The 335,931-nt window shown below is 63.3% G+C and carries 311 protein-coding genes, 1 tRNA gene and 14 pseudogenes (1 of these 326 only partly in view); 156 read left to right on the top strand and 170 right to left on the bottom strand.

Going from position 1 to position 335,931, the window contains the following annotated elements; all coding sequences use genetic code 11:
• Window positions 1-25: 25 nt before the first annotated feature.
• Window positions 26-1,125 (top strand): annotated as a pseudogene (locus X756_RS01000000165750) (transposase).
• Between the two features lie 316 nt (window positions 1,126-1,441).
• On the opposite strand, the gene X756_RS146980 reads toward X756_RS01000000165750, so the two are convergent.
• Both X756_RS146980 and X756_RS146985 read right to left on the bottom strand, forming a co-directional pair.
• Window positions 1,442-2,152: an RlmE family RNA methyltransferase gene (locus tag X756_RS146980; protein ID WP_023694903.1), complete on the bottom strand. Its 711-nt coding sequence runs from the start codon at window positions 2,150-2,152 to the stop codon at window positions 1,442-1,444.
• A gap of 247 nt (window positions 2,153-2,399) precedes the next feature.
• A complete protein-coding gene (locus tag X756_RS146985; RefSeq protein WP_023730532.1) occupies window positions 2,400-3,743 on the bottom strand; it encodes a Ppx/GppA phosphatase family protein in 1,344 nt (447 codons plus the stop codon).
• 351 nt (window positions 3,744-4,094) lie between these two features.
• Here X756_RS146985 and X756_RS146990 point away from each other — a divergent pair, with 351 nt between their 5' ends.
• From X756_RS146990 to X756_RS147020, 8 genes are all read left to right on the top strand, one after another.
• A complete protein-coding gene (locus X756_RS146990; RefSeq protein ID WP_023730531.1) occupies window positions 4,095-5,030 on the top strand; it encodes a lysylphosphatidylglycerol synthase domain-containing protein in 936 nt (311 codons plus the stop codon).
• A 146-nt stretch (window positions 5,031-5,176) separates the two neighbouring features.
• A tRNA-Gln gene (locus X756_RS146995) sits at window positions 5,177-5,250 on the top strand.
• 9 nt (window positions 5,251-5,259) lie between these two features.
• Window positions 5,260-5,886 carry a hypothetical protein gene (locus X756_RS0134820; protein WP_027049613.1) on the top strand — a complete coding sequence of 209 codons (627 nt, stop codon included), beginning with the start codon at window positions 5,260-5,262 and terminating at the stop codon, window positions 5,884-5,886.
• A 398-nt stretch (window positions 5,887-6,284) separates the two neighbouring features.
• A complete protein-coding gene (locus X756_RS147000) occupies window positions 6,285-6,788 on the top strand; it encodes a hypothetical protein (RefSeq protein WP_023730530.1) in 504 nt (167 codons plus the stop codon).
• Between the two features lie 289 nt (window positions 6,789-7,077).
• The gene (locus X756_RS147005) at window positions 7,078-10,419 is read left to right on the top strand and encodes a M10 family metallopeptidase C-terminal domain-containing protein (RefSeq protein ID WP_023730529.1); all 3,342 of its coding nucleotides are present in this window, start codon (window positions 7,078-7,080) and stop codon (window positions 10,417-10,419) included.
• Window positions 10,420-10,491: 72 nt separating this feature from the next.
• Window positions 10,492-10,914, top strand: a complete 423-nt coding sequence (locus tag X756_RS147010; RefSeq protein WP_023730528.1) for a hypothetical protein — start codon at window positions 10,492-10,494, stop codon at window positions 10,912-10,914.
• Between the two features lie 34 nt (window positions 10,915-10,948).
• Window positions 10,949-12,685: a type I secretion system permease/ATPase gene (locus X756_RS147015; protein WP_023705801.1), complete on the top strand. Its 1,737-nt coding sequence runs from the start codon at window positions 10,949-10,951 to the stop codon at window positions 12,683-12,685.
• Window positions 12,682-13,992, top strand: a complete 1,311-nt coding sequence (locus X756_RS147020; protein WP_023705800.1) for an HlyD family type I secretion periplasmic adaptor subunit — start codon at window positions 12,682-12,684, stop codon at window positions 13,990-13,992. Before X756_RS147015 ends, X756_RS147020 begins: the two co-directional genes overlap by 4 nt.
• Before the next feature lie 63 nt (window positions 13,993-14,055).
• On the opposite strand, the gene X756_RS147025 is transcribed toward X756_RS147020, so the two are convergent.
• From X756_RS147025 to X756_RS0134815, 3 genes are all read right to left on the bottom strand, one after another.
• Window positions 14,056-15,489: an aldehyde dehydrogenase family protein gene (locus tag X756_RS147025; RefSeq protein ID WP_023730527.1), complete on the bottom strand. Its 1,434-nt coding sequence runs from the start codon at window positions 15,487-15,489 to the stop codon at window positions 14,056-14,058.
• Between the two features lie 116 nt (window positions 15,490-15,605).
• Window positions 15,606-15,989: an ACT domain-containing protein gene (locus X756_RS147030; protein WP_023700600.1), complete on the bottom strand. Its 384-nt coding sequence runs from the start codon at window positions 15,987-15,989 to the stop codon at window positions 15,606-15,608.
• A gap of 40 nt (window positions 15,990-16,029) precedes the next feature.
• The gene (locus X756_RS0134815) at window positions 16,030-16,473 is read right to left on the bottom strand and encodes a GNAT family N-acetyltransferase (protein WP_031238874.1); all 444 of its coding nucleotides are present in this window, start codon (window positions 16,471-16,473) and stop codon (window positions 16,030-16,032) included.
• A gap of 537 nt (window positions 16,474-17,010) precedes the next feature.
• Here X756_RS0134815 and X756_RS0134795 point away from each other — a divergent pair.
• Both X756_RS0134795 and X756_RS147035 read left to right on the top strand, forming a co-directional pair.
• Window positions 17,011-19,941 carry an autotransporter domain-containing protein gene (locus X756_RS0134795; protein WP_156941397.1) on the top strand — a complete coding sequence of 977 codons (2,931 nt, stop codon included), beginning with the start codon at window positions 17,011-17,013 and terminating at the stop codon, window positions 19,939-19,941.
• Window positions 19,942-20,147: 206 nt separating this feature from the next.
• The gene (locus tag X756_RS147035) at window positions 20,148-21,224 is read left to right on the top strand and encodes a YeiH family protein (protein WP_023730525.1); all 1,077 of its coding nucleotides are present in this window, start codon (window positions 20,148-20,150) and stop codon (window positions 21,222-21,224) included.
• Between the two features lie 28 nt (window positions 21,225-21,252).
• Here X756_RS147035 and X756_RS147040 read toward each other — a convergent pair whose 3' ends face one another.
• On the bottom strand, window positions 21,253-21,750 hold the full coding sequence (locus X756_RS147040) for a GAF domain-containing protein (RefSeq protein ID WP_023730524.1): 498 nt from the start codon (window positions 21,748-21,750) through the stop codon (window positions 21,253-21,255).
• Between the two features lie 183 nt (window positions 21,751-21,933).
• Here X756_RS147040 and X756_RS01000000165740 point away from each other — a divergent pair.
• The 6 genes and pseudogenes from X756_RS01000000165740 to X756_RS1000000169970 form a co-directional block, all read left to right on the top strand.
• A pseudogene (locus X756_RS01000000165740) lies at window positions 21,934-22,837 on the top strand (GlxA family transcriptional regulator).
• A 322-nt stretch (window positions 22,838-23,159) separates the two neighbouring features.
• Window positions 23,160-24,464: a Xaa-Pro peptidase family protein gene (locus X756_RS147045; protein ID WP_023694382.1), complete on the top strand. Its 1,305-nt coding sequence runs from the start codon at window positions 23,160-23,162 to the stop codon at window positions 24,462-24,464.
• Between the two features lie 406 nt (window positions 24,465-24,870).
• A complete protein-coding gene (locus tag X756_RS147050) occupies window positions 24,871-25,548 on the top strand; it encodes an isochorismatase family protein (RefSeq protein WP_023730522.1) in 678 nt (225 codons plus the stop codon).
• A gap of 3 nt (window positions 25,549-25,551) precedes the next feature.
• A complete protein-coding gene (locus X756_RS147055) occupies window positions 25,552-26,610 on the top strand; it encodes an alpha/beta hydrolase (RefSeq protein ID WP_084569932.1) in 1,059 nt (352 codons plus the stop codon).
• Between the two features lie 270 nt (window positions 26,611-26,880).
• Window positions 26,881-28,521: an ABC transporter substrate-binding protein gene (locus X756_RS147060; RefSeq protein ID WP_023730520.1), complete on the top strand. Its 1,641-nt coding sequence runs from the start codon at window positions 26,881-26,883 to the stop codon at window positions 28,519-28,521.
• A 124-nt stretch (window positions 28,522-28,645) separates the two neighbouring features.
• Window positions 28,646-28,872 (top strand): annotated as a pseudogene (locus X756_RS1000000169970) (tetratricopeptide repeat protein); the annotation flags it as partial.
• 73 nt (window positions 28,873-28,945) lie between these two features.
• On the opposite strand, the gene X756_RS147065 reads toward X756_RS1000000169970, so the two are convergent.
• Window positions 28,946-29,824, bottom strand: a complete 879-nt coding sequence (locus tag X756_RS147065) for a hypothetical protein (protein WP_023730519.1) — start codon at window positions 29,822-29,824, stop codon at window positions 28,946-28,948.
• Between the two features lie 63 nt (window positions 29,825-29,887).
• A complete protein-coding gene (locus tag X756_RS147070; RefSeq protein ID WP_245264537.1) occupies window positions 29,888-30,775 on the bottom strand; it encodes a hypothetical protein in 888 nt (295 codons plus the stop codon).
• 45 nt (window positions 30,776-30,820) lie between these two features.
• Between X756_RS147070 and X756_RS147075 the strand changes: the two genes are divergently transcribed.
• Genes X756_RS147075 through X756_RS147105 form a run of 7 tightly spaced genes read left to right on the top strand, consistent with a single transcriptional unit; the run spans window position 30,821 to window position 37,229 of the window.
• Entirely contained in the window at window positions 30,821-31,453 is a 633-nt protein-coding gene (locus X756_RS147075; protein WP_023730518.1) for a DUF4129 domain-containing protein, read from the top strand.
• Window positions 31,450-32,655 (top strand): hypothetical protein, encoded by a 1,206-nt coding sequence (locus tag X756_RS147080; protein WP_023689654.1) that lies wholly within the window; start codon window positions 31,450-31,452, stop codon window positions 32,653-32,655. The genes X756_RS147075 and X756_RS147080 overlap by 4 nt, the downstream gene beginning before the upstream one ends.
• Window positions 32,642-33,598, top strand: coding sequence for a MoxR family ATPase (locus tag X756_RS147085; protein WP_023689653.1), 957 nt, complete (start codon window positions 32,642-32,644; stop codon window positions 33,596-33,598). The genes X756_RS147080 and X756_RS147085 overlap by 14 nt, the downstream gene beginning before the upstream one ends.
• Window positions 33,595-34,905, top strand: coding sequence for a DUF58 domain-containing protein (locus X756_RS147090; protein WP_023730517.1), 1,311 nt, complete (start codon window positions 33,595-33,597; stop codon window positions 34,903-34,905). Before X756_RS147085 ends, X756_RS147090 begins: the two co-directional genes overlap by 4 nt.
• The gene (locus X756_RS147095; RefSeq protein WP_023730516.1) at window positions 34,902-35,921 is read left to right on the top strand and encodes a stage II sporulation protein M; all 1,020 of its coding nucleotides are present in this window, start codon (window positions 34,902-34,904) and stop codon (window positions 35,919-35,921) included. The genes X756_RS147090 and X756_RS147095 overlap by 4 nt, the downstream gene beginning before the upstream one ends.
• Window positions 35,908-36,768, top strand: a complete 861-nt coding sequence (locus X756_RS147100; protein WP_023730515.1) for an RDD family protein — start codon at window positions 35,908-35,910, stop codon at window positions 36,766-36,768. The genes X756_RS147095 and X756_RS147100 overlap by 14 nt, the downstream gene beginning before the upstream one ends.
• A 26-nt stretch (window positions 36,769-36,794) precedes the next feature.
• Window positions 36,795-37,229, top strand: a complete 435-nt coding sequence (locus X756_RS147105) for a hypothetical protein (RefSeq protein WP_156941396.1) — start codon at window positions 36,795-36,797, stop codon at window positions 37,227-37,229.
• 315 nt (window positions 37,230-37,544) lie between these two features.
• Here X756_RS147105 and X756_RS147110 read toward each other — a convergent pair whose 3' ends face one another.
• Window positions 37,545-38,231 carry a D-lyxose/D-mannose family sugar isomerase gene (locus X756_RS147110; RefSeq protein ID WP_023730513.1) on the bottom strand — a complete coding sequence of 229 codons (687 nt, stop codon included), beginning with the start codon at window positions 38,229-38,231 and terminating at the stop codon, window positions 37,545-37,547.
• A 152-nt stretch (window positions 38,232-38,383) separates the two neighbouring features.
• Here X756_RS147110 and X756_RS147115 point away from each other — a divergent pair, with 152 nt between their 5' ends.
• The 3 genes and pseudogenes from X756_RS147115 (at window position 38,384) to X756_RS1000000169425 (ending at window position 40,105) form a co-directional block, all read left to right on the top strand.
• Window positions 38,384-39,442, top strand: a complete 1,059-nt coding sequence (locus X756_RS147115; protein WP_023730512.1) for a D-TA family PLP-dependent enzyme — start codon at window positions 38,384-38,386, stop codon at window positions 39,440-39,442.
• A gap of 69 nt (window positions 39,443-39,511) precedes the next feature.
• A pseudogene (locus tag X756_RS1000000169430) lies at window positions 39,512-39,816 on the top strand (type II toxin-antitoxin system RelE/ParE family toxin).
• A complete protein-coding gene (locus X756_RS1000000169425) occupies window positions 39,809-40,105 on the top strand; it encodes an addiction module antidote protein (protein ID WP_023672893.1) in 297 nt (98 codons plus the stop codon). Before X756_RS1000000169430 ends, X756_RS1000000169425 begins: the two are co-directional and overlap by 8 nt.
• Window positions 40,106-40,152: 47 nt before the next feature.
• Here the strand turns inward: X756_RS1000000169425 and X756_RS147125 are convergent, their stop codons facing one another.
• From X756_RS147125 to hutI, 10 genes are all read right to left on the bottom strand, one after another.
• Complete coding sequence (locus X756_RS147125; RefSeq protein ID WP_031238866.1) at window positions 40,153-41,784, bottom strand: sulfotransferase; 1,632 nt, start codon at window positions 41,782-41,784, stop codon at window positions 40,153-40,155.
• 35 nt (window positions 41,785-41,819) lie between these two features.
• Window positions 41,820-42,491: an outer membrane beta-barrel protein gene (locus tag X756_RS147130; RefSeq protein WP_031238865.1), complete on the bottom strand. Its 672-nt coding sequence runs from the start codon at window positions 42,489-42,491 to the stop codon at window positions 41,820-41,822.
• 192 nt (window positions 42,492-42,683) lie between these two features.
• Window positions 42,684-43,445, bottom strand: a complete 762-nt coding sequence (locus X756_RS147135; RefSeq protein WP_023715243.1) for a heme ABC transporter permease — start codon at window positions 43,443-43,445, stop codon at window positions 42,684-42,686.
• Between the two features lie 172 nt (window positions 43,446-43,617).
• Complete coding sequence (locus tag X756_RS147140) at window positions 43,618-45,390, bottom strand: glucan ABC transporter ATP-binding protein/ permease (RefSeq protein ID WP_023672897.1); 1,773 nt, start codon at window positions 45,388-45,390, stop codon at window positions 43,618-43,620.
• Window positions 45,391-45,733: 343 nt separating this feature from the next.
• Window positions 45,734-54,313 carry a glucoamylase family protein gene (locus tag X756_RS147145; RefSeq protein WP_023730509.1) on the bottom strand — a complete coding sequence of 2,860 codons (8,580 nt, stop codon included), beginning with the start codon at window positions 54,311-54,313 and terminating at the stop codon, window positions 45,734-45,736.
• Between the two features lie 313 nt (window positions 54,314-54,626).
• The gene (locus X756_RS147150; protein WP_023711610.1) at window positions 54,627-55,205 is read right to left on the bottom strand and encodes a HutD family protein; all 579 of its coding nucleotides are present in this window, start codon (window positions 55,203-55,205) and stop codon (window positions 54,627-54,629) included.
• Window positions 55,206-55,217: 12 nt separating this feature from the next.
• The gene (hutU, locus tag X756_RS147155; protein ID WP_023672900.1) at window positions 55,218-56,891 is read right to left on the bottom strand and encodes a urocanate hydratase; all 1,674 of its coding nucleotides are present in this window, start codon (window positions 56,889-56,891) and stop codon (window positions 55,218-55,220) included.
• A 25-nt stretch (window positions 56,892-56,916) separates the two neighbouring features.
• Window positions 56,917-57,729 (bottom strand): N-formylglutamate deformylase, encoded by an 813-nt coding sequence (gene hutG / locus X756_RS147160; RefSeq protein WP_023682914.1) that lies wholly within the window; start codon window positions 57,727-57,729, stop codon window positions 56,917-56,919.
• A gap of 1 nt (window position 57,730) precedes the next feature.
• Window positions 57,731-59,269, bottom strand: a complete 1,539-nt coding sequence (gene hutH, locus X756_RS147165) for a histidine ammonia-lyase (protein WP_023730508.1) — start codon at window positions 59,267-59,269, stop codon at window positions 57,731-57,733.
• Window positions 59,266-60,501 (bottom strand): imidazolonepropionase, encoded by a 1,236-nt coding sequence (gene hutI, locus X756_RS147170; protein WP_023730507.1) that lies wholly within the window; start codon window positions 60,499-60,501, stop codon window positions 59,266-59,268. The genes hutH and hutI overlap by 4 nt, the downstream gene beginning before the upstream one ends.
• Window positions 60,502-60,589: 88 nt before the next feature.
• Here hutI and X756_RS147175 point away from each other — a divergent pair, with 88 nt between their 5' ends.
• A complete protein-coding gene (locus X756_RS147175) occupies window positions 60,590-61,942 on the top strand; it encodes a formimidoylglutamate deiminase (RefSeq protein WP_023730506.1) in 1,353 nt (450 codons plus the stop codon).
• Window positions 61,939-62,679, top strand: coding sequence for a histidine utilization repressor (hutC, locus tag X756_RS147180; protein WP_023724862.1), 741 nt, complete (start codon window positions 61,939-61,941; stop codon window positions 62,677-62,679). Before X756_RS147175 ends, hutC begins: the two co-directional genes overlap by 4 nt.
• A 122-nt stretch (window positions 62,680-62,801) precedes the next feature.
• Here the strand turns inward: hutC and X756_RS147185 are convergent, their stop codons facing one another.
• Window positions 62,802-63,146 carry a RidA family protein gene (locus X756_RS147185; RefSeq protein WP_023672906.1) on the bottom strand — a complete coding sequence of 115 codons (345 nt, stop codon included), beginning with the start codon at window positions 63,144-63,146 and terminating at the stop codon, window positions 62,802-62,804.
• A 207-nt stretch (window positions 63,147-63,353) separates the two neighbouring features.
• Here X756_RS147185 and X756_RS147190 point away from each other — a divergent pair, with 207 nt between their 5' ends.
• Window positions 63,354-63,692, top strand: coding sequence for a TIGR01244 family sulfur transferase (locus X756_RS147190; protein ID WP_023672907.1), 339 nt, complete (start codon window positions 63,354-63,356; stop codon window positions 63,690-63,692).
• A gap of 218 nt (window positions 63,693-63,910) precedes the next feature.
• Here the strand turns inward: X756_RS147190 and X756_RS147195 are convergent, their stop codons facing one another.
• Window positions 63,911-64,378 (bottom strand): Lrp/AsnC family transcriptional regulator, encoded by a 468-nt coding sequence (locus X756_RS147195; protein WP_023698021.1) that lies wholly within the window; start codon window positions 64,376-64,378, stop codon window positions 63,911-63,913.
• Window positions 64,379-64,517: 139 nt separating this feature from the next.
• Between X756_RS147195 and hppD the strand changes: the two genes are divergently transcribed.
• Both hppD and X756_RS1000000167760 read left to right on the top strand, forming a co-directional pair.
• A complete protein-coding gene (gene hppD / locus X756_RS147200; RefSeq protein ID WP_023711616.1) occupies window positions 64,518-65,633 on the top strand; it encodes a 4-hydroxyphenylpyruvate dioxygenase in 1,116 nt (371 codons plus the stop codon).
• Between the two features lie 124 nt (window positions 65,634-65,757).
• Window positions 65,758-65,914, top strand: a pseudogene (locus X756_RS1000000167760) (type II toxin-antitoxin system prevent-host-death family antitoxin); the annotation flags it as partial.
• A 3-nt stretch (window positions 65,915-65,917) separates the two neighbouring features.
• On the opposite strand, the gene X756_RS147205 reads toward X756_RS1000000167760, so the two are convergent.
• Genes X756_RS147205 through hmgA form a run of 5 tightly spaced genes read right to left on the bottom strand, consistent with a single transcriptional unit; the run spans window position 65,918 to window position 69,983 of the window.
• Window positions 65,918-66,454, bottom strand: coding sequence for a DinB family protein (locus X756_RS147205; RefSeq protein ID WP_023730505.1), 537 nt, complete (start codon window positions 66,452-66,454; stop codon window positions 65,918-65,920).
• Window positions 66,451-66,747, bottom strand: coding sequence for a hypothetical protein (locus X756_RS147210; RefSeq protein WP_023689625.1), 297 nt, complete (start codon window positions 66,745-66,747; stop codon window positions 66,451-66,453). Before X756_RS147210 ends, X756_RS147205 begins: the two co-directional genes overlap by 4 nt.
• 14 nt (window positions 66,748-66,761) lie before the next feature.
• Window positions 66,762-67,775, bottom strand: coding sequence for a fumarylacetoacetate hydrolase family protein (locus X756_RS147215; protein ID WP_023730504.1), 1,014 nt, complete (start codon window positions 67,773-67,775; stop codon window positions 66,762-66,764).
• Window positions 67,772-68,659, bottom strand: a complete 888-nt coding sequence (locus tag X756_RS147220) for an MBL fold metallo-hydrolase (RefSeq protein ID WP_023730503.1) — start codon at window positions 68,657-68,659, stop codon at window positions 67,772-67,774. Before X756_RS147220 ends, X756_RS147215 begins: the two co-directional genes overlap by 4 nt.
• Before the next feature lie 10 nt (window positions 68,660-68,669).
• Window positions 68,670-69,983: a homogentisate 1,2-dioxygenase gene (gene hmgA / locus X756_RS147225; RefSeq protein WP_023730502.1), complete on the bottom strand. Its 1,314-nt coding sequence runs from the start codon at window positions 69,981-69,983 to the stop codon at window positions 68,670-68,672.
• A 124-nt stretch (window positions 69,984-70,107) separates the two neighbouring features.
• Between hmgA and X756_RS147230 the strand changes: the two genes are divergently transcribed.
• On the top strand, window positions 70,108-70,545 hold the full coding sequence (locus X756_RS147230; RefSeq protein WP_023724852.1) for a MarR family transcriptional regulator: 438 nt from the start codon (window positions 70,108-70,110) through the stop codon (window positions 70,543-70,545).
• A 31-nt stretch (window positions 70,546-70,576) separates the two neighbouring features.
• Here the strand turns inward: X756_RS147230 and X756_RS147235 are convergent, their stop codons facing one another.
• The 3 genes from X756_RS147235 to X756_RS147245 form a co-directional block, all read right to left on the bottom strand.
• The gene (locus X756_RS147235; RefSeq protein WP_023730501.1) at window positions 70,577-71,200 is read right to left on the bottom strand and encodes a DUF4304 domain-containing protein; all 624 of its coding nucleotides are present in this window, start codon (window positions 71,198-71,200) and stop codon (window positions 70,577-70,579) included.
• Between the two features lie 18 nt (window positions 71,201-71,218).
• On the bottom strand, window positions 71,219-72,253 hold the full coding sequence (gene tdh, locus X756_RS147240) for an L-threonine 3-dehydrogenase (protein WP_023730500.1): 1,035 nt from the start codon (window positions 72,251-72,253) through the stop codon (window positions 71,219-71,221).
• Window positions 72,254-72,422: 169 nt separating this feature from the next.
• Window positions 72,423-73,610 carry a glycine C-acetyltransferase gene (locus X756_RS147245; RefSeq protein ID WP_023730499.1) on the bottom strand — a complete coding sequence of 396 codons (1,188 nt, stop codon included), beginning with the start codon at window positions 73,608-73,610 and terminating at the stop codon, window positions 72,423-72,425.
• A 309-nt stretch (window positions 73,611-73,919) separates the two neighbouring features.
• Here X756_RS147245 and X756_RS01000000165735 point away from each other — a divergent pair, with 309 nt between their 5' ends.
• Window positions 73,920-75,713 (top strand): diguanylate cyclase, encoded by a 1,794-nt coding sequence (locus tag X756_RS01000000165735; protein ID WP_245264536.1) that lies wholly within the window; start codon window positions 73,920-73,922, stop codon window positions 75,711-75,713.
• A complete protein-coding gene (locus X756_RS1000000169965; RefSeq protein WP_245264535.1) occupies window positions 75,637-76,059 on the top strand; it encodes an EAL domain-containing protein in 423 nt (140 codons plus the stop codon). The genes X756_RS01000000165735 and X756_RS1000000169965 overlap by 77 nt, the downstream gene beginning before the upstream one ends.
• A gap of 21 nt (window positions 76,060-76,080) precedes the next feature.
• Here X756_RS1000000169965 and X756_RS147250 read toward each other — a convergent pair whose 3' ends face one another.
• The gene (locus tag X756_RS147250; protein ID WP_023682928.1) at window positions 76,081-76,515 is read right to left on the bottom strand and encodes a MarR family winged helix-turn-helix transcriptional regulator; all 435 of its coding nucleotides are present in this window, start codon (window positions 76,513-76,515) and stop codon (window positions 76,081-76,083) included.
• Window positions 76,516-76,677: 162 nt separating this feature from the next.
• On the opposite strand from X756_RS147250, the gene X756_RS147255 reads away from it, so the two are divergent.
• A complete protein-coding gene (locus tag X756_RS147255) occupies window positions 76,678-77,085 on the top strand; it encodes a hypothetical protein (protein ID WP_023713072.1) in 408 nt (135 codons plus the stop codon).
• A gap of 218 nt (window positions 77,086-77,303) precedes the next feature.
• Here X756_RS147255 and X756_RS147260 read toward each other — a convergent pair whose 3' ends face one another.
• Window positions 77,304-79,349, bottom strand: a complete 2,046-nt coding sequence (locus X756_RS147260) for an NADH:flavin oxidoreductase (RefSeq protein ID WP_023730498.1) — start codon at window positions 79,347-79,349, stop codon at window positions 77,304-77,306.
• A gap of 140 nt (window positions 79,350-79,489) precedes the next feature.
• On the opposite strand from X756_RS147260, the gene queF reads away from it, so the two are divergent.
• A complete protein-coding gene (gene queF / locus X756_RS147265) occupies window positions 79,490-79,951 on the top strand; it encodes a preQ(1) synthase (protein ID WP_023730497.1) in 462 nt (153 codons plus the stop codon).
• A 219-nt stretch (window positions 79,952-80,170) separates the two neighbouring features.
• Here the strand turns inward: queF and X756_RS147270 are convergent, their stop codons facing one another.
• The 4 genes from X756_RS147270 to X756_RS147285 form a co-directional block, all read right to left on the bottom strand.
• A complete protein-coding gene (locus X756_RS147270; protein WP_023682932.1) occupies window positions 80,171-80,782 on the bottom strand; it encodes a hypothetical protein in 612 nt (203 codons plus the stop codon).
• Between the two features lie 4 nt (window positions 80,783-80,786).
• Window positions 80,787-81,266 (bottom strand): DUF3828 domain-containing protein, encoded by a 480-nt coding sequence (locus X756_RS147275; protein WP_023730496.1) that lies wholly within the window; start codon window positions 81,264-81,266, stop codon window positions 80,787-80,789.
• A gap of 92 nt (window positions 81,267-81,358) precedes the next feature.
• On the bottom strand, window positions 81,359-83,008 hold the full coding sequence (locus tag X756_RS147280; RefSeq protein WP_023682934.1) for an ABC transporter substrate-binding protein: 1,650 nt from the start codon (window positions 83,006-83,008) through the stop codon (window positions 81,359-81,361).
• A 61-nt stretch (window positions 83,009-83,069) separates the two neighbouring features.
• Complete coding sequence (locus X756_RS147285) at window positions 83,070-84,620, bottom strand: trimethylamine methyltransferase family protein (RefSeq protein ID WP_023730495.1); 1,551 nt, start codon at window positions 84,618-84,620, stop codon at window positions 83,070-83,072.
• Window positions 84,621-84,709: 89 nt separating this feature from the next.
• Here X756_RS147285 and X756_RS147290 point away from each other — a divergent pair, with 89 nt between their 5' ends.
• Together X756_RS147290 and mutL are read left to right on the top strand one after the other, a co-directional pair.
• Complete coding sequence (locus tag X756_RS147290; protein WP_023730494.1) at window positions 84,710-85,612, top strand: LysR substrate-binding domain-containing protein; 903 nt, start codon at window positions 84,710-84,712, stop codon at window positions 85,610-85,612.
• 274 nt (window positions 85,613-85,886) lie between these two features.
• A complete protein-coding gene (gene mutL / locus X756_RS147295) occupies window positions 85,887-87,740 on the top strand; it encodes a DNA mismatch repair endonuclease MutL (RefSeq protein ID WP_023730493.1) in 1,854 nt (617 codons plus the stop codon).
• Between the two features lie 25 nt (window positions 87,741-87,765).
• Here the strand turns inward: mutL and X756_RS147300 are convergent, their stop codons facing one another.
• Together X756_RS147300 and X756_RS147305 are read right to left on the bottom strand one after the other, a co-directional pair.
• Window positions 87,766-88,527, bottom strand: coding sequence for a hypothetical protein (locus tag X756_RS147300; RefSeq protein ID WP_023730492.1), 762 nt, complete (start codon window positions 88,525-88,527; stop codon window positions 87,766-87,768).
• A gap of 109 nt (window positions 88,528-88,636) precedes the next feature.
• Window positions 88,637-89,530, bottom strand: coding sequence for a DMT family transporter (locus X756_RS147305; protein WP_023730491.1), 894 nt, complete (start codon window positions 89,528-89,530; stop codon window positions 88,637-88,639).
• Between the two features lie 92 nt (window positions 89,531-89,622).
• Here X756_RS147305 and X756_RS147310 point away from each other — a divergent pair, with 92 nt between their 5' ends.
• Window positions 89,623-90,549: a LysR family transcriptional regulator gene (locus X756_RS147310; RefSeq protein ID WP_023730490.1), complete on the top strand. Its 927-nt coding sequence runs from the start codon at window positions 89,623-89,625 to the stop codon at window positions 90,547-90,549.
• Window positions 90,550-90,566: 17 nt separating this feature from the next.
• On the opposite strand, the gene X756_RS1000000168875 is transcribed toward X756_RS147310, so the two are convergent.
• Window positions 90,567-91,166 carry a hypothetical protein gene (locus tag X756_RS1000000168875; protein WP_023730489.1) on the bottom strand — a complete coding sequence of 200 codons (600 nt, stop codon included), beginning with the start codon at window positions 91,164-91,166 and terminating at the stop codon, window positions 90,567-90,569.
• A gap of 112 nt (window positions 91,167-91,278) precedes the next feature.
• Here X756_RS1000000168875 and X756_RS147320 point away from each other — a divergent pair, with 112 nt between their 5' ends.
• On the top strand, window positions 91,279-91,512 hold the full coding sequence (locus X756_RS147320; RefSeq protein WP_023694434.1) for a DUF2093 domain-containing protein: 234 nt from the start codon (window positions 91,279-91,281) through the stop codon (window positions 91,510-91,512).
• 60 nt (window positions 91,513-91,572) lie between these two features.
• Here the strand turns inward: X756_RS147320 and X756_RS147325 are convergent, their stop codons facing one another.
• From X756_RS147325 to epmA, 8 genes are all read right to left on the bottom strand, one after another.
• A complete protein-coding gene (locus X756_RS147325) occupies window positions 91,573-92,055 on the bottom strand; it encodes a hypothetical protein (protein ID WP_156941395.1) in 483 nt (160 codons plus the stop codon).
• A gap of 89 nt (window positions 92,056-92,144) precedes the next feature.
• Window positions 92,145-93,173 (bottom strand): tetraacyldisaccharide 4'-kinase, encoded by a 1,029-nt coding sequence (gene lpxK / locus X756_RS147330; RefSeq protein WP_023730487.1) that lies wholly within the window; start codon window positions 93,171-93,173, stop codon window positions 92,145-92,147.
• Window positions 93,174-94,490 (bottom strand): lipid IV(A) 3-deoxy-D-manno-octulosonic acid transferase, encoded by a 1,317-nt coding sequence (gene waaA / locus X756_RS147335; protein ID WP_023730486.1) that lies wholly within the window; start codon window positions 94,488-94,490, stop codon window positions 93,174-93,176.
• The gene (locus X756_RS147340) at window positions 94,487-95,275 is read right to left on the bottom strand and encodes a lysophospholipid acyltransferase family protein (RefSeq protein WP_023724836.1); all 789 of its coding nucleotides are present in this window, start codon (window positions 95,273-95,275) and stop codon (window positions 94,487-94,489) included. The genes waaA and X756_RS147340 overlap by 4 nt, the downstream gene beginning before the upstream one ends.
• A gap of 5 nt (window positions 95,276-95,280) precedes the next feature.
• Window positions 95,281-95,526 carry a DUF4170 domain-containing protein gene (locus X756_RS147345; protein ID WP_023682943.1) on the bottom strand — a complete coding sequence of 82 codons (246 nt, stop codon included), beginning with the start codon at window positions 95,524-95,526 and terminating at the stop codon, window positions 95,281-95,283.
• A gap of 68 nt (window positions 95,527-95,594) precedes the next feature.
• Window positions 95,595-96,401 (bottom strand): 3'(2'),5'-bisphosphate nucleotidase CysQ, encoded by an 807-nt coding sequence (locus tag X756_RS147350; protein ID WP_023712781.1) that lies wholly within the window; start codon window positions 96,399-96,401, stop codon window positions 95,595-95,597.
• The gene (locus tag X756_RS147355; RefSeq protein WP_023730485.1) at window positions 96,388-97,731 is read right to left on the bottom strand and encodes a TldD/PmbA family protein; all 1,344 of its coding nucleotides are present in this window, start codon (window positions 97,729-97,731) and stop codon (window positions 96,388-96,390) included. The genes X756_RS147350 and X756_RS147355 overlap by 14 nt, the downstream gene beginning before the upstream one ends.
• 202 nt (window positions 97,732-97,933) lie before the next feature.
• A complete protein-coding gene (epmA, locus tag X756_RS147360; protein ID WP_023730484.1) occupies window positions 97,934-98,980 on the bottom strand; it encodes an EF-P lysine aminoacylase EpmA in 1,047 nt (348 codons plus the stop codon).
• 129 nt (window positions 98,981-99,109) lie between these two features.
• Between epmA and efp the strand changes: the two genes are divergently transcribed.
• The 3 genes from efp (at window position 99,110) to X756_RS147375 (ending at window position 102,038) form a co-directional block, all read left to right on the top strand.
• Window positions 99,110-99,679 carry an elongation factor P gene (efp, locus tag X756_RS147365; RefSeq protein ID WP_023730483.1) on the top strand — a complete coding sequence of 190 codons (570 nt, stop codon included), beginning with the start codon at window positions 99,110-99,112 and terminating at the stop codon, window positions 99,677-99,679.
• Between the two features lie 71 nt (window positions 99,680-99,750).
• Window positions 99,751-101,211: a phospholipase D-like domain-containing protein gene (locus tag X756_RS147370; protein WP_023689589.1), complete on the top strand. Its 1,461-nt coding sequence runs from the start codon at window positions 99,751-99,753 to the stop codon at window positions 101,209-101,211.
• Between the two features lie 26 nt (window positions 101,212-101,237).
• A complete protein-coding gene (locus X756_RS147375; RefSeq protein ID WP_023671569.1) occupies window positions 101,238-102,038 on the top strand; it encodes an endonuclease/exonuclease/phosphatase family protein in 801 nt (266 codons plus the stop codon).
• Window position 102,039: 1 nt separating this feature from the next.
• Here X756_RS147375 and X756_RS147380 read toward each other — a convergent pair whose 3' ends face one another.
• From X756_RS147380 to X756_RS147400, 5 genes are all read right to left on the bottom strand, one after another.
• Entirely contained in the window at window positions 102,040-104,007 is a 1,968-nt protein-coding gene (locus X756_RS147380) for a glycoside hydrolase family 127 protein (RefSeq protein WP_023730482.1), read from the bottom strand.
• Between the two features lie 38 nt (window positions 104,008-104,045).
• Window positions 104,046-104,903, bottom strand: a complete 858-nt coding sequence (locus tag X756_RS147385) for a carbohydrate ABC transporter permease (RefSeq protein WP_023712775.1) — start codon at window positions 104,901-104,903, stop codon at window positions 104,046-104,048.
• On the bottom strand, window positions 104,903-105,823 hold the full coding sequence (locus X756_RS147390; protein ID WP_023730481.1) for a sugar ABC transporter permease: 921 nt from the start codon (window positions 105,821-105,823) through the stop codon (window positions 104,903-104,905). The genes X756_RS147385 and X756_RS147390 overlap by 1 nt, the downstream gene beginning before the upstream one ends.
• A 123-nt stretch (window positions 105,824-105,946) precedes the next feature.
• A complete protein-coding gene (locus X756_RS147395; RefSeq protein WP_023715223.1) occupies window positions 105,947-107,185 on the bottom strand; it encodes a sugar ABC transporter substrate-binding protein in 1,239 nt (412 codons plus the stop codon).
• A 68-nt stretch (window positions 107,186-107,253) separates the two neighbouring features.
• Window positions 107,254-108,294 carry a LacI family DNA-binding transcriptional regulator gene (locus X756_RS147400; RefSeq protein WP_023730480.1) on the bottom strand — a complete coding sequence of 347 codons (1,041 nt, stop codon included), beginning with the start codon at window positions 108,292-108,294 and terminating at the stop codon, window positions 107,254-107,256.
• Window positions 108,295-108,660: 366 nt separating this feature from the next.
• Between X756_RS147400 and X756_RS147405 the strand changes: the two genes are divergently transcribed.
• Together X756_RS147405 and X756_RS147410 are read left to right on the top strand one after the other, a co-directional pair.
• Window positions 108,661-109,815: a DUF294 nucleotidyltransferase-like domain-containing protein gene (locus X756_RS147405; protein ID WP_084568511.1), complete on the top strand. Its 1,155-nt coding sequence runs from the start codon at window positions 108,661-108,663 to the stop codon at window positions 109,813-109,815.
• Window positions 109,815-110,570 carry a hypothetical protein gene (locus X756_RS147410; RefSeq protein WP_023730479.1) on the top strand — a complete coding sequence of 252 codons (756 nt, stop codon included), beginning with the start codon at window positions 109,815-109,817 and terminating at the stop codon, window positions 110,568-110,570. Before X756_RS147405 ends, X756_RS147410 begins: the two co-directional genes overlap by 1 nt.
• A 479-nt stretch (window positions 110,571-111,049) precedes the next feature.
• On the opposite strand, the gene X756_RS147415 is transcribed toward X756_RS147410, so the two are convergent.
• The 5 genes from X756_RS147415 to X756_RS147425 all read right to left on the bottom strand — a co-directional run bounded on the left by X756_RS147415 (window position 111,050) and on the right by X756_RS147425 (window position 116,052).
• A complete protein-coding gene (locus X756_RS147415) occupies window positions 111,050-111,718 on the bottom strand; it encodes a hypothetical protein (protein ID WP_023730478.1) in 669 nt (222 codons plus the stop codon).
• A complete protein-coding gene (locus tag X756_RS1000000169420) occupies window positions 111,715-112,746 on the bottom strand; it encodes an adenylosuccinate synthetase (protein ID WP_198020039.1) in 1,032 nt (343 codons plus the stop codon). Before X756_RS1000000169420 ends, X756_RS147415 begins: the two co-directional genes overlap by 4 nt.
• Window positions 112,682-113,350, bottom strand: coding sequence for an AAA family ATPase (locus X756_RS1000000169415; RefSeq protein ID WP_198020037.1), 669 nt, complete (start codon window positions 113,348-113,350; stop codon window positions 112,682-112,684). The genes X756_RS1000000169420 and X756_RS1000000169415 overlap by 65 nt, the downstream gene beginning before the upstream one ends.
• A 2-nt stretch (window positions 113,351-113,352) precedes the next feature.
• Window positions 113,353-114,585 (bottom strand): ImmA/IrrE family metallo-endopeptidase, encoded by a 1,233-nt coding sequence (locus X756_RS147420; RefSeq protein WP_198020036.1) that lies wholly within the window; start codon window positions 114,583-114,585, stop codon window positions 113,353-113,355.
• A 573-nt stretch (window positions 114,586-115,158) separates the two neighbouring features.
• On the bottom strand, window positions 115,159-116,052 hold the full coding sequence (locus X756_RS147425) for a LysR family transcriptional regulator (RefSeq protein WP_023700616.1): 894 nt from the start codon (window positions 116,050-116,052) through the stop codon (window positions 115,159-115,161).
• 141 nt (window positions 116,053-116,193) lie between these two features.
• Between X756_RS147425 and X756_RS147430 the strand changes: the two genes are divergently transcribed.
• The 9 genes from X756_RS147430 (at window position 116,194) to X756_RS147465 (ending at window position 126,902) form a co-directional block, all read left to right on the top strand.
• Window positions 116,194-117,384, top strand: coding sequence for an MFS transporter (locus X756_RS147430; protein ID WP_031238850.1), 1,191 nt, complete (start codon window positions 116,194-116,196; stop codon window positions 117,382-117,384).
• Window positions 117,381-117,848 (top strand): cyclophilin-like fold protein, encoded by a 468-nt coding sequence (locus X756_RS147435; RefSeq protein ID WP_023730476.1) that lies wholly within the window; start codon window positions 117,381-117,383, stop codon window positions 117,846-117,848. The genes X756_RS147430 and X756_RS147435 overlap by 4 nt, the downstream gene beginning before the upstream one ends.
• A gap of 19 nt (window positions 117,849-117,867) precedes the next feature.
• On the top strand, window positions 117,868-118,263 hold the full coding sequence (locus tag X756_RS147440) for a cupin domain-containing protein (RefSeq protein ID WP_023730475.1): 396 nt from the start codon (window positions 117,868-117,870) through the stop codon (window positions 118,261-118,263).
• A 24-nt stretch (window positions 118,264-118,287) separates the two neighbouring features.
• Window positions 118,288-119,304: a zinc-dependent alcohol dehydrogenase family protein gene (locus tag X756_RS147445; RefSeq protein WP_023730474.1), complete on the top strand. Its 1,017-nt coding sequence runs from the start codon at window positions 118,288-118,290 to the stop codon at window positions 119,302-119,304.
• A gap of 57 nt (window positions 119,305-119,361) precedes the next feature.
• On the top strand, window positions 119,362-119,796 hold the full coding sequence (locus tag X756_RS147450) for a lipocalin-like domain-containing protein (protein WP_023730473.1): 435 nt from the start codon (window positions 119,362-119,364) through the stop codon (window positions 119,794-119,796).
• Window positions 119,797-119,816: 20 nt separating this feature from the next.
• The gene (locus tag X756_RS0134760) at window positions 119,817-121,007 is read left to right on the top strand and encodes an arabinose transporter (RefSeq protein ID WP_156941394.1); all 1,191 of its coding nucleotides are present in this window, start codon (window positions 119,817-119,819) and stop codon (window positions 121,005-121,007) included.
• A gap of 305 nt (window positions 121,008-121,312) precedes the next feature.
• A complete protein-coding gene (locus X756_RS147455) occupies window positions 121,313-125,401 on the top strand; it encodes a Pls/PosA family non-ribosomal peptide synthetase (protein WP_023730472.1) in 4,089 nt (1,362 codons plus the stop codon).
• 183 nt (window positions 125,402-125,584) lie between these two features.
• Window positions 125,585-126,253: a 4'-phosphopantetheinyl transferase superfamily protein gene (locus X756_RS147460; RefSeq protein WP_023730470.1), complete on the top strand. Its 669-nt coding sequence runs from the start codon at window positions 125,585-125,587 to the stop codon at window positions 126,251-126,253.
• Between the two features lie 112 nt (window positions 126,254-126,365).
• Complete coding sequence (locus X756_RS147465) at window positions 126,366-126,902, top strand: dihydrofolate reductase family protein (protein WP_023730469.1); 537 nt, start codon at window positions 126,366-126,368, stop codon at window positions 126,900-126,902.
• Window positions 126,903-127,070: 168 nt separating this feature from the next.
• Here X756_RS147465 and X756_RS147470 read toward each other — a convergent pair whose 3' ends face one another.
• The 5 genes from X756_RS147470 to X756_RS147490 form a co-directional block, all read right to left on the bottom strand.
• Window positions 127,071-127,931 (bottom strand): patatin-like phospholipase family protein, encoded by an 861-nt coding sequence (locus X756_RS147470; protein WP_023730468.1) that lies wholly within the window; start codon window positions 127,929-127,931, stop codon window positions 127,071-127,073.
• A complete protein-coding gene (locus X756_RS147475) occupies window positions 127,928-129,304 on the bottom strand; it encodes a pitrilysin family protein (RefSeq protein WP_023730467.1) in 1,377 nt (458 codons plus the stop codon). Before X756_RS147475 ends, X756_RS147470 begins: the two co-directional genes overlap by 4 nt.
• Window positions 129,305-129,492: 188 nt before the next feature.
• Window positions 129,493-130,848: a pitrilysin family protein gene (locus X756_RS147480; protein WP_023730466.1), complete on the bottom strand. Its 1,356-nt coding sequence runs from the start codon at window positions 130,846-130,848 to the stop codon at window positions 129,493-129,495.
• 96 nt (window positions 130,849-130,944) lie between these two features.
• A complete protein-coding gene (gene rsmD / locus X756_RS147485) occupies window positions 130,945-131,499 on the bottom strand; it encodes a 16S rRNA (guanine(966)-N(2))-methyltransferase RsmD (RefSeq protein WP_023730465.1) in 555 nt (184 codons plus the stop codon).
• A 47-nt stretch (window positions 131,500-131,546) separates the two neighbouring features.
• Window positions 131,547-133,715 carry a pseudouridine synthase gene (locus tag X756_RS147490; RefSeq protein ID WP_023730464.1) on the bottom strand — a complete coding sequence of 723 codons (2,169 nt, stop codon included), beginning with the start codon at window positions 133,713-133,715 and terminating at the stop codon, window positions 131,547-131,549.
• 180 nt (window positions 133,716-133,895) lie between these two features.
• On the opposite strand from X756_RS147490, the gene X756_RS147495 reads away from it, so the two are divergent.
• Window positions 133,896-134,348 carry a nucleoside deaminase gene (locus tag X756_RS147495; protein WP_023730463.1) on the top strand — a complete coding sequence of 151 codons (453 nt, stop codon included), beginning with the start codon at window positions 133,896-133,898 and terminating at the stop codon, window positions 134,346-134,348.
• Between the two features lie 27 nt (window positions 134,349-134,375).
• Here X756_RS147495 and X756_RS147500 read toward each other — a convergent pair whose 3' ends face one another.
• The 3 genes from X756_RS147500 to X756_RS147510 form a co-directional block, all read right to left on the bottom strand.
• Window positions 134,376-135,059: a hypothetical protein gene (locus X756_RS147500; protein WP_023671541.1), complete on the bottom strand. Its 684-nt coding sequence runs from the start codon at window positions 135,057-135,059 to the stop codon at window positions 134,376-134,378.
• A gap of 201 nt (window positions 135,060-135,260) precedes the next feature.
• Window positions 135,261-138,242, bottom strand: coding sequence for an isoleucine--tRNA ligase (gene ileS, locus X756_RS147505; RefSeq protein WP_023730462.1), 2,982 nt, complete (start codon window positions 138,240-138,242; stop codon window positions 135,261-135,263).
• Between the two features lie 232 nt (window positions 138,243-138,474).
• Window positions 138,475-139,278, bottom strand: a complete 804-nt coding sequence (locus tag X756_RS147510; protein WP_023730461.1) for a MipA/OmpV family protein — start codon at window positions 139,276-139,278, stop codon at window positions 138,475-138,477.
• A 213-nt stretch (window positions 139,279-139,491) separates the two neighbouring features.
• On the opposite strand from X756_RS147510, the gene X756_RS147515 reads away from it, so the two are divergent.
• The 4 genes from X756_RS147515 (at window position 139,492) to X756_RS147530 (ending at window position 141,385) form a co-directional block, all read left to right on the top strand.
• The gene (locus X756_RS147515; RefSeq protein WP_031244613.1) at window positions 139,492-139,797 is read left to right on the top strand and encodes a metalloregulator ArsR/SmtB family transcription factor; all 306 of its coding nucleotides are present in this window, start codon (window positions 139,492-139,494) and stop codon (window positions 139,795-139,797) included.
• Window positions 139,794-140,276 carry an SRPBCC family protein gene (locus X756_RS147520; RefSeq protein ID WP_023730459.1) on the top strand — a complete coding sequence of 161 codons (483 nt, stop codon included), beginning with the start codon at window positions 139,794-139,796 and terminating at the stop codon, window positions 140,274-140,276. Before X756_RS147515 ends, X756_RS147520 begins: the two co-directional genes overlap by 4 nt.
• A 12-nt stretch (window positions 140,277-140,288) precedes the next feature.
• Complete coding sequence (locus X756_RS147525) at window positions 140,289-140,702, top strand: MAPEG family protein (protein WP_023671536.1); 414 nt, start codon at window positions 140,289-140,291, stop codon at window positions 140,700-140,702.
• A gap of 128 nt (window positions 140,703-140,830) precedes the next feature.
• Window positions 140,831-141,385 (top strand): HdeD family acid-resistance protein, encoded by a 555-nt coding sequence (locus X756_RS147530; protein ID WP_023671535.1) that lies wholly within the window; start codon window positions 140,831-140,833, stop codon window positions 141,383-141,385.
• Window positions 141,386-141,414: 29 nt separating this feature from the next.
• Here the strand turns inward: X756_RS147530 and X756_RS147535 are convergent, their stop codons facing one another.
• Window positions 141,415-142,398 (bottom strand): bifunctional riboflavin kinase/FAD synthetase, encoded by a 984-nt coding sequence (locus tag X756_RS147535; protein WP_023682976.1) that lies wholly within the window; start codon window positions 142,396-142,398, stop codon window positions 141,415-141,417.
• Window positions 142,399-142,407: 9 nt separating this feature from the next.
• Window positions 142,408-143,268, bottom strand: coding sequence for a TIGR01459 family HAD-type hydrolase (locus tag X756_RS147540; protein ID WP_023671533.1), 861 nt, complete (start codon window positions 143,266-143,268; stop codon window positions 142,408-142,410).
• A 336-nt stretch (window positions 143,269-143,604) separates the two neighbouring features.
• On the opposite strand from X756_RS147540, the gene X756_RS147545 reads away from it, so the two are divergent.
• The 4 genes from X756_RS147545 (at window position 143,605) to X756_RS147560 (ending at window position 149,119) form a co-directional block, all read left to right on the top strand.
• Window positions 143,605-145,494, top strand: coding sequence for a pilus assembly protein (locus X756_RS147545; protein ID WP_023694757.1), 1,890 nt, complete (start codon window positions 143,605-143,607; stop codon window positions 145,492-145,494).
• 187 nt (window positions 145,495-145,681) lie between these two features.
• A complete protein-coding gene (locus tag X756_RS147550; RefSeq protein ID WP_023689555.1) occupies window positions 145,682-147,655 on the top strand; it encodes a pilus assembly protein in 1,974 nt (657 codons plus the stop codon).
• A 155-nt stretch (window positions 147,656-147,810) separates the two neighbouring features.
• Window positions 147,811-148,443 (top strand): LysE family translocator, encoded by a 633-nt coding sequence (locus tag X756_RS147555; RefSeq protein WP_023730458.1) that lies wholly within the window; start codon window positions 147,811-147,813, stop codon window positions 148,441-148,443.
• Window positions 148,444-148,582: 139 nt separating this feature from the next.
• On the top strand, window positions 148,583-149,119 hold the full coding sequence (locus X756_RS147560; RefSeq protein ID WP_023730457.1) for a CAP domain-containing protein: 537 nt from the start codon (window positions 148,583-148,585) through the stop codon (window positions 149,117-149,119).
• Window positions 149,120-149,148: 29 nt separating this feature from the next.
• Here X756_RS147560 and X756_RS0134755 read toward each other — a convergent pair whose 3' ends face one another.
• The 4 genes from X756_RS0134755 to X756_RS147575 form a co-directional block, all read right to left on the bottom strand.
• The gene (locus X756_RS0134755) at window positions 149,149-151,767 is read right to left on the bottom strand and encodes an EAL domain-containing protein (RefSeq protein WP_023689552.1); all 2,619 of its coding nucleotides are present in this window, start codon (window positions 151,765-151,767) and stop codon (window positions 149,149-149,151) included.
• Between the two features lie 334 nt (window positions 151,768-152,101).
• A complete protein-coding gene (locus tag X756_RS147565) occupies window positions 152,102-153,637 on the bottom strand; it encodes a DHA2 family efflux MFS transporter permease subunit (protein WP_023730456.1) in 1,536 nt (511 codons plus the stop codon).
• 349 nt (window positions 153,638-153,986) lie between these two features.
• Window positions 153,987-155,180: an HlyD family secretion protein gene (locus X756_RS147570; protein ID WP_023730455.1), complete on the bottom strand. Its 1,194-nt coding sequence runs from the start codon at window positions 155,178-155,180 to the stop codon at window positions 153,987-153,989.
• Entirely contained in the window at window positions 155,177-155,647 is a 471-nt protein-coding gene (locus X756_RS147575; RefSeq protein ID WP_023705728.1) for a MarR family transcriptional regulator, read from the bottom strand. Before X756_RS147575 ends, X756_RS147570 begins: the two co-directional genes overlap by 4 nt.
• A 462-nt stretch (window positions 155,648-156,109) precedes the next feature.
• Between X756_RS147575 and X756_RS147580 the strand changes: the two genes are divergently transcribed.
• Window positions 156,110-156,943 (top strand): AraC family transcriptional regulator, encoded by an 834-nt coding sequence (locus X756_RS147580; RefSeq protein WP_023682983.1) that lies wholly within the window; start codon window positions 156,110-156,112, stop codon window positions 156,941-156,943.
• A 42-nt stretch (window positions 156,944-156,985) separates the two neighbouring features.
• On the opposite strand, the gene X756_RS147585 is transcribed toward X756_RS147580, so the two are convergent.
• A complete protein-coding gene (locus X756_RS147585) occupies window positions 156,986-157,921 on the bottom strand; it encodes a helix-turn-helix domain-containing GNAT family N-acetyltransferase (RefSeq protein WP_023712754.1) in 936 nt (311 codons plus the stop codon).
• Between the two features lie 79 nt (window positions 157,922-158,000).
• Window positions 158,001-159,188, bottom strand: coding sequence for an MFS transporter (locus X756_RS147590; protein WP_023730454.1), 1,188 nt, complete (start codon window positions 159,186-159,188; stop codon window positions 158,001-158,003).
• A 170-nt stretch (window positions 159,189-159,358) separates the two neighbouring features.
• Between X756_RS147590 and X756_RS147595 the strand changes: the two genes are divergently transcribed.
• Window positions 159,359-159,985 (top strand): TetR/AcrR family transcriptional regulator, encoded by a 627-nt coding sequence (locus tag X756_RS147595; protein ID WP_023700644.1) that lies wholly within the window; start codon window positions 159,359-159,361, stop codon window positions 159,983-159,985.
• Here the strand turns inward: X756_RS147595 and X756_RS147600 are convergent.
• A complete protein-coding gene (locus X756_RS147600; RefSeq protein WP_023715203.1) occupies window positions 159,982-160,851 on the bottom strand; it encodes a hypothetical protein in 870 nt (289 codons plus the stop codon). The two genes, X756_RS147595 and X756_RS147600, sit on opposite strands and share 4 nt — an antisense overlap.
• Window positions 160,852-160,933: 82 nt before the next feature.
• Here X756_RS147600 and X756_RS147605 point away from each other — a divergent pair, with 82 nt between their 5' ends.
• The 4 genes and pseudogenes from X756_RS147605 to X756_RS1000000167730 form a co-directional block, all read left to right on the top strand.
• Window positions 160,934-161,731, top strand: a complete 798-nt coding sequence (locus X756_RS147605; protein ID WP_023730453.1) for a methyltransferase domain-containing protein — start codon at window positions 160,934-160,936, stop codon at window positions 161,729-161,731.
• Window positions 161,732-161,915: 184 nt separating this feature from the next.
• On the top strand, window positions 161,916-162,071 hold the full coding sequence (locus X756_RS01000000165720; RefSeq protein ID WP_023730452.1) for a hypothetical protein: 156 nt from the start codon (window positions 161,916-161,918) through the stop codon (window positions 162,069-162,071).
• Between the two features lie 63 nt (window positions 162,072-162,134).
• A pseudogene (gene groL, locus X756_RS01000000165715) lies at window positions 162,135-163,564 on the top strand (chaperonin GroEL); the annotation flags it as partial.
• Window positions 163,563-163,982: pseudogene (locus tag X756_RS1000000167730) on the top strand (TCP-1/cpn60 chaperonin family protein); the annotation flags it as partial. The pseudogenes groL and X756_RS1000000167730, both read left to right, overlap by 2 nt.
• A 71-nt stretch (window positions 163,983-164,053) precedes the next feature.
• Here the strand turns inward: X756_RS1000000167730 and X756_RS147610 are convergent.
• A complete protein-coding gene (locus tag X756_RS147610; protein WP_023671514.1) occupies window positions 164,054-164,662 on the bottom strand; it encodes a TetR/AcrR family transcriptional regulator in 609 nt (202 codons plus the stop codon).
• 102 nt (window positions 164,663-164,764) lie between these two features.
• Between X756_RS147610 and X756_RS1000000170585 the strand changes: the two are divergent.
• The 4 genes and pseudogenes from X756_RS1000000170585 to X756_RS147620 all read left to right on the top strand — a co-directional run.
• Window positions 164,765-164,968, top strand: a pseudogene (locus tag X756_RS1000000170585) (NAD(P)-dependent alcohol dehydrogenase); the annotation flags it as partial.
• A gap of 164 nt (window positions 164,969-165,132) precedes the next feature.
• Window positions 165,133-165,774 carry a zinc-binding dehydrogenase gene (locus X756_RS1000000169950; RefSeq protein WP_348529828.1) on the top strand — a complete coding sequence of 214 codons (642 nt, stop codon included), beginning with the start codon at window positions 165,133-165,135 and terminating at the stop codon, window positions 165,772-165,774.
• 41 nt (window positions 165,775-165,815) lie between these two features.
• Window positions 165,816-166,265 carry an OsmC family peroxiredoxin gene (locus X756_RS147615; RefSeq protein ID WP_023671512.1) on the top strand — a complete coding sequence of 150 codons (450 nt, stop codon included), beginning with the start codon at window positions 165,816-165,818 and terminating at the stop codon, window positions 166,263-166,265.
• 17 nt (window positions 166,266-166,282) lie between these two features.
• Entirely contained in the window at window positions 166,283-166,669 is a 387-nt protein-coding gene (locus tag X756_RS147620) for a nuclear transport factor 2 family protein (protein ID WP_023697709.1), read from the top strand.
• Between the two features lie 71 nt (window positions 166,670-166,740).
• Here X756_RS147620 and X756_RS147625 read toward each other — a convergent pair whose 3' ends face one another.
• Complete coding sequence (locus X756_RS147625) at window positions 166,741-167,256, bottom strand: OsmC family protein (protein ID WP_023671510.1); 516 nt, start codon at window positions 167,254-167,256, stop codon at window positions 166,741-166,743.
• 56 nt (window positions 167,257-167,312) lie between these two features.
• Window positions 167,313-167,738 carry a GFA family protein gene (locus tag X756_RS147630; protein WP_023715197.1) on the bottom strand — a complete coding sequence of 142 codons (426 nt, stop codon included), beginning with the start codon at window positions 167,736-167,738 and terminating at the stop codon, window positions 167,313-167,315.
• Between the two features lie 182 nt (window positions 167,739-167,920).
• Between X756_RS147630 and X756_RS147635 the strand changes: the two genes are divergently transcribed.
• A complete protein-coding gene (locus tag X756_RS147635; protein ID WP_023730451.1) occupies window positions 167,921-168,913 on the top strand; it encodes an AraC family transcriptional regulator in 993 nt (330 codons plus the stop codon).
• A 23-nt stretch (window positions 168,914-168,936) separates the two neighbouring features.
• Here X756_RS147635 and X756_RS147640 read toward each other — a convergent pair whose 3' ends face one another.
• The 8 genes from X756_RS147640 to X756_RS147670 all read right to left on the bottom strand — a co-directional run bounded on the left by X756_RS147640 (window position 168,937) and on the right by X756_RS147670 (window position 172,777).
• Window positions 168,937-169,548: a LysE family translocator gene (locus X756_RS147640; RefSeq protein ID WP_023671507.1), complete on the bottom strand. Its 612-nt coding sequence runs from the start codon at window positions 169,546-169,548 to the stop codon at window positions 168,937-168,939.
• Between the two features lie 69 nt (window positions 169,549-169,617).
• Entirely contained in the window at window positions 169,618-169,950 is a 333-nt protein-coding gene (locus tag X756_RS147645; RefSeq protein WP_023697712.1) for a YkgJ family cysteine cluster protein, read from the bottom strand.
• A gap of 52 nt (window positions 169,951-170,002) precedes the next feature.
• Window positions 170,003-170,167: a hypothetical protein gene (locus X756_RS1000000169410; protein WP_023671505.1), complete on the bottom strand. Its 165-nt coding sequence runs from the start codon at window positions 170,165-170,167 to the stop codon at window positions 170,003-170,005.
• 1 nt (window position 170,168) lies between these two features.
• A complete protein-coding gene (locus tag X756_RS147650; RefSeq protein ID WP_023671504.1) occupies window positions 170,169-170,576 on the bottom strand; it encodes a hypothetical protein in 408 nt (135 codons plus the stop codon).
• Window positions 170,576-170,800 (bottom strand): hypothetical protein, encoded by a 225-nt coding sequence (locus X756_RS147655; RefSeq protein WP_023689917.1) that lies wholly within the window; start codon window positions 170,798-170,800, stop codon window positions 170,576-170,578. Before X756_RS147655 ends, X756_RS147650 begins: the two co-directional genes overlap by 1 nt.
• A 293-nt stretch (window positions 170,801-171,093) precedes the next feature.
• Window positions 171,094-171,303, bottom strand: coding sequence for a cold-shock protein (locus tag X756_RS147660; RefSeq protein WP_023671502.1), 210 nt, complete (start codon window positions 171,301-171,303; stop codon window positions 171,094-171,096).
• A gap of 460 nt (window positions 171,304-171,763) precedes the next feature.
• Window positions 171,764-172,093 carry a YciI family protein gene (locus X756_RS147665; protein ID WP_023730449.1) on the bottom strand — a complete coding sequence of 110 codons (330 nt, stop codon included), beginning with the start codon at window positions 172,091-172,093 and terminating at the stop codon, window positions 171,764-171,766.
• A 30-nt stretch (window positions 172,094-172,123) separates the two neighbouring features.
• Window positions 172,124-172,777 carry a glutathione S-transferase family protein gene (locus X756_RS147670; protein ID WP_023730448.1) on the bottom strand — a complete coding sequence of 218 codons (654 nt, stop codon included), beginning with the start codon at window positions 172,775-172,777 and terminating at the stop codon, window positions 172,124-172,126.
• 170 nt (window positions 172,778-172,947) lie between these two features.
• Here X756_RS147670 and X756_RS147675 point away from each other — a divergent pair, with 170 nt between their 5' ends.
• Window positions 172,948-173,127, top strand: coding sequence for a CsbD family protein (locus X756_RS147675; protein ID WP_023671498.1), 180 nt, complete (start codon window positions 172,948-172,950; stop codon window positions 173,125-173,127).
• Window positions 173,128-173,177: 50 nt separating this feature from the next.
• On the opposite strand, the gene X756_RS147680 is transcribed toward X756_RS147675, so the two are convergent.
• Complete coding sequence (locus tag X756_RS147680; protein ID WP_023730447.1) at window positions 173,178-174,302, bottom strand: metallophosphoesterase; 1,125 nt, start codon at window positions 174,300-174,302, stop codon at window positions 173,178-173,180.
• A 200-nt stretch (window positions 174,303-174,502) separates the two neighbouring features.
• Here X756_RS147680 and X756_RS01000000165705 point away from each other — a divergent pair, with 200 nt between their 5' ends.
• Entirely contained in the window at window positions 174,503-175,027 is a 525-nt protein-coding gene (locus tag X756_RS01000000165705; RefSeq protein ID WP_245264532.1) for a hypothetical protein, read from the top strand.
• 18 nt (window positions 175,028-175,045) lie between these two features.
• On the opposite strand, the gene X756_RS147685 is transcribed toward X756_RS01000000165705, so the two are convergent.
• Window positions 175,046-175,732, bottom strand: coding sequence for a TetR/AcrR family transcriptional regulator (locus X756_RS147685; protein ID WP_023689911.1), 687 nt, complete (start codon window positions 175,730-175,732; stop codon window positions 175,046-175,048).
• A gap of 85 nt (window positions 175,733-175,817) precedes the next feature.
• Between X756_RS147685 and X756_RS147690 the strand changes: the two genes are divergently transcribed.
• The 6 genes from X756_RS147690 to X756_RS147715 all read left to right on the top strand — a co-directional run bounded on the left by X756_RS147690 (window position 175,818) and on the right by X756_RS147715 (window position 181,750).
• Entirely contained in the window at window positions 175,818-176,579 is a 762-nt protein-coding gene (locus tag X756_RS147690; RefSeq protein ID WP_023730446.1) for an NIPSNAP family protein, read from the top strand.
• A gap of 128 nt (window positions 176,580-176,707) precedes the next feature.
• A complete protein-coding gene (locus X756_RS147695) occupies window positions 176,708-177,469 on the top strand; it encodes an SDR family oxidoreductase (RefSeq protein WP_023730445.1) in 762 nt (253 codons plus the stop codon).
• A 4-nt stretch (window positions 177,470-177,473) separates the two neighbouring features.
• The gene (locus tag X756_RS147700) at window positions 177,474-178,559 is read left to right on the top strand and encodes a glycosyltransferase family 10 (RefSeq protein WP_245264530.1); all 1,086 of its coding nucleotides are present in this window, start codon (window positions 177,474-177,476) and stop codon (window positions 178,557-178,559) included.
• Between the two features lie 578 nt (window positions 178,560-179,137).
• Window positions 179,138-180,535, top strand: a complete 1,398-nt coding sequence (gene fumC / locus X756_RS147705; protein WP_023730443.1) for a class II fumarate hydratase — start codon at window positions 179,138-179,140, stop codon at window positions 180,533-180,535.
• A 248-nt stretch (window positions 180,536-180,783) separates the two neighbouring features.
• Window positions 180,784-181,206 carry a DoxX family protein gene (locus X756_RS147710; protein ID WP_023730442.1) on the top strand — a complete coding sequence of 141 codons (423 nt, stop codon included), beginning with the start codon at window positions 180,784-180,786 and terminating at the stop codon, window positions 181,204-181,206.
• A 136-nt stretch (window positions 181,207-181,342) separates the two neighbouring features.
• Complete coding sequence (locus X756_RS147715; RefSeq protein ID WP_023712732.1) at window positions 181,343-181,750, top strand: DoxX family protein; 408 nt, start codon at window positions 181,343-181,345, stop codon at window positions 181,748-181,750.
• 261 nt (window positions 181,751-182,011) lie between these two features.
• Here X756_RS147715 and ppx read toward each other — a convergent pair whose 3' ends face one another.
• On the bottom strand, window positions 182,012-183,544 hold the full coding sequence (ppx, locus tag X756_RS147720; protein WP_023697723.1) for an exopolyphosphatase: 1,533 nt from the start codon (window positions 183,542-183,544) through the stop codon (window positions 182,012-182,014).
• Complete coding sequence (locus X756_RS147725) at window positions 183,544-185,736, bottom strand: RNA degradosome polyphosphate kinase (RefSeq protein ID WP_023700662.1); 2,193 nt, start codon at window positions 185,734-185,736, stop codon at window positions 183,544-183,546. Before X756_RS147725 ends, ppx begins: the two co-directional genes overlap by 1 nt.
• Window positions 185,737-185,969: 233 nt before the next feature.
• On the opposite strand from X756_RS147725, the gene X756_RS147730 reads away from it, so the two are divergent.
• Together X756_RS147730 and X756_RS147735 are read left to right on the top strand one after the other, a co-directional pair.
• Window positions 185,970-186,215 (top strand): zinc-finger domain-containing protein, encoded by a 246-nt coding sequence (locus X756_RS147730; RefSeq protein WP_023730441.1) that lies wholly within the window; start codon window positions 185,970-185,972, stop codon window positions 186,213-186,215.
• Between the two features lie 19 nt (window positions 186,216-186,234).
• Entirely contained in the window at window positions 186,235-187,473 is a 1,239-nt protein-coding gene (locus X756_RS147735) for an FAD-dependent monooxygenase (RefSeq protein WP_023730440.1), read from the top strand.
• Window positions 187,474-187,692: 219 nt separating this feature from the next.
• On the opposite strand, the gene X756_RS147740 is transcribed toward X756_RS147735, so the two are convergent.
• From X756_RS147740 to X756_RS147760, 5 genes are all read right to left on the bottom strand, one after another.
• Window positions 187,693-188,358 (bottom strand): TIGR02117 family protein, encoded by a 666-nt coding sequence (locus X756_RS147740; RefSeq protein ID WP_023727880.1) that lies wholly within the window; start codon window positions 188,356-188,358, stop codon window positions 187,693-187,695.
• A gap of 105 nt (window positions 188,359-188,463) precedes the next feature.
• On the bottom strand, window positions 188,464-189,267 hold the full coding sequence (locus X756_RS147745; RefSeq protein WP_023671483.1) for an amino acid ABC transporter ATP-binding protein: 804 nt from the start codon (window positions 189,265-189,267) through the stop codon (window positions 188,464-188,466).
• Between the two features lie 84 nt (window positions 189,268-189,351).
• Entirely contained in the window at window positions 189,352-190,509 is a 1,158-nt protein-coding gene (locus X756_RS147750) for an amino acid ABC transporter permease (protein WP_023700666.1), read from the bottom strand.
• Window positions 190,510-190,513: 4 nt separating this feature from the next.
• A complete protein-coding gene (locus X756_RS147755; protein ID WP_023671481.1) occupies window positions 190,514-191,701 on the bottom strand; it encodes an amino acid ABC transporter permease in 1,188 nt (395 codons plus the stop codon).
• Between the two features lie 62 nt (window positions 191,702-191,763).
• Entirely contained in the window at window positions 191,764-192,792 is a 1,029-nt protein-coding gene (locus tag X756_RS147760) for an amino acid ABC transporter substrate-binding protein (RefSeq protein ID WP_023671480.1), read from the bottom strand.
• 457 nt (window positions 192,793-193,249) lie between these two features.
• Between X756_RS147760 and X756_RS147765 the strand changes: the two genes are divergently transcribed.
• From X756_RS147765 to X756_RS147785, 5 genes are all read left to right on the top strand, one after another.
• A complete protein-coding gene (locus tag X756_RS147765; RefSeq protein WP_023730439.1) occupies window positions 193,250-194,419 on the top strand; it encodes a cystathionine beta-lyase in 1,170 nt (389 codons plus the stop codon).
• A gap of 225 nt (window positions 194,420-194,644) precedes the next feature.
• The gene (locus tag X756_RS147770) at window positions 194,645-195,733 is read left to right on the top strand and encodes an HPP family protein (protein WP_023730438.1); all 1,089 of its coding nucleotides are present in this window, start codon (window positions 194,645-194,647) and stop codon (window positions 195,731-195,733) included.
• Between the two features lie 103 nt (window positions 195,734-195,836).
• Window positions 195,837-196,505, top strand: coding sequence for an RNA polymerase sigma factor (locus X756_RS147775; protein WP_023730437.1), 669 nt, complete (start codon window positions 195,837-195,839; stop codon window positions 196,503-196,505).
• A gap of 115 nt (window positions 196,506-196,620) precedes the next feature.
• A complete protein-coding gene (locus tag X756_RS147780; RefSeq protein WP_023697729.1) occupies window positions 196,621-197,145 on the top strand; it encodes a DUF4142 domain-containing protein in 525 nt (174 codons plus the stop codon).
• A 10-nt stretch (window positions 197,146-197,155) separates the two neighbouring features.
• Window positions 197,156-197,467, top strand: coding sequence for a cupredoxin family copper-binding protein (locus X756_RS147785; protein ID WP_023730436.1), 312 nt, complete (start codon window positions 197,156-197,158; stop codon window positions 197,465-197,467).
• Here X756_RS147785 and X756_RS147790 read toward each other — a convergent pair.
• Window positions 197,443-198,327, bottom strand: coding sequence for a crotonase/enoyl-CoA hydratase family protein (locus tag X756_RS147790; protein WP_023730435.1), 885 nt, complete (start codon window positions 198,325-198,327; stop codon window positions 197,443-197,445). The two genes, X756_RS147785 and X756_RS147790, sit on opposite strands and share 25 nt — an antisense overlap.
• An 81-nt stretch (window positions 198,328-198,408) precedes the next feature.
• Here X756_RS147790 and X756_RS147795 point away from each other — a divergent pair, with 81 nt between their 5' ends.
• Window positions 198,409-198,999, top strand: coding sequence for a TetR/AcrR family transcriptional regulator (locus X756_RS147795; protein WP_023730434.1), 591 nt, complete (start codon window positions 198,409-198,411; stop codon window positions 198,997-198,999).
• A 92-nt stretch (window positions 199,000-199,091) separates the two neighbouring features.
• Here X756_RS147795 and X756_RS147800 read toward each other — a convergent pair whose 3' ends face one another.
• Window positions 199,092-200,318, bottom strand: coding sequence for an anion transporter (locus X756_RS147800; RefSeq protein WP_023730433.1), 1,227 nt, complete (start codon window positions 200,316-200,318; stop codon window positions 199,092-199,094).
• Between the two features lie 767 nt (window positions 200,319-201,085).
• Window positions 201,086-201,322, bottom strand: a complete 237-nt coding sequence (locus X756_RS147805) for a hypothetical protein (RefSeq protein ID WP_023671471.1) — start codon at window positions 201,320-201,322, stop codon at window positions 201,086-201,088.
• Window positions 201,323-201,596: 274 nt separating this feature from the next.
• Here X756_RS147805 and X756_RS01000000165700 point away from each other — a divergent pair, with 274 nt between their 5' ends.
• From X756_RS01000000165700 to X756_RS147820, 5 genes are all read left to right on the top strand, one after another.
• Window positions 201,597-201,923, top strand: coding sequence for a hypothetical protein (locus X756_RS01000000165700; protein ID WP_023730432.1), 327 nt, complete (start codon window positions 201,597-201,599; stop codon window positions 201,921-201,923).
• A 774-nt stretch (window positions 201,924-202,697) separates the two neighbouring features.
• Window positions 202,698-202,865 (top strand): Thivi_2564 family membrane protein, encoded by a 168-nt coding sequence (locus X756_RS1000000167715; protein WP_023730430.1) that lies wholly within the window; start codon window positions 202,698-202,700, stop codon window positions 202,863-202,865.
• 13 nt (window positions 202,866-202,878) lie between these two features.
• Complete coding sequence (locus X756_RS147810; RefSeq protein ID WP_023730429.1) at window positions 202,879-203,172, top strand: hypothetical protein; 294 nt, start codon at window positions 202,879-202,881, stop codon at window positions 203,170-203,172.
• 161 nt (window positions 203,173-203,333) lie between these two features.
• The gene (locus X756_RS147815; RefSeq protein ID WP_023705683.1) at window positions 203,334-203,804 is read left to right on the top strand and encodes a GFA family protein; all 471 of its coding nucleotides are present in this window, start codon (window positions 203,334-203,336) and stop codon (window positions 203,802-203,804) included.
• Between the two features lie 401 nt (window positions 203,805-204,205).
• Window positions 204,206-204,400, top strand: a complete 195-nt coding sequence (locus X756_RS147820) for a hypothetical protein (RefSeq protein ID WP_023689885.1) — start codon at window positions 204,206-204,208, stop codon at window positions 204,398-204,400.
• A gap of 85 nt (window positions 204,401-204,485) precedes the next feature.
• Here X756_RS147820 and waaF read toward each other — a convergent pair whose 3' ends face one another.
• Together waaF and X756_RS147830 are read right to left on the bottom strand one after the other, a co-directional pair.
• Complete coding sequence (gene waaF / locus X756_RS147825; RefSeq protein WP_023727870.1) at window positions 204,486-205,508, bottom strand: lipopolysaccharide heptosyltransferase II; 1,023 nt, start codon at window positions 205,506-205,508, stop codon at window positions 204,486-204,488.
• Window positions 205,505-206,446 (bottom strand): glycosyltransferase, encoded by a 942-nt coding sequence (locus X756_RS147830; protein WP_023808296.1) that lies wholly within the window; start codon window positions 206,444-206,446, stop codon window positions 205,505-205,507. The genes waaF and X756_RS147830 overlap by 4 nt, the downstream gene beginning before the upstream one ends.
• A gap of 484 nt (window positions 206,447-206,930) precedes the next feature.
• Between X756_RS147830 and X756_RS1000000166750 the strand changes: the two genes are divergently transcribed.
• Window positions 206,931-207,590 carry a glycosyltransferase family 25 protein gene (locus X756_RS1000000166750; protein WP_023827220.1) on the top strand — a complete coding sequence of 220 codons (660 nt, stop codon included), beginning with the start codon at window positions 206,931-206,933 and terminating at the stop codon, window positions 207,588-207,590.
• A 19-nt stretch (window positions 207,591-207,609) separates the two neighbouring features.
• Here the strand turns inward: X756_RS1000000166750 and msrA are convergent, their stop codons facing one another.
• The 10 genes and pseudogenes from msrA to X756_RS147865 form a co-directional block, all read right to left on the bottom strand.
• Window positions 207,610-208,128, bottom strand: coding sequence for a peptide-methionine (S)-S-oxide reductase MsrA (gene msrA / locus X756_RS147835; RefSeq protein WP_023671461.1), 519 nt, complete (start codon window positions 208,126-208,128; stop codon window positions 207,610-207,612).
• A gap of 68 nt (window positions 208,129-208,196) precedes the next feature.
• The gene (locus tag X756_RS147840; RefSeq protein WP_023689880.1) at window positions 208,197-208,520 is read right to left on the bottom strand and encodes a hypothetical protein; all 324 of its coding nucleotides are present in this window, start codon (window positions 208,518-208,520) and stop codon (window positions 208,197-208,199) included.
• Window positions 208,521-208,523: 3 nt separating this feature from the next.
• Window positions 208,524-208,715 (bottom strand): hypothetical protein, encoded by a 192-nt coding sequence (locus X756_RS147845; RefSeq protein WP_023671459.1) that lies wholly within the window; start codon window positions 208,713-208,715, stop codon window positions 208,524-208,526.
• Window positions 208,700-208,939, bottom strand: a complete 240-nt coding sequence (locus X756_RS147850) for a hypothetical protein (RefSeq protein ID WP_023684348.1) — start codon at window positions 208,937-208,939, stop codon at window positions 208,700-208,702. Before X756_RS147850 ends, X756_RS147845 begins: the two co-directional genes overlap by 16 nt.
• A gap of 96 nt (window positions 208,940-209,035) precedes the next feature.
• Entirely contained in the window at window positions 209,036-209,239 is a 204-nt protein-coding gene (locus X756_RS147855) for a hypothetical protein (RefSeq protein WP_023689878.1), read from the bottom strand.
• The gene (locus tag X756_RS147860) at window positions 209,236-209,928 is read right to left on the bottom strand and encodes a glycosyl hydrolase 108 family protein (protein ID WP_023727868.1); all 693 of its coding nucleotides are present in this window, start codon (window positions 209,926-209,928) and stop codon (window positions 209,236-209,238) included. Before X756_RS147860 ends, X756_RS147855 begins: the two co-directional genes overlap by 4 nt.
• 373 nt (window positions 209,929-210,301) lie before the next feature.
• Window positions 210,302-211,930 carry a terminase family protein gene (locus X756_RS1000000170580; RefSeq protein WP_050589280.1) on the bottom strand — a complete coding sequence of 543 codons (1,629 nt, stop codon included), beginning with the start codon at window positions 211,928-211,930 and terminating at the stop codon, window positions 210,302-210,304.
• Between the two features lie 278 nt (window positions 211,931-212,208).
• Window positions 212,209-212,881, bottom strand: a pseudogene (locus X756_RS01000000165695) (terminase family protein); the annotation flags it as partial.
• Window positions 212,808-213,194 (bottom strand): hypothetical protein, encoded by a 387-nt coding sequence (locus X756_RS1000000167700; RefSeq protein ID WP_023730426.1) that lies wholly within the window; start codon window positions 213,192-213,194, stop codon window positions 212,808-212,810. The pseudogene X756_RS01000000165695 and the gene X756_RS1000000167700, both read right to left, overlap by 74 nt.
• The gene (locus X756_RS147865) at window positions 213,187-213,612 is read right to left on the bottom strand and encodes a hypothetical protein (RefSeq protein ID WP_023730425.1); all 426 of its coding nucleotides are present in this window, start codon (window positions 213,610-213,612) and stop codon (window positions 213,187-213,189) included. Before X756_RS147865 ends, X756_RS1000000167700 begins: the two co-directional genes overlap by 8 nt.
• Window positions 213,613-214,192: 580 nt before the next feature.
• On the opposite strand from X756_RS147865, the gene X756_RS01000000165690 reads away from it, so the two are divergent.
• From X756_RS01000000165690 to X756_RS147875, 4 genes are all read left to right on the top strand, one after another.
• The gene (locus tag X756_RS01000000165690; RefSeq protein WP_245264529.1) at window positions 214,193-214,855 is read left to right on the top strand and encodes a class I SAM-dependent methyltransferase; all 663 of its coding nucleotides are present in this window, start codon (window positions 214,193-214,195) and stop codon (window positions 214,853-214,855) included.
• Between the two features lie 246 nt (window positions 214,856-215,101).
• Window positions 215,102-215,701, top strand: a complete 600-nt coding sequence (locus X756_RS1000000170575) for a MucR family transcriptional regulator (RefSeq protein ID WP_023730424.1) — start codon at window positions 215,102-215,104, stop codon at window positions 215,699-215,701.
• Between the two features lie 114 nt (window positions 215,702-215,815).
• Window positions 215,816-216,085: a hypothetical protein gene (locus X756_RS147870; RefSeq protein ID WP_023697755.1), complete on the top strand. Its 270-nt coding sequence runs from the start codon at window positions 215,816-215,818 to the stop codon at window positions 216,083-216,085.
• Window positions 216,086-216,179: 94 nt separating this feature from the next.
• Window positions 216,180-216,485: a hypothetical protein gene (locus X756_RS147875; RefSeq protein WP_023671444.1), complete on the top strand. Its 306-nt coding sequence runs from the start codon at window positions 216,180-216,182 to the stop codon at window positions 216,483-216,485.
• A 22-nt stretch (window positions 216,486-216,507) separates the two neighbouring features.
• Here the strand turns inward: X756_RS147875 and X756_RS147880 are convergent, their stop codons facing one another.
• Together X756_RS147880 and X756_RS147885 are read right to left on the bottom strand one after the other, a co-directional pair.
• Window positions 216,508-216,921, bottom strand: a complete 414-nt coding sequence (locus X756_RS147880; RefSeq protein ID WP_023685949.1) for a DoxX family protein — start codon at window positions 216,919-216,921, stop codon at window positions 216,508-216,510.
• 144 nt (window positions 216,922-217,065) lie between these two features.
• The gene (locus X756_RS147885) at window positions 217,066-217,539 is read right to left on the bottom strand and encodes an Lrp/AsnC family transcriptional regulator (RefSeq protein WP_023693744.1); all 474 of its coding nucleotides are present in this window, start codon (window positions 217,537-217,539) and stop codon (window positions 217,066-217,068) included.
• Window positions 217,540-217,653: 114 nt separating this feature from the next.
• Between X756_RS147885 and X756_RS147890 the strand changes: the two genes are divergently transcribed.
• Window positions 217,654-218,211: an alpha/beta hydrolase gene (locus tag X756_RS147890; RefSeq protein WP_023730423.1), complete on the top strand. Its 558-nt coding sequence runs from the start codon at window positions 217,654-217,656 to the stop codon at window positions 218,209-218,211.
• Between the two features lie 83 nt (window positions 218,212-218,294).
• A pseudogene (locus X756_RS1000000167690) lies at window positions 218,295-218,659 on the top strand (VOC family protein).
• Window positions 218,660-218,907: 248 nt separating this feature from the next.
• Here the strand turns inward: X756_RS1000000167690 and X756_RS1000000169940 are convergent.
• A pseudogene (locus X756_RS1000000169940) lies at window positions 218,908-219,025 on the bottom strand (short-chain dehydrogenase); the annotation flags it as partial.
• Between the two features lie 180 nt (window positions 219,026-219,205).
• Here X756_RS1000000169940 and X756_RS1000000168855 point away from each other — a divergent pair.
• Window positions 219,206-219,382, top strand: a complete 177-nt coding sequence (locus tag X756_RS1000000168855; protein ID WP_023693747.1) for a hypothetical protein — start codon at window positions 219,206-219,208, stop codon at window positions 219,380-219,382.
• A 114-nt stretch (window positions 219,383-219,496) separates the two neighbouring features.
• Window positions 219,497-219,790 (top strand): DUF982 domain-containing protein, encoded by a 294-nt coding sequence (locus X756_RS147895; RefSeq protein WP_023685943.1) that lies wholly within the window; start codon window positions 219,497-219,499, stop codon window positions 219,788-219,790.
• 49 nt (window positions 219,791-219,839) lie between these two features.
• Here X756_RS147895 and X756_RS147900 read toward each other — a convergent pair whose 3' ends face one another.
• Window positions 219,840-220,559 carry a Crp/Fnr family transcriptional regulator gene (locus X756_RS147900; RefSeq protein WP_023671436.1) on the bottom strand — a complete coding sequence of 240 codons (720 nt, stop codon included), beginning with the start codon at window positions 220,557-220,559 and terminating at the stop codon, window positions 219,840-219,842.
• Window positions 220,560-220,843: 284 nt separating this feature from the next.
• Between X756_RS147900 and X756_RS147905 the strand changes: the two genes are divergently transcribed.
• Together X756_RS147905 and X756_RS147910 are read left to right on the top strand one after the other, a co-directional pair.
• Complete coding sequence (locus X756_RS147905) at window positions 220,844-221,074, top strand: hypothetical protein (RefSeq protein ID WP_023671435.1); 231 nt, start codon at window positions 220,844-220,846, stop codon at window positions 221,072-221,074.
• 106 nt (window positions 221,075-221,180) lie between these two features.
• Window positions 221,181-221,585 (top strand): annotated as a pseudogene (locus X756_RS147910) (hypothetical protein); the annotation flags it as partial.
• A gap of 134 nt (window positions 221,586-221,719) precedes the next feature.
• Here X756_RS147910 and X756_RS147915 read toward each other — a convergent pair.
• The 3 genes from X756_RS147915 to X756_RS147925 all read right to left on the bottom strand — a co-directional run bounded on the left by X756_RS147915 (window position 221,720) and on the right by X756_RS147925 (window position 225,073).
• Window positions 221,720-223,834, bottom strand: coding sequence for an EAL domain-containing protein (locus X756_RS147915; protein WP_023730421.1), 2,115 nt, complete (start codon window positions 223,832-223,834; stop codon window positions 221,720-221,722).
• A gap of 141 nt (window positions 223,835-223,975) precedes the next feature.
• A complete protein-coding gene (locus X756_RS147920) occupies window positions 223,976-224,533 on the bottom strand; it encodes an RNA polymerase sigma factor (protein ID WP_023697760.1) in 558 nt (185 codons plus the stop codon).
• A 150-nt stretch (window positions 224,534-224,683) separates the two neighbouring features.
• Window positions 224,684-225,073 carry a DUF427 domain-containing protein gene (locus tag X756_RS147925; protein WP_023697761.1) on the bottom strand — a complete coding sequence of 130 codons (390 nt, stop codon included), beginning with the start codon at window positions 225,071-225,073 and terminating at the stop codon, window positions 224,684-224,686.
• 819 nt (window positions 225,074-225,892) lie between these two features.
• Between X756_RS147925 and X756_RS147930 the strand changes: the two genes are divergently transcribed.
• Genes X756_RS147930 through X756_RS147945 form a run of 4 tightly spaced genes read left to right on the top strand, consistent with a single transcriptional unit; the run spans window position 225,893 to window position 230,487 of the window.
• Window positions 225,893-226,384, top strand: coding sequence for a spore coat U domain-containing protein (locus X756_RS147930; RefSeq protein ID WP_023685937.1), 492 nt, complete (start codon window positions 225,893-225,895; stop codon window positions 226,382-226,384).
• A gap of 26 nt (window positions 226,385-226,410) precedes the next feature.
• A complete protein-coding gene (locus X756_RS147935; protein ID WP_023730420.1) occupies window positions 226,411-227,133 on the top strand; it encodes a molecular chaperone in 723 nt (240 codons plus the stop codon).
• Window positions 227,105-229,516, top strand: coding sequence for a fimbria/pilus outer membrane usher protein (locus X756_RS147940; protein ID WP_023730419.1), 2,412 nt, complete (start codon window positions 227,105-227,107; stop codon window positions 229,514-229,516). The genes X756_RS147935 and X756_RS147940 overlap by 29 nt, the downstream gene beginning before the upstream one ends.
• Window positions 229,517-229,530: 14 nt before the next feature.
• On the top strand, window positions 229,531-230,487 hold the full coding sequence (locus tag X756_RS147945; RefSeq protein WP_023730418.1) for a spore coat protein U domain-containing protein: 957 nt from the start codon (window positions 229,531-229,533) through the stop codon (window positions 230,485-230,487).
• On the opposite strand, the gene X756_RS147950 is transcribed toward X756_RS147945, so the two are convergent.
• From X756_RS147950 to X756_RS147980, 7 genes are all read right to left on the bottom strand, one after another.
• Entirely contained in the window at window positions 230,481-231,467 is a 987-nt protein-coding gene (locus X756_RS147950; protein ID WP_023727091.1) for a branched-chain amino acid ABC transporter permease, read from the bottom strand. The genes X756_RS147945 and X756_RS147950 overlap by 7 nt on opposite strands.
• A 1-nt stretch (window position 231,468) precedes the next feature.
• Complete coding sequence (locus X756_RS147955) at window positions 231,469-232,356, bottom strand: branched-chain amino acid ABC transporter permease (RefSeq protein ID WP_023693757.1); 888 nt, start codon at window positions 232,354-232,356, stop codon at window positions 231,469-231,471.
• Window positions 232,357-232,531: 175 nt separating this feature from the next.
• Window positions 232,532-233,236, bottom strand: coding sequence for an ABC transporter ATP-binding protein (locus tag X756_RS147960; protein ID WP_023671422.1), 705 nt, complete (start codon window positions 233,234-233,236; stop codon window positions 232,532-232,534).
• Window positions 233,233-234,003, bottom strand: a complete 771-nt coding sequence (locus X756_RS147965; protein WP_031204810.1) for an ABC transporter ATP-binding protein — start codon at window positions 234,001-234,003, stop codon at window positions 233,233-233,235. Before X756_RS147965 ends, X756_RS147960 begins: the two co-directional genes overlap by 4 nt.
• A gap of 14 nt (window positions 234,004-234,017) precedes the next feature.
• On the bottom strand, window positions 234,018-235,226 hold the full coding sequence (locus X756_RS147970) for an ABC transporter substrate-binding protein (RefSeq protein WP_023730416.1): 1,209 nt from the start codon (window positions 235,224-235,226) through the stop codon (window positions 234,018-234,020).
• 202 nt (window positions 235,227-235,428) lie between these two features.
• Window positions 235,429-236,487 (bottom strand): nucleotidyltransferase domain-containing protein, encoded by a 1,059-nt coding sequence (locus X756_RS147975; protein ID WP_023730415.1) that lies wholly within the window; start codon window positions 236,485-236,487, stop codon window positions 235,429-235,431.
• A gap of 210 nt (window positions 236,488-236,697) precedes the next feature.
• Complete coding sequence (locus X756_RS147980) at window positions 236,698-237,294, bottom strand: YdeI/OmpD-associated family protein (RefSeq protein ID WP_023730414.1); 597 nt, start codon at window positions 237,292-237,294, stop codon at window positions 236,698-236,700.
• A gap of 169 nt (window positions 237,295-237,463) precedes the next feature.
• Between X756_RS147980 and X756_RS147985 the strand changes: the two genes are divergently transcribed.
• Window positions 237,464-238,078, top strand: coding sequence for a hypothetical protein (locus X756_RS147985; protein WP_023730413.1), 615 nt, complete (start codon window positions 237,464-237,466; stop codon window positions 238,076-238,078).
• 195 nt (window positions 238,079-238,273) lie between these two features.
• Here the strand turns inward: X756_RS147985 and X756_RS147990 are convergent, their stop codons facing one another.
• Window positions 238,274-239,185 carry a S1C family serine protease gene (locus tag X756_RS147990; RefSeq protein ID WP_023730412.1) on the bottom strand — a complete coding sequence of 304 codons (912 nt, stop codon included), beginning with the start codon at window positions 239,183-239,185 and terminating at the stop codon, window positions 238,274-238,276.
• 427 nt (window positions 239,186-239,612) lie between these two features.
• Here X756_RS147990 and yghU point away from each other — a divergent pair, with 427 nt between their 5' ends.
• Window positions 239,613-240,482: a glutathione-dependent disulfide-bond oxidoreductase gene (yghU, locus tag X756_RS147995; protein ID WP_023730411.1), complete on the top strand. Its 870-nt coding sequence runs from the start codon at window positions 239,613-239,615 to the stop codon at window positions 240,480-240,482.
• A gap of 120 nt (window positions 240,483-240,602) precedes the next feature.
• Here yghU and X756_RS148000 read toward each other — a convergent pair whose 3' ends face one another.
• Window positions 240,603-241,802: a PLP-dependent aminotransferase family protein gene (locus tag X756_RS148000; RefSeq protein ID WP_031238816.1), complete on the bottom strand. Its 1,200-nt coding sequence runs from the start codon at window positions 241,800-241,802 to the stop codon at window positions 240,603-240,605.
• A gap of 269 nt (window positions 241,803-242,071) precedes the next feature.
• On the opposite strand from X756_RS148000, the gene X756_RS148005 reads away from it, so the two are divergent.
• Window positions 242,072-242,812, top strand: coding sequence for a sulfotransferase family protein (locus tag X756_RS148005; RefSeq protein ID WP_023697773.1), 741 nt, complete (start codon window positions 242,072-242,074; stop codon window positions 242,810-242,812).
• Between the two features lie 22 nt (window positions 242,813-242,834).
• Here the strand turns inward: X756_RS148005 and X756_RS11850 are convergent, their stop codons facing one another.
• The 4 genes from X756_RS11850 to X756_RS1000000169400 form a co-directional block, all read right to left on the bottom strand.
• The gene (locus X756_RS11850) at window positions 242,835-243,023 is read right to left on the bottom strand and encodes a hypothetical protein (protein ID WP_023671412.1); all 189 of its coding nucleotides are present in this window, start codon (window positions 243,021-243,023) and stop codon (window positions 242,835-242,837) included.
• A gap of 284 nt (window positions 243,024-243,307) precedes the next feature.
• Complete coding sequence (locus tag X756_RS148010) at window positions 243,308-244,012, bottom strand: Crp/Fnr family transcriptional regulator (RefSeq protein ID WP_023685922.1); 705 nt, start codon at window positions 244,010-244,012, stop codon at window positions 243,308-243,310.
• Between the two features lie 169 nt (window positions 244,013-244,181).
• Window positions 244,182-244,355 (bottom strand): hypothetical protein, encoded by a 174-nt coding sequence (locus X756_RS1000000169405; protein ID WP_023689840.1) that lies wholly within the window; start codon window positions 244,353-244,355, stop codon window positions 244,182-244,184.
• A gap of 140 nt (window positions 244,356-244,495) precedes the next feature.
• Window positions 244,496-244,651, bottom strand: coding sequence for a hypothetical protein (locus X756_RS1000000169400; RefSeq protein WP_023671409.1), 156 nt, complete (start codon window positions 244,649-244,651; stop codon window positions 244,496-244,498).
• Window positions 244,652-245,269: 618 nt separating this feature from the next.
• Between X756_RS1000000169400 and X756_RS148015 the strand changes: the two genes are divergently transcribed.
• The gene (locus X756_RS148015; RefSeq protein WP_023730409.1) at window positions 245,270-246,151 is read left to right on the top strand and encodes a hypothetical protein; all 882 of its coding nucleotides are present in this window, start codon (window positions 245,270-245,272) and stop codon (window positions 246,149-246,151) included.
• A 122-nt stretch (window positions 246,152-246,273) separates the two neighbouring features.
• On the opposite strand, the gene X756_RS01000000165685 is transcribed toward X756_RS148015, so the two are convergent.
• The gene (locus tag X756_RS01000000165685; RefSeq protein ID WP_245264528.1) at window positions 246,274-246,834 is read right to left on the bottom strand and encodes a methyltransferase domain-containing protein; all 561 of its coding nucleotides are present in this window, start codon (window positions 246,832-246,834) and stop codon (window positions 246,274-246,276) included.
• Window positions 246,835-247,650: 816 nt separating this feature from the next.
• Here X756_RS01000000165685 and X756_RS148020 point away from each other — a divergent pair.
• Together X756_RS148020 and X756_RS148025 are read left to right on the top strand one after the other, a co-directional pair.
• Window positions 247,651-248,253 carry an ABC-three component system protein gene (locus X756_RS148020; RefSeq protein ID WP_156941393.1) on the top strand — a complete coding sequence of 201 codons (603 nt, stop codon included), beginning with the start codon at window positions 247,651-247,653 and terminating at the stop codon, window positions 248,251-248,253.
• A 570-nt stretch (window positions 248,254-248,823) separates the two neighbouring features.
• Window positions 248,824-250,731, top strand: a complete 1,908-nt coding sequence (locus X756_RS148025) for an AAA family ATPase (RefSeq protein WP_198020035.1) — start codon at window positions 248,824-248,826, stop codon at window positions 250,729-250,731.
• Between the two features lie 100 nt (window positions 250,732-250,831).
• Here the strand turns inward: X756_RS148025 and X756_RS1000000167680 are convergent.
• The 16 genes and pseudogenes from X756_RS1000000167680 to X756_RS148095 form a co-directional block, all read right to left on the bottom strand.
• A pseudogene (locus X756_RS1000000167680) lies at window positions 250,832-251,025 on the bottom strand (hypothetical protein).
• 185 nt (window positions 251,026-251,210) lie between these two features.
• Window positions 251,211-252,194 (bottom strand): substrate-binding domain-containing protein, encoded by a 984-nt coding sequence (locus tag X756_RS148030; protein ID WP_023689831.1) that lies wholly within the window; start codon window positions 252,192-252,194, stop codon window positions 251,211-251,213.
• A gap of 120 nt (window positions 252,195-252,314) precedes the next feature.
• The gene (locus tag X756_RS148035) at window positions 252,315-253,328 is read right to left on the bottom strand and encodes an ABC transporter permease (protein ID WP_023689830.1); all 1,014 of its coding nucleotides are present in this window, start codon (window positions 253,326-253,328) and stop codon (window positions 252,315-252,317) included.
• A 38-nt stretch (window positions 253,329-253,366) separates the two neighbouring features.
• The gene (locus X756_RS148040) at window positions 253,367-254,884 is read right to left on the bottom strand and encodes a sugar ABC transporter ATP-binding protein (RefSeq protein WP_023730404.1); all 1,518 of its coding nucleotides are present in this window, start codon (window positions 254,882-254,884) and stop codon (window positions 253,367-253,369) included.
• Window positions 254,881-255,894: a LacI family DNA-binding transcriptional regulator gene (locus X756_RS148045; RefSeq protein WP_023730403.1), complete on the bottom strand. Its 1,014-nt coding sequence runs from the start codon at window positions 255,892-255,894 to the stop codon at window positions 254,881-254,883. Before X756_RS148045 ends, X756_RS148040 begins: the two co-directional genes overlap by 4 nt.
• Before the next feature lie 265 nt (window positions 255,895-256,159).
• A complete protein-coding gene (locus tag X756_RS148050) occupies window positions 256,160-256,624 on the bottom strand; it encodes a GFA family protein (RefSeq protein WP_023730402.1) in 465 nt (154 codons plus the stop codon).
• A gap of 31 nt (window positions 256,625-256,655) precedes the next feature.
• Window positions 256,656-257,192 carry an isochorismatase family protein gene (locus X756_RS148055; protein WP_023685909.1) on the bottom strand — a complete coding sequence of 179 codons (537 nt, stop codon included), beginning with the start codon at window positions 257,190-257,192 and terminating at the stop codon, window positions 256,656-256,658.
• 79 nt (window positions 257,193-257,271) lie between these two features.
• The gene (locus tag X756_RS148060; protein WP_023730401.1) at window positions 257,272-259,278 is read right to left on the bottom strand and encodes an amidase; all 2,007 of its coding nucleotides are present in this window, start codon (window positions 259,276-259,278) and stop codon (window positions 257,272-257,274) included.
• Between the two features lie 232 nt (window positions 259,279-259,510).
• Complete coding sequence (locus tag X756_RS01000000165680) at window positions 259,511-260,893, bottom strand: tetratricopeptide repeat protein (RefSeq protein WP_156941391.1); 1,383 nt, start codon at window positions 260,891-260,893, stop codon at window positions 259,511-259,513.
• A gap of 80 nt (window positions 260,894-260,973) precedes the next feature.
• Window positions 260,974-262,581: a WD40 repeat domain-containing protein gene (locus X756_RS148065; RefSeq protein ID WP_023730399.1), complete on the bottom strand. Its 1,608-nt coding sequence runs from the start codon at window positions 262,579-262,581 to the stop codon at window positions 260,974-260,976.
• A gap of 106 nt (window positions 262,582-262,687) precedes the next feature.
• On the bottom strand, window positions 262,688-263,458 hold the full coding sequence (locus X756_RS148070) for an exodeoxyribonuclease III (protein ID WP_023730398.1): 771 nt from the start codon (window positions 263,456-263,458) through the stop codon (window positions 262,688-262,690).
• Between the two features lie 7 nt (window positions 263,459-263,465).
• Window positions 263,466-264,110 (bottom strand): alpha/beta family hydrolase, encoded by a 645-nt coding sequence (locus X756_RS148075; protein WP_023730397.1) that lies wholly within the window; start codon window positions 264,108-264,110, stop codon window positions 263,466-263,468.
• Window positions 264,111-264,322: 212 nt separating this feature from the next.
• Window positions 264,323-265,405, bottom strand: coding sequence for a tetratricopeptide repeat protein (locus X756_RS148080; protein ID WP_031238809.1), 1,083 nt, complete (start codon window positions 265,403-265,405; stop codon window positions 264,323-264,325).
• 51 nt (window positions 265,406-265,456) lie between these two features.
• On the bottom strand, window positions 265,457-266,362 hold the full coding sequence (locus tag X756_RS148085; protein WP_023685883.1) for a Ku protein: 906 nt from the start codon (window positions 266,360-266,362) through the stop codon (window positions 265,457-265,459).
• Between the two features lie 272 nt (window positions 266,363-266,634).
• Window positions 266,635-269,121, bottom strand: coding sequence for a DNA ligase D (gene ligD, locus X756_RS148090; protein WP_023730395.1), 2,487 nt, complete (start codon window positions 269,119-269,121; stop codon window positions 266,635-266,637).
• A gap of 117 nt (window positions 269,122-269,238) precedes the next feature.
• Entirely contained in the window at window positions 269,239-269,463 is a 225-nt protein-coding gene (locus X756_RS148095) for a hypothetical protein (protein ID WP_023673483.1), read from the bottom strand.
• 45 nt (window positions 269,464-269,508) lie between these two features.
• Between X756_RS148095 and X756_RS1000000168850 the strand changes: the two genes are divergently transcribed.
• The 8 genes from X756_RS1000000168850 (at window position 269,509) to X756_RS148130 (ending at window position 276,567) form a co-directional block, all read left to right on the top strand.
• The gene (locus tag X756_RS1000000168850) at window positions 269,509-269,865 is read left to right on the top strand and encodes a hypothetical protein (RefSeq protein WP_156941390.1); all 357 of its coding nucleotides are present in this window, start codon (window positions 269,509-269,511) and stop codon (window positions 269,863-269,865) included.
• Window positions 269,862-270,869: an aldo/keto reductase gene (locus X756_RS148100; RefSeq protein WP_023730394.1), complete on the top strand. Its 1,008-nt coding sequence runs from the start codon at window positions 269,862-269,864 to the stop codon at window positions 270,867-270,869. The genes X756_RS1000000168850 and X756_RS148100 overlap by 4 nt, the downstream gene beginning before the upstream one ends.
• A 405-nt stretch (window positions 270,870-271,274) precedes the next feature.
• A complete protein-coding gene (locus X756_RS148105) occupies window positions 271,275-272,222 on the top strand; it encodes a substrate-binding domain-containing protein (RefSeq protein ID WP_023730393.1) in 948 nt (315 codons plus the stop codon).
• A gap of 372 nt (window positions 272,223-272,594) precedes the next feature.
• The gene (locus X756_RS148110; protein ID WP_031238806.1) at window positions 272,595-274,166 is read left to right on the top strand and encodes a sugar ABC transporter ATP-binding protein; all 1,572 of its coding nucleotides are present in this window, start codon (window positions 272,595-272,597) and stop codon (window positions 274,164-274,166) included.
• On the top strand, window positions 274,163-275,179 hold the full coding sequence (locus tag X756_RS148115; RefSeq protein WP_023685887.1) for an ABC transporter permease: 1,017 nt from the start codon (window positions 274,163-274,165) through the stop codon (window positions 275,177-275,179). The genes X756_RS148110 and X756_RS148115 overlap by 4 nt, the downstream gene beginning before the upstream one ends.
• 72 nt (window positions 275,180-275,251) lie before the next feature.
• On the top strand, window positions 275,252-275,647 hold the full coding sequence (locus X756_RS148120) for a type II toxin-antitoxin system RelE/ParE family toxin (protein WP_023730391.1): 396 nt from the start codon (window positions 275,252-275,254) through the stop codon (window positions 275,645-275,647).
• Window positions 275,647-276,036, top strand: coding sequence for a helix-turn-helix transcriptional regulator (locus X756_RS148125; protein ID WP_023693789.1), 390 nt, complete (start codon window positions 275,647-275,649; stop codon window positions 276,034-276,036). Before X756_RS148120 ends, X756_RS148125 begins: the two co-directional genes overlap by 1 nt.
• Before the next feature lie 33 nt (window positions 276,037-276,069).
• The gene (locus tag X756_RS148130) at window positions 276,070-276,567 is read left to right on the top strand and encodes an N-acetyltransferase (RefSeq protein ID WP_023730390.1); all 498 of its coding nucleotides are present in this window, start codon (window positions 276,070-276,072) and stop codon (window positions 276,565-276,567) included.
• A gap of 31 nt (window positions 276,568-276,598) precedes the next feature.
• On the opposite strand, the gene X756_RS148135 is transcribed toward X756_RS148130, so the two are convergent.
• Window positions 276,599-276,847, bottom strand: coding sequence for a hypothetical protein (locus tag X756_RS148135; protein WP_156941389.1), 249 nt, complete (start codon window positions 276,845-276,847; stop codon window positions 276,599-276,601).
• Window positions 276,848-276,994: 147 nt separating this feature from the next.
• Window positions 276,995-277,623, bottom strand: a pseudogene (locus tag X756_RS01000000165675) (glutathione S-transferase family protein).
• A gap of 209 nt (window positions 277,624-277,832) precedes the next feature.
• On the opposite strand from X756_RS01000000165675, the gene X756_RS148140 reads away from it, so the two are divergent.
• From X756_RS148140 to X756_RS148170, 7 genes are all read left to right on the top strand, one after another.
• On the top strand, window positions 277,833-278,819 hold the full coding sequence (locus X756_RS148140) for a sugar kinase (RefSeq protein WP_031238802.1): 987 nt from the start codon (window positions 277,833-277,835) through the stop codon (window positions 278,817-278,819).
• Window positions 278,819-280,093 (top strand): D-tagatose-bisphosphate aldolase, class II, non-catalytic subunit, encoded by a 1,275-nt coding sequence (locus tag X756_RS148145; RefSeq protein WP_023730387.1) that lies wholly within the window; start codon window positions 278,819-278,821, stop codon window positions 280,091-280,093. The genes X756_RS148140 and X756_RS148145 overlap by 1 nt, the downstream gene beginning before the upstream one ends.
• 64 nt (window positions 280,094-280,157) lie before the next feature.
• Complete coding sequence (locus tag X756_RS148150) at window positions 280,158-280,736, top strand: DUF922 domain-containing protein (RefSeq protein ID WP_023712528.1); 579 nt, start codon at window positions 280,158-280,160, stop codon at window positions 280,734-280,736.
• 194 nt (window positions 280,737-280,930) lie between these two features.
• Window positions 280,931-282,016, top strand: a complete 1,086-nt coding sequence (ugpC, locus tag X756_RS148155; RefSeq protein ID WP_023673472.1) for a sn-glycerol-3-phosphate ABC transporter ATP-binding protein UgpC — start codon at window positions 280,931-280,933, stop codon at window positions 282,014-282,016.
• 39 nt (window positions 282,017-282,055) lie between these two features.
• A complete protein-coding gene (locus tag X756_RS148160; RefSeq protein ID WP_023693796.1) occupies window positions 282,056-283,381 on the top strand; it encodes an ABC transporter substrate-binding protein in 1,326 nt (441 codons plus the stop codon).
• A gap of 102 nt (window positions 283,382-283,483) precedes the next feature.
• Complete coding sequence (locus tag X756_RS148165) at window positions 283,484-284,422, top strand: sugar ABC transporter permease (protein ID WP_023673470.1); 939 nt, start codon at window positions 283,484-283,486, stop codon at window positions 284,420-284,422.
• Window position 284,423: 1 nt separating this feature from the next.
• Window positions 284,424-285,326: a carbohydrate ABC transporter permease gene (locus tag X756_RS148170; protein ID WP_023673469.1), complete on the top strand. Its 903-nt coding sequence runs from the start codon at window positions 284,424-284,426 to the stop codon at window positions 285,324-285,326.
• A gap of 31 nt (window positions 285,327-285,357) precedes the next feature.
• Here the strand turns inward: X756_RS148170 and X756_RS148175 are convergent, their stop codons facing one another.
• Window positions 285,358-286,062, bottom strand: a complete 705-nt coding sequence (locus tag X756_RS148175; RefSeq protein ID WP_023712526.1) for an SDR family oxidoreductase — start codon at window positions 286,060-286,062, stop codon at window positions 285,358-285,360.
• 131 nt (window positions 286,063-286,193) lie between these two features.
• On the opposite strand from X756_RS148175, the gene gcvA reads away from it, so the two are divergent.
• Window positions 286,194-287,093, top strand: a complete 900-nt coding sequence (gene gcvA, locus X756_RS148180; protein WP_023712525.1) for a transcriptional regulator GcvA — start codon at window positions 286,194-286,196, stop codon at window positions 287,091-287,093.
• Between the two features lie 57 nt (window positions 287,094-287,150).
• Here gcvA and X756_RS148185 read toward each other — a convergent pair whose 3' ends face one another.
• Together X756_RS148185 and X756_RS148190 are read right to left on the bottom strand one after the other, a co-directional pair.
• Window positions 287,151-288,254 (bottom strand): NAD(P)/FAD-dependent oxidoreductase, encoded by a 1,104-nt coding sequence (locus X756_RS148185; protein ID WP_023730386.1) that lies wholly within the window; start codon window positions 288,252-288,254, stop codon window positions 287,151-287,153.
• A 458-nt stretch (window positions 288,255-288,712) separates the two neighbouring features.
• Window positions 288,713-289,129, bottom strand: a complete 417-nt coding sequence (locus tag X756_RS148190; protein ID WP_023730385.1) for a helix-turn-helix domain-containing protein — start codon at window positions 289,127-289,129, stop codon at window positions 288,713-288,715.
• A 137-nt stretch (window positions 289,130-289,266) separates the two neighbouring features.
• Here X756_RS148190 and X756_RS148195 point away from each other — a divergent pair, with 137 nt between their 5' ends.
• Window positions 289,267-289,854, top strand: a complete 588-nt coding sequence (locus tag X756_RS148195; RefSeq protein ID WP_023730384.1) for a dihydrofolate reductase family protein — start codon at window positions 289,267-289,269, stop codon at window positions 289,852-289,854.
• 95 nt (window positions 289,855-289,949) lie between these two features.
• Here the strand turns inward: X756_RS148195 and X756_RS148200 are convergent, their stop codons facing one another.
• Window positions 289,950-290,378 carry a VOC family protein gene (locus X756_RS148200; protein ID WP_156931523.1) on the bottom strand — a complete coding sequence of 143 codons (429 nt, stop codon included), beginning with the start codon at window positions 290,376-290,378 and terminating at the stop codon, window positions 289,950-289,952.
• A 241-nt stretch (window positions 290,379-290,619) separates the two neighbouring features.
• Here X756_RS148200 and X756_RS148205 point away from each other — a divergent pair, with 241 nt between their 5' ends.
• Window positions 290,620-291,828, top strand: a complete 1,209-nt coding sequence (locus X756_RS148205; protein ID WP_023730383.1) for an MFS transporter — start codon at window positions 290,620-290,622, stop codon at window positions 291,826-291,828.
• Window positions 291,829-291,858: 30 nt separating this feature from the next.
• Here X756_RS148205 and X756_RS148210 read toward each other — a convergent pair whose 3' ends face one another.
• On the bottom strand, window positions 291,859-294,153 hold the full coding sequence (locus X756_RS148210; protein ID WP_023730382.1) for a cation:proton antiporter: 2,295 nt from the start codon (window positions 294,151-294,153) through the stop codon (window positions 291,859-291,861).
• 238 nt (window positions 294,154-294,391) lie between these two features.
• Between X756_RS148210 and X756_RS148215 the strand changes: the two genes are divergently transcribed.
• Window positions 294,392-295,123 (top strand): DUF2270 domain-containing protein, encoded by a 732-nt coding sequence (locus tag X756_RS148215; protein WP_023673885.1) that lies wholly within the window; start codon window positions 294,392-294,394, stop codon window positions 295,121-295,123.
• 37 nt (window positions 295,124-295,160) lie between these two features.
• Here X756_RS148215 and X756_RS148220 read toward each other — a convergent pair whose 3' ends face one another.
• Complete coding sequence (locus tag X756_RS148220; protein ID WP_023673886.1) at window positions 295,161-295,505, bottom strand: PQ-loop domain-containing transporter; 345 nt, start codon at window positions 295,503-295,505, stop codon at window positions 295,161-295,163.
• A 284-nt stretch (window positions 295,506-295,789) separates the two neighbouring features.
• Between X756_RS148220 and X756_RS148225 the strand changes: the two genes are divergently transcribed.
• Window positions 295,790-296,095: a hypothetical protein gene (locus X756_RS148225; protein WP_023689804.1), complete on the top strand. Its 306-nt coding sequence runs from the start codon at window positions 295,790-295,792 to the stop codon at window positions 296,093-296,095.
• 52 nt (window positions 296,096-296,147) lie between these two features.
• On the opposite strand, the gene X756_RS148230 is transcribed toward X756_RS148225, so the two are convergent.
• Window positions 296,148-296,780 (bottom strand): glutaminyl-peptide cyclotransferase, encoded by a 633-nt coding sequence (locus tag X756_RS148230; RefSeq protein WP_023730380.1) that lies wholly within the window; start codon window positions 296,778-296,780, stop codon window positions 296,148-296,150.
• Window positions 296,781-296,809: 29 nt separating this feature from the next.
• Entirely contained in the window at window positions 296,810-298,030 is a 1,221-nt protein-coding gene (locus tag X756_RS148235; RefSeq protein ID WP_023730379.1) for a hypothetical protein, read from the bottom strand.
• A 388-nt stretch (window positions 298,031-298,418) separates the two neighbouring features.
• On the opposite strand from X756_RS148235, the gene X756_RS148240 reads away from it, so the two are divergent.
• The 3 genes from X756_RS148240 (at window position 298,419) to X756_RS148250 (ending at window position 300,582) form a co-directional block, all read left to right on the top strand.
• The gene (locus tag X756_RS148240) at window positions 298,419-299,171 is read left to right on the top strand and encodes a thioredoxin family protein (protein WP_023730378.1); all 753 of its coding nucleotides are present in this window, start codon (window positions 298,419-298,421) and stop codon (window positions 299,169-299,171) included.
• An 85-nt stretch (window positions 299,172-299,256) separates the two neighbouring features.
• Window positions 299,257-299,529, top strand: coding sequence for a hypothetical protein (locus X756_RS148245; RefSeq protein WP_023730377.1), 273 nt, complete (start codon window positions 299,257-299,259; stop codon window positions 299,527-299,529).
• 48 nt (window positions 299,530-299,577) lie between these two features.
• The gene (locus X756_RS148250) at window positions 299,578-300,582 is read left to right on the top strand and encodes an NAD(P)-dependent alcohol dehydrogenase (protein WP_023730376.1); all 1,005 of its coding nucleotides are present in this window, start codon (window positions 299,578-299,580) and stop codon (window positions 300,580-300,582) included.
• 18 nt (window positions 300,583-300,600) lie between these two features.
• Here the strand turns inward: X756_RS148250 and X756_RS1000000166740 are convergent, their stop codons facing one another.
• From X756_RS1000000166740 to X756_RS148260, 3 genes are all read right to left on the bottom strand, one after another.
• Window positions 300,601-302,463: an ATP-binding cassette domain-containing protein gene (locus X756_RS1000000166740; RefSeq protein WP_084569925.1), complete on the bottom strand. Its 1,863-nt coding sequence runs from the start codon at window positions 302,461-302,463 to the stop codon at window positions 300,601-300,603.
• A gap of 69 nt (window positions 302,464-302,532) precedes the next feature.
• Window positions 302,533-303,678: a sugar ABC transporter substrate-binding protein gene (locus tag X756_RS148255; protein ID WP_032923983.1), complete on the bottom strand. Its 1,146-nt coding sequence runs from the start codon at window positions 303,676-303,678 to the stop codon at window positions 302,533-302,535.
• 158 nt (window positions 303,679-303,836) lie between these two features.
• Entirely contained in the window at window positions 303,837-304,493 is a 657-nt protein-coding gene (locus X756_RS148260; RefSeq protein ID WP_023730374.1) for an SGNH/GDSL hydrolase family protein, read from the bottom strand.
• A gap of 166 nt (window positions 304,494-304,659) precedes the next feature.
• Here X756_RS148260 and X756_RS148265 point away from each other — a divergent pair, with 166 nt between their 5' ends.
• From X756_RS148265 to X756_RS148275, 3 genes are all read left to right on the top strand, one after another.
• Complete coding sequence (locus X756_RS148265; protein WP_023730373.1) at window positions 304,660-305,895, top strand: ROK family protein; 1,236 nt, start codon at window positions 304,660-304,662, stop codon at window positions 305,893-305,895.
• A gap of 233 nt (window positions 305,896-306,128) precedes the next feature.
• The gene (locus tag X756_RS148270) at window positions 306,129-308,678 is read left to right on the top strand and encodes a caspase family protein (RefSeq protein WP_023730372.1); all 2,550 of its coding nucleotides are present in this window, start codon (window positions 306,129-306,131) and stop codon (window positions 308,676-308,678) included.
• A gap of 12 nt (window positions 308,679-308,690) precedes the next feature.
• Window positions 308,691-308,972: a hypothetical protein gene (locus X756_RS148275; protein WP_023730371.1), complete on the top strand. Its 282-nt coding sequence runs from the start codon at window positions 308,691-308,693 to the stop codon at window positions 308,970-308,972.
• Between the two features lie 74 nt (window positions 308,973-309,046).
• Here X756_RS148275 and X756_RS148280 read toward each other — a convergent pair whose 3' ends face one another.
• The gene (locus X756_RS148280; RefSeq protein WP_023730370.1) at window positions 309,047-309,355 is read right to left on the bottom strand and encodes a hypothetical protein; all 309 of its coding nucleotides are present in this window, start codon (window positions 309,353-309,355) and stop codon (window positions 309,047-309,049) included.
• Window positions 309,356-309,489: 134 nt separating this feature from the next.
• Between X756_RS148280 and X756_RS1000000167670 the strand changes: the two genes are divergently transcribed.
• Entirely contained in the window at window positions 309,490-311,586 is a 2,097-nt protein-coding gene (locus tag X756_RS1000000167670) for an alpha/beta fold hydrolase (protein ID WP_032999532.1), read from the top strand.
• A 9-nt stretch (window positions 311,587-311,595) separates the two neighbouring features.
• On the opposite strand, the gene X756_RS148285 is transcribed toward X756_RS1000000167670, so the two are convergent.
• On the bottom strand, window positions 311,596-312,213 hold the full coding sequence (locus tag X756_RS148285) for a TetR/AcrR family transcriptional regulator (protein WP_032999529.1): 618 nt from the start codon (window positions 312,211-312,213) through the stop codon (window positions 311,596-311,598).
• 459 nt (window positions 312,214-312,672) lie between these two features.
• On the opposite strand from X756_RS148285, the gene X756_RS148290 reads away from it, so the two are divergent.
• From X756_RS148290 to X756_RS148300, 3 genes are read left to right on the top strand one after another with little or no spacing between them, the layout of a single operon-like run.
• A complete protein-coding gene (locus X756_RS148290; RefSeq protein ID WP_023730367.1) occupies window positions 312,673-313,167 on the top strand; it encodes a (2Fe-2S)-binding protein in 495 nt (164 codons plus the stop codon).
• Window positions 313,164-314,147, top strand: coding sequence for a xanthine dehydrogenase family protein subunit M (locus X756_RS148295; RefSeq protein ID WP_023730366.1), 984 nt, complete (start codon window positions 313,164-313,166; stop codon window positions 314,145-314,147). The genes X756_RS148290 and X756_RS148295 overlap by 4 nt, the downstream gene beginning before the upstream one ends.
• On the top strand, window positions 314,144-316,444 hold the full coding sequence (locus X756_RS148300) for a xanthine dehydrogenase family protein molybdopterin-binding subunit (RefSeq protein ID WP_023730365.1): 2,301 nt from the start codon (window positions 314,144-314,146) through the stop codon (window positions 316,442-316,444). The genes X756_RS148295 and X756_RS148300 overlap by 4 nt, the downstream gene beginning before the upstream one ends.
• A gap of 184 nt (window positions 316,445-316,628) precedes the next feature.
• Here X756_RS148300 and X756_RS148305 read toward each other — a convergent pair whose 3' ends face one another.
• Window positions 316,629-317,639, bottom strand: a complete 1,011-nt coding sequence (locus X756_RS148305; protein WP_023688978.1) for an NAD(P)-dependent alcohol dehydrogenase — start codon at window positions 317,637-317,639, stop codon at window positions 316,629-316,631.
• A gap of 106 nt (window positions 317,640-317,745) precedes the next feature.
• Here X756_RS148305 and X756_RS148310 point away from each other — a divergent pair, with 106 nt between their 5' ends.
• Together X756_RS148310 and X756_RS148315 are read left to right on the top strand one after the other, a co-directional pair.
• Complete coding sequence (locus X756_RS148310; RefSeq protein WP_023730364.1) at window positions 317,746-318,717, top strand: LysR family transcriptional regulator; 972 nt, start codon at window positions 317,746-317,748, stop codon at window positions 318,715-318,717.
• 68 nt (window positions 318,718-318,785) lie between these two features.
• Window positions 318,786-319,286, top strand: coding sequence for a hypothetical protein (locus X756_RS148315; RefSeq protein ID WP_245259886.1), 501 nt, complete (start codon window positions 318,786-318,788; stop codon window positions 319,284-319,286).
• Between the two features lie 140 nt (window positions 319,287-319,426).
• On the opposite strand, the gene X756_RS148320 is transcribed toward X756_RS148315, so the two are convergent.
• From X756_RS148320 to X756_RS148330, 3 genes are read right to left on the bottom strand one after another with little or no spacing between them, the layout of a single operon-like run.
• Complete coding sequence (locus tag X756_RS148320) at window positions 319,427-320,317, bottom strand: ribokinase (RefSeq protein WP_023730362.1); 891 nt, start codon at window positions 320,315-320,317, stop codon at window positions 319,427-319,429.
• Window positions 320,314-321,189, bottom strand: a complete 876-nt coding sequence (locus X756_RS148325; RefSeq protein WP_023730361.1) for a MurR/RpiR family transcriptional regulator — start codon at window positions 321,187-321,189, stop codon at window positions 320,314-320,316. Before X756_RS148325 ends, X756_RS148320 begins: the two co-directional genes overlap by 4 nt.
• A gap of 13 nt (window positions 321,190-321,202) precedes the next feature.
• A complete protein-coding gene (locus tag X756_RS148330) occupies window positions 321,203-322,186 on the bottom strand; it encodes a sugar phosphate isomerase/epimerase family protein (protein WP_023695492.1) in 984 nt (327 codons plus the stop codon).
• A 238-nt stretch (window positions 322,187-322,424) separates the two neighbouring features.
• Between X756_RS148330 and X756_RS148335 the strand changes: the two genes are divergently transcribed.
• Genes X756_RS148335 through X756_RS148360 form a run of 6 tightly spaced genes read left to right on the top strand, consistent with a single transcriptional unit; the run spans window position 322,425 to window position 328,311 of the window.
• Window positions 322,425-323,027 carry a CDP-alcohol phosphatidyltransferase family protein gene (locus tag X756_RS148335; RefSeq protein ID WP_023730360.1) on the top strand — a complete coding sequence of 201 codons (603 nt, stop codon included), beginning with the start codon at window positions 322,425-322,427 and terminating at the stop codon, window positions 323,025-323,027.
• Window positions 323,028-323,065: 38 nt separating this feature from the next.
• Entirely contained in the window at window positions 323,066-324,850 is a 1,785-nt protein-coding gene (locus X756_RS148340) for a bifunctional alpha/beta hydrolase/class I SAM-dependent methyltransferase (protein ID WP_023730359.1), read from the top strand.
• Between the two features lie 49 nt (window positions 324,851-324,899).
• The gene (locus tag X756_RS148345; protein ID WP_031238790.1) at window positions 324,900-326,225 is read left to right on the top strand and encodes a phosphatase PAP2/dual specificity phosphatase family protein; all 1,326 of its coding nucleotides are present in this window, start codon (window positions 324,900-324,902) and stop codon (window positions 326,223-326,225) included.
• A 10-nt stretch (window positions 326,226-326,235) separates the two neighbouring features.
• Window positions 326,236-326,670: a hypothetical protein gene (locus X756_RS148350; RefSeq protein WP_023688985.1), complete on the top strand. Its 435-nt coding sequence runs from the start codon at window positions 326,236-326,238 to the stop codon at window positions 326,668-326,670.
• A gap of 3 nt (window positions 326,671-326,673) precedes the next feature.
• Complete coding sequence (locus X756_RS148355) at window positions 326,674-327,342, top strand: lysophospholipid acyltransferase family protein (protein WP_023672504.1); 669 nt, start codon at window positions 326,674-326,676, stop codon at window positions 327,340-327,342.
• A gap of 39 nt (window positions 327,343-327,381) precedes the next feature.
• Window positions 327,382-328,311: a phosphatidate cytidylyltransferase gene (locus tag X756_RS148360; protein WP_031201228.1), complete on the top strand. Its 930-nt coding sequence runs from the start codon at window positions 327,382-327,384 to the stop codon at window positions 328,309-328,311.
• 10 nt (window positions 328,312-328,321) lie between these two features.
• On the opposite strand, the gene X756_RS148365 is transcribed toward X756_RS148360, so the two are convergent.
• The 6 genes from X756_RS148365 to X756_RS148390 all read right to left on the bottom strand — a co-directional run bounded on the left by X756_RS148365 (window position 328,322) and on the right by X756_RS148390 (window position 335,230).
• Entirely contained in the window at window positions 328,322-329,929 is a 1,608-nt protein-coding gene (locus X756_RS148365; protein WP_023730357.1) for an FGGY-family carbohydrate kinase, read from the bottom strand.
• A gap of 133 nt (window positions 329,930-330,062) precedes the next feature.
• On the bottom strand, window positions 330,063-330,791 hold the full coding sequence (locus X756_RS148370; RefSeq protein WP_023688988.1) for an SDR family oxidoreductase: 729 nt from the start codon (window positions 330,789-330,791) through the stop codon (window positions 330,063-330,065).
• 27 nt (window positions 330,792-330,818) lie between these two features.
• On the bottom strand, window positions 330,819-332,078 hold the full coding sequence (locus X756_RS148375) for an ABC transporter permease (RefSeq protein ID WP_023685459.1): 1,260 nt from the start codon (window positions 332,076-332,078) through the stop codon (window positions 330,819-330,821).
• Window positions 332,075-332,899 (bottom strand): ATP-binding cassette domain-containing protein, encoded by an 825-nt coding sequence (locus X756_RS148380; RefSeq protein ID WP_023730356.1) that lies wholly within the window; start codon window positions 332,897-332,899, stop codon window positions 332,075-332,077. The genes X756_RS148375 and X756_RS148380 overlap by 4 nt, the downstream gene beginning before the upstream one ends.
• A gap of 152 nt (window positions 332,900-333,051) precedes the next feature.
• Entirely contained in the window at window positions 333,052-334,116 is a 1,065-nt protein-coding gene (locus X756_RS148385; RefSeq protein WP_023672498.1) for a sugar ABC transporter substrate-binding protein, read from the bottom strand.
• A gap of 229 nt (window positions 334,117-334,345) precedes the next feature.
• Window positions 334,346-335,230, bottom strand: coding sequence for an AraC family transcriptional regulator (locus X756_RS148390; protein ID WP_023693836.1), 885 nt, complete (start codon window positions 335,228-335,230; stop codon window positions 334,346-334,348).
• A gap of 309 nt (window positions 335,231-335,539) precedes the next feature.
• On the opposite strand from X756_RS148390, the gene X756_RS148395 reads away from it, so the two are divergent.
• Window positions 335,540-335,931 carry the start of a maleylacetate reductase gene (locus tag X756_RS148395; RefSeq protein ID WP_023730355.1) on the top strand. The gene runs 670 nt beyond the window's last position, so the window shows 392 of its 1,062 coding nt (coding positions 1-392); it begins with the start codon at window positions 335,540-335,542; its stop codon lies beyond the right edge, outside the window.

Genomic DNA, 335,931 nt, shown 5'->3' with positions numbered 1-335,931 from the left:
CTGATTCCCGCGAAGGAACGCCACCATGACCAAGACTGAAGTTAAGACCGCCAGCGCTGCCGTCAAAGACATTTTGCTTTCGAACCCGGATGGATTGCACGAAGTGCTCCGTGCGGTGATGCAGGAGGTGCTTGAGGCCGAGATGGACGAGGCGCTGGGTGCCTCGAAGAGCGAGCGCACGCCCGAACGGCTTGGCTATCGCTCGGGCTATTACGGCCGNGGACGAGGCGCTGGGTGCCTCGAAGAGCGAGCGCACGCCCGAACGGCTTGGCTATCGCTCGGGCTATTACGGCCGTACCCTTGTGACGCGGGTCGGCACGCTCGAGCTGCGGGTTCCGCAGGACCGGGCCGGGCGCTTCTCCACCGAGCTGTTCGAGCGCTACCAGCGTTCCGAGCGGGCCTTGGTGGCNATCGACTGGGACGGAAGGCGCCAGATCCTGGCCGTGGAGATGGCCAATCGCGAGAGCCGCTCGGCCTGGAGGGACTTCCTCGTCGGCCTCAAGGCGCGCGGCCTCAAGGGCGTCGAGTTGGTTGTGTCCGACGATCACGCCGGCCTGGTGGCAGCGATCGGCGAGGTGATCCCCGAAGCCGCCTGGCAACGCTGCTACGTGCACTTCCTCAGGAACGCGCTCGATCATCTGCCGAGGAAGCACGGCGACGACTGCCTGCAGGAATTGCGCTGGCTCTACGACCGGCGCGATCTCGCAGAGGCCAGGGCTGATCTTGCCGCATGGCTTGCCAAATGGTCGGCACGCTATCCGCGCCTGACAGGCTGGGCCGAGGATGCCATCGAACAAACCCTGACCTTCTTCAGGCTGCCNGTCGGCACGCTATCCGCGCCTGACAGGCTGGGCCGAGGATGCCATCGAACAAACCCTGACCTTCTTCAGGCTGCCGAGACAGCACCACAAGCATCTCAAATCCACCAACATGCTGGAGCGGCTCAACGAGGAAATCCGCCGGCGCACCTATGTCGTGCGCATCTTCCCCAACACCGAAAGCTGCCTGCGCCTGGTCAGGGCGTTGGCCGTCGAGACCAATGAAAACTGGATGGAGGCCAACCGATACATCAACATGGACGACCTGCGCGAGCACAAGAAGCTCGCTCTGCGCCAAGCCGCATGACCAGCATCATGGCCGCCCCTTTTTGCAGAACTNTTGGCCGTCGAGACCAATGAAAACTGGATGGAGGCCAACCGATACATCAACATGGACGACCTGCGCGAGCACAAGAAGCTCGCTCTGCGCCAAGCCGCATGACCAGCATCATGATCGCCCATTTTGCAGAACTTGACGCACACAACCGGGAGATCGGATATCACGCGGCTTTCGCCAATCTTGCAACTTTGAAGGAATGGCGAGGCGGTCGCAGCTGCCAATCTCCCCCCTTGCGGGCGAGATGTCCGGCAGGACAGAGGGACGGAACGCTACGAAGCGCCTTTCACGCCGTGCCGTCTCTGCCCTTAAAATCCTTCGCCAGCAAATACAGTTCCACCGACTCATCCCGCGACGCCGGCGGCTTCACGTGGTGCACCGAGCGGAAGTTCTTCTTGAGCATCGACAGCAGCTCGTTTTCGGCGCCGCCTTGAAACGTCTTGGCCAAAAAGTGCCCGCCCGGCTTCAGCACCGACAGCGCGAAATCGGCGGCCACCTCGCACAGATGCATGGTGCGGATGTGGTCGGTTCGCTTGTGGCCGGTGGTCGGCGCGGCCATGTCGGACAACACGATATCGGGGTCGCCGCCCAGCGCCTCGGCGAGCTTTTGCGGCGCTTCCGGGTCGAGGAAATCCATCAGCAGCACCGGCGCACCCGGCACCGCATCCATTTCGAGATAGTCGATGCCGATGACATGTGGATTATCAGCCGTCGATTTCGTCCTCGCGGCCGCCACCTGGCACCAGCCGCCGGGGGCCGCACCGAGATCGATGACCTTCATGCCGGGTTTCAGCAGATGATGCTTGTCATCGATCTCGATCAGCTTGTAGGCCGCGCGCGAGCGATAGCCGTCGGCCTTGGAGCGCTGGACATAGGGATCATTGATGTGGCGCTGCAGCCAGCGGCGCGACGATTCCTTCAGGCCGCTCTTCTTCTTGATCCGCGTCTTGAGGACACGAATGCTGGCGGAGCCCGGCTTTTCCGGCTTCTTGGTCATGACGTTATTTCTTGTTTGAGTTTTTGCGCTGGCCGAGTTGCCGCCGTTTTTCGGCGGCTTCGCGTTTCGCGAAGGGCTTCCCCCACTCCGTCGCCGCTTCGCGGCGCCACCTCTCCCCCCTCCGGAGGGAGAGGAAAGGCGCCGGTCTGCATAAGTTCGCGCCCTTCCTCTACCCCGTCGATCGGGGGAGAGGTGTCGAGCGAAGCTCGACGGAGTGGGGGTCGACCGTTCACCAAAGCAATGCGGATCATGCTCGGCCCCGCCCACTGTTGCGCCAGACGCCGTCATCGGCCATCAGCTCGCTCAAAATCCCTTCGCGCAGGCCGCGGTCGGCGACGCGCAGGCGCTCCGACGGCCATACCGCGCGGATGGCTTCGAGTATAGCACACCCGGCCAGCACCAGGTCGGCACGGTCGGCGCCGATGCACGGGTTGGCGCAGCGCTGCTGGAAATCCCAGCCGACCAGTTTTTCGACCATGCGGTCGACGCTGTCGCGGTCCATCCACAGCCCGTCGACGCGGCGCCGGTCGTAGCGTTCGAGGTCGAGATGGACGCCGGCCAGCGTCGTCACCGTGCCGGATGTGCCCAGCAGATGGAATTTCGGACTGGCCAGCACATGGCTCAGCCGGTCGCGGCCGTCGAAGGACTTTAGCCGCACCGCGACATCATCGACCATGGCGGCAAAGATCTCGCGCGTCACCGTGCGGCCGCCAAAACGCTCGGCCAGCGAGACAACGCCGACCGGCAGCGACGTCCACGACACGATGTGGTTGGCCAGCCGCGGCGAGCGCTGGCCGGTGAGGTCGATCAGCGCGATTTCGGACGAGCCGCCGCCAATGTCGAACAGCACCACGCCTTGCGTATCGCGCTCGACCAGCGAGCCGCAGCCGGATACAGCAAGCCGCGCCTCGGTCTGGCGGTCGATGATTTCCAACTTCAACCCCGCCTCTCGTTCGACGCGCTGCAGGAATTCGACGCCATTGTCGGCGGTGCGGCAGGCCTCGGTGGCGATCAGCCGGGCTTTCCTGATCTTGCGGTTGCGCAATTTGTCGCCGCAGATCTTCAGCGCCTCGACGGCGCGGTCCATCGCCGCCTGGCTCAGGTGCCCATTCGCCGTCAGCCCCTCGCCCAGCCTGACGATGCGCGAGAAGGCGTCGATGACGCGGAACTGGCCATGGCGCTGCGGCACCGCGACCAAAAGCCGGCAATTGTTGGTGCCGAGATCGAGCGCGGCAAACACCGGCAGTTCCTGCATCGGCGGACGATGCATTGACTGTTCCGGTCGGGATTGTGGCGCCGAGGGCAAAGGCACCGGCGCTGGAGCGGCCGGGCCGACGCAGGCCGGCGCACTAACCGCTGCGGCCGTTGCGAGAGGGCTGTCGTCGCGCGCAAAAACCTTGCGCCCACGCCGGCGCTTGCGCCGCTTTCTCGCCTTGCCTCGCTGATGCTGGGCGTCGCCGGCCTGTCCGTTACCGGACTGAGGCCCCGCCTGGCGGGGCCGCCCGGCGGATGGGCTTGGCCCGCCTGACGGCGGCGAAGCCCTGGACACGCCCACTTCCGGCGCGCCAGCGCCGGTGTCGTGGTCTTCCACTTCAGTTCCTTCCGGCGCCGCGCGAACCGGAAAACCGGACGCAGCAGGCGCTTCAATCTTTTAAGTTGCCGCCAGAGTAGCAGTGCCGGGCCGGATCACCAAGAGCAGCGGGTCAAATTTTGGCGGCTGCGTCCTGCCAGGTCCCCGCTGCTTTGCAGTGTCCCGGCGTTCGCTAGCCTTTCATCGTGCCACTGGCACGATGAATTCGCCGTTGGCGAACCGGCTGCTCACCCTTGCCGGTTGAATAGCCAGCTTCAATGAGGCATTTCTGAAATGAGGGGGAATATTGGTGAATCGCGGACGTTTTCACGCCCGCCTGGGCGATGGGCAGCAACGCATGACGAGAACTCCATGAGTTGGAGGCGCTATCTGTGGCCGGTCATCGGCATCGCGGCGGTCATCGGGTCGCTGCTGCTGCTGTGGCATGAGTTGCGCGGCATCTCGATCGACGATGTCTGGGACGGCATATCAGCCATCCCGACGCGCGGCTGGGTGCTGGCGGCGCTGAGCTCGGTGGNGGTCGCCTACGCCTCGCTTGCCGGCTACGACCACATCGCGCTCTTGCATATCGGCAAAAAGGTCTCGTGGCTGTTCGTCACCTTCTGCTCCTTCACCACCTATGCGCTGTCGCACAACATTGGCGGCTCGGTGTTTTCGGGCGCCGTGATCCGCTACCGCGCCTACGGCACCAGGGGGCTCACCGGCCAGGACGTCGGCATTCTGGTGGCGATCTGCTGGATCACCTTCGTGCTCTCCAGCATTCTGGTTGGCGGACTGGTGCTGGTGTTCGAGCCTGCAATCATCGACCGCTTTTCCGGCGCCCCGCACCACGGGCTGGCGATCGCCGCCGGCATCGCTTTGCTGATCCTGGTCGGCGCCTACATCTTCGGCAGCTGGCTGCATCTGAAGCCCCTCAAGATCGCCGGCTTCCAGCTGCACTATCCGGCGCTGCCGATCGTGGCGCGGCAATTGCTGATCGGTCCGATCGAGCTTTTGGCGGCGGCGGCGATTATCTTCTTTGCCCTGCCCGTTGCCGGCAATCCCGGCTATTTCGTCATCCTCGGCGTGTTCCTGGTCTCGTTCTCGGTGGCGCAGATCTCGCATGCGCCGGGCGGGCTCGGCGTGTTCGAGGTCGTGTTCCTCGCCGGCCTGTCTGATATGGACCCGGTCGGCGTGCTGGCCGCACTTCTGGTGTTCCGGCTGTTCTACCTGATCATCCCGCTGCTGATCGCGCTTGGCGTGGTGCTGTTCTTCGAGCACTCGCAATACAGCCGGACGGACAGTTGAGGTCGCGCCGGGCGACAGCGCCCGCCTGGCGCAATTGGCTGATGAAACACCGAGATTGAAATGCAACGCAGGCTTGACTATTTTCCGGCGGCGGCTACAAGGCACGCGCGGCTGCTTCGGCGGCCCACCAGCGCGACAGCGCCTGCTGGGGAATAGGTTAACGGTAGACCCACGGACTCTGACTCCGTTAGTCCTGGTTCGAATCCAGGTTCCCCAGCCAAGGCACGTCATGCCCACTGACAGCCAGTACATCCTCGAACGCATCCGCCAGGGATGCGTGGAGTTGTCCGACGACGAGTTCGCCATCGACAGGCTGGCAAAATATGTCGGCAACGGCAGGATCCGCTGGCACGTCGAGTTCCGTGGGCACCGCATCGAGCTGACCACCGGCCAGATCAAGAAGCAGCCCACCTTCCGCAGGAAAATCCTCGAACAGGCTGGCGTGTTGCCGCCGCAGCGTGCCGGGGCCGACTACCGGCGATGGGCTCTCGATCTGAGGCGGAACGCCATCGAGCTTCCCTGGCGCGACAGGCCGGTCGACGCCGGTTTTGCCCTCGACAGGCTGACCAGCCACGGCGATGGGCGTTGGTCGGTCGAGTACCAGGGCAAGGCCATCAAGTTCACGACGACCAAACTGCGCCGTCAAGTCAGTTTCCGCAAACGCATGCTGGCCAAGGCCAAGGTGCTTCCGCCGGAATTGGCCCCGCCTGCCTATCGCAAGTGGATGGACTGGCTCATTCAAAACGCGACTGAGGCTGTGCCGCAGGCCGGCGAAGCCTCGATCACAGAGAAAAGCTGGCTTGACGACCTGCCGGAGCTGGCCGGCTGGGAAGATGAAGCGCCACCCGAGAATTGATTGGGTTCCAATGATCATGAAATCGAGCGATGCGTCTCCGGAACTGCGCGATTGGGCAGCTGTCGTTCTGGGGATACAGACCGGTATCGGAATGCTTACCAAAACTGCCCAGCGATAACCCTCCCGCCAGGCCTCATATTCCTCCGGCGGGAATTTGGTCGCCGCCCAAGTCAGCGGCCGGCGCCGCTCATCAAGAGATTGCCTGAGTAGGCGCCGGCCAGGCGGGCATTGGGGTACCCGCCGACGCTACATTAGCATTCACGCATAGATTTGGTATGGCGCGAACGCGGAAGTGCCTTCACAGCAGCATTACCGCAACTTTTCCCAAGACCCCCAACCCGCAACGCTGCGATGGTTGAAACGCCCAGCGTTTCGGCGCGGCTTGCCTGGAGACAATCATGATGACCTTTCTCACCGTGCTCGCATCCGAAGGTCCGCCAGCCGACCGGGCGAAAGACATGGACCTGTATGGATGGTTGATCGGCAGTTGGGACTTGGAGACGCTCCACCACCGCAACGACGGCACAATTCAGAAATGGGATGGCGAGTGTCACTTTGGCTGGGTGCTCGAAGGCCGCGCCATTCAGGACATCTGGATCAGGCCCAGGCGCCCTGCCCCGTCCACCATGTATGGCACGACCTTGCGCGTCTTCGATCCCGGGATGGGTGGCTGGCACATCATCTGGAGCGATCCGCTCAACCAGGATTACTCGCGCCAGATCGGGCGGGCCGAAGGCAAGGACATCGTCCAGATGGGCGCCGACTCGCGCGGCCTGCAGGCTCGGTGGCGGTTCACCGAGATCACCGCCGGCAGCTTTCACTGGATCGGTGAGGAGAGACGAGCGGAGAGCGACCCCTGGCGCGTGACATATGAACATTTCGCGCGCCGGACGGGATCCTGAAGCACGCCTGTGCATTCAGCCCCTCGTGCCTACGGGCGAGGTACGACCATAGATTAGCGATAGCTCAATTAACACCAAACCAGTATCTCAAATCGCCGGTACAAGCGCGCCCAAGAACCTTCATATGTACCGAGCGCGAACTGAGGCTAGACAAGTGAAGATTCCAATAGCATTGTTGGCACTGGGACGGGGCTCGACCGGCAAGCGCAAACGATGCTTGTCGGTGGTTGGCAACTGCTAAACCGTACAGCCGTAATTGCCACGGCTGCGAGACCAAGGAGTCCCAAGGATGCCGAACCCAAGCCAAACCAGCGATGAATGGTGGGTCAACGACCAGACGCCGGATAACCCTTACGGCAAAAGCGAAGATTACGGAGCCTTCCTCACCTACCTTGGAGCGCTGGACCGGTCGATAACGCCGGCGATCGCGGCGGGAACGCTGAGAATCAATGTCTCCGAGCTCAATGACCATCCCGAATACAAGGCCGCCGCGATCGGCGCCTTGCAGATGTGGGCCAGTGTCACCCCTTTGAAGTTCGAAATCGTCGACAATGCACCATACAACAGCGCAACGGACTGGATGCAGGTTGTCAGCCCCGAACTGGGCGAAGAGGACGACGGCAGCGCCTATTCCAACGACCGCTATGTCAGCATCGGCCAGCGTTTCCACGACACCGAGGTCAACAAGACGGATATTGGCGGCTATGTCTTCGATTCCTTCATCCATGAATTCGGTCATGAGTTCGGCCTGAACCACCCCGGGCTCTACAATTACAGCGGCCCCGGCGGCGTACAGATCAATTATCTGAACAATGCGACCTGGACCTACGACCGTCAGCAATACAGCGTCATGTCCTATTTCGACGGGATCGATGTCGGTGAAACCAGCCGCTGGTCGGCGTCAACGCCGATGATGGCCGACATCGAGGCAGTCATCCGCCGCTTTTTCTCCACCGTCGACGAGAACGGCGTGCGCACCTATCAGCATATCGACCTCAACACGGGCGACAACGTCTACGGCTTCGGCAGTGCCGTGGACGGCTACCGGCTGACCTCCTCGGGCATGCAGCACGATATCGGTTTTGTCATCCATGACACCGGAGGAACCGACACGATCGACTTCTCCGGCTCGACGGCCGGCACGATCCTCGATTTGCGCGCCGGGCAATTCTCCAGCGTCAACGGCCATAGCAACAATGTGTCGATCTTTGCCGGGCACAACGCCGACGGCACCGACTATTACATCGAGAACGGCATCGGCAGCAGCTATGACGACGTCCTGATCGGCAATGACGGAGCCAACGTGCTGGATGGCCGCGGCGGCGGCGACCGCATGGCCGGCAATGACGGCGACGACACCTACTTCGTCGATTCCCTCGACGACATCGTGCGCGAGGAAGCGAATGGCGGGAATGACACGGTCGTTCTGCTGAACCGGAACTTGAATATCCGGAAAATCGCCAACGTCGAACACATCATCTACGCCGACGAGTCGACACTCCAGCCTGGAGACGGCGGCACCGAAACCGCACCGACCATCGGCGACAACACGATGACCAGCGTCATCTTCGGCGACAATGGCAACAATACGCTCGACGGCGGCGCCGGCGACGACACGATCTTCGGTCAGGGCGGCGATGATCTCATCATCGGCGGCCGCGACTCGCTCGCCAGCCGCGACATCAACAACACCATCGATGTCGCCGACCTTCCAGACCAGACCGAGAGCGACGACGGCAATGACACGCTCTATGGCGGCCGCGGCAACGATACGATCCTCGGCGGCCAGGGCAACGACATCCTCGACGGCGGCGACGGCGACGATACGCTGAGCGGCCAGGATGGCGTCGATATATTCAGGGGCGGCGCCGGCGTCGACACGGTCGACTTCAGCAAGGAGAGCCCCTTCCAGCTGCTCGTCAACCTCGAGACGAACGTGGCCAGCGGCGGAACCGCTACGGGCGACACCTTCTACAGCATCGAAAACCTGATCGGCTCCGATGACCGCATCGACCGTTTCATCGGCACGTCGGCGGCAAATCATTTCTGGGGCCGGGGCGGCGGCGACTATTTCAACGGCGGCGGCGGCAACGACATACTGGATGGCGGCAATGACGGCGACATCCTGTACGGTGAAGCCGGCAACGACACGATCATCGGCGGCGCCGGCCAGGACTATCTGGATGGCGGCGCCGGCATCGATAAGGTCGTCTACGAAGGCAGCTCCGCCGGCGTGACGATCGACCTCGCCAATGGCACGGCCAATGGCGGCGACGGCGATGGCCCGGTGCAGATCGTCGGGCGCGGCACCGTTATCCGGCACGACATCCTGGTCGGCTTCGAAAACGCCGTCGGGTCGTTCTTCGACGACCATCTCATCGGCAACGCCCAGGCCAACAAACTTTCCGGCGGCGCCGGCAACGACACGCTGACCGGCGGTGGCGGCGCCGATATATTGAATGGCGGCGCCGGCAGCGACACGGCGGACTACGCCGACGCGGCCAGCGGGCAAAACCTCAAACTGGGTGGCGGCAAATCCGGCGGCGACACCTATATCTCGATCGAAAATCTGGCTGGCTCGGGCTTCAACGATCACCTGACCGGCGATGGCGCGGCCAATGTGCTGACCGGCCAGGGCGGCGCCGACAAGATCGACGGCGGCGGCGGCGATGACACCCTGCTCGGCGATTTCGCTTATCAGGGCGATGCTCCGCCACGCCCGGGCATGGGCACCGGCTACGCCACGCTCGGACCGGACGCGACCAACAATTCGGTCTCGACCGCCTTCGACATCTCGAACAACTTCTCGCTGACCGCCGACCCCGACATCTTCGATTCGACGACCACCCTTCACACCACCGTCAATGCCACCGGAAACGGCTTGGGCGGATATTACAGCATCAACCTGGCGGCCGGCACGATCATCACCATCGACATCGATGGCATTGCCGACCCCAATGTCCATGACAGCATCGTCAGGGTGCTGGACAGCGATGGCAATATCGTCGCCCAGAACGACGATGGCGGCAACGACCCCGGCTCCAACAACGGCCGCGATTCGAGCACCAGCTTCATCGTTCAGGAAACCGGAACCTACTATATTGTGGAGGGCGAATGGTCGGACTCGGCTCCTGGCGATGGCTGGGTCGAATCCGTGCCGGAGGGCTCGACTTACAAGCTGAACGTGTCGGTCGAATTCCCGCCGGCACCAGCTCAGCCGGGCGTTGCGGGCGCCGATACGCTCAACGGCGGCGGCGGCAGCGACCTTTTGGATGGCGGGCTGGCTGCCGATACGCTGACCGGCGGCGCCGGCGACGACTATTTCCGCTTCTCGACAGAACTCGGGAACGGCAACATCGACTGGATCAAGGACTTCAAGGTCGCCGACGATACGATCCTGCTGGACAACCTCATCTTTGCCAGCGTTGGCGGCGACGGCGTCCTCGCTTTGGGCTCATTCTACAAGAGCGCAGCCGGCGCTGCTCATGATGCCGACGACCGCATCATCTACGACACCGACAGTGGAATATTGTCTTACGACGCCGATGGTTCCGGACAGGGAGCGGCCGTTCAGTTTGCACACCTGAACACAAATCTGGATCTTTCGGCTGCAGACTTCATCGTCATCTAACGCGTTGCCGGGAGGGGTGCCGTCAGGCTGCCCTCCCGCATACCCCAGCGCAGTGAAAAGGGAGAGGACGCGATGACCGACCGCCGCACGGTGTTAATGGCCGCCGGAGTTGCGGCAGTCGCCGCGGCCACCGGGGCAGCGGCAGCGCAATCGCCAGATATTCGCGCGCCAGATATTCGCGCAACAGATATTCGCGGCGCCGTCACCTTTGTGGGCGGCAAGGCTATCCCGGAAGGTCATCTCGAGATCTATCTTGAGGATCCCGCCATTCAGGACAGTGGGCGACGCCGCGCCGCCAAAACCAGCCTCAAGAGCGAGGGCGGCTCAAAGACCATGGAATTTTCCTTGCCCCTGCCCGCAAGCTCGACCGCTTCACCAACGCTGCAGGTCATTGCGCGCCTGGAGCGTGCGGACGGCTGGCTGGTGGCGCGGGGCAGCGCGCAGTTCCAGGCCGGCCTGCCCGTCCATGTCACACTCAAGGCAGTTATCTATTGAAGGGCGAGATGCCATATCCTGATTGCGAGCCTGCATGCAGCTGACGCCATCGACGCCGCTTACGCTGGTCGGAATCCTGGCGTCCTTTCGACGTGCGTTTTCGGGCATCGTCCTGATGAGCGGGGTCGTCAACGTGCTGACCCTGACCGGCTCGTTCTTCATGCTGCAAGTCTATGACCGCGTCGTTCCGGGTCGCAGCGTGCCGACGCTGGTCGGCCTGGCGGTGCTTGCGGGAACATTGTTCGTGTTTCAGGGCGTGCTGGAGTTGATCCGCTCTCGCCTCATGGTTCGGCTGGGACAGGGGCTGGACGCAAAGCTGAGCCCGTCGGTCTATTCGGCGCTGATGCGCCTGCCGCTGCGCGCCAAGCCTTCCGGCGACGGGCTGCAACCCCTACGGGATCTCGATCAGGTCCGCTCCTTTATCGGCAGTGCCGGACCGACCGCTTTGTTCGACCTGCCATGGATGCCGCTCTACATCGGCATCTGTTTCATTTTTCATTTCTGGATCGGCGTTACCGCGCTTGCCGGCGCCGTTGTCCTGTTTGCACTGACGCTTCTGGCCGAATTCCGGACCCGCGGCCCGACAAGGATCGCCGGACAGCACGCGGCCGTTCGCAGCACGTTGGCCGAGGCGACAAGGCGCAATGCCGAAGCCATGCAGGCCATGGGTTTTGGCGGGCGTATCGCCGAGCGGTGGTCTGCCGTCAATGCCGAGTACCTGAACGCCCATGCGGCGGCCAGCGATGTCGCGGGAACGCTTGGCACGATTTCCAAGATCCTGCGGTTGATGCTGCAATCGGCAATGCTGGCGATCGGCGCTTATCTGGTCATCAAGCAAGAGGCGACCGGCGGCATCATGATCGCAAGCTCGATCATGATGGGCAGGGCGCTGGCTCCGATCGAACTGGCGATAGCGCATTGGAAGGGTTTCATTTCGGCGCGGCAAAGCTGGGCACGCCTGAAGCAGCTTCTGTCCGCGCTGCCGGAAGGCGCAACCGGCGTGACCCTGCCCGCGCCTGTCAGCGCGCTGGCGGTCGAGAATGTCAGTGTCGCGCCGCCGGGCGAACGCACGCCGGTGGTGTGGGATGCAAGTTTTTCACTGGCCAAGGGAGCAGGCCTGGGGGTCATCGGCCCGAGTGCTTCCGGCAAATCATCGCTGGTGCGTACGCTTGCAGGTGTCTGGCTGCCGGCGCGCGGCGCCGTGCGGCTGGACGGAGCGACGCTTGACCAGTGGCCGGCCGACGAGTTGGGCAAACATATCGGCTACCTGCCGCAGGATGTGCAGTTGTTCGACGGCACGATTGCGCAGAACATCGCCCGCTTCGACCCGGATGCGTCATCCGACATGGTGCTTGCGGCAGCCAAGGCCGCCGGCGTGCATGATCTCGTCGTGCATCTGGCCGACGGTTACGACACGAAGGTTGGCGAAGCCGGCGCCTCGCTGTCGGCGGGGCAACGGCAGCGTGTCGCCCTTGCCCGCTCTCTCTATGGCGATCCGTTCATGGTCATCCTGGACGAGCCGAATTCCAATCTCGACTCGGAGGGTGAAGTGGCTTTGTCCGCAGCGATCCAGGGCATCAGGGACCGCGGCGGCATCGTTATCGTCGTCGCGCACCGGTCCAGTGTGCTGGCCAATGTCGATACGGTGCTGGTGATGGCCAATGGCCATGTGCAGGCCTTCGGTCCGAAGGACGAGGTGCTGAACAAGGTCTTCCGATCGGCAGCGCCGCTCAAGGTCGTTGCCGCCACGGAGCGAGGCGTTCCGGCATGAGCGAGGACAGAAGCGCTTTGCATCACCGGCAGGTCCGCCGCTATCTCGTGGCTGGCGTTGCTACCTGTCTGCTGCTTGTCGGAGGTGTTGGCGGCCTGGCGGCAGTGACCAAGATGTCGGGTGCGGTGATCGCAGCTGGCCGGCTGGTGGTCGATTCCAATGTAAAGAAGGTTCAGCATCCGACGGGCGGCGTGGTCGGCGAGATCAGGGTGCGTGAAGGCGACCGGGTCAAGGCGGGCGATATTCTGGTGCGGCTGGACGAGACGACAACGCGCGCCAATCTGGCGATCGTCTCAAAAGGTCTGGATGAGTTTTATGCACGGTTGGCGCGCCTGGAGGCGGAGCGTGACGGCAAGGACACGATCAGCTTTCCGGACGTTTTAACATCGCGGCGCGACGAAGCCGGTGTCGCCGCATCGATGGCCGGAGAACAATCGCTGTTCGATTTCCGGCACCAGGCGCGATCCGGCCAGCGATCTCAATTGCGCGAACGGATCGCCCAGTTGACGCAGGAGACCGCCGGCCTGACCGAGCAGCGGCAGGCGAAACGCCGCGAGATCGAGCTGATAGGGATCGAGCTGGAAGGGGTGCGGTCGCTCTGGCGTCGCAAGCTGATAGGGATCGAGCGGATGACGGCGCTGGAACGGGACGCGGTGCGGCTCGAAGGCGAGCATGGCCAGTTGACCGCCGGAATTGCCCAGGTGAAAGGCAAGGCGTCCGAGATCGAACTGCAGATTATCCAGATCGACCAGGACCTTCGCAGCGAGGTCGCAACCGACTTACGCGAAACCCAAGGGAAGATCTCCGAGTTCGTCGAACGCAAGGTGGCGGCCGAGGACCAGTTGAAGCGCATCGATCTGCGCAGCCCGCAGGATGGCGTGGTGCTGCAGTTGGCCGTGCATACGATCGGCGGGGTGATCACCCCCGGCGAACAGGTGATGCAGATCGTACCGGTGACGGACGACCTGACCGTTGAAGCGCATATCGCACCGCAGGATATCGACCAGGTGACGATGGGCCAGAATGCGATTTTGCGCCTGTCGGCCTTCAATCGGCAAACCACGCCGGAGCTGACCGGGACGCTGTCGCGGATCTCGGCGGATCTCACCATCGAAGAGCGCACCGGAGCAGCCTTCTATGTGGCGCGGGTGACGCTGCCCAAAACCGAGGTCGCCAAGCTGCGCGGGCTGGCGCTGGCGCCAGGCATGCCGGCCGAAGTGTTCTTCCCGACGGGCGACCGGACGATGCTTTCCTATCTGGTGAAGCCGCTGTCGGATCAGATCCAGAAAGCTTTCCGGGAAGAGTGAAGCCGCACCTTTGAGAGCTGAAGCCTCGGGACCGGCTGGTTGCCGGTCCCCAAGGGGTAGCCCCTACTCCGCTGCCTTATACCCCGCGATGCCCTTGATCTCGAGGAAATCCTCCAGCCCGTATTCGGCGTATTCGCGGCCGTTGCCGGATTGCTTGTAGCCGCCGAATGGCAGGCCGGCGTCCCATTGCGGATAGTTGATGTAGACAGTGCCGGTGCGCATGCGGGCGGCGACTTCGCGGGCCTTCTCGATATCCTTGGCCTGGATGTAGGACGCCAGCCCATAGACAGTGTCGTTGGCGGTGCCGATCGCCTCTTCCACTGTGTCGTAAGGCATGATCGCCAGCACCGGCCCGAAGATTTCCTCGCGCGCGATGCGCATGTCTGATGTGACGTCGGCGAACACGGTGGGGCGGACATAGTAGCCGCGGTTGAGCTCGGCCGGACGCCCCGGTCCACCCGCGACCAGCGTGGCGCCTTCATCTATGCCGGCCTGGATCAGGTCCTGGATCTTGTCGAACTGGATCTGGCTGACCACCGGGCCGAGCTTGGTGCCGGCCGCATCGGCCGGGCCGACGGTCAATTTTTCGGCCGCCGTCTTGGCGTAGCCGGTCGCCTCGTCATGGCGGTCGCGCGGCACGAACATGCGGGTCGGCGCGTTGCAGGACTGGCCCGAGTTGCTGAAGCAGCCGGCGACGCCCTTGCTGACGGCCTTTTCGAGATCGACATCGGGAAACAGGATGTTGGCCGACTTGCCGCCGAGTTCCTGATGCACGCGCTTGACCGTGTCGGCGGCCGCCTTGGCGACCAGGATGCCGGCGCGGGTCGACCCGGTGAACGACATCATGTCGACATCGGGATGGCTGGACAGCGCCTGGCCGACGCCCGGGCCGTCGCCGTTGACGAGGTTGAAGACGCCCTTGGGAACGCCTGCCTCGTCGATGATTTCGGCAAAGATGATGGCGTCGAGCGGGGCGATTTCCGAGGGCTTCAGAACCATGGTGCAGCCGGCGGCAAGGGCGGGGCCGACCTTGCAGGTGATCTGGTTCAGCGGCCAGTTCCACGGCGTGATCAGGCCGACGACCCCGATCGGCTCCTTGACGATCAGCGACGAGCCCTTGACGTGGCGGAATTCGAACGACTTCAGCACCTCGGCCATCTTCCGCAGATGTGCCAGGCCAATGCCGACCTGGCTGTCGAGTGCCATCTGGCGCGGCGCGCCCATCTCGCGCGATACGGCCAGCGCCAGATCGGCGCTGCGCTTCTTGTAGACCTCGATTATGCGGTTGAGGATATCGAGGCGCTCCTCGACCGAAGTGAAGCCGAATGTCTCGAAGGCGCGCTTGGCGACCGCAACCGCCTTGTCGACATCGGCCTTTGAGCCGAGCGAAATCTGCGCGAAAGCATCTTCGTTTGACGGGTCGATGACGTCGAGTGTGCTGGGCACGACAGGATCGACCCACACGCCGTCGATATAGAACTGCAGATTGTGTGACACGGGCTTCTCCTCGGGGGATTTCTGAATTGATGGGGGCGATCGCCGGATCGTCGTATCGGGGATAACGATGGGGCAAGAGCGATGTCAAACGCAAGGGCGGGCGATTGAGCCTACGGCTACAGAAGCGTGTGCCCCGCCGCGACCAGAAGCCCCCTTGCCGCGGCTTCATCCTTGGCTTTGACGAGCAGATGGTCACCATCGAAGGTGGATACCAGAAAAATGCCGAGTTCGTTTTCCGACAATGGTTTTATCACCGACAGGACGATGCCTGTTTCGTCGAAGGCAAAGGGACCTTGGAGTTTCAGGGCGACCCAGTCCCTGTCATGCTTCACCCCGTCCGGCACCCGATCCTGCAGGCAGACAACCGAAAGCTCGTCGTCGGTCCTGGTAATGCTGACGAAGCCCGGCCCGTCCGCCCAGCCGGGAATGCTGTCTTTTGCTTCGAGGCGCGAAACGGCATACCGCCCCGAGAGCGGCTTCAACCGGACCCTGACTGCCATCCGATCCTCCTTGTTATCGGCCATTACCCCAGTTTCTTGCTCATATAGACCGTGATGCCGTCATGAACGGCTCCTCCCGGCCGATCGTATAGCCATGCCGTTTGTACAACAACACATTGGCCATGAAGGCGCCATTGGTCAGCAGGCGCAACTCGAAGCAACTGGCCTCTAGCGCCTTCTGCTCCGCCCGTTCCAGCAGCAGCCGGCCGATTCCCCTGCCCTGCGCCTCTGGCGCGACGCAGACATTCTCGATCCAGAGATGATCGTCGGCCAGCATGGTCTCGATCATGCCGACGATGCGGCCATTTTCGATGGCGAGATCGAACGGATGTTCGGCGACCGCCTTGTCATAGTCGGCGCGCATCGGCAGCGGCTCGCGGCCGATCAGAGGCACCCATTTGGCATAGGCGGCACGCACAATGTCCTTGATGGCAGCAGCGTCCGCCGGTTGGGCCGGCCGAAACAGGATGGAAGAATTGGACATGGCAAAGGCTCCAGACATGAAAACCCCGCCGGCAGACGTCGCGGGCGGGGCTGGAACGAACGAACCGGAATTTTATTGGGCCGGTCCTTTTCGTCGCGCAAACAGCTTGCCGCGCTGCGTGGTGCAGGAACGGCGTCGCTTGGCGATGGCGAACGAGAAAACGAACATGACGCCACGCTGGAGCAGGAAGCGCGGCGCTGTCAAGATTTTGGCGTTGGCCCAGCCTCCGAGTTGACCCGCGCGGCTAGAGCGGGCGGCGCCGGCAAGGCCATAAGTGTACTGCCAGGCAACGCCAGTCTTCACCTTGCGCGGTGGTTGCTCGCCTAAACTGCTGCGCCGTCGAGTAGGGCTCTCGTACGCGTACAAAAAAACAGCAACAGCTAATATTGTTGGACATTCAACCTACCATTGGTTCAAATTTCTATTTGATCTAATCTTGGCATCATAATATAAGCGGAGAAGCACTGGACGGGCTGACGGGGGGGCGCCATGCATCGGGGGCTGGCAAAGCGTACAATCTCACGTTTGTTAGGCGCGATGACGGTCGTCTACGCGCTCGCGGGCACGACGTCAGCGCTCGGGCAGTCTTGTAGTCCCACACAGACAGCTCATGCTTTTAGCTTTACTGGCGGCGACCAGTCCATCTCGGTTCCTGGCAACACCCATTCCGCCACAGTATACCTCAAGGGAGCGCAAGGCGGGGTTGGCAAGAGCGGCGCCGGCACCATCGGGGGCAGCCCATTGAGCCCAGGCGGCGCCGGCGGGCTCGGCGGCCAGGTGAGCGGTTCCTTGACTGTCGCGCCGGGTGACATCCTTTCTGTCGGCGTTGGCGGCCGTGGCTCGCTCGCGGTCAATCCCGGTGGCGCGAGCGGTACTCCCGACGGCGGCAATGGTGGCGGGGCGACCGACCTGCGGCTGGGCGGAACCCGCCTGGCAATTGCTGGCGGCGGTGGCGGCGGTGGCAACGGGGGCTGGCACACTACAAATTCGATAGCTGGTGGCGCCGGTGGCAAGAGCGGGGGATCCGGCTCGGCAGGAACCGATGTTTCGGGCGGCCTTGGCCCCTTTGGCGGTGAAGGTGGCACTGTAGGTGCCGGTGGCGCGATCGGCGCTGGGTGCGATAGTTTTCCTGGCACGGCCGGTCAGACAAATGGCCAAGGCGGAACTGCACGAAATTTCTCAGGGTCTTTCCTGGGCGCCGGATATGCTGGTGGCGGCGGTGGCGGGGCTACTGTCGGCGGCGGTGGTGGCGGCGCAGGCGTCGGCACGACCTCGTGCCAGCAGAACTGGAACGGCGCCGGCGGCGGCGGCGGCGGCGGATCATCGGATGCCGGCTCGCTGCAATCGGCTGCGGTGGCGGAAGGCGTCAATTCAGGCGATGGGTCCGCATTGATCTGTTTTGATGAGCCGCTCTATGTGATCAGCGGCACGGCGAGCGGTCAGACCGGGACGGTGAGTTTGAAATTGACATCAAGCTCGCCGGCAGGGACGCAAACCAGGGACGTGAATGTCGGCGATACCACCTTTGCCTTTGCGGATGGCCTGCTGACCGGCTCCAACTGGAGCGTTGATGTTACTGCCAAGCCGGCCGACCAGACATGCACGGTCACGACGGCCTCGGGCACGGTGGCGGGAGCCGACGTGACCAATCTTGTCCTGTCCTGCACCACGGTGACGGTGGAGTTTTCGCCGGCAACATTGCCGAATGCACATATTGGCACGCCGTACAGCCAGACCATCACCGCAAGCAGCCCCAATGGCGGCGCCGCACCCTACACCTTCACCGTGGTTTCCGGCTCGGTGCCTCCCGGCCTCGCACTCTCGCCTGGGGGTACACTGGCTGGCACACCCACTGTCGCGGCCAATTACGATTTTACGGTGCGGGCCACGGACAGCAACGGCTTTACCGGCCAACGTGACTACACTGTGGTCGTCGAGATCCACTTGCCGTCGGCACAGGACCACACGCTGGACGTGATGGCCGGAACGACCGGGTCCCTCGACCTGACGCAAGGGGCTACGAATGGGCCGTTTACCAGCGCCACGATTGCCTCGCCGCCGCCGAGCGAAGCGGGCACGGCTTCCATTGTGCCCGATGGCGGCGCTTATATCCTGCAGTTTGCCGCGGCAGCCACCTTTGCCGGCACAACCAGCCTGACCTACACGCTCTCGAATGCCGACGGAACGTCACCTCCGGCAACCGTGACCATCAACGTCACGGCACGGCCCGACCCCTCCCGCGATCCGGAAGTGATCGGCCTGATTCGGGCACAGGTGGAGGCGGCAAAGCACTTCGCCGACATTCAGATCCAGGGATTTGGACAGAGGCTGGAACAGCTCCACAATGAGGGCGACCAGCGCCACAATTCGATAGGCCTCAGCGTTGCCGTCCAGCAATCGTCGGACAATCCCGACGCATACGCTCAGCAGCAGAATGCGGCGAACGATCCGGCGCTCGCCGCAATCGCCACGGCATCGTCGCAGTCCACTTACGGAGCGCCCAATCCGGAGCGCATTCAGCCCAACGCCAACGCAAAGCAGGACAGGACTTCGGCCGGCGCGTCGCCGATCAAGACCGGACAGTCTTCAACTGGCACGGACGTGGACACCCAGACGTCGTCACTGCCGGCCGAGAACCCATTTGGCGAACTGGCCTTCTGGAGCGGCGGCTACGTCAATTTCGGCACCGATGACGATGGAGCCATCAAGCTCGACCATACGCTGGTCGGCGTGAGCGTCGGTGCCGACTACCGCTTTTCCCCGACCTTCACCGCCGGTCTCGGGTTTGGCTATGGCCATGACGTCACCGACGTCGGGAGCAACGGCACCGAAAGCCGCGCCCATGCCATCTCGGTCGCCGCCTATAGCAGCTACCGCCCGGCGCCAGATTTTTTTGTCGATGGCCTTGCCGGCTATGGCGCCCTCAATTTCGACAGTGAGCGCTATGTGACCGATACCGGCGATTTCGCGTCTGGAACGCGCGACGGAAGCCAGGTCTTCGGGTCGCTGACGGCGGGCTACGAATTTCGCCGGCCGGACTCTCTGATATCACCCTATGGACGTCTGTCGGGGTCCCACTCCACGCTTGACGGCTTCACCGAGACGGGTGGCGACATCTATAATCTGACCTTCGGCAAGCAGACCGTCGACACGCTGTCGGGCACCCTTGGCCTGCGCATCGAGAACAACATTCCTACCAGCTGGGGTCTGCTCACACCGCGCGCGCGCTTTGAGTATACGCACGACTTTGCCGGCTCCAGCCGCGTCAGCCTCGGCTATGCCGATATCGGCACCACGCCCTACGCGCTGGACGCAGATGCCTTTTCCAACGACTATTTGTCAATCGGGCTCGGCGTCGATGCGCAAATCGGCGGTATTGCCTTCGGGCTGAACTACAGCACCGCGGTCGGCAGCAACGGCGACAGCCAGGACCATACGATCGCCGCGCGAATTGGGATGAAATACTAGGGCATGATCCCAAAAAGTGGGGTTAGATCGTGATGGGAATTCATCATGATCTAGGGCGGCTCCAGGTTTCGCCCGGCCGCTCTTTCTCATTCTGACCTCGGCCGCCCTAAATGTTCACAAAAATCGATCATTTCAACAAAAACAATTCGTTGGAAAGATCGATTCTGGAATGACATTCTCCTGAGGTCCTTGCGTGGAGAATTGCATTGTCTTCCGCCGCCCAGCTAGCGAACGATATTCCGATCAGCATGATTTCCGCCGATCTGGCCGTGGGCCGGAAGCGGCTCGGTTCCGTGTGGAATGGCGTCATCCCCGGGATCGTGCTGGTGGCGATGATCACGGGGGTGGCCTTCTCGGCCCATAATGTCTCCGGCTTCGCGCTGTTCAGCCCGATGATCCTCGCCGTCGTCGCCGGCATGATCTATTCCAACGTGCTCGGCACGCCCGCCCACGCCAAGGCCGGCATTGCATTCTCGCAGAAGCGCCTGCTGCGCTTTGCCATCGTGCTGCTCGGCTTTCAGCTGACGCTCGGCCAGGTCGTCTCCATCGGCGCCGGCGGCGTCGGCATCGTGGCGCTGACCCTTGGAGCGACCTTCGTCTTCACCATTACGCTTGGCCGGCTGATCGGCGTCGACGCCAAGCTGGCGCAGCTGATTGCCGCCGGCACCTCGATCTGCGGCGCTTCGGCGATCGTTGCCACCAACATCGTCACCGATGCGCGCGACGAGGACGTCACTTATGCCGTCGCCTCGATCACGCTGTTCGGCACCGTCGCCATGCTCGGCTTTCCGCTGCTGGCGCCGGTGCTCGGCCTCGACCAGCACGCATTCGGCCTGTGGGCCGGCGCCTCGAACCACGAGGTGGCACAGGTCATCGGCGCCGGCTTCCAGAACGGCGCCCAGTCCGGCGAGATCGCCACCGTCGCCAAGCTGACCCGCGTCGCCCTGCTGGCGCCGATGGTGATCGCGCTCGGCCTGATGACGCGCCGCAAGAGCAATGGCGATCGCCCAAGCAGCCAATCCGGTGCGCGGCCGCCGATACCGTGGTTCGTCGCCGCTTTCGTCGCCGTCGTGGCGCTGAACAGCCTGGTTGCCGTGCCGGCCGAAGTGAAGTCGGCCATGGCGTTCGCCACCACCATCATGCTGACCATGGGGCTCGCCGCCATGGGTCTGCAGGCCAACATTTCGCAGCTGCGCTCGCGCGGCCTTCGCCCGCTGGCGCTCGCCTCCTGCGCCTTCCTGTTCATCGGCTGCTTCAGCCTGATGCTGGTGAAGTTCGCTTAGTCCTCGAACTGATGCTGGTGAAGTTCGCTTAGTCCTCGAACGAACTCGCCGCGACATAGATCGCGGCAAGCGCCTCGATGCCGGCCTGGTCGTCCTTGTCGAAGCGGCCGGGCGTCGGGCTGTCGAGGTCGATCAGGCCGAAGACGCCGTCACTGTCCCTCAGCAGCACGACGAGTTCCGAGCGCGAGTCGGCGTCGCAGGCGATGTGGCCGGCAAACTCGTGCACATCCTTGACCAGCATCGACATTTCGAGATCGATCGCGGTGCCGCACACGCCCTTGCCGACGGCGATGCGCACGCAGGCCGGCTTGCCCTGGAACGGTCCAAGCACCAGCTCCTCGTCGGACGCCAGGAAATAGAAGCCGGCCCAGTTGAGATCGGGCACCATCTGGAAGATCAGCGCCGATGTGTTGGCGGCGTTGGCGACGGAGTCGCTCTCGCCTTCCAGCAGCGCCTTCAACTGGGTGGCCAGTTCGCGGTAGAAGGCCGGCTTGTCGGTGCTGTCGATGGTCTGGGCCGCAAACATGGCGTCGTCTCCATTGCCGGCGGGCCAAAAAGCCCGTTACATTTCCTGTCTGCCACCAATGACGCTCCCAGGAAATACACAATTGTGAATACCGACCGTGCCAGCCAAACACACGACCGGGCGCAACCCGCAGCGAGCGAAGGTCCCCTCACCTTCGCCGTTCTGGTCTTTCCCGGCTTTCCAATGATGGCGTTCAGTTCGGTGATCGAGCCATTGCGCGCCGCCAACGTGCTGGCCAAGCGCGAGTGCTATCGCTGGGTGATCGTCGGCGCCGACCAGGGCACGGTCGAGGCATCCAATGGGGTTGTCATACAACCGGGATTCTCAGCGTTCGGCGCGCCGAAGGTCGATCGCATCGTCGTCTGCTCGGGCGGCAATGCGGACCTCGTCGTCGCCGACGATGCGGTTGCCTGGATGCGCAAGAGCCTGCGCGCCGGCGCTCACATAGGCGCGGTGGCCGACGCCGCCTTCTTCCTCGCCAGGGCCGGCCTGCTCGACGGCCATGCCTGCACCTTGCACTGGACCAGCCAGGCGGCATTCACCGAGGCCTTCCCGGATATCGAGCTCCGGCGCGATCTCTACGTCATCGACCGCAAGCGCTTCACCTCGGCCGGTGGCGTCGGCAGCCTCGACATGATGCTGGAGATCATCACCAACGATTATGGCGGCGAGCTCGCGGCCGGCGTCGCGGAATGGTTTGTGCACAGCCCTTTGCGTTCGAGCGTCGACCGCAAGCTGATGCCGCTCAGGCTGCGCACCGGCGTCCAGAACGAACTGGTGCTGTCGGCCATCGCCATCATGGAGGATGCGGTGGAAGAGCGGCTCGGNGCTCGGCATGACGGAGCTGGCGGCAAGGCTCGGTGTCTCCTCCGACAAGTTGGAGCGCAATTTCCGCGCCCAGCTCAGCATTTCGCCCAATGCATATTACCGGCGGCTCCGGCTGCGGCGCGCCGCCGACCTGTTGGCCCATTCGACGCTGATGGTGCGAGACGTGGCGCTGGCCTGCGGCTTCGCGTCGATGTCGAGTTTTGCCAGGGCTTTTCGCGAAGAGCATGGCCACGCGCCGAAGGCGATGCGGCGGCATTAGGGGGCGCTGCGCGCTAACGCGGTGAGATGCTGGCGGGACAGCGCCCCCCTCTGTCCTGCCGGACATCTCCCCCACACGGGGGGAGATCAGATGTCGCCTCGGCTTTCGCCAATCACCAACGTTGCAGCGAGCGGGACGCGAAAGCTGCTAATCTCCCTCCTTGTGGGGGAGATGTCCGGCAGGACAGAGGGGGGCGCGAAGGATCGCAACATTGCCCTTTGTATCCATGCCCTTCTTGCGGCATTTCGCACGACATCTGCGGATTCTCGCACAGACATTTTTCGGCGGATGGCTATGGTCTAGCCCTTCAGGAGGCGCACCCATGAGCATCGTCGTTTTCGACCCGGACAGCACCGAGGATGTGGATTTCAAGGACCGCATGCGCCACCCGGTCGCGGCCGACTCCGCCGGCGGCATGTGGCTGTCGGATACCGAGCCGTCCTTCATCGATGCCGACGCCTTGCGCAAAGGGCGGCTGGCGAAACTGCGCGGCTGGATGCGCGAGGCGGGCTATGGCGGCGTCGTTTTGTTCGACCCCTACAACCAGCGCTATGCCACCGGCTCGCGCAACATGTTCGGCTATTTCCTGCGCAACTCGACGCGGTATTTCTTCATCCCGACCGACGGGCCGATCGTGCTGTTCGAATACCCGCAGAGCTACCATGTCTCGATGGTGCTCGACACGATCGACGAGGCGCGCCCGTCCAAGCTGGTATGGTCTTCGGTCTCGGGCCGCGACGACGAAACCGCCGGCCCCTTCGCCGACGAGATCGCCGAGCTTTTGACGAAGCACGGCGGCGGCTCGATGAAGCTCGGGCTCGACCGCTGCAGCCATTTGCAGGCGCTGGCGCTGGAAAAGCGCGGCTGCGACGTCAGGGATTGTCAGGGCGAAATCCTGGCGGTGCGGGCGGTCAAGACGCCCGAGGAAGTCAAATGCCTGCAGGTGTCGATGGCGGGTGCGGAAGCCGCCGTCTACGCCGTGCGCGAGGCGATAAAACCCGGCGTCTCCGAAAATGAGCTGTTCGCCATCATGTATGGCGAGGTGATCCGCCAGGGCGGCGAGTTCATCGAGACGCGGCTCCTCACCTCGGGACAGCGCACCAATCCGTGGTTCAACGAGGCCAGCGGCCGCAAGATCCGGCCGGGCGAACTTCTGGCGCTCGATACCGATACGATCGGCTGCTATGGCTATTATTCCGATTTTTCGCGCACCTTCCGCTGCGGGCCGGGCAAGCCGACCGGCTATCAGAAATCGCTCTACCGCATGGCGCACGACCAGGTTCAGCACAACATTTCGATCGTCAGGCCGGGCATGGCTTTTCGCGAGATCGCCGAAAAGGCGTGGAAAATCCCGGACCGTTTCGTCGACCAGCGCTATACCTCGGTGATGCACGGCGTCGGCATGCATGGCGAGACGCCGTTCATAGCGCACGCCATGGACTATGAAACCTACGGCCGCGACGGTGTTGTCGTGCCCGGCATGGTGGTGAGCGTGGAAAGCTATATCGGCGAGAAAGGCGGCCGCGAGGGCGTCAAGCTGGAGGACGAGATCCTGATCACCGACACCGGCACCGAGCTTCTGTCGCGCTTTCCCTACGAGGATGAATTTCTGGAGAAGCAGGTTTGATCGCAGCGTCCCTCACTAACGTCAGCGCGGTATCGCAAACCTTCGGGAATAGTCGCGGCAGCTATGCCTTCGTCATCCTAGGGCGAAGCAAGGAGCGCAGCGACGCGGCGCAGACCCTAGGATCCATGCCGGGACTCCTCCGCGCCGCAACGGAGCAAGTTCTGCTCCGCCGCATTCCTTGGCCAATGTCACGGCATGGACTCCAGAGCGCCGCAACGGTGCAGATCCTGCACAGTTGCACTGCACGGTCGACGTCACGGAATGGATCCCAGGGTCTCCGCGACGCCGCTGCGCGGCTGCTTCGCCCTGGGATGACGAAGTTCGGAGGACGACGACCAATCTCCATCGCTTGCGCTGCCCTTGCGAGAAGAGCGGCGGCGTTGGTCGCGAACCAAGGCCTATCCGCATGAAAAGCCCCATCTCGATCAAACGCGGCACGGTCGCCGCGGCGTTCATCGACCTCCAGGAAGAGCATCGGCAGGACAAGCGCTATCTGGTCGAAGGTTTTGGCGAGGTGCTGGCCAACGTCCAGCGCCTGCAGGCGGCGGCGCGGCGCAACTTCGTGCCGCTGTATCACTGGGCCTATGTCGTCGATACCGCCAAGGCGCGGCCGTTCCATCCGCTCGATGCCGACGGCAAGTCGGCTTTTTCCGACAAGAGCGATCCGCTGACGGAAATCTGCCCGGAAGTGGCGGCCGCGGCCGGCGAGACGATGCTGGTCAAGACGCAGGCCAGCGCCTTCGGCGCCGGGCCAGCCGCAACCGAACTCAAGGCGCGCGGCATCGAATGGCTGATCGTCGCCGGCGTCTGGACCGAGGCCTGCATCGACGCCACCGTCAAGGACGCGGTCGCATCCGGCTTTCGTGTGCTTCTGGTCAAGGATGCCTGCGGCAGCGGCAGTGCCGCCATGCACCAGACCGCCATCCTCAACCTTGCCAACCGGCTCTATGGCGGCGCCGTCACCAACACGATAGACGCGTGCCGGCTGATGGCGGGCGACACCGTCGATGCATGGCGGGTCGAGGGCTCGGTGCCGCTGCGCTTCACCTTTGAAAACGCCGAACGGCTCTACGGCGAGATCTGAGAGATGGGCACGATCCACAAGCTCAAGACCGCCAGGCGGGGGAAATACGCCACCCTGCTCGACCCGGCGCTGTGGGAGTATATCGACCTGGTCAATGACTGGTTCCCGCCAGAGACCGCCGAACTTCCGATCGCCGAGCAAAGGTCGGTCTATGATGCGATGTGCCGCGCCTTCCATCAGGGTTATCCCAAGGGGGTTTCGGCCAGCGACGGCATCATCGCCGCCGATGAAGGACACGCCATCCCGATCCGCTACTACCGGATGGCGGGCAAGCCCGTGCGCGCCGTTATCGTCTACTATCATGGCGGCGGCTTTGTGCTTGGCGGGCTCGACAGCCATGACGACATCTGCGCCGAGATCTGCGCCGGCACCGGTTTCGACGTTGTCTCGGCCGACTACCGGTTGGCGCCGGAGCATCCGCACCCGGCCGCCTTCGACGACGCGCTGACCGTGTTCGAATGGGCGGCTGTGACAACGGACCTGCCGATCGTGCTTGTCGGCGAAAGCGCCGGTGGCAACCTTGCCGCCGCGGTCGCGCACGCCTCGCGCCGCCACCTGCGCCGGGCGGTCGGCCAGGTGCTGATCTATCCCGGCCTCGGCGGCGACGAGAGTGCCGGCTCCTATGTCGAACATGCCGACGCACCGCTGTTGACACTGCGCGACATCGCGTTCTACCGCAACATTCGCTCCGCCCCGGCACAGCCGCCCGACGACCCGACTTTTTCGCCGCTGAGCGACAATGACTTCTCCGGCCTGCCGCCGACTGTCATCATCACTGCCCAGTGCGATCCGCTGTCGTCGGACGGCGAGACCTATCGCGACCGCGTCGTTGCCGCCGGCGGCCGCGCCTGGTGGTATGAGGAGCCGCGGCTGGTGCACAGTTTTCTGCGCGCCCGCAAAAGTGTTCCGCGCGCCGGCGAGGCGTTCGTGTGCACGCTTGCGGCCATCGCCGCCGTCGCAGTGCTCGGCAAGAACGATGAAGCGCTGATCTCCCCCCTCGTGGGGGAGATGGCCGGCAGGCCAGAGGGGGGCGCGAAGGATCGCGGCCCTTCAGTATCCTAAATCAACGCAACGATTATCTGTGAAGATACTCCAGTCGGCAGACGGGATGGCGGGACAGCGCCCCCCTCTGTCCTGCCGGACATCTCCCCCACAAGGGGGGAGATTGTCCGTCTACCTCTGCGGAGTGGCGCACAAGAATTGCGGAAATGAGAACATTTCCCGGGATCGGCCCGCTTTATCATCACCTGCTCAGGCAACGGCGCCCGATGATCGCATCCGCCCCCCAGCGGAGGCGGACCGTCGGGGCGCCCAACAAAAGAGGGAACAACGATGAAATTCATGCTGACCGACCGCAATTTGCACCCGCAGGCGAAGCCCGTTGCCGATGATTTCAGGAAAGGCGGCGTCAACCGGCGCGAATATCTCGCCATCATGGCCGGCTTCGGCGTCAGCGCGGCCGGAGCACTGGCATTGGGCGGCCTCAGCGCGTCGCCCGCCCGGGCAGAGGAGCCGAAGCGCGGCGGCACCTTGCGCGTCGCCATGAACGTCAAGGGTTTCAAGGATCCGCGCACCTTCGACGGTGTCGAGATGTCCAATGTGGCGCGCCACTGCAACGAATATCTGGTGCGCTGGAACCGCGACTTCACCTTCGAGCCGTGGCTGCTCGAAAGCTGGGAAACCAGCGACGACGCCAAGACGCTGACGCTGCATGTGCGCAAGGGCATCGCCTGGTCGAATGGCGACGCCTTCAACGCCGATGACGTCATCCACAATCTCAGCCGCTGGTGCGATGCTTCCGTCGCCGGCAATTCGGTCGCCGCACGCATGGGCGCGCTGGTCAATGCCGACACCAAGAAGCCGGTCGATGGCGGCATCGAGAAGGTCGACGACTTCACCGTAAAGCTCAATCTGCCGAAACCCGACATTTCGCTGATCGCCGGCATGGCCGACTATCCCGCGCTGATCATGCACCGCTCCTATGAGGGCGGCGACGACCCGATGAAGGCGCTGGCGATCACCACCGGCCCTTGCGAACTGGTCAGCTGGAATGCCGAGACCAGTGCTGAGGTGAAGCGCAAGGACAAGCCCTGGTGGAAGGGCGACTTCTACCTCGAGGGCATCAAATGGGTCGACTACGGCTCCGATCCCAATGCGATGCTGTCGGCCTTCGAATCCGGCGAAATCGACACCGACCACGAGACCGCGTCCGACGCCGTGTCGCAGACCGAGCAAATGGGCTTGTTGAATTCCGAGATCGCCACCGGCTCGACTATCGTTGCCCGCTTCAATGTCGGCAACGCGCCCTATGACGACGTCAAGGTGCGCCGCGCCGCCCAGCTTGCGGTCGACAATTCGGCCGTGCTGGCGCTCGGCCTCGGCGGCCGCGGGAAGCCTGCCGACAATCACCATGTCGGCCCGATGCACCCGGAATTTGCCGATATCGGCCCGGCCAAGCGCGACACGGAACAGGCCAAGAAATTACTCGCCGAGGCCGGCAAGACGGACCACGAATTCGAGCTGATCTCGGTCGACGTCGAATGGCAAAAGAGCACCGGCGATGCGATCGCCGCGCAGATGCGTGAGGCCGGCCTGAAGATCAAGCGAACCGTGCTGCCCGCCGCGACCTTCTGGAACGACTGGAGCAAATACCCCTTCTCCACAACCGAATGGCTGGGCCGCCCGCTCGGCGTCCAGGTGTTGGCGCTCGCCTACAAATCGGGCGCCGCCTGGAACGAAAGCGCCTATGCCGACAAGGAATTCGACACGCTTCTCGACAAGGCGCTGGCAACGCCGGACGCCGCCCAGCGCAAGGAGATCATGGCCAGGGTCGAGCAGAATCTGCGCGATGCCGGCATCATCATCCAGCCCTACTGGCGCTCGGTCTACCGCACCTATCGCAAAGGCGTGCAGGGCTGCGAACAGCACCAGTCGCTGGAGCAGCATTTTGAGAAGGTGTGGCTGGAGGGGTGATCCTTTCCAGAACGAAAACGGCTGGGGGGTTCGGAGGACCACGCCAGCCGAATGCCATTTGCCATGCGCAAGAATTTTGGCACAGATTGCGCCTGACCGACTCTCGGCTCAGAGCGAATCAGGCATGGATCATTTCGACCTCGGCACCTATCGCCACCCCATTCCACCACCTCGGCCGAGACGCAGCGCTGGTTCGATATCGGGCTGAACTGGTGCTACGGCTTCAACCATGAGGAAGGCATAAAGTGCTTCGAGAAGGCGCTGGAGACAGATCCTGATTGCGCCTTCGTGCATTGGGGCATCGCCTATGCCGCCGGGCCTTTTTATAACCTCACCTGGAAGGAGCACGGACGAGCGTGCAGGCGAAACACGCTTGTTGTCACTGAGATCCCGCCGTCCGACCAGCCGAGTCAGCTTTCGCCTCCTACGAGAAAATCTCCGCCAGTTCGTCGACGCTGGTGCCTTCCTTGACCTGGCGCAGTTCGACATAGGTGACGGCAATGGTCACCGACAGCATCGTCGAAAAGATCGTCGACACCAGAGTGCTGCCGAGCGCTCCGACCAGGACACCGACGCCGGTAATGCCGCCGGTGGTGGCGACCGCCAGTCCGAAAAACAAAGTGAACACCGCCTGGATGAGCATCGCCGCCACGCCGATGATCAGCAGCAGCCAGAATATCGACCAGCGGCTGCCCTTGGTCAGGGCACGGCTACGCGATATCGAGCCGAATACGCCAAGCCGCTCCTGAACCGCAATGGGCACGGAAACCGACACGGAAATCAGCCACATAAAAGCTGGGATCAACGCCAGGGCAAGCCCGATCAGCCAGCCGATAGGGGGGATGACCCAGGCGATGAAAACCATCACAAAAACAGCCACCACCACAGTGACAATGACCAGAATGCCTATGCCCAGCGTGGGCAAGAAGCTGCGCAATGCTATCTGGAGGCAGTCGCCGATGACCGGCCGCTTGCCGTTCAAATCCTCGATCGCCGCCCTGACAAGCGCCGCTTGCACCAACAAGGTCAGCACGAAAATGATCAAGGAAGCGATTATCGACAAGGCCGAGTAGTCTCCCATGGCCGACGTTTCGAAAGCGGCGGCGTTCCCGGCGCTGTCGACGTTCACAGATGTAGCCACCCGGGACAGGTTCCAGAGGTTGTACAGCAGTGCGGGCAGTGTCGAGAAAAGTCCGACAACCACAGCAAGGAAACCCAGATTGCGGCCAATAACCGCGAAGCTGTTGCTGAAGACCCTGCCGATGCGGAATTTTTCCGGTCGGTCCTGCGCCAGTGACGTCACGATGCCTCCTGCCCTGGCACCCGCCTTGACCTGACCGGGTCAAGGCGGTGCAAACCCGTCGGCTTACGAGAAAATCTCGGCCAGTTCGTCGATGCTGGTGCCTTCCCTGACCTGGCGCAGCTCGACATAGCTGACGGCGGCGGCGACCGACAGCAACATCGACATCACGCTCTGCACCAGTGCCGCCACGACAGTAGCGACAATGTCGTGAAACAGGTAGACAAACACGCCCACCGCGCCCTGGATGACCATGCCGATGATGATCAGGACAAGGAACAAGCCGAAGAGCGACCAGCGGCTGCCCTTGGTCAGGGCGCGGCTGCGCGACATCGAGCCGAACACGCCGAGCCGCTCCTGGATCTGAACCGGTATCGCAACCGACCAGCCCAGCCACAAGATGATGCCGGGCACCAGCAACGCAAGCGCGGCTAGGCCTGCGCCCAGGCCGACGAGCAGGCCGATCGCCAATGTCGGCAGAAAATATCGGATGGCTATCTGCAGGCAATCGCCCAAGGTCGGCCGCTTGCCGTTCAAATCCTCGATTGTGGCTCGCACGAGCGCCGACTGCAGCACCAATACGAAAAGGGAGGCAATGAAACTGGCCGGGAGCGTCACCCAAATGTTGCTAAACACCAGGGCGGGGTCGGCCGCAGCGCCGGGATTGGCCGTCAGGAGCGCCTGCATGCGCGATTCGGTCCATAGCCGAAGAATAACTGCCGGCACCCCCGCAAACAGCACCGAAAGCCCCACGAAAAGTACGACGTTGCGGCCGATGACGGAGAAGCTGTTGTTGAAGACCCTGCCGATCTGAAATTTCTCAGGCCGTGCAAATGTTGCCGAAGTCATGATGCGCCCCCTGTTCCACCGCCGAATATTGTCCGGCAGCCGCAGTAGTAAATTTGCCAAGATTAACGACTGGCGTCTAGCCCACTTGCAAAAGTTACGCTGCATTGCCAGTGTCGGCTCGCGAACCGCAGGTTGCAGGGGGGCGAGAAGGTGACTGCTGCACAGCCGGACGCTGCGCAAGCCGAATGGCTGGCCAAACTGCACAAGCAGTTGCTGTCGGACGGTTCGATCCAGTTCGACCTGCCGGCCTACAGACCACCCGAGACCCCCGAGTGGCTAAGACCGCTGGGCGAGTTCCTGAAATCGCTCGGCCCTTACATGATCTATCTGTTCTGGGGGGCCGTGATCACAGGTGCCGCAATCATTCTGCTGCTGATTTTGCTTGAGGTGAAAGGCGTCGCCTGGCGCCTGCCCTGGTGGCGCAAAAAGAGCGTGACCGAGGCGGAAGCGACATGGCACCCCGACGTGGGCGCCGCGCAGGTCCTGCTGTCGGAAGCCGATGCGCTGGCCGCCCGGGGCGAGTATGACGAGGCGGTGCATCTCCTGCTGCGCCGCAGCGTTGCCGACATTGCCGGCCGCCTGCCCGACTTCCTGCGCCCGTCGCTGACCGCGCGCGATATCGCGGGAGCGGCGTCGCTGCCAACGCGGGCGCGTGGCGCCTTTACCCAGATCGCGCGCATCGTCGAGGCCGCTCTGTTCGCGCGCCGGCCGGTCGGGCCAGAGGGCTGGCAGGAGGCGCGCAGCGCCTATGAGCGATTCGTCTTCAGGGATGCCTGGATGTGAGTGACACGACAGCCGACATCGCCCAGCAGGAACCGTTCAGCCGCAGGACGCTGTTCTGGGGCATTTTCGCCAGCCTGCTCGCGGCGGCGGGCTTCTTCCTGTTGTCCACCTATGCGCCCGACTTTCGCCAGCCGAGCGTCGGTGGCGCAACGCCGCTGTCGAAGAGCGGCATCGGCTATGCCGGTCTGGCGCAATGGCTGAAGCTGACCGGCGAAGCGCCCGACATGGCGCGGTCCGACAGCGATCTCGAGACCGAAATGCTGCTGATCGTCACCATTTCACCCGACAGCGACCCGGATGCGCTTGCCAACATCATCAAGCTTCGCAAGGGCCTGGATACGCTGTTCGTTCTGCCCAAATGGGCGACCTTGCCGCTGTTCCAGCATGAGGGCTGGGAGATGAAGATCCAGCGGCTGCCGGATGTGGTGGTCAACGACTGGCTCGGCCGCATCGCCAAGGCGACGCTCGGCGAAGGTGAGACCATGGCCAAGCAACTCGACGTCGCAGGGCAAATGGTCAGCGTTCCCGGCCAGCTGCAATGGGTGGCCGACGAACACCCGCTGATTGCCGCCGGCAACGGCAAGGCCGTGCTGACCGAGGTCGAAGACGAGCGGTTCTACATTCTGACGGACCCCGATCTCATCAACAACGCTGGCTTGAAAGATCCCGACAAGGCGGCGGCGGCGCTCAAGCTGATCGAGCTCCTCCAGCCCGAAGAGGGTGCCGTCATGTTCGACCTGACGCTGCATGGCGTCGGGCGAAAATACGATCTCGCCAAGCTTCTGGTCGAACCGCCTTTCCTGGCGCTGACGCTGACCATCCTGGCGGCGGCGGCACTTGCCTTCCTGCATGGCCTTGGCCGGTTCGGGCCGCCACGGGCCGATCAGCGCGCCATCGCCTTCGGCAAACGCGCGCTGGTCGACACCACGGCGATGCTGTTGCGCCGCGCCGGCCGGCTGGAAGAACTAGGCGACCGCTATGGAGCCCTGGCGCGGGTGCGCTCCGGCGCACTGCTCGGCGCGCCGCATGGTTTGCAGGGCGAAGCGCTCGACCGCTGGCTCGATTCCCGCGATAAGGGCGAAACCGGCGGTTTCACGACCCGCCTGCAAGCGGCGAACGCGGCAAAAACCCTGACACAGATGCATGATGCAGCCGAAAAGCTGCACGACTGGACGGCAAGGAGGCTCGGTGAACGTCGATGATGTGAAGGCCCTGGCGACACAGATCAGGGAAGAGGTGGCCAAGGCCATCACCGGGCAACACGATACGGTCGATCTGATGCTGACGGCATTGTTCGCCGGCGGGCATATATTGCTTGAGGGACCACCGGGCACGGCCAAGACCATGACGGCGCGCTGCTTCGCCCAGGCGCTGGGCGTCGCCTATGGCCGCATCCAGTTCACGCCCGACCTGATGCCCGGCGATATCGTCGGCTCCAACATCTACAATTTCCAGTCCGGGCAATTCACGCTGACGCGTGGTCCGATCTTCTGCGACCTGCTCCTCGCCGACGAAATCAACCGCACGCCGCCCAAGACCCAGGCCGCCCTTCTGGAGGCGATGCAGGAGCATGCCGTCACCTTCGACGGCACCACCCATGCGCTCGGCCCGAACTTCATGGTGGTGGCGACGCAGAACCCGATCGAACATCAGGGCGTCTATCCCCTGCCCGAGGCGCAGCTCGACCGTTTCCTGTTCAAGCACCGGGTGAGCTACCCCGGCCCCGAAGAGGAAAAGACGATCATCATCCACCACGGCGGCGGCACCGCCTCGCACGACATCAAGCAGTACGGCATCACCGCCCAGGCCGACCGCAAGACGCTGGAAAAGGCGCTGGCGACCGTCGGCGAGGTCACGCTGGTCGACGATGTCGTCGACTATATTGCAAGGCTGGTGCGGGCTACGCGCGAAAGCCCCGATCTCGAAGTCGGCGCCAGCCCGCGCGCGGGCGCCATGCTGGCGAGAGCCGCGCGCGCCCGGGCGGCGCTCGACGGACGCGCCTATGTCATCCCCGACGACGTCAAGGCGCTTGCGGTGCCGGCGCTGCGCCACCGGGTGATCCTGTCGCCTGCGGCGCAGATCGACGGCCGCCTGGTCGAGCAGATCGTCACCGACCTCGTCGACCAGACGGAAGCGCCACGTTGATCTATCCGAGCGGCCGGGCAGTCTGGGCAGGTGCGGCCGGTGCAATACCGGCCTTCCTGATCGCGCTCGCGCTGCCGTCTCTGTGGTATCTCGGTCTTTTGTGGATTTGCGTGCTGCTTGCTTTCCTGGCCGTGGACGCGGCCGCCGGGCGCGGTCGGGCTTCTCTGAACGCCAGCATCCATGCACCGCCGCAGGTCAGCGTCGGCAGCCAGTTCACCGTCCACGTCACGGCCAGGCTTGGCGGGCGTCCGCGCGCGGTGCAGGCGCGTCTCGGCCATGATGCGCGGCTAGAGCCGCTGGGCGGCACCGGCGGGGCATTGACTGCTGAGGCCGGCAGCGCATCGCTCGACCTCAAATTCCAGGCGCTGCGGCGCGGCATGGCCAGGTTCGACCGCCTGTGGGTGCGCTGGCGCGGGCCGTTCGGGCTGGTCTGGAACCAGGTCGTGCTGCCGATGGACAGCAAGGTGGCGGTGCTGCCCGACGTCAGCAGCGCCCGCGACGAGGCGATCACGCTTTTGCAGCGACAGGCGCTGCCCGACGGCCATGCGCAGCGCCGAGCCGGCCAGGGCCGCGAATTCGAGGCGCTCAAGGATTACCAGCCCGGCATGGGCCGGCGCATGATCGACTGGAAGCGCAGCGCCCGCCACGGCAGGCTTCTGGCGCGCGAATTCCGTATCGAGGAGAACAACAACATCGTGCTGGCCATCGATAGCGGCCGGCTGATGTGCGAGCCCGTCGACGGCGTGCCGAAGGTCGACCGCGCCGTCACCGCAGCCTTGCTGTCGGCGTTCATTGCGCTGAAGGGCGGCGACATGGTCTCCCTGTTCGGCTTCGATGCGCGGCCGCGCGTCTCCAGCGGCGCCGTGCGCGGCTCCGCCAGCTTCGCCATGATCCAGAAGCGGGCGGCGGAGATCGACTATTCCACCGAAGAGACCAATTTCACCCTGGCGCTGACGACCCTTGCAGCAAAGCTCGACCGGCGTTCGCTGGTGATCATCTTCACCGACTTCGTCGATCCGATCAGCGCCGAACTGATGCTGCGCACCGTCGGCCGGCTCACCGAACGGCATCTGGTGCTGTTCATGATGATGAAGGATGTCGAACTGGAGACACTGGCCGACATGCCGCCGGACGCACCGGAGGATGTGGCGCGCTCGGTTGTCGCCGGCGGGCTGCTGCGCGAAAGGCAGGTAGTCATCGGCAGGCTCAGGCTGCTCGGCGCGCATGTCATCGAAGCCGACCATCAGAGGCTCGGGCCGGCACTGGTCGAGCGCTATCTCGAACTCAAGCGAGAGGATCTGTTGTGAACGCGCTGGTCGGCAAGGATGCGGTGCGGCAGTCGCTGGCGAGCTTCCGTTCGGAGCGCGAGGCCGACTGGAAGGCGTTCGAGGCGCTGCTTGCCCGGGTGGAGAAACGTGCGCCGCGCACGCTGTCGGAAGACGAGCTTTTGTCGCTGCCGCTGCTCTACCGCTCGGCGCTGTCCTCGCTTTCGGTGGCGCGGGCGACGTCGCTCGACAATGCGCTGGTCAGCTATCTCGAAGCGCTGTGCCTGCGCGGCTACTTCTACCTCTATGGCGCGCGTCGCGGCTTGCGGCAGCGCATCGGCGATTTCTTTCTGCATGACTGGCCGCATGCCATTCGCGATTTGTGGCGCGAGACCTTGCTGTCGGTCGTCCTGACCTTTGTCGGCGCCGGCGCCGGCTACTGGCTGGTGGCCAAAGACAAGGGCTGGTTCGACGCCATCATTCCGCCGAGCCTGGCCGGCGGGCGCAACCCGGATGCCTCAGTCGAAGTCCTGCGACAGGTGCTTTATGACGGCGCCGACAGCAATTTCCTGTCGGGCTTCGCCGCCTATCTGTTCACGCACAATGTCCAGGTGGCGATCCTTGCCTTCGCGCTCGGCTTTGCTTTCGCGGTGCCGAGCGTGCTCCTGATCCTGATGAATGGCTGCCTGCTTGGCGCGATGTTCCAGATCTACATCGCCAAGGGGCTCGGGCTGGAGCTGGGCGGCTGGCTGTCCATCCATGGCACCACCGAGATGTTCGCGATCGCCTTGGCGGGCGCCGCCGGCATGCGCATCGGCACGCGCATCGCCTTCCCCGGCGAACTGACGCGGATGACGGCTGCTGCCTATGCCGGGCGCGTGGCCGCCACCACCATGGTCGGGGTGACGATCATGCTTTTGTTTGCCGGCCTGCTCGAAGGCATCGGCAGGCAGGTGATCACCAGCGACGTGACACGCTATGCCATTGGCGGCGTCATGCTGACGCTGTGGCTTTGCTATTTCTATGTGTTCAGGGTGGTGCGGCATGGCAACCGCTAGGCGTGCTGCCGTCTCGACAATACGGCCGCTGATCACGCCGGAAGGCGTCGATCTCCGGATCAAGCTCGCCGATGCCGGCACCCGCGCCGCCGCCTTCCTGCTCGACTTTGTCATCATCATCGTCACGGCGATCGTGATCTCGATCGTTGCACTGTTCGGGCTGGCCGGCCTCAAAGGCGAAGGCGCGCAGCCGCTGTTCATCGTCTGGATCATCCTGATCTTCTTCCTGCGCAACGCCTATTTCATCGTCTTCGAAGCCGGCCGCCGCGCCGCCACACCCGGCAAACGGATGCTCGGCATCCGGGTGGCATCGCGCAGCGGCGCCGGCCTGTCGATCGATCAGGTCATTGCCCGCAACCTGATGCGCGAGATCGAGATCTTCCTGCCGCTGTCGATCATCCTAGGCCGCAGCCAGATGGGGCTCGCCGACACGCTGTCGACGATCTTCGGGCTGGTCTGGACGCTGCTGTTTGCGCTCTTCCCGCTGTTCAACCGCGACCGTATGCGGATCGGCGACCTGCTTGCCGGAACCTGGGTGGTCGAGGCGCCGAAACTGGCGCTGGTCGAGGACCTGTCGCAACGCCAGAACGCTCGCGCCTTCCGCTTCACCCAGGCGCAGCTTGACGCCTATGGCATTGCCGAACTGCACAAGCTGGAAGAGGTGCTGCGCCGCGACGACTATTTCGCGCTGAAAGCGGTGGCCGAGACGATCGGGCGCAAGATCGGCATGATGGTCGATGCCGTCGATTCCAGGGCCTTCCTCACCGCCTATTACGGAGAGCTGCGGGCACAGCTCGAACGCAAGCTGCTGTTGGGCAACCGCAAGGCGGATAAGTATCAGCGGTGAGCTGTGCCTCAGATGGGAGTCGATACATGAGACATTGCTTCCTGAACATAGTTGATAAAAGTGTGTTTGCAATTCCGATGGCTACCACCCGCGACGGCTGGGAGAAGTTCGCAGGTCCCGTCATTTTGATTGGCGAGCTACCTTCGGTCTCCGACAAAGAGATCGGTCTAGCAACACTCAACGCGCTTGGTGCTTATGCCAGCGATGTGCCCGACGACATCGTACACACGGTTCTTCTTGACAGCTCGGCTTCGCGGTTCGGCTTCAAGTCGTACAACTCCCTCCTTCGGAAATCCCGTCAGATGTCGGTCGACCAGGGAAGGGACGACAAATTCACACTTACCCCCTATGCCAAAATCAACAGAGAGAGTGCCGTGCCGCTGGACACGATCTTGTCTTCAACAGATACGCCAGAGGATCTCGGGCGTGCTGTTCGAGAGTGCATTTCGCTTTGTCGTTAACAGCGTCGAGTAATCGGTCACCATGAACACCTCTCCATCCGAGCTCGAACTCCAGGAAATGGAGGCGCGCGTGCTGCCGCAGCTCAGCCCGGCCCATGGAAATCATGGGTCGAGGGTCGGGATTTGCTGAGCAGATCGAATTTCATTCAAACCGATGAAGGCGCGGATCGCGGCGACGATATCGAAATGGCCAGCGCCACGGCCGAAGACCAGGATTTCATGGCTGCGGCGCGGCAGGACATGCCTCGCCTGATCGCCGAAGTGCGCAGGCTGGGCGCACTTCTCAATCAAACGAAGTAAAAGCGGCGAGGCCGCCTACCCCACCCACTTTTCATAGTCGGACACCAGCAGGTGCACCGGCGCAACGTCCTCGTGGATGTTGGAGAAGCGGCCGATCGGTTCGCGGAAGACGTTGTCGGTAAGGTCGTCATTGACGGTCGAGACCTCGCCGATCAGCACATCCTTGCCCTCGGCCCAGAAGGCGTGCCAGACGCCGGGCATCAGCGTCACGCTCTGGCCCGGGTCGAGCTTCAGCAGCCCGCCTGCCGGCAGCCTGTGGATGGTGCCGTCGACCGGCACCGACACTTCGGCCTTCGGATCGATGCCGCCGTCGCGATCGTGCATGAACAGTTCGAGCACCAGCTTCCCGCCGCCACGGTTGATGATGTCCTCGGCCTTGATGTTGTGGCGATGCATCGGCGACAGCTGGTCCTTGCGCGAGATCATGATTTTTTCGGCATAGAGCATGCCCATGCCCTTCTTCATGTCGGCATAGACGCCATTGCGCACCGTGAACAGGAACAGGCCGAGTTCGTCGAATTTCTCCTGGCCGTAATCGGTGATGTCCCAGCCGAGCCGCGAGGTGAACACGGCCGCGGAGTCGGCCTTGTGCGCCTTCATCTCCTCCGGTGACCAATAGGCGAAAGGCGGCATGATGTAGCCGAACGAGCGGATGAAGGCGTCGGCATCGCGGATGATGTCGTTGACGGTGGAGCGTTTCATGGTCGTGATCCCTTCGCGTCGCATTCCCTGGAATTGCCTAAAGCGCATAGCCGAACAGCGCCGCGGTGTCGACGCAAACTGCATGCTGGCCTCATGACATCCGGCCCGATCGAGGCCATAAGTCCAGGCTAAATTCCCAAGGTAACAATCCCATGCACAGCATAGACGACCTCGATACGCCGGCGATCCTGATCGATGCGGCCCGCGCCGAAGCCAACATCATCAAGGCGCAGGCGCATGCCGACCGCCACGGGCTAAAACTCAGGCCGCACATCAAGACGCACAAGCTGCCCTATTGGGCGAAGAAACAGGTGGCGGCAGGTGCGGTCGGCATCAGCTGCCAGAAGATCGGCGAGGCGGAAGTGATGGCCGATGCCGGGCTCTCCGACATCTTCCTGCCCTACAACATCCTTGGCCGCGCCAAGCTGGAGCGCCTCAAGGCGCTGCATGGTCGTGTGACGCTGTCAGTGACGGCCGACAGCCGCGAAACGCTGGAGGGGCTCGCCGCTACTTTCGTCGATGCCGGGCGGCCCCTGCCCGTGCTGGTCGAATGCGACACCGGCATGGGCCGCTGCGGTGTGCAGAGCGCCGCCGAGGCGTTGGCCTTGGCGAAAATCATCGACCAGGCCAAGGGGCTCACCTTCGGCGGACTGATGACCTACCCCGCGGCAGGCCGCGCCGCCGAGGCCGAATCCTGGCTGGCCGGCGCCAAGCAGGCCCTTGCGGCGTCGGATCTCGCCTGTGAACGCATCTCCAGCGGCGGCACGCCGGATATGTGGCGCTCCGGCGAGGACAGCGTGGTCACCGAATACCGCCCCGGCACCTACATCTATCTCGACCGCTACCAGGTCGCCAAAGGCGTCGGCACGCTCGACGATTGTGCGCTGACGGTGCTCGCCACCGTGGTCAGCCATCCGACGCCGGCCCGCGCCATCCTCGACAGCGGCAGCAAGGCGCTGTCCAGCGACACGCTGGGGCTCGCCGATTTTGGCGAGCTGCTCGGCATGCCCGGCGCCCGCGTCACCAGCTTGAGCGAGGAACATGGCACGGTCACGCTTGCGAATGGCGCGAGCCTGCGCATCGGCGAACGCGTTCGCGTGGTGCCTGATCATTGCTGCGTCGTGACCAACCTGTTCGACCAGGTGCATCTGATCGACGGTCACAAGGTGCTGGAAACGCTGAAGGTGGAAGCGCGTGGGCGGATGGGGTGAGGCTTTTCGTTTTGGAGGCTCGCCCTATTTCGACATTGACGAATTGTAATTTATAACTTACTAGTCCCCATGGCAATCCTGAAGCAGACAGCCACCTTTCGGAGGTGGCACCAAAAGCTGAAAGACGGAAGAGCCAAGGCGGCAATTGCCGTTCGGCTGCAACGTTTGATTGTAGGAAATCCCGGCGACGTGGCCCCAGTGGGTGAACGCATCAGTGAATTGCGCATTCACTATGGGCCCGGCTATCGCGTTTATTTCACAAGCGCGGTGAAACGGTCATCCTGCTCCTGTTCGGCGGGGATAAAAGTTCACAAGAAACCGACATACGGACAGCAAAGCGCCTGGCCGTAGAATGGAGTGACGACAATGGTTGAAAAAATCTATGATTTCGATCCCGCCGAAATGCTCGATTCCGATACGGCAATCGAGGCGTTTCTGGCAGAGGCAATGGAAACCGGAGACGCCAAATTCGTCGCGTCGGCCCTCGGTGTCGTTGCCCGCGCCAAGGGGATGAGCAACATTGCCAGAAAGACCGGCTTGGCTCGCGAGCATCTTTATACCTCGCTCAGCGAAAACGGTAATCCTACGCTGGAAACCACACTGGCGGTCATGAAAGCATTCGGCTTTCATTTGGCCCCAAAGCACGATGCAACTCAGGTCTAATCTACGCCAGCGCGCGTCGAGCGCGAGGTTGTTCGGGCCAACTGAAATCAGGACTGATAAACCGGACCCAGCGCCGCCTTCAGCGGATCCAGCGCGTCGCCATACAGCTTCCAGCGCTCGACCGAGGATGAATAGATCGGCTGGCGCACCTGCCAGCGGCTCGGCGTCCGCACGGTGCGCTCGGTCTCGTTGAAACGCAGGCAGGCATCGTCCCACTCAACGCCGAGGAATCCGATCAATACACGGGCGCGATTTTCGAAATCGGCGACCGTTTCCTCGTAGGGCATGTCGTGGATATTCAGCGGGATGACCTTGGTCCAATGGCGCATCAGGCGGTCATACTGCCGGTAATACTGCCCAAGCTTGGTCAGATCGGCATTATAGCCGTGCGCCTCGGAAAAATTATGCATGAAACAGGACGCGCAATTGTCCATCGGGTCACGCCGGCAATGGATGATGCGGGCATTCGGCAAGATCAGGCTGATGAAGGCCAGCAGCTCGAAATTATGCGGCATCTTGTCGACGACAAGCCGCACCGTGTTGTTGCGCTTTTTGAGATCGTCGAGATATTTCGATCCAAGCTCCTTGGCCTTGGCCGCAGTGAGCGCCGCCATGGCCTTGGTGAAAATGGCTGGGTCGAGCTTGTCGAACCCAAGTTCGCCGGCAAGTGAACGAATGGTCGACAACTCGCCGGCGCCATGGATATCGCGATGGCTAGCGCATATCTGCTCGGTCAGCGTCGTTCCCGACCGGGGCATGCCGACGATGAAGACCGGGCGCCTGGATGGATTTCCCAAACTGGCTCGCATCTTGAAGAAGCCAGCGTCGAAGGTGTCGATGAAGCTGTCGTAAAGCTGGGTGTGCCGGTCGATGTCGAAATCATTGCCGGAAATCGCCTTGGCCCTCGCGAAATGGCGGATGGCCGGGCCATACTCGCGCTGATCATTGAGCATCTTGCCGGCGGCGTGGTGCAGCACTACCCGCTCGCGATCGGTGGTTGTCGGCAATTCCAGGCGTTTCAGCACCAAAGGCAACGTCGGATCGTCCTTGACCGCCCGGCGCGCAAGCGCCATTCCAGCCAGCGCCTCGACATTGCCCGGGTCGATGGCAAGGGCCTTGCTGAAGCATTCGACCGCCTCGGCCGGCCGGCCAATGTCGGTGAGCAAATCGCCCATACCGGCAAGTGCCATCACCGACTGGCCGTCGATAGCCAGCGCCTGGCGATAGAACCCTTCGGCAATGTCGCCCTCGAGCTGGCTGCGGTAGGAGCGGCCGAGATTGCACAGCGCTTCGATGAGCCCTCCGTCGAGCTCGATCGCCTTTCTCAGATGTCTGCGCGCCTTGTCGACGTTGCCGGTGACATTGTAGGCATTGCCGAGATTGTTGCGGAAGATGGCGTTGTCCGGTTCGAGCTTGACCGCCCTTTCCATATAGGCAATGGCGGCGTCATGATGCTCGGCCTCGATGGCGAGCGTGCCCATCAGGTTCAGCGCCATGGCATTTTTGGGCTGCGTGCGAAGCACCGTCTGGTAGCAGAACTCGGCCTCGCGAAAACGCTTGCGCCGTTGCAGGTCGATGCCGCGCTGCAATGTCTTTTCCGCCGGCTCACCGGCGGTCGGCAGCGAGGCTGGGATCATTGCCGGCAGGCCCAGGGGTTGCCGGCGTGGCAAGAGCGGCATCCGTCAAATCCCGGTCGCGGCCTGCGACGAACCAATCAGAACTTCAGGGTAACGCCAAGCTGGAGATTGTGGGAGTACAATTTGGCGTTCTCGTATGTGCCGCCGCCATCATTGTCGTCTAGATCCACGCTTGTCACGGCCTTGAAGCGGTAACCGAAATCGAGGTCGACATTCTGCGTTACCGCGTAGGTAACACCGGTGCCCACCTGGCCGGCGAAACCCCAGCCGCCAGGCCCGTATCCATAGGCGTGGCCATCAAAGTGAGTATCGGCGGTAACATACGCCGCGCCGAGACCGCCGCCGACATAGAGTTTGGCATCACCAAAATGCGCAACATCGGCCCAGACGTTGGCGAGAAGATAGGTGGCCGACAGATTGCCGGAAGCCGGATAGTTGCCGACGCCCGTGTAGCTGTATTCGCTTGCCTTGTAGCGCGCGTAGGACAGTTCGCCTTCGACACGAAACACATCGTTGATGCGCCGACCGACAGCGCCGCCGATTACGAACCCGGTATCAAGATCGACTGAATACCCAGTACCATTGTAGTCCGTTTTCACATGGTTCGGGAAACTGGCGCCGCCGAAGAGCGTGACGTACCAGAGATCCTCTGCCCTCGGAACGTCGACGATCGCGTCGGCGGCGTAGGCCGAACTCCAGCCAAGCACCAATGCCGTTGTCGACACACCAGCTAGTAGAAGCAGTTTCATCGTCGATTCCCTCGTAGCCTTCCAGCTACTTGCTCGCCTGCGGTTGGAGCTGTCAATAAGCAGACGCAGTCAGGGCACTCTTTCAGGAATCCTCGTTGCTATGCAGCAACATAGCAGCATACTCTAATTTAGACGGAGACAGGCAAAGGCTGCTGTTTCGGTTGTCATTCGAGTGCCGGAAAAGAGAACCGCCTAGTCGCGTTGCTCTGCCTGCCGCGCCGCGATGCGCCGCATGGCAATGACCCGCCGGCGGCGGATCTCGGTGCGCATCGCCGTCAAATGCAGCGCGAAGAACAGCACGGTGAAGCCGAGCGCCATCACCAGCAGCGGCCATAGCAGGCTGGGATCGATCGTCGGCCCGCCGAGCCGGAACACCGAGGCCGGCTGGTGCAGCGTGTTCCACCAGTCGACCGAGAATTTGATGATCGGGATGTTGATGAAGCCGACGAGCGTGATGATGGCGGCGGCCCAGGCGGCGCGGCTGGCGTCATCCAGCGCACGCGTCAGCGCGATGATGCCGAGATACATCAGGAACAGGATGAAGACCGAGGTCAGGCGGGCGTCCCAGACCCACCAGGTGCCCCACATCGGCTTGCCCCAGATCGAGCCGGTGACCAGCGCAAGCGCGGTGAAGGTGGCGCCGATCGGGGCTGCCGACTTCAGCGCGACATCGGCCAAGGGATGGCGCCAGACCAGCGTGCCGAGCGCGGCGACGGCCATCACCGTGTAGCACATCATGGCGAGCCAGGCGAAAGGCACGTGGATATACATGATGCGGACCGTGATGCCCTGCTGGAAATCCTCAGGCGCGGCAAAGCTCATATAGAGACCGATGGCGAGCAGGATCGCGGCGATCGACGCCAGCCACGGCACCAGCCTATCGGCCAGCCCGACAAAGCGCGTGGGGTTGGCGAGGTCGGTCCAGCCGGCGAGGCGTGAGGAGGTATCGCTCATAAGGTCTAGATAGACCGGCGGCGCGTTCGGGGCAATCGAGGGAGGTCGCAGTCTTATTTACCCTCCCCCTCGTCGGGAGGGTCGCTGCGAAGCAGCCGGGTGGGGGTGGTGGGGCACTACCCCCACCCGGACCCTACAGGTCCGACCTCCCCACAAGGGGGAGGTAAAAAAGCTACGCCGCTTCGATATTCACGGTGCGGCTGAGGCGGCGGACTTCCTCGTCGTTGAGCAGGCCGCCGGCGCGCAGCAGGCTGGCGAAACGGCCATTGCGCAGCGACAGTTCGGCGAAGCCGCCCATCTCGACCACCTTGCCCTTGTCCATGAACACGACCAGGTCGGCGTCGCGGACGGTGGTCAGGCGGTGGGCGATGATGAAGGTGGTGCGGTTGCGCCTCAGTTCGTCGATGGCTTCCTTGACGCGGTCCTCGGTCTCGACATCGAGCGCGCTCGTTGCCTCGTCGAGCACCAGGATCGGTGCGTCCTTGAGCACGGCGCGGGCAATGGCGATGCGCTGACGCTCGCCGCCTGAAAGCTGGCCGCCGCGCTCGCCAACGACGGTGTCATAGCCGGCGCTCTTGGCAAGGATGAAATCCTGCGCGGCAGCCGCATTGGCGGCGGCGTGAACCTCGTCATAAGTCGCCTCGGCACGACCGACGCGGATGTTGTCCTCGATCGAGCGGTTGAGCAGGCCGGCATCCTGGAAGACGGTGGCGATCGAATGACGCAGCGACTTGCGGGTCACCGTGCGGGTGTCGATGCCGTCGATCAGGATACGGCCATGAGACGGCGAGAAGACGCGCTGCAAGAGGTTGATCAGCGTCGTCTTGCCGGCGCCGGTCGGGCCGACGATGGCAACCGTCTGCCCGGCCTGGACTTCGAAGGAGACGTCGTCGACGCCCTGCCTCGAATTGGCAAACTCGAAGCCGACATTCTCGAAGCGGACGTGGCCGGTGACGTTGGTGAGGTCGCGCAAGCCGTCCGGCTCGGCGGAGTCGGCGGCCGAATCCTCGAGGTGATAGAAGTCCTCGAGCTTGGCGCGGGCTTCCGAAATCTGGTTGGCGAAAGCCGACATCTGGTCGAGGCGGGCAATCAGCAGCGTGGCAAAGCCGGTGAAGGCGATGACGTCGCCGATCTTGAGCTGGCCATGGGTGACCAGATAGGCGCCGATCAAAAGCACAACCATCATCGAAATGGTCGACGACAGGCGGTGCAACGCATTGGCCATCGCCCACCAGTCGAGCACCGGGTTCTGCGCGTCGAGCAGGTTCTTGACATAGCGGCGCAGCGTATCGGCCTCGTGGCCGAGACGGTTGTAGCTCTGCAGCACGGCCACATTGCTGACCGAGTCGGTCACATGCGCGAACACCTGATGGTAGTGGCGCTCCACGGCGGCCTGGCCTGCCTTGGTGCGCTTCATCACAAGCCGGCCGATGCCGACATAGAGAACGCCCAGCGCCATCAGTACCAGCGACATGCGCAGATCCATGCTTATCGCGGTCGGGATCAGCAGAGCCAGCGCAACCGCCGTCGACAGATGCTGGCGCATGAATTCAAGCCACAGGCTGAACAGCGTCTCGACGGCGCGCAGCAGCGTGTGCAGCGCGTTGGAGGTGCCGCGCTGGTGGTGCCAGGCGAGCGGCATGGTGATCACGCGCTCGAACGACTGGCACAGCACCTCGCTGCGACGCTTGTGGGCAAAACGGTCGGCGCCGCGCGCCACCAGCACGAAGGCGACGATGTTAAAGGCGCCGAGACCGGCCCACAGCGCGAGCGTCGAAAACACCGAACCCTTATCGGAGATGGCGTCGATCACCCGGCCGAACATGATCGGCTCGAGGATGGCGATAATGGCGAGCGCGACATTCGCACCGCAGATAAACGCAACGCGCTTCCTGTCGGCTGCGAGATAACCCAGCGCTCTCCAGTAGATTTGCAGAAGTGACACTTCAGCTACTCCGCCCAAAACATTATTGTGCACCGCACCATTTCTTGACACGTACCGGTTAACGGGTCGCAAAACAATGCCCGTCTACCTCTTCCGTTCCCATTCTGCGAACAAAAGATGACGACGTTGCGAAATCTGCCGTGATCACCTAACGGTTTGAGATAAAAGGTGAAATGTCAGTCTTGCGGCAAAATCATGGCAGCAGCTGGCGCTGCCACATTTTTAGTCACTGCACGCTTGGACCGCCGTTATCGGGAAGGCACGCCGTTCTGCGCCAGGAGCATGCCGAAGTAGAAAACGCGCGCCTCGAAAGGCGCGCGTCAATAACCTGAAGCCTTTGATTTTACGCGGGTATCTTGACGACCACCTCGGTCTTGTCGCCGGCTTTCGGCTGAAAACCGGAAGACTTTGTCTTGGTTCCATTGACTTCGAGCGAGATGAATTTGGCCTTTTTGTCGCGGATGACGCGAACCTTGATCTCCGACCCCAGCATCTTCAGCGTGGCAGAATAGCCGTCCCAATGGCTGGGCAGTTTCGGCCGGAACGTGATCTGCTTGCCCCGCCGCTCAATGCCCAGAATTCCTTCGACCGCAGCACGGTAGAGCCATCCCGCTGAGCCCGTATACCAGGTCCAGCCGCCGCGACCGCCCTTGCCCTCACCGGAATAGATGTCGGCGGCGACGACGTACGGCTCGACGCGGTAATGCTCGGCCGATGCATCGTCGAGCGCATGGTTGACCGGGTTCAGCATCGAGAAGCAGCGATAGGCATCGTCGGTGCGGCCCATTTCAGCGAGCGCGATGACAAACCAGGTCGCCGCATGGGTGTACTGGCCGCCGTTCTCGCGCACGCCCGGCGGATAACTCTTGATGTAACCAGGGTCCTTTCTCGTGTTCTGGAAGGCCGGGGTAAACAGTTTGACGATCTTGAGCTTGTCGTCGACCAGCAGGTTCGTCGCCTGCTGCATCGCCGTGGTCGAGCGCGCGGGGTCGCCCTCGCCGGAGAGCACGCTCCACGACTGCGCGATGGAGTCGATCTTGCACTCGTCCGAATTATGCGAGCCAAGCGGCGTGCCGTCGTCGTAGCTGCCGCGGCGATACCACTGGCCGTCCCAGGCGGTGCTTTCCAGCGCCCGCTTCAGCACATCGGCGTGTTTTGTCCAGGCCTGCGCCCGCTTGGTGTCGCCCTGCCCCTTGGCCACGGTGGTAAAGTCGCCCAGCGTCTTCAAAAGGAACCAGCCGAGCCAGACACTCTCCCCCTTGCCGGCTTCGCCGACGCGGTTCATGCCGTCGTTCCAGTCGCCGCCGAGGATCAGCGGCAGCCCGGCCGGGCTGCTGCGCTTGACCGCAAGGTCGAGCGCGCGCGCGCAATGGTCGTAGAGCGAAGCGTTCGTCTTGGAGATTTCCGGCGTGAAGAAGGCGTCGTGCTCGCCCTCGCCCAGCACCTGCCCGTCGATGAAAGGCAGCTGCTCCTTCAGGATCCCTGTATCGCCGGTCACCTCGATGTAGCGATTGGTGGCATGCGCCAGCCAGACCACATCGTCGGAGATCATGGTGCGCACGCCGGCGTCGGTGCGCGGCAACCACCAATGCTGGACATCGCCTTCGGGGAACTGCCGGCGCGCCGCATTGAGGATCTGGTCGCGCGCCAGTTTCGGATCATGCGCAAGCAGGGCCAGCGTGTCCTGCAGCTGGTCGCGGAAGCCGAAGGCGCCGCTTGCCTGATAAAAGGCCGAGCGGGCGCGGATGCGGCAGGCCAGGCTCTGATAGGGCAGCCAGTGATTGACCATGGCGTCGAGCGCCTTGTCGGGCGTCTCGACCTGGATGGTGTCGAGGAAGCCGCGCCAGACGCGTTCATTGTCGGCCAGCCGCTGGTCGAAATCCTTGCCCGAATGGGTCTGCACCAAAGCGCTCGCCTCGGCTGATGTGGCGGCGTCGCCAAGCAGCCAGACCAGCGTGACGTCGCCGCCGGCGGGGATGTCGACATCGCTGGCGACAGCTGCGCACGGATCGTCGCCGGCCTCGACGCGGCCCGACAGGCCGGCTCCGCTGACGACGGCGTGCGGGAAGGCGCTGGTGCCATGCCTGCCGATGAACTCGCCGCGATCGGCTGTCACCGAATGCACCGGACCGGTGGCGGCCAGGAAGGCCACCCGGTCGCCGAAATCGAGACCGTAGGGGTTTTGCGCCAGAAGCGCGCCGGTCGCTGGATCCCTGGACGGGATGATGGTCGCAGCCGTGCTCGAGCGATGGCTGCCGAGAACCCATTCGGCATAGGCATAGACGCGCAGCCGCGCCGGCGCCGAGCCCGAGTTCTGGATGCGCAGCCGCGTGATCTTCACTGGATCGACGGGATCGACGACGTGCGTCAGATCCATCGACAGCGGGCCGCGTTTGGACCGGAAGGTCGAGAAGCCCTGGCCGTGCCATGTCTCATAGGTCATCGAGGGATCGCGGACCACGGCAGCCAGCGGCGAGAATGCCTTGCCGCTGGCCTGATCGTAGATGTAGATGCCCTCGCCCGGCCGGTTGGTGACCGGATCGTTCGACCATGGCGTCAGTTGGTAATCGCGGCTGTTGCGGCTCCAGGTGAAGGCAGCGCCTTCGGCCGAGACATGGAAGCCGAACGAGGCGTTCGAGACGACGTTGATCCAGGGCTGCGGAGTCGTGCGCCGGCCGGTGAGACGCGTGACATAGTGACGGCCATCGCCTTCGAAACCGCCGAAGCCGTTCCACTGGCTGAGGCCGCTGCCGTCGGCGCTGCTGTCGGACGCGGCATGGTATGCAGGCGCCGCCGGCACCGGCAGAGACGGCTCGCGCAGTGACGCGGGGGCCGCCGGCTGCAGGGCATCGCGTGCTTGCAAGGCTGCCGCCTCGGCGCGTTCGATCTGGTCGAAGATGGTGCCGTTGCGTGTGTGCAGAACCACGCGGGCAACCGCCAGCAGCGTCTTGTACGTCGCCTCGTCCATCAGGTCGCGGCGCACGGCGAAGATGTGCTGGCGCGGCCCGAGTTCCTTGCCGCGCAGGCGGCTGTTTTCGCACAGCGTTTCGACCGCGCGCTGCAGGTCCTGGACATAGGACGATGCCTGCTCGTTGACGACCACGAAGTCGATCATCATGCCGCGGGCGCGCATATACTCCTGGAAGCGCAGCGCCTGGGCGACAATTTCGAGGTCGGCCACGTCGCCGATGCGGACCAGGAAGATCGGGAAATCGCCCGAAATGCTGGTCGGCCACAGGCTGGACTGCTTGCCCAGCCCCGAAGCGATGGATTCGCCGGGCAGGCGCAGGAACGGATCGGGATAGATCAGGAAGCGCGCCAGCTTCTGCACGTTGGCGGCGTCGGTCAGGCTCAGACCAAGATGGCGGGTCTGCACCTGCGAACGCGTCCAGGCAAGCATCGCCTGGCGAGCAAAACTTTCGGGATGGTCGAGCCTGGCGATGGCCTCGTCCAGTTCGGCGCGGTTGGCGCCGACGGCGGTCCAGAAGGTCAGCGATATCTTCTTGTTGGCCGGCACCCGCACCTGGCGGCGCAGGGCCGCTACCGGATCGAGGGTGAAGCCGTGGTGACCGCCAAGCTTGGCGCCGGGATCGAAGGCCGCCGCTTCCGCGATGGTACGGCCACGGCCGATGAAGGCACGGCGGTCGGTTTCGGCCTCGGCATCGCGCGCCGACCCGGACGGATCGGTGACGAAATGCACCATGGTGACGTCAGGCTCGTTCTTGTCGCGCTTGCGCCTGGTGGCAAAGATGGCACCGTTGTTGGCAGCGATCTCGGTCTCTATAAACATTTTCGAGAACGCAGGATGGGCATTGTCGGACGCTTCGTTGCCCAGCACCAGCTCGGCAAAGGAGGTCACCTCGATATGCCGGTCAGTGGCGCCGTCGTTGTAGAGCGTGACGCGCCGTCCCTCGCCATTGCCTTCCGAGATGACGATGCATTCGACCTCCGAACGCAGCGAGCCCACTGTTTTGACGAAGCTCGCCTTGTCGTCGGAAAACAGCGTTTGCACTCTCTCGCCGGTCGCCTGCTTCGGCTCTGCGGTGGCCGACCACCAGTCGCCGCTGCCGGCGTCGCGCAGGAAGATGTAGGAGCCGAGCCGGTCTTCGGTCGGATCGGGCTGCCAACGGGTGACGGCGAGTTCGCCCCAGCGGCTGTAACCGGAACCGGTGGCCGAGACCATGACGGAGTAGCGGCCATTGGACATGACGCTGGTGGCGCGCAACGCCCTCAGCGGGTCGAGGACGATGCGCGAATCCGGGCTCTCGACCTCGGTCTCGTCCTTCGAGCGCTCGTCGGCTTCGGTCCTGACCGTGGCGGTCGGGATGTCGCGCGGCGCCCTCTCCTGCAGCAGGAGTTCGGCAGACTCGATCACCGGATCGCTGTGGAAGCGGTCGCGCAGCCGGCCCTCGAAGATGGCGTCGGCAACGGCGGCGATCGACATGCCGGAGTGATGCGCCATGTAGTTCAGGACAACGGCATGGTCGGTGCCTTCCGGCACGCGCTGCGGCGTGAAGTCGACGGCGTCGTAAAAGCCATGCCGGCCGAGAGCGCCGATGGAGCGCAGCCTGGCCAAATTCTGGACGGATTCGCGCGGTGTGAACTGCGCCGCGAGGATCGTGGCGTAAGGCGCGATCACCGTGTTCTGGCCAAGGCCACGCTTGAGCCCAAGTCCGGGCACGCCGAAATTGGTATACTGGTAGGTCAGTTCGCGGTCGCGGGCATTGTAGGCCGCTTCCGAAATGCCCCAGGGCACGTTCTTCGAACGCGCGTACTGGATCTGACGCTTGATGATCAGCTTGCTGGTCTGGTTGAGGATCGAGCCCTGCGGTTCCTTCATCACCAGTGGCGGCATCAGATACTCGAACATCGAGCCCGACCAGGACATCAGCGCACCCTGGAAGCCGATCTCGACGATCGGCCTTCCAAGCCGGAACCAATGCTCCGTGGGCAGGTCACCCTTGGCGATGGCGAACAGGCTGGTCAGCCGCGCCTCGGAGGCGAGCAGATCGTAGCAGCTCTCATCGAGCTGATGCTCCTCGACCCGGTAGCCGATTGACAGCAGTTTGCGCTCCTGACGCATCAGGAAAGAGAAATCCATCTCGAAGGCATAGCGGCGGCAGCGTTCGCGCAGCGCCAGCAGCTTGGCGCGCAAGGCTTCGACGGCGTTTTCGTCGCTGTGCGAGTCATGCACATGCGCCTCGCAGGTCGCTTCCAGCCGTGCCGCCCAGTCGGCGATAATGTCGCTCCGCTGCGATCCGGCCTCGGTGTGGATGGCGGTGGCGAGCTTGCGGATCTCGCCGGCAAGCACGGCCAGGTTAATCGTGCGGATTGAGGCCATCTCCGGCTGCGCCTTGATGGTCATGACGGCGCGCCGCATGCCGTCGAGGCGGTCGGCCAGACGCTGGCGCAACGGCCGCAGTTGCCGGCGGTCGTCAGGCAATTCCTCGAGGCTCTCGTCGAGGATGCTCACCGTGTCGAGGACGCCTTCGAAATCGCCCTGCAGGTGAACGGACGGGGCTTCCGCCCACTCCGCACAGGCCGCCGCCACCGCGACCAGATGTCCGGCGAGATTGCCGCTGTCGACGGCCGAGATGTAAAGCGGATAGAGCGGCTTGAGCGTCGTGGTGTCGTACCAGTTGAAGAGGTGGCCGCGGTTGCGCGGCATGCTCTCGATGGTCGTCATGGTGGCGTCGATCCGGGTGATGGCGTCGGAGAGCGCAATCCAGCCGAAATCGCGTGCCGACACCACCGACAGCAGGTAGACGCCGATATTGGTCGGCGACGTCCGCGGCGCTACAACCGGCGCCGGGCTTTCCTGGAAATTGTCGGGCGGCAGATTGTGGTGCTCGGCCGTGACGAAGGTTTCGAAATAATGCCAGGTGCGGCGCGCCACGGTGCGCAGCGCGTGGATGTCGGCCTGCGATATGCGCAGGCGGTCCTCGGTCTCGGCCGAGCGGCTGATCCAGCAGGCAACCGCCGGCGAACCGATCCAGAACAGAGCGAAGAAGAAGGCGACGAAGGCACCGGTGGAATCGGCCAGCACGGGGATAGCGAGACCGACGACGCCGATGATCACGGCGCCATACATCATGCTGTAATAGGAGCCGATATCGTTGTCGCCGCCCTTGTGCGCCTGCGACGCGGTGCGCCATTCCAGCAGGTTCTGGCGGCTGACGAACAGGCGGTAGAGCGTGCGCACGATGGCGTCGCCCATCATCCAGGCATTGTGCGCCATCAACAGCACTTTCAGCGCCACAAGGGCCGTGCCGAAGACGGTGTCGTGCGCCAGTGCGGAGAAATGGCCGCGCGGCGTCTGGTCGCCGCTCTTGGGCAGGATGGCGTTGACGACATCGAAGGTCGGCGCCATGAACAGCGACAGGATCAGCAGCGCCTGCCACTGCGCGGCCTGCGTGAAGGGCAGTAGCGTCCAGCCGGCGATCGCCGCCATCACCCAGAAGATCGGGGTCAGCGAGCGGCGCAGATTGTCGACCATCTTCCAGCGCGACAGCGCCGGCACGCCGGAACGCGGCGAGAAGATGAAGCGCAGCAGCTGCCAGTCGCCGCGCGCCCAGCGGTGGTGGCGCGAGGCGTCGACCGAGTAGCGGGTAGGATAGTCCTCGACCAGTTCGACGTCGGTGACAAGTGCTGCGCGCGCCAGCGCACCTTCGAGCAGATCGTGGCTGAGGACGGTGTTTTCCTCGATGCGGCCCTGCAGCGCCGCCTCGAAAGCGTCGACGTGATAAAGGCCCTTGCCGGTGAAGGAGCCGTCGCTGAAGACGTCCTGGTAGAGATCCGAGACGGCAAAGACGTAAGGATCGAGACCGCTGTTGGACGAGAAGACGCGCTGGAAGAAAGAAGCGTCGTCGCCGCTGGTGAGCGAGGCTGTGATGCGCGGCTGCAGAATGGTGTAGCCGGCGGTAACGACGCGCTTTGTCGCGTCGAAATGCGGGCGGTTGAGCGGATGGGCGAGCTTGCCGACCAGTGACGACACGGCGTCGCGCGTGGTGCGCGTGTCGGCGTCGAGCGTCATGACATAGACGACCTTTTCCGGCAGCGGCACGTCGAGCGGCAGGAAGGTGGTGTCGCTGTCGCCGCGCAAGAGAAGGTTCAGCTCATGCAGCTTGCCGCGCTTGCGCTCCCAGCCCATCCAGGCGCCCTGCGCCTGGTTGTAGAGCCGGCGGCGATGCAGGATATAGAAACGCGGCGCGCCTTCCGAGGGATAACGGGCATTGAGCCTGGCGATCTCGTCGCGCGCATATTGCAGGATCTCGATGTCGGCGGCGTCGATCTCGGTCTTGGAATCCGGCCAGTCGGACAGCAGCGCGAAATGGATTTCTTCGGCCGTGTTGGCGAGGTGATGCACCTCGATGTTGCGGATGTTTTCCTCGACATCATCGCGCGAGCCGATCAGCGACGGCACCACGACCAAGGTGCGTGATGCCGCCGGAATGCCGTGCTTGTAATCATAGCCGACGAGCCGCGTCGGCTTCAGGAACAGTGAAACAACGGTGTTGAAGAAGGCGAGCGCGCCTTCGCTGGCAGGCACCGCAAACAGCGCCAGCATCAGCGTGATGGATTCCACCGACAGGCCGAGATGGGCAAGCGCATTGCCGGAGACAACCAGCAGTAGCACCGTCAGCAGGAAGACCGGCACAACGATGCCGAGCCAGCCCGTGGCGGTGAAGGCGCGCTTGAAGGTCACATGGAAGGGCGGCCGATAGCCGATCGCCTTTTCCAGATCCGGCCGGCGCGGGCCGACCAGGAAGAAGCCGACATCGGTATGCATGGCCGGATCGGCTGATGCATCCGGCACGCCGGAGGCATCGGTGACCCCGGGAACATGGCTGGCCAGCTCGATGGCCTTTTCGGCGACACGGAATTCGGACAGGTCGGAACGGCGCGCCAGTTGCTCGATCGACGTGCGGTACTGGTCGCGCGAAAAGAAATCGAGCGCGGCGAAATCGGTGCGCTCGCGCAACAGCGTGTCGATGCGGCTGACGCCCTCGAACCACACCGTCCAGTCGACGTCGTTGATGAGGCGCAGGCCGCGGATGATGTTGCCGGTGGTGACATTGCCGCTGGACAGCGTGCGATGCTCGGAAATGATGATTTCCTCGGCGTCGGAGCCGGTTTTCTCGAGCTCGACCTCCAGCCATTCCAGCGCCCTGCCGGCATTCTGCGAGCCGTCGCGCAGGCGGTAGAGCAACTGGGTGGCGAAGGTGGTGTCCTGCGCATGCGCGCCGTAGCCCGACAGGATCTTCCGGCGGTCTGCATTGTCGTCGGTCGCCAGCACGCGGTCGGCGACCTCGTTGGCGATATGGCGCATCTGCCTGGTGCGGTCGACGCGCACGGCGATGCGGCGCAGATTCTCGATCAAAACGAAGCGCAGCAGCGACGGCAGCGCCCAGAGCTCGCCGATCTTGAGCGGCTCGACCGACTGAAAACCCTCGACGATGGATTTGAACATGGTCGCCGAAACCGAACTGTCGGAATGGGCGACATAGCTCCAGGCCAGGGCCAGCGCGCGCGGCACCGCGGCGCGATCGGCCACTTCCAGGGTCGGCAACTGCCGGTAGAAACGGCGCGGCAGGTCGCGCTTGACCTGAAAAATGGTCTCCTCGACGAGATAATTGTTGTCGAGCAGCCATTGCGCGGCAGGCGTGATGGTTTCGCCCTTGGCCTGGGCGGCATTGGTCGAGCGGTAGACTTCGAGGATTTTCTTGGCGCTGTCGCGGATGCGGGCCTGGAAATCGAACGGCGTCAGGCCGAACAGGTCCTTGATGTCGCCCTTGGCAAGGCTTTCGCCCAGCGCGCGCAGCCGCTCTTCGGGCAGGAAATTGGAGCGTATCGGCTCTTCGGTGATGACCGGGAAGCCGGCGCTGGACTTTTCGATATGGGCAGGATTTGTCTGGATATTCATTGAAAATTCCGCATGGGGGACGCGATGCGGCGCCACCGCCACGGCAATGTCCCTAAAACCGATTCAAATGCAATTGGTTGCATGATTACACTGGCCGAAAGTTTTGCTTCGCACCACGCCAGAGGCGTTATCCCTTCGACATTTTAAGTGGGGCTTTCGACAACTTAAGGACGAGCACCCCTGCCCTCCCGTCCGCCTTGGAACGACGGAAGGATTCGGGCTTTTTCGTGATCCAGACAACAGCTTACGCCAGATTTCTCCGGCGTGCGATCATGTTTGGCAACAGGCGTTAATCGTTGTGCTGGCGGTGCGGCTAGCCCAGGCTGGCTATCCGGACGACGAACACGATCGTCGGCCGCACCGGTTCAAGCCGCAGTTTCGCGGCCTGCGGTCCGAGCAACAGCGTGTCGCGAGGTCCGAGGCGCGACGATGTCGCGCCGGTCACGCCGACCTCACCGTCGAACGGCAGGATCAGGGTCATAGCGCTGGTCGGCCGGATATCGGTCGGAACCGAGATCACCAGGCGCTCGACCGTGTGCATGGCCCGCCCGCGGCGGGTCATGACGTTGAGGTCGGTGATCGGACCGGAGATCAGCGCCGCCGAGGTCGGCACATCGGCCGGGAAGGACAGCGGGGCGGAAGCCGCCGTCACTTCGGCCGGCCGCCGGCCAGCAATGTCGAGGACGATGCCCTCGCCTTCCAGCACGGCCAGCGTGCGGTCGACGCCGGCAAAGCCCGAGAACGGCCCGCTATCCTCGACTCGCGCCATCGAAACGCGCCAGTCGAAATCGTCCAGGCCGGCGCCGTCCGGCGAGACGGCGATCTCGGTGGTCGTGCCGCCGCCATTCTTCCACGGCATGACCCGGTAGTCGGCGGCCCGTAGGATGCGCATCATTTAAGCCAATCAGCCTAAAATACCGGGCAGATTGAGCTGGTGCTCCTTCGCGCACTCGATGGCGATGTCGTAGCCGGCATCGGCGTGGCGCATGACGCCTGTCGCCGGATCGTTCCACAACACGCGCTGCAGGCGCCTTGCGGCGTCCGGCGTGCCGTCGGCGACGATGACCATGCCGGCATGCTGCGAGAAGCCCATGCCGACGCCACCGCCATGATGCAGCGACACCCAGGTTGCGCCCGACGCGGTGTTGAGCAACGCATTGAGCAGCGGCCAGTCGGAGACGGCGTCGGACCCGTCCTTCATCGCTTCCGTCTCGCGGTTGGGCGAAGCCACCGAGCCGGAATCGAGGTGGTCGCGGCCGATGACGACGGGCGCCTTGAGTTCGCCCCTGGCCACCATCTCGTTGAAGGCGAGCCCCAGCCTGTGGCGGTCGCCGAGGCCGACCCAGCAGATGCGCGCCGGCAGGCCCTGAAAGGCGATGCGCTCACGTGCCATGTCCAGCCAGTTGTGCAGATGGGTGTTGCCGGGGGTGAGTTCGCGCACCTTGGCGTCCGTCTTGTAGATATCCTCGGGATCGCCCGAAAGAGCAGCCCAGCGGAACGGGCCGATGCCGCGGCAGAACAGCGGCCTTATATAGGCCGGCACGAAACCCGGGAAAGCAAAGGCGTTCTCGAAGCCTTCGTCCTTGGCGACCTGGCGGATGTTGTTGCCATAGTCGAGCGTCGGCACGCCGGCATTCCAGAACGCGACCATCGCCTCGACATGCTCGCGCATTGAGGCGCGGGCGGCCTTCTCGACAGCCTTGGGATCGGAGACGCGCTTCTCGCGCCACTCAGCCATCGTCCAGCCCTTGGGCAGATAGCCGTTGATCGGGTCATGCGCCGAGGTCTGGTCGGTGACCATGTCGGGGCGGATGCCCCGCTTGAACATTTCCGGCACGATGTCGGCCGCATTGCCGAGCAGGCCGACCGACTTCGCCTCGCCGGCCTTGGTCCAGCGCTCGATCATTTCCATCGCTTCGTCGAGCGTCTCGGCCTTCTCGTCGACATAGCGGGTGCGCAGCCGGAAATCGATCGAGTCCGGATTGCATTCGATGGCGAGGCAGCAGGCGCCGGCCATGACGGCGGCAAGCGGCTGGGCGCCGCCCATGCCGCCGAGGCCGCCGGTCAGGATCCATTTGCCCGTAAGGTTGCCATTGTAGTGCTGGCGGCCGGCCTCGACGAAGGTCTCGTAGGTGCCCTGCACGATGCCTTGCGTGCCGATATAGATCCAGGAGCCGGCCGTCATCTGGCCGTACATCATCAGGCCTTTTTTATCGAGCTCGTTGAATTTATCCCAGGTCGCCCAATGCGGCACGATGTTGGAGTTGGCGATCAGCACGCGCGGCGCATCGGTGTGCGTCCGGAAGACGCCGACCGGCTTGCCGGACTGGACCAGCAGCGTCTCGTCTTCATTGAGGGTCTTCAACGAGGCGACGATGCTGTCGAAATCGTTCCAGGTGCGCGCGGCCCGGCCGATGCCGCCATAGACGACGAGCTCATTGGGGTTTTCGGCGACATCGGGATCGAGGTTGTTCATCAGCATGCGCAGCGGCGCTTCGGTCGTCCAGTATTTGGCGTTGAGCTTGTCGCCGCGGGGCGCGCGCACTTCGCGGATGTTGTGGCGAGGATTGTTCATCATTGTCCCTTTGGAGTAAGGCGGCGTCTCAGCGCCCGGCCCAGTCAATGGCGGATTGGAGGATTTTCGTCAGTGTGGCGCGCATCGGCGCGGCGAACTCGGCATCATAAGGCACCGGCCAATTGTCCGGTTCGCCCTTGCCCTCGGGCTCGCGCAAATAGCCGCGATCGGCAAGTTCCATCTGCAGCGCATGGTAGCCGCCTTGCGGATTGCCGAAATAGCGGGTGATCCAGCCGCCCTTGAAACGACCGTTGATGACATTGCTTTCACCGCTCTCGGCCATGATCTGACCAACCAGCGCCTGCAGCGTAGGATCCGCGGTCTGGCCGTCATTGGTGCCGAGATTGAATACCGGCAGCGTGCCGTAGAACAGGCGCGGCAGCACCGACCGGATCGAGTGGCAATCGTAAATGACGACCTTCTCATGCAGGCCGCGCAGCCTGACGGCCTGGGCCGCCAGCATTTCATGGTAAGGCACGAAATACGCTATGCGGCGCTGGTCTATCTCCGACGGCGTCGGTTCCGCGCCGGGCAGATACAGCGGATCGCCGTCGAAGGTCTCGGTCGGGCATAGCGTCGTTGTCGTCTGCCCGGGATAGAGCGAGGCGCCGGAAGGATCGCGGTTGACGTCGATGACGGTGCGCGAGATCGACGTGTGCACGACAGTCGCGCCAAGGCCGGCGGCAAAATCGTAGAGATTGTCGATCCACCAGTCGCAATCGCGGCGGCCGAGCCAGGGCGAGACCAGCCGATTGTCGATGCCGGCGAGATCGATACCCGTGTGCGGGATGGACACCAACAGGGGTGCCGTGCCTTCCGTCACTGTCAGCCAGTCGGTCATGTCAGACTCCCGAGATCGAAGGCAATGTCACCGCGCTCGCAGCCTTGATGGCAGCGCCGCTGCGGACCATGGCGATGGCTTTTTCCATGTCAGGGTGGAAATGCCGGTCATTGTCGAGATGCGGCACCTCGGCGCGGACCAGCTTGCGAACCGCTTCCAGAGCTGCACTCGACGCCAGCGGCGCATGGAAATCGCAGCCTTGCGCGGCGGCCAGGAGTTCGATGCCGATGACGGCCGTGGCGTTTTCGATCATGCCGATCAGCCGGCGCGCGCCATGTGCGGCCATCGAGACATGGTCTTCCTGGTTGGCCGAGGTCGGGATGGAATCGACACTTGCCGGATAGGCCTTCTGCTTGTTCTCAGAGACGAGCGCCGCCGCCGTCACCTGCGGGATCATGAAGCCGGAGTTCAGGCCGGGCTTCGGCGTCAGGAAGGCCGGCATGCCGGACAGCGCCGGGTCCACCAGCATGGCGATGCGGCGCTCCGACAGCGAGCCGATCTCGCAGACGGCAAGCGCGATCATGTCGGCAGCGAAAGCCACCGGCTCGGCGTGGAAATTGCCGCCGGACAGCGCTGTGTCGTCCTCGGCGAAAATCAGCGGATTGTCGGTGACGCCATTGGCCTCGGTGCCGAGCGTATCGGCAGCCTGGCGCAGCACGCTGAGCGCCGCACCCATCACCTGCGGCTGGCAGCGCAGGCAGTACGGATCCTGCACGCGCTCGTCGCCGACGCGGTGAGATTCACGAATGGCGCTGCCGGCCATCAGGTTGCGCAGCGCTTCCGCCGTCTCGATCTGGCCGGGATGTTTTCTGAGGAGATGGATGCGCGGATCGAAGGGCGCGTCCGAACCCTTGGCGGCGTCGGTCGACAGCGCGCCGGCGACCAGCGCCGACTGGTAAAGCACTTCGGCCTCGAAGAGAGCGGCCAACGCATAGGCGGTGGAGAACTGCGTGCCGTTGAGCAGCGCCAGGCCTTCCTTGGCGCCAAGCGTCACCGGCTCCAGGCCGTGCGAGACGAAAGCGACCTTGGCCGGGAAGCGGCCATGCGGGGTAAAGCATTCGCCAACGCCGATCATCACTGCCGTCATGTGCGACAGCGGCGCGAGATCGCCGGAGGCGCCAACCGAGCCTTGCGCCGGCACGACGGGGATGACGTCGTTGGCCAGCATCGCTTCCAGCAACTCGATCGTTTGCGGCCGCACGCCCGACGCGCCCTGCGCCAGGCTGGCGAGCTTCAGCGCCATCATCAACCGAACCACAGCGACCGGCATCGGCTCGCCGACGCCGGCGGCATGCGACAAAACGATGTTGCGCTGCAAGGCCTCTAGATCCTCGGCCGGAATGCGGACGCTGGCCAGTTTGCCGAAGCCGGTATTGATACCATAGACCGGCTCGCCCTTGGCGACGATGCGGGCGACTGCCTCGCCGCTGGCCTTGATTTTTGGCCGGCAGGAGGCGTCGAGCTTCGGCACGGCGCCGCGATAGATAGCGCGCCAGTCGGCCAGCGTCGCATTGCCGGGCTTCAGGTTAAGTTCGGTCATTGTCCTCTCCAGATGCGGGCATGGAGCGGGTTGAAGCCCATGCGGTAGACGAGTTCGGCCGGACGCTCGATGTCCCAGATCGCCAGGTCGGCGGATTTTCCTGCCTCCAGCGTGCCGGTCTGGCCGAGCAATCCCAGCGCGCGGGCAGCCTCGCGAGTGGTGCCGGCCAGGCATTCCTCGACGGTCAGGCCGAAAAGCGTCGCGGCCATGTTCATGGTCAGAAGCAGCGAGGTCAGCGGCGACGTCCCGGGATTGTTGTCGGTGGCGACCGCCATCTTGACGCCGTGCCGGCGGAACAGGCCGACCGGCGGCTTCCTGGTTTCGCGGATGAAATAGTAGGCGCCGGGCAGGATGGTCGCCACGGTGCCGGCCTTGGCCATCGCTGCGGCGCCGGCCTCGTCGGTGTATTCGAGATGGTCGGCCGACAGCGCGCCATAGCGGGCGGCGAGTTCGGCGCCATGCAGGTTCGACAGCTGGTCGGCATGGAGCTTTACCGGCAGGCCAAGCGCCTTGGCCTTGTCGAACACGCGGGCGATTTGCTCCGGCGAGAAGGCAATGCCTTCGCAAAAGCCGTCTACGGCGTCAGCCAGGCCCCCGGCGGCGATTGCGGGCAGGATCGTGTTGGCGACGAGATCGACAAAAGCGTCCTTGTCGCCTTTTGCTTCCGGCGGCAGCGCATGCGCGCCGAGGAAGGTGGTGCGGACCGTGACCGGGCGTTGCTTGTCCAGCTGCCGCGCGGCGCGAAGCGACTTCTGTTCATTTTCGAGATCGAGCCCGTAACCCGACTTTACCTCTACCGTGGTGACGCCCTCGGCCATCAGCGCATCGAGGCGTGGCAGCGTCTGCGCAACCAGTTCGTCTTCGCTCGCGGCACGCAGGGATTTGACCGAGGAGACGATGCCGCCGCCGGCACGGGCGACTTCCTCATAGCTGGCGCCGGCCAGCCGCATCTCGAACTCGTTGGCACGGTTGCCGGCATGGATGAGATGGGTGTGGCAGTCGATCAGGCCGGGCGTAATCCAGCGGCCTTCGCAATCGGTAGTCTCGCCGCCCTGAGCCAACGCTGACGGCATCTCGGCTTCCGGACCGGCATAGACGATGACGCCGTCACGGGCGATGATCGCGCCCTTGTCGACAATGCCCAGTCCGGCAACGCCTTCGGCCATGGTCGCCAGGCGCGCATTACGCCAAAGCTGAAGGCCCCCTGCCCGGCTTTTGTCTTGTGCCGCCATCATCTTTTTCCGTTGCTTGGATGGCGATTATGTATATACATATTGAAACGCGCTGCAAGTGCATTGTTGATGGAATGCGGAGAAAAACGTGACGGCGATCTTTGCGGAACAGGTGCTGCTGGCCGATGGCTGGCATGACAAGGTGCGGATCTCGCTGAGCGGCGGTCAGATCGCGAAGGTGGAGCCAGGTTCTTCACCGCGGAGCGGTGACGAACGCCACGCCATTCTGGTGCCCGGCATGCCGAACCTGCACAGCCACGCCTTCCAGCGCGGCATGGCCGGGCTTGCCGAACTGCGCGGTCCCTCCGCCGACAGCTTCTGGAGCTGGCGCAAGGTGATGTACCGCTTCGCGCTGTCGATGACGCCGGACCAGGTCGAGGCGGTCGCCGCCCAGCTTTATGTCGAAATGCTGGAGGCCGGATTCTCGCGCGTCGGCGAATTTCATTATCTCCACCACGATCGCGACGGAAAACCATATGCCAACCTTGCCGAGATGGCCGAACGTATTGCCGCGGCCGCCGGCGAAACCGGAATCGGCCTGACGCTGCTGCCGGTGTTTTATGCCCATTCGTCCTTCAGCGGCGCTGCGCCCAACGAAGGCCAGCGGCGATTCATCAACAATGTGAATCGGTTCGAACGCTTGCTTGAGAAAAGCCGCGAATCGGTTCGTGCGTTGAATCAGGCTGTCGTTGGCGTCGCCCCGCACAGCCTGCGCGCCGCGACGCCGGAGGAACTCAGCGCTGTTGCCGCCATTGCGCCGGACGGACCGATCCACATCCACGTCGCCGAGCAGGTGAAGGAGGTCGAGGATTGCCTGGCGTGGTCGGGTGCGCGACCGGTCGAATGGCTGCTCGCCAATGCCGGGATCGACAAGCGTTGGTGCCTGATCCACGCCACCCACATGACCGAGGATGAGACAACCGGCATGGCCAGAAGCGGCGCCATTGCCGGGCTTTGCCCGATCACCGAGGCCAATCTCGGCGACGGCACCTTTTCAGCACCTCTGTTCATCGAACATGGCGGCCGCTTCGGCGTCGGCTCGGATTCCAACGTGCTGATCGGCCTGCCGGATGAATTGCGCCAGCTCGAATATTCGCAGCGCCTCGCACACCGCGCCCGCAATGTGCTGGCGGTGGCCGGCGGCTCGACCGGGCGGGCTCTGTTCGACGCGGCCCGCGATGGCGGCAGCACTGCACTCGGCGCCGGCCCGTCGCGGATCGCCGCCGGTGCCGCAGCCGATTTCGTCTCACTCGACGAAAACCATCCTTCGCTGGCCGGAAAAAGTGGCGATGCGATCCTCGACGCCTGGATCTTTGCCAATGGCGGCAAGGTCGATTGCGTCTGGGTGCACGGAAAAAAACAAGTCAGCGGCGGCCGGCATGCAGCGCGTGAGACGATCGCCGAGCGCTTTCGCCATGTGATGACGGCGCTTTCGGCATGAGCATATCAGAGACAGCGGCGGTGGAAGGCGGCGGTTCGCTGCACCAGCGCATCCTGTCCGACATCAGCGAGAAAATAATGTCCGGCGCCTGGGCGCCGGGTCACCGCATCCCGTTCGAGCACGAGTTGACGGCCGAATACAATTGCTCGCGCATGACAGTGAACAAGGCGCTGTCGCAACTGGCCAAGGCCGGGCTGATAGAGCGCCGCCGCCGTTCGGGCAGCTTTGTCCGCCAGCCGCAGTCGCAGGCCGCGGTGCTGGAAATCCACGACATCAGGATCGAGGTTGAGTCGCTTGGCCTGGCTTATCGTTACGAGCGCTTGGCGCGGCAGAAAAGGCGCAGCAGCGCCGAGGATCGCGCCTTGCTGGAACTGGACGCAGCCGGACAGGTGCTGGCGCTTGAATGCCGGCATTTCGCCGGCAAGCGGCCATTCGCGCACGAACAGCGGCTGATCAATCTCGCCGCCGTCGCGGAAGCCGCCGAGGAGGAGTTTCTCGACATCGCCCCCGGCCCTTGGCTGATCGGCCGCGTGCCATGGAGCGAGGCAGAGCACCGTATCCGCGCGGTCGCGGCCGACAGACATATTGCCGAAGCGCTCGACATCGCAACCGGCGCGCCCTGCCTGGTGGTCGAGCGCCGAACCTGGAGCGCCGAGCACCCGGTGACGCAGGTGAGGTTCACTTATGCCGCGGAGAGCCACACGCTGGTGGCGCGGTTCAGGCCTTCGCAGGGGTAGCTCCTTTACCCTCCCCCTTGTGGGGAGGGTCGCTGCGAAGCAGCGGGGTGGGGGTCGGCGCCAGCCCCCCGCCCGGACCTTCGGTCCGACCTCCCCACAAGGGGGAGGTAGAAGGCTGCACTTTAAATCGCCGCCGTAACGATAATCTCGACAGTGTATTCCGGCCCTGCAAGCTTGGCCTCACCCGTGGCGCGGGCGGGCGTGTTGCCTTGCGGGACCCACTTGTCCCATTCCTTGTTCATCTCGGCGAAGGTGCCCATATCGGCCAGCCAGATGATCGCCTGCAGGATCTTGGTCTTGTCGGTGCCGGCCTTGGCCAGCAGTTCGTCGATAGATGCGAGGATCGACCTGGTCTGTTCGCCAACGCTGGCGCCGGGCGTTCCGACCTGGCCGGCGAGATAGACGGTGTTGCCGTGGATGACGATCTGGCTCATGCGCGGGCCAACATCGATGCGACGAATGCTCATGGGATGGTTCCTTCGTTGGTCGGTGCGCCTGTTTAGAGTCGCTGCCGCCTCCGGGCAAGGCCAACAGCGCGAAACCTCTTGAGCCTGGGTTGGATCTGGGGCCGCAAATGTCTATCTGCGCCGAGGGATTTCTTTCCGGCGCGGATTGCCGACGTCGTGTGAGAGTGGCAAGACTTCGCGCCAAACCAGATTGCGAGGATGAGAGCCATGGAATATCGCGAAATCAGCGAGGACTATTCGGTCTCGGGCCAGATCCAGCCCGAAGATGCCGCCGCCATCAAGGAAGCCGGTTTCAAGAGCGTGATCTGCAACCGGCCGGATGACGAGCAGCCCGACCAGCCTTCGGCCGACAGCGTCAAGGCGGCGGTCGAAGCCGCGGGGCTGGCCTTCCGCTACATCCCGGTGATCAGCGGCCAGATCACGGCCGAGAATGTCGAGGACCAGGCCGAAGCGCTCGACGCGCTTGAGGGACCGGTGTTTGCTTATTGCCGGTCTGGAGCGCGCTGCACCAATCTCTACGGGCTGATTCAGCAGTCCAAGGGGTGATCATCCTGAGGCGCTGGCGATCCCTCACACCCCCTCTGTCCTGCCGGACATCTCCCCCGCAAGGGGGGAGATCGGATGTCGCCTTCGCTCTTCGCCAAGCGCCGACGTTGCAGGATGAGCGCTGGACAAAGCTGCTGATCTCCTCCTTGCGGGGGAGATGGCCGGCAGGCCAGAGAGGGGTGCTGTCCCGCCGACGTATCAACTGAAACTCTCTCAAACTAGATCGGCAGCGCGCCGGTCTCCTTCAGCGTCTCCAACACGATCGCCGTCTTCACATGCTGCACGGAGTCGTGCGGCAGGAGCACACCGTTGACGAATTCCGACAATGATTTCAGATCGGGCGTCACCACCTTCAAGATATAATCCATCTCGCCGGTCAGCGCGTGCGCCTCCTGCACCTCCGGCAGCCGCGCCAGCAGCTCGCCGAAGCGCCTGGCATTGTCGCGGTTATGGGTGGCGAGCGTCACCGAGATGACGTTGACCAGCGAGAAGCCGAGCTTGTCGCGGTCGAGCACGGCGCGATAGCCCTTGATGTAGCCGTCTTCCTCCAGCCGCTGGCGGCGGCGTGAGCATTGCGATGCCGACAGGTTCACGCGCTCCGAGAGATCGTTGTTGGTGAGCCGCGCGTCGCCCTGCAAGAGAGCCATTATCTTGCGGTCAAATTGATCGATGCGCGCTTCATTCATCGATTCATCTCCAATCATGCATTAATTACGCACGAGATGATCATTTCAAGCGTTTGAATGCAAGCACTGTGCGGTCACTTCGCACTATCATGCGTCATCTCGTGGTCCGATGCGGCCACCATCCGTTTGGAGGAATGCCATGGGTCCCTTCCCGCACGACGCCCCGCCCGCAAAGATCAGCAAGGAAAACCCCGCCGGCACCGACGGTTTCGAGTTCGTCGAGTTCGCGCATGCGGAGCCGCAGAAGCTAGCAGAACTGTTCACCCGCATGGGCTATGTCGCGATGGCCAAGCACCGCACGAAGGACATCACCGTCTGGCGCCAGGGCGATATCAACTATGTCGTCAATGCCGAACCGGGCTCGCATGCGATGAAGTTCGTCGACAAACACGGCCCTTGCGCCGCCTCGATGGCCTGGCGTGTTGTCGATGCCAAGCACGCATTCGAGCATGCGGTATCGAAAGGCGCCACGCCCTACGACGGCAACGACAAGGCGCTCGACGTGCCGGCCATTGTCGGCATTGGCGGCTCGCTGCTCTATTTCATCGAAGCCTATGGCAAGAAGGGCTCGGCCTATGATGCCGAGTTCGAGTGGCTGGGCGAACGCGACCCGCGGCCGCAAGGCGTCGGCTTCTATTTCCTCGACCACCTCACCCACAATGTCTATCGCGGCCAGATGGACAAATGGTGGGACTTTTATCGCGAGCTGTTCGGCTTCAAGCAGATCCATTTCTTCGACATCGACGGCAAGATCACCGGCCTGGTCAGCCGCGCCATCACCTCGCCCTGCGGCAAGATCCGCATTCCGCTAAATGAATCCAAGGACGACACCAGCCAGATCGCCGAATACCTGAAGAAGTACAATGGCGAAGGCATCCAGCATATCGCCGTCGGCACCGACGACATCTACGCCGCCACCGACAAGCTTGCCGACAACGGGCTGAAGTTCATGCCCGGTCCGCCGGAGACCTACTACGACATGTCGTACAACAGGGTGAACGGGCATGACGAGCCGATCGAGCGGATGAAGAAGCACGGCATCCTGATCGACGGCGAAGGCGTGGTCGACGGCGGCATGACCAAGATCCTGCTGCAGATATTCTCCAAAACCGTGATCGGCCCGATCTTCTTCGAATTCATCCAGAGGAAGGGCGACGAAGGTTTTGGCGAAGGCAATTTCCGCGCGCTGTTCGAGTCGATCGAGCAGGACCAGATCAAGCGCGGCGTAATCAAGGTCGATGGCAAGGCGGCGTGAACCCCCGTTTGCGGCTCGATCGGCCTTGATCTAAGTTTCGATCAAAAGGGTCAAGCCGTGAACGTCTCCATAACCGAAGCAAAGGCCAACTATCGGAACTCGTCGGCCGCGCGGAGGCCGGCGAGGAGATAGTCATCACTCATCACGGCAAGATCGCGGCGCGGCTCGTGCCACCAGTTCGAGAAGACTTGTTGTCGCGCATAGGTGCCCTGAAGGGCAAGATTTGGATTTCTGACGATTTCGACAAACTCGGCCCTGAATGGAACGAGTACACCAGATAAAGGTCAGAGGCCCAGCCGCACGACCTCTTCCCTCCTCACCTTCAAATCATAATCGAGCAAGAACTCGTCCAGTTGCGGCGGCGCGACTGACGTGCCGGAGAGCATCGCGTGCACCTGGCCGCGATGGTGGATGTCGTGCAGGAAGACATGGGCGAGAATGTCGCCGATTTTTTCGGGGATCATGCCATCCTCGCGCCGGTCGGTGATGACCTGACGGTCGAGATCCGCCTCCGACAGCTTCTCGCAAAAGGCGATCAGGCGCCGGTCGGCCGCGACCTGAGCGGCAAACAGCGCCTGCGGCTCAACGAACGGCACGTAGTCGTCATGGGCGGCCGCGCCGACGCCGCCCTCCTCCAGAAAATCGAGATAGAGATGATCGACTGCAAGGATGTGGTTGAGCGTCGCCTTGATCGACGGGAAGAAGCTTGTGCGTTCGGCTTCGAATTCGCCGGGCTTTAGCTGCAGCACGGCGCGATAGAGCCGGTCGTTCGACCAGAGATTGTTGCGGGCCATGCGGCTGAAATGCTCGAGCAGGGTCACGCGTTCATTCGTCTGATCAGGCCAATGCCAGCCGCCATCACCGCGAAGCCGGCGACAACAATCAGCAAAAGCCGGTTCATGCGCCGCCGCGTCGCCTGCGTCTCCTCGTCCCGCGCCACATTGGTGTTGGTGATGGTGTGGAACATCATCGCCTTGCGCGGGTAGCCGCTGCGGTTGGTCAGATCGGGCGAGCGCGCCTCGATGCGGTAGCTCAGCCGGATCGCCTGGATGAAGACCATCAGAATGGCCAACGCCCAGACGCCGGCCAGCAGGTAGAACGCCTCGCCCGTCATTGCATTGCCCCCTCTTATGCCTGGGACTTCTCGACCTTCTGCTCGATGGCGCCGAAGATCGAGTTTCCGCTTTTATTCTTCATCTCGATACGCACCGTATCGCCAAAGCGCAGGAACGGCGTCTTGGGCTCGCCAGACTCAATGGTCTCGATCATGCGCAGTTCAGCGATGCAGGAATAGCCGGCGCCGCCGGCCGCCACCGGTTTGCCCGGCCCGCCATCCAGCTTGTTGGAGACGGTGCCGGAGCCGATGATGGTGCCGGCAACCAGCGGCCGTGTCTTTGCGGCATGGGCAATCAGCGCCGGGAAGTCGAAGGTCATGTCGACGCCGGCATTGGCACGGCCGAACGGCTTGCCGTTGACGTCGGCGAGCAGAGGCAGGTTGACCTTGCCGCCATCCCAGGCGTCGCCGAGTTCGTCCGGCGTCACCGCCACCGGCGAAAAAGCCGAGGACGGCTTCGACTGGAAGAAGCCAAACCCCTTGGCGAGTTCGGGTCCGGTGAGCGCGCGCAGCGTCACATCATTGACCAGCATGATCAGCCGGATCGCAGCGCGCGCCTGGTCGAGGCTGGCGCCCATCGGCACATCGTCGACGACGACGGCGACCTCCGCCTCCATGTCGATGCCGAAGGCTTCGTCCGCCGTGCGGATCGGCTCGCGCGGCGCGATGAAGGAATCCGAGCCACCCTGGTAGATCAGCGGATCGGTCCAGAAGCTTGCCGGCATCTCGGCGCCGCGGGCTTTGCGCACCAGCTCGACATGGTTCACATAGGCAGAACCATCGGCCCATTGATAGGCGCGCGGCAGCGGCGAATGGGCGTCATGCTCATGGAAGCGTGCCGACGGCACCGCATTGTTCTCCAGCGATTCGGCGATCGTCGCCAGGTGCGGCGAAATCCGCTGCCAGTCGTCGAGTGCGGCCTGCAGCGTGCGCGCCAGGAACGAGGCGTCGGTGAAGCGCGTCAGGTCGCGCGAGACGACGACAAGCTTTCCGTCGCGCGTCCCGTCCCTCAATGTGGCAAGCTTCATACGGTTTCCTCTCCTGATGCGGCTTTGGCGCCGTCTAAGTTCACAACAAGGCCGTCGCGGGCAATCGTCAAGTCACCCGCCCACGATTTCCTGACGGCGGCCTCCCAGTCGGCCTCGCCGATCTCGGCATCGTCGGCCGGAATGAGGTGGTTGAGCACCAGCCTCTTCACCCCGGCATCGCTGGCGATGCGACCTGCCTGCTCGGCAAATGAGTGGCTGGCAAGCAGATGCTCTTTCAGCCGCGCGCCATTGCCGGTCCTGGCGACCAGCCCCTCGATGCCTTCTTGTAGCATGGCCTCATGGACGAGAATGTCGGCATTTCGGGCAAAGCCTGCGAGCGGCGGAAAGAAGGCTGTGTCGGCCGAGAACACGACGCTATTCGCACCATGCTCGAAGCGCAGCGCGAAACAGTCGGTCACCGGCGGATGGTCGACGCGCAGTGCCGAGACCTTCAGGCCGCCCTTCGAGAGAATCTCGCCCTCGCCGAATTCGACGATCGAAACCAGATCGCGAATGTCCGGCCTGCCCTCATCGACGATGCGAATTTCGATGTCGAACTCCATCGCCTGGCAGAAACGGCGCCAGTATTGGTCGGTGCCGGGCGGTCCGAACAGCGTCACCGGGCTGGCGAGCCCGGCGGTCCAGGCGGTGTGGAGCAACGGGCCCAGTTCCAGCACATGGTCGGAATGCAGATGGGTGATGAAGACCAGGTCGAGCGCCTTCAGGCTGACGGCGGAATCGACCAGACCGCGCGTGACGCCGAGCCCGCAATCGACGACAATGGTTCGCCCGCCCAGTTCCAGCAGCGACGAACTCGGCCACGGCCCGCCCGGCCGCAATGCCGGGCCGCCTTTCGAGCCGAGAAGCAGCAGCCGGTCGCTCATCGGGCTGATCTCAAGACCAGTCGCCCTCCACAGTGCCGTTGAAGCGCTTCTTCAGATCGGACCAGCAGTCGATGTAATTGTCCTGCCTTGTTTCAAGCTCGGCGCCGTAGCGGGTCAGCATTTGCGGGAATCGGGTCTCGAACATGAACGCCATCGTATTGTCGAGCTTGACCGGTTTCAGCTCGGAGCGCGAGGCCTTTTCGAAGCCAGGCGCGTCGGGGCCGTGGGCCAGCATCAGATTGTGCAGGCTGATGCCGCCCGGGACAAAACCTTCCTCCTTGGCGTCGTACTGGCCTTGGATCAGGCCCATGAACTCGCTCATGATGTTGCGGTGGTACCAGGGCGGCCGGAACGTATCTTCCGCCACCAGCCAGCGCGGCGGGAAGATGACGAAGTCGATGTTGGCGGTGCCTTCCTCGCCGCTCGGCGCCGTCAGCACGGTGAAGATCGACGGATCGGGATGGTCGAACAGGATGGCGCCGACCGGCGAAAACGTCGCCAGATCATATTTGTAGGGCGCATAGTTGCCGTGCCAGGCGACGACGTCGAGCGGCGAATGGCCGATCTCGGTGACGTTGAAATTGCCGCACCATTTCACCGTCAGCCGGCACGGCGTCTCCTTCTCCTCGAACCAGGCGCTGGGCGTCTTGAAGTCGCGTGGGTTGGCCAGGCAGTTGGCGCCAATCGGGCCGCGGTCGGGCAGCGTCAGCTTGGCGCCGTAATTCTCGCAGACATAGCCGCGCACTTCCTTGTCGGCGAGCTCGACCTTGAACACCAGACCGCGCGGCAGCACGGCGATCTCGCCGGGCCGAAGCTCGATGACGCCCATCTCGGTGACAAAGCGCAAGGCACCGACCTGGGGGACAATCAGTAACTCGCCGTCGGCGTTGAAGAAATGGTCGTCGACCATCGAGCGGTTGGCGACATAGACATGCGCCGCCATGCCGCTTTGGCCCAGCACGTCGCCGGCGGTGGTGATGGTGCGCATCCCTTGAATGAAATCGGTCGGCTCCTTCGGCATCGGCACCGGGTTCCAGCGGTACTGGCCGAGCGCCAGCTCGTGGTCGCCGACATTGGGAGCGGTCTTCCACAGGGGATAGCTCGCCGCCTTGAAGCGGCCGGTGTGTTTGACGCTCGGCCGGATGCGGTAGAGCCAGGAGCGCTCATTGGTGCCGCGCGGGGCGGTGAAGGGCGAGCCCGAGAGCTGCTCGGCATAAAGTCCGTAAGCCGGCCGCTGCGGGGAATTGCGCCCTTGCGGCAGCGAGCCGGGCAGCGTTTCGGTCTCAAAATCATTGCCGAAGCCCGGCATGTAGGAAAATTCCATCCGATCCTCCCTGATCCCGACCGCCGCGAAGCGCGGCCTGCCGGCGATGTTGACCAAACTGGTTTCATTTGTAACCATCGAAAATGTAACTATCAACGGCTGATGCCGCATCCACGGTGCGCATATGGAAACCCTCGAACTCGAAAATTTCCTGCCCTACCGGCTTTACCGGCTGGCCGACGCTGTCAGCCGAGAATTTTCAAAAATCTACCGCGACCGTCACGGTCTGACGCGGCCGGAATGGCGCACACTCTCTGGGCTCGGACAGCGCGGCACGATGACCGCGACGGCGCTCGGCGAGCAGTCGGCCATGCACAAGACCAAGGTTTCGCGGGCGGTGGCGGAGCTTGAGCGGCGGCGCTGGCTGACGCGCACGCCGGACGAGAATGATCGGCGTGTGGAGCATTTGGCGCTGACCAAGGCGGGACTGGCCGCCTATCGCGAGATGGTGCCGCTGGCGAAAGCCTTTGAACGGCAGTTGCTGGCGAGGCTTGGTACGGAAGAGCGGGCGGCGATTGTGAATGGGGTGGCGGCGCTGGAGGCAAAACTCACCTTGGGTTGAGATCTTCCCATAAGTTCGACCGTCGCTGAAATCAGATCGCGAATGCGGCAGGCAACGCCCCTAGACCGTAATAGGCGCGTTCGGCTTCAATGAAGCCTCTGACACGGCTTCGAAATGCCGCCGGATCATCAATGTAGGCTAGAAGCGCCTGCGCTTGCGAAGCCGCGTGTCTTTGAGCGCTTTCAAACAGTCGCCTTGCCGTTTCAAAATCACCGGCCAAACCAGCCGCCACCCCGGCGTGGAAGGCCGCCCACTCCCCGTAGGCGCCCGGCTGCAATTCACTCACGAGGATTTTCGCTGTCGTTTGGACGGAAGGGAACATCGATCGGTGAACCTGATCGATTTCGACGACCTTCTTGGCCATTTGATCAACCGCGAGAAGAAACTGTGGCGGGCTCTCGAACGGAACGAACTGTCCAATGCGCTCTAAGCGATCGAAGGTAATCGTTTCCGGAAGCGAACCCCAGAGCCAGTGGACTGCTACATTAAGGTAAGTGCCTTTGGACCATGAGCTGGGCTGGAACTCGACTACACTTAGCCAGAAGCCGCGATCGGCGATCCAGATTCGGGATTGGCCCTTGCGTCGAAATCCAGCGGGCTTCAGTACGATCTTTGCCTGCGAGGCAATGATACGACCGTGCTCATTTTCCGCCATCTTGCACCCACACGTGCCTCACCAATCCATCACCACCTTACCCGAACTGCCGCTCCTCATCGCATCAAACCCCACCTGAAAATCATCAATCCCGATGCGGTGCGTGATCAGACCCGATACATCCAGCGGCCCCTGCACCAGCGCAATCATCTTGTACCAGGTCTCGAACATCTCGCGGCCGTAGATGCCCTTGAGATGAAGCATCTTGAAGATGACCTTGTTCCAATCGATTTCGAAGCCGGTCGGCGCGATGCCGAGAATGGCGATCTTGCCGCCATTGTTCATCGTGTCGATCATGTCGCGGAAGGCGGGCGCGGCGCCCGACATTTCGAGGCCGACGTCAAAACCCTCGGTCATGCCGAGCGCCGGCATGACGTCGCGCAGCTTTTCCTTGGACGCATCGACGACATGCTGGACGCCGAGTTTTTTGGCCAGCGCCAGCCGCACCGGGATGATGTCGGTGATGACGACTTTTCGCGCACCCACGCATTGGGCAACGAGCGCGCCCATGATGCCGATCGGTCCGGCTCCGGTGACCAGCACGTCTTCGCCGACGAGATCGAAGGACAGGGCGGTGTGGACGGCATTGCCGAGCGGATCGAAGATCGCCGCGATCTCGTCGGGCACATCGTCGGGGATAGAGACGACATTGTGCTGCGGGATCGCCAGATACTCGCCGAAGGCGCCGGGACGGTTGACGCCGACGCCGAGCGTGTTGCGGCAGAGATGGCCCCTGCCCGCGCGGCAGTTACGGCAATGGCCGCAAACGATGTGGCCTTCGCCGGAGACGCGCTGGCCGACCTTGTATTCGGTGACCGCCGAGCCGAAATCGGCAACGGTGCCGACGAATTCATGGCCGGTCACCATCGGCACCGGCACGGTCTTTTGTGCCCACTGATCCCAATTGTAGATATGCACGTCAGTGCCGCAGATCGCGGTCTTCTTGACCTTGATCAGCACATCGTTGGGGCCGATCTCCGGCACCGGCATCTCTTCCATCCAGATACCCGGCTCGGCCTTGGCCTTCACCAGCGCCTTCATCATGTTCGACATGCTACAACTCCTTACCCTCCCCCTTGTGGGGAGGGTGGCCCGAAGGGCCGGGTGGGGGTCAAAAACTGGCGGAGGTCATGACCCTGCAGACCCCCACCCCGCCTCCCGCCCGCTTGCTTCGCAAGCGGTCGAAAGTCGACCCTCCCCACAAAGGAGGAGGGTAAAACTCTCAGCCAATCACGCCCAGTTCCTTGCCGACCGCCGCGAATGCCGCCACGGCGCGGTCGATGTCGGCGGTGGAATGCGCCGCCGACATCTGGGTGCGGATGCGCGCCTGGCCTTTCGGCACCACCGGGAAGGAAAAGCCGATAACATAGATGCCGCGCTTCAGCATACGCGCCGCCATTTCCTGCGCCAGGCTCGCATCGCCCAGCATCACCGGGATGATCGGGTGATCGGCGCCGGCCAACGTGAAGCCGAGCTTGCCCATCTCGGACCGGAAGCGCGCCGCATTGGCATAGAGGCGCTGGCGCAGGGCGTCGCCATTTCGGATCAGCTCGAACACCTTGATCGAGGCGCCGGCGATCGCCGGCATCAGCGTGTTGGAGAAGAGATAGGGCCGCGAGCGCTGGCGCAGCCAGTCGACCACCTGACTTTTGCCCGAGGTGTAGCCGCCCGAGGCGCCGCCCAGCGCCTTGCCGAGCGTGCCGGTGATGATGTCCACCCTGCCCTCGACGCCGCAATGTTCGGCCGAGCCGCGGCCGTTCTTGCCGACGAAGCCGACGGCATGGCTGTCGTCGACCATCACCATGGCGCCGTACTTTTCCGCGAGGTCGCAGACGCCTTTCAGATTGGCGATGATGCCGTCCATGGAGAACACGCCGTCGGTGGCGATCAGGCGGAAGCGGCAGTCTTTCGCCTCTTTCAGCCGCGCTTCGAGGTCGGCCATGTCGTTGTTGGCATAGCGGAAACGCTTGGCCTTCGACAGCCGCACGCCGTCGATGATCGAGGCATGGTTCAGCGCATCGGAGATGATCGCATCCTCCTCGCCGAGCAGCGTTTCGAACAGGCCGCCATTGGCGTCGAAGCAGGAGCCGTAAAGGATGGTGTCGTCCAGGCCGAGGAAGGATGAAATCGTTGATTCAAGCTGCTTGTGCTCTTCCTGCGTGCCGCAGATGAAGCGCACCGAGGCCATGCCGTAACCGTAGCGGTCGAGCGCGCCTTTGGCCGCGGTGCGCAACTCGGCGCTGTCGGCGAGGCCGAGATAGTTGTTGGCGCAGAAGTTCAGCACCTTGTCGCCGCCGACTTCGATCTCAGCCGACTGGGTCGAGGTGATCACCCGCTCGGATTTGTAGAGCCCGGCGGATTTCAGCCCTTGCAGTTCGTTGTCGATATGGGAGAGGAATGCCGCGCTCATGATCAGGTCCTGTTGAGATTGGCGCGACTGTCGCGCTACGCGCACTAAAAATCCACCGCAAAAGCGACCGCTTCGGTGGCGCGGCTGCCTCAACCCTGGCGTGATCCGATCGCATGGCCAGCATGCTAGAGTAGCAGGCACGCGAATACGGCCATGCCGCGAAAGAACATGATAACCATCTCGGCAGCTTTCGTTTACTGCGGAAGCAGCAGTTCCGCCGGCTTCCAAACCTGTTAACCCTTTCAAGGCAATGGTGTTCTTGCCACGAATCGGTGGCAGAAATCCGTCGACCGAGGGGTCACCTAGAATATGTCGCAGCAGCCGGCGCAAACCGTCTCGGGCAAACTCATCCTGCTGATCAAGAGCGGCTACTGGCTGGCGCTGCTGATCATCGCCGCCATGGTGATGGCCTCCTTCATCCTGCTGCAGCAGATGATGGCGGCGCAACAGCACAACCATACTCTGCTCGACATCGTCAGCACCCAGAAGGCGCTGTCGCAGCGCATTGTCTTTTTGACCAGCGCAACCGGCTCCGCCGCGCGTGACAAGCAGCCGGCCCTGGTTGCCGCGCTGAAACAGGCGACCGCCGAGTTCGAGACGAACTACGACCTGCTGCTCAAACAGACGGGAGCCGACCCACTGTCGCCAGCATTGTCCGATCCAAAGTCGATCGAGAGCGTCCTTTACGGCAAGCCGTTCCACCTCGACTATTTCTCGGTCGGGCTGGTCGCCAATGGCGAAAGGCTGATCTCGTCCTTCGAATCCCAGCTCTCCGGCAATGCCGCCTACAAGGGCGGCGGCGAGCGCGTCAATCTCGATGCTTCCGTCGCCAATGCGACGCTGTCGGGTTATGCCGCGCTCGGCCAACGCATCGCCGCATTCGCAGACGAGCGGTCGGAAAAGCTCCTCGATCTCCATCGCACCTTGTTCTACGCCACCATCGGCGTCATCGTCCTGGTGGCGCTTTTCATCTTCCGGCCGATGTCGAAGGCGATCCTGCGCAAGACGCACGAGCTTGTCGATGCCCGCAACTCGATGGCCTTCATCGCCGTACATGACGGGCTGACCGGCCTGCACAACCGCACCTTCCTGACCGACCACTTCGAAACGCTGATCAAGGGCGCGCATCGCCGGCGCGAGAGGCTGGCGGTCATCCAGCTCGACCTCGACCGGTTCAAGCAGATCAACGACACACTCGGCCACGCCGCCGGCGACTATGTGCTGGTCGTCACCGCGCAGCGCATGCGCGATTCCTGCCGTGCGTCGGATCTCTGCGCGCGCCTTGGCGGCGACGAATTCGTGATGATCCTCAATGGCGCCGGCGGCCCCGAGGACATCAACATGCTGGCCCGGCGCATCCTGGAGGAGATCAACGAGCCGATTACCTTCCAGGGCACGACCATCCTTCCAGGGGCCAGCGCCGGCATTGCCGTCTATCCCATCGACGCCGACAATGCCGAGGATCTGCTCGTCCACGCCGACCTCGCGCTCTATTCCGCCAAAAAGCTCGGCGGCGGCAGCTTCTCGTTCTTCTCCGAGGAACTCAGGCGCGAGCTAGACTACCGCAAGCAGCTCGAGCACGACATCAAGGTCGCGATTTCGGAGAACGCCTTCCAAGTCTATTTCCAGCCGCAGGTGTCGCTGAGCAACGGCGCCATCAGCGGCATCGAGGCGCTGGTGCGCTGGAAGCATGCCGAGCGCGGCATGATTGCGCCGGGCGAGTTCATTCCGGTCGCCGAAAAATGCGGCTTCATGCCCGAGATCGGCCGCATCGTCTTTACCAAGGCGATCGAGCAAGCAGCCGAATGGGATCGCGCCGGCATCGCTTTCGGCCGGCTTGCCGTCAACGTGTCCGGCACCGAGCTGCGCGAACCCGACTTCGACCGCTTCCTGTTCGCGACGCTGGAAAAGGCCGGCCTTGCTCCGCAGAAACTGTCGCTGGAAATCGTCGAATCCGTCATTCTCGACGACGAGAAGACGGGCATCGCGGCGAAGCTGCGCCACATCCGCGCTGCCGGCGTCCATCTTGAGCNTTCTCGACGACGAGAAGACGGGCATCGCGGCGAAGCTGCGCCACATCCGCGCTGCCGGCGTCCATCTTGAGCTCGACGATTTCGGCACCGGCTATGCCTCGCTCAGCCACGTCAATCCCAACGAGATCGACCGGCTGAAGATCGACCGCCGCTTCGTCCAGAACATCAACGAGAATGGCGACAACACCAAGATCGTGCGCGCCATCACCGAGCTGGCGCGCGGTCTCGGCATTTCGATCGTCGCCGAGGGCGCGGAAACCGAAGCCGAGCTCGATTCGCTGATGGCAATCGGCTGCGATCAGGTGCAGGGCTATTCCATCGCCTTCCCGATGCCGCAGGACAAAGCGCGCGAATGGCTGCTGGCGCGCAGCCCGAAGAAAGCCAAGCTGAAGGTGCTTCAGGGCAATTTAGCCTAGACTATTGCCCACCGGTGCCGGTCATTTGGCCGGCGCGACATTCGCCCGCAATGCCGCCAGCACCTCGGCGAACTCCGCCAGCCTGTCGTCCGGCAATCCCGCGCGCAGCCGCTTGTCGAAGATGAGAGCCGCCGCCCGCAGCTTCAGGAACATCGTTTCGCCCGCCTGCGTCAGTTCGACCAGATGAACCCGGCGGTTGTCCGGATCGCGGCGGCGCGTCAGCAAGCCTTGCGCCTCCATGGCGTTGAGATGGTGGGTGAGCGTGGCGCCCTGGATGCCGATCATGCCGGCAAGTTCGCGTTGGTTGGCAAGCTCGCTCGACTTGACCGAAAGCAAGGTCAGCCACACCGGCAGCGTGCCGCCGGCCTCGACCAAAGCGGCGTCAAAGGCCTGCGCCACCAGCTTGGAGGTGCGCGCGAGATTCATGCCGATTGGCGGACGGTCAAAGGGAGTCATGCGCCGACAGTAGAACAAGGCGCCGAGCGATGGAACGCGGCATTATACATTGACATCGAACCATTTGATACCTAACTATCATGCGTGTCGATCTACCCAGTTCGTATCATCCTGCATTCGACAGGGATCCGAGGACGGGCGGCGGGCAAGGAGGAAGCGGTCATGCAATATGTCTACATCGTCGTTATCGGCCTTCACGTCATGGCCGGTGTGTTCTGGGCCGGCACCACCATCACGCTTGCCCGCGACCCCGAGATCAGGGCGGAGCGCTTTATCGGACCGCAAATGGGCTCGGCCGGCATGGTGTTCGTGACCGGCGCCCTGCTCTGGTATTTCTTCCACGGCGCCTATTTCGGCTCGATGGAAATGGTGCTGGCGCTAGGCATCCTGGCCGCCTTCGCCGCTGCCGGCGTTCTCAGCGTCGTCGTCCGCAAGACCAGCCGGCAGCTTGCCGGCGCGGACGCCGCAACGGAAGCGGCGCTGCGCAGCAAAATGGCCCGCGGCGAGCGCATCGCCGCCTGGCTGCTGGTACTCACCGTGCTTTGCATGGCGACGGCCAGGATGATTTGAGCCCTGCCGCGCGTTGCCTCCCGGTTGAAGCATTCCGCGTCGTACGCCGCCTGGCTCCCGGGCGGTGGCGTACGCGGCGCGCAGTTCGGACGGATGTGCAAGGTGGCTCTCCGCACAGAGGTTTGGCTGCGCGCCACCCATCACTTTGATCGATCGAGTTGCGCCCGCCGGAAGGGTGAGATCGAGTTTTGGAACAAGCCGTAGGCCGCTTGTAAAGCTCACACCCGCAAGCCGAACCTGATGCCATCATAGATGGCCGCGTGGATGTTGCGCGAGGCGACCGCATCGCCGATGCGCAACAGCACGAAGCCGCCTTCGGGGTTGCGTGAAGGAAAAATATCGCCGCCGCCGACCAGCCGCTCGTAATCGACCGCGCCACCATTCTTCGACAGCGGTTTCAGCTGGAGATAGAGATCGTCGAGCGGCGCCGTGCCGTGCTCGACCACCACCTGGTCGACCCGCCTTTCGCCACGCCAGCCATCGGCAAAGTCGGAGGCGAGTTCGGCGACCAGTTGGTTGCCCTCGCGCCGTACCGAGCGCAGCCTGGTGTTGATGGTGATGGTGACGCCCTTCTCCTGGAAGGCGCGCATATAGGGCACGTGGTTCATGCCGCCCATTTCGGGGGCGAAGAAGCGCTCCGGCGAAACCAGCTCCAGTTTTGACCCTGCATTGGCGATCAGCTCCGCCGCGCCCATGCCCTGGTGGCCACCATTGTCGTCGAAGAGCAGCACGTTCTCCGCCGGCTTGACGCTGCCGGCCATGATGTCCCAGCTCGACGTGACGAGATTGTCGCCTGATGTCAGCGGCGGGTTCTGCGGCAGGCCGCCGGTGGCGATCACCACCACATCGGGCGACAGCGCCAGCACATCGTCCTGCTCGGCCCATGTATCGTAGCGGATCCCGACGCCGAGCCGGTCGAGTTCGGCCAGCCGCCAGTCGATGATGCCGATCAGTTCCTTGCGGCGCGGGTTCTGCGTCGCGAGCCGGACCTGGCCGCCGGCCTGACCGGAGGCTTCAAGCACCGTGACATGATGGCCACGTTCGGCCATGACGCGAGCTGCCTCGAGCCCGCCAGCGCCAGCGCCAACGACGACGACGTTCCGCCTGGGCCCCTCCGTCTTCAGGATGATATGCGGAATCTCGGCCTCGCGGCCGGTCGCGGCATTGTGGACGCACAGCGCCTCGCCGCCTTCATAGATACGATCGAGGCAATAGGTGGCGCCGACGCAAGGCCGGATCTCGTGCTCGCGGCCTTCCATGACCTTCTTGATGATGTGCGGGTCGGCGATATGGGCGCGGGTCATGCCGACCATATCGAGCTTGCCGGTTGCGATGGCGTGGCGCGCCGTGGCGACATCGGAAATCCGCGCCGCATGGAAGGTCGGGAATTTTGTTGCCGCCCTCACCTCGCCGGCGAAATCGAGATGCGGCGAAGAGCGCATGCCGGTCACCGGGATAACCTTGGTGAGCGCCGCGTCGCTTTCGATCGAGCCGCGGATGATGTTCAGGAAATCGACCTTGCCAGAATTGGCGAGCCGTCTCGCGATCTCGACGCCCTCGGCCTTCGACAGGCCTTTGTCAAAGTCCTCATCGGCGACCATGCGGATGCCGACGATGAACTTTTCATCGACGGCAGCCCGCACGGCATCCAGCACCATGTCGGTGAAGCGCAGCCGGTTGTCGAGCGAACCGCCGAACTCGTCGTCGCGATGGTTTGTGGCCGGCGACCAGAAGCCGTCCATCAGATGGCCGTAGGATTCGAACTCGATGCCGTCGAGGCCGGCCGCCTGGCAGCGCTGCGCAGCGGACGCATAGTCGGCGACGATGCGCTCGATGTCCCAGTCCTCGATGGTTTTCGGGAACGCGCGGTGCGCCGGCTCACGCACCGGCGAGGCCGACAGCACCGGCAGCCAGTCGGCCTTGTTCCAGCCGGTGCGGCGACCAAGATGGGTGATCTGGATCATCACCTTGCAGTCATGCTCGTGGCAGGCGTCCGCCAGTTCGGCCAGCCACGGCACGATGCGGTCGTCATAGACATGCAGATTGCCAAAGGCGGCCGGGCTGTCGCGCGAGACGATGGCCGAGCCCGCCGTCATGGTCAGCGCCATGCCGCCCTTGGCCTTTTCGGCATGGTAGAGCCGGTAGCGCTGTTTCGGCATGCCGTCCTCTGAATAGGCCGGCTCGTGGCTGGTCGACATCACCCTGTTCTTCAGCGTCAGGTGTTTGAGCTGGTAAGGCTGGAGAAGCGGGTCGTTGCTGGTCATCATCTTCCTGCCATTCCAGTTTGTGTCGGAGCAGCGCGCGCTGCTCCAGTTCTTGTCTTGAGCATCGAATTTATCCGAAAATCGCTGCACACTTTTTGATCCGATGCTAATGAGCGCGGAAAATCCCCAGGAAAACCACGATGATCGATACCAAAACCCTCACCCAGCTCGGCGCCCACGTCGAGACGCCACAGAGCCCGGAGACCGCGGTCCTGGAGACCGTGCCGTTCCAGCGCGGCGACGGACCGCCGGCGATGGTGCGCTTCACCTGCCCGGAATTCACCTCGCTCTGCCCGGTAACCGGACAGCCGGATTTCGCTCATATCGTCATCGACTACGCACCCGATGCCACCCTTGTGGAATCGAAGTCGCTCAAACTGTTTTTGACTTCGTTTCGCAACCATGGCGCTTTCCATGAAGACTGCACGGTGATGATCGGCCGCCGCATTGTGGCGGCAACGAAGCCGCTGTGGTTGCGCATAGGCGGCTATTGGTATCCGCGCGGCGGCATTCCGATCGATGTCTTCTGGCAGACCGGCGCTCCGCCCGAAGGCGCCTGGTTGCCCGACACCGGCGTTGCCCCCTATCGCGGAAGGGGCTGAAGCTATTTTGCGGAACTTTAGCGGGACAGCGCCCCCCTCTGTCCTGCCGGACATCTCCCGCACACGGGGGGAGATTGGCCGCCACATAGGCTTTAGCTAATCTCAAATGATGCGGAGCGGGCGAGACGCTGGAACTGCTGATCTCCCCCCGTGTGGGGGAGATGTCCGGCAGGACAGAGGGGGGCGCGAAGGATCGCAGGCGCTGACCCTCAATCAACATTATTCGCACTGATACTGGCTGAGCGCCCATTCACCGGTCACCGAAAGCAGATCGGATATCTTCCAGTCGCCGTCGACTTTCCTGAATTTCCATTCAAGGCGATGCGGGTTGCCGGCGACGACGAAGGCGACAATGACCTTGGCCTGGTCGCCATTGATCGCTTCGAGTGTCTTCAGGCTCTTATCGATCTCGGTCTTGTCATAGTCGGCATTGTCGAGCGCCATGTTGGGGTCGAGACATTCTCCCTGCCCGGATGTGCGCAACGCGTCGCTCTTGTCGAGAACCGTTTTTGCCGGGTCGATGAAGTGGCTGCGCTGCGCCGGATCGATCTCCAGTCCCACCTGATCGTAAAATGGCCGCACCACCGCCGTCGGGGATCCCGGCAGAATGGGTGCGGCCGGTGGGGCGTCGGCCGGCGGCCACCCAACCGGCGGTGTCGCCGGTTCCACCGCTGTCCCGGGTGGATTTGCGGGCGGTGCTGCGCCGGCCGGTGCCGTCACGGCCGGCGCATTGGCTGGCGGCGGGCCCAACAGGCCTTGTGCTGCGGCTGCGCTCATACCCACCGACAGCACGCACATGGGCGACAGCGCCAAGGCAAGACGGCGGAGCACGGGATCACTCCGGCGCTTTGTCGGGCATGCATTCCAGCGCGCTTAGCGTCCAGTTGCTGGTCTTGGAGGTGATGTCGGCGACCTTCCATTTGCCGTCGATTTCCTTCAGCGACCACAGCCTTTCGCGTTTAGAATCATCGCCTTCCGCAAAAAGGCTGAAGGTGGCGGTGACTTCGGCCGTATCGCCATTGACGGTCTCGGCCAGCTTTAATGTCTTGGCAATCGACTTCTGGTCGAAATCCTGGGCGTCGAGGCCGGGATCGAAGTCGAGGCAGGCGACTTCGTCGGGCTTGTTCTTCGTTGCCTGGTCGTTGAGATCGAACAGCTTGGTCACCGGCTCGGTGAAGCGGTCGCGGTACTTTGCATCTCCCTCGAATTTCACCTCGGGCAGATAAAAGAACTTGACGGCGTTGGAAGCCGGCCCGGCCAGCACTGTCGCTGGCAAGGCAATCGAAAAGACAGCGGCAAGCACTATCGGTTTCATGCAGGATCTCCGGACGTTTGGCGGCAAGGTGCAATACCAGACATCCTGCATATCGGTTTTTTTGCGGCTCATGAAGCCCCGGCTGCACCGTCTCAGCCATCCAGCCAGACGTTCTGCAGGTCCATCTCGAAGGTCTGGTGGACGCCGTAGTTCTTCACCTTCTTGTTCATGTGGCTGTAGAGCTTCTGCCAGAAGGGTTGAATGATGACGCCGGAATCCTGCAGGATCTGCTCGACATCCTTCATCACCTCACGCCGTTTCTCCACGTCGATCAGCGACAGCGCCTGCTTCAGCTTGGCGTCGAAGTCCGGGTTGGAATAGGCCGATTCATTCCAGGCTTCGCCGGTGCGATAACCAAGCGCCAGCACCTGGACGCCAAGCGGGCGCATGTACCAGATGGTCATCGAATAGGGATACTTCGTCCAGTCGTTCCAGAAGGTCGAGCCCGGCAGCACCGTGCGCTTCACCTTGATGCCGGCGTCGCGCAGCTGGCCCGCAATCGCGTCGCCGGTGTTCTTCTGCCAATCGTCCTCGACGGTGATCAGCTCGTGCTCGAAATCGGCCTGCCCTGCGTCCGCCATCAGCTTCTTGGCGCCGGCCGCGTCGCGCGTCTTCTTGGGCAGCGCGAAATATTCAGGATGGATAGGGCTGACATGGTGGTTTTCACCGACCGTCCCTCGCCCGGCATAGCCGAGTTCCAGCACCGCATTGTTGTCGACCGCCATCTGCAGCGCGTTGCGCACCCGCTGGTCGTCATAGGGCTTGTGGGTAACGTTCGTGCGGGCAACCAGCGTGGTTGCCGTCGCAACCTCGGACTTCTCCAGCCCCATCTTATCCAGGATGTCGATGAAGTCGGCCGGCGTCTCGAAATTGAGGTCTATCTCGCCGGATTCGAAGGCGTTGATCGAAGCGTTGAAGTCGGTGCCGTAGTCGATGAACTCGACGCTGTCGAGCGGCGCTTCACCACCCCACCACTTGCCGTTTTCACGACGCTTGACCACCGCCTTCTGGCCGACATCGTAGGAGACCAGTTCGAACGGGCCCGTGCCGATCGGCTTCTTGACCGGGTCGGCGCCTTCGGCGTCGAAATTGCGGTGGACGACGAGCGCGGGATAATCGGTGAGGTTCGGGATCAGCGAAATGTCGGGCGCGCTGAGCGTCAGCTTGACCGTATTGTCGTCGACCTTGGCGATCGCGCCTTCCCTGGCCTTGCCCGACTTTTCGTCGATCAGCCCGCCGACGCGAGCGGCCATGGAGTTGCCGGCGACCTTCTTCTCGCACCAGCGGGTAACATTGAAGACCACGTCATCGGCGTTGAAAGCATCGCCATTGTTCCAGGTAATGCCCTTGCGCACATGCAACGTGTATTCCGTGGCGTCGTCATTGATGTCCCAGCTTTCGAGCAGCACTGGCTCGAAGGTGAATTCCCTGGTGTAGCGGACCAGCGGCTCCAGCCAGCAGCGCGAGATGTTGGCGAGTTCCACCCAGTCATAGGTGCGCGGATCTTTTTGGGCCTTGACCGACATCGATATGTGCAGCGTGCCGCCCTTCTTCGGCTCCTCGGCAAAAGCCTGTCCCGGCGCGGCAAGGCCGATCATGCCGTAGGCCAGCGCCGTCGATGCGCCGAACGCACTTGCCAATGCAAGAAACTCGCGCCGGTCCATACGGCCAGCACGCGTCTCTTGCGCCATCGCCTCGATGGCCGTTGGCACGCGATCGCCATTGCTTTTGAAAAGTGTCATGTCTTTCTCCCTTGCGGTTCCCATCGGGTCTTCGCCCGTTATCAACTCATTCGTCGTTCTCTTAGCTAACGCTGTCGGGCAGCCTCTCTTCGCGCTGCGCGATAAAGTCCCTGAGGCCCTCGGCAATGCCCTCATCGAGTTTCGGCTCTTCATAGTCGGCCAGCATGTTGCGGGCTTTCTCGCGGCCGCGCGTGTCGTGGTCCTTCGCCCCTCCAGCCTTCCATTGTTCGTAGGAGTTGAAATCCATGATGGTGGGCATGAAGAATGCCGACTCGTAATGATCGAGCGTGTGCTGGGTGCCGAGGAAATGGCCCTGCGGCCCGACCTCGCGGATCGCCGCCATGGCCTCCTTGAAGTCGTCGAACGGCAGGCCGCCGGCATATTTGTACCAGCCGACAAGCTGCTCGCAGTCGGTGGCGAATTTCGAATAGCCGCAGGTCAGCCCGGCCTCCAACCAGCCGGCGGAGTGCCAGATATAATTGGCGCCGGCGAGGATGGCGGCATGCATCAGCATGTTGGATTCATAGCCGGCCTGGGCGTCGTTGAGCTTGGAGCCGACATGGAAGCCGGAGGTTCGCCAGGGCAGCTTGTATTTCCGCGCCAGCGCGCCCATTAGATACATCATCTGGGCGGCTTCCGGTGTGCCGCCCATCGGCGCGCCGGTCTTCATGTCGACCGTCACCATGAACTGGCCGTAGATTTGCGGCGAACCAGGACGCAGCAGCTGGGTGAAAGCGACACCGGCCAATGCTTCGGCATTGACCTGCGCCACCGCGCCGACGGCCGAGGCCGAAGTCGATGCGCCGCACAGCGCAAAGGGCGCCAGGATCAGCGGCTGATTGCTGCGCGCATAGACCTTCATCGCGTCCAGCATGGTGGCGTCCCACACCAGCGGCGAGTTGCAGTTGGTAATCGACACCAGGACCGGGTTGTCGCGGACGAACTCCTCGCCGAAGACGATGCCCGCCATCGCCATCGTGTCTTCGGCGCGATCTTTGGAAGTAACGATGCCCATGAACGGCTTGTCGGAGTGCTTCAGCGCCGAATGGATGATGTGGAGATGCCGTTTCGGCACCGCGATCTCCATCGGCTCGCAGATGATCGAACTCGACGAATGCAGCGCCGGGGCCATGTAGGCGAGCTTGTGAAAATTGTTGAGGTCTTCAAGCGTGCCATAACGCCGGTTGTTGTCGAGGTCGCGCACGTAAGGCGCGCCATACATCGGCACGAAGATGGAGTTCTTGCCGCCGACGCGCACGGTGCGCTCGGGATTGCGCGCGTTGAGGGTGAACTCGGAAGGAACCTTCGCGACCAGTTCCATCAGCAGAGCGCGATCGATGCGGACACGCGTCTCGGAGATGTCGGCGCCCGCCGCCTTCCACATGGCGATCGCCTCGTCGTCGCGGAATTCGCAACCGACCTCTTCGAGGATGGCGAGCGACTCCTGGTGGATAAGTTCCACCGCCTCGTCCGGGACCATCTGGTAGGTGGGAATCTCGCGGACCAGCGTTGGGAACGAGGTGACGGGGGCGCTCCTCAGCGCCTTGCGTCCGAGGCGACCGCCGCCGCGGCGGTGGGTTTGCTCGGTCAGTTCAGCGGCCGGTGCGTTCATGGAGCCTCCTCATTCCGTCCAACCAAGTTAGCGAGAGGAAATATGGATGTGACGCTGGAAAATCCTGATCTCTTGTATAAGCTCAGCTTATGCGAAGCCTGCGCCACCTCCTGCCCTCGGCCGGCAGCCTGATCGTCTTCGAGGCGGCGGGCCGGCTGTCGAGCTTCACCGCTGCCGGGCGCGAGCTCGGCATGACGCAGGCCGCCGTCTCCTATGCGGTGCGCGGGTTGGAGGAACAGCTTAGCGCGCAGCTGTTCCAGCGCCGCCACCGCCAGGTCGTCCTGACAGAAGCGGGCGAACGCTTCCATGCCGACGTCTCGCTCGGTCTGTCGCATATCCGCAAATCGGCCGAGGATCTGCGCCTGCAGGCGAGCGGCGGCCATGTCACGCTGGCGGCGTCGACCGCCTTCGGCTCGTTCTGGATGATGCCGCGCCTGCAGCAGTTCCGCGACGAACTGCCGGGCATCGACTTGCGCATCCAGACCGCCGACCGTGATCTCGACATCATCGCCGAGGGCATCCCGCTCGCCGTTCGCGGCGGCGAACCGCGCGACTGGGCCGATTATCATTCGCTGCCGCTGGCCGACGAGGAGATTTTTCCGGTGGTTGGCGCCAGCTATCTCGCGAAATTCGGCATGCCAAGGAGCGTCGCGGAGCTGGCGACGCATCGCCTGATCCACCTCGAGGAGCCCTACCGCGAGGCGGCTAGCTGGGACGAATGGTTCCAGTCTGCGGGCGGCAGGCTCGACAACACCGCGCGCGGCCTGCGCATCAACGATTACGGCCTCGTGATCCAGGGCGTCATGGAGGGCCAGGGCATCGCGCTCGGCTGGCGGCATCTGGCCGAACGGCTCCTGGCGTCGGGGCTGCTGGTGCCGGTGACCGACCATGTGCTGAGAACCGGCAAGGCGTTCTATGTGGTTTGGCCGAAGAACCGGGAGTTGAGAGAGAATGCGCGGAAAGTCAGGGACTGGCTGGCGGCGCAGGCTTGAAATCGGTTGCAGCGTAGTCACTATCGCGGAGTTCCTTCACACCCCCCTCTGTCCTGCCGGACATCTCCCCCGGAAGGGGGGAGATTGGCAGTTCATATGTCGCGTCACCCTTCAAGCATTGAAGATTGGCGAAAGCCGTCGTGACATCTGATCTCCCTCCTTGCGGGGGAGATGGCCGGCAGGCCAGAGGGGGGTGCTGTCCCGCTGGCGTCTCCAATGTCCGGCATTCATTGAAGCCTTCCGCACACCCTTCGAATCCGCCTATAATACCCCCATGCCCATTCGCCAGCTTTCCGAAACGATGATCAACCAGATCGCCGCCGGCGAGGTCATCGAGCGTCCGGCGAGCGTGGTGAAGGAACTGGTCGAAAACGCGCTCGACGCCGGCGCCTCCCGCGTCGAGGTCGTCACTGCCGGCGGCGGGCTGAACCTGATCCGCGTCACCGATGACGGCTCCGGTATCCCCGAACCGGAGCTGGCGCTGGCGATCGCGCGCCACTGCACGTCCAAGCTTGCCGACAACATTCACGATATCCGCTCGCTCGGCTTCCGTGGCGAGGCATTGCCGTCAATTGGTTCGGTGTCGCGGCTGTCGATTCGTTCGCGCACGGCATCGGGCGACGCAGCCGCCGAGATCGGCATCGAGGGCGGCCGGGTTTCGGCGGTCAAGCCGGCGGCTGCCAACCGCGGCACCACGGTCGAGGTGCGCGACCTGTTCTTCGCCACGCCGGCCCGGCTCAAGTTCATGAAGGGCGAGCGCGCCGAAAGCTCGGCCACCGGCGATGTGATCAAGCGCATCGCCATCGCCTTCCCTGCGGTGCGCTTCACGCTGGCCGGCTCCGACCGCTCGACGCTGGAGTTGCCGGCAACCGACGACACAGCGGAAGGCAGGCTGCGCCGCGTCGCGCAGGTCATGGGCGCCGAGTTCCCCGACAATTCCGTCGCTATCGACGCCGGCCGGGACGGCGTGCACCTGACCGGCCACGTCTCGATCCCGTCCTTCACCCGCGCCAACGCGCTGCAGCAATATGCCTATGTCAACGGCCGTCCGGTGCGCGACAAGCTGATTGCCGGCGCCATTCGCGGCGCTTTCGCCGATGTGCTGCCGCGCGACCGGCACGCGGTGACCGTGCTGTTCCTGACGCTCGATCCGGCGACCGTCGACGTCAACGTCCACCCGGCCAAGGCCGATGTGCGCTTTCGCGACCCCGGCCTGGTGCGCGGGCTGATCGTCGGCGCCATCCGCGAGGCTCTGGCCAATGCCGGCATCCGCGCCGCCACCAGCGGTGCCGCCGGGATAGTGGCGGCGTTCCGGCCGGGAGCCGCCTCCTACGCCCATGCGGGTCCTGCCAACGGTCATCGCAGTTATGACGCGGCCTACCGGGCCTCGGGCTTTTCGGGCTTTGACCGCTCGCCACAGCGGCCGCTGGATATGGGATTTGACGGCGCCGGCTTCCGCGAAAACGACCAGGCTGCATTCGACGCCGGTCCGCTCGCCAGCGCCGATGCGCGTGCCGGCTCAGCCGAGCCGGCCGAGACGCTGCTCGGCACCGCGCTGGGCGCCGCCCGCGCGCAGGTCCACGAGAACTACATCGTCGCCCAGACGAGGGATTCGCTTGTCATCGTCGACCAGCACGCGGCGCATGAGCGGCTGGTCTACGAGGCGTTGAAGAATGCCCTGCACTCGCGCGCGGTGCCCTCGCAGATGCTGCTCTTGCCGGAGATCGTCGACCTGCCGGAGGAGGACGCCGAGCGGCTGGCCGTGCATTCCGAAACGCTGGCCCGGTTCGGCCTCGGCATTGAGCGTTTCGGTCCCGGCGCGGTGGCGGTGCGCGAGACGCCGTCCATGCTCGGCGAAACCAATGTCCAGCAATTGGTGCGCGACCTTGCCGACGAGATCGCCGACAACGATACCGTCGAGACGCTGAAAGAGCGGCTGGACAAGATCGCCGCCACCATGGCCTGCCATGGCTCGGTGCGCTCCGGCCGGCTGCTCAAGGCCGAGGAGATGAACGCACTGCTGCGACAGATGGAGGCGACTCCCGGCTCCGGCACCTGCAACCACGGCCGCCCGACCTATATCGAACTCAAGCTCGCCGACATAGAGCGGCTGTTTGGGCGGCGGTGAGCACAAGCCAGGTCAGGCCACACGCTCAATTCACCAACAGGCGACAATCCTTGAACCTATGAGAGAAAACGTAATCCCTTGAGTAACCGGCGCTACCGCCGCGAAAATTCACGGAGATTATCTCGAAGCTTCTCCCAACCTGTTTTTGAACATTCATGTAGATGGGAGTCATCAGCATGCCGGCATCGCAATCGTCGTCATCGAAAGCGATTGCCTGAACGACCTTCTTTTTCTTCTTATCGATGACCCGCAGCTTATTCATGCAGACGAGAAAGCCCGCTTTCTCGTAGACCCCGGCAAATCTGTGGGTTGCTGTCTGCGCCCAGAAGGGAATCTCGACGGTGCCGTCAACCTTCGCCTCACCGGTATCGTCGAGGCTTGCGACCTTCTTCAGCGTGATCGGGAACTTGTCCGAGCCCTTGCTCCAAGTCCCTGTTGCGCCGCTTTCGCCAAGGTCGAGAGAAAACGGACATCCGGTGGTGCCAACGGGCGTTTTCGATCCCATGACCAGCACCCGGTCGAACTGCCTGTCGTCCGCAATCTCGCAAAGGAAGACGCTGGTGCCACTGATCTTGCCGTACACCGCTATCGGGCTTTGCTTCGCGTCGTGGAAATAGCTCCCCTCGACCGTAATCCCGCTGCCGAAACTGTCATATCTCTGCAGCGATAGGTGGACGGGGTTAGGTCCGATGGAGCCTTCGTAGTTTTCGACCTGATACCAGCCCGCGGCGGCTTTCCCGGTCAGCAGCAAAACGCAAAAAATTGCCAATATGAACAGTCTTCCCATTCCGTCCCCAGTGAAGGCAGCGTACCATAGCTGTCCTTCCTCTGGGTTGTCTGCATTCTGATGGAAGCGGTTCTCGGTTTGAGTCCGAAAAAAGCTCAAATCATTTGTTTTAACGCTTTAAATTCACCACGATCACGCCGCCGAGGGCCAACGCACCGCCGATTATGCCGAGCAGCGTCGGCACTTCGCCCAGCCAGAAAAAGCCGATCAGGGCCGACATGGGCGAGACCAGATAGAGGAAGTTCGAGGCGCGCGCTGCCGGAAGACGCGACAGTGCGGTTGCCCAGGCGGCATAGGCGATCAGGCTGGGCACGATGCCAAGAAAGATCACGGCGCCGATACCGGCCGTGTTGGCGACCGCGGCCTGCGCAAAGCCGCTCGGCAGAAAGGGTGCCAGGCAAAGAGCGCCAAGGATCATGTTCGAGGCCGAAATGGTCAGCGGGTGATGGCGGGCAAAGAGCGGCTTCTGGACGATCGTGTTGACGGCCGAGCACAGCGCGGAGCCAAGAACCAGCAGCGCGCCGGTGTCGAAACTCAAGCCATTGCCGTCAGCCACAGCGATGATGCCGATGCCGGCGAAAGAAATCGCCGTGCCGAACCAGGCCCAGCTTGAGAAGCGCTCGCCGAGCAATGCCATTGCCATGATGGCGGTGAAGATCGGGCTGACATTGATGATGAAACCGGCGGCACCCGCCGAAACCGTCAATTCGCCGAAATTGAGCATGACAGTGTAGAGCGCGACGAAGATGGCGCCGCCAAACACCAGGCGCCACACTTCGTCGAGCCTCGGCAGCGCCGGGCGCTTGACGGCAAGAAAGATCGCCGCCGGCACCGCGGCAATGGCAAAGCGCAGCGCACCGAGTTCCAGCGGCCCGAAAGCGGCGAGGCCGGCACGGATCGCGGGAAAGGCCGAGGCCCAGCCAACCACCGTCAAGGCCACGGCGATGGCCGCCGTGGTGTCCATCCGCTGTGTCGGATTCGACGTGCTGGTCGTTGCGCTCATCTGCCTGTCCTCGGGTTCCCAGAGTGTTGAAAGGCAGAAGGCGCCTTTTCGGCGCCGTTGACAAACGATCAAATCGAGGATCACCTGTGACTATGGATCACAACTCAGACACAATGGTGCCGCTCGAGACCCTGCGCGCCTTCGATGCGGCGGCGCGAACGGGGAGCTTTTCGGCCGCGGCCGAGAAGCTCAACATCACCCACGGCGCCGTCAGCCGGCAGATCGCCAAGCTGGAGGACTGGCTGGGCTTGAAAGTGTTCGACCGCGGCGCGCGCGGCGTCTCGCTGACCATCGAGGGCAACCGCCTGCATCTGCGCACGGCGGAAGCCTTTGCGCTGATCTCCAGCCATTCCGACCGCTGGGTCGAGCCGCGCGGCACCGCCGTGGTGCGGCTGACCTCGATACCCTCCGTCAGCGGGCTGTGGCTGATGCCACGCATGGCGGCGCTGGAGAACAATCCCACCAAGCTGCGCATCGTGCTCGACGTCGACATCCGCCAGGCCGACCTTGCCGATGAAGGCATCGACCTGTCGGTCCGCTGCGGCCGCGGCGGCATTCCGGGCCGCATCTCGGTGAAGCTGTTCGAGGAACATGTCTTTCCCGTCGCCGCGCCCGGCCTTGCCCGCGAGATCGGCCGCGGCGACCCGGCCCGGCTGCTGAGGTTTCCACTGATCAACGATTCCGACGCCTCCGGCTGGCGTGCCTGGTTTGCCGCGCAAGGGATGGACTACCGCCCGCGCCCGCAGGATCGCCGCTTCGAGGACTATAATCTGGTGCTCGACGCTGCCGCCTATGGGCTCGGCATCGCGCTGGCACGGCCGCCGCTGACCGGACACCAGTTGGAGGCAGGCCGCATCGTCGCCGTTGACGAGCGCACGGCGCTGAACCCGGTGTCGTACTGGCTCGACCGGCCGCTGGGGCGGCCACGCACGGCTGCCGCCGAACTTTCACGCCGTATCGCTGTCGAGGCGGGGCTGGCGATGGACAAGATGGAAGCATTCCTCGAAGCCGAGCGATAGCGGCGATCGTTCGGTGCTCAGCGAAGCACCAGCAGGGCTAGCCCGACAATGGCGACGGCCAGAAACCCGGTTGCCAGCGCCATCAGACCGACACGCGTCTGCTTTCGGCCTTGCGGCTGGGCCGCATCATTCGGCCCAGACGTCGCCTGCTCCCGCTTCATTGGCATATCGGTGGTGGCAGCCCGGCGCTGCGGCGAAACCACGGGTGCGAGAAGCGCAAACCAGGGCAGTCCTGCGGGCTTTGCGGCAGCGCCATCTTCGGCCTTGGCCGACGGCAGCGGCAGACCGCGCTGTGTGTCGTCATTTGCCGGCGAGACCGCAACGACCCTTGTCGGCGCGACCTTGTCTGGCGCCTCGACGCCAGGTTCAGCAAGGGCCAGATAGGCTTGCAGGACCTCGGCAGAACCCGTCTGCTGCCCCTTTGCGGTGGCTGCGGACAACAGCGCCTGCAGCGCCGGCGCCGCAGCCTGCTGCAAAGGCGCGCCGGACGGCGTCGGCGGCTGCACCAGCGCCTTTATAAGTGCTGCTTTCGCCGGATCGGCCTTCGCCGACGGCAACGCTGCCAACATCATGGCCTCACGCAGCAGCGCGGTCAGGCGGGCGGATGAAATGTCCATACCGGTCCCATAAGAATGGTTTGGAGCGACAATAGCGCCTCAGCATTGCGTCAAGCTTGACCTTGCCGGCAATTTATGGCGATGAAATCAGCATGAACCTTGGCACCACTCCATGATGAACCGCTTCGAAGGCCCCGGCGGCAAGGAAGCCCGTATCCGCTATCTCGACGGCGACTTCCAGGTCACCAGCCCCGGCGCCTTCGTGCGCTGCGCGGTGACCGGCGAGAGCATTCCGCTGGACGAGCTCAAATATTGGAGCGTCGCCAGGCAGGAGCCCTATGTCAGCGCCGCCGCCTCGCTGCGCCGCGAGATCGAGATGCATCCGGACCTGCGCAGCCGGGGCTAGATCGGCACACCGGAAAGCAAGGCTCACCGTCGATCTGATTTTCCTGGAACGCCTGCAGGACTATGGCTTTGAGGATGCCGGCGCGTTTTCGACCGAAAAGTCGAATTTATGAACAAGCCGATCTCCGACAAGCACTTTGATGGAATACGGCCCGATCGGATCACCCTCGGCCATGCACCAGCCATGCGAGATCCATCCGTCCTGCGGTTTGTAGAACATGGTCGTCTCGGAGACCCTTCGATTGCCCGATAGCTTGCTCAAGCTGTATTCGTTTCCGTCGATACCACCCCACTGCCTGGGCTCCGCGGGAAGCGCGAACACCTCGGTGACCGATACCAGTCTGTCGCCTTGCGCCAGACGTACGCGCCATTCAAAGCAGGCGCTATCGGGGATAAGCGGTACAATGTTTGAGGGCCGAACGTGGGTAGCACCGTCCGCTTCGGTGACCGAGACCAGAAATTCGCTGTCGGTCGCGGTGGGTGCCTGCGCCGAAGATGGGTTCGCCATCGCCACAAGAACAAAGCCCACAAAGAGTGCCCGCAACCTAACCATTCCACCCCCCGCGCTGAAGCCGGTCTGACTTATAATAGTGATAAGCGGCGAGAAATATCCTGTGTCAACGCGGGAGCGCCCTACCCTCGCAGCCGGCGCTGCCTCCAGGCATCCAGCGTCTCATCGATGATCCGCTCCGGCACAGTGTCGAGCTCGAACGTGGCGTCTATCTCCAGCACGTCGAGTTGACCAAGGAATTCAGCCGAGGCTGCGCCATGGCGCAGCCGGGCTGCGTCCTTGGCGGTGGTCACGAGGCCCAGTCCCTCACGGCGCACGGTTGCCGCCAGTTCGGCGAGTTCGTCGGGGGCATAAAAATGATGGTCCGGAAACGACCGGCTCAGCGCCACTTCCGCGCCCGTGCCGCGCAGCGTCTCGAAGAATTTTTCGGGATGGCCGATGCCGGCAAAGGCGAGGAACCGCCGGCCGGCGAACCGCTCCTTGGCCGCGGGCTCGGCATGCGCCTCGAAGATCGGCCGGCCGGCGCGCGCCGCCTGGCGCACGACCTGGTCGGCGGCGGTGCCCTCGCCCATCTTCAACAGCCCATCGGTGAACACCAACTGATCGACGATGTTGGCTCTCAGCGGACCGCCCGGAATGACCCGGCCGTTGCCGATGCCGTAACGGGCGTCGACGACGACCAGCGCATAATCGATATGGATGCGTGCGCTCTGAAAACCGTCATCCATGATCAGGAAATCGCAGCCATGGGCTTCCATGAGCAGCTTGGCGCCGGCAGCGCGGTTGGGGCTCACCGCAACCGGCGCGTGCTCGGCCAAAAGCAGCGGCTCGTCGCCGACATGCTTTGCAGCGTCGTGACTGGCATCGACGACATGCGGCTGCGCGAACGAGCCGCCATGGCCGCGCGACAGGAATCCGGGATTGAGCTGCATGCGCCGGGCCTGCTTGGCCAGCGCGATGGCGACCGGCGTCTTGCCGCTGCCGCCGACGGTGAAGTTGCCGACGCAAAGCACTGGCGCGTCGATCTTTTCACGTATCGCCCGATGCATATGGCGGCCGGCGACCATGCCATAGACCGCTGATAGCGGCGACAGCGCAAAGACCCGCCAGTCCGGCGCTTCCCACCAGAAAGGTGGTGCTTCCGACGCCACCTATCGCCCGTCGGCGCCCTTCAGGCGCGACTTGACGATCAATGGCTGGATATAAGGCTCGAGCGACTTCAGCGTGTGCGCCAGCGCACCGCGCATCTGGTCGACTGTGGCGGCACCGGCCGCCATCATCTCATGGCGCGCAACTTCATTGCTCAGCAGGAAATTGACGGCGCCGGCCAGCATGTCGCGGTCGCGCACCAGCTTGGCGCCGCCGCTGTCGAGCAGACGCTGATAGGCTTCGCGGAAATTCTGGACGTTGCGGCCGGCAAGCACGGCGGTGTCGAGCATGGCCGGCTCCAGCGGGTTCTGGCCGCCTTCCGAGGTCAGCGAGCGGCCGACAAAGGCGATTTCCGTCAGCCGGAGATAAAGCCCCATCTCGCCGATCGTATCGCCGAGCAGGATATCGGTGTCGGCGGTGATCCTGTCGCCCTTGCTGCGCCGCGCCAGCTTCAGCCCCATGCCGGAAATCTGCGCCGCAAGGGCTTCGGCGCGGTCGGGATGGCGCGGGACGATGATCGTCAGCAGGCCATGGTGGCGCTTGTAGAGCGTGACGTGAACTTCCGCCGCGACCACCTCCTCGCCGTCATGGGTCGAAATTGCCGCCCAGGTCGGGCGGCCGGCGATCTGTCGCTTCAGCGTCGCCAGCGCCCGTTCGTCGAACGGCGGCGGCAAGGTGTCGACCTTGAGGTTGCCGGACACGGTGACCGGCCGGGCGCCAAGCGCGCGAAACCGTTCGCCGTCGACATCCGACTGGGCAACGACATGTGCAAGGTTCTCGAACAGCGCCTCGGCGATGTTGGCGCGCTTCTTCCAGGATTTGAACGAACGGTCGGAGAGCCGGCCGTTGACCAGCACCTGCGGCACGTGGCGGGCGCCGAGCTCGAGGATCGTCATCGGCCATATCTCGGATTCGGCGATGATAGCCAGGTCCGGCCGCCAGTGATCGAGAAAGCGGCTGACGGCCGGCTTGAGGTCGAGCGGAACATATTGGTGGATGATGCGGTCGCCCAGCCGTTCGTCGGCAACCTGCGCCGAAGTGACGGTGCCCGTCGTCAGCACGATGTTGACACCGTAGTCGAGGATGCTTTGCACCAGCGGCACGACCGCAAGGGTCTCGCCGACGCTTGCCGCATGGATCCAGATCACCGGCCCTTCAGGGCGCGGCCGCCCGGCAACGCCGTAGCGCTCACGGCTGCGGCTGCGGTCTTCCTTGCCCTGCGATGTGCGCCAGGCGACATAGGGACCCATCAGCGGATAGGCGGCTGCACCGGCAAGGCGGTACGCCGCCAGGAAGGCGCGCGCCCAGCCGACGCTCATGGCCTGCCGTCCACGAGCCGATAGGCCTCGGCGGTCGCGGCATTGAGCGCGGCCGTGACTTCCTGGCGCTTGCGCTCCATTTCGGCCTCGTCGGCATTGGCCGGCACGAAAACCGGCGTTCCGATGACGATCGAGGAGCGGCCGAACGGCAGGTTGATGGTGGTCTTGTCCCAGCTTCTTTCCAGCACCTTGCGGCGGCTGGTGGCGATGGCGGCAGGCATGATCGGCCGGCCGGAAAGGCGTGCCAGCAGAACGATACCAAGCCCCGCGTCGCGCGGCGTGCCGTGGGGAATGTCGGCGATCATGGCGACGTTCTTGCCGGCGACGAGTGACTTTTTCAGGGCGATGAGCGCCTTGGCGCCGCCCTTGTCGAGATGCTTCGTGCTTTCACGCCCGCCGGAGCCGCGCACCGCCTCGATGCCGAATTTTTCGATCATCAGCGCGTTGAGTTCGGCGTCGGCGCTGCGCGAGACCATGGCGACCAGCGGCCGTCCCTTGGGATAATAGGCTGGGGTCAGCAGATGCTGGCCATGCCAGAGCGCGATGATGCCGGGTTCGAATTCGGCGTAGTCGCCGCCTGAAAATTTAGCCGAGCCTTCGACCACGCGGTTGGTCAGGCGCACCAGGCGGACGAACTGGGCGAGCAGGCTGACGATCATGCTCTTGACGATTCGCGACTGCGCCAACGGCTCGCGGATCTTGCGCCAGAATGTCTTCGAACTACCGCCGCGTCTTCTTCGGACCGCGGCGCCGGTGGGCTGCCCTTTCACCGCTTCATACTCCATCGCTGTCAACCGGCGGCCTTGCTTTCAGGGTCGAGCAGCCGGTGCAGATGGACGACGAAATAACGCATATGGGCATTGTCCACGCTGGCTTGCGCCTTTGCCTTCCACGCGGTGTGCGCGGTTTGATAGTCCGGATAAACGCCAACGATGTCGAGCGCGTCGAGATCGCGGAACTCGGTGCCTCCCAGCTTCTTCAGCTCGCCGCCGAACACCAGGTGCAAAAGCTGTTTCTTTCCGTCTTCCGCGGCCATTTCGGTCCTTCACATATTGTGAGTTTGCAACAGGTCTAGCCCAAAGCTGCCGACTTTGGAACCTTCGATCACGCTTCCGTATCGGCAATGACGCCGGCAAGCACGGTCAGCAACTGCCCGCTGCCGGCGACCAGCGCGCCGTGACGGATGATCTCCCCGGCATATAGCGGCGCGCGGCCATGGCCGTCGAGCACGGCGCCGCCAGCCTCGCGCAAGATGAGATCGGCGGCGGCGATATCCCAGTCATGCGCGTTGGGCTTGACGAAGGTTGCGTCGAGCGTGCCGTTGGCGACCATCGCCAGCCGGTAGGCGAGAGAGGGAATGTGCGCCGCCCGCCGCACCCGGCCCTGCCATTGCGCCGGCATCAGGTCGATCAACTGCTTCAGCCCGCCGATCTCGACCGTCTTACCCAGGCCGCGCACGGCAATCGGCTTGCCGTTGCGGAAAGCTCCATGGCCAGGCAGCGCCCAATAGGTTTCGCCCTTGGCCGGACATTCGAGCACACCGGTGAGCGTGCGGCCATTCTCGACCACCGCGACGCTGACGCACCACGAGCGCAGACCTTCGAGGAAGCCGCGGGTGCCGTCTATGGGGTCGACGACAAAGGTGCGCCGCGCCAGAAGCCGCGCCGGATCGTCAGTCGTTTCCTCCGACAGCCAGCCATAGTCCGGCCGGGCCGCCAGCAGGGTATCGCGCAGATAGGCGTCCGCCGCGTGGTCGGCTTCGCTGACAGGCGAGGTGCCGCCCTTCATCCACACTTGCGGGTTCTTGCCGAAATAGCGCATGGCGATCGCGCCCGCCTCGCGGGCGGCGTCGCGCAGCAGATCGAGGTCTTCCGAGGCCCCGGCCGATATGACCGGGTCACGCTCCGGCAAGGGTCATTCCTTCGATCAGCAGCGTCGGTGCGGCGGTGCCGAAATCGCGGTCAAGGTCGCTCGCCGGCACCATGTTGAGGAACATCGTCTTCAAATTGGAGGCGATGGTCACCTCGGCCACCGGATAGGCAAGCTCGCCATTGTCGATCCAGAAGCCGGATGCGCCACGGCTGTATTCGCCGGTCACCATATCGACGCCTTGGCCGAACACTTCGGTAACATAAAAGCCGGATTTTAGCGACCTGATTAGGTCTTCCGGCGTCCTGTCGCCCGGCTCGATGGCGAGATTGGTCGAAGACGGCGATACCGACGAGCCGCTGCGCGCGCCGCGTCCGTTGGTGGTCAGCCCCAATTCCCGCGCGGCGGACGTCGACAGGAACCAGTGCTTCAGCACGCCGTTCTCGACCATCAACAGCTTTTCGCCCTCGACGGCTTCGCCGTCGAACGGGCGCGAGGCCTGGCCGCGACGCCGCAGCGGTTCGTCGGTGACGGTGATGGCAGCCGACGCAACCTGCTTGCCCATCATCTCGCGCAAAAAACTGGTCTTGCGCGCCACCGAAGCGCCGTTGATGGCGCCGGCGAGATGGCCGGCAATGCCGCGCGCGACGCGCGGATCGAACACCACGTTGACCGGACCGGTTGCCGCCTTGCGGGCGCCGAGGCGGCGCACGGCGCGCTCGCCGGCCTTGCGGCCGATCAATTCCGGTGCGTCCAGATCGGAAAAATGCTGGTTCGAAGAGTATTCGTAGTCGCGCTCCATGCCGGTGCCCTCACCCGCAATCACGCTGGCCGAACGCGAAAAGCGCGACGCGACATAGTGGCCGACGAAGCCGTCCGACGTGGCAAGCACCAGCCCGCCGAGGCCTGCGCTGGCGCCGCTGCCGGCCGAATTGGTGACACCCTTGACTGCAAGGGCCGCTTCCTCGGCGGCAAGGGCCGCTTCCTTCAACTGATCGGCCGAAACCTCGGTGGCGTCGAACAGATCGAGGTCGCGCACCTTGCCAACCAGCAAAGCCGGATCGGCGAGACCCTGATAGGGGTCCTCGGGCGAGACTTTGGCCATGGCCACGGCGCGCTCAGCCAGCGCCTTGGGGTCCGATGCCGCCGTCGCCGAGACGCTCGCCACCCGGTTGCCGACGAAGACGCGCAGCGAGACATCGTCGCCCTCGGACGCTTCGGTGTTCTCGACCTTTCCCAGCCGCACCGACACGCCGATCGAACGGCCGCGCACGGCAACCGCGTCGGCGGCGTCGGCGCCGGCCCGCTTGGCAGCCTCGACCAGTGCCGCGACGCGGTCGGTCAATTTCGCTGCCTCTGATGTATCGGTCATGCGCGTGGTCCTGGCTGAAGCCGCGCCGGGCGGTAGCGGCTGTTGCACCATCTATTGTCCCAATGCGGCTTGTGCAATGGCGCACGGACAATTGTCCCGCTGCGGCATAGCGCCCGAGCGGAGCGCGAAAGCTATCCGCGGCGGCGGCCGCCAGAGACGCGCGGCTTGACCGGTTTGTGAGTTTAACCGAGGCCGATTTCCGTCAAGGAGTGGCGGCCGGCGTCCAGATCACGTCATCGATCCTCGTCGCGCCCGTTGCCAGCATCACCAGCCGGTCGAAGCCGAGCGCCGAGCCGCTGGCTTGCGGCATGATGGCGAGGGCGGCGAGAAAATCCTCATCCAGCGGATAGCGCTCGCCATAGACGCGCTCCTTCTCGTCCATCTCGGCGGCAAAGCGCCGGCGCTGCTCGGCCGGATCGGTCAGTTCGCCAAAAGCATTGGCGAGCTCGACGCCGCAGCAATAGAGCTCGAAGCGCTCGGCCACGCGCTGGTCCTCCGCGCTCGGCCGGGCGAGCGCCGCTTCCGAGATCGGATAGCCGTACAAGATGGTGGCCCGCCCCTGCCCCAGCACCGGTTCGACCTTCTCGACCATTACCCGGCTGAACAAATCGGCCCAGTTGTCATCGCCGGCCGTGCGCAGGCCGGCCTTGACCAGAGCATCATGGAGTGCGGCGCGGTCTGTGCCGCCATCGGCAGAAACGGTGGCAAGAAGATCGATGCCGGCGTAACGCGCAAAAGCTTCCGCCACGCTCACGCGTTCCGGCTCGGCGAACGGATCGGCCTCGCGGCCGCGAAAGCGGAAGGTTTTGGCGCCGGCCCGCTCAGCCGCGAGCTTCAGCAGTTCGGCGCAATCGGCCATCAGGCTCTCATAGGTTTCGCCGACCCGGTACCATTCGAGCATGGTGAACTCCGGGTGATGCAAAGGACCGCGCTCGCGGTTGCGCCAGACGGCGCCCAGGCTGAAGATGCGCCGTTCGCCGGCGGCAAGCAGCTTCTTGCAGGCGAATTCCGGCGAGGTGTGGAGGTAAAGCGGCCGGCGCGCGCCGTCGGCGCCGATAGCCTCGGTGGCAAAGGCTGAGAGATGCGCCTCATTGCCCGGTGATATCTGCAGCGCCGCCGTCTCGACCTCGATGAAGTCGCGCTCGCCAAACCAGCCGCGCATTGCGGCAGCTATGGCGTTGCGCGCCATCAGCCGCGGCCGGCGGTCGGCGTGAACATCCGGCGTCCACCAGGGCGAAGCGCCAGTCATGGGTTTGCCGGGCAACGGAATTGCTGACAGGGCTGGCGGTTCGGGCCAAGATGCGCTACGGCGACGGCTCTCGCAGCCGATTTGCGCCGAACGATCGTTTCAGGCCAACGAAGTCTAGGATTGAAAACCGTGGTGAAGGTCATCGCCAGTTCGCTCCGTAAAGGCAATGTCGTCGACAAGGACGGCAAGCTTTACGTGATCCTCTTTGCCGAAAACATCCACCCTGGCAAGGGTACGCCGGTCACCCAGCTCGACATGCGCCGCATCTCCGACGGGGTGAAGGTTTCGGAGCGCTACCGCACCACCGAGCAGGTCGAGCGCGCCTATGTCGAGGAGCGCGAGCACACCTTCCTCTACGCCGACGCCGAGGGGTATCACTTCATGAACCCGGAAAGCTACGACCAGGTCGCGGTGCCGGAAAGCGTGGTCGGCGACATGGCGCCCTACCTGCTCGAAGGCATGGCGGTGCAGATTTCGCAGTTCAACGGCATCGCCATAGCCCTGGTGCTGCCGCAGCGCGCTACTTTCGAAGTGATCGAGACGGAGCCGACGACCAAAGGCCAGACGGCGTCCTCGTCCTACAAGCCGGCCGTGCTTTCGAACGGCGTGCGCACGCTGGTGCCGCCACACATCGCGCCGGGCACCCGCGTGGTGGTGATGACGGCCGATGGCGCTTATGTGGAGCGGGCGAAGGACTGAGGCGCGAGCGCCTCCGTCCTGGTTGATCCGTTGCATTGCCTTCTGCGGCCGCTGGCTCGATAGTCCTGCCGATGTGGCAGACCTTTGTGACCTACTGGCCTCTGATCCTTGTGATCATTCCGATGCTGATGGCCGCCATCGGCATCGTCCACGCAATCATGACCAAGGAAGACGTGCGCGCCGCCACCGGCTGGGTCGGCGTGATGATCTTGTCGCCATTCCTTGGCGCGATCATCTATGCCATTGCCGGCATCAACCGCATCCGCCGCGCCACGATCAGCGCCATGCGGCCCGTCGCCGGTGAAGCCGAGACAGCCAAACACGACCACGACATTGCGCTCGAAACACTCATCTCAGCCGAATTCGGCCAGCGCTTTGCCGGCCTGAAGACGCTAGGCGACAGGGTGGCGCGGCGCGGCCTGCTTTCGGGAAATGCAATCACCATCCTGAGGACCGGCGACGAAGCCTATGCGGCAATGTGCGGGGCGATCGACGGCGCACGGCGCAGCATCCTGCTCGAGACCTATATCTTCGACAATGACGAGATCGGACGACGTTTTGTGGAATCGCTGGCCGGCGCGGTCCGGCGCGGTGTGACGGTTCGCGTGCTGATCGATGCGGTCGGCGTGCGCTATTCCGTGCCCAGCATCCTTGGGACACTCCGGGAAGCCGGCGTCACCGTCGATCTGTTCAACGGCAACATCGTCATGGGCCTAAGACTTCCCTATGCGAATTTGAGGACGCACAGGAAAATCCTGATCGTCGACGGTGTGGTGGCGTTCACGGGAGGCATGAACATCCGCAAGGGGTTCTCGGCTGAATTCGCTGGCACTGCCAGCTCGGCGGATACGCATTTCCAGGTCACGGGGCCGGTCGTGGCCGACCTGTTCGCGGTTGCCGCCGAGGACTGGCGTTTTGCCGGCAACGAGGCCCTCAAGGACGAGGTCTGGCACGTGGCAAAGCCCTCGCCGCCTCCCGGTCAGCCGATCCTGGTGCGGGCGGTGGCGTCGGGGCCGGACGCCAGCATCGAAACCAACCACAAATTGCTGACGGGGGCATTTTCCGTCGCCCGCAAATCGATCCGCATCATGTCGCCCTATTTCCTGCCGGACCGGGAATTTGTCAGCGCGCTGGTCACGGCGGCCCGGCGCGGCGTCGAGATCGACATCGTCGTGCCCGCGGTCAACAATCTCTTCCTGGTCGGCCGCGCCATGACGGCGCAGTACGACCAGGTGCTGAAGCACTATTGCCGCGTCTGGCGGCATGAGGGGTCGTTCGACCATTCGAAGCTGTTGTCGGTCGATGGCGTCTGGGCCTATGTCGGCTCTTCCAACCTCGACGCCCGGTCGCTGCGGCTGAATTTCGAAATCGACCTGGAGGTGCTGGATACCGGCTTTGCCGCCGAGATCGAGGGGCGCATCGGAGCGGCAATCGCTTCCGCCAAACCCGTCACACTCGCAACCCTAAGAGCGCGGCCATTTGTCATCCGGGTCTTTGACCGGTTGTTATGGCTGGGATCGCCCTATCTTTAGAATCAGGACAGATTGAACGCAGGCCTATGGACATAAACGGACGCAGCCTTCCTGAAACAGTGCTCCTGTCGATCCGCGGCAGGAAAGCGCGCAAGGCGAACGCGACGCCGCGCAAGCACATTGAAGGCGCCCAGATGGTGGTCGCCTCCTACAACGTCCACAAATGCATCGGCACCGACCGCAGGTTCGACCCCGAACGGACCGCCCGCGTCATCCGCGAGATCGGCCCCGACGTCATCGCGCTGCAGGAGGCCGACAACCGCTTCGGCGACCGCGCCGGGCTGCTCGACCTTGCCCGGATCGAACACGAAACAGGGCTTGTGCCGGTGCCGGTTTCCGGAAGCGGCAAGGGCCATGGCTGGCGCGGCAACGTGCTTTTGTTCAAGCGCGGCACCGTGCGCGACGTCCATCAGATCAAGCTTCCGGGACTGGAGCCCCGCGGCGCGCTGGTTGCCGAGATCGACCTCGACGAAACGCGCACTCTGCGCGTCATCGCCGCGCATCTCGGCCTGTTGCGCCGCTCGCGTTCGGAGCAGGCCCGCGTCGTGCTCGACATCATGAGCAACCAGGATGAAAGGCCGACCTTGCTGCTCGGCGACCTCAACGAATGGCGGCTGGGCAACCGCTCGGCGCTCAAGACGCTGCACGCCACCTTTGGTTTCACGCCGGCGGCGGTGCCGACTTTCCCCTCAGGCCTGCCGGTGCTGGCGCTCGACCGGATCATGGCCAACCGGCACGGCATGGTCTCGTCGGTGGAAGCCCATGACACGCCGCTGTCGCGGGTTGCGTCGGATCATTTGCCGCTGACGGCGTTCGTCAGCCTGTAACTCATCCGTCCCGCAGCCAGACCAGCATCTCACCGGGTTCACGGTTGTCCCAGGCAAAGTACGGGACGGCGGTGATTTTCGTTTCGCTCACCGCCGGCGGATCGGTGCGATAGAGCCCGATTTCCCAGTTTTCCTGGACTTCCTTGCTGGCAAGTGCCGAAAGCGTGACGATGCCGCCGAGCAGGTTCGGCTCGGCATGCGCCTCGATTTTCGCCGTTCGCGGCAGAGCGATGCGATGCAACTGGCCGGGATTGTCGGTCTCCTCGACGCAATAGATCAGCGGACCGCGCGCAAGTGCGACGCGGCCGATGTCCTGACGCACCTCCGGATTGGCGAACAGACGGGCGATCGACATTTCGAGATCGAGTTCGACCCGGTCGCCCTGGCGCCACTCGCGCCGGATCGCGGCATAGCCGTCGCTGGTGATGCCGTCCAGATCGACCGCGGCGCCGTTGATCTTGAGCGCCGCCTTGCCGCACCAGGACGGGACGCGCAGGTGCAAGGTGAATTCCACCGGAGCTTCGGCTTCGATCCGGATCGAGACCGCGCCATCCCAGGGATAATTGCTGGTCTGAATCAGACTGACCGCCCGGTTCGATATGTCGAAGCGCGCGGTGCTGTCGCCGTAGAGATGAACGGCCAGCGCGTCGTCCGACAGGGAGTAGAAATAGCTGCCGATGGAGGCGACCATGCGGCCGATATTGGGCGGGCAACAGGGGCAGCGATGCCATTTCCAGCGATTGTGCCTGCCCCGGCTCTCCAACGGGTTCTCGTAGAAGAACAGCGAGCCGTCGAGCGACAGGCCGGAGATCGAGCCGTTGTAGAGCGCCCGCTCCATCATGTCGGCGTAGCGGGCGTTGGGACCCATGCCGAGCATGCGGCTGGCCCAGAACACCAGGCCGACCGAGGCACAGGTCTCGGCATAGGCGGTTTCGTTGGGCAGGTCGTAGTCGCTGGTAAAGCCCTCATTGTGCGCCGACGGCCCGAGGCCGCCGGTGATATAGAGGTTCTTGGTGGTGAGATCGTTCCACAGCCGGTCGAGCGCTACCCTGAGCGTAGCGTCGCCATATTCGGTGGCGATGTCGGCCATGCCGGAATAGAGGTACATCGCCCTGACCGCATGGCCGACGACCTTGTCCTGCTCGCGCACCGGCTTGTGCGACTGGTTGTACTCATAGGTCTTGAAATGATAGGCCTTCGGATCGGCGCCGCGCGCACGCGCCTCCTCGTCGAAATAATGCGGCTGTTGCCCGCGCTGGTCGATGAAATACCTGGCCAGGTCCATGTATTTCTGCTCGCCGGTCGCCCGCGCCAGCTTGACCAGCGCCAGCTCGATCTCCTCATGGCCGCAATAGCCCTTCTTCTTGCCCGGCTCCGGGCCGAAGGTGTCGGCGATATGGTCGACATAGCGGCACATGATATCCAGCAGCTTGCGCTTGCCGGTGGCCTGGTAGTAGGCGACCGCGCCTTCGATCAGATGGCCGGCGCAGTAGAGCTCGTGGCAATCGCGCAGATTGGTCCAGCGCTTGCCGGGCTGGATGCGCTGGTACCAGCTGGAGAGATAACCGTCGTCCTGCTGCAGTCTGCCGTAGAGGTCGATGACGGCATCGATCTTCTTCTCGAGTGCCGCGTTCTTGCGCCGGTAGAGCGAATAGGCCGCGGTCTCGATGGTCTTGCCCCAATCGGAGTCCCAGAACATCTGCGTCGTCACCGTCGAGCCGGTGAAGCCGGGGCTCGCCGCCTCGTCGGGCGACGGCGAATGAAACGGAATGACGACGCCCGGCGAGGGCCGGTCCGGGTCGATCTGCTCCAGCATGCGCGCCTCGACGCAGCGCTCGTACAGGATGTCGGCGGTGCGCGACGCCACGGCATCGACACGGTCGCCCCAGAAGCCGCGGACATCGACCTGCGGCACCGGCAGTGGGCGGAAGGCGAGTTTGCCGGGCTTGGCGGATGGTTTGGCGGTCATCGTGTCACTCCGTTGGATATTGGTCATTTCACGGCGGGTCATTTCACCGCGCCGGCCATCAGGCCGCGGATGTAGAAGCGCTGCAGCAACAGGAAGAGCACCAGGCACGGCACCATCATCACGGTGACGCCCGCCTGCACCGCGCCCCAGTCGATGGCGCCGAAGCGGCCCGACTGAAGCGCCGTCATCATGATCGGCAGCGTGAATTTGGACTGGTCGGTCATCAGCACGAGTGCGGCCAGGAATTCGTTCCAGGCGCCGAGGAAGGCAAACAGCGCGATGGTGACGATGCCCGGCCAGACCAAAGGCAGCATCACCTTCAGCAGCATGGTGACGTTGTTGGCGCCATCCATGCGCGCGGCCTCCTCGATCTCGCGCGGCACCGCGTCGAAGGCGTTGCGCATCATGAAGATCGAGAACGGCAGTTGCAGCGTGGTGTAGACCAGGACCAGCCCGGTCAGCGTGTTGTGCAGGCCGACCTTGGTCAGCACCAGGAAGATCGGCGTCAGGATCGACTGGAACGGGATCATGATCGTCGACAGGATGACGATGAAGAGCACATCCTTCATCGGAAAGCGGAAGCGCGAAAAGCCGTAGCCGGCGAGCACGCTGACGATCACCGACAGGATCACCGTCATCGAGGCGACATAGAGGCTGTTTTGCGCCGGCAGCCAGAGGCCGTCGCCAAAGGTGTCGAGCGTGCGGTAGTTCTCGACCGAGAAGCCGGTCGTCGGCCATGGCGGCAGCGGCGGCTGGCGCGCCTCCTGCGCCGGCTTGAAGGTCGACAGCACGGCCCAGACGATCGGCGCGATGAACAGCACTGAGGCGATCATGCCGGTCGAATGCTCGGCGATCCTGAGCCAGAGGCGGCTGCTGCGGCTTCTTGCCTGCGCCATCAGTCGATGCCCTCCGGCTTGCGCAGCAGCCACAGCTGAACCAGGCTGAGCGCCACCAATATGGCGAGCAGTATCATCGACAAAGCGGCGCCATAGCCGAGCTTGAACGAGACGAAGGACTGGTTGAAGATCCAGTAGACGGCGGTCAGCGTCTGGTTGCGCGGGCCGCCGCGCAGGATGATGTAGAACTGGTCGAAGGCGAGGATCGAGCCGGCGATCGACAGGATCAGCGCCAGCGCCAGCGTGCGGCGCATCAGCGGCAGGGTGATGGCGCGAAAGCGCGCGAACGGCCCTGCCCCGTCGATCATCGCCGCTTCCTGCAGATCGGTCGGGATCGACTGCAGGCCGGTCATCAGGATGATCATGGTGAAGCCCGCGACCTTCCAGACGACCATGGCGATGATCGACCAGAAGGCCGGCTGGAACGTCGCCAGCAGGTTGAACTTTTTCGCGGTCAGGCCGAAATCGTAGGCGGCCGGGCTGAACAGGCCGGAATCGACATTGAGCAGCCACGACCACAGCAGGCTGGCCGAGGCGAAGCCGACGACCGCCGGCATGAAGAACGACGTCCGGTAAAAGCCGGTCAGCTGCCTGGGCTTTTCGATGAACAGCGCCAGCGGAAAGGCGACGGCGAAGATCACGATGGTGACGATCACGGTGTAGTAGGCGGTGAAGCTCAGCGCGTTCCAGAAGCGATTGTCGCGCAGGATCGCCCGGTAATTGTCGAAGCCGATGTAAAAATGCTCGCCCATCAGCGGCCAGTTGTGCAGCGACATCCACGCCGTCATGCCGAGCGGGATGATGAAGAATACGACGACCAGCGCCACCGCCGGCGCGACATAGAGCAGGCCGATCCACTGCCGGCGGCCGGCGCCGACCAGTTTTCTGGCGCGTGGCGGGGTGGTGGTGATGGCGGTCATTTACCCTCCCCACAAGTGGGAGGGTAAGGAGCGCCGGCCGCCCGTCCAGGGAGACGGACCGGGCGGCCGGATCAGGACCCGCGACGGCAGGGGCGTTGCACCGCCCTCGCCGCCGGCCAGTCCTTATTTCTGCGCCTGGTCGATGATGGACTGCATGGTCTCTTGTGCATTGGCGATGGCGCCATCGACGTCGTCGCCGAAGACGACCTCGTTGATCATCTGCGTCCACGGACCGTTGGCCGAGTTGATCAGGTCGTTGAACACCACGGAATAGGGCGTGCGGCCCTTGGCCATGGCTTCGGCGGCGATCTGGTAGCGCGGATCGAGATCCTTCAGCGCCTCCTTGGCGATGTCGCCGCGCACCGGCAGGCTGCCGTATTTGGCCAGGATGGTCTGGCCTTCTAGCGAATAGGCGAAGTCGAGAAACTCCTTCACCACAGCGAGCTTCTTGGTGCCCTTGGTGACGACGAAATTGTCGCCGCCGGCAAACGAAGACCAGCCGCTGTCCTTGCCCGGCAGGAAGGTGACGCCATAGTCGATATCCGGATACTGCGTGTTGAGCGCGCCGATGGCGAAGGCGCCGGATGGCGAAATGCCGATGTTGCCGGTGGCGAAGGCGGCAAAGAAGTTGGCGCCGGTGTCGGTCTGCGCGCCGGCCGGCACCAGATCCTTCTTGACCATCGAGCGGTAGAGGTCGATGGCGCCACGCAATTGCGGGCTGTCCAGCGTCGCCTTCGAGCCGTCCTCGGAGAGGATGTCGCCGCCCGAGGCCCAGATCAGCGGCGTGAACGTGAAGATATTGCAGCCGCCGCAATTGCCGGAGAAGTAGAAGCCCTTGATGTCGCCGCCAAGCGCATTGACCTTTTCGGCATCGGCCTCGATCTCGGCCCAGTTGGCCGGCCCCTTGTCGGGATCGAGCCCCGCCTGCTTGAACAGCTTCTTGTTCCAGATCAGCACCGAGGCGTCGGCCGAGAACGGCAGCCCGTAAATGTGGTCCTTATAGGTGCCGGTCTTGACGTGCGCCGGCGACAGGCTGGCGAAATAGGGCAGCGATTTCGCCCAGTCGGTGATGTCTTCGAGCTGGCCGGCGGCGGCAAAGGATGGCGTGTAGATCAGGTCGAGCGACAGCGCGTCGGGCGCCGTGCCGCCGGCGGCGGCGGCGCCATATTTCGGGATGATCTCGGCATTGGGAATGATGTCCAGCTTGACCTGGTTCTCATGGCCCTTGTTGAAGGCGTCGACGATGCGCGGCATGAAGTTCGAGCCGTCGGCGCGAACCCAGATGTTGGCGGTGTCGGCGGCCATTGCAGGCAAGGCAATGATGCTCGCCGCGAGCGCGAACCCGGTAATCATGGTCTTCATGGTTTTCCTCCTCATGGTTTTTCTCCTCCTCCCTGTTGCGGCGCTCTTGGATCGCGCCGCGCGTTCTCCTAGCCGTCCGGCGGACGGCCGCATGACTGACGCACCACCAGCCGGCACGGCAGTTTTCGAATGCCCGGCGCGGCGGGTTGGCCGCCGACGAGCGAAAGCAGTGTGAGGCCGGCCTCGCGGCCGAGCGCTGCCAGGTTCATATCGACCGAGGTCAGCGACGGGCGGGTCGCCTCGGCCACGATCTCCCAATTGTCGAAGCCGATGACGCCGACATCATCAGGCACGCCTAAGCCGCGCTCGCGCAGCGCATCGATGACGCCGCGCGCGATCTGGTCGTTGCCGCAGAAGACCGCGTCAGGCTTTTCGCCTTTGCTATCGAACAGCTTGCCGACGGCGTCGTGCCCCCAGGCTTCCGACCACGAGCCGAGCAAGGGCTCGGTCGCCGGCAGGCCATGCTCGGCCAGAACGTCGCGAAAAGCCTGCGCCCGCTCATGCACCACGGCAAAACTGGCGGGACCGCTGACATGGGTGATGCGCCGCCGCCCGAGCCGGCAAAGATGCTCGACCGCCAGCCGCGCGCCGCCGGCATCGTCGGAGACGAAGGCGATGGCATCGGGATCGGGCTGGCTGAAGGCGTAGATGACGGGCACGCCGAGATTGGCGAGGTCGACCGGCAAATGGCGGTCGATGCGCTTGCCGCTGGCGATGATGCCGTCGATGCGCTTGTCCAGCATCGCTTCGACATGCAGTTGCGCCAGCCGCGGATCGTCCTCGACATTGCACATGAACACCGACACGCCGGCATCGACCAGCGCATCGGAAATGCCCGACATGACCGGCAGCGAAAAGCGGCCATAGGTATCGTTGGTCAACAGGCCGACGGTAAAGGAGCGCCGCCGCAGCAGGCTCTGCGCCAGGCTGTTGGGGCGAAAGCCGAGCCGCTGCGCCGTCTCGCGAATGCGCTGCCGCGTCTCGGCCGTCATCCGCCCCTGCCCGTTCAGCGCCTTCGAGGCCGTGGCCACACTGACGCCAGCCATCGCCGCCACTTCACGCAGCGTGACGGGTTGTTTGGCGGGTGCGGGCGAGGTGTCGGCTGCCATGGTGCGAGGCGAAATCCCTTAGTTGGGAAAAGGTTTTCTCTTGCTGGCCTGTAGCGTTTCGATGCGGGTGGATGGCCGACGCTGCGGAATTTGGGAAAAGGTTTTCCCAGAGGGAGATTAAGATGAGGATTTGGGTATGGCAAGGGGTGTTGCGTGGTTGTTCGTCAGTGACGGTCACTGACGAGAGCAGATGTCGCCTTCGGGCCGATTGCAGACCGTCAGTTTTCAAGTCGCGCTTAGAGGATAGCTGCCATTGAGTAAGCGACCCCCGTTGTCGTCAGGACGGCTCTCAAAAGCGGACGTGAAGACCGCCTTGCTATGCCGGCACCTCGTACTTTTGGCTGCGGCGCGGCCTGAGATTGCAATATGCGACGCACTGTCGGTCTCGGAAAAGGGGAACGTGAGCCAAGACAATCGCGCAGCAAGGGGCTATATCAAGGGCGAGTCTCGAAAGATGGTCCTGCGTTCATGTCAAAATCGACTCTTGATGCCTTGCGTGGGTCTGACACCGGCCACTGGAGAAATATCGCAGCCGCACAGTCGTTAAGTAAGCAGAAGTGGTTAGAGTTAGCCAGCTTGGTAGCTCAAGAACTGACGACTGACGAGGTCAGTTTTGTGGTGTTCGGATCATTGGCCCGCGAGGAGTTCACCCTCGGCAGCGACCTTGACTGGACACTGCTGATCGATGGGCAAGCCGATTCCGGGCATCTTGAAATCGTACACTCCATAAGGGCTGCTCTCGAAACCGCTAATTACAAGGTTCCCGGTCCGACCGAAATGTTTGGCGGGATGATATTCAGTCATGAACTCGTCCACGCCATTGGCGGGGATGAAGACACGAACAAGAACATGACGCGGCGGCTGTTGCTGCTCCTAGAGTCAACGGCTATCGGCACTCCTACGCAAAAGGCTGCACATGAACGCCTCATCCGCGGCATCCTTGGTAGGTATGTCGAAGAAGACGCCAACTTCATCACCAGCAACACGCGTCACGATAAGATCCCGCGCTTTTTGCTCAACGACGTAGTTCGCTTCTGGCGAACAATGGCAGTTGACTATGCCAACAAGTATCGTGCTCGAGCGGGTGACAAATGGGCGTTGCGCAATATTAAACTTCGAATGTCACGCAAACTCTTGTTCGTCTCCGGCTTTTTTATGTGCATTTCCTGGGCATTGGAGAACCGGGGAAATGACGTTGAGCAGCTCCGTCAGAATCTCATAGCCCATCTAATGTCTTGGACCCAACGCTCGCCGTTGGAATCGTTGGCCCGTATTGTTCAGCAATATAGGCCATCCTTGAAGTCAGAGATTTTCGACAGCTACGATGAATTCTTAGCGCTTCTAAATAATGATGACATCCGCAAACATCTGGAGAAACTCTTGCCGGAGGAAGCTTACAAGGATCCAATCTTCCTAAAGGCGCGAGAAACTGCAACGAGCTTTGACGCAGCCCTAACAACCCTGCTGTTCGATACGAACAAGGATATTACTCGCCTCGTCCAAAAGTATGGAGTCTTTTGATGGCGGTCATAGGATTCTCAACCGGGGCTATCGCGTTCGACGATTTTGCAACCGCGCTGGACCTACTTGAACCTACCCGAGCGACTGCTGTCGAGTTATCGGCTCTCCGCTCAGTTGAGCTGGCTGGATTGTTGAGCGCTCTGCCCAAAATACTAAAGCAGGCACGCCAGCGCTACAGCTATATCAGCTTTCACGCACCGACCAACTTTACTGACGAAGCAGCCACAGTAGACCAGTTGGTTGCAGTTGCGGAAATGGGCCTGCCTATAATAGTTCATCCTGATACGATTCATACGCCAGCGCTGTGGATGAAACTTGGGGCGAAACTCTGCGTAGAGAACATGGATTCTCGCAAAGCCATTGGCCGCACAGCGGATGAGTTGGCAGAGTATTTCGACGTGTTGCCGGAGGCTGGTCTTTGCTTTGACATCGCTCATGCGCGACAGGTCGACCCAACAATGACCGTTGCCGCGGGAATTCTGAAGGCACACGGCAATCGCCTGATACAAACGCATATTAGTGAGATCAATTCGCGAGGGACTCACTTTATGATGTCGTCAGCTGCCCTGCGCGCTTTTGAACCGTTCGCTAAGATCATGGCGCGCGCTCCGGTAATTCTCGAGTCAATAGCGAGATTGCCTGACGAGATCGAAAGAGAGCTTGAACAGACGGAGAGGCTTCTGTTAGACATCCCCAAACGCTCAGTCTCGCACGCCATCACTACACCAGGTTTCACTATAAATCCTGCCGAGTAGGTTTTCACCAGGGTTGCTTGTTGTTCAGTATTTTTCAGGATGACGTTACGAGGGTTCTGCCGAAAAATAGCCGGAGCTCCGTATTCCTGGGGCCGAAGGCCGATCGCCTCGACCCATTCGTCGACGAGACGGGCATACTGCCTTGTGCTCATGTGAGCCCTTGGATCGATCCTGTTCGGAAATGCCTAATCACCCACTGTCCCGTAGCGTCGCTCCAATCATGCGAATAGGCTGGAGCGTGCATCGCTCATCAACTCGAACTGAACAGGTCGGCCGGTCTTCTGTTGGATGACCATCGCGAGAGGCCTGATTTCCGGTCCTACAACAAGCTGGTCGATTTTGATCTTGACGAGATCGCAGGCGCGTAGCTTGCTGTCGACGAGGCGCACCAGTCACGCAAATATCACGACGTCGTCGGACATGTTACCTTTCGCCGAAATAGCATGTCTTCGCGCAATTTCAGTTTACGTTTCTATTTGTCAAAGCAACCTCTCAAGAGTTTTTCCGCACGTGCGGATCGATACTTCGGTCACATATGCCTTGATATCTGGAACGCCGCCGATCACCGTGAGTTCAACGACGACATCGCTCGCCCGTCGCTTCGCACGCCACGCGGCGTAAGGGTAAGCGTCGATCGGCAGAAACGTGTCTGCACCGCGCGGATGCGGAAAAGGCATAGTGCAGCCGCTGTTCATTGGTGACAGCTCAATTCTGTCCCTATGTGCTGTAATGAGGGACCGCGTATCAACCTTCAAGACGACATGCTCGTCCCGCCTGTAGGCTCCGGCACATAGGAGCCGCTCCAACCTTTGTTCCGTCAGCCAAAAAAACACCCTCTCGTTGAGGCGCTTATGCCAGTCGGCCGGCGTCAACCCGTCGCGAAGGCATTTCGACAGGTGATGGTCATGCATCGGAATCTGATCGCGGATCACCGCCTCACCGTGCATGACATGGGATATCGGGACTGACTTGGGCCGCCGTCTTGTGGTGAGTTCGGTCCGGAGCTGGCCACTGACCTCCCAGAGGTTGAGCAACGTGTCCGTGGGAAGGAGCCCGTGCTTCTTGATCGACGGCCAACTCTGCCGCATCGCCATGTGATAAAGATGCGGACAGTCAGCAATCAGGGTTTTTAGTTCCTCTTCCGTCACCACGACCTCCTGTCAATCACGTTACGCCAGTCGAACTTGGTCGATATGAGCGTCACCGGTTGGCCGGACACACGCTCAACCTCCTCGATAAAGCGCAAGGTTTCCTCGGTGAGCTGCTCGAAGCGATAGGCATTCCTGTTACGCACCGACAAATAGTCCACGAACGTTAGCGCGATATCGGTTGGACCGTTCAGGACGCATGACCGGTGGAGCTGGACCCAGTCAAACTCGCCGAAGCGACGGGATCTGCCGGTAGTGGTCGTCACTTCGCGTGACTTCAATTCCTCTACGGGAATACCAGACCGTAACGCAATGTCCTCATGGGTGATCTCAGCCCCGCCGAAATCGCCCGACGGCCCGCCCACGCGTATTGGGTAGGTGCGGAAAACCGCAATGGTCCGCCTCACGCGGCCCGGCGCAATGCCAGCATCCGCCAGGCAACCGGAAACCGTCGTGTCACGCGACGTCACATGGGGGTAAGGACCATGGTGGAGGCTCAGGCTGGTCCCCTGCGTGCCCTCAAGCAGGACGCGCTGGCCCCGGCAGTAGGCTTCGTCAAGCACGCGTTGGGCTTGGCCAATGTACGACTTCAGCTCGGACACGTCCTTGGCGAGCCTGACCGGGGGGTCTTCCGCGCCACCCCGTCCCATGATCTTCCGAGCTGAAGCGGCGCCAACGCCTTGCGTGGTCGACCCCATGCTCGCAAGCTTAGCCTTTTCCACCTCCTTATCGATGTCTTCGATAATCATCGCCTGCTCGTCGATCACTAGCCGGTCTGCGCTGATCTTGTGAGTGCTGATCTCGGCCAAGAGCTTCGCGGGATGGATCACCGCGCCCGGCCCGAGCAGCAATTGCGCGTTAGGCGCCCGTTCCGAACCGGACGGGAGGTGGAAGTATTTCTCGGGCATGGGGACAGCATAAACCTGGTGTCCGGCATTTGATCCTCCCACCCGCACGAACAGGTCATACTCCGGCGCGATGTGACCTACGATGTTGCCCTTTCCCTCGCTCCCGAACTGCCCTCCCACCAAGACGTCGACTAACCGGTCGACAGACCGGGGGTATCAACCCGAGAAGGGCCGTCGCACGAACGGACACGTCTTCGGGCGTGCAGTAGTCGGTGTTGATTACGGTATCGGCGAACGACGCCAGTCCTTCGACCTTGCGCTCCGTGGCATTGGCTGCGGCCTGGCTCCAGGTAACGCCGTCGTCGGACCTCACCTTGCGCTGGCTGAAACGCTTCTCAAGTGTTTCTGGAGACGCCGTTAGATGGACGTGATGGACCACAGAGTCGCCGAAGGCGCGCCGGATCGCTCCGATCTGGCCGTTGATCCGCACGGCATCTAGGACAAACAACCCCGCCGGGAGTTCATCATTTGAACGACGTTCGTCGATCAACGCGGCGAGCGCTTCAGCCAGCCAGCGACCATCAGTCTGGCGGTCAAGTCGCTCGCCGGCGCGCTGCAACTCCTGGCGCTTGTCAGAGGTGCGCGGAAGTGTACGCAGGATGAGTTCGCGGGTCTTAACGAGCGTCGCGGCGTGCCGATCGACGAGCCGGGCCGCAAGCCGTGTCTTGCCGGCACCGATGCGACCGGAAAGCAGGACAATCTGCAGTTTCCGGCGCGTGTTCAAGCTCAGAATTCCAGGCTGTGTTGGGTCTGGCGGGGCGGAAGATCATAAACCCATACCCCCTTATCCAGCCCGTCGAAATTTTGGCGGATCAAGGCTTCGACGACCTCCCAGTCTCCTCCCGCCCCGCCCGTCCCTAACCGGGGCATGTGTAAGGACGCTCCCCGGTGGCGTGTAACATCAGCGAGTGTGGCCATGGCTTTGGCCAAGGCTTGATAGCGTATCCGAGTACCCCCGCTTGGGCCGAATCCTTCCTGCGCGACCAAGCTGGCCAAGGTGAAGCTGGGGGTAGTAGCATAATGAACCTCGCCCAAGCGCTCGGCCTTCGGCTTCGACTTCATCCATTCCCCGAACTCGGCCTCGGCCTTAGGGAAGCGCTTCGCCATCTGCCGCGCGACACCCCCGCCCCAGCGCAACGCGCGGTCGTTGACGAGTTGGCAGACGATGACCGGCGGTATAGTGCGGGGCGCAAGGATGTCGCCGTGGATGAAGTGCAGGAAGTCGCCGAGATCGCGTCTGCCGTGTCGGATCAGTCCTGCAACGCGTGGCAGAAGGCTGCCTGGATAACCGGGAATGCCGACGCACTCGACGGAAGCCGGATCACCATCCGGCCAGTGCTCGATGCTGTGCGCTGTCGCACCGATCGCGTTGGCTTGCCTCACGATGCTGCCGTCAGGTATGCGCCTCTCCCCAAGCGCGAGCCTTGGCGCTGATGATGACGCGATAGCATAATCGATGCGGTAACCGACTTGTTCGCCGTCCGGATGCGGTGAAGCGATGAACATTGTGATGGGAGCGTCAGTAACGCTCACCACGCGGATAAGGTAGGCCTCCGTCGACACGTCGAACTGTAGGCGGTCCTGGATCAACCGTTCAAGCGGCGGGACGTGGTCGAGCTTCGGCAAGCTACCGACCGGCATGACGATTTCGGAAGCGCCGAGATTGCAGAGAAGCTCGAGTTGCCAATCGTCGCGGATGGCCGCATCACCGCCGCGGTTCCGTATGGCATCACCAACATCTGGAAAGAACGTGTGGGCGATCTCATGGGCGATTGAGAACCGTGCCCTCGCGCGTTTCTGCTGTGGATTGTACTCGATGCGAGGCCCACGGTCGTCGACGATCGTTCGGGCGTCCGGAACGGCGGCACTCGCCTCCACCCGCAGACCGATCTGCCGGGCAAGCGTGATCGGATTAAAGGGAGGCCCCGACCACCCCGCGTCGCGCGCTTCGAGGACCACCGCACGCACCCTCCTCACCATCGCCTCGACAGGGTCTCCCTCCGGAGCAAAACTCCGTACGGAAGGGTTAGTCCAATGCCGAACCCCAAATTGTCTCATCTGAAATCGCTCCTCCTGGCGTCGTCTTTGTTATCAGCCCGATCAATCCGAAGAGAATCGCATCACCTTACTTGGATCAACATGTGTGTCGTGCTTTCAGTGGCCGCACAAGTATATACCGTGCGGTATCACAATGCGCCTGCTTGGCAAATGCCATGCTGCCACGCCGCTTCACCCCTGAAAGTTTGCTTTGGGTCGTAGGCGGCTGTTCAAACTCACGCGGCCACCCGCTCCAGGGGAGATCCCCGCCCAGACACACTCCAGAAACAAAATTCAACCGTTCGGAAAAACCGGCGAAAAGATCGGGTGGCATAAGCTTCCCGGTCGGGATTCCGGGTTCTTCCTTTTTGGACCACCAACAAAATCGCAGCGGCGGCGCAGGGCCTGCTCCAGCGGCGGCATGAACAGCCGGTCGACGCCCGGGTCGACCTGCCATTTACCAAGGCCAACTTTATGATCCAAACAGTCTTGGCGTCAGATGCGATGGCGGAGCGCGTCGATGATCACCGCCATCGCAGGGGAGAGCTGTCGCCTGCTCGGATAATAGAGGTGATAGCCGGCAAAAGGCGGGCTCCAGTCGTCAAGCACGAGCCTGAGGCGTCCCTCGGCGATGTGGTGGCTGACGAGGTTTTCCGGGACGTAGGCGATCCCGAAACCGCTTGTCGCAGCCTCGATCATGGGAATGGACGAATTGAAGGTGAGTTGGCCTTCCACCCGCACACGAAGGTCGCGGCCATCCCTGGCGAATTCCCAGGCATACAATCCGCCGAACGTCGCCTGCCGCATATTGATGCAATCGTGATCGACCAGGTCCTGGGGCGCGGTCGGAACCGGATGGCGGGAAAAGTAGTCCGGCGAAGCCACGGCCACGAGCCTCCAATCCGGCCCGATGCGCACTGCGATCATATCCCTGTCGATGCTCTCGCCGAGCCGCACGCCTGCGTCGAAGCGCTCCTCCACAATGTTCTTCATGCCGTTGTCGCTGTAGAGCTCGACGCGCACGTCAGGATTGTCGTTGAGCAAGGGCTGGAGCTTCGGCCAGACGGTCGTCTGGAGCGCATGGTCGGACAGGGTGATGCGGACCGTTCCGGAGGGCTTGTCGCGAAACGCCACCAGGCTTGCGAGGTCGGATTCGATTTCCTCGAAGCGGGGAACAAGAGATTGGAATAGTCGCTCGCCGGCCTCGGTCGGAGAGACGCTCCGCGTCGTACGCGTCAGCAGGCGGACGCCAAGGCGAGCTTCAAGCTCCTTGATTGTCGAACTCAGGGTCGACTGCGAGGTTCCGAGCTTTGCCGCCGCCCTGGTGAAACTGCGCTCGCGGGCGACCGCCACGAACCAGAGCAGATCCTTCATGCCATCGCGCTGCATAGGGCACCTCCCATCGGACATTCATATCATGAGCAGATAAGTCCATGCGGATTGCTTAGTCTACTTAAATGGGTTCCCCTGCAATATCTTCTGGCAGCGACGGCGGCTGATCCGTCCCGTCGCTTTGCCAGGATGCCAATCATGGAAACCACATACGACACAAGGCTTGTTGAAAACCGCGCCGCATGGGGCGCGGTGTTGTCGATGGCGCTGTGTGTTTTCGTGCTCATCGCGTCGGAATTCATGCCGGTCAGCCTGCTGTCGCCGCTAGCGGCCGATCTCGGCATCACCGAGGGCCGCGCGGGACAGGCGATCTCGATTTCGGGCGCTTTCGCCGTCGTGACCAGCCTGCTGGTCGCCGGCCTCACGCGCCACATCGACCGCCGACTGGTCGTGACCGGCTTCACCCTCCTCCTCATCGTGTCCGGTCTGGCTGTCACCTTCGCGCCGAACTACGCGTTGCTCATGGTCGGCCGGGCGCTGCTCGGCATCGCGATCGGCGGGTTCTGGTCGATGTCGACCGCAATCGTCATGCGCCTCGTGCCGCAAGACATGGTTCCGAAGGGTCTCGCCATGCTGAACGCCGGCAATGCCATTGCGGCCACCATCGCCGCGCCGCTGGGCAGTTTTCTTGGCGCCTATGTCGGCTGGCGCGGCGCTTTCTTCCTCGTCGTGCCGTTTGGTCTCCTGGCGCTGGCCTGGCAGTGGACAAGCCTGCCGGCGCTGCCGCCGCGCCGGAGGAAACGTGCCGGCAACCCGCTGGCGCTGCTCGGCCGTCTTCCTGTCGCTACCGGCATGGCGTCGATCATGATGCTGTTCATGGGCCAGTTCGCGCTCTTCACCTATCTGCGGCCCTTCCTCGAGAACGTCACGCGGCTCGACATCGCCGCCCTCTCGGCGGTCTTGCTGGCGATGGGGCTGGCCGGGGTGCTCGGCACATGGTGCGTCGGCCGGCTTTTGCGCACGCGTCTGTTCAGCATCCTCACCGTCATCCCGCTGGTCATGGCTGCGCTGGCCGCCGCGCTCATCGCCTTCGGTGCACTCCCGGGTCCCACAGCGCTGCTGCTCGTTGCCTGGGGCTTCTTCGGCATGGCCGCGCCGGTTGGTTGGGGCACGTGGCTCAGCCGAACATTGCCGAACGACGCGGAGGCCGGCGGCGGGTTGCAGGTAGCCGTCATCCAGCTCGCCATCACCGGCGGCGCCGCGATCGGCGGCACGCTGTTCGATACGGTCGGCTGGTGGGGACCGTTCACCCTGGGCGCGGTGCTGCTCTGCGGATCGGCGCTCGCCGCCCTTGCCGCAGCGTATATGGCCCGGAGGTCTTTGCCATGACGATCGAACGTGCGCCGCTCAGCCGCCGGACATTGCTCGGCGTGGCGCTCGCAATGGCCCTGCCTCGCACAGCCGCCGGCCAGGAAGGCCAATCTCCCGTCAGCCAGGAGCCCACCGGCATGAAGATCAGGATGGTTTTCAACGGCCGCACCATGACCGCCACGCTCTACGACAATCCCTCGGCGCGCGACTTCTTCTCCATGCTGCCGCTCGACCTCGAGATCGAGGATTACGCCCATAACGAGAAGATCGCCTATCTGCCGCGCAAGCTGACCGAGGAGGGAAGCGGTCCGTTCGCCGACGAGCAGCCCTACGACCTGTGCCATTTCATGCCCTGGGGCAACCTGGCCATGTTCTACGCCGACTACCGCCATCCCGGGCTGATCAGGCTTGGCCGCTTCGACGAGGGTGAGCAGGCCCTGCACATTCGCGGCAAATTCCCGCTTCGCATCGAGCGCATTTGAGGACGCAAAGGAGATCACCATGGACATTCTTCGCGCCGGCACCAGGCCTTCCGGCAAGGGACCGCCTGACTGGTTCACCGGAACGGTGCGGATCGATCCGCTCTTCAATCCCTTCGACGCCGAGCGGGTTCAAGGCGCACAGGTGACCTTCGAGCCCGGCGCCCGCACCGCCTGGCACACGCATCCGCTCGGCCAGACGCTGATCGTCGTCTCCGGCCTCGGCCGCGTGCAGCGCGAAGGTGGCCCGGTCGAGGAAATCCGTCCGGGCGACGTCGTCTGGTTCGCGCCCGGCGAAAAACACTGGCACGGCGCGTCGCCTCGGACCGCCATGACCCACATTGCCCTCCAGGAGGTCAAGGACGGCAAGGTCGTGGACTGGCTGGAACATGTCAGCGACGCCGACTACGGCGGCTGATCTCTCCCCTCGAAAGGAACCAACATGCTTGCAACCGTTCTTCACAAACCGGGCGACATACGCTGCGAGGAAATCGCCGATCCGAAAATCATGCGGCCGACGGACGCCATCATCAAGCTGTCGGCAAGCTGCATCTGCGGCTCGGACCTGTGGCCCTATCGCGGGCTGCAGCCGGTCGCCGGGCCGATGCATATGGGCCACGAATATTGCGGCATCGTCGTCGAGGTCGGCGCAGAGGTGCGAACCGTCCGTCCCGGCCAGTTCGTCGTCGGCTCGTTCTGCCTCTCCGACAATACCTGCCCGCATTGCCGCTTCGGCTTCCAGTCGTCTTGCGTGCAGCGCGAGTTCATGTCGGGCGCGCAGGCGCCTTACGCCCGCGTGCCGTTGGCCGATGGCACACTGGTCGCCACCGCCGAGGTGCCGCCGGCCGAACTCATCCCAGACCTGCTGGCTGTGTCCGATGTGCTCGGCACCGGCTGGTATGCGACCGACGCAGCCGAGGTCCGCGAAGGATCGACGGTGGTGGTGGTCGGCGACGGTGCGGTCGGCCTGATGGGCGTGCTTGCGGCCAAGGAGATGGGCGCCGAGCGGATCATCGCCATGAGCCGGCACGCCAGCCGCCAAAAGCTCGCCCGCGAGTTCGGCGCCACCGACATCGTCGCCGAGCGCGGCGAGGAAGGCGTGGCCCGCATCAAGGAACTCACCAAGGGCGTCGGCGCGGACTCCGTGCTGGAATGCGTCGGCACGGGAGAATCCTTCGACCAGGCGCTGGCCTGCTCCCGCCCCGGCGGCACCATCGGCTATGTCGGCGTGCCGCACGGCGTGAACTTCGACGGCCAAAAACTATTCTTCGGCCAGAAACGCATGTTGGGCGGCCCGGCGCCGGTGCGCCGCTTCCTGCCCGACCTGATGGACCGTGTGCTGCAAGGTCGGATCAAGCCCGGCAAGGTCTTCGACCTCAAGCTGCCGTTGGCCGAGGTCGCTGAAGGCTATCGCGCCATGGACGAGCGTCGCGCCATCAAGGTCATGCTTTCGGTGTGAGCAAGATCGGGCGGACGGTCTGTGCGCTCCCACAACTCAGAAAAGGAACAACGACATATGACGATGAGATTGAAGATTGCCGCCCTTGCTCTTGCGCTTTCGGTCGCCACGCCGGCTTTCTCGCAAGAGTCCGCGATCATCGGCGCATGGCGGATGATTTCGCTCGAGGCCGGGGCAGAGGGAAACCTGAAGCCCGTGCCCTATTCCGGCCAGCTCATCTTCACCGAGGCCGGCACCCTCTCGGTGCAGGCGCAGAACCCCGACACCAAGGCGCAGGACACGCCTTACACGGCGAATGGCTACGAAGCCTATTACGGGCCGGTCGCCATCAACGACCAGGACAAGACCTTCGTCATCACAATCGAGTCCTCCCTGGTCCGCAACCTCGTCGGGAAGGGCATGAAACGCAAATTCGAGGTCTCGGACAACAAACTGGTCCTCACGCCGGACAACCCGGCCGAAGGCTGGCGCGTGACCTACGAACGCTACTGATCCGAACAGTTGGGCTGCCGATGGCCAAAATGGCGCGGATTCCAGACCGAGATGGCGTCATGGCGGAGCTGGTACCGATCATGGCGGCCGTCTTCGCCGGCTTCCTGCTGATCGGCCTGGCGCTACCCGTCCTGCCGCTGCATCTTCACCAGCAGCTCGGCTTCGGCCCCTTCGCAGTGGGACTGGTGACGGGCAGCCAGTTCGTCGCCTCGATGCTGTCGCGCATCGGGGCTGGAAACTATGCCGATGGACGCGGCGGCAAGCGCGCCGTCGTCGTCGGCCTCATTGCCGCTGCCCTTGCCGGGTTATTTTACCTCGGCTCGCTGGCATTGCTCGACCGGCCGGTAGCGTCCGCATCGGCGCTGTTCGCCGGCCGGGCGGTGCTGGGCGCGTCCGAGAGCTTCATCATCACCGGCGGCGTCGCCTGGGGCCTCTCCGTTGCGGGCGGACAGAACTCCGGAAAAGTCATAGCCTGGGTGGGCACGGCCATGTTTGCGGCGCTCGCGCTAGGAGCGCCGGTCGGATCTGCGCTCTATGCAGCGAGCGGTTTCACCGCGATCGCGCTCGCGACGATCCTCCTGCCGCTGGCGACGCTGCTTGCCATCCTGCCGATGCGCGGCACCAGCGCCGCCGCGGGCAGCGTGCCGCAGTCATGGAGGAGCGTGGCGAAAGCGGTCTGGCTTCCTGGCGTCGGAGCTGCTTTCAGCAGCCTCGGCTATGGTGCTATTCTGGGCTTCGGCGCCCTGCTCTTCGCCGAGCGGGGCTGGCAGCCGGTATGGCTTCCTTTCACGGCCTATGCTGCGTCTCTGATTGTGGCAAGGCTGTGCTTCGGCCACCTGCCCGACAGGCTTGGAGGCGCACGCGTCGCCGTGATCTTCGTCGCGGTCGAGGCGGCAGGGCTGATGCTGATCTGGCTTGCGACCGGGCCTGTTGTCGCCGCAATCGGAGCGGGTCTGACTGGCCTCGGCTACTCGCTGGTCTATCCCGGCCTCGGCGCCGAGGCCGTAGGCCATCTTCCGTCGCGCAGCCGCGGCCTGGCCATGGGACTCTACACCGTCTTCCTCGACGTGGCGCTCGGCTTCGGCAGTCCGGCGCTCGGCCTGGTCGCCGCGTCGACCGGGCTGCAATTCGTCTTCTTCGCCGTTGCGGCGGCAACGCTTCCGGCGTTGGGCATCGCTCTGCTGCTGGGTCGCCGTAACGCTCCATTGTAGACAGCTCGCCGGCGCCGTCCGCATGAGGTTCGCTCATAGTCTCTTTCCGGGTCGCCACTGAGGCTGAACCCCTGCCCCGCAAGGGTCAACGAGGCCCGGCAAATCCCCGCCCAGACACACTCCAGAAACAAAATTCAACAGTTCGGAAAAACCGGCGAAAAGATCGGGTGGCATAAGCTTCCCCGTCGGGATTCCGGGCACTTCCTTTTTGGAAGCCCTCCACCAACAAAATCGCAGCGGCGGCGCAGTGCCTGCTCCAGCGGCGGCATGAACAGCCGGGCAATGCCCGGCGAGGACGAGAAAGTATGGACATGGACTACGATATCGCCGAACTGGACAGCGACGCGGCAACACCGATCGGCGGCCTGCCAGGCATCGATGCGCTGGCACGGATCGCTCGCGGCCCGACAAGGAACGGCCAGGTCCTGACGGGCGCCGACTTTGCCCGGCAGCCGGGTGAGCGGCTCGATACGGTGTTCGAGCAGCTCGCCGTAACGTTTGCCGCACTGCCGGCGGTGATCTCCGAAGGGCGCGTGTGGACCTATCAGGAGCTGAACAGCCGCGCCAACCAGTTCGCCCGCATGCTGATCAAGCACGGCGTGCGGCCGGGCCACCGGGTCGGGCTCATTCTCGACCGGTCGGCGGAAACCTATGTCGCGTTGCTGGCGGTGATGAAGGCGGGGGCTGCCTTCGTGCCGCTGGCCACCGCGTTTCCGCAGGAGCGGATGGCGCTGATCATCGAAGACGCCGCCGTCAGCATGATCGTCACCATCGCCGCCTATGCGTCGCGCGCCGGTCAACTGCCCGTTCCCCATGTGCTGATCGACAGCGCCGCCGCCGAAATTTCCGCACAGTCGCCCGCGCCGCTGAAGCCGCAGGCGACCGACGACATCTGCTACATCCTCTATACCTCGGGCACCACCGGCAAGCCCAAGGGCGTGGTCATCACGCACCAGAGCTTCGTCAACTTCATACACGTCGCCGCCGCCTCCTACGGCTACCGGCCGGGCGACCGGGTGTATCAGGGCATGACCATTGCCTTCGACTTTTCCTCCGAAGAGATCTGGGTGCCGTTCGTCGCCGGCGCGACGGTGGTGCCGGCACCTGGCCAGATGCCGCTGGTGGGCGAGGAACTGGCGGATTTCCTGCGCCTCCATGACATCACCTGCATGGCCTGCAGCCCCACATTGTTGTCATCGATGACATCGGACGTTCCCAACCTACGCACGCTTTTGGTGGGCGGCGAGGCCTGCCCGCACAATCTGGTGGTGCGCTGGTCGAAGCCGGGCCGGCAGATCCTCAACACCTACGGGCCGACCGAGGCGACCGTCACCGCGACGATGGGAGCGCTGACGCCGGACCGTCCGGTGACCATCGGCGCGCCGCTGCCAACCTACTCGATCGTCATTCTCGACGCCTCGCTGCCGCAGCTTGCCGAGCCTGGCGCACTGGGCGAGATCGGCATTGCCGGCATCGGGCTCGCCGTCGGCTATCTCAACCGGCCGGAGCTCACCGACCAGAAATTCATCGCCGATTTCGTCGGCCTGCCGAACAACCCGTCGCAGCGCATCTACCGCACCGGCGATCTTGGCCGGATCAACGATAAAGGCGAGATCGAGTATGCCGGGCGCATCGACACGCAGGTGAAGATTCGCGGCTATCGCATCGAGCTCGGCGAGATCGAGGCGGTGCTGCTCGACCAGCCCGAGATCGCCCAGGCCGCCGTCACCACCTGGGAGATCGAACCCGGCCGCGTCGAACTGGTTGCCTATTACGCGCTCAAAACCGGCGTAGCGGCGATTTCCCGAGGGGATCTCGCCCAGACGATGAAGCGGCGGCTGCCCGACTACATGGTGCCCGCCTATCTGGAGGAACTGCCTGCCATCCCGATGACCGTCTCCAACAAGGTAGACCTGCGCCAACTGCCGAAGCCGACGAGCGTCCGGCTTTCGGCCGATCGCACAATGGTGCCGCCCGGCAATGAGGACGAGCGATTCCTGGCGGAAGCGCTGGCCACGGTGCTGAAATTCGACGCGGTGTCGGTCGAGGATCACTTCTTCGACGATCTCGGCGCCAACTCCTTGCTGATGGCGCATTTCTGCGCGCGCGTGCGCACCAGGAAGGAATGGGCGACGACGTCGATGCGCGACATCTATCTCTATCCCACAGTGGCGCGCCTGGCGCTGCATCTGGGGGTAGCGGAGGAGATGACGACGGCAACCAACGAGCCGGTCCTCACCCGCCGGGCCTCGAATTTCGCCTACTGGACCTGCGGCGCGGCGCAGCTTTCGTTCTACGGCCTCTACAGCTACGTGGCGCTCTGGGCGATCAATGACGGCCTCAACTGGATGTATGACGCGCTCGACGATCCGCTGCAGCTCTATATCCGGTGCGTGGCGCTCTCGGCCGCCGTGTTCTTCGGCATGTCGGGCTTTGCCGTCCTGGCGAAATGGGTGCTCATCGGCCGCTGGAAGGCCGAGGCGTTTCCGATCTGGGGCGTGCGCTACTTCCGCTTCTGGGTGGTCAAGACGTTGATCCGCACCGCACCCGTCGTGCTGTTCCGCGGCAGCCCGCTCTACAGCCTCTATCTGCAGCTGCTCGGCACCAAGCTGGGCAAAAACGCCGTCATCGAATCGAAGTCCGTGCCCGTCTGCACGGATCTTATTTCCATCGGCGCCAACACCATCCTGCGCAAGGAATCGATGATCCTCGGCTTCAGGGCCCAGTCCGGTTATATCCACACCGGGCCGCTGACCATCGGCCGCGATGCCTTCGTCGGCGTCGGCTCCACGCTCGACATCGACACCAGGATCGGCAACGGCGCCCAGCTCGGCCATTCGTCCTCGCTGCATCGCGGGCAAAGCATTCCCGACGGCGAGCACTGGCATGGATCGCCGGCGGTGCCGACCACGGCGGACTATTGCAAGGTGCGCAATGTCAATCCTTACCAGGTCCGGCGCTTCCTCTATGAAGCGCTGCAGCTGGTCGGCCTGTTTGGCCTCGTCACCCCGCTGCCGCTCCTGTTCCACAGCTACTGGGAATATGTCGGCGACGACTATCAGGAGACGATCGGCCTTGTCGCGATCGGCACCACGGTCACGCTTTTCGGCTATATCGCGGCGGCTTTCCTGGCAGCGACGCTGGTGCCGCGCCTGACGAGCCTGATCTTGAAGCCGGGCCGCACCTACACGCTTTACGGTTTCCGCTACTGGCTGCAGACCGTCGCCGAATTCGCCAGCAATTCCCGCGTGCTCGGGCTCCTGGCCGGCGACAGCTCGGCAATCGTGCACTACATGCGCGCCATCGGCTGGAACCTCAACAGAGTGGTGCAGACCGGCTCCAATTTCGGCTCCAACCAGCAGCACGAAAACCCGCTTCTGTGCGAGATCGGCACCGAGACCATGGTCTCGGACGGGCTGTTCATGATCAACATGCACAAGTCCGCCTCGGCCTTCAGGCTCGAGCCGACGCGCATCGGCGAACGCAACTATCTCGGCAACAACATCTATTATCCGCCGGACGGCCGCACCGGCGACAACGTGCTGCTCGGCACCAAGGTGATGATCCCCATCGACGGGCCGGTGCGCCAGAATGTCGGCCTTCTCGGTTCGCCTGCGTTTGAAATCCCGCGCATGGTGAACCGCGACAAGGAGCTTATCGCCGGCGTCGACGAGGCCGACCGGCGCCGGCGCATCCCGTTCAAGAACCGGCACAATCTGGTGACGATCCTGCTGTTCGTGGCAACGCAATGGGTCATGCTGTTCGCCACGCTGGCCATCTGGGACCGGGCGCTGAACTACTATACCGAATGGGCGGAGGTGGCGCTGTTCGCCGCCGTCATCTTGACCTCGGCGATCACCATTCCGTTCTACGTCCTTGTCGAGCGGGCAAGTCTTGGTTTCCGCGGCTTGAAGCCGCAGATGACGACCATCTACGACGTCGACTTCTGGCGTCACGAGCGCCACTGGAAGCTGGCGGATTCGCCCATCGTGCGCCTGTTCGCCGGCACGCCGTTCCGGCCGATGATCCTGCGCCTGCTCGGCGTCAAGGTCGGCAGGCGGGTCTATGACGGCGGCAGCAATTTGACCGAGCGTTCGCTGGTCGAGATCGGCGACGACGTCACGCTCAACGAGGGCTGCGTGATCCAGGCCCATTCGCTCGAAGAAGGCGCGTTCAAGTCCGATTTCATCCGCATCGGCGATGGCTGCACGCTCGGGCCTTCCGCCTTTGTCCACTACGGCGTGGTGATGGGCAAAGGCTCGATGGTCGATGCGGACTCCTTCGTGATGAAGGGCGAAGAGCTGGAGCCCAACTCGATCTGGCGGGGCAACCCGGCCAAGCTGCATCGCTTCGTCGAGCCGGTGCCGGAGGATGGCGTCAAGGCAACGGCTTGATGGGCCCAGACATCCGTCTCGTTTCGCTGACTGCGGCCAACCGGGCTGTGGTCGCGGCCCTGCAACTGGCCGCGGTGGGAATGAAGCGGCACGCCGCCTCTATCGCGCTGCCGGTTTCGTCGAAGAAGGGCCCGACGAGGACGGGGAAATGATCGCCGACCTCGCTCTGCGGGGCGAACAGCCATGACGCGCCCGCCCGATGCCGGTGCCAGCCTGTCGGCGCAGTTGCTGGCGGCGATGGCCGCCATGGCACCGGCCGGCGTTCGGATCGGATGCCGCACGATCCGCGAAGGCGATGAGAACCATTTGCTGCCGCAGGAAGCACGCTCCATCCCGTCACGCCTGCCGCTGATGCGGCGGGCGAGTGGCGCGGCGCGGTGGATCGCGCACGAGCTGCTGGCGGATATGGGCTTGAACGACGTCGCTATCCTCCGCGGCTCCTCCGGCGCACCGGTATGGCCTCATGGAGTAACGGGGTCGCTGGCTCACGACGACGAGATAGCCGTGGCGGCCGTCGCGCCGCTCTCCCACGTCGCCTCGCTCGGCATCGATATCGAGCCCGCTTTGCCCCTGCCCGACGACATCTTCGCGCTGGTTGCAGTCCCCGCTGACCGGATCGACGCAACCGACCCGTATCTTGCCGGTCGCATCCTTTTTGCCGCCAAGGAAGCTGTCTACAAGGCCGCCTACCCGCTTGATGGCGAAGTGCTGGGCTATGACGACATCACCGTCGATCTCGACGCAAGCGACGCTGTGACGAAGACGGGCCGCAGAGCGAGACTGGTTTACTGCGTTGCTCCGTGTGTGGTCGTTCTGGCGTTTGTCGATGGTGTCCGAAGCGCCCCCCTTTAAGCGCGATGGGCCAGCGCCCGACAGCAACGCCTGCTCAACAAAGCGCTTTTTTTCGCAGAGCGGTCGCAAAAGGCTCACACGGTTCGTCCTTTGACAGAAGAAGGAGAGCGCCATGAGAAACCTTATTATCACCGAGTTCATCAGCATCGATGGCTTCGCCGAGGTCGAGAAGCTGCCCAGCGTGACCTGGAACGATGAGATGCAAAGGTTCAAGGAGGACGAGCTTGCCGACAGCGGGGCCATGCTTCTGGGGCGCACGACCTACGAGATTTTTGCCGGCTCTTGGCCCAAGGAAACCGGAGACTTCGCCGACCGTTTCAATGCTCTGCCGAAATATGTCGCGTCGACAAGCCCGAAGGCACTCGACTGGAAACCGGCCGAGTTGCTGAAGGGTGTGTTGCCGGAAGCGGTTCGGGCGCTGAAGCAAGGCAGCGGCGGCAACATCTATGTGCATGGCAGCCTGAGCGTCGCGCGGGAATTGCTGCGCCATGGTCTGGTCGATCGCGTCAGGCTGCTGAGCTACCCTGGCTCCGTCGGGGAGGGCAAGAAGCTGTTCCCGCCCGATATGCCGGTGGCGTTGGAGCCGATCTCGACCGTACAGTTCAGCAATGGCGTGGTGGCGCTGGAATATGCGGCTGGGAGGGTGTGAGACGCTGGTCGGGTAATCTCCCCTTGAGGGGAGATGTCGCCGAAGGCGACAGAGGCGGTCGGTCCGTCCTGACGCAACCTCCTATCGACAGTAGGAGGTCTAGCTTCACGCGAGACGACCCCCTCTGGCCTGCCGGCCATCTCCCCCTCGAGGGGGGAGATCGGCAGCTCACCCTACTTTCTTCCCCCGCTTGCCCTTGGCACGCGCCTCGACCACTCTTTCCACCTCGCGCTTCAGTTCGTCCTTGACCTCCTGCGTCTCGGCCATCAGCGTGTCGATCTTCATGAAATCGAGCACGCGGTATTTCGACACTGGCGGGCGGATCAATATGTCTGGTGGGCGCTGGTTCAGCTTGTGGGCGATGATCGACTGCATCATCAATTGCGTCGCGCCATACATCAGGTCGACCGTGGTCGGGTGCTTGCGCTCGGCCTCGCTCGGCGCGCCGACGACGTCGATGGCGATGATGATGTCGGCGTCGTTTTCGATGAGGTCGAACGGCACCGGATTGTAGATGCCGCCGTCGATCAGCACGCGGTCGTCGCGCGTCACCGGGCGGAACACGGCGGGAATGGCAGCCGAGGCGGCGAGCGCCGAATGCAGGTCGCCCTCGTCGAAGACGGCTAGCTTGTGACCGAAATAGTCCGTCGCCGTCACCTTCAGCGGGATTTTCAGCTCGGCGAAGGTTTCCGGGATGGCTTCCGGCAGGAACGCCTTCAAGATGCGCTCTATGTTGAACTGGCTGACGCGGATGCCGCCCTGCATCGCCTCGGCGATGGTGCCGGGACGCGAGCGCCACATGCGCGCCGCCACCTCGGCGCGGCGGCCGAGGATCGAGCGGGCGTAGTCCTCGATGTCCTTGCCGCTCATGCCCGAGGCCATGCCGGCGCCCATGATGGCGCCGATCGAGGAGCCGGCGATGGCCACGGGCATGATGCCGAGCTCATCCAGCGCCTCGACGATGTGGATATGGGCGAGGCCGCGCGCGCCGCCGCCGCCAAAGGCGATACCGAAAGTCGGACCTGTCATTTGGCCTCCAGCTTCGGCCCGATGCTCATGATCGCGGGCGCCGGCGTCAGCAGCTTCTTCGCCGCTGCCTTGACCTGATCGAGCGTCACGCCGTTGATGAGCGCCGCGCGGCGCTGCACGTAGTCGATGCCGAGATTGTCGAGCTGCAATTCCACCAGGGTCGCGGCAATGGCGCTGGAAGAATCCAGATTGCTAATAGCATAGGAGCCGACCATGTATTTCTTGGTCGCGTCCAGCTCGGCCTCGGTCGGCCCCTCCTGCGCCATCTTCTTGACCACCTCCTTGACGATGGCGAGCGTCTCGGCGGCGCGGTCGGAACGCGTCGCCGTGGTGATGATCAGCGCATTGGAATGCTGGTGGTCGACCAGGTTGGAATCGACGGAGTAGGCCAGGCCGCGCTTTTCCCGCACCTCGTCATAGAGGCGCGAGGTGAAGGTGCCGCCGCCGAGAATCTGGTTCATCAGCACCGCGGGGAAGAAATCCGGCGCATCGCGCTTCACACCGGGGTAGGCAAACTGCAGCGAGGTCTGCGGCAGGTCGTAGTCGACCTCGAGCTGCTGGCCGAGCTTCAGCTCGGTATCGGCAACCGGTTGCAGCACCTGCTTTTCCGGCAGATCGCCGAAGACCTCATCGAGCTTCCGCTTCAGCGTCGCGGCGTCGATGTCGCCGACCACCGCGACATGCAGGCCGCTGAGGGCGAAATTGGCCTTGTGGAAGGCCGCCAGATCCGCCGCCGTGACGGTGGCAATGCTGTCCTTGGTGCCCTGGTCGGGCCTGGAATACGGATGGTCGCCATAGATGGCGCGCAGCCATTTGGTTTGCGCGACGGTGTTGGGGTCACGCTCATTGGCGATGATGCCGGACAGGATCTGGGCGCGGATGCGGTCGATCGGCGCCTGGTCGAAGCGCGGGCTGGTGACCGCCAGCCTGAGCAGGTCGAAGGCCGCATCCTTCTGCTCGGCCAGCATCCGCATCGCGCCATAGGTGCCGTCGCGCGCCGCTTCGAAGCCCATCTCTGCGCCGGCATCGTCAAGCTTGATCTGGAAGGCCTCGCTGTCGAGGTCGCCGGCGCCCTCGTCGAACAGGCCGGTCATCAGATTGACCAACCCTTCCCGCCCCGCCGGATCCTGCGTCGAGCCGCCATCGAAGACGAAGCGGATGGCGATGATCGGAATGGAGTGGTCCTCGACCAGCCAGGCATTGACGCCCTTTGACGAGGTCACCGGTTGGATGTCCATCGCGTGCGCGGCAAGCGCCGGCAGGATGAGGAAGAAGATGCCGAGGAACAGTGTGGCGAGGGCGTGGAGAACCGCGATGCGCCTATCAGCAATCGCATCAGGCCATTGATCGCCAAGGTCAGCTCCGCCCCTCATCGCGCTGCCGGGCACTTCTCCCCGTATAGTGACGGGGAGAAGGGGTCTCGCCGCGACGCTGGCGCTCTTCTTACGACGCTGATGGTTGGCGAAATCGGCGATGACAGCGCCCCTCTCCCCGTCACTATACGGAGAGAGGATGCCGGCAGGCAGGTGAGGGGCAGCGCCAATGCTCAATCTTGTCATCATCAATTCCCAGCCTGTTGCTGCGGCAAGAGATAGCCGGTCGTCGTACGGTCGAGCAGCAGATAGCGTGCGGCGACCGCCTTGATCTCATCGGCGGTGACCTTGCGAATGCGGTCCGGCCATTCCTCGATATCCCTGACGTTGCCGCCGGTGGCGAGCTCGGCGCCGTAGAGATTGGCCATCTCGTCCTGCTTGTCGCGGGCGAAGATCATGGCCCTGATATAGCGGGCCTTGGCCTTCTCCAGCTCGTCGGCGGTGACGCCGTCCTTGACGATGCGGGCGATCTCGGCCTCGACGGCCGCCTCGACGTCGCTCAGCTTGGCGTCGCCGCGCGGCGCGCCATAGACGGTGAAATTGGTGGCGTCGAGCATCGTACCCTGGAAGAAGGCGCCGGTCGCCGATGCGATGCCTTGCTTGACCACGAGTTGCTGGTAGAGCCTGCTGCGGCTGCCGCCGCCAAGGATCTCTCCCAGCAGGTCGAGCGCCTCGGCCTCGCCGGGTTTTGCCGTGTGGTAGGACGGAACCACCCATTGCGTCGAAAAGCTCGGCACCGAAACGCGCCCATCGGTGAGCGTCACCGTGCGCTTGGTGTTCTGCTCCGGCTCGACCGGGCGGATGCGCAGGGGCAGGTCGGGACCGCGCGCGACCTTGCCATAGGTTTTTTCGGCCAGCGCCTTCACGACCTCCGGCTCGACATCGCCGGCCACGATCAGCACCGCATTGTTGGGCCGGTAGTATTTGTCATAGAAGGCAACCGCATCGGTGCGGTTCAACTGCTCCATCTCCTGCATCCAGCCGATCACCGGAATGCGGTAGGGCTGGTTCTGCCAGAGCGTCGCGTCGACCTCTTCGTCGAGCACCGCCTGCGGATTGCTGTCGATGCGCGAGCGGCGCTCTTCCAGGATCACGTCGCGCTCGGTCTTGATGACCTCGTCGGTCAAGATGAGGTTGCGCATGCGATCGGCCTCGAAGCTCATCATCTCACCAAGTGCCGAGGGCGCCACCGTCTCGTGGAAGGCAGTGTAGTCATATGAGGTGAAGGCGTTGTTGGAGCCGCCGATGGCCGATATGGCGCGGTCGAACTCGCCCGCGGCGTGGTTGGTCGTGGCCTTGAACATCAGGTGTTCGAAGAAGTGCGCTATGCCGGACTTGCCTGGCGGCTCGTCGGCGCTGCCGATCTTGTACCACACCATATGGGTGACGATGGGGGCGCGATGATCGGGAATGACCACCACCTCCATGCCATTGTCGAGCAGGAAGTTGGCCACCTTGCCATCATCCGCGGCCAGGGCCGGGCCGGCCATGGTCAGCGCGGTGGCGAGCAAGGCTCTCCGCAGCCATTCAGTATGAAATGTCATTGATGGCTCCGGTTGTTATCGCGCGACGATAGGCAAGGTTAGCCGGGGAGGCAAAGTGAATTGTGCGTCATTTTGAAGGCGCCGATCGCCCCACCCTTACGCAAGCTCGACGAACCGGATCACCGTCTCGCCGTAGTTTCGTTCATCAAGCACCGAGAATTCCGGCCCAATCTCGAAGGGCGCCGAGGCGGCTTCCTCGACCACGCACAGCGCGCCTGGCAGCAGCCAGCCGCCATCCCTGGCCGAGCGCAGGGCGCGCTCGCCAAGGCCCTTGCCATAGGGCGGATCGGCGAAGACCAGGCCGAATGCCGCAAGCGTACCGGCCTCACCCAGGGCGGTCGCGTCGCGGCGGAAGATCTTGGTGCGGCCGGTAAGGCCAAAAGCTTCGACATTGGTGCGGATCAGGCCGCGCCCTTCGGCCGATTCTTCGATAAAGACGCCATAGGAAGCGCCGCGCGACAGCGCTTCGAGGCCGAGAGCGCCGGTGCCGGCGAAAAGGTCGAGCACACGCGCGCCGTCGAGCTTGTCGGCAAAGCGGTGCGCCAACACGTTGAAGACGGCCTCGCGGGCGCGGTCGGTCGTCGGGCGGATGGCATGGTCGCGCGGCGTCGCCAGCGGACGCCCGCGAAATTGGCCGCCGACGATTCTCATTTATTCCCGGGTCTCATTTAAGGCCGGATCTCATTTAAGTCCCGGCATCATCTGGTCCTCGGGCCCTTGGGACCGTTGCGTGGCCGCTCGCCGCCCCGACCGCCATCCGGACGCTCGCCACCCGGCTTGCCGAACGGCTTGGCTCCGCCCGGCTTGCCATAGGACGGCTTGAACGACGCCTTGCGCGCCTTGGCCTCAGCCGCCTTGGCGGCATCGGCTTCCGCCCTGCCCTTGCCGATCGGACGCGCGCCCGGCGCCATCCAGACATTAGCCTTGCGCTGGCCCGGCGGATCGATCGGCCGCTGCTCGCGCTCGGGCTTCTTGCCGCCGCGCGGTTTGTCACCAAAGGCGCCGCGCGGCTTGTCGCCGAAGCCTCCACGGGGCTTGTCGCCAAAATCGCCGCGCGGCTTTTCGCGAAACTCGCTGCGCGGCTTGTCCGAAAACTCGCTGCGCTCAGGTCTCGGGCCGCGTTCGCCAAAGCTCTTTTCCGGCCTCGCGCCCCTTTCGGGACTGGTCGACAGCTTGCCGAGCGCTTCGTCGCGGCTGCCTTCGCGGCGCTTGCGGTTCTTGATCAGACCGCCCTCGCCGATCGGCCGATGGTCACCCTCGCGGGTGACTTTCGGCCGTTCCGGCTCCACGTCACGCTCTCGCCGCACCGGCTGGTTGGAAAACGGCTTGATGATCTCGGCGTCGAAATTGGCGCCGGATTCCTCGACCAGTCGCTCGCCGAGCTGGTCGCGCAAGACGCGGCCCTTGATCTCCAGCACATGGCCTTCGGCGAGATCGTCGAGCTGGAACGGTCCGTAGGAGATACGGATCAGCCGCGTCACGTCGAGGCCGAGCGATCCAAGGATGTTCTTCACTTCGCGGTTCTTGCCTTCGCGCAGGCCGATCGTCAGCCACGCGTTGGTGCCTTGTTCACGATCGAGCGTCGCCTCGATGGCGCCGTAGAAGACGCCGTCGACGGCAATGCCTTCACGCAGGCCTGCGAGCATGCTTTCCTCGACCTTGCCATGAACGCGCACGCGGTAACGGCGCAGCCAGCCAGTGGCAGGCAGTTCGAGCACGCGCGACAGACCGCCATCATTGGTGAGCAGCAGCAGGCCTTCGGTGTTGATGTCGAGGCGGCCGATGGTCATCAGCCGCGGCAATTCGGCCGGCAGCACGTCGAACACGGTCTTGCGGCCCTCGGGGTCGCGGTTGGTGGTAACGACGCCGGCCGGCTTGTGAAACAGGAACAGGCGGGTGCGCTCGATCGGCGGGATCTCCATGCCGTCGAGATGGATGATGTCGCCTGGCATGACGTTGAAGGCCGGCGAGGTCAAAGCCCGGTTGTTGACCTTGACACGGCCCGCCGCGATCAGGTCTTCGGCGTCGCGGCGCGACGCCAGGCCGGCGCGGGCCAACCGCTTGGCGATACGCTCGCCGGCTTCTTCCGCATCTGCCGGACGCGGGCGCGGCTTGAAGGCGCCGCCAGATGCTTGCGGCCGGTCACCACCGAAATCGCGCTTGGGGCGATCGCTGAAGTCACGCTTGGGACGATCTCCGGCGTCGCGCTGCGGGCGATCGCCAAAATCGCGCTTTGGCCGGTCAAAACGCTTTTCGCCCTCGGCGGAAGCAGGCCGATCGCCACGCGGTGCGTAGGGCTTGCGCGGCCCTTCACGCTTTTCGAAAGGCTTGCCTTCGGGACGCGGCCCCTTGCTGAATGGCCGATCGCCGCCCTTGAAATCGCGCTTTGGCCGCTCGCCATCGGCCGCAACCGGCCGATCGCCGCGCGGTGCATAAGGCTTGCGCGGCCCCTCGCGCTTTTCATACGGCTTGCGTTCACCCTCGGCCGCCATCGGGCGATCCCCACGCGGCGCATAGGGTTTGCGCGGCCCTTCGCGCTTTTCATACGGCTTGCGCTCGCCTTCGGCTGCCATCGGCCGGTCACCGCGTGGTGCATATGGCTTGCGCGGTCCCTCGCGCTTTTCGAAAGGCTTGCCTTCGGGACGCGGACCCTTGCTGAATGGCCGGTCGCCACTTTTGAAATCGCGCTTGGGCCGCTCGCCCTCAGCCACTGCCGGCCGGGCGCTGCGCGGTGAATAGGGTTTCTTGGCCCCGAAGGAGGGTTTGCCGCTTTTGCCGGCGGCGCCATCGCGGCGCGGCCCCGCGGCTCCAGGGCCGCTTTTGCCCGGGCCTTTGTGGCGCGGAGATTTCTTGTCGTTGTCGTCCATGTGGCCTTTGCCTTGTTGCGCTGCTACAGCGTGGCGCATCCTTTCGGACGCGCAAAGGACGCTATAGCACTTTGATTTGGCGCATGATCATTTCCGAAAATCTGTTCCGATATTCGGGTTGACGCGCTCCATAACAGGATCACCGCCAAGTGGCGAGGAGATAATCGGAATGGAAACCGCTTGAAGCGGCCGGGTTTCATGGCGCTGGCGCTGAAAGAGGCGCAAGCCGCCGCCTTGCGCGGAGAAGTTCCCGTTGGCGCCGTCATCGCCAGCGGCGACACGGTGGTGGCATCCGCCGGTAACCGCACCCGCGAACTTGCCGATCCGACGGCGCATGCCGAAATGCTGGCGATCCGCGCGGCCTGCCAAACGCTCTCCAGCGAACGGCTGACCGGCCACGACCTCTATGTGACCCTGGAACCCTGCGCCATGTGCGCCGGCGCCATTTCCTTCGCCAGGCTGCGCCGGCTCTATTTCGGCGCGGCCGACGAGAAGGGCGGCGCGGTGGTCAACGGCGTGCGCTTCTTCGCTTCGCCGACCTGCCACCATACGCCCGACATCTATCCGGGCATGGCCGAGGCCGATGCGGCGCTGCTGCTCAGGGAATTCTTTCGGGAAAGACGCGAAACGTAGAGCCTTCAGCTACCGAAGGCGGCGTTCCTACCAGGAGGGCAGCCAGTCGAAGAGCCCGCCGCTCTTGCCCTTGGCGGCCGCTTCCTTCTTGAGGCGGCGTTCCTTCTTGTATTCATCCTCGCCGAGTTCGCCCTGCGGCGCCGTGTCGGAGGCAGCTCGGTAGGCCAGAGGCGGCTCGCTCAGATATCTGCGAGTGTTGGGATCGCCCTGCTTTTGCTCTGCGGTGCGGCGCTGGATCTCCGCGGCGCGGCCCTTGTCTGAATCCTTCGGCGACCAGGCCGGCGGGTGGCTGGAGCCCGAATCCGCCAGCGCCTTCTTCACGGAAGCCGGATCGGTCTGCACGTCATCGACGATCCCCGATTGATAGGACGGGTCGTCCTGGTGGGCAGTGGCGTCGGCACGCAGACGGGCGCGGCGCTGCTCGGGCGATTCGGGCCAATCGGTGCTCGCCGTCTCGATGCTTTCCTGAGGCGGCGGCAGCACTTCCTTCTGCCCCGGCGCCGGCTTTACCAGCTCCGGACGCGGCCTGTAGTCGATCTGTTCCTTGTGCTTGGGCGTGATCGCGAAGGCGCCGGAAAGGTCTCCGGCAAGCTGCTCGCCAGCCGTCTTGTCGGTGCCGTAGGTAGGCGAACCCATGCAACCGGACAGAGCGAGGCCGGACGCGACAAGCGGCGCCAGCAGAGCAACGCGCGCATAAGTTCTCTTGGTCATGCCAAAAAGTCCCACTCTAGACAGCCTCTCGATCGTCACCGGCCAAAGGCCCGGTCCCCATCGTCCACGCTCTTGCGACGGAATTCCGGCGACAATTTGTCTTCCGGAGTTTCGCGTGTTTATCTCAACCACTCGTTAAGGGCAACGCGCGGGCGGTTTTCACCCGCCCGCCGTGGCATTTGTGCACCGGCTTATGAGCGCTTACAAACGCCCCAGAGCCTTGAGTTCATGCAGCACGGCGGCATCGCGGGCAGACACGTCGGGGAATTCCACGTCCTGCCCGACATCGGCGGTATAGCGCCACGAGCGCGCGCATTTGACCAACCCACGGTCCTCGGCCTTTTCAACCACCACCGCGACACCCTTGACGTCGTCGAGCGCAAAGGCGCCTTCCGGCGCCTTGCCGTGGGCGATGACGAGATCGCTGGTGATCGCCATTTCGGCCATGTCGACATCGGCGATCGCGGCTTCAAGCGCGGCATCGTCGAGGGTCACGACCGGCACGGCTTCCAGCGAGGCACCGATGACCTTCTGAGCGCGTGCGATCTCGAGCGCGCCGGTGACGACTCGGCGGACCTGCCGCACCTTGCGCCATTTTTCCGCCAGTGCCTCGTTCTTCCAGTCGGCCGGAATCTCGGGGAACTGGTCGAGATGCAGCGAGACAGCATCCGGATGACGGTCGAGCCAGGCTTCTTCCGTGGTGAAGGGCAGCATCGGCGCCAGCCATTTCACCAGGCAGTCGAAGAGGTGGCGCACCACTTGCACCGAGGCCTTGCGCTTCACGCTGGCGGGTCCCTCGCAATAGAGCGCGTCCTTCCTGATGTCGAAATAGAAGGCCGACAGCTCGACCACCATGAAGTCGAGCAAAGTGCGGGTGATGCGTTTGAACTCGAACGCGTCGTAGCCCGAGCGCACGACCTCATCGAGCTCGGCCAGCCGATGCAGCATCAGCCGCTCCAGTTCCGGCATCTTGTCCAGCGGCACCTCCTCGCCATCGTCATGGGCGAGCGTGCCCAGCATCCAGCGGATGGTGTTGCGGAGCTTGCGGTAGGCGTCGATGTTGGTCTGCAGCACGTTCTTGCCGAGACGCTGGTCTTCCCAATAATCCGTCGTCACCACCCATAACCGCAGAATGTCGGCGCCGGACTGCTTGATGACGTCTTGCGGCACCACGGTGTTGCCGAGCGATTTCGACATCTTTCGCCCCTCCTCATCCATGGTGAAGCCATGGGTGACGACGGTGTCGTAAGGTGCCCTGCCCCTCGTGCCGCAGCTTTCGAGCAGCGAGGAGTGGAACCAGCCGCGATGCTGGTCGGAGCCTTCGAGATAGACGTCGGCCGGCCATTTCAGGTCCGGACGGTCTTCCAGCGTGAAGACATGCGTCGAGCCCGAATCGAACCAGACGTCAAGGATGTCCATCACCTGCTTCCATTTGGAGGCATCGTGATTGCCGAGGAAACGCTCCTTGGCGCCGGCAGCGAACCAGGCGTCGGCGCCTTCCTGTTCGAAAGCATCCATGATGCGCTGGTTGACGGCTTCGTCCTTCAGCACGTTGCCATCCTCATCGGCAAAGACGGCGATCGGCACGCCCCAGGCGCGCTGGCGTGACAAGACCCAATCCGGGCGTTCCTCGATCATGGCGCGGATACGGTTCTGGCCGGCCGCCGGCACGAAGCGTGTGTCGTCGATCGCCTTCAGCGCACGGCTGCGCAACGTCGTGCCGTCGCCGAGGTCCTTGTCCATATAGACGAACCATTGCGGCGTGTTGCGGAAGATGATCGGCTTCTTCGACCGCCAGGAATGCGGGTAGGAATGCTTCAGCCGGCCGCGCGCGAACAGCGCGTTGCGCTTGATCAGTTCGTCGATGACCGCCTGATTGGCATTGCCCTTCTTGCCGTTATCGTCGATGACACGCGCGGCGCCACCTTCGCGATCCGGGCCAAAACCCGGCGCGTCCCTGGTGAAGAAGCCGGCATCATCTACAGTGAAGGGGATGGCAGGGTCGATGCCACGTGCGCGCAAATCCGATGCCGCATCCATCCAGGCATCAAAGTCCTCGCGGCCATGGCCGGGCGCGGTGTGGACGAAACCGGTACCGGCATCGTCGGTGACATGGTCCCCGGCAAGCATGGGTACGGCGAATTCGTAACCACCGCCGAGACCTTTGAAGGGATGTGAAAGTGTAAGGCTTCCAAGCTCTTCGACCGAAACGCTGCGAAGCCGATTCAAGGTGACCTTGGCCTTGGCCGAGGAGTCTTCGGCAAGCGCATCTGCAAAGATCAGCTTCTCACCGGGCTGTGGACCGAACGAATTTTCGGCTGCGGTAACTTCATAAAGGCCGTAGCCGATCCGTGACGAATAATTGACGGCACGGTTGCCGGGGATCGTCCACGGGGTTGTCGTCCAGATGACGACGTGGGCGTTGTCCAAAAGTGCAACGCTTTCCGGAACGCGCATGGACGGTGCAGCGTCTGATACAAAGTGCTCAACGCTCCAAAATCCTGACACAACTGGAAACTTCACCCAGATCGTGTCGGACTCATAGTCCTGGTATTCGATCTCGGCCTCGGCCAGTGCGGTGCGCTCGACGACGCTCCACATTACCGGCTTGGAGCCGCGATAGAGCTGGCCCGACATGGCGAACTTCAACAACTCCCCGGCGATGCGCGACTCCGAGTGGAAAGCCATTGTCGTATAGGGGTTCTTGAAATCGCCGACGACGCCGAGCCGCTGGAACTCGCCGCCCTGCACCGTGATCCAGTTCGCGGCGAAGTCGCGGCATTCCTTGCGAAACTCGTTGACCGGCACCTCGTCCTTGTTCTTGCCCTTGGCGCGGTACTGTTCCTCGATCTTCCATTCGATCGGCAGGCCATGGCAGTCCCAACCCGGCACATAATTGGCGTCATAGCCGCGCATCTGGAACGAACGGGTGATGACGTCCTTGAGGATCTTGTTCAGCGCATGGCCGATATGGATGTTGCCATTGGCGTAGGGCGGGCCGTCATGCAGCACGTATTTTTCGCGGCCGGCCGCGTCCTCGCGCAGCTTGCGGTAGAGATCCATGTCCTGCCAGCGCTTGACCAGCTGCGGTTCTTTTTCAGGCAAGCCGGCGCGCATCGGGAAATCCGTCTGCGGCAGGTAAAGCGTCTTGGAATAGTCGATCGTTTCAACAGTGTCGGTCATTGGTCTGCCATGTGCATTGCCCGGCGGGCGTAAAAGCTCGGGCGTGAACTATCATGATTGGAAAAGCGCGAGGGGGCGCGCAAAACTCCCGGCGGCTCCGGCGGCGCTCAGGCCGCCCGGAACACCGGGCCTGTAATTCGTATCGTCAGCGCGCGAAGGCGTGAAAAGCTCGTCATTGCCGGGCTTTTAGCCGAGAAAGCCGCAGGAATAAAGCGTCTCTTGTTCGATTCACTTACATCGCGAAGTCGAAGCGATAGGTGGTCGAGACGCCGACCGTGAACTGGTTACGGTCGCCGCGCTCCTTGACCAGGCTGGAATCGGCAGCCGGGCCCATCAGGCGCGCATATTCGCCGAACAGGCTGGCGGTCATCGGATCGGTCACCTTCCAGGTGATGGCGCCACCAAGGCCGGTCGATTTCAGGCCGCCGCCAGGATGGTGTTCGCTCAGGCCCGAGGCCGCAGCCTCCTTGGCGTTGACACCATAATAAGAGTCGAAATAGCCCGACGAGGCAAAGGACACGCGTGGTCCGCCCGAAATTCTGACAGTCGGCGTCACGTCGTAGAAAGCATCGGCGGCGATGTCGGCGACAAAGCCATCATGGGCACGAATGCCATGGCGCAGTTCGGCGCGGGCGCGCAGCCAGTCCGTCGGATAGATTTCGAAGAAGCCGCCGACCTCACCGCCCCAGCGCACCGGGTCGAGGCCCTTGAGCTCATCCTTGCTGTCGCGGGAAAACAGGAATTTTCCGGTCAGGCCGGCGCGGACGCCGCCATCGTCGACCAGCGCCAGCGAGATGTTGTCGTTGCGCGAGGTAAAGCGCGCGGCCGGGCCGGCCTTGCCCAGCGAGATGATCGGCGATGCGCTGAGCAGATAGCTGTTGGAGCCCTCGAATTTCGGCGCGACCATGCCGGTGGCGCCAAGCGTCAGGTACCAGTCGCCGGACATCCAGCCGAAGGCACCCTCGCCCGCATTGGCGGTGGACACAGTGAGCAGCGCCGAGGCGAGAAACAGCGGAATCGTCCAGACAATACGCATCACCACCCCATACGCGAAACAAAACGGAGAGAACACCCGGCAGCCAAAGCCATGGCGCCGGTTCGGTAAAATTTGACTTAAAATCTACAGCAGTGGCGGCAACTGCGACCCTGTTTTTTTTGCGCTGTGGCCCATTTGAACAGGGCGCGCCGGGCCTGTGGCGATTTGACAGAAATAGCGAGGTTGCCTAAATTCGCGTTAGTGCAGACTAACATGAACACATGGACCGCGCTTGGCGACCCGACCAGGCGGACGATCTTCGAACTGCTGGTCGAACAACCCTGTTCGGTCGGGGAATTGGCTCGTGCGCTTCCTGTCACCCGGCCGGCGGTCTCGCAGCACCTGAAGGTGCTCAAGGACGCCGGCCTCGTGGCCAACACACGGCTAGGCAAGCAACGCATCTACCGGGTCGAACCGGAAGGCTTGGCCAGCCTGCGCGCCGAACTCGACCGGTTCTGGAGCAAGACCTTGGCGGCCTACAAAGTGGTCGTCGAACAGCCCTTGAAGGAGCAGGAATGAGCACACATCAACCGCCCGTGAGGCACTCCATCCTTGTCGAGGCTCCGATCGCACATGCCTTCAAGGTCTTCACCGAGGACTTCGGCAGTTTCAAACCCAAAGAGCATAACCTGCTTGCGGTGCCGATCGCGGAGACGATCTTCGAACCCCGCGTTGGCGGTCACGTCTACGACCGCGGTGTGGATGGCAGCGAGTGCCGCTGGGCACGAGTGCTGGCCTACGAGCCGCCGAACCGACTGCTTCTGAGTTGGGATATCAGCCCTCAATGGCAGATCGAGACCAATCCGGACAGGACCAGCGAGTGGGAAGTCCGGTTTACGGCGGAGACGAATAGCCGGACCCGCGTCGAGATCGAGCATCGCAATCTCGAACGTCATGGCGAAGGCTGGGAAGGCGTGCGCTTTGGGATTGACGGTGATCGAGGCTGGCCGCTGTATCTCAGGCGATTCCAAGATCTTTTTGCCAGCAAGGTGACCTGAAGGAGCACAATTATGGAACCCTATTGGCTAAGCATCCTCGGTGTACTGATCCTCTGTCTTTTGTCAGTCGCGCTGGCGGTTTACTCGGGTTCGTCCAAGGGATTTGCCGGAGCGCTTTCCGGTCCGGTGATCCCGGCCGACGACGCCAATCTCCTCTACAGGATCGACCGCGTGCATATGAACTCGGTCGAGGCGCTGGCGCCTTTTGTCGTCCCGGCGGTGCTGGCCATGATGGTTGGCGTTGGGTCGGCCACGTTGGCGACCATTGTCTGGGTTCATGTGGCGATACGCCTGCTTCACCTGGGGGTTTACCTACGCGGCGGCAATGCCGCCAAGGGTGGCAGTGTCAGAACGATCGTCTACGTCTCTGGAGCGATCGTCACGCTTGTCCTCGTCCTTGTGACTGGGTGGGCTGCCATAAATTGACACGTACGCGCGAACCTCAAGCCACCGACGCTTTGTTTGTTTGCTAGCCGTCGCCATCGGCTGGACGTCCGCTACAGCCGGGGCTAACCTCCCGGCAAGGTGCCAGGCGATTTCGAGGAGATGCAGCCATGACCCTGCACGGTGATACCCTCAAAGATGCGATCGGCCGGACACGGGACAAATGGGGGTGGTTCGTCGCGCTCGGCGTGCTGCTGCTCATCTTCGGCGGCATTGCCTTCGGCAATCTGTTCATCGCCACCGTCGCCTCGGTCTATGTCGTGGGCTGGCTGATGCTGATGGCCGGCATCATCGAGATCGTGCATGCCTTCGGCGTGAAGACCTGGAGTCGCTTCTTCTATTGGCTGCTCAGCGGCCTACTTTATGCCGTTGCCGGTTTCTTTGCCTTCGACAATCCGCTGCTGGCCTCGACGGTGCTGACCTTGCTGCTGGCGGTGGCGCTGGTCGCTTCAGGCGCGCTCAGGGCCTGGGTCGGCTATAGCCACCGACCGGAAAAGGGCTGGGGCTGGGTCGTCGCGGCGGGCCTGATCAGCGTGCTGGCGGGGCTGACCATCGCCATGGGCTGGCCGGTCAACAGCCTGTGGGTGCTCGGCCTGTTCCTGGCCATCGACCTGATCTTCCAGGGCTGGAGCTTCATCGCTCTCGGACTGGCGTTGAAGAAGTAGGGGCTTGAAGAGGTAAGCGGCCGGAAGGCTCAAAAAGCGATGGCGCCGTCCAGATCCGAAAGCGGCCTGACGCCGGCCAGCAGCGCGCGCGCCTCCGCCTCGTCGCGCTTCATTTGTGCCACCAGCCCATCGAGCCCATCGAACTTCACCTCGGGACGCAAAAAGCCGAAGAGCGATACGTCGCAGATCTCGCCATAGAGATCGCCGGCAAAGTCGAAGACGAAGGTTTCGAGCAGCGGCGCGCCATTGTCGTCGACAGTCGGGCGACGCCCGAAGCTGGCGACACCATCATAGAGCGTGCCGTCGGCGCGGCGAAAGCGGACGGCATAAATCCCTTCCTTCAGAGTCGTTTCCGGCGAAAGCCTCATGTTGGCTGTCGGGAAGCCGAGCGTGCGGCCGAGCTGCTGGCCGCCGATCACTTCGCTTTCGACGGTGAAGCGGTAGCCGAGCAGGCCTGCGGCCTCGGCGACCTCTCCCTCGCAGAGCAGCTCGCGGATACGGCTCGACGACACCACCTCGGCGCCCTCGTCGCGAAAGGCGTCGACCAGGGTGACGCCGAAACCATGGCGCTCGCCTGCCGCCATCAGAAACGCAGGACCGCCCTGCCGGTCCTTGCCGAAGTGAAAATCGAAGCCGGTGACGGCATGGGTGATGCCGAGGTTCGTCTCCAGCACATCGGTCACGAAAGCCTCGGCCGACAGGCCGGCAAAGGCGCGCGTGAACGGCTGTTCGACGAGTGCGGCAAAGCCCAGATGCGACAGCAGCCGCGCCTTCATCGGCGGCGGCGTCAATACGAACAGCGGCATATCGGGCCTGAACACCTTGCGCGGATGCGGGTCGAAGGTCAGCACTAGCGCCGGCACGCCGCGCCGCCCGGCTTCGGCAAGCGCGCGATCGAGCACCGCCTGGTGGCCGCGATGGACGCCGTCGAAATTGCCGATCGCCACCACGCCGCCGCGCAAATGCGGCGGCAGCGGCGCGGTTGCTGAAATGTGTTCGAAAGCTGCGCTCATGCAGCAACCCTACCGCAGTCTCGGAATGACGGCGACCGGCCGGTAGCCGTGCTTTTGCAGAAAGGCTGCAAGCCTGGCGGGGTCCGGCTGCATGGGATCGCCATAGTCGCGCGCGTGAATGCCGCCCGAGACGTAAAGCACGTCGATGCCGTTGTCGGCGGCGCCCTTGACGTCGGTCATCATGCCGTCGCCGATGGCCAGCACCTCGGTGCGCGCGACGTCTCGGCCGAGAAGCACGGCGACCTCCCGCAGCGCTACGTCATAGACCGGCGCATAAGGTTTTCCGGCGATCAGCGTGCGGCCGCCAAGCTGGGCATAGTCGCGCGCCAAGGCGCCGGCGCACCAGATCATGCGCTCGCCGCGTTCGACCACGATGTCGGGATTGGCGCAGATGAAAGGCAGGTTCCTGGCGCGCAGCCGGCGCAGCAGATCGGCGTAATCCTCAGGCGTTTCCACCTCGTCGTCGAACAGCCCGGTGCAGACCGCGCCGGAGGCCTCGAACTCCTCGACGAGCTCGACGTCCAGACCGTCATAGAGGGTGAAATCGCGGTCGGCGCCGATATGGAAGATTTTTCGTGGGCCTTCGGCGATAAGGTCGCGGGTCACATCGCCTGAGGTCACGACGCGGTCGTAGGCGGCGGCGGGAACGCCGATCGCATTCATCTGCGCCACCACATCGGCATTGCGGCGCGGCGAGTTGGTGATCAGGACGACCGGGACCTTCGCCGCACGCGCGGCGGCAAGCGCTTCGGCAGCCGCCGGAAAATGCCATTCGCCATTGTGGATCACGCCCCAGACATCGCACAGGATGGCCGAGTAGGCGCCCGACAAATCCGCGAGCGAGCCGATGATATCAGGCGAATCCGCCATGCCGTTTACCTGCTGTGACGATCATTGCGAGAGCTGCAGCCGACGGTCCGCCGCAACCGGCCCCGCATTAACCGAAGCGTTTCATCCTGTCACCAGCTTTTCGGCACTTGCCAGGCTGTTGCGCAACGGGCTGATCGAAGGTTGCACAGGCAGGAACCACCCTTCTCCGAGCTTCGGTCTATCGAAACAATGTCGCACCGCTGATCACCAGGGCCGAGTGGTTAACGAGCCTTGAAAAGATGGGCCTATGTTGAACGCATTTCAGCAACCTGAAATTTAACGATTTTGTGGGCATCTTCGGACCGATATTGGGGTCCTGGCAGGGGTGCTGAAGGCATGATCCGCAGATTTCTGAACGACAGACGCGGCAACTATGCCTTGATGACAGTGATCACCATGGTGCCCTTGATGGGCGCGCTGGCGCTTGCCATCGACTACACCGATCTCTTGCGCCAAAAGCAGAACATGCTGAACGCGCTGGATGCCGCCGGGATTGCCACGGCACAGCAGATCGTCACCGGGGCGACCGACACGGCAGTCAAGGCCTATGCGAAGGATTTCTTCGAAGCCAATCTCGGCCGCGTCAAAGCAGCCAATACGGCCCTGACGGTGACGCTTCCCAACAACAACGCAGGTGGTGGCACGCTGAAGCTGTGCGCCGAATTGACGTACCACCCCTATTTCCTGCCGGCAGCGGCCATGATGATCGGAAGAACCGCCGCCGACGTCACAACATCGGCATGCTCGGAGATCCGCCTCAAAAACACGCTGGAAGTGTCTCTCGTGCTCGACAATTCCGGCTCTATGAGCATCAACGGCTCCGGCACCGGCCAGCCGCGAATAGATTTGCTCAAGAAGGCCGCGACCGAGCTTGTCAATACAATGGCGCTCCAGGCCGCACAAATGAAGCAGGTGACCAAGCCGGTGCAGTTCTCGCTGGTCCCGTTTTCTGCGTCGGTCAATGTCGGCGCTCCGATCCCCCCGGCTCCATTGCCGACGTGGCTGGACACGACCGGCATTTCCCCGATCCATCATCAGAACTTCGATTGGTCGACGATGACAGCGGCGGCAAATGCCACCAAATGGATCGAAAAAGTAGGCAGCGTTTACTACCAGCGCGGCACGGGCTGGGGCACAGACAAAGACAAGGAGATGACGCGTTTCACCCTCTATCAGGACATGATGGCAACGACCTGTACGAAGAAAAACTCGAACGGCACTTGCAAGACCTCAGTCGTCGCCAAATACGAAGCCTGGAAGGGCTGCGTGGAGGCGAGGCCGTATCCCTATAATGACGACGACACGTCGCCGACCACTGGGACGCCCGCCACCATGTTCGTGCCGATGTTCGCGCCGGACGAAGCTGGCAATTTCTGGACCGACACAACTCGCACCAGCACATCGACGTGGGGTTACGCCAACAATTGGTGGATCGATTATTCCGACACGCTGACTGTCCCCAAACGCCAGGCGGATATGCGCAAGTATTTTCTGACAAAGCCCTGGGACGCAGCAGCCGCTGCGGCCGATGATGGACCCAATTCGGCATGCACGACCGCCGCGATCACGCCGTTGCAGGACATAACCACCACCGATGGCAAGAAAATCCTGACGGATGCCATCAATGCCATGGCCCCGACGGGCAACACCAACGTGCCGGAAGGGCTGGCCTGGGGCTGGCGGACGGTGTCGAGCAACGAGCCTTTTACGCAAGGCCGGCCGAACACCGAAAGAGGCAACGACAAAGTGGTCATCGTCCTGACCGACGGCGCAAACACCTATAGCATCGGCCCCAGCAACGACATGACCAGCAACTACGCCAAGAATGGATCGACCTACGCCGCCTATGGCTACACCGGCCCTAATTTTCCGAAGCCAGTGGAGCCTGCGACCCGCCTGTTCGTCAACACGACCGTCGCCAAGACAACCTATACGGCGACCAACTACACGGCCGCGCTTGACGAGCAGATGCAAACCCTTTGCGCCAATGCGAAGAATTCGAACATTCTCTTGATGACCGTCTCGCTCGACCTTGTTAGTTCCAAGCCGGCGGAAAAGACTGCCATAGATGCGCTCAAGAAATGCTCCTCGGATTCGCGCTTCCGCAAGGATCCGACCGACCCGAGCAAACCGGCGAAGCTGTACTGGAACGCGACCGGCGCCACCTTGTCGCAAAGTTTCAAGGAAATCGCCGACGAACTGTCGAACCTGCGCATCGTCAGCTGATCGGCGCGATCTTTCGAACAAGGCGCTCCGCCTCGGCGGGGCGTTTTGCGTTCGGCAGCTGGCGCATTTGGTTAGCGCCTGGTGAAGCGCTATCCGCGCAATCGAGCAGTTTCCCAAACCCGTCCTTCAACGTTTTGTGAAACTGTGGCGGCATTGAAGAATCCGCAGGCGGGGCCGCTTACATCACATGCGTGAACTCTGGCGCACATTCCGACGTGACTTCTGGCGTGACCGCCGCGGCAATTACGCTCTGATGACCGTTGTGGCGATGGTGCCACTGATGGGCGGCGTGGCCATGGCCGTCGACTACACCGGCGTGGTCAGCGAGAAGCAGAGGGTGGTCAACGCGCTCGACGCCGCCAACTTCGCCACCGCGCGCCGGCTGGTGGAAGGCGCCACCGACGACCAGTTGCGGGCCTATGCGCTCGACTTCTTCAAGGCAAACCTCAACGACGTCGATCCCGCCGACACGACGCTCAGCGTTACGCTGCCCAGCAGCACGACCGGCGGCGGCATCGTCAAGCTGTGCGCCAGCCTGGTCTACAAGCCCTATTTCCTGCCGGCAGCGGCGATGCTGATCGGCAGGACGTCGGAAAACGTCACCTACTCCGTGTGTTCGCAAGTCCGGCTGAAGAACACGCTGGAAGTGGCCATGGTGCTCGACAATTCGGGGTCGATGTCGAACACGGGCACGGGTGCCGGACAAAAGCGCATCGACCTTCTCAAGCAAGCCGCCAAGCAGCTCGTCGACACGCTTGCCTTGCAGGCCGCGATGATCAAGCAGATCGACAAGCCGGTCCAGTTCAGCCTTGTGCCGTTCGCCGCCTCGGTCAATGTCGGCGCCAGCAACGACAACGCGTCGTGGATCGACGCCTACGGGCTGTCGCCCATCCACAATGAGAATTTCGCCTGGTCCACGCTTAACGCAGCCGACAAATATGCCCAGAAGATCGGCGGCATCTGGTACAAGAAAGGCACTGGCTGGGGTGAGCAGGAGGGGCAGATGCTGACCCGCTTCTCGCTCTACCGCGACATGAAGGTGGTCACCAGCCACGAGCGCATCGTCGGCAGCAAACGCGTGGTCTGCGACAAATATCGCGCCAATCATACATGCTCGGACAGCCACAACGAATACGACTACAACGACACATACGGACCGTTCGCCAGCTGGCAGGGCTGCGTCGAAGTGCGGCCCTATCCCTATAATGTCAACGACGCGCCGGCCTCCGGCGGACCGAACAACACCGGCACCGGCGTCGGCGATCCCGCGACCATGTTCGTGCCGATGTTTGCGCCGGATGAGCCGGGCAATCATTGGTACATAACGCAGGACCCCGACGAGGTGGCCCCCAAGACCTATGGCGCAGCCAACAGCTGGTGGAACGACGATCCGGCGAGCACCACCGGCAAGACCAGGCAGTCCAACATGGCCAAGTATTTCCAGCCACGGCCGATCAATGCTCCGGTGCTGGGGACGGGTGCAGGTCCGAATTACAGCTGCACCACCACGCCGATCACACCGCTGACCGACGTCGCCAACGCCGCCGGGCTGACCAAGATCAAGGCAGCAATCGACCTGATGGCGCCCAACGGCAACACCAATGTGCCGGAAGGCATGGCCTGGGGCTGGCGCACCGTCTCCAGCACGGAGCCTTTCACAGGAGGACGTCCTGAGACGGAACGAGGCAATGACAAGGTGGTCATCGTGCTCACCGACGGCGAGAACACCTATTCGACGGTGAGTTCCGACCCCGCCGGCAACAAGTCGACCTATGCCGGCTATGGCTATACCGGCGTCGGCTACAACGGCACTGCGGTCACCCGCCTGTTCGGCGGCACGTCGAGCGCCATCGGCCAGCTCAACTATTCGTCGAGCAACTACACCGCCGCGCTCAACGAGCAGATGGCGACGCTGTGCAACAACGCCAAGGCGGCCAACATCATGGTGATGACGGTGGCGCTCGACATGTCGACGACCGACGCCGGCGACAAGAGCGCGATGGAGGCACTGAAGACGTGCTCGTCGGACTCGCGCTTCCGCAAGGATCCGACCGACCCGAGCAAGCCTGCAAAACTGTTCTGGAACGCGACCGGCGCCACGCTGTCTGACAATTTCAAGGAAATCGCAAACGAGCTCTCGAACCTGCGCGTGGTGAGCTGAGGGTTGAAGCTGCTGATCTTCCCCCTTGCGGGGGAAATTGACGGCTTCGCCGCTTTCGACATTTTTCGACGCTGGCGCAAAGTCTCCGGCCATCATGCTCTTGCGGTGAGTCAAAACGCGTGCTCGGTATCGTCACCGCCTCCCGGAGATTGCCCGTGCCCGAAACCGCCAACCATCTCGCCTTCGCGCTGGTCTGCCTGGGCATGGTGCTGACGCCCGGGCCGAACATGATCTACCTGATCTCGCGCTCGCTGTCGCAAGGCCCCAAGGCCGGGCTGATCTCGCTCGGCGGCGTGGCGGCCGGCTTTCTGTTCTATGTCGTATCGGCTGCGCTGGGCATCACCGCGCTGCTGCTTGCCGTGCCGTTTGCCTATGACGCACTGCGCATTGCCGGCGCGCTCTATCTGCTATGGCTCGCCTGGCAAGCGGTGCGACCCGGCGGGCGCTCACCATTCCAGGTGCGCGAACTGCCGAAGGACAGGCCGCGCAAGCTGTTCGCGATGGGCCTGATGACCAATCTCCTCAACCCCAAGGTGGCGGTGCTTTATCTGTCGCTGCTGCCGCAGTTCATCTCGCTGGGCAAGGGCCATGTGCTGTCGCAGCTTCTGGTGCTCGGCGCCACGCAGATCTCGATCAGCCTGACCGTCAATGCCATCATCGCGGTAACGGCCGGTTCGATCGCGACCTTCCTTGCCGGACGGCCGCTATGGATGGTCATCCAGCGCTGGATGATGGGCACGGTGCTTGCCGGGCTGGCGCTTAAAATGGCGACCGACGCGCAACGCTGATCGGAGGCAACGCGCCGAGACTACATCGGCCGCCGACCTTCCCATTCGAATCGATCGGCCGAACCCGCACGGAGGCCAGCGATTGAGATTTTCGCGGCCCTGCCCGGCAAAAGCCATGATCGCCGCTAAGTCAGCTCGCATGACAATGATCTGCAGCACCAATCACCCGCTCGCGCAAACCCGCTCTGGCGCAGCAAGTCCAAAACCAAACAGGCGCCTGCTGCTGATCGGCCTTGCAGCCATGGCCGGCCTCGCTGCTTGCAGCACGGTCTCGGTGCCGACCGGCGAAGGCGCCGGTGTGTCGTCCTCGGCCACCGCGACGCTGGCCGGCATCCGAGCTTCGGCCGGACTGCCGGCGCTGGTGCCGGACGCCCAGCTCGAGCAGGCCGCTCGGCAGCAGGCCGGCTATATGGCCTCACGCGAACGCATGAGCCACACGACGGGCTGGGGAAAGGATTTCGCGTCGCGGATGAAGGACAATGGCGTGCGGGGCGCCGCCGCCGAGAACATCGCCGAGGGCCGCTTCGACCAGCAGAAACTGTTCGACATATGGATGCATTCGGCTGGCCACCGCCGCAACATGCTCGATCCGGATTTCAGCCGCTTCGGCCTCGCCTATGTACGCGACGGACGCGACAGCGCCATCCGCTACTGGAGCCTGGTGCTCGGAAAATAGCAGCCAGCGGTTACGGCGCGAGCCAGCCGTCAGCCTTTCGCGATCAGCTCGCCGATATCCCCAGCCGACAGGGGTTCGCTGAAATAATTGCCCTGCACCTCGTCACAATTGTTCTTGCGCAGGAAGGCGACCTGGTCTTCCGTTTCGACACCTTCGGCCAGCACCCGAAGGTTCAACTTCTGCCCCAGGGAAATCACGGCGCCAGTGACCGCCTGATCGTTCTCGTCGGTCGCGAGATCGTTGATGAAGGACTTGTCGATCTTCAGCCGCGCCACCGGAAACGTCTTGAGGGCGCTGAGACTGGAATAGCCTGTTCCGAAATCGTCGATCGATATCTGCACGCCGAGCTTTTGCAGTCCGTTCATCGTTGCGACCGCCAGCTCGAAATCCTGCATGATCAGGCTTTCCGTCACTTCGAGCTCGAGATACCTCGCCTCCAGGCCGCTTTCCTTCAATGCGTTGACGACGCGGTCGATCAGGTTCTTCTCCCGGAACTGCCGCGCCGACACGTTGACGCAGACGGTTACGGGCGACAGACCGGCGCGCTGCCAGGCTTTGTTCTGCCGGCAGGCTTCGTGCAGGATCCAGTCGCCGAGCGGCACGATCAGCCCGGTCTCCTCGGCGGTCGGGATGAACATCGCCGGCGAAACCAGGCCTCGCGTCGGGTGGTTCCAGCGCACCAGCGCTTCGACGGCGAAAACCTGCCCCGATCGCAGATCCACCTGTGGCTGATAATGCAGAGCGAATTCCGACCGGGCGAGCGCGTTTCGCAATTCCTCCTGAAGCAGGAATTTTTCATGTGCCGTTGAGTTGAACTCCGGGGCATAGAACTGGAAATTGTCGCGGCCGAATTCCTTGGCGCGATACATGGCGGCGTCGGCATTGGCCAACAGCGTATCCGGGCTGGTCCCGTCCTTCGGGTAATTTGCGATGCCGATGCTGGCCGTCGTTCTCAGCCGATGCTCTCCGACAAGAACCGGTTCCGCGATCGCATCCCTGATCGTCTGCAGGGTTTCCGAGACCACATCGACATTGGTGGTTTGGTCGAACAGGACGATGACAAATTCGTCGCCGCCAAGCCGCACGACGGTGTCGGTGGCCTTCACGCATCCAACCAAACGGCTGGCGACGGTCTTGAGGAGTTCGTCGCCGGCATTGTGGCCAAACGTATCGTTCACCAGTTTGAAATTGTCGAGATCGATGAACACCACCGTCATCCAGCGATTGTATCGCTGCGCGTAGAGGACCGCCTGGGAAAGCCGATCCTCCAGCAAAGCGCGATTGGGCAGGCCGGTCAGCGCATCATGGTTGGCCATGAAGTGGATCTGGTCTTCCGCCAATTTGCGCTCGATCGCGATGCCGGCAATGTGTGTGGTGAATTCGATCAGGCGGGTCTCGGCATGGGTGGGTTCGCGCACGGTCATCGAATACATGGCAAAGGCGCCCAACACGACGCCCCGATGCGACAGGATCGGGGTTGACCAGCACGAACGATAGCCATGGGCTGCCGCCAGTTCGCGGTAATCGTCCCAAAGCGGATCCTGCAGAATATCGGTAACAATGACCGGTTCCCGCCGGTAGATGGCGGTTCCGCAGGATCCCACCTTGGGACCGATGGCCGCCCCATCGATGGCGCTCGTATAGGCTTTCGCCAGGCCCGGCGCCGCACCGTGACGCAAATGAACGCCGTCCTTGTCGAGCAGCAGGACGGAACCGAATATCCCCTTCAACTGAGCCTCGACGAAGCGCATGAGGCGGTCGAGCACGTCCTCCAGCGGCGCGCTCGTGGCAATCATTTCGAGGATCTGCGCCTGCCCGCTGCGAAGGACATCCGCCTGCTTGCGGGCGGTGATGTCGTGGGCAATGCCAACCAGGCCGAAGATTTCATTTTGGCGATTGCGCAACGGCACCTTCGTCGACGAAAGCCATTTGCCGCTCCCCGACGCATCGACGACAAACTCTTCCGCGTCGATCACTGGTTGTCCGCTCTTGAGCAGGCGCTGCTCGACCAGGCGAAATTTCCGCGCAACTTCCGGGGGGTGGAGATCAAAATCGGTCAAACCGATCATGTCGCTGGTCTTGTTGCGGCCGCTATCGGTCGCAAGGGCGCTGTTGACCACGACGAAACGGCTTTGCGTATCCTTGACCCAGAGATAATCGGGCACCCAGTCGATCAGCGCCTGCAGCGAAATGCGCTCGTCGACGATCTGCCGATTGGCGAGGAGTTCAGTGATGTCCTCATGCGTGGCGATCCAACTGCCATCGGGCATGGGCTGGTTACGGATCTGGATTGTGCGACCATCGACAAGTTTGGCGGTCCAGAGCCGCGAAGCCTTGCCCGAATTGATCGAGCGAGCCGTTGCGAGATAGGTGTCGGCGGCCGTCGCCGCCGTGCCGGCGGCAACGCGGCGTTCGACTATTTCGCTCAGTGTCACGCCAGGCCGCAATTCCTCGGGCGCAATGCGGTAGATTTCCGCATAGCGCCGGTTGCTCAGGATCAGCCGTTCATCGGCATCGAAAAAGCAGATGCCTTGCGAAATATTCTCGATCGCAGTCTCGAAGCGCAGGGTCTGCCCTTCGAGACCCGCAATGGTCGTGCGAAGTTCTCCCTCGAGCGTGTCGTAGGAGACGTCAGCCAGTCTTGCCAACGCGGCTACGCCCACCGGCCCGCGCGCCCCGACGGATCTTCTGGATGACTTCGTGACCAAACAGACCTCCTCCGGTTTGGCACCTGAAACAAGAAAGGGCCTCTGTCGTGCCAGACGAAAGTCGACTGACAATGTTACAGATGTGCTAATTCAAGATGAACTGTAACGGAATTGGAGGCGTCAGCAACCAGATACCAAAGGTGCAAATGTCATTTCAAATGAACTTCCAACGGCTCATTAGCGATATTATTTTGCACACGCGGGTTTTGACGATCATCCGAGCAACAAATCATCAGGGGCAACCAGCTTGCTGCCAGCGCTACCGGCGCCCGCCTCAATCCATATGCGCGGCAGGAGCGGCCGCGCCGGCCGGAGCGGCCTTCGGCTTGCGCAGCAGGAAGACAAACGGAATGGCAACCAGCGTCATCACCATCAGCAGTTTGAAGTCGTTGACGTAGGAGATCATCATCGCCTGGATGTTGACCATGCGGTCCACCTGCGAAAGTGCCGTCGGATCGCCGCCTGCTGCCGCCGGCGAGAGCGCCCACAAATTGGAGTTGAATGGGTTGATGAAGGCCGACAATTCGGTGTGATTGACCTGCGTGTTGCGCACCATGAGAACCGTCACCACCGACACGCCGATCGACGAACCGAGATTTCGAACCAGGCTGAACAGGGCCGTGGCGTCGGTGCGGAAGCGCACGTCGAGCGTGGCGAAGGCCACCGTGGACAGCGGCACGAACACCATGCCCATGCCCAGGCCCTGGATGACGCCGGAGCTGAGGATCAGCCAATTGTCCATCTGCGGCGTGAAGGAGGACATGGTGTAGAGCGACTGCGCGGTGAGCAGAAAGCCGATGACGACGAGGATGCGGGCGTCGATCCTGCTCATGAGCCGTCCAACGACAAGCATCGAAATCATCGTGCCGACACCGCGCGGCCCCAGGACGACGCCGATGGTGACGGTCGGATAGCCGAAGATGGTCGACAGCATCGGCGGCAGCAGCGACATCGAGGCCAGGATCAGCACGCCCATGACGAAGATGAAGGCCAGACCGGTGACGAAATTGCGGTCGAGGAAGATCTTGGGGTCGATGAAAGGACGTTCCGCCGTCAGTGTGTGGATGATGAACACCCAGAAGCCGGTGATCGAAAGAGCAAGCTCGATCCAGATTTCGACCGAGGAAAACCAGTCGACCTCGCCGCCGCGGTCGAGCAGCAGCTGCAGTGCGCCGACGCCGAGCGAAATCATGGCGAAACCGAAGAAATCGAAGCTGCGTATCCGCCGGGCAACGACCGGCAAATAGGCTGCCATGCCGAGGAAGGCGATGATGCCGACCGGCAAGTTGATGAAGAACACCCAGCGCCAGTTGAAATTCTCGGTCAGCCAACCGCCCAGCGTCGGACCCAGGATCGGCCCTAGCATGATGCCGGCGCCCCAGATGGCCATCGCCTGGCCGTGGCGTTCCCTGGGGTTGATGTCGAGCAGGAAGGTCTGCGACAGCGGCACGATGGCTGCGCCGAACACGCCCTGCATCAGCCGGAAGAACACAATGCTCTCCAGGCTCCAGGCAATGCCGCACAGCATCGAGAACACGGTGAAGCCGACAACCGCCGCCAGGAACAGTTCCTTGCGGCCGAAGCGGTCGGCCAGCCAGCCGGTCACCGGCGTCATGATCGCGGCGGCAACGATGTAGGAGGTCAACACCCAGTTGATGTTGTCGGGCGACGCGCCGAGGTCGCCGGTCATGGTCGGCAGCGCGACATTGGCAATCGTGGTGTCGAGCGCCTGCATGACCGTCGCCAGCATCAGCGCCACAGTGATCAGGCCGCGATGCGGCACTTCCTTGAAAGGTTCTGGTGTGGTCATGATGCGGAACTTCCGACAGGTAACAAAAACGTGTACATTAGGTTTCCGGGCGGCGAGGCCTTCTCTGGTGAAGAGACCCTCATCGCGGTGGGACGCGATCTATCGATGTGGGGGTTACATCGATCGAAGGTCTCGACACATCAGGCGCTTGCCGCCCGGAAATCCAAGGTCCGAAGGATGGGCGCCGAGATGGTCCAGGTTCTGGGCAGGCCGCGATGCGGCCCGGTCCAATCCACCCCTCGTTCAACCTGCCGTCGGACCGATCCTGTCATCTCAACTTCACCTCGCCTGCGGCGGGCGTTCTGCCGGGCCGTGTTCCTGCTTTTCGAGATCACGGTCCATTCACAGTCTATTGTGCTTCGCCTGCGGTGGCGTGGCCGAAGATAGCGGGGAAGCCGCGGGCAACGCCGGTATCCACCGTAACCGAGGCGCTCATGCCGGTGCGCAGCGCCATTTTGGCGTCGGCATCGGTCAGCTCCAGGCGCACCGGAATGCGCTGCGTGACCTTGACCCAGTTGCCGGTCGCGTTTTGAGCTGGCAGCAGCGAAAACTCCGCGCCGGTGCCGGCGCCGATCGCCTTGACGGTGGCCTCGAAAGTTCTGCCCGGATAGGTGTCGACGACGATCTCGGCCTTCTGGCCAGGCTTCATGTGGGTAAGCTGGGTTTCCTTGAAATTGGCATCGATCCAGGTGTCGCCGGTCTCGACCAACGCAAACAGCGGCGTGCCGGAACCGACATACTGGCCGACCTTGAACGAGGAGGCCTGGCTGATGACGCCGTCGGCCGGCGCCTTGACCGTGGTCTGCGCCAGATCGTAGGCGGCCTTGTCGCGCGCGGCGAGTGCGGCCATCACCGTCGGATGCTTGTCGGTCTCGATATCGGGATTGCCGGCGAGAGCCGCCTTGGCGCTGATGATGCCTTGCTCGGCAACGGCCAGTTGCTGCCTGGCCTTGTCGAGATCGTTCTTGGCCTCGTCCAGCGACGATTTGGCGTTGATGCCCTTCTGGGCAAGGTCGGCGGCGCGGTCATACTGCGACTGCGCGTAGTCGACCTGGCTGGCATCGGACTTTTCCTGCGCCAGTGCCTGGCTGTAGGCGGCGCGCAGCTGTTCGATTCCGACGCGTGCGACTGCGACCGCCGCGTCGGCCTGGGCTAACGCGATCCGGTAGGGCTCGGGGTCGATGGCAAACAGCACATCGCCCTGCTTGACCTGCTGATTGTCCGAGATGCCGACCTGAACGATGCGGCCGGCGGTGTCCGAGGCGATCGACACCTTGGCCTGCTGCAAATTGGCGTTCTCGGTTTCCTGATAGCGGCCGCCGGTCACCCAGACATAACCGCCACCAATGGCCAGCGCGGCCGGCAGGGCGACCATCAGCAGCAAGCGGCCGAGGCGGCGCTTCTTGACCGGAGCCGGAGCGGGTTGAACCGGGGGAGCCACCGCGACAGGTGCTGCGGCCGGCTGTGCAGGCGCTTCGGCGGCCGGCTTTGCCGGCGTCTCGATCTTGGTTACATTCTCGTCTATCTTGGCTGCCGCGTTCATGCTGCTGCCCCTTCCGTACTCTTCAAGGACGACGTCTCGCCGTCCGCCAGGTTTTGCACGATGGTGTCCAGCGCCCGGATAAGGACGCGGCGGTCGTCCGGCGAAACGCCGACCAGCGATTCCTCATAAACTTCGCCAGCAAGGCTTTTGACCTCGGCATAGGCCGCGTTCGCCTTGGCTGTCGGGAAGATCATACGCACGCGCCGGTCAGTTGCGTCGGAGCGCCGCTCGATCCAGCCGCCCTCCTCCATCCGGTCGACAAGGCGTGAAACGCTGATCGGCTCGATTTCGAGAAGTTCGGCGAGGCGAGCCTGGGCGACGCCCGCCTCCTTGGCAACGCGAACCAGAAGCCGCCATTGTGCCGAGGAAAGGCCAAGTCCGCTGGCGCGCGCCTCGAAGCGCTTGCGCATAAGGCGCTGCACGTCGTGGATCAAAAAGCCCAATCTATCTATGCCGTCGGAAACCATGAGCGGTATATATTATAAGCGTGCTTACCATTCAAGGCGCCGCATTGCACCAGAGCCGAAAAAGAGGGATGGCAGCCATGCAGATGCGGTCATGGCACAGTCAATAACGGTTGCGGATGACCTCCCGACCGAGACGTGAATTGCCGTCGAGAACGCCGTGAGAAGAAAGGTCGTCTTGCGCGTCCTCGCCACCGGCACACCTAGGCTTTCGGCGGCATTTCGCCGGCGGCGAAGGCATCGAGCCGGCGGTGGTTCCACAGCGCATAGGCAAGGGTGGTGCCCGCACCTAGCGCGCCCAGATATTGTCCCAGCGAGCCAGGCCGAGGCCGCCCAGCAACGGCTTTCCACGATGGTGACCTGCCACAGTCGACCAGCGCCCTTCGATTTTACGACAGGCGCAATTTCGATCAAACTGGCCTCGCAAAAAGCCGACAAAATGTGCCGCCAAATGCGAGGAGACCTATGAACCCGACCGAGAAAGCGCTGTGGTTTGTCGAGAGCCATCTGCCGGAAGCGATCTCGCTTGAAGATGTCGCGCAAAGCAGCGGCGTCTCGCGCTTTCATGTGACGCGCGCCTTTAGCGCCGCCACCGGCCGTTCGGTGATGGGCTATATGCGCGCGCGCCGGCTGACCGAAGCGGCGCGCAAGCTGGCCTCCGGCGCGCCCGACATCCTCGCGGTCGCGCTCGATGCCGGTTACGCCTCGCACGAAGCCTTCACCCGTGCCTTCCGCGACCAGTTCGGCACGACGCCGGAACTGGTGCGCGCGCAGGGCAGCCTCAGCAATCTCGACCTCGTGGAGCCGATCCTGATGGACCAGTCCTTCCTCGCCTCACTGCCGCCGCCGCGCTTCGAGACCGGCCGCCCCTTCCTCATTGCCGGGCTCGGTGAACGCTACAGCTGCGAGACCAGCGCTGCCATTCCGATGCAGTGGCAGCGTTTCGGTCCCTATATCGGCAACATTCCGGGCGAGACCGGCGACGTCGCCTATGGCGTCTGCGTCAACGGCGACGATGCCGGCAATTTCGATTACATCGCCGGCGTCGAAGTGCTGGATTTCTCCGACCTGCCGAAGGAGCTTTCCCGGGTGCGCGTGCCGGCGCAGAAATACGCCGTGTTCACCCATGCCGAGCACATCTCCACGATCCGCCGCACCGTCAACACGATCTGGAACAAATGGCTGCCGGCCTCGGGGCACGATATAGCCGACGGCCCCGAATTCGAACGCTACGGCCCGGAGTTCGATCCGCGCAGTGGCAATGGCGGGCTGGAGATATGGATTCCGGTTAGAGTGTGAGAGCGTTTGCGCGCGATCTTGCCTTCTTCCGGTGAAAAGGCGCTACAGCTCCAGGTTCCAGTTCTGGCCGACCAGATCCTTGCCGAAGGCGTGATGGCGCTCTTCGTCCACCAGCCTGAAGCCGGCACTCTCGTAGATGTGGCGGGCGGCGGTCAGGATGTCGTTGGTCCATAGGGTCAGCGTCGTGTAGCCCTTGGCACGAGCAAAGCCGATGCACTCCTGAACCAGCCGCTTGCCGATGCCGAGGCCGCGCGCCGATGGTTCGACATAGAGCAGGCGCAGCTTCGCCACCGCGTCGGATTTGCGCACGACGAAGACCGAGCCGACCACCTCCCCTTGCCGTTCGGCAATCCAGCTGCGTTCCCATTCTGGATCGAAGGATTTTACGAAGGCGCCGAGGATTTCGGCGACCAGCGCCTCGTAGGTTTCGTCCCAGCCATAGTCCTGTGCGTAGATCTGTCCTTGGCGGCGCACCACCCAGCCGATGTCGCCGACCTGCAAGGGGCGCAGCATATACGGCACTTTGGACTCCGGGCTGTCGCCCAGGAGTTGCTGCACCGTCTGCATGGCCTTGACCAGCCGGTCCTGTTCGGCAGCAGGAAGCCGCTCCAGCAAGGCCGCGACCTGGTCGTGCGAAGCCCGGTTCAGCGGCGCGAAGGCCTGCCGGCCCACCGGCGTCAGCGTGATCGACGACTGCCGCGCATCCGACGCCAGCGGCGCGCGCGCAATCAGCTGCAGGTGCTCGAACTTCTTCAGGAGCCGGCTGACATAACCGGCGTCGAGGCCGAGATCGCGGATGAGATCGCTGGCGGTCAGGCCATCGCGATGCGCCAGTTCGTAGAGCACCCGCGCCTCGGTCAGCGAGAAGGCGCTTTTCAGCAGGCCTTCGTCGAGCAGACCTATCTGGCGGGTGTAGAAGCGGTTGAAAGCCCGCACCGCGTCGATGCGTTCCTTGCCGGGTTGATGATGGATCGTCATGGGAAGCCTCCTGCCCATCAACGATCGGTCATTTATTTGACTTAGTCAAGTATCGAGGAGATGCTCCCCCGGTCGTGTCTCAGGCGATGGCGCGGCGGCGCCGTGCGATCAGGACGAACAGGCCGAGCAGCACAACGCTGGCCGCAGCACTGGCGGCGGCAAATTCCGGCACCGGCCGAAAATCCTTGCCGTCGATCAGCAGCGATGCCGCGACCGGGCCGATCGCCAGACCGAAAAGCTGGGCCGCCGGCACCAGAAGCACGGCCGTGCGCGTCTCGTCGGCGGTGATCGCCAGCCGGATCTGATAGGGCACGATGAACAGAAGGATGAAGCCCATGATCAAGGCCGCGACCCAGAAAACCGTCAGGCCGGGGCTGCCGGCGAGCACCACGGAACTGGCGACGGCGACCACGCCGATCGCCACGATGGCGAAGCGGTAGTCGATACGCGCCTCGAGGACGGTAGCCGTCATTGCGCCCAGCACCTGCAATGCCAGGCTGGCCGAGACGATCAGGCCGACGCTGCGGCCATCGATGCCGTATTGTGCGCCAAGCGGCTCGAGAAACGCCCAGACCGAGCCGAAGAACATAAAGTAGCAGAAGACGCACAGCAAAGCGGCAAGCGAAGGAACGGTCAGCACATTGCTGAACTGTTCCTCCTTGGGCAGGTCGGCATAGCTATCGGGGACGATGAAGGCGACCGCCACCGAAGCGATGCAGACGACGGCAAGGACGATGAAGCCGCCTGCCGATCCGGCGGCCGGGATGACGTAAAGCGCCAGCAGCAGGGCAAGGGCGCATTGCGCCAGGGTCTGAAGGGTGACGAAGAAGCCGCCGATGCGCTCGGCCCGGCGCGAACGGGCGATCAGTTCCGTGGCGACCGCCACCAGCCCACCCTCGGCGAGGCCCGCCACCGCGCGGGCGGCAATCAGCGAGGTCGAGGTCAGCGCATGGGCGGTCGCCCCGTTCGCCAGCGCCAGCAAGAGCAGAAGGACGGCACTTTTCAAGCGCATATTGTGGGCGGACAGCATCATGGCGATGGCCGCCGATCCGATGCCGATGGCGATCATCTCCGCCGTGGCGACCAGCGCGAGTTCGTCACCGCTGACATGCCCTTCGGTGTAGAGCGCGCCGAGAAGCACCGGCTGCAGCCCGAGAATGAGCAGCCCGACCGAGCCGATCCACAATGCCGAGGCGAGTTGCGCCCCAGTGGGGTTGCCGACCAGCCAGTCGCCGTTCCCGGCATCCGCGTTACCAGCAGAAGTCACGGTCGCCTCCCAACGTCCTTGCCTGACGGCAAAAAAACTGACAGTCTGTCAGCATTTAGAAACTGATACTCGATCATATTCGTTTGTCAATCAGTAGCGGGACTTGGCACCAACAAGGCTGGGGATGGTCTTGGCGATCGAATGGTCTGGGCGATCGAGAGGATGGCGGCATGAACGAAGCAGTGCAGATGACGACCGAACCGAGGCGCAGGCCCAAACAGGAGCGCAGCCGCGAGCGCATCGACGCCATCCTGTCGACGACCATGCGGCTGATCGGCGAGAAAGGCATCGACGCCGTCACCATGAAGGAAGTCGGCGCACAGGCCGGCGGGCCGATCGCCACCGTCTATCATTACTTCCCCAACAAGTCGGCGATCCTGGCGATGCTCTACGAGCGATTCTCCGAAGTGAGCCGCGCCCGGCTTGCCGCGATCGTTGCCGAGGTCGGCGGGCTGAGCGACGTTATCGCTGCGGCCGACCGGCTGCTCGACGACTACTATGAGCGCGTCGCCGGCGACCCCGCCATTCAGGACCTGCAAAACGCCATCCAGGCTGACAAGGCGCTGAAGAATCTCGACATCGCCGAAACCCGGCGCCAGGCGACGATGTTCTGCGACCATGTCGGCCCCTTTCTCGCGCCAGAGCGACGCAATGAGTTCGGCCGTATGGTTTTCCTGATCTTCCAGCTGGCCGGCAGCGTCGTGCGCATGGCGCTGACCCAGAACCAGGAGGAAAGCCGCCACACCATCGAGGACTACCGGTCGATCATCCATACGCAGTTGGGACTGTTTCTCTAGCGCCCGATTCGACCCCGTCCGGTCTGGTGGATGAGGTTTTCGAAGCCGTCGGCCAGGTTGGCTGTGCCGGCGGCAACAATCTTCGACAGGTTCCTGGCGCGACCTGGGGTCTTGTTGGCATCGAGCAGCACGGCCCTGCCCTCATGCACGACAAAGTCGAATTTGCCATAGTCGAAGCCCAGCTTCCGACGCAAGGCGCGCAGTTCGTCGGGAACCGCAACCGGCTGCCGGCGGACGGTGTCGTCGCCCTTGACCAGGCGCTGCGGCGAGACATAGCGGGTGCAGCGCTCCCGATCGCCGCAGAATATCCAGAACCGCGCCGCAAACCCGTCGGGCTCGATTTCGGGAATGAATTTTTCCACGATCAGGTCGGCACGCCTGAAAATCTCCGGCGCCACATCGGCCAGCGAGGCATGCACCTGATAACGGTCGAAGGTCTGCGCGCCCGGGAAAGGCACTGCCTTGCCGGCGCGAACGGATTTTCGGTTGAGCTGCTCCTCGGGCGTCCCCCAATGATTGAGGTTGCTCTTGACGATGACCTGGCCGCTCCAGTTGGCACCCTCCTCGAGGATCGCACCGCTGATGCGGCGCTTGGAAATGTCGGTTGCACCAAGATTGAGACAAATCGGAAATCCGCGCGCGTAGTCGACATAGTCCGATGGCGTCACTGTCGCGTCGACATGCAGGACGGCAATATCGGCGTTATGACTTGCCGAGGGTCCACGCATGATCTGCACGGAGTGACCGCGCCGTTTCAGCTCCGCCAGGACGTCGAACAGCATGTAGGGGCTGTCCTGGCGCAGCAGGAGGCCCCGCCGGCTCTGGAAGCGGTCAAATTCATGCGTTATGACGGCAATGCGGGCCATGGCCTTTCCTGCATGAGGTAACTCGCAAGGCAACCAACAGCCTGGAAGGAAATATGTCCAGCCTTTCCCCAAACCGTTCCGCATGACTGAGCATTGGGACGCAATTCGCCGTCATTGGCGGCTTCTCGGGTCGCCGCTGTGTCCGCGCCCGGAAGCTGTCGCCGCCTATGAGCGCGAACTTAGCCTGCAATCAGTCGATGTGGTGCTGCTCGGGGTCACGCCGGAGCTTGCCGCCCTCGGAAGGACCATGCTCGCGATCGACGAGTCCACTGCCATGATATCGGGCATCTGGCCGGGCGATACCGCCTCACGCAAGGCGGTGATCGGCAACTGGCTGGAGTTGCCGCTGGGCGACGAAAGCGCCGGGGCGGTGATCGGCGACGGCTGCCTGTCGGCGCTGGACTCCTCGGTTGCACGGCAGGCGCTGCTTGCCGAGATCGCGCGTGTGCTGAAGTCCGATGGGCGGGCTGCATTGCGCGCCTATGCAAGCCCTCAGGTGCCGGAGGATCTGCAGGAGGTCCGGGCGCTGACGCTGTCCGGTGGTGTCGCGACCTTCCACGAACTCAAATGGCGCATTGCCATGGCTTGTGCCGGCGGCGATCCCGACCGCGCCATTCCGGTGCGGGCGATCCTCGACGCCTTCGATGCGCTGTTTGCCGACCGGGAGGCCCTTGCCGCGACGACCGGATGGGAGATGCCGGTCATCGGCACCATCGATGTCTATGCGAATTCGCAGACTGTCTACAGTTTCGCCCCGGCGGCGACGCTGGTCGAAGAGGCGAGCCGGTTTTTTGACAGTGTCCGCCTCGCGCCGACAGGGACCTATGGGCTGGCTGAACGCTGTCCGCTTCTGGTGCTTAAATCGCCGCGGCGCCGGTAGGGTCTGCCGTCGGATCGCGGCACGGCTCCAATTGGCACAATTGTGCTCACCGTTCGCCTTGACTCTCGAAAGCCACGCGCTTATTTCAGCGCACGTTAGCACTCTCCCCAGGCGAGTGCTAACGCACATCCGGCACCGCCGGATCGAGGAACAGCTCTCACCGTTCTCATTCGAGGAAGAAAAAATGGCAAAGTCGAAGTTCCGCCCGCTTCATGACCGCGTGGTCGTACGCCGGGTCGAATCCGAATCCAAGACCGCCGGCGGGATCATCATCCCGGATACGGCNGGCGAAGACCTTCTGATCATGAAGGAATCCGACATTATGGGCATCATCGGCTGATCATCGGCCTCACCGTCAACTAATTTCGGGCTTGATCGCAAGCCCCCTGCCAGGAGCTAAAAAATGGCTGCTAAAGACGTAAAATTCTCCCGCGACGCCCGCGAGCGCATGCTGCGCGGCGTCAACATCCTCGCCGACGCAGTGAAGGTCACGCTCGGCCCCAAGGGCCGCAACGTCGTCATCGACAAGTCGTTCGGCGCACCGCGCATCACCAAGGACGGCGTCACCGTCGCCAAGGAAATCGAGCTTGAAGACAAGTTCGAAAACATGGGCGCGCAGATGGTCCGCGAAGTCGCTTCGAAGACCAACGACATCGCCGGCGACGGCACCACGACCGCGACCGTTCTGGCGCAGTCGATCGTCCAGGAAGGCCACAAGGCCGTTGCCGCCGGCATGAACCCGATGGATCTGAAGCGCGGCATCGACCTGGCCGTGACCGAAGTCGTCGCGGCTCTCGGCAAGGCTGCCAAGAAGATCAAGACCTCCGAGGAAGTTGCCCAGGTCGGCACGATCTCGGCCAATGGCGACGAGTCGGTCGGCGCCATGATCGCCGAAGCGATGCAGAAGGTCGGCAATGAAGGCGTCATCACGGTTGAAGAAGCCAAGACCGCCGAGACCGAGCTGGAAGTCGTCGAAGGCATGCAGTTCGACCGCGGCTATCTCTCGCCCTACTTCGTCACCAACGCCGACAAGATGGTTGCCGAGCTCGAGGACGTCTACATCCTCCTGCACGAGAAGAAGCTGTCCAACCTCCAGGCCATGCTGCCGGTTCTCGAAGCCGTCGTGCAGACCTCCAAGCCGCTGCTCATCATCTCGGAAGACGTCGAAGGCGAGGCTCTGGCCACGCTGGTCGTCAACAAGCTGCGNGGCCTGAAGATCGCCGCCGTCAAGGCGCCGGGCTTCGGTGATCGCCGCAAGGCCATGCTGGAAGACATCGCCATCCTGACCGGTGGCCAGGTCATCTCGGAAGACCTCGGCATCAAGCTCGAGAACGTCGGCCTCAACATGCTTGGCCGCGCCAAGAAGGTGTCGATCTCCAAGGAGAACACCACCATCGTCGACGGCGCCGGCAAGAAGGCCGAGATCCAGGGCCGCGTTGCCCAGATCAAGCAGCAGATCGAAGAGACCACGTCGGACTACGACAAGGAGAAGCTGCAGGAACGTCTGGCGAAGCTCGCCNCAAGCAGCAGATCGAAGAGACCACGTCGGACTACGACAAGGAGAAGCTGCAGGAACGTCTGGCGAAGCTCGCCGGCGGCGTTGCGGTGATCCGTGTCGGCGGCGCGACGGAAGTCGAAGTCAAGGAAAAGAAGGACCGCGTCGATGACGCCCTCAACGCGACCCGTGCGGCCGTGGAAGAAGGCATCGTTGCAGGCGGCGGCGTCGCTCTCCTGCGCGCTTCGGCCAACATCAAGGTCACCGGCGTCAATGCCGACCAGGCTGCCGGAATCAACATCGTTCGTCGTGCACTGCAGGCTCCGGCCCGTCAGATCNGGCGGCGGCGTCGCTCTCCTGCGCGCTTCGGCCAACATCAAGGTCACCGGCGTCAATGCCGACCAGGCTGCCGGCATCAACATCGTTCGTCGTGCACTGCAGGCTCCGGCCCGTCAGATCGCTTCGAACGCAGGTGCTGAAGCTTCAATCGTCGCCGGCAAGATCCTCGACAACAAGGGCGCGACCTACGGCTACAACGCCCAGACCGGCGAGTATGGCGACATGATCGCCATGGGCATCGTCGACCCGGTCAAGGTCGTTCGCACCGCTCTCCAGGACGCGGCTTCGGTCGCCGGCCTGCTCGTCACCACCGAAGCCATGATCGCGGAGGCTCCCAAGAAGGAGTCGGCTGGCGGCGGCATGCCTGGCGGCATGGGCGGCGGCGGCATGGGCGGCATGGGCGGCATGGATTTCTAATCCAAGCTATCTGGCTTATGCATACGGAAAGGGCGCCGAGAGGCGCCCTTTTTATTTTGGAAAGCGGATGGTTAGGCGGCGCTGTCCGCCTGCCGCGCAACCTTGCCTGCAAGCACCGCCTGCTCGACAAGCGCCGCCACCTCGTCGGCCACCACCAGCACCGGTGCACGGTCGCGGGTGGCCCGCGCAATCACCATAAGCCCTTCCAGCGACGATTCGATCAGCAGCGCCAAAGCGTGCGCGCGGCGTTCGGGCACCCCTGCCCTGACGAAGGCCTGTCGCAGCAAGCCGATCCATTGCTCGAAAGCCGATCGGCAGAGTTCCGCCAGTTCCGGCACATCGGTGGGTGAATCCAGCACCACCGGCGCGATGGGGCAACCCAGCGAAAAATCATTGTCCTCCAGCATGCGCCCGACCGACTGGTAGATGTGATGGACGGCCACTGCAGGATCGCTCTCGGCTGCCAGTGCTTCGCCCAGCTTTTTCGTGACGTCGGCAACGCTGTTGCGCGTCACCTCGATGACCAGTTGGTCCTTGCCGCCCGGGAAATGAAAATAGAGCGAGCCGCGCGGCGCCCCGCTGGCGCCCAGAATGTCGTTGAGCGAGGTGCCGTGATAGCCGCGCTGCCTGAGCAACAGGCCTGTGGTCTCGAGTATGCGGGTGCGGGTGTCGTTGGCCATGTCAACCTCTGTCGGCAGTGACGCATTATAGGCCTTGCCAAGAATATGACAATCGGTCTATATAATATGTAGATCAGTCTATATATTATTAAGGAGAGTGACATGCGCAGCTACCGTCTTGGAGGGTTTGGTGGAACCGAATCCCTGGCGATGCGCGAGGAGGCGCGGACGGAACCGAAACCGCATGAGATCGTGGTGCGAGTCCGCGCCGCCTCGCTCAATCGGCGCGACACGATGATCCTTGGTGGCACCTATCCGTTGCCGCCGCGGCAAGGCATCGTGCCGCTGAGCGACGGCGCCGGTGACGTCGTCGCAATCGGCGATGCCGTTACCCGTTTTGCCGTCGGCGACCGCGTCACCGGCAGCTACTTCGCCCGCTGGATCGATGGCCGCATCAATGCCGGTCTGATCGACCAGCTCGGCTGTACGCTGGACGGCATGCTGACTGAGTTTGCCGTGCTCGACGAACAATGGGCGGCGCGACTGCCCGATCATCTGAGCTGGCACGAAGCGGCGACGCTGACCTGCGCCGGCGTGACGGCCTGGAACGCGGTGACCCGGACCCGGATTCCGAAGCCCGGTCAATGGGTTCTCACCATCGGTTCGGGTGGCGTTTCGCTGTTTGCTCTGCAGTTCGCCAAGTTGCTCGGCTGCCGGGTTGTCGCATCACATCGCGCGCGGAGAAGGCCGACAGGCTGCGGGCGCTGGGCGCCGACCTCGTTGTCTCCAGCACCGACATACCGGAATGGGGCGGCTGGGCGCGCGAGCAGACAGGCGGAGTCGACCTCGTCGTCGAAACCGGCGGCCCGGCCACCTTCGCGCAGTCGCTGATTGCCAGCACGCTTTATGGACACATCGTGCTGCTGACGCTGCAGGACGCCAGTGGCAGATCGATCGAGATGCCGGCAGCGCTTTATCAGCGCAGCCTCGCCACCATCAGCCGCCTGTTCGTCGGCAGCCGCAGCAATCTTGAGGCCATGCTGCGCGCCGTGTCGCAGCATCGCCTCAAGCCCGTTATCGACAGGGTCTTCCCCTTTGCCGAAGCCCCCGAAGCGTACCGCCACTTCCAGCAGGGCGACGTGTTCGGGAAGGTTGTCATCGACTGCGCCTGACCCAATTGCCCGCTTTTCAACCCCGAATCAGGAGAACGACCATGACCATCCGTGAAGCTTCCGCAGAATGGCAAGGCACGCTGAAGGAAGGCGGCGGCCGTCTGCGGCTTGGCAGCGGCGTCTTCGAAGGCGCCTATTCCTTTCCGTCGCGGTTCGAGAACGGTCCGGGCACCAATCCCGAAGAGCTGATCGGGGCAGCACATGCCGGCTGCTTCTCGATGGCGCTGACCTTCATCCTCGGCCAGGAAGGCCACGTCGCCCGCACCATCCGCACCGTCGCCAAGGTGCATCTCGGCGCGACCGCCGCCGGGCCGACGATCACCCACATCGAGCTCGAAACGGAAGCAGAGATTCCCGGCCTTCAGCCTGCCGAATTCCAGCGTATGGCGGAGACGGCGAAGACGACCTGCCTTGTCTCTCGCGCTTTGGCCGGCGTTACAACCATCACCCTCAAGGCCGAGCTGGCCGCCACCACTGCCACGGAACAATGAAAACCAGGAGATATGAGATGAGCCAGGACAGCATCACGAGCATTCATCCGGGCGACCACTCTAGCCAGACGGCCGAGATCATGCGTCGCTTCAACGATGTGTTCCAGTTGCACGATCCGTCCGCGCTTGCCGAGTTGGTGGCGCAGGATTGCGTTATCGAAAACACCGTGCCGGCGCCGGACGGCGCCCGCCATGCCGGCAAAGAGGCATGCATTGACCTATGGTCGGCGATCGCCACCCAGCCCGGCACGCGCTTCGACCTCGAGGAAACCTTCGTCGCCGGTGAACGGGCGACGATCCGCTGGCGCTACTTCATGGCCGACGGCAACTCCATCCGCGGCGTCAACCTGATGCGTGTCGCGGACGAGCTGATCGTCGAGGCGATGGGTTACGTCAAAGGATAGAAGCGTTGCCCGGCACTCCCGTTCCCAGCCCGGAATCTCGCTCAAGTCGAGTTTCCGGGCCGGTTTTCTGGTCACTGGATGACGCGGTGCAGCTTCACCGTGGTGCTGGGACTATTCTGGATGGTCTGGAAGATCACGCAATAGCGATCCGTGAGTTCGAGCAGTTGGTCGAGCTGACTTTGGGGAGCGTCGGTGTCGATGTCGAACCGCAAGCGGATTTCCTTGAAGCCGACTGGAACACCCGCAGTCACGCCGAGCGTGCCGCGAAGATCGACGTCACCTTCCGCGGAAACTTCGGCGGACCTGATCGGAATTTCGAGCACGGCCGCCGCCGCGCGCATCGAGACACCGGCGCATGCGATCAGCGCCTCCAGCAGCATGTCGCCGGAGCACAGTTCCTGGCCGCTGCCCCCGGCCATCGGATGGATGCCGGCAAGCGCCAGCCCGCGTCCGGTCTCGACCTTGCAGGTCACGGTGGACGCGTCGGCGACGCCTTTGGCCTTCAAGGTGAGGAACGCGGCCTTCGCATCCCTGCGATAGAGATCCTTGATCGGCTCCTGCGTGGCGCGAAATGTTGCGATTTCCATGAACAATCTCCTGTCTTGAATTGTCGTTGTCAAAAATGGCGAGCAGTGGCCGGGCCTTATTCCGGCACCGCGATGCCGGAGCCGCCGAGCTCAGCCGGAAAGTCCCTGAGCTTGGGCAGCCCGTCCTTCATCGGCAGCACGGTCTCAGCGTAGTTGACGTGAACTCCAGGCGTGAATTTCACGCCTGGTATCGTTGCCGCATAGACATCGACCAGGCCGAGCGGCGGATGAACGGTCATCAGATGACCACCGCATTTCGTGCAGAACTGGCGATCGCTCATTTCGGTCTTCTCGAACCCGGACAGGAACTCCGCGCCCCCGGTGACCTTGACGTTCTGAGGCTTCCACAGCGTGAATGCGTTCACGGGAGACGCCGACCACGATCGACACGAACCGCAATGGCAATAGCCCATTGCCTCGGCGGCTCCGTGCACTTCGATTTCCACAGCGCCGCAAAAACACCCGCCCTTATGTACCGTCATGATATTTGTCCCTGGTTGGTTTCGACAGCACTCAGCGCCCACTCTCGGCAGCGCTTGAGCACCGGTGCAGGTTTAGGAGTTCTGGCCGCGAACTGAATGATACGGCGTCCGCCTCGCTTGACAGCGCGTCCGGAACTCGAAAGGGATGGCTGGCCGGCTAGCCGGGTGCGGGACGAAACGGAATGGCCGGGGATGCTCTGTCTGACCTGTTGAGGACGGTACGCCTTACCGGCGCGACGTTTTTTGACATTGAGGGCCACGAGCCGTGGGCCGTCTGCTCGCCGGCGCCATCGTCCATCCTGCCGAAGATCCTGCCCGGTGCGGACCATCTGATCTCCTACCATGTGGTAACGGCCGGTCGCTGCTTCGCGCGCATCGTCGGCCAGGAAGCGATCGCGCTGGAGGCAGGCGAAGTCGTCGTCTTCACCAGGAGCGACCCGCATATTATGTCCAGCAATCCGGCGCTGCGCGCCGATCCGCCGACAGCCGACGTTCTCGACATCGCAACATCCAGCCGGATGCCGTTTTACATCAACTGCGCCGGCGACGGCGCGACCTCGGCCAGGCTGGTTTGCGGCTATCTCGCCTGTGATGCACAGCCATTCAATCCCCTGCTCGAGGCTTTGCCGCCGGTGATCAAGGCCGGAGATGCCAAAGGCGATGGCGGCTGGCTCAGCCAGTTCATCAACCTGGCTGTCACGGAGGTGGCGCAAAAGCGCGCAGGCAGTGAAACGGTGCTCACCAAACTGAGCGAACTGATGTTTGTCGACGTGTTGCGCCGTTACTTGGAATCGCTGCCGCCACGAACCACGGGATGGCTGGCTGGCCTGCGCGATCCAAACCTGGCGAGGGCACTGGCGCTGATCCACGACCGGCCGGCGCATAACTGGACGGTGGAGGCGCTGGCGAAGGACTCCGCGCTGTCGCGCAGCGTGCTCGCCGAACGCTTCACCAGGCTGGTCGGCATGCCGCCAATGCATTATCTCGCCAAATGGCGCATGCAGATCGCCTCGGAGCTGCTCAGCGCCGGCACCAGTAACATGGCCAGCATTGCCGCTGAAATCGGCTACGAATCCGAGGCAGCGTTCAGCCGCGCCTTCAAGAAGATGATCGGCCTTCCGCCCTCGGCCTGGCGTCTAGGCATCCGGACCGGATCCGGAACCGACGAAGAGTAGGCCGAGGCCTGGCAGCTCCTGTTCTATCGATCAGCCAGCGCCAGCTTGGCGCCAAGCATGACAAAGGCGCCGGCGAAGGTGCGGCGCATCCAGGTCAGCACCATCGGCCGCGACACGACATGGCTGCGGATCGAGGCCGCAAAGATGCCGTAAGCGACGAAGACGACGAAGGTCAGTAGCATGAAGACGCTCGAGAGTTCGAGCATCTTGGCAAATGCGTTCGGTTCGGTCGTGCTGACGAATTGCGGCAGGAAGGCAAAGAAGAAGATCGACAGCTTCGGGTTCAGGATGTTGATCAGGATACCGGAGGTGATGACCTTGGCTGCCGAGCGGGGTGCCGCGTTTTCATCGACGCTCAGGCCGCCCTTCTCGTTCAGCGTGTTCCAGGCCATGTAGAGGAGATAGGCGACGCCGAGATATTTCAGCGTCTCGAAGGCGACAGCACTTGTGTGCAGCAGCGCCGCCAAGCCGGTGATGGCGGCGGCCATATGCGGGATGATGCCAAGCGTGCAGCCGAATGCAGCAGTGATCGAGGCGCGCGCGCCTCGCGAAAGCCCGGCGCTCAGCGTGTAGAGAACGCCGGTGCCGGGCGAAGCCACGACGATCAGCGACGTCAACAGGAATTCGATGCTCATGGTTCCTCCAACGCCCTGCCCGTAGTGGAAGCTATCGGGGGATGTGGGATGAGGCAAGGTGGGCGTCGGCTAGATCGTTGGCATCCCGTGCGCCTTGCGCGCCATCAGGCAATCGTCGCCGCCAGGCATGCAGGCGTGGCAGACGTCCGGGCGGATCTCGTAGATGCCGCAGGCCGTGTGCTTGCCGATCTCGCCCGTAAGCGCCGAACAGCGGACGCCCTCGCAGCGCATCCCGGACAGGTCGGCGGACACGAACTTTTCCGGAATCCGGTCAAGTTGCGCATCGTCCTCGGTCGAGAAGCGCGGCCATTCGGCCGAGTAGGAGCAGCAGGCGCCGCAGCTCTGGCAATCGAAAACCGGCTGGCCGTCCTGTTTTGACGACCGGATATCCCTGGCGGCCAACGCGACCAGCCCAGGCGCTGCGAGATTGCGATCGGCTTGGTGCGGCAAGGCGCTATTTCTTCTTGCCTGCCTTGCCCTTGGGCGTGGCGGCTGGCGCCTCGAACAGATCGGTTGCCGACGGTTCGGCGGCCTTCGGCGCGGCAGCGGGCTTGGCCTGCTTTGCAGTGGCAGCAGCCGGCGCTGCCGGCTGGTCCTTGGTGGAAAACTTTATGGCCATGTCAGTCCTCGTCGGAAAAGCGGGATGATGGTGCGCGCGGATTGCGCAAGCGGCCGATCAGCGCCGAGACCGCCGTGATGTTCATTTCCTCGGGCGACCAGTTCCTCGCCTCGGCAATGTGGTGCGCCGCCAGTTCGCGATGCGTGCTGCCGCTATAGGCGGCATCCTGGTAGGTCACGCGCTCCTGGGTCTTTTTGTCCTCGCGGACATATTCGACCAGATAGTTCGGAGCTTCGGCACGGCCGCGCACGCCGACGCGCACCTGGGCATCGCCATGCGCGCGCTTGCAGCGCTCGAGCTTTTCCAGCACACGGCGGACATATTCGACCGGCTTGTCCAGGCCCGGGACCATGGACGCGATGGTCGCATCGGCATCGATCGGCGTCGGCGGTACGCGCTTGGTGGCCATCAGCGTTTGCCTGCCCGCTTTGGCAGCGCCGCAAGGACTGCGGCCGCTGCCATGTCGTCGGCTTCCTTTTCCTTGCGCAGTTCGCGCAAGCGCGCGGTCTTGGCTTCGCGCGCCTCGCTGACGGCATCACGCTCGGACAGGATGCGGTTGAGTGACATCGACTGGGTTTGCGTCTTGCTGAACAGCGAGCCGGCCTGGTCGGCGGTCTTGGATTGAGTGGTCAAAACTTTCTCCTGTCGGGAGCCTGGTGCCGATAGAGCGAGAGCGGTCTTCGATTTCGACCAAAGCAATACGGCAGCGGGGCAGTATGGGCGGTTCAGATTGCTGGAGCGTCCCTTAGCACGTTCCGGCCGGCGTGCGGCGCACTTTTAGCGGCACGACGCACAAAATGAAAAAGGCCAGGCACCGCCTGACCTTCCATGAAAGCGCCGCGCATCCAGTTGGATGCGCAAGGCGCTCCTTTCAGCCTTTCATCGGTGCCAGTACATCCGTGGTCACCGGAAGGCCGAATTCCTTATCAGGCCGCCTTCAACTGGTCGGCGGACATCTTGCCTGACTTGTTGTCGCGGGTCATCTCGTAGCCGAGCTTCTGGCCCTCGACGATGTCACGCATGCCGGCGCGCTCTACGGCCGAGATGTGGACAAAAACGTCGGCGGAGCCGTCGTCAGGCTGAATAAAACCAAAACCTTTGGTGGCGTTGAACCATTTCACTGTGCCGGTGGCCATGAAGAACCCTTTCCCTGGCAAATATTCGTTCACCATCGTGCGACTGCACAACAGCGTTTTGTCTCGATTTTTGATGGGGAAGTTCGTCAAAGGCGCGCATCATGCGCGGATAACAAAAGTCGGTCAAACAAATATCGACATGTTTCTTATAGACTTCTTTTAGCGCCGAGTCAATTTCTGGTTTGGCCGGAGCCCAAATTCAACCTGAGGGTGCCTGAGGCATAAGCCTCAACTGACGAGGTGGCGGAGCTCAAGGCGTTCCAAAAAGTATTCCACGCCCCGGAACCAATCGCAAGCCGGCGCATTTCCGTGGTGTCAGCAATTCAGAGAACAATCTCGGTAATGCTGGCAAAAGAACGCCTCCCGCACATTAAACGGTGCGAGAGGCGTTCTTGTATGTGCCGTTGTCTGACACAATTCCCAAGGGAAAACCGTTTCACATCCATAAACTTACGCTCGCCTACAGGATCGCGCTGATCAGCGGCAGGATCTCGTAGTGGAAACCGCGGCCGGAGCTCGACACCGGATCGCCGTCGGTGACCGCTCTTGCCTCGGCTTCGCTGCCGACACGCAGGATCAGCAGACCCCAAGGGCCGGCCGGGTCGGCGACCGGCCCGGCCAGGATCATGGTGCCCTCGGCAAGCTTGCCGCGCAGATAGTCGGCATGCCGGCCCATCAACTCCCTCTGCTCCTCCGTCAGGGTGAAGGCGAAGTCCGGCCGAGGCGGGATCAGCCGGCAGTGGAAGATTGTTGGCGCGGTAGTCTCGCGCGGTCCATCATTGCTGGCCATCGATCACTCACCGTGATGTCATTAGTGGTCCTATTCGTCCGGGCCGGGTTCCGGCCAAGTCTCCTTCGCTGCTTCCGCATACCAGTGCCGCATCGCCGGCGTTGCCAACACGGCGTCGACGTAGGCGCGCGTGTCGGGCGCGAGCTTGCCGCCATAGGTGTCGAAGCGGGTGACGACAGGTGCATACATGGCATCGGCCGCGGTGAAATGACCGAACAGGAAGGGGCCGCCCTTGCCGTATTGTTCCCGGCACTGGCGCCAGATCGTTTCGATGCGCGCGCGCTGCATTTCGCCTTCGGCGTCGAGCGGCTTGTGGCCCTTCGGCCGGCGCAAATTCATCGGCCAGCCATAGCGCACCTCGCGAAAGCCGGAATGCATCTCGGTCGCTACCGAGCGGGCCAGCGCTCGGGCGCCGATATCCTGAGGCCAAAGCTTTTTCTCCGGAAACAGGTCGGCGAGATATTCAAGGATGGCAAGGGTTTCCCAGACAATCCTGCCATTGTGATTCAACACTGGCACAAGGCCGGTGGGCGAGACTTTCGCCAGAGCGGCAAAGGTTTCGGGCGTGCGCAGGCGCACGAAACCTTCCTCGAACGGGATCTCCAGATGCTTCATCGCCATCCATGGCCTCAGCGACCAGGACGAAAAGCACTTGTTGGCGATGATGAGCGTAAATTCAGCCAAGGCGGTCTCCCCAAAATTTCGTCACACTAGTCACACGATACGACGCGGCAAAGCGTTTCGGCGACCATATAAGCGACCAGATGCGACGATGATCGCCGCCCAGGGAACCTAAGCCAAGCCGGCCCGTTTGCCTCCTGCGAATGAATCCCCGAATCCCAGGAGATGCAAAGATGGTGAACAAGGATCAGGTTGCCGGCGTGGCCAAGCAGGTCAAGGGCTCGGTCAAGGAGGCCGGCGGCAAGGCGACCGGCAACAGGCAGACCCAGGCCGAAGGCACGGCCGACAAGACCGCCGGCAAGGTGCAGAAGGTGTATGGCGACGTGAAGGACAAGATCAAAAAGGCGCTCTGATTCGATCTTGCAGGCAATGAGGAAGGCGGCTCAAGACCGCCTTTTTCTTGTCAGAGGCTGAGGCTCTTGCTGAAGGCGCTGGTGAACTTGACCCCGCCCCGGTCGCCCGCCGCCTCGCCTAGCACCACGTCCATGCCGTCCCCGGTTACCCTCACCAGCGCGAAGCCACCCATATAGGCAGCCTTCGGCTTGAACAGGTCGAGGCCATCGCTTTTGTAGACCATAGTCACTTCGTGCTGATGGCCATGGAAGATGGCGATGACATTGTAGCCCTTCAGCGCCGCCAGCAGCGCTTGGCGGTCGGCCTCGCTCCACCAGTGCGGCGCGCCTGCGCCGTCATCGTCATAGGTGCGCTTGGCCGGGTCCCAGCGCTCGACCGAGAAAGTGTCCCAGCCATAGTGCTGGAACAGGATGACGGGACGGCCATCCGCCGCGTAGGTCGCCAGATCCTGCTTCAGCCACGGCAGGCTGCTCACCGCGCCATGGCCGGTGTCGCCGGCAAAGCGGTGGGTCTGGACGAGATGCAGGCCGCCCCAGTCCCAGGAATAGCAGTCGGTGTCGACATCGTATTCGGTGGCCGGCACCGGCGGCTTGAAGAATACGCCGGGGCGGTGGTTGACCTCGACATAGTCGCGCAGTTCACGCCGGTACCAGTCGACATGCGGCGGCGAGCCGTTCTGGTCGAGATCGTGGTTGCCGAGCCCAACATAGACCGGCATGTGCACGCGGTCCGGGCCGACGCCCTGTTGATAGCGCTGGCTGAACTGCAACAGTTGCGTGCCTTCGCTGGGCTCGGTGATCTGGCCGCCGCCATCGTCGGTGATGTCGCCGCCGACAACGAGGCCGAGCGGCGCATCGATGCGGCTGCCGGCCGAACGCAGGCGGGTTGCAACGCCATCGATCTCGACTGGCCATTGCCGGCCGGCCAAGCCATTGAGGACAGCGACATTGCGCAACAGCGCGGCATCGGTCTTGCCTTCCTCCAGGCAGTTGGGGCTGAGGCCGCTCGACATGCGGCAGGCATGGACATCGGCGATGAACAGAAAGGTGGCGTCGATGGGCTGGATGCGCTTGCCGGTCTGGCCAAGCGCGGCGCGCGGCAGCATGCCAGCCATGGCAAGGCCGGCTGCCTGTGCGAGGAAATTGCGACGGGAGAGGACGAGCTTGCGATTCATGACCTGAAATTCAGCACAGCCGGCGCCCCACCGTCCAGTTGCCAGGAATGGCAGGTCGACACGGCACTGTGGCTCTGGCATTTCTTGGGTCATGCTGGCGCGCAGCAAATACAAGCAGAGGGGGAGGATTTCATGAGAGCCGTTTCGATAGGCGTGGTGCTGGCTGGGTTGCTACCGGCGGCTGCGGTGCATGCCGCCGATTGTGTCGACGCAAAATCGGCCAAGGCCGGCTTCGTTCTGGAAATGCCTGGCGTCCGCAGCGAGTTTCGGCCGGTGGCCGGCGGCATGGTGTCCGTCGCCAACACTACGAATCGCAATCGCCGCAGACACAGTTCCTGTTTGCCGGCCTGGTCGAAGTGTTTCGCGACAGCGATACTGGACGGGTGGCGACGATCCCGTTTTCCGATCTGCGAAAACTGTTTCCGCTGAAGACGGGAGCCAAGAGCACGATCGAATTCGTCGAGTTGTCGCCGAACAAGCAGCCGAAGAGCACCAAGACACTGAGCCTGGTCGTCAAGGGCAAGGAGACGTTCAGCGTCGGCAGCTGCAAATACAACGTGCTGGCGGTCACGGAGACCTTCAAGAACGGCGCCGGCGAAACGCTGGACACATTTACCGCGCTTTATGCGCCCGATCTGCAAGCGTCCCTCGCCCGGCGCTACGACGAAGGGACCAGCGCGGAATCGGTGAACGGTTACGAGACGATCAAGCCGCTTTCCAACTAGAACAGCGCAGTTCCGGCCTCAAGGTTTTCCCGGCCGCAGCAGGATCCTGCGACGCCGCTTCGCTCTGCTCGGGAATGGCGGCGTTGAGCTACCCTGAAGTTCGGCCAGGCAATCGCGCAGCACGCTGGCATCCTGTGCCGCCTTGGCCATCGACATGGCGCCGGAATAGGCGGCGATGGCGAGTGCCGCAAAGCGCTCGGGGTCGGTGCCCTGCTCCCTCCCCGACTGCTGGTCGGCTCGCACCTTGTCGGCAACCGCCTGACGCCATCCGGCAAAGATATCGTCCAGAGCGGCGCGGAAATCCGGGTCAGCGAGCGACAGTTCATGCGCCAGATTGTTGAGCGGACAGCCGCGCACGAAGCCTTGCTGCTCAAGCTCGGTCGCCACCGCCTCGAACACCGCGCGCACGCCTTCGCGCGCCGAGCCTGCCGCCCGTACAGGGTTGATCCAGGTTTCATCGAGGGCCGCTGCCACGCGCTCCTCGATCACCGCCAGAGCGAGCGCCTTCTTGGTCGGGAAATGATGATGCAGCGCGCCGCCGCTGACGCCTGCGGTCGTCATCAACTCGCCAAGAGCGGATGCATGATAGCCACGCGCCTGGAACGACGCTTCGGCGATATCGAGCACCTTGTTGCGCAGCCCTTCGGGATCGTTGGTGCGTTTTCGCGGCGGCCCTTTCGGAGCCCGAGCAATCTCTGCTGACATTTGCCAACGATAGCAGATTGACAAAACAGGACAACCGGTCTGTTTTATAAACCGGATGATCATCCTGTTTTTTGGAGACGACACAATGACCGTACCCCTGAATGCGCCTGCGACGGCAAGCCTGCTCGCTTCGCCTGTCGTCGAGTTGCGGCAGTACACGCTGAAGCCGGGCCGGCGCGAGACGCTGATCGACATCTTCGACAGTCGGTTCATCGAAGGCCAGGAACACGCCGGCATGACCATCATCGGACAGTTCCGCGACCTCGACCGCCCCGACATGTTCGTCTGGCTGCGCGGCTTCGATGGCATGGAAGCGCGGAAGCAGGCGCTCACCGCCTTCTATGACGGGCCGGTGTGGACGGCGCACCGCGACGCCGCCAATGCGACGATGATCGATTCCGACGATGTACTGCTCTTGAAGGCGGCATGGCCAGGCGCCGGCTTCGATCTGTCAGGCGCGCAGCGAGGCGCCATGCCGGCGGATGGAAAGCCGAGCGCAGACAATGGCTTGACCGGTGTTGTTGTCATCCAGATTCATCATCTGCGGTCTGGCGCCGAAGCCGATTTCGGCGGCAATTTCGAAACGGATGCCGTTCCGGTCCTTATCGGCGCCGGCGGACGGTTGCTTGGCGCCTTCATCACCGAGCACGCCGAAAACAGCTTTCCCCGCCTGCCGGTGCGCTTGAGAGAAAACGTCTTTATCGCGGTGACGGGTTTCAACAGTCCCGAGGCGCATGCCAGTTACGAAGCCGCAGTTGCCGCTTCGCCCCAATGGCAAGCGGCCGATGTGACCTGGCGGACCGAAACCTTGCGCCTGACGCCGACGTCGCAGTCGCTGCTGCGGTAACCGGATCGGCACGCGGCCAACCGAAGTTCATACTGAGCGATAGGCCGGCGGCTTGACCGCCCTCGCCGATCGGCATTGCCTTCGTGACGCGGGCAACAGCGAGAGCATTCGATGCGACTTGGCCTTCAATGAGACTTTCTGGCAAACGAGCACTGGTGACCGGCGGCTCGGACGGCATCGGCTTGGCGATATCGGAAGCTTTCTTGCGCGAGGGCGCCGACGTGCTGATCGTCGGTCGCGACACCAGCAAGCTCGAGACCGCCCGCGAGACACTTGCGGCGGCGGGCAACGTCGGCACCCAGTCGGCCGATCTCTCGACCTCTTCCGGCATCGATGCCGTGGTCGATCGCGCGAAAGCAACCGGCCCACTCGACATCCTCGTCAACAATGCCGGCGTCGCCTATCTGGTGCCGTTCGAGACCGTCACCGAGCACCTCTTCCAGCAATCCTTCGCGCTCAATGTGACGGCGGCGTTCTTCCTTACCCAGCGGCTGCTGCCGCATCTCGGCGCCAACGCCTCCGTCATCAACATCTCGTCCTACTTCGCCGACAAGATGATCCCGAAGCGGCCGTCGAGCCTGTATTCCTTGTCCAAGGGCGCGCTGAATTCGCTGACCAAGTCGCTGGCCTTCGAGCTTGGTCCGCGCGGCATCAGGGTCAATGCGATTGCGCCCGGCACGGTCGACACCGCCATGCGGCGCAAGTCGATCGAAAACCTGCCGGCGGCAGCGCAGGCCGAGCTGAAAACCTATGTCGAGCGCAGCTACCCGCTCGGCCGCATCGGCCAGACCAGCGATCTTGCCGGCATCGCCGTCTATCTCGCCAGCGACGAGGCGGCGTGGACCAGCGGCGGCATTTTCGCGATCGATGGCGGGTATACGGCGGGGTGACCGTTTGGACGGCCCTCTGCCTCGAACAAGCGGAGCACTTGACCAAACTTCCGATACCGCGTCTGTCTGCAGATTGAGCAATGCTTCAGACATTCGTGGTGCCATGCCGTCTATCGATCCACTGATCCTCTTCTACACAACGTTCTTCAGCAAACCCGTCGATATCGCGTCGATACAGTGCGAAATGCCCGGGCGGTGGACACTGGACAAACGACGGATTTCCGAGGCCGCGGCAGTCGTCTTCCATATTCCGAACTTTCGCGAAGTTGGCGATGCCTACAAATACCCTGGTCAATATTGGGTCGCCTGGTCGATGGAATGCGGCCAAAACTACAAGCGACTTGCCGACCCCAAAACCATGGGGCACTTCGATATCATCATGACGCATGAATCCCGGTCCGATGTCTGGGTACCCTACCTTCCGCGTGCGGTGTGGTGGAAAGATGCGCTGGCCAGACCAATCGTGCCGAAAACGGAAGAAGCGCCGGTCGCACTCTTCCAGTCGGCCGGCCTGAATTATAGCGGCCGTGTCGATTTGGCGAACGAACTGGCGCGCCACATCAAGATCGATTCTTATGGCCGATATCGCAACAACCGATCGGTCTCTGGCCCCGATCTGGGCTCGAAGACCAAGATCGAAACCATTGCGCGGCACAAATTCTGCCTGGCCATGGAGAACTCGATCGAGGCCGACTATGTCACCGAGAAAATCTATGACGCGTTCATGGCGGGCACGGTGCCGATCTACCTTGGCGCTCCCAATGTGGACGAGTTCGTTCCGGAGCACTCCTTTATTGACGCCAGTGCCTTCGCCAGCGCCAGCGATCTTGCAGCCTATCTCCAGCACCTGATCGCAACGCCGAAAGACTACGAGGCTTATTTCGACTGGCGCTCAAAGCCATTGCCCGACAATCTCGTCAAACGGGTGCAATCATTGGAAACACCCGCGTTCTGCAGACTGATGAGCGTCGTGCGCCAGCGTCTGGAGGCGCGGACAAGCACGCCTTCCGGACGGCGAACACTTCCGTTCGGCTATAGATCCTATCTCAGGACAAAGCTGCGCCGTTGGAGGAAAAAGGTTCCGAGCTGACGGTCCGCGATCAGGCGCGCTTTCAGCAAAATACGGAGGACAAAGAGCGTCTCTTGCGACGTCGAGACGGCTTCGACCTTGCCGCCATGCATCTTGGAAATCTCCGAGGCTATGTGGAGGCGCTCCCAGGGTGGACTTGAAATTCTCGGCTTCGCGATCCGAAGCTCGATCCGGATGCGATGCCGGATTTTGGTCGGGAAACTGAACAGAAGGACAAGTGCATAAGCTACCTCATCGCTGCTGTTGCCAGTGAGACGCCGGCACTGATGGTAGTTTGTGTGGCAGCGTCGCTCGTATGTAGACGAGAATTGCGCATTGCTGATCCTGGGGGAAGTTTGCGTAGAGCAATCCGCCAGCTCGACATGATCTTATCGAGCTAAATCCGCAAGTTTCCGTCCACTTTATGGGATCAAGCCGCACTGAGGAGCAATTTCCTTCACACGAAAGTGGAGGGTGCAGGATCCCGAAGGGCGGCGCTACCGCTTCAACCGATTTACTGCCTGCCGGCCGCAATCTCTGCTTGAAGGCCATTGTGCAACGCGATACGCCGTTGCCGAATTCGATCGTCGGAGAGACAAGTGACCGCTGCCAGGACCAGAACCGAAACCGACACGTTCGGCCCCATCGAGGTTGCCGCCGACCGTTATTGGGGCGCGCAGGCGCAGCGTTCCCTCGGCAATTTCAGGATAGGCTGGGAAAAGCAGCCGGCCTCGATCGTGCGTGCGCTCGGCATCGTCAAGCGAGCGGCGGCGGAAGCCAATATGGAGTTGAAGCGGCTCGATCCGGCAGTCGGCAAGGCGATCATCGAGGCGGCGCAAGAGGTGATCGACGGCAAGCTGAACGATCATTTCCCGCTGGTCGTCTGGCAGACCGGCTCGGGCACGCAGTCCAACATGAACGCCAACGAGGTGATCTCCAACCGGGCGATCGAACTTCTGGGCGGCGTCATGGGCTCGAAGAAGCCGGTGCACCCTAACGACCACGTCAATATGAGCCAGTCGTCGAACGACACCTACCCGACAGCCATGCACATCGCGTGCGCCGAGCGCATCGTGCACGATCTGCTGCCGGCCCTGAAGCATCTGGACGCTGCGCTCGAGGTCAAGACGAAGGCCTTCGCCCACATCATCAAGATCGGCCGCACCCATACGCAGGACGCGACACCCCTCACGCTGGGCCAGGAATTTTCCGGCTACGCCGCGCAGGTGGCCTCTTCGATCAAGCGCATCGAGATGACGCTGCCCGGCCTGCAGGAACTGGCGCAGGGCGGCACCGCCGTCGGCACCGGCCTCAACGCGCCGGTGGGCTTTGCCGAAACGGTGGCGGCGCGCATCGCCGAAATCACCGGCATCGCCTTCGTCACCGCGCCGAACAAGTTCGAGGCGCTCGCCGCGCATGATTCCATGGTGTTCTCGCATGGCGCCATCAACGCGGCGGCCGCCGCCCTCTTCAAGATCGCCAACGACATCCGCTTCCTCGGCTCCGGCCCGCGCTCGGGCCTCGGCGAACTGTCGCTGCCGGAAAACGAGCCGGGTTCCTCGATCATGCCGGGCAAGGTCAACCCGACCCAATGCGAGGCTCTGACGCAGGTCTGCGTGCAGGTGTTCGGCAACAACGCCTCGCTGACCTTCGCCGGCAGCCAGGGCCATTTCGAGCTCAACGTCTACAACCCGCTGATGGCCTACAACTTCCTGCAGTCGGTGCAGTTGTTGGCCGACGCCTCGATCTCCTTCACCGACAATTGCGTCGTCGGCATCGAGGCTCGCGAAGACAACATCAAGACCGCGCTCGACCGCTCGCTGATGCTGGTGACCGCGCTGGCGCCGACGATCGGGTACGACAATGCCGCCAAGATCGCCAAGACCGCGCACAAGAAGGGCACCACCTTGCGCGAGGAAGCACTGGCCACCGGGCTGGTCAGCGAGGCAGACTACGACCGGCTGGTGCGGCCGGAGGACATGACGCATCCGGGTTAAGCGATTCCAGGGAAAGTGCCTTCCTCGAAGCGCGCAGCCCTTCCTCTTTGGAATTGCGTCAACTAGAAATCCAAATTTTGTGGCGGGACAATTTGCTCCCGCCGCTGCTGGCCGCGACAAGAATTTTGCGTCGGTCGAACGATCCCGAAATGTACGTCCTGTGAACAATGTGTCGCCGGACGGGCGGCTTTGGTGAACAGTCGGCTTGGTCTATCTGACGGGACATCAACCCTTTTCGGAGAGCCACCATGTCCATCAACACTTCCGCTGCCGGCGCCGGCATCGCGTCCAACAGCTCCACCACCATCCTGCTCGGCCGCATCCTGCTCGCCGCCATCTTCCTGCTTTCCGGCTTCGGCAAGCTCACCGCCATTTCCGGCACCGCCGGCTATTTCGGCGCCATGGGCCTGCCGGTGCCGACCATAACGGCCGTTGTCGTCGGCCTGATCGAATTGCTCGGCGGCCTTGCCGTGCTCGTTGGCTTTCAGACCCGCATCGCCGCCTGGGTGCTCGCGGTCTTCACCATCGCCTCGGCCTTTGTCGCCCATACCGGCTGGGCCGACCAGAACCAGATGATCCATTTCCTGAAGAACGTCGCCATCACCGGCGGTTTCCTGCTGCTGGCTTCCTCGGGCCCTGGCGCCTACTCGATCGACGCCAAGCGCGGCTGAGCTTTCCCTCCCAAGCCTGAAAAAAGCGGCGTGGAATTTTCCACGCCGCTTTTTCGTTGTCTGCCCAAGCGCGCACCCGTCCCATCCCTGCTAGGATCGGTCTCGAACAGCCGGCGGACAGACAACGGAGATGACCATGCCCCGCGATGCATTGCTTCTGATTTCCCGGCTGCTGCTCGCCGCCCTGCTCGTTCCCTCCGGCTACCACGCGCTCGCCGACATTGCCGGGACGACCGGCTATTTCGCCGGCCTCGGCATGCCATTGCCGACGCTTGCCGCCTGGGGCACCGGGCTGTTCGAGTTGATTGCCGGTCTCTTGATACTGGTCGGCTTTCAGACGCCGGTCGTTGCGATACTTCTTGCCGCTTTCTGCATCGTTGCAGGCTCCATCGGCCACTACGGCCAGGGCGGCGATGACCCGATGCTCACCTTCCTGCACCAGCAGATGCTGATGAAGGATATTGCCATCGCCGGTGGATTCCTGGCGCTAGCCATGGCCGGCGCCGGGGCCTGGTCGATCGACGGGCGCCGCGCCGCGGTCTGATATCGTCAAATATCGTCCCGGTTGAACCATCGACGCCCGTGCCAGGTCGACCCCCACTCCGTCTCGGCTTCGTCGAGCCACCTCTCCCCCGATCGACGGGGTAGAGGAAGGGCGCGAGCCTATTGCCGCCAACGCTTTCCAACGAGGCTCCCTTCCCTTTCCTCCGGAGGGGGAGGTGGCGCTGCGAAGCAGCGACGGATTGAGGAAGCCGGTGCTCGAACGCGAGGCCGACGACGACATGGTTTTGCTGTCAGGCCGCGCCTACTTCACCGACACGCTCTGCCCACCCTCGACCGCCAGCACCAGACGGCGGTTGGTGATCCGCGCCAGTTGCGCCAACCGTCCGGCCGGGCGTTCGCCGTAAAGATCGGAAAGTGAGGCCGGCAGCACCAGCGCCAACGTGCCATTGCCGCGGTTTTCCCATTTCAGCCGCGGCATGACGCCGGGCATAGCCGCAGTCAGCAGATAGACGACGCGCAGCACCGCCGCCAGAATGCGGGCGCGCTCGAGATAGCGCGGCGTCGCCAGGCCGCGGATTTCCGGCGCCGCATCGTTGAACACGCCTTCGTGGCGGAACAGGCCGACCAGCGCCAGGAAGGCACGGCCGGGGTGATCGACGCCGATGAAGGACGCGTGGGCAATGATGTTGAGCGACTGCTTGCCGCGATATTCCGGGTGTGCGCGCCAGCCTATATCGGCCAGCAGACAGGCAGCGTGGCGATAGCGCGCCTCATCCTCCGTCTCGTCGATGCCGAAGGCGGCAAAGGTCTTGTCCGTCCATTCGACAAGCTCATGCGCATGGGTGACCGAGCGCGACCGCAGCCGCGCCAGTTCCTCCGAAGCGGAGACCAGCGGATCGGCCTTCTGCTCGGCAGGGTCGAGCAGCGAATAGAGAAACCCTTCGCGCACGCCCAATGCCGAGACGATGATCTTCGACGGCTGCATCGCCGCCATGATCTCCTGCAGCACGACCGCGCCATAGGGCAGCAGCGAACGGCGGTTCTTCGACACACCTTCGATGCCCTTGACCTTCTCGATCTCGCCTTTCGCCACCTGCTTCAGGAAATTGGCGGCGCTTTCGACACCGATCTCATAGTGGTGCATGACGCCAAGCGGGTAGTTGGTCATTTCCATGTGCAGCCGGGCAAGGTTTCGCCAGGTGCCGCCAACGGCGTAGAAGGGCCGTCCCAGCCCGCCCTTCAACAATTTGGCGCGCGCCAGTTCGTCGCGGGTGATCTTTGCCGCCTGGGCGAGCGAATTCCTGGCCATGTCCTGCAGCCGCAGGCCACCCAGCGGCAGTGTGATGCCGTCGCCGATCGCCTCGCCATTGATGTCGATAAGCTCCAGGCTGCCGCCGCCAAGATCGCCGGCAATGCCATTGGCGGGGTGGAAGCCCGAAATGACGCCAAGCGCCGAATAATGCGCCTCCTGCCGGCCAGTGAGCACGCGGATCTCGGTCTTGAGCACATCTTGGGCGCGGTGGATGAAATCGGGGCCGTTGATCGCTTCGCGGGCCGCGGCCGTTGCCAGCACAAACATGTGCTCCGCACCCGCCTGATCGGAGAGCGCGCGGAAACGGCGAAACTCCTCCATCGAGCGCGTCACCGCCTCGGGATCGAGCTTGCCGGTCGAAACGATGCCGCGGCCGAGGCCGGCCAGCATCTTTTCGTTGAACAGCAAGGTCGGCGAGCGCGCCAACCCTTCATAGACGACAAGGCGGATCGAGTTCGAGCCGATGTCGATGATGGACAGCGGCCGGCGATCCTGCAGCCGGCCTTGGGACGTTGAAATCATCAGCCGGTGTTCTTCTTGCGACGCTTGAACTGCGCGATGCGCTTGGGCGCATGCGACTTCAGCGCGTCACCCCGTCCCGACAGGCTCGGATTGGTCATGAAATATTCCTGCGCGTTGAACGGTTCCTCACCCTCCTCCAGCACGACGCGCCGGGAGGTTCCGTCAGCCAATACGTCGAAACTTTGCTGGTTGTCCATGATGTTGCCCAGCATGATCTGGCCAAGGATCTGTTCATGCACCGTTGGATTGGTGATCGGCACCATGGTCTCGACGCGGCGGTCGAGATTACGTGGCATCAAGTCGGCCGAGGCGATGTAGACGATCGCCTCGTCCGACGGCAGGCCATGGCCGTTGCCGAAGCAGTAGATGCGGCTGTGTTCGAGGAAGCGGCCGACGATCGACTTGACCCTGATGTTTTCCGACAGGCCGGGCACCTGCGGCCGCAGGCAGCAGATGCCGCGCACGACGAGATCGATCTCGACGCCGGCACGGCTGGCGTCATAGAGCGCGTCGATGATGTTGGGATCGACGAGCGCGTTCATCTTCATCCAGATGCGCGCCGGACGGCCAGCCAGCGCGTAGGCGACCTCGTCGGCAATGTGCTTGAGGATACGGCTGCGCAGCGTAAACGGCGAGATGGCGATCCGCATCTCATCGGTCGGCTCGGCATAGCCGGTGATGAAGTTGAACAGCTGGGCGACATCGCGCGCGATCGTCGGATCGGTGGTGAAGAAGGACAGGTCGGTGTAAATGCGCGCTGTCACCGGATGGTAGTTGCCGGTGCCGAGATGCACATAGTTACGCAGCTTGCCGTCCTCGCGCCGCACCACCAGCGACATTTTCGCATGGGTTTTGAGTTCGAGGAAGCCGAACACGACCTGGACGCCGGCGCGTTCGAGGTCGCGCGCCCAGCGGATGTTGGCTTCCTCGTCGAAGCGCGCCTTGAGCTCGACCAGGGCGGTTACCGACTTGCCGGCCTCGGCCGCGTCGACCAAGGCGCGCACGATCGGGCTGTCGTTGGAGGTGCGGTAGAGCGTCTGCTTGATCGCCACCACCTCCGGGTCGGCCATCGCCTGGCGCAGGAATTGGACCACCACGTCAAAGGATTCATAGGGGTGGTGGACGACGATGTCCTTCTCGCGAATGGCCGCGAAACAGTCGCCGCCATGCTCGCGGATGCGCTCGGGAAAGCGTGGATTGTAGGGGGTGAACTTCAGGTCGTCGCGCGGCACGGCGACGATCTCGGAAATCTGGCTGAGCGCCAGCGGGCCGGTCAGAACGCTGATGCGGCTCGAAGAGACGCCAAGCTCGCCGGCGACGAACTCGCGCAATTCGCCGGGCATCGACTTGTCGAATTCGATGCGGATGACCGAACCGCGGCGGCGGCGCTTCAGCGCCGTCTCGAACAGGCGCACGAGATCTTCCGACTCTTCCTCGACCTCGATATCGCTGTCCCGGATGATGCGGAAGGTGCCTGAACCCTTGACCTCATAGCCGGGGAACAGCTTGCCGATATAGAGGCCGACAGCCTCCTCCAGTGGAATGAAGCGAACGTGCTGCTTGCGGTCGGGCAGACGGATGAAGCGCTTCAGCGCCACCGGCAGGCGCAGAAGCGCGCTCATCTCCTCGCCATTCTTGCGATGGCGCAATTGCAGCGCCATCGAGAAGCCGAGATTGGGAATGAACGGAAACGGATGCGCCGGGTCGATCGACAGTGGAGTCAGGACCGGGAAGACCTGGTCCTGGAAATGGTCTTCCAGCCAGACTTTCTCATCCTTGGTTAGTGCATCGCGGGTGATGCTCTCTATGCCTTCCTTGTTGAGCAGCAGCATCAGCGCTGAAAGGCTGTTCTGCTGGTCCTCCTGCAGCCGCTCGACCTCGCGCAGCAATTGTTCCAGCTGCTGCTCCGGCGTGCGGCCGTCGGGGCTCTTGAGCGCAATGCCTTCGCGCACCTGGCCGGCAAGGCCGGCGACGCGGACCATGAAGAATTCATCGAGATTGGCGGCCGAAATCGACAGGAAACGGACGCGTTCGAGCAGCGGATGGTGCTCGTTCTGTGATTCCTCGAGCACACGCCGGTTGAACTGCAGCCAGGAGAACTCACGGTTGACGAACCGATCGGGGTTGCCGCCCTCGGGGCTCGCCACCTCGACATTGATGAATTCGCTCTGCACCGGCTTCAGTTCGTTCATGGTTCCTGCTCTTCCCCGCCAACCGTCCCTTGGAGCGCCGCTGGACGTGCCATGCCTCTAACACGCTTTTTTGACGCATGGCCCTTCGGCAAAAACCATTCCGATTTCAGGGACATGCACTTAACCGGCTCACCGTATCCTCTGACAGGCTTTTGCGACAGTTTCATTTCATCGATCTTGCAAACAGGCCTGTTATGTTCCAGATGCTTTTCGACGAGATCAAGGAGACGACGATGGCAGGCGGTTCCATTCCCCATTTCCAGAACGATGCGGGCCATCCGGCAATCGACATCGGCGTCAAGGAATTCATGTGCACCGGCGCCAACCCGCCCTTCGACCACCCGCATGTGTTCCTCGACATGGGCGACGACAATGAAAAGGTCTGCCCCTATTGCTCGACGCTCTACCGCTATTCGCCGAAGCTGAGGGCGACGGAAACGCTGCCGGCCGGTTGCCTTTATATCGACCAGGCCGCCTGATCCTTCCGCGACAAGCCCGATGGAAGACATCAGGTCCCGGCAGGTCATAATCGCCGGGGCCGGCATCGCCGGGCTGACCGCTGCCCTTGCCTTCGCCGGACGGGGTTATCCGGTAAAGCTGATCGAACAGGCACAGCACCTAGACGCGGCCGGCGCCGGCATCCAGCTTTCGCCCAACGCAACACGCATTCTTGGAAAACTCGGCGTGCTCGACCGGCTGCTGCCCGCAGCGTTGCGGCCGGAAGCGGTCGTGCTCAAGGACGCCGGGACGCTGCGCGAACTGGCGCGGGTACCGCTCGGGCAAGCCGCCGAAGCGCGCTGGCAGGCGCCTTATCTCGTCGCTCACCGCGCCGATCTGCAGGCAGCGCTGCTGGCGCAAATGGCCGAACGGCCGGAGATTGAGCTCATCACCGGCGCCCGCGTGACCGGCATCGTCAAAGACGCGCAATATGTCGCCGTGACCGCCGAAGTGGACGGCCGCGAGATCGAGGCACGCGGCAAACTGCTGGTCGGCGCCGACGGCGTCTGGTCGGCAGTCAGGGCGCAACTCGCAGGCGAGGACTTCGTCAAAAGCCGTTTTTCGGGCGAACTCGCCTGGCGAGTCACGATCGCGGCCGAGAGCGCCGCCGGCGAAGCCTTTGTCGCGATCGGCGCCGCCGACTGCGTCACCACGTTCCTGCATCCAGGCTTCCACATGGTCGCCTATCCCGTCAGCAAAGGCCGGGCCTTCAATCTCGCCGCCTTCACCAAGGGCGAGCGCATGGCGGAAGGTTGGTCAGGCCATGCCGATCCCGCGATCCTCACGGCTGCCCTGCGCGGCACCGCGCCGGGCCTGACGAAGCTTGTGGCACTGGCCGGCCCATGGACGGCCTTTCCGATCCACACCGTCGAACAGAAGCGGTGGACGAGCCCGCAGGGCATCGCGCTGATCGGCGACGCCGCGCACGCGATGACGCCGTTTGCCGCGCAGGGCGCGGCAATGGCGATCGAGGATGCCATCACGCTTGCCGACGCTATCGCCGATTTCCCTGGCGATCTGCCCAGAAGTTTTCGAATCTGGGAAAATCTTCGGCGGCCGCGTGTCGCCAAGGCCGCGCGTCGTGGGGCCGTAAACCGCCTCGCCTGGCATGCTGCCGGCCCGGTGGCGATCGCCCGCAATCTGTTCCTGGCCATGCGCTCGCCCGACAAGCTCGCCGCCGACCTCGATTGGCTCTATGGATGGCGAGCGGACACTCGGCAGTCTAGATCGTCGACGTAGCGATCCTTCCCACTCCCCTCTGTCCTGCCGGACATCTCCCACGCAAGGGGGGAGATTGGATGTCGCCGTCGCCTTCGCCAAAATCGCCGGCGTTGCAGCAGGAGCGCGGGCAAAACGGCTGATCTCCCTCTTGCGGGGGAGATGGCCGGCAGGCCAGAGGGGAGTGCTGTCCCGCTGACTTCAAAAGATCCAACACTGTCGCGGTGCGATGAAGGACTGCTAGTTATAAAACCGCATCGACAAGCCCAGCGAGGCCGGCAGCGGGTTCCACCAGCCGGTGCGCAGGCCGGCGGTGCGCAGGCCGGCGGCTGTCCAGGTGTTGCAGCCGACAAGCGCGTTGAAATGGCCGTTCGCCTCGAAGAAGCGGTCGAAGCTGGAATAGGCGGCGTTCTCGATGACGACCGGACCATGCGGCCCTTGCTGGAAACTCGCGTCGATATAGTCGAGCAGCGCTGCAAAACGTTCCTCATCGATGTCGAAACCGGTGACAGCAGGGTGCGGCTCGGCGATGGCCCCGGCGATATCGACATGCATGACCGAGGCGTCCAGTGTCAGCGCCTTGAGGACGGGCACTGCTTTCAGCTGCGACCAGCTCGGCGTCTCCAGATAGAAGGCCCGGCCGCCCCAGCCAAAGACGATGTAGCGCACTTCCGGGGCGTCGACAGGGATGCCGGCAGCGACCAGGAAATGGAAGCGCCGGCGCACCTCGTCATCGACGGGAATGGCGATGTCGGTGTGGATCGGATTCTCCAGCACCAGAATATGGCGCGTGCCCTCACCCGCCGCTGACGCCGGCCACAGCGGACGCGGCACCAGCGTGCCGAGCGTGGCAGCGAGCGCGACCACGATAATCAGCATGGCCACGAAACGCAGGGCTTTTCTCATGCGGCGGCGGCTTTGTGTTTCAATGGAGAAGATCAACCCCGACCCCAGATAGCAAAAGAGCCCGGCCGCATTACGGCAGGGCTCTTTTGCTTCGCATGAAAATGCTCAGTGCAGGATCTGCGACAGAAACAGCTTCGTGCGCTCGTGGCGCGGATGGTCGAAGAACTCGGCCGGCGTGTTCTGTTCGACGATCTGGCCCTGATCCATGAAGATCACCCGGTTGGCGACTTTGCGGGCAAAGCCCATTTCGTGAGTGACGCACAGCATGGTCATGCCTTCCTCGGCCAGGCCCACCATCGTCTCCAGCACTTCCTTGATCATTTCTGGATCGAGCGCCGAGGTCGGCTCATCGAACAGCATGATGCGCGGATTCATGCACAGCGAACGCGCGATCGCCACGCGCTGCTGCTGGCCGCCCGACAGCTGGCCCGGATATTTGTTGGCCTGTTCGGGGATCTTGACGCGCTTGAGGAAGTGCATCGCGATTTCCTCGGCCTGCTTCTTCGGCGTCTTGCGCACCCAGATCGGTGCCAATGTGCAGTTCTCCAGGATGGTCAGATGCGGGAACAGGTTGAAGTGCTGGAACACCATGCCGACCTCGCGGCGCACCTCGTCGATCTTCTTGAGATCGTTGGTGAGTTCCTTGCCGTCGACGATGATCTTGCCCTTCTGGTGCTCTTCCAGCCGGTTGATGCAGCGGATCATGGTCGATTTGCCCGAGCCCGAAGGACCGCAGATGACGATGCGCTCGCCGCGCATCACTTTGAGGTTGATGTCCTTCAGCACATGGAACTCGCCATACCATTTGTGCATGCCGATGATGTCGATTGCGACATCGGTGGTCGAGATGTGCATCTTCTTGGCATCGACCTTGATCTCTTCGGCGCTGACGGCGTTTTCTATGACCATGGCAGGTTCCCCTTTTTGTTCTGTCTTTTAGCTATGATGCATGTCGTTGTCCCAAAACCGCTAAACACTTTTGGGCGACATGCATCAACGTTTGTGGCCGGTGTCGAGCCGGCGTTCCGTGTACATCGAATACCGCGACATGCCGAAGCAGAACAGCCAGAAGACGAAGGCTGCAAAGATGAGACCGGATCTCGCGGTCTGTGGGGTCGCCCAATTGGCGTCCGAGAAGTTCTGCTTGACGACGCCAAGCAGGTCAAACATCGAGATGATGATGACGAGGCTTGTGTCCTTGAACATACCGATGAAGGTATTGACGATGCCGGGGATGACCAGCTTCAGTGCCTGCGGCAGCACGATCAGCACCATCTTCTGCCAGTAGCCCAGGCCAAGCGAATCCGCACCCTCATACTGGCCCTTGGGGATCGCCTGCAGGCCGCCGCGCACCACTTCGGCCATATAGGCGGCGGCAAACAGCGAGACGCCGATCAGCGCCCTGAGATATTTGTCGAACGAAACCCCGGCGGGCAGAAACAGCGGCAGCATGACGCTGGCAAAGAACAGAACGGTGATCAGCGGGATGCCGCGAACGAACTCGATGAAGACCACGCACAGTGTCTTGACGATCGGCATCTTGGAGCGCCGGCCGAGCGCCAGCACGATGCCCATCGGCAGCGACACGGCAATGCCGACAAAGGACAGGCTCAGCGTCACCAGCAGCCCGCCCCATAGCTGGGTCTCCACATGCGGCAGGCCGAAGATGCCGCCGACCAGGAGCACGAACGCGATGATCGGCAGTGCCAGGAATAGAAGAATGGCGTTCAACCCCTTCCGCGGCACACGTGGCATCAGCAACGGCACCAGCAGCGCCACGAACAGGACGGCGACCAGGATCGGCCGCCAGCGCTCTTCCAGGGGATAGCGGCCAAGCATCAACTGGCCGAACTTCGCGTTGACGAAGGCCCAGCAGGCGCCTGACCAGCCGTCCGGCTGGATGCCGCCTTGCGCCACCGTGGCGCATACAGTCCGGTCCGGCCCCGTCCACTGGGCGTTGATGAAGGCCCAGTTGACGACGGGCGGCACGATCATCACCACCAGCGCAATAGCCACTACAGTCAGGATGACGTCGCCCACCGAACCGATCAGGTTCTTGCGAACCCAGGCCAAAGGCCCCCGCACGCCGGCCGGGGCTTGTTGAGCGAGTGCCATTTCGGTCCGCACCCAGGAGGTATCATGTTCCTGCATGGTCTTACCTTTCCACCAGCGCCATCCTGGCGTTGACCACATTCATCACCGCCGACGTCACCAGGCTGATGATGAGATAGACGACCATCATGATCAGCACACCCTCGACCGCTTGACCGGTCTGATTCAGCACTGTGCCGGCGATCGCCGTCAGGTCGGGGTAACCGATGGCAATGGCCAGCGACGAGTTCTTTGTCAGGTTGAGATACTGGCTGGTCAGCGGCGGGATGACGATCCGCATGGCTTGGGGAACGACGACAAGCCGCAGGATAGATCCCGGCCGCAGCCCCAAGGCGCCAGCCGCTTCGGTCTGACCCTTGCTGACGCCGAGAATGCCGGCGCGCACGATCTCGGCGATGAAGGAGGCCGTGTAACAGGACAGCGCCAAATAGAGAGACAGGAACTCCGGCCCGATCTGAAAGCCTCCGGTCAGGTTGAAGGTCGATTGTTTTGGAAAGTCGAAGCTCAAGGGAAAGCCGCTCAGCGCATAGGCCAGGAGCGGAAGGCCGACGATCAGCGCCGCCGAAGTCCAGAATACGGGAAACTGCTGGCCGGTTGCCATTTGCCGCTGGCGTGCCGTGCGCGCGACAAAAAAAGCCATGGCGATGCCGACAAGCAAGGCGACAAACATCAGCCAGGAGCCGTCGCCCCAGATAGCGCGCGGAAAATAGAAACCGCGTTGGTTGAGGAAAGAACCGAACGGCAAATTGAAACTGTCGCGAGGCGCCGGCAGTACCGCGAGCACGCCTGAATACCAGAAGAAGATCACCAGCAGGGGCGGAATGTTGCGGAACACCTCGACATAGACCGTGCAAATCTTGCGAACCAGCCAGTTGCGCGATAACCGGCCGACGCCGACAATGAAGCCAATGATGGTCGCGGTGATAATGCCGGCAACGGCGACGATAATGGTGTTGATAAGCCCGACGACAATGGCCTGGCCATAGGTCGAATCAGAATCATAAGCGATGGGCCTGACTGGAATGTCAAAGCCTGCTCGGTTGTTCAGGAAGCCAAAACCGGAAGTAATATGCAGGCGCTGCAGGTTGACGATGACGTTGTGGACGATCCACCAGACGCCCGCCACCAGCAAGATGACAACCACCGCCTGGAAGAAAAACCCGCGGACTTTCGGATCGTTGATGAAGGAACCGCGGCTCGGCTCCTCGCGAAGAACTTCCTGCGATGCCATTGCTCATCCCCTGGAAAGAGAAACCGGAAGGCAGATGATCTGCCTTCCGGATCACATTTCGATCAGCGGATCGGCGGTGCGTATTGCAGGCCGCCCTTGGTCCACAGCGCATTGATGCCGCGCGCGATCTTCAGCGGGCTGCCGGTGCCGACATTGCGCTCGAACATCTCACCGTAATTGCCGACTGCCTTGACGATGTTGACGACCCAGTCATTGCTCACGCCAAGGTCGGTTCCGATCTTGGTTTCGGCTTCCTGACCGAGCACGCGCTTGATCTCCGGATTATCCGAGGTCTTCATCTCTTCGACATTGGCCTGGGTGATGCCCAGTTCCTCTGCCTGCAACAGGGCGAAGTAGGTCCACTTGACGATGTGGTACCACTGGTCGTCCCCCTGGCGTACGGCGGGGCCGAGCGGCTCTTTGGAGATGATCTCGGGCAGCACGACATGGTCGGCCGGCGCACTCAGCGTCAGGCGGATGCCATAGAGGCCGGATTGGTCGGTGGTGTAGACGTCGCAGCGGCCGGCGTCATAGGCAGCGTTGACCTCTTCCAGCTTTTCGAAGACGACCGGGTTGTACTCCATCTTGTTCGCCTTGAAGTAATCGGCGAGGTTGAGCTCGGTGGTGGTGCCGCTCTGCACGCAGACTGCCGCACCTGAAAGCTGCAGCGCCGAATTGACGCCAGGCAGTTTCTTGGCGTTGATCATGAAACCCTGGCCGTCATAATAGGTGACGCCGATGAAGTTCAGGCCAAGCGCGGTATCGCGATTGATGGTCCATGTGGTGTTGCGCGACAGGAGATCGATCTCGCCCGACTGCAACGCGGTGAAGCGCTCCTTGGCGCTGAGCGGCGTGAACTTGACCTTGGAGGCATCGCCGAAGACTGCGCCAGCGACAGCGCGGCAGAAATCCGCGTCGATGCCTTTCCAATCGCCTTTGTCGTCAGGCGCCGAGAAGCCGGCCAGGCCCGTCGAGACACCGCACTGGATGAAGCCCTTCGCCTTGACGGTATCGAGCGTTGTCGCCGACGCGGCCGAAGCCATCCATCCAAGCGCAGCGGCACCGAGAATGCCAATTGCAATATGTTTCATAACCCACAGACCCTTTTCTGTTTTCAGGTAAACCCTGATCCTCAGGCAAATCCTGATCTTTCCCGCGTGAACCCGGCTCCCATCCGGCTCATTCCGGAACCTCGCGTCGTAACCGACGCCCGGCCCCTCCCATTCACGAACTGCATCGAAGGCGATTATCTCTGTGAGGTCAAGGGAAATGACCGTTTCACGACAGCTTTGAAAACCAATTGCCGCAAATGCCTGAATTGCGGACAACAGCATCAGGAAAGCAGCAAGCCCCGCAAATAAAACCGGCAAAGTCCGTCGACGCTAATCCACATCCACTCATGAAATCCGCGGCTCTGGATCGCCACGCATTCCAGACTATTCATGGGGCAATTGGCCTATGCAAAGGGCACCGCCTGGCGGGGGCCCGCTGTTGCACGGCCAATGCCGCCGCTCTATGGCTAGCGCTTTCACCACAAGGCGAAGAGCAATGGCGACTGACGGCAACGAAATGGGTATCAACACGCGGCTTGCCCATTCGGGCAACAATCCGCACGACTATTTCGGCTTCGTCAATCCGCCGATCGTGCATGCCTCGACCGTGCTCTATCCCAATGCGTCGGCGATGGCGGCGCGCAGCCAGAAATACACCTATGGCACACGCGGCACGCCGACCACCGATGCGTTGGCGCATGCGATCGACGCGCTGGAAGGCTCCGCCGGCACCATAATCGTGCCGTCGGGCCTGGCGGCGGTGACCGTCCCGTTGCTGGCGTTTCTCTCGGCAGGCGATCACATCCTGATTGTCGATTCCGTCTACCATCCGACCCGCAATTTCGCCGACACGATGCTGAAGCGGCTGGGTGTCGAGGTCGAGTATTACGATCCGCATGCCGGCGCCGGCATCGCCAGCTTGATCAAGCCCAACACCAAAGTCCTGTTTACAGAATCACCGGCCTCCAACACCTTCGAGGTGCAGGACGTTCCGGCGATCGCCAAGGCGGCGCATGAAGCGGGCGCCATCGTCATGATGGACAACACCTGGGCAACGCCGCTCTATTTCCGTCCGCTCGACCACGGCGTCGATATCTCGATCCATGCGGCGACGAAATATCCAGCCGGCCATTCGGACGTGCTGCTGGGCACAGTGTCGGCCAATGCCAACTGCTGGAAGCAGCTTTGCGAGACGTTCTACACAATGGGCTGCTGCGCCGGCCCCGACGACGTCTACCAAGTCCTGCGCGGCCTGCGCACGATGGGCGTTCGGCTGGATCACCATCAAAAGAGCGCGCTTTCGATTGCCACCTGGCTTGAAGGCCAGCCCGGCGTGGCCCGCGTGCTGCACCCGGCGCTTCCCAGCCACCCCGACCACGCGGTGTGGAAGCGTGATTTTTCCGGCTCGAGCGGCATCTTTTCCATCGTGCTCAAAGGCGGCGGCCAGAGACAGCAGCATGCCTTCCTCGATGCGTTGAAAATTTTCGGTCTCGGCTATTCCTGGGGCGGCTATGAGAGCCTTGCCGTGCCGGTCTTCCTCGGCGACCGTACCGTCGCCAAGGGCCCCTATGACGGCCCGCTGATCCGGCTGCAGATCGGACTCGAGGATGTCGAGGACCTCAAGGCCGATATCCTGCGCGGGCTGGAAGCGGCCGCTGCGGCATGACACCAGCAAACTTGCGAAGCTGATTCCGCTGGTCCGCCCAACCCGTTGAAAGGATTGGCGAGCGACTTTCGCAGGCGATCGACGTCGCAAAGCCGCTCATGGGTCGACCAAGCGCAATGTTATTTCCCCAATGCGCGCTTTTTCGGATCGGTTTGACTTTCAAAATCGTCGGTCCAACGCCATTGCAGGCGCTGCGCGCGCAATTCCAGCCGGACTGAGCTTGCCATGGCCTTTCGTCTCTTTGTCCCCATTCTCGCCGGCGCGACGCTGCGCGAGCGCCTCATCGCCTGCATCGGGGCGATGATCGGCATTGCGCTGACCGGCGCGATCGGCGCGCTGGTGCTTGGCAATGGCCCGCATGTGCCGCTGCTGGTGGCGCCGATGGGGGCGTCGGCGGTGCTGCTGTTTGCGGTGCCTGCAAGCCCGCTGGCGCAGCCATGGTCGATCATCGGCGGCAATACAATATCGGCGCTGGTCGGCGTGATCGTGGCCCATTTCGTCCATCAGCCCGTTCTCGCCACGGGCATTGCCGTGGCGATGGCGATCGCCGCCATGTCGTTCTCGCGCTGCCTGCATCCGCCGGGCGGAGCCGCCGCACTGACCGCCGTGCTCGGCGGGCCGGCCGTGATCGGTGCGGGCTTCCTGTTTCCGTTCGTGCCGGTGGCGCTGAACTCCATGATGCTGGTCGCGCTCGGCTATGCTTTCCACAGGCTGTCGCGACGCAGCTACCCGCATGTGCCGGCCCCTGCCCCGAAAAGCACGCACGGAACCATCGATCAGCCGGCTCAGGAGCGCATCGGCTTCCGGGCCGAGGACATCGATGCCGCGCTGGCTGCGCTCGACGAGACCTTCGACATCGACCGCAACGATCTCGAACAGTTGCTGCGACAGGTCGAACTGCAAGCGACGATGCGCGCACACCGAACCATGTTGTGCGAGGACATCATGTCCCGCGACGTGATTTCGGTCGATGAACACGCGTCCGCCGATCGGGCGCGTCATCTGCTGCTCGACCAAAATATCCGCACGCTGCCGGTTGTCGACAAGGACGCCAGGCTGGTCGGCACCGTTGGATTAAGGGAATTGGCGCGAGCCGACGAAGCCGTCGGAAGCGTTACCTCGACAGCGTCGACCGCCGCCGCCGGTACGCCCGCCATGGCCCTGCTACCGGTGCTCACCGACGGCCGCACCCATGCAGTCATCATCTTGGACGGGGACAGCCGCATCCTTGGCCTGATCACGCAGACCGACCTGCTTGCGGCCACGGCGCGAGTGCAGGCTGCTGACAAGCCGCTGGCGGAAGCAGTATTCTAGGCGCCGTCGGAGCCGGGCGAAAATGGCCGGGAACCTTTTGCCGGCGATGTCATCCAATGTCTTGATCGAGGTTTCGGACGGGGATTGGATCGAGGAACTGGCCATGCCTGCTATGTCTGTACCAATGCCCACGGCTGCTTCAAGCGAGATGCTTCTCGTGCGCCGCGCGCTGGCACGCGAAGGCAACGCCTTCTGCATCATCATGAAGACCCATAATCAGCGGCTCTATCGCATCGCTCGCGGGGTGGTGCGCAACGATGCCGAAGCCGAGGACATCGTCCAGGAGGCCTATGTCAGAGCCTTTGCCCATCTCGATGCCTTTCGCGGGGAGTCCTCATTGGCCACCTGGCTGTCGCGCATCGTCATCAACGAGGCGCTCGGTCGTCTGCGCAAAAGGCGGCGGACGGTGGCGAAAAACCCGCAAGCCGAAATCATCCAGTTCCCCCTCAATCCCAGCGACGATCCGGAGCGGACGATGGCGCAGCGGCAGATCCTCGAGTTGGTGGAACGGGCGACCGACAGCCTACCCGATGTTTATCGGACGGTGTTCGTGGCGCGGGTTATCGAGGGGCTCAGTATCGAGGAGACCGCCGAGCTGCTTGGCGTGCGGCCGGAAACCGTCAAGACAAGGCTACACCGAGCCCGCGCCCTGGTACGCAAGGCACTCGACGACCAGATCGGGCCGGTGCTGCTCGACGCCTTCCCGTTTGCCGGCCGGCGCTGCGACAGGCTGACCAGCGCCGTCATGCAGCGGCTCGGCCTGGAGAGCTGATCATCGGCTGATTTGGCCGATTTCCCCGGGAACGTTTGCCGCCGCTGCGCATCCAATGACCGTCAACTGAAAAACACGGCCCGGCGCGATCCCGCGTCCGGGCGAAGGAGATGCCATGCTTACCCGACACACCGCCGCCCTCGCTGCCTTGCTGCTGCTTGGCGCTGCCCCGCTCGCGCAAGCCGCCGACAAGCCGACGGACCCGCAGATCGCCCACATCGCCTACACCGCAGGCGTCATCGATGTGGAAGCCGCCAAGCAGGCGATCAAGAAATCGAAGACCAAGGAGGTCGTGGATTTCGCCAACGACATGGTGCGCGACCACGAAGCGGTCAACGCGCAGGCACTGGAACTGGTAAAGAAGCTGAAGGTGACGCCGGAAGACAACGCAACCAGCCAGGCGCTGACCAAGGCTGCGGCCGAGGAGCGGGCGAAGCTCGCCAAACTCGACGGCGCAGCCTTTGACAAAGCCTATGTCGACAACGAGATCGCCTACCACAAACAGGTCGACGGCGCGCTTGAAACCCTTTTGATCCCATCGGCCAGCAATGCCGAGTTGAAGAGCCTGCTGCAGACCGGCCTGAAGATTTTTCAGGGCCATGAACAGCACGCCGAGCATGTTGCAGGTATGCTGAAGTAAGGACCAGGCCATGTCGAAACGGCTGCTATGGATTGCACTGGCGCTGGTCTTCGGGACCTCACCCGTGCAGGCCGAAACCATCCAGGTCACCATCGACAAGCTTGTCTTTTCGCCGGCCACCGTCGAGGCGAAGGTCGGCGACACGATCAAGTGGGTGAACAATGACGTGTTCGCCCACACGGCTACCGTCAAGGGCGGCTGGGAAGTGATGATCCCGCCGAAGTCAACAGCGAGCCTGACCCTGCAGAAGGCGGAAGCGGTCGACTATTTCTGCCGCTTCCACCCCAACATGAAAGGTCATGTGGCCGTGACGGCGCCTTGATCGCGGTCCGCAAGCCCGTCCTGCTGCGTTGAGGCTCGCTTGGCTTCATCCGGCCGGGTGATGTGCGTCCACGAGCCGTGACAGCCCGGCTGGCGGCGTGCGATCCAGGCATCCAGCCCTTCGCGCAGATCAGCGGTCGGAGCCATGCGGGCGAACTGCTCGGCCTCGACAGCCAAGCCATCCGCGATGCTCTGGTTCAGGCCGCGCGCCACTGCTGTGAGGATCGAGGCAATTGCTGCAGGAGAATGCCTGGTCATGCGCCGGGCGAGATCAATTGCGGCGGGCATCAGCTCCTCATGCGGCACCACCTGATTGACGAGGCCGAGTTCGAGGGCGCGCGGCGGCGGGAACCAATCGCCGGTCAACAGCAGCTCGAGCGCCCTCTTGCGCCCTGCCAGCCTCGGAAGCCGCTGCGTGCCGCCGAAAGCAGGCGGCATTGCAAGGTTGATCTCAGGCTTGGCGAACAAGGCGCGGTCGCTGGCGATAGCGAGCGGCACGGCTTCGGTGATCTCGCAGCCGCCGCCGAAGGCGATGCCGTTGACGGCGGCGATGACGGGCTTGCGGAACGCCTCCAGCCTTGCCGTCAGCCGCTGTCCGCGCATGACGAAGTCGCGCAGGGCAACGTCGACGCCGATGGCCACGCTGCCTGAGAATTCATGGATGTCGCCGCCGGCGGAGAAGGCGCGCTCTCCTGCTCCAGTGAGGATGACGGCGCGGATGGCATCGTCGGTCTCGGCGGCATCGAGGAGCGCAAGCAGGCGATCAATCAGCGCATAGTTCAAGGCGTTGAGCTTCTCCGGCCGATTAAGTGTGAGGATGGCGATCCCGTTGCGGGCCCCGGTGAGCACAAGCTCGGTCATGTCTTTTCCTTCCCTGTGTTTGTCGACGGAGAGGATCAGGCTTTCGGTTGTATGTATATTCACTAGTCGGTATACTTGCGTATGAGCGAAGCACCAAGCCCTACCCGCAAACGCATTGTCGATGCCGCAACGAAGCTGTTCTATGCCGAGGGGATCGGCCGCGTCAGCGTCGATGCAGTGGCGGAAAAAGCCGGGCTGACCAAGCGCACGCTCTACTATCATTTCAAGAGCAAGGACGATTTGATCGCGGCCTATCTCGACGGTCGCGACCAGCCGAACCTCAAGCAGATAGCCGGCTGGTTCGAGATGGCCGAAGGCGATGTCGAGCGCAAGGTCGAGGCGATTTTCACCAATCTGGCGCGCGTGGCGAAGCACCCGAAATGGAGAGGCTGCGGCTTTCTGCGCACGGCAGCCGAACTCGCTTCCATGCCCGGACACCCGGCCGTTAAAGCGGGGGCGCGGCATAAGCAGAATTTCGAGACCTGGCTGGCCGGCGAACTCACAGGCCACGGCGTCGACGAGCCGCAGACCCTGGCGCGCGAAATCGTGCTTTTGATGGACGGCGCGTTCTCGATCATGCTGATCCACCGCAACCCCGACTATGTCGAGGCCGCCGGACATGCCGCTGCAACGCTGGTTCGAGCAAGGTCAGGATCGGCGACTATCCGCTAGAGCGTTCACCGTTTAATGGAGACGGCGAAACACGCTATTTCTTTGACGCAATTCCGGACGGAGAACCACTTCACACTTTTCGTGGAGTTGCTCTAGAATCCAGCCGCCAGCCATGCCGTGCCGACGGCAAGGGTGAGCAGCGTCAGTGGCAGGCTGACCTTGAAGAAGGCTGAGAAGGACAGCTGCGTGCCGGCCGCCCGCGCCTGTTCGGCGACGATCAGGTTGGCGACCGAGCCAAGCAAGGTGAAGTTGCCGGCCAGCGTCGAGCTCATCGCCACCACCAGCCAGGCACGCCCGGGGTTCTCAAGGCCGGGTATGAATGGCCGCAGCGCCAGCACGGCCGGAACATTGCTCATGATGTTGGAGAGCACCGCGGTGAAGCCCGATAGACGCCAGACGTCGTCCAGCCCGAGGTTCTTGGCCGAGGCGATGATGTCGGGCGTCAGCAGCGTCTTTTCGGCGCCGGCGACAACGATGAACAGGCCGGCGAACATGAACAGCAGCGGACCGTCGATCTCGCGGTAGATGCGGGCCGGCTTGATGGCGCGGGTGAGCAACAGGATGGCGCCGCCGATGAGCGCTGCCTTGGCAACCGGAACGCCGGCGAAGAAGGCGATGGCCAGGCCGATGCAGACAACCACCGCCTTCAGCACCTGTCCCGGCAGCATGCGGCCGCGATAGACTTCCGGGTTGAGATCGGCGGTGCGGGCGAATTCGGCGCGGTAGACGATGCGCACGATGACGATGACCGCGACGAGGCCGAAGAGGGCAACCGGCGCCAGGGCGGCCGAAAAGGCCGGGTAGGAAATTCCCGACAGCGCGCCGATGACCATGTTCTGCGGGTTGCCGGTGATGGTGGCGACGCTGCCGCAGTTGGACGCGGTGGCGGTGGCGATCAGATAGGGAATGGGATTGCGATTGATGACACGGGTGACGTGGACGACGATCGGCGCCATGACCAGGCAGATGGCGTCGTTGACCAGGAACGCCGACAGCACGCCGGTCAAAAGCGTCACCATCACCAGCAGCACGAAAGGCGCGTGCGCATGCTCGATAGCGTAGGCGCCAAGCGCCCGGAAGGCGCCGGACACCTTCAGATGCGCCACCACGATCATCATCCCGAGCAGCAGCGTAATGGTGTCGAAATTGATGGCGCGATAGGCATTTTCCATACTGAGTGCGCCGATGGCGATCATCGCCGCACCCCCCAGCAAGGCGATCCCTGCCCGGTCGAGACGGAGGCCTGGAATACGCCCGATTGCGACGCCGGCATAAGTCAGGACAAGGATCAAAAGTGCCGCTGCGCCCATCAATGTCATTGGCAGACATCCTTGTCCAAACGAACCGACGCAGAAACGGACTGTTCCCGCTCAGGCATTTGCCGGGCAGCTTTAACGCCGCTCCAGCAAAGCGAAAGCCTATAACGATCCGAATGCGAAAATCGGTGGGCAAAATCGCGGGTCGACCGATGCCGGGAGCAACCGGAGCTTGACTTTGAGACGGCCGAAATTGGGAACGAGACACGCGCGGCGGACTGCCGGTGGCCTGAGATCGCCATCCGCGAAACTTCCCCCTCGGAAGGCTCGTGATCTATGTGATTAAATTCTAATTTAGGCTTTCCGGGTATGGATAGCTTAGCCGTATTTCGGCCTTGGGGTTTCAGATGGTCCAGGTTCTTGAGAGGGGATGCCGTGTCTCTGAGAACGAGGCTCTGCTGGCGCGTCCGATGGAATGTCCACAATGCCACGGAACCCGCAAGGTGTTTGTCTGTGCCCGGTGGGCGAGCTCGACCGGCCATTGCTGCCCTGGAGGAACACACCGGCTCAGTTGCCCCGGTCACAGCGTCGCGTGCATGGAGTGCGAAGAGAACCTTGAGCCTATCTGAAAGCGAGCGCGACTATTTCCTGTCGGGAAAACGCGAAAAGCCCGCTCCGGCGAACCGGAGCGGGCTTTGCAACCATACGCCAAGAGTACCCTGCCGAGACCAGTACCCTGCCGAGAGCCGACCCGCTTTGCGTTTCCGCCACTGCAATAAATTGGTAGCGGCACTTCCAGAAAAAGCGATTGTTGGCTAACCGCCGTCGGATTACTCGCCCGACTGGCCGTCGCCAGTCACACTGCTGCCCAGAATTCCAAAGTCCTGAGACTTAGTTCCTTGGCCCGCAGTCAGGAATCCATCCGCATCCAGGCCGCGCCGCAGCAGTTCCCGCACCGCCGCGGACCGGCTTGGCATGCGCTTTTCGAAGCGCCAGTTTTCCAAGGCAGCCAATTCCTCGGCTGTCAGCATGATCTGCAGTCGCTCGGGTCGTTCCAGCTCGGCCATTCGCGCCTCCAACCGTCAAGACCAAAAAATATGGTGAGTTAGTATGTGTCTCAATTGCAGTATAGCTAGGGGTCCCCGTGCAGCGCGTCAAGAGAGGCTGATGGGTGACTCACATAGAAGACCAACGATGAGGAAGACACGCCGATAGCACAACCCGCGCAGTCTGCTAACTACTTGATTTACTTAGGAATATTTTATATTCTTCTTGCCATCTGAAGGTCGTTGGCGCATCTTGACCACGACGGGACAACCGGCTCCTGAAAGGAAGGTTTCCATGCGCTACGGATATTCGGCTCGGCTACGGGAGGATCTCAATTCACGGGTCCTGGGCGCGCTGCGCTCGCGCGGAATGGTCAATATTGCGGTGGTTGCCGAGGACATACGATTGCGTAACCTGGACGAGAACGTCGCCCTTGAAGATGTCGAGCGGCTTGTGATGCAGACGGCCCAACTCTACGGCGCGGTGATGGAGTTGGACGGACTGACCTCCGTCGAGGCGGGGAGATTGACTTCGGTTGCCGACGATAAGCACGAACTGCCTGGCATCGGCAATTCCGACACCACAGGCGGCCAAACCGCTCCCCTGCTGGGATTGTCCTAAGGCGCGACCCGCTCTTTCAATCGACAAAAATCCGCGAGAGAGATTTGGACCGAGCGCAGCGGCGCCTTGAGCGTCCAGACAACGCCTTGTTCCCCAAATTCCAGTTGTCCGGTGCCGCTAAGCGCTTGTGGTGCAACCCGCTTGAGCACGACGGAGCCAAAACCGCGGCGCGTCGTCCCACTCAGGTTCGGCGGCCTCGTTGTAGAAGGTGATGCGGCCCTGTGTGTCGATGGTGTAGGCTGCAACGGGCAACGCTTCCAACAAACTGGCGGGCCCGACACCTGGGATTCCAATCCCCGCATGTTGGATGACGTATTCCCCTACCCCAAATTCCCCACCTGCTCGATTTGCCCGTTCCGCGGTAGCTGAAATGCACGTGCGAGGTTTCGGTTCCCGTCGTCCCCTTGGGACGGCAATTGTTCTCCTGCGAAAGGCGATCACCCGCCGGGCGGCGGCGGATCTCAGGGCTTGCGCAAATGTCGACAACGAAGCGCAACTCAGGCCGTTTTTGTCGGAACCCCGTCAACCCGAGGCGGTTCTCCCGTTAGCCCAGCCTGACGCCAGCAACAAGTCGCCTGGAAACCGTGTCGCCGACGGCAAACGACAACCGTGCGGCAAACAGGCCCTGATCGGCGTTCAGCTTCAAAGGCCGCGGAACGCTGTTTCGCAGCCTTTACGTTGCGCCGGCGGCTTCGCATCGACAGGAACCAATCAACGGTCAGAGCGTTTGCCGCTGCGTACTCTTTTCAGACATAGCCAATCGGAGTGAGGGGCATGGCTTCATCGGCACTTATCGGCATTCTGATCACCTTCCTGGTGATCGTGCTGGTGCTCTATCTCGTCCAGCGTCTGCCGCTCGATGGCCGCACGAGGCAGATCGCGCAGATCGTTGTCCTCATTATCGGCATCATTTCGCTGTTGAAATACCTGGCCGTATTTTAGGATAAGGATCGCCATGACATCCCAAACAATCGCATGGATCATTGGAACGGCGTTGTTTGCAGCAACAAGCACGGCCCACGCCCGACCCGACACGCGTTCGATGAGCTGCGAGGAGACGCAGCGCCTGATCCAGAGCCATCACTCGGCGGTGTTGACGACCGGCCAGAATACTTACGATCGCTATGTCCGCCAATACGGCAACGAGTGCGACTGGCCGGAGGTGCCGGTCGCTGCCTCCGTTCCGACACGTGATCGCCAGTGCCGTGTCTATTGGTGCCGGGAACCGGTGTTCGATTTCCCGAACTGACACATCCAGCAGCCTTGCGGCGGTCGTTGCCATGGCGCTCCCGGGTTCAGACGATGCTTTGCGCGAGGCGACATGGAACCCTTGCGCTGCGGGTGAATTGATTGTGCGCATGGCGCTGCAAGATGTAGTGGTGTGATGCCCAACCAGATGGAGGAGCGGTCATGCCCAATGATACAAGGCGGAGCGGCAGCTGCCTGTGCGGCGGCATCCAGTTTTCGGTGACGGGAGATCCCTTTCGGATTGGCCTTTGCCATTGCAAGGACTGCCGCAAGGCTAGCGGGTCGGCTTTTTCGGCGTTTGCAGTGTGGCCGCTCGAGGCGTTCGAAACGACGGGTATCGTCAGCAGCTACGGCGACAGAAGTTTTTGTCCCACCTGCGGCGGCCGGGTCCCTTTGGTTCGTGAGAATGAGGTGGAAGTGACGATTGGCAGCCTCGATGAGGTGCCCACCGAAGGGCTGGAGCCCAGCTATGAACTCTGGGTCAATCGCCGTGAGCACTGGTTGCAACGCTTGCCTGCCGCCCGGCAATTCGAGCACGACCGGGTCGATGACGAGCCGACAAACCGGACAGCCGAACCAATTTCTGACGGTGTCGAGACGCCGTCTAGCTTGCCGCAACGCAAGTCGGCCTAGCGCGAGCGGCGCAGACAGCCGGCAGGCAGGAAATCGTTCTCGAAACCGCCCGATGCCGAACGGAGCGTCCCCGGTCAGCTGGAATTCGTCTTGTGGTTGCAACGATGCTACGTTTGTTTGGAAACGAGAGCTTAAGACCACGCAATATCGTTACGTCAACTATGCTGCCCAAGCATCTCGTGGTGTGAACTGAAGGAATCTCCCTTTCTTGTACAAAAAGAAGCTTTGTTTATTTTCTTTCCGTCACATATTGTAGCGAATCTTGAAGCCGGATGGGGCGGCTTTCATGCAGCCAGCGCCTTCGCAGGATCGCGGTCCGCACGTGCAATATCCACTTCACGGCAATCTTCATGCAAGCATAGTCAGCGCAAAGTTCATGCGCAGACATTGGGGGGGCACCAATGGACCAGCCGAGCAAAATGGAGAACCTGCAGTTCGCGCAAGGGATGCTGCGGGAGCTTCGGCAGAAAGCCGAAGCCGACGGCCAGAAGCTTCTGACCTACCTCATCGACATGGCCTACCTTGAAGCCAGCGACCGCATCCGTGCACATTGGGTCGGCAATCACGAGCCCGAAAACCGCAGGGCCAAGGGGTAGTGTCAAGGGGTAAACCCGAAACGGGGCTATGGTTGCCCCCACGGGGCGTTTTTAACCAGACGCCTGGGGCCGGCGAGACCATTGGTCAGTTGGCGATACCGGCTGAGATGTCAGCCAGAGCCTCCCTCACCCGAGTTTCGCTGACGCCGCGCGTGTCCTTGACCCAGCTGGGCGTCGAAAGCGGCGGTTCGATAAAGCGAACATGGTTGTTTACGGGCCCATGCACATAGGGGCGATTCAGCCCGTAGATGAGCGCGCATGGGACGTTCAGGGCAGCGGCGGCGTGGGAAATCCCGCCATCAACCCCGAGGAACATGGTTGACGCAGCGATCTGGCACATCGCGTCAGCAATCGACGGGGTCGAGGTGAAGTCGATTGCCTCAGGAATGGCGGCGCGGATTTTTGCGGCACCGGCGTGCTCGCGCGGTCCGCCCACAATCCAGATTGCCCAGCCGCGATCATGATGGTCTCTGGCGATCGAAATGAAGCGCTCGACGGGCCATGAGCGGAAATTCTCAATGTCGGCAGTATAGAGCGCCAGTGCCGGTCGGTCGGCATCGATCTTCTTGTGCTGGCGCCATTCGTCCAGTTCGGCCGGATCGACCACAAGCCGGGGCGCCGGCCACTCTGCGCCCGCAGCCGGCTTTTCGCCAAGCGAGGCAATCGAGCAGACCTCCTCGAACAGCCGCGTCTTGCGGGGTCCGAAGGCCCATAGATGGGCCAACCAGCCGGCGGGGAAGCGATTGAGGAGGCCGAATTGCAACTCCTGCGGATAGCCGATGCGCTCCTCTATTCCGGCCATGAACGCCATCAGCGCCGCCTTGGTGCTGCTGGTCATCAGATAGGCCGTACGGTAATTTTCCTTGCGCAACTCGCCAACCAGGCGGCTGCGCTCGCCAAAACCGGGGCGCTGATGACGCTTGGCAAGCGCCCAGCCCTTCCTGACATGCGGCATCAGGCGCGCCAGCGGCGCTGCAACGGGCGAGGTGACGACATCTATGGGGCGATCAGGAAATCGCGCGGCAATGATCTGGATGGCGGAATGGCAACGGACGAAGTCGCCGACCGCGGGGAAGCCGACGAAGAGGATTGGATCGCCGGTCGTCAAGGAAGCGCTTCGCCGTCAAGGATGCGGGCATAGAGATCCAGATAGCCGCGCGCCGCTTTTTGGATGGGAAATCTCGTCGCGGCCGATTCGCGGCATTGCTGAGGCGTAAGGTCGGCGACGGCCTCGAAAGCGGCCGCAAATTCTTCATCGGTCTCAAAGAAGCGCCCGCTGTCGGCATCGACCGTCTCGGGCAATGCGCCTCGCGTCGTCGTCAGCACCGGAGTGCCGCACAACATGGCTTCGACCGGTGCGTTGCCGAACGGCTCCTCCCAGGCGATGGGGTTGAGGAAGGCTCGCGCTTCGCCGAGAAGGCGAAGCTTCGGCTCGCCGTCAACGATTCCGTGGAAACGGTATCGCCTGCCAAGGCTCTTGAAAAACAACCCTTCGCGGCGGGTCTGACTTCGGCCCAGCAGTTTCCAACGCGAGCCACCGGCGATATCGAGACCGAAATCGAATTTTTTGGCGAGATCGACGGCGCGGTTGAGGCCTTTGCTTGATCGTGCAATGCCGGCGAGAAATAGCAGGCGGTCGCCCTTTGCAGCCGACAAACGATAGGCGTCCACCGGAAAGCCATTGTAGACGAATGTCTCGCGCCCATGCTGGCGGGCATGATTGGCGCTGATAAAGCTCCAGTTCGCAACTGGCATGGGCTGGTCCGGCATAAAGCCGCGCTGCGTATTCAGCGTTGGAAATGGCACCTCGACGGGCCAACTATGGGTGTGGACGATTTGCGTGTCGCGCGGAATGGCTGCCCGGCATTCGGCATCGGTCGAAGCGTGCCGGACTTCGAAGAGCGGGTGGCTGGAGCCAGGGCCAGCGATCACCACGACTTCGTGTCCGAGACGAACCATCTCCGTGGCCAGCCATTCGACCTGACGCTGAATCCCACCGTAACCTCGGCAGGGTATTACGCCCTTCAAAACGAGCGTCACCCGCATTGACCTTGCCTCACAATGCTCTCAAAGACGGCCCAGTTGCGTCACGGGCTGGGCATTGTCAAGGTCGCGCCAGAAACGCAAAAAGCCGCGGCGGCCTCGATCGGGTTACGGAATCGTTAATCAGCGCTTGCTACTATACCGGATGACCAAGAATCTCGGCAATGCACCCAGGACCATCTCCAGGCAACAGCCAAAGACCTCCGCTCTTGGTGGGCTGACGCCCGCCCTGTTTCCCCTTGTGGTCGTCGCGCTCGGATACATGATCGGTCGGCAATTCTTCGGCTTCTAGGGCGACTCGTCTAGGCGCGCACGGTAAAGGCTCGCGCCACGCGGGGGACGCCGTCAATGTCCACCCAACCTCCAAAATCAACCGGCGGCACCGTACGCCGCTACCCACTGCCCCGCACGTAAGCAAATTTTGTGCAATCACGGGAACGTGATATTCACTGATCACCGGACAAAGGGGGCGCTGATGAGGTGTCTGGTGATCAATCTTGATCGTTCTCGCGATCGGCTGGCGCATGTCGCGTCCGAGTTCGGCCGGATCGGAGTACCATTTGAGCGTGTCTCCGCCATTGATTGCCCCGATTGCTGCTCTGTCGCCAAAAGCCCGCTAAGCGCTGCTGAGGTTTGCTGTTTCCTGAGCCACCGCTCGTGTTGGGAGATCGTTGCGAACGGCGCGGATCAATATGGCGCGGTTTTCGAGGACGACGTCGTTTTCGGCGCGGGCGCCGGCTCGCTGCTTGCTTCCGATCGATGGGTGCCGCGCGATGCCGATGTGATCAAGCTGGAAACGCATTTTGCCAAAGTGAGGGTCGGACGCAAGGAAGTCATGCCGGCGCTTTGCGCACAGCACCATTTTGTTTCGGGACGAGAGCGCTTTCCAAGCCTCGTGCGACGGCCCGGGAGGCGGCCAAAACCGTTTCTCGATCGAATTGTCGGAGAAGCGGTGCGAACCTTCGCCTATCTTCGAAACCAGAGCCTGACCGGAACAAAGAAGATCGAGGCCGTCGCGTTCTCAGGCTCTGAGGTCGACGGCAAACCCGTCCACGGCGCGTTCATCTATGGGCAGCCCGAGCACGGCCACCTCAACAAGGCGGCCGGCATACCGATCGCGCGGAAGAATAGTTCGACCGCCAGATAAGCAGACGATAGCGGCTGCGTTACGAAACAGCCTTTTCGCGGACCGGAAGCTTCCAGCCCGGCCTGACAAAGTGGCAGGTATAGCCGTTGGGGTATTTCTCGAGATAGTCCTGATGCTCTGGCTCCGCCTCCCAGAAATCGCCCACCGGCGCAAGCTCGGTGACGACCTTGCCCGGCCACAGTCCAGAGGCATCGACATCGGCGATGGTGTCTTCGGCGACGCGCTTCTGCTCGTCGCTGGTGTAGAAGATCGCCGAGCGATAGCTCATTCCGACATCGTTGCCCTGGCGGTTCCTGGTGGTCGGATCGTGGATCTGGAAAAAGGATTCGAGCAATGTGCGAAAGCTGATCCTGGCCGGATCGAAAACGATCTCGATGGCTTCGGCATGGCTGCCGTGGTTGCGATACGTGGCGTTGGGCACATCGCCACCGCTATAGCCGACGCGGGTAGAGATCACGCCGGGATAGCGCCGGATCAAATCCTGCATGCCCCAGAAACAGCCGCCGGCAAGGACTGCACGTTCGGTGGACGTCGCCATATCATACCTCCATTGGATTGCTCCTTAGGTAGGCATTGTCGCTGGCTTCTTCCAGCATCTCAAGTGCATCACTCGTTGCCGGCCGAGCCGAACCGCCGCACGATGACCTCGAAGACGATGTCGGAAATCCACATGGCCGAGACGCCGATCAAAAAGGCGGCGGCGAGCGTCGTGGTGTCGTCGGCCGGATCGGGGATAGGCATGCCGGTTGCCCTGAACCAGGCGACGGCAGGCAGCGTCAGATACGCAGCCGCCAGCGCCCCGCAGATCGGCGAGGCAATCATCTCGCGCAGCTTGTAGCGATGGCGCGACAGTGCTCGCAGCACGCCGCCGGCTAGCCCGGCGGCGACGACCGGCCCCTTGATGCCGAGCATGTCGAAGAGGTCGTGCATCGGCTAAGGCCTCCATCCGCAGAGCTTTTGTCCCTTGCGGTTGTGCGCCAGGAGCGCTCTCGCCTCGGCGTCCGACAGGACGTCGACGGCTTCGGCCGACAGGCGCAGCGGGCTCGAAATCGCGCAGAAGCCGCCCGAAGCAGTCGTGCACCCGGCAAGCGCCACAAGCAGCGCAAGCATCAGTCCCTTGCCCATGATTTCAGCTCCTTTCGAACAGCGTCCGCCGGCAATGCGCCGACGTCGTTCTGCACCTGCTCAGCGACCGCGCGCGCCGCGGCCTCAGCGGCCGCCAGTTTGCCGCGCTCGGCCCTGGCGCCGGCCAGCCGCTGGTGAGCGCCCCAGCAAAGGGCGGCGATGACCGATGCCAGGAAGCCCAGCAGCGCTTTGTTGCCAAGCAGGACGGCGAGGAGCGCGCTCACAGCAGCCACCCGGCGACAAGCCCGGCGGCAAAGCCGATAGCATAGGGTTTCGCGGCTTCGAGATAGGCGATGAGCAGTTGTTGAAACCCTTCCATGTCAGTGCTCCCAGCCGGATTTGCGGGCCAGCCAGTGCCAGGTCTCGGTGACCGAGGCGATGGCGAGACCGGCGGCGATCTCCAGACCAGCTTGAATGTCGGGGTCGGAAGAAAATGCCGCCGCGTCGTCGGCGCCGAGCAGGCCACGCGCGACCAGAACACCGGCGCCGTAACGCAAGCCGATGCGGATGAAGACGGCGATCATGTCGAACTCCTTGCGAAAATCGATTTCAGGATTTGAAGCAGCGCACGCCAGAACGGCAGGCGTTCGACGGGGCTGACGGGCCCGCCGGTAGACACCGGCGGCATCGCACTGCCGGGCTTCGGCGAGAGCGCTGATGGCTGGGGCGGGGTGCCCGGCAAAGGTGCCGGAGCGGGCTGTAGTGCCGACATCAACAGCGCCTGGGAACGGACCGACCGGATGCGATCGCTCCAACCCTTGCCGAAAACCGGCCAGGTCGGCAGCCGCCGCAGGAATGCCAGGCGGGCATCGCAAAGATCGTCGATGACTGCGCCCGGTGGCCTGGCGCCGACAGCTTTGAGCGTGGCCGGGCCGATCCTGCCGTCCTGTGCGGTGCCAACTGCCGCCTGCAGATATTTAGCCGCCCTGCCCGGCCCACTGTTCACGGCGAAGTCGAAGACGGCATAGTCGACACCGCCGGGAAGCTCGGCGCCCGCAGCGGCATTCCAATAGAAGCGGCGATAGACCGTCGCCACCTGAGCATCCGTGATATGGCGAAGGTCGACCTTCGTCGCATCCGCCTTCACGTAGCGGCGGAAATTGGCCAGCGTCACGCCCTTCATGGTTGCGCCGCCGGGATCGGCCGGATTGTCGGACCAGCCGCCTTCCGATTTGAGGACGAGCGCAAGCGCCCGCGCGAAGTTGCGGTCCATTGGGGTTTTCCTTTCTGCCCGCGAAAGGCAGGTTGTCGATTTGCGAAGCTGCTTGCGGTTAGGCGTCGATCATCGAGACAACGTCGCTGGAGACCTTGGCGGGGCGGTATTTGGTGGCGTCGGCCGGAAAGGAGATCGGAACGGCGAATCGAGCGACGGCACCATTGCCGTCGTCGCCGCTGCGATGGTGATCGAAGATGCACCTCCGTATGCAGTGTTAGGAAGAATTCCGGCAAAGGTGATCAAGAAGCGCTTCGACGACGAAAATAGCCGAGGCTTATTGAGATTCGGTGGTGGATTGGGCAGACGCCATATCTCGGAAAGAGAGAGCGGCCTTTTGATCTTTCTTTTGAAGAATTCACTCGAATTTATGCTAGGCCCATGCCCTAATGACAAGCCGCCAGCTTGCATTGGTAATATTTAGAAATCCACCAGTGTCTTTGCGTGTAATCTGAACGGCACTAGAAGCCTGCGACCCAAATCTAACGACCATATTTGTAGCATCGGGAACGACACTTAGGCCTCGATTGGTGCTTGCTTCGTGCGATCCAATCGAGACAGGTTCTTCGTCTCCAATAGAATAGCCACCCTCAGCAGTGGTGCACTGTAAGAATGCAAGGTAATTTTTCGGCTTCACCCCCAGCCCATGAGCCAACGTCAGCGACCCGCCGGATGTGATCGTCTGTTGCGGGCTTTCATAAAACTTCTGAAGCAACGCCGTGGACGACTGGACATAGCGTGCATCCTGTTCGGCCTGCGACCATTGCAGCTTGATCCATCCTCCCCAGGCACCGCCAGCCTGCCTGCGCCGCCATAGCTTTTGGTCTGCCGCCGTAGTGTCGTTGACGAAATCATGCACCGTCTGCGTCCGGTAGCCAGTGCTTCCGTGCGCTTCCACAAACCCCAGGAACCAATTTACGCCGTCTGGCGCATTAGCCGCCGCCGAGGCCATATACCAGCCGTTGTCCAGGGCGTTGTTCCAATCGGTGATCGTCTGTGCGACGACACCAAGGTTGGGTCGGCTATCAAGTTTCAGATCAAACCCAGCCTTGACGAACCCCGTTGTAGCCAATTGCGTGGTATTCGTTCCAGGCGCTGCGGTCGGCCCCGTTGGCGTCCCGGTAAATGTCGGGCTGGCCTTCGGCGCCAGGCTGGACACCGCGATCCCACTATCCTTCCCCACCTTGCCCGTGGTGCCCGCGAAAGTGACAATATTGTCGGTTGCCGAAGACGCAGGCCCCAAAAAATCTCCTACTCCCGTCCCGTCGGCGCCTCTGTCGCCGGCACGGTCGAACATCAGCCAGATGCCGTTGGCCACCGTCGGCAAAGTGCCGGCGCCGCTGACATAGGCGAGCGTCAGTTTGCGGTAGCGCGTCGCGGCCATCAAATCGTCGCGCCGTTTCACCACCTTGCCGTCCTTGCGATGGTAAAGCCGAAATTCCTCGAACCAGGGCAGCAGCGACGAGAACACCTTGAAGCGGCCGGACTGCATGCGGTCGAGCATCTCCATCAGCCCGGCCTCGACCGAGACCGAGCCGTCGGCGAAGCGGGCGTGGCCCGACAGCATGTTCAGCCCATGCGCGGAATATTGTCTGGCAAGTGCGGTGCCCGCCCCTTCCAGCGTCTCGCGGCGGCCGTCGCGCGGCCAGGCCCAGGGCAGCCACTCGCCCCACGGCTTCAGGGCCAGTACCTGCATGGCCGGCGTCTGCTGCGAGGCCCGCGCCGCCTTGGAGATATAGACGACATCGGCCTCCGTATCCCAGGCCAGCTCGACCGCGGCCGACGGATGGTCCCAGCCGAAATCGAGGGCGCCGATCCGCGGCCAGTAGCGCGGCAGCCGGAACGGCACGCAGGCAATCAGCTCCTCGGCAATCGGAAAGATGCGGCCGGAGCCCAGCACCGGAATGCCCTTGGCCCTCGCTTCGCGCTCATGTTCGGGATAGGCGGCGATGATCGCGGCACGCTCGGCCAGTGAATAGTGTTCGGCATCGTCGATGGTCATGAAGGTGACGTGACGGGACAAATGGCTCACCTCCGGAATCGATTCAGGATATGGTCGTATGATCTTGTGCGCACACTATGTTTCGGGCCAAGCGCGACGGCTCTTCCTTCTCCCCCTGTGGGAGAAGGTGGCCTCGCGAAGCGAGGTCGGATGAGGGGTGGTCCAGGGAACGCCAACGTCTCACTCCGCTGGAACACCCCTCAACCGTCTCGGCGCTAAAACGCCGATCCACCTTCTCCCACAAGGGGAGAAGGAAGAGCGCTCACGTCACCCGCCGTCAAAAACCGCAGCACCACATCGCTCATGCCGAGCAGCGGCGTGAACGTCACCATGGTGATGCCGCCCGTCGCGTTGGTGCGCGTCAATCCTTCGGAATAGATATCCAGCGGCGGCTCCTCGTCGAACCAGACGCCGTGGAGGGTTTCGCCCTGCCACTTTTCGCGGCCCTTCTCATAAGACTTCGAACGACAGCACCGATTCATCGGCCTGGACATCGCCGCCGCCGCCCCAGCGCACCACGATGCTGTCGAGCGCGCCCGGCGCGCCGCGGCCCATGGTGGTGTGCAAAATGGCGTCGGCCGGGATCATGCCGGTGCCCCAGGCCGCCTGCTGTTGAGGCGGGCCGACCAGAACGCGCTGCGGGTTGTCGCGCGTGCCCTCGCCCGTCACGCCGGCAGCCCATAGCCTGACGGGGGTGTCGAAGGTCTTGCCCTGCCACCACGCGGGGTAGCGGCCGGTGAGATGCATGGCCCATTCGGCGCCGCCGGCCCTGGTCTTGCCGAGCTGGTTGCCGGCCATGAACAGACGTTCCCGGTTCTGCGCGCCGGCGGCGTGAAACTGCGCCTGCCTGGGATAAGGCCGGTAGGCGGCAAGCTGGTTAGTCCTGCGCCTGCGGTCCAGCTCCTGCAGCAGCGCCAGATAGTGGCGGCGCGTCTTCAGGCTGGTCGCCAAACGGCCCGAGGACGGCTTCGAAGCCACGGATGCGGCGGCGGATCTCGTCATCGCTCAGAGCTTCCAGATTGTCAGATGAAACATGCAAATCCTTGGCCAGATCCTTGGGCAGCACCGATTGCACGATCTTCAGATACTGGTCGGGCTTGTCGGCCCGGACCGCGGCAATCACGCCGGCGCCATGGGCGCGGAAATCGGCGCGAACCGCGTCGAGGAAATCATCGCCAAGCGTCTTCTTCGTCCGCTTCGGCTTGGCAGCGGCGGCAGTCGCCTTGCGGCCAGGGCGCGCACGCGGCGCCGTCCGGTCAGCCATGATCCGAGATCCCGGCGGGCTCGGCGGTCGCTGCCTGCTTCGCCTGCTTTGCCGGCCTTGCCCGCTTGATCTTGCCGGACTTGATCTTGCCGGACTTGCGCCGTGCCGATTTTGGCCCTGACCGTGTTGGGGCGGCCTTGCGGGCTGCATCAGCGGCCGGCGCGTGGCGCTTTCCGGCAGACGCGGCTTTCAGGCTTGCCCTGGCGATCGCCCTTGCGTCGTGCGCGCCGCGCGGAAAGCCGAAGCCGCCGATGGCATCGACGGGACCACCGCGAACCATGCCGATCAGCACGCCCGGCACGACCGGCTCGATACGGCCGATGCGCGCCTGCGGGGCAGCGCCCTCGAACACGCCAATGGCGCTGACGACCTCGCGGCCGTCATCGTCGGTGATGATGGTGGCATAGCGGTTGGACAAGGGAGGCTTCGCGGATAAGGCAGAATGAACCGAGGATAGCGTTCCTTCACGCCCCCCTCTGTCCTGCCGGACATCTCCCCCTCAAGGGGGGAGATTGGCAGCTCCAGGGTCGCGACCAATTTGCAGCGCTGACGATTGGCGAAAGCAAGGCGGCAGTCCATCTCCCCTCTTGAGGGGGAAGGCCAGAGGGGGGTGCTGTCCCGCCGACATCCGATATCCGCACGTTGTGGGCATCAGGAAAACAAAACCCGCCTCGTGGGCGGGTCGGTGGCGCAAATCAGCACCATGGACAAATCATAGCAAAGCCGCCCTCACCCGTCAATGCAGATAAGAAATAATTCCTACTCCGGTCAAAGCCTCGTCCTTGGCGGCGGCGCGCATTGCGCGAGGGCCGCATCGATGGGATGCTGGGTCTCGTCGGAGAGCGCAATGAGCGATGTGACCAGTCACTATGGCAGCGGCGGCATTGTCGAGCGCATCCTGTCGGCTGTGCCGGACGCAAAGGCCGGCAGCCTCGCAGCCAAACAACTCTATCCGTTCGATCAGCTTCATGGCCGCGAGCTGATCGCCACGCAGGACCATGCTGCGTCTTGCGCCCTCCGCCGGCGATCGGGTTCTGGACATCGGCAGCGGCATTGGCGGCCCGGCCCGGTTCCTTGCCGAGACCTATGGGTGCAGCGTCGACGGCGTCGACCTGACGCAGGCGTTCGTCGAGGCATCCCGCCGATTGACCGAGTTCTGCGGCCTCGGTGACAAAGTGCGTTTCCATGAGGCCGATGCGACAAGGCTGCCTTTTGCAGACGACACATTCGACGCGGCAATCTGCTTCTATGTCGGCATGAATATCGCTGACAAGGCGGCGGTCATCGGGCAAGCGTGGCGCGTGCTGAAGCCGAAAGCCAGGCTTGTCTGGACCGAGGCGGTGCTGGCGGACGGCGAGCCTTACTATCCCTTGCCTTGGGCGGTGTCGTCGGCGGCCAGCCATCTTGTCGACGGCGAGACCCTGAAGGGTCTGTTTGCTTCAGCCGGATTCCGGGTCGACGATGTCATCGACGAAACCGGCGATCATGTCGAGCTGGCGTTGAAACGGGCAAATTCCGGCATCGTGCCCTCGCCCGCCCAGCAGCAGGCCAATGAGATCGTGCTCGGCGCCGAGTTCGTGCGTCGGCGAAAAAACTACATAAGCAGCCTGAGCGAGGGAAAACTCGCCTCACTGGCCGTTATTGTTTCCAAGCCGGCATGAAACAAAAACCCGCCTCGCGGCGGGTTGCTGGCGCAAATCAGCACCATGAAAAAATCATAGCATAGCTGCCCTCACCGGTCAAGATATGTCAGGAAATAATTCCTACATCGACATCGATCGGAGACTCGGCGATGCTAGCGCTACCACATCCGGCGTCAAGTCATATGCATATGTTCTAAAGTGCCATGCCGTCGGCGGATGTTGTCTGATAATTTGCCCTTTGGCATCAAGGGGGCAAAAGAAGCCATGTCTGAGGACAAAATCCGAAATATAAATCTGACCGCCGACATCGTCGCGGCATTCGTGCGCAACAATTCAGTGCCTCCGGATAGCCTGCCGGCGTTGATCGAGAGCGTCAATGCAGCGCTCGCGGCCGTGGACAATCCCGTTGCTCCGCCGCAACCTGCGCCTGAGCCCGCGGTCAACCGCAAGCGCTCGGTAACGCCGAATTTCATTTACTGCCTCGAGGATGGCAAGAAGTTCAGGTCGCTGCGGCGTCATCTCGGCTCCGCCCATGGCATGACGCCGGAAGCCTATCGCGCCAAATGGGACCTGCCCGGTGACTATCCGATGACGGCGCCCAGCTACGCCGCCAAGCGCTCGGAGCTGGCAAAGGAGNAGACGTGTGCTCTTCCGATCTGGAGGACGATCGTGGTGGCCGGAGAGCCCAATGACGTTCGCGTGGAACGTGTGGACCGCCGCCAATGGGCGGTGCTGGTTGCCGAGAATGGCACGGTGACCCAGCATCTGTTCATGGCCCAGGAAGCGGCCGAGGAGTTTGCCGACGGCGAGCGGACAAGGCTCGGCCTTCCCGCCAGGCCGCCGGCGGCGGATCCGCTGGCCTGAACAGTCCTTCAACCGGCTGCAGGATACAAGACGCAGCCTTCGACAGGCCGTCTAGCGACTGGTCATTAGCTGGCTCTTATGGAATCATTCCACTCCAACTCGGGGGAGAGCGGGATGGACAAACCAGCCATGGCATCCGTGTTCAGGATGCGGCAAGCGCCAGCCACTGTTTCGGGCGTTCGCAGCGTCGGCCAAGGCCAGGCCGATCCGGTCATCGGCAGAAGGCCGCTCGGCGAGGCGATCCGCTTCGTCATCGACGCCCATCCCCATTACGACATCAGCGGCGTTTCGATCGCCTATGGCGACGGCTCGGCCCCGCGCCTCGGCAGCCGGGAGGTCAAGGCGCTGTGGGCCGAATATGGCCGCCGCTGGATGGAAGAGTAGCGCAGGCCATCGGCCGACGCCTATCGCTTGCATCCCCGTCCGGATCGTAACAGCGGCTCATGCGTTGAGCGTGAGCCAAATGGGAGCAACAGCCATGAACGTCGCCAATCTGCAACTCGAAGGCCTGCTGATGGCCGTCGCCTCGATCAATCAGGTACTGGTGCGCAAGGGCCTGCTCACGGTGGAGGATATCGACATTGCGCTGCGCAAGGCCGAGGCCATCGAAACCGGCGAGGAGCGGTCCGACGGCATGTCGGAGTCCAACCGCGACGCCGTCAACTTTCCGATCCGACTGCTGGAACTGGCCAATCAATGCCAGCCGGAGGCGGACATGCCGTCCTTCTCGAAACTGGCCCGCATGGTCGGCCAGATGAAGGAACCCTACAACGACCAGATGTGAGGCGGTCTGCCGACGCGGGGCCTCACCCTCGGCCGAGCTTCGAGGCCAGCACGCTGCCCGGTCCATGCACGGCGGCGAACAGCAGGCCGGCGGCGAACGGGAAATGGGACATGAAGGCGCCGAACTCGGCCTGGTTGCCGGTCCAGTGCGACGGACCGTGGAAGGCAAAGCCGAGGAAGACCACGTAGACGGCGGCGACCAGGGCGGCCGGTGTGAAGAATGCTCCGGTCAGGAGGGCGATCACCAGCAGCGTTTCGAGGATCGCGGCGCACCAGGCCAGAAACAGCGGGAACGGGAAGCCGGCGGCGGCGATGTAGCCGGCGGTCATGTTCATATCCATGAACTTGAAGGCTGCCCCCATCGCGAACATGGCGGCCAGGGTCAGGCGGGCGATGAGAATGGCCGCGGTCTGCCACGGCGATTGAACGGCTTCCATGATGTTCTCCAAAGGTTTGCAACGGGTTCGTCCCAAGGACGGGCGCCACGCCTCCGATCCTACACCAGCCCGCGAAATTCTTTCCCGGCAAAGCCGGACCTCGCAAAAGGAGGCGCTTGCAATCCTCTTGTCGCGCGTGGCCGCTCAGAGCTTCGCCATCAGCTCCCGCCCCAGCCGCTTCGGCGGCTCGGCGCGCAGCACCACATTGGTCGTCACCGCGCCGTAGCGGCCGATGGCGTCGACGATGCTTTCGAGGTCGGGCGGCGACGGGACGACGACCTTGACCAGAAAACAATCCTCGCCGGTCACCCGCAGCACCTCAACCACTTCCGGCATGGCCGCGAATTTCTTCAGGCAGGTCTGGATGTGCTCATGCGTGGTGCGCAGGCGGATCATGGCCATGGTGCCGAGACCGAGGGCGGTGGGATCGATCGCGGCCCGGTAGCCGGCGATGATGCCGCGCTCCTCCAGCCGCTTCACCCGCTCCGACGTCGCGGGCTGGGACAGGCCGACGCGGCGGCCGAGTTCGGAAATGCCGATGCGGCCATCCTCCTGCATGATCTCGATGATTGCCATGTCGGTGGGGTCGAGCCGTGGCCGGTAATCGCCGTTTGCCATGAACACCTTCAATCCATCGGAATTCTTCGTCGCTTTCCGATGATCTCTCATTCCGCGAACAAGGAGAAGCCCTAGGATTGGGACATCATCTGCGGCGAAGAAACAGGATTTTCCATGACCGACTTCATCATTCTGCCGGGCAGCGGCGGATCGGGCGAGGCCCACTGGCAGACACGCTGGCAACAGGCCGACCCGGCGATGCGCCGCTTCAGCCCGGCAAGCTGGGAGCTGCCGGATTTCGACGACTGGGTGGCGGCGCTGGACGTCGCGGTGTCACAGGCAAAGACCCCGCCGGTGCTCGTCGCCCACAGTCTCAGCTGCCTGCTGGTCGCGCATTGGCAGGCGGTGTCGAGCCGTCGGATCGGCGGGGCGTTTCTGGTTGCGGTTCCCGACCCGGCCTCGCCGGTCTATCCCGCTTACGGAATTCCCTTCGCCGATACGCCGCGCGGGCCGCTTCGCTTCCCCTCGCTGATCGTGGCCAGCACCGACGATCCCTATGATCCGAACGGCTATGCCCGTGAGAAAGCCACACAATGGGGCAGCGAACTGCACATCGCCGGGCCGCTTGGTCACATCAACAGCAATAGCGGGCTGGGCGACTGGCCGGCGGGAATGGAGCTGCTGACGGCCTTCGTGAGAGAGAGACAGGCCGACCACGCAATCGCACCGTAGGCGCCCGAAGCGTGCGCGCGGGCTTGCCCCGACTTGTCCCGCCAGCTATCTCTCGGGAGGGGCCTTTGTGAGGGAGCCTGCGAATGGCGTCCGTCCGATATCTGGTCCGCGATGTCGATCTGTCCATCGCGTTTTATACGAGCCATCTGGGCTTCGCGCTGAAGCAGCAATTCGGTCCGGCGATGGCCATCCTGACGCGCGGCGACCTTTCGCTCTGGCTCGCCGGCCCCCTGGCGTCGGCAGCCAGGCCGATGCCGGACGGCCGGACACCCGAGCCGGGCGGATGGAACCGCTTTGTGCTCGAAGTCGAGCAATTGCCGTCAATCGTGACTGAGATGGGCGAGGCCGGCGTGCGGTTCCGCAACCAGATCGTCGAAGGTCCGGGCGGGCACAGATTCTTTGTGAAGACCCGTCCGGCAACGTGGTCGAGTTGTTCGAGCCCAGCTAGACTTCGGCCGTCGCCTCGGATTCGGCGCCGGGCTTTGCCTGGCCTTCCCACTGCCGCTCCGCCTCTGCTTTACGCTTCGGACAATCCTCGTAGTCATGCTCTCGCGAACCGCAATAGGAGCAGCATTTTGCCGGCGTGTCGGTTCGAAGCATTGTGGCCATGCACAAGAATGCACGAAAATTCATCCGGTTGCAGCAGCGTCTGCGACGTCGCTGCTGGGATGCGTGACCGCCAGCCTGGCGCCGCCCTCAATAGCCGCCGCCGAGGATCGGCAGAATCTCGGCGGTGATGTAGCTTGAACATTGCGGCCAGGAACACATAGGCGGGCGCGATCTCCTCCGGCTGGGCCGGGCGCTTCATCGGGGTTCTTGGCGCCGAATTGCGAGACATCGCCGCCTGGTTGTCGGACGGGTGACCAGCAAAGGTGGCGGCAGACATTGCGCGCGGCGCGTATTCGTCCGGCCTATATCAAAGTTAAATGCGGATGGTGGGGGTGAGGTGGTAGGTGATCGCCATGGGGGGACTCTCAACGCGCTCGAGGTGCCCATGGACGTTCGAAATCTGATTGCCAAACTGTCGGCCGCGGTACTGCACCGCCGCGCCGCGTCTTCGCCGATACTGTACAGGCCGATCCGCAACTCGCTCGCCGACATCCCGTTGAAGCCGGCGCCGCGGCCGCCTTATCGTCCGCATCGGCCGATCTGGCCGGCAAGCAACATGTAGCTCGCCGGGCCTGCAACCAGTTTGTGATTTCCTCGTTTATGGCGATCCCGTTTTCAAGGAGGCAAGTGATGAGATCGATCCGGGCGAGACGCGAATGGCTTGGATGGTGAGCGCATGAGCCGTTTTCTGCCCCTGACGATCAGATTCGTGGACGGAAGCGCGATGACGGTGTCGTCGATCGCCGACGCCAGGAGGGCGCTAGGCGGAACATGGAAGAACAAGCAGACGGCGGCCTACAAGGCGGCCGACAGGCTGGTGGACGACGCGTTGAACGGCATTTGCCGCCCGGACATCGCCTTTGCCGCTTTCCAGAATGCCGCCGCCCAACAGGGCTTGCTGAAGCCGGCCAAGCCAAGTGCCGCCCTTGCCATGCTCGACGAATTGGCGTCGCTGGATGGGCATCGTTGAAAGACCGGCTGACGGATTGCCTGCGATGTCATGGCGAACGCCGGATAGCCTATCTCGGCTCGCGGTTCATGCTGAGATAAGTCGGGTCGAACTCGGCGATTTCCACCAGCTGCTGCCAGTCCAGAATGGTCACCATGTAATTTGCCCAGCCGATCACACCGATCTTGCGCAACGCGCCGATGACCCGGTTCATGTGGACCACCGAAAGCCCAAGCACATCGGCCAGTTCCGCCTGCGACAGAGGAAGCCGGAAACTCATGCCGTTGGTCTGCTTGACCACCTGCAGCCGCACGAACAGCTCGCACACAAGATGCGCCAGATGCGAAGTCTTGGACCGCCGGCCCATGGCCACGATCCATTCCCGGTGAATGGCGCCATCGACGAGCGTGTCCAGCCACAGCAAGCGGCTCAGATGAGGCGCCTGTTCGGTGATCGTCCTTAGCCGACTGTGGTCGGCGGCGATCACCCGGCATGGCGACAAAGCTATAATGCCATGGTCCATTGTCTTGAGCAGGAAGGCGTGCAAATCGACAAAATCGCCGGGCACCTGCAACGAGGTGAACTGGCGGCCGCCATCCTCCAGCACCTTGTAGCGCGCCGCCAGACCCTCGATGATGAGCGTGCTGTAGCCTGGCCTCGATCCCTCGGAAACGATGTCCTGACCGGTGGCAAAATCCATCTCGATGGTCATGGCGGCGGCCAGCAGCCCCTTTTCCTGCTCGGACAAAGCGTCATGCTGGCCAAGGTTGAGATAAAGCGGTTCTAGCATCGAGGATCCAGTCCGAGATTTCGTGGACATTGGTGGCCTAGCCAAACGCCGGAGATCGGGTGCGGTTGCAATCGGCCGGCACGGCGACGGCTCCTGGCAGGAAATCTGCTCAGGACACAGTCGCATGGAACCATGGGTGCGGGTTGGGATTTAATCCATGTCGCTCAAAAATGGCCCCGATTTTGAGACAACGACATGCATAAAAACACAGACCTGAAGCGCGTCGCCTGCGTCCTTTCAACCGCGATGCGCCTTAGCGTTCTCACGCAGGGATCCTTGCACACATGGAACGGTTCTACTTCGACTTGTACAACGCCGAGACCCAGATTGATGAAGAGGGGCAGCTTTTTCCCAGCCGGGAGCGTGCGGGAGCCGAAGCGCTGCGCATATTGCACGATGTGGCGCGCGACGAGATACCGGAGGGCGACCACCGGCGGATCACCGTCAAGATGCTGAACGAGAACAGGGAGCAGATATTCGAAGCGTCGCTGACCATGGCGTCGCTGTGGAGTTGAACTCGTCGACCCTGTCGAGGACTGTATGGAACCTCTTGCCCTCCCCTCTGTTTCCTAAGGAGGGGCCAGCGGCAGAAGCTGCACGGCTGATTGACTGGAGGCATCTATGTCCTTGAAAAAGCTTCATCCCGAGCAGGTCGACGACACACGCAGGCTTGCCTATTCGACCTTTGCCCCGGCGCTGATCGGTTGGCTCACCAAGCGTCTGGCGCGGTGTCAGGGCGTCAAGGAACTGGGCGCCCTGGAAAAGTCGCTCATCCGCCTGATCGAAGACTCTGATGTCGATGGGCCGCAAGCCGAGGCGATGAAAGAGTTCGCCATCGAGCTGGTGGTGTCGACGATATCGGAAGCCCGCGCTCACCCCGACACCAAGAGCGATGTCGAAGCCGTTGGCGAGCGCCGCGCCGAAGGCCGCTCCGAGAACCCGCAGACGCTCGAGGAGCAGTTGCAATCAGGCCTCGAAGACAGTTTTCCGGCCAGCGATCCGCCCGCCGTCGTCTCGACCGCCATTTCCGGCGGCTCGAAGGACCTTGTCGGCACCGACGAGGTGTTGCGCCGCAAGAAGGAGGCGGCGCAGCGAAAGCAGGAAAAGGCCGACGCCGGTTAGCCGGACAAGTCGCGCGAGCCCGAGGCGATGAGAAACCGTCAGCCGAAGCGCTTTTCCGGCGACTGTCCGCTGGCCGGTGACTGTTCGCCGGCCCGCGCGACGATCGCCTCGAGCGGCTCCGGCCGGTGCAGCAGAAAACCCTGGCCATAGGCCACGCCCATGCCGCGCAAAATGTCGAGCGCTTCCTGCTGTTCGATCTTTTCGGCCACCACCGCGCAGCCGAGACTTTTGGCGATGCCCGCTATGGCCGAGACGATCTCGCGGTCGAAACGGCTTTCCGCGATATTCTCGATGAACGAGCCGTCGATCTTGATCTGATCGACCGGAAAGCGCCGCAAATATTCGAACGAGCTCATGCCGGCGCCGAAATCGTCGAGGCTGACGCGGCATTGCCGCTCGCGCGCCTTGCGCACGAACTGCTCGGCGGCGTCGAAATTGGTGACGGCCGCGGTCTCGGTGATCTCGAAGCCGATGCCGGAATGCGGCGCCCCGGTCTCGGCGATGACGGCGTCGACGAAATCCCACAGCAGCGGATCGCTCAGCGTCTGCGCCGACAGATTGAAGCCGAGCATGATGGCGCCTGACCGCATCGCCTTGCCATGCTGCGAAAGCGCTGTCCTGATGATCCAGCGGTCCAGCCGCGAGGCAATGCCGAAGCGCTCGGCGACCGGAATGAATTCGTTGGGCGGGATCAGCTTGCCATTGCGCCCGGCAAGCCGCGCCAGCACCTCGACATGGCGGCTCTCCTGCCAGGGCTGGCCGAGCAGATGGATTTCCTGGCCGAACAGTTTCAGCCGCCCGTCATCCATGGCGTCGACCGTGTCGGCGGCGACACGCGCCGCGTTGAGGCCGCCGGAGCCCGACGCCGCATCGGCCGAAAACACCGCGAAGCGATTGCGCCCGGCCGCCTTGGCCGCATAGCAGGCGTCGTCGGCGCAGGCCAACGCATCGGCAACCGTGGTGGTGGTGTCCTCGACGAAGGCGATGCCGATGCTGGCCGCGAGCTTTCGCGAGGTCGCCGGCAGTCCGAGGTCGGCGTCACGGACCGCCGCAAGGATGGCGCCGGCCAGCGCCTCGGCCTTGGCCGATTGGCAATTGGGCACCAGCAGCGCGAACTCGTCGCCGCCGAGGCGCGCGGCACGTGCCGATGCCGGCAGGCAGCCCAGAATACCGGCGGCCACGCCCTTCAGCGCCAGGTCGCCGGCGGCGTGGCCGGCAAAGTCGTTGAGCGCCTTGAAGTAGTCGAGATCGACGTAAAACACCGCCAGCGGCAAAGCCCGCTCGGTGGCGATATGCACGGCCAGCAGCCGGTCGAAGGCGGCACGGTTCAACAGGCCGGTCAGCGCATCGTGGTGAGCGGCGTAGGCGAGTTCCCGCTCGCGTTTCTTGTCCTCGGTGATGTCGCGCACGGTGCCGAGAATCTGGCCCGCCGTCTCGGGCGCCGCGATGAAGCGCATCAGCGATTCGACATGGCGGATTTCGCCGTCGCGCCTGACGATGCGGTATTGCGCGGCGACGACGCCGTCGGTCGAAAGCGGCGCCAGATGGGCGCGCTCTGCGGCATCCTTGTCGTCGGGATGCAGATAGGAATGCCAAAGGTCGGCAGCCACCTCGTCGGTGTCGGCGACCAGGCCGAATATCACCCTGGTGCGGGCGTCCCAATAGCTCTTGTTGGCGTCGATGTCGTGATGCCAGATGCCGGTGCCGCTGGCCGCCAGCGCCAGGCGAAAGCGCACATTGACCCGCTCGAGTTCGGCTTCCGCCTCTTTCTGCCGGCTGATGTCGGTCTGCACGCCCATCAGCCTGACCGGCTTGCCCGTCTCGTCACGCTCGACAATGCCGCCGCGGTCCAGCACCCAGATCCAGTGGCCGTCCTTGTGCTTGAGGCGCAGCTCGGTCTCGATCGAGGCGGTCAGGCCGGAAATGTGCCGCTCGCCGCTGGCCAGCGCCCGCTGGCGGTCGTCGGGATGCGTCAGCTTCAGCCAGAGGTCGTCGCTGTTGGCAAGCTCGCCATCCTCATAACCCAGCATGTGCGACCAGGTCGGCGAATAGAAACAGTCGCCGCTCAAAATATCCCAGTCCCATACGCCGAGATGAGCGCGTTCGAGCGCAAGCGCCCAGAATTCGCCGTTGCGTATTTTCTCTTCAGCCATGCCCTGGTTTCGCTCACTCCGTCGCCGCCACTATGCACGCAAGCAGAGAAGAAACCGTTACCGGGTGCGCCGCGCCCACAGTGCGGACAAGGCCTGCAATCGTGGACCATGCCGTAAGGCGTCATCATGCGATTGGGCTCGTCATGCCATTGGCGCCCTGATTGGAACCGCCCTGGCCGGGCCTGGCTCGACGATCCTTATCGCGCGGCGGCGCGCATTGTCCTCGAGCAGGCCGCGCAGTTCCTCACGGCCGCGCGCGATGCGCGACATCAGCGTGCCGGCCGGAACGCCGAGCATCTCGGCGGCCTCGGCATAGGAGAAGCCCTCGATGGCGACCATGGTCAGCGCGGCACGGCGGTCCGGGCTGATCGCCTGCAGCGCGTCGATGATCTCGCGCGCGGCGACGTTCTCCAGCTGGTCGGCGGGAGAGGCTTGCGCCTCGCCGGCCTCCAGCGGCAGCATCGAGGCCTCGCCTCGCCGGTTCACCTTGCGCATCTGGTCGATGAACAGATGATGCATGATCGTGAACAGCCATTTTCGCGGGCTCTCTCCCGTCTGCCAGTTGTCCAGCCGCAGCAGCGCCCGCACCAGGCAGTCCTGGACGAGATCGTCGGCGGAATCGCGGTCGCGCAGCAGCGAGCGCGCATAGCGGCGCAGGCGCGGGATTTCGTCGAGAATGGCTCTCTGCTTTTCGTCCATGACATTTTGTCTTTGTTTCGGCATGCCGTTGCCGCAAAACCGCTGCGCCCCCGGGTGAGGACAGCTTTGGCTGATCTGAAAAATTCCTCTGTTCATGCCTGTCGTCGGCTCCAAAAACGCTGGGCACTTTTGGGCGACAGGCATGACGCGCTAGCGCGGCGTGGCGTCGATGGCGACCCGGTCGGGATAGAAGGCGCCGTGGGCGCGAATCTCGGCCATCTCGTCGAAGGGCTGCTCATAGGCCCACATCGCGTCGTTACCGGTTTCGCCCGCCGGCAGCACGTTCCAGTAGCTGGAGTCGCCCTTGTAGGGGCACAGCGTCGACCGCTCCGTCTTCCTGAGCTTGCGGAAGTCGATGTCCTCGAACGGGATGTAGAAGGAGAAGGGATGGGGCGGCTCGGTCACCATTTTGGCTTTTGCCGAGGAAGCGATGATGGTGCCGTTTGCAAACACGACGACACGCCCGTTGAAGGGCTCGACGGTGATCACCTTGCCCGGATTGCGCCTGAAGCCGGGTGACGGGTTCGCATGCTGATCCATGACTGCTCTCCTTGTCCGCTGGTGGCTCGATGCCGGTCGACGGCGTCAGCTCTCACTGGCCACTGATGGGCCTGCGACAGCGGTCACACGCGACAGCTTCTGGCGCTTTTCGAGCTGTGGCTTTTCATAGGTCTTCTTCATCGTTCTTCCTTTTCTGACGTCTGGCAGCCGGTCCGCGCGGCTGCCGGCCGTGGATCATGGCTCCAAGGGACAACAGGCGCATCTCCCGTCCGGCCGATGCGCCGCCGAAGGAAATCCGGGCCAGCGTGGCAAGAACGATTCGCATGTGTTTCGCCGCGATCCGACGGCGGTGGATTTATCTCAGCCGGGACGGCCATGCTTGGGCCGGGCGGAACACGGTTTTGGCGAATGCGGCCCTGTCAGCACGACCGCAAGGCTTGGACAGGCGCGAACAGCTACCGGCGCGGCTATGGCGATGGCCGCTTGGCGCCGGTGCACGCCGCGAAATATCGATAATAAAGGACGACAGGTGAGACTCTACAAAATCAAGATGATTTGCCAGATATTTTCGCCTTTTCGGCACGAGAAGCAAAATAAATTTTCGACAGACGAACTTTCATTTCGGAAAAATGTCCATTTCATCTCTGTTAACCAAATATTAACCAAAATTATCCGATACATACCGAAGTTATTCGCTGTCGTAATCCGAATCTAAGTTGTAATAATCATTGCACAGTTCGCTTCTGACATTACTGTATCGTTGATGTCTTGCGAAGCATGCAACGGAGGAGCTGTAGGAGTGAAATCCGGGTCAAGACTGTGTTGCGAGGAACGGTCTGCCCGACGGAGGAAACACGCATGAGATTGCTGAAATATGCGCTGCTGGCGGGAGCGTCGCTGCTTCCCATCCTGCCCGCGATCGCCGCGACCGCGACGGGCAGCATGAATGTCCGCATCACGATTACCGACGAATGCAAGGTGCAGACGGCGAGCGATCTCGATTTCGGCTCGCACGGTGTCATTGATGCGAATGTCGACCAGACCAGCACCATCAACGTGCAATGCACGACCGGCAAGTCCTACAATGTTGGTCTGAGCGCCGGAGCGGGCGCGGGCGCAACTGTTGCTGTTCGCAAGATGACCGGGCCGGCGTCGGCGACGATCGACTACACCATCTACAGGGAAAGCACCCGGACGCAGCTTTGGGGCACCACGATCCCCACCGACACGGTCGGCGGAACCGGCAACGGCGCCATTCAGCCGCTGACGGTCTACGGGCGTGTTCCACCGCAGACGACACCGGCGGCGGGCCTCTACACCGACACCGTTGCGATCACCATAACGTACTGACAATCGATACCAACACGAGGACGATCATGCGATCCATGCTTTCATGCATCGGAGCCACGGCTGTTCTGTTGCTGTGCGCCGGTCTCTCACAAGCCGCTTCGCTCAGGGTGGCGCCGACAGGTCTCGAGCTGATCTCGCCCGACGCCTCGGCGGTTCTCAACCTCAGCAACGATGACCCCAAGCGGCCGATCAATGTGCAGATACGCGTCTTCGCCTGGAGCCAGGCTGGCGGGATCGAGCAGCTGACGCCGACTACGGACGTCGTCGCCAGCCCGCCATCGACCAAACTCGGACCCAATGCCCAATACGTGGTTCGCGTCGTGCGCGTCAGCAAGGCGCCGGTGCGGGCCGAGGAAAGCTACCGCGTCATCGTCGACGAGTTACCCGACCCGTCGCGCAAGAAGGCCGGTACGGTCGCGCTCGCGCTGCGCTATTCGGTCCCGGTGTTTTTCCGCGACGCCGATGCCGCCGCGCCGGCAGTCGCCTGGAGTGTTTCGCGCAAGGGCGGCAGTCTTGTGCTGACAGCCAGCAATACCGGTGAAAGTCGTCTCCGCTTGTCCAACCTATCCCTGACCCAGAACGGCAAAAAGCTCGGCAACCGAAACGGGCTCGTCGGTTATGTCCTGGGCGGCGCGACCATGCAGTGGCCGATCGGCAGCGGCAAATCACTGTCAGCGGGCTCCGTGCTTTTGAAGGCACAGAGCGATCTTGGACCCTTCGATGCCAACGTTGCCGTCAAGGGCAAGTAGGATCGCGCTAGTCGTCGCGCTCGCGATTTTCACACCTTTCTCGGCGGTGAACGCGCAAGAATTGCCGGCCGTGACGAACCCTGAAGACCCTGGCCAGCAAGCCGGCCGCAGCCTTTATCTAGAGGTGTTCATCAACGACGTCTCGACCAAACTGATCGGCAGCTTCACCCAGATGCCGGATGGCGGCCTGGCATCGACGCCGCAAGAGCTGAAGGAGCTCGGGCTGAAGCCGCCGCAGGGCGCTGTCGACACCGACGGCCTGGTCAGGCTCGACCATCTGGCGGATGTGTCGTTTCAGATCGACGAAGCGGCGCAGCGCCTCTACGTCACCGCCGCCAATGACAGCCGCGAGGCGCGCATGGTCGATCTCGGCTTGCGCTTGCAGGACCGGCCGGCGCCGCAATCGGGCTTGGGCGCGGTTCTCAACTATTCGCTGTTTGCCAGCTCCAACACATTGTTCGACAAGGACGTCGAGCTGTTCCAAGGCGTTTCCGGCGGCTTCGATGCGCGCGTGTTCAGCCCTTATGGCACGCTCAGCCAGTCGTTCATCGCCGGCCATTCCGATGGCAAGCTGGGCGGCTTTACGCGGCTCAACACGACCTGGAGCTATTCCGACCCCGACCGGCTGATGACCTACCGCGCCGGCGACTTCGTCTCCGGCGGCTTGTCGTGGACGCGGCCGGTCTATCTCGGCGGCGTCCAGGCGCAACGCAACTTCCACCTGCGATCGGACCTGGTGACGCTGCCGCTGCCGTCCTTCGGCGGCACGGCGGCGGTGCCGTCGACGCTCGAGGTCTATACGCAAAACGTGCGTACCTATTCCGGCGACATCCAGCCCGGGCCATTCCAGGTCACCAATTTGCCGGTGTTCACCGGCGCCGGACAGGCGCAGGTGGTGCTGCGCGACAGCCTGGGGCGCGAGACCACCGCCACCTTGCCGTTCTATGCCTCCAGCATGCTGCTGCGCCAGGGACTGCTCGACTTTTCCGTCGAGGCAGGGATGGCGCGGCGCAATTTCGGCATCTCCTCCGACGATTATGACGGCCGCGTCATGGGGGTCGCCAGCGCGCGTTACGGCGTGACCGACCGGCTGACATTGGAAGCCCATGCCGAGGGCGGCGCCGATCTGATCAATGGCGGCATAGGTGCTGCCTTCCCGCTCGGGGCATATGGCGCAGCTTCGCTGGCGGTCGCCGGCAGCCATCATGACCGGCGCACCGGCTCGCTGGTCGATGCCAGTGTCGAATTCGGCTATGACGGCTGGGCGATCAACGCCCACATGCAGCGGGCCTTTGGCGGCTATGAAGACATCGCCTCGGTGACGGCGGAGCCGGTTCTCGACCCCGACGACTTCACCCGTTTCAGCGCCGGCGTGCCGCGCGCGGTCGACCAGGTGACACTCAGCGTGCCGATGCCGATCGATTTCTCCAGCCTCAACCTGTCCTATACGCATTTGAAGAGCGCCGAGGGCGAAAGCAGCCAGATCGTCGGCCTGTCCTACAGCCAGGCGATCTTCAAGCGCAGCACGCTCTATGCCACCGCCTTCGCCGATCTCGACGACGACAGCAGCTATGGCGTGTTCGCCGGGATTTCGATCCCGTTCAACGACGAGATCTCGGCGTCGACAGGCGTCGAGCAAGGCCCTGACGGCCTCAATGTCACTGCCGACCTCGCCAAATCGGAGCGGGCCGAGGACGGCAGCATCGGCTGGCGGCTGCGCACCTCGGAGGGCGAGGTACCCAATCGTTCGGCAGCGGTCAGCTACCGCGCGCCGTTTGCGCGTTTCGAGGCCGGCGCCCAGCAATTCGACAAGGACTTTCGCGTGACCGGCCAGATGGACGGCGCCATTGCGGTCGCAGGCGGCGGGGTGTTCGCCACCAACCGCATCGACGATGCCTTTGCCGTCGTCGATGTCGGCACGCCTGATGTCGAGGTCTTGCATCAGAACCGGCCGGTAGGCAGGACCGACAGCAAAGGCCGCATCCTGGTCACCGGGCTCAACTCTTATGAGCTGAACACGGTCTCCATCGACCCGAAGAATCTACCAGTCGACGCGGATGTCCCGGCTACCAAGGAGACCGTCGTCCCAGCCGACCGCAACGGCGTCGTGCTGAAGTTCGGCGTGTCTGAGGCGGCGCAGGCCGCGCTGGTGACGCTGGTCGACTCGAGCGGAACGCCACTCGAAGCCGGACTCTCGGGACGCGTCGATGGCGGCACTGAAGACTTTGTCGTCGGCTATGACGGGCAGGCCTACATCAAGGGCCTCGGCAAGCAGAATTCAGTGCAGGTCGAGCGCGCTGACGGCGGTTCATGCCGGGCAGAGTTTCCCTTCGAGGCGGCGCGCGGCCGGCAAGTGGTGATCGGGAACGTGGTGTGCCAATGAGAGCTGGAGGAAAAATGCTGCGCGCCGTAATCATCGCCCTGCTGCTGGTGCTGCTCCCGTCGCTCGCCCGGGCGCAGAGCTGCAGTTACACCGTCACCAGTTTGAATTTCGGCCTCATCGACACGCTGTCGGGCACCGCGGCGACATCGACAGCCACCTTCACCGCGACTTGCAGCGGCAGTTTGCCATTGCTGCTGCCCGTCCTGGTCTGTCCGCATATTGCCGCCGGCACCGGCGGTGCAACCTCGGCGGCGGCCCGGCAGATGGCGAGCGGCGTCAACAGCCTCAACTATCAACTCTATTCGGACCCCGCAATGAGCGTTGTCTGGGGCACCTATAACTGGGCCTATGCCTCGCGCCCGCCACCGCTGCTGCTGAGCCCCAATCTCTTCGGCAACTCAATCGACACCCTGACGCTCTATGGCCGGGTTCCCGGCGGCCAGGCGACCGTTCCGCCGGGCACTTATCTGTCGACATTTTCGGGCGGGCAACTCGAGTTCCGCTCCCGGACAACCCTGTTGAGCAGCAGCTGCAACACCGGCGCGGGCAACTTGGGCGCCAGTCCGACCTTCACCATCAACGCCACGGTCGCGGCAAACTGCCTGGTCGCCACCCAGAACATCGATTTCGGCTCCAAGGGCGTGCTCGACGCCAATGCCGATGCCACCGGCCAGGTCTCGGTCACCTGCACGCCGTCGACCGCCTATACGGTTTCCCTGAATGGCGGCACGACAGGCGGCACGCCGACCAACCGAAAGATGTCAAAGGGGGCTGAGCGGGTGACCTACGGCCTCTACAAGGACGCCGCGCGCTCGCAGCCCTGGGGTGACGCCGGAACGCCGGGAAGCACGGTGGCCGGCACCGGAACCGGCTTGGCGCAACCGCTCATCGTCTACGGCCGCGTGCCGCCGCAGACGACGCCCTCGGCCGGCGTCTACACCGACACGGTGGTGGTGACCATCACCTATTGATCGCGGCCCGCCTCGCCGTTGGCCGGCGCCAGCCAGCGCGCGTAAATCTCGCCGACGATGCCGCGGCGAAAGACCAGCACGCAGATCATGAAGATCAGGCCGGTGGCGATGGTCACCGGGAAGCCGGAGGTGGCGAGCGTGTTTTCCAGCCCGACGACGAGGCCGGCGCCGACGACAGGACCGACCATGGTGCCAATGCCGCCGAGCAGCGTCATCAGGATCACCTCGCCCGACATCTGCCAGGTGACGTCGGTCAGCGTCGCGAACTGGAAGACGATCGCCTTGGTCGCGCCGGCAAGCCCGGCAAGGGCTGCCGACATGACGAAGGCGGCGAGCTTGTAGCGGCCGACCGAATAGCCCAGCGAGATGGCGCGGTTCTCGTTCTCGCGGATCGAACGCAGGATCATGCCGAACGGCGAGTTGACGATGCGCCAGACGGCGAAGACGCCGATGAGGAAGACGGCAAGCACGACGAAATACATGTTGAGCGTGACGTTGAGATCGACGATGCCGAACAGATGCCCGCGCGGCACGCCCTGTATGCCGTCCTCGCCTTCGGTGAACGGCGCCTGGACGCAGAAGAAATAAAACATCTGCGCCAGCGCCAGCGTGATCATCGAGAAATAGATGCCTTGCCGGCGGATGGCGAGGAAGCCCATGACCAGGCCGAGCACGGCCGCGCCGGCGGTGCCGAGCAGGATGCCGGCCTCGGGCGGCCAGCCCCATGCCTTGACGGCGTAGGCGCAGAAATAGGCGGCGGCGCCGTAGAAGGTGGCGTGGCCGAACGACAGCAGCCCAGTGTAGCCGAGCAGCAGGTTGAAGGCGCAGGCAAACAGCGCGAAGCACAGCATCTTCATCAGGAAGATCGGATAGACGAAGAAGGGCGCGGCTATCAGCGCCAGTATGGCCAATGCCAGCAATACCCGCTTAAGCCGCACGGAGGCGGCGGTGCGCTGGTCGTGAAGGGCTGCCTCGCTCATCTCAGGCGTCCCTTCCGAACAGGCCGGCGGGGCGCAGGAGCAGCACGATCGCCATGATGACGAAGACGACGAGGTTCGACGCCTCGGGATAGAACACCTTGGTCAGGCCCTCGGCGAGGCCGAGCATATAGCCGGTGACGATGGCCCCGAGGATCGAACCCATGCCGCCGACCACGACGACGGCAAAGACGACGATGATGATATCGGAGCCCATCAGCGGACTGACCTGGTAGACGGGCGCGGCGAGAATACCGGCAAGGCCGGCGAGCGCCGCGCCGAGCCCATAGGTGAGCGTCAGCAGCAGCGGCACGTTGACGCCGAAGGCCTGCACCAGCTCCGGATTCTCGGTCGCGGCGCGCAGATAGGAGCCGAGCCTGGTCTTTTCGATCAGGAGCCAGGTGCCGATGCAGATAATGAGCGAGGCCACCACCACCCAGCCGCGATAGTTGGGCAGGAACATGAAGCCGAGATTGGTGCCGCCGGCAAGCTGCGCCGGAACGGCATATGGGTTGCCTGACACACCGTAGTAGAAACGGAACACGCCTTCGATGACCAGCGCCAGTCCGAAGGTGAACAGCAGCCCGTAGAGCGGATCCAGGCGGTAGAGCCGCGACAGCGCCACGCGCTCGACCGCCATGCCGAAGACGCCGACGATGAGCGGCACCAGGAGCAGCGCCGGCCAGTAGCCGATGCCGAGATGGACGAGCAGCAGGTAACCGATGAAGGCGCCGAGCATATAGAGTGCGCCATGGGCGAAATTGATGATCCGCAGCAGGCCGAAGATGACGGCCAGGCCGAGGCTCAGCATGGCGTAGAAGGAGCCGTTGATCAGACCGACCAGCATCTGGCCGAGCAAGGCCTGGACGGGGATGCCGAAGATCATGGTCATGGCGTCACCGATGGTGTTGCAAGGGGGATGCGTCTGTGCGGCACGTACCCCCACCCGGACCTTCGGTCCGACCTCCCCACAAGGGGGAGGTAGGGCGGTGGCCCTCCACCCTCCCCCTTATGGGGAGGGTCGCTGCGCAGCAGCGGGTTGGGGGTACTGCCGTGGGCTGTCGTCATCATACCCCCAACACCTCGTGCAGCTGTTGCGTGTGAGCGGCAAGCTCGCTTACGGCAAAACCCTCCACCACCTTGCCGTGCTCCATCAGGTAGAAGCGGTCGGCGATGCGGGCGGCGAAGCGGAAATTCTGCTCGACGAGCAGGATGGTCATGCCGCGCTTTTTCAAGGTCGCCAGCAGTTCGCCGATGCGCTGGACGATGACCGGCGCCAGGCCCTCGGTCGGCTCGTCGAGCAGCAGCATCTGCACGCCCGTCCGCAGGATGCGGGCGATGGCCAGCATCTGCTGTTCGCCGCCGGAGAGTTTGGTGCCGGGGCTGTTGCGGCGCTCCTTGAGGTTGGGAAAGAGATCGAAGATCTCGTCGACGCTCATGCCGCCCTTGGCCACCACCGGCGGCAGGATCAGGTTCTCGTCGACGGTGAGCGTGGCGAAGATGCCGCGTTCCTCCGGCACGAAGCCGATGCCGCGATGGGCAACACGATGCAGCGGCAGGCGCATCAGGTCGCTGCCATCGAAGGCGACGCTGCCGCTGCGCTTGCGGACCAGCCCCATGATGGCGCGCAGCGTTGTGGTCTTGCCGACGCCGTTGCGGCCGAGCAGCGTCACGGTCTCACCGCGAAAAACGTCGAGGTTGACGCCATGCAGCGCATGGCCCTCGCCATACCAGGCATGGAGATCGCGCACGGCAAGCAGCGGCTCACTCATGCTCGGTCCCCCTGCTCGGTCCCCATGTAGGCGACCCTGACGCGCTCATCGTTGCTCACCGTCGCGTAGTCGCCGGCGGCGAGCACCTGGCCGCGCTGCATGACGGTGATCCAGTCGCAGAGGTCGGCGACGACGGTGAGATTGTGCTCGACCATCAGCACGGCGCGGTCCGTTGCCAGCGAGCGGATGATGCCGGAAATGACGCCGACATCCTCGTGCCCCATGCCGGCCATCGGCTCGTCGAGCAGCAGCACTTTCGGGTCGAGCGCCAGCGTGGTGGCGATCTCGAGCACGCGCTTTCGGCCATAGGAGAGATCGCCGGCCGGACGATGCGCGACATCGTCGAGACCGACGACGGCAAGCAGTTCGCGCGCCCGTGGAGTCAGTTGGTCAAGCGCGGCCAGCGAGCGCCAGAACTGGAAGCCGAGCCCGCTCGGCCGCTGCAAGGCGACGNGATGCGGAAAGATCGCCGATATCTGGAACGAGCGGACGAGACCCATGCGCGCCACCCTGGCCGGCGCGGTGCGGGTGATGTCGTTGCCCAACAGTTCGATCCTGCCGCTGCTCGGCTGCAGGAACTTGGTCAAGAGGTTGAAGATTGTCGTCTTGCCGGCGCCGTTCGGCCCGATCAGCGCATGGATCTGGCCGTGATGGACGTCGAGGTCGACATTGTTGACGGCGACGAAACCGGCAAAGTCGCGCCGCAGGCCGCGGGCGGAGAGCACCACCCGCGGCTTGATTTCGGCACCGTCCGGCTGGACGGCCACGGCTTGCGCCAGTGTCACTTGGTGACGAGCGGGCAGCCGCTGTCTTCAGCCTTGATGAAGGCCTTGTCGCCCGGAATGGTCGCAAGGTAGGTGTAGTAATCCCAGTCCTTCTTCGACTCCTCGGGCTTCTTGACCTGGTAGAGATACATGTCGTGCACCATCGAGCCGTCGGCCTGTACCTTGCCGTTGGCGTTGATGATGTCGTCGACGGGCATTTCATGGAGTTGCTTGGCGACCGCCTCGGTCTCGTCGGTGCCGGCCTTGTCGATGGCCTTGAGATATTGCAGCACCGCCGAATAGGTGCCGGCCTGGATCATGTTGGGCGTGCGGTTGGTGCGCTTGAAGAAGCGCCCGGCGAAGTCGCGGCTCTTGTCGTCGCGGTCCCAGTAAAACCCTTCGGTGAGCACCACGCCCTGCGCCGCCTGCAGTCCAAGGCCGTGCACCTCGGCAAGCGTGAACAGAAGTGCTGCCAGCCGCTGGCCGCCGGCGACGATGCCGAACTCGGCCGCCTGCTTGATGGTATTGGAGGTGTCGAGGCCGGCATTGGCAAGGCCGATAACCTTGGCGCCGGAGGACTGCGCCTGCAGCAGGAAGGAGGAATAATCCGTCGATCCCAAGGGGTAACGCACCTCGCCCAGCACTTTGCCGCCGCTTGCCTCAACAACCTTTGAGGTCTGCTCCTTCAGCGAATAGCCGAAGGCATAGTCGACGGTGATGAAATACCAGCTGTCGCCGCCCTGCTGCACAAGCGCGCCGCCGGTGCCGACCGCCTGCGAGTGGGTATCGTAAGCCCAGTGGAAACCGTAGGGCGAGCATTGCTTGCCGGTCAGGTCGGCCGATGCCGCTCCGGTAACGATGTCGATCTTCTTCTTTTCCTTGGACAACCCCTGGACGGCGAGCGCCACCGAGGATGTCGTCAGTTCCATGATCGCGTCGACCTGCTCGGTGTCGTACCACTGGCGCGCAATGTTGGAGGCAATGTCGGGCTTGTTCTGGTGATCGGCGTTGACGATCTCGATTGGCGCGCCCTGCACCTTGCCGCCAAAATCCTCGACCGCCATCCTGGCGGCCTCGACCGACCATTTGCCGCCGAAATCGGCATAGACGCCCGACTGGTCGTTGAGGATGCCGATCTTGACCTTGCCGTCGGAAATTTCGCCGGCCGCCGCCGGCATCGCAGTCGCCGCAAGCAGCGCGGCTGAGACGAGATAGGATGCTTTCACAGGTGGTTCCTCCCTTGTGGCCGACGCTGGAAAACGCGGCGGCCTTGCAATGGTTCAACAGCTCCGTCCGGTTCTCGCTGAAATCCGGGCCAGCGCCCGCCACTTCTCCTCTTGGCAACCCCTCCGCCCTGGGTGCGCCGGGAACCGTAGCATCACATTTCGCAAGGGGAGAATGCTATTTTCGTAGCATGGCGTGTGGGCGCTACCAGTCCGGCTCAATTGGAAGGTCTTCGGAAAAGCCGCTCGGGCCAGGAAGGGACAGCGTTGCGGCCGCGGCGTCTCGCAATGCCGCCGGAGGCCTTTTGAGATGTTCGCTGTCCAGCGGAAGCGCAAGATAGGCGGTGGCAATGCGTGCAGCCGCTTCCGCCTGTTCACGATCTCTCATTGCCTTGACCGCAGACCGATCAGGCAGCGTGGCCAGCCAAGCCTTGTGCAGAGCGAACATTCGAGGGTCGACCGTCGGCATGCTTACGGGATAGCCACGCTCATCGATCGCCACAGCCTCCACCTTCGGGGCGTTGATGAGCCATTGCAGCCCCTCCATGGGTGCGCTGTCGAGATCGTCGGCATGCTGTGTAATCGAGGTAGTGGCGTTGTCGTTGAGGACATGTCTTGCCTGCGGACGGATCAGGTCGACCAGATAGCCATCACGGTTCGCTGCCCTGAAGGCCCGGGGCTGGAGCGGCTTGAAGGACCTGTCCACTTTACGCAACACGCCTATCAGGCCGGACTGGCTTACCCTCTCGCCGGTCACGAAGCTGATGCGACGTCGCGAATCGAAGAGCAGGTCGATGTCGCCGGTTGCCGTGAGACCGCTGGTGATCTGGACGCCCGCCAGAGCCTCGTAAGCGAACAGCGCATTCGTGCCGACAACCAGCAACTGCTTGCCCAGCAGGTCTGTTTCGGCGCACCGCCGCAATATCCGTGCGGCGATGGCCGGTACCCTGCCCAACCCCATTGCCACATTGACTTTCGCCAGGCCGTTCAGGCGATCGGCCAGACCTGCCAGCAGATCCTTGTTCTGCACCCTGCCCTCGGAAAACGCAGCGAACGCCTTCTCCGTCTGGCTGCTTTTCGGCCCGAGTGAATTCTCGACCTGCCGGACCTTCCGCAGCAGGTATTCAGCACCGCTGCGCTCAACCCAGCGCATGCTGCCTGCAAAGCGCCTTTGGCGCTGGTCATCAGCATGCTGCCAGGCCTCGTAGACCTGTTGCGTATCTATGAGTTGGCGCCGCTGCTCGCCGGTCAACTCTCTCAGCATCGTTTTCCACTCTCAAGCCAGGATCAAGTTAACATAGTGGAAAACTCTTAATTAACAATATGTTGTTACTTTTTTCCACTATCGCAGCTATCACCCGCACGACGAGTGGAAAATACCGTAAAAACAATATGTTATGTCCGGGCAAGCGAGGCCAGAACCTCACAAGCGGGTTTTTAGCTGCGCGCATCATGGCAGCCGCTTGCCGTCGCCTCACCGCTTCTGCGGATAGATCGTCTCGCCGCGCTTCAGCATCGCGACGAAAGCCTCGATCTTCTTCCTGCGCCCCGCCTCCGTCTTCATGTTGTGCGTTCGAAACGCCAGCGCGAACCGGTTCTGGGCGGAAAGCTTTGCCAGCATCTCCTTCGCCTTCGGCTCGGCGTCGATGGCGGCCTGCAGATCGTCAGGGATCTTCATGTCCTTGCCTGAGGCATAGGCGCGGTCCCAGCGGCCGTCGGCCTTGGCCGCCTCGACCTGTTTCAGCCCGTGTTCGGTCATGCGGCCCTCCTCGACCAGGCGGGCGACATTGTCGATGTTGATCTTGCTCCAGATGCTCTTCTTGCCGCGCTGCGTGTAGCGCTGCAGAAAGCTCTTGTCGTCGAGCGGCTTGCGTATGGCGTCGATCCAGCCGAAGCACAGCGCCACGTCGATGGCCTGCTTCGGCGTGATCGAGGCCAGCCCGGAGCCGACCTTGTGGACCTTGATCCAGACCTCGCTCTCGCCGGCATGATTCTCGCGCAGCCAGGCGTAAAAACTGTCGGGATCGGGGAATTCATGAACCTTGTCGGGATCGACCTTGAACGGCGCCATCATCACCTCGTTGTTGCCGGGCCGGCTGTATCGGCTGTCGATGCCAGTTTCCGTCAGCGGCGTCGATAATCCCTAACGTATTCCGCGCTGGCTTGCGCCGCAGCCGACGCCCGTGGCAGTTTCCTGCTGGTCAGCCGGGCAAGGCAGACTGCAATTCGGGGGAAATGCCATGCGAGCGATGTTACTCGGCCTCATCCTTCTGCTGCCGGCCTCGGCGCTCGCCGAACCCATCGAAACCCAGAAGATCATCACCGCGCTGACCGGCGACTTCAATGGCGACGGCGCCGCCGATCTGGCGATGATCGTCGAGACCGAGCCCGAAGACGATACCATGGACATGCATTTCTTCCTGAGGGACAAAAAGTACAATTTTCTGAAACCCGCCGGCGTCGTGCATGAGCAGGTCTACGGCGAATGGAACGACTACGACCAGCCGCATTATGAGGGTTCCGGCATCGAACCGGAGTTGACCTTGCTGCCCAACGGCTCGATCAAGATCTATCTGCCGGGGCTGATCGGCCCCGGCGAGCGGACCGACATGACGCTGACCATCGCCTGGCGCAACGAAGCCTTCGTCGTCGCCGGCGTTGCCTATGACCATTACAAATACCAGTCCGTTGTCGTCTACAGCAGCTGCGACTACGACGTGCTGACCGGCAAGGGCAAAAGTATGCAGACGCAGGATGATGACAGCAAGGTGAACAGTATCGTGTCTGTCGAAGGCCAGGTCGTGCCCTTCGCGGAGTGGGACACGGGGACGCCTTTTAGGGTATGCGGGGATTGAGGGGGCAGCCAATCTCTCCCTCGTGGAGGGAGATGGCCGGCAGGCCAGAGGGGGCCGCTGTCCCGCCAACGCACCGGCCAGTGTCAGCCACGTTTATCCCGCGATTCTTGTCAGAAAATAGATCGAGAGGTCGCGATCCTTCGCGCCCCCCTCTGCCCTGCCGGGCATCTCCCCCACTTGGGGGGAGATTGGCTTTCACTGCAGATGCGGTTTCTTCAAGAAACTGTTGCGGTCGGCGGATTTTACCCTGAGCCAGGTTTCGCGGCCGCCGCGTACGACCCTGAGAGGAATCTCCGAACCCGCCGGATTCTGCCATAGCTTGCGGTAGAAATCGGCGAGCCCGTCGACCTCGCCATCGCGCACGTCGGAGATGATGTCGCCCTGGCGCAGGCCGGCCTTGGCGGCGGGGCCGCCTTCGGCGACGCTCATCACCACGACCGCGCCGTTCGACTCGGCCGAGAAGGCGCCGAGCCATGGGCGTGGCGGCTTCGCCACCTGGCCGCGCGTCAGCAGATCGTCGAGGATCGGGGTCAGAAGGTTGATCGGCACGACCATGTTGATGTCGGCGACCTCGCCGTTGCGGCTCATCTGCAAAAGCAGCGAACCGATGCCGAGCAGGCTGCCATCCTGGCCGATGAGCGCCGCGCCGCCCCAGGACGGATGCGCCGGGGCAATGAAGATCGCCTCGTCGAGCAGATATTCCCAATAGCCGGCGAATTCCTGCTTGGTGACGATGTGTGCCTTGACCGAGCGGCCGGTGCCGTCGGCAAACACCACGGGGTCGCCGATCTTGGCCTTCGAGGCGTCACCCAGCGCCACCGCCGGCAGGCCGAGCGGCGCCAGCGCCTGCACCAGGCCGAAGCCTGTCTCCTGGTCATAGGCCAGCGCATGCGCCGGCACGACGCGGCCGTCCTGGTCGGTCAGCCAGACCTCCTCGGCCTCGGTGATGAGATAGCCTATGGTGAGCACCAGCCCGTCGCCGCGGATGACGACGCCGCTGCCTTCCCGGCGCGTGCCCAGGGCATTGGCCGTGAAGGCATCGTCGGGAACCATGGCGCGCACGCCAACGACGGAGCGCAAGAGCGGGGAAACGGGATCGACGGGCATGCTTTCATCCTGGCAGATATGCGTGGGCAGTATCCTCTATAGGTATGCCGCGCTGCACAGGGCGCAAGGGCTTAGGCAACAAGGCAATCATTTCAGAGGCTGGCGCTGCCCCTCATCCGCCTGCCGGCACCTTCTCCCCGTATAGTGACGGGGAGAAGGGAGATGGCCGCAACATCGGCGCTCTTGGCAACGCTGGCAATTGGGGAAATCAGTAGGCGACAGCGTCCTTCTCCCCGTCACTATACGGGGAGAAGTGCCCGGCAGGGCGATGAGGGGCGGCGCCGACATCGATAATAGTTCAACACAAGTTGAACCTTTCTGAATTGCACCTATGTGTTCCCGTATCTAGGTTCCGCCGACTTTTCCGCCATCAGTCTCGCGCCGTCGCGCAAGTCGTTTCGCCCGCCAAACCCAAGGAATTTCCCGCATGACCGAATACACCCCGCCGAAAGTCTGGAGCTGGAAGAAAGCCAATGGCGGTACGTTCGCCAGCATCAACCGGCCTATTGCCGGTCCGACGCATGACAAGGTGCTGCCGGTCGGCAAGCATCCGCTGCAGCTCTATTCGCTGGCGACGCCGAATGGGGTCAAAGTGACTGTCATGCTGGAGGAGCTTCTGGCGCTCGGCCACAAGGGCGCCGAATACGACGCCTGGCTGATCCGCATCAACGATGGCGACCAGTTCGGCTCGGGCTTTGTCGAGGTCAATCCCAACTCCAAGATCCCGGCGCTGCTCGACCGCAGCGGCAAGACGCCTGTCCGCGTCTTCGAGTCCGGTTCGATCCTGCTTTATCTCGCGGAAAAGTTCGGCGAATTCCTGCCGACCGAACAGCCGGCGCGCGCGGAAACCTTGTCGTGGCTGTTCTGGCAGATGGGCTCGGCGCCCTATCTCGGCGGCGGCTTCGGCCATTTCTACGCCTATGCGCCGGAAAAGTTCGAATACGCCATCGACCGCTTCGCCATGGAGACCAAGCGCCAGCTCGACGTGCTCGACCGGCGGCTGGCCGAGACCGAATATCTTGGCGGCGCCTTCTATTCGATCGCCGACATGGCGGTATGGCCCTGGTATGGCGGCCTTGCGCTCGGCCGCATGTACAATGATTCCGCCGAATTCCTGTCGGTGCAGGACTACGAGCACGTACAACGCTGGGCCAAGGCGATCGACGCCCGCCCGACCGTGCAACGCGGCCGCATGGTCAACCGCGCCTTCGGCGACCCCGCCATGCAACTGCACGAGCGCCACGACGCCAGCGATTTCGAGACGAAGACGCAGGATAAATTGGTGGTGGCGGAGTGACTTTTTTACCCTCCCCCTTGTGGGGAGGGTCGATCCGCAAAGCGGATCGGGGTGGGGGTCGGCGCCAAGCACCCCCACCCGACCTTCGGTCGACCTCCCCACAAGGGGGAGGTAGGGCGCCTAGCTCTTCATCAATTTCGCCAGCCTCGGCACGCCTTCACCCACGGCGCGTTCATCTGCGAGCGTAAAGCTCATCCGCATCGTGTTGCGTCCCGAACCGTCGGCGTAGAATGCGTTGCCCGGCACGAAGGCCACTCGGGCTTCCTTGACCGAGCGGGCGAGCAGTGCCGTGGCGTCCGCACCTTCAGGCAGCGTCAGCCAAACGAACATGCCGCCTTCCGGCCGGCTCCAGCTGACGCCATCCGGCATTTCCGCTTCGAGTGCTGCAAGCAAGCCGTCGCGGCGCTGGCGGTAGGCGCCGATCAGCTTTTCCACCTGGCCGTCATACACGGCCTCGGAGACGCGGTGCATGACCAGCTGGTTGATCGACGGGCTGTGCAGGTCCGACGCCTGCTTCATCAGCACCAGCCGCTCGACGACACGGCGCGGCGCGCAGACCCAGCCGACGCGCATGCCCGGCGACAGGATTTTGGAGAACGAGCCGCAATAGAGCGTGCGGGCGTTTTCGATGCCGCCTGAGCGTTCGCAGTCGAGCGCCAGCATCGGCGGCTGGCCCTCGCCGTCATAGCGCAGCGCGCGATAGGCGGCGTCCTCGATGACGGCAATGTCGAGCTCGCCGGCGAGGTCAAGCACCGCCTCCCGCTGCTGGCGATTCAGCGTCTCGCCGGTCGGGTTGGCGAAATCGGGCACGAGATAGGCGAATTTCACTTTGCCGCCTGCAGCGGCAGCCGCCGCCTGGTAGGCGGCGGGCGTCATGTTGCCGCCATCCGGCGTCAGCCGGTCGTAGCGCGGCTCATAGGCGTTGAAGGCCTGCAGCGCGCCGAGATAGGTCGGCCATGTTACCAGTGCCGTGTCGCCGGGCGACAGGAACAGCTTGCCCAGATAATCCAGCGCCTGCTGCGAGCCGGAGGTGATGAAGATGTTGTGCTCGTCGCAGGCGATGCCAAGCTTGCCCATCTGGCCGGCCAGCCATTTTCTGAGCGGCAGATAGCCTTCGGAGACCTGATACTGAAGTGCTGCGCTCGCCTCCGCGCCGCCCAGCACCGAGGCGTAAGCATCGGCGATCGCCTGCGCCGGAAACAAGGCCGGATCGGGGATGCCGCCGGCAAAGGAGATGATGTCGGGCTGGTCGAGCAGTTTGAGCAGCTCGCGGATTTCCGACGCCTTCATGCGCGAGGCGCGCGACGCCAACAGGTCCATCAAACTCACGAGCCAACCTCCCGGGATACGGCATCTGGTCCAGCATGACCGTCCCGGCCATGCGAATTTAGGTCAATCTGGCTGACCTATTATCAGGCTCCCCCACCCGCGGGAATAGCCAGACCGTCATTCCGCGTGGCCCAGACGAAAAAGCAAACACATTTCTGCCCTGGACAGGGAAAATTGTTGCGCGCCGAGGGGCGCGGATGCAACCTCATTCCGGGCGGACCGGCATAAAAAGAAAAGCGGTCTCAACAAGGGGGGTTAAAATGACGCTTGAGCTCATCGGGGCCGGATTCGGCCGCACCGGCACATGGTCGACCTTTGCCGCGCTGAACAGGCTGGGCCTTCCCAGCTATCACATGCAGGAAGTCATCCTCAACAAGGCCAACAAGGGCCATCTCGACTTCTGGCGCAAGGTGGCCAACAGCCCGCCCGGCAGCCAGCACGACTGGACCAGAGTGTTTGCCAATTACAAGGCGACGGTCGACAATCCGGGATGCTGCGTGTGGCGCGAATTGATGGCCGCCTATCCCGACGCCAAGGTGCTGCTCACCCTGCATCCGCGCGGCGCCGAGGCCTGGTACGACAGCACGATCGACACAATCCACTTCACCGAGACATTGTGGCAGTTCAAGGTGCTGGAATGGCTGACGCCGTTCGGCCGCAAATTCGGCGACATGTCGCACAGACTGATCTGGGGCCGCACGCTTGCCGGCGTGATGGACGACCGCGCCAAGGCGGTGGCGCGCTACAACGCCTATACCGAGGAGGTGATAGCGGCCGTGCCGCCGGAGAAGCTTCTGGTGTTCAAGGTCAGCGATGGCTGGGCGCCGCTCTGCGGCTTCCTCGGCGTGGCGCTGCCCAACGAGCCTTTCCCCAACCTCAACGACCGCGAAAGCGTGAAGAAGATCATCCGCGACATCATCAAGGGCAGCTACATCATGCTGGGGCTGTCGGTGGCGGCGGTGCTTGCGGCGGTCGCGGCGCTGTGGTGGTGGCTGGGGTAGCCGCCGGACCGTCAGAATATTGCTACTTGCGCGTGATCCAGCCGAGCAGATCCGGCTCGACGTCTTCGTGGTCGGTCAGGTCGCGAACCAGGGAGGCGGCGAGCGCGCGCCACCGCTTTTCCGGGACATTGTCTTCCATCACCGATTTGATGAAGGCGGCGCGCAGGATGGCGCAATCGAAGGCGGATACATCGAAAAGCAGTTCTGCCATTTCGGTTTTCCCCGTTCACATCGGGCGGGCGGGCCTGTCGAAGCCTCAGGCGCCAGCGCCCCATATACATGGTCGACGACAGCAGATTCATACTCTTGCCGAACCAAGGTTCAACACAATTCGATTGTACGGTTTTTACCAAGCGATTGCGGTTCGTTGCCCGCTTTTGCGCCGATGCTAGATTTGCCGGGCGGCCTCTCCCCAGATGGCCGCAAATGGCCGGCGCGGCTCTGGCAACATGCTTTCACCGGCATTCGCGTCGGCCATTTCCAGCCCTGCCAGGCTCAGCCCAGCAGGCGTTCGTATTCGGCCTCGGCCTGGCCGTAGAAGCCGTCGGCGACGGCGATCAGGCCATCCCGGTCGCGGATGACGATCTCGCCGCGCCGCGACCGGATCAGGCCGCGCCCTTCCAGGATCTGCAGGCCGATGGTGACGCCCGGACGCCTGACGCCGAGCATGACCGACAGGAACTCATGCGTGATCTGGATCTGATGGCCGACCACCCTGTCGTCACACATCAGGAGCCATCTGGCCAGCCGATCCTCGAGCTTGGCGCGGGCATTGCTCAGCGCAGTGGATTTGGTCTGGCCGTGCAGATAATGGGCATAGCGCAGCAGGAAGGCGCGAAGCGTCGGGCTTTTCTGCAACGCTGCCTTGAACGGCTCGGAATCGATGCACACCGCCTCGCCCGGCATCTGCATGTAGCAATCATGGGGCGCCCAGTCGGCGCCCATCACCAGAGCGGAGCCCGACATGCCTTCGTGGCCGATGATGCCGACCTCGGTGTCCAGGCCCGGCCGGTTCCTCGCCACCACCGAGGCCAGGCCGCTTTCCAGGAAGCATACCGAGGCGACCGGCTCGCCCGCCATTTCGAGCGGGGCTTTGAGATCGAGCACACGATGGTGCAAATGCGGCGCAAGCAGTGCGAAGTCGGCCGGGTTCATGCGGCGCAAAAGGCCGCTTTTCTCCTTGCTGACCGACTGGTCCATCGCTCTCTCCCCAAGGGCAAGAGCACATGTCATCTCCCAGCCGTCGGCGCCCTGCCCAAATGCAAACGGTCATTGGACGATAGCTGACTCGGATTCAGCCATTGTACTTCGTACAAAACCGACAAATCAGGGGCGACGCCCCATGGATCAATCCAGCAGCTTTCCTGGATCAGCGCTTCGGGCGGTCAGCCGCAACCATGCGCGCTTCGCGCACGATGGACGAGCGATCGTTGCCGATCAGCGATGCGATCTCTTGTATCTGCTGCTCGGAGGCCCCGGTTTCCCGCGCCAAGGCCGCGAGCGCCTCGGCGCTCAGACCGGACTGTCTCGGTTGCTCCGCCATGGCTCCAATGCCTCCTGTCGGGGCAGGAGTGCGATGGTCGCTCCCAAGCGTCAGCGCCCATTGATGTGGCCGACGATGCTGCACTGTACGCTTCCGAACAATCGATGGCGAGCGATATATTAGCGACGCTGGATGCGGCCCTAGAACGGCAGCCTTATCTCATCGATCGACCTCGACTCCGTCCAGCCAATGTCCTTCTGGATCTCCGTCGGCAGCGCATTCAGTGCGCGCACGGTCTTCCTGTGCTTGCTGGCGCGCGCCAGGGCAGCGCGAATTCTGCTGAGACTTTCAAACATCGGTTACCTCCATGCAGCAGCAGAGCGCTGCCTTAGGCCCGCTCTTGCACGGCCTCTGTAACCGATCGATTGCGCGGCAACGGTGAAGCGCTTCACAAACCGATGCCGGCCAGAAACATTTGTATACAAATTAGTTGCGCTCCCGCGGTGGCGTGATCCGACCTATGGCAGGGCGATCGCATATGGCGCTCCCTCGGGTTCGGCGACCCACCTACCCTTCGTCGGCGCAAGGCGATCACATATGAGTTCTTACGAAGAGGACCCCCACCCTAACCCTCCCCACAAGGGGGAGGGAACGCTGCCGCAAGCCACCCATTCTGGCGTGGAACCTAGGCGATTTGCGGCGATCAGCGCCTACCAAGTCTCCCTCCCCCTTGTGGGGAGGGATTAAGGGTGGGGGTATTCGCTGGCGCCGCCTTATGCGATTGCCCTGCCCTCCTCCGCGCCATCGCCGGCATCGGCGTCCGCCAGCCTCGCCTATGGACGAATCCCATCATGCGCAATAAGGATGGGGTCTGCCGTGGCGCTTTCGCGCCGGGGCAGGCGACGTTCGTTCAATGACGCTGCGCCGGGCGCCTTTGACGCCCCGCAAAAGTGTCGATACCGGGGGATCTGGTCATGACCGACAACAAGCCGACCGTAGACGTTACCAAGGACTGGCAGGCAACGCAGGGCCAGAAGTCCGGCGCCACGCGGCTGCGCCTGTTCGCCGTGCTGTCGTGGGTCATCGCCATTGGCGGCGAGATCGCCGGGATCGTCTTGCTCTACAAGCACAAGTTCGACCAGGGCAACCTGCCGCTGCTGATCGGCATCCTGGTCGGGATCGCGATATTCGCCATCGTCGGCAGCCTGCTCTGGAAGGCGGCCAACCGGAAGGACCCGGCCCGCGAATCCGACACGTTCAGGTTCTTTGTCCAGAACCAGCTCGGCGCGATCATCACGCTGATTGCCTTCCTTCCGCTGGTTCTCTTGATCCTCAACGACAAGAACATGGACCCGAAGAGCAAGAAGGTGGCCGGCGGTATCGGCGCCGTGCTGGCCGTGCTGGCGACGCTGATCGGGGTCAGCTACCAGCCGCCATCGGTCGAGCAGTACACGCAGGACATGAACACCTGCGCGGAACAGATCAAGGCGGGGCAGCCGACCACGGCCTGTTCGCCCGAGGTCGCCGCCCAGGCGCAGGCGATCGCCACCGACTCCACCACGGTGGCCGCGGCGACGAAGGACGCGGCACACCCCAATGGCCAGGATGTCGTCTACTGGATCGCGCCGGAAAACGGCGCCGCCAAGTCCGACACCGAGCATGTCTTCCACCTCTGCGCAGCCGTCAGCCCGCTGAAGGACAAGACCGTCAACAGCGGCTCGGTAACGGAAGCCTACGCCCAGAACGCCATCCGCATCACCAAGCAGATCGAGATGGAACAGAAGCAGTGCGGGTTCACGGCGGCACCGGCGGCAGCGCCCGTGGCACCGGCGCCGGCGCCCGCTCCGGCGCAATAATCCACCCACGTTCAAGGCGCGCCCGGCAGGGCGCCCCTATAGCTTTCTGAAAAAACCGGACAGAATGTTGGGACCCACGTCGCCCGGCCGCAGCCTGATTCCGTCCTCGAATCCGTTCAGCGTCACGCACTCAAAACCATGGTGCCCCAGCAGCGCCACCAGCGATTGACGGTCGAAATGGTGCAGGTGCTCGTTGGGCAGACGCATGCGCCACGTCTCGAACCACGCATCGCCCTCGGCACCGAGTTCACGCCAACGCAATAGGGCACGGCGATGGCCAGATGGCGGGCCTGAAAGCGGGCGAGGAAACCCAGGTCCGGGATGTGCTCGAGCACGTCGAACATGGCGACGAGATCCCACGCGCCGGCAAGCGCCTCTTCCCAATCGACAAAGCACACACCCTCGGGCAGCGGAAACCGGGTGATGTCGCAGCCGGCGCAGTCGGCAACCCCGGTAATTTTGGCGGCTTCGACGAAGGTGCCGGTGCCATAGCCAATCTCCAGCACGGATCGCGGTATCTGGCCGGTGATCCCCAGCACCCAGCCAAGCCGCTGATAACCGAGCTTGATGGTCCGGTCGCTGAGATCCTCGTAATAGGAAATGTACTGCTTGTCGTACGTGATCGGCGTGGCGTCGATCTGATGGATTACGCCGAAGCGGTCTACCTCGTAATTGTCTAGCATGAGTGCTGCCCCCAGGATGCGGATACTTACCTGTTGGAGCTAAACGCAAGGTAAGCGGCTGGGTGGCAATCCCAGCAGGGCGGCTACATCGCCGTGACTATTCCGAACCAAAGGCTCACTTTCAGCCAACCGCTTTTGCGGCTCCGCTGACCGCACGCGCATCAAACGAGCCAAGCTGCGATACCCATCGGGCAACACCTGCGAGAGCTGCCTTCAATTGTCCGCTCATGGCCCGAAGCGAGCATGATCTACCCGCCGGATAGGATGCTCCAGAATTGATGGAATGCGCTCAAGTTGATCGCATCGTTCCGGCAAAATCCGACGGCGTCTCATTCGGGCCGTTGGTGGACAAACCCCTTGTAAGACGACAATTTGAACAGCTTTCTTCGCGGTGGGGGCAGCGCGTTAGCTAGATTCCCCCCTGTCAACGACTTCTTCGGCCAACTCGACGACTTGAAAAAAGCATCTCCATCAGGCATGTCTCGGAACACTAGCTATGCTTTGGCAGCGAAGCCGACCCGATCTCATGGCCTAAATGTTCTGAAAGAGATATTCGTACGGTTGACGAAGTACCGTTTTTCGGCAAGTTCGTTGGTCTAATTGCTCGACTCTGCGTTCCCGCAAGCAGTCAATGAGGTGAACCTTGAAAATCCTGTCCGAATATATGGAAATTGTAACAGGGGTTATCGGCTTCCTCTTGGGGTGCGGCTTCACGTTAACTGTGCAGAAATTCCGCCAAGGCAAGAACTCAAGCTACTCGGATCAACGTAGTTCCCGAGTCGGCGGCGACCAGGCTGGCCGGGATATCCATAAGTCGTGAGCCTACTTACTACCAGTGATCTCAGCACTACCAGCGATCTGAGCCAATCTCTCGTTGTCGGAGATCAGGCCGGCAATAACATCACCAAGATAACGAATTACAATAAAGTTGATGGGGTAAAGCCATCACAAGTGAACCGTCTGCTGAAACAGCTTTCCGAACAAATTGAAAAAGACGAATCGATGGTTGGATTTGTTGATGATTTGCAGTTTTTTATTGACAACAGAGACGGCGAGACTGTTGTTGGACTGAAAGCAAAATTGACAATTTGCGGTCGATCTGCCGCTTTTGGAGATGCCAAAAAGAAGAAGGAGCTCTTTGCAAAGCTCCTATTGAAATTTGAGCGATTCTCGAGCGCCCAACAACTTTTTGCCTACATCATGGCTGCGATCCACGAGACTTTCGATTCGAAGATATTACCTTCGGCAGGTTCACTGTCATCACAACAGATCGACGAGTTGATAGATACCCAAATCCTCGACAAGATAATGGCGGAGATAGGTGACGGATCGGATCACATAACCTTAAATAGAACACACCTAAAAGGTATGATATATTGGCTGGCAGATAAATGCTACGTGCGATGGCACTGTGATTAACATTACCTACCTTCCAGCAAGCGATCCATTCCATGCAATTTTTCGCATGTTTGTTCTTTTTCCTTACTATGATTCAGCGCCATGCCCCTACGAGGCGACACGCATCCTAGACTTCTACATTTGCTTTCCAGTCCTAATCTCGGAGTTCAAGCCGCCGAGGGCGTTAGTCAAGCCTTACAACGCGTTGAAGCGTCGTTACACCCCGAACAGCTATCAGGTAACACCCAAGCCCTCTGTTTTGTTTAATAGAATGCGTGGCGCCCAGAGCGTTGCAACCAGTAGCTTGCAGTCCTATGGCTTCCTACAATCCGAGGCATTTCGAAATGGGATTGTCTCCCGAACGCAAAAGCAAATGCCAGATCTAATAGCCCTAGCGNCTACAATCCGAGGCATTTCGAAATGGGATTGTCTCCCGAACGCAAAAGCAAATGCCAGATCTAATAGCCCTAGCGGTCGAAACCCACCGCAAGGATCATGCGGATCTTGTTGATTTCTTGACGGAGCTCAAGGCTCTAAGCCCATATGGACCGACCGGTCTCCGGGCACGCGGCGAGCTCGAGGAATTCCGCTATGACAATGTTTAAGCCAAATATTCGGGTAGAGCGTCTTCAGGTCACCGCTAAGGGCAAAGTGGCTTATGATGAGAATTTTCACTCCGGCCTTAACATCATCCGAGGCGAGAATAGCTCAGGCAAGTCCACTCTCATGGACTTCATATTCTATGCCCTAGGTGGAGACCTGAGCGACTGGCGCGAAAGCGCCATGCGTTGCGACACGGTGATCCTGCAAGTCGCGCTCAATGGAAGATCGGCGACTTTCGCGAGAGATATCAGCGAGCAGATCGGCCGTCCTATGCGAATTTTCATTGGCACCATCGACGAAGCCTCCGGAGTGGGGCAGGAGCAATGGCAACTTTACCCTTACGCGCGCGGCTCAAAGGACAGCTTCTCTCAGGTCTTATTTAGATTTCTGGGGTTGCCAGAGGTCCAATATGCAGTGACTGATACGAAGATCACAATGAATCAAGTTCTGCGTCTTCTCTATGCCGACCAACTGAGCCCAGTCGAGAAGTTGTTTAGGCCACAGCGTTTCGACGACGCAATCACCCGTCAGACGGTCGGGGAGTTGCTATGTGGCGCATTCAGCGCTCGTTACTACAACGCTCAGATACGGCTGGGTCAGGCAATTAAAGAGCTCGACATAGCCGAAGCTCAGATCAAAGCGATCATCAGATCACACGGCAGAGATGGAAACCCGCTAACAACGGAGTGGTTTGCAACTGAGACCGCGAGCTACAATCAACAACTTGAATCGACGACTGCCGAGATTACTAAACTTGAAGAGAGTATCTTTCATACTCAATTTGATGATCGGCTGAGCCTCAATGATCAGGAGGAAACATACAAAAACATTGTAGATCTACAGGCAAGAATCGCCAGGTTGCAGGAGGAAACCGACAGCCTAGAGCTTGAGAGGGCCGACTCACTGCAGTTCATTAATGCATTGGATGAAAAGCTCGTTCAGCTACATCAGTCCGATACGGTAATCGATCAGTTTAGAACCCTAGAGTACGAGTATTGCCCGGCCTGTTTGGCGCCTATCGATAAGCACGGAATAGAGGGGGCATGCGGCCTCTGCAAATCGGCTTACGACCCTCGTGAAACAAAGGCCCGTTCGTTAAAGCTGATCAATGAGTTCGCCCGTCAGCGTCAAGAATCGTTAGAGCTTCAGGCCGAGCGTGTTGAGGAGGTTGAGCGTTTGCGCGAGACTTTGGCCAGCACCAAGGCACTTTGGGTACAGGCATCTCGTCACTACCAAGTTGCCGTCAGATCACCGACCACTGAGCTTCGATTGCGTCTGCGCGAACTGAACCGTTCCGCAGGGTATCTGATGAGGCAAATTGAGGATCTCGCCGGGAAGGCCGGCGTCATCGAACAACTGGCGGCCCTATCGAAAAATGCCGAAGATCTTAGGGGTGAGACCCGGGCGCTTAAGGGAACAATCGAGGCGGAGAAGCAGAAAAATTCTACCCAAGTATCGCGCGCTAAGACTGCGATCGCTGATCTGGTTGTACAATTCCTCAAGCGGGACTTAGCACGACAAAGCACGTTTCAGAATGCGGAGAGCGTTACGTTTGAGTTCGATGGTGACCGCATCGCCGTCAACGGAGACAGTTTCTTCTCTGCCAGTTCGATGGTCTATCTCAAAAACAGCTTCCTGGCCGCATTCTGTTTTGCTGCGGCCCAAGACCCGACGTTCAACCACCCCCGGTTTTTGCTAATGGATACCGTGGAAGACAAGGGGATGGAGCCAGAGAGAAGCCAGAACTTCCAGAAACTCCTTTTTGAATACTCAAAGAGGGCAGTATCAGAGCACCAAATAATAATAGCCACGTCAATGATCGCGCAAGACTTGAACGTTCCTGAAGTCACTATCGGCGATTTCTACACCCACGATAAGAGAACATTAGCGTATTGAAAATACACCGCCATCATGTCGTTGGAGGCAACTTGATGTCGGTCTGTGGCACGGCAACAAAGACTGTCTGGGCTCTGTCCCGACCGCCCGCGCAGTAGCCCTACTCCGAAAAGCCCACACTCACACCGCGCTGGCGAAAATAGGCCTGCATCAGCTTGCGGCCCTGGCGGTTGTTCTGCACCAGTTTGGCCGGTCGAACACCGCCTGTTTTATGCCTTCGCGTGCCAGCGCCGCCTTCAGCGTCGCGATGTGGGCGTCGATGTCGGCATTGTCGGCCCGCAGCGAGGCATAGATGTTTTAGGTCGCCTGGGCCACGGTCGGTTCGCTCACTGGTGTCGTCCTTTGGTTGATCGAGCGGCGCTTAACACAGATTCGCTGATACACCGATACCGATCAGACCGTCGGTGCAAAGCGCCAAAAACAAACAAGGCCCCTTCCGGGGCCTTGCTCACAAACCTCAGCGCCGGGCTCCCGCCCCCTCACTTCCCCATCAGCTGCTTGGCATTCTCGGCCGTGATCGCGGTGGTTTCCACCGTCACCGTCTTGTCCACCTCGGTGGCGCAATCGAGCAGGATCTTTTTCGACATCTCGATCGCTTCCTTGGCGCCCGTCGGGTAGGTGAAGGTTGCGACCCAGTCGCCCTTGGCCACGGCTTCGATGCCGCCGGCCGGGCCAGGCAGGCCGTCGGTGCCGATGATCTTGACGTCCTTGCCCGCTCCCTTGGCGGCGAGCAGCGCGCCGGCGGCCATCATGTCGTTGGAGGCGTAGAGCACCTTTATGTCGGGGTGCGCCTGCAGCATGGCGGCGAAGGCGACCTGCGCTTTGTCCGGCACCCAGTCGGCGGCCTGCTCGGCGACGATCTGGACCTTCGGGTTGCCTTTCACGCCTTCCTTGAAGCCGTTGAGGCGCTCGACGGCCGGCGTCGAGCTCGGCAGGCCTTGCAGCACCGCCGCCTCGCCGCCATCGGGCAGCAGCGTCTTGGCGGTGTATTTGCCGGCTTCCTCGGCGATCTTGAAATTGTCGCCGCCGATGAAGGCGGTGTAGTCCTTGCCGGGGTCGCCCACCGTCTTGCGGTCAAGCTCGATGACCGGGATGCCGGCATCCATGGCGCGCTTCACCGCCGGAGTCAGCGGCGCCGCCTCGAAGGGCGAGATCAGCAGGATGTCGACCTTCTGGGTGATGAAATTGTCGACCTGCGAGGTCTGCGTGTTGACGTTGCCGGCGCCGTCGGCGATCTGCAGCGTGAAACCAGGCACTTCCTTGGCGGCCGCCTCCAGCTCGTCATTGACGTGCTGGCGGTAGGGCTCGGCATTGTTGGCCTGCGAAAAGCCGATGACGAACTGGCCGTCCTTGGCGCAGGCTTTCACCAGCGGCTCGGCGGCGTAAGCGGAGCCGGCAATGCACAGGCCAGCGCCGGCCAGCAGCACGGCCTTGAGGGTCGATCCTCTTAGTGTCGTTTTCATAACTCACTCTCCTCCTCGTCCGGCCGGGGGGCCAGACCTTGGTTTGACGTTCACGTGTTGCCGTCTCCTCCTTGTTTGTTTGTGCATGTCGTCATCGCAAAACCTTTTGCGCGACATGCACTAACGACCCAACCCCTCGCGGCGGCGAACGAGGGACTGAAGCACTGCCGCCAGGACGATGATCGCGGCGGTCGCGAGCAGCTGCATGGCGGGCGTGATGTTGTTGAGCTGCAGGATGTTGGCTAGCGCGCCCAGCATGATGGTGCCGGCAACGGTGCCGACCATCGAGCCGGCGCCGCCGAACAGGCTGGTGCCGCCGATGACCACGGCGGCGATGGCCGTCAGCTCATAGCCCATGCCGTCATTGGCGCTGCCGAAATTGAACTGGCCGGCATGGACGATGCCGGCAAGGGCGGCGGCAAAGCCGGTGATGGCATAGACCGAGATCTTCACCATCGACACCGGCACGCCGGATATGCGCGCGGCGCGCTCATTGCCGCCGACGGCAAAGACATAGCGGCCAAAGCGCGTGGTGTTGAGGACGATGGTGGCGATCGCGGCAAAGACGACGAACACAAGCGTCGCCACCGGCACGGTGTTGTTGAACAGCCGCTCGCCCAACACGGCGAACACCGGCGGCGCCAGGCCCGGCCCTTCGCCATAGGAAATGTTGATGTACTGGTTGCCGGAGACGACCAGCGCCAGCCCGCGCGCGGCCTGCAGGCCGGCCAGCGTAACGATGAAGGGCTCCAGTCGGAAGCGCGTCGAGATGGTGCCCTGGATGGCGCCGAAAACGATGCCCAAAGCGAGCACGGCGAGGATGGTGGGGATCAGGCCGAAGCCGCCGGAGATCATCATCGATGCGGTGACGACGCTGGACAGGCCAAGCACCGCGCCGACCGACAGGTCGATGCCGGCGGTGATGATGACGAAGGTCATGCCGATGGCGATGATGCCGGTCTCCGACACGGCGCGCACGATGTTGGCGATGTTGTCGGGGTTGAGGAACAGGATTTCGCCATGGCGGCGCGGCGAGAAGATGATGCCGCCGATCGCCACCAGCACCAGGCCGATCAGGCTCTGGAAGCGCACGATGAGCGCCAGCGGGTCGCGATGCTTTTGAGGCGCCGCCATCACCGGGCTCGCTGCCACTGGATTGTTGTCCTGAGACATCAGGCCTCCCTGCCGTTAGCCGCGGCCAGCACCGTGTGCTCGTCGACGCCGCCCATGAATTCCGCCACATTGCGCCCCTGGCGCAGCACCACGATGCGGTCGCACAGACCGATCAGCTCCGGCATCTCGCTGGACGCCACCAGAATGCCCAGCCCTTGCGCGGCGAGTGCCCTGAGCCGCTGGTAGATCTCGCCCTTGGCGCCGACATCGACGCCGCGCGTCGGCTCGTCGAGCAGCAACAGGCGCGGATTGCCGAGGATCTCCTTGGCCAGCACCACCTTCTGCTGGTTGCCGCCAGACAGCGCGCCGACGGCGATATCGGGGTTCTTCGGCCGGATATCGAACTGACCGAAGGATTCCTTCACCGCCTCGGCCTGGCGGCGCGGCGAGACCAGCCAGTTCGGCGAGATCCTGGATATGACCGACATCACCAGGTTGAGGCCGACGGCCATGCGCAGCATCAGGCCCGAGCCCCTGCGGTCGTCGGTGACGAAGGCGATGCCGGCGTGGCGGGCAGCGCTGATCGAATCCAGTTTTACCGGCTTGCCCGATATGGCGACCTCGCCCTCCCAGCGGCCGGACAGGCCGGTGCCGTAGAGCGCGGACAAGAGTTCGGTGCGCCCTGCCCCCATGATGCCGGCAAGACCGACGATCTCGCCTTCATGGACATCGAGCGAAACGCCTTGCGGCGCCTGCCAGCCGGCGCTGTCGCGGGCGAGTTTGAAGCTGGCGTTCCTGAGGCTGAGCAGCGGCTTGCCCGCGGCCTTGGCGCGTTGCGGATAGAGTTCGTCCAGCGGACGTCCGACCAGCAGCCTGACCAGCTCGGCCTGCGGCGCGTGCGGCTCGGTGATGCCGGCGACACGGCCGTCGCGCATTACCGTCACCCGGTCGGCAATGCCGGGCACTTCCTCCAGCCGGTGCGAGATGTAGACGATGCCGACGCCGGTGGCGGCGAGCTTGCGCATGATATCGAACAGCCGCTCGACTTCGCCGACGGTGAGTGCGGCCGTCGGCTCGTCCATGATCAGCACGCGGGAGGCGTAAGACAGCGCCTTGACGATCGCCACCACCTGGCGCTGGCCGATCGACAGATCCGCCACCATGGCGGCCGGATCGATGGCGATCTCGATGGCTTCCAGCCGCTTCTTGGCCTCGCGGCGCATTGCCGGCACGTCGAGGAAGCCGCCCGGACGCATCAGTTCGCGGCCGAGGAACAGATTGGCGGCGACATCCAGCGACGGCACCAGGTCGAGCTCCTGGAAGATGGTGGCGATGCCGGCCGCTTGCGCCTCACGCGGGTTGTTGAAACGCACGGGTTTGCCGTCGATCTCGATCGTGCCTTCGTCCGGCGTGTAGACGCCCGACAACAGGTTCATCAGCGTCGACTTGCCGGCGCCGTTCTCGCCGAGCAGCGCGTGGATCTCGCCCGCCTTGAGGTCGAAGTCGACACCGCGCAGCGCCTGCACGCCGCCGAAGCGTTTGACGGCGCCGGTCATCACCAGCAGCGGCGCGCTCATGTTAGCCTCGTGTGGGTCGGCCTCCCGCAGGAGGCGCGCGCCCGCAGCGTCGCCTGCAGCCGCACCGAACGTGGCTCTGAACCGGTCGCCGCGATGCGGGCGCTGAGCAGGGCTGCCGCCTGCCTGCCTATCTCGGTGCAGGGCTGGGCAACCAGCGTCAGGCGCGGTTCGAAACAATCGGCCCATTCGAAATCGTCGAAGCCGGCCAGCGACAGATCGCCCGGAATGGTGAGGCCTTTTTCGCGGATGGCGCGGACGGCTCCGATCGTCGTCATGTTGTTGCCGGTGACCAATGCGGTTGGTGGCGACGGCAGCGACAGGATGGCGTGGGTGGATGCGGTCGCCGCCGCCGTGTCGACATTCTCGGCTGAGAGATAGCGCGGCACGCACTCAAGTCCATTGGCGGCGAGCGAAGCCTGGAACGCGTCGATGCGCTCGCGCGTCGTCGTCAGGCCCGGCTGTCCGGCGATATAGCCGATGCGCTTGTGGCCGAAGGAAGCGACGTGATCGATCAGCGCGCGCATCGCCGTTTCGTTCTCGACGCCGATCTGGTCGAAGCGCTCGTCGGCGAAACGGTCGATCAGAACGCATGGCATCTTCTTGTCGGCGAGATAGTCGATGGCGCGCTGCGGCGAGCCCGACGGCGCCAGGATGACGCCGTCGACGCGGCGCTGATGGAAAGCGCGCACCACCTGCAGTTCGCGGTCGGGATCCTCCTGGGTATCCGACAGGAAGACCATCAGCCCGAGCCGTGCGCATTCGGCCTCGACCGCGCAGATGATGTCGGTGAAATAAGGGTTGGAGATCGCCGAGATCGCCAGGCCGACGCTGTTGGTGGTTGAGGCCTTCAGCGAGCGCGCCAGCTCGTTGGGCTGGTAGCCCATGGCGGCAATGGCGTCGTTGATCAGCCTCGCCTTTTCCAGCGAAACGAAGCGCGTGTTGTTGACGACATGCGAGACGGTCGACACCGACACACCGGCGCGCCGCGCCACTTCAGCCATTGTCGGCAAGACAAATAAGCGCCTGCAAGCGCTCCTCCCTATGCGTTTCCCGTCCGCTCTGATGGCGGATTTTGAGGGAGTTTAGGGCCATCGAAACGTTTGCGCAATCGATTCGATGCAAATTTTTAGCGGGGCTTATCTCCCCCCTCGAGGGGGAGATGTCGCCGAAGGCGACAGAGGGGGTCGCCGCGCGTGAAGCGCCAACCTTCCATCTGCAGCAAGGACGTCGAGCCCAGTCGCACCGACCCCCTCTGGCCTGCCGGCCATCTCCCCCTCAAGGGGGGAGATTCGCAGTTTCACCGAACTCCGCCACCAGCCCCTCATACGCCTCAAAGGCCGGCAGCGCCTCGTAACTGTGCACCGCGGGCGTCGTCGCCCAGGGGAGTTTCTCGCTGGTCCATGTCTCGATGAACGGCGTGAACCAGCCGGGCTCGTCGAGCATGGTCGGACGCAGATTGACGAACCAGTCGAGCCCTTCGGGGCGCGTGAACATCCAGCTCATGCAATGTGGGCAGAAGAAATGTTTCGAGGCGCCGTGCAGCCCGCCGATCACCGGCTCGCCTAGCGTGATCTCGAAGCCGTCGGAGCGAATGGCGGCGCTTAGCGAATAGGCGCTGGCCGACATGGTCTGGCAGCCGGTGCAATGACAAGCCATGGTCAAAAGCGGCTTTGCGGAAATCTTGAGCCGCACGCGTCCGCAGCGGCATCCGCCTTCGGCCGGCAATTTCAGGGTTGGCACGGCAGTCTCCCACTCTTCGAAGCGCGGTGCTTCAGTCGCCGGTCAGCGCCTTCGTCGTCACCAGCGTGACGCCGGCATCGGTGAAATCAGCATTGTACCGGGCGATGATCTCGGTCGCGGTTTCGCCTTCAGTGTCCAGCGTCGAGTGCGCATCGGAAACGACAGTGACGCCGAGGCCCTCGGCCAGGGCGCCCTTGACGGTGCCGGCGATGCAGAAATCGGTTTGCGCTCCGGCGAGCACGACTTCGCCGGCCCCCTGCCCGGCCACCCAGGCGCCAAGCTCGGCATTCGAGAATGCGTTGCGGACGGTCTTGGAGAATGTCGGCTCGTCCTTGGCCTGGCCGAGTTCCGGCCATACCGGCCAACCCGGCTCGCCCGGCGCCAGCGGATCGCCGGCCGGCCCGTCATGCCGCACGAACGCGATTTTTCGCCCGCTGCGCCGTGCCCAGTCGATCAATGAGCGGGTACGCTCGGCTATGCCCGGCGCATCATGGATCGGCGGCTCGACGCGCCCGTCGAACATGTTGGTCTGGAGATCGATGACGATGAGGGGAGCGAGGTTTGGCATGGCGAGAAGATAACGCGGGCGATGGGAGGGTCAAGACGGCGAAGCTGCTGATCTCCCCCTTGGGGAGATTACATGTACCTCACCCGATTCCACCCGCGACCACGTAAGCACCAGCCGTGCGTCCATCCTCCAGCCGGATGACGGCCGTAACGATCGAGCCGTAAGCGCCTCGCCACACACTGTGCATTCTTTCGTGCTCGCCGGCCGGCACCAGGATGCGACCGTGAAAGCTTGGGCCGCTTCGCTCCATGACAATGGCTTCGCCATTGACGTGAACTTTGAGATCAGCGGTATCGGCATCGAGTTCGACCATTACGAGGATCTCGGCGTGGTCTCCCTGTTGTCTCGTCTCAGCGACAAGCCGGAGCGCCGGCGGCGGCGCGGCGCCGACCCGCAAATCACCGCGTTCCGCAAAGACATCGCCCACCAGCGCCGGCGTGCGCGGCGGGGCCGTGCGGCGTTGGGTGGCGCGCTCGTAGTCGCCGGCGAGGCGCAGCAATTCCACATCACCATAAGCCTTGCCCGCAAAGGTCAACCCGACCGGCATGCCAATATCGGCCATCGTTCCCATCGGCACGGTGACGGTCGGGATGCCAAGATGACGCCACACCAGATTGCCGTTGGCAACCCAGGTGCCGTTGCGCCAGGCGATTGCTGCAGAGGTCTCGTTGACGTCGGCATCGGCCGGGCCGACATCGGCGACCGCCGGCAGCACGACGGCGTCGAGCCTGTGCTCGTCCAGCCAGTCCTCGAAGTCGATGCGCCGCGTCGCCTCCAATCCCTTCAGACCTTCCGCCAGCGTTGGGATATCCAGCAATGGCATCACGCCCTGCTTGACGCTCGTGACGTAGTCGGCCAGATCGAAACCGTCGTCGCCATAGCGGTCCGGCAGCGCGCCCGGCGGCTGCGGGAAAATCTTTGGGCCGTCGACCGCAGCCAGGTCGGGGACCACCGGATCGGCATTTGCGCGCAGGAAATCGTCCCAGCCCCAGATGCAGAGATCCCAGATTTCGCGCTGTGCAAAGGCTTCCGGCACCAGCCCGCGTTCGACCATGGTTTTTGTGCCCGGACGGTCGCGCTCATAGTTCGAGACGACGGGGAAATCGACCTCGACCACCTCCGCGCCGAGCTTTTCCAGATCACGCGCCGCCTGCCGCCAGAGGTCGAGCACCGAGGCGCGGGTCTCGATGGGTTTGGGCGCGCCGCCGTCGCGGCCGATATACATTTTCGGCACGCCGAGGCGTTTGCCTTTCAACGAGCCCTCCAAGGCGAGTGTAGTGTAGCTTGGCGGCCTGAGAGCAGCGCTTTTCGCGATCGACACCCAGGGCTGCGCGCGCCAGAAATCGCCGCGCGTCTCGGTATCGTCGGCGACGATCACGTCGAGCAGCTCCAGCATGTCGGCAATGCCGCGCGTGTGCGGCACCACCACATCCATGGTCGGCACCAGCGGCCAGTTGCCCCTGACCGAAATGACGCCGCGCGACGGCGTGTAGGCGACAAGTGCATTGTTGGACGCCGGCGCGCGGCCGGAAGACCATGTCTCCTCGCCCAGCCCGAAAGCGGCAAAGCTGGCGGCGGTGGCCGTGCCCGAGCCGTTGGACGAGCCGGAAGCGAAGGCGGCGGTCAAATAGTCGGCATTGTAGGGGCTCTCGGCGCGGCCATAGACGCCACGCTGCATGCCGCCATTGGCCATAGGCGGCATGTTGGTCAGCCCGATCAGCACAGCACCACCGGCCCTCAGCCTGGCAATGGTGAAAGCGTCCTCGTTGGCGACGAGATGCTCGAAGGCGGGCGAGCCGGCGGCCACCGTCAGGCCCTTCACCTTATAGCTGTCCTTGGCGGTGTAGGGGATGCCGTCGAGCGGCCCGAGCGCAGCACCATTGCGCCGCCGCAGATCGGACGCGGCCGCTTCTTCGAACATTCTGGGATTGAGCACAGGCACGGCGTTCAGCGCGATGCCATGGCGGTCGTAATGCGCGATGCGCCTGAGATAAGCGCCCACCAGCTCGACGCTGGTGACGGTGCCGTCTTCGAGGGCATGGCGCAGATCGGCGATCGTGGCTTCGACGAGCTGGAGGTTGGGCATGGGATTCTCGAGATGCAGCGGCAAATGAGTCTTCGCATCGTGCGATGCGAGTGTCACGCCGCAAACGAAAGGCGTGACGGCGACGCTGCTGATCTCCCCCAAGTGGGGAGATGGCCGGCAGGCATAAGTGGCCTCCGAAATTGACTGATGAAAGACAGTTTTGGTATCCGCTGCCGATGTCCATTATATGACACGACCTCACCGACGTCATCGGCGTTGCCTGACCCTGTGCTCACAGCGTCTTGCTGTCGAACTGGCCTTTTTCCTTCATCATTTCGAGGAAGGTCCTGGCCTCGGCATTTCCGTGGCTTGCCGATGTGGAAAACCACTTGGCAGATTCCGGATAGTTCGGCTTGCCGCCGATCCCGGTGTAATAAAGCTTGCCAAGGTTGAGTTCTGCTTCGACATTTCCCGCCTTGGCTGCCTCCAGCAACCAGAATTCGGCGGATTTTTCATCCTTGGCTATCCCTCTGCCGCGGGCATAGGCAACAGCCAGGTACAGTTCAGACGAAACGTCCCCCTGCTTTGCGGCCTTGAGCCACCACGAAACGGCATCAGCGTCGCTCTGAGTCAGTCCGGCGCCCGTCCAATATGCAAGGCCGAGGTTCGCCTGCGCATAGGCGTCTCCCTGGCTCGCCGCCTTCAGCCACCAGGACGATGCTTCGGCATCACTTTTGGCAATGCCCTTGCCCGTAGCATAGGCAAAGGCCAGCGCAGACTGCGCCCGGACATTGTCCTGTTCCGCCGCCTTGACCAACCAAGCGAACGACTGGGCGTCGTCCTTGCCGATGCCTTTTCCCAATTCATACGCATTTGCTAATGAGTATTGCGCTTCCGGCACACCGGCGATCGCGGCTTTCATCCACCATTCGAAGGCCAGGCGGTCATCCTGACCTACGCCGTGACCAAGCGAATACAGCGTGCCCAACAAAGACTGGGCATTCGGCTCACCCATGTCGACCGCCTTTCGCACCCACATCACGGCGAGCTGATCGTCCTTCTCGACGCCTTCACCGAGATAATAGGATCGACCGATGCAGTAGGCAGCTTCGGTACTGCCGCCATCGGCTGCCTTGCGCCACCAGGAGAGAGCTTGCTCATAGCTTTGCGGAACACCTTGGCCCTGCGCGTACAGGGTGCCGATGGCATAGTAACCATTCGCGTTGCTCTTGTCGGCCGACTGTGTGGCAAATTTTAACGCCAGTTGGTCGTTTCTTTCGACACCTCGGCCATGGGAATAGGCCTGGGCGAGCAAGGATGCCGCATCTGAATTTCCTTGCTCGGCTGCTTTGCCCCACCAGTAGATCGCCTGCCTGTCATTTTGGGCAATACCCTGGCCACGCCAGTACAATAATCCCAGATTGTACTGTGCGTCATCATTTCCCATGTCGGCCAGCACGGAGATCTGATGGAATTGCTCGCGATAATCCTTTGCCAGGACAGCCGCTTGAATCTTCTTAATGGCTGACCACTGCACATAGTAATTTCGGCCAGGACCGAGCAGCACAAAAGCCGCCAGCAACACCAGAACGACGGTAAGGACCCCTCGGCGACGCGACGTTGGCGGGCTGTAGACAGGTGTATCCACTTTGGGCGCCCAGTCGTTGTTGCTCACCGTCCCCAATCCATTTGCAGTCACCAGTAATTCATAGCGCAAGCCAGGCTGTTCTGGAATATCCAAAGCATTTGATGTTGCTACTGCGGCGCGCCGGCAAACAGGATCTCGCCATCGCCGCTAGCCGCCGGCCAATCCCTGATGGTGCGATCGTCGCCGCCGGTGAGCAGTGTGCCGTCGGTGGCGAAGGCAACGGCGTAGATCGGGCCGGTGCGGCTGTCGAACATGGCGATCTGGTCTCCAGTGCCGAGATCCCACAGCCGCGCCGTGCCGTCGAGCGAGCCGGATGCCAAGCGCTTTCCGTCGGCCGACAGCACCAGCGTATAGACGGTGCCTTCGTGACCCTCGAAGCGGCGCAATTCCCTAAACGTGTCGAGGTCCCAGAGCTTGATCGTGTAGTCGCCGCTGCCGGTGACGACATGATGGCCGTCGGCGGTGAAGACGGCGCCGTAAGTGCCCTGCTCGTGGCCGTGCCAGCTTCGCAATTGCTTGCCGCTTTCGACGTCCCAGAATTTCAGCGTGCCGTCGATGGAGCCGCTCAGCGCGCGCGTGCCGTCGGGCGAGATTGCGACCGTGCTGATCGGCCAGTCATGTCCGGTCATCACATGCAGCACCGACTTGTTGACGAGATCCCAGACGATGACGTTGCCGGTGTCGTGGCCACTGACGGCGCGCTTGCCGTCCGGGCTGATCGCCAGCTTGCGCACACCGCCATTCGCGCCCGACGAGAAGACATGCAGCACCGCGCCGTCGGCAAGCTTTCGCAGCACGATCTCGCCATCGTCGCCGGCGGTCAGCGCGGTGGCGCCGTCTGGCATGAACAGCGCCGTGCGCGCCATGTCCTTGTGTTCACCAAGGTTGCGGATCAGCCGCTTGCCGGCGACGTCCCAGAGCTTGATCATGTGGTCGGTGCTGGCGCTCATGACGTCGCGGCCATCGGCCGAGACGGCGAGCCAGACGACGGCGTCGCGGTGGCCGTCGGGCTCGGTCGGCAGCGCCGGCGGAGGCGGCGGCAACGGCGCGACGGTTTGCGGTGGCGTGGCCGGAGCCGGCGGTGGAGCAGTCTCCGGTGGCGGTGCCGCCGGAGCGAGTGCGACTTGTGGCGGCTGAGGGGGAGCAGCCGGAGGCGTAGGCTGCGCCGGCTCGGGCGGTTTGGCTGCCTGCACCGGCGGAGTTGGCTCGGGCGGCATGGTGACCTGCGGCGAACTCGGCGGGGCCGGTGGCGTCGCCAGGTCCGGCGGGACACCGTCGATGCCCTGGTCCTTCGGCTCGGCTTTGGGTTCGTTCGGGGCGGCCACCTCAGCGCCCGGGCCGGCGTCACGCGCCCAAGGGAAGTGGTCGGCCAGCAGCGCCAACACGGCGAGCACCGGCAACATGAGGAAGGCGCGCCGCCAGCCCGGGCGACCCTTGGATTCCATCTCGGCGTCGCGGCCAAAAAGCGGCGTTCCAGCAGGCTGGCTTCGCCGACCCGGCAGCAGTCCGGCCCAGAACAACAGGGCGCCAAGCAGGCAAAGCCCGCCGACGGTCAGGAACACCACCGGTCGCAGCGTGGCTGGGCCGTGCAGCATGTGGTCGATCCCGCTCCAGCTGAAATCTCTGTCGCCGAGCAGCAGATACCCCCGCACCAGACAAGCCAAAGCGGCCGCCAGCAGCGGAAGCGCAAACAGCCTTTCGGCCAACCTGTCCATCGGACTCCCCCTCCGGTGCCGCACCTTGCTCATCATGCGGCCGCCGCAGCGAAACAAATAGCGCAAAACTGCGCCCACGAAAGTGGGCGCGATCACGCAGCCAAATTCACTTCAATTCGACCCATACCGGCGCGTGGTCGCTGGCGCCGTCCTCACCTCTGACATCGCGGTCGATGCCGGCAGCGGTGAGGCGGCGCGCCAGTTTCTTCGACAGCAAGATGTGGTCGAGCCGCAGCCCGGCATCGCGCGGCCAGCGGTTGCGGCGGTAGTCCCAGAATGTGTAGAGCGTTTCCTTCGGATGCTTCTTGCGCAGCGCATCGGTCCAGCCCTGCTCGAGCAGACGCTGGAACGACGCCCGGCTTTCCGGCTGCACCAACGCGTTGTCGTCATAGGAGCGGGTGGCGTAGATGTCGCGCGGCTCGGGCACGATGTTGTAGTCGCCGACCAGCGCCACCGGCAGGCCGGTGTCGAAGAGTTCTGCGGCATGCGCCTCCAGCCTTTCATGCCAGGCCAGCTTGTACTGGAATTTCGGCCCCGGCTGCGGGTTGCCGTTGGGCGCGTAGAGACAGGCGATGACGACGCCCGACACCGCCGCCTCGATGTAGCGGCTCTGCTTGTCGGCGGTATCGCCGGGCAGTTCGTCACGGGTCAGCACCGGCTCGGCTCCTCCCGCCAGTATGGCAACGCCGTTCCAGGTCGGTTCGGCCTTCCACACCGCGCCATAGCCGGCCGCCGCAAGCGCCGTGCGCGGAAACTGCGTGTCGCGGGCCTTCAGCTCCTGCAGGCAGACGACATCGGGCTTGGCTGCCGCCAGCCACGCCAGCAGGTTTTGCAGCCGGCTGTTGACGTTGTTGATATTGAAGGTGGCGATTTTCATTTGGCGATCAGGAAACGATCCGCCCTGTCCACGCCTTCACCGTCCCGGCCAGCGTCTTCAGATGATCGGCGGTCGAAAACCCCGACACGCTCTTGCGCGGCTTCAGGTCGTGGTCGCCATCCTCCAGCCAGATCACCTCGATGGCTTTGGAAAGGCCGTAGGTCGCGACCTCTTCTTTCGTGCCGAACTCGTCGCGGGTGCCCTGGAAGATCAGCGTCGGCGTCTTGAGGTCGGCGAGATGTTTTGTCCTGAGTTGCTCGGGCTTGGCCGGCGGATGAAAGGGATAGCCGAGGCAGACGAGGCCCGAAATCTCGCCCTTGGCGAACATCTCGTCGGCGACCATCGAGGCGACGCGCCCGCCCATCGACTTGCCGCCGATGATGAGCGGACCAGCGACGCCCCTCGCCCTCAGATCGGCGATGGCCTTGATGTATTCCGGGTTGACCGTTTCGGCGCGCGGTGGCGGCTTGCGCTGGCCATAGCGGCGGGCCGCCATATAGTGAAATTCGAAGCGCGCGACCTGGAAGCCGGCGGTGGCCAGCGCCTTGGCGGTGGCGGTCATCGAAGGCGAATCCATCGACGCGCCGGCGCCGTGGGCTAGCAAGATGGTGACCGCGGCGGTTTCGTTACCGTCGAAGAGGAAGGCGGTCATGGGGTGCGCTGCCAGTAAAGGCCGAGTTCCTTCGCGCCCCCCTCTGTCCTGCCGGACATCTCCCCCTCAAGGGGGGAGATTGGCAGTTTCAGCGCCTCACGGACCTCGCGACGATAGTGATTGGCGAAAGCGATGGCGACATCCAATCTCCCCCCTTGAGGGGGAGATGGCCGGCAGGCCAGAGGGGGGCGCTCAAGCGCTGCCATTGCGCCCTACCCCGCCGTCCGTGCCAATTGCAAATCGACGAACTGTATCCCCTTTTGCGCCATGCGGGCCCATTCGCTATCCGCGTCGAGTTCGAGATAGCGCACCCAGTGGCGGCGGGCTTCAGCCAGATTGCCGGCGTCGAATTCCAGTCGGGCGAGGTTGAACACTGGATCGGCATAAGTCCTGTCGAGCGTGATCGCTTTTTGCAGATGCCGGCGCGCCGAGGCGATCTTGCCTTCGTCGCTCATCAGCCCGGCGAGGTTGAACCAGGCCTCGACGAACGCCGGATCGAGCTTGATCGCTCTTGCATAGTCGTGCGCCGCGTCGGCCACGCGACCGGCGCCACGCAAGCAATTGGCGCGGTTGAACGCGGCGATGGCGTCGCTCGGATCGATGCTGAGGCAGCGTTGGTAGAGCGCCGCGGCATCGTCGTGCCGGCCCTCCTCTTCCGCGCTTTCAGCCTCGGCGAACAATTCTTCCAGCGTGTCGTCGCCGGCTGCGCTTGCGCTGCCGAGATCGAACAGCAGCTGACCGTCGAGTTCGCTCTGGCCATCCTCGAGATAGATCTGATCGGGCCGGCCATGCTGCGAGCCGACATTGAGCGATTTGGCGGTGAGCGAAGCGACCGGACCGGAGCGATGCACGGAGCGCGCGATCGCGCCCCAGGATGCACCGCCGGCGACCAGCCCGGCATATTTGCGGGCAAGGATCAGATCGCGGAACGAGTAGGGTTCACAATCGTGCTCGAAGGCGTCGAACAGGCTGAGCAGGTCGAGGTCGGCACCGGACAGTCTGGACTGGTCGACGAGAGACTGCCTGGACAGCGAAGACGCCTCCGGCGCCTTCATCAGACCAAGCAGGCGCAGGAAGCCATTTTCGCTAAGGAGTGTTCGGCCAGCGGAGCCCTCGGCTGCAACCCGGCGCTCGATCTCGGCATCGCCGCCCTTCGCCGTGCCGGCCTTGGCGATCAGCGTTCGGCCGAACACAACATGGCTGGTGCGCCTGGTGACGCCGCGCCGCAACTGGCCGTGCTGACGCTCCACCTCACGGGCCGCGAGCCGCAGCGGAAATGCCGCCAGCGCGCCGATGGCGCCGAAGACGNCCGAAGACGGCGCCCGGGATTATACCGGTCGGCGCCGTCACCCCTTGCTCTTGCCGACGGCCTTGAGCAGATTGGCCTTCAACGGGTTTTCCTTGGCCGCACCCGCCTTACCCTTGGCGGCAGGTTTTTCAGCGTCGTCGGCCTTGCTCTTCGACTTGGCCGGCGGCTTGGCTGATTGCGACAGGCTCGCCTTCAACGCGTCCATGAGGTTGATGACATTGCCACGCTCGGGCGCCGCCGCAATGATCGGCTTATGGCCCTTCAGTTTCTCGCGGATCATTGTCATCAGCGCGATCTCGTAGCGGTCCTCATAATTCTTCGGATCGAAGGTGGTTTCCTTCTGCTTGATCAGCGCTTCGGCCAATTGCAGCATTTCGGGATCCGGCTTGCCAGCCGGGATGTTGCCGAAATATTCAGCCGTGCCGCGCACTTCGTTCGGGTTCCTCAACGTACACACGAACATGCCGTTCTCGCGCGCGCCGATCGTCACCACGCGCTCGCGGCTGGACAGGACAAGGCGGGCAATGGCCAGCTTGCCGGATTTGCGCATTGCCTCGCGCAGCACGGCGAAGGTTTCCTCCGCCATGGCGCCATCCGGCGCCATGTAGTACGGCGCATCCTGATAAATGACGTCGACCTCGTCTTCGTCGACGAAGGCCTCGATGTTCATCGTGTGATTGGATTCGATGCGCACTGCTTCGAGGTCGGCCTCATCGATGATGATGTACTGCTTGTCCTCGTATTCGTAACCCTTGACCAGGTCCGCGCGCTCGACGAGGCCGAGTTCAGGGTCGACCGGCTTCATGTTGATGCGGTTGTGGGTCTTCTTGTGCAATTGGTTGAACGATATGCGCTCGCTGGTCGTCGTTGCCGGATAGAGCCGGACCGGACAGCTGACGAGGCTGAGCTTGAGGTAACCTTTCCAACTTGCCCTGGGCGCCATGATACTCTCCTACGCGGCCACGCACTGACATTTCAGACTGAGCATGATCTTACCGACAACCGGTTGCCACTTTTCGGGATCATGCTTACTGCAGCGCTTCGTCCAAAGGACGAATGGTGCTGCGGAAATCCTACACCGACCGGGCACGATACAGGCAAATCCCTAGCGAAATCTTCCAGTCGCCCTGAAGGTCCAAGGCCGAGAATAATTCAAATTGTCCGAAGCGTCGATGGACTTGGGTTCCTCGCCCCCATGAAATGGGGAGAAAAACCTTATTTGAAGGCCGGCAAATCCCTCGCGAAATCCTCCATGTCCGCCCAGGGGTCGCCCGAGGTCGCCAACAACCCCGGCAGCGAGGAATAGTTCAGATCCTGCGGCGCATCGATCGTCTCAAGGTCGCTCCAGCTCACCGGCGTCGACGCCGGCAGGTTGGTGCGGGCGCGCAGCGAATAAGGCGCCGCGGAGGTGTGGCCGCGCGCGTTGCGGTGATAGTCGATGAAGATGCGGCGCTTGCGGTTTTCCTTGCCCATTGTGGTGGTGAAAGTGTCGGGCGCGGTGGCCGCTAGGTGCGTGGAGATGGCGCTGGTCGCCTGGTGCAGCTTCTTCCAGTTCTGCTTTTGCGTCACCGGCACGGTTATGTGGATGCCGCTGCCGCCGGATGTCTTGGCGAACGGCACCAGGCCGAGCCGTTCCAATTCGCCCTTGATGTGGACGGCGGCCTCGACCACCTCGCGCCAGGCGATGCCCTCACCCGGATCGAGATCGAAAACGATCTGGTCGGGCTTGTCGAGGCTCAAGCGATGCGTGCCCCAGGTGTGGAACTCGACGACGCCGAACTGCGCCAGCGCCAGATAGCCTTTTGCTCCCTCGACCGACAGATAGGATTTGGTTTCACCTTCGGAGTTGGTGGCGTCAAAAGTGACCACCGACGGCGGCATGCCGGTGAAGGCGTGGCGCTGGAAGAAACAGTCCTTCGGCAGGCCCGTCGGGCAGCGCACCAGCGACACCGGGCGGCCCATAATGTGCGGCAGCATGAAATCGCCGACCAGCGCGTAATAGACGGCGATGTCGAGTTTGGTCGGCCCGGTCTTGCCGAACAGCCGCCGCTCCGGATTGGTCACCCAGATGGTGGCGAGATCGGCTTCGGCGATCAGCCGCTTGCGCTTCGGCGACACCGGCGTCGACAGGCCGACATCCCGGAGGCCCCGAAACACACCGTGGCGCAGCGAATTGTCCGCCGTTCGGTTGGCGTAGTGGATGCGGGCCGACAGCATCGGCCGCACCCATTTCATCTCGCGCATGATCTCGCGCGGCACACCCTCGGGGGCTGTCGCGCCGTCGCGCAGCGGCTGCAGCCGGGCCAGCAAGTCGCCCGCCGTAGCGGCATCGAAGCCGGTGCCAACCTTGCCGCGATAGTGCAGTTCGCCATCCGCGAATTCAGCCATGCCGAGTGCCGCCAGTCCTTCGGCCGCGCCGGAAACGGTGTAGCCGGCGATGATGAAATCGCCGGTCTCCAGCGCCTTGACCTTGGTCCAGGTCTTGGTGCGGCCGCTCTGGTAGATGGCGTTGGCGCGCTTGGAGACGACGCCTTCCAGCCCAAGGATCGAGGCCTGATCGTAAAGCCCCTGCCCGTCGCCTTCGACATGGTCGCTCAGCTGGATGGCGGAGTTGGCGCCCTGCCCGGCTAGCAGTTCGGCGAGCAAGGCCTTGCGTCTTGCGAGCGGCGCCTTGCGGAGGTCCCAGCCGTCGAGATGCAGCAGGTCGAAGGCATAGAAATGGAGCTTGCTGCCCGCACCCGCCGACAGCGCATCCTGCAGCAGCGCGAAACGCGAGATGCCCTTCTCGTCGAGTACCATGATTTCGCCGTCGATGATCGCCTTGCTGAGGGGCAGCCGGGCGAATGCCTGCGGCAGGTCGCCGTAACGCTTCGTCCAGTCGATGCCGCCGCGGGTGATCAGCCTGACCTCGCCATCGGCGATATGCGCCATGGTGCGGTAGCCGTCGAATTTTATTTCGTGCAACCAGAGTTCACCTGTGTCTTCCACTGGCCCACCCGGCGGCTTCGGCACCTGCGTGGCGAGCTGCGGCTCGATGCGCGACGGCGGATCGCCCCTGACAGCGCCGGGCAGCGCGCCGGGTTTCAGCGCGCCGGGTTTGGGCGGCAGGCGGGCCGGCTTCTTCGGCGGCGCCACCAGCTCCTCGATCCGCTTGCCGGACTTCACGCTTTCCGGCCGCGCTTCCAGGATGTCGAGGCCGGTATCGGCGGCGAGATCGCGCTCCTTGAACAGCAGCCAGTTTTTCTTCTCGCTGTCTTCGCCGGGCTTGGGCTTCAGACGGGTCAGCATCCAGCCGCCATTCAACTTGTCGCCGGCCAGCCGAAACTTGAACGCGCCGGTGCGCAGACTCTTGTCGACGTCGTCCATCGGCGCCCAGGTGCCGGTGTCCCAGACGATCATCGGACCGCCACCATATTCGCCTTCGGGAATGACGCCTTCGAAGTCGATATATTCGAGCGGATGGTCCTCGGTCTCAACTGCGAGCCGCTTGTCGGCCGGGTTGAGCGAGGGCCCGCGCGGCACCGCCCAGCTTTTCAGCACGCCGCCGACCTGCAGGCGCAAATCGTAATGGTCGGCGGTGGCGTGATGCTTGTGGACGACGAAGCGGTTGCCGTCGCCTGAAATGAGCCCGCCCGCCGGTTCCGGCGTCTTCGTAAATTCGCGCTTGTCGCGATAGGCCTTGAGTGTTGGCGGGGTTGGCATGGGTCAGGCGGGAGCGGCGGCGGCGGACGAACCTTCCCTGCGCCGCGTTCCTGCACAGTGCTGTCCCGCCAACATTTCAAATTTCCCAGCGCGGTGCGAAGAATGTGGAGATCACGCTCAATCGTCTGAGGCGGGCGTCAGGTCTAGCTCGGCCGGGGACAGCCCTTGCTGGAGCTGGCTCAGCCGGAACTCGTCGACCCAGTAGGCCTCGCCGTCGACCAGCACGCGGGCCGAGTAGACGCCGCCGGAAAAGCTTTGCGCGGTGACGTAGACCTTGTGGCGGTCGAGCGCCTTGCGCACCGCGGCGCGCTTGGAATTCTGGCTGGTGACGGAACTGGCCATGGCTCACTCATACACAAGACCGCAAGACATGGCGGCGGCATAAGGATGCTGGAGATCGGCCGCTCTGTCAATTTTGACCGCCTGCTTCTGGCAGCGCTACGATCCGACGGCAGCAAAAAACCGCTGCGCCTCGGCAGCGGACTTTGCAATGGCGACGACAATATTCGGTTAGTGGTCCGAAGGAATTATGAGCGCGGTGACGCGCGAGAGCTGCTGGCGCCGGTTCAGCGTCGGCTTCTCGTAGATCTTCTTCATTGGTATCCCATGGCCCCCAATGGCCGCCGGCAAAGGCGCTTGCGGCTGGGTTTTGTCAAGGGAAGCGCTGTTCTTCCGCCGAACAGCTATGGAAACTGGAGGAGCGGCCGCTATAGTTTTCCTCAGCCCCAAGGAGAACGGCAATGACCCTCAGCACCCGCAAACTCGGCAGCCAGGGGCTGCAGGTCTCGGTGATCGGCCTCGGCTGCATGGGCATGAGCCAGTCCTACGGCCCTGCCGACGAGGCGGAATCGATCGCCACCCTGCACCGAGCCATCGAACTCGGCTGTACCTTCCTCGACACGGCGGAAGTCTACGGCGCCTATGCCAATGAAGAACTGCTCGGGCGGGCGCTGAAGGGCCGGCGCGATGAGGTGACCCTTGCCACCAAATTCGGCTTCCGCATCGAAAACGGCAGACAGGTCGGCACGGAGCGTGACAGCCGGCCCGACCATATCCGCGAGGCGCTGGAGGGCTCGCTGAAGCGGCTCGGCACCGACCATATCGACCTTTACTACCAGCATCGCGTCGATCCGGCGGTGCCGATGGAAGACGTCGCCGGCACGGTCGGCCGGCTGGTTGCCGATGGCAAGGTGCGCTTCTTCGGCCTGTCGGAAGCGGGCGCGGCGAATATCGGCCGTGCGCATGCCGTGCACCCTGTCTCGGCGCTGCAGAGCGAGTATTCGCTTTGGGAGCGCAATCTGGAGCCGGAGATCATCCCGCTGCTCAAAAAGCTCGGCATCGGCCTGGTGCCGTTCGCGCCGCTCGGCCGCGGTTTCCTCGCCGGCGACGTCAAGCGCGCCGAGGATTATCCGGAAGGCGATTTCCGCCGCGGCGACCCCCGCTACCAGGGCGCCAACTACGACGCCAATGTCGCGGCTGCGGCTGCGGTGCAGGAGGTGGCCGCGGCCAAAGGGGCAAAGCCCGCACAGATCGCGCTGGCCTGGGTGCTCGGCAAGTGCGACGGTTTCGGCATCGACATCGTGCCGATCCCGGGGACAAAGCGGCGCAAGTATCTCGAAGAAAATGTTGCTGCGGCCGCGATCGCGCTCGACGCGGCCGAGATAGCTGCGCTCGACGCAGCCCTTGCGCCGGGCAAGGTCTCAGGGCCGCGCTACAATGAGCGGGTGATGACGACGATCGATCGGTAGAGGCGTCTAAGCTGCCAATCTCCCCCCTCGTGGGGGAGATGCCTGGCAAGGCAGAGGGGGGCGCGAAGGATCGCCCGCATCAAGTATTCTGCGTAGAGGTTAGCTCAAAGATGTAAGTGAAATTGGCCAATGTCGGCGGGACAGCGCCCCCTCTGTCCTGCCGGACATCTCCCCCACAAGGGGGGAGATTAGCAGTTTCAGCCCCTCGCCTCACCTTGCGTAATCGATTTTCCTTGGCTAGCATCCCTGGGTCGGCGCCGAGCGGAGGAGACGTTGCGGTGGACCGGCTGGAGCGCCGTCGCGTCCGTTCGGGCGCTCACAGGACACTCCATTTTTGAATCGACGCAGGAAAATCCCGAGCCGCTAACGGTTTCGGGCTCCTGCATCCATGTGGGAGGATATCTGATGAACAGACGCGAATTCCTGTTGTCGACCGTGGCGACCGGCGCCATGGCGCTGGCTGCGCCCATGGCCTTTGCCGCCGACAAACTGACCATATTGGGTTCGGTGCCCAATCTCGGCTTCCCGTTCTTTGTGCACATGCTGAACGAGATCAAGGCGGAGGCGCAAGCGCAAGGCGTCAATCTGACCGAGAGCGACGGCCAGAACTCGGCGCCGAAGCAGACCGCCGACATCGAGGCCGCACTTGTGCAGAAGGTCAACGCCATCGTGATTTCGCCGCTTGACGTCAACGCGCTGGCGCCGGCGATCGAGGAAGCGGTCAAGGCCGGGGTTCCGGTGGTGACGATCGACCGCCGCGTCGACGGCGTCGAGGGCATTCTGGCCCATGTCGGCGCCGACAATGTCAAGGGCGGCGAGGCCGAGGCGCAGGCCATGGTGGCGGCGTTCCCCAACGGCGCCAAGCTGTTCCATTTGCAGGGCCAGCCGGGTGCCGGGCCCGCGATCGACCGCAACAAAGGCGTCCACAATGTGCTCGATCCGCTCAAGGACAAGTACCAGATCATCTTCGAGCAGACCGCCAACTTCGCCCGCGCCGAAGCGCTGTCGGTGACCGAGGCCGGGCTTGCCGCCAACGGCAAGCCGGACGCCATCATCTGCGCCAATGACGACATGGCGCTCGGCGCGCTCGAAGCCTGTGCCGCGCGCAACTTCACCGACGTCAAGATCTACGGCTTCGACGCGCTGCCGGAAGCGCTGGTCGCCGTGCGCGACGGCAAGCTCGCCGGCACTGTCGAACAGTTCCCCGGCGAACAGTCGCGCACGGCGGTGCAGATCGCGGTCGCCTTCGCCAGGGACAAGACCGAGCCGAAGGAGAAGCTGGTGCTGTTGACGCCGATCGTCATCGGCAAGGACAATCTCGACAAGGCGGAGAGGTTGAACGAGACGAAGTGAGAGTAAGGCCCATGACGGGTGGAGGTCGCGCTCTGTCGTGCCCCCCTGCCTATCGCAATCCGGGAGCAATGCTTGTCCGCCGTTGAGCCCACCGCATCATCGCCCCCGCTCCNGGCGGAGAGGTTGAACGAGACGAAGTGAGAGTAAGGCCCATGACGGGTGGAGGTCGCGCTCTGTCGTGCCCCCCTCTGTCCTGCCGGACATCTCCCCCACTTGGGGGGAGATTGGCCGTCAGGTCTGTTTTCGCCAATCGCCAACGTTGTAGAAAAAGTGCTGCCGGCAAAACTGCTGATCTCCCCCCGTGTGGGGGAGATGTCCGGCAGGACAGAGGGGGGCGCTGTCCCCCTGCCTATCGCAATCCGGGAGCAATGCTTGTCCGCCGTTGAGCCCACCGCATCATCGCCCCCGCTCCTTTCCGTCGAAGGCGTGACCAAGCATTTTTCCGGCGTCACCGCGCTCAGCGACGTTTCGCTCGAGGTGCGGCCCAGTGAGATCCTTGGCCTGCTCGGCGAGAACGGCGCCGGCAAGTCGACGCTGTTGAAAATCCTGTCCGGCGTGATGCCGCCATCGAGCGGCCGCATCGTCTTCGACGGGACCGACTACACCCCGTCCAGTCCACAGGATGCCAAGCGGCATGGCATCGTCACCATCTATCAGGAACTGAGCCTGATCCCGACGCTGACGGTTGCGGAAAACATTTTCATCGGCCGCGCGCCGCTCGGGCCGCTCGGGCTGGTCAGCTGGCGCAGGATGGAGGACGCCTCGCGCGCGATCATCGCCCGCGTCGGTCTCGACATCGATCCGGCGACGCCGGTGTCGTCGCTCTCGGTGGCCGAACAGCAGCTGGTCGAAATCGCCCGCGCTCTGTCGCTGGAAAGCCGCCTGATCATCATGGACGAGCCGACCTCGGCGCTGACCGAGACCGAAGTGCAGAAGCTTATGTCGATCATGGACAGGCTGCGCAAGGACGGCGTGGCGATCATGTTCGTCACCCATCGGCTGGAAGAAGCGTCGGCGATCTGCGACCGGATGACGGTGTTGCGCGACGGCAGGCTGGCCGGCCATCTCGACCGTGACGGCCAGCCGATCCAGATTCCAAAAATCATCGAGAAGATGGTCGGTCGCGCCGCCTCCGAGCTCTACGCGCGGCCGACGCAGCGCGATGTCGCCGGCGAGGTCAGGCTCTCAGTGCGCGGGCTGCGGACGGTACGCGATCCGCTGGCGCCGCACGCCATCGTGCTCGAAGGCGTCGACCTCGATCTGAAGGCCGGCGAAATCCTCGGCGTTGCCGGTCTCGTCGGTTCCGGCCGCACCGAGCTTGCCCGCGCCATTTTCGGCGCCGACCGCATCGCGGCGGGTAACATCACGCTGGACGGCAAGCCGATCGCCCCGGCCTCCCCCGCCGACGCCATCAAACTCGGCATCGGGCTGGTGCCGGAAGACCGCAAGCACCAGGCGATCTTTGCAGCACTTGGCATTCTCAACAATTTCTCCATCGCCTCGCTCGGCCGCTACAGCAATGGCGCCGGCTTCATGGCCGAACGGCGCGAGCGCGAGACGCTGGCCGGCTATCGCAAGGCACTGTCGATCCGCATGGCCTCGCCCGAGCAGGCGATCGAGGGCCTGTCCGGCGGCAATCAGCAAAAGGTGATCCTGGCCCGCTGGCTGGCGCGCGACCCGAAAGTACTTATCGTCGACGAGCCGACGCGCGGCGTCGATGTCGGCGCCAAGGCCGAAGTGCACCAGATCCTGGTGCAGCTTGCCGCACGCGGCATCGCCATCATGATGATCTCGTCGGAGCTGCCGGAGGTGCTGGCAGTGTCGGATCGCATCGTTACGATGCGGCGCGGCCGTATCACTGGCGAAATGCCGGGCATCGAAGCGACCGAGGAAAAACTGATGGAACTGATGGCGCTCGACCGCAAGCAGGACGCAACGCAATGACCAGCACCACCGAACAGACCCAGCGCAGCGGCATCAACATCGCGCGGCTTCTGATGAGTTTTGGGCCGCTGATGTTCTTGGCGGTGTTGATCGTCATCTTCACCGTGCTGAAGCCGAGCTTCATCGATCCAATCAACCTGTTCAACATTTTGAGGCAGATCTCGATCACCGGGCTGATCGCGCTTGGCATGACTTTCGTCATCCTCACTGCCGGCATCGACCTGTCGGTCGGCTCACTGCTCGCCTTCTGCGGCATGGTGGCCGCGGTGGTGGCCAAGGGCGGCACCGCCAACACGCTGTCGCTGTCGACCACGGGCACGCAAGGATATGGCTGGTTCGCCGCCTTGCTTGCCGCCGTCATCGTCGGGGCGCTGGCCGGCGGCGTCCAGGGCTTTGCCATCACCCGGCTGAAAGTGCCGCCCTTCGTCGTCACGCTGGGTGGGCTCACTGTGTTTCGCGGCCTGACGCTGACCATCTCCAATGGCGGACCGATCTCCGGTTTCGACGCCTCGATGCGCTGGTTCGGCACCGGGCTCATCGGACCGGTGCCGGTGCCGGCGATCATCTTCGCGGCGGCGGCCATCCTGTGCCACATCGTGCTGCGCTATACGCGCTACGGCCGCGCCGTCTATGCCGTCGGCGGCAATGCCGAGGCCGCACGCCTGTCGGGCCTGCGCGTCGACCGCATTCTGATCTCGGTCTATGTCATCGTCGGCTTCTTCGCCGGGCTGGCCGCCTTCGTTTTGTCAGCACGGCTCAACTCCTCCGAAGCCGTAGCCGGCATCGGCTACGAACTTACGGTGATTTCCGCCGTGGTCATCGGCGGTACCTCGCTATTCGGCGGCATCGGCTCGGTCGGCGGCACGGTGGTGGGCGCAGCACTGATCGGTGTGCTGCAGAACGGGCTGCAATTCAACAATGTCTCGTCCTACACACAAAGCATCGTCATCGGCCTGATCCTGATCCTGGCCGTGGCCTTCGATCGTTGGCTGAAGTCGCGGGTGAGGCGGTGAGGATTTCGGCACACCGAGATAATGTCGTCCATGACATTCACTTGACATTATATAAGGTGAAAGCTATTTTTAATGACATGGATTGTGGAATTCGATGATGACTTCAGAACGGAATTCTCCAAGCTGAAGGACGACGTAAAGGTCGAAATCCGTGCTTTGGTAAATGTTCTGAAGCAGCTGGGTCCGTCTTATGGCAGGCCGAGGGTCGATACGCTGAACGACTCAAGGCACGCGAACATGAAGGAATTGCGGTTCGATGCTGCTGATGGCGTGTGGAGAGTGGCGTTCGCGTTCGATCCTGAGAGAAAGGCCATTTTCCTTGTTGCGGGAGATAAATCGGGCGTCAACGAGAAGCGCTTCTACAAGAAGCTGATCGAGATCGCCGATAGGAGGTTCGACGTCCATTTAAAGCGCGTGAAAGAGGGGCAGAAAACTGCCAAGGAAGGGCACAAGAAGGAGAAGAAGTGATGGCCATTTCCGCCGATGACGTATTTGCCGAAACGATGTCTCCCGAACTGATCAAGGCGTCCGACCTCCGTACCAGGGAGCTGCTTGAGGAGTTTGAAACCCTTCAGCAGCTTCGCAAGGCTCGGGCACTTACACAGGAGCATGTCGGCCGCAAGTTGGGCAAGAAACAGGTCTCCGTTGCCCAGCTCGAAAAGCGCTCGGATTTTCTTCTGTCGACGTTGCGCGGCTACGTTAAGGCTCTCGGGGGCGAACTCGACCTTGTCGTCAGATTCAAGGACCATGCTCCGGTGGTGTTGGCAGGATTGGGTGATGTACGTCTCGCAGAAACGTCGCGCAGCCCAGATCGCACCAAGACGACGAAGAAGCAGATCGCGCGTCGTGCAGCTTGATTGCCGGCGCGAGCTTGGCATGATGGCACAGCCATGACCGAGATCAGAACCATGACCGCAAAGGACGTGCCGTCGGTGTCGCGGCTGCTGGGAGACTCCTGGCGGCGCACCTATTCGTCGATCCTGGGACCTGAAAATACCGCGCGCCTCTCGGACGACAAGCATGCGCCCGAGCGGCTGGCAGCCGAACTTCTGGACGACAACAAGATGTCATTCGTGGCCGAACGGCCGGACGGTTCGATCGCCGGCTACGCGATGGCGGCGATGGACGATCGTGGCGATGTCCTGCTCGACCGGCTGCACATCGACAAGTCAGAGTTCGGCAGCGGGCTCGCCACCGACCTGCTGCACGCGGTGCTTGTCGCGCATGCCGGCATCCCCAGCATTGCGCTGGAAGTGATCGAGGGCAACGACCAGGCGATCGCCTTCTATCGCAAGCACGGTTTCGAGGTGGTCGAACACCGCCCGGCCGCGCACGGCGTTGGCGGCCACGCCTCGCTGATCATGCGCCGGCTGCTGTCGAGAGCATGAAGTGAATGGGGAAACCGCGGTAGTCAGGGCCCTACGGCCCTAACCCCTGCGCCGCCACCGCCTGTGGACCGTCCTCGTCGTCCGGCATATCGAGGAGTTCGATCAGCCGCGCCACCTTCGTTCCCGGCAAGGGGCGGCCCTCGTTGACCAGCGCCTCGTCGGCACCGAGCCAGGCGAACGCCTCGCGCAGTTCTTGAAGGGTGGCGCCGGTCAGCGCGATGTCGGCTATGACCGCCTCGTCTACCGGCCCCAACACCGAAATGATGTCGTCGCGTGTCATGGTCACCTCCATGCTAAGTGCCGGCAGGTCGTCGAGTTGACGCCGGGATCCGGCCATCCAGTCAACGGATTGCGAGCGAAAGCCGCCGACAAAGGAGAATCTGGGTCTTCTTTTCGACTAAGCAAGGTGAACGCGCGCCTTTTGCCGTCAAGCAGCCGAGTGCGGATCGATGCTGTAGAGATGCACGGGATAGCCGGGACCGATGGCGTCGCGCACCCGGTCCGTCCAGGCGAGGACCGCCGGATAAGCCGCCAGCGCAAAGCCGCAATCTTCGGCACGGTGGCCGTAGGCATAGACAGCGATGTCGGCGATGGTGAGCGTGTCGCCGACAAGGAACGGCGTGTCGTTCAGGCTGCGCTCCAGCGCTGCCAGCGTGCGGGCGCCGGCTTCGCGCTTGGCCGGAACCATCGCCTGGTTGCGCTCCAGCCTTCCGGCCAGCGTCCAGAAGCGCAGGAGCCGATGACCGGCTCGACATGGTACTGTTCGAAGAACAGCCATTGCATAATTTTCGCGTTGACATAGCGATCCGCCGGCAGCAATGGCGTGCCTTCGGCGAGATAAATGAGGATCGCATTCGATTCGGCGATCGCACGGCCATCCTCGAGTTCGAGCACAGGAACGGCGCCGGCCGGGTTGAGCTTCAGGAAAGCGTCGGTGTGGCTCTCGCCCTCGAAAATCGACACCAGGCGGCTTTCATAGGGAATGTTGAGCAGGCCGAGCACGACCCTCGCCTTCCAACCGTTTTGCGACGGCAAATAATCATGAAGCGTGAGCATGGCTGTCCTTTCGCTGGGGTCGACGCCTGATTTGCACGGTGCCACGATCCCAGCCACCCGAATCCTGCAATGTGTACGCGCAGAATAAGTAATCTATACGCATGTAAAGTTTTATTGACTTCGCCCTATGTGCGATTTACCCGATAAACATTTGTGCCGAACAACTGCGCGAGCAAGCAATCAGTCTGTGACAAGGAAGAATCGCAAGCATGAGCCTTTCGCGCCGCAGCGAAATCGCCGCCGAGGCTGCGGGGCCAACTATTGCCGCCGGCGAAATCCTGGTCGAGATCATGGCGACGGAACGGGGTTTCGGCTTCCTCGAGCCGCAAACGCTCGTCGGGCCATTCCCCAGCGGTGCGCCGGCGATCTTCATCGATCAGGTTGCGCGTCTGGGGGGCGGCGCCGGCATTATCGGCTGCGTCGGCCGCGACGATTTCGGCACGCTCAACCTGGACAGGCTGGAGCGCGACGGCGTCGACGTCTCAGCCGTCGATATCAGCGACCGCTTCCCGACGGGATGCGCCTTCGTGCGCTACCGGCCCGATGGTATCAGGGACTTCGTCTACAACATCGCCGAATCCGCCGCCGGGCAGATCCACCTGACCACTGCTGCGCGCCTGCTGGCGGACAGGGCCGGCCATCTGCATATCATGGGATCGACGCTGTCGGTGGCAGGGCTGAAGGAGATCGTCAGCTACGCAGTGCAGGCGGTTCGTGCCCGCGGCGGCTCGACCTCATTCGACCCGAATGTGCGCAAGGAGCTGATCGACGGCTCCGACGGCGCACTGTTTTCCGCACTCATCGACGATGCCGACCTGCTGCTGCCGTCCGGCGACGAATTGCTCGCTACGGCGGGCGTCGATGACGAGCATCAGGCGGTGGCGGCGCTGTTTGCCAGGGGCGTCGGCGAGATCGTGCTGAAGCGCGGTGCTGACGGCTCTTCCTGGTTCGGCGCCGAGGGCGCCAGGACCGACTGCGCCGGTTTTCAGGTCGAGGAAGTCGACCCCACGGGCGCCGGCGATTGTTTCGGCGCCACCTACCTGACCTGCCGCCGCCAGGGGATGGAGCCCGGCAAGGCGCTGCTTTATGCCAATGCCGCCGGCGCCCGTAACGTCACCCGGCGCGGCCCGATGGAGGGGGTCACCAGCTTCGATGAACTCGACCAATTCATCAAGGGAACAGCGAGATGGACATGATGGCCAATCCCCTTGCCGGTCTCGCGGCGGCCCGCCGGAACGGAGCACCCTACGGCATCACGTCCATCTGCTCGGCCCATCCGCTGGTGATCCAGACAGCGATACGGCGCGCCGTTGCCGACAGGGAGAAAAACCTGCTGATCGAGGCAACCTGCAATCAGGTCAACCAGTTCGGCGGCTATACCGGAATGACCCCGGCGCTGTTCGTCGCCTTCGTGCTGGAGATCGCCTGCCGCGCGGGGCTGGAAGCCTCGCGCATCATCTTCGGCGGCGACCATCTGGGACCGAACCCGTGGCGCGCAGAGCCGGCGGCGCAGGCGATGGACAAGGCCGAGGCCATGGTCGGCGCCTATATCGCGGCCGGCTTCACCAAGATCCATCTCGACGCATCGATGGGCTGCGCCGGCGAGCCGGCGGCGCTTGACGACGAGACCATCGCCACCCGGGCGGCGCGGCTGGCAAAGGCGGCCGAAACGGGCGCGCACGCCGCAGGCAGCACCTTGCCGGTCTACATCATCGGCACCGAAGTTCCCGCCCCCGGCGGCGTCGACCATGCGATCAGCGAGTTGAAGCCGACCGAGGCGGCGGCGGCGCGGCGCACGATCGAGGTTCACCGGGAGATCTTTGCCCGCGAAGGCCTGACCGAGGCGTTCGGCCGCGTCATGGCCGTGGTGGTGCAGCCGGGCGTGGAATTCGGCAGCCAGAATGTCGTCTCCTACGCGCCCGAAAAATCCAAGGGCCTGACCGGCTTGCTCGATGAGCAGCCGTCGCTCGTCTACGAGGCGCATTCGACCGACTACCAGACCCGTGCGGCTTTGACCGCGCTGGTCGCAAACGGCTTTCCTATCCTCAAGGTCGGCCCCGGCCTGACCTTCGCCTTGCGCGAGGCGCTTTACGGGCTCGACCTGATCGCCTCCGAAATGGCCAGGGACTATGGCGACCGGTCGCTCGCCCGGACCATGGAAAGCGCGATGCTGGCAGCCCCCGGCCATTGGCACAGCCACTATCATGGCAATGAAGCAGAGCTCTATGTGCAGCGGCATTACAGCTACAGCGACCGCATCCGCTATTATTGGAGCAACCCCACCGCTGTCGCGGCCGTCGAGCGCCTGCGCAAGGCGCTGGACGACGTTGCCATTCCCGAAACGCTGATGCGGCAATTCCTGCCGGCGCTGCCGGCCGAACTCGGGCCGGCGGGCAATCCCGAGGCTATCCTTCTCGAAGCTGTCGATCAGGTGCTGGCCGACTATGACGCGGCCTGCCGTGGGACCTGAGTGCATTGCGCCGGGTTGATCTTTGCCTCAGCCCAGTGTCTCTGACGTTTCCATGAAACCAGCCATGTTCTTTCTCCTGTTCGCGGCCTCCCTGCTGGCGTCGCCGGCACGCGCCGACTGGAAGCCGGTCGAAAAGGTCGAGACCTACGCCATCGCAGGGCGGACCGGCCCGGAACTCTATGCCGCGATCGGCGAAGCCGGCCCCTTGCTCGGCAAGGGTCGGGTCATTGCGCACACCAATTTCAAGCTGACCTGGACCAGGGACTACAGGCCGCAAGGCGACGCCTGCGTGCTCAAATCGGCGCGCCCGAAACTGATCATCACCTACACCTTGCCGAAGCCGGCCGAACCGTTGCCGGCTTCCGTCCAGAAGAACTGGACGGTGTTCATCGCCGGGCTCGCCGCCCACGAGAGAGTGCATGGCGCAGCCATCGCCGAGATGGTGCGCAAGATCGAGGCGGTGAGCGTCGGCCTGACCGTTACTGATGACCCCGCCTGCAGCAAGATCAGAACCGAGCTGACGAGGCAACTCGCCCAGATCTCGCTGGCTCAGCGGCAGGCGAGCCGCGACTTCGACCGGGTCGAATTCGGCCCCGGCGGAAACCTGCAGAAGCTGGTGCTGGCTTTTGTGAATGGGGGGTAGTTTGCCGGCGAACCGGTCATTGCGCCGGTGTTCCGAACGACAAGAGCACCGGCCGCATGGCCGCTTTACAGGCAGGCTTGGTAGCGCTACCGTCTGATCGTCACGCGACCTGTTGGGGGAATGGGAGACGGTCTCGAGGCGGGAGAGGAGCGGTTTCCTTCGGGGCGTCGCAAGAAGCATTCGGGAGGAGATCGATGGCGTCTGTCGCGATCGGCGATGTTTACAAATCGTTCGGGACCGTCGAGGTCCTGCATGGCGTCAGTGTGGATATCGACGACGGCGAATTCGTCACGCTGGTCGGCCCGTCGGGTTGCGGAAAATCGACCCTTCTCAGGATGATCGCCGGCCTGGAAAAGATTTCTCGGGGCGAGATCGCGATCGGGGATCGGGTCGTCAACAACGTTGCGCCGAAAGAGCGCGACGTTGCCATGGTGTTCCAGAACTACGCGCTCTACCCGCACATGACGGTCGCCGAGAACATGGCGTTCTCGCTCATGCTCAAAGGTGTTTCGAAGGCCGATTGCGCTACCAGCATTCAGCGCGCCGCCGAAATCCTCGGGCTGGTGCCATTGCTGACGCGATATCCGCGCCAGCTTTCCGGCGGCCAGCGCCAGCGCGTCGCCATGGGCCGGGCGATCGTGCGCGATCCACAGGTTTTCCTGTTCGACGAACCGCTCTCCAATCTCGACGCCAAGCTCAGGGTGCAGATGCGCGCCGAGATCAAGGAACTGCACCAGCGGCTCAAGACGACCACAGTCTATGTCACCCACGACCAGATCGAGGCCATGACCATGGCCGACAAGATCGTCGTCATGCATGACGGCATCGTCGAACAGATCGGACCGCCGCTGGAGCTCTACGACAGGCCAAACAATCTCTTCGTCGCCAGTTTCATCGGCTCGCCCGCCATGAACCTGATCAAGGGCGAGATCGTCACCGACGGGTCTCCGTCCTTTCGCGGCGCCGGGGGAATTTCCGTGCCGCTGGCCGGCGCGCCGGCCGTTGGCAACGGTCATCCGGTGGTGCTGGGAATACGGCCCGAGCATTTGCGGCTATCGTCAGACCAAGGCATTCCAGTCACCGTCGCGGTGGTCGAGCCGACCGGGTCGGAAGTGCAGATCATCGGCCGCACCGCCGGCGGCGACGAGATCGTCGCCAATTTCCGCGAACGCCATGCCTTAACACCGGGCGAATCCATACGGCTCTCTGCCGCGCCTGGCCTGATTCATCTCTTTGACGGCAAGACCGGAACACGATTTGAAACGCGTAACGGATGGTAAGGACCGCATAGCAAGGAAGATAAACCGGAGGAGACGACCATGAAATTCACGAGACGCGATGTAATCCGCACGACCGCAGGTGCCGCGGCGGGAGCTCTGGGAAGCCGGTTCGTCGGCTCGCCGGCTTTTGCCCAGGAGGGCTTGAAATACAAGCCCGAGGAAGGCGCAAAGCTGCGGCTGCTGCGCTGGTCGCCCTTCGTCAAGGGCGATGAGGATCAATGGCTGGCCAACACCAAGCGCTTCACCGAGGCGACAGGTGTCGAGGTTCGTGTCGACAAGGAAAGCTGGGAGGACATTCGCCCCAAGGCAGCGGTCGCCGCCAATGTCGGTTCCGGCCCGGACCTCATGTTCGTCTGGTTCGACGACCCGCATCAATATCCCGACAAGCTGCACGACGTGACCGAGCTCGGCGAGTATCTGGGCTCGAAATATGGCGGCTGGCACGACGGACCAAAGCAATATGCGACGCGGGACGGCAAGTTCGTCGGCCTGCCGCTGGCCACGATCGGCAATGCCATCGTCTATCGCGAAAGCTGGGTGAAGGAGGCCGGCTTCTCCGAATTTCCGAAGGACACGGCAGGCTTCCTCGAGCTTTGCAAGGCGTTGCAGGCGAAGGGACATCCGGCCGGCTTCACGCACGGCCACGGTGTCGGCGACGGCAACAATTACGCGCACTGGCTGCTGTGGAGCCATGGCGGCCAGATGGTCGACGAGAGCGGCAAGGTGGCGATCAACAGCCCCGAGACGCTAAAGGCGATCGGATACGCGCAGGAACTCTACAAGACCTTCATTCCCGGGACCGAAAGCTGGCTCGACGTCAATAACAACCGCGCCTTCCTGGCCGGCGAACTCGGCGTCATCGCCAACGGCATTTCCGCCTACAATACGGCCAAGATCAACAAGGACAACGATCCGAAGCTGGCTGAGATCGCCAAGGACATCCGCACCACCAACCTGCCGATCGGTCCCGTCGGGAAATCGGTCGAACTGTTCCAGGTGACCACCGCAGTCATCTTCAACTACACGCCCTACCCCAATGCGGCCAAGGCCTATCTGCAGTTCATGTTCGAGGATCCGCAGATGACCGACTGGATCACCTCCTCGGCGGGCTATTGCTGCCAGACGCTGAAGGCCTTCGACAACAATCCAGTGTGGACGGCCGACCCGAACAATGCCGCCTATGCCAAGGCCTCGGCGACGCTGCGCCCCAACGGCTATGCCGGGCCGCTCGGCTATGCCTCGGCGGCGACCATGGCCGACTATGTCCTGGTCGACATGTTTGCCAAGGCGGTGACCGGCCAGGCGACGCCGCAGGAGGCGATGGAGGAGGCGGAGAAGCGCGCCAACCGCTACTACCGCGTTTGATCACGGCACCGCCGGGCAGCGTCTAGTGCGCTGCCCGGCCCGTCGCACAATCCCATGGCGGCCGTTGACGCCGTGACCTGATTCCCCGATGAGGAGCCCTCCATGGCCGTGCCGTCCGTTGCCGCCCAGCCGCGTCCGTCGATGCTTTCGCGGATCTCCGAAAGCCGCAACGCGCTGGGCTTCGGCTTCATGCTGCCGGCGGCGGCGCTGCTCCTGGTCTTCCTGACCTATCCGCTCGGGCTGGGCGTCTGGCTCGGTTTCACCGATGCCCGGATCGGCCGCCCCGGCATCTTCATCGGCGTCGAGAATTATCAGTACCTTTGGAATGACAACGTCTTCTGGCTCTCCGTCTTCAACACGCTGCTCTACACGGTCAGCGCCTCGATCCTGAAGTTCGTGCTCGGCCTGTGGCTGGCGCTCATCCTCAATGAAAACCTGCCGTTCAAATCGTTCTTCCGCGCGATAGTCCTGCTGCCCTGGGTGGTGCCCACTGTACTGTCAGCCATCGCCTTCTGGTGGATCTACGATTCGCAGTTCTCCATCCTGTCCTGGGCGCTGCAGCAAATGGGCCTGATCGACCACCGCATCAATTTCCTCGGCGATCCGGAGAATGCGCGCGCTTCGGTTATCGCCGCCAACGTCTGGCGCGGCATTCCTTTCGTCGCCATCACGCTGCTCGCCGGCCTGCAGACCATTCCGCAGTCGCTCTACGAGGCGGCCACGCTCGACGGCGCCAGTCGCTGGCAGTTGTTTCGTTATGTGACTCTGCCGCTGCTGACGCCGATCATCGCCATCACCATGACCTTCTCGGTGCTGTTCACTTTCACCGATTTCCAGCTGATCTACGTGCTGACCCGGGGCGGACCGGTGAATGCCACGCATCTGATGGCGACATTGTCTTTCCAGCGCGGCATTTCCGGCGGCCAGCTTGGCGAGGGCGCGGCCATCGCGGTGGCCATGATCCCGTTCCTGCTGGCGGCGATCCTGTTCAGCTATTTCGGCCTGCAACGCCGCAAATGGCAACAAGGCGGCGGAGACTGACATGGTCAAGACGGCCGCGACAAGGAAGGCGAAACGTGGGGATATCGACGAAGGCGGCATGGGCTACCTGCAGAGCCTGCCGCGCCGCGTGGTGACGGTCTATCTGCCGCTGCTGGTGTTCGTCTTCGTGCTGTTGTTTCCGTTTTACTGGATGACGATCACGGCGGTTAAGCCCAATCTCGAGATGACCGACTATGCGCAGTTCAATCCATTCTGGGTGGTGCATCCGACATTGGAGCATATCCGCTATCTCCTGTTCGAGACCTCCTATCCGGGCTGGCTGCTCAACACGATCATCATCTCGACCGCCGCTACTTTCCTGTCGCTGCTGGCGTCGGTGTTCGCCGCCTATGCGATCGAGCGGCTGCGGTTTTCCGGGGCGCGGCAGGTCGGCCTCGGCATCTTCCTCGCCTATCTGGTGCCGCCCTCGATCCTGTTCATTCCGCTGTCGGTAATGGTGTTCAACCTCGGGCTCTACGACACGCCCTTCGCGCTCATCCTTACCTATCCAACCTTCCTGGTGCCGTTCTGCACGTGGCTGTTGATGGGTTACTTCCGCTCCATCCCGTTCGAACTGGAAGAATGCGCGCTGATAGACGGAGCGAGCCGGTGGCAGATCCTCACCAAAATCGTGCTGCCGCTCTCGGTGCCGGGCCTGATCTCCGCCGGCATATTCGCCTTCACCCTGTCATGGAACGAGTTCATCTACGCGCTGACATTCATCCAGTCCTCGGAAAACAAGACCGTGCCGGTGGGTGTGCTGACCGAGTTGGTGCGCTCCGACGTCTACGAATGGGGGGCGCTGATGGCGGGAGCGCTGATCGGCTCGCTGCCGGTGGTGGTGCTCTATTCGTTCTTCGTCGAGCACTATGTCTCGTCGATGACCGGCGCGGTGAAGGAGTGACGCGCCGGCTCACGCAAGGCGACAGGCGCGGTCAGATCGCGCCGATGATGCCGCCGTCGACGCGGATGTTCTGGCCGGTAATGTAGCCCGCACCTTCGGAAGCGAGGAAGGCGATGGTCGCGGCGATCTCCTCCGACGTGCCGTAGCGCTGCATCGGCACGCTGTCGCGGCGCTCCTCGGTGGCCGGCAGGCTGTCGATCCAGCCGGGCAGCACATTGTTCATGCGCACATTGTCGGCGGCGTAGGTGTTGGCGAAGATCTTGGTGTAGGCGGCAAGCCCGGCGCGGAACACGGCGGATGTCGGGAACATCGGGCTCGGCTCGACCACCCAGGCGGTCGAGATGTTGATGATGGCGCCGGCCTTCTGCTTGACCATCTGCGGCGCCACGATGCGCACCGGCCGGATGACGTTCATCAGATAGACGTCGAGACCGGTGTGCCACTGCTCGTCCGAGATCTCGAGGATCGGCGCGCGTGGCCCGTGGCCGCCGCTGTTGACCAGCACGTCGATGCGGCCGTAGCGCTCGAGCGTCAGGTCGGCGAGCCGCTGCAGATCGTCATTCGACTGGTTGGAGCCGGTGACGCCGAGGCCGCCAAGCTCCTTGGCCAGAGCCTCGCCCTTACCGGAGGACGACAGGATCGCGACCTTGAACCCGTCCGCCGCCAGCCGCTTGGCCGCCGCCGCGCCCATACCGCTGCCACCGGCGACGACGACTGCTACTTTTTCTACACTCATCTCGATTTTCCTTCGCACGGGTTGGCGGGACTCTGAAGCCCATGTTTCCGACCTTCGAGCAATGCTATAAACGGTGTTGCCATCTGGTTCGAACCAGAAAGCCTGAAATCAAGCTGTAGAAAAACTCCTGCATGCCTGAAGCCTTCCTGAGCCTGCCACCATTGAATGCGCTGCGTGCCTTCGAAGCCGCCGCGCGTCATCTCAACTTCCGCATCGCCGCCGAAGAGCTGAACGTGACGCAAGGGGCGGTGGCGCAGCATATACGCGGGCTGGAGGCCGATCTCGGCACAAAACTCTTCGACCGGCTGCCGCGCGGCCTGGCGCTGACCGATGAGGGCCGCGCCTATATGCCCAACATCCGCCGCGCCTTCGAGCTGATCTCGGAGGCCACCTTGCTGCTGCGGCCCGAACCGGCGCGGCTGACGATCAGCGTCACGCCGAGCTTTGCCACCAAATGGCTGATCCCCAAACTGCCGGAGTTCGTCGCGCACAACCCGCTGGTCGATTTGCGAATCCTGGCCAGCGAAAGCCTGTCGAGTTTTCAGGCCGATGGCGTCGACATTGCGGTCAGGCAAGGCCGCCTGCCCTCCGGCGCCGGCCTGATGGTGGATCTTTTGTTTCCACAGCAGATCATCGCCATCTGCAGCCCTGCCCTGCTGCCGACCGGCGCGAACGAGATCGCGGCGGCCGATATCCAGCATCACGTCCTGCTGCACGACTCGCACAATCTGTGGCCGGAATTCATGGAGATAGTACTCGGCCTGAGGATGGCCACCGAGGCCAAACGCATGCGCTTCAACCAGACAGGCCTCGCGATCGACGCCGCCATTGCCGGCCAGGGCATCGCGCTGGCCAGCCGGTTTCTCGTATCCGCCGACATTGCCGCCGGCCGGCTGGTGCAGCCGATCAACGCGGAGATGCGGGGGACGCACGATTTCTATGTCGTGATGCCGCGCAAGCAACGGCACCCAGAACCGACGCAAGCCGTGCGGCAATGGCTGCTGGATGAGGGCGATGCGGCGCGGCTGTGATGGATAGCCGATCTCCCCGCAAGGCGGGAGATCCGCAGCTTGGCCGACGCCGCCCCTTCAGCCTCGCCGAGCAATGTCGGCCGCCACTGCCTTCGCCTCGCGTCCAATTTCCCTGAGCAGACCGGTGACCGGATTGTAGAAGCCGACGAGGTAGAGGCCGAGTTGCGAGGCGCGGGCGTTGACGCCACTGCGCTCCGGCTGCAATTCCACGGGCAGAAACTTTTCGTAGCCCGGGCGATAGCCGGTGGCGAGGATGACGGCGTCGAAATTTTCCTGACTGCCGTCGGTGAACGCAGCGCTACGCTCGGTGAAGCCCGCTATGTCGGGCGCGATCTTGATGGCGCCTTTGGTGATGGCGTCGACCGTGCCGACGTCGATGACCGGGATGCGGCCGACTTGGTCGATCTGTTGCAGGATGCCCTGCTTCGGCCTGACGATGCCGTATTTCTCGAGCTTGCCCAGCGCGAAATCGAGGATGATCGGAAACATCCAGTCGTTCAGCGCCTGCGGCATTGGCCGGCTGGCGATGCCGACCATCTGGATCGGCACGCCAAACAGCTGGCGCGGCACGATGTGGACGCCCTTGCGCACCGAAATGGTCGGACGCGCGCCACTTTCCGCCAAGTCGAGCGCGATCTCGGCGCCGGTGTTGCCCATGCCGACGATCAGCACCGAGCGGCCGGCAAAAGGCGCCGCTTGCGTATAGTCGGCGCTGTGCAGCACCTCGCCGTTGAAAGCCTCGATGGCAGGGAGCCGGGGGATGATCGGCTCGGCATTGTTACCGCTGGCGATAACGACATGGCGCGCCTTGAGGTTGTCCGATCCTGTCTCGACCAGAAAACCGCCGTCCCCGAGGCGAATGGCTTTCACCGTCACACCGAAGCGCGGGCGCAGATCGAATTTTTCCGCGTAGTCGTCGAGATAGCGGACCACCATTTCGCGCGGCACGTAGCGCGGATAATTTTTGGGAAAGGGCAGGAACGGCAGCGACGAGAACGACTTGACCGTATGCAGATGCAGCCGCCGATAGTGCCGCCGCCAGGCGGGCGCGATCTCCTGCGATTTTTCGAGCAGGATGAAATCCACTCCTGCCCGCTTCAGGCAGGCACCGACCGCAAGGCCGGCGGGCCCGGCGCCGACAATAACGACAGTGGTGTCCAAGCGATTCTCCTCCCGCTAGCTCCTTAGGCTACGTGTAGAAGCGCAGGCGGGACAAGGCGCGCCTCACCTTCTCCCCTTGTTGGAGAAGGTGGATCGGCGCGCTAGCGCCGAGACGCCTTCGCATCGCGGCGCGCACGCTGCGCATCCTGTCCGGTCTCGGCTCACCCCCGGTGACGAATGTCTATCCCGGCAATCGCCCATGCTGTCGGACGGGCTGCCTGTCGCCGGCCGCACCGCGGTCGAAGAGCTCTACGTGCATGGCGGCATGGGGCCCAATCGGCATGCATGCCGCCCCCCCCCACCGCGCGCTGGCTGGAAGAGGCCGTGGTTCGGGCGATGGCAATCCGAAGCAGACATGGCTCCGGCCACAGCGATTTGCGGGATGGGAAGGGTGAGGCTGCGCGACGTCGTGTCGATCTAGCCCGCCATCGGCCCGAAGGGAGGGCTGGCCTTGCTCGCTAGCCGATATGCTCGGCGCGCAGCTTCTTCTTTATCTGCTCCATGCCCGCCTCGCCGCCCGCGGCCAGTTCGTCGGCGATCCTTGCCAGCTCGTCATCGGCGTTGCGGTACTTGCTGCCCCAGGCGCCGAGCGTCGCCAGCACCGGCAACAGGTCGATGCCCGCCTCCGTCAGCTTGTAGATCGCCTTGAGCTTGTGCGTGGGGTCGTCGCTTCTGGTGACAATGCCCTCATCCTGCAAGGTCTGCAGCCGCTCGGCCAGCGTGCGCGACGAGATGCCTTCGCCTGATAGCAGAAACTCCCGGAAGTGCCTTTTTCCCGCGAAAATCATGTCGCGGATGATCAGCAGCGTCCAGCGGTCACCGAGCAATTCGAGCGACAGGCTGATGGGGCAGCCGGATCTTTCCCTGGTCGACATTCTCAATGCTTCCATTTATAGATCACTTTACTATTGACATCATTTTTCTCTCGTGTCAATGGTTCCGAAAGTAAAGCAATAACCAACGCCGCCTGACCTGGCGCTGGTGACACCAGAGCTCAATCAGGAGAACGACGATGAGAAAACTGATCCTGCAGATGCAGATGTCGGTCGACGGTTTTGTCGGCGCGGCCGGCGATGAGCACTGGCAGCTCTGGGAATGGGGCGCCAACTGCCCGTGGGACGACGACTTGAAGCAGGATTTCAACGCGGTGTTCGCCGGCATCGATACCATTCTGCTCAGCCGCAAGATGGCCGAAGAAGGCTATCTAACCCATTGGGGCAATGCGGCAAAAAACTATCCGCGCGATCCCTTCTACGCCTTTGCGCAGCGCATCGTCGAGGCGCGCAAGGTGGTGCTGAGCGACAAGCTCGCGGCATCGCGGTGGGAGCGCACGACGCTTGCCAGCGGCGACCTGCCGCGCGAGGTCAAGGCGCTGAAAGCTGAAGGTGAAGGCGACATGGCGGTATTCGGCGGCGCCGGCTTTGCCTCGGCGCTGATTGCAGCGGCATTGGTCGATGAGTTCCAACTGTTCATCAATCCGGCCGCGCTGGGCGACGGCGAGCGGATTTTCGACCGTGGCGGCTTCCGGAAATTGCGCCTGCTCGGCTCTAAAGCCTATGCCTGCGGAATGGTGGTGAACCGCTACGCGCCGGCAATGTGAAGCAGTTCAGCGATTGAATCCGTGGACCGCTTCAACTCTTTGTTTTTGCGAGAACTCCGGACGGATCACCGCAACCCGCTCTTCGTGAACCTGCGCTAGAAATTGATCTCGACCGAAGCGGCACTTCGCTTTGCCGGCCCGTGAAACACCGCCTCGATGTTGTTGCCGTCGGGGTCGAGCAGGAAGGCGGCGTAGTAGCCGGGGTGGTAGGGCCGCTCACCCGGCGCGCCATTGTCGGCCCCGCCGGCATCGAGGCCGGCCCTGTAGAAGGCATCGACCATGGCGTTATCCCTGGCCTGGAAGGCCAGATGATGGCGCCCGGTCAGTTGTCCCCTCGCCGCCCGGCTGTCGAGGCTTGAGATGAACAGTTCGTCGGCCCAGAAATAGTCCTCGGCCTCGCCGCCGATCGGAATGCCGAGCACCTTGAAGACGGCTTCATAGAAGCGCCGGCTCGCCTTGAGGTCCCTGACCACCAGCTGGACGTGGTCGATGAGGCGGCCGCGATGCAGTTCCATGAGCGATATCTCCCGTCGCGAGACCACAAAGCTAGCGCCGCGGAGCGGCTCGTCAATTCGGCAGTCTATTTGTCGGCTTTGGCAGCCTTACACCTGCTTTTGTCATATCCGGATGGACTTCCACGCAGACCGGATAAAAAATGCAACCGGATTGTCGGATTCGAAATCCCGCCAACGTCCTTCGGACGCAAGCGGCGCAACGGAGCTGGAGCGAGTGGCGCCGCATCGAAACCGATCTCGGGAGAAGAGCATGAACAGTTCCTACCGTTGGGTGATCGTCGCGTGCGGCGCGCTGATGACCTGTGTGGCGCTCGGCGCGATGTTTTCGCTGGCGATCTTTCTCGAGCCGATGGCGCTCGACACCAACTGGTCGCGAACCGGCATTTCCAGCGCCATGACGCTGAATTTCTTGGTGATGGGCGCAGGCGGTTTCGCCTGGGGCGCCATCTATGACCGTGTCGGCGCCCGCCCGGTGGTTTTTGCCGGCGCGGTGCTGCTCGGCCTGTCGCTGGTGGTGGCGAGCCGAGCCCAATCGCTGCTAGTCTTCCAGCTGAGCTATGGCGTCATCGTCGGGCTGGCGGCCAGCGCCTTCTTCGCGCCGATGATCGCGCTGACCACCGCCTGGTTCGAGACCCATCGCAGCCTGGCCGTGTCGCTGGTCTCGGCCGGCATGGGCGTGGCGCCGATGACCATTTCACCCTTCGCGCGCTGGCTGATCACCGCCTACGACTGGCGTACCGCCATGTTCGATATCGGCATCATGGCCTGGGTGCTGTTGCTGCCGGCCGTCTTCCTGGTGCGCCAGCCGTCGACGGCGGTCGCGGCAGCGGATGGCAGCGCGCCCGCGCCTGCCGCGGCCCCCGGCATGTCAGTCGGCCAGGCGCTGCGCTCGCCGCAATTCCTGGTGCTGGGTATGACCTTCTTCGCCTGCTGCGCAGCGCATTCGGGGCCGATCTTCCACATGGTGAGCTATGCCATGTCGTGCGGCGTGGCGCCGATGGCAGCCGTGTCGATCTACAGCGTCGAGGGCCTTGCCGGGCTTGGCGGGCGCGTGCTCTACGGCGTGCTCGGCGACAGGCTGGGCGCCAAGCCGGTGCTGATCGTGGGCCTCGCCATCCAGGCGGTGGTGATCGCCGCCTATCTCGCCGTCGGCAATCTCGAGCAGTTCTATCTCCTGGCGATCATCTTCGGCGCCACCTATGGCGGCGTCATGCCGCTCTATGCGGTTCTGGCGCGCGACTATTTCGGGCCGCGCATCATCGGCACGATACTTGGCGCCGCGACCCTGTTGTCCAGCTTCGGCATGTCGTTCGGCCCGCTCGCCGGCGGCATGATCTTCGACGCCTATGCCAGCTATTCCTGGCTGTTCATCGGCTCGGCGCTGATCGGCCTCGGTGCTGCCGGCATCGCCATCGCCTTCCCGCCGCAGCCCGGCCGAGAGAGGCTGCAGGCGGCATGAGCGAAATTTCCCCTCGAGGGGAAATACTCATCACCCTGTCCCCGTTCCCGAGCGCAGCTCTTCCCTGCCCTCGTCGTCGCGGCTGAGCCTGGCGTCCGAGATCAGCACCACCGGGCATTGGCAGCGCTGCAGCACGCCGGTGGTCGTCTCGCCGAAGAAGAGTTCCTCGCCAGGGCGCCGCGCCACGCCCATGACGATCAGCGCCGCCCCCCTGCCGGCCTGGCGGGCAATGGCATCGGCGGCGGCGGCCCGGCTGCGGATGGCCGTCTCGATCTCGACGCCATAGCGGTCGGCTAGTGCGACGGTATCCTTCAGCACCGCCTCCCTGCGGCGATGCGAGACAGTGTCGCGCGGTTCGTCGCGGCCGACGCGCGCGACATAAAGTATCTTGACCCGCGCACCCGTGACCGCTGCAATCGCCAGCGCCATTTCGGCACCCCGGCGGGCGATCGCGGTGCCGTTGACCGGAACCAGAATCTTCCCGCCTTCAGGTCCTAGCCTTGGCATCTGGCGGCCGGCGCCGGTCGCCTTCAGCACCAGGCATAGCGGGCCCTCGAAGGCGCCGGCGATCTCGTTGATGCGGCGGGCAAACCCACCTTTCGACGTGACCGCGCGGCCGAGCCCGATCAGCAGCAGCCCATAGCCTTTGCGCGCCTCCTTGGCAACCGTTTCGGCCGAAAGCTCGGCCTCGTGGCGCCGCGTGACAGGCGCCGCGCGGGCAAGCTCCTCGTCCGAACTCCTGGCGGCCTCGCGGCTGTCCTCGGCACCCTTTTCGATCGGCTCGAGCTTCGCATCCGTGCCGGGCTCGGCCTCCTCCCCCTCGCCTCGGGCATGCAGCACCGTCGTCGGCCTGCCGGCGCCCACGACTCCTGCGAGGTAAGCGGCAAAGCGGCCGACAACGCCCTCATCGGTCACCACCAGCAATCGTTCCAGATTGGCGATGAAGCCGCGTTGGTCGATCTCCTCGCGCTCCAGACGCTTCTTCTCGTTCTCGCCCATCGGCAAGCGGCCGAGTGCCCAACGCAAGGTCGGCGGCATGGCGAGCGTGGTGATGACGGCCATGGTCACGATCATGGTGAAAAGATTGTGCGACAGAACGCCGATCGACAGGCCAATAGAGGCGACGATGACTTCGGTCGAGCCGCGCGCGTTCATGCCGCAACCGACGGCGATGCCTTCCTTGCGGCTCATGCCGGCAAGCTCGGCGCCGATGAAGGCGCCGGCGAATTTGCCGAAGCTGGCGATCAGCACCAAAGCGGCCGTGAGTAGCGCAAGCTCGTGGTCGACAAGCACGGTGAGATCCGCCGAAAGGCCGGCGACGCCGAAGAAAACCGGCATGAACAGCGCCATGATGACGCCGCGCAATTGCCCTTCGATATGACGCGACAGGATCGGCGATTCCCCAACCAGTATGCCGGCGACGAAGGCGCCGAGCACGGTGTGGACGCCGATCAGATCGGTGATCAGCGCCATTGCGCCCATGATGGCGAGAATGACGGTGACGACGGCGTATTCGCTGCGGAACGTATCGTTGGTCCAGCGGATGGCGTCGAAGACGATGCGGCGGCCAATCGTGAAGGAAAACCCCATGAAGGCGGCGACGCCGACAATGGTGAAGGCAAGGCTGCCGAGCTCGATGCGCCCCTTGGTGGCGATGCCGATGGTGATGGCGATGATCACCCAGCCGATCGTGTCCTCGATCATGGCCGACGAGACGATGATCTGACCGAGATCGCGGCGCATGAAGTTCATCTCGCGCACCACCATGGCGACGATCTTGACCGAGGAGATCGACAGCGCCGTGCCGAGGAAGAGACCGGCGACAATGCGCTCGGTTCCGTCGGCCAGCAGCGAGGCCGGCATGAACTGTGCGGCGGTGAAGCCGAGCGCGAAAGGCACGGCGACGCCCGCGGCGGAGATGGAAAAGCACGCACGGCCGACCCTGCGCACCAGCCGCAGATCCGTCTCCATCCCGGTGAGCAACAGAAGCATCAACACGCCGAGCTGGGCGATGGCGCTGATCATGCTCTTTTGGGTGGCGTCGCCTGAAAAGATCACGCGTTCTGCTTCCGGCAATAGCCAGCCGAGCAGCGATGGCCCGAGCAGGATGCCGCCGATGAGCTGACCCATCACCGCCGGCTGGCCGAGACGCTCCAGCAATTCGCCGATGCCGCGGCCGACGAGAAGCAGAAGGAGGATTTCGAGAACGAAAATGCCCTCGCTGGACATGCCGGTCTTTTCGGCTGCCAACGATGCGGCCGGCATGAATGCGAAAGCTGCCGCGGCAAGCGCGACCGGCCGGCGCCGGTTGACCACGAAGGACATGCACCCCCTCATCGTGCCCGGTATAACGTTTGCGGGCGAGATCGGTTGCACGCCACGCTCCCTTGGCGCGCCGCAGGTTCCTCATTACCTGAATCGCATAACGGGCCTATCTGACTGCGGATAAACCGCCGAGACCCGGGCCGGCGACGGAACATTTTCAACCGATTGCGCGTTGCGCGGATGGGGATGACCGGCGTCGTTTCGGCCGGCCATGGCGTTGGGAGGCGCGTGGCAAGGGATGTCCCAGGTCAAGACCGTGAAAACCGACGAAGCGGCTGCAGCGCCGCGGGCCTCTGATGCGTTCGCGCTGAAGCTCACCTCATCGGAATTCGTGGCCACCATGTCGCATTTCCACCGCGCCGAAATCGCCCGCATGGCCGGCTGGCGCGACCGGCTGGACCGTACCAGCAACTGGGCGATTACTGTCGTCGCCGCCATGCTCTCAGTCTCACTCTCGACGCCCAGCGCCCATCACGGGGTGCTGCTCTTTGCCATGCTGCTGACCACGCTGCTGCTATGGATCGAGGCGCGGCGCTATCGTTTCTTCGACGTCTACCGGGCCAGGGTGCGCCAGTTCGAGCGCTATTATTTCGCGCAGATCTTCTCGCCGCAGCCCGACTACGCCTCCAACTGGCTGGCCATCGTCGGCGAAGGCCTGCGTTCGCCGCGCTTCCTGATCTCGCAACGCGCGGCGTTGGTGCGCCGGCTGCGCCGCAACTACATTTTCATGTACACGATCCTGATGCTGGCGTGGGTGCTGAAGATCACGACGCCCAGTCTGCAGCGCGAAGGGTCGCCGATAGGCTTGGGCGCGTCATTTCTCGACGCCGCGCGCGTGGCGCAGCTCGGCCCAGTTCCAGGCATCTATGTCGTGTGCATGGTCGGGCTGTTCTATGTCGGCCTACTCGCAGCCGCTTTCCTCATCTCAAGCGACGAGGGCGAGCTTTCGCATGGCACCGTGCATGTCTGAGAGCGGCCTCGAAAAGCGCAATCTGCCGCGGTGATCTTCAGCAGACATTGTCGACCATCAGAGCGGTCGCTTCCGACCGGCTTGCGGCTTCCTCAACCGGAAGCCGTGCGCGATGGCGCTTGTAGGCGGTGAGCGCGATGACCAGCACGCAGCATACGGCGTTCAGCCAGTTGATCGCCGCCAGAGCGGGATCGTTCAGATTGATGTGGGCGTAGAGTCCCGTCGTGGCGTTGGCGCCTGTCCACAACAGCCAGGTCGCGTAGGAAATCGCCGACGCCCCGTGCCTGTCCCGGGCCACCCGCACGATCTGCGGCAGGTAGGACACCACCCGCAAGCCATTGAAAATAGTGAAGAGATAAAAAGACAGATCTGCAAGTGTCATCCGAAACCCCTGTCATGGCCGGACGTCCCATAGCGTTCCTTGCAGTGGCGGCATGTGAGCCCGTTCACATGCCGGCTTCGATTTTCCTGTTGCGGCCCGGCACCCGGATTCTTTGGCCATGTGGGCGTTCGCCGTGAGCCAGCCCGACGAGGTCGACATGAACCAGATCCTGTTTCGGCCGACGGCGCGGGAGTACTAAACAGATCTCGTGCTTGGGCAAAGTTCGGGTTGACCGCTGCCAAGAGCGCGGCGACTATCCCTGCAACGTGCAGGAGGACATGAGAATGGACGAACCCGATCGCTGGCGGCACATGGCGAGCGCGCCCAAGGACGGCAGCCGCATCCTGGTCACGGTCAGGCCATCGGAACAGGGGCCGGCCGAGGTCGACCTCGCTTACTGGTCGCGCGCCGACCAGTTCGGCACGGAGGGCTGGCGCTCTTCCGATTCGTCGCCAGGACGGGTGATCGAATACCCCGAACCGGAGTTGAAATGCTGGATGCCGCTGCCGACGGCCAATCTGAGCCGGGCTTCAATGCCAAGTCCGTGGCAAGGCGAAGACGTCCCGCTGCTCGACGGCTCCGGGATATGATCTCGGCGGGATGACCGTAGGAAATACGCTGCCGGCCCAATAATTGACGGCCTTACTTCGGCCGACGCACCGATCGCACCATGCCGCCGGGGCCGCTGCCGCAAAAGAAGCGGTCGCCGCCGTCGGATTCGAGCCCGGAAACGCCCACCCCCGCCGGCATGTCGAGCCGTTCCAGCACCTTGCCAGTTTGCGGATCGACGCGCCGGACATCGCTCTGGTCGCCTTCCCAGGTGCCGTGCCAGAGCTCGCCATCGACCCAGGTCACTCCGGTGACGAAGCGGTTTGAGTCGATGGTGCGCAGGATTTTCCCGGTCTCGGGATCGATCTGGTGGATCTTGCGCTCCCGGTTCTGCCCCACCCAGAGCGTGCCCTCGGCCCAGGTCATGCCTGAATCGCGGCCGCCGCCGGGCGCCGGGATGGTGGAGAGCACCTTGCCGGTATCGGGGTCGATCTTCTGGATGCGGTCCCCGGCGAGCTGGAACAGATGCCGGCCGTCATAGGCGGTGCCGGCATGTGCCGCGACATCGATCGAGCGCAGCGTCTCGCCGCTTGCCGGATCGAAGGCGGTCAGCCGCTCGCCCGTCGCAAACCAGACATTCTGTCCGTCGAAGCTCACGCCGTGCACGGTGTCGACATCAGGAAAGGGCCCGTATTCGCGCAGGATTTCCGCTGCTGAATGTTTCATGTCCTGGTCCTTGATCATGGTCACCTTTCCTAGCCGTTCGGCAGCGGCGACGGGAGTAACAAGGTGGTCGTGAAACCAGCGACCGGTGGCGTCATCCAGCGCCGCGCCCGGCCGTGGCCGAAGGACTGCACTTTGCCGGTCTCGGCCAACTGCTCGAGCGCCCGCTGTACGCTGCGCTGTCCGGCGCCCAGCGCCAGCGCCAACGCCGAGCTGGCCCAGGATTCACCATCGGCCAGGAAGGCCAGCACCGCGGCGTGCCGCTCCTCGATCGGCCGCGCCAGCACCGCCACGGAGCCTGCTTCGCGCGGCTTTAGCGCAAAGCCCTGGCTGGTCGCGCCGATGCCCGCCAGCGGCCGCAATTCGGCGCGCAGCCGGCCGATCTCGACCCGCAGCCTGGCGCGATGCGATTCATCGGCATGCCGGCCGCCAAAGGCGCGGGCAATCAGCGTCGCCCTCGGCACATCCGCCGGCCAGGCTTCGGCAAGCGCGCGCGCCAGCGCAAACAGCACCGGCCGCGTTGCCAGCGAGATCGTTGCTTCCTGCTTGTGCACGATATAGCGGAACGTATCGACGACCAGCGCGCGTGACGCCTGCAGCGCCTCGACCTCTTCGAGCAACAGCGGATGCTCCTCGCCGCCTGCGATCAGCCGCGCCGCCGGCGTCTCCAGCGCCAGGAAGGCGCTGTCGACCTCCGCCATGAGACCCGGAATGCCGGCCCGGCGGGCGGCATGGCGCGCCCACTCAAGGGCTGCGCGCGCGGCCTTCGTCTTCAGGCGCCGCATGGCGATGCCGGCAACCGCGAGTTCATGCGCGGCGCGTGAGGCCGGCGGAAGCGGCGACGGATCGAGCCCAGCCAGCACGTCTTCAGCTTCGTCGAGGCGGCCGATCAGAAGCAGGCGGCGCACCTTGAGATGCCCGGCATGCGCCGCGTTCAGCCGGTCGCCATGCTTTTCCAATGTCGACCGCGCCGCGTCGAGCGCCTTGGATGGCCAGCCGAGATCACGCGAAACAAGCGCGATCTCGGCTTCGGCGACAACGCATCTGGCGCGCGCCACCGCCTCCTTTGGACCGAAGGCACGGCCGGCCCTACGCAACAGTACTTTGGCGCGGTCGAGATCGCCGAGCTGCGCCATGGCAATGCCGCGCAACGCCAGCGCCGGGGCATCCTCGCGCAAGGCGACGCGGTCGAGTGCCGCCAGCGGGTTGCCCGCCGCCAGCGCCAGCCCTGCCGCGGTGATCAGCGAGTCCATGCAAATCCCGTCACATTTGTAACTCCCACCGCTCCCCTTACCGGCGTAACTTAAGTCACCGCCGCCAAGCAGCAAGCAGGGGACGGCGACCTAGCCATCTGGACTGGTTGAAGACGCCCAGGCCTGCGTTGACGGCAATATTCGCATTCGCTAGCCTGAGCATCTCAGCTAGTCATGTTAAGCTTCTCAATAAGGAAAAACCGACCATGCCTGCTTCCGAGGACTTCGAACCCACCGTGCGGCCTCGCCACCCCTGCTGCGGTGGCCCGCCTGCAAATGCCGTCACATTTGTAACTCCGCCCTCGCCGCCTCGCGGCCCTAGCCTGCCTCACGATCAACAGGCAACGACAAGCCACAACGGCTCAACAACTGGCAAAGGAAGCAAGCAATGACCAAGCACGTGGCAATGAAGACCCCACCGGTCGTTTCAAGGCAAGAATGGGAAGCCGAGCGCGAAAAGATGCTGGTGAAGGAAAAGGCAACGATGCGCGCCAGGGACGCGCTGTCGGCCGAGCGCCGGCGCATGCCATGGATGGAAGTAGACAAGGCCTATGTGTTTGAAGGTCCCAACGGCAAAGTGAGCCTGCTCGATTTGTTCGAGGGCCGGCGCCAGTTGATCGTCTACCGCGCCTTCTACGAACCCGGCGTCCACGGCTGGCCCGAACATGCCTGCCGCGGCTGTTCGCTCGGCGCCGACCAGGTCGGCCATCTCGCCCATCTCAACGCCCGCAACACCACGCTTGCCTATGCCTCGCGCGCGCCGCAGGCCGACATTGCCAGCTTGAAGCAGCGGATGGGTTGGGAGATGCCCTGGTACACAATCACCGACAGTTTCGACAAGGATTTCGGCGTCGACGAATGGCACGGCCACAACGTGTTCATCCAGGACGGCAAGAAAGTGTATCGCACCTACTTCATCAACAACCGCGGCGACGAGCAGATGGGCACGGCCTGGAGCTACCTCGACGCAACGCCGCTCGGCCGCCAGGAAATCTGGGAGGATTCGCCCGAAGGCTATCCGCAGACCGAGCTCTACAGCTGGTGGAATTGGCACGACAATTACGACGCCGCACCCGACAAGACGTGGGAGGAAGTGTCGGCGGCCGGCGAAGCCGCGTTCCGCAACAAGGACGGCAAGTAAGGACCTGGAGCGGCCCCCATCCGGCTTGGTTTCCTGTCCGGCACGGGACAGGAACCCAGGCATTGATCATCAAGGGATTACGACCATGAGCGATATCGGCACAGGCACCGGCAGTGAGGTCCCTCAACGCTCCGATGCAGTTTCTCTCCGCACCGCCGAGTGGCTGTGCCTCGCCGCGGCCCCTGTTTTCGCCGTGATGGCGCTGCTTACCTGCATTCACGCTGGCGACGGCGTCATGTCGTGCCTGGGGGCCGATGCCTCCCCGCTCACCGGCATGCCGCTGATGTATCTCTTGATGAGCGCCGTCCATCTGGCGCCCTGGCTGCGCGTGATTTCCGGTCAGCCGGTCCGGCGATAGGCTGGACCGCCGCCGCCATGGTAACGCTCTTTACGTCGGAGAGAGACAATGAAGCTGGTTAGGCTGAGAGCGCCGGGCGGGTTGGACAAGCTCGACCTGGTCGAGGAGGATCAGCCCCGGCCTGGGCCGGGAGAAATGCTGGTCAGGATTCGCGCCTGCGCGCTGAACATGCGCGACGATTTCGCCGTACAAGGCAAGGTGCCGCTCGCCGACGGCCGCGTGCCGCTGTCGGATGGCGCCGGCGAGGTGATCGCGATCGGTGACGGCGTCGACACGTTCAAGCCGGGCGACAGCGTCGTCAGTGTTTTCTACCCCTGGTGGCTGGCCGGCGACATGAGATCCGATACAAGCCGCGACATTCCCGGAGACAGTTTCGACGGCTTCGCCAGCGAGTATGTGTGCATGCCGGCGCAGGCCTTCGCCAAGGCGCCGGCGGGCTATACGCATCTCGAGGCGGCAACGCTGACCTGCACGGGCGTCACCGCCTGGCGCGGCCTGGTGACATGCGGCAAGGTAAAGCCCGGCGACACGGTGCTGATCCTTGGCACCGGCAGCGTGTCATTGTTTGCGCTTCAATTTGCCAAGGCCGCCGGCGCAAGGGTCATCGCCACGTCGTCCGATGAAGAGAAGCTGGAGAAGCTCAGACGACTCGGGGCCGACAGCGTCATCAACTACAAGGCGGTGCCGGAGTGGGGCGGCAGGGCCAAGGAACTGACGGACGGACGCGGCGTCGATCATGTGATCGAGGTCGGCGGACCGGCGACGCTGGCGCAGTCGATAACGGCCTGCCGGACAGGCGGGCATATCGCACTCATCGGCGTCCTGACCGGCTTTGCAGCAGAAGTTTCAATCCCGGCGCTGTTTTCAAACCAGATCCGCATCAGCGGAATTTCCATCGGCAGCAAAGCCGACCAGCAGGAAATGATCCGTGCGATAGAGGTCAACCGCCTGAAGCCCGTCATCGACAGCAGCTTTCCACTGCAGGATATCGCCGCCGCCTTCAGGCACTACGAAGCGCAAAGGCATTTCGGCAAGGTCTGCCTCGAGCTTTAGATCCTGCGATCGGCATTCCTACCCAGCGGCCGGCGCCAGCGTCCCGCTTGCCATCAGGCCCCAGAGCTGATCGGCGGTCAGCTGTCTGGCCGAGCCGTCGTAAGCCACCCTGCCGAGGCTGAGCACGACGATCCTGTCGGCCAGCGCCCTGACCGTCGACAGGTCGTGCGTGACCAGGATGACGCCGGTGCCGCTGGCGGCGATCGAACGGATCAGCTTGACGACCTGCGCGGTCTGCTTGACGCCGAGCGCGGCGGTGGGCTCGTCGAGGCAGATCAGCTTGACGTGATCGGCAAGCGCGCGGGCAATGGCGATGGACTGCCGCTGGCCGCCCGACAGCGAGCGCACCAGAACGTTTTCGTCGCGAAGCGTGACGCCCAGCGCGGCAAGCCGGGCACGACACTGCTCGGCGGCCTTTCGGTCGTCGCGAACCGGGAAGACACCGAGCCAACGCCGCGTTTCCTCACGCCCGAGGATCATGTTGTGGGCGACGCTGAGGTTTGGGCAGAGCGCCAAATCCTGGTAGACCGTCTCCAGGCCGGCGCCGCGTGCATCCTGCGGGCTCCTGAAGGAAATCGGCTGGCCCTCGAGGGTCATCGCGCCGGCATCGGGCTGGATGGCGCCCGAAATAATCTTCACCAGCGTCGACTTGCCGGCGCCATTGTCGCCGAGCAGACAGACGATCTCGCCTTTGCCGACCGTGAAACTCGCCTCTTCCAATGCCGTCAGCGCGCCGTAGGATTTGCGGGCGCCGGCAATCGAGAATGCCGGACGATGCGGGGCTTCTCCATTGCCCGCCGTCACGGCAGGGCCGGCCGAGGCGACGGCACCATTGTCCGCCACCGTGAAGTTGGTCGCGGCCGCCCGAGCGCGCCGGCCGCGAAAACCGATCGCAGCCTGGTCGGCCACCAACGCCAGCAACAGCATGCTTCCCACCGAAATGGATTGCCACCATGATTGCAGGCCGACGAAGATCAGTCCTGCATTGAGGATGCCGATGGTGGCAACGCCGATGGCGATGCCGAGCGGCCGTCCGGAGCCGCCGGAAAACGCAACGCCGCCGAGGATCGCGGCGGTGAGCACGTCGAGCTCGAAGCGAACGCCGATGGTCGGCGTGATGCTGCCGAGACGACCGGCGATCAGAACCGAGACCAGGCCGATCAGCAAGCCATTGGCGGCGTAGAGGCCAACCACCGTGCGCCCCACCGGAATGCCGCAGAGTTCGGCTGCGCGCGGGTCGCCGCCTATGGCGTAGAGCCTCAAGCCGGTGACCGTGCTGGTCAAAACAAAGGCTCCGATCACAAAGACCAGCGCGGCGATGATCACGGTGTACTGGATGCCGAAGATCTTGCCCCGCCCCAATTCGAGCAGAGCCTCGGGAAAACCATAGACCGCGGTGCTGGAGACGACGAAGGCAAGGCCGCCATAGAGCGCCAGCATCGCCAGCGTGACGATCAACGGCGAGATGCTCAGCCTGCGCACCAGCAGACCGTTGAGCAGACCGAGCAAGAGGCCGAGACCCAGGCCGACGCAGATCGCCAGCAGCGCGCTCTGCGTCGCCACTGCAACCTTGGCGGTGATTATGCCGATCAAGGCGACCATGCTGCCGATGGAGAGGTCGACATAGCCGGCGATCAGCAGCGCGGAGGTGCCGAGCACGGCGATCAGGATCGAGGTCGAGTTGACGCCAATGACGACGAAATTGTCGAGGCTGAAGAACGATTTGTTCAACAGCGAGAAGGCGACGATCAAGCCCAGCGCGACCAGCGCCAGCCCGATGCGGCCAGACGCTTCGCCCGGTGCCTTGACGCCCGGCAGCAAGGATGAAAACCGGCCCGTTTGCAGCGGTGTCGTCCCCGTTCGAAGGCTGTCTGTGCTCATGCTTGCCTCTGCTGAAGCGGGCGGTTTCAGGTCAGGCTGAACCCGCCCGTATCGCGGGAAAAACGGGCGCTACTTTGCCTCGGACGACCAGGGGAAATTCACATACTGGTCGCGCGTATCGTAGCAGATGTTGCCGTACATCCTGAGATAGATGTCGCGGCGCTTCGGGTCCTTGTAGACCGCGGCCGGATCGGCCACGTCGGCCTCGTACTGGGCCATGTAGTCGCTGGTCAGCGCCACTGGCAGGATATCCATCGCCTGCGGGATGCTCTTGCCCTCCAGCCAGTCGGCCGCGTGCTGGCCCATGGCATAAGCGAAGACCGGCGACGCCAGGCTGATGCTTGCCTTGTAGGGACCGCCGCCTTTCTTGATCGCGGCGACGGCCTCCGGTTCGCCGTCGATGCCGCCAAGGAACTGGTCCGGCCGCGCCTTGCCCGCCGCTTCCAGGGCAGCCAGCGCGCCGAGCACGACCGTGTCGGCGCCGAGCACGACATCGACGTCGGGATGGGCCTGGAGAATGGTGCTCATCGTGGCAAAGCCGCCTTCCTTGTTGACGGGATTGGGTGAGATGTCGGCGACGATGGTGACGCCTGGCATAGCCTTGAAGATGTCGCGCATGGCGGCGAAGCGCGGCGCCAGGAATTCCATGCTGTCATGCGACAGGATGACGACATTGGCCTTGCCACCGAGCTTGTCCTTTATGTAGGCCGCGGCCGCTTCGGCCAGCACCTTGCCGGTCTCATATTGCGGCGCGTTGAGCAGCGAGGTGGCCGGCGGCGGCACGATGGTGCCGACATAGGCGCCCGACCAGATAAGCTCCTGCAGGCTGCGGCTCATGGAGGCCGGGTCCACGGGCGCCGCCACCAGACCGCCGATCTTGGAGGCGAGAAACAATTGCACCTGCTCGACCCCCTTGGCGGCGTCATTGTTGGCAAGCGCGCGGCGATATTCCAGCCCGCGATCCTTGGCGGCGGCGGCCAGGCCGCGGTCGACGCCCTGCATGAATTCACGCTCGTTGTCCTGCGCGAAGGCCAGCACCTTGTTCAGGCCGGGCGGTGGGCTGCAGGCCGGCGCCTTCGGATCGAACGGCGCAAATACCGCCGGCTTGGTGAGCCCGGCCGGGCCGTCCTGCGCGCTTGCCAGAATGGTACCGCCCGCGAGCACACCGGCAACGCCGAGCAGCGTCGCCAGCATCATGTTCCTGTCAGATCGCATTTTACTTCCTCCCTGTCGTTGATTGTTGCCGCGCATCGCAAGCCTCGCGGTCGCTACTCTTCCCAGTCTCCCCAGATACCCACCTTCCCGCTCGCAAGTCAAAACTTTTTCCAGTGGAATTAATTAATCAGAGATAGTCGGGTGACTCGCCCACGCGATCACGCCTTGCCGATCAGCGACTGGACGACTTTGGCCAATTCCGTGCCGAGCACGCGATGCGCGTCGCTGTCGAGGTGAATGCCGTCTACCGCGCTCGACTCGACGACATCGCCGGCGTTGAAGAACGCGGCGCCGGCGCGCCGGGCGGCATCACGGAACAAGCCGGCAAAGTGCATCGACTTTGCGGCACCGCCCAGGAACATCTGACCGAACCAGTCGACCTCCAGCATCGACGGCGGCGCCACAATCAGGACCGCGGGCGCCACGCCTGCGGGGCCAGCTTCGCTGCGCAGGACAATTCTGGCCAAAATCTCAACGGAATCAGCGACGTCGTTCGGCGTTACCGAGAACCTATGCTTGAGATCGTTGGTGCCGAGCATGAGGATGACGAGGTCGAGCGGCATATGCGTTTCCAGGCACACCGGGAGCGATTTGAGCCCGTTCTTGTGGAGACCTTCGATCGGATCGTCGTGCACGGTGGTGCGCCCGCCCTGCCCTTCTTCGATCACATCCCATCCGCTGCCGAGCTGGCGGCGCATGATGCCCGGCCAGCGCCGGTCGGGCGTGAAGCGGCGCCGTCCGACGCGGGCCAGGGTGGGAATGGCGCCATAGGTATTGGAATCGCCAAAGCACATGATTGTCCGGGTCTGCGTCACGGCATTGCTCCTCCAGGCTTGCATTCTTTGAACGACAGCAGGCCGGCCGGCGTCAACTACATTTTTCCATCGGGTGGATTTAAGTGTTGCCTTGCCGTGCCCGCATTGCTACGTCAGCGCTTTGATCGGCTCGCCTTGCGGCCAACCTCCTTGCGCAGGGGAAAGCGTGACCGGCACCAGCTTCTTCAGTCTCGAAAAGATCGCCGAGGGCCGCAGCGGCGGAACCACGCAGGCCGAGAGCCGCATCTACAACGAACGCCTGATCGTCTCGCTGATCCGCCGGCACGGCCAGCTGGCCAAGACCGATTTGACGCGGCTGACGGGGCTGGCCGCGCAAACCATCACCACCATCGTCAACCGCGCCGCCGACAACAAGCTGCTGCTGCGCCTGGAGCCTTTGCGCGGACGGCTGGGGCAACCCTCGGTTCCCTATGCGTTGAACCCGAAAGCCGCGTACGCCTTCGGCCTCAAGGTCGACCATCGCAGCGCCGATGTCGCCCTGGTCAATTTCGTCGGCGACGTGATGGCGTTCGAACGCACGCTGTTCGACTATCCGACGCCCGTCGAGGTGATGAAATTCGCCAAGGGCGCCATCGCGCGCATGTGCCGCAAGCACAGATCGATAGAGCAAGACCGCATCGCCGGTCTTGGCATCGCCTCGCCATTCCATCAGTGGAACCTGAGCGAAGAGGGCGCGGTGCCGGCGAGCAGGCTGGATGCCTGGAGGGAAATCGACATTCGCGCCGAACTGGACCGGGCGTTCGACTGGCCGGTGTTCCTCTACAACGACGCCACGGTGTCGGCCGCGGCCGAACTGATGTTTGGCGCCGGCGGATCGCGCGCCGACTTTCTCTATGCCTATGTCGGGCACTTCATCGGCGGCGGCCTGGTGCTCGATCATCACTTGTTCCCCGGCCGCAACAAGCTGGCCGGGGCGCTGGGCGACATGCCGGTGCCCGCGCCGGGGCGCAAGGGCGACCGGATGACCCCGCTGCTGCGCGTCGCTTCGCTGCATTCGCTGGCCGGCAAGCTCAACGACCAGGATAATCGGGACGAGAGCGCCGGCCGCATCTGGTCGTCGCCCGACGACTGGGGCGACCTTGGAGAGCCGCTCACCGCGTGGATCGATGAGGTTTCGGACGGGCTTGCCTATGCCGCCCGCAGTGCCGTTGCCTTGCTCGACATCGACAATGTGGTGATCGACGGCGCCATACCGAATGGCGTGCGCAAGGAGATCGCCAAGGCCATGCGCAGAAAGCTGGCACGGATCCTTGTCGATCGCCCCGAGCCGTTCTCCGTCATCGAGGGGACGTTTGGCCATCTCGGCCCCGTTATCGGCGGCGCCAGCATTCCGTTGCTGGTAAAATATTCGAACGACAAGGAATTGCTCTTCAAGGAATAGGCGCGCAGCCGCCGGCACCAGGCATTTCGAACTGTGAGACTTGTCACATACCTGCTCGTGAAGCGCGTGCTACTTGCACCCTGCGGTCGGTCAACGCCGAAAGAAATCGCCTGCCATGGTCTGGCGGTGACGGGCCTTTCACTTTATGCTGTGGCAGGTTGCATACTCTCAACGGACCTTGATGCCGCAAGCGGTGTTCTCGTCGGCGTCAGGCCGCGACCAGGAGTTTTGTCATGCTCCGACTTTGCGGATTCATCGCGGCCTTCATCCTTGCCGGCCTCACAAGCTTCGAGGCCTGCGCCGATCGAAGGGTCGCGCTTGTCATCGGCAATTCCGAATACCGCAACATCCCGGCATTGAAGAACCCGGCCAAGGATGCCCAGGACGTATCGGCCACGTTCCGGCTGGCGGGCTTCGAGGTTTTCGTCGCCGAGAATCTCACCAAGCAGCAGTTCGAAGGCCAGTTCCGGGACTATCTGGCCGCCGCCGACGGCGCCGATCTCGCCGTCGTCTACTATTCCGGGCACGGCTTTCAGATCGGCGGCGAGAATTTCCTGATACCGGTCGACGCCTCGTTGAAGAAGGCGGCCGATATCGAGGTCCAGGCCATCAAGCTCAACGACGTGCTGGAGCAGTTGCGCTCGAAGTCGAAGATCCAGGTGATCATCCTCGATGCCTGCCGCAACAACCCCTTCCCGCGCAACAATTACTGGCTGCGCGACCAGCTTGTCACCGCCGGCAATACCGGGCTGGCGCAGGTGCGAAGCTCGCTCAACACGCTGATTGCCTTCGCCACCGAACCAGGTGCGGTCGCCTATGACGGCAGCGGCGATCTCAGCCCGTTTTCATCGGCCTTTTCGCGGCGCGCGCTGGCGCCGAACCAGGAGATCCGCACGGTCATGTCGGCGGTGCGCCGCGATGTCGTGCAGGCCACCAACGGCATGCAGGTGCCCTGGGAAAATTCCTCGCTGATCGATGACGTGGTGCTGGTGCGCCGCAACAACCGGCCTTCGCTGCCGCCAGTGCTGGAGAAGGTAGTGCTCTCGGGGGTCGGTCCTGTCGCTCTCGGCCTGCCGGAGCCGGTCGATGTCGATGGCGGCGCTATCAGCGTCAGCATCGAACGTCCGCCGGCAATGGGCCGTCTGGTGCTGGACGGCAAAGACGTCGCGGTGGGCGAACCGATCGCCGGCAAGGACCTGCCGCGCCTGCAGATGGATATCCCCAAAGGCGCCGCCACGCAGGACGAGGTGGATATGCTGGCCTATGCCACGCATGACAATTGGGGCGGCGGGAGCCAGGGCATACTCGTGTTCCGCGTCAAGAGCGGCGAAGGTGCGGCGGGTCAGCAGATCATGGCTTCGCTCGAGGCCGAGCAGAAGCAGCAGGTGCTGGATCGCGGCATCCACATCACCGGCGCTGCCGAAGCGATCGAGAACCGCAAGCTTGATATTCCCGTCGGCGTCGGCCCGGTCGCGCTCAATCTGGATTTCCCCACCGACGATCCGGCGGTCAGCCTGAAGGTCACGGGGTATCCGGCAACGGGAACGCTGTCATTGCCTGATCGAACCTTGTCGCCGCAATCCAGCCTTCTGGCCGGTGAAGTCGACCATCTCCGTTACGAGCCGCAGATCGGCGCCGGCGCGCCGGTCGAGGTCGGCTTCGAAATCCGGGCCGACAGCAGCTCGGCTAAGCCGGCGACAATGAAGCTGTCGCCGACGGTCGATGCCTGCGATACCGCCGCCGGCGAGCCTCTCGACCTGCAAGGGGTGGTGCCCGGCCTGCTGCCGAACGAGATCGGCGCCGGTGCGGTGGCAGCCTGCGAGGCGGCCGTGAAAACCTATCCAGACGTCGCCCGCTTCCACTACGAGCTCGGCCGCGCCCTGCTTGCGGCAGGCAGGGTCGGCGAGGCCAGGTCAGCCATCGAGGACGCCGCCAAGAAAGGCCATGTGCGCGCCGTCTTCGAACTCGGCTATCTCAACGCAACCGGAACCGGAACGACCATAGACCGCACCCAGGCCAACGCTCTCTACAAGGCTGCCGCCGACAAGGGTGATCCTTACGGTATGACCTCGTGGGGACGCGCGCTGTTCAATGGCTATGGCGTCAACCGCGATACGGCCAAGGGCCTCGACCTGCTGCTCAAGGCGGCGGCCATGGGGCACACCTATGCCATGAACGATCTTGCCGCCATCTTCACCGAGGGCCGCAATGGCGTGCCTGCCGATCCGGCCCGCGCCGTCGCCTTCCTGCAAGCGGGGGTGCAGCGCCAGGACATGTATTCGATGAACCTGCTCGGCCGCAATTACCTGGCCGGCCAGGGCATCGACAAGGATCCGAAGACGGCGCAGGCGTTGTTCCAGCAGGCCACCGATCTTGGCCAGCCCTACGCTCCGGGCAGCCTCGCCCGCATGTACAGGGACGGCGCTGGTGTGCGCCAGGACCCGGCGGAAGCGCAAAGACTGTTTGAACTGGCGACCACGCGCGGCGATCCGTCGAGCGCCTATGATCGCGCGGCGCTCGAAATGGCGAAAGGCGACAGGGCCGATCAGGCTGTCGCCGTGCGCTTCCTGGCATTCGCCGTCGCGCTCGATTTCCGCAAGGAGCTGCCGGATGCCAAAAAGGGCCTGGCGCAGTTCGGCGCCAAGCCGAAAACGGCAGCGTTGGACGTGCTGCGTCAAGAGCTCAAGTCGAAGATCCCCCCGTCCGGTTCGCTGGACACGCAACTGGTCAACGCGGCCCGGGGGGTCTGGGAAGAAGCCAATCCGCGTCGGGATTTGTTCTGAACAAAGGAGGCCATGGTGGGCAAGGCATTGAAGCAGGCATTCATCGGGACAATTTTATCCGGCGTTCTGGCCGGGCTCATGGGCTGCACCTCGGTGTCGCCGATGTTCGAGCCGGCACCGCCGGTGAAACACCGCAAGGTGGTTCGCGTAGCGCCGCAGCCAAAGGTGGTCAGATACAAGAAGGCGGCCACCGGCAAAGTAATCAAGCCGGCTGAGGAGACCCCGCAAAAACCGCCCGTGATTCCTTCTCTCGGCGGCAGCGGAGGCGGGGGCGGCGGCGGTTGGTCTGGGTGAGATCGTCAACAAAAGGCGCCGCGCTTAACGACCCCAGAGGGTCTTGCTGAATTGCGCATGGGCCTTGGATAGAGTCAAGCGGACGTCGTCCACGCACCGCATTGGTTGGCCAGCCGGACAATTCGGCGCAGCGCTGCACGGAAAACGCGGCCGACGAACGCTGCCAGTGCAGAGGCCACGACCGCCGCCGGATCGAGTCTGCGAGCCGCCAATGCCCGATGGGCCTGTTGTGTTTCGAGATAGCGGGCCAGCGCAATATCGTGACGCGATGGTGCGCCAAGCTCCTGCCGGTCGCGCCCGGGGTCGTCATGCCAGATGGGCCACTCGGTCGGGCCAGGGTGATGCACGGTATCCTCCTGCGAAAAGAGATCCAGTGCGAACAATCTCCTCAAGCGCCGTGAGCAACGCGTGGGAACCTGCGTGATGGAATCGTGAAAAGCGCCTCGGCGGCGGAATAAGTGTTGAAATGGAGTGAGCTTGAGCGGATCGTCGTCGCGCTGTGACCGTGGCGGATCCGATGACCGGACCTTATCTTCACCTGCTGGGTGGTTTCGACTTTGCCGGCGTCGGGGCCACGGTTCCAGCCATCAGCCGCAAGGCGCGTGCGATGGTCGCCTATCTCGCGCTGCAGTCGGGGCATTCGCAGTCGCGCGAGAAGCTGGCGACCCTGCTCTGGGGCATCAACAGCGAGGCGCAGGCGCGAATGAGCCTGCGGCAAGCGGTATCGTCTGTCAGGAAGGCCATACAGACGTGCGGCGGCGGCCGCTTCCTCACCGATGGCAACAGCGTCGCTCTGCATCTCGACGGCCTTGATTTCGACGTCGCGCGGTTCGAGGCGCTGGTCGCCAGCCCGGCACCCGAAGACCTCGAACTGGCGCTCAATGTCTACCGCGGCGACCTGCTCGACGGCTTCGGCCTGAAGGAGGAGCCATTCGAGGACTGGCTGAGGATCGAACGCGAGCGGCTGCGGGCACTGGCCGTCGCGGCGCTCGACAGGCTCGTCGCGCATTATGCAGCGACGAACGATCCTGCCGCATGCGTGCGCGCGGCGGCGCGCCTGCTGGCCATGGACCCGTTGAGGGAGGATGTCCACCGTGCCCTGATGCGCGCCTATGCGGCGCAAGGCAGGACCAATCTCGCGCTGAAGCAATATGAGCACTGCCGCACCGCGCTTCTACGCGATCTCAAGCTGCAGCCGGAGCCGGAGACGCGGCAATTGTTCGAGACGCTGCGCACACGCCGCACAATGGCGCCGGCACGGCCACCCACGACTGACGCGGATGACGCTACCGGCTTCAGCCACGAACTCGCAGCCCCCCCGACCCACTATGTCAAATCGGCCGGGATCAACATCGCGTATCAGGTGACCGGCGACGGTCCGGTCGACCTGATCCATGTGCCGGGATGGGTCTCCAACCTCGACCACGCCTGGGGCTCGCCGCGGCTTTCGCATGTGCACCGGCGGCTCGGCACTTTCTCGCGCCTAATCCGCATGGACAAACGCGGCACCGGGCTCTCGGACCGCAATGTCGGTCTGCCGACCCTGGAAGAGCGGATGGAAGATGTGCGGGCAGTGCTGGATGCGGTTGGCTCGAAGCGCACGGTGCTTTTCGGCAGCTCCGAGGGCGGCCCGATGTGCATGCTGTTCGCGGCGACCTATCCCGAGCGCACAGCGGCACTCGTGCTCAATGGGGCCTACGCCCGCGGCAGGTGGTCACAAGACTATCCGTGGGCGAAGACAAGCGAGCAGGTGGAAGAGGATCTGGCGATCGTCGAGAAAGAATGGGGAGCGGCGGCGGATATGAGCAACGCGGCGCCCAGTCTGATGAGCGACACGTTCGAGACAGAATGGTTCGCCGCCTATCTCAGGAATTCTGCCTCGCCCGCCGACGCGATCGCCCTGTGGCGCTGGGGAGCCGAAATCGATGTTCGCGACATTCTGCCTGCTGTCCATGTTCCGACACTGATCATGCAGACGACTGGCGACGGCTGGGTGAAGCGGGAAGAAGGACGTTACCTGGCGACGCACATCGAGGGCGCCCGATACATTGAGTTCGCCGGCCGCGACCACGTCATCTGGGGCGAGAATTCCGATCGGATCGTCGACGAGATCCAGGCTTTCGTCACCGGCGCCTTGCCGGCGGCCCCAGGCGAACGGCTGCTTGTGTCGGTGCTGTCCCTCGATATGACGGGCTCGCCTTTCGGCATCGACCCGGCCGAGCGGCACGCCGAAGCGCTCCGTGGCGAACTCCTCGCGGCCGAAGGCAGAGAGATCAGCCGATCGGACGGCAAGGTGCTCGCGGTGTTCCAGCGGCCAACGCGGTCGATCCAGTGCGCGATCGCCATCCGCGATCGCTTGCGGCAATCCGGTGTCGAGGTCCGCTCGGCGGTGCATATCGGCGAGTGCGAGCAGCGGGGCCATCAATTTTCAGGCGCGGCGATCGAACTGTCATCGCGTCTGCTTGACCATGCGCGGCCGGGCGAAATCATCGCATCAAGGACGGTGCGCGATCTCGTGGTCGGCTCCGGCCTGCGGTTCGAGGAGCGTGGCGAAATGGCGGCAAGCGGGCTGCCCGGCGCGTTTCCGTTCTATGCGGTCGATGGTTCGGCTTGAGCCGCTAGGTCACCTCTTCCCTGCCCCGAACCTCAACCCGTCCATCAGCAGCTTGACCAGCCGGCGCGAGCGGTCGCGCCAGTCCTTGGTGTCGGGCGCCGAATAGATGCCGCCCAGCGCATGCAGCACATCGGAGGCGTCGACGTCGTTGCGGATCGAGCCTTCGGCGCCCGCCGCCTCGACCAGCTGGCGCAAGGCCAGCGACACCCGGCCCGACATGTCGGAAAACACGGCGGAATTGGTGTTGAACAGGATGCGCAGGCTGGCCGCCAGGCCGCGCTTGGTGGCGATGTAGTCGACGAAGCGCTGCATCCACTGTTCCAGCGCCATGTCGGCCGAATGGTGGCTGGCGAGGTCATCGGCAGCCGCGCAGAGCGCCTCGACTTCACGCCGATAGACCACCTCGACCAGATGCTCGCGGGTTGGAAAATGCCGGTAGAGCGTGCCGATGCCGACGCCGGCCTGGCGCGCGATCTCCTCCAGCGAGGCATCGACGCCGTGCTCGGCAAAGGCCGCTGCCGCAACCTCGACCAGCCGGTCGCGGTTGCGCTGCGCATCGGCGCGCAGCGGCCTTGGCGCTGCGGCTTCGCGCTTCTCGTCGGCAATTGCTTGCGACTGCTCGGTCAATTTTTTCTCCACTGTCGATATATGGGGGCTTGAACCCAAAGGGGTAAGCCCCCAACTAGATAAACGGAGGCGCCTCCGTTTTAGTGGAGCAGTCTTATCATATAATCAGGGGAGCCGGTATGTCACGTGTTGAGATTGTGAAGACTGAAGCATCCCCTGCCCGCTGGAGAGTCGGGGCGGCAGAGCTGTCAACTCCCCCTCGTGGGGGAGATGTCCGGCAGGACAGAGGGGGGCCCTGTCCCGCCAGCCTATCGAGGCCTGACTGGCGCCTCCTCGGCCAAGATTCGTTTCGACGCATGTAAATCGGGAACGTCGCATTCCTTCGCGCCCCCCTCTGCCCTGCCGGGCATCTCCCCCACAAGGGGGGAGATTAGGCGCACCGTCGCCTCTTCCCTTGTCCTCTCCCACTCGGACGCCATCTCAATCCCCTAGCGTCAAGCAACTGGAGCCAGACGCCTCATGACCGACCAAACCAAATCCACCACTATCCCAATCCGTCTCACCATCAACGGACACAGTCACGAACTGCAGGTCGAGCCGCGCGTCACGTTGCTCGATGCATTGCGTGATCGCCTCGACCTGACCGGCACCAAGAAGGGTTGCGACCAGGGCCAGTGCGGCGCCTGCACGGTGCATGTCGACGGCCAGCGCGTGCTGTCCTGCCTGACGCTTGCAGCACAGGTCGAAGGCCGCGAGATCACCACCATCGAAGGATTGGCCGGCGATGACGGCACGCTCAACGCGGTTCAGGCTGCTTTCCTCGACCAGGATGCTTTCCAGTGCGGCTACTGCACGCCGGGACAGATCATGTCGGCGGTCGCCTGCATCCGCGAGGGCCATGCCGGCTCGGATGACGAGATCCGCGAATACATGGCCGGTAATCTGTGCCGCTGCGGCGCCTATCCGCACATCGTTGCCGCCGTGCGCCACGCGGCACTGGAGGTCGCGTCATGAGGGATTTTTCCTACGTTCGCGCCGATAGCATCGATGCGGCACGACAGGCAGCCGCCCTGCCTGGGGCCATGCTGCTTGCCGGTGGCACGACGCTGGTCGATCTCGCCAAATGCGGCGTGGCCGAACCCGACAGCCTGGTCGACATCACCCATCTCAAAGGGCTCGACGCAATCAAGGTTGACGGCAACGGCGCCATGATCGGTGCGCTGGCCAAGATGAGCCACGTTGCCGACCATGCCGAGATCAAAAGCCGCTTCCCCGCGGTCTCGGAAGCGCTGTGGCAGGCGGCCTCCGCGCAGCTCCGCAACATGGCGACCATCGGCGGCAATCTCATGCAGCGCACGCGCTGCCCCTATTTCCGCGATCCCGCGAATTTTCCCGCTTGCAACAAGCGCTCGCCCGGCAGCGGCTGCTCGGCGATCGGGGGCGTCACCCGCGGCCATGCCGTGCTCGGCACCAGCGACGCCTGCATCGCCATGTATCCCGGTGACCTCGCCACCGCGCTGGTCGCCTTCGACGCCGTGGTTCATCTTGGCGAACGCCAGGTTGCCGTCGACGACTTCTTTCTCCTGCCCGGCGCCACGCCCGACAGGGAACATGCCATCCAACCGGGCGAGATGATCACCGCCATCAGCATACCGGCTTCCGGCACGGCCCGGCGTTCGACCTATCTCAAGATCCGCGACCGGCAGTCGTATGAGTTCGCGGCTGCAAGTGCCGCAGTCGGCATCGACTTCGAAGCCGATGGCCGCACCATTCGCGACCTGCGCGTCGCGCTGGGCGGCGTCGCGACGAAGCCGTGGCGGGCGCACGCCGTGGAAGCGGCGTTGAAGGGCAAGGTGCTCAGCGAAGACAGGGTGCGGGCAGCCAGCTTGCTCGCCGTGGAAGGGGCCATCGGCCACGGCGCCAACCACTACAAGATCGAACTGGCGCCGCGCGTCGTCGCCCGCGCCATCCTCAAGACGGGAGCCATGGCATGACCATTCACGACCCCAGGACACGGCACGGCGACGCTTCGGACGGCACTGCCGATCAGGTTGGCGGGCGGCTGTCGCGCGTCGACGGCCCGGCCAAGATTACCGGTGCGGCAAAATACGCCGTCGAGCAGCAGCTCGACGGGCTAACCTACGGCGTTCTGGTCGAAAGCACGATCGCGTCAGGCAAGGTGCGCTCGATCGACACGTCAGCCGCGGAGGCGGCACCTGGTGTGCTCAAGGTGCTGACGCCGGACACCATCATGCCGCTGAAGACTGCATCGGACTGGTTCGGCACACCGCCGCCGGACAAGCCCTACTGCCCGCTGGCGCGCGATATCACCTTTTCGGGCCAGCATGTCGCCGCGGTCATCGCGGAGACCTTCGAGCAGGCCGTTGCGGCCGCGGCGATGGTCAAGGTCAGCTATGACGAGACGCCGGCCATCGTCGACCTCAGCGACGCCAAGGCGGGCGACGGCATTCCGATCGCCGCCATGACCAAGGAATGGGGCGATGCGCAGGCCGCTTTCGCCGCTGCCCCGGTGCGCGTCTGCGGCGCCTACAACACGCCGCGCGAATATCAGGCGCCGATGGAGCCGCATGGCCTCATCGCCCGCTGGGAGGGCGACAAGCTCACCGTGTGGGAACCAAGCCAGTGGGTCGACGGTATGGCCCGCACCTATGCCGAATGGTTCGGCCTGCCTTTCGAGAATGTGCGGCTGGTCTCGCCCTATATCGGTGGCGGCTTCGGCTCCAAGGCGCTGGCGCTCGGCCACGGCGCGGTAGCGGCTGCCGCAGCCAAGATGCTGGGACGGCCCGTGAGGGTGGTCATGACTCGGCCACAGACTTTTACCGGCTATGGCGGCCGTGCCGCGACCCGCCAGACGGTGACGATCGGCGCCGACCGTGACGGAAAAATCCAGTCGATCGTGCATCGCGGCGTCAATGAAACGTCGATCGACGGCATGTGGGTCGAGCCGTTGGGCGTGGTCACCTCGATCATGTATGCGACGCCCAACTTCTCCTCGAAGCAGAATGTCGTGCGGGTGAATTCGGTGGTGCCCGGCGCCATGCGCGCGCCGGGCGAAAACCCTAGCGCCTTCGGCATCGAAAGCGCCATTGACGAGCTCGCCTACGAGGTCGGCATCGATCCGCTGGAGATCCGGCTGAGGAATTACGCCGAGCAGGATCCGCACGCAAAAAAGGCCTGGTCGACGCGGCAGTTGCGCGAGGCTTTCGCCGCTGGCGCCGAACGCTTCGGCTGGGCCCAGCGCACGCCCAAACCGCGTTCGATGCGCGATGGCAACCAGCTGATCGGCTGGGGCGTCGCCGCCGGCTCCTATCCGGTGCGGCGCGCTTACGGCGAGGCCATCGTGCGTATCCTTGCCAACGGCTCGGTCGAGGTCGAAAGCTCCTCGATCGACATGGGCCAGGGCACCTACACGATCCTTGCGCAGACGGCGGCCGAAACGGTAGGCGTGGCGGCCGACCATGTCGTGGTGAAGCTCGGTGATTCCCGGTATCCCCGCGCCGGCGTGGCCGGCGGGTCGCGGCTGGCCGGCGTGATGACGGGGGCGGTCTACAAGGCGGCGACATCGGCGCTTGATGAGCTTGTCGGGCTGGCGATCAGCGATCCGCGCTCGCCCTTCCACGCGCTGCAGGCCAACACGCTGGTCGTCGCCAATGGCCGCATCAGGTCGCCGCGCGGCGATGGTCCCGATGTCTCGATCGCCGACCTGCTGGCCAGCGTCGGCCGCGACCGCATCGAGGCCACCGGCGACACCATGCCGGCGAACTCGACCGCCGAGGATCGCTACAAGAACTACACCACCATCGCGGCGGCGCTGCCGCACACCGAGGGCGACTATTCGCGCCACTCCTGGTGCGCGCATTTCATCGAGGTGCGCGTCGACGAGGATTTCGGCACCGTGCGCGTGTCGCGCGTGGTATCGGCGCTGGATTCGGGCCGGCTCTACAACCCCAAGCTGGCCGAAAGCCAGTGGAAGGGCGGCATCATCATGGGCATCGGCCAGGCGCTGCTTGAAGAAGGCATTGTCGACCGCAGGCATGGCCGCATCGTCAACAACAATCTCGGCGACTATCTGGTGCCGACCAATGCCGACATCCCCGATATCGAGGTCATCTCGGTCGGCGTTCCCGACCTGCACTCTTCGGTGCTCGGCGGCAAGGGTGTCGGCGAACTGGCCATCGTCGGCGTAGCGCCGGCGATCGCCAATGCGGTGTTCCATGCGACGGGAAAAAGAGTGCGGGACTTGCCGATCACGCTGGAGAAGTTGATCTAGGAAGCGGCGTGCGTAATCTCCCCCCTCGAGGGGGAGATGTCGCCGAAGGCGACAGAGGGGGTCGCCTCTCGTAGAGCGCCAACCTCCTTCCGCCGCAGTAGGTCGAGCCCGGTCGGACCGACCCCCTCTGCCCTGCCGGGCATCTCCCCCTCAAGGGGGGAGATTGGCAGCTCGCGCGCCTCGGCTACCAGTCGAGCTTGAACGCAAGCTTGCCGAAATGCTGCCCGCCCGCCGCCATGTGCGCGTAGGCTTCGGCCGCCTGCTCTTGGCTAAACACCTTGTCGACGACCGGGTCGATGCGGGCGGCGGCGATGGCGCGGACGGCGGCGCGAAGGTCAGATACCGACCCGGTGTTGTTGCCGACCACCTTCAGCGCCTTGATGATGATCGGCAGCAGGTCGACCGTGGCCTCAGCGCCGGTGACGAAACCGATGGTGAACAGCGTGCCGCCAGGCGCGGTGGCGTTGACGGCGCGGGCGAAGGTGGCGGTGCCGGCGGTCTCGACGACGAGGTCGGCGCCGAGGCCGCCGGTCAGTTCCAGCACCTTGCCGTCCCAGTCGGGCGTCGCGCGGTAGTTGATGAGATGATCGGCGCCGAGTGCCTTCGCCCGCTCCAGCTTCTCGTCCGACGAAGAAGTGATGATGACGGTTGCGCCGGCGGCTTTCGCCAGCTGAAGGGTGAAGATGGAGACGCCGCCGGTGCCGAGCAGCACGACGACCGAGCCCGGCCCGACATCGGCGGCGCGGACGGCGTTCCAGGCGGTGGTCGCGGCGATCGGCAGGGTCGACGCCGCCTCGAAAGAGAGACGAGCCGGTACCGGCACGAGCGAGTTCGCCGGCAGCGCGACATATTCGGCGAGCGACCCCGGCAGCGAAATTCCGCGCATCTGCGTCATCTCGTTAGGCCGCGGCGGACCGCCGATCCAGCGCGGCTTGGCATGGGCAACGACGCGATCGCCGACGGCGAAATCCGTAACGCCCTCCCCCAGCGCGACGATCTCGCCGGCGCCGTCGGCGACGGGAATGAGCGGAAAGCCGGGCACGCGATAATTGCCGCTGGCCACCGCCACATCGACGAAATTCAGGCTCGCGGCGCGCTGGCGGATCAGCACTTCGCCGCGCTGCGGTTCAGGCGTGGCAATGGTGGTGGCGCGAAAGGCGTCCAACTTGGCGGCGGTCAGTTCGATAGCTTTCATGGCTCACGCATTCCTGTTGAAAGGGTCGATCGTCGGGATTGAGTGAAGCTATCTGCTGCGCTACAAGCAGATAATCCTGAATTTCTACATTTGAATCCTGTGCTTTATGCAGCAATCACACGACCTCGCCAGCCTTGCCGAAATGGCCGCCTTTGCGGCAATCACCGAAGCGGGATCCTTCACCAAGGCAGCGTTGCGCGTCGGGCGCGACTCGACGGTTCTGTCACGCCGCCTGCAATCGCTGGAGGAGCGGCTCGGCGTGCGGCTGCTGCACCGGACCACCCGAAGCGTGTCGTTGACGGAGGCCGGAGCGGAGTTCCTGGTGCGTGTCCGCGCCATCCTGGCCTCGGTGGACGAAGCTGAGGCTGCTGCTTCCGCGCATGCCAGCGGGACGCCGCGCGGCTTGCTGCGGCTGGCGCTGCCGGGAACCTTTGGGCGTATGTGGATCGGGCCGCTGTTGCCGCACTTTCTAGCGACGTTCCCGGATGTCCGCATCGAGGCCGAGTTCTCCAACCGGTTCGTCGATCTCGTTGCAGAGAACTTCGATGTCGCCGTCCGTCTCGGCGCGCTGGAGGACTCGCGCCTGGTGGCGCGCAAGATCGCGACACGGCGGCGGTTGCTGTGCGCTGCTCCCTCCTACCTCGCCCGCAGGGGCGCGCCGGAAGCGCCGGAAGCGCTGACCGAACACGCCTGCCTCGGCTTCTCCGGCTTCCAGACCTTTCCCACCTGGGAGATGACCGACAGTTCGGGCCGCCGCGTTAACGTCGAAGTCTCGGGGCCGATGGTTTGCGACGATGCCGAAGTGCTGGTCGAAGCCGCGGTGCAAGGCCTCGGCCTGATGATGAGCACCGATTGGCTGGTCGGGCGCGAACTCGCCGACGGACGGCTGGTGCCGTTGCTGGAGGACTGGACGCTGGCCGACGAAGGCGCTGTCTATGTCGTCATGCCCTCGGCCAGGGGACAAGCCGCCAAGACACGCGCCTTCGCCGACTGGATCGGTAAGCGCTTCGCGCCGGAGCCGCCCTGGACGTCGAGGCCGGTCTCAAAGGCTTGCTCAATGGGGCGCGCCGGGGGCTAAGACGGCATGCCGCTGTCACCAGGCCCTTTGTCCTGTATGATCTCGTTGATGTAGCTTGGGAGGGGATCATGCAAAGTGCATTGGCGAAGTTCATCATGGCAAGTTCCGTTCTGGCCGCGCTGCAAGCCGCGCAGCCGGCTTTTGCCGCGTCCTGCAACTGGAGCGCCAAGATGGAAGAAGACGAAGGCGGCAGCGTGCTGACGGCTTCGGTGTGCGGCGGACCGAAGGCCGATGCGCATCTGATGCTCGTCTGTTTCGACAAGCCGGTGCTGAGCTACGATCTGGGTGCGGCCGGCCAGCAGCTGGAGCCCGGCATCAGCGCTTCCTTCACCTTCAAGGGCGGTGACAAGAGCGTGACCAAAAAGCTCGACCTCGAGGCCATGTATAATTACTTCACGGCTGAGCTGAGCAAAGACGATCCACTGCTCGGCCTGTTGCGCGGCAAGGGCGACGTCACGGTTACGGCCGACAAATATGGCGAGAACAGCTTTCCGCTGACCGGCTCGAGCGCGGCCATCGGCAAGGTGCTGACGCAGTGCGGCAAAGGTTCGGCCGGCGACGCGGACTGAAGCTCCCTACTTTCGACCACGCAGCTTGGTCCCGCGCCTCCGTCAGGGCAAAGCCAAGCAGGTTCTCGCCGCGCCCGGTTTGCCGTTTCGCTCATCGACGGGGGCACGGGTTTTGGAGGCGCAACATGCGGCCTGAGTTTTCAACGCGAGCTGCGCTCTCCCTCCGGAGTCGCCACCAGCGAGGCGGCGGCGGCATTGGCGGTGGCAATCGCCGCTTCCACCGGATGGCCACGCGCGAGGCCTGCCGCGAAGGCGCCGACGAATTCGTCGCCGGCGCCATGGGTGCTGACGACTTTTACCGGAATGGCCGCCAGCGCGAAGGCCGCGCCGATCCGGTCGCAATAGGCGACGCCTTCGCCGCCGGCGGTGACGATCGCCGAGGGGTAGGTATCGATCAGCCGCCGCGCGGCTTCGGTTGCGCCGGCGAGCGTATCGACGACCGGAACGCCGGCCAAAAATTCCGCTTCGATGGCGTTGACGATGACGATGTCTATCAGCGCGGTCAATTCGGCCGACAGTGTTCGCGCCGGTGCGGCGTTGAGCACGACGCGGCCTCCGGATGCCCTCACCGCGCGCGCGGCAGCGATGTTGGCGGCATCGGGCACTTCGTTCTGCAGCAACAGCACTGCCGTCTGTACCACCACCTCGCCCGCAGCCGCGATGTCATCACTGCCCAGGGTGAGATTGCTGCCGGAGACGATCACCGCACCATAGTCGCCATCGCTGTCGAAGATCGCCACGCTGATGCCGGAGCCTGCGCCTGCCGCCACGCGCACGAAGCGGCGATCAACGCCGGCGCGATCGAGATTGGCCAGCAGCGCCGTGCCGAAATCGTCGTCGCCGACGGCGCCGATCATCGCCGCACGCACGCCGGCGCGTGCCGCCGAGACCGCCTGGTTGCCGCCCTTGCCGCCGCATTTCGGCTGCCAGGCATGGCCGGTCACAGTCTCGCCCTTGCGCGGACGGTCGGGCGCGTCGACCATGATGTCGTAGTGCAGGCTGCCGAAGACGGTGACCAGCGGAACCGTCATGTGCCCCGGTCTTTTCGTTTCGAGGTGACCGCCGACATGGTGCGGCCGAGATTGCGCTCCGCCGCCTGGTAGTCGCGCTGCGCCACCGCCACGAACAAAGCGTCGAGGATGTTGAGTTGCGCGATGCGCGCCGCTGCGTTTTCGCCCATCAGCGGCGAGCCTTGCGCGGTCGAGCACAGCACGATGTCGGCAATCCGGGCCAGCGGCGAGTTGTCGTAGTTGGTGATGGCCAGCGTGCGGGCGCCGCTCTTGCGGGCAAGATGGATGGCGTCGATGACGGCCGACGTGTTGCCGGAATGCGAAAAGCCGACGGCGATGTCGTCGGCGCCGAGCAGCGAGGCCGACATCAGCATCATGTGCGAGTCGTCATAGACAGACGCGCGGATGCCGATGCGCAGGAATTTGTGCGAGACGTCGCGGGCGATCTGGGCGGAGCCGCCGACACCATAGAAATCGCGGTTCCTGGCGCGGTAGAGCAGATCGGCGGCACGGTCGAAATCGTCCATGTCGAGGATCGCGAGCGTCTCCTCCAGCGCCTGGATCGAGGTGCGGAACACTTTCTGCACGATCTCGGCCGAGCTGTCGTCGACCGACAGTTCCTGGTGCATCTCGGCGGTCGGGAGGCGGCTGTATTCATAGACGGCGGTGCGGAAGTCGCGGTAGCCGGAGAAGCCGAGTTTCTTGGCGATCTTGACCACCATCGCCTCCGACACGCCGGCCTCCTCGGCGATCTGCTTGAGCGGAATGGTCTCGTCGAAACCGCGCCGGCCGAAGACGGTTTCCACCACCTTGGCCTCAAGCGGGGTGAGATGCGGCATCATCATGCGGATGCGCGGCCCCACGGCTTTCAGATCGAGATTGCTCAACGTCATCCACGTCCCCTCGTCACGACCCGAGCATGGCTTCCTGGACGATAGCCTGCGACGTCACGGCGTCCTGGCTGTCCATGGCGGCGGACAGGCGGTTATCCTTCTCCAGCCGGTCGACAACGCGCAGCAGGCGCTTGACGGTGGCGATGTTGACTTCGCATTCGCGCACCGGATCGAGCCCGGTCATGTCGGGGAAGGTGTCGAAGTAGATGGCGCCGGCGTAGCCGTCGCGGCGGATCTGGCGCAGCAGTTCGATGGTCTGCAGCGTGTGCACCGCGCCGACCATCAGGCCGTCGTCGCGCTTGGCATAGCCATCGTTGAGATGGACGCCGAGCAGCTTGCTGTGGCGAGCGATCAGCGCCGCGGCGAAGGCCGGCTGTTCGTCGGCATAGAGCACATGGGCGAAATCGAGCGTGACGCCGAGAGTGGGTAGGCCGACCTCGCGGATCGCCAGCAAGGTGGTCGCCGCATCCGGCATCAGCGAGTAGGAGCGCGGTTCGTTAGGCTTGTACTCCAGGCTGATCTGGCAGCCGGGATCATGCGCGGCAACTTCACGAATCCCCTCGATTTCGTGCTGCCAGAGCGTCGCATAGTCAGTTTGAAATGCATAGTCGAAGCCATCCTGGCCCAGCCACAGCGTCATCAGACTGGCGCCGGCCGCGCGCACCGCATCGATACCGGCCTTGGTCAAGTCGATGGCTTCGCGGCGCACCGCCGGGTCCGGATTGGTGAAGGCGCCGAGCTTGAAGGCCGGATTGGAGTAGTAACGCATGGCAAAGCCATTGATGGAAAGCCCGAAATCACCGAGCTTTCGGGCGATTTCAGCCGGCTTTTCACTGACATGGTCGGGGAAATTAAGATCAAGGTCGGTCAGCCCGTCGACCTTGGCCGCGCGGGCTGCCATCTGCAGCATGGACGGCTTGCCGGTAAGATCAGGCCATTCGGCTTGCGGCCGCGAGGCGAAGGAATTCAGGCGGGTGGCGAAGCGACTGTTTGTCATGATGGACCTTTCAGTGATTTACTTCATATAAATACGAATATTTGTAAAGTTCTCATTTGCGAGGCGGTTTGTAGCCCGCAACATCCTGCTTGGCCGAGATCTTCGGCTGCGCCTCTGCATCCATGCCGGGAGTTTCGAATCCCGCAACGGTGCGGATGCTGGTGCAAGCCCTTGCGCCCTGCCTGCCGATTGACCAATCTCGCCGACACTGTCATGAGCCGCGGTTGGGGGATCGCACATGCCAACGCTTTATCAACTGAAACCGGCCTTTCAGGCCAGGCTGCGGCCGCTGGCCGACCGGCTGGCCGATGCCGGCGTCACCGCCAACCAGATCACGCTTCTCGCCGCGGCGCTCTCCATCGCCACCGGCCTGGTGGTCGCGGCCTTTGCCTACCATCCCCTGGTTTTCCTGTTGATGCCGGTGGTGCTGTTCGTGCGCATGGCGCTCAACGCCATTGACGGGATGCTGGCCAGGGAACATGGGCAAGCATCAAAACTCGGCATGTTTCTCAACGAACTCTGCGACGTCGTCTCGGACCTGGCGCTGATCCTGGCCTTTGCCACCTTGTTCCCGGCCTGGGGTGTCGTCGCCTTCGCAATTACCGCCATGCTTGTCGAGTTCGCCGGCGTGCTTGGCGTTGCCGCAGGCAGCGGGCGCAACTATGCCGGGCCGTTCGGCAAGAGCGACCGAGCCCTGGGGCTCGGCGTCATCGGCTTTCTCCTCGCTTGCGGCCTGTGGGTGGCGGGGATCGCGCCATTTGTGTTTCCGATCATGGCTACACTGTCGGGGATAACCGCCATCAACCGGATACGCAGCGGCCTTAGAGCGGGCGGCACCTGATGCCAAAGCGTCAGGCACCCGACCGCCAGAGGGAAACCATGATCCACCAGACCATCGCCGCCCTAGCACCGGCAAGCCTCGAGCGCATCGCGCAGGAGCGCACGTTCAAGAGCCATGACGGCACCGAGATCTTCTACCGCTACTGGCCGGCCGCCGGGTCGGCGCCAAAGGGTGCGATCCTGCTGTTCCATCGCGGCCACGAGCATGGCGGCCGCATGGCGCATCTGGTCGACGAGCTCGCCATGCCCGACCATGCCTTCTACGCCTGGGACGCGCGCGGCAATGGCCGCTCGGCCGGCGAGCGCGGCTATGCGCCGTCCTTTGCCGCCCTGGTTCGTGACATCGACTGCCTGGTGCGTGAGATCGGCCGGGATGGTTTTGGCCAGCGCGACATCGCGCTGATCGCGCAGTCCTTCGGCGCCGTGCTGGCCGCTGCCTGGGTGCATGACTATGCGCCCGACATCCGCGCGCTGGTGGTGGCTTCACCGGCCTTTTCGGTCAAGCTCTACGTGCCCTTCGCCAAAGAGGGCATTGCGCTGTGGCAGAAGCTCAAGGGCCGCTTCTTCGTCAATTCCTACGTCAAGGCGAAGTTCCTGACGCATGATGCCGAGCGCATCGCTTCCTTCGACGCCGATCCGCTGATCACGCGACCGATCGCCTCCAACATCCTGGTCGAGCTTTACGACCACGCTGCCCGCATCGTCTCGGACGCGCGCGCCATCACCGTGCCGACGCAGCTCTTGATCTCCGGCAGCGATTGGGTGGTGCGGCATGGACCGCAGCACGAGTTCTTCGTCAATCTCGGCAGCAGCGCCAAGGAGCGGCATGTGCTGCCCGGCTTCTTCCACGACACGCTGGGCGAGCGCGATCGCAAGCAGGCGCTGGACCTGATCCGGCCATTCCTCGAAAAGCAATTTGCCACGCCGGAGAAAACCATCGACTTGCTTCAGGCCGACCGCGCCGGCTACACCCGCGACGAGGCCGAGAGACTGGCCTCGCCGCTGGCGCTGCTGTCGCCAAAGGGTATCTACTGGGCGATAAGTCGCGCCTCGATTCGCATGGGCGCATGGCTGTCGTCGGGCATGAAGATTGGCATCGCCACCGGCTTTGATTCCGGCTCGACGCTCGACTATGTCTACGAGAACGACGCGCGCGGCACCGGCTTCATCGGCCGCATGATCGACCGCACCTTCCTCGACGCCATCGGCTGGCGCGGCATCCGCCAGCGCAAGCTGCATCTGGAAGAGCTGATCGGCAACGCCGCCGCCAGTCTGAAGGCAGCCGGCCGTCCCGTCCACATGCTCGACATCGCCGCCGGTCACGGCCGCTATGTGCTCGATGCCGTCGCAAAATGCACTGAACCGCCAGCAAGCGTGCGGCTGCAGGATTATTCCGAGCTCAATGTCGGGTTGGGTTCGAAGCTGATCGCCGAGCGGCAACTGCCGACCAGCGTCACCTTCCATCAGGCCGACGCCTTCGATGCCGACATGCTGGCTGGGTTGACCCCGGCGCCGGACCTCGCCATCGTCTCCGGGCTCTACGAATTGTTCGCCGACAATGCGCTGATTTCCCGTTCGCTCGGTGGACTGGCCAGCGCCATGCAACCCGGCAGCCTGCTCGTCTACACCAACCAGCCGTGGCATCCGCAACTGGAGATGATCGCGCGCAGCCTGACCTCGCATCGCGGCGGCCAGGCCTGGGTGATGCGGCGGCGCACGCAGGGCGAAATGGACCAGTTGGTGACGGCTGCCGGTTTTGAGAAGATCGACCAGCGCATCGACCAATGGGGCATCTTCACCGTTTCGGTTGCACGGCGCGTCTGAGACCATGGCCGCACCTGCGACTGACCCTGCCCCGGCTCGGGAACACAATTTGGGTATCGTGCTGAGGGCCGCCCTTTGGCTGGCGCTGCTGGCGCCGTTCTTCTATTCGACCTACGGCTTCGCCAACTGGCTGGCGTCGCGGCGCGACCATGTCGGCAGCATCGTGTTTGCCTGGGAACACGCCATCCCGTTCGTCGCCTGGACGATCGTGCCCTACTGGTCTATCAATCTGTTCTACGGCCTGTCGCTGTTGCTCAACACGACCAGGCGCGGCGTCGACCGGCTCGCCGGCCGCTATCTCGCGGCGCAGATCATTGCCGTCGCCTGCTTCATCGCGTTCCCGCTGACGGCGACCTTCGTGCGGCCGGAAACCACCGGCTTGCCGGGTTTCCTGTTTGCGGTGCTCGGTGGTTTCGACAAGCCGTTCAACCAGGCGCCATCCCTGCACATCGCGCTGCTGGTGATCATTTGGGACCATTGGCGTCACGTTCTGGCACGCCACCGTCTCGGCGGCATTCTCCGCCCCGTCTGGCACGTCTGGTGTTTTCTCATCGGCGCCTCGGTGCTGACGACCTGGCAGCATCATTTCATCGACATTCCGACCGGCGCCCTGCTCGGCCTGTTTGCGCTGTGGCTGTTTCCGTCCAAGGGCGAGCTGCCATTCTGGGGTTTTCGGTTGACCGCCGACCCAAGGGCGCGGCGGCTGGCGGGTTATTACGGGCTGGGGGCGGCCCTTGCCCTGGCCGGCGCTGCCGAGGGCGCGTTGGCCTCCGCCGATTTTCTCATCCTGTTGTGGCCGGCATTGGCGCTGGCCATCGTCGCCTTCGGCTATGCTGGGGCCGGCGCCAAAGTGTTCCAGAAGGCAGCCGATGGTAGCGTCTCACTGGCCAACCGTATCCTGCTCCTGCCCTACCGGCTTGGCGCCCGGATCAATGTGTGGGTATGGACCCGCCAACTGGCGCCGCAAGCGGAGATCACCGACGGTGTTTTCCTCGGCCGGTTTCCGAGTGCCGACGAGGCCAACCGCTTCGGCACAGTGATCGACCTTGCCGGCGAGATGGAACGGCCGCGCGGCGTGACCTGCCGCTGGATCAGCTACGCGATGCTCGACCTCGTGGCGCCGCCTCACGACAGGCTGGAGCGAGCGGTGGCGGCGATCGAGCTGGCGCGCCGGCGCGGCACCGTCCTGGTCTGCTGCGCGCTCGGCTTCCAGCGCAGTGCGGCCATCGTCGCCGACTGGCTGGTGGTGACGGGGCGCTCGTACACTGCCGCGCAGGCGCGCAAGAAACTCGCCGCGTCGGGCAGGCCCGTGCACCTTCAGATCGGGCTGGATGAACCGGGGCTGGAAGAACCGGGGCTGGAAGAACCGACATGAGTTGGCCGGCATGAGTGGCGAGAATTTTCCCGAGAACGCCGAAATATTCGCCGCCGGACTGATGGTGCAGGCGGTGTGGCCGATCCTGCTCGTGGTGGCGGCTGTGATGGCAGCGCCGGTCATCGGCCTGGTGGCCGGGCCGCAGACGACAGCGCTGTCCGCGGCGGCCTGGCTGGTCACGGCGGCGAGCGCCGTGGCCACGCTGGCTCTTTCGGCCTTGCTTTTGTTCGATGCGCTGCTGTTCCGGCTGATGGCAAGCCACGCCAGCGAGGCCGCCGGGGGTGCCGCCGTCGACGATGTGCTGGCGCGCATGCGCCTGAAATCCACCACTGCCGGCGGCCGCTCGCTCGACCATCGCATGGCAGGCACGCGCCGCCTGCTGACAAGGCAGCGCATGGCGCTCGCCATGTTTGCTGCGGCATCCCTTTTCGCAGCATTTGTTTGAGCCATGACAAAACTTCACCTGCGCGCCAACACCTTCACCTTGCTGCAGACGGTGACGTCGGTCGGCCTGTCGGCGGCGGCCTGGGTGGTAACCGGCGTCAGACCAATCTGGAACGGCAGCCAGCCGTCGGAGCGGCAGCGCATCTACTTCGCCAACCATGCCAGCCATGGTGATTTCATCCTGCTGTCGGCTTGTCTGAGCGAGAAGGTGCGCGCCCGCACCCATGCAATCGCGGCGGCCGAATATTGGGGCAAGTCGCGGCTGCGCCGCTTCATCGCGCAGGACATGCTGTCGTCCGTGCTCATCCACCGGCAGTGGACCGACGAAACGCAACACCCGATCTCGATCATGCTGTCGGTGCTCGACGACGGCCACTCGCTGATCCTGTTTCCCGAAGGCACTCGCAACACGACGGAGGCGGATCTGCTGCCGTTCCGCTCCGGCCTCTACAATCTGTCGATGGCGCGGCCGGATGTCGAACTCATCCCGTGCTGGATCGAGAACATGTCGCGCGTGCTGCCCAAGGGCCAGTTCCTACCGGTGCCGCTTTTGTGCCGCGTCGTCTTTGGTCCGCCGGTGGCGATCGCGCCCGGCGAAGAACGCCGCACCTTCCTCGAGCGCGCGCGCCAGACGCTGCTGTCGCTCAACCCGCGTCCCGATCGGGACCACTAGCATGACCAGGCAAAGAGACTTCGTATGACACTGCCGCCAATGCATGAAACCGTCATCCTGCTGGCCGGCCTGATCTGCGTGCTCACCATGGCGAGCATCGTTGCCGGTATCCTCTCATGGCGGGCGCCGAAGCCGCTGCCCTCGACGCTCGTCAACTTGAACCAGCGCATCAACGCCTGGTGGGTGATGGTGCTGGCGATCACCGTCGCCTTCTTCTTCGGCCGCACCGGCATGACCATCCTGTTTGCGCTGATCTCGTTTGCCGCGCTGCGCGAGTTCGTGACGCTGACGCACAGCCGGCGCAGCGACCACTGGGTGCTGCTCGGCATGTTCGGCATCATCATTCCCTTCCAGTACTGGCTGGTGTGGACCGCCTGGTACGGGCTGTTCACCATCTTCATCCCCGTCTACTGCTTCCTCTTGATGCCGGCGATCACCGCGCTCAACGGCGACACCGAGCGCTTCCTCGAGCGCGTGTCCGCGCAGCAATGGGCGGTCATGATCTCGGTCTACTGCGTCAGCCATGTGCCGGCGCTGCTGACGCTCAACGTGCCCGGTTTCGAGGGCCGCAACCTCCTGCTCATCGCCTTCCTGATCATCACCGTGCAAGGCAGCGACGTGCTGCAATACATTTTCGGCAAGCTGTTCGGCCGGCATTTTTTGTCGCCGTCCGTTTCGCCATCAAAGACTTGGGAAGGGCTGATCGGCGGGCTGGTGTCATCGAGCCTGCTCGGCGCGCTGCTGTCGTTCCTGACGCCGTTCTCGCCGCTCGCGGCGGCAGGCGTCGCCTTCATCGCCTGCCTGATGGGGTTCCTCGGCGGGCTGGTGGCGTCGGCGATCAAGCGCGACCAGGGCGTCAAGGACTGGGGTCACCTGATCGAGGGTCACGGCGGCATGATGGACCGCGCCGACAGCCTGGTCTTCGCCGCACCGGTGTTCTTCCACATCGTCCGCTATTTCTGGACGTGAGCTAAGCCGTTCAATCGCGGATGGCGCGGCCTGCCTGCTGCAGCAATTCGAAGGCGGCGAAGCGCTTGTCGTGCCAGGGCACGAGGTCGCCACCGGCCGGGCGATAGATGTCGCCGATGCGCGACATGCCGGTCATCGCCGCGATCACATCGGGAAATTTTTGCGCCGCCACCGCAGCCAATATGGCTGAGCCGAGCAGCACCGGTTCGGGCGAGGTCGAACCGGCGACGGTCAGGCCTGTGGTGTCGGCCAAAAGCTGACGTACCAGCTCGCTTTGCGCCGCACCGCCGCTGACGACGATAGTGTCGATGGCAATGCCTTTTTTGGCCATCGCCGCCAGGATCTGGCGAACGCCGTAGCCGATGCCCAGCAGGCCGGCGACATAGAGCGCGACCAGACTGTCGAGGGACGTGTCCATGCCAAGCCCGGCGATCAGGGCCTTGGACTCGGGATCGGCGAAGGGCGAGCGGTTGCCGAGGAATTCCGGCACGACATGCAGTCCATCGGCTAGGTGCGCTACTGCGGACAGGTCGGCGGACTGTTTCGCCGCCTGCTGACCAAGCCAAGCGGTCAGGCCGAGACCTTCCGCCTTGGCTTTTGCGGATGCCTCAGCCGTGGCCGGATGGAAAGCGACGAGGTGGTCGATTGCAGCACCCGCCGCCGATTGCCCGCCTTCATTGAGCCAAAGCCCCGGCACCATCGAGGAAAAATACGGACCCCAGACGCCGGGCACGAAGGCCGGCTCGCTGGTGCTGGCCATGGTGCAGGCCGAAGTGCCGAACACATAGGCCATGCGCGACTGCAAGGTGCCGACGGAGCCCTGCCCGCCAACCGTGCCGACTCCCCCGGCATGGGCATCGATCAGGCCGGCCGCAACCGGCGTTCCCGGCAGCAGGCCGAGATCGGCCGCGGCGGCCTCAGTCAGGCCTTGGGCAAGTGCCGTGCCACCCTCGACGATTTCGGTGCCGATGCGGGCAAAGCCTTCATCGGCGAGCGCGCCGAGGCCGATGGCACGGAAATAGGCATCGTCCCAGCGCCGCTCATGGCCGAGATAGGTCCATTTGCAGGTCAGCGTGCAGATCGAGCGCGCCAGGCTGCCGGTTGAGCGCCAGGTCAGATAGTCCGTCAGGTCGAAGAAATGCTCGGCCGCATCGAAGGTGGCGGGCAGGTTCTCGCGCAGCCACAGCAGCTTCGGCGTTTCCATTTCCGGCGAGATGGTGCCGCCGACATAGTCGAGCACGGCGTGCTTGCCGGCATTGATGCGCTGCGCCTGGTCGAGCGCGCGGTGATCCATCCAGACGATGATGTTGCGCTGGCTGTCGCCGGAACTGCCGGCCGGCAACGGCGCGCCATCCTGGCCGACCACGACCAGCGAACAGGTGGCGTCGAAGCCGATGCCGGCAATGTCGCGCCCAGCGAGCCCCGACTTCGTCACCGCCTCGCGCACGCTGGCGCAAACCGCACGCCAGATGTCCTCGCTCGACTGTTCGGCGATTTCGCCGGGCTCGATGAATAGAGCGATGTCGCGCTTCGCCGAGGCAAGCATGGTGCCCTTGCTGTCGAACACCCCCGCCCTGGCACTGCCAGTGCCGACGTCGATGCCGAGGAAGTGGGACATGGGGAACCTCAGAAGTTAGGCAGTAGGCAGTAGGCAGTAGGCAGTAGGCAGTAGGCAGTAGGCAGTAGGCGAGATGGTCAGCAGTGAACCGTCAGTTGCAAGAGCCTCTCCCCATTTCCTACCGCCTAACGCCTCACAAATCATTGCTCTGCGGCAGGATAACCAGATCCCGGATAGTGACATTTCTCGGCCGCGTCAGCATGAACAGCACGGCTTCGGCGACCTCGACCGGTTGTATCAGGCCGCCCTTGGCCAGTTCATCCTCAAGCTTGTCCTTCGGCCAGTCGCTGATCAGCGCTGTCACCACCGGCCCCGGCTGCACCGCGCCGACGCGCAGGCCGTGCGGGGCGACCTGCCGGCGCACCGTGTGGACGAAGGCCTGCACGGCATGCTTGGATGCCGTATAGATCGGCTCCCAGACCACCGGCACCAGTCCGGCGATCGAGGACGTGACGATGATGTCGCCGGTCTTTCGTTCGACCATATGCGGCAGCACGGCGTGGATGGAACGAAAGACCGCATTGATGTTGAGGTTCAGCATGCGGTCCCAGGCATCCGGGTCGCCTTCGAGCACCGGGCCGCCGACATAGGCGCCGGCATTGGCGTGGAAGATATCGAGCTGGCCGGCCTTGTCCAGGATTTGCGGCATCATCGTCGCGACGCTGGCCGGCTTCATCAGATCGATCACCAGCGGGATCGCGTTGGGACCGAGTTCGGTGCAGACGCTTTTCAGCGCGTCTTCGGCGCGATCGACGAGCACAACGCGAACGCCGGCGGCAATCAGCGCTCTCGCGCATTCCAGGCCTATGCCCGACGCGGCGCCGGTAATCGCCGCGACTTTTCCACTCAAATCCTGAGCCATTCTTCTATCCTCGTATTCTCTGTTGGTTCAGGCTCGGCCGTGGGAAACCCGCGAGCGGCGTGCCAGGGAGTCGACGATGACCGCAATTGCCAGAACGGCGCCGGTGATCATGTAGCGAAGCGACGATGACAAATCGAGCAAGGTCAGCCCGCTGGCGATCGACTGGATGACGATGATGCCGAGCAGCGCGGAATAGGCGCTGCCACGGCCGCCAAACAGGCTGGTGCCGCCTATGACCGCCGCCGCAATGGCGTTGAGGTTGACGTCGCCGGTGCCGGCCTGCTGGCTGGCGGAGGCCAGCCGCGCCGCCGACAGGACGCCGCCGAGGGCGGCAAACATCGAGCACATGACGAAGGCGCTGAGGTAGATCGAGCGCACCTTGATGCCGGCCCGGCGCGCCGCTTCGCGGTTGCCGCCGACGGCGGTCATCGAGCGGCCCCATTGGGTGCGGGTCAGCGCATAGTTCATCGCCACCACCAGGCCGACGAACAGGCCGAACATCCACGGTATGCCGCGCGCCTGGTTGAGATAACCGACGATCAGTTCTAGCAGGATGGTCAGGGCGGCGACGCGCACGATGAGGCCGCCGACAGACGGCGCCGACAAATTGACGGCCCGGCGGCGGCTGACGGTGCGCAGGCCGCTGATCAGCATGACGATGCCGGGCAATGCCGCCAGTGCATAGGACAGCCAGTCCGGCATGACCAGCAACTGGCCGAAATTCACCAGGTTCGAGCCATAGGGCAGATTGATCGAGCCGGTGGAGCCCAGAATATACAGTTGCAGGCCGAGCACGGCGAGCAGGCCGGCGAGCGTCGAGACGAAGCTTGGCATGCCGAGCCGGTTGAACAGCAAGGCATAGAGCCCGCCGATGAAACCGCCGACGGCGATCGCGGCGAGGATGGCGAGCGCCACCGGCCAGCCCTGGTTGACCCACAGTGTGCCGACCATGGCCGAAGCAAAGCCGCTGATCGAGCCGACCGACAGGTCGATCTCGCCGACCATCAGCACACAGACGATGCCGAGCGCGATGACGCCGACGGTCGAGCAGTCGAACAGGAGATTGACCAGATTGCTCGACGAGACGAAGACCGGATTGAGGGCGGTGAACACGCTCCAGATGATGACCAGGCCGACGATGACCGGCAACGAGCCGAGGTCGCCGGAGCGGACGCGGTCGAAGAAGGCGCTGATGGCGCCACCAACGCCGGCCTGGTGCTTGACGCGCACGTCGCTGCGGTCGAGCGCCGTCGATGAGGAGGTGTCCTGCTTGGGCTCCGCGCTCATGGCCGCTGCTCCTGATTGTTCGCTTGTTCGGCGGCCTTGCGCCGTTGGGCGCGGCGCGACACTGCATTGTTGGCGGCGCCGGTGATAGCGCTGACCAGTTCCTGGTTCGAGGCGTCGGGTTCGAAGACGCCGTTGTTGCGGCCGAGCCTGAGCACCACGATGCGATCGGCGACGGCGCGCACGTCCTCCATATTGTGACTGATCATCAGCACGCCGAGCCCACGCTCGCGCACCCGGTCGATGAGGTTCAGCACTTCCGCCGTCTGGGCGACGCCAAGCGCGGCGGTCGGCTCGTCGAGGAGGATGACCTTGGGGTCGAGCAGCAGCGAGCGGGCGATCGCCACCGTCTGGCGCTGGCCGCCGGACAGCGAGGCGACCGCCTCGCGGACGCTTGGAATACGCGCCGACAATTCGTTGAGCAGCGTCCAGGCGCGAATTTCCATCGCCACCTCGTCCAGCCGCAGCGGGTTGATCTCCTTGCCGAGAAAGATGTTGGCGACGACGTCGAGGTTTTCGCACAACGCCAGATCCTGGAAAACGGTGGCGATGCCGAGCGTCAGCGCGGCACTCGGGTCGGGCATCGTCACCTGCCTGCCGCGGAAATTGATGGTGCCCGAGCTCGGCTGGTGGACGCCGGCCAGGATCTTGACCAGCGTCGACTTGCCGGCGCCATTGTCGCCGACCAGCGCCACCACCTCGCCGGCATGGACATCGAGATCGATATCGGTGAGCGCCGAAACGGCGCCGAAATTCTTCGAGATGCCGCGCAGGCTGAGCACCAGCTCTCCTGCCGAAACCGGTCCGTCAGAGATGTCAGACATGGTGGCAAACCTTTCCGGATGGGCGGTCAAGAGTGACTGCGAACTTCCGGCCACCGCAAGGGCGGCCGGAAAGCAGGATCAGGATTCTAGGTCATCCTTTTATGCATGTCGTTATCCCAAAACCGCTGCGCACTTTTGGGCGACCTGCATTGTCACTTTGTAATGCCGAGCTTCTTGCAACCTTCGGCATAGCGGTCGACGCAAAGCTCTTCGGCGGTGTTGATCTTCTTGTCGATGATCTCGGCCTTTAGGTTTTCCTGCGTCACCACCGCCGGCGTGAACAGCTGCGAAGGAGTGTCGTAGAGGGTCATTTCGGCCTTCGGCGTCTCGCCCGACAGAAGCTGGACGGCGACGTTGGCGGCAGCCGCCGCAACGATCTCGCTCGGCTTGGAGATGGTGTTGTACTGGTCGCCGGCGATGATCAGCTGCAGGGCGGCGATGGTCGCGTCATTGCCGGTCACCGGCGGCACCGGATCGACTCCGGCGGCCTTGAAAGCGGCGATGGCGCCACCACCGGTGCCGTCATTGGCCGCAACGACGCCGACGATCTGCGTGGAGAAGCGGGTGATCTGGCCGCTTGCCCATTGCTGCGCCTTCGGCGGCGCCCATTCCGGCGTGTCGTATTCGGCAAGGATCTTGTAGCCGCTGTTGTCGAGGCTGGAATGGATGCCCTTCTTGATCAGCCCGGCGGCCGCGTCGGTCGGCGATCCGTTGATCTGCAGCAGGCCGCCGCTGGCGGGGTCGACCTTCAGGGCCTTGAGGTGTTCAACGAGCGAGTCGGCAATGGCCTTGCCGATGCCTTCATTGTTGAACGAGACGTAGAAGTCGGCAGGTGCAGTCGGGATCGGGCGATCATAGGCGATGACCTTGACGCCCTGGCTCTGCGCCAGCTTGACCAGCGAGGCGGCGGCGGTCGAGTCGACAGGGTCGAGCACGATCGCCTTGGCGCCTTGCGAGATCACCGAGTTGAACTGCTGTTGCTGGCGCGAGGCGTCGGCATCGGCGTTCTGGTAGATCACCTTGCAGCCGGGGCAGAGTTTTTTCATCTCGGCGACGAAGCCGGGATAGTCGTGCTGCTCGTAGCGCGTCGAGGCTTGGTCGGGCATCAAGAAGGCGACCGTGGCGTCGGTAACCGGGGCAGCAAAGGCAGCGGTGCCGCCAAGAAGAGAAAGAGTGAGCGCGATGGCTCCCGTCGATTTCCAGGCAAATCTGGTCATTTCGATAGCTCCGTTTCAAGGAAAGGTTTCATGAAGCCCTGGACACCATATGGCGCCGGGCCTTGACTGCAGTCGGGCTGTTGCGAGGAACAACGGAGCACTTGATCCGTGCTGCGCATCCTCTAGATATCTCTGGATTTCGGGACAAGCGATCTCCAGCACGGAGCGCCTCCAACGCACCCCGCGTTCTTACCTCAGTAAATGTCTAGGCTCCTCCCGGTCCTCCCTGTTAGGCGGCAATCTCCGCGCTGATGTTTTCCGCCAGCAGGGCCCTGAAGCGCGAAGGCGACATGCCTTTCTGGGTCAGGAACTGGCGGTTGAAATTCGAGATGTTGTTGTAGCCGGCGGCATAGCAGATCTCGGTGATCGGCATGTCGGCCTCGCTCATCAGCAGTTGGCAGGCAAGGTTGATGCGCAGCCGGTTGACATACTGCACCAGCGCCATGCCGGTATGGCGGCGGAAGCTGCGCGAAAACGCGCTCGGGCTGCGGCCGGCAATCGCCGCCAGATCGCTTTCGCTGAACGGCTCGGTCAGGTTGGCGTTGATATAGGCAAGCGCCTTGTTGACGCCGGCCGACATGAAGCCTGAGGGATCCGGCAGATAGCTGGCGCTGGTGAGCGTCCGCACATCGGCGGCGCGGCTCAGAATATCGACCAGCTCCATGAACAAAGCGATGCGGCGAACGCCTTGCGCTTCGACCAGTTCGGCCAGCACAGGTGCGGCGAGCTTGGCGGTAGCGGTGGAGAATAGCGCGCCGCGGCGGCTGAGCTCGAGAATGTTTTCACAACCGGCAAGTTCCGGCAACGCGGCGGTGGCGTCGGCGATGAACTCTTGCGAGAACTGCACGACGCGGCCGCGCAGCGGCACGCTGGCGCCTGCCGGCACGTCGCTAACCCAATTGTGCGGCAGGTTCGGGCCAGTGAGCACGAGATTGCCGGGCTCGAACTCGCCGATGAAGTCACCGACGAAATAATGGCCCGTGGTGGCGACGACGTGATGGATTTCGTATTCGGGATGGAAGTGCCAGCGCACCGTGTGGAAGGGGTAGCCGTGGGCCCAGGCCTTGAACGACTCGCCGCGTCTGATCTGGACGACTTCCAAGTCCGGATTCATGTCAGTTCCTCCCGGCGCCGGTCCGGTCATGCGACCAGTTGCAGTGCCATCTCCCGCAGGCCGCGTTTGCCGCTCTCTGCAGTGACCAAAGCTTAGGCGGCAATTCATGCAGCCGCCACCACGGTGTGTCCACCTCACTGATACTTTTTTGACGTTTTTGTGGTCAAGGCGATACGTTTGCGAGTACGCGGGAGAGATCAGGCCCCGCTTGCGAGACGGTGACGACGCAAACGATGTCGCCGGCGGCGAGAGCTGGTCGCTCGATTGCGGCTCCGTCACAGTGATAATATGCAAAGGGAGCGGATCGGCATGACAAGGACGTTCACCTATTCCGGCAGCCCTGCGCACATTGTCTTCGGCAATGGCGCGTCGTCCGAGGTGGGCACCTGGATCGAAAAGCTCGGCTGCAAGCGCGCGCTGGTGCTGTCGACGCCGCATCGGGCTGCCGACGGCGAGGCGCTTGCCAAGTCCCTCGGCGCGCTGGCGGCCGGCACCTTTTCGGGCGCCGCCATGCACACGCCGGTCGAGGTAACCCAAACGGCAATGGCCAAGGCAACCGAGGTCAAGGCTGACTGCGTTGTCGCGCTTGGCGGCGGCTCGACCACCGGTCTCGGCAAGGCGATCGCCTGGCGCACCGACCTGCCGCAGATCGTCATCCCGACCACCTATGCCGGCTCGGAGGTGACGCCGATCCTCGGTCA

The sequence above is a fragment of the Mesorhizobium sp. LNJC405B00 genome, assembly GCF_000502615.1.
In the GTDB taxonomy this organism is placed as follows: domain Bacteria; phylum Pseudomonadota; class Alphaproteobacteria; order Rhizobiales; family Rhizobiaceae; genus Mesorhizobium.
The sequence above is the reverse complement of the archived record's forward strand: the minus strand, read 5'-3'. Positions and strand labels throughout refer to the sequence as shown.

Excerpts from the sequence above, each read along its gene's own strand:
- X756_RS146980 (WP_023694903.1), bottom strand. The coding sequence starts at position 2,152 with ATGACCAAGAAGCCGGAAAAGCCGGGCTCCGCCAGCATTCGTGTCCTC.
- X756_RS0134820 (WP_027049613.1), top strand. The coding sequence starts at position 5,260 with ATGCCCACTGACAGCCAGTACATCCTCGAACGCATCCGCCAGGGATGC.
- X756_RS147000 (WP_023730530.1), top strand. The coding sequence starts at position 6,285 with ATGATGACCTTTCTCACCGTGCTCGCATCCGAAGGTCCGCCAGCCGAC.
- X756_RS147005 (WP_023730529.1), top strand. The coding sequence starts at position 7,078 with ATGCCGAACCCAAGCCAAACCAGCGATGAATGGTGGGTCAACGACCAG.
- X756_RS147010 (WP_023730528.1), top strand. The coding sequence starts at position 10,492 with ATGACCGACCGCCGCACGGTGTTAATGGCCGCCGGAGTTGCGGCAGTC.
- X756_RS147015 (WP_023705801.1), top strand. The coding sequence starts at position 10,949 with ATGCAGCTGACGCCATCGACGCCGCTTACGCTGGTCGGAATCCTGGCG.
- X756_RS147020 (WP_023705800.1), top strand. The coding sequence starts at position 12,682 with ATGAGCGAGGACAGAAGCGCTTTGCATCACCGGCAGGTCCGCCGCTAT.
- X756_RS147030 (WP_023700600.1), bottom strand. The coding sequence starts at position 15,989 with ATGGCAGTCAGGGTCCGGTTGAAGCCGCTCTCGGGGCGGTATGCCGTT.
- X756_RS0134815 (WP_031238874.1), bottom strand. The coding sequence starts at position 16,473 with ATGTCCAATTCTTCCATCCTGTTTCGGCCGGCCCAACCGGCGGACGCT.
- X756_RS0134795 (WP_156941397.1), top strand. The coding sequence starts at position 17,011 with ATGACGGTCGTCTACGCGCTCGCGGGCACGACGTCAGCGCTCGGGCAG.
- X756_RS147040 (WP_023730524.1), bottom strand. The coding sequence starts at position 21,750 with ATGTTTGCGGCCCAGACCATCGACAGCACCGACAAGCCGGCCTTCTAC.
- X756_RS147045 (WP_023694382.1), top strand. The coding sequence starts at position 23,160 with ATGAGCATCGTCGTTTTCGACCCGGACAGCACCGAGGATGTGGATTTC.
- X756_RS147050 (WP_023730522.1), top strand. The coding sequence starts at position 24,871 with ATGAAAAGCCCCATCTCGATCAAACGCGGCACGGTCGCCGCGGCGTTC.
- X756_RS147055 (WP_084569932.1), top strand. The coding sequence starts at position 25,552 with ATGGGCACGATCCACAAGCTCAAGACCGCCAGGCGGGGGAAATACGCC.
- X756_RS147060 (WP_023730520.1), top strand. The coding sequence starts at position 26,881 with ATGAAATTCATGCTGACCGACCGCAATTTGCACCCGCAGGCGAAGCCC.
- X756_RS147070 (WP_245264537.1), bottom strand. The coding sequence starts at position 30,775 with ATGCAGCGTAACTTTTGCAAGTGGGCTAGACGCCAGTCGTTAATCTTG.
- X756_RS147100 (WP_023730515.1), top strand. The coding sequence starts at position 35,908 with ATGGCAACCGCTAGGCGTGCTGCCGTCTCGACAATACGGCCGCTGATC.
- X756_RS147105 (WP_156941396.1), top strand. The coding sequence starts at position 36,795 with ATGAGACATTGCTTCCTGAACATAGTTGATAAAAGTGTGTTTGCAATT.
- X756_RS147110 (WP_023730513.1), bottom strand. The coding sequence starts at position 38,231 with ATGAAACGCTCCACCGTCAACGACATCATCCGCGATGCCGACGCCTTC.
- X756_RS147115 (WP_023730512.1), top strand. The coding sequence starts at position 38,384 with ATGCACAGCATAGACGACCTCGATACGCCGGCGATCCTGATCGATGCG.
- X756_RS1000000169425 (WP_023672893.1), top strand. The coding sequence starts at position 39,809 with ATGGTTGAAAAAATCTATGATTTCGATCCCGCCGAAATGCTCGATTCC.
- X756_RS147125 (WP_031238866.1), bottom strand. The coding sequence starts at position 41,784 with ATGCCGCTCTTGCCACGCCGGCAACCCCTGGGCCTGCCGGCAATGATC.
- X756_RS147130 (WP_031238865.1), bottom strand. The coding sequence starts at position 42,491 with ATGAAACTGCTTCTACTAGCTGGTGTGTCGACAACGGCATTGGTGCTT.
- X756_RS147135 (WP_023715243.1), bottom strand. The coding sequence starts at position 43,445 with ATGAGCGATACCTCCTCACGCCTCGCCGGCTGGACCGACCTCGCCAAC.
- X756_RS147145 (WP_023730509.1), bottom strand. The coding sequence starts at position 54,313 with ATGAATATCCAGACAAATCCTGCCCATATCGAAAAGTCCAGCGCCGGC.
- X756_RS147150 (WP_023711610.1), bottom strand. The coding sequence starts at position 55,205 with ATGCGCATCCTACGGGCCGCCGACTACCGGGTCATGCCGTGGAAGAAT.
- hutU (WP_023672900.1), bottom strand. The coding sequence starts at position 56,891 with ATGATGAACAATCCTCGCCACAACATCCGCGAAGTGCGCGCGCCCCGC.
- hutG (WP_023682914.1), bottom strand. The coding sequence starts at position 57,729 with ATGACCGACTGGCTGACAGTGACGGAAGGCACGGCACCCCTGTTGGTG.
- hutH (WP_023730508.1), bottom strand. The coding sequence starts at position 59,269 with ATGACCGAACTTAACCTGAAGCCCGGCAATGCGACGCTGGCCGACTGG.
- hutI (WP_023730507.1), bottom strand. The coding sequence starts at position 60,501 with ATGGCGGCACAAGACAAAAGCCGGGCAGGGGGCCTTCAGCTTTGGCGT.
- hutC (WP_023724862.1), top strand. The coding sequence starts at position 61,939 with ATGAGCATATCAGAGACAGCGGCGGTGGAAGGCGGCGGTTCGCTGCAC.
- X756_RS147185 (WP_023672906.1), bottom strand. The coding sequence starts at position 63,146 with ATGAGCATTCGTCGCATCGATGTTGGCCCGCGCATGAGCCAGATCGTC.
- X756_RS147190 (WP_023672907.1), top strand. The coding sequence starts at position 63,354 with ATGGAATATCGCGAAATCAGCGAGGACTATTCGGTCTCGGGCCAGATC.
- X756_RS147195 (WP_023698021.1), bottom strand. The coding sequence starts at position 64,378 with ATGAATGAAGCGCGCATCGATCAATTTGACCGCAAGATAATGGCTCTC.
- hppD (WP_023711616.1), top strand. The coding sequence starts at position 64,518 with ATGGGTCCCTTCCCGCACGACGCCCCGCCCGCAAAGATCAGCAAGGAA.
- X756_RS147210 (WP_023689625.1), bottom strand. The coding sequence starts at position 66,747 with ATGACGGGCGAGGCGTTCTACCTGCTGGCCGGCGTCTGGGCGTTGGCC.
- X756_RS147215 (WP_023730504.1), bottom strand. The coding sequence starts at position 67,775 with ATGAAGCTTGCCACATTGAGGGACGGGACGCGCGACGGAAAGCTTGTC.
- X756_RS147220 (WP_023730503.1), bottom strand. The coding sequence starts at position 68,659 with ATGAGCGACCGGCTGCTGCTTCTCGGCTCGAAAGGCGGCCCGGCATTG.
- hmgA (WP_023730502.1), bottom strand. The coding sequence starts at position 69,983 with ATGGAATTTTCCTACATGCCGGGCTTCGGCAATGATTTTGAGACCGAA.
- X756_RS147230 (WP_023724852.1), top strand. The coding sequence starts at position 70,108 with ATGGAAACCCTCGAACTCGAAAATTTCCTGCCCTACCGGCTTTACCGG.
- X756_RS147235 (WP_023730501.1), bottom strand. The coding sequence starts at position 71,200 with ATGGCGGAAAATGAGCACGGTCGTATCATTGCCTCGCAGGCAAAGATC.
- tdh (WP_023730500.1), bottom strand. The coding sequence starts at position 72,253 with ATGTCGAACATGATGAAGGCGCTGGTGAAGGCCAAGGCCGAGCCGGGT.
- X756_RS147245 (WP_023730499.1), bottom strand. The coding sequence starts at position 73,610 with ATGAGCGCGGCATTCCTCTCCCATATCGACAACGAACTGCAAGGGCTG.
- X756_RS147250 (WP_023682928.1), bottom strand. The coding sequence starts at position 76,515 with ATGACTCCCTTTGACCGTCCGCCAATCGGCATGAATCTCGCGCGCACC.
- X756_RS147255 (WP_023713072.1), top strand. The coding sequence starts at position 76,678 with ATGCAATATGTCTACATCGTCGTTATCGGCCTTCACGTCATGGCCGGT.
- X756_RS147260 (WP_023730498.1), bottom strand. The coding sequence starts at position 79,349 with ATGACCAGCAACGACCCGCTTCTCCAGCCTTACCAGCTCAAACACCTG.
- queF (WP_023730497.1), top strand. The coding sequence starts at position 79,490 with ATGATCGATACCAAAACCCTCACCCAGCTCGGCGCCCACGTCGAGACG.
- X756_RS147275 (WP_023730496.1), bottom strand. The coding sequence starts at position 81,266 with ATGAAACCGATAGTGCTTGCCGCTGTCTTTTCGATTGCCTTGCCAGCG.
- X756_RS147280 (WP_023682934.1), bottom strand. The coding sequence starts at position 83,008 with ATGACACTTTTCAAAAGCAATGGCGATCGCGTGCCAACGGCCATCGAG.
- X756_RS147285 (WP_023730495.1), bottom strand. The coding sequence starts at position 84,620 with ATGAACGCACCGGCCGCTGAACTGACCGAGCAAACCCACCGCCGCGGC.
- X756_RS147290 (WP_023730494.1), top strand. The coding sequence starts at position 84,710 with ATGCGAAGCCTGCGCCACCTCCTGCCCTCGGCCGGCAGCCTGATCGTC.
- mutL (WP_023730493.1), top strand. The coding sequence starts at position 85,887 with ATGCCCATTCGCCAGCTTTCCGAAACGATGATCAACCAGATCGCCGCC.
- X756_RS147300 (WP_023730492.1), bottom strand. The coding sequence starts at position 88,527 with ATGGGAAGACTGTTCATATTGGCAATTTTTTGCGTTTTGCTGCTGACC.
- X756_RS147305 (WP_023730491.1), bottom strand. The coding sequence starts at position 89,530 with ATGAGCGCAACGACCAGCACGTCGAATCCGACACAGCGGATGGACACC.
- X756_RS147310 (WP_023730490.1), top strand. The coding sequence starts at position 89,623 with ATGGATCACAACTCAGACACAATGGTGCCGCTCGAGACCCTGCGCGCC.
- X756_RS1000000168875 (WP_023730489.1), bottom strand. The coding sequence starts at position 91,166 with ATGGACATTTCATCCGCCCGCCTGACCGCGCTGCTGCGTGAGGCCATG.
- X756_RS147320 (WP_023694434.1), top strand. The coding sequence starts at position 91,279 with ATGATGAACCGCTTCGAAGGCCCCGGCGGCAAGGAAGCCCGTATCCGC.
- waaA (WP_023730486.1), bottom strand. The coding sequence starts at position 94,490 with ATGAGCGTCGGCTGGGCGCGCGCCTTCCTGGCGGCGTACCGCCTTGCC.
- X756_RS147340 (WP_023724836.1), bottom strand. The coding sequence starts at position 95,275 with ATGGAGTATGAAGCGGTGAAAGGGCAGCCCACCGGCGCCGCGGTCCGA.
- X756_RS147345 (WP_023682943.1), bottom strand. The coding sequence starts at position 95,526 with ATGGCCGCGGAAGACGGAAAGAAACAGCTTTTGCACCTGGTGTTCGGC.
- X756_RS147355 (WP_023730485.1), bottom strand. The coding sequence starts at position 97,731 with ATGACCGATACATCAGAGGCAGCGAAATTGACCGACCGCGTCGCGGCA.
- epmA (WP_023730484.1), bottom strand. The coding sequence starts at position 98,980 with ATGACTGGCGCTTCGCCCTGGTGGACGCCGGATGTTCACGCCGACCGC.
- X756_RS147370 (WP_023689589.1), top strand. The coding sequence starts at position 99,751 with ATGTGGCAGACCTTTGTGACCTACTGGCCTCTGATCCTTGTGATCATT.
- X756_RS147375 (WP_023671569.1), top strand. The coding sequence starts at position 101,238 with ATGGACATAAACGGACGCAGCCTTCCTGAAACAGTGCTCCTGTCGATC.
- X756_RS147380 (WP_023730482.1), bottom strand. The coding sequence starts at position 104,007 with ATGACCGCCAAACCATCCGCCAAGCCCGGCAAACTCGCCTTCCGCCCA.
- X756_RS147385 (WP_023712775.1), bottom strand. The coding sequence starts at position 104,903 with ATGGCGCAGGCAAGAAGCCGCAGCAGCCGCCTCTGGCTCAGGATCGCC.
- X756_RS147390 (WP_023730481.1), bottom strand. The coding sequence starts at position 105,823 with ATGACCGCCATCACCACCACCCCGCCACGCGCCAGAAAACTGGTCGGC.
- X756_RS147395 (WP_023715223.1), bottom strand. The coding sequence starts at position 107,185 with ATGAAGACCATGATTACCGGGTTCGCGCTCGCGGCGAGCATCATTGCC.
- X756_RS147400 (WP_023730480.1), bottom strand. The coding sequence starts at position 108,294 with ATGGCAGCCGACACCTCGCCCGCACCCGCCAAACAACCCGTCACGCTG.
- X756_RS147405 (WP_084568511.1), top strand. The coding sequence starts at position 108,661 with ATGCGACGCACTGTCGGTCTCGGAAAAGGGGAACGTGAGCCAAGACAA.
- X756_RS147410 (WP_023730479.1), top strand. The coding sequence starts at position 109,815 with ATGGCGGTCATAGGATTCTCAACCGGGGCTATCGCGTTCGACGATTTT.
- X756_RS147425 (WP_023700616.1), bottom strand. The coding sequence starts at position 116,052 with ATGCAGCGCGATGGCATGAAGGATCTGCTCTGGTTCGTGGCGGTCGCC.
- X756_RS147430 (WP_031238850.1), top strand. The coding sequence starts at position 116,194 with ATGGAAACCACATACGACACAAGGCTTGTTGAAAACCGCGCCGCATGG.
- X756_RS147435 (WP_023730476.1), top strand. The coding sequence starts at position 117,381 with ATGACGATCGAACGTGCGCCGCTCAGCCGCCGGACATTGCTCGGCGTG.
- X756_RS147440 (WP_023730475.1), top strand. The coding sequence starts at position 117,868 with ATGGACATTCTTCGCGCCGGCACCAGGCCTTCCGGCAAGGGACCGCCT.
- X756_RS147445 (WP_023730474.1), top strand. The coding sequence starts at position 118,288 with ATGCTTGCAACCGTTCTTCACAAACCGGGCGACATACGCTGCGAGGAA.
- X756_RS147450 (WP_023730473.1), top strand. The coding sequence starts at position 119,362 with ATGACGATGAGATTGAAGATTGCCGCCCTTGCTCTTGCGCTTTCGGTC.
- X756_RS0134760 (WP_156941394.1), top strand. The coding sequence starts at position 119,817 with ATGGCCAAAATGGCGCGGATTCCAGACCGAGATGGCGTCATGGCGGAG.
- X756_RS147455 (WP_023730472.1), top strand. The coding sequence starts at position 121,313 with ATGGACATGGACTACGATATCGCCGAACTGGACAGCGACGCGGCAACA.
- X756_RS147460 (WP_023730470.1), top strand. The coding sequence starts at position 125,585 with ATGACGCGCCCGCCCGATGCCGGTGCCAGCCTGTCGGCGCAGTTGCTG.
- X756_RS147465 (WP_023730469.1), top strand. The coding sequence starts at position 126,366 with ATGAGAAACCTTATTATCACCGAGTTCATCAGCATCGATGGCTTCGCC.
- X756_RS147470 (WP_023730468.1), bottom strand. The coding sequence starts at position 127,931 with ATGACAGGTCCGACTTTCGGTATCGCCTTTGGCGGCGGCGGCGCGCGC.
- X756_RS147475 (WP_023730467.1), bottom strand. The coding sequence starts at position 129,304 with ATGAGGGGCGGAGCTGACCTTGGCGATCAATGGCCTGATGCGATTGCT.
- X756_RS147480 (WP_023730466.1), bottom strand. The coding sequence starts at position 130,848 with ATGACATTTCATACTGAATGGCTGCGGAGAGCCTTGCTCGCCACCGCG.
- rsmD (WP_023730465.1), bottom strand. The coding sequence starts at position 131,499 with ATGAGAATCGTCGGCGGCCAATTTCGCGGGCGTCCGCTGGCGACGCCG.
- X756_RS147490 (WP_023730464.1), bottom strand. The coding sequence starts at position 133,715 with ATGGACGACAACGACAAGAAATCTCCGCGCCACAAAGGCCCGGGCAAA.
- X756_RS147500 (WP_023671541.1), bottom strand. The coding sequence starts at position 135,059 with ATGACCAAGAGAACTTATGCGCGCGTTGCTCTGCTGGCGCCGCTTGTC.
- ileS (WP_023730462.1), bottom strand. The coding sequence starts at position 138,242 with ATGACCGACACTGTTGAAACGATCGACTATTCCAAGACGCTTTACCTG.
- X756_RS147510 (WP_023730461.1), bottom strand. The coding sequence starts at position 139,278 with ATGCGTATTGTCTGGACGATTCCGCTGTTTCTCGCCTCGGCGCTGCTC.
- X756_RS147515 (WP_031244613.1), top strand. The coding sequence starts at position 139,492 with ATGAACACATGGACCGCGCTTGGCGACCCGACCAGGCGGACGATCTTC.
- X756_RS147520 (WP_023730459.1), top strand. The coding sequence starts at position 139,794 with ATGAGCACACATCAACCGCCCGTGAGGCACTCCATCCTTGTCGAGGCT.
- X756_RS147525 (WP_023671536.1), top strand. The coding sequence starts at position 140,289 with ATGGAACCCTATTGGCTAAGCATCCTCGGTGTACTGATCCTCTGTCTT.
- X756_RS147530 (WP_023671535.1), top strand. The coding sequence starts at position 140,831 with ATGACCCTGCACGGTGATACCCTCAAAGATGCGATCGGCCGGACACGG.
- X756_RS147535 (WP_023682976.1), bottom strand. The coding sequence starts at position 142,398 with ATGAGCGCAGCTTTCGAACACATTTCAGCAACCGCGCCGCTGCCGCCG.
- X756_RS147540 (WP_023671533.1), bottom strand. The coding sequence starts at position 143,268 with ATGGCGGATTCGCCTGATATCATCGGCTCGCTCGCGGATTTGTCGGGC.
- X756_RS147545 (WP_023694757.1), top strand. The coding sequence starts at position 143,605 with ATGATCCGCAGATTTCTGAACGACAGACGCGGCAACTATGCCTTGATG.
- X756_RS147550 (WP_023689555.1), top strand. The coding sequence starts at position 145,682 with ATGCGTGAACTCTGGCGCACATTCCGACGTGACTTCTGGCGTGACCGC.
- X756_RS147560 (WP_023730457.1), top strand. The coding sequence starts at position 148,583 with ATGACAATGATCTGCAGCACCAATCACCCGCTCGCGCAAACCCGCTCT.
- X756_RS147565 (WP_023730456.1), bottom strand. The coding sequence starts at position 153,637 with ATGACCACACCAGAACCTTTCAAGGAAGTGCCGCATCGCGGCCTGATC.
- X756_RS147570 (WP_023730455.1), bottom strand. The coding sequence starts at position 155,180 with ATGAACGCGGCAGCCAAGATAGACGAGAATGTAACCAAGATCGAGACG.
- X756_RS147575 (WP_023705728.1), bottom strand. The coding sequence starts at position 155,647 with ATGGTTTCCGACGGCATAGATAGATTGGGCTTTTTGATCCACGACGTG.
- X756_RS147580 (WP_023682983.1), top strand. The coding sequence starts at position 156,110 with ATGAACCCGACCGAGAAAGCGCTGTGGTTTGTCGAGAGCCATCTGCCG.
- X756_RS147585 (WP_023712754.1), bottom strand. The coding sequence starts at position 157,921 with ATGACGATCCATCATCAACCCGGCAAGGAACGCATCGACGCGGTGCGG.
- X756_RS147595 (WP_023700644.1), top strand. The coding sequence starts at position 159,359 with ATGAACGAAGCAGTGCAGATGACGACCGAACCGAGGCGCAGGCCCAAA.
- X756_RS147600 (WP_023715203.1), bottom strand. The coding sequence starts at position 160,851 with ATGGCCCGCATTGCCGTCATAACGCATGAATTTGACCGCTTCCAGAGC.
- X756_RS147605 (WP_023730453.1), top strand. The coding sequence starts at position 160,934 with ATGACTGAGCATTGGGACGCAATTCGCCGTCATTGGCGGCTTCTCGGG.
- X756_RS147610 (WP_023671514.1), bottom strand. The coding sequence starts at position 164,662 with ATGGCCAACGACACCCGCACCCGCATACTCGAGACCACAGGCCTGTTG.
- X756_RS1000000169950 (WP_348529828.1), top strand. The coding sequence starts at position 165,133 with ATGGGCGGCGCGACTGCCCGATCATCTGAGCTGGCACGAAGCGGCGAC.
- X756_RS147615 (WP_023671512.1), top strand. The coding sequence starts at position 165,816 with ATGACCATCCGTGAAGCTTCCGCAGAATGGCAAGGCACGCTGAAGGAA.
- X756_RS147620 (WP_023697709.1), top strand. The coding sequence starts at position 166,283 with ATGAGCCAGGACAGCATCACGAGCATTCATCCGGGCGACCACTCTAGC.
- X756_RS147625 (WP_023671510.1), bottom strand. The coding sequence starts at position 167,256 with ATGGAAATCGCAACATTTCGCGCCACGCAGGAGCCGATCAAGGATCTC.
- X756_RS147630 (WP_023715197.1), bottom strand. The coding sequence starts at position 167,738 with ATGACGGTACATAAGGGCGGGTGTTTTTGCGGCGCTGTGGAAATCGAA.
- X756_RS147635 (WP_023730451.1), top strand. The coding sequence starts at position 167,921 with ATGGCCGGGGATGCTCTGTCTGACCTGTTGAGGACGGTACGCCTTACC.
- X756_RS147640 (WP_023671507.1), bottom strand. The coding sequence starts at position 169,548 with ATGAGCATCGAATTCCTGTTGACGTCGCTGATCGTCGTGGCTTCGCCC.
- X756_RS1000000169410 (WP_023671505.1), bottom strand. The coding sequence starts at position 170,167 with ATGGCCATAAAGTTTTCCACCAAGGACCAGCCGGCAGCGCCGGCTGCT.
- X756_RS147650 (WP_023671504.1), bottom strand. The coding sequence starts at position 170,576 with ATGGCCACCAAGCGCGTACCGCCGACGCCGATCGATGCCGATGCGACC.
- X756_RS147660 (WP_023671502.1), bottom strand. The coding sequence starts at position 171,303 with ATGGCCACCGGCACAGTGAAATGGTTCAACGCCACCAAAGGTTTTGGT.
- X756_RS147665 (WP_023730449.1), bottom strand. The coding sequence starts at position 172,093 with ATGGCCAGCAATGATGGACCGCGCGAGACTACCGCGCCAACAATCTTC.
- X756_RS147675 (WP_023671498.1), top strand. The coding sequence starts at position 172,948 with ATGGTGAACAAGGATCAGGTTGCCGGCGTGGCCAAGCAGGTCAAGGGC.
- X756_RS147680 (WP_023730447.1), bottom strand. The coding sequence starts at position 174,302 with ATGAATCGCAAGCTCGTCCTCTCCCGTCGCAATTTCCTCGCACAGGCA.
- X756_RS147685 (WP_023689911.1), bottom strand. The coding sequence starts at position 175,732 with ATGTCAGCAGAGATTGCTCGGGCTCCGAAAGGGCCGCCGCGAAAACGC.
- X756_RS147690 (WP_023730446.1), top strand. The coding sequence starts at position 175,818 with ATGACCGTACCCCTGAATGCGCCTGCGACGGCAAGCCTGCTCGCTTCG.
- X756_RS147695 (WP_023730445.1), top strand. The coding sequence starts at position 176,708 with ATGAGACTTTCTGGCAAACGAGCACTGGTGACCGGCGGCTCGGACGGC.
- X756_RS147710 (WP_023730442.1), top strand. The coding sequence starts at position 180,784 with ATGTCCATCAACACTTCCGCTGCCGGCGCCGGCATCGCGTCCAACAGC.
- X756_RS147715 (WP_023712732.1), top strand. The coding sequence starts at position 181,343 with ATGCCCCGCGATGCATTGCTTCTGATTTCCCGGCTGCTGCTCGCCGCC.
- ppx (WP_023697723.1), bottom strand. The coding sequence starts at position 183,544 with ATGATTTCAACGTCCCAAGGCCGGCTGCAGGATCGCCGGCCGCTGTCC.
- X756_RS147725 (WP_023700662.1), bottom strand. The coding sequence starts at position 185,736 with ATGAACGAACTGAAGCCGGTGCAGAGCGAATTCATCAATGTCGAGGTG.
- X756_RS147730 (WP_023730441.1), top strand. The coding sequence starts at position 185,970 with ATGGCAGGCGGTTCCATTCCCCATTTCCAGAACGATGCGGGCCATCCG.
- X756_RS147735 (WP_023730440.1), top strand. The coding sequence starts at position 186,235 with ATGGAAGACATCAGGTCCCGGCAGGTCATAATCGCCGGGGCCGGCATC.
- X756_RS147740 (WP_023727880.1), bottom strand. The coding sequence starts at position 188,358 with ATGAGAAAAGCCCTGCGTTTCGTGGCCATGCTGATTATCGTGGTCGCG.
- X756_RS147745 (WP_023671483.1), bottom strand. The coding sequence starts at position 189,267 with ATGGTCATAGAAAACGCCGTCAGCGCCGAAGAGATCAAGGTCGATGCC.
- X756_RS147750 (WP_023700666.1), bottom strand. The coding sequence starts at position 190,509 with ATGCAGGAACATGATACCTCCTGGGTGCGGACCGAAATGGCACTCGCT.
- X756_RS147755 (WP_023671481.1), bottom strand. The coding sequence starts at position 191,701 with ATGGCATCGCAGGAAGTTCTTCGCGAGGAGCCGAGCCGCGGTTCCTTC.
- X756_RS147760 (WP_023671480.1), bottom strand. The coding sequence starts at position 192,792 with ATGAAACATATTGCAATTGGCATTCTCGGTGCCGCTGCGCTTGGATGG.
- X756_RS147765 (WP_023730439.1), top strand. The coding sequence starts at position 193,250 with ATGGCGACTGACGGCAACGAAATGGGTATCAACACGCGGCTTGCCCAT.
- X756_RS147770 (WP_023730438.1), top strand. The coding sequence starts at position 194,645 with ATGGCCTTTCGTCTCTTTGTCCCCATTCTCGCCGGCGCGACGCTGCGC.
- X756_RS147775 (WP_023730437.1), top strand. The coding sequence starts at position 195,837 with ATGCCTGCTATGTCTGTACCAATGCCCACGGCTGCTTCAAGCGAGATG.
- X756_RS147780 (WP_023697729.1), top strand. The coding sequence starts at position 196,621 with ATGCTTACCCGACACACCGCCGCCCTCGCTGCCTTGCTGCTGCTTGGC.
- X756_RS147785 (WP_023730436.1), top strand. The coding sequence starts at position 197,156 with ATGTCGAAACGGCTGCTATGGATTGCACTGGCGCTGGTCTTCGGGACC.
- X756_RS147790 (WP_023730435.1), bottom strand. The coding sequence starts at position 198,327 with ATGACCGAGCTTGTGCTCACCGGGGCCCGCAACGGGATCGCCATCCTC.
- X756_RS147795 (WP_023730434.1), top strand. The coding sequence starts at position 198,409 with ATGAGCGAAGCACCAAGCCCTACCCGCAAACGCATTGTCGATGCCGCA.
- X756_RS147800 (WP_023730433.1), bottom strand. The coding sequence starts at position 200,318 with ATGACATTGATGGGCGCAGCGGCACTTTTGATCCTTGTCCTGACTTAT.
- X756_RS147805 (WP_023671471.1), bottom strand. The coding sequence starts at position 201,322 with ATGGCCGAGCTGGAACGACCCGAGCGACTGCAGATCATGCTGACAGCC.
- X756_RS01000000165700 (WP_023730432.1), top strand. The coding sequence starts at position 201,597 with ATGCGCTACGGATATTCGGCTCGGCTACGGGAGGATCTCAATTCACGG.
- X756_RS1000000167715 (WP_023730430.1), top strand. The coding sequence starts at position 202,698 with ATGGCTTCATCGGCACTTATCGGCATTCTGATCACCTTCCTGGTGATC.
- X756_RS147810 (WP_023730429.1), top strand. The coding sequence starts at position 202,879 with ATGACATCCCAAACAATCGCATGGATCATTGGAACGGCGTTGTTTGCA.
- X756_RS147815 (WP_023705683.1), top strand. The coding sequence starts at position 203,334 with ATGCCCAATGATACAAGGCGGAGCGGCAGCTGCCTGTGCGGCGGCATC.
- X756_RS147820 (WP_023689885.1), top strand. The coding sequence starts at position 204,206 with ATGGACCAGCCGAGCAAAATGGAGAACCTGCAGTTCGCGCAAGGGATG.
- X756_RS147830 (WP_023808296.1), bottom strand. The coding sequence starts at position 206,446 with ATGCGGGTGACGCTCGTTTTGAAGGGCGTAATACCCTGCCGAGGTTAC.
- msrA (WP_023671461.1), bottom strand. The coding sequence starts at position 208,128 with ATGGCGACGTCCACCGAACGTGCAGTCCTTGCCGGCGGCTGTTTCTGG.
- X756_RS147840 (WP_023689880.1), bottom strand. The coding sequence starts at position 208,520 with ATGCACGACCTCTTCGACATGCTCGGCATCAAGGGGCCGGTCGTCGCC.
- X756_RS147845 (WP_023671459.1), bottom strand. The coding sequence starts at position 208,715 with ATGGGCAAGGGACTGATGCTTGCGCTGCTTGTGGCGCTTGCCGGGTGC.
- X756_RS147855 (WP_023689878.1), bottom strand. The coding sequence starts at position 209,239 with ATGATCGCCGTCTTCATCCGCATCGGCTTGCGTTACGGCGCCGGTGTT.
- X756_RS147860 (WP_023727868.1), bottom strand. The coding sequence starts at position 209,928 with ATGGACCGCAACTTCGCGCGGGCGCTTGCGCTCGTCCTCAAATCGGAA.
- X756_RS1000000170580 (WP_050589280.1), bottom strand. The coding sequence starts at position 211,930 with ATGACCATCGACGATGCCGAACACTATTCACTGGCCGAGCGTGCCGCG.
- X756_RS1000000167700 (WP_023730426.1), bottom strand. The coding sequence starts at position 213,194 with ATGGCTGACCGGACGGCGCCGCGTGCGCGCCCTGGCCGCAAGGCGACT.
- X756_RS01000000165690 (WP_245264529.1), top strand. The coding sequence starts at position 214,193 with ATGCTGCGTCTTGCGCCCTCCGCCGGCGATCGGGTTCTGGACATCGGC.
- X756_RS147870 (WP_023697755.1), top strand. The coding sequence starts at position 215,816 with ATGGACAAACCAGCCATGGCATCCGTGTTCAGGATGCGGCAAGCGCCA.
- X756_RS147875 (WP_023671444.1), top strand. The coding sequence starts at position 216,180 with ATGAACGTCGCCAATCTGCAACTCGAAGGCCTGCTGATGGCCGTCGCC.
- X756_RS147880 (WP_023685949.1), bottom strand. The coding sequence starts at position 216,921 with ATGGAAGCCGTTCAATCGCCGTGGCAGACCGCGGCCATTCTCATCGCC.
- X756_RS147885 (WP_023693744.1), bottom strand. The coding sequence starts at position 217,539 with ATGGCAAACGGCGATTACCGGCCACGGCTCGACCCCACCGACATGGCA.
- X756_RS147890 (WP_023730423.1), top strand. The coding sequence starts at position 217,654 with ATGACCGACTTCATCATTCTGCCGGGCAGCGGCGGATCGGGCGAGGCC.
- X756_RS1000000168855 (WP_023693747.1), top strand. The coding sequence starts at position 219,206 with ATGGACGTTCGAAATCTGATTGCCAAACTGTCGGCCGCGGTACTGCAC.
- X756_RS147895 (WP_023685943.1), top strand. The coding sequence starts at position 219,497 with ATGAGCCGTTTTCTGCCCCTGACGATCAGATTCGTGGACGGAAGCGCG.
- X756_RS147900 (WP_023671436.1), bottom strand. The coding sequence starts at position 220,559 with ATGCTAGAACCGCTTTATCTCAACCTTGGCCAGCATGACGCTTTGTCC.
- X756_RS147905 (WP_023671435.1), top strand. The coding sequence starts at position 220,844 with ATGGAACGGTTCTACTTCGACTTGTACAACGCCGAGACCCAGATTGAT.
- X756_RS147915 (WP_023730421.1), bottom strand. The coding sequence starts at position 223,834 with ATGGCTGAAGAGAAAATACGCAACGGCGAATTCTGGGCGCTTGCGCTC.
- X756_RS147920 (WP_023697760.1), bottom strand. The coding sequence starts at position 224,533 with ATGGACGAAAAGCAGAGAGCCATTCTCGACGAAATCCCGCGCCTGCGC.
- X756_RS147925 (WP_023697761.1), bottom strand. The coding sequence starts at position 225,073 with ATGGATCAGCATGCGAACCCGTCACCCGGCTTCAGGCGCAATCCGGGC.
- X756_RS147930 (WP_023685937.1), top strand. The coding sequence starts at position 225,893 with ATGAGATTGCTGAAATATGCGCTGCTGGCGGGAGCGTCGCTGCTTCCC.
- X756_RS147935 (WP_023730420.1), top strand. The coding sequence starts at position 226,411 with ATGCGATCCATGCTTTCATGCATCGGAGCCACGGCTGTTCTGTTGCTG.
- X756_RS147940 (WP_023730419.1), top strand. The coding sequence starts at position 227,105 with ATGCCAACGTTGCCGTCAAGGGCAAGTAGGATCGCGCTAGTCGTCGCG.
- X756_RS147945 (WP_023730418.1), top strand. The coding sequence starts at position 229,531 with ATGCTGCGCGCCGTAATCATCGCCCTGCTGCTGGTGCTGCTCCCGTCG.
- X756_RS147950 (WP_023727091.1), bottom strand. The coding sequence starts at position 231,467 with ATGAGCGAGGCAGCCCTTCACGACCAGCGCACCGCCGCCTCCGTGCGG.
- X756_RS147955 (WP_023693757.1), bottom strand. The coding sequence starts at position 232,356 with ATGACCATGATCTTCGGCATCCCCGTCCAGGCCTTGCTCGGCCAGATG.
- X756_RS147960 (WP_023671422.1), bottom strand. The coding sequence starts at position 233,236 with ATGAGTGAGCCGCTGCTTGCCGTGCGCGATCTCCATGCCTGGTATGGC.
- X756_RS147975 (WP_023730415.1), bottom strand. The coding sequence starts at position 236,487 with ATGCTGAGAGAGTTGACCGGCGAGCAGCGGCGCCAACTCATAGATACG.
- X756_RS147980 (WP_023730414.1), bottom strand. The coding sequence starts at position 237,294 with ATGGCGCCGTTCAAGGTCGATCCCGACAAGGTTCATGAATTCCCCGAT.
- X756_RS147985 (WP_023730413.1), top strand. The coding sequence starts at position 237,464 with ATGCGAGCGATGTTACTCGGCCTCATCCTTCTGCTGCCGGCCTCGGCG.
- X756_RS147990 (WP_023730412.1), bottom strand. The coding sequence starts at position 239,185 with ATGCCCGTCGATCCCGTTTCCCCGCTCTTGCGCTCCGTCGTTGGCGTG.
- yghU (WP_023730411.1), top strand. The coding sequence starts at position 239,613 with ATGACCGAATACACCCCGCCGAAAGTCTGGAGCTGGAAGAAAGCCAAT.
- X756_RS148000 (WP_031238816.1), bottom strand. The coding sequence starts at position 241,802 with ATGGACCTGTTGGCGTCGCGCGCCTCGCGCATGAAGGCGTCGGAAATC.
- X756_RS148005 (WP_023697773.1), top strand. The coding sequence starts at position 242,072 with ATGACGCTTGAGCTCATCGGGGCCGGATTCGGCCGCACCGGCACATGG.
- X756_RS11850 (WP_023671412.1), bottom strand. The coding sequence starts at position 243,023 with ATGGCAGAACTGCTTTTCGATGTATCCGCCTTCGATTGCGCCATCCTG.
- X756_RS148010 (WP_023685922.1), bottom strand. The coding sequence starts at position 244,012 with ATGGACCAGTCGGTCAGCAAGGAGAAAAGCGGCCTTTTGCGCCGCATG.
- X756_RS1000000169405 (WP_023689840.1), bottom strand. The coding sequence starts at position 244,355 with ATGGCGGAGCAACCGAGACAGTCCGGTCTGAGCGCCGAGGCGCTCGCG.
- X756_RS1000000169400 (WP_023671409.1), bottom strand. The coding sequence starts at position 244,651 with ATGTTTGAAAGTCTCAGCAGAATTCGCGCTGCCCTGGCGCGCGCCAGC.
- X756_RS148015 (WP_023730409.1), top strand. The coding sequence starts at position 245,270 with ATGACCGACAACAAGCCGACCGTAGACGTTACCAAGGACTGGCAGGCA.
- X756_RS01000000165685 (WP_245264528.1), bottom strand. The coding sequence starts at position 246,834 with ATGCTAGACAATTACGAGGTAGACCGCTTCGGCGTAATCCATCAGATC.
- X756_RS148025 (WP_198020035.1), top strand. The coding sequence starts at position 248,824 with ATGACAATGTTTAAGCCAAATATTCGGGTAGAGCGTCTTCAGGTCACC.
- X756_RS148030 (WP_023689831.1), bottom strand. The coding sequence starts at position 252,194 with ATGAAAACGACACTAAGAGGATCGACCCTCAAGGCCGTGCTGCTGGCC.
- X756_RS148035 (WP_023689830.1), bottom strand. The coding sequence starts at position 253,328 with ATGGCGGCGCCTCAAAAGCATCGCGACCCGCTGGCGCTCATCGTGCGC.
- X756_RS148040 (WP_023730404.1), bottom strand. The coding sequence starts at position 254,884 with ATGAGCGCGCCGCTGCTGGTGATGACCGGCGCCGTCAAACGCTTCGGC.
- X756_RS148055 (WP_023685909.1), bottom strand. The coding sequence starts at position 257,192 with ATGCCAAACCTCGCTCCCCTCATCGTCATCGATCTCCAGACCAACATG.
- X756_RS148060 (WP_023730401.1), bottom strand. The coding sequence starts at position 259,278 with ATGCCCAACCTCCAGCTCGTCGAAGCCACGATCGCCGATCTGCGCCAT.
- X756_RS148065 (WP_023730399.1), bottom strand. The coding sequence starts at position 262,581 with ATGGACAGGTTGGCCGAAAGGCTGTTTGCGCTTCCGCTGCTGGCGGCC.
- X756_RS148070 (WP_023730398.1), bottom strand. The coding sequence starts at position 263,458 with ATGAAAATCGCCACCTTCAATATCAACAACGTCAACAGCCGGCTGCAA.
- X756_RS148075 (WP_023730397.1), bottom strand. The coding sequence starts at position 264,110 with ATGACCGCCTTCCTCTTCGACGGTAACGAAACCGCCGCGGTCACCATC.
- X756_RS148085 (WP_023685883.1), bottom strand. The coding sequence starts at position 266,362 with ATGGCGCCCAGGGCAAGTTGGAAAGGTTACCTCAAGCTCAGCCTCGTC.
- ligD (WP_023730395.1), bottom strand. The coding sequence starts at position 269,121 with ATGCCAACCCCGCCAACACTCAAGGCCTATCGCGACAAGCGCGAATTT.
- X756_RS148095 (WP_023673483.1), bottom strand. The coding sequence starts at position 269,463 with ATGGCCAGTTCCGTCACCAGCCAGAATTCCAAGCGCGCCGCGGTGCGC.
- X756_RS1000000168850 (WP_156941390.1), top strand. The coding sequence starts at position 269,509 with ATGCTGGAGATCGGCCGCTCTGTCAATTTTGACCGCCTGCTTCTGGCA.
- X756_RS148100 (WP_023730394.1), top strand. The coding sequence starts at position 269,862 with ATGACCCTCAGCACCCGCAAACTCGGCAGCCAGGGGCTGCAGGTCTCG.
- X756_RS148105 (WP_023730393.1), top strand. The coding sequence starts at position 271,275 with ATGAACAGACGCGAATTCCTGTTGTCGACCGTGGCGACCGGCGCCATG.
- X756_RS148115 (WP_023685887.1), top strand. The coding sequence starts at position 274,163 with ATGACCAGCACCACCGAACAGACCCAGCGCAGCGGCATCAACATCGCG.
- X756_RS148120 (WP_023730391.1), top strand. The coding sequence starts at position 275,252 with ATGACATGGATTGTGGAATTCGATGATGACTTCAGAACGGAATTCTCC.
- X756_RS148125 (WP_023693789.1), top strand. The coding sequence starts at position 275,647 with ATGGCCATTTCCGCCGATGACGTATTTGCCGAAACGATGTCTCCCGAA.
- X756_RS148130 (WP_023730390.1), top strand. The coding sequence starts at position 276,070 with ATGACCGAGATCAGAACCATGACCGCAAAGGACGTGCCGTCGGTGTCG.
- X756_RS148135 (WP_156941389.1), bottom strand. The coding sequence starts at position 276,847 with ATGACACGCGACGACATCATTTCGGTGTTGGGGCCGGTAGACGAGGCG.
- X756_RS148140 (WP_031238802.1), top strand. The coding sequence starts at position 277,833 with ATGAGCCTTTCGCGCCGCAGCGAAATCGCCGCCGAGGCTGCGGGGCCA.
- X756_RS148145 (WP_023730387.1), top strand. The coding sequence starts at position 278,819 with ATGGCCAATCCCCTTGCCGGTCTCGCGGCGGCCCGCCGGAACGGAGCA.
- X756_RS148150 (WP_023712528.1), top strand. The coding sequence starts at position 280,158 with ATGTTCTTTCTCCTGTTCGCGGCCTCCCTGCTGGCGTCGCCGGCACGC.
- ugpC (WP_023673472.1), top strand. The coding sequence starts at position 280,931 with ATGGCGTCTGTCGCGATCGGCGATGTTTACAAATCGTTCGGGACCGTC.
- X756_RS148160 (WP_023693796.1), top strand. The coding sequence starts at position 282,056 with ATGAAATTCACGAGACGCGATGTAATCCGCACGACCGCAGGTGCCGCG.
- X756_RS148165 (WP_023673470.1), top strand. The coding sequence starts at position 283,484 with ATGGCCGTGCCGTCCGTTGCCGCCCAGCCGCGTCCGTCGATGCTTTCG.
- X756_RS148170 (WP_023673469.1), top strand. The coding sequence starts at position 284,424 with ATGGTCAAGACGGCCGCGACAAGGAAGGCGAAACGTGGGGATATCGAC.
- X756_RS148175 (WP_023712526.1), bottom strand. The coding sequence starts at position 286,062 with ATGAGTGTAGAAAAAGTAGCAGTCGTCGTCGCCGGTGGCAGCGGTATG.
- gcvA (WP_023712525.1), top strand. The coding sequence starts at position 286,194 with ATGCCTGAAGCCTTCCTGAGCCTGCCACCATTGAATGCGCTGCGTGCC.
- X756_RS148190 (WP_023730385.1), bottom strand. The coding sequence starts at position 289,129 with ATGTCGACCAGGGAAAGATCCGGCTGCCCCATCAGCCTGTCGCTCGAA.
- X756_RS148195 (WP_023730384.1), top strand. The coding sequence starts at position 289,267 with ATGAGAAAACTGATCCTGCAGATGCAGATGTCGGTCGACGGTTTTGTC.
- X756_RS148205 (WP_023730383.1), top strand. The coding sequence starts at position 290,620 with ATGAACAGTTCCTACCGTTGGGTGATCGTCGCGTGCGGCGCGCTGATG.
- X756_RS148210 (WP_023730382.1), bottom strand. The coding sequence starts at position 294,153 with ATGTCCTTCGTGGTCAACCGGCGCCGGCCGGTCGCGCTTGCCGCGGCA.
- X756_RS148215 (WP_023673885.1), top strand. The coding sequence starts at position 294,392 with ATGTCCCAGGTCAAGACCGTGAAAACCGACGAAGCGGCTGCAGCGCCG.
- X756_RS148220 (WP_023673886.1), bottom strand. The coding sequence starts at position 295,505 with ATGACACTTGCAGATCTGTCTTTTTATCTCTTCACTATTTTCAATGGC.
- X756_RS148225 (WP_023689804.1), top strand. The coding sequence starts at position 295,790 with ATGGACGAACCCGATCGCTGGCGGCACATGGCGAGCGCGCCCAAGGAC.
- X756_RS148230 (WP_023730380.1), bottom strand. The coding sequence starts at position 296,780 with ATGAAACATTCAGCAGCGGAAATCCTGCGCGAATACGGGCCCTTTCCT.
- X756_RS148235 (WP_023730379.1), bottom strand. The coding sequence starts at position 298,030 with ATGGACTCGCTGATCACCGCGGCAGGGCTGGCGCTGGCGGCGGGCAAC.
- X756_RS148240 (WP_023730378.1), top strand. The coding sequence starts at position 298,419 with ATGACCAAGCACGTGGCAATGAAGACCCCACCGGTCGTTTCAAGGCAA.
- X756_RS148245 (WP_023730377.1), top strand. The coding sequence starts at position 299,257 with ATGAGCGATATCGGCACAGGCACCGGCAGTGAGGTCCCTCAACGCTCC.
- X756_RS148250 (WP_023730376.1), top strand. The coding sequence starts at position 299,578 with ATGAAGCTGGTTAGGCTGAGAGCGCCGGGCGGGTTGGACAAGCTCGAC.
- X756_RS1000000166740 (WP_084569925.1), bottom strand. The coding sequence starts at position 302,463 with ATGAGCACAGACAGCCTTCGAACGGGGACGACACCGCTGCAAACGGGC.
- X756_RS148255 (WP_032923983.1), bottom strand. The coding sequence starts at position 303,678 with ATGCGATCTGACAGGAACATGATGCTGGCGACGCTGCTCGGCGTTGCC.
- X756_RS148270 (WP_023730372.1), top strand. The coding sequence starts at position 306,129 with ATGCTCCGACTTTGCGGATTCATCGCGGCCTTCATCCTTGCCGGCCTC.
- X756_RS148275 (WP_023730371.1), top strand. The coding sequence starts at position 308,691 with ATGGTGGGCAAGGCATTGAAGCAGGCATTCATCGGGACAATTTTATCC.
- X756_RS1000000167670 (WP_032999532.1), top strand. The coding sequence starts at position 309,490 with ATGACCGGACCTTATCTTCACCTGCTGGGTGGTTTCGACTTTGCCGGC.
- X756_RS148290 (WP_023730367.1), top strand. The coding sequence starts at position 312,673 with ATGACCGACCAAACCAAATCCACCACTATCCCAATCCGTCTCACCATC.
- X756_RS148295 (WP_023730366.1), top strand. The coding sequence starts at position 313,164 with ATGAGGGATTTTTCCTACGTTCGCGCCGATAGCATCGATGCGGCACGA.
- X756_RS148300 (WP_023730365.1), top strand. The coding sequence starts at position 314,144 with ATGACCATTCACGACCCCAGGACACGGCACGGCGACGCTTCGGACGGC.
- X756_RS148305 (WP_023688978.1), bottom strand. The coding sequence starts at position 317,639 with ATGAAAGCTATCGAACTGACCGCCGCCAAGTTGGACGCCTTTCGCGCC.
- X756_RS148310 (WP_023730364.1), top strand. The coding sequence starts at position 317,746 with ATGCAGCAATCACACGACCTCGCCAGCCTTGCCGAAATGGCCGCCTTT.
- X756_RS148315 (WP_245259886.1), top strand. The coding sequence starts at position 318,786 with ATGCAAAGTGCATTGGCGAAGTTCATCATGGCAAGTTCCGTTCTGGCC.
- X756_RS148320 (WP_023730362.1), bottom strand. The coding sequence starts at position 320,317 with ATGACGGTTCCGCTGGTCACCGTCTTCGGCAGCCTGCACTACGACATC.
- X756_RS148325 (WP_023730361.1), bottom strand. The coding sequence starts at position 321,189 with ATGACGTTGAGCAATCTCGATCTGAAAGCCGTGGGGCCGCGCATCCGC.
- X756_RS148330 (WP_023695492.1), bottom strand. The coding sequence starts at position 322,186 with ATGACAAACAGTCGCTTCGCCACCCGCCTGAATTCCTTCGCCTCGCGG.
- X756_RS148335 (WP_023730360.1), top strand. The coding sequence starts at position 322,425 with ATGCCAACGCTTTATCAACTGAAACCGGCCTTTCAGGCCAGGCTGCGG.
- X756_RS148340 (WP_023730359.1), top strand. The coding sequence starts at position 323,066 with ATGATCCACCAGACCATCGCCGCCCTAGCACCGGCAAGCCTCGAGCGC.
- X756_RS148350 (WP_023688985.1), top strand. The coding sequence starts at position 326,236 with ATGAGTGGCGAGAATTTTCCCGAGAACGCCGAAATATTCGCCGCCGGA.
- X756_RS148355 (WP_023672504.1), top strand. The coding sequence starts at position 326,674 with ATGACAAAACTTCACCTGCGCGCCAACACCTTCACCTTGCTGCAGACG.
- X756_RS148360 (WP_031201228.1), top strand. The coding sequence starts at position 327,382 with ATGCATGAAACCGTCATCCTGCTGGCCGGCCTGATCTGCGTGCTCACC.
- X756_RS148365 (WP_023730357.1), bottom strand. The coding sequence starts at position 329,929 with ATGTCCCACTTCCTCGGCATCGACGTCGGCACTGGCAGTGCCAGGGCG.
- X756_RS148370 (WP_023688988.1), bottom strand. The coding sequence starts at position 330,791 with ATGGCTCAGGATTTGAGTGGAAAAGTCGCGGCGATTACCGGCGCCGCG.
- X756_RS148375 (WP_023685459.1), bottom strand. The coding sequence starts at position 332,078 with ATGAGCGCGGAGCCCAAGCAGGACACCTCCTCATCGACGGCGCTCGAC.
- X756_RS148380 (WP_023730356.1), bottom strand. The coding sequence starts at position 332,899 with ATGTCTGACATCTCTGACGGACCGGTTTCGGCAGGAGAGCTGGTGCTC.
- X756_RS148385 (WP_023672498.1), bottom strand. The coding sequence starts at position 334,116 with ATGACCAGATTTGCCTGGAAATCGACGGGAGCCATCGCGCTCACTCTT.
- X756_RS148390 (WP_023693836.1), bottom strand. The coding sequence starts at position 335,230 with ATGAATCCGGACTTGGAAGTCGTCCAGATCAGACGCGGCGAGTCGTTC.